Source organism: Bradyrhizobium sp. USDA 241 (assembly GCF_049739505.1).
GTDB classification, from domain to species: domain Bacteria; phylum Pseudomonadota; class Alphaproteobacteria; order Rhizobiales; family Xanthobacteraceae; genus Bradyrhizobium; species Bradyrhizobium liaoningense.
The window spans coordinates 513,037-965,130 of record NZ_JBMGPZ010000005.1 but is presented as its reverse complement, the minus strand read 5'-3'; the positions used below and the strand labels follow the sequence as shown (position 1 = coordinate 965,130).

Below are 452,094 nucleotides of genomic sequence, written 5' to 3'. Positions count from 1 at the left end.
CGCCATGCAGCGCGAGGCCGTTCATCGCAGCCGCCATGCCGTGCTCGCGAATACCGTAGTGGATGTAATCGCCGGTGTACGCACCGCGCTTGACCGGAGCCTGCGCCTTGGCATGCGTCAGGTTCGAATGTGTCAGGTCCGCCGAGCCGCCGACCAGGCCGGGAATCGTTCCGGCGATGCCGTCGAGCACCTGTTGCGAGGCCTGTCGCGTCGCGAGCTTTGGCCGCTCGCCGGCAAAGCGCTCGCGCAATTTCGCCGCAGCCAGCGCATAGACGGCGGGCAGAGCCACGGCCTTGCCCTCGACGAACAGATCGCGCTGTTCGGGCGTTGCGCTTTCATAGCGATCGAGCCAGGCGAGACGGTCGAGCTGTCCGCGCTGCCCGATCATCCGCCAGGCCTTCTGAATCGGGATCGGCACGACGAAGGGCTGATAGTCCCAACCCAGCGTCCGCCGCGCCGCTGCCGTCTGCTCGGTGCCGAGCGGCGCACCATGCGCCTTCTCGGTGCCCTGCCTATCCGGCGCGCCATAGCCGATCATGGTGCGGCAGGCGATCAGCGAGGGCTTCGTCGTTTCGCGCTCTTCCGCAATCGCCTGTGCAATCGCCTCGGGATCGTGGCCGTCGATGCGGCGCACCGACCAGCCGGAGGCGGCAAAGCGCGCGAGCTGGTCGTCGGAGGTGGCAAGGGAGGTCGGGCCGTCGATGGAGATGCCGTTGTCGTCGAACAGCACGATTAGCCGGCCGAGCCCGAGATGGCCGGCAAGCGAGATCGCCTCCTGGCTGATGCCTTCCATCAGGCAGCCGTCGCCCGCGACGACATAGGTGAAGTGGTCGACAAGGCCGTCGCCATGCCGCGCATTGGCCATGCGCTCGGCGAGCGCCATGCCGACGGCGGTCGCGATGCCCTGTCCCAACGGCCCCGTCGTGGTCTCGACACCAGGCGTATGGCCATATTCGGGATGGCCCGGCGTCTTCGAGCCCCACTGCCTGAAGGCCTTGATGTCGTCGAGGCTGACATCGCCGCCGGTCAGATGCAGCAGCGCATAAAGCAGCATCGAACCGTGGCCCGCCGACAGCACGAAGCGATCGCGGTCGGGCCAGTTCGGATGCGCCGAGTCGAATTTCAGAAAGCGCGAGAACAGCACGGTCGCGACATCGGCCATGCCCATGGGCAGCCCGGGATGGCCGGACTGCGAGGTCTCGATGGCGTCCACCGCGAGGAAGCGGACGGCGTTGGCGAGATCGTGGTGCGTGACCGCCGTGAGGTCGGCTTCGGCGTGGACGGAGATGTTCATCGGATTCTCTCCTCGTTCACTTCAGGTTTCGCTTGCGCTCGATCAGCTGCATGATCAGCGGCGTCAGGATCAACTGCATCGCGAGGTCGAGCTTCGCGCCCGGACACACGATCGAGTTCGCGCGGGACATCCAGCTTTGCGGCAGCATCGAGAGCAGATAGGGGAAGTCGATGCCGCGCGGGTTCTTGAAGCGGATCACGACCATCGATTCGTCCGGCGTCGGAATCCAGCGCGCGACGAACGGGTTGGAGGTGTCCACCGTCGGCACGCGCTGGAAGTTGATGTCGGTCTCGGTGAATTGCGGGCAGATGTAGTGGATGTAGTCCGGCATCCGCCGCAGAATGGTGTCGGTGACGGCCTCGGTGGAATAGCCCCGCGCGCTGCGGTCGCGGTGCAGCTTCTGGATCCATTCGAGATTGATCACGGGTACGACGCCGATCTTGAGATCTGCATAGCGCGCAACATTCACCTTGTCCGTGACCACGGCGCCGTGCAGGCCTTCGTAGAACAGCAGGTCCGAATTCTCCGGCAGCCCCTTCCATTCGGTGAAGGTGCCGGGAGGCGCGCCGTGCAGCGCCGACTCTTCCGCGTCGTGCACGTAGTGCCGCGTCACCGCCGTGCCGGTCTCGCCGTAATCGCGGAACGCTCGCTCCAGCTCCTCGAACAAATTGGTCTCGGGGCTGAAATGGCTGAAATGCTTGTTGCCGCGCTCGGCCTCCTTGGCCATTTGCGCACGCATCTCGGCGCGGTCGTAGCGATGGAAGGCGTCGCCCTCGATATAGGCAGCGTTGACCTTCTCGCGGAAGAATATCTGCTCGAAGGTCTTCTTGACCGAGGTGGTGCCGGCGCCGGAGGAGCCGGTGATGGAGATGATCGGGTGCTTCCTGGACATGGCGCGCCTCGCTCAGAGCCGGAAGAAGCCGCGCCGCGCGAACAGCGGCGCGGAGACGCTGGCAACCAGCAGCGGATCGCAATGCAGCTCCTCGACGCGCCGGACCTCGTTGCTCGAGCCCATGATCAGCGGGACGCGCTGGTGCAGGCTCTGCGCAGACAGTTCAAGGATGCGCTCGCGCCCGGTCGAAGCCGAGCCGCCGGCCTGCTCGATGATCATCGCCATCGGATGCGCCTCGTAGGTGAGGCGCAGGCGGCCGTCGCCATAGCCGGGCCGCGCGTCCGAGGGATAGAGGAACACGCCGCCGCGGGTGAGGATGCGATAGGCTTCCGCGACCAGCGAGCCGATCCAGCGCATGTTGAAATCGTGGTTGGCCGGCCCGTCGACGCCGGCGAGGCACTCGTCGACGAAGGCACGCACCGGCGGATCCCAGTGCCGGCGATTCGACGCGTTGACCGCGAACTCCTCGCAGGCCTCCGGGATCTGCACCGCGCTGCGCGCGAGGCGGAAGCAGCCGGATTTGCGGTCGAGCGTGAAGATGTCGACGCCGTCGCCGAGCGTCAGCACCAGCGAGGTCTGCGGACCGTAAGTGACGAAGCCGGCAGCGAGCTGCGCCGAGCCGCGCTGATGGAAGGCGAGCGAGAGATCGTCGGGTGCGGGCAGGATCGAGAAGATCGTGCCGACGGTCATGTTGATGTCGATGTTGGAGGAGCCGTCGAGCGGATCGATCGCGATGCAGATGCGCCCCTGACGATCGACGATCTGGGCCTCGCGCATCTCCTCCGACGCCAGCGCCGTGATCGGCAGCCGGCTGAGGCAGCGGCGCAGGATCGCATCGGCCTGGACGTCGAGATTGCGCTGGAGATCGCCATCGCTATTGCGGCCCGTGGTCAGGCCCGAGGCGTCGGCAAGATCGCCGGATGCGATGAGATCGGCGATCTCGATCGCCGCTGCCGCGATGGCATCCACCGCGCCCGCCACCGCCAGCGCGTGGGGTGCGGTCTCGGAATACCGTTGAAGGTGGTCGTCCAGACTGAGTTGCCCGGTCATCTGCGTCCATCCCCTCTGTCGGCGCCGCATCCAGTTTCCTCCCCGCTGGAGGTCGGTGCGATCGGTCCCGGCATCAGGAGATTGACAGGGGCGACTTAATAAGGAAAATTTCTATTTATAATGAGCCTCAAAGAATTTTCTTATAATGGCCCCGGCCATGCGGCGGCCCAGCTCCGGCATCTGACGATCCGGCAGCTGCGCTCGCTCGCGGCGCTTTCGGCCAAGGGCAGCGTGACGGCGGCATCCAGCCATCTCGGGCTGACGCAGCCGGCCGTGACCCAGCAGCTCCGGCAGCTGCAGGACCTCGCCGGCCTGCCGCTGGTGCAGCGGACCGGCGACGGCATGCTGCTGACGGAAGCGGGCAAGGAGGTGCTGGCGCTGGCCGAGCGGGTCGAGGCCGCCATCACGGATTGCCAGGGCGCGCTCGACCTGCTCGCGGGGCGGACCGGCGGCACGGTGAAGCTCGGCGCGGTCTCGACCGCGAAATATTTCGTGCCGCATGCGATCGCGGCGTTCTCCAAGCGCTACCCCAAAATCGAGATCAAGCTGACCATCGGCAATCGCGAGGAGATCCGCGAGGCCATGCACGGCTACGACCTCGACTTCGCGGTGATGGGTCGGCCACCGGCCGACGTCACCGTCGACGTCCGCCAGCTCGGGCGCAATCCGCACATCATCGTCGCGCGCAAGGGCCACTGGCTGGAGAAGGATTCCGGCCTCAACCTCACCGACCTCGTGCACGAGACCTTCCTCACCCGCGAGCCCGGCTCGGGCACGCGGACGCTGATGGAGGGCCTGTTCCAGAAGTCGGATCTCGAGCCGATCATCGGCATGGAGATGAGCAGCAACGAGACCATCAAGCAGGCGGTGATCGCCGGGCTCGGCATCGCCTTCATCTCGGCCCACACCGTGGCGCATGAGCTCGCCGAGGGCCGGCTCGTCGTGCTCGACGTCGCGGGCCTGCCGATCGTCCGGCAATGGTACGTGATCCGCCGCAGCGACAAGGTGCTGCTGCCGCCCGCGCAGGCGATGTTCGATTTTCTCGGCTCGGAAGGATCGAACTATCTGCCCGACGTGCCCGAATTCGGCGGGCGATAGAAGGCCGGCGCTCAGCTCATCAGCTTCATGGCGACGGTCGCCGCCAGCACCACGATGATCTGGAGCAGGCGCTCCGTCGTGAAGATGCGGTTGAAGGTGGTCATCGCGTGCCCCGGCCGACGTGAAGGAGATATCGATCGGCCCGTTGCTAGCACAGAAGGGGACGGAGACAACTCCGTACTTGCCCCGTGGGCGGTGGCGGCTTCGGCGGGCCGGTTCGCGGCCGCGCCGATGGCCGGCGATCAGGCCGCGAGCGGGGCGGCGTGGTCCGTGCGCGTCGCGAAATAGGCTTCCAGTTCCGACAGCGCCCGCGCTTCCCACTCCCTCGCCTGCTCCAGCAGCGACCAGCTCTGGCCCGGGCGGAATGCGGCGGTCTGGCGATAGAGCGATGCAATTCCGCGGTAGCGGCGCACGTTCTCCAAGATGGCGTGACCGTTCATGTCCGAAAACTCCCTCGTCATTCCCGCGGGAGAAACTGCGGCCAAATCTTTTTCGAAAAGTTAGCGGCGCGGGGCAAGTTCGCGAATGGTTGCCGGACTGTTGCGCGAGCGCAACGCGCGCGGTGGGGTTTATTGCGGATTCGTTGCCGCGCTCTTGCCGGAAGGCTTCAGCCCGCCGCTTCTGATGATCGTCACCGTCTTGCGGCAGAGATCGGCAAGGCCGATCAGGAGTATGGCCAGCAAGCAGAACAGGTTGATGGAATCGGCGCTTGCACTGGTCAGCGCATTGAACGCGAAGAAAGGCGGAATGAACGCCCACCACACCAGCGGAATGGTGAGCAGCGCGGCGAATGCCGCCGCCGGCGCGCCCGCCACGAACGCAAGCACGAACAGGCCGGGCAGGAACGCCGCGAAATAGAGCTTTGCGCCGAGCGCGACGCAGATGCCCTAAAGCACGGCCGACATTGCGACGACGGCCAGCCCGAGCAGAAACGCCTGCCACGACCATGGACGTACCCGCAGCACGCCAAACAGCCCCGCACGCCTCATCCGCCTCCCCCTGCCGCCCGTTAACCAGGTGCGTTTGCAACCAATTTACTACAGCGGCGTCGGGGCCGCGAGACGGAAATTGCGTCCTCGCGGGGCTGGCGAACAGGCCGCATCGCACAGTTCGGCCATACCGGCGGCTACTCGGTGGCCGCATAGAGCAGGCCGGCGACGGGCAGGGCAAGGCCAATGGCCGATGCGAGCGCCCAGCCGCCTTGCGCGAAGGCGAAGGCTCCGACCGCGGAGCCGGCCGCGCCGGCTGCGAAGAACGTCGCCATGTAGAGGCCGTTGAGGCGGCTGCGGTGCTCGTGCCCGAGCGCGAAGATGGCGCGGAAGCCGAGCACGACGTTGCCCTGGACACCGATATCGATGGCGATCGCGGCGACCACCAGACAGGCGAGGTTCAGCATCGAGCCGGGCGCGCCGACATAGGTCACGAGGAAGCCGCCGGCCGCGAGCAGCATCGCGACCAGCGTCGCGATGCGGCTATGGCCGTGGTCGGCGAGGCGTCCGGCGATCGGTGCGGCGAACACGCCGGCGACGCCGGCCAGCGCAAACAGCGCGATGCCGCGCTGGGAGAAGCCGAATTCGCCGGCGAGCTGGAGCGGCGCCACCGTCCAGAAAAGGGTGAAGGCGCCGAACAGGCTCGCCTGATAGAGCGCGCGGCGCCGCAGCAGCGGCGTGGCCCGCACCAGATGCGGCATCGACAGCAACAATTCGCCGTAGTGCATCCGCGTCACCGGCTTGCGCTTCGGCAGCGTCATCCAGAGCACGGCTGCGAGCACGATCATCAGCGCGGCGGAGCAGAAGAACACCGCGTGCCACGACAGGGCCGCGGTGACGAAGCTCGACACCGGACGCGCCAGCATGATGCCGAGCATCAGGCCGGTCGAGACGTTGCCGACGACGCGGCCGCGGATGGCTGCCGGCGCCAGGTGCGCCGCATAGGGAATGATGATCTGCACGGCCACCGAGCCGAGGCCGATGAACAGCGCGGCGATCAGGAACGGCAGCGCATGGGTGGCGAACGCGGCGGCGAGCAGCGCCGCGGCGCCGAGCGTGATCACCGAGCAGATCAGGGCGCGGTTCTCGACGAGATCGCCGAGCGGCACGATCAGCAGCAGCCCGGTGCCGTAGCCGATCTGCGTCATGGTGACGATCAGCCCCGCTGCTGCATGCGACAGGCCGAGCGCGGCGCTGATCGGGGCAATCAGCGGCTGGGCATAGTAGATGTTGGCCGCGACCATGCCACAGGCCGCGGCGAGCACGAAGGTCAGGCGCTGCGACACCGCATCCGGTTCGGGTGCGGTCTCGATCGTGGCATTCATCGTCATTCGCATGGACTCCAGATAGGTTTAGGGAATGATCATTCCCTATTATGACAAAACATTCAGGCGAGCAGCTTCATCGCGACGTCGACGAGGCGCATCCCGTCGAGCGGCAGGCGCGCCTTGCCGACGACGCGCATCCCCTGCGTGATGCAGAGCATCAGCCGCGCGGTGTCGTCAGCTGCGACATGACGGGGGATCGAGCCGTCGGCCTGCCCGTCGCGGATGAGGCCGGCGATGAAGTTTTCGTTGGTCGCAAGCTGCGCGCTGACGCGGGCCGCGACCATCGCATCGTGCGCCGACAGTTCGACGGCGCTGCCGACCACAAGGCAGCCGCGCCGCCCCTCGATGCCCTGGGAGTGCTCGACATAGGACAGCAGCACGTTGCGGATCTGTTCGCGGCCGTTTGCGCCCCGCGCCGCCGCGCTGCGGGTCTGCTCCTGGCGCAGCGCCGTGTAGCGCTCGAAGGCAGCGAGAAACACCGCATGCTTGTCGCGAAACGCCTTGTACACGCTGCCGGTGGCGAGCCGCATCGCCGCGGTGAGGTCGCCGATCGAGGTGGCATGGTAGCCCCGCTCGCGAAACACGCGCACGGCGCGGTCGAGCGCGGTATCCATGTCGAATTCCCGGGGGCGGCCGGGACGACGGGCGGCAGGCCGGGATCGGCGGGCGGTCTTTTGCATTGCGGCATAATAGGGAATGATTGTTCCCGAATAAAGACACGTGGTTGTGAGCGGGTCGAGGGGGAGGATTCGACAGCTCTGAAGACGCGGCTCTCGCTCGTGTCCCGGACAAGCTGCAACGCGACAGCGTTGCGGCGCAGCGCCGGGACCCGGGGGTCTGCACGGCACGATGCCTCAGCATGGGCCCCGGCTCTGCAGCGCACCGTCGAAGGGACGCTGCGCTGCGTCCGGGGCACGAGAGTGGAGTTTGGCCCACGCTCTCTCCTCCTCGGCATTGCGAGGAGCTCTTGCGACGAAGCAATCCAGGCTGTCGCTGTGGAAAGATTCTGGTTTGCTTCCGTCTTCGCTGAAGGCTTCGGCGGACAAGTCGCTGCGCTCGCAATGTCGGAGCAAGGGCGGCATCGCCGCTCTTCCAACACGCATTTCAAATGGCAGGCACTGCTTCGCGGTCTCGCGGCGCAATTCGCCCGAGTTTTGCATCGTCGCTCACCCTCTCGAGCCAAGAGGGCGCAGGGAAGACCGGGTGCTGACCTCGCACCCGCGGTCCGCTGCGCGAAAATGTGGCGCAAAGAGACCGGACAGCAGCATACAGGTGGTGCCAATCACTCGGCCTTCCCTGCGCGATGGTCGGACGGCTTATGCCGTGCTCTCCCGGGAGCCGAGTTCGTTCTGGCCTCCCCTCACTCCTGCGAAATTCACCGGCGCCGCGCCGGTTGACGCGACTGCCGCCTCCGCAAGAGCTTGACCGTAGCAACGACGGCCAGGACCACACGGTTTTGCCGTACGCACGGCCCGCCATGTCGCCGCAGTTTTCCCAGCCCTGTCGACGGAGCTGGAAACTTACAGGCGAGACGAAGCCTAGCAGCGCCGCTCGTCCGCACGCAGCTTCGGGCTCACGGAGAGCAATCCGCCCTGCCCTTCACCTCTCGTGCACGACGCTGCCGCGTCCACCGCAAGCCCAGCTCGCGACAATGACGACCACACGATCGCCCCTCAAGGATGAGCCGGGATGGGCGACACATACGATAAATCCGAATTTCGGTAAAGTGGAATATTTTCGCGCTGACGGATTGACAGGGGAGCGAAACACCGAGCTTCCGGCGTCATGCCAGGGCGCCGCAAAACGGCGAGCCCGGAATCCATTTAACCACTTGTACTGCGGCCCGATGGATTCCGGGCTCGATGCTGCGCATCGCCCCGGAATGACTGGAGAGCTTCACCCCTTGCGCGGCACCGGCGTCCCATCCGCCATGGTGGTCACGCCCTTCCGTTCCACGATCATTCCGTAGGCCCGCGGCTGGCGGTGGACGTCGAAATTGAAAGTGGTGCGCTTGTAGGAGTTGCAGAGATCGAGATCGCAGCGCGCCAGCGCGATCTCGTCGCCCTTGGTGGTGCAGGCCGCCATGATCTCGCCCGAGGGCGCGATGATGCAGCTGCCGCCGATGTGGTCGACGCCCTCCTCGATGCCGGCCTTGGCGACGCCGACCACGAAAGTGCCGTTCTGATAAGCGCCGGCCTGCATCACCAGATGATTGTGGAACAGCGAGAGATCGTCATGCTCGGGCGCGGGCGGATTGTGCACCGGCGTGTTGTAGCCGATCAGCACCATCTCAACGCCCTGCAGGCCCATGACCCGATAGGTCTCGCTCCATCGGCGATCGTTGCAGATCGCCATGCCCATCACGCCGCCGAAGGCATCGGCCACGCCGAAGCCACTGCCGGGCTCGAAATAGCGCTTCTCCAGATGCTGAAACTCGCGCCACGGCTCGTGCTCGGCATGGCCAGGCAGATGGACCTTGCGATACTTCAGGACGATCGCGCCGCTCTTGTCGACGAGAATGGACGTGTTGTAGCGCCTGACAAGTCCGGCCTCGACCGTCAGCTCGGCATAGCCGAGGCAAAAGCCGATCCCGAGCTCGCGCGCGAGATCGAACAGCGCCTGCGTTTCGGGGCCCGGCATCTCGCGCTCGAAGAAATCGTCGATCTCGGCCTGATCCTCGAAATACCAGCGCGGAAAGAACGTGGTCAGCGCCAGCTCGGGATAGACGATCAGATCGCAGCCGCAGGCCCGGGCCTGGCGCATCAAGGCCGTCAGCCGCGCCATCACCGCGGTCCTGGTCTCGCTCCTCGCGATCGGGCCGAGCTGGCCGGCTGCAATCGTCACAAATCTCGCCACGCGTCGTTTCCTTTCTGATTGCGTCGGGCTCGAGCCTCCGCCGCACGCACAAGGCCGCTTCGGCCCATCGTCCTGATGGCACAATCAAATTCCGTGCCTGCGGTATCTTCGTGCGGACGCCAGACGCGCGCGCCGAAACCCAGGGAATTCGTTGCCGATCTGCAACGGTTCCCCGCGATCTGAAGCCGGACAAAACAAACTCCCATTCCGGCCACGAACCGCTCTCACAAGGCCGTGAGACTATCAGGGGAACGGCGATGCGTGCACAACGCGTTTGGAAAGTGAATGGAGCCGCCAGCGTCGGGCAGCTTCAATCGAGACTGGACGATCTGAACAAGCGTCTCGGCCAGCTCGAAAACCAGCATCCGGACAGCTGGAAGCTCGAAGAGCTGAGATCGAGCGCGCTCAGCCTGTCGCGCGAGATCGACGACATCCGCTGCGCCGAGGCGACGGCGGCCTTGAGCGAGCTGCTGCGGAAGTAGTCAGGCCGCCGATTCGCATCGCGCGCAAGGAACCAAGTTCCACCGCCGCCATTTCCATGCAGAGCATGGAGCCAGATCATGAGCAGGCACCTGAGGCGAGCCCATCTCGCACGCGGCGGCGGCCTTCACCATCGCGCGCCACTTTGCGTTATGAAGAATTTGGCGCTGTGAGGGATTTCGCATGACATCGGACCCCGAGGAGTCGGTGCGGCTGCAGGGCTACGGCGAGATGACGCTGCGCACGGCCGTCGAGACGTTGATGCTGCTCGCGCCGCGCGAGCGATCCGAGGCCGCCGTCTTCCGGGTCCGTGATGATGTACGTCTGGCGCAAAGCGAGATCGCCGAGCTCGCATCGAGCTGGGGCATCGAGCCGGCGCCCAACGTGCGATCGCCGAGACTGGTCCCGGAGCAGCACTGGCAAGACGTCGTCCGCGGCATGGTGCGCGAAGCGCCGCTGCCGTCGCTGATGGTGGCGTTTCTGCTGGGCGTGCTGGTGGCGCGGCGGTAGCCGAGTCTCGGCTGCCGCGCAGCGACAGGTTAGACAAATCATCGGTGTCGGCGAAAGAGCCATGCCGCCGCGACAAGCCGCCCTGCCCGGCCAAATCCGCCGTGGACCCGCCCCGAAAATCGTTGCAAAAAGGCGCTCCCGAGGCGCCGGTGGCCGGTCCGCCAAGTCTCTGGAAGACGTCGATTTTGGAAGAATGGTCGGAGTGGCAGGATTCGAACCTGCGACCCCTGCGTCCCGAACGCAGTGCTCTACCGGGCTGAGCCACACTCCGACAAGAAGGCGGCTTATAGCGTCGGGTTTGACGCACTGCAAGCGGCCGAGCCGAGGAATTTTATCCCTGTGAAAACGGGTCTTGAAACGCTGATTTTACCGGCCGGCGAGGCCGGCGCGGAAGCCGCCGCCCGGACCCTGGCCGCCGGCGGGCTGGTCGCGTTTCCGACCGAGACGGTCTACGGGCTCGGCGCCGACGCCGCCAACGCCAAGGCGATCGCCCATCTCTATGCCGCCAAGGGACGGCCGGCGTTCAATCCGCTGATCGCGCATGTCGCTGACCTCAAGGCCGCGCGGCGGATCGGGCGGTTCGACGCCCGCGCGCTGAAGCTTGCGGAGGCGTTCTGGCCGGGGCCGCTGACGCTGGTGGTGCCGAAGACCGACGATTGCCCGGTGGCGGATCTCGCCACTGCCGGCCTCGACACCGTCGCGATCCGCATTCCCGCCCATCCAGTGGCGCAGGCGATCCTGCGCGTCTTCGGCGGCGCCGTGGTGGCGCCGTCCGCCAACATCTCCGGCCACGTCTCGCCGACGCTGGCCGCCCATGTCGAGAGCGACTTATCGGGGCGGATCGACCTGATCGTCGACGGCGGGCCTGTTACGGTCGGCGTGGAATCGACCATCGTCGGCTGCTTCGACGTGCCGATGCTGCTCCGCCCCGGCGGGCTCTCACGCGAACGGATCGAGGCGGTGCTGGGCGCGCCGCTGGCGCGGCCGCCGCTGCAAGCCGAAAGCGACGACAGCCAGCCGCTGGCCCCGGGCATGCTGGCCTCGCATTACGCGCCGCGCGCCAATGTGCGGCTCAATGCACGCGAGGTGACGCCGGGCGAGGCGCTGCTGGCGTTCGGCTCTGAGCGCCTGCCTGGTGTTGACGCTGCTGCCGCCGTCATGAATCTGTCGCCCACAGGCGATCTCGATGAAGCCGCCGCCAATCTGTTCGGCTATCTTCGCAGCCTCGATGCGAAGAGCCCGCGGGGGATCGCGGTGATGGCGATTCCCGAGGAAGGACTTGGCGAAGCGATCAATGACCGGCTGCGCCGGGCTGCGGTTGCCCGATAAGAAGCTTGAGAAGAGACACGAGAATGAACGTCAATCAATCCGCCACCCCGCCGCTTGCGCCCGAGCTGATCGCCCAATTCCGCAAGATCGTCGGCGACCGCCACGCCATCACCGATGCGACCGACATCGAGCCTTACGTCACCGAGGAGCGCAACCTGTTCCACGGCCGCTCGCCGCTGGTGCTGCGCCCGGGCTCGACCGCGGAGGTGTCCGCGATCTGCAAGCTCGCCTCGGCGCACAAAATCGCGCTGGTGCCGCAGGGCGGCAACACCGGGCTGGTCGGCGGGCAGACGCCGCACAATGGCGAGGTGGTGGTGTCGCTGCGCCGGCTCGACAAGATCCGCGAGGTCGACACCGCCTCCAACACCATGACCTGCGAGGCCGGCGTGGTGCTGCAGATCGCGCAAGCGAGGGCGGCCGAGGTGGACCGGCTGTTTCCGCTGTCGCTCGGCGCCGAAGGCAGCTGCACCATCGGCGGCAATCTCTCGACCAATGCCGGCGGCACCGCGGCGCTCGCCTATGGCGTTGCCCGCGAGATGGCGCTGGGCCTGGAGGTGGTGCTCGCCGACGGGCGCGTGCTCAATCTGCTGTCGAAGCTGAAAAAGGACAACACCGGCTACAATCTGCACAACCTTTTCATCGGCGCCGAAGGCACGCTCGGCATCATCACGGCGGCGACGCTGAAACTGTTTCCGAGGCCGCGGGCGGTCGAGACCGCCTTCGTCGGGCTAAAATCGCCGGCCGCGGCGCTCGAGCTGCTGACGATCGCGCAAGGCGAAGCCGCCAATGCGCTGACGAGCTTCGAGCTGCTGTCGGAGATGGCGGTCGATTTCTCGGTGCGGCACGGCATCGACGTGCGCGATCCGCTTGAGGCGAAGCATCCCTGGTACGTGCTGATGGAGTTGTCTTCGCCGGGCGAGGACGCCCGCACGCCGCTGGAAACGATCCTCGCCCGCGCCATGGAAGAAGAGATCGTCGACGACGCCGTGATCGCGGCCAACCTCACCCAGCGCGCCGGCTTCTGGAAGCTGCGCGACGAGATGTCCGCGGCGCAGAAGCCGGAGGGCGGCTCGATCAAGCACGACATCTCCGTGCCCGTTGCGGCGGTGCCCGCCTTCATCGCCGAGGCCGACGCCGCCGTGGTGAAGCTGATCCCCGGCGCGCGGCCGGTGCCGTTCGGCCATCTCGGCGACGGCAATCTGCACTACAATGTCAGCCAGCCGGTCGGCGCCAATACGGCGGATTTCCTGGCGCGCTGGCACGAGATGAACGCGGTGGTGTTCGAGATCGTGCTGCGCATGGGCGGCTCGATCTCGGCCGAACACGGCATCGGCGTGCTCAAGCGCGACGAGCTGCCGGAGGTGAAGGACAGGACCGCGATCGAGCTGATGCGCTCCATCAAGGCGATGCTCGATCCGCTCGGCATCATGAATCCGGGGAAGGTGCTGTGAGCGTGCCCCCTGCTCCGCTCGCGATCCGCGCGATCGCGGATGCCGACGTCGAGAAGGTCGTCGCGCTGTGGCAGCGCTGCGGCCTGACCCGGCCCTGGAACGATCCGCATGCCGACATCGCGCTGGCGCGGCGGCGCGACAATTCCACGGTGCTGGTCGGCCGCGACAACGGCGCGATCGTCGCAACTGTGATGGTCGGCCATGACGGCCATCGCGGCTGGGTCTATTACGTCGCGGTCGATCCCGACAGCCGGAAGCGCGGCCATGGCCGCGTCATCATGGCGGCGGCCGAGGACTGGCTGCGCGCGGCCGGAATTCCAAAGCTGCAGCTGCTGGTCCGCCGCGAGAACGCGCAGGCCAATGCCTTCTACGGGTCGCTGGGCTTCGAGGAATCCACCTCGGTGATGTTCCAGAAGTGGCTCGACGGCCGCGCGACCACGCCAATCAACTGAGATCGAGCCATGACCATTTCCGATCGCGTCCGCATCAAGGACGTCCGCGTACTCTCGAACAACTGGACGCCCGTGAAGACCACGACGTTCGAGTACCGGCGCGCCAATGGCGAGTGGCAGACGCAGCACCGCGAGACCTATGAGCGCGACAACGCCGCGGCCGTTCTGCCCTACAATCGCGCCCGGCGCACGGTGATCCTGGTGCGCCAGTTCCGCCTGCCGGCGTTCATCCGCGGCTACGACGATCTGCTGATCGAGGCGGCCGCCGGCGTGCTTGATAACGCCGAGCCCGAGACGCGCATCCGCGCCGAGGCCGAGGAGGAAACCGGCTATCGCCTGCACGACGTGCACAAGGTGTTCGAGGCGTTCATGAGCCCCGGCGCCATCACCGAGAAGCTGCACTTCTTCGTCGCCGAGTACGAGCCTGAGATGCGCGTCAGCGACGGCGGCGGCCTCGAGCACGAGGGCGAGGACATCGAAGTGCTGGAGCTCGGCATCGACGAGGCACTTGCGATGATCGCCGACGGCCGCATCATCGACGCCAAGGCGATCATGCTGCTGCAATACGCGGCGCTGCATCTGTTCAGGTGACTCGCTGACCCTCCCCTGGAGGGGTCCGCGTGGGTCGATCGCGCGCAGCGCGAGCGGGGTGGGGTGATCTCTCCACACGGGCGGTGTTCTTCGTGGAGAGACCGTCACCCGACCCCGCTGCGCATTCCGCTTCGCTTCATGCACAGCGACCCTCCCCCTCCAGGGGAGGGTGAAGTGACCACCGTTCGCGGCTTCGTCGTCCAGTGCAATTCTGTCCTGCGTCCTTCCGCCCCCCGTTGAGCAACCTCAAAACTACCTCTAGTCTGGGCCCAACCAAGAACCAGGAGACGCGCCCATGTCCGCTCCGCGCGACGACGAATTCGGCTTTGCGCCCGACTACGACTCCCCCGTTCCCTACATGCAGCGCACGCGGGACTATTACGCGGCGATCGGCTACACCACGCCGTATCGCTGGGCGCATTACACCGAGGCGCCGTCCAGCCGCTGAAGAAGCCGCTGGCGCAGTCGCGCGTCACCATCATCACCACGGCCGCGCCGTTCGATCCGGCCAAGGGAGACCAGGGACCGGGCGCGGCGTACAATGGCGGTGCGAAATTCTACCAGGTCTATGACGGCGACACATCGAAACAGCACGACCTTCGCATCTCGCACATCGGCTACGACCGCAAGCACACCAGTGCCACCGACAGCGGCACCTGGTTTCCGCTGCCGCAGCTCCTGAAGGCCAGCGCCGCGGGACGGATCGGCGAAGTCGCCCCGCGCTTCTTCGGCACGCCGACCAACCGCAGCCATCGCGTCACGCTCGATACCGACGCGCCGGAAATTCTTTCGCGCTGCATCGCTGATGCGGTCGACGTCGCCGTGCTGGTGCCGAACTGCCCGGTCTGTCACCAGACCACGGCGCTGGTGGCGCGGCATCTGGAGCGCAACGGCATTGCGACCGTGATCATGGGCTGCGCCAAGGACATCATCGAGCACGCGGCCGTGCCGCGCTTTCTGTTCAGCGACTTCCCGCTCGGCAATTCCGCCGGCAAGCCGCATGACATCGCCTCGCAGGCGCAGACGCTGGAGCTGGCGCTCAAGCTGCTGGAGACTGCAAGCGGGCCACAGACGACCATGCAGTCGCCGCTGCGCTGGAGCGAGGACGCCTCCTGGAAGCTCGACTACAACAACGTCGCGCAGCTCAGCCCTGAAGAGCTGGCGCGGCGCCGTGCCGAATTCGACAAGCAGAAGGAGATCGCGCGCGGCAACCGCGCCGCCTGACGTCGTCCGACAACGACAACAAAGAGGGGAGAGCGAGGTGACACGACCGTTCGAAGGCGTGAAGATCTTGGACTTCACGCAAGTGCTGGCCGGCCCCTACGCGAGCTACCAGCTCGCGCTGCTTGGAGCCGACGTCATCAAGGTCGAGCGGCGCGAGGGCGAGGACATGCGCCGTACGCCGCTTTCCCGCGAATGGGCCGAGCGCGGGCTGGCGCCGGCCTTCCAGGCCGTCAACGGCAACAAGCGCAGCCTGACGCTCGATTTGCAGAAGCCGGAGGCGATCGCGATCGTGAGGAAGCTGGCGAGCCAGGTCGACGTCGTCATGGAGAATTTTCGCCCGGGCGTGATGGACAAGCTCGGCATCGGCTACGAAGCCCTGTCCGCGATCAATCCAAGGCTGGTCTATTGCGCAGTGTCGGGCTTCGGCCAGACCGGCCCGGACCGCCTGCGGCCCGGCTATGACGGCAAGATGCAGGCGCTGTCGGGCATCATGGCCATCACCGGCCATCCCGAAACGGGGCCAACGCGCGCCGGCTTTGCGGTATGCGACGTGCTGTCAGGCGCGACGGCGGCTTTCGGCGTGTCGAGCGCGCTCTACCAGCGCGACCGCACCGGCAAGGGCCAGCTCATCGATGTCTCGATGCTGGAGGCGACGCTGGCATTTCTGTCGGGCCAGGTCGCGGACTGGTCGGTTGCCGGCCATCGCCAGACACTTTCCGGCAACCAGGCGGTGAGCCGCAGGACCACGGCCAACCTGTTCAAATGCGGCGACGGCCACATCCTGCGCGCCGTCAACAATGAGAAGCAGTACCGCGCGCTGATGAGCGCGCTTGGCCGCGAGGACACGCTCACCGACCCGCGCTTTGCCGACTGGTTCGCGCGCAACGAGAACGAGCCCGCGCTCCGCGCGATCATCGAGGAGGCGCTGGCGAAAAGGCCGGCGCGTGAATGGGAGACGATTCTGGAAGACGCCGGCGCGCCCTGTGCTAGCATCTGGAAGGTCGAGGAGGTCATCGACCATCCGCAAGTGAAGGCGCGCGGCGCGATCCAGGAGCTGGATACGCCGTACGGCCGGCTGCGCTTTGCCGGCAGCGGATTCAAGCTCGCACATGGCGGCGGACGGCTGGACCGGATGGCGCCGGAACTGGGCGCGGACACGGATGCCGTGCTGGGTGAGCTGGGCTTTGATGCGGCGGAGATCGTGGGGCTGCGGGCGAGAGAGGTTGTGTAGAGCGCCGCGCATCCCGCTGCGGTAGGGTGGGCAAAGCGAAGCGTGCCCACCATTGCGCGCTGAAGAGAGAGATCGTGGGCACGGCGCGTTGCGCCATTGCCGACCCTACGGCAGTCGAGCTAGAACAACGACCCCTGCCCGTCATCCGATGACGCTGCCGCTACCTTCCGCACCGCCTTCCTGGGCTTCGCAGCCTCCGCCTCCATCTCCTCCGCGCTGATCGGCAGCACGAGCTGTTCGTCGTCATTGGCGACGCGGTTGACGCGGGTGGAGACGGGGTGCCAGGCGAACTCGCCGATGCGCGGAGCGGTCATCAGCGGCAGGATCGCGTCGACCTCGTCGCCGCTGATGTCGAGCCAGCGCTCGAAATCGCGCGGACTGATGGTCACGGGCACGCGGTCATGCAGCGCGGCGAGGTCCTCGCCCGCCGCCGCCGTGACGATCGCGACCGTGTCGAGCTCCTCGCCGTTCGGCCCGACCCAGGTCTCGAACACCGCGGCAAAGCCGAGCGGTTCGCCGTCGGCGCGGTGGATGAAGAAGGGCTGCTTGCGGCCGCCTTCCGTCTTCCACTCGTAATAGCCATCGGCCGGAATCAGGCCGCGCCGGCGGCGAATCGCCTTCTTGAAGGCGGGCTTCTCAAGCACCGTCTCGGCGCGGGCGTTGATCAGGAGCGTAAATCCGCGGGGATTCTTGACCCAGCCCGGCAACAGGCCCCAACGCATCAGCCGGAAATGGCGCGCGCCGTTCTCGACCAACACGACCGGAATCGGTTGCGTCGGGGCGACATTGTACCGGGGCGGGAAATTCGGCTGCTCGACATAGCCGAACAGTTGCCGCAAAGCCGCGGGGGCCGAAGTTATGACGAAGCGTCCACACATGCCTGGCCGTCTATATAAGGTCCGTTCAGGTCCTTTTAACCCCGAACGCTAACACTGCGGCAGATGAGCTCAACGGCCTCCCAACCCGCGCGGACGCATGTACAGACGGGCCCCGAGGCCGAGGCCTGGGCCGAGCGCCTGCGCGTGGCCAATATCAACCCGCGGACCGGGCTTGCCACCGACTATCTCAACCATTTCAATGAAGCCGTGATGCTGCTTGAAATGGTCCCGGACATGCCGGAATGCGCCGATGACTTCCTGACCTGGACGCCACTGTCCTATGCCGAGCATTTCACGGCGTCGAATTTCAAGGCGCGGGACCTCGCCATCGAGGCCTATGAGAAGGCCGATCCCAACGTGCGCGCCCAGTTCGACCACATCACCGACACCATGACATCGATCCTGACCGCGGTCGGCTCGGCCATGCGCGAAGTCGAGAAGGACACCACCCGCGTCCGCCTCGCCGAGCAGGCCACCCTCTGGGTCAAGCCGCTGATCGCGGCTTGCGGCGGCATCATCAATGGCGGCGCGGAAGCCGACGTCGACACCATCATGGCGAACTCGGCCGGATAGGTGACGAGATTGGCCGCGGTCATCCAGCCCCCCCATCCCCAGCTCGCCGTCAGCGCAGCCATCTTCCGCGACGGCAAGGTACTGCTGGTCCGACGCGCCCGTTCGCCTGCCAAGGGGTTCTATTCGCTTCCCGGCGGCCGGGTCGAATTCGGCGAATCGCTGCATCAGGCCCTGAGCCGCGAGGTTGACGAGGAAACCGGCCTTCGTATCGAGATCATTGGCCTCGCCGGCTGGCGCGAGGTACTGCCGGCCGCGGCCGGCGCCGGCCACTACCTGATCATGTCCTTTGCCGCCCGCTGGGTGGCCAAGGAACCGGCCTTGAACGACGAGCTCGACGATTACCGCTGGATCGCGCCGGACTCCCTGGCGAGCCTCGGCGACCTCAAGCTGACCGGTGGGCTGGAGGAGATCATCCAGTCCGCCGCCCGGCTGATCCAGGCATAGGCGGCTCCGCCTTGCTTCCCTGGGCTCGACGGGGCATACAGCCCGCCGATGTCCACGCGATTTTTGGCCATTCTTGCCCTGATTCTCGCCTGCGCCGCCGGGTCCGCCCGGGCCCAGGACGCGGCGGCGCCGTTTGACGGCGAATTGCAGCGGCTGGCCGAGATCCTCGGCGGGTTGCACTATCTGCGCGGCATCTGCGGGTCCAACGAGGGCAACAAATGGCGCAACGAGATGCAGGCGCTGATCGATGCCGAAACCCCCTCCGGGGAGCGCCGCACCCGCATGATCGCCGGATTCAACCGCGGCTATAACGGCTTTCAGCAGACCTACCGCAGCTGCACGCCGGCCGCGACGGTGGCGATCCGCCGCTACATCGAGGAAGGCTCGAAGATCTCGCGGGATCTGACCGCGCGCTACGCAAACTAGGTTCTCTCCACCTGTCATTCCGGGGCGCGCGTAGCGCGAGCCCGGAATCCATTGTGCGGCAGTCTCTGCGGCCAGATGGATTCTCAGATGCGCAATTGCGCATCAGAGCTCGCGACTTCGTCGCGCCCCGGAATGACGGCGGCAGATGCGGGCGCGGCGCGACGGGAACCCTGTCATCGACTTTGTGCACAGCCGTTAACCGTTCTTAAAGATGTGGCCTAGCGGTCATTAACGCCCGTGCTACACCTCTCGCACAGCGCATCGCCGTGGATCGCGCCCCAGCCCTGACCGAGTTTCATGAGCCAGCCGATTTCCTACGCCCGCGCGCCGCTGCCCGATCACGAGCAGAAACAGGCTGCCCTCAGCTATCTCAACGAGGCCTGGGCCGAGGCGCGCCATGACGGCGTCGACGGTGATTGCCTGGCGCAGGCGAGCCTGTTTGCGGCACTGGCCGAGCTGGTCGGCACCTATGGCGAGGACGCGGTGGCGAAGTTCGTCGAGGGCTTTCCCGGCCGCATTCGCAACGGCGAATTCTCGGTCGGCATCTCCAGGCAGTAAGCCTGTCGAAAATGACCCCGCCACGCGGGCGGGGCCAGTCGACGGATGAATGACTCTGCGAAAGCATCGCGAAGTCTGCCGCCTTTATCGCACGGAAGCTGTTTCCTCCCGACAAGCATTAATCTCACACTGGTCGGGAGATATTCCCGGAAGCATCGGGATTGCGTTCAATCCGTCTCAATCGGCAGCGCCGGGTCCCTCGCCCACTCGCCCATGGAAGCATCGTAGAGCGTCAGCTTGTCGTAGCCGAGCTGCGCCAGCATGAGCAGATCGATTGTCGCCGAGATGCCGCCGCCGCAATACAGGATGACATCCTTGTCTCGCGTGACGCCTTGGGCGGCGAATTTCGCTTCTGCGTCTGCGAGCGTCGTCAGGGTCCTGTCGGGATTGACGAGGGTTGCCGCTGATACGTTGACGCTGCCGGGAACGCGGCCGGGCCGGCCATAGCGGCTTGGTTCGAGGCCGGAATGAAACTGCGGTCCGAGAGCATTGACGATCACGGTCGAGGGGTCGCCGATCCGCGACACCACCGTGGCCTTGTCGACGAAGCAGCCCGCGCGCGGCGTCGCCTTGAATGTCGTCGTCGGATATCCCTTCGGTGCGCCTGCCTCGATCGGCCGCCCCTCCTCCTTCCACTTGTCGAAACCGCCGTCGAGCACGAGCGCATCGACTCCGAGCGAGCGCAGCATCCACCAGAACCGCGTCGACCACATCATCGTGCCGATGCTGTAGAGCACGATGGTCTTGGATGCGTCGGCGCCGTGGCGGCCGAAGGCGGCCTCCAACTGGGCCACACCAGGCATCATGAAGAACTGTTGCGACGAGGTGTCGGAGAACTCGCCTTGCAGGTCGAGGAAATCGGCGCCGGGGATGTGGCCGGCTGCAAAGGACTTGTCGCCTGGCACCGCGCGATAAGGCACGTCGCTGCCGGGAGGGACAGGCTCATTGTAGGTCGTGCAATCGTAGAGGCGGAGGTTGGGATCGGCGAGTATGGCGGCGAGTTGTTGGGTGGTGATGAGGGGGGATGGCTGGGACATGATGTGCTCTCCCAATTTGAGCTCTCGCTTCGTGGCACACTGTCATTGCCCGCGAAAGCGGGCAATCCAGTATTCCAGAGGCCGCAGCCGTATCGCCCAACTGCCGCCGCGGCGTACTGGGCGGATTCAAGCGGTCGTCGCAACACCAAGAAGTTGGAGGTTGCGATGAAAGTTTTAAGTCGACGTTCGGCCCGGTCAGGACGGGCGCCATTGCCATCGCCAGGCCGGTCGTCTGCGGCTGGACGCGATGAACAGAATAGATTTTGGAAGGCGATTGCCTCAGGGCAAAGCAGCGAAGATGCTGCGCTTGCGGCCGGACTATCGCAACCTGTCGGAAGCAGATTGTTCCGAAAGGCAGGGGGCACGCCACCAGCGATGTTCAGATCTTCGGCCAAGGCTCTCTCCGGGCGCTACCTTTCATTGGCTGAACGCGAGGAAATCGCCCTACTCAGGGTGCAGGACCATTCTATACGGGAGATCGGGCGCCGCTTGGGGCGGGATGCTTCGACGGTCTCCCGTGAACTGCGGCGGAACGCGGCCACCCGCGGCGGTGGGTTGGAGTATCGGGCAACAACTGCCCAATGGCATGCGGATCGATCTGCCCGCCGGCCCAAGTCGACCAAGCTTGCGCTCAATGCAACCTTGCGCACTTATGTAGAGGAGAGACTTGCCGGCGGCGTCGTAGCCCCGAGCGGGGCTCATGTTCCTGATCCGGCCGTTCCGTGGAACGGCCGCCGACATGGCCGGCGAAAGGATCGACGATGGGCCAAAGCCTGGAGTCCTGAGCAGATTGCCCGACGCTTGCCGATCGACTTCCCGGACGACAAGACGATGCGCATCAGCCACGAAGCTATCTATCAAGCTCTCTTCGTTCAGGGCCGTGGGGCGCTGCGCAGCGAGCTGACCGCCTGCTTGAGAACCGGGCGTGTATTGCGGATGCCCAGGGCGCGCATACGCAGGCGAGGCAAGGGCTTTGTCTCGCCGGAGATCATGATCAGTGAGCGCCCTGCTGAAGCTGCCGATCGAGCAGTGCCGGGACATTGGGAGGGAGACCTCATCCTCGGTCTTGGCAGCTCGGCAATCGGCACGCTGGTCGAGCGCACGACGCGCTTCACGATGCTATTGCACCTTCCCCGATTGGTGGGGCATGGCGAAGCTCCGCGCGTGAAGAACGGACCTGCGCTCGCGGGACACGGAGCCGAAGCCGTGCGCGACGCGATCTCGCGCACCATCATCAATTTGCCCGAAGAACTACGTCGCACGCTGACTTGGGATCAAGGAGCCGAAATGGCTCAGCACGACCGCCTCAAGATCGATGCAGGCATCCAGGTCTACTTCTGCGACCCGCAAAGCCCTTGGCAGCGCGGCACTAACGAGAACACCAACGGGCTGCTGCGGCAGTACTTCCCGAAAGGCACAGACCTGAGCGTCCACAGCGCCGACGAGATATCCGCTATAGCAGCGGCCCTCAACGCCCGACCGAGAAAGACGCTGGGCTGGAAAACGCCGGCAGAAGCGCTTGACGAACTACTGCCTTGAGTGAAAAACAATTTGGTGTTGCGACGACCGCTTGAATCCGCCCTGGATGCCCCGGTCAAGCCGGGGCATGACAGCGGTGCAAGAGGCTAGGCCTATTCCTACGCCTTCAGCGTCTCCAAAAACCGCACCGGCTCGCCCTGCGAGGCCGTCACGAGCTCGCCCTGCCACATCACGCGGCGGCCGCGGATGAAAGTGCCGACGGGCCAGCCGGTGACGCGGACACCGTCATAAGGCGTCCAGCCGGCCTTGGACGCGACCCATTTGTTGGTGATGGTCTCGCTGCGCTTCAGATCGACGATGGTGAAATCGGCATCGTAGCCGGCGGCGATACGTCCCTTGCACGCGATGTTGTAGAGGCGTGCGGGACCGGCGCTGGTGAGGTCGACGAATCTCGCCAGCGACAGCCGGCCGGCGTTGACGTGATCGAGCATGATCGGCACCAGCGTCTGCACGCCGGTCATGCCGGAGGGCGAGGCCGGATAGGTCTTCGACTTCTCTTCGAGCGTATGCGGGGCGTGGTCGGAGCCGAGCACGTCGATGATGCCCTGCTCGATGCCGCGCCAGATGCCGGCGCGATGATCGGCCCCGCGCACCGGCGGGTTCATCTGCGCGAGCGTGCCGAGCCGCTCGTAGCATTCGGGCGCGACCAGCGTGAGGTGATGCGGCGTCGCTTCGCAGGAGGCGACATCCTTGTGGTCGCGCAGGAACTCGATCTCTTCCTTGGTCGAGATGTGCAGCACGTGAATGCGCTTGCCCGTCTCGTGCGCGAGCTTGACCAGGCGCTGCGTCGCCATCAGCGCCGCGGTCTCGTCGCGCCAGACCGGATGCGAGCGCGCATCGCCCTCGATGCGCTGCGGTTTGCGCTCGTTGAGCCGATACTCGTCCTCGGCGTGGAAGGCCGCACGGCGGCGGATCACCTGGAAGATGCGGCGCAGGCTTTCGTCGTCCTCCACCAGCAGCGCACCGGTCGAGGAGCCGATGAACACCTTGACGCCGGCGCAGCCGGGTGCGCGCTCCAGCACCGGCAGGTCCTGCACGTTCTCGCGGGTGCCGCCGATGAAGAAGGCGAAATCGCAATGCATGCGGTGATTGGCCCGCTTCACCTTGTCGGTGAACTCGGCCTCCGTCACCGTCAGCGGCGCCGTGTTCGGCATTTCGAACACGGCGGTGACGCCGCCCATCACGGCGCTGCGCGAGCCGGTTTCGAGGTCTTCCTTGTGCTCCAGCCCGGGCTCGCGGAAATGCACCTGCGTGTCCATCACGCCGGGCAGGATGTGCAGGCCCTTGCAGTCGATCACCTCCGCGGCGCTGCCTTGCGACAGCGGCCCCAGCTCGGCGATGCGACCGCCCGTGATGCCGATGTCGCGAACGGCCTCGCCGTCCTGGTTGACCACGGTGCCGCCCTTGAGGATCACATCGAAACGCTGGCTCATGGCTGAAGGCCTCTCTCGTCCCCAAGCGCAGGGCTCGAGGTCTTGTCGTTTATGCGTTGCGGGCTTACGTTCCGGAGCAACATGTCGCAAGAGATTTTCGCATGAAATCGGCGTTTCTTCCCGACCGGGGCGTGATCAAGGTCGCAGGCGAGGATGCGCGCAACTTCCTCAACGGCCTGGTCACGACCGACCTCGACAGGCTGAAACCGGGCCTGGGGCGATTCGGCGCGCTGCTGACGCCGCAGGGCAAGATCATCGTGGATTTCCTGATCACGGAGGTGCCCGCGGGTCACGGCGGCGGGTTCCTGATCGACTGCCCGAAAGCGCTGGCAGATAGCCTTGCCACGAAGCTGAAATTCTACAAGCTGCGGGCCAAGGTCACGGTGGACAACCTTTCCGACGATCTCGGCGTGCTTGCGGCCTGGGACGGCCAGCCGGCCGCCCAGCCGGACCTCGCCTTCGTCGATCCGCGGAATGACGGGCTCGGCTACCGCATCCTGATCCCGGAAGATCTCAAGCAGAAGCTGTCCGACCTGATCGGTGCCAAGCTGGTCGATGCGGCCGAATACGAGGCGCACCGCATTGCGCTCGGCGTGCCCCGCGGCGGGCTCGACTTCATGTACAGCGATGCGTTCCCGCACGAGACCAACATGGATCGTCTCGCTGGCGTCGATTTCGACAAGGGCTGCTATGTCGGCCAGGAGGTCGTCTCGCGCATGCAGCATCGCGGCACTGCACGCACGCGCAGCGTGAAGGTGCTGCTCGACGGTGCTTCACCCGAGCCGGGCACGACCATTCTTGCCGGCGACAAGCCGGTCGGCACCATCGGCTCGACCGCCGGCGGCAAGGGCGTTGCGCTGGTGCGCATCGACCGCGTTGCCGAAGCGCTCGACGCGGGCCAGCCGCTCACCGCTGGTGGGCTGCCTCTGACGCTCGCTGAACCAGACGTCGTTCGAATTCCAGCCAAGCAGCCCATCGCATGAGCCGTGCCGCCCGCCTGCATCCCGACGGCCTGAAACGGTGTCCCTGGCCTGGCGAAGATCCGCTTTACGTCGCCTATCACGACACCGAATGGGGTGTGCCGGAATATGACGACCGCGCACTGTACGAGAAGCTGATGCTCGACGGTTTCCAGGCCGGCCTGTCCTGGATCACGATCCTGCGCAAGCGCGACAATTTCCGCAAAGCCTTCGACGATTTCCAGCCGGAGAAGATCGCGCGCTACAACGCGAAGAAGGTTCATGCGCTGATGAACGATGCCGGCATCGTGCGCAACAAGGCCAAGATCGACGGCGCGATCCTGAGCGCGAAATCCTATCTCGACATCATGGAGAAAGGCCCGGGCTTCTCGAAGCTGCTGTGGGACTTCATGGACGGAAGACCGCTGGTCAACCAGTTCAAGACCACCGCGAGCGTGCCCGCCTCGACGCCGCTGTCGGTGCAGATCTCCAAGGAGCTGTCCTCGCGCGGCTTCAAATTCGTCGGCCCGACCATCGTCTATGCCTTCATGCAGGCGACCGGCATGGTCAACGATCATCTCGTCGACTGCCACTGTCACGCCGCCTGCGGCAAGACGCAGCGCAAGCCGCGTCTCAAGGCCAAATGACGGCGAAGAAGACCGCGCGCGATGCGCCGTCCCGCGCCTGGCAGCGCATGCTGTCGGGCCGGCGGCTCGACCTGCTCGATCCCTCCCCGCTCGACATCGAGATCGCCGACATCGCGCACGGCCTTGCCCGCGTCGCGCGCTGGAATGGGCAGACCATCGGCGCGCATATCTTCTCGGTCGCGCAGCATACGCTGCTGGTGGAAACCGTGCTGCGGCACGAGATGCCGCGGGCCGACCAGCGCATACGGCTCGCAGCCCTGCTGCACGATGCGCCGGAATATGTGATCGGCGACATGATCTCGCCGTTCAAGGCCGTGCTCGACGGCCATTACAAGGCGGTCGAGAAGCGCCTCCTCGGCGCCATCCATATCCGCTTCGGCCTGCCGCCGGTGCTGCCCGACGAGATCACGCAAGCCATCAAGGCCGCCGATCGCGGCGCAGCCTACCTCGAGGCAACCGAGCTCGCCGGCTTCAGCGAGAGCGAGGCCAAGCGCCTGTTCGGCAAGGATCCCGGCCTGTCCGACAGCGTCCGGCGCGACTACATGACGCCCTGGACGGCCGCACGGGCCGAGAAGCAGTTTCTGGAGCGGTTTGGCGCCGTGTTTGCGTAGGTGCTGCTGGGTGGCAAAGCCGCGGTGCGCCGTGCCCGCCATTCTTTCGCGTTTGCGACGGAAGCGGCGCGCACGCTTCTGCCTTCGCTCTTCGAGCTACGGCGGACATGTCGCTTTGCCCACACTATAATGGCTCGCTATAGTGGCCGGCAAAAAGGTCTCCCATGATCCACGTCTGTTCCCTCGCCGCGCTTCCCGAAACTGTCCGCATCACCGGCGCCAGCCATGTGCTGACGGTGATGGCCAATGTCGAGCAGGTGGCACGTCCGGTGTCGGTGCTGCCGGCCAACCATCTCAAGGTATCGATGGATGACATCACCGAGGAGATGGACGGTTTCGTCGCACCATCGGAGGCGCATATCGAGCAGGTGCTGAACTTCGTACGCGGCTGGGACCGCAGTGCACCGCTGGTGGTGCATTGCTATGCCGGCATCAGCCGCTCCACCGCCAGCGCGTTTGCAGCGGTATGCGCGCTCAATCCGAATCGCGACGAGATCGAGATCGCGCGGAAGATCCGCGCGGCCTCGCCGATCGCCTCGCCCAACCGGCGCATCGTCGGCCTCGCCGATCGCGCACTCGGGCGCAACGGCCGCATGCTGCGCGCACTCGACGAGATGGGCCCGGGCGCCATGATGGTGGAAGGCTGCCCCTTCGTGATCGAGCTCGAATGACCGGGCGCCACGAGATAGGTGCGCTCCCTCTCCCGCTTGCGGGAGAGGGTTGGGGAGAGGGTGCGTCCTCATCGGGACACTCCCGGTGTGGAGAGAACCCTCTCCCGGCGCTACGCGCCGACCTCTCCCGCAAGCGGGAGAGGTTACACCGAGCCCCCGGAGAGATAGCCGCAATTAGTCGACATATATTTCTCGCAACAGCTGCGCGCCACACCGCATGAGCGATACGCAGCTGACGCCGATCGAGATTGGCCTCACCGCCGCAATCGTTGCGATCGAGAACCACGAGCCGCTGATCCTGACGGCGCCTGGTGCCGACGGGCTTGCCGGTCTGCCGTTCGGCCCGTTCGATGCGGTGAGCCATCGCACCTTCGAGATCGGCCTGCGCGCCTGGGTCGAGCAGCAGGCGGGCCTGCGGCTCGGCTATGTCGAGCAGCTCTACACTTTCGGCGATCGCGGCCGCCATGCCGAGGCCGGCGACACCGGCGCGCATATGGTGTCGATCGGCTATCTCGCACTGACGCGCCCTGTGGACGGCGAGCTCGCCTCAAACGCGGCGAGCTTCGCGCCATGGTATCGCTTCTTCCCTTGGGAAGACTGGCGCGAGGAGCCGCCAGGCATCATCGCCCGCGACATCATCCCGGCGCTGACCAAATGGGCCGAGGAGGAGACGCCGGAGACGACGCGAGCGCTGCCGCGGAAGGATCGCGTGCGGTTCTATTTCGGGCTCGACGGCGCGCCCTGGGATGAGGAACGCGTGCTCGATCGCTACGAGCTGCTGTACGAGGCCGGGCTGATCGAGGAGGCGCGGCGTGATGGCCGCCCCGCCGCATTGGCGCGCAAGACGCTTCCCCCGCTCGGGACCTCGATGCGGTTCGACCACCGCCGGATTCTCGCCACGGCCATCGCGCGGCTGCGCGCAAAGCTGAAGTATCGCCCTGTCGTCTTTGAACTTTTGCCAGCTGAATTCACACTTACCGAACTGCAGCACACGGTGGAGGCGATCTCCGGCCGGCATCTGCACAAGCAGAATTTCCGTCGTCTGGTCGAAATGGAAGCCCTGGTCGAACCGACCGGCGTCATGTCGACACAGACGGGCGGACGGCCGGCGGCGCTCTATCGCTTCCGCCGCGACGTGCTCCAGGAGCGGCCCGCGCCGGGCTTGCGCGTGCGCTCCCGGCGCTAGATCCTGATATTTGGGGTGCCGGCCCCTGCCCGCCGGTTGCCTGGAGGCTTCATGTTCGACGGCCCATTCGACGTCTTTGCGCTGATCATTGCGATCGTCGCCTTCCTGATCGCGATCAAGGCGTCCAGCCAGGCCGCCGAGTTGCGCCGCCGGCTGAGCTCGCTCGAAGAGATGTTCTACGCGCAGCGGCAGGTGCAGCCGCCGCCGTTAATGCCCGCACCGGTGCAGACGGAGGCGCCCGCAACAGCGCCGGCAGAGCCGCCGCCGCTTGCGCCCGAGCCCGAGGTTGCGCCGCCTCCGCCGGCCGCCGCAGATGTTTCGCCGCCCCCATTCGAAACCGGCCTTGAAGCCGGCGCACCGCCGCCGCTGCCCGCGCCGGCGCGCGGTTTCGAGGAGCGGCTCGGCACCCGCTGGGTGGTGTGGATCGGCGGGCTCGCGCTCGCGCTCGGCGGCTTCTTCATGGTGCGCTATTCGATCGAAGCCGGCCTCCTCGGCCCCGGCGTGCGCGTGTTCCTCGGCGGATTGTTCGCACTGGCGCTGTTAGGGGCCGGCGAATGGACGCGGCGCAAGGAGGCCATCTCAAGCATCCAGGCGCTGCCGATCGCGAACATCCCCGCGATCCTCACCGCGGCCGGCACGGCGGTGGCGTTCGCCACCATCTATGCCGCCTACGCGCTCTACGGCTTCCTCGTGCCCGCAACCGCCTTCGTGCTGCTCGGCCTCGTCGCGCTCGGCACGCTTGCCGCCGCGCTGTTGCACGGTCCAGCACTCGCCGGCCTCGGCGTGGTCGGCGCCTTCGTGACACCGATCCTCGTCTCCAGCGGCAAGCCGGACTATTGGGCGCTTTACATCTATCTTGCGATCGTCACCGCAGCGAGCTTTGGCCTCGCCCGTATCCGGCTTTGGCGCTGGCTTGCAGTCACGACAATCGTGTTCGCCGTGCTCTGGATCTTCCCGGGTCTCGACGCCGCCGAACTGCAGGTCGCGCCGCACGCCTTCCATGTCATCGCCGGCTTCGTGCTGGCCGCGCTACTCGTCGTCTGCGGCTTCATGTTCGGGCCCGGCATCGAGGACGGCGAGATCGAGCCGGTCTCGTCGAGCGCGCTCGGCGCCTATCTGTTCGGCGCGATGCTGATCGTGCTGTCGAGCTCGCACGCCGATCTGGCGTTGATCGCCTTCACGCTGTTGGTCGCCGGAACGCTGTTCGTCGCCTGGCGTGCGCCGGCGGCCACGGGCGCCCTGGGTGCGGCCGCGGCGACCGTCTTCATCGTGTTCGCCGAATGGGCGGTGCGCGCCAATCCCGATATGCTGGTGCTGCCGGGCGGCCCCATGCCCGGCATCGGACCGACAGCGACCGACGGCGCGGTGACGCTGCATCTGGTCACGGCCGCGATCTTCGCCGCCGGCTTCGGCATCGCCGGCTTCCTGGCACAGGGCCGGTCGAATTCGGCAATCATTCCGGTGGTTTGGTCGGCGGCCGGCGTCGCGACGCCGATCGCGATCCTGGTCGCGCTCTACGCGCGCATCGCCCATCTCGACCGCTCGATCCCGTTCGCGATCCTGGCGGTGCTGCTCGCCGCCGCGTTCGGCGCTGCGACCGAGGCGCTCACACGCCGCGAGACCCGGCCGGGCGTCGCGATCTCCACGGCCCTGTTCGCGACCGGCACGCTTGGCGCGCTCGCGTTGGCGCTCACCTTCGCGCTGGAGAAGGGCTGGCTGACGATCGCGCTGGCGCTGATGTCGCTCGGCACGGCCTGGATCTCGATGCAGCGGCCGATTCCGTTCCTGCGCTGGCTTGCCGCGATCTTCGCGGCGCTCGTCACCGCGCGCATCGCCTACGATCCTCGCATCGTCGGCGACGCCGTCGGCACCACCCCGATTCTGAACTGGCTGCTGTGGGGCTACGGCCTGCCGGCGCTTTCGTTCTGGGCCGCGAGCGTCTTCCCCCGTGGGTCGGTCAAAATCCCCCGGGTATGGTCACTTGAAACTCCCCCACCTGATGATCGCCGTCAGCGCCGCTGAACAGCAGTAGCCGGTCAGGCAGGACGTTTATGTTCGACCCCTTTAGCCAGCAAGGGGCCGGGGAGTTGAACGTCTTGAAGCGACATCTGCAAAGCACCGTACTTACATTACTTGATCGCAACACCAGCCAGCGCGAGATTCACCGGCTGACGGGTGTCGATCGCAAGACGATCCGGCGTTATCAGGCGCTGCGGGCCGGTGCGGAGGCAAATTCCCCCGGGGAAGTGACCACCGGCTCGGTGAGCGCGGACGGCCAAATTCCTCCACCCCGACCACCGGCTTTTGGGACATCGGAAGCGACGGTCACCAGCAGCCTGGCCCGTTCGGCTTGCGAAGCGCATCGGACGTGGATCGAAGAACAGGTCCGGCTGAAGCGGAACGCGCAGGCGATTTACCAGGACCTGGTTGATCAATTTGGCTTTCCGTCCAGCTACCAGAGTGTCAAGCGGTTTGTGCGCCGGTTGCGGCACGCTGATCCTGAGCAGTTTGATCGTCTTGAGTTCCTCCCCGGCGAGGAAGCTCAGGTCGACTATGGCGAGGGCGCGCCGACGGTTGATCCGAAGAGCGGGCGGTACCGTCGTCCCCGCCTGTTCGTGATGACGCTACGCTACTCGCGGCGCAGCTTCCGGCGGGTAGTCTGGAAGTCCAGCCAACAAGTCTGGGCGCAGCTCCACGAAGAGGCGTTCCGGTATTTTGGCGGGGTCCCCAGCTATGTCGTGCTCGACAACCTGAAGGAAGGCGTCCTCAAGCCGGATTTGTACGAGCCCCAGCTCAACCCGATTTACAGCGCGATGCTGGCTCATTACGCCGTGGTCGCCGATCCCGCGCGCGTGGCCGATCCAAATCGGAAAGGATGCGTCGAGAATGCGATTCAACATACCCAGGGCACTGCGCTGGCCGGACGGCGCTTCGAGACGCTGGAGGCGCAAAACGAGTTCTTGAGGCACTGGGAGGAGAACTGGGCTTCCAAACGCATCCACGGCAGCACGCGCCGTCAGGTCGAGGCGATGTTCCAGGAAGAGAAGCCGCACCTGCGGCCGCTGCCTGTCGCTCCCTTCCGCATCTTCACCGAAGTCGTCCGGACTGTCTGCGACGACACCACCGTACGCGTCGACAACAGCTATTACGCCGCGCGGCCCGCGCCGATCGGCAGCCAGGTCGTCGTGCGCATCTACACCACCACGATCGAGATCCGTGATCGCCACACCCGTGCGCTGCTGCGTGTTCATTCCCGGATGGCGCACCCCGGTTCTGTCGTCCTGCCGACCAGCGAACGGCCGTTCAACCCGTCGCGGCAAACCGCCGTGCTGCTGGCGAGCGCCGAGCGCATCGGACCGCAGACCAGGGCCTTGTGCCAGCAGGTGTTCGACACCGAAGGGCGCCCCGGACAGCGCGCGATGTGGGGCATTGTCGGGCTGGGCCGGAAGTATCCGGCGCGGCTGGTCGAGCAGGCCTGCGCGCACGCCATCGACAACCGCATCTACCGCTACAAGCACGTGCGTGCGACCGTCGAGCGGTTGTTCGAACAGGCGATCGAGCAGGTTGGAGTGACGCCACAGCCGGCATCGCCGCTCACCCAGGATCATCCGCTGATCCGTACCCCCGCGGAATACGGCGACCTCTTCAGCCGCGCTGTGCGGCGCGACGCCGACGACAATGGTCGGCAGGCCGAGGCTCACGACGATCACGCCACGGCAATCCGCGCTCGTGTCGCCTGCGCAACCCCGGCCAACTCCGGCGCCACGAGCGCTCCCGCTGCACCTTCTCACCTTAAACTGGAGACCTAGCCACATGATGACCATGCCGGAAATTGAGCGTTGCCTACGACAGCTGCGCCTGTCGGGTGTCCGCGACACGCTGCAGACGCGCGTGCTCCAGGCGCAGGGCGCCAACCAGCCCTTCCTCGAGACCTTCTCCCTTATCCTGCAGGATGAACTGGACCGTCGTCAGTCCCGTCTTATCGAGCGGCGATACCAGCAATCCGGGCTCGACGAAAAGCTGACGCTCGCCGAGTTCGACTGGTCCTTCAATCCCAAACTGCCACGTCAGACCTGCTTCCAGCTCCACACCCTGGCGTTCATTGCCGCTGGCGAGAACGCTCTGCTTGTTGGCAAACCTGGCACCGGGAAGTCGCACATCGCCAAGGCGATTGCCTATCAGGCGATCCTGCAAAGCCACAAGGTCCAGTATCTTGAGACCGACGACTTCTTCCACCGCTACGCCCTGAACTCTCCGGCACAACGCGAGGTCCGGCTGCGAACCATCATCGACTGCGATCTCCTCGTGCTGGACGATCTATTCCTCGCACGCGCCATCCCCGACGACGCCGGCACTTTGCTGCAGACCCTGATCCATCAGCGTTACAAACTGCGCCGCAGCGTCATCGTCACCTCCAATCGCGTCGTGCAGGATTGGGGGGCATACCTTGGGGACAACACTATGAGCACGACGATCCTCGATCGCCTTATGCATCATTGCCATCTGCTTGAGTTCGACGGACGCAGCTATCGGCTCAAAGAAGCCGCTGAAGCTCTTGCCCGGGAAACAACTCAAACTAACAGTCCCTTGTCCTGCCTCGCGGGTGGAGGAATTTGACTGACCACACCCGGAGGAATTTGAAGTGACCCGCGGGGCTTCCTGCGCCGGCGCGCCGACGATACGCCGCTGCGCATGGTCGAGACCGCCGCGATGCTGTTCACCGCGCTGCTCGCCTTCATGGAGATCCGGCACTTTGCGACCGGCGGCCGCATGACTGCGGCCCCCTCGCTGCTCGAATTCGCGCTGCAAGCCTGTATCACGCTGGCGATGGCGATCGGGCTGGAACGGTTGCGGCTGCGCAGCCGCAGCATCGTGCACAATGTCGGCGCGGTCGTGCTGACGGCGATTGCCGGGCTCATCAGCGTGTTCGGTCTGTTGATCCTGGAGAATCCGCTGCTGTGGCACACCGACGTCGGCGGCGCTGTCTTCAACCTGCTGCTGCTGGGCTACGCGATGCCGGCGGTGCTGATGTTGCTGCTGTCCTATGCGGTGGTCGGCGAGCGTGGCAAGGTCTACGCCAATACGATCGCTGGCGGCGCGCTCGTGTTCGCGCTCGCTTATGTCACGCTGGAGATCCGCCGCTTCTATCACGGGCCGATCCTGTCCACAGGACCGACCACGGGCGCCGAGCAATACACCTATTCGATCGGCTGGCTCGCTTTCGGCGTGGTGCTGCTCGGCGTCGGCATCCTCGTCAATTCGGAACGGGCGCGGCTGGCGTCTGCCGCCGTCATCGCGCTGACGATCCTCAAGGCCTTCGTCATCGACATGTCGACGCTGACGGGCGTCTATCGTGCGCTCTCGTTCATGTGCCTCGGCGTGGTGCTGGTCGCGATCGGCTGGCTGTACCAACGCATCCTGTTCCGGCGGCAGGTTGCACCGCCGCCGGCCGCGCCGCAGCCGGGCGCGTGAAGGTCAGGCCGCGCGGACCGACTCCAGGAACTGCGCGACTTCGACCTTCAGGCGGGTGCTGTCGGTCGCCAGCGACTTCGCCGCCGACAGCACTTCGCCCGAGGCCGAGCCGGTCTCGATCGCGCCGCGCTGCACGTCGGTGATGTTGGACGAGACCTGCTGGGTGCCGAGCGCGGCCTGATGAACGTTCCGCGAAATCTCCTGCGTGGCCGCGCCTTGCTCCTCGACGGCAGCGGCGATGGCCGAGGACACCTCCGACAGCCGCTCGATGGTGCCGCCGATCTCCTGGATGGCGTTGACGGATTCCTGCGTCGCGGCCTGGATGCCCGAAACCTGCGCCCCGATTTCACCGGTCGCCTTCGCGGTCTGCTCGGCAAGTGCCTTGACTTCGGAGGCGACGACGGCAAAGCCGCGGCCGGCCTCGCCGGCACGCGCCGCTTCGATGGTCGCGTTCAGCGCGAGGAGGTTGGTCTGGCCCGCGATGGTGTTGATGAGCTCGACCACGTCGCCGATGCGGGAGGCCGCCTGCGACAGCGCGTTGACGCGCTCGTTGGTCCGCGACGCTTGCTCGACGGCTTCCGCAGCCATCCGCGCCGAATCCTGCACGCGGCGGCTGATCTCGGTGATGGAGGACGACAGCTCCTCGGAGGCGGACGCCACCGCCTGGACGTTGGTGGAAGCTTCCTCCGAGGCGGCAGCAACGACAGTCGCGAGCTCCTGGCCGCGCTGCGCCGTGCCGCTCAGCGTGGCCGCGGAAGCCTCGAGCTCGGTCGAGGCCGATGACACGGTCTCGACGACCTCGCCGATCATGACCTCGAAATTGCGGGTGATGGCATCGACGCGGCGGCCACGCTCGATCTTGGCCTCGGCATCGCTCGCCGCCGCCTCGTCGGCGGCCTTCTTGGCGATCAGCGCCTCCTTGAAGATCTGGAGCGCATCCGCCATCGAGCCGATCTCCGTCTTCTCACCGCGATGCGGCACCTCGGCCGAGAGGTCGCCTTCGCCGAGCGACTGCATCGGACGGATGATCGAGGCGATTCCGCGCGAGACGTCGCGCACGAGGTAGTAGGCGGCGCCGATCGCGATCGCGACGGCTGCAACGATGACGCCGACCAGCACGCGGAAGATCGTGGCGTAGCTGTCGGCCGCCTGCTTCGTTTCCGCTTCGGCGCCGCTGTTGTTGAGTTCGATGCTCTTCAGGAGCAGGGGATCCGCCGCCTGAGCCATCTTCGCGACCTTGGTCTGCAACAGCTCGTTGGCATCGGTCGGGAAGCGGCCGGGGCTCTTGCGCGACAGCGCCATCGTCTCCTGAACGCCATTGAGGTATTCGGCCCAGGCCTTGGTCCACTGCTGATAGATCGCGCGTTCCTCCGGCAAGGTGATCAGGCCTTCATAGACCTTGCGGGTCTTCTCGATGCGCTCGCGTAGCGGGGCCATGCGCTTCTCGGCGGCGTCCTTGCCTTCGATGCTCTCCTGCATCAGGTGAAGTCGCAGGACGACGCGCAGCTCGTTGATGTCGGCGCGCATCGAGCCGAGCGCACGCACGCTCGGCAGCCAGCTTTCCGCGATCTCGACCGTATGGGCGTTGATGTTCTGCATCGTGCCGATCGCCATCACGCCGACGCCGGCGAGCGAGAGCACGAGGACCGACAGTACGGTCAGCAACTTGAATACGATCGACAATTTCGACATCACGACAATCCCGATAGTAGTCAGCAACGCGCGAATGACCTGCGCCGCAATCGTCGCGACGGACGACAGGGCGGAAGTCAGTTCAACAATGCTGGCTGGTTCTTGTCCGGAGAGATTGCGCCCATAATCGCAAACAGGCGTTAACAGGAACCTACGTAAAACTACGGTTCGCGCCCGTGATCGCCGTTCACTGCAACCCGTCTGTTGCAGCCGCACGGACATCTCCTGCCGCGATGCGGACGCAGCTTGATGCGCGGCATCATTCGAGCAGGCCGGTGGCTTCCTCCGAGGCGGACCGCGCGCGTCAGGCCGCGCGCACGGTACCCAGGAATTTTCCGACCTCCAGCTTCAGCCGGTTGCTGTCGCCGGACAGCGATTGCGCCGCCGCCAACACCTGCGAGGACGCCGAGCCGGTCTCGCTCGCGCCGTGCTGCACATTGATGATGTTGGACGACACCTGATGGGTGCCTGCCGCCGCCTGCTGCACGTTGCGGGAAATCTCCTGCGTTGCGGCGCCCTGCTCTTCGACCGCGGCTGCGATGGTCGAGGAGATCTCCGACAGCCTCTCGATGGTATGGCTGATGTCCTTGATCGCGCCGACCGAATGCTCGGTGGCGGTCTGGATGCTGGCGATCTGCTGGCCGATCTCGCCGGTCGCCTTCGCGGTCTGCTCGGCAAGCGCCTTGACCTCGGAGGCGACGACGGCAAAGCCGCGGCCCGCCTCGCCGGCGCGCGCGGCCTCGATGGTTGCATTGAGCGCCAGGAGATTGGTCTGGCCGGCGATGGTGTTGATCAGCTCGACCACGTCGCCGATCCGCGCCGCGGCAGCGGAAAGCTCGCCGACGCGATCGGTGGTGGTGCGGGCCTGGTTCACCGCATCGCTCGCGACGCGAGCCGATTCCTGCACCTGCCGGCTGATCTCGGTGATCGACGACGACAGCTCTTCGGTTGCCGACGCCACCGACTGCACATTGGTGGAGGCTTCCTCGGAGGCGGCAGCAACCATGGTGGTGAGCTCCTGTCCACGCGCCGCAGTCGACGTCAGCGTCGACGCGGAAGCTTCCAGTTCGGTCGAGGCCGAGGAGACGGTATCGACGATTTCACCGATCGCGGCCTCGAAGCTGTCCGCGAGCTTGTGCATCTCGGCCTTGCGCTGCGCGGCCGCAATCTGGTCCTGCCTGATTTTGGCTTCGGCCTCCTCGCGCGCCTTCTGTTCTGACACGACCTTGAACTTTTCGACCGCCGCAGCGACGCCGCCGACCTCGTCCTTGCGGCCGAGACCGGGCAGCACCACGGAGAAATCGCCGCCGGCGAGCTTGTCCATGGCCACGGTGAGCGCGCGGATCGGCCGCGCGATGGTCAGGAACGACATCAGCCAGGAGCCGACGAGGACGAGCATGGCGAGCGCGCCGACGGTCATCCCGACATGCTCGCTCGAGGCCATCTCCTGCACCGAAGCGGCAATATCCTCTTCGCTCCGATGCCTGGCGAAATCGGCGACCTGATTGGCGACCTGATCCATCTCGCCGGCAATCGGCAACGTGACCTCGCGCGTGAGACGCGCCCCCTCTTCGACGAGTTTGGTGATGCGGGCTGTGTCGTTTGCGCCGATCGCCGCGATGGTTTCATTGCGCACCGAGGCGACTTGTTGCCCGGCCTTGAGATAATTTGCGGCGTGGGTCTTGAGCGTCTCCATCCTCGCGCGATCTTCCGCCGCGGGCGACAGCTTGAGCATTGCGTCAGCAACCTTGACCAGCCGGCCGGAACGTTCGACGAGCGCATCGCTCGCCTTCTGCAATTCGCCCGAGTTGCCGGCGAGACGGATGTCACGTACGGCGAGCTGCATGCTCCGGACCGAGAACTTGGCCTCGACTGCCTCACGCGCCAGCTCCTGCTGGGCGAATGCGGCTTGGCTGGATCGGCGCACATGGCCGTTTCCGACCATCTGGCTTGCGATCATGACTCCAACCAGGAACACGCCGAGAGCCGAGGCGATCGCCAGCTTGGTCCCGATCTGAAAATTTCGGAATAGACTCAACATCGGTGCGTTTCCCCCGGAAACGAGCTGCCAAGTCATTGTTGGCCGCTTGGACGTTGATCGTCCTTACCGAAAAGCTACAGGTCGGAGTCCGATCTTCTGGTTAACGAGATGCCTCGCAGAAATACTGTCTTTTTGCGCTAAATGATTGAAGGTGAAGAGGAATGATCTCGTCATGGTTGTAAATTGCAGCTTGAGATCGGAGCTAGGACGCTTTGCATCCGACGGCTTCTCCAACCAGGCTGATTCGAAACACCGGCTTCTTGCTCTCGTCGAGCAGCTCCATGCACCACTCGGCGTTCGGCTTCAGGCTGCGCGCGATACCGCCGAGCAGATCCGCGCACACCTTGGTCATCTCGGTCCAGGCCGCCACGCGATCCTCGAACTCGTACGCCTGGTCGGCGGCGCCGGAATAGCGGCCGGTGCTGATGCGAAAGAAATAGAGCGACATCGTTGAGCCCTTGCGTGGGACCGCCCCGTCCGCAAGCAGACTGCGGCGCGAACAGCTACCAATACATGAAGGTCGCCGTCCGTATGACTACGGCGCGGCGGCTTCGCGCTCGATGGACGTCTTCGACGACAAAGGCGCGGATGGTCCCGCGCGGCCAGTCACTGGGTCGACCGGCGCAGCTCCAGCGGGCCCTCGTTCTTCGCGGGCTCGGACTTGACTTCGGACTTCGCTGGCTCGAGCCGGCTGCTTTCGACACGCGGGGTCTCGACGCGCGCGGCGACTTCGGTGGTCGATGCGCCGACCGAACCGGTGCGCTCCGAGGTCCTCAGTGAGCGTGGCCGGGCCGCTGCGCGCGCCATCAGCATCTGGTTGCCGCCTTGGTGATGGAAGTCGCAATAGGCGAAGCCCATGCCCGACACCGAGCCGCGGAAGCTGCGATCGTCGGTCTTTTCCAGGTTGAAACAGGGCTCGAATGGGATGCCCTTGATCGAGGCACAGACGTTCTGGCCGCGGATCTGGAGCGTATTGCCGGGCAGACGGAGATGACGGACCGGGCCTGCTCCCGAGAACTGCACCGCACCGGCGGCGCCGAGATCGTCGAGGATGCGGCCTGCGCCGCGGGTGCCGTCGAAGCAGGTGAAGGCGAACACTTTGCCGGCTACGAAGCGGCGCGCCTCGTCGGCGTTCATGCTTCCAGCAATGGCGGGCGCAAACGTTGCTGCCGCCGTGACAGCCCCCAACACAATACGCGCAAGCATGCTCAACTCCGAACCCAACCCCCGCAGCGGGCGACGCCCTATCTCTTTACCCGTTGCTTACCATACGAACCAAGGCAACATTGGAGCAGCTTGGTTGGTAAAGTCTAAACGCCGTCAGCCAATTTTAACCACGATGCGGCCCCGGACTTGGCCGGCAAGGATTTTCGCGCCCCACTCCGAAACCTCGTCGATCGAAATTTCCTTAGTGATTTCAGATAGTTTTTCCCGATCCAGATCGGACGCGAGGCGTTGCCAGGCCGCCTTCCTCGGCTCAATCGGGCACATCACGGAATCGATGCCGAGAAGGCACACTCCGCGCAAAATAAACGGCGCGACCGAGGACGGCAGGTCCATACCGGCGGCCAGACCGCAAGCCGCAATGGCTCCACCATATTTCGTCATCGAGAGCAGATTCGCGAGGGTCGTCGAGCCGACGCTGTCGACGCCGCCTGCCCAACGCTCCTTGGCGAGGGGTTTTGCCGGTGCCGAGAGTTCATTGCGGTCGATGACTTCGGCTGCTCCCAGCTGCTTAAGGTAGTCGGCCTCGGAGGCCCGGCCGGTCGAGGCGATGACGTGGTAGCCGAGCTTCGAGAGCACGGCGATCGCGACCGAGCCGACCCCGCCAGCGGCGCCGGTCACCACGACCGGACCGCTCTTCGGCGAGAGACCGTGCTTCTCGAGCGCCAGCACCGCGAGCATCGCAGTGAAGCCGGCGGTGCCGATCGCCATGGCGTCGCGCGCCGACAGGCCATGCGGCAATGCGACCAGCCAGTCACCCTTCACCCGCGCCTTCTCCGCATAGGCGCCGAGATGGGTCTCGCCCATGCCCCATCCGGTGCAGACCACCTTGTCACCCGCCTTCCACTGGGGATGCGAGGAGGCTTCGACGGTGCCGGCGAAGTCGATGCCGGCGATCATCGGGAAGCGGCGCACCACCGGCGCCTTGCCCGTGAGCGCAAGGCCGTCCTTGTAGTTCAGCGTCGACCACTCCACACGAACGGTGACGTCACCGTCCATCAGCTCAGCTTCGTCGAACTGCGTGAGCTGGGCGGTGGTGCCCTTGTCCGCCTTGTCGATCCGGATCGCCTTGAATGTGGCCACGACTTCACTCCCTGACTTGTTTCAGGGATTGTTTAGCCGATCAGGCAGGCTGTGCAACCGCCCGCTCGACAGGTTTCTCCACAATCGGAAGATTGATCAGCGCCGAAAGCACGCCGAACAGGATCGAGAGCCACCAGATCGGCGTGTAAGAACCGAACCGCTCGAATACGATGCCCCCTAACCAGACACCGAGGAAGCCGCCGACCTGATGGCTGACGAAGGCGAAGCCGTAGAGCGTCGCGAGCCAGCGCGTGCCGAACATCAGCGCGACCAGCGCCGAGGTCGGCGGCACCGTCGACAGCCAGGTCAGGCCTGAGATCGCGCCAAACGCGATCGCCGAGAACGGCGTGATCGGAAATGCGATGAAGGCGAGGGTCGCAAGCGCACGGGTGAAGTAGATGGTCGAGAGGATGTAGCGCTTGGGCAGATAGTTCTGGAGATAGCCGACGCTGAGCGAACCGATGATGTTGAACAGGCCGATCGCCGCGATCACCCAGCCACCGGTTTGCGTCGAGATGCCGCTATCGACCAGAAAGGCCGGCAGATGCACCGTGATGAAGGCGAGCTGGAAGCCGCAGGTGAAGAAGCCGAGCACCAGGAGCACGTAGGAGCGGTGGCCGAAGGCCTCCGCAAGCGCCCTGGTGAAGGTCTGCTCATCCGCAGGCGCCGTGTTGGCCGTGCTTGCGACCGGCGGCGTCGAAAGCGCCAGCGACAGCGGGATGATCAGCAGCATCAGGAAGCCGAACACGGAGAGCGCCTGCTGCCAGCCGAAATTATCGATCAACGCGACGCCAATCGGTGCAAACAGGAACTGCCCAAACGACCCCGCCGCCGTGCCGGCACCGAGCGCAAGGCCGCGCTTCTCGGCCGGCAGCAGCTTGCTGAAGGCCGACAGCACCAGATTGAACGAGCAGCCGGCAAGACCAAAGCCGATCATGACGCCGGCGCCGATGTCGAGCGAGAGCGGCGTCGAGGAGTAGCGCATCAAGAGCAGGCCGCCGGCATAGAGCAGAGCGCCGACGCACATCACCCGGAACAGGCCGAAGCGATCCGCGACCGCGCCGGCGAGCGGCTGGCCCAGCCCCCACAACAGATTCTGCACGGCAATCGCGAGGCCAAACACGTCGCGGCCCCAGCTGAATTCATGACTCATCGGCTGCACGAAGAAACCGAGCGCCGAGCGCGGACCGAAGCCGAGCATGCCGATCGCACAACCGCAGAGAATGATGACGGCCGGGGTGCGCCAGTTGGAGGAACGTGAGGCCGGAGCGAGCTCGCCGATCTGTGTCGACATTGTCTTCCTCGTCTGTCGTTGGCGAATCCGCGATCAGCAGCCGCGGGAGAGCCCGTTTAATGCATCTGCATGAAGATCCCAAGTCAAAAAGATTGCCAAGCCAAAGACGATTGCATTCCACGAGGAGCTGCCGCGGGAGCATTGCGTTTCAATGCTGCCTCGCCCGACGTGTCAGCCGCGGACTGACGGGAATGTGTGCGGCAGGGCCTAGCGGGCCCCATCGGAGCATGCTATCTTTGATTTACTCAGATTGAGCATATTTAGGGTAACCTGCTCTGACCGGCCTCTCGGCCGGATTTCTCAGGCCCTATATATTCTCAGTTTGAGCATAATAACCATGCTTGGGAGGCTTCGATGCCGATCACTGGAATTTACGGTCCCGACGATTTTGCCAACCGGCCGCAGGGCCAACTCATCACCCCTCCCCGCGCCGCCCCAGAGCCCACGGGACCGACGTGGCCAATGCCTTCACTGGCATGGACGCCCGGGGTCGAACGCGCCACCGCCCCGCTCTACGAGCGCGTGAAGCACGTGATCCCGCCGATCGAATGGCCGCTGATGGCACCGACCATCAACGCGATCAACGAGCTGAAGCGCGCGCGGGGCGCGGTGATCCTCGCCCACAACTACCAGGCTCCGGAGATATTCCATTGCGTGGCCGATATCGGCGGCGACTCGCTCCAGCTCGCGGTCGAAGCCACCAAGGTGAAGGCAGGCATCATCGTCCAGTGCGGCGTGCACTTCATGGCAGAGACATCGAAGCTGCTTAATCCGGACAAGACCGTCTTGATCCCGGATTCGCGCGCGGGCTGCTCGCTTGCTGCCAGCATTACCGGCGCGGATGTGCGGCTGCTCCGGGAGAAATTTCCGGGCGTGCCCGTCGTTGCTTACGTCAACACCTCGGCAGAGGTGAAGGCGGAGGTCGACATCTGCTGCACGTCTTCGAACGCGGTGCAGGTGGTCGAGAGCCTAAACGCGCCGAGCGTGATCTTCCTGCCCGACCGATACCTCGCCACTTACGTGGCTTCGAAGACCGACGTGAAGATCATCGCCTGGAAAGGCGCCTGCGAGGTGCATGAGCGCTTCACGGGCGAGGAGCTGCGATCCTTTCGCGAGGCCGATCCTTCCGTCCAGATCATCGCGCATCCGGAGTGCCCGCCGGACGTGCTGGCGGAAGCCGACTTCACCGGTTCGACCGCACACATGATCAACTGGGTGCGCGCGAAGCGGCCGCGGCGCCTCGTCATGATCACCGAATGCTCGATGGCCGACAATGTACGGGCCGAGCTTCCCGAAGTGGAGATGCTGCGGCCCTGCAATCTCTGCCCGCACATGAAGCGCATCACGCTCGCCAACATCCTGGAGAGCCTGCTGACGCTTCGCGAGGAGGTGACGATCGATCCCGCGCTTGCCGAACGCGCGCGGCGCTCGGTCGAGCGCATGATCAATCTGAAGAATTGAAGGCAACCCACAGCAGCAAACACCGCTGTCGTCCCGGACAAGCGAAGCGCAGGTCCGGGACCCCATAACCACAGGCAGACGTTTGGCGAAGAACAGCGTTGCAGAGCTTCGCAAGGCAATTTCCGCCGCAGCGTATGGGTCCCTGCTTTCGCAGGGACGACAGCGGAGTGAATGGAGAGGACAATGACCAACACCATCCACAACTTCACCCGCAACACCGACGACGTCGTCATCGTCGGCGGCGGCCTTGCCGGACTGTTCTGCGCGCTGAAGCTTGCGCCGCGGCCGGTGACGCTGATCTCGGCGGCACCGCTCGGACAGGGCGCGTCGTCCGCATGGGCGCAAGGCGGCATCGCCGCGGCGGTGGCCGAAGGCGACACGCCGGAGGCACATGCCGCCGATACCGTCGCGGTCGGCGGCGGCCTTGTCGATGAAGCCGTCGCACTCGGGATCGCGCGCGAGGCGGCGCCGCGCATCCATGACCTTCTCGCCTACGGGGTGCCGTTCGACCGCGATCTCGAAGGCAGGCTTGCCGTCGGACGGGAAGCTGCGCATTCCGCGCGGCGCATCGTGCATGTGCGCGGCGATGGTGCTGGCGCCGCGATCATCGCAGCGCTGAGCGAAGCCGTGCGGCGCACGCCCTCGATCCGCCTGATCGAAGGCTTTGTCGCCGAAGCCCTGCTGACCGAGGACGGCGCCGTCACCGGCCTTCAATTGCGCGAGGCCGGCAATCCCGCTGCACGGCCGGCCGTGCTCGCTTCACGCGCGATCGTGCTTGCGACCGGCGGAATCGGCCATCTCTATGGCGTCACCACCAACCCGCTCGAGGCCAGCGGCTCCGGCCTTGCCATCGCGGCCCGCGCCGGCGCCGTGATCGCCGATCCTGAATTCGTGCAATTCCACCCCACCGCCATCATGGTCGGCCGCGACCCGGCGCCGCTCGCCACCGAGGCCTTGCGTGGCGAAGGCGCAACGCTGATCAACGGCAACGGCGAGCGATTCATGAGGGCACGCCATCCGCTCGCCGAGCTCGCGCCACGCGACATCGTGGCCCGCGGCGTGTTCACCGAGATCGCGGCCGGGCGCGGCGCCTTCCTCGATGCGCGGCAGGCGCTGGGCACGCACTTCGCCGAGAAATTTCCGACCGTGCATGCGAGCTGCATCGCCGCCGGCATCGATCCCGCGGCGCAGCCGATTCCGATTGCGCCGGCCGCACACTATCATATGGGCGGCATCGCGGTGGACATGCGCGGCCGCAGCTCGATCGACGGGCTCTGGGCCGGCGGCGAAGTGTCCTCGACCGGCGCGCATGGCGCCAATCGGCTCGCCTCCAACTCGCTGCTGGAGGCCGTCGTCTATGCCGCACGCATTGCCGACGACATCGCCGGCCGCCTTGTGCCCTCGCCCGGCCGCCTTCCCGACGCGTTGGTGATGCCGCGCACCGGCACGCCGGATGCCGTAGCGGTGAAGCGGCTGCGCGCGATGATGGGCGCGCATGTCGGCGTGATCCGCGACGGTGACGGGCTTGCGGACGCCGTGCGCCACTTCGCCATGCTCGAACGCGAGGCCGGAGACATCGCCCTTCGCAACATGGCGACCTCGGCCCTGCTCGTCGCTGCTGCGGCCTGGACGCGGCGCGAGAGCCGCGGTGCGCATTTCCGTTCCGATCATCCCGCCGAGGCTGCCGGGCCGGCTCGGCGAACGATGACGACGCTCGTCGCGATGCGCGAGGTCGCGGAGAGCCTGAAGGAGCGTCCGCTGCCACGCATCGCGCAATCCATGATCGCCTGAAGGAGGCCCCATGATCACCCCGACCTCGCTGCTCTATCCCGACGCCTTTCTCTCTCCGCTCGCGATCGACGAGGCCGTGCAGCGCGCGCTCGACGAGGATCTCGGCCGCGCCGGCGACATCACCTCGCTTGCGACGATCCCGGAAGCGACGAGGGCGCAGGCGATCCTCGTCGCACGCCAGTCGGGCGTGATCGCCGGATTGCCGTTGGCGCTCGCGACCCTGCAGAAGCTGTCGCCCGACATCGAGTTGCGCGCACATGTCCGCGACGCCGCACGGGTTGCCCGCGGCCAGCATGTGCTGACGATCTCGGGCCCCGCGCGCGCCATTCTCACGGCCGAGCGAACCGCGCTGAACTTCGTCGGCCGCTTGTCGGGCATAGCCACGCTCACGGCGGACTATGTCGCGCGCACCGAAGGCACGAAGATGCGCATCTGCTGCACGCGAAAAACCACACCTGGATTGCGCGCACTTGAGAAATACGCGGTGCGCTGCGGCGGCGGCTTCAACCATCGCTTCGGGCTCGACGATGCCATCCTGATCAAGGACAACCACATTGCGGTGGCCGGCGGCATCCGTCCGGTGCTGGAGCGCGCCCGTGCCCACGCGGGCCATCTCGTCAAGATCGAGATCGAGGTCGATACGCTGGCGCAACTGCGCGAGGTGCTCGACAGCGGGATGGCCGACGCGGTGCTGCTCGACAACATGGACCTTGCGATGCTGCGCGAGGCTGTCAGGATCAACGAGGGCCGCCTCAAGCTGGAGGCATCGGGCGGCGTCACGCTGGACTCGATCGCCGCGATTGCGGCGACCGGTGTCGATTATGCGTCGGCGGGCGCACTGACGCATTCGGCGCCGAACTTCGATTGTGCATTGGATATCGAGGCGTGATCTGAACACGAACGCCTCCGCAACGTCGTGGCCGGGCTGTCCCGGCCATCCACGTCTTGCCGACGAAGCATGAAGAACGTGGATGCCCGGGACGAGCCCGGGCATGACGGTCTTTCGTGAAGGCGCTACCGACGTTCGCCCATTTCGGCCGAGCTCTTGGCCTCCTGCGCGAGTTCGGCGGACAGCGCGGCGGTCTGGGCCGGGGTGCCCCAGCTCGGCTCCTCGCTGCCGTCGCCCCAGTTACGCGGCCGATAGAAGGTGTGCACGCCGGTCTTGTACAGCTTCTTCATCTCGGCGACCCAGGATGGGCGGACCCAATAGGCGTGGTAGTGCGTGGACTTGCCGACCTCGGGCAGCCAGATCTGGCCGTCGAGCATCGCCTTGGAGATCTTCCTGGCGCGCTCCCACATCTCGGGCTCGCGGATCACGTCCGGATTGTTGTCGCAGGCGAAGGTGAACTGGCAGGCGAAATGGCGGTACTTGTTCTGGTAAACCACGCCGCACACGGTTTCGGGATATTTGCCGGAGAACACGCGGTTCATCACCACCTGCGCCACCGCGATCTGGCCGCGCACGGCCTCGCCGCGGGATTCGAAGTAGACGGCTTCGGCGAGGCACTTCTCCGATTTCGCGCGCGACTTGTCGTCGAGCGCGAGCCGCTCCGCCGGCGATCTGGCGCGCTGGTTGTCGGCATTGACCTCGCCCTTCGGCGCAACGCTCTCGCCGCCTTCGATCTCCTTGGCAATCTCCTCCGATGGCGGCGACAGTGAAGCCGTCACCTTCATGTCGGGATCGGGCATCACGATCAGCGGCTCGGCGCCCGGCTGCCAGCTCTCGATGGGCTCGAGATTGCCGCCGAGCGATGAGCTGCCGAAGAACAGGCTCGAGGTCTTGACGGCGAAGGGATCGCGCGTCGGTGCCGGCGCGGCGGGAGCCCGCTTCAACGCCTCCAGCGGCGCGGTCGCGAGCGCGCGCGCAGCGTCGCTGGCTTGCGGCGGATTGGAATATTGCGGCAGCGGCGGCGCGCGCAACGCTTCCTGGAGCTCGGGATCGAGCACGGCCGCGGATTCCGGCGACATCGCCTGCGGCAACTCGGCGGTCTTGGCGCCGAACACCGAGCGGTTCGACGTCGCGGGATCTTCCTCGGCCGGCGCCGCAGCCGGCGCGACCGTCTCGGGGGCCTGCGTCGGCGCGGCGGTTGCGAGGCGATCACCCTTCAGGGAGCGATCGACTTTGGGAAAGTCGGAGGCCTGGTAGCGCGGCGGCGCCTGAAGCGCAGGATTGCGGCTGATCGCGCCGGTGACGTCGCGGCCGTCAAGGCTCGCGAGCCGAACCATCGCGCTCTGCGGAGCGGAGGTGCCGATCGGCCGCGAGAAGCTGTAGGTCGCAAGCTGGATCGAGGACGCAGCGGAAAACACCTGCTTCTGCCAACGCTCGGCGACGCCGGGCTGGCGCGCCAGCAGCGAGGCAATGTCCTGATAGCCGGTCTCTCTCGGCATCAATGCGAAGATGCAGAGACCGATGCCGAAGGACGCGAACCGCGCGCCCTTCGGATGGTTACGCAACACTGACATCGATACGCTCACGCTACGCTTACGCTCTGATCGAACTCAGTACATCCGTGCAATTCGATCTTTATCGTAAGTATCCAATTTAGGTTGCCGGGGCGTTAATCCGCGTTGCGCATGCGGCACACTCAAGCGAACACAGGGGTTTTCACGAGGCGACATCGCGCAGTGGTAAATGCGGCCTCACGCGAAGCGGTAAACGTCCGGTCAACGCGCATGGTGAAGGAACTCTTGCGCAGGCGTATCATTACGGGACGTGTGATGAGATCCCGGTGTTGGGTTCGCCCAAAGCGCCTTCCTCATCACCGGTGTCATTCCCCGCGAAGGCGGGGAATCCAGTACGCCGCCGCGTCTCGATTCAATCACTACCGTCTCGGCGTACTGGATCGCCCGGTCAAGCCGGGCGATGACAGCGGAGTGTGTGGCGAGCACGTCCCACGAACTCGTCATTGCGAGCGCAACGACGATGTTGAAAGAGCGTGACGTAAAATGAAAGAGGCGGAGCTTGGCCCCCGCCTCTCTCATTCCAGCATCCTAATTTTGCTTACGCCTGGCTGGCGATGGCCTTGCCGAGCGCGGCTTGCGCCGCTGCAAGGCGGGCGATCGGCACGCGGTAGGGCGAGCAGGAGACGTAGTTGAGGCCGATATGGTGACAGAAGGCGACGGACGCGGGATCGCCGCCGTGCTCGCCGCAGATGCCGACCTTAAGCTTCGGACGCGTCTTGCGGCCGCGTGCGACGCCGATCTTGACGAGCTCGCCGACGCCTTCCTGGTCGAGCGCGACGAAGGGATCGATCGGGAGGATGCCCTTGGCCACGTAGGTCCCGAGAAAGCTCGCCGCGTCGTCGCGGCTGATGCCGTAGGTGGTCTGCGTCAGGTCGTTGGTGCCGAACGAGAAGAACTCGGCCGACTGTGCGATCTCGGCCGCGAGCAGGCAGGCGCGCGGCAGCTCGATCATGGTGCCGACCTGATAGGCCAGCTTGGTGTTGGTGTCGCGCATCACCGCCTGGGCGGTCGCATCGATCCGCGCCTTGACGAGATCGAGCTCGGCCTTGGTCGCGATCAGCGGCACCATCACCTCGAGGCCGACGGCCTTGCCGGTGCGCTTCTCGGCCTCGACCGCCGCCTCGAAGATCGCGCGGGCCTGCATCTCGGCGATCTCCGGATAGGCGATCGCGATTCGGCAGCCGCGGAAGCCGAGCATCGGATTGAACTCCGAGAGCTCGCGTGCGCGGTCGGCGAGGCGCCGCGGGTCGGTGTTCATGGCGCGCGCCACTTCCTCGACCTCGGCATGGGTGTGCGGCAGGAACTCGTGCAGCGGCGGGTCAAGCAGGCGAATCGTGACGGGCAGGCCCTTCATGATCTCGAACAGCTCGACGAAGTCGGCGCGCTGCATCGGCAGCAGCTTTGCGAGCGCGGCGCGGCGCGACTGCTCGTCCTCGGAGAGGATCATCTCGCGCACCGTGCGGATGCGCGTCTCCTCGAAGAACATGTGCTCGGTGCGGCAGAGGCCGATGCCTTCCGCGCCGAACTTGATGGCGGTGCGCGCGTCGTCGGGCGTGTCGGCATTGACGCGCACGCCGATCTTGCGGACCTGGTCGGCCCAGTTCATCAGCGTGCCGAACTCGCCGGACAGCTCCGGCTCGATCATCGGCATCCGGCCGGCGAGCACCTGGCCGAGCGAGCCGTCGATGGTGATGACGTCGCCGGTCTTGAAGGTGCGCGAGCCGATGCTCATGGTGCCACGGCCGTAATCGACGCGGATGGTGCCGCAGCCGGAGACGCAGGGCTTGCCCATGCCGCGCGCGACCACCGCCGCGTGCGAGGTCATGCCGCCGCGGGTGGTCAGGATGCCTTCGGCAGCGTGCATGCCGTGGATGTCTTCCGGGCTGGTCTCGATGCGGACCAGGATCACCTTGCGCCCGTCGGCCTGAAGCTTGGCCGCTTCATCCGAGGAGAACACAATCTCGCCGGAGGCTGCACCCGGGGATGCCGGCAGACCGGTCGCGATCACGTCGCGCTTGGCGTCGGGATCGATGGCCGGGTGCAACAGCTGGTCGAGCGAGGCCGGATCGATCCGCGTCACCGCTTCCTTCTTCGAGATCAGGCCCTCATTGGCGAGCTCGACCGCGATGCGCAGCGCCGCTTTCGCGGTGCGCTTGCCGCCGCGGGTCTGGAGCATCCAGAGCTTGCCCTGCTCGACCGTGAACTCCATGTCCTGCATGTCGCGGTAGTGCTTCTCGAGCAGCGTGTAGATCCGCGTCAGCTCCTTGAAGGCCTCCGGCATCGCCGATTCCATCGACGCCTTGTCGGAGCCCGACTCCTTCCGCGCCTCCTCGGTGATGTCCTGCGGCGTGCGGATGCCCGCCACCACGTCCTCGCCCTGCGCGTTGATCAGGAACTCGCCGTAGAGCTTGCTCTCGCCGGTCGAGGGATTGCGGGTGAAGGCAACGCCGGTCGCCGAGGTCTCGCCCATGTTGCCGAACACCATGGCCTGCACGTTGACCGCGGTGCCCCAGGATTCCGGAATGTCGTGCAGCTTGCGATAGGTCACCGCGCGCGCGTTCATCCAGGAGGAAAACACCGCACCGATCGCGCCCCAGAGCTGGTCGTGCGGATCCTGCGGAAACTCCTTGCCGGTCTCGCGCGCGACCGCGTCCTTGTACTTGCCGACCAGTTCGACCCAGTCCTCGGCGGACAGGTCCGTGTCGAGCGTGTAGCCCTGCGTATCCTTGAAGGTGTCGAGGATTTCCTCGAAGTGATGGTGCTCGAAGCCGAGCACCACGTCGGAATACATGGTGATGAAGCGGCGATAGCTGTCAAAGGCGAAGCGGCGGTCACCCGACAATTCGGCCAGCGCTTCCACGGTCTGGTCGTTGAGGCCGAGATTGAGCACGGTGTCCATCATGCCCGGCATCGAGGCGCGCGCGCCGGAGCGCACGGAGACGAGCAGCGGGTTCTTGGCATCGCCGAAGATCTTGCCGGTCAACTTGCCGACATAGTCGAGCGCCTTCTCAACCTGCGACTGCAATTCCCTAGGGTAGGTCTTGTCGTGTGCGTAGAAATAGGTGCAGACCGAGGTCGGGATGGTGAAGCCGGGAGGCACCGGCAGGCCGAGATTGGCCATTTCGGCGAGGTTGGCGCCCTTGCCGCCGAGCAGGTCGCGCATTTCCGAGCGGCCCTCGGCCTTGCCGTCACCGAATGTGAACACCCATTTGCCGGCCTTGGCCACGGCTGGCGCTGCCTTGGCGGGCGCAGTCTTCTTCGGTGCGGGCTTCGCGGCGACCTTCGGCAGAGCCGCCTTGGTCACGGCCTTTGCCGCCGGCTTGGCTACGGACTTTGCAGCGGGCTTGGCGACCGGCTTAGGCGCGCTTTTGGCCAGCGTCTTGCGGGCCGGCGGCGCGGCTTTCGCGACGGCAGAGGACTTTGATTTCGCTGGCATTTTCTTAGGCTTCGAGGCGGCTTTAGCCATAGCTTGCACACAACCTGCGAGAGGAATGGGAAATCGCGGGCCTTACACCATTTTGGGCGGGCCCGCGCAAGTCGGACAGTTCCGAAAAGTGACGCCTAGAAGCGGAGCCACTTCAGGAGCCCGAGCCCGATCGCGCCATTGACGATGAGGAAGATCGCGACGATGAGGTTGAGGAGTCGCGGCATGATCAGGATGAGCACGCCCGCAATCAACGACAGGATCGGCGAAATGTGGGCGACGGTGATGTGCATGAACTATCTTTCTGTGGAGGTGAGGCGAATCGCGCGCGGATCATAGCCGGCCCGGTTCCGGGAGTAGAGATGCGCGGGACGCATCGCGAGTTCCGTCGGTCAAGAAAACTGCCCGAAATTGCCGCGAATGCGGCAGGCCTTTTCCCGGAACATTGCCATGAGGCACGCATTGGCAACCGGTCGCGCCGTTCGCGCGTCCGAAATCACGTCGAAGGAGTTGTCCATGCGGAACAGGATTCTTGCTCTTGCAGCGCTCGCGGCCGCGATCGGCTCGCCTCTTGCGGCGCAGGCGCAAAGCGGTGTCACGGTGGGACGCGCGCCCGCCGTTGTCGACAGCGCCCCGACCATTGCGGTCGAACAGCGGCCGGCCTTCCGTGAATATGTCGTCGAGCAACGTGTGCCGCCCTTCCGGATTCCGGATCGCGTGGTGGTCGGCACCACCTTACCCGAAAGCGGCGTCACTTATTATGACGTGCCGCAACGTTTTGGCGCCACAACCTATCGCTACACCGTCGTGAACGGCGAGACCGTGCTGGTCGAGCCGCGCTCGCGCCGCATCGTCGAGGTGCTGGACTGATCGACTGACCGAGATCGACTAGATGTCCGGCGCGCCATATCAGGCTGGCGCGAGCAGTGTTGAACGGACATCAGGCCCCGCCCGGTCCTTCCCCCCGCCGGGTGGGGCACTTTCTATCTTGTGTCCCGGGCAAGCGAAGCGCGACCCGGGACCCAGGGTTCCGAGCACGCGGCAGCATGGGCCCCCGGCCCTGCAGCGCACCGCTGAAGTAGCGCTGCGCTGCGTCCGGGGCATGAGAGCCGCAATACCCGCGCCTCAATCCTGGATCTTCGAGAAATCCGCCACCGCGCGCGTGGCGCTGCGGATCTCGTTCAGAAGCTTCAGGCGGTTCTCTCTCACCTTCGCATCGTCGTCGTTGACGCGCACCTTGTCGAAGAAGGCATCGACCGGCGGACGCAGCTTCGCCATGGCGCTCATGGCGGCGGCAAAGTCCTCCTTTGCCACCGCAGCGCTGGCTTCCGCCTTCACCTCACCGATCGCCTTCGCCAGCGCCTTCTCCTCGTCGAGGCTGTAGAGCGCGGCATCCGGCGCACCGTCGAAGCTGCGCTTGTCCTTCTTCTCCTCGATCGAGAGGATGTTGCTGGCGCGCTTGGTGCCGGCGAGCAGGTTCTTGCCGTCGTCGCTGTCGAGGAATTTTCCGAGCGCCTCGACGCGGCGGACGATCATCAGGAGATCGTCCTGGCCGCCGAGCGCGAACACGGCGTCGACGAGATCGTGCCGCGCGCCCTGCTCGCGGAGCTGGACTTTAAGCCGATCAGCGAAGAATTCCTGGAGTCCTGACGCACCTAACCCCTCTACGACTCGGGTTAATGTGTCGTCGACGCTTTCACCCTCGATACGACCTCTTCCGATCCAGGCATCGATGCCAGCGATGACGGCCGCATTGCCACTATTCCGATAGATCGTCGTGGCGATGGAGAAGACATTCCATAAGCGCAGGCTGATATTATTCGAGACCAGTATTCGGATCATTCCCAGCGCCGCGCGACGCAGAGCATACGGGTCCTTGCTGCCCGTCGGCTTCTCATCGATCGCCCAGAAGCCGATGAGCGTATCGATCTTGTCCGCTAGCGCCACCGCGACGCTCACCGGATCGGTCGGCACACGATCGGCCGGGCCTTGCGGCTTGTAGTGCTCCTCGCAGGCTGCAGCGACAGACGCATCCTCGCCCTGCGCCAACGCGTAGTACTTGCCCATCAGGCCCTGCACCTCGGGGAATTCACCGACGACTTCGGTCAGCAGATCCGCCTTCGCCAGATGCGCGGCGCGCGTGGCCTTGGCGACATCGGCACCGACCAGCGGCGCGATGTCCGCGGCAAGGCGCTCGATGCGCTTGATGCGTTCGGCCTGCGTGCCGAGCTTCTCGTGAAACACGATCTGCTCGAACTTCGGCAGCCGATCCTCGAGCTTGGTCTTGAGATCCGTCTCGTAGAAGAACTTCGCATCGCTCAACCGCGCGCGGATCACGCGCTCGTTGCCGGCGATGATGGTCTTGCCGCCGTCGGTCGCATCGATGTTGGCGACCAGGATGAACTTGTTGGCGAGCTTGCCCGTTTTGGGATCGCGCACCACGAAGCACTTCTGGTTGTTGCGGATGGTGGCGCGGATCACCTCCGCCGGCGTCGCCAGGAACTCCGGCTCGAACGAGCCCATCAGCACGACCGGCCATTCGACGAGGCCGGCAACCTCGTCGAGCAGGTTCTGGTCCTCGACGAGTTCGAAGCCTTGCGCGAACGCGAGCTGCTTGGCGTCGGTGAGGATCGCATCCTTGCGGCGCTCGGCGTCGAGCACGACCTTGGCGTCGAGCAGTTTGGCCTCATAGTCCTCGAACCGGCGCACGGAAATAGCCGCGGGCGCAAGGAAGCGATGGCCGTAAGTGGTCTGGCCGGCCTCGATGCCGTCCACCGAGAATTTCACGACATCAGGCTCTTCGGTCTCGAGCCCGAACGTCGCGGTGATCGCGTGCAGCGGGCGCACCCAGTTGAGCGAGCCGGGTTTTCCGGAACGCGCGCCCCAGCGCATCGATTTCGGCCAGGGGAAGGTGCGGATGATGACGGGGAGAATTTCCGCGAGCACGTCGATCGCGTCGCGACCGGGCTTCTCGATCAATCCGATGTAGAAATCACCCTTGGGGTCGCGCTGGATCTTGGCCTCTTCCAGCGACTTCAGGCCAGTCGCCTTCAGGAAGCCCTGCACGGCCGCATCGGGCGCGCCGATCTTGGGGCCGCGGCGTTCGGTCTTGAGATCGGGCTGGCGCGCAGGGATTCCGTGCACGGTGAGCGCGAGGCGGCGCGGCGTCGCGAAAGCCTTCGCGCCCTCGTAGACGAGACCTTCGGCGACGAGCTTGTCGGTGACCATGCGGCGCAGATCGTCGGCCGCCTTCCCTTGCATGCGCGCGGGAATCTCTTCCGAGAACAGTTCAAGCAAAAGATCGGGCATCAGGCCGCTCCGCCCGCTTCAGTGTGGATCCAGGCCTCGCCGCAGGCCTTGGCCAGCTCGCGCACGCGAAGAATGTAGCTCTGCCGCTCCGTCACGGAGATCACGCCGCGCGCGTCGAGCAGATTGAAGACATGGCTCGCCTTGATGCACTGGTCGTAGGCCGGCAGCGCCATCAGATGCTGTTTCCGATTGCCGCCTTCGCGCCAGCCGGCGTCGAGATATTTCCGGCAGGCCGCTTCCGCCATCTTGAACTGCTCGAACAGCATCGCGGTGTCGGCGTATTCAAAGTTGTGCCGCGAATATTCCTGCTCGGCCTGTTGGAAGACATCGCCATAGGTGACCTTGGCGTCACCCTCGCGGCCGTTGAAGTTGAGGTCGTAGACGCGGTCGACGCCCTGCACATACATCGCGAGGCGCTCGAGGCCATAGGTGAGCTCACCCGCGACCGGTGCGCATTCGAAGCCCGCGACCTGCTGGAAATAAGTGAACTGACTGACCTCCATGCCGTCGCACCAGCACTCCCAGCCCAAACCCCAGGCACCCAGCGTCGGACTCTCCCAATCGTCCTCGACGAAGCGGATGTCGTGCACGGCGGAATCGATGCCGATCGCGGCGAGCGACTTCAGGTACAGATCCTGAAGGTTCGGCGGCGACGGCTTCATGATCACCTGGAACTGGTAGTAGTGCTGCATCCGGTTCGGGTTCTCGCCGTAACGGCCGTCCTTGGGCCGTCGCGAGGGCTGCACATAGGCCGCATTCCAGGGCTTTGGCCCGAGCGCGCGCAGGGTGGTCGCCGGATGGAAAGTGCCCGCGCCCATTTCCATGTCGTAGGGCTGCAGGATCACGCAGCCCTGCTCGGCCCAGAACCGCTGGAGCGCGAGGATGAAGCCCTGGAACGAGCGTTCCGGGCGCATATGGGCGGGCAATGAGGCGTCCATCGTCAGATCGGGCTCTCGCGGGGGGTTTGAATCGCGCGGGACCGTATCGACGGCGGTGATGGGAATCAAGGCGAAGGGGGCCGGAAAGCGGCCCTGTACTCCGTCATGGCCGGGCTTGTCCCGGCCAACCACGCCTTGTGTAACCGCACAAAGAACGTGGATGCCCGGGACAAGCCCGGGCACGACGACTGTGGCAGCTAACCCGGACGATAAGCTCCGGTCACGGGGTCACGCTTCAGCGTCTGGATATCCCCCATGCGGGCGGCTTCGGCGACACGCGACAGGCGCATCTCCTCCAGCTCCTGGTTGATCCGGACAGCGGTCTTGTAGGCCCAGCGGACCACGGCAAGCCCGCCCAAGACGCCCGCGAAAGCGACGAACGGCGGCATCAGTCGATCCTCGTCTAGTGCTCAGCCCCCACCTGCATTGTTGCGCAGATGGGCCAGCGCCGCAATTGGCGCGGCCCGGACCAAATGGCGCTGCCTAGAACCCGAATTTCGCCCAGATCGCCCGCGTCTCGACCGCCGAGATCAGCTCGTCCGGCAAGCCGGCCATTGATTCCAGGGCTGAAAGCTGCCCCGCGCCGGGAGATTTCCGCCCCAAAAGGCCGGAAAGCAGCCCGGTCGGCTGCGCGATCACGGGGGTGAGAACCTTCTCGCCGTAGCGGGCACGAAGAGTTGAGCGGAGATCGCCGATGCCGTCGGCGAGCCCCAGCGCGATGGCACTGTCGCCAGCCCAGTATTCGCCCGTGAACAGGGTCTCGTCCGCTCCCTTCAGCCGTGCGCCGCGGCTGTCCTTGACCAGCGAGATGAAGATCCGGTGGATCTCGCGCTGGATCGACTTCAGCTTGGCGACGTCATCGGGGTTTTCGGGAAGGAACGGGTCGAGCATCGCCTTGTGTTCGCCGGCCGTATAGAGGCGCCGCTCGATGCCGAGCCGCCTGATCGCCTCCTGGAAACCAAAACTGCCGCCGACCACGCCGATCGAGCCGAGGATCGATGACGGATCGCAGATGATCTCGTCGCCGGCGCAGGCGATCATGTAGCCACCGGATGCCGCGACGTCCTCGACGAACACGAGCACCGGCAGCTTCTTCTCCGCCGCAAGTTGCTTGATGCGCAAGTAGATCTGACGCGACTGCACCGGCGAGCCGCCGGGAGAATTGATCACCAGCGCCACGGCCTTGGCGTGCCGATACGAAAACGCGCGCTCAAGCACCCGCGCGATGCCGGCAAGCGTCAACCCGGGGCGCAGCGGCGTCACCGCACCGATCACCCCTGACAGCCGCACCACCGGCACCACCGGGGTACCCGGTCGAAATCGCGCCGGCAGATATTGCATGAGCTTGTCGGCCAGGCCGGAACTCTCACGATCGTTCAATTGTTCGGCCATGCCGTTACCTCTGATTAACCATTTCTTATCACGCGACTGTCATTGGAAGTGCCCGGAACGTGCTTTGCAGTTTTCCCGTTGGGAGGCTGCAATGAGGCAGCGGAGAACACCATGAAAATCTATCTTCTGATGCTGCTGATGGGCGCGCTGTTCATGGCGATCCGCCTCACGTCGCCGCAAGAGCAGCAGTCGGAATCGCTTCCCCGGTAAGCCCTCACGGTTCCACCAGCGGCAAGGCCGCTCTCCCTTCCAGAATCTCCGTCACCTCGCTTTTGGATAAGCGTTTCTCGTCGTTGAGCATGAGGCCCGGCAGCAATCGCGTCGGGGCCCGGCCGCCTTTCACCGCACGCACCAGCACGCGGATCGCGGGCCGCCCCGCCTCGCCGTGAACCGGCAGGATCGAGACGCTGCCGAAACCGCGTGACAGCGCTGCCAGGACTTCGGCGATTCCATCTGCACGCCAGATCAGGGTCAGCACGCCATTGGATCGGAGGATACGCCGCGCTGCATGCACCCACGCATGCAGGGTCACTTCCGTCGCCACATGCGCGGTGTGACGCGCCCGATCCGGCGAGGCGCGATGCCGGGCCGGATCGTTGAAGGGCGGATTCATCAACACCACGTCGACGCTGTCGGGCGACAGCCCGTTTGACGCAAAGGCCTGCGGCTCGGCCGTGACGTCGAGGACGATCGTTTCGGCGGCGATCGCGTTCGCCGCCGCGTTGCCGCGCGCGAGCTCGGCCAGCTCCGGATCGATCTCGACCAGGCTGAGCCTGATGCCCGCGACGCGGCGGGCCAGCGCCAGACCGGCCGTACCGACACCGGCGCCGAAATCGACTACGCGGTCCCTCGCCAGGGCGTCGGTCGCGGCTGCAAGCAAGATGGCGTCATGCCCGGCGCGATGGCCGGATCGCTTCTGCTTCAACCGCAATTGCCCGCCGAGAAAGGCGTCCTCGGTAATATCTGCGGCCTCAATCATCGCCGCGCAGTTCGTGGCTGAGGCCGGCTTCGGTGAGGAGAGCCCTGGCTTCCTGGACATCGTCCTCATGAACCAGGATCCGCCGCGGCAATATGCCGAGCGAGCCCTCGATGATGCTCATGTTCTGGTCCAGCACCAGATGATGGATGTTGGCACCGTCGAGCAGCGCGCCGATCGCCGACACCAGCACCATGTCATTGGTCCGAACCAGTTCGCGCAAAACGCAGATCTCCTGCCTGAAAGGGGGGCATGCGGCAAATGTCAATGGTTCCGAGGTCTTGCCGCGTCCGTCGCCAGTTTCTATTGTCTTTCCATCAGAATAGCCCTTCCGGGGCAAATATTGGAGACCGGCGTGGCCGTCATCGTACCTTTCGAAACTCCCGGCGCGTCGATCGAAGAGCTGGTTGCCCTTGTCGCCCCTGACATGGAGCGCGTCAACGCCACGATTCTGTCGCGGACCGGCTCCGAGGTGACCATGATCCCGGAGGTCGCCAACCACCTGATCTCCTCCGGGGGCAAACGCCTGCGCCCGATGCTGACGCTCGCCATGGCCAACCTGGCCGGCTATGCCGGCGACGGCCATATCAAGCTCGCGGCCTCCGTCGAGTTCATGCATACCGCCACCCTGCTCCACGACGACGTCGTCGACGAGAGCGAGATGCGCCGCGGCAAGCTGTCGGCGCGCATGCTCTGGGGCAACGAGGCGAGCGTGCTGGTCGGCGACTTCCTGCTCGGCCAGGCCTTCCGCATGATGGTCGAGGTTGGATCGCTCCGCGCGCTCGACATCCTCTCCGCGGCCGCCGCCACCATCGCCGAGGGCGAGGTGATGCAGCTGGCCGCCGCCAAGAACACCGCGACCACCGAGGACGAATATCTCGCCGTGATCCGCGGCAAGACCGCCGAATTGTTCGCCGCCGCCTGCGAGGTCGGCCCCGTCATCGCCAACCGGCCGAAGGCGGAGCAGACCGCCTGCCGCTCGGTCGGCATGAATCTCGGCATCGCCTTCCAGCTCGTCGACGACGTGCTCGACTATGGCGGCAAGAGCGCCAAGCTCGGCAAGAACACCGGCGACGATTTCCGCGAGGGCAAGATCACGCTGCCGGTCGTGCTGGCCTTCCGCCGCGGCAACGACACCGAGCGCGCCTTCTGGATCCGCGCGCTGGAGCGCGGCGAGATCGGCGACGGCGATCTCGACCACGCCATCGGCCTGATGAACAAGCACCGCGCGCTCGAGGATACGCTGAGCCGCGCCCAGCACTACGGCGCCATGGCCGTCGACGCGCTCGCGCTGTTCCCGCCCTCGCCGATGAAGAGCGCGCTGGAGCAGGTCGTGGCGTTCTGTTTGGCACGGTCGCACTAGGCTCCCACCCTAAGGCTCTTTCCACCTCGTCATTGCGAGCAAGACGCGACGACACCGCTCGCTCTCGTGTCCCGGACGCGCTGCAGCGTGAAACGCTGCTGCGCAGAGCCGGGACCCACGCGACATCCATAATCATCGGCGACATGGGCCCCGGCCCTGCAGCGCACCGCAAAGAGGCGCTGCGCTGTGTCCGGGGCACGAGAGCGATTTGGTCGACGCCCACCTCACGTCTCATCAAACATAGTTTCGCATTGGCCCGCTTCGCCCGCATTTGCGGTTCGCATGTAGTAACTTGCATTTTGCAAGTTACTAACCTACGTTGCCTGCCATGCAGCCCAAATCTCCCTCCATCCAGGAATGCCCCGTCGGCCGCGCCGTGGAGACGGTCGGCGAATGGTGGAGCATCCTGATCCTGCGCGATGCGTTTCAGGGCGCGACGAAGTTCGACGAATTCGCGCAAAGCCTCGGAATCGCGCCGAACATCCTGTCGCGGCGCCTCGCCCATCTCACCGCGAGCGGCATGTTCGCCCGGCGCCGCTACAACGAACGTCCGCCGCGCTACGAATACGTGCTGACGGACAAGGCGCGGGATTTCTTTCCGGTGATCGTCGCGCTGCTTGCCTGGGGCAACAAGCATCTCGCGCCGAAGGGCGCATCCATCGTGCTGGCAAACCGGAGCGACGCTCGCCCATTCGATCCGGTCGTGGTCGACGCCGCCGACATGCAGCCGATCACGCTCGCCAACGCGGTCGCCGTTCCGGGTCCCCGCGCCAGCCGCGGAATGCGCGCGCGGCTCGCTTCGCTCAAGGCCATGAACCCGGCAGTTACGCCGGCTGGAGACTGACATGCGTCGTATCGTCGTGACCGGCATGGGCGCGGTGTCGCCGCTCGGCTGTGGGGTCGAATTGTCGTGGCGGCGGCTGCTCGCCGGCCAAAGCGGGCTGCGCCCTCTGCCCGAATGGGCGCAGGCACTGCCGGCGCGCATCGCCGGTCTCGTGCCCGACAACGCCGATGATGCCGAGGGCGGCTTCGATCCCGCGCAGGCGGCCGCGCCAAAAGACCAGCGCAAGATGGACCGCTTCATCCTGTTCGCGCTGCTGGCCGCTGCAGAAGCGGTCGCACAGGCCAAATGGATGCCGCAGGACGCAAGCGCGCTGGAGCGCACCGCGACGATCATCGCCTCCGGCATCGGCGGCTTTCCGGCGATGGCGGAGGCGGTGCGCATCACCGAGCAGCGCGGTGCGCGCCGGCTCTCGCCGTTCACGGTCCCTTCGTTCCTCGCCAATCTCGCCGCGGGCCAGGTTTCGATCAAACACGGCTACAAGGGCGCACTGGGCACGCCGGTCACGGCGTGTGCCGCCGGCGTGCAGGCGATCGGCGATGCCGCGCGCATGATCCGCGCCGGCGAGGCCGATGTCGCGATCTGCGGCGGTGCGGAGGCCTGCATCGACATCGTCAGCCTCGGCGGCTTTGCCGCGGCCCGCGCGCTGTCGACCGGCTTCAACGACGAGCCCGTGCGCGCCTCGCGCCCGTTCGATCGCGACCGCGACGGCTTCGTGATGGGCGAAGGCGCCGGCATCCTGGTGATCGAGGCGCTGGAACATGCACTGGCGCGCGGCGCGACGCCGATCGCGGAGATCGTCGGCTACGGCACGACTGCGGACGCCTATCACATGACCTCGGGTCCGCCCGATGGCGACGGCGCCCGCCGCGCCATGGAGATCGCGCTTCGGCAGGCGAAGCTCGAGCCCGCGGATCTGCAGCACCTGAACGCGCACGCGACGTCGACGCCGGCCGGCGACGAGAGCGAGCTCGGCGCGATCGCCGCGCTGTTCGGCCGTAACCGTGGCATTGCCGTGAGCGCGACCAAATCGGCCACCGGGCACCTGCTCGGCGCCGCCGGCGGGCTGGAGGCGATCTTCACCGTGGTGGCCTTGCGCGACCAGATCGCGCCGCCGACGCTCAATCTCGAAAATCCGGATCCCGGCGCTGAAGGCATCGACATCGTCGCCGGCGCAGCGAGAGCGATGCCGATGCAGAGCGCCATCTCCAACGGGTTCGGGTTCGGCGGAGTGAACGCCAGCGTGATCTTCCGCCAGATGGGCTAAGCGAGAGGGCCTTGCAATCGCCGCTCGCTCCGCTACGAAAACAGAATGACCGAAACGAATTTCTGGCTGTTCCTGGCCGCAGCTTGTCTCATCGCCGCGGTTCCGGGCCCCGGCATTTTCTACGTCGCGGCACGAACCCTGTCGGAGGGACGCGCCAGCGGCCTGGCGTCGACCGCAGGCACAGCGCTCGGCGGGCTCGTTCATGTCGTCGCGGGCAGCCTCGGCATCTCCGCAATCATCCTGGCCAGCGCGGAACTGTTTGCCGTCGTGAAATTCGTCGGCGCGCTCTATTTGATCTGGCTCGGGATCAAGACGTTTCGCAGCGCCGGTCGCGCGCTGTCGCTCGAGAGCGCGGCCGTCGGCGACAAGCGTGCCTTCCGCGACGGCGTGCTGGTCGAAGCGTTGAACCCGAAGACGGCGGCGTTCTTCCTTGCCTTCATTCCGCAATTCCTCGATCCCTCCGGATCGAACCCGACGCTGCAATTCATTGTGCTGGGTGCGATCTCGGTCGCGCTCAACACGCTCGCCGATGTCGTGGTGGTGCTGATGGCGTCCGCGACACGCACGCAGCTAATCGGACGGCCGCAGCTGATGCGGCGGCTCACGCAAGGCTCCGGCGTCTTCATCGCCAGCCTCGGCCTCTCGCTCGCGCTGGCGCGGCGGCCGGTGAATGGATAGCGCCTCGATGCTCGCCCCGCAAAGCCGCTTCCATGAATCGCACGGCCTGCGGCTGCATTACGCCGACTGGGGCAACGAGAGCGCGCCACCTCTCATCCTCGTCCATGGCGGCCGCGATCATTGCCGGAGCTGGGATCACATTGCCCGATCGTTGCAGCCGCATTTTCACGTGCTCGCGCCTGACCTGCGCGGTCACGGCGATTCCGACTGGACCCGAGGCGGCAGCTACGCGCTGACGGAATATGTCTACGATCTCTCCCAGCTCGTCCGCAATATCGCAGCGCCTCAGGTCACTCTCATCGGCCATTCGATGGGCGGCATGGTGAGCCTGATCTTTTCGGGCTCATTCCCCGAACAGGTCTCGAAGCTCGTGGTCCTCGACGGCGTGACCATGTTGCCGGATACGCCAAAGCCGCCCGCGCATGAGCGCATCGCCAAATGGGTCGGCCAGCTCGACAAGCTGCACGACCGCACCCCGCGCCGCTATGCCACGCTCGAGGACGCCGCCGCGCAGATGATGCTTCACAACAAGCGCCTGTCCCGCGACCTCGCCCTGCATCTCGCCACGCATGGCGCACGGCAGAACGAGGACGGCACCTTTAGCTGGAAGTTCGATCCCTATCAGCGCGCCGCTGCGCCGCACCGGCTCTGGCCCGACGACCACATCGAGCTCTGGTCACGCATCACCTGCCCGACGCTGCTGCTCAATGCCGGCGAAAGCTTTCTCGCCGGTGCCAGGGCAGCAGGCCTGGAGCGCTACTTTCCGCAGGCGCGCATCGAGACCATCGCGGGCGCGGGACACTGGCTGCAGCACGACAAGCCGCAGCAGGTGTTGGATGAGATCCGAAGGTTTCTCGGACTCGACGGGGACGGCGCGGGTTAGCTCAAGGTCCCTGCATGCACCCACCAGCCGTGGTGGTCGCGCCGGATCTTCTCGGCGGCGGCATGGGCTTCGGCCGGCGCGCCGTAGATCGCAAAGCATGTCGCGCCGGAGCCGGACATGCGGGCGAGCTTGACGTCGGCGGAGGTGCGCAAGGCTTCCAGCACCTCGCCGATGACGGGCTCGATGCGCAGCGCAGGCGCTTCAAGGTCGTTGGCGACGGTTTCCAGAACCTCGACCCAATCGGAAATAGAGGCGCCCTCCCCGGGCCAGGCCGGAGCGCGGATGACGTCGGTGACGCCAACCAGAAGCTCGCCGTTGCGCAGCCCCAGTGCCCGGAACACGTCCTTGGTCGCGACCGGCACGCGCGGATTGACCATGACGCAGGGCATGCTCGGCAGCGCGAGCGGCAATAGCTGCTCGCCGACGCCGGTCATGTCGCAGGCGCGCGAGATGAGGCACACGGGCACGTCGGCGCCGGTCGCGAGTGCGACCTTCTGAACGCGGGGATCATCGAGCGACAAATCGTTGAGACGCGCCAGGAGCCGCAGCGCCGCCGCGGCATCGGCCGAACCGCCGCCGATGCCCGCCGCAACGGGAAGCACCTTGTCGAGCGCGAACGCGCCCAGCTTCAGGCCGGGCACCGCCTCGGCCAGAAGCTTGGCGGCCTTGAGCACGAGATTGTCGGACGTCTCGCCGCAAGCCTCCGCCAGCGGCCCGGTGGTGGTGAGCTTCAGCTCGTCCCCCGGCTCCAGCGTCAGCCGGTCGGCGCAATCGGCGAATGCCACCACGCTTTCGAGATCATGATAGCCGTCGGCACGACGGCCGACGACGCGAAGGCTCAAATTGACCTTCGCCCGCCCCTCTTCAATCAACGCCGACATCGGCGACACGCCCCCAAACAAAACTTCAGCCGCCCTTGTCGTCGTCCTTCTTCTTATCGGCCTGAGCCGCGGAAGAGTTCGAATTGTCGTCGGCGAGACCGTTGGCGATCTTGGCCTCGATCTTCGGAAGTTCTTCCGGCTCGGGCTTGAGATCGCGGGCATGCGACCACTGGAATTTTGCCTCCAGCGTGCGGCCGACGCGCCAATAGGCGTCGCCGAGATGGTCGTTGATGGTGGGATCCTCGGGCTTGAGATCGATCGCACGCTCGAGGTTCTTCACCGCCTCTTCGTAGTTGCCGATGCGGTAATAGGCCCAGCCGAGGGAATCGACGATGTAGCCGTCGTCGGGACGCTGCTCGACGGCACGCTTGATCATCTTCATGCCTTCGTCGAGATTCACGCCCTGGTCGATCCAGGAATAGCCGAGATAGTTGAGGACGTGCGGCTGGTCGGGCTGGAGCTCCAGCGCCTTCTTCATGTCGGCCTCGGCCTTGGCCCACTGCTTGGAGCGCTCCTCGCAGATACCGCGATAATAGTACCAGACGCTGTTGGCCTTGTCGTTGCCGGGCGGCAGCACGTCGATCCCTTGCGAATAGGTCGCGCCGCAATCGCCGAACCGCTTGCGACCGCGCTCGATATTGCCGAGCGCCATGATGGCTTCGAGGTCCTTGGCATCCTCTGACGTGACGCCCTTGAGGATCTTGATCGCCTCGTCGGTGCGGTCGGCGGTGTCGAGATCAATGGCGAGCTGGATCTGGGCATTGCGCTTGAGCGGCGAGGTCGCGGGCACGCGCTCATAGACCTTGATCGCCATCTTCGGCCGCTTCACCGATTCATAGAGATCGGCGAGCGAGAGCAGGGCCAGCGGATGGGTCGGCTGGAGGTAGAGCGCGAGCTGGAGATAGACCAGCGCCAGGTCCTCGCCGCCGCGGCGGGTCAGCGTGGCGCCGATACCATAGAGCGCTTCGGCGGCGCCGGCCTGCGCGGAATCGACGAGTGGCGGCATCTTCTTGCCGGCCTTGGTCTCACGCAGGCCTTCCTGGATCAGTGGATGACGGGCGAGTTTCTTGTCGAAGGCCTGGTAGACGGTGGTCGCGGCGGCGGAATCTTTGTTGCGCGAGAGCCAGCGCGCATAGGCCTCGGTCACGCGCAGCATGGAATCGTCGAGCTTGTAGGCGCGCTCGAAGCGGGTGCCGGCGTCCTTCTCCTTGCCGGCGAGCTCCAGGATCATGCCGGCGTGAAGGTCCTTGAACAGCGGATACCATTCCGGACCGGCCAGCTTGTCGATGGTGGCGACACCACCCTTGGCATCGCCTGCACCATAGGCGGCCCAGCCCGACAGCAGCGTGGCGACGAGATCGGTGATCGGGCCGCGGACCGACTGGTTGATGTTGGTCTGCGCGGCCGCGTATTTCTTCAGCTTGAGATCATGCACGCCGACGACGAGACGCGCGACGCGGTTGGTCTTGTCGATGGTGAGGATGCGTTCGGCGAGCTTGACCGCTTCCTCGAGGTCGCCGTCGGCGACCGACGAGATGAAGGCACGGTCGAGCAGTTCGTTGTTCTTGGGATCGGTCCGGAGCGCCGAACGGTAGAATGCGGCGGCGGATGCCGCGTCACGCTCGACGCTGGCGTGGCGGGCGGCGAGATAGCTGCCAGCACCGGTCAGCGATTTCAGATCGTTTCGGGTCGGAAACTGCGCCGCCGTGTTCTCCGGGTGATCCGGCGTCTGCGCCAGGACCGCACCGGGGACCGCCACGATCGCGGTGCCCGTGAGAGCGATGGCGGCAGCAGTCCAGCGGATGAAACGATTTGAAAACATCAGGGCTCGCCTTGAGTTGGTAGTGCCTGGGTTTGCAACAGGGGGCCGTATCGCATGCGAACGCGGCCGGTGGCATAGGGACCCGGAACCGTCGGGCCGACAATGCCGCTTTTGGCGCTTCGCCGCAAGGATTCGGACCGGGCGGCCCCCGCCGCATGCCCCCAATCGGCCAAGTGAATCCGCCAAGAGCGTCCCAAGACGCCGCCACTATGGCCTTATCGTGGCCGCGGCGGCTGGCCGCAGCCGGGTCCTCACGCGAACGTGCGCCAGATCACCCGACCTGCCCTTACATCGCCTCGTAGTTCGGGCCGCCGCCGCCCTCGGGCGGAACCCAGGTGATGTTGCCATTGGGGTCCTTCACATCGCAGGTTTTGCAGTGGACGCAGTTCTGGGCGTTGATCTGGAAGCGCGGGCCAGAGCCCTCCTCGATCCATTCATAGACGCCGGCCGGGCAATAGCGGTTCGAAGGACCGGCGAAGACGTCATGTTCGGAGGTCTTCTGGAGGTTCATGTCCGTGACCTTCAGATGGACCGGCTGGTCCTCCTCATGGTTGGTGTTGGACAGGAACACCGAGGACAGCTTGTCGAACGAGATCTTGCCATCCGGCTTCGGGTAGGCCTTGGGCGTGTGCTGCTTGGCAGGATCGAGCGTGGCACGATCAGGCTTGGCGTGCGACTGGGTGCCGAACAGCGAGGCGCCGAACAGCGTGTTGCACCACATGTCGAAGCCGCCCAGCGCGACGCCGAGCACGGTGCCGAACTTCGACCATAGCGGCTTGACGTTGCGGACCAGGAACAGATCCTTGCCGACCGACGACGTGCGCCAGGCATTCTCGTATTCGACGAGTTCGTCATTGGCGCGATCGGCGGCAAGCGCGGCTGCGACGTGCTCGGCCGCGAGCATGCCGGTGCCCATCGCATTGTGCACGCCCTTGATGCGCGGCACGTTGACAAAACCGGCCGCGCAGCCGATCAGCGCGCCGCCGGGGAAGCTGAGCTTCGGCACCGACTGGTAGCCGCCCTCGGTGATCGCTCGCGCGCCGTAAGCGAGCCGCTTGGCGCCGTCGAAGGTATTGCGGATCGAGGGATGGGTCTTGAAGCGCTGGAATTCGTCGAACGGGGACAGATAGGGATCGTCGTAGTTGAGATGGACGACGAAGCCGACGGCGACGAGATTGTCGTCGTAGTGATAGAGGAACGAGCCACCGCCGGTCTTCATGTCGAGCGGCCAGCCGAACGAATGCTGGATCAGGCCCTTCTGGTGCTTGGCGGGATCGATCTGCCAGACTTCCTTGAGGCCGATGCCGAACTTCGGCGGCTCGCTCTTGGCGTCCAGGGCGAATTTGTTGATGAGCTGCTTGGTCAGGCTGCCTCGGGCGCCTTCGGCGAACAGGGTGTACTTACCGAGCAATTCCATGCCGCGGGTAAAAGAGTCCTTCGGCTTGCCGTCGCGGCCGACGCCCATGTCTCCGGTGGCGATGCCCTTGACCTTGCCGTCCTCGTCATAAAGTACTTCGGCCGCCGCAAAGCCCGGATAGATCTCGACGCCGAGCGCCTCGGCCTTGCGCGCCAGCCAGCGGCAGACATTGCCGAGCGAGCCGATGTAGCAGTGATGATTGTCCATCAGCGGCGGCATCAGAAAATTCGGCAGTTTGATCGCGCCGCCGGCCGTCATCCAGTAGAAGCGGTCGTCCTTGACCTGCGTCTTCAGCGGGCAGTCGGCATCCTCGCGCCAGTCGGGGATCAGCTTGTCGAGCCCGGCCGGGTCGATCACGGCGCCCGAGAGAATATGCGCGCCGACCTCGGAGCCCTTCTCCACCACGACCACGTTGAGATCGGCGTTGAGCTGCTTCAGCCGGATCGCTGCGGACAGACCCGAGGGGCCGGCGCCGACGATGACGACGTCGAATTCCATGGATTCGCGCGGGGGAAGTGCTTCGGTGCTCATCTGATCTCAGCCCTTGAGACGGTCCTCGGTCGTTTGCGCCCTCTTGTTTCCGATTTTTCCGGGTAGGACAACCATGGAAATGCGTTTCGTCGGGGTGCAAGGCCGTCCAAGGTGATATAAAAGTCAGACTTTCCCATGATCCCCGAACCCGCACCCACCGTCCGAGAGCTGCTCGCCTTCTATCTGGAGGCCGGTGTCGACTGCGCGCTTGCGGAGGAACCGATAGATCGCCTGGCGGAAATCGATGCTCCGCCCCCCAGCCCGCGCACGCCGCCGGTCGAGGCACCGCGGCCGGTCGCCGCGCCCGCGGTCATGCGCGGCGAAGCCGCGCCTGCACCGGACGTCGCCATCGCCTCGGCACGCGAGGCCGCGCGCACAGCGCCGACGCTGGAGGCACTGCGCGAGCTGATGCAGGGCTTCGAGGGCTGCGCGCTGAAGCACACCGCAACGCGGCTGGTGTTCGCCGACGGCAATCCGCAGGCGCGCATCATGTTCGTCGGCGAAGCGCCGGGCCGCGACGAGGACATTGAGGGGCTGCCTTTCGTCGGACGCAGCGGCAAGCTGCTCGACCTCATGATCGGCGCGATCGGGCTCAACCGCAACACCGCCTACATCGCGAACGTCATTCCCTGGCGACCGCCCGGCAACCGCACGCCGACGCCGCAGGAAACGCAGATCTGCCTGCCCTTCATCCAGCGCCATATCGAGCTCGTGAACCCGGACGTGCTGGTGACGCTCGGCAATCCCTCGACGCAGACTCTGCTCGGAACGCGTGAAGGCATTATGCGCACCCGCGGACGCTGGTTCGATTACGACACCGGCGGGCGCACCATCCGCGCGCTGCCGACATTCCACCCGGCCTATCTCTTGCGCTCGCCATCCTACAAGCGATTGGCCTGGCAGGATCTGCGATCGATCGCAAAGGTGTTGACGCAAGGCGCGACGTAACCACTTGCGCGGCGTCATTCCGGGGCGCGGCAAAGCCGCGAGCCCGGAATCCATTCATCCACAAACTCTGCCGCTCGATGGATTCCGGGCTCTCGCTTCGCGAGCCCCGGAATGACAACGTGCGTGGCCTAGGTCCCCTTCGGCCGCACGATGGCCCAGCCGATGCGGAGCAGCTGCTGGCGGCCGGTCACCAGCCATTCGAAGGCGCGCGGGACTTCCGGCACGATGCCGGGGAAGCGCTTGAGGATGTCCGGCGGCGGGGTGCCGGCGGTATCGGACGCGCGCCAGACCACGACGCCCCCGGTCTCGCTGAATTTTGCCTGATTCATCCACGGCGTGCGCGCAGGATCGGCATCGATGAACAGATGCGGCCGGCCGGAATGCAGCGCGATCAGGCTGGCGAGCTGCGTCTCGCCGGCGACGGCACGCAGGCGATGGTTGGTGCGACGGGCAAAGCTCTCGTCGAAGAAGTCCGAGATCGCGCGCGCCGGCATCGAGGTCGCAATCTCGTTGGCGCCGGTCCAGGGCAGGAACAGGACGGCGAGCACCACGCCGGCGGCGGGCGCGATGATGGCAGCAGCCCATACCATGCGCAGCATCCGCGTGCGGCGCATCGCGATGAGATCGCCGGCCGCAACGACCACGGCAAGCCCGGGCATGACCAGCACGACACCGGCGCCGCCGACGACGGAGTCGAGCCCGAGCAGGCCGGAGATCAGCACCGCGCCGAGCGGCGGAGCCAGCGCGAAGAAATAGACGAAGTTGCGCGCGAGCGGCTCGACCGGCGGGCGGTAGATGATCGGCGGTTCCTCGCCCTTGCCGTCGAACAGCCCGGTGTTGAGGAAGGTCAGCGCCGGGATCGCGGCAGCCCCGAGCACGAGTCCGCCGAACAGCCAGGCCGCACGCAGCGCGCGGGCGTTGAGCTCGGCGACTTGCGGCAAGGCCGGCATCGTCAACGTCTCGGCCCGCATCAGCCACACCGCATAGGGCAGCGCCAGCACGGCGACGACGATCAGCGCAAACAACGGATCGAGCCCGCGCAGGGTCCGCCGGCCGCGGGCGGTCGAGACCGCGAAGACGACGATCAGCAGGAGGAGAAAGATCGCCGCCGGTGTCGTCAGCAGCAAGAGGCCCGCTTCGATCGACCAGGCGAACCAGGCATTGCCGCGGCGCTGGCCGATGATCTGCCAGGAATGCAGCAGCAAGAGCGCCCAGAGCGGCCGCGCCAGCACCAGGGGCCCGAAGTCGAGCGCAGGCGAGGAGAAGGCCAGCACTGTCATCGTCAGCAGCACGGCGAGCACCGCCTGCTGCGAGCCGATCACGGCACGGGAGAGATGATAGAGCGCGATGAAGGTCGCGATCTCGCAGAGCTGGGCGAGGACATAGACGCCCAGCATGTGGCCGCCGGCGGCACGATAGGCAATGTCAGCGAGCCAGACCGGCAGCGGCGGGCCGAGATCGGTGCCGACCTGGTATTCCCGACCGAAGGCCAGGAGGGTCGCGACGTTGCCGGGCGGGCTGCGGTAGAACACCAGCGCCACGAACAGCCACATCAAAGCCTGGAGCAGCACGGCGATCCAGACGATCAGCCGCGGCCGGGCGCGAATGAGCTCGATGACCAGGGAGGTAAACCGCATGCAACGTCCGAATGATGCAGCCAGTCCAGCCGGCCCTATTCGCTCACGAACACTTTGATAAGGGGCACCGCGCGTCGTGGCAACTTCGGTCTGCCCCCTCTCCCCGTTCTTACAGGCTGAGGCACAAGCACACCTGCGCACACTTGCGCTATTGGTCGTCATGCCCGGGCTTGGGACGGTGCGCAAGGCGTGGATGGCCGGGTCAAGCCCAGCCATGACGGATGGTAGAGCTGTGGGGTCGATTTAGAGATTTGCCGAGACGTCGATCTCGACGGCCGCGTCCACTTGCACCTCGACCTCTGTCACCGCGAAGAGATCCTGCACCGGCTCGACGGTCCACGGCATGTGCTTGGCGCGGGCGGCGGCGACGGGGGCGAAGAAGCGGCGGTGGTGGACGGAGGGGCCGAGGCGGTCGAGCGCCTCGAGATGGTCGGGGACGGCGTAGCCCTTGTGCTGCTCGAAGCCATAGCCGGGGCAGTCCTGGGCCAGCGCGCACATCAGCCGGTCACGCGTCACCTTGGCGACGATGGATGCCGCGGCGATCGACAGCACGAGACCGTCGCCGCCGATCACGGCCTCGCAATCGCATTCGGTGTCGAGCCGGTCGCGGCCGTCGACGAAGACGTGCCGGGGCGCCTCCGGCAGTGCCACCACGGCGCGCTTCAGTGCCCACAGCGAGGCACGCAGGATGTTGTCGCGGTCGATCCGCGAGGGCGAGGCGACGGCGACCGAGACCTGCGCGGTGGCGCAGATCTTGTCGAACAGCTTCTCGCGCTCCTCGGCAGTCAGCCGTTTCGAATCATCTATGCCGCGCGGAATGCGGTCGGGATCGAGAATCACCGCGGCCGCAACGACGGGGCCCGCCAGCGGGCCGCGGCCGGCCTCGTCGCAGCCGGCAACCGGCCAGACGCCGCGCTTGATCAGCGCGCGCTCGCGGCGGAAGCTCGGGGGAGCAATGGCAATGATACCCTTCTTGCCGGCAGGAACCTTCGGAGCCTTGGCCGGAGGCGCTTTGGCCTCGTTGGCAGGCGCGGCCTCCTTTTTTGGCGCGTCTTTGGTTGGGGTCTTGGCGGACTTGTCCCGAATCATGGCCGGGATCGTGCGCAAGGGGCTTCGCCGGCGCAACCGGGAACCCAGGATATTCCCACTATTCAGGCCGTCCTAGTCCGCCAGATGCACCCGGCGGTCCTCGCCCACCTCGATACCGGGCGCGACCACGACCTCCCAAGGATGGCCGTCGGGGTCGGTGAAATAGCCGGAATAGCCGCCGTAGTCTGTCTCGTGCGCCGCCTTCAGCAAGCTGGCCCCCTTCCTGATGGCGAAGGCCAGCACCGCATCGACCTCCTCACGCGTCCGGCAGTTCCAGGCGAGCGTCATGCCACGAAAGGTCGATGGCCTCGGCGCGTCCTGCAAGGTCGCATCTGCCGCGAGCTGATCCCACGGATACAGGGCGAGCACCGGACCGCCGGCATCGTAGAAGGCGACGGCCTCGCCGGTGGCCTTCAGCCGGCGCGAGAAGCCGAGTGCATCGTAAAAGGCGATGCTGGCGCGGATGTCGCTCACGCCAAGCGTGACGACGGTGAGCCTCGGCAGCGGAGCCGCCAATTCCTGACTCATGCCATGCCTCTTTCACCTTCCCTGTCAGAACAGGCTGAGCTGATCGCCGTTCCGCTTCGGCCGCGCGAAGTGATCCGTTGTCAGCTTGGAGCGCCGCTTGTTGAGGCCGAGCCTGTCGCAGGCGATCTCGAAGCGGCGGCCGATGGTCCAGGCCATCGGGCCGGTGCCCTTCATCCGCTCACCCCATTTCGCGTCGTAGTCGCGCCCACCGCGCATGTCGCGAATCAGCGTGAAGACGTGGCGATAGCGATCCGGATAGTTCGCCATTAGCCATTCGCGGAAGAGATCGCGAACCTCCAGCGGCAGTCGCAGCAGCACATAGGAGGCTTCCTTGACGCCGGCATGGGCGGCGGCATCGAGGATGCGCTCGATCTCGGAATCGTTCAGCGCGGGGATCACGGGCGCGACCATCACCGTGGTCGGAATGCCGGCATCCGAGAGCTGCTTCAGCGCCTCCAGCCGCTTCGGCGGCGTCGAGGCCCGCGGCTCCATGGTGCGCGCCAGTTTCGGATCGAGCGAGGTGACCGAAATCGCGACCTTGGCGAGGTTGCGCTTGGCCATCCGGGCCAGAATGTCGATGTCGCGCACCACCAGCGCCGATTTGGTGACGATGCCGACGGGATGGCTGGCGCGTTCCAGCACCTCGAGGATTCCGCGCATGATCTTTCGCTCGCGCTCGATCGGCTGGTAGGGGTCGGTGTTGGTGCCGATCGCGATCATCCTGGGTTCGTAGCCGGTGGCGGCGAGCTCCTTCTCGAGCAGCGCCGGCGCCTCGGGCTTCACGAACAGCTTCGACTCGAAATCCAGCCCCGGCGAGAGGCCGAGATAGGCATGCGTCGGTCGGGCGAAGCAGTAGACGCAGCCGTGCTCGCAGCCGCGATAGGGATTGATCGAGCGGTCGAAGCCGATGTCTGGGGAATCGTTGCGGGTGATCACCTTGCGCGAGGTGTCGACACCGACACTGGTCTTGAACGGCGGCAGCTCTTCCAGGCTCTGCCAGCCGTCATCGAAAGCGACGCGCGCCTCGGCCTCGTAACGGCCGCTGGCATTGGATTGTGCGCCCCGCCCTCGCCTTCGCGCGCGATCGATGGCGACGCCAAGCTCGGGGAAATCTGAAGGCGCACCCGCCGGCTCGGAGGGCGCCGTGACCGGCGGGTGCTTGAGAGCATGAGAGGATGCTGGACTCATGCAATCAAGATAGCATGCAAACGGAACAAATCAAGAACACAAACAAAAAACGTGAAAACAACCCCATGCATAGTAGCCGCCCAAATTTCGGGCGCGCGGCTTTGACCTCACGCAATACGCCCGTCACGACGATTTCGTTTGATCCCGCACAGGGATCGATCGTGCCGGAACAAAGTTGGTGACGATCGCTGGGTGAAAGCCGAAGGAACATGACAATTCAACAAAAAACGGCCGCTGCGACCGGCGACCTCGATCTGCTCGATCGCTATTGGCGCGCCGCCAACTACCTCTCGGTCGGGCAAATCTACCTGCTCGACAATCCGTTGCTGCGCGAGCCGTTGCGGCCCGAGCACATCAAGCCGCGTTTGCTCGGCCATTGGGGCACCACGCCCGGCCTGAACTTCATCTATGCTCATCTCAATCGCGTGATCCGCGCGCTGGACCTCAACATCATCTATGTCTGCGGGCCCGGCCATGGCGGCCCCGGCATGGTCGCCAACACCTATCTCGAAGGCAGCTACAGCGAGATCTATCCCGACATCGCGCGCGACGCGGACGGATTGCGCAAGCTGTTCAGGCAGTTCTCCTTCCCCGGGGGCATTCCGAGCCACGCGGCGCCGGAAACGCCGGGCTCGATCCACGAAGGCGGCGAACTCGGCTACGCGCTGGTGCACGCCTATGGCGCGGCCTTCGACAATCCTGATTTGGTCGTCGCCTGTGTCGTCGGCGACGGCGAGGCCGAAACCGGCCCTCTCGCCGCGTCCTGGCACTCGAACAAGTTCCTGAACCCGGCGCATGACGGCGCCGTGCTGCCGATCCTGCATCTCAACGGCTACAAGATCGCAAATCCCACCGTGCTCGGACGGATGGGAGATGCGGAGATCCGCGATCTCTTCCGTGGGTACGGCCACGAGCCGCTGTTCGTCACGGGCGATGATCCCAAATTGATGCACCGTGCCATGGCAGATGCGCTCGATGTCGCACTCGCCAGCATCCGCTCGATCCAGCAGCACGCCCGCGACGGGCGGACAAGCGTCGAGCGGCCGCGCTGGCCGATGATCGTGCTGCGCAGCCCGAAGGGCTGGACCGGCCCGAAAGAGGTCGACGGCAAGAAGGTCGAGGGCTTTTGGCGCGCGCATCAAGTGCCGGTCGCAGGCTGCCGGGAAAATCCCGCGCATTTGAAGATACTCGAAGACTGGATGCGTAGCTACGAGCCGGAAAAACTGTTCGACGCGAACGGCGCGCTCGCTCCTGAGCTTCAGGCGCTCGCACCTGAAGGTGTCAGGCGCATGGGCGCCAATCCTCACGCCAATGGCGGCCTGTTGAAAAAGGAGCTGAAGCTGCCCGACTTCCGCAGCTTCGCGGTCGAGGTGCGGCAGCCCGGCGGCACCGTAGCCGAAGCGACGCGCGAGCTCGGCAAATTCCTGCGCGACGTCATCCGCCTCAACGCGCAGCAGCGCAATTTCCGCATCATGGGGCCGGACGAGACCGCGTCGAACCGGCTAGATGCCGTGTTCGAGGCCACCGAACGCGTCTGGATGGAGCCAATCGAATCCTACGACGTGCACCTCGCCCAGGACGGTCGCGTGATGGAGGTCTTGAGCGAGCATCTCTGCCAGGGCTGGCTCGAGGGTTATCTGCTCACGGGACGGCACGGCTTCTTCTCCTGCTACGAGGCCTTCATCCACATCGTGGATTCCATGTTCAACCAGCATGCCAAATGGCTGAAGGTCACGCGCGAGCTGCCGTGGCGGCGCCCGATCGCCTCGCTCAATTATCTCCTGACCTCGCATGTCTGGCGTCAGGACCATAACGGCTTCAGCCATCAGGACCCCGGCTTCGTCGATCTCGTCGCCAACAAGAAAGCGGACATCGTCCGCATCTATTTCCCGCCGGATGCCAACACGCTGTTGTGGATCGCCGATCACTGCCTGCGCACCTACAACCGCATCAACGTCATCGTCGCCGGCAAGCAGCCGGCGCCGCAATGGCTCTCGATGCGGGACGCGGCGACGCATTGCGATGCCGGGATCGGCATCTGGACCTGGGCCGGAACGGAGGATGGAAAGAGCGAACCCGACGTGGTGATGGCCTGCGCCGGCGACGTGCCGACGCTGGAGACGCTCGCCGCCGTCGACCTCTTGCGCAAGGCACTGCCGGACTTGAAGATCCGCGTCGTCAACGTCGTCGACCTCATGACGCTGCAACCCAGGGAGCAGCACCCGCACGGCCTCTCCGACCGCGACTTCGACGGCCTGTTCACGTCGGACAAGCCCGTGATCTTCGCTTATCACGGCTATCCCTATCTCATTCACCGGCTGACCTATAACCGCACCAACCATGCCGGCATGCATGTGCGCGGCTTTGCCGAGGAAGGCACCACGACGACGCCGTTCGACATGGTCGTGCTCAACGGGCTCGACCGCTATCATCTCGCGATCGAGGCGATCGAACGCGTGCCGGGTCTGGCGACCAAGGCCGCGCATGTGAAGCAGCAGTTCCGCGACAAACTGATCGAGCATTCCCGCTATATCCGCGAGCATGGCGAGGACATGCCCGAGATCCGCGACTGGGTCTGGCCGAACAGCGCCGGCGGCAACACGCCGGCCGAAGCCGGCGACTAGCCATGCCGGACACGGTCCTCGTCCTCAACTCGGGATCGTCGAGCATCAAGTTCGGCCTGTTCGACGTCTCGGCGGCCGAGCCCTCCCTGCTCTGCAAGGGCCTGCTCGACGAACACGAGGCAAGACCCCGGCTCGTGGTGAAGGACCCCGCGGGCGAAGACCTGTTCGAGACACGAAGGGACGCGCCGGACGCCGCCGGCGGCCATCTGTTCGCCGACGTGCTCGCCTTCATCGAGGACCGGTTCGGCGAACGCAGCCTGCGCGCCGTCGGTCACCGCATCGTTCACGGTGGGCCGGATTATTCCGGCCCGGTCGCGCTGACGGACGACATCACCGCGAAGCTGGAGGCATTGACGCCACTGGCGCCGTTGCACCAGCCGCGCTGCCTTGCGCCAGTCCGCACGTTCGCGGCGATCCGGCCCGAACTGACGCAGATCGCGTGCTTCGACACCGCCTTCCACCACTGCCTCGCGCCGCCGGCGAGCCGCTTCGCCATTCCTGGGCGCTTCGAGGCGCGTGGCGTCAGGCGCTACGGCTTTCACGGCCTCTCTTTCGAATATGTCGCGGGACGCCTTTCCGAGATCGCGCCGGAGCTCGCGGCCGGACGGACAATCATCGCGCATCTCGGCAACGGCGCCAGCCTCTGCGCATTGCGCGATGGCCGCAGCATCGACACCACGATGGGGCTGACGCCGCTCGACGGCCTCGTGATGGGCACGCGCTGCGGCACGATCGATCCCGGCGTGCTGCTCTATCTGCAGCAGCACGAGAACATGTCGGTCGAAGAGGTCCAGCACCTGCTCTATCACGAGTCAGGCCTCTTCGGCGTCTCCGGCATCTCCGCGGACATGCGCACGCTGCTCGCGAGCGGCGAGATTGCGGCGCGAGAGGCGGTCGATCTCTTCACCTTCCGTGCGGCGCAGGCTGTCGCAATGATGGCGACCACGCTCGGCGGTCTGGACTGCCTGGTCTTCACCGGCGGCATCGGCGAGCATGCCAAGGAGATCCGCGGCGCGATCGGCGAGCGTCTCGCATGGATGGGCTTGCGCATCGATGCCGCCAGCAACGACGCGGTGCGCGGGCGCATCAACGGCAGCGACAGCGCAGTCGAAATCTTCGTCATCCCGACCAATGAAGAGATGACGATCGCGCGCCATTGCGCCGCTCTGATCCGTGGGCGCCACGTCACGTGACACATTTATGAATGATCTGCCGCAATGCTGTCGCCGCGGTTTCGCGGCACAGATACCGCATCAATCCTGGTTGCGGACCGATCATGAAAACCCAGATCATCGAAGAGCTCGGACAAGGCAGCATCCTGTTGCCCGCGCTGGTGGCGGAAGGGCTCGCCGCCAACGACCGTATCAAGGTGCGGATGAGCGCGTTGCAGGCGGCGGCCCGGCATGCGCAGGAGCCTGACCGGCCTGCGAATGACCTCGCCGTCGAAAGTCAGACTGCAGGCATCGCCCCCGCGGGGATCGCGGCGCTGATCGGTGGCGCCCGTCTGATCGGACAGGGCCGGCTCGCGGCCCCCGATCTTGCGAAGCTGATGCAGGAGATTGCGGACGATGCAGCGACCATGATCCGCGCCGTCGGCGCCGGCGCGGTGAGCGAAGGCGAAAGGGCGCAGGCACGGCTCGACGCGACCGCACGGCCGGCCTGCTCGATGCCACCGGCGAGATCGAGATGTCCCGCATCTCGCGCCTGACCGGCGTGGCTGACGCAGGCAGCGACAGCCTGCATCGCCTCGTCATGGATCTGCACAAGCAGCTCAACAGGCTTGCGGCGAGCTGCTCGGAAGAAGCGCTCGAAGGCGCCCATGTCTTCGGCCTGCACAGCGAGGACCGGCCGGCCGTCGCGGCCTTCATGAAGGGCCTGAACGCGACGCGGGGTCTCAAGTTCAACCATCCAGGCCTCGACACCATGGCGACACGCGCCGGCGGCCGGCTGCTGATCCAGAACGACATCGGCACCACGGACGCCCACGTCGTCGTGATCGCGGTGAAGAAGAACGCGGTCACCGTCACCTACACCGACGTGCATCTGGCGCGGGCGAAATTCTTCATCTCGCTGTTCGACGAATTCGAGGCAACCTGGAGCGGGCTCGATCGTCACACCGCAGCCGGCCTCGGCGAGGACAACTCATTCTATCTCGTCACCGGTCAGTTTCAGGCCGACCACGCCGCCGATCGCAACGAATTCCTCGCCGCGCTCGGTGCCGCACTGGTCTTTCTGATCGACTGGAACAAAGCGCGCAAGCTGCTCAGGACCTGGGTCGCCAAGGAGGACGCGGCACGCATCCTCGAATGGGCTGCGCGTCAGCGGATCGGCCATCGCGGCTTCCTCGAGCTCGGGGGCAACGATCTGCTGGGCTCCGCAGTCCGGAACGCCGCCCCCACCCGGATCGGCTTCGGCGAGCGGCTCGACCAGGCGCTCGGCCGCAACGCTGCAATCGATTTTCTGAAGGCATCTCTGCGGGCCTCCACCGAGGCACTGCTTGCGGGCCGCTCGGTCAGGACGGTGCGCGACCAGATCGAAGCCGACCTGATGCGGCACCTCGATCGCGTCGACGGGGCTCTGCTCGCAGCCGTGCTGCGTCAGATCGGCCTCGCCCACGATCTCGTCGCGGCCATCTCGCGCCATGTCGCCGCGCTCCGCGCGGACCAGCCCGCCGACGGCAAGCTGCTGACGCAACGCTGTGGCGCGATCGAGCAGAAGGCCGACAGAATCGCGATCGAGAGCCGCAACGAGGTCGATCGTCTCAACGCCCGCCCGTTGATCGGCCAATTGATCGATCGCGCCGAGGAAGCGGTCGACGAGCTGGAGCAGGCCGCATTCATCGCCGCGCTGATGCCGGAAAGGACCGATCCATCCCTGCTGGCATCGCTGGCCGAGCTTTGCACCGTGGCAGAGACCGCGACCGAAGTGGCCGCGAGCGGCGTCGCCGCAGCGATCGACGTGCCGGAAGGACGGCGTGCCGATTCCGAGGACGCGCTCTCCGCCGTGATCCGCCTGATCGACGCCGAACACGCCGCCGACAGCCGCGAACGCGCGATCACAGCACTGGTCTTCCGCGGCGGCTTCGACGTCGCGACCTCGCTGTCGGTGATCGAGCTCGCCCGCGCCGTCGAGCGTGCCACCGACCGCTTCGCCGCATTCGGCCATCTGCTCCGCCGACACATCATGATCGATCTCGCAGCTTGAGGAAGCCACCATGCATATCGTCCGTATCGGTGCTGAAGCCGCCGAATTGCGGCCCGCCGAAGAGATCGGCGCCAAGGCCGCCAATCTCGCCCGCATGGCGGCGCTGGGCCTGCCGGTGCCGCCTGCCTTCGTGCTCCCGGTCAGGCTCTGCGCCGACATCATTGCCGGCCAAGCGCAGGCCACGCGACACCTGCGCGATGGCTTGAAGGAGGGAATCTCGTTCCTGGAAAGCGCCACCGAAAAGCGCTTCGGGGACCGCCGGCAGCCGCTCCTGGTGTCGGTGCGCTCGGGGGCGGCGCGATCGATGCCGGGCATGCTCGACACCGTTCTCAACGTCGGCTGCACGCCCGATGCCGTGCACGGCCTGATCCGTGCGACCGGCCGGCCGCGGCTCGCCTGGGATTGCCGCCGCCGTTTCCTGGAGAGCTTTGGCGAGACCGTGCTCGAGCTCGACCCGGCCGCCTTTGCCGCCTGCATCTCGGAACTCGTCGCAGCCGAAGACGCCGGCAGCGACCGAGAGCTCGACAGCGAAGCGCTCGAGCGGCTCGCCAGCCGCGAGCAGGCGCTGGTCGAGGATCGCGCCGATGCTCCGCTGGAGGACGCCATCGCGCAGCTGGAGGCGGCGGCTCAGGCGGTCTATCGCTCCTGGATGAGCGAGCGAGCGCTGACTTATCGAAGCCTCCAGCACCTCGAAGCGCTCGAGGGTACCGCCGTGACCGTGCAGGCAATGGTCTTCGGCAATGGCGGTCTTGCCTCCGGCGCGGGCGTGGCATTTTCGCGCGATCCGTCGACGGGCGCGCGGCGCCCGATGATCGACCTCGTACTCGATGCGCAGGGCGAAGACGTGGTTTCCGGAAGACGCACACCTGACACGGCCGAGGCGATCGCCCGCGAGCTGCCGAAGCTCGAATCGGAACTCGGCGATATCCTGAGGCGACTCGAGCACGCGTTCGCCGACGTCCAGGACGTCGAGTTCACGGTCGAGAACGGCCGACTCTGGATCCTCCAGACCCGCACCGCCAAGCGCACGCCGCGGGCCGCCGCCAGGATCGCGATCGACCTGGTGCATGAAGGCCTGATTTCGAAGGACGAGGCCTTGGAGCGGATTGCGGAGATCGACCTCGCCTCGCTCACCGAAACCAGGCTGGTTTCCTCCGGCAGGCCCGCGACGACCGGCATCGGCGCCTCCGGCGGCATCGGGATCGGGCGGGCGGCGTTCTCGTCCGAAAGCGCCCAGCGCCTCTCGGCGGCAGGCGAGCCAGTCATCCTGATGCGCCCCGACACCAGCACCGCCGATGTCGCGGGCTTCGCGCTGGCTGCCGGCATCGTCACGTCGGTCGGCGCCCGCACCTCGCACGCGGCCCTGGTGGCACGCCAGATGGGCAAGCCCTGCGTGGTCGGCTGCCGCGAGTTGAAGATCGATCCTGCCGCGAAGCAGGCCCAGCTCGGCAATCTCACACTTGCCGAAGGCGAGTGGATGACGATCGAGGGCGATGCCGGGGAGCTCTATCTCGGACGCTGCGAGACGATCCGGACACGGCCCGAAGCGGAGCTCGCCGAGATCGCGGCGTGGCAGGCGCAATCCAGCCAACACGACAGGCACGCCGCCGCGCCTTGAAGCGCCATGAGATTCGGATGAATCGTCGTTGCGCTCCAGGTCTTTTGGTTACGCATGATCTTTCCGGAAAACCGCTTCGCACTTTTCCGGATCATGCTTTAGTGACCGCGGCCGGCCAGGAGTTGAAAACTCCCCATCGCGACCTCGATCAGGATCAGCACCACGACGGCGATCTCCAGGCGGAGCGAGCGCTGGGTGTCGATGATGTCTGTCAACGCGTTGGCAGTCTCCGACACCGCGGCAAGCTTGCGCTCGAGCGTGTCGAGGCGCTCCTTCAGCTCGTACTCGTCCTCCAGACGCGAATAGAGCCGATCGAGCTCGGGCTTCTCCCACAGCACGTCGGGCTTCTCGGCGATCGCGACGCGGCCGGCGACACGCTGCTGCACCAGCAGCGCATTGCCGATCAGTTGCAGAATGCCCTTGCGCCGCTGCGGCGTGCGGCCGTGTTCGGCGAGATCCCGTGCAAACGGCTCGATCACGTCGATACCGCGGCAACGCGGCGCTCGTCGCGCGCCAGCGACGTGCTCTTGGCGAGCGCATCCGCAACCACCAGCAGCCGGTCGTCGGAGAATTTGGCAAGGCAGATCGGCCCGCCCGGCTGGATCGCCTCTGCGGCTTCGTCGTGGCAGAGCTGCGCGTGCGCGATCTCCTCCTCGTAGGGGCTGAGCTCTCCGGTGACACGTGACTTCAGGTTGTCGATGGGAACCTTCTCCTCCGACGGAAGCAGCCCGATCAGCACGACGACGCCGTAGCGGAAGATCACGGCAAGTCCGGCATGGACGCGGAAGGCGGCCGGGGCTGAGGACACCAGCGTTCCGATTTCGAGGCCGGAAGCATTGATGCGGTCGCCCAGCATCAGCGCCCGGATCCGCAAGGTCGGCGCAGCCTCCTGCTTCGGCGAGAGCGGCACCGCGCCGACGGCGAGTTGATCGGCGTTCATAGGAGGCCTCTCCCGCGCGCAAGATCACACATCTTCATTCGACCTTTCCTGCAAAGTGCATCCTCAGCTGCGCGCGACCGAGTGCCGGCGCAGCGAGGTGTCGCCATGAAGCCCCGGATTAATGCCGTCGAGTGGGGCTTGTGCCGAAAGATTCGGCAATATTACCGGCCGCGCAGGACACATTAGGCTGCACTGACCGGCTGCGGTTTACCATCGCACGCCGTGGCACCGCGGGAAAGTTGCACTCGGTCACGCTACGGGTTTATGACAACGACATGCAGCGCTACGCTTCTCCCGAAGTGCGGACATTGAAGCCTCGACCATGCTGAGCGTCATCATTCCAACCGAAGGCGTCGAGCAGACGGCAGTCGCAACCCTGGCCGCGCTGGTCCCCGGCGCCGCGGCCGGCGTCATCCGGGAAGTCATTCTCGTCGACGGCACCCGCAACGGCGTCATCGAGCGCGTTGCCGACGTCGCAGGCTGCCGCTTCATCGCGTTCGAGGGACACTCGCAAGGCGCCGCGCTCGCCGCCGGCGCGCTCCAGGCCCGATCGCCCTGGCTGATGTTCCTGCCCGCAGGCGCCGTGCTGGAAACCGGCTGGATCGAGGAAACCACCCAGTTCATCCAGGCGGTCGCCAGCAGTGGCCGGGATCGCGCGGCGGTGTTCCGCTACGCGCGCTCTCCTTACGTAAATACCGCATTCCGCGACGTCGCCTGGGCCGTGGCGCGCAAGCTCGTGGGTCCGCTCGGCGATCAGGGGCTCCTGATTGCGCGTGATCATTACGACCGGATCGGCGGCTACCCGCCCCAGGCCCGCCATTCCGAGGCGCGGCTGCTCCGGCGGCTCGGCCGGTCGTCCCGGACCATGCTCCGCAGCCGGATCGTCATGGTCGGTTGAGACGCCCAGATACTTGCCAGCGTCAAACAATTAATTGACAATGGCAACTATCGAGGTGATCCCATGCTATCGAAAGCTTCGTCGTCGAGCGCCGTGGCCGAACAGGCCGACGATGACCACGTCGCGGCGGTTCGCGCCTTCAACCGCTTCTACACCCGCAAGCTCGGTGTGCTCGACCAGCACCTCGGCAAGAGTCCGTTCTCGCTCAGCGAGGCGCGGGTGCTCTACGAGCTTGCGCGTTTCGCGGGATCGTGAGCGCGGATTTCAGGGGATCGTGAGCAGAGATTTCAGATGATCGTGAGCAACGATTTCGCGGGATCGTGAGCAAGGCTTTCGGAGCCTTGCAGCGCTTCGGCCGACAACTCAACCGGCTTAGGATGACCTCGTGGTTAACGAGGAAGTCCAATGCCTACCCAGAGATTGTCGATGCGCCGGATCAAGGAAGTCCTTCGGTTAAAACATTTTCAAGGCCTGCCAGAGCGGGCCATCGCGCGGAGCGTGGGCGTCAGCAACGGCGTTGTGCACAGCTACCTGAGCCGCGCCCGCTCTGCTGGGTTGAGCTGGCCGCTTCCGGAGGGAATGACCGATGAAGACCTGGAGCTTTTGCTTTTCCCGGCCCCACGACCAGCGTCTCAGAGCCCGCAGCGGCCGGTGCCCGACTGGAGCTACATCGATAAAGAGCTCCGCCGGCGCAACGTAACCCGTCGCCTGCTCTGGGAGGAGTATCGCGCCGTTAATCCCGACGGTTTCGGGTACACGTGGTTCTGCACTACCTACGAGGCCTGGAAGGGGCGGGTCCGACCTTCGATGCGGCAGATTCATCTGGGCGGCGAGAAGGTGTTCGTGGATTTCGCCGGCGACACCATCGACATCGTCGATCCCCTGACCGGGGAAGTGCAGCCGATGAAGCTGTTCGTCGCGGCGATGGGCGCTTCGAACTACACCTACGCCGAGGCCTGCCCCAGCGAGAGCTTGGCCGACTGGATCCGGGCCCACGTCAACTTGTTCACGTTTTTGAGCGGAACGCCGACGTTCGTGGTCTGCGACAACCTCAAAGCCGCCGTCAGCAACCCCGACCGCTACGATCCCGGCCTCAATCGCACTTATGCCGAGATGGCGAGCCATTACGGCACGGCCATTCTCGCCGCACGGCCGCGGCGCCCAAAAGACAAGGCGAAGGTCGAGGTCGCGGTGCAAATCGCCCAGCGCTGGATTCTGGCCCGGCTGCGCAATCAGCGCTTCTTTTCCCGGGCCGAGCTCAACGCCGCCATCAAGACACTCGTCGACGAACTCAATGCTCGTCAAATGCGTGGCTTCGGCTCAAGCCGCGCCGAACTGTTTGCCGAACTCGACAAACCCAAGCTAACCCCGCTGCCAGATCAGCCTTATGCCTTCGCACGCTGGAAGCGCTGCCGCCTCGCTCCCGATTATCATGTCGAGGTCGACGGCCATTGGTACTCCGCGCCGTATCGTCTGATTGGCGAGCTGGTCGATGCCCGTATCGACGATCGGACGGTCGAGATCTTCCACAAGGGCCAGCGGATCGCCAGCCATGCCCGCGCGCCCAACCGACGCGGACACACCACCATCGCCGACCACATGCCCAGCGCCCATCGCCGCTACGGCAAATGGACCCCCGCCGCGGTGATCGCCGCCGGCGAGCGGATCGGTCCTTCGACAGCAGCGTTTTTCCAGGCCGTGATCGACGCCCGCCCCCATCCAGAACAAGGCTTTCGAACCTGCCTTGGCATTCTGGCGCTCGTCAAAAGCTACGGCGCCGAACGCCTCGACGCAGCCTGCCGGAGGGGCATCCTCATCAAGGCGCGCTCCGTCGCCTCGATTAGATCGATCCTCCAGAACGGCCTCGATCGCACGTTCTTCGACGAATCTTTCGAGCACCAGCCCCTGCGCCACGGCAACATCCGCGGACGCGACTACTTCCACTGAAGCAAGGAGAGACCCGGCATGCTTAACCACCCAACCCACGAACGGCTGATCGAGCTTGGCCTGACCGGAATGGCCAAGGCCTTCGAGGAGCAGCGCCGATCGCCCGATCTCGAAGCCCTGCCGTTCGAAGATCGCATCGGCCTGTTGGTCGACCGCGAAGCCGCCGAACGCGACACCAGGCGGCTCACCACGCGCCTCAAGATCGCCGCACTGCGCCAGACTGCTTGCGTCGAGGACGTCGATCTGCGCACCCCGCGGGGCATCGACCGCGCCGTTTTCGCCAAACTCGTCGAAGGTCGCTGGATCGATCGCCACGAGAATTTGCTCGTCACCGGGGCAACCGGCCTGGGCAAAAGTTGGTTAGCCTGCGCGCTCGGCCACAAGGCCTGCCGCGACAACCGATCAGTCCTCTATCATCGCGTTCCAAGGCTGTTCGAGGCGCTCGCGCTCGCGCGCGGAGACGGACGTTACGCCCGGCTCCTCAAAAGCCTCGGCCGCGCTCAGCTTCTGATTTTGGATGATTGGGGACTATCGGTGCTCACCGCCGCGGAACGCCGCGATCTGCTCGAAATCCTCGAGGACCGCCATGGCCGCGCATCCACCATCGTCACAAGTCAGCTCCCCGTGGACACCTGGCATGGAGCCATTGGGGACCCCACGGTCGCCGACGCCATTCTCGATCGCCTCGTCCACAACGCCCACCGCCTCCAGCTCACCGGAGAAAGCATGCGAAAACGCAGCGCCAAAACCATCACCCTTGACGGCCAACCAGAACACTGACTCTATCTCCCATCGGCCGTAGCGGGCTGCTCACGATCGTCTGAATTCAGTGCTCACGATCGCGCGAAATCGATGCTCACGATCCGTGAAATCCGCAACGAGCTCGCCCATCGCGACGACCTTGCCGCAAAAGAGATCGGAAACGAGCTCGGTCTCGATCCCGGCTATCTCAGCCGCATCGTCCAGAGCTTCGACGAGAAGGGGCTGATCACGCGAAAGTCCCTGCCCGCGGACCGCAGGCAATACCAGCTCAGCCTGACCGCCAAGGGCCGCCAGGCTTTCGCCAAGCTGAACCTGAGCTCGCAAAACGAGGTTGCCGCGATGCTGGCTCAGCTCTCGCCCGGCGATGCGACGCGGCTCACGCAGGCCATGGCGACCATCGAGGCCGTGCTGGAGCAACGCCGAAGCCCGCCCACGGCTTTCATGCTGCGCAGCCATCGCGTCGGCGACATGGGCTGGGTCGTCTCCCGGCAGGCTGCCGCCTACGCCGCGGACTACAATTGGGACATCAGCTACGAGGCGCTGGTCGCCGAGATCTGCGCGCAGTTCATCAGGAATTACGACGCCGCGCGCGAGCACTGCTGGATCGCCGAGGTCGGCGGCGAGCCGGTCGGCTCGGTGTTCCTGGTCAAGGCCACGGACGAGACCGCAAAACTCCGCCTGTTGCAGGTGGAGAAGAAAGCGCGAGGCCTCGGCGTCGGCCGTGCGCTGGTCGAGCAATGTATCAAGGGCGCCCGCGAGCGGGGCTACAGCAAGATGACGCTGTGGACGCAGAGCATCCTGGTTGCCGCACGCGGCATCTATCAAAGCGCAGGTTTCAGGCTCGTCGCCACCGAGCCGCATCGCAGCTTCGGGCAGGATCTTGTTGGGGAGACCTGGGAACGGGATCTCTAACGCTCTTGCAGCGAGCGAGGTGCGCATAAATGTGCCCTCGCCCCTCCTCGATCAACTGGACATCATCCGCACCACGCGCCTACACCGTCGCGCCTTGCGCCTTCGGCCGGCGTAGGTGCTCGTCCAGCCGCGGCATGATCTCGACGAAATTGCAGGGGCGCGTGCGGTAGTCGAGCTGGGCTGCGAGGATGCCGTCCCAGGCATCGCGGCAGGCCCCCGGTGAACCGGGGAGACAGAAGATGTAGGTCGCGCCGGCGACGCCAGCGGTGGCGCGGCTCTGGATCGTCGATGTGCCGATCTTGGCATGGCTCAGCATGTGGAACGCGATCGAGAAACCGTCCATTCGCTTCTCGAACAGCGGCTCGATCGCCTCCGGCGTGACGTCGCGCCCGGTGAAGCCGGTGCCGCCGGTGGTGATGACGACGTCGACGCCGCCATCTGCAATCCAGCGGCGGATCACGGCGCGGATCGCCTCGACATCGTCGGTGACGATCTCGCGCGCGGCGAGATGATGGCCCGCAGCGGTGAGACGATCGACCAGGGTCTGGCCGGACTTGTCGTCCGCAAGCGCGCGCGTGTCGGACACGGTGAGCACCGCGATGTTGAGCGGAATGAATTGTTTGGATTCGTCGATGGCCATGTTGCGTCTTTCGTGTCCCGGACAAGGTGCGGCGCATCAGCGCCGCGCCGCAGAGCCGGGACCCACACTTGAGAGATTTGTGAGACCGGCATTGTGGGCCCCGGCTCTGCAGCGCACCGCTCAGGAAGCGCTGCGCTGCGTCCGGGGCACGAGCCTTCCTTACAACGCCCCCGCGCCGAACGTGTTGCAGGCCTGGACCGTGCCCTGCTGGTAGCCGGTCATGAACCATTGCTTGCGTTGCGCCGCCGAGCCGTGGGTGAAGGAATCCGGCACGACGCGGCCGGTCGACTTGCGCTGCAGCGTGTCGTCGCCGATCGCGCTCGCCGTGGTCAGCGCAGCCTCGATGTCGCCGGGCTCGAGGAAGTTCGGACGCTTCTTCGCCTCGCGGTTGACCCAGACGCCGGACAGGCAGTCGGCCTGCAACTCCACCTTCACCTGGAGCGCATTCGCCTCGGCCTTCGAGCCGACCTGCTGCTGCAGCCGCGTCACGCGCGGAATGATGCCGAGCAGGTTCTGGATGTGATGACCGGCTTCATGCGCAATGATGTAGGCGGTGGTGAAATTGCACGCCGACTTGCCGGAGCAGCCGCGAAAGCGCGTCTCGACCTCGCGGAAGAAGCCAGTGTCGAGGTAGATGGTGCGGTCGGGCGGACAATAGAACGGCCCCATCGCCGACTGCGCCATGCCGCAGCGGCCGCCATTGGTGGCGTTGCGGAACAGCACGATCTTCGGACCCGTGTAGGACTGGCCGTTCGCCTGGAAGATCTCGCTCCAGCGATCATCGATCTCGCCGAGAATGCCGGAGATCATGCTGCCCATCTCGTCGGTCGGCGCGCCGCGCTTGCCCGAGGACGCCTGGCGATCGGTCTGGTAGGTCGGCGCTTGGCCGCCGCCGGTCAGAATCTCGGCGCCGCCGATCAGGATGCGTGGATCGATGCCAAAGGCGTAACCGACCAGGCCGAGGATAATGATGGTACCGATGCCGAGCCCGCCGCCGCCCATCGGCAGGCCGAACCCGCCTCCTCCGCCGCCGCCAAAGCCACCACCTTCGTCGCGACGATCCTCGATGTCGTCGCTGCGGCGGAAGTCATCGTAACGCATGGCGGCTTTCCCTCGGGGGTCCTGATTCAGTTTCGACGGCGCACAAGTATGCGAAAAGCTCAACGCGCCACACAGGTAAAATTTCCGTTGCTTTTATCAATATCGTGGCCGGCAAAAATTGCCTAGTGCGGCAGCATGTCGATGCCAGCAATTTTTTCCGAGAGAAATTTGCGGCCTTCTTGCGGCCATGATTGCTGCAGCGAGCCGAGCAAACGCGAAATACACTGCAAAACACGGCGAATGCGCACAACAACGTTCGCACAACCGGCAGGGCGAGGGCTGCTCACGAAAGCGGCGGGTTAAGTCGTTTTTTACTTTGCCCCTTCAATGTAACGGCCAGTCGGTTGTTTGGTCCCGCGTCGCCGACAGCGTCGCCTGAGTCAGAGTTCTTGAGTCATGGTAGAGTCGCGTCGCGGGGCGTCTGCAAGGGCGCCCCGCACAAATTTCGAGTCTCCTTCGCATCGCATCATTCTCGGCGATTGCGTCGCCGAGATGTCGAAGCTTCAGGCTGGTTCGGTCGACCTGGTGTTCGCCGACCCGCCCTACAATCTCCAGCTCAAGGGCGATCTCAAGCGCCCCGACGAATCCCATGTCGATGCCGTCAACGACGACTGGGACAAGTTCGATTCGTTCTCCGCCTATGACGATTTCACCCGCGCCTGGCTGCTTGCCGCCCGCCGCGCGATGAAGCCATCGGCGACGATCTGGGTGATCGGCTCCTATCACAACATCTTCCGCGTCGGCGCGATCATGCAGGACCTCGGCTTCTGGCTCCTGAACGACATCGTCTGGCGCAAGACCAACCCGATGCCGAATTTTCGCGGCCGCCGCTTCACCAATGCGCACGAGACCATGATCTGGGCCGCGCGCGACGAGAAGGCCAAGGGCTACACGTTCAACTACGAGGCGCTGAAGGCCGCCAACGAGGACGTGCAGGCGCGGTCCGACTGGCTGATCCCGCTCTGCACCGGCGAAGAGCGCCTCAAGGGCGCCGACGGCAAGAAAGTGCATCCGACGCAGAAGCCGGAAGGCCTGCTCGCGCGCGTGCTGCTGTCGTCATCCAGGCCCGGCGATCTCGTGATCGATCCCTTCAACGGCACCGGCACCACCGGCGCGGTCGCCAAGCGCCTCGGCCGTTCCTATATCGGCTTCGAGCGCGACAAGACCTACGCCAGGGCGGCCGAGGCGCGCATCGCCGCGGTCGAGCCGCTGCCGGAAGAGAGCCTCGCCCCGTTCATGACCGCGCGCGAAGCGCCGCGGGTGGCGTTCGCCGAGCTGATCGAGCGCGGCATGATCATGCCCGGCACGAAACTGTTCGACGCCAAGAAGAAACTGGGCGCGCTGGTCCGTGCCGACGGCGCCATCATGCTGGGCGACAAGGTCGGCTCGATCCACCGCATCGGCGCCGTGGCGCAAGGCGCGCAGGCCTGCAACGGCTGGACCTTCTGGCATATCGAGACCAAGAAGGGTCTCAAGCTGATCGACGAGCTGCGCGCCGAGATCCGCGCCGGCATGGCGGCGGAGTAGCCACTTCCCGCCATCCCCATCGATCCGGATCGATGCAGTGGTGGTGGGCATGGCGCCTCGCGCCTTTGCCCACCTACGGCGGCTTGAATGCCGCCGTCGCCAGGACTAGATTGGCCAGATCAGCCCCGTCCTGACCGGTTGGGCTCCATGCGACGACATTCCGAGACATTGCTGCTGGTGCCGCTGCTGCCGATCTTCCTGGCCGGCATGTTTCCGATGTTCCTGATCGCGCTGTTGGGATTTTTCGGGCTCGCGCTGTTCGGCATGCTCGTGATTTGCGTCGGGCTCGCCAGCAGCAACGAGGCGCACGACAATTTCAACCACGACGTCATCGTCCACGGCTACGCGCGCGGACCGGAGCGCGCGGCGCGGGCCTCCGACATGCATCTGGCCGCGCGGCTCGGGCTGCGGCTGGAGGCCGTGGGCGCGGCCATGGTGATTACGGCGGCAATCGGCCTTTGTTGCGCCGCTTGACCTGCGCACCGCGCAGACACCGCCCGGCAAACTCGCCGGTTGCTCTCCCCCAACGGGTTCAGGCAAGACAAGGTCTGCCTAACCACGCCGCGTCCGCGCGCAACAGACACCGAGGAGATGCTCGATGCTCAAATTCTATTTCAACGGATCGCCGAATCCGACCAAGGTCGCGCTGTTTCTGGAGGAGTCCGGACTGGCCTTCGAGCCGGTCAAGATCGACACCCGCAAGGGCGAGCAGTTCGCGCCCGAATTTCTCAAGATCAATCCGAACGGCAAGGTGCCGGCCATCGACGACAACGGCACCATCGTGTTCGACTCGAACGCCATCCTGCTCTATCTCGCCGAGAAGACCGGCAAATTCCTGCCTTCGAACCGCGCCGAATTGCTGTCCTGGCTGATGTTCGTGGCGACCGGCGTCGGGCCGTATTCGGGTCAGGCCGTCCACTTCAAGCATTTCGCGCCGAAGGACCAGAATCACGACTACGCTCATAATCGCTACCAGTACGAGACCGATCGCCACTACAGGATTCTCGACGGTCACCTCCAGGGCCGCCACTACATGGTCGGCGACAGCTATTCGATCGTCGACATGGCACTGTGGGGCTGGGCGCGGATGGTGCCGTTCAAGCTCGGCGATGACGCCTTTGCGCGATACCCGAACGTGAAGCGGCTCGTCGACGAGATCTCGGCGCGCCCCGCGGCGGCGCGCGCCATCGCCCTGAAGGACAAGTTCACCTTCAAGGCCGAGATGGACGACGAGGCGCGCAGCAACATGTTCAAGCACATGACGACCAAGGTGGCCTGATCGCGCCGCTCTTCGAGGCCACGCGCATGCGCGTGGCCTTTTGCGTTTGAGATTTCAGGCGGCGTGGACCGAGCTCAGGAACTTGGCCACTTCGAGCTTGAGGCGGTTGCTGTCGGCCGAGAGCGAGCGTGCCGCCGACAGCACCTGCGAGGACGCCGAGCCGGTCTCGGAAGCGCCGCGCTGCACGTCGCCGATGTTGGACGACACCAGCTGGGTGCCGTGGGCCGCCTGCTGGACGTTGCGCGAGATCTCCTGCGTCGCAGCGCCCTGCTGCTCCACGGCGGCGGCGACCGTCGACGAAATCTCCGACAGCCGCTCGATGGTGCCGCTGATCTCCTTGATCGAGCCGACCGACTCCTCCGTCGCGGCCTGTATGCCGGAGACCTGCTGGGCGATCTCGCCGGTGGCCTTCGCAGTCTGCTCGGCCAGCGCCTTGACCTCGGAGGCGACCACCGCAAAGCCGCGGCCGGCTTCGCCCGCACGTGCCGCCTCGATGGTGGCGTTCAGCGCCAGCAGGTTGGTCTGGCCGGCGATGGTGCTGATCAGCTCGACCACGTCACCGATCCGCGCGGCGGCCTTCGAGAGCGCGCCAACGCGCTCGTTGGTCCGGCTCGCCTGACCGACGGCCTCGGTGGCGATGCGGGCGGATTCCTGCACCTGGCGGGCAATCTCGGAGACCGAGGAGGAGAGTTCCTCGGTCGCCGAGGCGACCGCCTGCACATTGGCCGAGGCCTCCTGCGAGGCGCTGGCGACCTCCGTCGACAGGTCCTGGGCGCACGCCGCGGTGGTGGTCAGAGTACCTGCGGAGGCTTCGAGCTCGCTCGACGCCGACGACACCGTGTTGACGATCTCACCGACCGCCTGCTCGAACTGATCGGCAAGCCTGGCCATGTCTTTCTTGCGGTTCTCGGCCTGCCGCGCCTCGAGCTCGGCCTGCTCGGAGCGCATGCGCTCGGTCTCGATCATGTTGTCCTTGAACACCTGGATCGCCTTGGCCATGTCGCCGATCTCGTCGGCCCTGCCGCGGCCGGGAATCTCGACATCGAGATTGCCGCCGGCAAGCCGCCCCATCGCGCCTGTCATCGAGGTCAGGGGACCGACGATGCTGCGGGCGATCAGGAAGGCGACGATGCCGCCGAACAAAATGGCGAGGCCGCCGGCGACCTCCTGAACGGTCGTCGTGCCGGCGATCACAGCCTCGGCATTGCTGCGCGAGTCCTGGTAGTCCTTTTTCAGGGTCGTTTCCACAACCTTGAGCTTGCCGATGCTGTCGACGATGAGAGGCGCGAGGTTCTTATGGTAGATTTCGTCGGCCTGAAGCATCGCTGCGGAGGTCGTCTCGAACGCCGATTTGTAGATTCCGAGCGAGGTCTTCACCGGCGCCAGCGTGGCTCGCAACTCCGTCGCCTGCGGGCTCTTTTCGAGTGCCGCAAGCCGTTGCGCTGCCCTGTCGACGCTCGCCCTGAAGGTCGTAGGGCCCTGCGTATCGCGAAGGGCCAGAAACCGCCAGTTTGCGATCCTCACGAGCAGGATTCGCGATTCGAGATCGGCGACGAGGGCCGCGGTGTCTTCGTCGACAGCGGCGCGCGCCACGTCGACGAGCTTGCCCGTCTTGACGGCCAGATCCTCCCCGCTCGGCAGCAGCGTCGCCTTGCCCGTTCTCGCCTCGTTGACGGCGTCGCCGAGATTGTCACGCAGGCGTCGCATTTTGGCGATGTCGTCGATGAGGCCGTTGTAGAGCGCTCGCCGCTCCTCGGAGGCCGTCCCCTTCGCGCCGACCCGCAGCAGCTCGGTCGCCGCGGTCTCCCGCTCCGCCGCTTCCTTCATCGCGGGCTCGTTGGCATCGTAGACGTAGCGCAGGTTGGCCCGCTGGATCGCCTGGAGATGCGCCGATATTTCCAGCACCCGCGCCGTGCTGTCCGAGAGGGCGGATTGTCTTGCGACCTGATCCTGCACATCCCGCAAATTCCAGACGGCAACCACCGCCATCACGAGACCGACCGCCACCAGGGCCATGAAGCCTGCGTACAGGCGTCCCCTGATCCGCAAACGAAATTTCGGCATTCCCACTGTCCACCCAGATGCATTTCACTTCGAGCGGCCGAGCAATTCCGGCGATCGTCGCCGGCCACCCCCGCAGCCGCGCGTCGCATCCTCGCGACCCACGCTGCACCGCGGTACAATGGAGGACACTCGTTAATTGAACCTTCAAATCTTTCGCGCGATCGAGATCGGCCGGCACGAAATCTGCTGTTTTTGTCGGCAGCTATGCAAAGTTCGCGCGCGAATGCGCAGCGTCATGCAGAGCGCTGCATGCGAACGCTCACGAGGCGCCGGCCTTCTGCAATTTGTCGAGTGCATGCTCGACCACTTCCAGCGTGTAGGGCTTCTGGACCACCGGCGCCGACGCCAGTTGCCCGGGGATCGGCGCACGCTCGCCATAGCCGGTCGCGAAGATGAAGGGCACCCCGATCTCCTTGAGCTTCTGAGCCACCTTGATGCTGCTCTCGCTGCCGAGGTTGAGATCGAGCAGGGCAAAGCTCGGCCGTGTGCGCTCGATCGAGCGCAGCGCCTGGTCGACGGTTGCGGCAGTGTCGACGTGGCGGGCGCCGAGATCGAGCAGGATGACCTCCGCCGCCATGGCGATGATCAGATTGTCCTCGACGATCAATGCCGTGTCGGAAATCCTGGGTCGGGCGGACTGCTGCTCCTCTACGCGCATGGCGGCTCCTGCGATGGACGGGACCAATTCGACGAAATTGGGGGGAATCACGAACTTTGCCTGCACGCCCAGGAGGTCGAAGCGGATCTCGGCATCGCCCTTGAGGTCGAACGGCACCGATCGCTCGATGATCGTCGTGCCGAAGCCGCGCCGCGACGGCGGCTGCACCGGCGGACCACCGCTCTCCTTCCATTCGATGACGAGGCTGGAGGACGGATCGAGGCGCCAGACCACCTCGACACTGCCGGTGGAATCGGCAAGTGCGCCGTATTTGGCGGAATTGGTCATCATCTCGTGCACGACCAGAGCCAGCGTGGCGAACGCCTTGGGATCCAGTGTGACGTCCGGACCGCCCATCTTCACCCGTCCCGCGCGCGCGCCGAGATAGGCGCCGGCCTCGGACTCGACCAGGGTGCGGAGCGCGACCGGGGCCCAGTTCAGGTTTGTGATCTGATCGTGGGCCCGCGCCAGAGCCTGGATGCGGCCGCCGAGCACGCCGGCGAACTCCTCGACGCTGGTCGCGGTGTCTTTGCTCTGCGCCACCAGGGCTCGCACGAGGCTCAGGATGTTGCGGACGCGGTGATTGAGCTCGGCGATCATCAATTCCTGCCGCTCCTGCGCCCCGCGGCGCTCGCGTGCGGCGAGGTCGGACAGTTGCAGGATCACCTCGAGCAGCGTGACGCGCAGGCTCTCGGCGATGCGGATGTCAGCCGCCGACCACGGCTTCGACTGCCCCGCCACCGTCTCCTGCCAGAGCTCGAAGCTCTTGCGCGGCGTCAGTCGAGGACCATTGGGACCTTCGTCGTACACCTTGTTGGGATCCCCGGCCCATTTTACGGCCTGCAGGACCTCGCGCCGGAAGAAGATCAGACAATCGCGCGGAGTGCGCGAGATCGGGATGGCGAGAAAGCCCGCCGCGCGGTCACGGAAGGCCTGGCCGGCGGCGTAGACCTGAGCGATCTGGCCGCTGGCGAAAATTCGGCCCGGCGAGGTCCGGTTGATGAAAGCCACCAGGTCCTTGACCTCGTCCTCGGTGGGCGTCTCGCCCTGGAGCGTGATCTTGTTGTCGGACCAAACCGCGACGCCGTCGCATTCGATCATCTTCTGGTAATCGCCGACGAAATCGACGATCGCTCGCCGGCTATGCTCGTGCGACGCGGCGGTTTCGATCAGCCGTTCCTGGATCTGGTGAGCACGGGCCTCGTAGCCAACATCGCGCTCGCGCTCGCGCCCCTCCACGATCCACGAGAACATCTGCCCGAACAGCTCGGACGCGGTGCGCCTGTCGAACGAAATATACCGCGGCGAATAGTGATGGCAGGCAAACAGACCCCACAGCTTGCCGTCGCGCAGGATCGACACCGACATGGAGGCCGCAACGCCCATGTTGCGCAGATATTCGATGTGGATCGGCGAGACCGAGCGTAACACGCTCATCGAAAGATCGAGCAGCCCTGCGTTGTGCGTAGCCGTCGACACCAGCGCGGCCGGCCCGGCATTGACGTCGGCGATGATGCGCAGCCAGTTGCGCTGATAGAGGGCCCGCGCCTGCCTCGGAATGTCCGATGCAGGATAACGCAGGCCGAGGAAGGATTCCAGTTGCGCCTCCGCGGTCTCGGCGATCACCTCGCCCGATCCGTCCGGATGAAACTGATAGACCATGACCCGGTCGAACCCGGTCAGCACCTTGAGCTGGCGCGCCGCCTCCCGCGCCAGATCAGCCATGCCGCGCGTCTTGCGTATCCTCTCGAGCATCAAGCGCACGAGTTCGCCCGAATTGACGCCGGGCTCGTGCGCGCTCGGCTCCGCCTCGATGATCAGATAGACGCCGGAAAGATGTATCGAAAGATCGAAGGGCGGCTTGCCTGGCTGCAGCTCCACGCCGAACAGGCGTTCGGTCGCATCCGGGCCGCCGAGATGATCAACGCGTCCGCGGATCGTTTCGACCGCCGTCGCAGAGACGACGCTCGACAGCGGCTGCTGGAGCAGGTCGGCAACATCCGTCCCAAGGAAGTTCCCTACGTTGTCCGACGCCATGCAGACCGTGAAATCCGACAGCACAGCCAGCAGGAAGCCAAACGGCTGCACGCTGCCGGGAATGTGGATCGGCTCGCGGTCGCAATTGGTGAGATTGACCGCCTCGTTCATGCGCGGTCCGCCGCCTGCTCGAATGCGGCGAAGGCAATGCGAGCGGAATCGATGATCTCGTCCTCGTCACCTAGCTCTTCGCTTGCGAGCTTCACCAGAAAACTCTGCCAGAGCCGCTTGCCCGCGCCATGGCGGAGATATGTGGTGGCTTCACTGATGCGCGGATCGCCCGCATCCGCGACTGTCTTCAACAGGAACTTCGCGCCGAGCCGCGAGCCCTCCAGCACATACATCGTGCCCAGCACCCCGCTGCGCGTCAGCCGCGGCACCGACACTGTCGACGCCGCGCGCGTGCCGAGGCGTCCGAGATCAACCGCAATCGCAGCGCTGCGCGACCGTTCGGGCCAGTCCGGAAACATGCGCTCCACGCCGGCCTCGACGAGCGCGGCTTCGAGCGGAAGAAGAGCTCCGGCGCTGGCCTGAAGAAAGCGGCGATAGCCGGCCAGCCCGCCGAGATCGAATGCGGAAAGCTGGGTGTCGAGCACGCGGTGCGCAGCCGAGGTCGCATCTTTCAGTCGTTCGCGGAGTCCGGAGAAGCTGCGGCCCACCTGTGTTGAAACGTGCGAAGCCCCAGCGAGCATGAAATTCCCGGAAATGCAGGTTGCCGGGGCGCGATCGCTCCCGAGCCGGGGGAACGCCGGCGCAAACCGAAGGTTCCTCCGGGTCCGGAAGAAATAGAGGCCGCCTCCCCTCTATTTCCGCCGGACAGGCTTTCTCAGCTCGTACTCGATCTCCGACCGCGTCATTCCGCAATCCAGAAGCTCCCGCTCGCTCATGGCGGCGAGCTGGCAGCGTATCCGCGCGCGCTCGCGCCGGAGCCGGACGATCTCCGCCAGCTTTCGCCAGACCCGGACGCCCCTCGCAGACCGGAACGAAGGGCGCCAGCCGGCAGACCAGATGGTGCTCAAACCGCTAGCCCGCGGCTCTCGCGACCGTTTGTGGAAACGGACCGAGCGCCCTCTCGGTCAGGATCGAGTCGCAGTACTCGCGGATCTCCTTGATCTTGCCGTCCGCGAGGCGAAACACCAGGCAATAGTCGTTGTCGTAGCGCACGCCTTCGGGCGTGACGTTGTCGCCCTTGGCTTCCACGACGACGATGTCCCCGTCGGCGATGAAGCGGTGAGCGATTGTCCGCGTCCGGTCGCGCAGGCGCGTCCGCACATAGCCGTGCAGGTCGGTGAGGATCGCCTCCTTGCCTGAAAAGGTGCGGGACCAGGAATACTGCCCGGTCACGACCCATTTGGCGTCGTCGGCGAGGCTGGCGGTGAACAGGGCGCGATCGCGCGCGGCCGGATCGGGATTGGCGGCGGCGGCGAAAATGTCCTGCATCAGTTTCTTGTTGGCGGCAGCGCTCATGGCGGCATCTCCGTGGTGTGACATCGCGAAGATCATCACCGGCAGATCAGCATTCTTCAAATCGATAGTGAATATGATATATATTCACCTTATGAATTTGAATTCGCTTGACCTCAATCTGCTGACCGCGCTCGATGCGCTGCTGCGCGAGGCCAACGTCAGCCGCGCCGCGCTGCGGCTCGGGCTGTAGAGCTGGCCCCGGTTGTTTGGACAGCGCCCCGCTGGATTTAAGTGGATTCCTGCCGGGTTATGCTGAACGCGGGGCTTTACGGTTTTGTCGTTGCGTCGGGAGGGCGTAGCCCGACCAGAGCGACGACAAAACCGTCGGCGACGGTCATGCGGCCATCACCATAGCTTGCGTGCCGAAGTAAGCCTCGTCGGGCGTGCGCCCGTCAAGGCTCGAGTGAGGGCGTCCCTGATTGTAGAAGGCCAGATACTTGGCAATTGACGCTCGCGCCTCGGACACGCTGTCGTAGGCGCGGAGATATACTTCTTCGTATTTGACCGTGCGCCAGAGCCGCTCGACAAACACGTTGTCGCGCCAGGCGCCCTTGCCGTCCATGCTGATGGCGATCTTCGCGTCCAGCAGCACATCGGTGAACTCGAGGCTGGTGAACTGGCTGCCCTGATCCGTGTTGAAAATCTCGGGCCTGCCGTGCTTCGCCAACGCCTCCTGGACCGCTTCGACGCAGAAGGCCGCCTCCATTGTGATCGAGACGCGATGGGCCAGGACCCGTCGGCTGAACACATCGACGACCGCCGCGAGATAGACGAAGCCACGCCGCATCGGAATGTAGGTGATGTCCATTGCCCACGCATGGTCGGGCCGCTCGATCTTCAATCCGCGCAACAGGTACGGGTAGATCTTGTGACCCGGAGCCGGCTTGCTCGTGTTCGGGCGACGATAGACCGCCTCGATCCCCATGCGCTTCATCAGCGTCGCGATGTGGCGGCGACCGGCGTATACGCCCTCCCGCCGCAGCAACGATCGCAGCATACGCGCTCCCGCGAAGGGATAATCGAGATGCAGCTCATCGAGCCGACGCATCAAGGCAAGGTCCTCGGCCGAAACTGGCCGAGGTTCATAGTAGACCGTGCTGCGAGCCAGCTTCAGGACCTTCGCCTGGCGCACGATAGAAAGATCATGATCGCGGTCGATCATCGCTTTGCGCTCAGCAGGCCCGCCTTGGTGAGCGCGCCGGACACAAAATCGTTTTCCAACGCCAGCTCGCCGATCTTGGCATGTAACGCCTTCAAATCGACCGGCGTCTCGGCCGATGTCTTGTCATGCCCAAACACGCCGGCGGCGCCTTCCAGGAGCTGGTTTTTCCAGATCGTGATCTGGTTCGGATGAACATCAAACAGTTGCGCCAGCTCCGCCAGTGTCTTGTCGCCTTTGACCGCAGCCAAAGCAACCTTCGCCTTGAATGCCGGAGAATGCGTCCGGCGGCTCTTCTTCGTCATCTTCGCTCCTGATTCGCAGCAAGAATCCTCGCCGCTGTCAGGCAGAAAATCCACTCAAGCTACTGTCCGAATTTGCGGGGCCAGCTCTCTGTCGCAGCCGGCGGCGAGCCATGCGCTCCAGCGTCTGCGCGACATTTTTGGCGATCCGCTGCTGGTACGCACCGGCGCGCGGATGGAGCTGACGCCACGGGCCCTGGCGCTCCGCGCCCCGCTGGCGCAGGCGCTGGATCAGGTGCGCGGGCTGTTCGTGCCCGACGATTTCGACGCCGCGCGCAGCGAGCGGCAATTCCGCCTGATGATGCCCGATCTCGCGGTCGAGCTGTTGATGCCGCGCTTCATGGAGAAGGTGACGCAGGCCGCGCCCAACGTCCGCATCGACGTCGTGCCGTGGCGGGGATCGGCGATCTTCCATGCCGAATTCGCCCGCACCATCGATCTCGTGATCTCGATCGGAAACGCCTTCAAGGGCTTTCATCGCCAGCTGCTCTATACCGACAGCGACGCATTGGCGGTGCGGCGCGGCCATCCGATAGGCGCGAAGCTGAAGCGGCGCGAGACGTTCCTGGCTGCGCGCCATGTCGGCGTGATCATCCGCGGCGGTGCCGAGGACCTGATCGACCCCTGGCTGCGAGCCAAGGGCATCGAGCGGCATATCTCGCTGGTGGTGTCAGGCTATCTCGAAGCGCTGCACGTCGCCGCCCGCACTGACCTCGTCGCCTTCGTGCCGCGCCGGCTGATCGCGGCGCTGTCGAAGCAGCTCGGCCTCGTCACGGTGACGCCGCCGCTCGATCCCGGGATCGACGAGCAGTTCATGTTCCATCCGACCCGCGCGCAGATGGACCCCGGCTCGATCTGGCTGCGAAGGCTGATGCTGGAGACCGGGCGGGAGTTGGAGAAGCGGCGCGCTGGTTAGGATGCCCTCACCAAATACGGTGTCGTCCCGGACAAGCGCGCGCCGATCCGGGACCTCTGTGCGAGCGCTTGCGCTCGTCGCGATAGCCCCAGGACGTGCTTTGGTGAAGACTGGTCGTTCGGTACTGCTACCGAGTACAATCGATAGATTCCACGGTATGGGTCCCGGGTCTGCGCTTCCGCTTGCCCGGGACGACACCGAGATTTGCTACGCCTTCTGTGCCGCCATCACCTTGCTCACCGCGGGGCGGTCGGACATGCGCTTGAAGTGATCGGCGATCTTCGGCGTCGCATTGATGTCGACGCTGTCGCCTTCGAGCCAGGTCGAGAGCGTGTAGAGGTAGGGATCGCAGATCGTGAACTGATCGCCCATGACCCAGGGTCCCCGAAACATCTTCTGCTCGATGAGCTTGAAGCAGGCCGCCATGGTCTTCGGGACCATCGCCTTCATGTCGGCGAACGAGCTCTCCTGCGTCGCCCAGCGCGCGCCGCGCATCTTGTGGGCGTGGTTGATGTGCACGGTCGAGCAGAGATAGGAGTTGAACGACTGCACCTCGGCGAAGTCGAAGGGATCGTCGAGCGGTGCGAGCTTCGCCTTGGGGAAGGTCTGCGCGATGTAGGCCAGCATCGCCGGCGTCTCGGTCAGGACGCCGCGGTCGGTGACCAGCGCCGGCACGCGGCCCTTCGGGTTGATCGCGAGATAATCCGGGCTGTTCTGCTGGTTGTCCTTGAAGCTCAGCCGTTCGGCCGTGTAGTCGGCACCGGCTTCTTCCAGGGTGATGTAGGTGGCGAGCGCGCATGTGCCGGTGGCGTAGTAGAGCTTGAGCATGTCGGACCTCATGGGAAAGCCGAAAACTAACGACTGTCGGGCCCGACGTCCATAGCACAACATGCTCTTCGCAGTTGCCCACCGCCATCCGGCTGTGCCAAGACGCCTGCGACAGGGAGGGGTTTCTCATGACGGTACTCATCGCCGGTGGCGGCATCGGCGGGCTGACACTTGCGCTCAGCCTGCACGGAATCGGCGTTCCCGCAAAAGTGTTCGAGAGCGTCGCGGAACTGAAGCCGCTCGGCGTCGGCATCAACGTGCTGCCGCATGCGGTGCGCGAGCTGATCGAGCTCGGCTTGATGGACAAGTTGGACGCCAGCGGCGTGCGGACGCGCGAGCTCGCCTATTTCTCCAAGCACGGCAAGCCGATCTGGAGCGAGCCGCGCGGACTGGAGGCCGGGTACAAATGGCCGCAATTCTCGATCCACCGCGGCACGCTGCAGCAGCTCCTGCTCGACGCAGCGATCGAGCGGCTCGGCCGCGACAACATCCTCACCAGCCACCATCTGACCGGCTGGACCGAGACGGCGGACGGCGTGCGCGCCGAATTCATCGACAAGGCGACCGGCAAAGCCGCCGGGACCTACGACGGCGCGATTCTGATCGCCGCCGACGGCATCCATTCCGCCGTGCGCGAAAAGCTCTATCCGGGCGAAGGCCCGCCGATCTGGAACGGCCGCATCCTCTGGCGCGGCGTGACGCCCGCGAAGGCTTTCCTCAGCGGCCGCACCATGATCATGGCGGGGCACGAGATCCTGAAATTCGTCTGCTATCCGATCAGCAAGGCGCCGGATCCGGCAGGCAACTATCAGATCAACTGGGTCGCCGAGCGGCACATGCCCCCGACCTATCAGTGGCGGCGCGAGGACTATAACCGCACCGCGCGGCTGGAAGAGTTTTTGCCCTGGTTCGAAAGCTGGAAGTTCGACTGGCTCGACGTGCCCGGCCTGATCAAGAACTGCCCGCACGCCTATGAATATCCGCTGGTCGACCGTGATCCGGTGTCGCGGTGGACCTTCGGCCGCGTCACGCTGATGGGCGATGCCGCGCATCCGATGTACCCGATCGGCTCGAACGGCGCCTCGCAGGCGATCCTCGATGCCCGCGTCATCACCCGCGAGATTCTCGCGCATGGCCCGACGAGCGCCGCCCTGCTCGCCTATGAAGCCGAGCGGAGGCCCGCGACCACCGACCTCGTCCTGCTCAACCGCAAGAACGGCCCCGAGCAGGTGATGCAGCTCGTCGAAGAGCGCGCGCCCGACGGCTTTAAGGTCGTCACCGACGTCTTGTCCCAGCAGGAGCTGGAAGGCATCGCCGCGAACTACAAGCGCGTCGCGGGATTTCAGGTCGACGCGCTGAATGCGAAGCCGCCGATCGTGAGCAAGGACGCGCGGGCGAGTGCGTGAGCTTTCGCACGAGGCGAGATGCCCGTTGATGTGCCCTCGCCCCTTGCGGGAGAGGGCAGCGATGCCGGAAGACGCAGGCTCACTCGGGTGAGGGGTATCTCTCCGCGAGTCCAACTTGCAGTTTAGACTCGCGGAGAGAAACCCCTCACGCCACCTTCTCCCACAAGGGGAAAACGAAGAGCAGTGCGCAACACTAAACTATTTGCCCACCACCCTCGCCGCCTCCAGCAGCCGCTCGCTCGCGCTGGCCGTCGCCAGCACGGTGCCGTCCTCCGCTATCAGCTTCGCCTCGACAAACGCAATCGTCTTGCCGAGCTGCGTCACCTTCGCTTCACCGATGATCGGACCGGGCCTGGCCGGGGCCAGAAAGTTCACGGTCATGCTGATCGTGGTGGTGTAGAGCCGGCCCTCGCTCATCACCAGCACGGCCGGGCCCATCGTGTCGTCGAGCATGGCCGAGAGCATGCCGCCCTGGATGAAACCCGCGGGGTTGCAGAACTCCGGCTTGCCTTCGAAACCGAGCTTGATCCAGCCCTCCTGCGGGCGGGCATCGAGCAGACGCCATCCCAGCAGTTCGGCACAGGGTGGTCTTCGGAAATTGTCGAGCGCGGTCTTGACCATGCGAGATCTCCTGTTGCCCGCTGGTAGCGCAAGGCTGCTGACAGCCTGTTGTCAGCAGGATGGATCCTAAAGCGCGATGCGATTAGGATGAATCGTCATCGCGCTTTAGGTTGTTGTTTAAGCATGATCTTTTCGGAAAACCGCTGCACACTTTTCCGGATCATGCTCTAGAAACCCAATCCATGCGCGATGACCTTGCGCATGACGTTGGGCAGCGCTTCGTCGGCCAGGGTTGCGATCGGCACCCAGCGCATGCCCTCGGGCGCGCGGGTGCGGGCTTCCACCTTCGCGGTGTAGACCACCAGCTCCAGCGGAAAATGCGTGAAGACGTGGGTGACGACGCCCACCTTGCGCTGCCAGCGCGACAGCCCCTTCAGCTCCGGCGCCTGCTGCTTCGCCGCCGCATCGTCCTGGCCGGCGAGCCAGTCCGAGCCCGGCACTTCCGTCATGCCGCCGAGCAGCCCCTTGTCGGGCCTTGAGCGGACGAGCAGCTCGTCGCCGCGCGTGACCACGAAAGCCGCCCCCCGCCGCAACGTCCCGCTCTTCTTCGGCGCCTTGCGCGGGAACGTTTCCTGGGTGCCGCGCGCGCGCGCCATGCAATCCTCGCTCAGCGGGCACAGCGAGCAGGCCGGCTTCTTCGGCGTGCAGATCGAGGCGCCAAGATCCATCAGCGCCTGCGCGCTGTCCCCCGCGCGAGACGTCTCGTCGCCGGCGCAGGAATCCGCCAGCAGCGTCGCGGCCAGCTGCTGGATCAGCGGCTTGGCCTGCGGCAGCTCCTCCTCGACCGCGAACAGGCGCGACACCACCCGCTCGATATTGCCGTCGACCGGCATGGTGCGGCGGTCGAAGGCGATCGCGGCGATCGCCGCCGCCGTGTAGGGCCCGATTCCCGGCAGCGCGCGCAAGCCCTCTTCCGTATCGGGAAAGACGCCGTCATGCTCGCGCGTCACCGCGACCGCGCAAGCATGGAGGTTTCGTGCGCGCGAGTAATAGCCGAGCCCGGCCCACATCCGTAGCACGTCGTCCAGGGAAGCCCGGCCCAGCGCCGTGACATCCGGCCAGCGCGCGACGAATTTCTCGAAATAGGGGCCGACCGCCTTCACGGTAGTCTGCTGAAGCATGATCTCGGACAGCCAGACGCGATAGGGGTCCGATGTCTCACCGGGAGCCGCGCGCCAGGGCAGGCGGCGGCGGTGGCGGTCGTACCAGGCGAGCAGCAATGCAGGGCGAGCCGGCGAGCTCGCCGTCGCGCTCCGTTCCTTTTTGCGCGCGGTCGGGGAGGACATTCGCCTTTACTAAAGGAGGATTCCGCCTGTGGCCAGCGAGACCCGACCGTTGCGGACTATAACGCCTTGCGTTATACACAATCATGATCCAGAGCTTCGCCAACTCCGAGACAGAGTCGATCTGGTCCGGGCGGCGAAGTCGAAAATTGCCGCCTGACATTCAAAACGCTGCCTTGCGAAAACTGCGCTTGCTGAATCAAGCGCGGGTGCTGGCCGATCTCAGGGTTCCCCCGGGCAACCGGTGCGAAGCCCTGAAAGCCGACCGCCAAGGTCAGCATTCGATCCGGATCAACGATCAGTGGCGCATCTGTTTTGTATGGGATGCCGGAGGACCGAGAGATGTCGAAATCGTCGACTACCACGCCTAGGAACGGGCTGCTCCGCAATCCCCATCCGGGCGAGATCCTGCTGGAGGAGTTCCTGAAACCGATGGATCTCAGCCAGAACGCGCTGGCGCGCGCCGTTCGCGTGCCGCCGCGGCGGATCAACGAGATTGTCCTCGGCAAACGCGACATCACCGCGGACACCGACCTGCGGCTCGCCCGCTATTTCGGTCTGTCGGAGGGCTTTTTCCTGGGGCTCCAGATGGATTACGACCTGATGCAGCGACGGCGCGAGATCGACCGCGACCTCAAGGCCATCCGGCCCCGCGCGGCAGCCTAGTCTGGTCCCATGTCCAAATTCCCTCCCAAGCCCGGTCCCATCAGCGCCAAGCCGCTCGGCATCCTCGTCGACGACGTCTTCGCCGAGGCCTATGCCAAGCAGGGTTTTGCCGCGCGCGAGCTGGTGACGCGGTGGGCGCAGATCGCGGGGCCGGAGATCGCGGCCCATGCCGAGCCGCTCAAGATGCAATGGCCGCGCCCGGTGGAGGGCCAGCCGCAGGAGCCGGCGGTCCTGGTGCTGAGGGTCGAGGGACCGATGGCGCTGGAGATCCAGCACTCCGCCGATGTCATCCTGGAGCGGGTCAACCGTTTCTTCGGCTGGAACGCGGTCGGCAAGCTCGCCTTCCGCCAGGCTCCTCTGTCGCGCGCCCGGCGCCGGGTGCGGCCCGGCCCGCCCGACCCCAAGAGCGTCGCCAAGGTGGCGGAGAGCCTGGGCGGCATTGAAGATGACGAGCTCAAGTCGGCGCTGGCCCGGCTCGGGGCCGCCATCAAGCGAAATTGAGCCTCATTCCGCCGCCAAACTGGACCCGTCCGTGCGGCTCGCCATTGCCTCAATCGACGTTTCAAGCTAGCGACAGGCCGTCCGGGCGGGAACCTCGGACGAACCTTGCCAATCCCGGGAGCCGACCTTGATCATCACCCGCCGCGCCTTCACCACGATGCTGTCGCTGACCGGGCTTGCCGCGCTCACCGGGCTCTCGCCGCTGCGGTTCGTCTCGGAAGCCATGATCCCTGAAGCCACGGCGCAATCGGCCGCCGATGTGGCCAAGCCCGTGTCCCTGCCCGACATGGCGCTCGGGCCGAACGATGCCGCGGTCACCATCACCGAATACGCCTCGATGACCTGCCCGCACTGTGCCGCCTTCAACGAGCAGGTGTTCCCGAAAATCAAGAAGGAATACATCGACACCGGCAAGGTGCGTTACATCTTCCGCGAGTTCCCGCTCGACATCAAAGCCGCCGCCGGATCGATGCTGTCGCGCTGCATCGCCAATGGCGACGCGCCGAAATATTTCGCGGTCACCGACATGCTGTTCCGCCAGCAGAACGACTGGGTGTTGAAGAACACCACGGAGACCTTGACGCGGATCGGCAAGCAGGCCGGCCTCACCCAGCAGCAGGTCGAGGCCTGCCTGAAGGACCAGGCGCTGCTCGACAAGATCGCCGCCGACCAGAAATATGCCAGCGACGTGCTGAAGGTCGATTCGACGCCGACCTTCTTCATCAACGGCGAGAAGATCAAGGGCGAGGCCTCGTTCGAGGAATTCGCCAAGAAGATCAATCCGCTGCTCAAGAGCTGATTCGCACGCGACAATCCTGATTCTCGCATCTGGAGCCGCATCCTTCCCGGCACAAATCCCTTGGGAAAAGCGGCTTTCGCTGGTTGCCCTCGCGGCGCACCGCGGCCATTGTCCAGCCGCATGAGCCGCCTCGCGCGACTCACCCAGACAGCGACATTGCCTTCCATGGTATTGTCCCGGCAGGGAGATTCGCGCCTGCCAACAGAGATGCGTGTTTATGAAAATCACCCGCCTGCGCCTTCACGGCTTCAAGTCCTTTGTTGAGCCCACGGACTTCGTCATCGAGCCCGGCCTGACCGGCGTGGTCGGTCCCAACGGTTGCGGCAAGTCGAATCTCGTCGAAGCGCTGCGCTGGGCGATGGGCGAGACCTCGTACAAATCGCTGCGCGCCGCCGACATGGACGCGGTGATCTTCGCCGGCTCCGGCAACCGTCCCGCGCGCAACCACGCCGAAGTGACGATGACGATCGACAATGCCGATCGCACCGCGCCGGCGGCGATGAATGACAGCCAGCTTCTGGAAGTCTCCCGCCGCATCGAGCGCGAGGCCGGCTCGGTCTATCGCATCAACGGCCGCGACGTGCGCGCCCGCGACGTACAGATCCTGTTCGCGGACGCCGCCACCGGCGCGCGCTCGCCGGCTCTCGTCCACCAGGGCAAGATCGGCGAGATCATCCAGGCCAAGCCGGAACAGCGCCGCCGCGTGCTGGAGGATGCCGCCGGCGTTGCCGGCCTGCACGCCCGCCGCCACGAGGCCGAGCTGCGGCTGAAGGCGGCCGAAACCAACCTCACCCGCGTCGAGGACGTGATCGGCCAGCTCTCCGGCCAGATGGAAGGCCTGAAGAAGCAGGCCCGCCAGGCGGTGCGCTATCGCGAGGTCGCCGCCAAGGTCCGCAAGGCCGAAGCCACGCTGTACCATCTGCGCTGGATCGGCGCGCATGCCGACGTCAATGAGTCCGGACAGACCCACGATCTCGCGGTGCGCGAGATGGCCGAGCGCACCCAGCACCAGGCCGAAGCCGCCCGCATCCAGGCCATCCGCGCCGCCGAGATGCCGGCCCTGCGCGACGCCGAGGCACGCGCCGCAGCCGGGCTGCAGCGCCTGACCAATGCCCGAGAGCTGCTCGACCGCGAGGAAGAGCGCGCCAAGGAGCGCGTCGCCGAGCTCGAGCGGCGCCTTGCGCAATTCGAAGGCGATATCTCCCGCGCCCAGCAGCAGACCATGGACGCCGACGTCGCCCTGCAGCGGCTCGACGCAGAAGGCGCCGAGCTGAAGGAAGAGATCAAGTCGCGCGTCGAGAAGCGCTCCGGCGTCGACGAACGCGTCGCCGAAGCCGAGGCGGTGCTGACCGAAACCGAGCAGAGTTTCGCCGAGCTCACCACCGCGCTCGCCGACCTCACCGCCAAGCGCAACCAGCTCGAGGCCAACGTCCGCACTCACCGCGACAAGCTCGCCCGGCTCGACCAGGAAATCGCGAATGTGGCGGCCGAAGAGCAGAAGCTTGCGCAGGAGACCGGCGGCTTCGGCGATCTCGACGAGCTGACCGCTGTGGTCGAGACCGCGGAGCAGACGCTGGCCGCGTCGGAAGCCGCGGCACAGGCGAGCGAGGCCGCGCACGTGGCCGCGCGCCAGACGCTGGAATCCTCCCGCTCGCCGCTGGTCGAGGCCGACAAGCGCGTGCAGCGGCTCGAGACCGAGGCGCGCACGATCTCCAAGATCGTCAATGGCGAGACCAAGAATCTGTGGCCGCCGATCATCGACGGCATCAACGTCGACAAGGGCTTTGAAAAGGCGATCGGCGCCGCGCTCGGCGACGACCTCGATGCGCCGATCGACCCGTCGGCGCCGATGCGCTGGACCAATGTCGGACACACCGAAGGCGATCCGGTGCTGCCCGAAGGCGTCGTGCCGCTCGCCAATCACGTGCAGGCGCCGGCCGAGCTGGCGCGCCGCCTGGCGCAAATCGGCGTGGTGCCGCGCGAGCGCGGGGCGGAGCTGGTCTCGCAGCTCAAAACCGGCCAGCGGCTGGTCTCGCCCGAGGGCGACGTCTGGCGCTGGGACGGCTTTGTCGCCGCGGCTCACGCCCCGACCGGTGCCGCACGCCGCCTTGCCGAGCGCGCCCGCCTCGTCGATATCGAGAACGAGCTGGAGCAGGCCCGGATCGACGCGCAGATCAAGCGGCAGGCGCTGGAGAACGCCGAATCCGAGCTGCAGATGGCGGCCAGCACGGAAGGCGCGTCGCGCGAAGCCTGGCGCGCCGCGCAGCGCGAGCTCAACGTCGCGCGCGAGCGCCATGCCAATGCCGAGCGCGAGATCAGCCGCCACGCCGCACGCAAGGCCACGCTGTCGGAAGCGCACAGCCGTCTCGCCGCCGACCGCGCCGAAGCCGAGGCCGCCTACGAATACGCCGAAGCCGGCATCAGCGAGCTGCCGTCGAGCGAGGACACCGAGACCCGGCTCGCTGCCGTCCGCAGCGACATCGAAGGCCATCGCCGCATGGCCGCCCAGGTCCGTGCCGAGGCGCAGGCGCTGGCGCGCGAGGCCGAGCTGGCCGACCGCCGCGTTCAGGCAATTCTCGCCGAGCGCACCGAATGGCAGAACCGCAAGGAGAGCGCGGCCTCCCATATCGACACCATCCAGGCCCGCATCGCCGAGCTCACGATCGAGCGCAGCGAGCTTGAAAACGCGCCGGCCGTGTTTGCCGAGAAGCGCAGCGCGCTGATCACCGAGATCGAGTACGCCGAGAACGACCGCCGCATGGCTGCCGACGCGCTCGCTACCGCGGAAAGCGCGATGGCGGAGACCGATCGCGTCGCCAAGCTGACGCTCGAGGCACTGTCGAGCTCCCGCGAGGCCACTGCCCGCGCCGAGGAGCGCATGGAAGGCGCCCGGCGTCGGCTGGAGGATGTCGAGCGCGAGATCCGCGACATGCTCGAGGTCGAGCCGCAGGCCGTCGCCGGCCTCGCCGAGATCGAGCCCGGTGCCGAGCTGCCGCCGCTGCACGACATCGAGGAAGACCTCGAAAAGATGCGCCGCGACCGCGAGCGCCTCGGCGCGGTGAACCTGCGCGCCGAGGAAGAGCTGCGTGAGGTCGAGACCCAGCACACCGGCCTCGTCACCGAGCGCGACGACCTGGTCGAGGCCATCAAGCGACTCCGTCAGGGCATCCAGAGCCTCAACAAGGAAGCGCGCGAGCGGCTTCTGACCTCGTTCGAGGTCGTCAACAACCACTTCAAGCGCCTGTTCGTCGAGCTGTTCGGCGGCGGCGAGGCCGCGCTGCACCTGATCGAGAGCGACGACCCGCTCGAAGCCGGTCTCGAAATCATCGCCAAGCCGCCGGGCAAGAAGCCGCAGACGCTGTCGCTGCTCTCGGGCGGCGAGCAGGCGCTGACCGCGATGGCGCTGATCTTCGCGGTGTTCCTCACCAACCCCTCGCCGATCTGCGTGCTGGACGAAGTCGACGCGCCGCTCGACGACCACAACGTCGAACGGTACTGCAACCTGCTGCACGAGATGACCAGCTCGACCGACACGCGTTTCATCATCATCACGCACAACCCGATCACCATGGCGCGGATGAACCGCCTGTTCGGCGTCACCATGGCCGAGCGCGGCGTCTCGCAGCTGGTGTCGGTCAGCCTCGCCGAGGCCGTCGACATTCTCGACCAGAACGTGGCGTGATCGCTCCGGCATCATTCCGGGGCTCGCAACGCGAGAACCCGGAATCTCGCGCTACAATCTCTAGATTCGGGGATCGCGCTCCGCGCGCCCCGGAATGACGGCGAAATGATCGCCCCCACCCTCCCCGTCGAACTGAAAGCCGCCCTCGACGGCAAGCTGCAGGGCTTCTCCCGTACCGACGCCGCACAGCGCTCGCAAAAGATATCGACCGCCTATCGCGCCGGCGGCACCTCCGGCACGATCAAGTCCGAAGCCGATGCCCTCGCCTACGCGCTCGCGCGCATGCCAGCGACCTACGCAGCGGTGGCGGCAAGCCTGAATGCACTCTCCGAGATCTCACCAAACCTCGCGCCTGAATCATTGCTCGACGTCGGCGCCGGCCCGGGCACCGCGAGCTGGGCTGCTGCGGAGGCCTTTCCGTCGCTGCAGGATTTCACGCTGCTCGATGCCAACGCCACGCTCAGCCGGCTCGCACTCGAGCTCGCACGCGACAGCACACGCCTCGCAGAGTGCCGCTATCTGCCGGGCGATGCCGGTGCAAACCTCCCAGAGGTTTCGCAAGCCGATCTCGTCATCGCCAGCTACGTCATCGGCGAGCTCGGCGAGGCCGAGCAGCGCAAGCTCACTGAGGCGATGTGGGCGAAAGCGCGCCACGCGCTGCTCGTGATCGAGCCCGGCACGCCGGCCGGCACCGCCCGCATCCTCGCGCTACGCCAGCGATTGATTGCGGCCGGCGCCTACGTCGCCGCACCCTGCCCGCACGAAAAGCCCTGCCCGCTCGTGGCGCCCGACTGGTGCCATTTCTCCCAGCGCCTACCGCGCTCCCAGGCACACCGCCAGATCAAGGGCGCCGAGGTGCCGTTCGAGGACGAGCGCTTCATTTACCTCGCGCTGACCCGTACACCGCCCGCCGCGCGTGCCACGCGCGTGCTGGCACCGCCGGATGTCGGCAAGGCCGAGATCACGGCAAAGCTCTGCGGCCAGGGCGGCGTTGAACTTGCGAAGGTACCCCGCCGCGACAAGACCGCCTATGCACGAGCCCGGCGCTGGCGCTGGGGCGATGCCGTCATTGCCGAAAGTTAACCCTGTCAAGGGCTTTCGCCTTGAACTCGGATGTCTCCCGATCCGACCAAGTCTAACCTCCCTCTGCGTCGGGCTCTCATCCTGCGCCAATCTGGTCTACCCTAGCGCCCGTCTTCTTCCCCCTTCAGGAGTTCTCCATGTCGACCGGCTGGATCGTTCTCGGCGTCATCGTCGTCCTCGCGCTGTTCGCCTTCAGCGCCTACAACCGCCTGGTGGCGCTGAGCCAGCGTGTCGGGCAGGCCTTTGCCGACATCGACGTGCAGCTCAAGCAACGCCACGACCTGATCCCGAACCTGGTCGAGACCGTGAAAGGCTATGCCTCGCACGAGCGCGGCACGCTCGACGACGTCATCAAGGCGCGCAACTCGGCGATGTCGGCGCAGGGACCCGCGCAGGTCTCCGCAGCCGAGAACCAGCTGTCCGGCGCGCTCGGCCGGCTGATCGCGCTGTCGGAGGCCTATCCGGACCTCAAGGCCAACGCCAATTTCCAGCAGCTCGCGTCCGAGCTCTCGGACCTCGAAAACAAGATCGCGGCGAGCCGCCGCTTCTTCAACAACGCGGTCCAGGAATACAACACCGGCATCCAGCAGCTGCCTGCTGCGCTGTTTGCCGGCATGTTCGGATTCACGAAGAAGGACTTCTTTGATCTCGGCGCGAGCCGGACCGAGGTCGAGACCGTACCTCAGGTGAAGTTCTGATTTGAGCCGACAGGCCGGCAGGGCATCGCGTTATGGCCGCGTATGGTCTCTACACGCACATCGCCTCGAACAAGTTTCGTTCGATGCTGCTGCTCGCCGGCCTGTTCATGCTGGTCTACGTGCTGGTCTTTGCTGGCGCTCTCGTCGCCGAAGTTCTCATCGACAGTAACCGGACCGTCGCCTTCTACCTGAGCCACGCCTTCCAGGATCTGAAGGTCGCAGCGCCTATTGCCACGGTCGTGGCGGCGGCGTGGACCGTGATCGCCTATTTCTTCCACCAGTCGATGATCGACGCCGTGACCGGCGGCCACGACGTGACCCGGCAGGAGGAGCCGCGGCTCTACAATCTGCTGGAAAACCTCTGCATCTCGCGCGGCATCACCATGCCGAAGCTGAAGATCATGGAGAGCCCGGCCCTGAACGCGTTCGCGACCGGCCTCAATCCGCGGCAATATTCCATCACCGTCACCACCGGTCTCCTCGCCGCGCTGGACGACAAGGAGATCGAGGCGGTGCTGGGCCACGAGCTGACCCACATCAAGAACGGCGACGTGCAGCTCATGGTCGTCGCCGTCATCATCGCCGGCGTGGTCGGATTCTTCGGCGAATTGTTCTTCCGCCTGTTCACGAACTTCAACTGGAGCTCCGGGGGCTCGGGGTCCTCCTCGTCCCGGTCGTCCTCGTCATCGAGCGACAGCAAGAGCTCCGGCGGCGGCGCGGTGATCGTGATCATCATCGCGATCGTGCTGATCGTGGTGGCGTGGCTGCTGTCTCAGGTGGTGAAGCTCGCACTGTCGCGGTCGCGCGAATTTCTCGCCGACGCGGGCTCCGTCGAGCTGACGAAAGATCCTGATGCGATGATCTCGGCGTTGCGCAAGATCGAAGGTCGCGGCGAACTGCCTGGCGCGACCTCGGCGGTGATGGAGCTCTGCGTCGACAATCCGCGCGAGGGCTTTGCCGATTTGTTCGCGACCCATCCCTCGGTGCAGTCCCGGGTCGATGCGCTGGTCAAGTTCGCCGGCGGCCACGACCCCGGTCCGCTGCCAGACCCCGCCGAAGAGACGGATCAACCCGAGACGGAACAACCCGAGGCACAGGCCAACCCGCAGGATGCACAGCCGCTGCCGCACGGGCCGTGGAACGACGCAGGCAATCCGGCTGGACCGCCGCCCGTGCCGGCCCCAGGCCCCTCAGGAGCCCCGGCGGGCAATGCGATGGGACCTTGGGGCCGTCATTGAGCGCGTGATTTACCGCTACACGCGGCGGTTTTTCCCGGTGATCGGGAAAAACCAAGGGAATTGCCGCAACTGCGGTCCAAGGAATTGAATTCTCCCTTGTTTCTGCCATGTTCGCGCCCAACAGCAGACTTGGGACCATCTTTGGGACATCGATTTGGGGCCCGGCCGATTGCGACCTCGCGATCGGGGGCGCGCGTTAGGGGACAGCAATGGCAAAGCCGGCAGTGGTTGTGGTGGGCGCGGACAAGGGCGGGGTCGGCAAGACCACGGTATCGCGGACCCTGCTCGATTATTTCTCAGCCAACAACGTGCCGACCCGCGCGTTCGACACGGAGTCCCCGCGCGGAACCCTGAAGCGCTTCCACCCCGATATCACCGAGATCGTCGACATGACGACGACGGCGGACCAGATGAAGATCTTCGACACGCTCAATGCCGTGAGCCCGTCGGTGACCGTCATCGACGTCCGCGCCGGCCTGCTCTCGCCGGCCCTCGCTTCGCTGCGCGACATCGGCTTCCTCGACGCCGCCAAGGGCCGGCCAGATCACCTTCGCGGTGTTCCACATCCTGGGACCCTCGATCGCCTCGCTGGAGGAGATCGCCGAGACCGCAGGCTTCATGGGCGGCGCGAAATATTTCCTGGTCAAGAACTTCATCAACGATACCCAGTTCTTCCAGTGGGACCAGGCGACCTACAATTCCTACTTCCACCGCATCAAGGACGCGACCGAGCTGACCATCCCCAAGCTCAACGAAATGGCCTATGAGCAGGTCGAAGTCTCCTCCGTCCCGTTCCTGAAATTCGTCGCCAACAAGGGCATCAACGACGAGGCCGCCAACTACTCCTTCGTGCTGCGCGGCTATGTCCGGCACTGGCTGGCCAATGTCTGGAGCGAGTTCGACCGCATCCGCCTGACCGACATCGTCGGTTCGAAGCCCGCGACCCGCAACAGCGAAAAATAGTTGCGCAAGCAGGGCGGATACGGCTGGATTGGGTGGTGAGTTGGCCTGATATAGCTGTCGATGCCCGCGACACCCGTCTACATCATCTGTTCGCCCCGCCCGCAGGTCGGCAAGACCTTGCTGGCGCGGCTTTTGAGCGAATTCCTGCTGCTCAAGAACGGAAACGTGGCGGCCTTCGACGTCAACCTGAAGGAGCCGTCGCTGCTCGATTATCTGCCGAAGGTCACGGAAACCGCGGACGTGATCGACACCTACGGCAAGATGCAGCTGATGGACCGCGTCATCCTCGATGACGGCGTTGCCAAGGTGATCGACCTCGGCTTCCACGCCTTCGACGAGTTCTTCAAGATGACCGACGAGATCGGCCTCCTGAAAGAGGCGGCGCGCCGCCATGTCGCCCCGCAGATCCTGTTCGTCGCCGACACCGACCGCGCCTCGGCCCGCGCCCATGAGATGCTGCGCGGGCAGATCCCGCGCATGAACCTGATCACGGTGGACAACGAATATATCGTGCGCGGCGAGCTGCCGCCCGCGATGGAAGGCGGCCGGCTGTTCCGCCTGCCCGCGCTGCCCGGCTTCCTCAAGACCTATATCGACCGGCTGAGCTTCTCCTTCACCGGCTATCTGCGCCAGGAGAAGGACGCCTCGACCGAGCTGCACCAGTGGACCCGGCGGAACTACATCGCCTTCCGGGAACTCGAGCTCAGCCTGATCCTGCAGCGGTCCTGATAGCAATCCATCTGGGCGTACCCTCCGCCCGTCCCGCTCAATGCCCCTCGAACGTCATCAGCGTGCGCACCGGCACGTCCATGGCGCGCAGCTTGGCGGCGCCGCCGAGCTCGGGCAGGTCGATGATGAAGCAGGCGGCGACGACGTTGGCCCCGATCTGGCGCAGCAGCTTCACCGCGCCCTCGGCGGTGCCGCCGGTGGCGATGAGGTCGTCGACCAGGATGACGCGTTCACCAGGCTGGATCGCGTCGACATGCATCTCCATCTCGTCGATGCCGTATTCCAGGGAATAGGCGATGCGCACGGTGGTATGCGGCAGCTTGCCCTTCTTGCGGATCGGCACGAAGCCGGCCGAGAGCTGATGCGCCACCGCGCCGCCGATGATGAAGCCGCGGGCCTCCATGCCGGCGACCTTGTCGATCTTGTTGCCGGCCCAGGGGTTGACGAGCTCGTCCACCGCGCGGCGGAACGCCCGCGCGTCCGCGAGCAGGGTCGTGATGTCGCGGAACATGATTCCCGGCTTGGGATAGTCGGGAATGGTACGGACGCTCGCCTTGATGTCGTGGTCAAAGGTCATTCGGGTCTCATCTCAGTTGTCATTCCGGGGCGATGCGTCAGCATCGAACCCGGAATCTCGAGATTCCGGGTCTGGTGCTGGCGCACCATCCCGGAACGACGAGGGGAAATATTCTGCACTCAACTCGCCCCAGCATCCAGCCGGAACGCATTCTCAACAATCTTCAGCCCCACCTCGCCGCCGAGCGACATCAGCGATTCCGGGTGGAATTGCACGCCGGCCACCGGCAGGGTCTTGTGCTCGAGCGCCATGGCGACGCCGTCCTCGGTGCTGGCGGTGACGCTGAGCACCTCCGGCATGCTGTCGCGCTCGACGAAGAGCGAATGATAGCGGCCGATGACGATCTCGTTCGGGAGATTGCGCATCAAGCGCCCGCCGCGAACCTGCACCCGCGACGGCCGGCCATGGGCAGGATGGGTGAGCTGGCCGAGCTCGCCGCCAAAATATTCACCGATCGCCTGCACGCCGAGGCAGACGCCGAATACCGGCAGCTTGTTCTCCAGCGCCGCATCGATGGTCTTCCTGATCCCGAAATCTTCGGGCCTGCCCGGACCGGGCGACAGCACCAGCAAATCCCACCTCTTCTGCTTGAGCATGTCGAGCGCATGCACATAGCGGACCACGGTGACGCTGGCGCCGACCTGGCGGAAATAGTCGGCGAGCATATGCACGAAGCTGTCGTCGTGGTCGATCAGCAGCACCTGCTTCCCCGAGCCGGTGGCATCGGGTGCAAAGGTCGACAGCGGCTTCGGCGGATCGCCGCGTAGCGCCTGGAACAGCGCGGCAGCCTTGACCTGGCATTCGCGGTCCTCCGCGGCAGGATCGGAATCGAACAGGCAGGTGGCGCCGACGCGCACCTCGGCAAGCCCATCTTTCATGCGGATGGTGCGGATGGTGAGGCCGGTGTTGATGCTGCCGTCGAAATTGACCGCGCCGATCGCCCCCGCATACCAGCGCCGCGGCGAGCGCTCGTGATCCTCGACGAACTGCATCGCCCAGAGCTTTGGCGCGCCCGTGATGGTCACCGCCCAGGCATGGGTGAGGAAGGCGTCGAGCGCGTCGAAGCCGGGGCGAAGCATGCCCTCGACATGATCGACGGTGTGGAACAGCTTCGAGTAGGTCTCGATCTGGCGGCGCGCCAGCACCTTGATCGTACCGGGCACGCAGACGCGCGCCTTGTCGTTGCGGTCGACGTCGGTGCACATGTTGAGCTCGAACTCGTCCTTCTCCGAGTTCAGCAGCTGGCGGATCTGCTCGGCATCGCCGATCGCGTCGGCGCCGCGCGCGATCGTGCCCGAGATCGGGCAGGTCTCGACCCGGCGACCATCCGAGCGCACGAACATTTCCGGCGACGCCGAGACGAGAAACTCGCCCTCGCCGAGATTCATCAGCGCGCCATATGGCGACGGGTTGATGACGCAGAGCCGCTGGAACACTTCTGCGGGCGAGCGGTCGCAGGGCTCGGCGAAGAGCTGCCCCGGCACGGCTTCAAACAGATCGCCCCGCGCGAAGGCCGCGCGCGCGGTTTCGACGGTGGCCTGATATTCGCCAGGGGCGTGATCGGCGAAGCCCTGGCGCGGCGTCTTCAAGTACGGGCTGTCGGCGGTCTCGCGCGGCAGGCCCTCGGTGGATTTGCCCTTCCACGCGAAGTCATAGGAGAGCACCACGCCGCGGCCGGTGGCGCGGTCATAGGCCAGCAGGCGATCGGGCACATAGAGCACGATGTCGCGCTGGTCCGCCTCGCGCGGGCGCTTCTGCACGAGATCCTCGATCTGGAACACGAGGTCGTAGGCAAAGGCGCCGAACAGGCCGAGCAGCCCGTCGTCATTGGCGGAGAAGGCGGCGACGAGGTCACGCACCAGCGACATCACGCTGGCGCGCCGCGTGCGCTGGTCCTCCTCGACCGGGGCATCGCCGCGGATGATGTGGCCGGCAAGGCGTGTGGCCGACTTCTCGGAGATCACCACGCAGGGCTCGCGCAGGACGTCGGCGAGAAAGGCGATCAGGACCTGCCCGCGTTCGTTCAGCGCTTCCAGCCTGAAATTGACGCCTGTGGTCTCGAGCTTGAGCGGCGGATCGGAGAAGCCGAGGTCGAAGCTCTCATAGCGGCCGGGCACGGTCGTGCCCGAAGACAGCACCACGCCGCGGCGGCGGTCGAGCAGGTTGACGAGGTCGTCGAGCCTGTTGGCGCCGCCGGTAAACTGCTCCGCCACGCGCGTGATCGCAAGACCCGCGCGGGTCACATAGTCGCTTCGGGCCGGGAGGAGCAAAGACGGTCCTGTTCATGGGGTCCTCTTACGAGACTTGCCGAGGGAACGCCACACAGGACAAACGATCAGGCCGCCGCGCTGTGCTGGCGACCTTCGACGATTTTGAGAAAAGAAATCGCACCGGCCACCTCTCAGGAGGTGCGCCACCAAAGACGGGCTGGGCGGACGGCGGTGCTCATGGGGCGGATACTCACCATGGCGGACGGACGACGTCAAGAGGCGCTTGTTGGGAGCCGAGTCGCCGACTATTGCACGCCGGGGTCAGGCTGACGGCCGAACTTGCGCTTCCTCCGATCCCATTTCAGGATCGAAAAGTCGTCGCACTGCATGCATGTCAAGACGACGATGCTGCTGTTCTTTCCCTTCTGCAAGGCACCGAATTGACGGTCCTCGCGCACCGCGCTCACAAAGCGGATATTCGGCGTCCCAACGGCCGGCTGGTCCAGGATCAGGATGAACCTGCCCTTCGGACCTGCGCATTCCTGGAAGACGCCGACCAACGCGACCTGTCTGGTGGCCGTCCCGTCGAACTGGCCTTCGATCGCGAAAGACAGTTTACTCTCCTCCATCGCATCCGTGCCGTCCTCGAAGAGCAAGTCCCTGGGAATGAGATCCTTGCGGAATTCGGTCGCCTTGCACCAGTTCTTGCGGATCTGGTTCGCCGGAATGCCGCGAACCTCGGTCGTGAACGGATGGAAATCCGCAATGAGCCACCAGGCCTCCTTCTTGGGATCGCCGTGCAGCGTCACAAAAGCCTGCTGCGCCATTGCGTGAGTCGCCGCCCCCAGGAGCACGCCGACGGCGGCCACGATCGTTCGCACGATCCGGCCAACGCGGCGGTGCGAGAAAGACGAAGCCGACATGCCGGCTGCCTTCTTTCGCATCATCCCAGATGCTTCCGGAAAAACTCCGTCGCCCTGCCCCAGGCAAGCTCGGCGGCTTCGCGGTCGTGCACGGCCTGGCGCTGCTCGTTGACGAAGGCGTGCTCGGCGTCATAGCGGAACAGCTCCAGCGACTTGCCGGCGGCCTTCATCGCCTTTTCGAAGCCGTTGACCAGCTCCGGCGTGCACCAGTCGTCCTTGTTGGCGAAGTGGGACTGGAGCGGGATCCTGACGTCGGCGGGCTTGGCCGCCTGCTCAGGCGGGATGCCGTAGAACACGACGCCGGCCGCGAGCTCCGGGATCTTGGTCGCGCCGATGATGGTCACGGCGCCGCCGAGGCAGAAGCCGGTCAGGCCGACCTTGGCGCCGTTGCGCGCAAGATATTGCGCGGCGCCACGCACCGTCTGCGTCGTCGCATCCATGAAGTCGAGGGAGCTCATCTCCTTGTTGGCGGAATCGGTGTCGTGATAGGGCACCACCTTCCCCTTGTAGAGATCGGGCGCCAGCGCGTCGAAGCCAGCCAGCGCAAAGCGGTCGCACAGGCCCTTGATCTGGTCCGACAAGCCCCACCATTCCTGGATCACGACCACGCCCGGCGCGTTGCCACGCGCGGCGTTGGCGAGATAGCCCGAGGCGTCCTTGCCGTCCGGGCGCTTGAACGTGATGGTGGTTCCCATGGTGTCCTCCGACGCGTTTTTGGGGAGCGGTTGAGGGTTATTGTGGCGTCTAGACGGGCGCGACGCAATCCACACTCCCGTCATTCCGGGGCGGTGCGCAGCACCGAACCCGGAATGACGGAGAGTTGGGCCAATAAAAAAGCCCCCTCGCGGGGGCTCTTTCTTTTCTCGTTCGTCTTGCGCGGCTCAGTGCGAGTCGGCCCAGACCTTCTTCTTGGTGAAATACATCAGGCCCGCGAAGATGATCAGGAACACGAAGACCTGGAAGCCGAGGCGCTTGCGCGCTTCCATGTGCGGTTCGGCAGTCCACATCAGGAACGTGGTGACGTCCTTGGCGTACTGGGCGACCGTGGTCGGCGAGCCGTCGTCATAGGTCACCTGGCCGTCGCTGAGCGGCTTCGGCATCTTGATGGCGTGGCCCGGGAAGTACCTGTTGTAGTAGGATCCCTCCGGGATGGTGACGCCCTCAGGCACCTTCTCCTCATACCCCTGGAGCAGCGCGGTGACGTAGTCAGGCCCCTGCTCCTGGTACTGGGTGAAGACGTCGAAAATGAACCAGGGGAAGCCGCGCTTGTAGGAGCGCGCCTTGGTAATCAGGGACAGGTCGGGCGGCGCCGCACCGCCGTTCGCCGCACGCGCAGCCTGCTCGTTCGGGAATGGCGAGGGGAAATAGTCCGCCGGCCGGCCCGGACGCTCGAACATGTCACCCGCATCGTTCGGACCGTCCTTGACCTTGTACTCGGACGCAAACGCCGACGCCTGCGCCACCGAATAGCCGGGCCCGCCGGACTCGGCGAGGTTGCGGAAGGCGACGTAAGACAAGCCGTGGCAACTGGAGCAGACCTCCTTGTAGACCTTCAGGCCGCGCTGCAGCGCCCCGCGGTCAAACGTGCCGAAAGGGCCCGAGAACGACCATTTGTTGCCCGGCGGCGTATCGCTGCCTTCAGACGCTTTCGCGCTGTCGATCGAGCCCGCGAACAACGAACCGGCGAGCGCCAGCACGATCGCGGTGGAGACCATCGGCGTCGACCTGCTCCCGGTCTTCGCCAGAACTGCATCCGAGATCGAGTTCGGCACCGGCCGCGGCTTCTCTATGCGCGCGAGCAGCGGCAGCACGATCAGGAAGTAGGCGAAGTAGCAGACCGTCAGGACCCGGCCGGCAATCACGTAGATGCCCTCCGGCGGTTGCGCGCCGAGATAGCCGAGCAGGATGCAGACCGCGACGAAGATCCAGAAGAACTGCTTCGCAAGCGGACGGTACTTCGACGATCTGGTCTTGGCGTTGTCGAGCCAGGGCAGGAAGCACAGGATGATGATCGCCCCGAACATCGCGATGACGCCCGCAAGCTTGTCCGGGATCGAGCGCAGGATCGCGTAGAACGGCAGGTAATACCATTCCGGCACGATGTGCGGCGGCGTCACGCCCGGATTCGCCGGAATGTAGTTGTCGGCGTCGCCGAGATAGTTCGGCATGTAGAAGATGAACCAGGCGTACAGCAGCAGGAAGCAGGCGACGCCGAACATGTCCTTGATGGTGGCATGCGGCGTGAACGGCACCGTGTCCTTTTCCGTCTTCGGCTCGACGCCGTCGGGATTGTTCTGACCGGCGACGTGCAGCGCCCAGACGTGGAGCACGACGACGCCCGCGATCACGAAGGGCAGCAGATAGTGCAGCGAGAAGAATCGGTTCAGCGTCGGATTGCCGACCGAATAGCCGCCCCACAGCAGCGTGACGATGCTCTCGCCGACATAGGGAACGGCGGAGAACAGATTGGTGATGACGGTGGCGCCCCAGAAGCTCATCTGGCCCCAGGGCAGCACGTAGCCCATGAAGCCGGTCGCCATCATCAGGAGGTAGATGATGACGCCGAGGATCCACAGCACCTCGCGCGGCTCCTTGTACGACCCGTAGTAGAGGCCGCGGAACATATGGACGTAGACGGCGACGAAGAACATCGAGGCACCGACCGCGTGCATGTTGCGCAGCAGCCAGCCGTAGTTCACGTCGCGGACGATCAGCTCGACCGACTTGAAGGCAAGGTCGGCATTCGGCGTGTAGTGCATCGCCAGGATCACGCCGGTCAGGATCTGTATCCCCAGCATGAAGGAGAGGATGGCGCCGAAGGTCCACCAGTAGTTCAGGTTGCGCGGGGTGGGATAGGCGACGAAGGAGGAGTGGATGAGACCAAAGATCGGCAGACGCCGCTCGATCCATTGCAGGGCCGGATTACTCGGCTGGTAGTCGGATGGTCCGCTCATGATGCGATCCTGAGGAAATAGTACGACGAGACGGCGCGAAGCTTCGGACGAAAGTCCGAGGTTCAGCCGATCTGGATTTTGGTGTCGGAAACGAACTGGTACGGCGGCACGACCAGGTTCGTGGGCGCAGGCCCCTGGCGGATGCGGCCGGACGTATCGTACTGCGAACCATGGCAGGGGCAGAAGAACCCGTCGTAATTGCCTTCATGAGCGATCGGGATGCAGCCGAGATGGGTGCAGATGCCGATCACGACCAGCCACTGCTCGTGGCCGGACTTGACGCGGGCCTCGTCGGTCTGTGGATCGGGCAGGCTCGCCACGTTGACGGCGCGCGCCTCTTCGATCTGCTTCTTGGTGCGGTGGCTGATGTAGATCGGCTTGCCGCGCCAGAACACCTTGATGTCCTGGCCCTCGGCGATCGGGCTGAGATCGACCTCGATCGGCGCACCGGCGGCGATCGTCGAAGCGTCGGAATTCATTTGGGAGATAAAAGGCCAGAGCGCGGCCGCGCCCCCTACTGCTGCGAAGGCCCCGGTAGCAACGAATAAGAAATCACGGCGTGTCGGATGGTCCGCCGAAGACGCTGTCGTCACGATTCCAACCCTTTCTTCTTATGCTACCGGTGGAACCGCTCCGAGGGGCGCCCATGAGGTCCCCGGAAAGGCTGCCGGCGCCCGCGGCCCCCCGCGGCGGCAGAACTTCGCTTGTCCACCTCTAAACGGGTGAAACAGCAGTCCAGAATCGTTCTATTGGCACCCTTGCCGGGCGAGCGCAAGCCCGCTAACGGCGTGGGAGCGTGCCATGCACGAATTCCCGGGCGGGCGATGTTTTATTGAGACATTCCCGCCCGCATCGACCCCCGACGCAGCCCATGCAGATAGCGCTTTTTCAGCCTGACATCGCTCAGAACACCGGCACGATTCTCAGGCTTTGCGCCTGTCTGGGCATGGACGCCCATATCATCGAACCTGCCGGCTTCCCCGTCTCCGACCGCTTGTTCCGCCGGGCGGGAATGGATTACCTCGACCATGTCCGGCTGACCCGCCACGACTCCTGGTCGAAATTCGAGGACTGGCGCGCGGCACAGGGCTGCCGGCTGCTGCTGTTCACCACCAAGGCTGCGACCGACTACCGCGATTTTCATTACCAGAGGTCGGACATCCTGCTATTCGGACGCGAGAGCGCCGGCGTCACCGACGCGGTGGTCGAGGCCGCCGATGCGCGGCTGGTGATCCCGATCGAGGCGGGACTGCGGTCGCTAAATGTGGCGATGAGCGCGGCCATGGCCGCAGGCGAGGCGCTGCGGCAGATCCGGAACCCGCAAGTCTGACAGGTTGAGGAGCGACGATTGAGTTACGCGGTCAAGGAAATCTTCCTGACCCTGCAAGGCGAAGGCGCCCATGCCGGGCGTGCGTCCGTGTTCTGCCGTTTTGCCGGCTGCAATCTCTGGAGCGGCCGCGAGGCCGACCGCGCCGACGCGACCTGCAAGTTCTGCGACACCGATTTCGTCGGCACCGATGGCACCCTCGGCGGCCGCTATGCTTCGGCCGCGGAACTCGCGGACACCATTGCCGCGCAATGGACCGCCTCAGGCGGCAATCGCTACGTGGTGCTGACCGGCGGCGAGCCGCTGCTCCAGGTCGACGCCGAGCTGATCGAAGCGCTCCACGCCCGCGGCTTCGAGATCGGCGTCGAGACCAACGGCACGATCCCTGCGCCGGAAGGGCTCGACTGGATCTGCGTCAGCCCCAAGGGCGGCAGCGAGCTGGTCCTCCGCCAGGGCCACGAGCTGAAGCTGGTCTATCCCCAGGCGCTGGCTGCGCCGGAGACTTTCGAGGATCTCGCCTTCGAGCGCTTCTCGCTGCAGCCGATGGATGGGCCCGAGGTCGTCAGGAACACCGCGCAGGCGATCGACTACTGCCTGCGCCATCCGCAATGGCGGCTCAGCGTGCAGACGCACAAATCGCTCGGCATCAGATAGGACGCGACCGGGAATGCAGATGGACGCCTCAACGATAGACGACCGCAAGGCCCGCGCCCGCGCCTGGTTCGAGCGATTGCGCGACGACATCTGCGAAAGCTTCGAGCGGCTCGAGGATGACGCACCGCAAAGCCTCTATCCCGGCGAGGCCGGCCGCTTCAAGCGCACGCCCTGGGAGCGCACCGATCATACCGGCGCGGCCGGCGGCGGCGGGGTGATGTCGATGATGCATGGCCGCCTGTTCGAGAAGGTCGGGGTGCACTGCTCGACCGTGCACGGCGAGTTCGCGCCCGAGTTTCGCGCACAGATCCCGGGGGCCGCGGAAGACCCGAAGTTCTGGGCCTCCGGCATCTCGCTGATCGCGCATCTGCGCAATCCGAACGTGCCCGCCGTGCACATGAACACCCGCTTCGTCGTCACCACCAAGGCCTGGTTCGGCGGCGGCGCCGACCTCACGCCGGTGCTGGAGCGAAGGCGGACGCAGGAGGATGCCGACACGATCGCCTTCCACGCCGCGATGAAACAGGCCTGCGCGCAGCCGAATGGCGTCGCCGATTACGACAAGTACAAGAAGTGGTGCGATGAATATTTCTACCTGCCGCACCGGAAAGAGGCGCGCGGCATCGGCGGCATCTTCTACGACTGGCACGACAGCGGCGACTGGGACGCCGACCTCGCCTTCACCCGGGACGTCGGCCGCGCCTTCCTGAAGATCTATCCCGAGATCGTGCGACGCAATTTCGCGACAGGCTGGACGGCGGAGGATCGCGAGGAGCAGCTGATCCGGCGCGGCCGCTATGTCGAGTTCAACCTGCTCTACGACCGCGGCACCATCTTCGGACTCAAGACCGGCGGCAATGTGGATTCCATCCTGTCGTCGCTGCCCCCGGAGGTGAAGTGGCCATGACGACGATGAAGCTCGCCGTGAGACCGCTGCCGCGCGCCATGCTGATCGACATGGACGACACCATCCTGTCGGCCTATGGCCGGCCGGAGATCGCCTGGAACACGATCGCGAACGAGTTTGCCGAGGAGCTTGCGCCGCTGCCGCCGGCCCAGGTCGCAACCGCGGTGCTGGCTTTCGCGCGAAACTTCTGGGCGAACGCGGAAGCGGCGTGGCGGATGAAGCTCGCCGAGGCGCGGCACCTGACGGTCAAGGGCGGCTTTGCCGCGCTTGCGGCGGCGGGCCACCGCGCCCTGCCCGACGATCTCGCCATTCGCCTCGCCGACCGCTTCACCGCCTATCGCGAGGAGGAGATGTTCGTGTTTCCCGGCGCGCATGAGGCGATCGACCGGTTCAAGGCGCTCGGCATCAGGCTCGCGCTGGTCACCAACGGCGCCGCGGACATGCAGCGCGCCAAGGTCGAGCGCTTCGAGCTGGCGCACCGCTTCCACCACATCCAGATCGAAGGCGAGCACGGCTTCGGCAAGCCCGAGGAGCGCGCCTATCTGCACGCCATGCAGGCGCTCGGCGTCACCGCCGAGGAGACCTGGATGATCGGCGACAACCTGGAATGGGAAGTCGTGACGCCGCAGCGGCTCGGCATCTATTCGATCTGGATGGACGTCCACGACGAGGGCCTGCCCGAAGGCTCGACGGTCAAGCCCGACCGCATCATCCGCTCGCTCGGCGAGCTGCTGCCTGACCCGGCGTAACCAGGCACAAAACAAAAACCGCGAAAACAACCCCATGCACAGTAGCCGGCTGCTGCAAAATCAAGGACTTGCGGATTTTGCGAAATCCGCTTTGACCCGTCGGGCAAAACAGGGGTATGATGTCATCGTCGCGGGCTTGTGATGGACGGGCTTCTGCATGAGCCGCATCAGCAACCAGTGCCCGCCGATCACGCGCAAGCGGGCCTGACACCGTAGCGCGATGCGCCCGCCGAATTTCCCGGAACGCGCAGCCGGCGTGATCGGCATGTCATGACGGCCTGGTAGCCTCACGGCCGATCAACCCGAAAGGACAATCCATGGAATTGAAAGCCGGCGATGTGGTGATGCTGAAATCCGGCGGCCAGCCGCTGACCGTCGCGGAGGTGAAGGCGGACGAGGTGCTGTGCCTGTGGATGGGCATGGAAGGCGACCTGTTCCGCGAGACGCTGCCGCTGGCCGTGCTCGTGCAGGTGGAAGAGGATGATGAGGATGAAGAGGAGGACGACGACGACGAGGAGTAGGCGCGCCTGACACTGCATCCTCGTTAGAACGGAGCGTTCCGCTGCGACGCTCCCGATTCTCTGCCATAAGCGGTCATGATGCGCTGCCATTGTTGTATCCGAGACAGCCACTTTGCTTCGGTGCAAGGGCGACGATTTCGACTATTCGATTAAAGGAAATTGCGTGCTTCTCTGAGTATCTCTCAACAATATCGCTTAAGTAGGAGCGAGCGCCGAGCTGGCGGCGCAGCGCCGTGTAAGGTTCCGCGCGGTCCACACCCAAAATCGCGCTGCGCCCTAATCGCTCGTCGATGATGGCAACGGCATCCGCCGTCTTGAGTACGTCGGCGAGCGTCGTATCAGCCTGAACCCCTGTGCGGTGATCGTGCGCCGCGATTGCATGCTGAGCCTCAACGGGAATGTTGTCGCCAAGCCAGTTGACGGTCACGAGACCGTGCTGGCTCCAGTTGTTGGATGTGTGGAAGTAATCAAGATCATGGCATAGCCCAACGACCTCCCAGAGATCAGCGGAGGCTGAGAAGGTAGGAGCAAGCTCCCGCATGATGTGGGCTACAAAGCGGGAGTGACTGGCTCTTGGCGTGTCGCCCAAGTACTGTTTGACCAAGAAGTCCGCATCAAAGACCGTCAGCATTCGTCGCTCCGGTCAGCCCAAGACACTGGTTTTGCTTCATAAGCTTGATTTGAGAGATTCGATGATGTCCGCTACACCTGCAACCTTAGCAATTTTCCCGTCCATATAGTCTAGCGACACACGCTCGTGCAGCTCGTTGTTGGAGCCGACGCATTCCCTGGCGATGACTACACGATAGTCTCGCTGGTAAGCGTCTATTGCCGCCATTCGAACGCAAGCGTGCGTATTAACTCCACAGAGCACCAGTTCGCTGGGATCTATTTTGGCCAGAGCCTCGTCAAGCGGAGTTTTGAAGAAGGCGCTGTAGCGCTTTTTGACGAACAGAGCTGGCCCCGGTTGTTTGGACAGCGCCCCGCTGGATTTAAGTGGATTCCTGCCGGGTTATGCTGAACGCGGGGCTTTACGGTTTTGTCGTTGCGTCGGGAGGGCGTAGCCCGACCAGAGCGACGACAAAACCGTCGGCGACGGTCATGCGGCCATCACCATAGCTTGCGTGCCGAAGTAAGCCTCGTCGGGCGTGCGCCCGTCAAGGCTCGAGTGAGGGCGTCCCTGATTGTAGAAGGCCAGATACTTGGCAATTGACGCTCGCGCCTCGGACACGCTGTCGTAGGCGCGGAGATATACTTCTTCGTATTTGACCGTGCGCCAGAGCCGCTCGACAAACACGTTGTCGCGCCAGGCGCCCTTGCCGTCCATGCTGATGGCGATCTTCGCGTCCAGCAGCACATCGGTGAACTCGAGGCTGGTGAACTGGCTGCCCTGATCCGTGTTGAAAATCTCGGGCCTGCCGTGCTTCGCCAACGCCTCCTGGACCGCTTCGACGCAGAAGGCCGCCTCCATTGTGATCGAGACGCGATGGGCCAGGACCCGTCGGCTGAACACATCGACGACCGCCGCGAGATAGACGAAGCCACGCCGCATCGGAATGTAGGTGATGTCCATTGCCCACGCATGGTCGGGCCGCTCGATCTTCAATCCGCGCAACAGGTACGGGTAGATCTTGTGACCCGGAGCCGGCTTGCTCGTGTTCGGGCGACGATAGACCGCCTCGATCCCCATGCGCTTCATCAGCGTCGCGATGTGGCGGCGACCGGCGTATACGCCCTCCCGCCGCAGCAACGATCGCAGCATACGCGCTCCCGCGAAGGGATAATCGAGATGCAGCTCATCGAGCCGACGCATCAAGGCAAGGTCCTCGGCCGAAACTGGCCGAGGTTCATAGTAGACCGTGCTGCGAGCCAGCTTCAGGACCTTCGCCTGGCGCACGATAGAAAGATCATGATCGCGGTCGATCATCGCTTTGCGCTCAGCAGGCCCGCCTTGGTGAGCGCGCCGGACAAAAAATCGTTTTCCAACGCCAGCTCGCCGATCTTGGCATGTAACGCCTTCAAATCGACCGGCGTCTCGGCCGATGTCTTGTCATGCCCAAACACGCCGGCGGCGCCTTCCAGGAGCTGGTTTTTCCAGATCGTGATCTGGTTCGGATGAACATCAAACAGTTGCGCCAGCTCCGCCAGTGTCTTGTCGCCTTTGACCGCAGCCAAAGCAACCTTCGCCTTGAATGCCGGAGAATGCGTCCGGCGGCTCTTCTTCGTCATCTTCGCTCCTGATTCGCAGCAAGAATCCTCGCCGCTGTCAGGCAGAAAATCCACTCAAGCTACTGTCCGAATTTGCGGGGCCAGCTCTTTCGTAGTTCGCTTTATCGAAGCGGCATCAAAAAGGTGAACTGTACCCTACTTCGCTGATGGGCCATTTGTCCGGACGTGAAGGCACATCGAACCTCCGCGCGGCTGCCGCTAAAGTTGCCCTCGGCTTGCTGGCGCCACGACCCACTTGGTCAGCACATCCGTCCGCGCTTCGTAGTTCTCCGGCCGTGCGGGGAGTTTCAGCTTGGGGAACCGCCACAGATCCACCAACTGATCCATCAAATCTGCATACGCGACGGCCATCTGATCCACGCCTTCGGCGCCGGAAAGCGCGCGTGCCTGCATCCATGGTGATCGCTGGAATGCTTCAACGAAGTAGCTCTCCCAACTTGGCCCTCGCTTTCGATTGGTCTCCTTGAGGGCATGCAGAGGATTCGGCTCCTGAAAGTAGATCAGCCGAGGTTGAGCGACGGCCAGCCGTTCCTGCAGATCCGACCAAAACCGAAGTATCGTCGTTTGAGGCGCGTCCAACTGAAAAAGCACCCGAACCGTGCTCTGGATGGGATGGCTCTCAAAGACGTACAGCACATCATGACCGGCGCCTTCCAGGAATGTTTCCAACCTTTCGAGCGCCGCAGCGGCAAACGAACCAACAGAGTATATCTCGTGAATGTCTGCGAAGGCTGCTCCCATCCGGTCGGGCCTGCCCACGAGCAAGGGATGATCTGGAGCACTCTCGACGAAAACCTTGCTGGCGGGGACTGAGTCGCCCAGTGCCCCTGCGGCCGTGCTCTTGCCGGAACCAGGCAGGCCATCAATAAACAAGATCTGCGGCTGTGGGATGGACGTCAGCATAGGGTTGCTCGCGATCATACCATTCCAGAACGGAGGCAGGCCTCCAAGAATCTTCTACTGCTCGATTGGGTCGGAACCGCAACCCGATGCCAGGAAGCCGGAACATTGGATTCGCCGCTCGGTGGTCGGACCGGATATGTCGGCCTCGGCCGGTCCAGGCCCACAAAGTGCCGTGTGGCTCTTGCCCGCGCAGTTGCGGGAATGCCCCGATCATCAGGCAGCCTCGGCAAGCAACTTCGCAACAGGGCAAGAGGCGAGATCTAAGACGGCTGCGAACTCCGGCGCGCTGGCTGGTGCAGACTGCCGCTGCAATAAACGGCCGCCCTGTCAGCCTCCAGCAATTCGATGGCGCATCGGATCATCGCCAGGCTGAGCGCGTCCATTCCCGGCGATATCAATCGGCGGAACTGTTCGATCTCATTGTCTATCTGGTCGCACGTGTTGCACATGTGCATCCCGCGGCTTGCAGGCGGGAGCAAAAACGCCGCCCGCTTGAAATAAAGTGCAGGCGGCGTCCTTCCAGCCCCGGGAGGGTGAGAGTAAAATCCCGACAAGAGTTGGTCGCCGCGTTGCGTGCCGAGGTTCATCACATCGTGCTATGGCGCGGCCTAAAAAGCGATGTGATCAGGATGAATCGACATTGCGCTCGAGGTTATCGTTCGAGCATGATCCCTTTCGGAAAACCGATGCATACTTTTCCGGATCATGCTGCAAATCTCAACCTGGTGGATGCAGTCCCGGCGAGGTCAGCCACTTGTTGACCTCTCCGGCGGCATCGATCTGCCGGGCTTTTCGCAAAAGCTCCGTGCGGCGGATGCCAAGGGGCATCCCTTTGGCCTGTTGACGAAGGTTGAGTGCCTCTTGTGCCAGGCGGTATTCGAATGTCGATGTTGGTTCCGGGGATCGGCGAGCCGACATGTTTGATGCTCCGCTGCGGGGTTGAGCGGGAGCGCAACTCGCGTTCACACCACCGGTAGATGCTGCGGGCCGCTCGGCGGTGGCAAGACAATGCGCCCTTGTCTACCGGATAGCGAGCGCTTTGTTTCGCGTCGCGCAAGAACCCATCTGCAGACTGCCCCGGTTTGCCGCTGATTGGATCAATCCTCGTGGATCGAAGTCTCGTTTGAACGATCGACCCGGACCTCTCTAAATTCCGTGGGCCCATCAAGCAGGTGCTGCTTTCTCGTCGATTGGTCCTTCGAGCTCGCGGAACTGTCGGCCCTGTCGTCCAGTGCCGCACCGGCCAGATGAACCGCACGCTTTCGTTGGTGAAGCAGGCGGCTCCCCTTCGCATCCTCTTTCGTCATTCGGCTGGGCCTCTGAATTGGAGCGCGACGTTCAGGAGCGCGCCGCGGTCGGTGCCACTCAGCAATCGCGGCAAATATTCTTCAGCTTCGCGGCGATTCGGGCCTCTTCGGCGAGAAGCGGGTCCTTGTAGCCGGACGATGAATCGACGGTGGTTTTGGCGGGCCGCCCTGTTTTTGGAGGAAAAGCCGCATCGTAACAGGAGAGGCGCGCGTTGGCGCCTTCGATCGCACGGCAGTTCGGCTCCGCGGCAAGAGCTGCGGGCGTGGATGTGCCCAGCGCCGATGCCAGCAAAAGCGCCGCGATCCATGTGCCTGGTCGAGCCATCTTCATGCTGAACACTCCATCGCTATTTGGTTCCGCTCGCCCAAATGGGACGCTCGCCGGTCCAGGCCGGTAGAGCATCCCATTCGGACCAGCGCATCCTGCGCTCCTCGCCTCCGACCCTGACGAAAACAAAGGGAGCATCGTCCCGACCTGTTTTCGAACCCACGAAAATCGCCGGAACGCCGGAGGCATCCCTGATCACTGCTGTATTTGCCATTCCCGCCTCCTGTCTCGGTTTACGCCCTGGCTCGAGTCCTTGCTTGAAGGCGGCTCCCATTGAGCGGACCCGCCGCTCATAGAACGGCCACGATCGCGATCAGCAGCACGAGGAAGATCGGCACCAACAGCGGTGGCACCAGCCACTCACGAATATCGAATTTGACCTGATTGGACATCTGACCGCCTTCATTCGGATGGAGGCGGGAGCGTAGAGCTCTCAGTCACCGATAACAGCCACGTCGCGTGCGGTGATGCCAGCTGTGTAGCACCCCCCTCACCAACTAGCGAGGCCAATCTTGGCCGATGGTCGATTGCGATAGGGGTTGCTTCGAGTGACGTTGCGCCCACTGCAACAGGCAATGCTTTGCATTGGGGCCAACAGGCGACATGCAGTGGAACATTACTCGATGAACAGCAGCCCCCGCTTCTTGTCGCCATCGAACGTATTCAAGGCGTCGAACAGCCGCTTCCGTTCGACCAGCCACGGCTGAAAGTTGGAGTTGACATCGAGCACGAAAACGAGGTCCTCGGCTTCGAAATAACCTCCAATTGGCGAATGATGTCCGCTACCGGCACCGAAAATTCGAGCGCGATCGAAATTCACGATGTAGCGTCGGCCCGGATCGTTGGAGCGACGGAGATGCTCCAGAAACTGGCTCTCGCTGAGATCGCGCAAGACAGTGACCTTCCGGCTCGTGTTGGTCTGGGCGACTGCGGCCAGCTCATCGAGCGAGAGACCCATGATGCATATGCCTGTCCAGCAGCTCCATGTACCGGCCAGCACCTTGCCCTCCGTCCTAGCCGCCTCGCCAAGCGACCGGTAGGCATTCGCGACAGCTGCAGGTCCGCAGCGAGAGCCATTTGACTGCCAGTCAACGTGTCTCTGGAATGTGGCTGCCACGGGCAGGCGCCACGCCCGCTCCATAAGCTCCGGAGTTCGTATGACGGATGACGCTATGGCGTCTGACGGCACGTGGGATTGACCAACCACCAGGGCCCCGGCACAAACCAGAACCACGGCGATAATAATGCTGCCGATACCGACGTAGCGTCGCTTCATGGGTCGAACCTTGGCGGCAATGACGACACCATAGCCTGAAGCTAACCGGCGGGTGGCGATTCCATGCGGGCGTCTGTTGGGGGCTGCAACGAACGCATCCCCGACGGAGGCGCCCGGTTCTTCCGTGGGGCATGCAGGAAAATGACAGCCAATCGGACCCTTTTCCGCGTCATCTCCCGAGAGGTATCAGCGTCGAGATACCGATGCTAGATTTCCTGCTCCTACCCAATAGGAGGACCACATGCCCGATAGCGTCTACAAGGTCATTGAACTGGTCGGTACCAGCACAGACTCATGGGAGAAGGCAGCCGCCAATGCGGTCGAACGAGCTGCAAAATCTCTCCGAGATCTTCGAGTTGCAGAGGTCGTCAAGCTCGATATGCAGCTGGATGACAAGGGGAAGATCGAGGCCTATCGAGCCAAGCTCAACGTATCGTTCAAGTTCGAGGGCTCCTGAGCCTCGGCACCTCGCCCCCACTTGCGGGGCGAGGATGGCTCATTGGAAAGGGTGCGTTGCGCAGCGCCCAGCCGGACGATGTCGCCCGTACCGAAAGTTGCCCTGGTCCGACTGGGACGATATGCTTTGATGCAAGGGAGCGTGTGGCGCGTGGTGGCCCCATGTACATGGTCATTCGCAAGTACACCAGGGTTCGTTCGGTCGCGGACGCCGCTCGTCGCGCCAAGAGCGGCGTCGGTGAAATCCTGAGGCAATCGCAGGGATTCAGATCCTACCATGTGATGGACGCGGGCGACGGTGTCGGTATCGCCGTGATGATATTTGATGACCTCGAAAGCGCCAACGCAGCGAACGCCAAGATACTCGCGTTTGTTCAGGCGAGTCTGCATGACCTCGATCTTGGGGTTCCCGAAGTCACCACCGGCGAGGTCTTGGTGGACATAGAGCATAATGGGCTTCGGGTTTGAAATAGCCCCAAGCGTCACCGGATTGCGTACTGGGTGCGGCCGTTGCTTGCGCAATCGACCTGATGTCATCCTCGCGCCTGCAACGATCGCGCCCTGGATGCGCGCACCGCCCGGCGGGAATATTCGACAGCGCGTGCTTTTCGAGGAGCAGCAACGACATGAAGCAACACATCTCCGAAGCATTTTCCACCACAGCGAACGGCTGGACAGCACTCATGCTCATGGGCGTCGTGATGCCGCCCCGGGATCCCGATGAAGACGAGGAGGACGAGGAAGACGAAGACGCCGATGAGGAAGGTGATGCTGACGAACCGGCGGTCGTGCGCGAGCCCGACGAAGACTAGACTAGCCTGCGTCCCAGTCGGCGCTATAATGTCTCTCATGAGCTGGGATGCAAAAGACATAGCGCTCCTCAAGAGGCTCTGGTTCGCAGGACAGAGCGCGGCGCAGATTGCGCGCCGTCTCGGCTGCAGTCGCAACGCGGTCTGCGGCATGCTGACCCGTCTTGGCCTGAAGCGCGGCCACAAGTTGCCCACAGCACGGCCCAAGATAAGGCCGGCCCCGAAGCTGAGGCCGTCGTCGGCACCCTGCCCCCGTCCGGTCACACAGAAGGTGTCGTCGAGGAGAGCGGAGAGGCAGCAGCCCAAGGAATTCAGCAGGCAGCAGCTTTACGCCATTCTGGCTGAGGCGGTCAGAAACACCGGCTAAGCGACACACCACGAGCGTCCTTGCGCTCCGTCAGTGTCGTGGCCCAGTTCCGACTGCGCGGCCTGACTTATCCCCGCGGGTGAGCCCGTCAGTTCCCGCGGTCGGGTGCACAGGCCAAAACTTACGCTGCAAGCAAATGCATTTCGTCTTCAGGCGAACAGGAAGTCGTTTGCTGTGAGCGAACCTGCGAAGTTGTGCAGAGTCACTTGATCCGCTCCCGCGGTAACGAGGGTGTCAGTTCCAGATTGGGTGATGACAAGATCGTTGAACGAGTGCACGCCCGCCACATTGCTGAACTTGATCTGATCATGCTGGCTCTGGCTGAAGTCTCCGATGGTGTTCTCCGTCCCGACTGTCGCCGGGCCATCGTCTTTGAACACGAACAGATCTCGGCCGCCAGCAGCGTCGCCTAGCAATAGTCCGTCACCCCACATCTCATTGCTGACTGTCCCGCCGGGGGCTGCGGTTCCGGCGAACAAGATATCGTCGCCGCCTTCGGCGCAGCCGGACATGGATTCTGCATCACCGAAGAGAATGTTGCTCGTCGAGCCAGTGCCGGAGCTGCTGCCGCCGACAAGAGTATCGTCGCCGCCCTCGGCGCAGCCGGACATGGATTTCGCGTCACCGAAAAGAATGTTGCTCGTCGAGCCAGGGCCGGAGCTGTTGCCGCCTGCGAAGGCGTCGTTGCCGCCCTGAGCATGGCCGGCCATGTTGGCGCCCGCATCGCCATAGAAAGTGTGGGAGGAGAGGACGCCGCCGGTGAAGCTGTCGTTGCCACCCTGAGCATAGCCGGACATGCTGCCGCCCGCATCGCCATAGAAAATGTTGGATGAGGGAGCAGGGAGGTCGATGATGCCCGTGAAGATATCGTCGCCGCCCTGAGCATGGCCGGACATGTCGCCGCCCGCATCGCCATAGAACGTGTTGAAGGAGAAGCCGCCGCCCGTGAAGGTATCGTTGCCGCCCCGAGCGTGGTCCGACATGTTGCCGCCCGCATCGCCATAGGAAACGTTGGAGGTGAAAGCGCCGCCCGTGAAAGTGTCGTTGCCGCCCCAAGCATGGCCGGACATGCTGCCGCCCGCATCGCCGTAGAAAGTATTGATGCCGCCACCGCTGCCGCCCGTGAAGGTATCGTCGCCGCCCCGAGCATGGCCGGACATGTCGCCGCCCGCATCGCCATAGAAAGTGTTGGTCGCGGGGCCAACTCCGCTGAAAATGTCGTTGCCGCCCTTGCTGTGATCGGACATATCGTCGCCCGCGTCGCCGTAAGCGGTGTTGCTCGGGGAAGCGAACGTGAAGGTATCGTCGCCGCCGCGAGCAAAATCGAACATGCCGCCGGCCGCGTCACCGTAGAAAGTGTAGTGGAGGGCGCCCCCCGCAAACGAGGGGCCCGTAAAGGTGTCGTTGCCGCCCCTCGAAGAATCGAACATGCTGCCGCCAGCATCCCGATCAAAATCGTTCTGGTTGGGTCACCCTCGAGGACGTCATCGGTACCCCATTGATGATTGGTCAGGTCACCAGGGGTAAATGGAACGCGCTTAAACTTGAACATGGCAAGTTCCCCGCATTACCACCTCGGAACACGTATGATGCTCAAATCGGGGCGGAGTTATTGATGAAGGTCAACTCGCGGGGGCGCCACATCAGTTCAGCCGCCAGGCGAACACGGCCTGACTGATTGGAGCCAGGGGCTCCATCGCTCCCGTCATCGGAGGGCTCGGGCTGGCTCCGTGGCGTTTGGGCTCTCAAAAGAGATGAGCCTCCCTGCGAGCGCGACCATGGCCGAAACGAAGTCAGCGCACGAGTTGGCGTGAGCTCTTCCGGCTTGTGCCCGGGGCCGATGTCCGTGAGCACGGAGGTCCGGGCGCGAACGCCGATTGGACCGGCGTCATCTACGCGACGAGCTGTCTCGCCGCGGCCGAGATCATCACCAGCCCGCCCGTGATGACCGCAACGTCGAGGATCGCGGCGTGGATGTGCACCGGCATCCGTTCGACGACGGCCTTTGCGAGAAATGCGCCGGGGATTGCGATGCCGCCGATCAGAAGCGCGAAGGCGAGCACCTGCGCCGTCACGGCGCCGGCGAGGCCGAACACCGAGATCTTGATGAGGCCGGTGCCGAGCGAGATCATCGCATCGGTCGCGATCACGGCGGCGCCTTCGAGCCCCGTGGCCATCAACAGCGACAGCAGGATCACGCCGGAGCCCGAGGTGCCGCCGACCAGCACGCCGTAGCCGACGGAGCCGGCGGCAAGGCCGGTGTCGCCGATCCGCACGCTGCGCCGTCGCAGCACGCGGCGCAGCGGCACGCTCAGGATCAGCATGGTGCCGATCACGAGCGCCGCGCCCGCACTGGTCAGGCGCGTATAGCCGTAGGCGCCGAGCGCCGTCGTCAAGCCTGCGCAGGCGAGCACGATCAGTGCGCGGCGGCGGTCGGCGTAGCGCAGATAAGCGATGGCGCGGCTGAGATTGGTGAACATCGCGGAGATCGCGATGATCGGCACCACGGGCTCGGCGCCGACCAGCGGCACCAGCACCAGCGGCATCAGGGCGCCGGTGCCGTAGCCGGCGAGACCACCGATGATCGAAGCAAACAGCGCCATCGTTGCGACCAGCAGGAGCTGCGGAAGCGAGATGTGGGCGAAGCCTGAGACGATGGTCAATTTTTCTGATCGCGGCTGATTCGTGCCGCAGCCTGATCTGCGATGGAAGCGAGCACGGCCTCGTCTAGTGGAGAATCCGCGGCAAGGCAACCGCCGGCGAGGCACGCGGCAGGCGAGCTCGCCGCCGCGTCCGGCGTCATGCGGCGAACCGGCCCGCCCTGATGACGGGGGTGAACCGCGGGCGGCCCCTGGCGCCGCCTTTGGCCATCGTCACCGGCACCGAGGCGTCGGATCGAAAGGCGTCGCAGGCCGCTTCGTCCCGCCAGTCGATCAGGACAATGGCCCTGTCCGAGCCATCCGACGCGAACAGCACTTCGGCCCCGAGGCTCCCATGCGCCTCCCGCTTGCTCCGGCCGTCCGTTGCGAAGATGGAAAGAAAGCGCGCGAGATCCTCGATCTCGACTTCGGCAATGGTCGTGTACATCGCTTGTCCTCTCACAGCGGCGCGCGCGTCGTGCGAGACAGCGGCAGATTGAGGCTGAAGGACGAGATCGCCGGGTCGGTCACGCCGAAGGCGGCGAGCCGCGGCCGATGCTTGGCCACATAGGCAGCGGCAGCTTCCGGCGTCTCGAACAGATAGACGCCCCCCGAGCGGCCCGCGCTGCGGTTCTCGCCCCAGAGCTTCCAGATGAGCCCGGGCTGGGCCGCGATGTCGTCCGCAAGATCACGGCAGGCGATTTCAAGATCTTGACCCCACGGCCCATCAAACGCGAAGTCGAATTGCAGCAATGTCCTCATGTGGTACCTCTTGTTCGCAATGGCCCGATCGGGCTCACGCAGCGGTCTATGTCGCCGTCACGCTTGCGGGAATTCACCGTCTGGTAGGATCGATGCTGACTGGGAGTGTGAGATAGACCATGGATACGCTGAGCAGCATGCGTGTTTTCGTGCGGGTGGTTGAGCTCGGCGGCTTCAACGCGGCGGCCCGCGCCTGCGCGATGTCGGCCGCGATGGTGGCCAAGCATGTCGGTCATCTCGAGGAGCGCACCGGAGCCCGGCTTCTGGACAGAACCACCCGGTCGGTCCGGCCGACGCCGGAGGGGCAACTCTATCTCGACAAGGTGCTCGCGATCCTCGAAGCCGTCGACGAGGCGGAGGGCACCGTGGGGGCGGAGAACCGGGAGTCGCGTGGGACGCTCCGCGTGACGGCGCCGGTCGAGCTCGGCCAGGACCACCTGGCGCCGCTGCTCGTCGATTTCATGTCGCGGCATCCCGGCATTGCCGTCGTCGCCGACCTGACGAACCGCCCGGTCGATCTCGTGCAGGAAGGCTTCGACATGGCGATCCGGGTCGCACCGTCGCTCGACACCGCGCTGATAGGACGCAAGCTCGCGACGACCCACTTTCGCGTGGTGGCAAGCGCGGACTTCCTGGCCCGACACGGCGTTCCCCACACGCCCGAGATGCTCTCTACCTTGCCCGCGCTGACCTTCTCGCAGCCCGCACCTCGTCTCGATTGGTCCTGGCGCCAGCGTGAGATGCACGGCAAGGTCAGGATGACTGCCCGGCTCGCCTCGACCAGCGCCGATACGTTGCGCAAGGCGGCGGTGGCGGGGCTTGGCGTCTCGTGGCTTCCGTCATTTGTCTGCGGCAAGGACATCGCGGCGGGCCTGCTGGTCCCGATCCTCGAGGACTGCGACTGGGGCAGCCTCGGCGTGCATGTCCTCTACCCGCATCGGCGTTTCGTGCCGAGCCGGCTCCGCCTCTTCATCGACTTTCTTGCAGAGAGCCTCGGTAACGATCCCTCGGGGGACCCGTGGGCGCCCCGGTCGGAAGACCGCCGCGTTATGCGTGCGGGAAGGCGATCGGCCTAGCCCGTCTTATTCGCGAGAGGGCGCCTGAGAGGCTGGCGAGCGTGGTGTAAAGCGCTGATGCGGCGTAGGATTCGGTTGCGAAGCCACCCCATCACCTTCAACCGCGAACGCCACGCCCGCCATGACCGATGATACGATTTCAGACCACTATCGAGAAGCAAGAATTCAACACAAATAAAACCTCTGCCTCGCGCTCGATCTCTTCATGCTTGATAGTCTCGTTTCGGAGGCTGAGCACCTACCGCGTCTAATAGGCCGCTCGCGCCGGTTTCTTTGGACGCGGCACGACCGCGACTCCACGTTTCGGCACAGAAATGATCGGGAGTCACTCAATCTTTCTTCAACTTAACCCGTCTTATTCGTAAGAGTGCGCCTGAGGGGTAAAGCGCTGATGCGGCGTAGGATTCGGTTGCGAAGCCAACCCCATCACCTCCAACCGCGAACGCCACGCCCGCCATGACCGACGATACGATTCCGCCCTTCTCGTTTCCAGCCGTTCACGCCAAGAAAGTCACAGCTGCCTTCGATGGTGGGCGCCTAACCTCGAACGGGGGCGTGATGCTTCTGGCGATGGCCGAGCGGCGTCTCGGTTTGGCCAACAATCTGGCCCGGGTGTTCCCGGATCGGCGCGATCCGACGCGGGTCGTGCACAGCCTGGTCGATATGTTCCGCGCTCGCATGTTCGCGATCTGCTGCGGCTACGAGGACGCCGACGACCTCGATCATCTGAGGTCCGATCCGGCATTCAAACTGGCCTGCGGTCGCCTACCGGACACGGGCCGGGATTTGTGTTCCCAGCCGACGCTGTCGCGGCTGGAGAATGCTCCGCGCCTGCGCGACGTGATCCGGCTGACCTACACTTTGGTCGACGCATGGATGGATAGCTACCCGCGCGAGCCGGCATCCGTCACGCTCGACATCGATGATACCTGCGACGTCGTCCACGGCCATCAGCAGCTCTCGCTGTTCAACGCTCATTATGACGAACGCTGCTTCCTGCCGATCCACGTCTACGACACGGAGAAGAGCCGGCCCGTGGCGGTCGTGCTGAGGCCCGGCAAGACGCCGGGCGGCGTCGAGGTGCGTGCCCATCTGCGCCGCCTGGTACGGCATATCCGGACGCGATGGCACAACACGCAAATTACGTTCCGTGGCGACGGGCACTATGCCCGGCCGGAGGCAATGGCGTGGTGCGAGACCAACGGCATCGACTACATCTTCGGTCTGTCCGGCACCAAGCCTCTCGCCAGAAAAGTCGACGAGGTCGCCGACGACATCCGCACGCGACGCGCCATCGAGAACCTGCCGGTTCTGCGTGGCTATACCGAGACGCGCCACAAGGCAAAGTCCTGGGATCGCGAACGGCGCACCGTCGCCCGTATTGAGGCGACGATGCTCGGCCTCGACATCCGTTTCGTCGTCACCAGCCTCGATGTCGGCTCGGCCGAGTGGATCTACGACAGCCTGTATTGCGCGCGCGGCCAAGCCGAGAATCTGATCAAGCTGCATAAGACGCAGCTCGCCTCCGATCGCACCAGCTGCCGTTCGGCGCTCGCCAACCAGGTCCGTCTCGTGCTCCATACGGCCGCTTATTGGCTGATGCTGACCGTGCGCGACGCCATTCCCAAAGCCCGGGAATTGGCCGCTGCCGAGTTCGCGACGCTGCGTCTTCGGCTCTTGAAAATCGCCGCCCGTGTCGTCGAGACCACGAGCCGCATTCGCCTTGCGTTTGCCGCGGCATGTCCCGAAGCCGACCTGATCTGCGGCTTGCCCGGCGCGCTGCTGCCGCTCGGTCCTTGACCGGCGGGGCGTCCGCCCCCGTTCGCCCAACCCATCCCTCAAGCGCGTTGCAAAGTACCGGTCGTCAGGCGGCGAAAAGCCGAAGGCAATCCTGTGCGCCTCGTCAGACAAGATGTGCGGCCGCATCAATCGGGCCCAAAAGCCGCACTCTCACGAATAGGACGGGCTAGCTGACCATGCGGCTGGCGTTGGCAAAGCTCCCGGAGACCGCGATGACCGCCACCGTGGGCTCGACACCGAAGCTTACGGCTTCTCATCGCGGCGGATTCGCGCCACAGCTTGATCGGCGATGGCAGCGAGCGCGACTTGCTCCAGTGGAAAATCCGCCGCGAGCCAGGCGTCCTCGGCGAGCGTCAACACATGTCCGAGCGCGGGTCCTTCGGCCAGACCGCGTGCGATGAAGTCGGCGGCCTTCAGCGGAAATTTCGGTGCGGCCCAGCGCTGCGGCAGCTCGGCGAGCGCCCGCCAGCGCGACGAGGTGACGTCGCCGCCGTTCCTCGCCCAGCCCAGCAATACGCGATCGTGATAGCGCTCGGCACCGAGCCGGTAGAGCAGCCGCCGTGCATCGGCTTCGTCCTTGGTGGCCAGACGCCACCACCGGTGCCCCATCGAATCCAGCGCCTTGGTTTCGGCGTTGGAGAGCCGCAAGCGCGCGGCGACGCGCTTGGCGTCTTCGGTGACGGCGACCGACAGCGCGGCCAGGCGTCGCGTGCTGCTTGCGGTGAGGGCGAGCTCGCGCTCGATCGCGATCATCGTCGCCAGGGGGCCCGTATAGACGACGCCGCCGATCAGCGCCTGCAGCAATCCGCCCTCGGCCATGGCCAGCACGGCCGCGGCTGCACCGCCGGCCACCAGCAATTTCAGCATCTCCATGCGCACCCGCTCGGCCGAGAGGCTGGCCAGGCCCGCGCGCCCGCGGATGCAGGCGAGATAGCCGTCGCGATCGGGCTCGCCGGCACCAAAAGCGGCGTGGATGCGGAAGAAACGCAGGATGCGCAAATAATCCTCGGCGATGCGCTGGTCGGGATCGCCGATGAAGCGCACGCGGCGGGCCCTCGCATCGGCGATGCCGCCGACATAGTCGTACACGACACCATCAGCATCGACCGACAAGCCGTTCATGGTGAAGTCGCGCCGCTCGGCATCCTTCACCCAGTCGCGGCCGAACGCGACCCTGGCCTTGCGGCCGAAGGTCTCGGTGTCCTCGCGCAGCGTGGTGACTTCATAGGGATGTCCGTCGATCACCAGCGTAATGGTGCCGTGGTCGATGCCGGTCGGCACGCTCTTGATGCCAGCAGCCTTGGCGCGCCGTATCACCTCGTCCGGCAGCGCCGTGGTCGCGATGTCGATGTCGCCGGGCTGAAGGCCGAGCAGCGCGTTGCGCACGGCGCCGCCGACAACCCGCGCCTCCTCGCCATCGCTGCCGAGCAGCTCCAGGACGCGCGCGGTCCCGCCTGCGGTCAGCCAGGACGCATGGGCGAGTAACGGCTCGACGATCATCGATCGGCCCTTATTTTTCCACGCCCGGCACGAGCTTGCCGTCCTCGACATGGGCGGGAACGTAGGTCGAGTCCGGCGGCGCGCCGGAGTACTGGGCAAGGCCGATCAGCCCGGCGATGACCAGCGCGAGCGCGACCAAAGTGAGGCGCGCGACGATCGTGACCGGCCAGGAGGATCGCGCGAACAGGCCGGACCGCGTTGCGGCCAGAAACAACGCATAGACGGCAAAGGGGATGAGGAAGATTCCGATCTCGGTCAGAACCGTCCGGATCATGATGAATAGATCCGCTCATACAGCACACGCAACATTCCGGCCGTCGCACCCCAGATGTAGCGTTCCGCGAACGGCATCGCGTAATAGGACCGCCCCATGCCGCGGAATTCCTTGCTGTGCACCTGGTGGTTCACCGGATCCATCAGGAAGGATAGCGGCACCTCGAACGCATCATCAACCTCGGAATGGTTGATGGTGAGCGAAAATCCGGGCCTGACCCGCGCGACCGTCGGCAGGATGCGGAAGCCGAAGGCGGTGCCGTAGAGATCGAGATAGCCGAGCGGCTCGACGAAGTCTCTGGACAGCCCGACCTCCTCCTCGGCCTCGCGCAGCGCCGCATCCAGCGGCGAGGAATCGGTCGCATCGATCTTGCCGCCGGGAAACGCGATCTGACCGGCATGGTCGTTGAGATGGGCCGATCGCTGCGTCAGCAGGATGGTGGGCTCGGGATGGTCGACCACCGCGATCAGGACCGCCGCCGGCCGCACCGGCTGCTCGCGCGCGATGATCTCGAGCATCTTGTCGGTGCCGGGATCGCCCGAGGCCGGGATGATGTTCGGATCATACAGGCCCGGCGGCACGTCGAAGCCGAGCTTCGCCCGCGAACGGGCGAAGAAATCCTCAGCTCCCATCGCGACGGGCTCGTTCGTCAGGATAGGCTTGTTCAGACTCAAAGCGCGGCCCTCACCTGCTCCGCATCGGCCATGGCGAAGAATTCGCCGGCCGACTCGACGCCGAACATCGGCTGGCCATCGACCATCCGCTCCTCGCCCATGTCAACCAGATCGTAATAGAGCGCCCTTGTGACCTTGGCCCAGAGATCGGCGCGGACGTGCAAGTATGGCGTCAGCCCGCCATCCGGCGCCTGCTCGAAACGCAGCCGGTGCGCGGCATCGCAGGTGACCCAGTCATCGACATTGGTGCGGAAGCGCAGCACGCGATGATCACCCTCGCCGTCCTTCTGCATCTCGACCGCCATGAACGGCGCATCATCGACGCGGATGCCGACCTTCTCCACGGGCGTGACCAGGAAATGCTTGTCGCCCTCGCGCTTGAGGATGGTCGAAAACAGGCGGACCAGGGCAGGCCGCCCGATTGGCGTTCCCAAGTAGAACCAAGTACCATCGGATGCGATTCGGATGTCGAGATCGCCGCAAAACGGCGGATTCCACAGATGCACCGGAGGCAGCCCCTTTTTGGCGCCTTTGGCATTGGCAGCGCTCTTGGCGGCCGCAGTCAGCCCCTCGAGACCGCGATCGGCGCTCTGCCCTTGGTTCGCCATTGTTTGCCCTGACTTTGTGATTGGCACGATTGGTGCAGGTCTACGTTGTTGGCGGGTGTGCGGTTCCATCCGGAATAGTCCGGTGTGGAGGTCGCCACTTCGTGATGCCGTACATACCCCGAAGCCGATAAGGTGGGGATAGGTTAATTCAACGAATACATGGCCTTCCTGCAAGTCTAGCATAGGGCCCATGACGTGACGTGATGACCCGACGTGACGTGCTGACGTGACGATGCGAGCAAGCCGCGTGGCAGGCTGAAGGAGCGAGCGAATGGCGGAGAGTGTCGAGAAACTCGAGGACGGGATCGTCCGTTCGGCCGAGCAGGTGTCGAGCCAGATTCGCGCCGCAAAGGAAGCGATCGCCTCCGTCATCTTCGGCCAGGATCGCGTGATCGAGAACACGCTGGTCACCATTCTCTCCGGCGGCCATGCGCTCCTGATCGGCGTGCCGGGCCTCGCCAAGACCAAGCTGGTGGAGACGCTCGGCGTCACGCTCGGTCTCGACGCCAAGCGCATCCAGTTCACCCCCGATTTGATGCCGTCCGACATTCTCGGCGCCGAGGTGCTGGACGAGAGCACCGCGGGCAAGCGCGCCTTCCGCTTCATCGCCGGTCCCGTGTTCGCGCAGCTCCTGATGGCCGACGAGATCAACCGCGCCAGCCCGCGCACCCAGTCGGCGCTCTTGCAGGCGATGCAGGAGCAGCACATCACTGTTGCCGGCGCGCGGCACGATCTGCCCAAGCCGTTCCACGTGCTCGCGACCCAAAACCCGCTGGAGCAGGAAGGCACCTATCCGCTGCCCGAAGCCCAGCTCGACCGCTTCCTGATGGAGATCGACGTCGACTATCCCGATCGCGATGCGGAACGCCGCATCCTGTTCGAGACCACCGGCGCGGAGGAGACGCTCGCCAGGGGCTCGATGACCGCGGATGCGCTGATCACCGCGCAGCGCCTGATCCGGCGCCTGCCGGTCGGCGATTCCGTCGTGGAGGCGATCCTGTCGCTGGTGCGCTCGGCCCGCCCGGGTCCGGACGCCGGTGAAGCCGGCAAGTTCATCGCCTGGGGACCCGGCCCGCGCGCCAGCCAATCGCTGATGCTGGCCGTACGCGCACGTGCGCTCATCGACGGGCGCCTCGCGCCCTCGGTCGACGACGTGCTCGACCTCGCCGAACCCGTGCTGAAGCACCGCATGGCGCTGACGTTCCAGGCGCGCGCCGAAGGCCGCACGATTCCGGACGTGATCCGGCAGTTGAAGACACGGATCGGTTGATGGCAGCTGAGAGCGGGCACGCAGCGAAGGAGACACTGGCGATCCGACGTGCCGATGGCGAAAGTCGCACGCTCGCCGCTTCGCTGCCGCGTCTGGTGCTCGAGGCCCGCCGCATCGCCGCCAACGTCATCCACGGCCTGCATGGCAGGCGCCGCGCCGGCGCCGGTGAAAATTTCTGGCAGTACCGCCGCTTCGTCTCCGGCGAGCCGGCGCAGAATGTCGACTGGCGCCGCTCGGCGCGTGACGACCATCTCTATGTCCGCGAGCTGGAATGGGAAGCCTCGCACACGGTCTGGATCTGGCCCGACCGCTCGCCCTCGATGGCGTTCGCCTCGAAGACCGCGCGCGAATCCAAGCTCGAGCGGACGCTGATCGTCGCCTTCGCGCTGGCCGAGCTGCTCGTCTCCGGCGGCGAGCGCGTCGGCATTCCCGGGCTGATGGCGCCAACCGCAAGCCGCAGCGTGATCGACAAGATGGCGCAGGCGATGCTGCATGACGATGCCGACCGCCTCAGCCTGCCGCCCTCCTTCGTGCCCGCGGCGCTGGCCGAGACGATCGTGCTGTCGGATTTCTGGTCGCCCATCGCGGAGATCAAGACGACGCTGGCGGGGCTCTCCGGCTCCGGCGCGCATGGCACGCTGGTGCAGGTCGTCGATCCCGCCGAGGAAAGCTTCCCCTATTCCGGCCGCGTCGAGTTCGTCGAGCCCGAAGGCTTTGGCGTGATCACCGCCGGCCGCGCCGAGAGTTGGGCACAGGACTATACCGCGCGGCTCGCGCTACATCGCGATCAGATCCGCGCCGAGACCAACAAGCTGGACTGGCTGTTCACGACGCATGCGACCGACCGCTCGGCCGCCGAGCTGCTGCTGTTCCTGCATGCCGGCATGCAGGTGAGCAAGTCGGGCGCCCGCACCACGACGATCAAGGCGGAGCCGGCCGCATGATGGGATTGCCGCTCGCCTTCACGCAACCGCTGCTCCTGATCGGCCTCGTCAGCCTGCCCGTGCTGTGGTGGCTGCTCCGCGTGATGCCGCCGCGGCCGCGCCGCATCGAATTTCCGCCGACGCGCCTACTGTTCGACATCGCCCCCAGGGAGGAGACGCCCTCGCGGACGCCGTGGTGGCTGACGGCGCTCCGCCTGCTCGCCGCCGCGCTGGTGATCTTCGCCGCCGCCGGCCCGATCTGGAATCCGCAAACAGGCGCCGCCGGCAGCAGGGCGCCGCTGATGATCATGTTCGACGACGGCTGGAGCGCCGCATCGCACTGGGACGTCAGGATCAGGACCGCCGACGAGCTGATCGCCAATGCCGACAACGACAGCCGCGCGATCGCGCTGGTGCCGCTGTCGGAGCCGAACCGCGACATCACCCTGATGCCGGCGGGTGCGGCGCGCGTCGCGCTGCGGCAACTCGCGCCGAAGCCCTATTCGATCGACCGCGTCGAGACGCTAGCCGCGGTCGACCGTTTCCTCAAAGTCACCGGCGACTGCGAGATCGCCTGGCTCTCCGACGGCGTCGACACCGGCCGCGGCGAGGACTTCGTGCAGGGCCTCGGCAAGACCATCGGCGATCGCAGCCTGACCGTGTTCGAAGGCGGCACCTCCTCGCCGCTGGCGCTGGTCGCGGCCGAGAACGCTGCGGCGAAGATGACGGTGAAGGTGCTGCGCACCGACAGCGGCATCGCGGTCGGCACCGTGCGCGCGCTCGACCAGAAGGCCTCGCCGATCGGAGAAGCGCGCTATTCGTTCGGCCCGCAGGACAAGGAGACCGAAGCCGCGTTCGATCTGCCGGTCGAGCTGCGCAACGACATTACCCGGCTCGAAATATCCGGCGAGCGCTCCGCCGGCGCGGTGCAGCTGCTCGACAAGCGCTGGCGCCGCCGCGCCATCGGCATCGTCTCGGGCTCGACCAGCGAGACCGCGCAGCCGCTGCTGGCGCCGACCTTCTATCTCACCCGCGCGCTGGCGCCGTTCGCCGACGTCCGGCTCGCCGACAAGGGCTCGCCGCAGCAGGGCATCACACAATTTTTGGACCAGAAGCTGCCGATGATCATCCTCGCCGATGTCGGCACCATCTCCCCTGAACTCCGCGAGCGCCTCAATGCCTGGGTCGACCAGGGCGGCGTGCTGGTGCGGTTCGCTGGTCCCCGGCTGGCACAGGCCGAGGACGACCTCGTGCCGGTCAAGCTGCGCAAGGGTGGTCGGACGCTCGGCGGCAGCCTGACCTGGGAGAAGCCGCAGCATCTGGCCTCGTTCGCGGCCGACGGCCCGTTTGCCGGCGTGGTGGTCCCCAAGGACGTCACCGTAAGTCGCCAGGTGCTGGCCGAGCCCGACGCCGTGCTCGCCACCAAGAGCTGGGCCTCGCTGGAAGACGGCACGCCGCTGGTGACCGGCGAGCATCGCGGCAAGGGCCTCGTCAGCCTGTTCCACGTCAGCGCCGACATGCGCTGGTCGGACCTGCCGATGTCGGGCACCTTCGTCGAAATGCTGCGGCGGGTGGTCGACATGTCCGGCTACACGGCCAAGCCCGGCGCGGGCGTTGCCAGCGAGGCGACCGCCGAGACGGTGGCGCCGCTGCACATCCTCGACGGTTTCGGCGCGTTCGGCCCGCCGCCGGCGACCGCAAAACCGCTGCCTGCCGATTATCGCGATCGGGCCACACCCGATCATCCGCCGGGCTTCTATGGTCCGGCAGAAGGACCGCTTGCCGTGAACACGCTTGCTGCCGCCGACCGCATCGCGGCCCTGAACACCGCTGGCCTGCGCGCCCGGCACGCCACCTACACCAATGCCGAACCGCGGGACTTGCGCGGCTGGCTGCTGTCCACCGCGCTCGCGCTGTTCCTGATCGACGCCATCATCGTCGCGGTGCTCGGCGGCGGGATTGCCGCGCTGCTGCGCCGCCGCGCCGCGCCCGCAATGATCGTGTTCGCCCTGGTGCTCGCAGGCCTGATGTCGTTTGCGCCGACGCCGGCGCGCGCCGACAGTGCCGCGGACGAGTTCGCGATGAAGGCGGTGTCGCAGACACGACTCGCCTATGTCGTGACGGGCAATGCCGACGTCGATTCCATCGTCAAAGCGGGGATGAACGGGCTGACGCTGTTCCTGGCCCAGCGCACCGCGCTCGAGGCCGGCGATCCCGTCGGCATCGATCCCGCGCGCGACGAGCTCGCCTTCTTCCCGCTGATCTACTGGCCGATCGTGCCGGGCGCGCCGAAGCCGCCGCAGGACGCCATCAACAAGATCGACGCCTACATGAAGCAGGGCGGCACCGTGCTGTTCGACACCCGCGACGCGATCGAGGCACCGCCCGGCGCGAACGGGGCGTCGCAGACCCCGGGCATGCAGACGCTGCGCGAGATACTCTCCTCGCTCGACGTGCCCGAGCTCGAGCCCGTGCCGCGCGAGCACGTGCTGACAAAGACCTTCTATCTGCTGCGCGATTTCCCCGGCCGCTTCACCGCCGGCCAGACCTGGGTCGAGACACTACCGCGCGAGGAGGACGAGGACAGCGCGCAGCGGCCGGCGCGCGGCGGCGACGGCGTCTCGCCGATCATCATCACATCGAACGATCTCGCCGGCGCCTGGGCGGTGCGGCCCGACGGGCAGGCCATGCTGCCGGTGGCCGGCGGCGACGCCCGCCAGCGCGAATTCGCCTACCGCGCCGGCGCCAACATCGTGATGTATACGCTGACCGGCAACTACAAGGCCGACCAGGTGCACGCTCCGGCGCTGATCGAACGGCTGGGGCAATGATGCGGGAATTGAAACTCAATACTCTCCAAAAGAGAGCCGTCATGGCCGGGCTTGTCCCGGCCATCCACGCCTTGCCACGGGGCGCGAAGAACGTGGATGCCCGGGACAAGCCCGGGCATGACGATGCCGAGAGAGTGACGCCATGAATTACGGCATCGCATTCACGCCGCTTGTTCCCGCGATCGTGCTGTGGCTCGCGCTCGCCGCGATCGTCGTCATTGCGCTGGTGCTGCTGCTTGCACGCGCGCGCGGCGCCGCGGTGCGCGTGGCCGCGCTGGCGCTGGTCCTGCTGGCGCTCGCCAATCCCTCCTTCACCCGCGAGGACCGCGACCCCCTCACCTCGGTGGCGGCCGTCGTCGTCGACAAGAGCCCGAGCCAGAATTTCGGCAACCGCAACCGTGAGGCCGCCCAGGCGCAGGAAGCGCTGGTCGACAGCCTGAAGAAGATCAAGGGCCTCGAAGTCCGCCCCGTCGAGGCCGGACAGGCCGACGGCGAGACCGACGGCACCAAGCTGTTCGGCGCCCTCGCCTCGGCCTTGGCGGACGTGCCGGTCGACCGCGTCGCCGGCGCGTTCCTGATCACCGACGGCCGCGTCCACGACATCCCGGCGAACGCCGCCGCGCTCGGTTTCCAGGCGCCGGTGCACGCGCTGGTCACGGGGCAGAAGGACGAGCGCGACCGCCGCATCGCGATCACGGCGGCACCGCGCTTCGGCATCGTCGGGCAGAGCCAGACCATCAACTATCGCCTCGACGACCAGGGTGTCTCCGGCGAGCGCGCCAAGGTCACGATCCGCCGCGACGGCGAGGTCATCAACGAGCGCACGCTGGGAAGCGGCCAGAGCGCAAGCGTCGACGTCGACATCAAGCACGCCGGTCCGAACATCGTCGAGATCGAGGCCTCGCCGCTCGAACGCGAACTGACGCCGGTGAACAACCGCGCCGTCGTCGCCATCGACGGCGTGCGCGACAAGCTGCGGGTGCTCCTGGTCTCGGGCGAGCCGCATTCGGGCGAGCGCACCTGGCGCAATCTGCTCAAGTCCGACGCCAGCGTCGATCTCGTCCACTTCACCATCCTGCGCCCACCGGAGAAGCAGGACGGCACGCCGATCAACGAATTGTCGCTGATCGCGTTTCCGACGCGCGAGCTGTTCCAGCAGAAGATCAACGAATTCCAGCTGATCATCTTCGACCGCTACGCCCGCCAGGGCGTGCTGCCGATCGCCTATTTCGACAACATCGCGCGCTATGTCCGCTCGGGCGGCGCGGTGCTGGTCTCGGCCGGGCCCGACTACGCCTCCAACACCAGCATCTGGCGCACGCCACTGGATTCGGTGCTGCCGGCCGAGCCGGTCGGCGTGACGGAAAAGCCGTTCTATGCGCATCTGTCCGACATCGGCAAACGCCATCCGGTCACGCGTGGCCTCGAGGGCTCCGCCAGCGAACCGCCGCGCTGGAGCCGGTTCTTCCGCACCGTCGATACCCGCAATGCGGTGAACCCGCCTGTCATGACCGGCGTCGACGGCAAGCCGCTTCTGTTCCTGTCGCGCTTCGGCGAGGGCCGCGTCGCGCTGCTGCTCTCCGACCACATCTGGCTGTGGGCGCGCGGCTATGAGGGCGGCGGGCCGCATCTCGATCTGCTCAGGCGGATGTCGCACTGGCTGATGAAGCAGCCTGATCTGGACGAGGAAGCGCTGCGGCTCCAGGTGCAGGGCAAGGACCTCGTCGTGGTGCGCCAGACCATGGCAGACAGCGTCCAGCCGGTGAGCGTCACTTCGCCATCGGGCGTGTCGCACGACTTGACGCTGGCGGCTGCCGATCCCGGCGAGTGGCGCGCCAGCCTGCCGGCGAACGAGCTCGGCCTGTGGCAGGCCACCGACGGCACGCTGAAGGCGCTGATCAATGTCGGCCCGACCAATCCGAAGGAGTTTTCGGAAGTCACCTCCACGGTCGATACGCTGAAGCCGCTGACGCAGGCAACGGGCGGCAACGCCGTGCGCGTGGCCAGTGGCTCCAGCGTCGAGCTGCCGCGCATCCTGCCGGTGCGCTCAGCGAGCGTCTTCAACGGCGACGGCTGGATGGGCGTGCGGATGCGCGACGCCAGCGTGGTGAAGGGCGTCGGCGTGCTGCCGATCTTCTCCGGCCTGATCGGCCTGTTGCTGCTGCTGGGTGCCTTCGCCGCGACCTGGGTCCGCGAGGGGCGCTGAACGCTGCTGACGAAAGCTCTCTGAATCCGCCCGCCGTCGGATGACAGACACATGTGCGCGCGGGCGACATGATCATCTGCGCGGGCCAACTTCGTGCGCTTCGCTGCCGGTCATCCCGGCTTGCGAAATTCCGGGAACTCTTTAGAATTTTCGCGCCGGTGTCATACGGACCGAATGTTGAGGCCTACGGGGCAAGTGTCGTGGCCACTCAGCAGTCCCTGTCGCTGGATTTTACGAATGGGAATTGAGATGTTGACCGTAGAGGAGATCGTTCGTGTCAGGTCTTCCTTCGACAGGGTGTTCGCGAACGCGACCGACATGACGACGACGTTCTACGATCGGGTGTTCGAACTTGCGCCGGAAATCCGCCCGATGTTTCCGGCCGACATGACCAATCTCAAGCATGATTTCATCTCGAAGCTCGCGGTGTTGGTTGGCAGCCTCGATGAGACGACTGGCCTGTTGTCGGGTGCCGACATCCTCGGCCGCAATCACCTGCGCTATGGCGTGAGACCTGAGCACTACCCGGTCGTCGCCGAAGCTTTGATCTGGAGCTTTGCGCGCGGTCTTGGCGCGCATTGGACCGATGAGGTGGAGCAGGCCTGGCGGAAGGTTTACGGCATCATTGCTCAGCGTATGATCGCAACCGACAGCAGTCCGCCGCCGTCGCTATCCTCACCGATCACAAGCCCTCCACGGCGCGCGTAACTGTCGCTAGTTGCATGGACGACACATCGTGTGACTGGGAGCTATGGCGGAATCTGGGTGATGACGGTGTGAGGAAGGCGGCGTATCGAGGCGGGTGACGAGCCTGCCAGAACCTCTCGAGGAGAGCGATACGCCATGACCGAGACTACCAATGTTCTTGCTTTCCGTCAGCCGTCCGCGGTTGATGATCCACTGACCGATATCGTTCGTGCCGGCGCGCGGGACCTGCTTGCCAGGGCGATCGAGATCGAGGTTGGCGCGTTTCTGGCCAGCACGGCCAATCTGACGCTGCCCGACGGTCGAGCGCGCCTGGTCCGACATGGGCACGGTCCGGTGCGCGAGATTGCGACCGGCATCGGTCCGGTGGAGGTCGCTCGTCCCAAGGTCCGCGACCGCGGAGCGAGCGGGCCAGGCGACCGCCTCCGCTTCAGTTCGGCAATCCTGCCGCTATGGGCGCGGCGGACGAAGAGCCTGGATGCCTTGATCCCGGTCCTCTATTTGCGCGGCATCTCGACCGGCGACTTCCAGGAGGCGCTCTCGGCGCTGCTCGGCAAGGATGCGCCGAACCTGTCGCCTTCGGTGATCGCCGGCCTGAAGGCCGATTGGCAGGTCGAGTACGAACGCTGGCAGAGACGCGATCTGTCGGCGCGTCGCTATGTCTACATCTGGGCCGATGGCGTGTACCTGCAGGCCCGCATGGAAGATCACAGCGAATGCATGCTGGTGCTGATTGGCACCACGCCGGAAGGCAAGAAGGAGCTGATCGGCTTCCAGGTCGGCGTGCGCGAGAGCGCGCAGAGCTGGCGCGAACTCCTGATCGACCTGCGGCAACGCGGGTTACGGATTGCCCCGCAACTCGCCATCGGCGACGGCGCCCTCGGCTTCTGGAAGGCACTGGACGAGGCCTTTCCCGGCACGCGGCACCAACGATGCTGGTGCCATAAAGTGAGCAACGTACTCGACAAGGTCGCCAAATCCGTGCAGGGCCCCATGAAGAACGACCTGCGGAACATCTATCTGGCCCCACACCGGGCCGAAGCTGAAACCGCGATCGACGTCTTCGTCGAGAAATACCACGTCAAATACGGACGTGCGGTGGAGTGCCTGATCAAGGATCGCCATGCGCTGCTCGCCTTCTTCGACTTCCCTGCTGAGCACTGGATCCACCTACGCAGCTCGAACCCGATCGAGAGCGTCTTCGCCACGGTGCGCCACCGAACGGTGCGGACCAAGGGATCGCTGTCGCAACAAACTGCGAAGCTGATGGTGTTCAAGCTCATCGACGCCGCATCGAAGACCTGGCGGCGATTGAAGAGCACGAACCAGTTGCCGAAAGTCATCGCCGGTGTAAAGTTCATCGACGGAATCGAAGTCATTCCGAACACTGAAAGCCACGCCGCCTGATCAGGCCGCGTCACCCAAAATCAGCCATAGCTCGTGACTGGCTCGCCTGCGCAGATCGGCGGCGGTTGACATCTGCCATCCGGTCGGGCGATGTTACACTATAACATCGCGGCGTCATGGGGATTGACGCCCCGATGTAGGGGTGGCGTTTCCAGATGAAGTGGTTCCGGTCGAATACCAGGCACGGCGCCCGGCTCGCGTTGTTCGCGATGCTGGTGCAGGTCGCGCTGACGTTCGGCCACAGCCACTGGTTCGCGCAGGCGGCGCCCCTCGCCCAATCCTCGTTGCAGCAGACCGACAACACCAAGGGCGCTGCTGCGATCGACCACGCCGTGGTCCAGAAGCAATCGCCTTCAGGTCCTGACCGCGAGCATCCGGGCGACGATAGTTGCGCGATCTGCGCCGTCATTGCGATGGCCGGTGCCGTCGTATCCGCAACGCCCCCCGTGCTGCTGCTGCCGCAGGCGATCGAGCTGCTCCGACGCACCACGGATGCCGAATTCATCCACCTGAGATCTGCCGGCACGGCATTCCAACCCCGCGCCCCTCCCGCGTCCTGACTTCCAACGCTTGATCACGCCCGGCCTCGCCGCTTTCAGGCGAATGCCCGGGACAAGTTGAAGTCGAATTCCGTCGCGCCGCGACGGCAGGCCGCCTCCGATCAGCAGACCATCATCCGGACGGCGCCTGACTGGAATCAGGACAATGTCATTCAAATCGCGACGCGCGCAACGACTTGGCGGAGCAAGCCTGCTCCTGCTCGGCGCTGCCGCCACGCCCGCCTTCGCTCAAGAGCCGGCCCAAGACAAATCATCGACGGAAATCCCCGCCGTCACCGTGACGGCGCCGAGCCCGATCGTGCGCAGGGCGGTGGTGCCGTCCCGCAACGCCGGCCGCGGCACGCGGACCGCGCGGGTGCGCAGCCGCGAGCAAACGGCTGAAGCAACGCCTGCAGCCCAAGCGCCCGCAGCGCCCCAGCAGGGCGTGCTGCCCATCGTGACCAACCAGTTCGCCACCGTCACCGTGGTGCCGAACGAGGAGATCCGCCGCGAGGGCGGCGGCCAGCTCGGCGATCTCCTGTTCTCCAAGCCCGGCATCACCGGATCGAGCTTCGCGCCCGGCGGATCCAGCCGGCCTATCATCAGAGGTCTCGACGTCAACCGCGTCGGCATCCTCGAGAACGGCACCAATGCCGGCGGCGCCTCCGACCTCGGCGAGGATCATTTCGTCCCGATCGATCCGCTCGCGACCAACCAAGTCGAAGTGGTGCGCGGGCCGGCGGCACTGCGTTACGGCTCGACCTCGATCGGCGGTGTGGTCAGCGCCACCAACAACCGAATTCCGGATGCGCTGCCCTCCTGCGCGCCATCGTTCCAAAGCTACGGCCTGCCGACCAAGGCGCCGCTCGCGAGCGCTGCGACGTCGCCTTGCGTCACCGCCGAGACACGCACCGCCTTCAGCTCGGTCGACCGCGGCGTCGAGAGCGGCGTGCTGCTCGATACCGGCGGCGGCAATTTTGCCTTTCACGCCGACGCCTATGGCCGCACCACCTCGGACTATTACATCCCGAGCTATCCCTACCTGACCGACCAGTCGCGTCCCGTGAACGGCCGCCAGCCCAACTCGGCGACGCGCTCGGACGGCGCCTCGATCGGCGGCTCCTACTTCTTCCAGGGCGGCTATATCGGCGCGTCGATCACGCAGAACGACTCGCTCTACCATATCCCCGGCATCGACGGCGCCGACCACAACACGCGGATCGACGCGCACCAGACCAAGATCAACGTCAAGGGCGAGTACCGCCCCGACGCGGCCGCGATCGACACGATCCGCTTCTGGGCCGGCGCGACCGACTACCGGCACAACGAGATCGGCCTTGCCGATCCCGCCGACCTCAACACCGACGGCATCAGGCAGACCTTCACCAACAAGGAGCAGGAGATCCGCACCGAGGTGCAGCTGATGCCGTTCAACGCCCGTTTCGCCGAGGTGACGACGGCGCTGGGCTTCCAGGTCGGCCATCAGGAACTGAGCGCGCCGAGCCCGGACAATCCCGGCACGCTGTTCAACGGCCTGTGGGACCCGAACAACAGCACGCGCGTTGCCGGTTACGCCTTCAACGAGTTCAAGTTCACGGAGGCGACGCGAGCGCAGATCGCCGGGCGCATCGAGCACGTCGAACTGCACGGCACGACGCCGGACTTCCCGGCGGACTACCTGCCCGACGGCACGCCGCAGACGCCGATCGCGCGCAATCCGTCCTTCACGCCGAAGAGCGGCAGCATCGGCCTGTTGCAGGACCTGCCGGGCGGCATGGTCGGCAGCATCACCGCGCAATATGTCGAGCGCGCGCCGAAGGCGGCCGAGCTGTTCTCCCGCGGCGGTCACGACGCGACGGCGACGTTCGACATCGGCAACCCGAACCTCACCATCGAGACCGCAAAATCGGTCGAGCTCGGGGTGCGCAGGGCGACGGGACCGTTCCGCTTCGAGGCGACCGTCTACTACACGCATTTCGACAATTTCATCTATCGCCGCCTCACCGGGGTCATGTGCGACGACGACTTCGCCTCCTGCGGTGCGCCCGATGGCGAACTGAATCAGGCGGTCTACTCGCAGCGGAACGCGAACTTCCGCGGCGGCGAATTCCAGTCGCAGCTCGACGTCGGCGCCCTTCCGGGGCGGCATCTGGGGCATCGAGAACCAGTTCGACTTCGTCCGCGCCACCTTCAGCGACGGCACCAACGTGCCGCGGATTCCGCCCATGCGCGTGGGCGGCGGCGTGTTCTGGCGCGACGACAACTGGCTGATGCGGATCAACCTGTTGCATGCCTTCGCGCAAGACAACGTGGCCGAGATCGCGGAAACGCCGACGGCGGGCTACAATCTGTTGAAGGCCGAGGTCAGCTACAAGACCAAGCTCAATCCGAATCCGTTCGGCGCGCGCGAGATGCTGGTCGGCCTCCTCGGCAACAACCTGCTCAACGAGAACATCCGCAACTCGGTGTCCTACACCAAGGACGAGGTGCTGCTGCCCGGCATCGGCGTACGCGCGTTCGCGAACTTCAAGTTCTAAAGCGCGATGAGATTTGGATGAATCGTCATCGCGCCTTAGGTCCTTGTTTGAGCATGATCTTTTCGGAAAACCGCTTCGCACTTTTCCGGATCATGCTCTAGCGCTTATACGCCATGAATTGTGCGGGAGGGCCTATCCCTCCCGCGTGAGCGGAATACAGAAACTCGATCATGCTCTAGTTGGCAACGAAGTGCGCGTGGCGAAGGCTCTTGTGATGGCCGTCGGCCGGCGGCTTTCCTGCAATCAACGCAATGCCAACGGCCAAGCCGATCGTTGCCGCCAGCAGTCTGACCAGAGAAGGACGCATTCCATCCTCGACATTGCGGCGCCAACATCGTGGCGCCGACATCGTCGGCGCGAACTTGGGTTCTGCTTTGCCAAACTAAGCAGCGAAACTATGACGGAAAGGGAAACTATCGTTCTGATTGCATATCGATGAAACACAATTCTATTAAACGTTTCAGATTTGCGACCGAAGCGCACAATTTTTGAGCAACGCGACGCGACATTCACCGCGCGTGTTTGATTGCCGGTGTTCCACCATTTGTCACCCGGTTGGGTGACGCTGCGTTGCTTCGCAGTCGTTAGCATCAGAAGCACCGAGCCCGATATTCGGCTCGACGTCGTGAATTGGTTCACACGCATTGTTCTGCCGCGCGAGTAGGGTCATCGGAGATCGATACCCGCGATTGCCACCAAAGTCTTGCTGTCGGAGGTTTTAATGCCGCCTGTCGATCCAAAGGCAGCTTCCGCTTTCTCCGTCGTCAGATCATTTCCAGCAATTCCCACGGTCTGTCTGGGAATCTTCGCCGTCGCACTTGCCATCTCGTCGAGTGCGACGAAAGCAGCTTGCTGGGTCGTGCTGCTGTCCGCGCTGGTTTCGAGTATCCCCCGTGGGTCGGTCAAAATCCCCCGGGTATGGTCACTTGAAACTCCCCCACCTGATGATCGCCGTCAGCGCCGCTGAACAGCAGTAGCCGGTCAGGCAGGACGTTTATGTTCGACCCCTTTAGCCAGCAAGGGGCCGGGGAGTTGAACGTCTTGAAGCGACATCTGCAAAGCACCGTACTTACATTACTTGATCGCAACACCAGCCAGCGCGAGATTCACCGGCTGACGGGTGTCGATCGCAAGACGATCCGGCGTTATCAGGCGCTGCGGGCCGGTGCGGAGGCAAATTCCCCCGGGGAAGTGACCACCGGCTCGGTGAGCGCGGACGGCCAAATTCCTCCACCCCGACCACCGGCTTTTGGGACATCGGAAGCGACGGTCACCAGCAGCCTGGCCCGTTCGGCTTGCGAAGCGCATCGGACGTGGATCGAAGAACAGGTCCGGCTGAAGCGGAACGCGCAGGCGATTTACCAGGACCTGGTTGATCAATTTGGCTTTCCGTCCAGCTACCAGAGTGTCAAGCGGTTTGTGCGCCGGTTGCGGCACGCTGATCCTGAGCAGTTTGATCGTCTTGAGTTCCTCCCCGGCGAGGAAGCTCAGGTCGACTATGGCGAGGGCGCGCCGACGGTTGATCCGAAGAGCGGGCGGTACCGTCGTCCCCGCCTGTTCGTGATGACGCTACGCTACTCGCGGCGCAGCTTCCGGCGGGTAGTCTGGAAGTCCAGCCAACAAGTCTGGGCGCAGCTCCACGAAGAGGCGTTCCGGTATTTTGGCGGGGTCCCCAGCTATGTCGTGCTCGACAACCTGAAGGAAAGAGCTGGCCCCGCAAATTCGGACAGTAGCTTGAGTGGATTTTCTGCCTGACAGCGGCGAGGATTCTTGCTGCGAATCAGGAGCGAAGATGACGAAGAAGAGCCGCCGGACGCATTCTCCGGCATTCAAGGCGAAGGTTGCTTTGGCTGCGGTCAAAGGCGACAAGACACTGGCGGAGCTGGCGCAACTGTTTGATGTTCATCCGAACCAGATCACGATCTGGAAAAACCAGCTCCTGGAAGGCGCCGCCGGCGTGTTTGGGCATGACAAGACATCGGCCGAGACGCCGGTCGATTTGAAGGCGTTACATGCCAAGATCGGCGAGCTGGCGTTGGAAAACGATTTTTTGTCCGGCGCGCTCACCAAGGCGGGCCTGCTGAGCGCAAAGCGATGATCGACCGCGATCATGATCTTTCTATCGTGCGCCAGGCGAAGGTCCTGAAGCTGGCTCGCAGCACGGTCTACTATGAACCTCGGCCAGTTTCGGCCGAGGACCTTGCCTTGATGCGTCGGCTCGATGAGCTGCATCTCGATTATCCCTTCGCGGGAGCGCGTATGCTGCGATCGTTGCTGCGGCGGGAGGGCGTATACGCCGGTCGCCGCCACATCGCGACGCTGATGAAGCGCATGGGGATCGAGGCGGTCTATCGTCGCCCGAACACGAGCAAGCCGGCTCCGGGTCACAAGATCTACCCGTACCTGTTGCGCGGATTGAAGATCGAGCGGCCCGACCATGCGTGGGCAATGGACATCACCTACATTCCGATGCGGCGTGGCTTCGTCTATCTCGCGGCGGTCGTCGATGTGTTCAGCCGACGGGTCCTGGCCCATCGCGTCTCGATCACAATGGAGGCGGCCTTCTGCGTCGAAGCGGTCCAGGAGGCGTTGGCGAAGCACGGCAGGCCCGAGATTTTCAACACGGATCAGGGCAGCCAGTTCACCAGCCTCGAGTTCACCGATGTGCTGCTGGACGCGAAGATCGCCATCAGCATGGACGGCAAGGGCGCCTGGCGCGACAACGTGTTTGTCGAGCGGCTCTGGCGCACGGTCAAATACGAAGAAGTATATCTCCGCGCCTACGACAGCGTGTCCGAGGCGCGAGCGTCAATTGCCAAGTATCTGGCCTTCTACAATCAGGGACGCCCTCACTCGAGCCTTGACGGGCGCACGCCCGACGAGGCTTACTTCGGCACGCAAGCTATGGTGATGGCCGCATGACCGTCGCCGACGGTTTTGTCGTCGCTCTGGTCGGGCTACGCCCTCCCGACGCAACGACAAAACCGTAAAGCCCCGCGTTCAGCATAACCCGGCAGGAATCCACTTAAATCCAGCGGGGCGCTGTCCAAACAACCGGGGCCAGCTCTATGCGCCGGTGCGCTCCCTACCTCTTCGGCAGCATCTTGACGTTGCCCATCGGCCTTCATCTCCTCTGCAACACTTCGGCGTCCACCTTGCTGCCGATGTTGGGAGCTCTGTTGATCACCTATGGCGCCTTCACGGCGCTGAAGCCGACTCTGCGGTCCGGGAAAAATCCCTTGTGGGGACGCATCACGGTTGGCGCGCTGGGAGGCATTACCGGAGGCCTTGCAGCATTTCCTGCCGCTTTCGTTTCGATGTGGTGCCATGTCCAAGGTTTCGACAAGCACCGCGCCCGCGCGATCATCCAGCCCTTCATCCTGGTCAACCAGCTCCTGTCGCTGTCCTTGCTGATGGTTTTGCGGCCGCCAGAGGTGATGCCGCTCGGCCTCCTCTTCTATGCAGCCCCCGCCGTGCTCGGCGCCTATTTCGGGCTGATGATCTTCAACCGCGTCGATACCGCTACGTTCAACCGCATCGTGGGCCTGCTGCTGATGGCTGCCGGGATCGGTTTTGTCAGGCCCCTCTGAAGGTTCGGAGTATTCCCATGCAGAAATCCGCGCAGGATCTCCCCCAGTCAGACCGCCCCGTGTTGCGCAAATGGCGGCTTGCGGTCGTCAGCTTCTATGGATCGCTGCTGGCCGTCATGCTGATGCTGGCGCTGACGATCAGTCATGATGTTCAAATTGCAGGCACGAGCGTGCCTCTCGCGTCTCTGAAGAAGTAGAAGGGCTCGTCTGGCGCATCTCGGATCGCAATAATGGAACGCATCCTCGATTTGATATACGAGGCCGCCGGCCAACAAGACCTCTGGCCTGCCGTTCTCACCGCTATCGCCGATCTCACAGGAAGCGAAGGCGGAGTATTGTTCGGACAATCGGTCGCGGCCGAGCAGGTCTACTTCGATTTCAACGGCCGCTTGAACCAGCAATGCAATCAGGCCTACCAGGAACGCCATATGCAGAATGCCTGGTCGGAGGCTATGGAGGACAAGCCGATAGGGCAAGTGGTCCTGTCGGACGAAGTGGTGCCGCTGCGCGAACTCGAAAAATCGGTCTTCTACGACGAGGTCCTCAGGCCGCAAGGCATCGGACACAACGCGATGATTGCGCTGGCAGCGAAGGACGACTTCCGTGTGGCCTTCAACATCTGCCGCAGCAGGCGCCGCGGAGAATTCGACGCAGCCGGCCGTAAACACATCGAAATGCTGGCTCCCCATCTGCGGAGATCCGTCACATTGGGATTTCGCCTGACCGGGTATCACGCATTGAGGAGAGCCGCGTTCGACGTAATCGATCAACTGGCGGACGGCGTCGTCGTCATGGGTCCCAGGGCACATGTCGTCTTTGCGAACCAGGCGTCCTGTTCGCTGGAAGCGGAAGGGACGCTCAAGCTCAGGCCTTCGATGGCGACCTGGTCAGCCCCGCATTCGAGACGCCTCGCAAACCTTGTCCGGTCGACATTGGCCGGCGGAGCCGGCGGAACGATGAGTGTTCCCGCGGTGGAGGGGACGCGGCTTCTGACTATTGTCGTCGTGGGACTGCGCAGCGAAGAAGTCGGGATGCTCGGTGGGGCCTTCATCCGCAACGCGGCCTGCGCCGCCTTCGTGATCGATCCCTCGCGAAGAGGAACGGCGAGCTCGCAGCAATTGACGGACGCATATGGCTTGACCAGGGCGGAAGCGCGCGTGGCAGTTGCAGCGTCCTCCGGCGGGACGACATCCGAAGCAGCCGTCATGCTGGGGCTGTCCGCCAATACGGTCAAAACGCATCTCAGGCGAGTCTTTGTCAAAACCGACACGAGAGGTCAGGCTGAGCTTGCCGCACTTCTCGCGACGATAGGTGTCGTCAGATCCCCTGGCGAGGCCTCGTAGCCACGATCGAGCGGAGCGAAAGCCGGGACTTGTCCGCCTGGCCTTGGACTGCGCTTCCGCCTTCGCCCTACGGCGGACGCTCCATCCGGACGTGGAGCTGAGACTGCAGCTACCCCCGCGCCTTGCTCCAGTCGGGCCCGACCGGGCCCGACACGCCCTCGAAGGCGCCGTCGACGAGCTCGAACACCAGGATGCGGGCAGCATCGACGGGGCCCGGCATGGTGACGCGGCCCTTGGGGACCGGCTTGAAACCGACGCGGCTGTAATAGGGTTCGTCGCCGACCAGCAGCACGAGCCGGTGGCCTTTCGCTTTCGCATCCTTCAGCGCGCGCTCCATCAACGCACGGCCAACGCCGCGGCCGCGGAACGGCGGCTCGACGGTGAGCGGACCGAGCAGCAGCGCGGGCGTGTCGCCGATCAGGATCGGCAACTGCCTGACCGAGCCGACCAGCAGCGTGCCGATGCGGGCGGTGAAGGACAGTTCGAGCAGATGGTCGACGTGCTCGCGAATCCGGTAGGCGCTCAGCACGAAGCGGCCGGGCCCGAAGGTACGTTCGTGCAGCCGCTCGATCGCCTGAGCGTCGCCCGCGGCCTCGGGAAGGATGGTCAGTGAGAGGTCGGTCATGTCATCCGGCGGAGTAGCATCTGCGAATGCGGAGGTCCATGGGCGTGGCACCCACCTCAGTCCCGTTTCAACGCAGGCTGGGACAGGTAGGCCAGCATCTTCATCTCCCGCCGCCCCCGCGTGACCGTGTCGAGCACGAGCCCGGACGACGCCGACAGCACGGCCATGATCATCAGGCCCATCGACAGCACGGCGGTGGGCAGGCGCGGCACAAGGCCGGTTTCGATGAAGGTCATCACGATCGGGATCGCCAGGATCACCGAGACCAGCGCCAGCAGGATTCCGATGTTGCCCGCGAGGATCGCAAGGCAGGTCAGGCCGAAAGCGAACTTGGCAATCTTCATCCGGTTTCCGTGGTATGCGTCGAGCCGGTTACTAGCACAGGCCGCGCTCAGCGCCACGTCGCAATCAAGGGCCGGTCGTCGAGCACTTCCGCGATCCGCAGCCGCGTGCCGGGCGTGGTACCCTCGGGCAGCGCCGCGATCGCGAAGAACCCGCATTCGACGATCTCGCGGTTGGGCGCGGGCAGGCGGTCCTGCCTGAACTGCCTGACGACGTAGACCGCGACGTGGTCGCGGCGGGAGACGTGGCTGTTGAGGAAGATGCCGTGCAGCACGGCCTCTCCGGTGAGATCGATGTCGCCCTCCTCCTTGAGCTCGCGCCGCATCGCCTGCTCCATGGTCTCGCCGTGGTCGACGCCGCCGCCAGGCAGATACCAGCCGCTGACGTAGCTGTGCCTGACCAGGAAGACGCGATCCTCGGCATCCAGCACCACGGCGCGGACGCCGAGCGTCATGCCGCGGACGAGCAGGAAGTAGGCGTGGAAAAGCCGCCGCAGCAGCGGCTCGGCTTTCCGTCGGACACGGTTCAGACTTTCTCCCATCAGACTTCCCTGCCGCCCCGTTTCAGGCCCTGCTTGCGCGTCGGGCGCGACCTTGCCATTACGGTAGAGCAATAGCGAGGCAATCGCGCGCCATGGCTCCCTTCACGCTCGCCCATCTGTCCGACCCGCATCTGCCGCCTTTGCCGAAGCCTCGGCTGATCGAGCTCGCGGGCAAGCGCGCGCTTGGCTATGTCAACTGGACGCGCAACCGCCACAAATATCAGCGCCGCGAGGTTCTCGACGCACTCGTCGCCGATATGAGGGCGCAGGCGCCCGACCACATCGCGGTGACGGGCGATCTCGTCAACCTCGCGCTGGAGGCGGAATTCGCGCCGGCCCTCGCCTGGCTCGAGAGCGTCGGCCCGCCTGAGCGCGTGACCGCGATTCCCGGCAACCATGACGCCTATGTCCGTGCCACCTTTCATCGTTTCGGCGAGATGTTTGCGCCCTATCTTGCAGGCGACGACGGCCGCATCGGTTTTCCGTCCGTGCGCCGGCGCGGACCGCTTGCGCTGATCAGCCTGTCCACGGCGGTACCGACCCTGCCGCTGATGGCGACGGGCACGCTCGGGCCCGATCAGCTCGCCTCGCTCGAACAGGTGCTCGAACGGCTCGCGGCCGAGGACGTCTTCCGCGTGCTGCTGGTGCATCATCCGCTGAAATCCGATGCCCGCCAGAAGCGGATGACGGACGCGCCCGCCCTGCTGGCGCTGCTCAAGCGCCAGGGCGTCGAGCTGGTCCTGCACGGGCACGACCACGTTCATTCGACGATATGGGTCGAAGGTCCCAACGGAAACATTCCCGCGCTCGGCGTTCCCTCGGCCTCCGCGCTCGCGCACGGACGCTACCCGGCGGCGGCGTATAATCTGCTGACGATCGAGAAGGACAACGCCGGCTGGCGCTGCGAGCAGACGGTGCGGAGCCTGGGGGCTGGATTTCAGATCGGGCAGATCAAGCATGCGAGGTTGATTTGAGAGGGTCGTCATTCCGGGGCATGCGAAGCATGAACCCGGAATCCGTCAGGCCGCAGCCCGTGCTGATGAATGGATTCCGGGCTCGCGCTTCGCGCGCCCCGGAATGACGAGGGAGAGAGTCTCACCAGCTCCGCAAGGCGGCCAGCACCGCGACCCCGAACAACGCGGCAGCGCCGAGCACGAACCCGAACACGAACGGCCAGACGCGCGAGCGGCGCGGCGGCACGGTGGCCGGTGCCGCCGGTTCGGGCGGGACCACCATCGCACGCTCGCGCTCGACCATGCGGCGCGCGACATAGTCGGTGACGGCCTCGACGATCACAGCGGTGTCGTGCGACTCGGCGAGGACGATGCGGCCAAAACGGGTGTCCTGGACGAAGCGGTACATCCGCTTGTCGCGCCCCATCACGATGTGGGCGACGACGTCGATCCAGAGTCTTGGCGTATCGCCCTGGCTGATGCCGCGGTCGAACAGGTCGATCTGATCAGGCACCTGCGCGAACAGGGGATCGAGCGCGTCATTGAGGATCTCGAGCCGCGCCACCTCGGCGTCCCTGAGATCGACCACGACGCCGGTCCGGTCGGCGGCCTCGATCCGTGCGCGCAGCAGTGCGTCGCGCAGCCGCACCGGGCGCGGCTGGCCGGGATGGGTCCCGCTGGTCTCGGGCTCTGACATTGTCGGCCTCGTCCTCGACTTTCCGGCATTAACCTATCAGCAACCATCCCCTCCGCAAAGGCCTACAATTCCAGATACTTACAGCGCCCACAGCCGTTTCACCTGTACCAAAAACAGACGATCCCACCCAGGCAGGGCCTGGATGGGACCGTCCGTCCTTGGACGTCTTCTTGGTTCAGGTCGGCAGCCGATCAGGCCGCCGGAGCGCGCTGCGGCTCTTCCACGATCGAGAAGCGGACGCCGGCCTTGTGACGGCTCTCTTCCGACACCTCGCGCCAGCAGTCCTCAGCCTCCTTGCGGGACTTGAACGGACCTTTGACCTGGGCCGAGCCTTCCACGAGCTTGTGGAAGTTCATCGAACCGAACTCGCCGCCGATCACCCAGAAATTGCTGCCTTTGGTCATTGTCAGTCTCCTATCGAGAGTAGCGTGGTTCGTTAGCCGAACTGGTTCATGGTGTTGTGGGCGCCGCCCGCCTTCAGGGCCGCTTCGCCGGCAAAGTACTCCTTGTGGTCGTCGCCGATGTCGGAGCCGGCCATGTTCTGATGCTTCACGCAGGCGATGCCCTGACGGATCTCGGCGCGCTGGACGTTCTTGACGTAGCCGAGCATGCCCTGCTCGCCGAAATACTCCCTGGCCAGATTGTCGGTCGAGAGCGCTGCCGTGTGATAGGTCGGCAACGTGATCAGGTGGTGGAAGATGCCGGCGCGCTTGGCCGAATCCGCCTGGAAGGTGCGGATACGCTCGTCGGCTTCCTTTGCCAGCGGCGTATCGTCGTACTCCGCCTTCATCAGCTCGGCACGGTTGTACTTGCTGACGTCCTTGCCGGCCTCCTTCCAGGCGTCGAAGACCTGCCAGCGGAAGTTGAGGGTCCAGTTGAACGAGGGCGAGTTGTTGTAGGCCAGCTTCGCGTTCGGAACCACCTTGCGGATGCGGTCGACCATCTTCGCGATCTGCTCGATATGCGGCTTCTCCGTCTCGATCCAGAGCAGGTCGGCGCCGTTCTGCAGCGAGGTGATGCAGTCCAGCACGCAGCGGTCTTCGCCGGTGCCCGGGCGGAACTGGTAGAGGTTGGAGGGCAACCGCTTCGGACGCATCATCTTGCCGTTGCGGTTGATGATGACGTCGCCGTTCCTGGCGTTCTCCGCCGTGACTTCCTCGCAATCCAGGAAGCTGTTGTACTGGTCGCCGATGTCGCCGGGCTTGTGGCTGACGGCGATCTGCTGCGTCAGGCCGGCGCCGAGCGAATCGGTGCGAGTCACGATGACGCCGTCTTCGACACCGAGCTCGAGGAAGGCGTGGCGGCAGGCACGGATCTTCGCCAGGAAGACCTCATGCGGCACGGTGACCTTGCCGTCCTGGTGGCCGCACTGCTTCTCGTCCGAGACCTGGTTCTCGATCTGCAGCGCGCAGGCGCCGGCCTCGATCATCTTCTTGGCGAGCAGATAGGTCGCCTCGGCATTGCCGAAGCCGGCATCGATGTCGGCGATGACGGGCACGACATGAGTCTGGAAGTTGTCGATCTTCTCGATCAGCTCCTTCTCACGGGTCTTGTCGCCTTCCTTGCGCGCCTTGTCGAGGGCGCGGAAGATGTCGTTCAGCTCGCGCGAATCCGCCTGGCGCAGGAAGGTGTAGAGCTCCTCGATCAGCGCCGGCACCGAGGTCTTCTCGTGCATCGACTGGTCGGGCAGCGGACCGAACTCGGAGCGCAGCGCGGCGATCATCCAGCCCGAGAGATAGAGGTAGGTACGATCGGTCTTGCCGAAGTGCTTCTTGACCGAGATCAGCTTCTGCTGGGCGATGAAGCCGTGCCAGCAGCCGAGCGACTGGGTGTACTTGGTTGGGTCGCCGTCATAGGCGGCCATGTCCGCGCGCATCAAGGCCGCGGTGTAGCGGGCGACGTCGAGACCGGTCTTGAAGCGGTTCTGCAGGCGCATGCGCGCGACGGCCTCGGCCGTCACACCGTTCCAGGTCGGCTGGGTCTCAAGGAGCGCCTGGGCTGCCTCGACCTCGCTCTGATAGGAGGCGGGACGCAGGAGGGGGCTGATGCCGCGGGGCTGGTAGTTCATGTGCCTGATCCTTTCGCTGACGATGGCGATGGCTAGCCATCGACATTCTTGACAGTGCATTGCGAGATGCGTGTCAGGAGCTAAACGCGAAAGCGGAAAATTCGGATAGAGGGCTTGTTTCTGATTGGTGATGTCATGTAACATCAGAACATGTAATAGATGTTATTTTGTAAATTTTGTAAATAAATGGGTCAGCAAGCCTGACCTTAATGAGCCTGGAGACCTGAGACATGCCCGCCGTTTCCGGCAAGAAGCTCTTCGTCGGCCCGCGCTTCCGGAGGATCCGGCAGCAATTGGGGCTGTCGCAGACCCAGATCGCCGAGGGGCTCGGGATCTCGCCGAGCTATGTCAACCTGATCGAACGCAACCAGCGCCCGGTGACCGCGCAAATCCTGCTGCGCCTTGCCGAGACCTATGACCTCGACCTGCGCGACCTCGCCACCGCCGACGAGGACCGCTTCTTCGCCGAGCTCAACGAGATCTTCTCCGATCCCCTGTTCCGCCAGATCGACGTGCCCAAGCAGGAGCTGCGCGACCTCGCCGAGCTCTGCCCCGGCGTCACCCACGCGCTGCAGCGGCTCTACGCCGCCTATACCGAGGCGCGCCAAGGCGAGACGCTGGCCGCCGCGCAAATGGCCGACCGCGACGTCGGCACGCGCTATGAGGCCAATCCGGTCGAGCGCGTGCGCGAGCTGATCGAGGCCAACCGCAACTATTTCCCCGAGCTCGAGCAGGCCGCAGAGACTCTGCGCGATGAGCTGAACGTCCCGGCCGAAGGGCTGTATGCGGCGCTCGCGGCGCGCCTGCGCGAGAAGCATTCGATCCAGACCCGCATCATGCCGGTCGACGTGATGCGCGAGACGCTGCGGCGCTTCGACCGGCATCGCCGGCAGCTCCTGATCTCGGAGCTGGTCGACCCGCCCGGCCGCGCGTTTCAGCTCGCCTTTCAGCTCGGCCTCGGCGAATGCGCGCAAGCCCTGGAGACCATCATCGGCCGCGCCGGCCCGCTGGACGACACGCCGCGCCGCCTGTTCCGCATCACCCTCGGCAACTACTTCGCAGCAGCGGTGATGATGCCCTATCCGGCTTTCCTTGCCGCAGCCGAGGCGCTCAACTACGACATCCACGTGCTGGCGCAGCGCTTCAATTCCGGCTTCGAGCAGGTCTGCCACCGCCTCACCACGCTGCAGCGGCCGAACGCGCGCGGCATTCCGTTCTTCCTCTTGCGCGTCGACAATGCCGGCAACGTCTCGAAGCGCTTCTCCTCCGGCACCTTCCCGTTCTCGAAATTCGGCGGCACCTGCCCGCTGTGGAACGTGCACTCGACCTTCGACACGCCGGACCGCCTGCTCAAGCAGGTGATCGAGCTACCGGACGGCACGCGCTATTTCTCGATCGCGCAGATGGTGCGTCGCCCCGTCGCGCCGCACCCGCTGCCGCAGCCGCGCTTCGCCATCGGCCTCGGCTGCGAGATCCGTCACGCCGCACGCCTGACCTATGCCGCCGGCATCGACCTGGAGAAAACCGAGGGCACGCCGATCGGCGTCAACTGCCGCCTCTGCGAGCGCGAGAACTGCGCCCAGCGCGCCGAGCCGCCGATCACGCGCACGCTGATCCTGGACGAGACGACGCGGCGGGTGTCGAGCTTTGCGTTCTCGAATGCGCGGGAGCTGTGAGGCACGGCTGTCATGCCCCGCGCAGGCGGGGCATCCAGCATTCCAGAGACCTCGAGATTCACAACGACTGCCGCGGCGTACTGGATGAATGTGAGGCGACAGCCTCCGACCTACGCCAGCGTATGCACGATCACCGGCCCCGCCACGGCGCGCGCGTCGCCGGCCAGCAGCGGGCCCAGATTCTTCTCGATCCAGGCGATCGCGCGCCGGTTCGCCTCCTCGGCCTGCTCGAACTTGTCGAAGATCGAGATCGCGGTGACGGTGTCGTCGCCGGCATAGACGACGTAGTAGGCGCGAAAGCCATCGACGTCGCTGATGATCGGCACGGCGCCGTCCTTGATGCGGCGCGCCAGCTCTTCCGCACTCCCGCTTTTCGCCTTGGCCTGACGGATGGCGGCATACATGGCATCCTCCTCCGGCTATCTGGACTTTGGGCCTGTGACCCGGAGCCGATGATACGCCGATGCAGGCGGCCGATCCACGCTTGGTTAACCCCGCGCTAATCCACCTGCGGGATCTGCAACCAGAGATTAAGCACGCCTCAACATCGGCGCCTTAGTCTCGCCCCACTCACGTTTCGCAAACAACGGCGGCCTATTCTGCCGGGCGAAGTGACATCAGGGGGCTTCATCATGCGCATTGCGTTGCTGCTGACCGCAACCATCGTCGGCGCGCTCATCGCCAATCCATCTCATGCCGGGTCGCTCGATGCCGACGCAGCGCCGTCGTTGCCGCCGGGCTTCCAGGGCTATCGCGGCTACATGTTCGACCTGTCGGAGAACTCCGACCGCAAGGACGTCGACAAGCTCACCGACAATCTGAAGCAGCAGATCGACGCCGTCGAAGCGGCCGGCCTGTCGCCGCGCGTGCTGCGCTTCTTCCGCACCGTGCCGATCATCGCGAGCGAGCTCGCCTGCCTCGACGAAGGCGCCGCGACCGCCTGCTACGGCCGCGTCGCTCCCAACGTCGAGCGCCGCGTGCCGCGCACCCTGACGGTGTGGGACCACGACAAGCAGCGCTGGACCAATCCGAACGCCGTCGACCTCGCGGTCGACTCGGGGCTCGGCGTGATCATGCTGCGGCCGGACATGATGCGCTACGAAAAGGAGGCCGTGCTGCTGCACGAGCTCCTCCACGCCTATCACGCACGGCTGCTGCCGGACGGCTACGCCAACAAGGGCGTGATCGCCTATTACGCGCTGGCCAAGTCCAAGGACATGTTGCCCAAGGAAGCCTATGCGATGAAAAATCCCATGGAATTCTTTGCGGTGACCGCCAGCATCTTTCTGGCCGGAAAAAGCGAATTCCACGACCCGAAGTCGCGCGAGGCGCTCAAGGAGAAGATGCCGGACTATTACAAGTATCTGGTCGGCGTGTTCGGCTTCGACCCCGAGCCGGCGGCGTCGAACGGCCCGGTGGCCTCGCTGAAGTAAAGCAGACAACGCGTCTCCCCAAGCAAGCCAGCCGAAAAGCCGCGCAATATGCGCGGCTTTTTTTGCTTCGCAAGCTGGAAGCTGCGGATGACGCGCTGGCGGGAATTGCCAAGGCGGGGCCCGATCTGCATAGTCCCGCCGCATCGATACCGTTTTTCGAAGAGGATGAGAGAACATGGCGGACGCAGACCTGGATGTCGTGATCCGGCAACTGGCCAGACAGCTGCATACGGGCCTGATGACCCGCGCCAAGGAGCGGCGGGATCGCTTCAACGGCCTTGCGGCCAAGGCCAAGGGCAAGGAGACCGGCGAGCGCTTCAAGATGATGGCCAAGGCCACCATGGAGCAGGCCACCGCCGCCGCCAAGCGCCTCCAGATGTCCGCCGACAACGTCGCCGACAGCTACGCGCGATCGATGCGCCTGGCCGCCAGCGCGCCGATTGCGGTGAAGGTGGAAAAGAAGGCGAAGGACAAGCCCGAAAAGAAGGCCAAGACGAAGAAGGCGAAGGCCAGGAAGGCGAAGTAGCCCACTTAACGCCGCGGCGCGGAGACCTCGGTCGGCTCGGCGCTGGCGAGCTCGGCGAGCTTGGCGCGCGCTGCCTCTCGCGCGGTGCCGTTCTTGCCGGCGGGCAGCGCCAGCGCGGCCTCGAAATCGGCGCGGGCATCGTCGGCCTGACCGCGGGCGAGGAACGCGAGGCCGCGATCGAGACGGGCCTGCGCATCGGAGGGGTCGAGGCGGACCGCGGTGTTGTAGCTCAGGATGGCCCGATCGAGATCGCCCATGGCGGCGAGCGCAAGACCGCGCTGGTGATAGGGTGCGGCGAGCTTGGGATCATGCGCGATCGCCTCGTCATAATCCGCAATGGCACGCTCGAGATCGCCGTTCAGCCGACGGGCCATCGCCCGGTCGCGATAGAGCGAGCCGCGGTTGGGATTGAGATGGATGGCCTCGTCGAAATCGGCGATCGCCCGCCTGAAATCGCCGTGACGCAGCGCGATCCGCCCGCGCCCCGCATAGGCGAAAGCGATCAGCGAGCCGCGAAGCGGCGAGAAGCCGATCACGGCCGAGCAGATGTCGGGATCGTCCTCGTCGCCGCAATTGACGACCATGTGCGTGGACAGGCCGACGAGCACGCAAAGAACGATCAGCAAGAGTACGGCAGCTCTGGTCATCTTCGACGGTGGCCGGAAGCGGGCCGGCCACGCATCCCCTTTCGAAGGAATGGTCACGTCGAGGTGTTAGCACCGGCCGGGACGACCCTATGTGCGCCAGGTCACAAAGCCGCAAATCCTCACCGGTTCCGTTAGCCCCAGGGACCGCGGGAAGGACCGCGGGAAGAACCACGCCACGAGGAGCGGCCCCAGGGACCGCGCGGCGGGTAGTTCTCGTTGGCCCCGACCGACGGCGCCGCCCGCCCGCCGAGCTCGGACGCGAGCTGTTGGAGGGCGGCGACACGGTTCTGGGTCGAGGGGTGGGTCGCGAACAGATTGTCCACACCATGTCCTGACAGCGGATTGATGATGAACATGTGCGCGGTCGCGGGATTCCGCTCGGCCTCGTAGTTCGGCACCTGATGCGCGGCGCCCTCGATCTTGACCAGCGCCGAGGCCAGCCACATCGGCTGTCCGACGATGCGCGCGCCGAGATTGTCGGCGGCGTATTCGCGTGTGCGGCTGATCGCCATCTGCACCAGCATGGCGCCGAGCGGAGCGAGGATCATCATCAGGATCGAGCCGACGATGCCCAGACCATTGTTGTTCTCGCGATTGCCGCCGAAGAACATGCCGAACTGGGCCACCATGGAGATCGCGCCCGCGATGGTCGCAGTGATGGTCATCAGAAGCGTGTCGTGATGCTTGATGTGGGCGAGCTCGTGCGCGATCACGCCGGCGAGCTCCTCGCGGCTGAGCTGGTTCATCAGGCCGGTGGTGACGGCAACTGCGGCGTTCTCCGGGTTGCGGCCGGTCGCGAACGCATTGGGCTGCACCTCGTCCATCACGAACACGCGCGGCATCGGCAGGCCGGCGCGCCCGGCAAGCTCGGCGACGAGGCCGACCAGCTCCGGTGCGGTCGAACGGTCGACCTCATGGGCGCCGTACATCGACAGCACCATGCGGTCGGAGTTCCAGTAGGTGAAGAGATTGGTCGCGGCGGCAATGACGAGCGCGATCATGGCGCCCGAGGCGCCGCCGATGAGATAGCCGACGCCCATGAACAGGGCGGTCAGGCCTGCGAGCAGCATTGCGGTACGAAAATAGTTCATGGCCGTCTCCTGGAGCGGCCGCGGGCAAGCCTTCGGCCGGCATCCACGAGGTATGAATGCCGCCGATGACCGCAAGGTTCGTGCGTCGCCGGGCCGCAGATCCATGGCATGCGGCCAGCCTTTCGGTCCCCGCTAAACCTTGACGGTTATTTGCGCAAAAACACACGTGGACACTTAGCAACCTGGAAAGCGCAGGATTGGCTTAATCCGCGGTTGCCGGGTACGTCGCACGGTTCTTGTGCATTGGCCGGTTCCGTTGGCATCTCGTCAGCAAGGTGACCGTCATGATGGACCGCTCACGCGCCGCCTCCGTCGACCCCACATCCACTCCCTCCCCTAACGAGAGCAAGACTGACGCGAAGGGCTTGCAGGAGGCGCTGCACGAGCAGCTGTTCGCCCATGACGAGCCCAGCCCCGTGCCGGACGGGCAGACGGCGCCGGAATCCGGACGTCGCTGGTCGTATCTGCGGCGCGGTGCCAAGATCGCCATTGGGCTCGCCATCGTCGCCGTGTTCGGCTGGCTGCCGCTGCGCGCGATCTGGGAGAATTCGAGCGTCGAGGCGGTGCTGAATTCCCGCCTCGTCACGTTGCGCACGCCCATCGGTGGGCGCGTCGCGGCCGCCCAGCGCGTCACCGACCAGACCGAGTTGGAGGCCGGAACCGTCGTCCTGCGCGTCGTCAACTCGCGCGGCGATCGCACCCTGCTCGACGATCTCCGGCGGCAGAAATCGCGCCTGGAGAACGAGCGGCCGAGTCTTGCCGCCAAGCTTGCCTCGGCGCAGGCCGCGCAAAAGGACCTGGCGCGGCAGGCCGCGCAATTCCGCGACGGACGCGTGCTCCAGCTCGGAGCCCGCATCGCCGAGATCCAGACCTCGATCGAGGCGGCGGCGGCGCGGCGCGAGGAGGCCAGCGCCGCCGTCGAACGCGCCGCGGCGCTGGCCAAAACCGGCAATGTCTCGACCGTCGAGCTGTCGCGGCTGACGCGCGAGCTCTCCGTGTCACAGCAGACCGAGCTCGGCGCGCGCAAGCGGCTGGATGCCGCCAGGGTCGAGCTCGCCGCGGCGCAGAACGGCTCGTTCCTCGGCGACAGCTATAACGACCGGCCGAGCTCGGTGCAGCGCGAAGAGGAGATGCGTCAGCGCGCCGGCGACCTCGAAGCCGATCTCGCCCGCACCGACACCGACATCGCCTGGCTTGCCAACGAGATCATCGTCGAGGAGGTCCGCTTCGCCGACCTGTCCGAAGCCAACATCACGACACCCGTCGCGGGGCGCGTCTGGGAGATGATGACCTCGCCCGGCGAGGACGTACAGGCCGGCCAGCCCCTGCTCAAGGTGCTCGATTGCAGCGGCGCCGTCATCACCGCCAACGTCACCGAGGCCGTCTACAACCGCCTGCAGCTCGGCGATCGCGCGACTTTCGAGCCGAATGACGGCGGCGAGCCGATCCTCGGCACCGTGGTCAATCTGACCGGCGCCGCCGGTGCACCCGCCAATCTCGCCATCAACCCGGATGCGCTGAGCAAGGAGCCCTATCGCGTGACCGTGGCATCGCGCGATGCCGCGACCCGCGCCTGCACCGTGGGACGCACCGGCCGTGTCGTATTCGCCCGGCGTGAGACAGCGCCGCGATGATGGCGCTGACGCCCGGCCTGATTGCGCTCGGCGCCTTCATGGCGATCGTGCCGCTGCTCAGGCGCGACAGCACGATGGCGCGCTCGTTCCTGACGATCGTGTCGGTGGCCCTGTTGCTGCGTTATCTCCATTGGCGTGTCACCTCGACGCTCCCGCCGCCGCATCTGACCCTCGATGCCATGGCCGGCTACCCATTCCTGCTGCTGGAAGCGGCCTCGCTCGTCGCGGTCGCGTTGTCGCTGCTGTTCCTGAGCCGGACGCGCGACCGCACCGGCGCAGCGAGGGTCGACGGCCGTGCCACCGATCCGCGTGCGCCGTTGATCGACGTCTTCATCTGCACCTACAACGAGGAACGGCCGATCCTCGAACGCACCATCATCGGCGCGACCGGCATGGCCTACGGCCACTACCGCGTCTGGGTACTGGACGATGGACGGCGGCCCTGGCTGCGGCGCCTTTCGGGCGAGCTCGGCTGCCATTATCTCACGCGGCACGACAACCTCCACGCCAAGGCCGGCAACATCAACCATGCACTCAGGCATGTCGGCGCGCTGCCGGAGCGGCCGGAATTCGTCGCCATTCTCGATGCGGACTTCGTGCCGCGGCCCGATTTCCTTGCGCGTACCATCTCGCTCATGGACGACGAGTCGGTTGGCGTAGTGCAGACGCCGCAGCACTTCATCAATCCAGATCCGATCCAGACCAACCTTGCCGCGACCGATGTCTGGCCCGACGAGCAGCGCTTCTTCTTCGACATCCTGCTGCCGGCCAAGGACGCCTGGGGCGTCGCGTTTTGCTGCGGCACCTCGTCCCTGATTCGCTATGCCGGGCTGATGCAAATCGGCGGATTTCCGACCGATTCGGTGACCGAAGACTACCTCGTCACGCTGCGCCTCAAGGAATACGGCCTCAACACGATCTATCTCAACGAGCGCCTGACGATCGGGCTCGCGCCGGAGGGGCTGAAGGAATACATCACCCAGCGCGCCCGCTGGTGCCTCGGCTTGATGCAGATCGTGCGCGGTCGTAGCGGGCCGCTGTCGCGGGACTCGAAGCTGGCTTTTATCGACCGGCTCTCGCTGACCGACGCCTTCATGAGCTGGTCGGCGGTGTACGCGTCGAAGGTGGCGGGCCTCGTCGTGCCCTGGTTGTTCCTGCTGTTCGGCATCAAGGCGGTTCAGGCCGACCTCACCGAGCTGTTGCGCTTCTTTCTGCCTTTCTATGTCTGGCATGGTCTCAGCATGGCCTGGCTGTCGCGCGGCCGCTCGCTCGCGATGATGACGGACGTCTCGCAGCTCATCGCGGCGCCTGCAGTGCTCAAGGCGGTGGCGGCCGGCCTGTTGAAGCCGACAGGACACAAGTTCAAGGTCACCGCGAAAGGCGGCGACCGCAACAGGCGATTCGTCGAATGGCCGCTGCTGCGGCTCTATGGCGGCGCGCTCGTCATCACGCTCGCAGCCATCGCCTATGCCTTCATCCTCCACCTGCGCGGCGAAAACATCGCCTATGGCGGACTGGCCCTGGCCTGGAGCCTCTACAACGCGGTCATCCTCACCGTGGTCTGCTTCGTCTGCATCGAGCAGCCGCGCAAGCGAAAGGCGGAGCGGTTCAGCCGCAATGAGACCGTCCTGCTGCGCCACGACGGCAGGTCGCATCTCGCGCGGCTCGGCGACATCTCCATCACGGGCGCTCGCCTGATCGATCCCGATCCGCCGGCGCCGGGCAGCACGATCGAATGCCGCATCTACGGCCGCCCGATCGCGGCCATCGTGGTACGGCGGACCGCGGACGGATTCGCCGTGCGGTTCGAGGAAGGCATGGATACGCGCGTGCACGCGATCAGGGCATTCTATGCCGGCGAGTATGTTCGCGCCTTTCGGGGAGTGAGGGCGCTGCCGGTCGGGAAAGCGCTGCTGATGCGGCTGTTCGGCTAGGCCGGCGCGACATCGCCCGCATTCCCTGCGCTGGCCGAGCATGGAAAGGATGGCCTGAGGCCGTCACTTCTCCTAAACTTCAGGCGAATCCACGCCTGTCCTTTCCCCGCCGGAACTCCCATGGTCCAGACCCGATTTCTGATCGCGGCAGTCACGCTTCTCGCGTGCACCGCCACCGCTTCCGCCCAGATGCTTCCACCTCCCGCCAGGCCCGCAGCGCCCAAGGCCCCCTCGCCGCGCGCGGCCTCATGCCACAATGGTGCGAGCTTCGATCGCTTCCTGGCGGACGTGAAGCAACAGGCTGTGGCTGCCGGCGTGTCGCAGCGCACGATCGCGGAGGCTTCGCCGTATCTCGTCTACGACCAGGGCATCGTCAACCGCGACCGTGGCCAGCGCGTGTTCGGCCAGCTCTTCACCGAATTCGCCGGCCGCATGGCGGCGCCCTATCGCATGCAGAACGGACAGCAGCACATCAAGCGATACGCCGCGGCCTTTGCACGCGCCGAAAAGGAATATGGCGTGCCGCCGGCCGTGATCGCCGCATTCTGGGGACTCGAGAGCGACTTCGGTGCCAACATGGGCAATCTGCCGACGCTGAAATCGCTGGTGTCGCTGGCCTATGACTGCCGCCGCTCCGAGATGTTCGTGGGCGAGACCATCGCCGCACTGAAGATCATCGACCGCGGCGATCTGCATCCCGACGAGATGATCGGCTCCTGGGCCGGCGAGCTCGGGCAGACGCAGTTCCTGCCCGTGCATTATGTCAACTACGCGGTCGACTATGACGGCGACGGACGGCGCGACCTGTTGCGGTCGCCGGCCGACGTGATCGGCTCGACCGCGAATTACATCGCCAATGGTTTGAAGTGGCGGCGCGGCGAGCCGTGGCTGGAGGAGATCAAGGTGCCGCCCAACCTGCCGTGGGAGAAGACCGATCTCACGGTGCGCGAGCCGCGCTCGACATGGGCGCAGCTGGGCGTCACCTATTCCGACGGACGGCCGCTGCCGAATGACAATCTTGCAGCGTCCGTGCTGCTGCCGATGGGCCGCTTTGGTCCGGCCTTCCTCGCCTATCCGAATTTCGCGGCCTACACTGAATGGAACAACTCGCTGATCTACTCGACCACCGCGGGCTATCTCGCCTCGCGCATCGCCGGCGCCGCGCCGATGCGCAAGCCCTCCTCGCCGGTCGCGCAGCTGCCGTTCAACGAGCTCAAGGAATTGCAGCAGCTGCTGGTGCGCGCCGGCTACAATGTTGGCAAGGTCGACGGCGTGCTCGGCCAGCAGAGCCGCACTGCCGTGAAGGCGATGCAGATCAAATACGGCCTGCCGGCCGATTCCTGGCCGACGGCGGAGCTGCTGGCGCGAATGCGCGGCGGCACGGCGCAGGCGCAGCCCCAGGCGACGATCCGCTAAACCCTCCTCCGTCATGCCCCGGCTCGACCGGGGCATCCAGTACGCCGCGGCCTATCGATTCAACCAAAACTGTCTCGGCGTACTGGATCGCCCGGTCAAGCCGGGCGATGACAGCGAGGATGACGCCGTAGAATTTTCGCATCGCACAAGCCGCGCTCTGCGATTGTATTTTTCCATGAGGCTCCCATGTGAGTGGCTCAGGTTTTCTCCTGAGATTTCCCACCATTGAAGCGAGCATCACATGTCCTTCTACGACGCCGTCGTCCCCGCCTATCTGCAGATGCTGAACAGCGTGACCGGGCTGCTCACCAAAGCCGAGGCGCATTGCGCGGTGAAAAAGATCGATCCCGGCGTCCTGCTCGACTCGCGCCTGTTTCCGGACATGTTGCCGTTGTCGAGGCAGGTCCAGCTCGTCAGCGATTTCGCCGCCAAGGGCTGCGCCCGGCTCACTCACAGCGAAGTGCCCACAACGCCCGACACCGAGACCAGCTTCGCGGAATTGAAGCAGCGGCTGGCGAAGACCATCGACTATGTGAAGTCGTTCAAGCCCGAGCAGTTCGAGGGCGCCGATGCCAGGGACGTCACCTTCCCGGCCGGCCCGGACAAATCCATCACCATGAAGGGACAGCAATTCCTGAGCTCGTTCTCGCTGCCGAACTTCTATTTCCACGCCGCGACCGCCCACGGCATCCTGCGCCACAACGGCGTCGAGATCGGCAAGCGCGATTTCATGGGCACGAACTGATTTTCCGGATCGCACGGCCGCGTAGCGGAATCCCGCTGCGGCGGCCGGAATTGCACATGATTTATGCTACGCGGGCGCTGCCGCGTAGCTCGCCTGCACTTTCCGTATGGCTCTTCCCTTGCGCCTGATGCCGCGATGCACAAGTGTTCGGGACCTCTCACCGCCTGGAAGCATTCCCAATGAGCCGTTCGACCAAATTGTTTGAGACCTACAAGCTCGGGCCGATCACGCTGGCCAATCGCCTGGTGATGGCGCCGCTGACGCGCAACCGTGCAGCGCCCGGCACATTCGTTCCGAGTCCGCTGGCGGCCGATTATTACGGCCAGCGCGCCTCCGCAGGGCTCCTGATCACCGAAGCGAGCCAGGTCTCGCAGCAGGGCCAGGGCTACCAGGACACGCCCGGCATCTACAGCAAGGACCAGGTCGCCGGCTGGCGCAAGGTCACGGACCGCGTGCATGAGCGCGGCGGCAAGATCTTCATCCAGCTCTGGCATGTCGGCCGCATCTCGCATGTCGACCTTCAGGCCAATGGCGCAGCCCCGGTCGCGCCGAGTGCGATCCGCGCCAAGGGCAAGACCTTCGTCAACGGCGGCTTCGCCGACGTCTCCGAGCCGCGCGCGCTCGAACTCTCCGAAATTCCCGGGATTATCGACGACTTCAAGCGTGCGACGAAGAACGCGCTGGAAGCCGGCTTCGACGGCGTCGAGATCCACGGCGCCAACGGCTATCTGCTCGACCAGTTCGCCAGGGACGGTGCCAACAAGCGCACTGACGCCTATGGCGGCTCGATCGAGAACCGCGCACGGCTGATGCTGGAAGTCGCCAAGGCCGTCGCCACCGAGGCCGGCAGCGATCGCACCGGCATCCGCATCTCGCCGGTCACGCCGGCCAACGACCTCTCCGACAGCAGCCCGCAGCCGCTGTTCGATCACATCGTCGACGGGCTCAACGCGCTCAAGCTGGTCTATCTCCACGTCGTCGAAGGCGCCACCGGCGGGCCGCGCGACATCGCGCCGTTCGACTATGCGTCCTTGCGCAAGCGCTTCTCCGGCGCCTACGTCGCCAACAACGGCTATGATTTCGAGCTTGCGACCAAGGTGCTGGACGCGAACGCGGCCGATCTCATCGCCTTCGGCAAGCCCTTTATCTCCAACCCCGACCTGGTCGAGCGGCTGAAGCGGGGCGCGGCACTGAACGACTGGGACAAGAACACGTTCTACGGCGGCGGCGCGAAGGGATACACGGACTATCCGACGCTGGCGGCCGAGCCGGCGGAGTGAGGGCCCATCCACCTGCGACGCTGTCATGCTCCGCGAAAGCGGGGCATCCAGTACGCCGCGGCCCCTCGATTCAATCACGACCGCCTCTGGAATACTGGATAGAGCTGGCCCCGCAAATTCGGACAGTAGCTTGAGTGGATTTTCTGCCTGACAGCGGCGAGGATTCTTGCTGCGAATCAGGAGCGAAGATGACGAAGAAGAGCCGCCGGACGCATTCTCCGGCATTCAAGGCGAAGGTTGCTTTGGCTGCGGTCAAAGGCGACAAGACACTGGCGGAGCTGGCGCAACTGTTTGATGTTCATCCGAACCAGATCACGATCTGGAAAAACCAGCTCCTGGAAGGCGCCGCCGGCGTGTTTGGGCATGACAAGACATCGGCCGAGACGCCGGTCGATTTGAAGGCGTTACATGCCAAGATCGGCGAGCTGGCGTTGGAAAACGATTTTTTGTCCGGCGCGCTCACCAAGGCGGGCCTGCTGAGCGCAAAGCGATGATCGACCGCGATCATGATCTTTCTATCGTGCGCCAGGCGAAGGTCCTGAAGCTGGCTCGCAGCACGGTCTACTATGAACCTCGGCCAGTTTCGGCCGAGGACCTTGCCTTGATGCGTCGGCTCGATGAGCTGCATCTCGATTATCCCTTCGCGGGAGCGCGTATGCTGCGATCGTTGCTGCGGCGGGAGGGCGTATACGCCGGTCGCCGCCACATCGCGACGCTGATGAAGCGCATGGGGATCGAGGCGGTCTATCGTCGCCCGAACACGAGCAAGCCGGCTCCGGGTCACAAGATCTACCCGTACCTGTTGCGCGGATTGAAGATCGAGCGGCCCGACCATGCGTGGGCAATGGACATCACCTACATTCCGATGCGGCGTGGCTTCGTCTATCTCGCGGCGGTCGTCGATGTGTTCAGCCGACGGGTCCTGGCCCATCGCGTCTCGATCACAATGGAGGCGGCCTTCTGCGTCGAAGCGGTCCAGGAGGCGTTGGCGAAGCACGGCAGGCCCGAGATTTTCAACACGGATCAGGGCAGCCAGTTCACCAGCCTCGAGTTCACCGATGTGCTGCTGGACGCGAAGATCGCCATCAGCATGGACGGCAAGGGCGCCTGGCGCGACAACGTGTTTGTCGAGCGGCTCTGGCGCACGGTCAAATACGAAGAAGTATATCTCCGCGCCTACGACAGCGTGTCCGAGGCGCGAGCGTCAATTGCCAAGTATCTGGCCTTCTACAATCAGGGACGCCCTCACTCGAGCCTTGACGGGCGCACGCCCGACGAGGCTTACTTCGGCACGCAAGCTATGGTGATGGCCGCATGACCGTCGCCGACGGTTTTGTCGTCGCTCTGGTCGGGCTACGCCCTCCCGACGCAACGACAAAACCGTAAAGCCCCGCGTTCAGCATAACCCGGCAGGAATCCACTTAAATCCAGCGGGGCGCTGTCCAAACAACCGGGGCCAGCTCTGATTGCCCGCCCCTGTGCGCAATTGCGCACTAGGTGGGCAATGACACCGAGTGTGTGGGACGCGTTTCCCACAAGCTCGTCACCATAAGCACAAAAGAAAAAGGCCGGGATCGCTCCCGGCCTTTCGTGTTTGTGACTCTCCAAGCGCCGCTTACTTCGCTTCCGCGCGCTTCGGCGGGCTCGCCGGCCACGACTTGATCAGCGTGTCGTAGTCGACCGTCTCACCCTTCGGCTTCTCGTTGGCGAGCTTGCGCTGGGGCGCGACGGTGCCGTCCTTTTCGGCCTTCGCGAACCAGTACTCCGGCTTCTCCTTCTTGTGGAGCTTCGGACCGCAGGCACCCTGCACGCCGGACTTCTCCAGACGCTCCATCACGGAGTCCTGAGCGGCCGCGAGGGCATCCATCGCCTGCTGCGGGGTCTTCGCACCGGACGAGGCATCGCCGATGTTCTGCCACCAGAGCTGTGCGAGCTTCGGATAGTCGGGCACGTTGTTGCCGGTCGGGGTCCACTGCACGCGCGCGGGCGAGCGGTAGAACTCGATCAGGCCGCCGAGCTTCGGCGCACGCTCGGTGAACGACTTGTCCCAGATGTCGGATTCACGGATGAAGGTGAGACCGACATGGCTCTTCTTCAAGCTCACCGACTTGGAGACGATGAACTGGAGATAGAGCCAGGCTGCCTTGCGGCGGTCCGGCGGGGTCGACTTCAGCAGCGTGAGCGAGCCGGCATCCTGGTAGCCGAGCTTCATGCCTTCCTTCCAGTACGAGCCATGCGGCGACGGAGCCATACGCCATTTCGGCGTACCGTCCGCGTTCATCACGGCGATGCCCGGCTTCACCATGTCGGCGGTGAAGGCGGTGTACCAGAACATCTGCTGGGCGATGTTGCCCTGCGCCGGCACGGGGCCGGACTCGGAGAAGGTCATGCCCTGGGCCTGCGGAGGCGCGTACTTCTTCATCCACTCGAGATATTTGGTGATCGAGTAGACCGCCGCCGGACCGTTGGTGTCGCCACCACGCTCGACGGAAGAGCCGACCGGACGGCAGCCCTCCATGCGGATGCCCCATTCGTCGACCGGCAGACCGTTCGGAATGCCCTTGTCGCCGTTGCCGGCCATCGACAGCCAGGCGTCGGTGAAGCGCCAGCCGAGCGAGGGGTCTTTCTTGCCATAGTCCATATGGCCGTAGACCTTGACGCCGTTGATCTCCTTGACGTCGTTGGTGAAGAACTCGGCGATGTCCTCATAGGCGGACCAGTTCACGGGCACGCCGAGCTCGTAGCCGTACTTGGCCTTGAACTTGGCCTTGAACTCGGGATTGGTGAACCAGTCGTAGCGGAACCAGTAGAGGTTGGCGAACTGCTGGTCGGGCAGCTGATAGAGCTTGCCGTCCGGCCCGGTGCCGAACGACTTGCCGATGAAGTCGTTGACGTCGAGCATGGGGTCGGTGACGTCCTTGCCCTCGCCGGTCATGTAGTCCGACAGCGCGATGGTCTGGCCGTAGCGGAAGTGGGTGCCGATCAGGTCGGAGTCGTTGATCCAGCCGTCATAGACGTTCTTGCCGGACTGCATCTGGGTCTGCAGCTTCTCCACGACGTCGCCTTCCTGGATGAGGTCGTGCTTGAGCTTGATGCCGGTGAGTTCGGAGAACGCTTTCGCCAGCGTCTGCGCTTCGTATTCGTGGGTGGTAATGGTCTCGGAGACGACGTTGATCTCCATGCCCTTGAAGGGCTCGGCGGCCTTGGCGAACCACTCCAGCTCCTTCTTCTGGTCTTCCTTCGACAGCGTCGAGGGCTGGAATTCCGCGATCCATTTCTGGATCACGGCCTCATCGGCGGCGCGGACCGGCGCCGAGACCGCAAGCGACACCGCCACGATCGCGGCGGCGCTGGACATGGTCAAAAAGCTACTCTTGGTCAATGGACCTTTCCTTCTCCTAAACTGTCGCATGTTGTTCCTCCGTTGCAGCGACAAACTTTTATACAGGCCCGGGTTGGTCCCGGATCTGGCCGTCCCTTCGCCAGTTTCAGACCGTGCGGAAGATGAGCACGGCCGTGACCAGCGAAATTCCGCTTGCGAGCCACAGGCTCGAAATCTCAAAACCCTCCTCGCCGATCGGCAGCGTGGCGATGGGGTCGGTGCCGACGAGACCGATCCACGCGAGGTGGATGACGGCGGCCGCGATCAGCGAGATGAACAGGCGATCACCGCGCGTGGTCGGGATGCGCAGCACGCCGACGCGCTCGGCCTCCGGATAGACCGCGGCGAGCCAGGTCATCACGGCCAGGGTGCAGGCGAGCGCGACGAAGAAGATCGCGGTCGGCAGCGTCCAGGCCATCCATGCGATAGACTCCATTGCTCTTACTCCTTGCGCATGATCTGTTCCGAAAACCGGCTTCCACTTTTCGGGATCATGCGCGTTACACCCGGCCGAGCGCGAAACCGCGCGCGATATAGTTGCGGACGAACCAGATCACCAGCGCGCCCGGAATGATGGTGAGCACGCCGGCGGCGGCGAGCAGGCCCCAGTCCATGCCGGCGGCCGACACCGTGCGCGTCATGATCGCGGCGATCGGCTTGGCCGACACCGAGGTCAGCGTGCGCGCGAGCAGGAGCTCGACCCAGGAGAACATGAAGCAGAAGAAGGCGGCGACGCCGATGCCGCTCGCGATCAGCGGCACCAGGATCTTGATGAAGAAGCGCGGGAAGGAATAGCCGTCGAGGAAGGCGGTCTCGTCGATCTCGCGCGGCACGCCGGAGACGAAGCCTTCGAGGATCCACACCGCCAGCGGCACGTTGAAGATGCAGTGCGCCAGCGCGACCGCCCACGGCGTATCGAACAGGCCGATCGCCGAATAGAGGTTGAAGAACGGCAGCGCATAGACCGCGGCCGGCGCCATGCGGTTCGACAGCAGCCAGAAGAACAGGTGCTTGTCGCCGAGGAAACGGTAGCGCGAGAACGCGTAGGCCGCGGGCAGCGCCACCGAGATCGAGATGACGGTGTTGAGGATGACGTATTGGAGCGAGTTGATGTAGCCCGAGTACCAGCTCTCGTCGGTGAAGATGCGCTTGTAGTGCTGGAGCGTCGGGGTGTGCGGCCACAGCGTCATCGTCGAGACGATCTCGCTGTTGGTCTTGAAGCTCATGTTGACCAGCCAGTAGATCGGCAGCAGCAGGAAGACCAGGAACAACCCCATGATGAGGCGGCGGCCGGGAATCGAATGCATCAGGCCACTCCTTCCTTCGGCTTGAGTGCGGGCACTGGCTTGAGCGCGGCCGAAGGCTTGGGCTCCACCGCCGGCTCGCTCGAAGCCTGGACTTTGCGTTCGACGCCGGCATTGGTCATGACGGTGTAGAAGATCCAGCAGACGATCAGGATGATCAGATTGTAGACCAGCGACAGCGCGGCGGCCTTGCCGAGATCGAACTGGCCGAGCGCGATCTTGACCAGCTCGATCGACACGAAGGTCGTGGAATTGCCGGGTCCGCCGCCGGTGACGACGAACGGCTCGGTGTAGATCATGAAGCTGTCCATGAAGCGCAGCAGCACGGCGATCAGCAGCACGCGATTCATCTTCGGCAGCTGGATCGCCTTGAACACGGCCCAGCGCGAGGCGCCGTCGATCTGCGCGGCCTGGTAGTAGGCTTCGGGAATCGACTTCAGGCCGGCGTAGCAGAGCAGCGCGACGAGGCTGGTCCAGTGCCAGACGTCCATCACGATGACGGTGATCCAGGCGTCGACGTCGTTGGAGACGTAATTGTAGTCCAAGCCCATCGCGTTGAGGGTATAGCCGAGCAGGCCGATGTCCGGGCGGCCGAAGATCTGCCAGATCGTCCCGACCACGTTCCACGGAATCAGAAGCGGCAGCGCGAGAATCACGAGGCAGGCTGCAACCGTCCAGCCCTCGCGCGGCATCGACAGCGCGACGACGATGCCGAGCGGCACCTCGATGGCGAGGATCACCAGCGAGAAGAACAGGTTGCGGCCGAGGGAAGCGAGGAAGCGGCCTCCGAGATCGGTCGAGGGATCGAGCAGCTCCTTGAACCAGCCGACACCGTTCCAGAAGAACTGGTTGTTGCCGAACGTGTCCTGCATCGAATAGTTCACCACGGTCATCAACGGCAGCACCGCCGAGAAGGCGACGACCAGGAACACCGGCAGCACCAGGAACCAGGCTTTTTGGTTGACGGTCTTGTCCATCAGGCGGCTCCCTCCACCAGAAGGCTGTCGGCATAGACGTGCACGTGCGACGGATCGAATTTCAGCCCGGCGCTGCCGTCCGCGCTGGTGAAGCCGGCCGGTGCGCGCGCGGCCAGCTTCGCGTCGCCGACGCGCACGCGCGCGAAGCGGATGCGGCCGAGATCGTCGATGCGCTCGATCCTGGCGACGAGCAGGCCGGGCGCGGGCGCAACGACCTCCACGAATTCGGGACGGACGCCGATCTCGATCTTGGCGCCCGAAGGCAGACTGTCGTAGCTGCGATCGAGCGCGATCACGTGGCCGCCGATCCTGGCCTCGCGCCCCCGCACCTCCGCCGGCAGGATGTTCATGCCGGGCGAGCCGATGAAATAGCCGACGAAGGTGTGCGCCGGCTTGTCGAACAGTTCGGCCGGCGTGCCGCTCTGCACGACGCGGCCGTCGTGCATGACGACGACGGTATCGGCGAAGGTCAGCGCTTCGGTCTGGTCGTGGGTGACGTAGATCATCGTGAGATCGAGCTCACGATGCAGCGCCTTCAGCTTGGAGCGGAGCTGCCATTTCAGCTCGGGATCGATCACCGTCAGCGGCTCGTCGAACAGCACGGCGGCGACGTCCGAGCGGACGAGGCCGCGGCCGAGCGAGATCTTCTGCTTGGCATCGGCGGTGAGTCGGGTGGCCTTGCGGTTCAGATATGGTTCGAGGTCGAGCAGACGGCCGATCTCGGCGACGCGCTTGTCGATCTCGGCCTTCGGCACGCCGCGATTTTTCAGCGGGAACGCCAGGTTCTGCCCCACCGTCATGGTGTCGTAAATCACCGGAAACTGGAACACCTGGGCGATGTTCCGCTTCTGGGTCGACAACGGTGTGATGTCCTTGCCGTCGAACAGGATCTTCCCCCGCGACGGCGTGATGATGCCGGAAATGACGTTCAGCAGCGTGGTCTTGCCGCAGCCGCTCGGGCCCAGCAGCGCATAGGCGCCGCCCTGCCGCCACGTCATGGTGACAGGCTTGAGCGCAAAGCTCTCCGGGGCGGCGTCGTTGCCGCCGTAGGAATGCGCGAGATCGACGAGGTCAATGCGAGCCATGGCGCACCTCCCTCAAGAGCTTTTTCTGTTCGACGCGTTTTCTTCACGCGAACCGCTACGCGCTTCGCTTGAAAACGCTATGCTTGGTGCCGCGACGAGGCGATCCGCCGCGTCGAACACGAAGACATCATTCGGGTCAAGCACGGCGTCGAGCGTCTGGCCCGGCTCGAATTCGTGCACGCCGTGCAGCACCGCCACCCAGTTCGAACCATCGCGGGTCAGATGCACGAAACTCTCCGAACCGGTGATCTCGGTCACCGTGACAGTGGCATGGAAGGCATGGCGGTCGGCCTCGCCATTGGCGAGCGCGAGCTGATGCGCGCGAAAGCCGACGCGATAGGCGCCGTCAGCCAGCGACGAATACAGCCCCGAGGCCGGTGACGCGATGCCGCCGGCATATTGCACGGAGCCATTCTTCTTCTCGATGCCGACGAGGTTGAGCGGCGGATCGGAAAAGACCTGCGCGACGCGCAAGGTCTTCGGCCGGCGGTAGACGCTGGCGGTCTCGCCCATCTGCAGCGCCTGGCCCTCCCACATGCACACCGTGTTGCCGCCGAGCAGCAGCGCCTCGGTCGGCTCTGTGGTGGCATAGACGAAGATCGCACCCGAGGCCTCGAAGATGCGCGGCAATTCGGCGCGCAGCTCCTCGCGCAGCTTGTAGTCGAGATTGGCGAGCGGCTCGTCGAGCAGCACGAGGTCGGCGCCCTTGACCAGCGCCCGCGCGATCGCGGTGCGCTGCTGCTGGCCGCCGGAGAGCTGGAGCGGCGTCCGCTTCAGGAACGGCTCGAGCCGCAGCAGCTTTGCCGCCTCCGCCACGCGCGCCTCGATCTCGTCGCGAGGCTTGCCCTGCACGCGCAGGGGCGAGGCGATGTTCTCGTAGACCGTGAACGAAGGGTAGTTGATGAACTGCTGATAGACCATCGCGACCGAGCGCTGGCGCACGTCGACGCCGGTAACGTCCTTGCCGTTGACCAGCACCTTGCCCGTGGTCGGCTTGTCGAGACCGGCGAGCAGCCGCATGATCGAGGTCTTGCCCGACAGCGTCGGCCCGAGCAGGACGTTGAGCGTACCGCTCTCGAGCGTCAGGGAGACGTCGCGGATGTGCTCGACACCCTCGACGGTCCGGGTCACGTGATCCAGTGTCACGGTCATGAGCGTCCTCCCGCTTCCAGCAGGGGACTTTGCGGCACGGCGTGGGTCCTGATCCAGTCGTCGAGCGTCGCAATCTCGTCGGCAGATAGTCGCAGGCCGAGCTTGGAACGGCGCCAGACCACGTCCTCCGCCGTGACGGCCCATTCATTGGCTATGAGATAGCGGACCTCGCGCTCGGTCAGGGTTGCGCCGAAGGCCTGGCCGAGATCGGCCAATGATTTCGCATCGCCGAGCAGCTTCATCGCCCGCGTGCCATAGGCGCGCGCGAGCCGCCTTGCGTGCTCATGGCTGAGGAAGGAATAGCCGCGCTGGAGCTCGGCGATCAGCCCGTCGATATCCGACACATCCATGTCGCCGCCGGGCAGCGGCCATTTGCCGGTCCAGCCCTCGCGCGCTTTCGCGCTGCGAAGATAGGGCGCAAGGCGTTCCAGGGCCTCTTCGGCGAGCCTGCGATAGGTCGTGATCTTGCCGCCATAGATGGACAGCAGCGGCACGCCGCCGGGCGTGTCGAGCTCGAACACGTAGTCGCGCGTCGCGGCCTTGGCTTCGCTCGCGCCGTCGTCATAGAGCGGCCGCACGCCGGAATAGGTCCAGACCACGTCATCCGGCGTGACCGGCTTGGCGAGGTATTCGCTCGCCGCGGTGCAGAGATACTGGATCTCCTCAGCCGTCGCCTTCACCTTGGCGGGATCGCCGTCATAATCGCGATCGGTGGTGCCGATCAGCGTGAAATCGTCCTGGTACGGGATGACGAAGATGATGCGGCCATCGGCATTCTGGAACATGTAGGCACGGTCGTGATCGTAGAGTTTCTTCACGACGATATGTGAGCCCTGCACCAGGCGGACTTTTGCCTTCGCATTGACGCCGGCGCCACGGCCGAGCACGTCCTCGACCCAGGGACCGCCGGCATTGACGAGCGCGCGCGCCCGGACCTGCGAGCGCTCGCCGGTCAGCGTATTGACCATGCTGACCGTCCAGAGGCCGCCGGACTGGCGAATCTCGGTGGCGCGGGTGCGGGTCCGGATCTCGGCGCCCTTGTCGGCGGCATCGCGCGCGTTGAGCACGACGAGGCGGGCGTCATCGACGAAACAGTCGGAATATTCGAAGGCGCGGGCATAGCGATTCGGGATCAGCGGCTTGCCGACCTCGTCGCGCCTCAGATCGACCGAGCGCGTGGCGGGCAGCAGGTGCCGGCCGCCGATGTGGTCATAGAGGAAGAGGCCCAAGCGCAGCAACCAGGCGGGACGCAGGCCGGCATGGTGCGGCAGGACGAAACGCAGGGGGCGGATGATATGGGGCGCGATCCCCCACAGGATCTCGCGCTCGATCAGCGCCTCGCGGACCAGGCGAAACTCGTAATATTCGAGATAGCGCAGGCCGCCATGCACCAGCTTGGTCGACCAGGACGATGTCCCACTCGCCAGATCGTTCATTTCGCACAGGAAAACCGTGTTGCCGCGGCCCACCGCGTCGCGCGCGATGCCGCAGCCGTTAACACCGCCTCCGATGATGGCGAGATCGAAAATACGCTCCAACAGACGCATCCCCCGGCGACCGCTCGTTCCGTCGAACGGCTACTTTCGTTTTTGATTAGATCACACCAAAAAACGAAAGCAAGATGAAAGAGAGGCGGAAGGAAGTGAAAGCGAAACTTTCTGGTGGGCAATGAGGCCGCGGAAATGAGCAGATTGAACAGCAATCCGAGAAGCAGCCACGCTCTTGAATAGTCAACCAGGCAGAATTATAGTCACGATAGTCATATTGGTTCACACCTCATGGCCGATCGCAACGCTGCACCCGACTCGCTTCCGACTGACGACACCTGGACGCTCGCCAACGCCAAGGCACGGCTATCCGAGGTGATCGACCGCGCCCAAACCGGCCCGCAGGTCATTACCCGCCACGGCAAGCCCAATGCGGTGGTCGTTTCCGCCGAGGAATGGGCGCGCAAGGCCGCACGCAAAGGCACGCTCGCCGAATTCCTGCTGGCCTCGCCGCTGCGCGGCGCCGACCTTGAGCTTGACCGCGTGCACGACGCGCCGCACGACGAAATGCCGTGAACCTGCTGCTCGACACCAATGTGCTATCGGAGGTTCAGCGGCCGACGCCTTCACCGAAAGTTCTGGCTTGGCTTGATACGATCGACGAGGACCGGGCGTTCATCAGTGTTGCCTCGATCGCCGAGCTTCGCCGCGGCATCGCATTGCTGGAGGACGGCCGCCGGCGCACGGCGCTGGCGGCTTGGCTTGCCCACGATCTGCCGGCACGGTTTGCCGAACGCGTCCTGCCGATCGACCAGCCGGTGGCCGAGCGCTGGGGCGATCTGATGGCTCAGAGCCGCAGGAGCGGCGTTGCGTTGTCCGTGATGGACGGCTTCTTTGCAGCAACCGCACTCGCGCACGGCCTCACGCTCGTCACGCGCAACGTGAAGGATTTTGCTGCGTTCGGCGTTCCGCTGCTCAACCCGTGGGACGACGCTTAGCCCCTATCTCAGCCGCACCACTGGCGCGGCTTCCGGCGCGGCATCCTGGGCGTCGGCCGGGGAATCGTCGATATCCGCGCCCTTCGGCATCGCCTCGACCACCTCGATGCCCTTGCTGTGGCAGATGGTGGCGAGGCGCTCAGGGAGCTCCTGATCGGTGACGAAGGTCTGGATCTGGGTGATGTGGGCGATCCGCACCGGCGCGCTGCGGCGAAGCTTGGTGGAATCGGCGACCAGCATGACGCTGCGGGCATTGGCGATGATGGCCTGCGCCACCTGCACCTCGCGATAGTCGAAGTCGAGCAGCGCCCCCTCCTCGTCGATCGCGGACGCGCCGATGATGGCATAGTCGACCTTGAACTGGCCGATCAGCTGCGTCGCGGTCGAGCCGACCACGGCGCCGTCGGCGCGCCGCACCGTGCCGCCCGCGACCACCACCTCGATGCGCGGATGACGGTAGAGCAGCATCGCGACGTTGAGGTTGTTGGTGATGACGAGCAGATCCTCATGCGAGGTCAGCGCGCTCGCGACCTCCTCCGTCGTGGTGCCGATATTGATGAACAGCGAGCAGCCGTTCGGGATCAGCGAGGCGGCGGCAGCCCCAATCGCCTTCTTCTCGTCGGCGGCGACGAAGCGGCGCGCCTCATAGGCGAGATTTTCGACGCCGGAGGCGATGATGGCGCCGCCATGGATGCGGGTCAGCGATCTCCGTTCACAGAGGTCGTTGAGATCCTTGCGGATAGTCTGCGCCGAGACTTCGAAGCGACGCGCGAGCTCCTCGACCATGACGCGGCCGGAAGCGCGCGCGATGTTGAGGATTTCGGCTTGGCGATGGGTCAGTCCGGTCACGGCAACGGCCTCAAATCAAAGTGATGCATGGTGCGGCGGTTCGCGCCTTCGGTCAATGCGCACGCCGATCACGGTTAACGGATGACGGGCCTTCACCACGCCATTTCTTACCACGCCATGGCGTTCGCAAGACGCGCGAGCAGCGTCGGATCGTCGAACGCGCTCGCGGATGTGACCGCGCCTGCTCCAACCAGGTCGGCATGGCTGAGGCTGGTCCGGATGCCGATGGTGGGAATTCCGGCCGCCGTGGCGGATTGCACGCCGGTGCGGGAATCCTCGAATGCGATCGAGGTTTCCGGCCTCGCGCCGACGAAACGCAGCCCTTCCTGATAGGGCAGCGGATGCGGCTTGCCGTGCGGCAGCTCGGCGCCGATCACGAACGCCTTGAAGCGATGCGTGATGCCGAGACCGGACAGCAGCAGCTCGGCGTTGAGGCGCGGCGCATTGGTCACGGCGACCATGGGGATGCCGGCGGTGTCGGCCCGGTCGAGCAGCGCCATCAGGCCCGGCAGCGGTGCGATCTGCCCGGCCACCAGCGTGCGGAAGACCTCCTCCTTCTCATCGAGGATCAGGGCGCGCCGCTCCGGCGCCTCGTCGGGCAGAAAGCGCTCGCCGATCGCCACATTGGCGAAACCTTGCAGCTCCCTGGAGAAGCGCGCGTGGTCGAAGACGTGGCCGTGCGGACCGAGCACCTGATTGAACGCCTTCAAGTGCAGCGGATCGGTGTCGGCGAGCGTGCCGTCGATGTCGAACAACAACGCCTTGCCCATCGCGTCGTAACTGGCCTCGATCATTTCCGTACTTTCCCAAATGCGCGACCCATCGATGCGCGAGACGTATCAATACGGTCCCGATCGCGCAATCACGCATTCACATGACGCTAATGCGCCCCTCGACAAAGTCACGCGCGACTGCAACACTCGGTGCAAGATCAAAAAGGAGGAAACGATGACGATCAACCGACGCGATCTGGCTCTCTCCACTCTCGCCGTCTCCGCGCTTGCGTTGGCCGCGCCGGCGCTCGCCGCTTCGGCGGACGAGGAAGCCGTGGCGAAGAAGGTCGAGGCCTTCCGCCTTGCCCAGATCGCGGCTGATCCGAAAGCGCTCGCTGCGCTGTGCTGGGACGATCTCAGCTACAGCCATTCCAGCGGCAAGGTCGAGGACAAGGCAACCTTCATCGCCAACGCCACCGACGGCAAATCGAAATTCCTGTCGATCGAATACAAGGACCCCACCATCAAGGTGGTCGGCCCCGCAGCGATCGTGCGTTTCCACTGGCTGGGCGAGCAGGAAATGGCGGCCGACGGGAAAAAAGTATCGACCAATCTTCACATCCTGATGAACTGGCAGAAGCAGGGCGACGAGTGGAAGCTGCTGTCGCGAGCTGCGACGAAGTTGTGATGACGTATTAACCCTCTCTCCTTGTGGGAGAGGGTGGCGCGCCGCGATAGCGCGAGACGGGTGAGGGGTTTCTATCAACGAGCAAACCTCTCGCAATCGATTCGCGGATGCATACGCCTCATCCGGCGCTTCGCGCCACCTTCTCCCACAAGGGGAGAAGGTGGGGCAGATGTGTGCTCGGCAAAAAATTCCGGCCTCGCGCTTCGCGCGCCCCGGAATGACGGCGCTTACGCCGCCTCCTTCACATCGCCGTTAACCAGCTTGCGCGCGGCGCGTTCGGCTTCGCGGGCGTTGCGGAAGAGCTGGCCTTCGAGACGGTTGAAGCGGTGGGACGAGGCGAAGAAGCAGTAGCCTCCTTGAGAGCGAACGACGATACCTGCGGTCTGCGAATCGACTTCAATGATGTAGCTGTCCGGCATGGTCCGTGGATCCCTCAGTGCGGGCAAATAACGGCACTCATGCCCAAAGGTTCCCAGGCATTTGAGGCCGTTTCCACCCCGAATCGACACGCAATTGAGTACGCCGGGACCTCATCCGTTTTATGACTGGTTCTTGGCGAAGCCGCGACGAGGATGACTCACCCGCGCCGCGTTCTGCAGCGATTGCCGCGTCTCGCAGGATGAGGCAGAGCGTCGCGCGCGACTACGTCGCGATCGGCGGATCGTTTCGCTGAATTTCCTGCGGACGGCCGTGGTCGTCGATCGAGACATAGGTGAAATTGCCGTCGGTGACGAGGAACGGATGAAGCTCCTTGCGCCGCAATGCCCAGGCCTCGAGATGCACCGTCAGCGAGGTGCGTCCGACGCGCACGAGATTGGCGTAGACCGAGACGAGATCGCCGACATAAACCGCTTTGCGAAAATTCATCGCCTCGATCGCGACCGTCACGGTGCGCGACCTCGCAGCCTTCGAGGCGAACACGCCGCCGCCGACGTCCATCTGGCTCAGGAGCCAGCCGCCGAAGATGTCGCCGTTGGCGTTCGTGTCGGCCGGCATCGCCAGCGTGCGAATGCAGAGATCGCCGCTCGGCCCGGTTGTCGCTTGTTCGCTCATATCGCTCTCACTTGAAACTGTCCCAGCCCGGATCAGGCGCAAAGCGCGCACCGAATCGCTCGGCCAGCGCGCGCAGCGTCGACACGACGTCATCCACGCCACGCGTGCGCGCATAGTTCAGCGGGCCGCCGCGGAACGGCGCATAGCCGGTGCCGAAGATCATGGCGCCATCGACCGCATCGGCATCGTCGACGATGCCTTCGCGAAGCGCCGCGATGCAGACGTTGGACATCGGCAGCACGAGGCGGTCGATCATCTGGTCGGTGACGCGCGGGCCGGTCTCTGGAAGCGGCGCCTTCTCCGCCTTGCCGTCCTTCCAGGTGTAGAAGCCCTTGCCGGTCTTGCGCCCGAGTTCGCCCCTGGCGACCTTCTCGCGCAGCCAGGCCGGCGTCGGCGGCAGGAGATCGCCGAACTTGGTCCGCAGCATGTCGCCGACGTCGAGGCAGATGTCGAGCCCAACCTGATCGGCGAGCTCGATCGGCCCCATCGGCATCCCGAACTGCTCGGCCGCGGCGTCGATCAGGCGCTGGTCGATCTTCTCGTCCAGCATCACCATCGCTTCCAGCATGTAAGGCGTCAGCGCACGGTTGACGAGGAAGCCGGGCGAGCTCTTCACGGCGAGCGGCAGGCGGTCGATCGCGCCGACAAAGGCGAGCGCGTCCTTCAGCACCTGCGGATCGTTGCCGTCATGACTGACGACCTCGACCAGCTGCAACCGCGACACCGGATTGAAGAAATGCAGGCCGACCAGCCGCTCCGGCCGCGCCAGAGTGGTGCGCAAGTCCTGAAGCGGAATGCTCGACGTGTTGGTCGCAAGGATCGCACCCGGCTTCATCCGCGGCTCGAGGCCGGCATAGACCTTCTGCTTCAGCTCGAGCTTCTCAGGCACCGCTTCGATGATGAGATCGGCGTTGCGGACGCCCTCCCCGTCGATGTCGGGGACGAGGCGATCGAGCGCATCACGCACGTCCGTCGGCTTGCGGATGATCTTGCCATAGAGCTCGGCTGCGCGCCTCACCGCGCCCGCGATCGGCTCCGCCTTCATGTCGGCAAGCGAGACGCGAAGGCCCTGCCCTGCACACCAGGCCGCGATGTCGCCGCCCATGGCGCCGGCGCCGATGACATGGACGTGCTTGATCGCATTGCCGCTGCCTGCGGCCTTCTTCATCTGCTCGCGCAGGAAGAAGACGCGGATCAAATTCTGCGCGGTCGGCGTCACCATCAATTTGGCGAAGGAGGCCTGCTCGGCCTTCAGCATCGCGGCCTTGCTGCCGCCATGGGCTTCCCAGAGATCGATCAGCGCGTACGGCGCGGGATAATGCTCGCGGGATGCAGCCTTCGCCGCCTCTGCGCGCATGCGCCTGGCCAGCAGGCCACGCACCGGCCCGAGATTGGCGGCGCGCGCGAGCAGACCGGGCCTGGCCCGCTTCAGCCGGCCGAACAGCGCATCCTTCACCGCGCCGTGGACGTGGCGCTCCTGCGTCACGGTATCAACGAGGCCGATCGCCTTGGCGCGACGCGCATCGATGGTGCGGCCGGTCAGCATCAGCGCCATCGACTGGGTCGGATTGACCAGCGCGGTGAACCGCGCCGTGCCACCGAGGCCGGGATGCAGGCCCAGCATCACCTCAGGAAAGCCGAAGCGCGCACCTTCGATCGCGATGCGCGCCTGGCAGGCCAGCGCAACTTCGAGGCCGCCGCCGAGGCAGAAGCCGTGGATGACCGCGACCGTCGGCAGCTTGAGCGCTTCCAGATGGTCGACCACCGCATGCGCGGCACGGATGCGCGTCTCCACCATGCCGGGATCAGACGCGCCGCGGAATTCATTGACGTCGGCGCCGGCAATGAAGCCGGACGGCTTGGCGGAGCGGATCACGAGGCCGGCCGGACGCTCGGTCTCGATCGCCGCGAGCACGGCGTCGAACTCCTCCATCACGTCGGAGGACAGGGTGTTGGCGCTTGCATCGGCGCGGTCGAACAGCAGCCAGGCGACACCATCGGCGTCACGCGTCAGCTTGAAATGCCTGTATGGACTGTCCGCCGCGGGCGCGGGCCCAAGCGTCAGGAGGCGGTCGCCCAGCGCGGTCATGATCTTCGAATCCATGGTCACACCGCCTCGATCAGCATGGCGCCGCCGAGCCCGCCGCCGATGCATTCGGTGGCAATTCCACGTCGCGTGCCGAGCCGCTTCATCGCGTTGACGAGATGCAGAACGATGCGGTTGCCGGAGGTGCCGACGGGATGGCCGAGCGAGATGGCGCCGCCGTCGACGTTGAGCCTGTCACGGTCGATCTCACCGGCGGCGCCGTCCAGCCCGAGGATCTCGCGGCAGAATTTGTCGTCGTTCCAGGCGGCGAGGCAGCCGAGCACCTGCGTCGCAAAGGCCTCGTTCAGCTCCCAGGTCTCGACGTCCTTGATCGTGAGATTGTTGCGCGTGAGCAGCGGCGTCGCCGACATCACGGGCCCGAGCCCCATGATGCTGGGATCGAGCGCGGCCCAATGGCTGTCGACGATGACGGCCTTCGGCGTCAGCCTGTGTTTTGCGACCGCGGCGTCGGACGCCAGGATCACCCAGGAGGCACCGTCGGTGATCTGCGAGGAATTGCCGGCGGTGACCTGTCCCCAGGGGCGCTCGAACACCGGCCGTAGCTTTGCGAGTGACTCGACCGTGGAATCCGGCCTCACGCCGTCGTCGTGGTCGAAGAACTTGCCGTCGCGGGAGAACGCGGTCTCGACCTCACCCTTCAGGAATCCCGCGCCTTGCGCATGCGCAAGGCGGCGATGGCTTTCGGCGGCGTAAGCATCGGACTGTGCGCGCGTGATGCCGAAGAGATGGCCGACGACCTCTGCGGTCTGGCCCATGTTCAGCTCGGTGACGGGATCGGTCAGGCCGCGCTCGAGGCCGATGATCGGCTTGAGATCGCGCGGCCGCAGCTTGAACGCCGCAGCGAGCTTGGCGGCAACGCCCTTGGCGGTGGCAAGGCCGGCGAACCAGCGCACGCCGGAATTCGGCCAGACCAGCGGCGCGTGGCTCAGCGCCTCGGTGCCGCCGGCAAGGATCATGTCGGCATGGCCTTCACGGATGTAGCGGTAGGCGGTGTCGATCGACTGCATGCCGGAGCCGCAATTGATCTGCACGGTGAAGGCCACCATGTCCTCGCCCATGCCGAGCCGGAGCGCGGCGACGCGGGCCGGATTCATCTCGTCCGCGATCACATTGACGCAACCGAGGATGACCTGATCGAAGCTGTCAGGCGCGAACGGCTGGCGCGCCAGGAGCGGCCGGCCGCACTGCACGGCGAGATCGACCGGCATGAACGGACCGGGCCCCGAACGCGCCTTCAGAAACGGCGTCCGGCTGCCGTCGACGATGAATACCGGTCGTGCCATCAGCTCGCCGCCCTCTGCTCACCGAGTTCCTGGAAGAACTGATGCACATTGGCGGTTTTCTTGTAAATCGGCGACAGCGCCTCCGGCGCAAAATCGTCGACCTCTATCACTTTTGTGACGGCTTCGCGGGCGACGGCGAGCTGCTCGCCCTCAGCCTGCGTGATCACGCCCTTGGCGACCGCTTCCTTCCAGTCGCGGATCTGCGCGGCGCGGAGGCGCCTGGCGATGGCGTCCGTGCTGGCGACCAGCTCGAACGCGCGCTCCAGCCGGGCAAAACCGCCGTCGTCGTCGACCCGGGCCAGATCCGGCGTGAGGCGCTCGCGTGCCGCCGACGGCTCCAGGACCAGACTCGCGCATTGGTGCACGACGCGGTCGGAGGGGCCGAGCACGCGCGCGCCGAACGGCTGGACCACGAGCCTGAGGAAGCCCGCGACGAAGCGGTTGGGCAGATTGGCGAGGATCTCGGCGAGCCGGTTCTCGATGGTCCGGAAGCCGGTCGCCATGCACCATTCCAGCGCGGCAAAATCCTCCTTCTGCCGGCTCTCGTCCTGCCAGCGCTTCAGCGCGGCCGAGAGCAGATAGAGCTCGGACAGGATGTCGCCGAAGCGGGCCGACAGCATCTCCTTGCGCTTGAGCGCGCCGCCGAGCGTCAGCAGCGCCATGTCGGCGCAGAGCGCAAAGGCCGCGGAGTAGCGCGAGAGCTGGCGATAAAATGGCGTCGCATCGCCCGCATCGGGCGCCGGCGCGAATGCGCCAAAGGTCCAGCTGCGGCCAAAGGCGCGGAACAGTGTCCGGAAACTATGGCCGACATGTTTCCAGAACGCCTTGTCGAAGGCGCTGAGGCCGCGCTCGCGGTCGGAATCGGCGAGCGCATTCATCTCGTCGAGCAGATAGGGGTGCGCGCGGATGGCACCTTGCCCGAATACGATGAGGTTGCGGGTCAGGATGTTGGCGCCCTCGACCGTGATGCCGACCGGGACGGCGCGGTGCAGATTGCCGAGATAGTTTTGCGGACCGTCGATCACGGCCTTGCCGCCATGGATGTCCATGGCGTCATCGATCGCGGTGCGCATCCGCTCGGTCGCATGCAGTTTCATGATGCCGGAAATGACGGCGGGATGAATGCCGGCATTCAGCGCCGCACAGGTCAGCCGGCGTGCGGCATCGAGCTGGTAGGCGGTGGCATTGATGCGGGCGAGCGGCTCCTCGACACCTTCGAACTTGGAGATGGAGATGCCGAACTGCTCGCGGATGCGGGCATAGGCGCCGGTGGTGCGCGCCGCATAGGCGGCGCCCGCGGCAGAGAGCGACGGCAGCGAGATGCCGCGGCCGGCGGCCAGCGCCGTCATCAGCATCTTCCAACCCTGCCCGAGGCGCTCCTTGCCGCCGATGACATAGTCGAGCGGGATGAAGACGTCGCGTCCCCAATTCGGTCCGTTCTGGAACACCTGCATCGATGGCAGATGGCGCTGGCCGATCTCGACACCGGGCAGATTGGTCGGGATCAGCGCCACGGTGATGCCGAGCTCTTCTCGATCGCCGACCAGACGATCCGGGTCGTAAGCCTTGAAGGCAAGGCCCAGGAGCGTCGCGACGGGACCGAGCGTGATGTAGCGCTTGTGCCAGTTGAGCCTGAGGCCGACGACCTCGCGGCCCTCGAACTCGCCCTTGCAGACGATGCCGGTGTCGACCATCGAGGCCGCATCGGACCCGGCCTCCGGGCTGGTGAGCCCGAAGCAGGGAATGTCGCGGCCGTCGGCGAGGCGTGGCAGCCAGCGTTCCTGCTGCTCCCTGGTGCCGAAGCGCATCAGGAGCTCGCCGGGACCGAGCGAGTTCGGCACCATCACGGTGACGGCCGCGGCGATCGAGCGGGTCGAGATCTTGCGCACCACTTCCGAATGCGCGTAAGGTGAGAAGCCGAGGCCGCCGAACTCCTTCGGGATGATCATGCCGAAGAACTTCTCGCGCTTGACGAAATGCCAGACATCCTGCGGCAGGTCGCGCCATTCCCAGAAGATCTTCCACTCGTCGAGCATGGCGCAGAGCTCGTCGACGGGACCGCCCAGGAAGGCCCGTTCCTCATCGGTCAGCCTCGCCTGCGGCACCTTCAGCAGCTTCGACCAATCAGGGTCGCCGGTGAAGAGATCGGCGTCCCACCAGACGTCTCCGGCCTCCAGCGCCTCGCGCTCGGTGTCGGACATCGCCGGCAGCACGCCGCGCGCCCAGGAAAAGATCGGCTTTGTGATGGTGTCGCGGCGGAAGCTCATGGCAGACCTCATGCATCGGCGCGGTGATCAGGCATTTTAGCGGAAAGTGGGTGGTTGCGTGAAAGGTTCGGCTGCAAAATTGACGCGGCCGAGCGGCCCCGCACCATAACGGCCAGGGTGGGACGGCAGTTCCGGGAGGGGGATTGGAGCAAGCTCTCTCAGCGTCATTCCGGGGCGACGCGCAAGCGTCGAGCCCGGAATCCATAACCACGATCGGGAGTATGGATTCCGGGCTCGCGCCTGACGGCGCGCCCCGGAATGACGGCGTTGAGGGAGACGGGCCTAATCCGGCCGGATCATCTCGAACATGTTTTCAGGCTTGATCTCGAAATAATCGCCGCGGCGGCCGGCGCGGACGATCGGGCGGGCGGCGGCGGTCTGGTAGACGCCGTCCTTGATCAGGGCCTTGTCGATGTGGACGGCGACGACCTCCCCTAACGTCAGCCAGGCGTCGGCCTCCTTGCCGTCGGCGCCCTTGAGGCGGACGATGTCGGACACCTTGCACTCGAAGGCGACGGGGCTCTCACCCACCCGCGGCACGTTGACGAGCTTGCCGGGCACGGCGGTGAGCCCCGCAAGCTTGAACTCGTCGACCTCGGGCGCGACATGCGCCGCGGTCGCGTTCATGTGCTTGGCCAGGTCCATCGTGGCCAGATTCCAGACGAACTCGCCGGTCTGCTGCATGTTCTCGACCGTGTCCTTCCAGTTGGTGGAGGAGAAGCCGATGATCGGCGGCACGTAACAGAACGCGTTGAAGAAGCTGTAGGGCGCGAGGTTGACGTGGCCCTTGGTATCGCGGGAGGAGATCCAGCCGATCGGCCGCGGCGCGATGATGGCGTTGAAGGGATCGTGCTTGAGGCCGTGGCCCTTGGAGGGCTCATAGAAGTACAGGTCTTTGTCGGTCACGCGGGTGCTTCTCCAATGCCCGTCATTCCGGGGCGATGCGAAGCATCGAACCCGGAATCTCGAGATTCCGAGTTCGGTCCTACGGACCGCCCCGGAATGACGGCAAGGACGTTATAGGAGAAACTTCCCGCCCCGTCAGTGGCGCGGCGACAGACCCGCGATGACGAAATCGATCATCTGGTCGATGTTCGGGCCAGGCTTGGTGGCACACTGGGCGATCATCTGGGGGTGGAAGAAGCGGATCATCGCGGTGCACGAGCAGAGCGCGGCCAGTTGCAGGTCCGGCGCCTCGAACTCGCCGGAGGCGACGCCTTGCGCGATCATCTGGCCGACGACGCCGGCGATGCACTCCATATGGGCGACGCAGACGTCCCAGTCCTCCTCCATCGCGATCGCGACCATCTCGTGCAGCTTGTTGTCGCCGACATAGCGCTCGGTGTTCATGCGATGGATGGTGGTGAGCAGCTCGCGGAAGCGTTCCTCAACCGGACCCGGCTTCGCCACGATCCGCTGGGCCTCGAGCTCGACCTCGCCCATCAGCGAACGGGCTACCGCCTGATGGATCGCTTTCTTCGATTCGAAGAAGCGATAGACGTTGGCGGGGCTCATTCTGAGCTCCTTGGCGATGTCGCCGACCGTGGTCTTCTGGTAGCCGATCTGGCGGAACAGCCGCTCGGCCACCTCGAGGATACGATCCCGGGTGTCGCCTTCGATATGCTCCGAAATAAGGGCCATCAGTCAGGACTCATCGCTCAGCACTTCATCTCACTTATTCAGCCGCTTCAGCAAGCGGAATTGCTGGATGTTCATCGCTGCCATGCTGCGGCGCGGCGGGCTGCTCGGGCGTACCCGCCTCGTCCAGGCTCTTGCGGAACCAAAGTGCATAGAGGCCCGGCAGATACAGCAGGGTCAGGAAGGTCGCAACGAACAGGCCGCCCATGATGGTGATCGCCATCGGTCCCCAGAACGCCGACCGCGACAGCGGGATCATGGCGAGGATGGCGGCGAGCGCCGTCAGCACCACCGGACGGGCGCGGCGGACAGTGGCTTCCACGATCGCCTCGCGCCGGGTCAGGCCGTGCGAGACGTCGGTCTCGATCTGGTCGACCAGGATGACCGTGTTGCGCATGATCATGCCGGCGAGCGCGATCAGGCCGAGCAGCGCCACGAAGCCGAACGGGGCATTGGCGACGTTGAGCCCGAGCGAGGCGCCGACGATGCCGAGCGGCGCGGTCAGGAACACCAGGATCAGGCGCGAGAAGCTCTGAAGCTGGATCATCAGCAGCGTCAGCATCACCATGACCATCACCGGGAAGAGGATGAAGATCGAGGCGTTGCCCTTGGCGGATTCCTCGAACGCTCCGCCGGGCTCGATCCGGTAGGCCGGTTCGAGGTGGTCCGTGATCGCCTTCAGCTTCGGCGTGATCTGGTTGGTGACGTCGGGCGCCTGCACGCCGTCGACGACGTCGGAGCGCACGGTGATCGCCATGTCGCGGTTGCGCCGCCACATGATCGGTTCCTCATGGGCATACTCGATCTTGGCGATCTGCTGCAGCGGCACGGCAACGCCATTGCGCGAGGTGATGGTGAGATCACCGACACCGCCGAGGTCGAGGCGTTCGGACGGGATCGCGCGGGCGACCACGCCGACCTTCTCGATGCCGTCGCGAACGGTCGTGACCTGCGAACCCGAGATCAGCATCGCCAGCGCCTGCGAGACGTCCTGCGGGGTCAGGCCCATGGCACGGGCGCGATCCTGATCAACGACGAGCTTGAGGTAAGGCGATTGCTCGTTCCAGTCGAGCTGGACGTCCTTGACGCTCTTGTTCTGCCGCATCACGTCGCGGACCTGGTAGGCGATCTCGCGCACCTTGTTGGCGTCGGGGCCGATCACGCGGAACTGGACGGGGAAGCCGACCGGTGGACCGAAGTTGAAGCGGTCGACGCGCACGCGCGCCTCGGTCAGGAAGCCTTCGGCAGCTGCGTTCTCGATCTTGGCCTTGATGCGCTCGCGCGCCTCGACGCCCTTGGCGACGATGACGATCTCGGCGAAGGCCTCGTTCGGAAGCTGCGGATTGAGGCCGAGCCAGAAGCGCGGCGAGCCCTGGCCGACATAGGCGGTATAGGTCTCGATGTCCTTGTCGTCCTTGAGCAGCGTTTCGGCCTTCTTCACCGCCTTCTCGGTGACGTTGAAGGCGGTGCCTTCGGGCAGGCGCAATTGGAGGAACAGCTCGGGCCGCTCCGAGAGCGGGAAGAACTGCTGCTGGACCTGGCCGAAGCCGACGATCGAGGCGACGAAGACGCCGACGGTCGCGACCACCACGGTGATGCGGTGGTTGACGCACCATCGCACGATGGCGCGCAGGCCCCGGTACATGCGGGTCTCGTAGACCGCGTGCGGATCGTGGTTGTGGTGCGCCTTCATGTCCGGGAGCAGCTTGACGCCGATATAGGGCGTGAAGATCACCGCCACGAACCAGGAGGCGACCAGCGCGATCGCCACGATCCAGAAGATGCTGCCGGCATATTCGCCGACCGCGGAATTGGCAAAGCCGATGGGGAGGAAGCCGGCGGCCGTGACCAGCGTTCCCGTGAGCATCGGGAACGCAGTCGATTCCCAGGCAAAGGACGCCGCGCGCACGCGGTCCCAGCCCTGCTCCATCTTCACCACCATCATCTCGACCGCGATGATGGCGTCGTCGACGAGCAGGCCGAGCGCGATGATCAGCGCGCCGAGCGTGATGCGATGCAGGTCGAGCGACATCGTGTTCATGACGATGAAGACGATGCCGAGCACCAGCGGCACCGACAAGGCGACCACGATGCCGGTGCGCCAGCCGAGTGCCAGGAACGAGACGAACAGCACGATGACGAGCGCTTCCATGAAGGAATGTACGAACTCGCCGACGGCGTGCTCGACCACCTTGGGCTGGTCGGCGATCAGCTTGACGTCGATGCCCTGCGGCACGGCCTTCATGAACTCGTTGGTCGCCTTCTCGACCTCCTTGCCGAGCTCGAGAATGTTGGCGCCCTTGGCGGTAACGACGCCGATGCCGATCGCGGGCTTGCCTTCCTGGCGCACGACGAAGCTCGGCGGATCGACATAGCCATGGGTGACGGTGGCGATGTCGCCGAGGCGGAACACGCGGCCGTTGCTCTCGACCGGCGTTTCGGCGACGGCCTTGGCACCGTCGAGCGCGCCGGTGACGCGCAGCGGCACGCGCTGCGACGAGGTTTCGACCGTGCCGGCCGGCGTCACGTTGTTCTGCTTGGCGAGCGAATCGAACAGCGCCTGCGGCGTGATGCCGAGGGTGGCGAGCTTGGCGTGGGAGAACTCGACGAAGATGCGCTCGTCCTGATTGCCGTAGACGTCGACTTTGGTCACGCCGGGCACCTTCAGGAGGCGCTGACGAAAACCTTCCGAGACCTTCTTCAGCTGGGCATAGTCGGCGCCGTCGCCGGTCATCATGTACAGGATGGAATCGACGTCGGAGAACTCGTCGTTGACGACGGGCCCGAGAATGCCGGACGGCAGCTGGCCCTGCACGTCGACCAGCTTCTTGCGCAAGAGGTAGAAGAGATAAGGCACGTCCTTCGGCGGCGTGTTGTCGCGGAACGTGACCTGGAGCGCGGTGAAGGCGGGCTTGGAATAGGTCTGCACCTTCTCGAAATAGGGCAGCTCCTGGATCTTCTTTTCGATGGGGTCGGCGACCTGGGTCTGCATCTCCTGCGCGGTCGCGCCCGGCCATATCACGGAGACGTTGACCACCTTCACCGTGAAGAACGGATCCTCGGCGCGGCCGAGCTTCTCATAGGAGAAGAAGCCTGCGACGCCGAGCACGATCATCAGGAAGAGAACCAGCGTCGGATGGCTGACGGCCCAGGCCGAAAGGTTGAAGCGCTTCATCGCTCTCTCCGAAAAGAAGATCCAGTTGCAAATACGACAGCCGCTCTATTCACCCCGTCATCGCGAGGCAGCGAAGCAATCCAGGGGGCTGGGCAGGTTCTGGATCGCTTCGCCGCTTCAGCCCTCGCATTTGCGCTCGGGCCGAAACTCGCCTTGCAACGACGGAACTCGATTTCTCCAGTCATTCCGGGGCGCCCGCAGGGCGAACCCGGAATGACGGGAATTAGAAACTCAGTGATGAAACGATCCGCACCCGCTGGCCCGGATCGAGCTTCTGCACGCCGAGGGCGACGATCTTGGCGCCCTCCTCGATTCCGCCCGTGATGACGACGTCCTTGCTCTCGTAAGACTTCACCGTCACCGGCTTCAGCGCGACCGAGCCGTTGTCGTCGACGACATAGAAGGACGGCTTGCCGCCTTCGTTGAACAGCGCCGACAGCGGCAGCCGGGCGACGCGTTCGGTCGCGGCGTCAGACAGCGTCAGCGTCGCCGTCATGCCGAGCGCGACCTTGTCGTCGGCCTCGGGCAGCGAGAACTTTGCCAGATAGGTGCGCGTGGCCGGGTCGGCCGCCGGCGCGATCTCGCGCAGCTTGGCCGCATACTTCTTGTTCGGCTCGGACCAAAGAGTGACGCTGGCGACGCCCGACTTGGCGCGTCCGACCAGCGTCTCAGGGATCGCGACGACCGCTTCCTTTTCGGCAAAGCGGGCGACACGGATCGAGGCCTGGCCCGCGGCAACCACCTGGCCGGGCTCGATCAGCGTTGCGGTGACGACGCCTCGGGCGTCGGCGTTGAGCGTCGCGTAGGAAAGGGAATTCTTGGTCAGTTCGACCGAGCGCTCGGCCCGGTTCAGGCGCGCACGGGCCTCGTCGGCGGCGGCGCGGCTCGAATCCAGTTGCGCATCGGTGGTCCAGCCCTTGGCCTTCAGGTCCTTGGCGCGCTGCTCGGCGGCGGCGGCCTGGGCCAGCACACCGGTCGCGGCGGTCTGCTCGGCGACGGCCTGCTCGGCCTGGAGCTTCAGGTCGACCTCGTCGAGGGTGGCCAGCGGCTGGCCAATTTCGACAGTCTGGCCGACCTCGACCAGGCGCTTGGCAACCTTACCAGCGACGCGGAAGCCGAGATCGCTCTCGATCCGCGGCCTGATGGTGCCGACGAAGCTCCGCTCCGGCGTCTCGGCACTATAATGCGCGGTCGCAACCAAAACCGGCCGCGGCGGCTCGGCCTTCTCGGCAACAGTATCATTGCACCCGGCCAGGGCAGCGGCCATCAGGGCCAGCGACACACCCGCCAAGAGCTTGGAATAGCTGGACAAAACCGACCGGACGAACATCGAAGGACACTCCTGCATCTCGATTTGAGGAATGTCGACTAATCACTGACGAAAGTCAATATTCATCAGTCATCAGGAAAGCGTGATCGTTAAGGGGTGGTAAGGATTGAGCTGGCCGAGTTGCGAAGGTGCGATTGTAGAGTTGGGCAGGGGACTGTCCGCGCAGCCCGGACCGCGAAGGCGGAAGCGTGCCACGCGTCAGCCCGGGAGGCACGGAGCGCGAAGTGCGCACCGTTGCCCAGCCTGCGAAGCCGTTACCGCCCCTGCTCGGCGAACTCGTGCTTGCTGTCGTGGCCGCCGACGAAGACCAAAATGCCGGCGATCAGGGGCAGCACGGCGAGGACGAGCAAACCACGATCAAATAGGGCCCGCCGAAACCGGCGAGATTGCCGATCGAGTTGATCAGGGCGATCGCGCCGGCCGCCGCCGTGCCGGACAGCCAGGCGGTCGGCAACGTCCAGAACACCCCGAAGCAGCAGAACACGCCGATCGCGGCGACCGTCAGCGCCACCATCGTCAGGGTGGGATCGGTGAGAGAGGAGGAGATGCCGAGAGCGACGGCGGTGAGCAGCAGCGGTGCGCCGACATGCATGACGCGCTCGCGACTCGCATCCGAATGCCGCGCCCACAGGACCATGGCGATGGTGCCGAACAGATAGGGAATCGCGGTGACGAAGCCGGTTTGCGCGTTGGTGAGGCCGAACGCCTTGACGATCTGCGGCAGCCAGAACTGCATGCCATAGAGCGCGCCGACGAAGCCGAAATAGACCAGGCTGAGTGCTATCACCTTCGGTGACGACAGCGCTTCGCCCAGCGAGAAATGCTTCACCGCCTGCTTGGCCGCGATCTCCGAATCGAGCTTGGCCTTGAGCCAGGCCTTTTGCTCGGCCGAGAGCCAGTCCGCCTTCTCCGGTCTGTCGGTGAGATAGAACCAGGTGACGATGCCGAGCAGCACGGAAGGAATGCCCTCGATGATGAACAGCCACTGCCAGCCCTTCAGCCCCATCATGCCGTCGAGCCCGAGCAGCAGGCCCGAGATCGGCGCGCCGATCACGGTCGAGACCGGCACGGCGATGGCGAAGGCCGCGAGGAAGCGGGCGCGATATTGGGCCGGATACCAATAGGTGAGATAGAGGATGATGCCGGGGAAGAAGCCGGCCTCGGCGACGCCGAGCAGGAAGCGCAGCACGTAGAAGCTCGTCACGCCGCTGACCATCGCCATCAGTGCCGAGATGATGCCCCAGGTCACCATGATGCGGGCGATCCAGCGGCTCGCGCCGAATTTCTCCAGCGCGAGGTTGCTCGGACCTCGAAGATGAAATAGCCGATGAAGAAGATGCCGGCGCCCCAGGAGAAGATCAGCGGGGTGAACTTCAGCTCCGCATTCATGGTCAGCGCGGCAAAGCCGAGATTGACGCGGTCGAGATAGGAGAAGAAGTAGGCCAGCACCAGGAACGGAATCAGGCGCCAGGAGATGGCGCGGATGGTCGAGGTCTCGATGTCGCTCTTGCTGGCGCTCTTGGCTCCGCCGGCAGAACCGGCATAGGTGGTCTGGCTCATTGCTTCCCCCGGGTTGTTGCTTTTCTAGGGCTGAGTGGCGGTTTTGAGCATCGCGGGCAAAGAGTCAATGGAGCGAGCAATGCGCGGGGCGCAGCCGGATCAACCTGTTGCGCCGCTCCTGACATCGCTGATCCGCGCCGCCCTCGCCGCGATGGTGATCGTCTGCGGGCTGTGCTTGCGCTGGTACGGCTTTCCGCTCGGGCTTCCGGCCTTCGTGGTGAAATATGGCGGCTCGCTCTTGTGGACGACGATGGTGTTCTTGCTGGTCGGGGTTGTGCTGCCGAGGCTGTCGCGGATGCAGATTGCGGCCATCGCGGTGGCGATTGCGGTCATCGTGGAATTCTCCCGCCTGGTGCACACGCCATGGCTCGATGCGTTCCGGCTGACAGCGGCCGGCGCGCTGCTGCTCGGTCGCATATTCTCGCTGTGGAATCTGGTCGCCTACGCGGTCGGGATTGCCTTCGGTGTTTGGATCGATCGGCTCGTCCAACTGCGTAGGGAAGGTCGGCGCGCGGCTGCGCAGAGCGCTGACCGCTCGGCGTAACCCGCCAACGTCTGTCTCCGCGGGATACTAAAAGCGGTGGATTATGCTTAGCTAATCCATCCTACGAAGACTTCACTCCGCCAATTGAAACCGCTCGAATCGGTCGAGCTCTTCCTCGATCACACGCTTGAGCTCCCGTCGTCCCGCCGCCTTCTTGCCCTGCCCGACCCAGGTCCATTTCTGCATCAAGAGCTTCTTCGCCTGCCGGTCGGTCTTGAGATCGAGCGCGGCGACGATCTCGTCGCCGACCAGCACGGGCAGCGCGAAGTAGCCGAGCTTGCGCTTGGCCTTCGGCACGTAGGCTTCGAACAGATGGTTGTAGCCGAAGATGAGATTGGTGCGCTTGCGCTGGATGATCAAGGGATCGAACGGCGAAAGAATGTGGACGAGATCGGGCGGCGGCCCTTCGCCGCCCGCCTCCAGCGCCGCGGGCGAGGCCCAATGCTCCTGCTTGCCGGCGCCCTCGAGCGTAACAGGTACGAGCTCTCCGCGGCGGACGCGCGAGGCGATCAGGCGCGCGACCGGCTTCTTGCTCGGCGCGTCGAGATGGCAGATCGAATCCAGGCTGACCACGCCCTGCGAGCGCAGCGCGCGGTCGAGCAGATAGGCCGTGAGCTCCCTTGCCGATGCCGGCCTCGGCAGCTTGTCCCAGCCGAAATGACGGTTCATCAGCTCATAGGTCTTGAGCATGCCCTGGCGCTCGCTGATGGTGACGGCGCCGGTATAGAAGGCGAGCTGCAACGCACGCTTCGACGGCTTGCGGCTCTGCCAGAGGTGCTCCTTTTCAACGAGCACGTCATCCTCGATGTCGCGGATCGTCAGCGGGCCGGCGCGCAGCAGTCGCATCACCTTGCGCGTGTCGGCCGGCTTCACCGAGCCGAACCATCTGTGTCCCTCGCGCCGGTGCTCGCGCATCGCCGGCAGGAAGAAGCGGAAGTCGGCGGCCGGCACGTAGGAGAGCGCGTGCGTCCAATACTCGAAAACGCTCTTGTCGACGCTGTGGGCCTGGCGAAGATCGGCGCGGCGGTAGGACGGGATCCTGCTGAACAGGATGTGGTGATGGCAGCGCTCGATGACGTTGATGGTGTCGATCTGCACATAGCCGAGATGAGCAGTCGCGTCGGCGACGGCCTGCGCGCCCTCCCCGAACGGCGCGCGCACGTCGAGCCGCTGGGCGTGCAGCCAGATCTGCCGGGCCTGTTTGGTCGAAAGCGGAAGTGGTTTCGGGGCGCGGGGCATTGCGGAACGCAATGTAGCCGGATTCGCCGCGAGGCAAAGAAGCAGGGACACGAAAAAGCCGCGCTGCCATCTGCTGCCAGCGCGGCCATGACGTCCGGGATCGCGGAGCCTACTTCATCGCCATCGCCTTCTCGGCGCTCATATAATGCTTGCAGGCGCCGCGCATGTTGCCTTTGCTCATGTCGGAATTCGCCGCGGCCATCGACTTCCTCGCTGCGATCTTGCCCGGCGTGTCTTCGCCGCCCATCCCGACAACGAGCTTGGCCATATTTGCACTGGTGCACGCCATCTTGGCGGCGGATGCGGGGGACAGCGCAAGCGCCACGAATGCCGTCGCGAGCAACAGGGTCTTCATCAATCTTCTCCTCCAGATAAGGCAGCCGGCCTGATGCCGGCCACCACAACTGCCATTCTTCAAAGCAAGTTTTTCAGGGAGAAGACATTTCGTTGCTGCACTGCCGAATCAGCCCGCTCTCGACGTGCGGCTTTTGGGCGCTCCCCCGACGCTCCCGGTCGCGACATTCTGGACGAATTCTTGTTCGCGGGGCGGGGCGCGTGGGGCGACGCCCTTTCGACGATCGGGAACGAAGGTTTCCGGGGTTCCCAGTTCCGCCTCAAGCCGCAGACGATCGAACCAGATCAGCGTCTCCGCGGGCAATTTCGAATGTGAGGAAGATCACATCGAGGCTTTTGAACCTCCCCTAGTACCCACTTTTCTTGGAACGTGAGTCGTGATTCAAGGTCGGGATGATACCCGAAGCAAGAGAAGTCCACCTTTCGAGGAAAGATCGCAAGGTGCTTGAGGCGTGCTGTCGCTCACCGGTGACGTTGCAGCGCGATTTGAAGCGGGCGCGGATAGTTCTGTTGGCGGCGGATGGGCGCAGCACCCGGTCGATCGCCAAGGAAGTTGGGGTCCAGCCGCGGATTGTCAGCCTTTGGCGGCATCGCTATGCCGACCATGGCCTTGAAGGGCTGCAAGACAAGCCGCGGCCTGGCAAGCAGCCGATCTATACGAAGACGACCGACAAGCGGATTCTGAAGCTGCTGGATAAGCCGCCACCGCAAGGGTTTGCGCGCTGGACCGGCCCCCTGCTGGCCGAGGCGCTGGGCGATGTCGATGTCCAATATGTCTGGCGGTTCCTGCGCAGCCACAAGATTGACCTGGTGGCTCGCAAGTCCTGGTGCGAGAGCAACGACCCGAACTTTACGGCCAAAGCCGCCGATGTTGTCGGCCTCTATGTCGCGCCGCCGGCGAAGGCCATTGTGCTGTGCGTGGACGAGAAGCCCTCGATCCAGGCTTTGGAGCGAGCGCAGGGTTATCTGAAGTTGCCCAATGGCCGCGCCTTGACCGGCCAAAGCCACGATTACAAGCGGCATGGCACCACAACATTGTTTGCGGCGCTCGAAGTCGCCACCGGAAAGATCATCGCGACCCATTCAAAACGCCGGCGCCGCGTCGAGTTTCTCGATTTCATGAACAGCGTCACCGCGGCTTTTCCGAACCGCAAGCTTCACGTCATCCTCGACAACCTCAACACCCATAAAAAGAACGAGGACTGGCTCAAGGCCCACCCCAACGTGCAATTTCATTTCACGCCGACAAGTGCGTCATGGCTCAATCAGGTCGAAGTATGGTTTTCCATCTTGCAGGGGCAGTCGCTCAGCGGCACCTCCTTCACGAGCCTCAAGCAGCTTCAGGAACACATCGATGCCTACGTCAACGCATACAACGACAGAGCCGAGCCCTTCGTCTGGACCAAGAAAAAGGTCCGTCAACGCCGTTTCAAAGGCCGCCGTATCACTCAGCTCTGATTCCGGGTACTAGGCTCGCGGCATCAAATCGCCATCAGGCGTAGCAGCGAGGATTCGACAATGACCCGTTTTGATAAGTCTTTTGCATTGAAGGCGATCACTCTTTCCGCAGCCCTGTCGATGACGGCGGGCCTGGCCCTGGCCGGCGACAACAATGTCTCCACCGACAAGATCCTCGATGCACTGAAGCCCAAGCCGGCAACCCGTGGCCTGTCCGTCGGTCCGCAAGCCGACACGACCGCGCAAGCCAAGGAAGCGACCTTCCTGAACACGGTGCGCAACCGCCCGACCCGGTCGCTCTCGACGGGCGAGCGCGAGCAGATCGCCGAGCTCGCGGCGACCAAGCCGAAGATCGATCTGGAGATCCAGTTCGGCTACAACTCGGCCGACATCGCCAAGACGTCGATGGCATCGGTGCAGGCGCTCGGCAAGGCGCTGTCCGATCCGGCGCTGAAGGGCTCGACCTTCGTGGTCGCCGGCCACACCGACGCGACCGGCGGCGAAGAGTACAATCAAGGGTTCTCCGAACGGCGGGCCGACACCATCAAGAAATATCTGGTGCAGAACTACGGCCTCAACGGCACCGATCTCGTCACCGTCGGCTACGGCGAGACCAAGCTGAAGGATGCCGCCAACGGCGCCGACGCGATCAACCGCCGCGTCCAGGTCGTGAACATGGACACCAAGACCGCAGCGAAGTAGACGCGCGGCCGTCGCGCAAGAGACACGCCGCCTGCCGCAACCCGGCAGGCGGCGATGTCATATCCAGCTTTGAAACAGCATCAGGCGGCCGAAGGTTCGCATGGACGTGCCGATGAAGGCTGCGGAAATCGGCAGCATGACTGCAAAGCCGATCGCAGCGACGCCGACATAGGCCCACAGCAGCCAGCGCGGCAGCCCCTCCCGGCGCAGCACATAGACCAGCGCCAGCGACGCCGCGGTCGCGGCCGGCAGGTAGTAGTAGATGAAGCCCAGGGTCCGCGGCAGCAACGCCCAGGCGAGCCAGGGACCGAAATAGAATGCCGCGATCAGGAATGCATCCCACCGCCGCGCCGCAATGAAATCGCGCAACACGATGACGAGCGCGATCAGAGCCGGCCAGAGCACCAGCGGATTGCCAAGAAAGACGATCGCAGCGACGTTGTCATCTCCCGTCTTGTCGAACAGGAACCACACCGGGCGCGCGAGCAACGGCCAGGACGGCCATGCGCTCATATAGGTGTGGCCGGCGATGGCCGTCGTGGTGTTGTCGGCGAAGATCCGCCGCTGCGCCTCGATCAGATCCGGCAGCGACACGCCGTAGAGCGGGACGAAAGCGGCAAGGTAGGCCACCATCGGCAAGACCACGAAGCAGAGCGCGACATGATGCAGCCTCAAGCCGGGCCACAGCTCCGGCCGATACCAGTCCTCCCGGCCTCGCGTCGGCGAACAGCGTACGCCAGCCCTGCATCAGGCGGATCACCGCAACGATGACGATGCAGACGCCAAGCGGAAACAGGCCGCTCCATTTGCAGGCCGCAGCACAGCCGAACAAGCTGCCCGCGAGCGCGAACATTGCCTGCGGCCGCTCTCTGCGAAAACCATGCATGAAGGCGGCGGTCGCAAGCAGGCCGAAGCCGAGCGCAAAGATGTCGAGCATCGCGATGCGCGCCTGCACGTACAGCATCTGGTTGAACGCTGCAATCAGCGCCGCGGCGATCGCGGGCCCTTGCGCGGAAAACAGCGCGAGCCCGCACAGATAGATTGCGACGATCGCCAACGCGCCGAACAACGTCGCGGGGTAACGCCAGCCAAGCGCGTTGTCGCCGAAGGTCGCGATCGATGCCGCGATCAGCTCCTTGGCCAGCGGCGGATGCATCGGATTGAGCATCGGCTGCGACATCACAGGCGCCAGCATCTGCCGCGCCGCCGGCACGTAATGCACCTCGTCGAAGACGAATTTCTCCGGCGTGGTGAGACCGATCAGCAGCGCCAGATGGGCAATCAGGAAAATCGCGACAGCAAGCACTGCGCTCCGCGACAGTTTTGGAACTGCGAAACCCTCGAGGGGCTGCTGTTGAGATATCTTGCGTGGCAAATTTGCGTCACCGCGGACAAAAACAAGGATCGTCGTTTTCATTGAACGCATTCTGCCGCAACTGTCACTAAGCATAGCGCACGTCCCGCGCCGCTTGTGATAATTACGCCACATCGCAAGCAAGCGCGATCCGGTACGATCAGGGACACATCGATCGGTTGCGAAATGAATTTGCGTTTTTGGCTTTTCTCCATCCTCTCGTCGGCCGCATTGTGCGCCGGCTCTAGCGCGCAGGCGCAGACTCGCGTCGGCGAAGCCGTCGTGATTCAGAACGAGGTTGTGCGCGTGGCCGCGACCACGACGCCGATCAATGTCGGCGACAGCATGCTGCGCGACGAGACCGTGCGCACCGGCACCGACAGCGCGGCGCGTTTCGTGATGGCGGACAGCACCAATCTGTCGCTCGGCCCGAGCGCCACGCTGAAGCTCGACCGCACCGTCTTCAACGACGAGCGCAGCTATCGCGACGTCGCGATCCGCATGACCACCGGCGCCTTCCGCTTCGTCACCGGGCGTTCCGACAAGGCTGCTTACAAGATCACGACGCCCCTTGCGACCATCGGTGTGCGCGGCACCACGCTCGACATTCTCTCGCAACGCGGGCGCTCCGTGGTCGTGCTTCAGGACGGCGCGGCCAGCGTCTGCACCAAGAGCTCCCAATGCGTGCAGCTCACCCAGCCAGGCGACACCGCGATCATCACCTCGACCGGCGGCAAGGTGAGCATCACCAAGTCCAATACGCCGCCCTGGACGTTTGCCGCCAATTGCGCCGCGAGTGCCGGACTGTGCGCGGTCAATCAGTACGCCGGCGCCTCGCCGACCATCATGCCCGCCGTCCAGGACGACGGCATGCTCTGCGGGCGCTGACGATGACGAAATACCGCTTCCGGCGCCTCATCCTCATCGGCGTGCTGACCGCATTGGCCGCGTTTGCGCTTGTCGCCTCGGGGGCCCGCCCGGCGGCTGCGCAGGCGTCGGAGTGCGGGTCCGAGTGCGGCGAGCCGACGCCTTATCCGTCGCCGACCTACTCGCCCTCGCCAGCGCCCTCCCCGACGCCTACGCCCTCACCAAGCCCTGCGCCCTCACCGTCGCCGAGCCCGTATCCTTCCCCCAGCCCATATCCGTCGCCGAGCCCGACGCCGACCGGCGCGGCTTCCAGCGGCAATTCGGTCGGCGGCCTCGCCAACCAGCGCTTCAACCAGATGATCACCAACCGGGTGCTCGGCACGGTGCTGCTCGGCGTCAACGAGCAGATCAATTGCGGCGACTGCATCAGCGCATTCGGCTCGGCCGGCTCGTTCTCGGCCGGCATCCACGGCCGCAAGGCGCTGACCAACAATCTGTCGCTGCTCGCCGGCATCGCCTACACGCACTACGACGGGCGTGGCTACGAGATCACCAGCGCACCGATCGGCGCTTTCGCGTTGCGCTATGACTTTACCGATTGGGGCTCGTCACGGCCGTTCTTCGACGTCGGCACAATCCTGACGCCATGGGAGAAGGCGCGCTACACGCGCAGCTACGATACCAGTCTCGGCCCGGTGAGCGTGACCAGTTCGACCAACGTCTCGAACTACGCCGTCTACGGACGCGCCGGCTGGATAAGTCGCCTCTCGCCACGCGACGAGGTCGCGGCCTCGATCGAGGTCTGGCAGCTCTGGCAGCGCGTCTCCGGCTATAGCGACAGTACGGTGACGTTCAATCCATTCGACGCCAGCATCGCTGATGGCACCGACCGCACCAGCCTCGTCAAGATCGGCGGCCAGTGGACGCATCTCTTCGGCAGCAACATCGAGACCAACATCAATGGCGGCTGGGTGCAGTCGTTTGCGAGCCACAGCGGCATCGTCGCCACCGTGACCGGCAACGGCGTGGTGGTGCCGACCATGGGCAACCAGGGCTGGTTCGAATATGGCGGCCGCCTCGGCTTCCGCGTGCAAAGGGGATGGATCGTGGATCTCTTCGCCAACGGCACGTTGGGCCCGCAGCCGGTCGGGAACACGATCCACGGCGGCGTCGGGCTGCGGATCAATTATTAGGACGGAGACCTCGCCCCAAATTCCGCTGTCATGTCCCGCGAAGGCGGGACATCCAGTGCGCCGCGGCTTCTCCGTATCTCACGCCGCCGGCTTGCCCTCGAAGGCCTGACGCAGGACGGCCACGTCGAGCTTGACCATCTTCATCATGGCCTGCACCGCGCGCGCGGCCGCTGCCTTGTCCGGGCTCGACAGGAACTCGAACATCACTTTCGGTACCACCTGCCAGGCCACGCCCCATCGATCCCTGAGCCAGCCGCACTGCTCTTCCTTGCCACCATGGGCGAGGAACGCGTTCCAGACGCTGTCGACCTGGGCCTGGTCGTCGCAATGGATCATCAGCGAGATCGCGTGGGTATATTCCATCTTCATGCCGCCATTGAGCGCGACCAGCGGCTGCCCGGCCACCGTGAACTCGACGACGAGCACGGAGCCCTCCTTGCCGGAGGGGCCGTCCGAAACGTTGTGCTGGACGTGCGTGATCTCCGAGTTCGGAACCAGCGAGACGTAGAATTTTGCAGCGTCCTCGGCATCGCCGTTGAACCACATGCAGGGCACGAGCTTGGACATCGTGAATGCTCCTCTTCAGATCTTCCGGGCTCGGATCAGGCGTTCGCCATCTCGGGCTGCAGAGGGGCAGCCGCGAGATCCATCCAGTTCACACCCCACATATGGCCGTCGGGATCCTCGAAGCTGCGGCCGTACATGAAGCTGTATTCGTCCTTCGGGCTGGGATCGGCCACGCCGCCCGCCGCCGCGGCCTTGTCGACGATATCGTCGACGTCGCTGCGACTGTCCGCGGACAGGCAGAACAGCACCTGGTTCGAGGTCCTGGCGTCCGCGATCGGCTTCGGCGTGAACTGGCGGAATTTGTCGTGGGTCAGCAGCATCGCGAAAATGGTCTCGGAAAAGACCATGCAGCTCGCGGTCTCGTCGCTGAATTGCGGATTCTTGACCGCACCGACCGCCTCATAAAAGGCGGTCGCGCGCTTGAGGTCGGTCACCGGCAGGTTGACGAAGATCATCTTGGGCATCGGAAGTTCCTCGGGTGGGGTTCTGCCCAAGGACGGACGGCCAGGCCGCCATCCGACACCGCTTCCGACTAATTTTTCGAACCCCGATCTGCGGGGTTCTGTCGCACCGAACCCCGCGCGCCGAGCAACCTTACTTCTTCTCGTTGGGATCGCGGTGCACCGGGTCGATCCAGAGCACGGTCTCGGGCTTCTCCACCGGCTCGATGTCGAGATTGATCGCCACCGCCTCGCCGTCGCTGCGCACCAGCACGCATTCCAGCACCTCGTCCGGGCTGGCGTTGATCTCCTGGTGCGGCACGTAGGGCGGGACGAAAATGAAGTCGCCGGGGCCGGCTTCCGCGGTGAATTGCAGGCTCTCGCCCCAGCGCATCCGCGCCTTCCCCTTCACCACATAGATGACGCTTTCGAGATGGCCGTGATGATGCGCGCCGGTCTTGGCATCCGGCTTGATGCTGACCGTGCCCGCCCACAATTTCTGCGCGCCGACGCGTGCGAAATTGATGGCGGCCGCGCGGTCCATGCCGGCCGTCGAGGGCACGTTCGTGTCGAGCTGGTTGCCCGGAATGACGCGCACGCCGTCATGCTTCCAGCGATCATGATCGTGGTCATGGTGGGAATGCGAGTGGTCATGGCCGGTCATGGGTACTTGCCTTCTGTTGGTTCGTGCGCGGCAAACTAACCCAAAGCCGCAGCCGCAAGCCATACTAAAAATGGAACCCTCGTAGCCGCTCGGTGTTGTCATTGCGAGCAAACCGAGAGGAGAATTTCATGGGTAGCACCACTGACAAGATCAAGGGCACCGCGAACGAGGCGATCGGCAAGGCCAAGCAGGGCATCGGCGAAGCCACCGGGTCCGATCGCATGAAGGGCGAAGGCGTGGTCCAGGAAGTGAAGGGCAAGGGCCAGCAGGCCATGGGCGACGCCAAGGATGCCGCGAAGGAAGCGATGGATCGCGCTGCTGCTGCCGCAAAGCGCGCAGCGGAGTGACGCGCTTAGAGCTGAAAGCGAAAAGACCGGCCGAAAGGCCGGTCTTTTTACTTGTGCAGTCATTCCGGAGCGTCGCGAAGAGCCGACCCCGGAATGACGGCTACGCCGTCACTTCACCGCGAGCAATTCCACGTCGAACATCAAGGTCGCGTTCGGCGGAATCACGCCGCCGGCGCCGCGCGCGCCATAGCCGAGCTGCGGCGGGATGATCAGCGTGCGCTTGCCGCCGACCTTCATCGAGGCAACGCCCTCGTCCCAGCCGGCGATGACGCGGCCCTTGCCGATCGGGAATTCGAACGGCTCCTTGCGATCAACAGAGGAGTCGAATTTCTTGCCCTTCTGGCCGTTCTCATAGAGCCAGCCGGTGTAGTGCATCACGCAGATCTGACCGGGCTGCGGCGAGGCACCGGTGCCGACGGTGGAGTCGATGATCTGCAAGCCTGAAGCTGTGGTCATGGTCTTTCCTGCGGTCTGGGCCAAGGCCGTGGTGGAAACGAAATCGGACACGCCACCAATCACGGTGATCGCGAATGCCGACATGATAGCGAGGAGCATGCGCTGAAAACGCTGCATAGGGCACCTTCCATTTGAGGCGGGAGGTGTCTAACCCAACGCCGTCGCCGTTTCCACCCCTCAGACCTCGATATTTTCCAGACGTACCGGCAGCTTGCGGATGCGCTGGCCGGTGGCGTGATAGATCGCGTTGCAGATCGCGGCGTTGGTGCCGACATTGGCAAGCTCGCCGAGCCCCTTTACGCCCACCGGGTTGATGTGATCGTCCTGCTCGGAGAGCATGATGACCTCGACGCTGGGCACATCGGCATTCACGGGCACGAGATAGTCGGCAAGATTGTCGTTAACGTAGCGCGCATTGCGCTCGTCGATCTCGGTGGCCTCCAGCAGCGCCGAGGACATGCCCCAGATCAGGCCGCCCATCAGCTGGCTGCGCGCGGTGCGCGGATTCATGATCCTGCCTGCCGCGAACGCGCCGACCAGCCGGGGACAACGGATCTCGTGCGTGAAGCGGTTGATGCGGACCTCGACGAACTCGGCGCCGAAGGCGTAGGCGATCTTGTCCTTCATTTGATGGCCGCCGACGAACCGAGGCTGCCCGGCATGCATGGCCCTGAACGAGTCCGGCGGTGCGCCCTCCGGCTTCCACTCGCCATATTCCTCGACAACGCCGACGCCAAGCGCATCGAACGCCTTCTCGATATCGAGCGGACGGTCGCTCTTCGCCGCCTGGGTCGACGGGGCCGGGCTGATGCCGACGGTTTCCCTGGCCTTGGCGGCGAGACTGTCGCTCGGCATCACCGCCTTGAACAGACGCTGCCGGATTTGATCGCACACCATCATCACAACGGAGCAGGTGCTGGCGGTCGAGTTGGAGCCGCCGGCAACCGGCGCGGGCGGCAGGTCGCTGTCGCCGATGAAGACCGCGACTTTTTCAAGCGGCACGCCGAGCCGCTCGGCCGCAGTCTGAGCGATGACCGTATAGGCGCCGGTGCCGATCTCGTGGCCGGCGATCTCGACACGGGTGCGGCCATCGCGCTGCAGGCGCACGCGCGCGGCGGACGGCGCCATCTGCGTCGGATAGCAGGTGGCGGCACAGCCGTAACCGACCAGCCAATCGCCCTCCGACATCGATCTTGCCTGCGGCGAGCGCTGCGACCAGCCGAACGCCTTGGCGGCTTCGTCGAAGCACGCCATCAGCGACCGCGACGTGTAGGGCTTGCCGCCAATGGGCTCGGTGGTGGTGTCGTTGATGCGACGGAGCTCGACCGGATCCATGTTGAGCTTGACCGCGAGCTCGTCCATCGCGCTTTCCAGCGCGAACAGATACGGCACCTCCGGCGGCGAGCGCATAAAGCCGGGCGTGTTGCGGTCGGCGCGCACGATCGACACCAGGCTTTCGACATTCGGACACGCATAGAGCCGCGTCGTGGTCTTGGTGCCGCCGACACAATAGGCGTCGGGGCGCGAGGAGATTTCGGCTCCCTCATGCCTCAAAGCGACCAGCTTGCCATCCCGGCTCGCACCGAGCTTGATCTCGTGCCGCGTCTCGGCGCGGTAGGTCGCGATGGTAAAGCCCTGGTCGCGGGTCGGGACCAGCTTGATCGGGCGGTTCAGGCGCTTGGCAATGCCGGCGATGATGGCGGTGCGCGGCGTCATCGAGCCGCGCGAACCAAAACCGCCGCCGACATAGGGATTGACCACGCGCACCTTGTCGGCGTCGATGCCGAGCTGCTCGGCCACGCCGTTCTTGAGGCCATAGACATACTGACTGCCCTCATAGATGACGAGATTGTCGCCCATCCAGGCGCAGCTGGTCGTGAACAGCTCCATCGGATTGTGGTGCTGCGTCGGCGTGTCGTAGGAAGCGGTGAGCTTGACCTCGGCCGCATCGAAGGCCTTGGCGAAGTCGCCGACCTCGGGATCTTCCTTGAACTGGGCGTTCTGTCCCTTTGCGGCCGCCGTGGTCGTTCCCGGTGATTCGAAGCTCGCACTCGGCGCCGCGGCCGTATAGCTGACCTTGACGCGATTGGCGGCCTCGCGCGCGGCCTCATAGCTCTCCGCGATGACCACAGCGATGATCTGGCCGTCATGCGCAATCTCGGCCGAGGTCAGCGGCTGGATCGTGGTGCCGGCATAGCCGCCATTGCTGAAGAGTTTGGGTTCCTTCAGCTTCGGGGCGTTCTCGTGCGTGACGATGTCGATCACGCCGCGGACGCTTCTAGCGTCATCGAGATCGAAGCGGTCGATGCGGCCCCTGGCGATGGCGCTGCTGACCAGGAACGCGTAGGCCGGATTGTCCAGCGGCATATCGGAGGCGTAGGTCGCACGCCCCGTGACCTTTGCGGCCGCATCGTAGCGCGGCACGGGCTGCCCCATATTCGCCTTGGGCTTGGGAGCTGCAGCGGTCATGGTCAGATCTCCATCGTTACGGCCTGCTGAAGCGCGCGTGCCACCACACGCCTTCCGAGCGCGATCTTGAAGCTGTTGTGCCGGCGGCCACGGGCGTCCGCAAAGGCGGCATCGGCCACGCGCTGCGCCAGCGCTTCGTCGAACTTCTGTCCCTTCAACAGGGCCTCCGCCTCGCGCGCCCGCCACGGCACGGTGGCGACACCACCGAGCGCGACACGCGCGTCCCTGATCGTGCCGTCCTGCACGTCGAGCGCTATCGCAGCCGAGGACAGCGCGAATTCGTAGGATTGCCGGTCACGCGCCTTGAGGTACACCGAACGGGGCCACCGGCCCTGGATCGAGAAGGCCGAGATCAGTTCCCCGGGCTGAAGCGTGGTCTCGATGTCGGGCGTGCTGCCCGGCGCCTTGTGAAGCTGCGCGAAGGGCATGCTGCGCGTGCCGGCCTTGCCCGTGATCTCGACCACGGCATCGAGCGCGATCAGCGCCTGCGCGAAATCGCCGGGATAGGTCGCGATGCACTGGTCGGAGACGCCGAGCACCGCGTGCATCCGATTGACGCCGTCCATCGCGGTACAGCCGGAGCCGGGATTGCGCTTGTTACAATTCTCATAGGAGACATCGCGGAAGTAGTTGCAACGCGTCCGCTGCATCACGTTGCCGCCGAGCGTCGCCATGTTGCGCAGCTGGGCGCTGGCGGCGAGCTTCAGCGAATCCGCGATCACCGGATAGCTGCGCTGAATCCCACCATGCGCAGCCACGTCGGACATCCTTGCGAGCGCGCCTAGCCGCAAGCCGTCTGCCTTCGGTTCGATCGCCGACCAGTCGCGCGCGAGCGGATTGATATCGACGATTGCGGTGGGCTGCATCACGTCGAGCTTCATCAAATCGATCAGCGTGGTGCCGCCGGCAAGCGGCTGTGCCGTCGCCTTCGTCAGCGGATTGTTGGTGGCCGCGGCGGCGCCGAGCGCCCGCACGGCCATATCGGGGTCTGATGCTCTCTGATACGAAAACGATCGCATGCGCCTAGCCTTTCGTGATCTCGGGGGCGGCCTGCATCACGGCAACGACGATGTTGGGATAGGCGGCGCAGCGGCAGATGTTGCCGCTCATATACTCGCGGATGTCGGCCTCGCTCCCCGCATGTCCCTCCTTCACGCAGGCCACGGCAGACATGATCTGGCCGGGCGTGCAGTAGCCGCACTGGAATGCGTCGTTGTCGACGAAGGCCTGCTGCATGGGATGCAGGCGGTCGTCGGTGGCGAGGCCCTCGATCGTCGTGATCTCCTGCCCTTCGGCTGCGAGCGCCAGCGTCAGGCACGACACCACGCGGCGATCATCGATCAGCACCGTGCAGGCGCCACACTGGCCGTGGTCGCAACCCTTCTTGCTGCCGGTGAGCTTGAGATGTTCACGCAGCGCATCGAGCACCGTGGTGCGCGCATCAATGCTCAGGCGCCTATCCTTGCCGTTGACGTGCAGCGTGACCTCGACGGGAAGCGACGGATCCTGCGCGACAGGCGCATTCGCATCCTGTGCAACCGCACGCGCCGTCATCGGAATCAGCGCACTTCCGGCCGCGCCGGCCATGAAGGCGCGCCGATCGAATGATGTTCTGGAACTTGATTTGTCGGACATGGGCCGGCCTCCGCCGCGATCTGCAACGCAGCGCACGCCTGCACTGCTCATCGCCCCTTAACTTGGAGCAATGAGTGCAGTTCCGAACGAGAAAGGGCGGCGCAGCAAATGCCGCGCCGCCCTTCGTCAACTTTTCCTGATCTTGCGCGAGAACCCCGCGCGAGCTCAATAGCCGAGGGCGCAGCCGTCCTTGCGCGGATCGGAGCCGCCGGTGAGCGTGCCCTTGTCCCAGTCGATCCAGATCGCCTGGGCGCCGCCGAGCGGGCCGACCACGCTGGCGGTCTTGTGGCCAAGCTTCTTCAAGCCTTCGACGATCGCAGCCGGCACGCTGTCCTCGAGTTGATATTGGCCCTCGTAATGCAGGCCGCGCGGCATGTCGATCGCCTCCTGCACGTCGCAGCCGTAGTCGAGGATGTTGGTCAGCAGATGCGTCTGGCCGGTCGGCTGGTACTGGCCGCCCATCACCGCGTATGACATCGTGGAACGGCCACCCTTGGTGAGCAGGCCCGGCATGATCGTGTGCAGCGGGCGCTTGCCGCCTTCGATGCAGTTGGGATGGCCCGGCTGGATGCGGAAGCCGCCGGCGCGGTTCTGGAACAAGACACCGGTCTTGTTCGAGACGATGGCCGAACCGAAGGAATGCGCGACCGAATTGATGAACGAGCAGACGTTGCGGTCCTTGTCCACGACCGTGATGTAGATGGTCGAGGGATTCATCGGCGGCGCCACGTTCGGCAGGTCAAGCATGCCGTCCATGCGGATCTTGCTGATGTACTCGTCGGCAAAGCCCTTCTCGAGCATCTCGGCGACGTTGATCCTCATGTGCTCGGGAGAGGCAACATACATCTCGCGGTTCATGTAGGCGATGCGTGCCGCTTCCGCCTCGAGATGGAAGCGCTCGACGCTCACGGGCGCGTACTTGGTCAGATCGAAGCGCGACAGGATGTTGAGCATCAGGAGCGCGGTGACGCCCGGGCCGTTCGGCGGGCACTGCCAGACATCGTAGCCCTTGTACAGGGTGCCTATCGGCGTGGTCACTTCGGTCGTGTGCGCGGCGAAATCGTCGAGCGTGTGCAGGCCGCCGATGCCCCTGAGGGTCTCGACCATGTCCTCCGCGATCGGCCCCTTGTAGAAGGCGTCGCGGCCATCCTTGGCGATCGCGCGCAGGGTCTTGCCGAGCTCGGCCTGGCGAATGACGTCGCCGGCCACCGGCGGCTTGCCGCCCGGCAGCAGGTAGCGCACGGTGTTGGTGCCATTCTTCAGCTTCTCGAACTGGTTCTTCCAGTCGAAGGCGATGCGGGGCGCGACGACGTAGCCTTCCTCGGCCGCCTTGATCGCAGGCTGAAGCAGCCGGTCGAAACCGAACTTGCCGTGGTCGCGCAGAACCGTCGCGAAGGCATCGATCACGCCTGGGATCGAGACCGCATGCGCCGAGGTCAGCGGCACGGAGTTGATCTTGCGCTCGAGATACCAGTCGGCGTTCGCCGCCTTGGGCGCACGGCCGGAGCCGTTATAGGCGATGATCTTGCCCTCGCCGCGCGGCTGGATCAGCGCAAAACAGTCCCCGCCGATGCCGGTCGACTGCGGCTCAATCACGCCGAGCAGGGCAGAGGCGGCAACGGCCGCGTCCACCGCCGTGCCGCCATCGCGCAGCACCTCGATCGCCGCGAGCGAGGCCTGCGGGTGCGAGGTCGCGACCATCGCGTTGGTGGCGTGGACCGTGGACCTGCCGGGGAAATGGAAGTTTCTCATCGAATTTCTTGCTCTCTTGGCCGTCGGCGCGAGTGGCGCGCCATCTCGAAAACCGCGTCTACATGACACATTCCGGCCCGGCGGGGCAATGCTGGCATACCAGGAAAATGGCTGCCATCTGCTGGGCGTATGGACTTCTCGATGCTGCACATGCGGGTTTTCCGGATGGCTGCCGCCTGCTAAACGAGCCGCCATGTCTGATCCGATTTCGGCCACCAAGGTCGCGGCCTTCTATCAATTCGTCGCCCTCCCCGATTACCGCGAGCTGCGCGAGCCGTTGCGCGCCTTCTGCGCTGGTCTCGCGCTGAAGGGCAGCGTGCTGCTGGCGCAGGAGGGCATCAACGGCACGATCGCCGGTGCGCCGGAAGCGATCGATGGCTTCGCCCACGAACTCGCACACGGCGACATATTCGGCGGCAGGCTCAACAATCTCGAATTGAAATTCTCGACCGCGGAAGCGATGTCGTTCGGGCGGCTCAAGGTGCGACTGAAGAAGGAGATCGTCACGCTCGGTGACGAGACTGCCGATCCGACCCGCCAGGTCGGCACCTATGTCGATGCCGCCGAGTGGAATGCGCTGATTGCGAAGCCCGACACGCTGCTGCTCGACACCCGCAACGCCTTCGAAGTGGCCATGGGGACGTTCGAGGGCGCGGTCGACCCCGGCATCAAGAGCTTTGGCCAGTTCAAGGACTTTGCCGCGATTGAGCTTGATCCGGCCAAACACCGCAGGATTGCGATGTTCTGCACCGGCGGCATTCGCTGCGAGAAGGCGAGCGCGCATCTGCTCGCGCGCGGCTTTGCAGAGGTCTATCACCTCAAAGGCGGCATCCTCAAATATCTCGAGGAGGTGCCCGAGGCGGAGAGCCGCTGGCGCGGCGAATGCTTCGTGTTCGACGAGCGCGTGGCGCTCGGCCACGGTTTGCGAGAGCTTGGCTTGCGCGAACGGGAAAAGGGGCACGGCCATGCCGAATGAGATCAAGACGCTGAGCGAGCGCATCGACACGCTGGAGACGCGCCTTGCCTATCAGGACGACACGATCGAGACGTTGAACCAGACCATCACCGCACAGTGGAAGCAGATCGACTCGCTGACGCGGCAGATCGCGCAGCTCAACGAGCGGCTCCAGGAGGCCGAGGCAAATGCACCGGGGCCCGGCAACGAGCGTCCGCCGCATTATTGACCGGTCTTACTGTCCGGACGCCTTGGGCAGCAGGTTCATGACCTCGCCTGACATCACCAGGCAGTCGCGGCCTGCGTCCTTGGCGGCGTAGAGCGCCCGGTCGGCAGCTTCGACCAGCGAGGCCACTCCCGCCGTGCGCTCCAGCGCCGGCCGGCAGGTCGCGCCGCCGACCGAGGCGGTGACGCATCCAGCCGCCGGATTGGTGCTATGAACGAGGCCGGCCCCGTGAATGGCACTGCGGATCCGCTCGCCGATCCGGGCGCAGCCGGCGGTGTCGATGTTCGGCAGCAGCACGGCGAACTCCTCGCCGCCATAGCGCGCCGCCAGATCACCGGCGCGCTGCGTCTCGGCCGCGATGATCTTTGCGACCAGACGCAGGCAGGCATCGCCGGCGGGATGGCCGTATTCATCGTTGTAGGCCTTGAAGTGGTCCACATCGATCATCAGCAAGGCGAGGCTGGAGCGGTCGCGATAGGCACGCGCCCATTCCTCCTTCAGCCGCTCGTCGAAGCGGCGACGATTGGCAAGGCCGGTGAGGCTGTCCTCGATCGCAAGCGTTTCGAGCCTGGTCTCCAGCTTCTTCTGCTCGGTGATGTCGCGCGAGATCGCGACCACGCCATCCACGTCGCCGTTGTCGCGGCGTGTCACCCGCATGGTCGATTCGAGCCAGACTTCGCCGTTCTGCCGGTGCGCGTTGCGGTAGGTGAAACGCGCCTCTTCCTTCTCGCCACGCTTCATGGCGTCGACGATCGCCTGGACCTCCGGCAGATCTTCCGGATTGATGCCCGCAAGAGCCGGCGTGCCGATCAGCTGATTGGGGCGCCAGCCGACGACGCGGACCGACGAGGGCGAGACATAGCGCAGCCGCTCGTCGAGGCCGATGCGTGTCACCATGTCGCTGGAGCCTTCGGCGAGCAGGCGGAAATGCGCCTCCTTCTCGGCCAGCGCGACGGCCATGCGCTGGCCCCGGTGCAACTGCCGCACCAGCACGCCGCCGATGACCGCGATCAGCATCACCAGCGCGAGCACGTAGAGCATGCGGGAGATTGCCGCGGCGCGCCAGGGCGCGAGCAACTCGTCCTTGTCGACCGTGGCAACCAGGAGGAGCGGGAAACGGCTGCTGCGATTGAAGAAGCTGACGCGTTCGGCCCCGTCCAGCGGCGACTTGAAGTAATAGGCGCCGCTCGGCCGTTGCAGGCTCGGCTCGCGGAAAAAAGGCGTGTCGGCGACGCTGCGTCCGACGAACTTGTCGTTGCCGGGATCGCGCGCGAGGATCATGCCGCCGCCATGCGTCAGTGTCACGGAGCTGTTGCGGCCGATCTCGAACTGCTCGTAGAAATGCGAAAGATATCTGGAGCTGATGGTCGCGAGCACCACGCCGCCGAAGCTGCCGTCCTGCTTGTTGAAGCGGCGTGACAGCGGGACGACCCATTCGCCATCGAGCAGGCTCTTCACGGGACCGCCGACATAGGCCTCGCGCTTCGGCGAGAGCTGGTGATACCGGAAGAACGCATCATCGCTGAGGGTCGAGCCGATCGTGCCGGGCGAGGTCAGCCAGTTGCCCTGATCGTCGATGATGTCGAGGCTGTGGATGCGCGCGATCGCCTTCTTGCGTGCGTCCAGGAGAGTTCCAAGCTTGGCGACCGTGGCTGGCGCAGTGCCATCGATCTCGAGACGGCTGACCACGCCGACGATGCCGGAATCCAGGAGATCGAGGCTGTCCTCGGCATGCTGGGTCAGCGAACGGGCGATGTTCGCCATCTCGGTCTCAGCGCCCTTGAGCACTGCGTCACGTGCCGCCCACTCGCGCCAACCGCTGACGCCGAGGATGGTCGCGCAGGTCAACACGACGAAAGCCGCCGCGCGCAGCGGCAGGCGGCTCCATCCAGCTCGTTGGGTAACGGCGCTCACGCGGCAGGGTCCTCCGGTCGACCGGAAACTCTGCCGCTTCTGTTATCGAATGCTGAAATCGCTACCGGAATACGTGGCGATCGACCCGCTTCCAGTAGTCCTACGGACGCAACGATCAGCGCATTGCTAAAGGCATTAGCAACCCTGCCGGAATCCGGCGCGCCCGACGCTGCTAGCTGAAGATGGCCTTAACCTTGTCCCAGAGCGAGGGATGTTCGGCATCCGCGTCGGCCTTCGAGGGCGTCGGCTGCGCGGCGCTCACGGGATCGGAAGCAGGGAACGTACCCTTCAGCCCGGCGTCGAGCTTGGCGTTGCGGTCGGCAGCGAGCGCTTCGTGCGGGTCATCGGCGTGCTTGTCGTGCGGCGCGGGATTGAATGTCTCAGCCATGATCTCCTCCATGGGCTGATCAACGCGGGCCGATCGCGCTGGTTCCCCTGTTCCGCTGAGGGCTGGGGGTGTATCAGGAACCATAACCTTCTGCAGGATCATTCGTGCCCCAGTCTCCGACGAAACCTTTCATCGACGTGCTCTCCGGTCAGCGCCAGACCATCCCGCCTTTGTGGATGATGCGCCAGGCCGGGCGCTACCTTCCGGAATATCGCGAGGTGCGCGCCAAGGCAGGCGGCTTCCTCGATCTCTGCTTCAACCCGGAGCTTGCCGCCGAGGTGACGCTGCAACCGATCCGCAGGTTCGGTTTCGATGCGGCGATCATCTTCTCCGACATTCTGGTGATCCCCTATGCGCTCGGACGCTCGGTGCGGTTCGAGGTCGGCGAGGGCCCGCGGCTCGAGCCGCTGGACGATCCAGCCAAGGTCGCGACGCTGGCGCCGCGCGTCGACCTGGGCAAGCTCGCGCCGGTGTTCGAGGCGCTGAAGATCGTGCGCGGCGCGCTGGACCCGAAGACCGCGCTGATCGGCTTCTGCGGCGCGCCGTGGACGGTCGCGACCTACATGGTCGCCGGCCACGGCACGCCGGACCAGGCGCCGGCGCGGATGATGGCCTACCGTCATCCCGAAGCTTTCTCAGAGATCATCGACGTGCTGGTCGACAGCTCGATCGAATATCTGTTGGCACAGCTCGCCGCCGGTGCCGACGCATTACAGATCTTCGACACCTGGGCCGGCGTGCTGCCGCCCGCCGAGTTCGCGCGCTGGTCGACCGAGCCAACGCGGCGCATCGTGGAGGGCGTGAGGGCCAAGGTGCCGGATGCGAAGATCATCGGCTTTCCCCGCGGCGCCGGCGCGCAATTGCCTGGTTACGTCGAGGCGACCGGTGTCAATGCGGTCAGCATCGACTGGACCGCGGAGCCGGCCTTCATCCGCGAGCGCGTGCAAAGCAGGGTCGCCGTGCAGGGCAATCTCGATCCGCTGGTGCTGATCACAGGCGGTGCCGCGCTCGACCGCGCGGTCGACGATGTGCTGGCCAATTTTGCGCAAGGACGGCTGATCTTCAATCTCGGCCACGGCATCCAGCCGGAAACGCCGATCGCCCATGTCGAGCAGATGATCAAGCGCGTGCGGGGCTGAACGGCGGGCGGACTCTCCGCATCGTCATGGCCGGGCTTGTCCCGGCCATCCACGCCTAACCGACCGGTACCAAGAACGTGGATGCCCGGGACGAGCCCGGGCATGACGACCTCATGTGATCGCGCTCCAACAAAAAATGCGAAAACAACCCCATGCACAGTAGACAAGTCATTGAAGAACTTGGGCTGGCATGGCTCGTCCCGCGCCTTTGACACGTCGGGCAAAACAGGAGCAGAATGGCATGATGGCCGATTGTGATTTCGGCCGGGCTCAGCGCGGCCGGCTGCGCTCGATGATCTCCGCCGCCCCCTTCGCCAGCAGATCCAATCCCACGGCACGCCCGAGCTCGCGTGGGCGGTTGGCGGGGCCAGCGCGCGAGGCTTCGATAATGGTGTTGCCCGAGAGATCGAGCACGGAGGCGGCCAGCGACATCTGATCGCCCGTGATGGTCGAGAACCCCGCGACAGGTGAATTGCAGTGGCCGTTGAGCACCCACAGCACCTCGCGCTCGGCATCCGCGCACAAATGCGCGGCGGGATCGTCGATCGATGACAGGATCTGTCGCGTCTGCCAGTCCTGCGCCGCGCATTCGACGGCGACGATGCCCTGCCCCGCCGCCGGCAGCATCTCCGCCGCGGTGAACTCATAGGCGATGCGGTGCGCCAGACCAACGCGATCGAGGCCGGAACGCGCCATGATCAGCGCATCGGCCGGCCCCACCGCGCCGCCATCCGGCAGGCGCTGCTTCTCGCCATTGTCGAGCTTGCGCACACGCGTGTCGGCGGCGCCGCGGAAGTGGATCACTTCCACGTCCGGAAACAGGCGGCGCGCATAGGCCGCTCGACGCACCGCGTTGGTGCCGATCTTAAAGCCCTTGCCGCGGGACTGGCACAGCGCCTCGAGGGTCACGCCGTCGCGCAGCACCAGCGCATCGCTCGGCGGATCGCGCGACAGCGTGGCGCCGATGACGAGGCCGGGCGTATCCTCGTTGCCCGGCATGTCCTTCAGCGAATGCATCGCGGCGTGGAGCTCGCCCGACAGCACGGCAGCGCGAATCTGCGCCACGAAGGCGCCGCCCTTGCCGCCATGCGGCAAGAGCTTGCTGGTCTGGTCGAGATCGCCCGTGGTGTCGAACTTGACGATCTCGACATCGAGACCGGGCACGGCGGCGGTCAGACGGCGCGCGATTTCTTCCGTCTGCGCCAGCGCCATGGCGCTCTTGCGGGTGCCGATCCTGAGTCGTGTAGCCAAGTCGTTCTCCATCCGGGACGCGTGCTCAGCGCGCATCCTCCAATATCATGTCGGAGGCCTTTTCGGCGATCATGATGATCGGCGCGTTGGTGTTTCCCGACACGAGGTCCGGCATGATCGAGCCGTCGACGACGCGAAGGCCGTCGAGCCCCCTCACCTTCAGCCGCTGATCGACCACCGCGAGCGCGTCGTTGCCCATACGACAGGTCGAGGTCGGATGGTAGATGGTGCTGCCGCGCTCGCGGCAATAATCGAGCAACTCGGCATCCGTGGCTACCTTCGCCCCGGGATCGTACTCGCTGACCACGAACGGCTTCAGCGCCGGCGCGTTCAGGATCTTGCGCAGGATCTTCAGGCCCTCGACGTTGGTGGTGCGGTCGGTCTCGGTTGACATGTAGTTGATGCGGATCTCCGGCGGCACGGTCGGGTCAGCGCTCTTGATGCGCAAGGTCCCGCGGCTCTCGGGCCGGAGCTGGCACACTGACGCCGTGAAGCCGGAGAAATTGTGCAGCTTCTCGCCCATTTTGTCGGTCGAGAACGGCAGGAAGTGGACCTGGATGTCGGGCGAGGCGAGCCGCGGACTGGTCTTGAAGAACGCGCCCGCCGTGCCGGCGGCGATCGTCAGCCAGCCCTTGCGGAACAGCGCGTAGCGTGCGCCGGCCATGGTGCGGCGAAGCGGATGATTGACGGTGTCGTTCAGCGTGATCTTTTGCGAGCAGCGCATCACGATGCGGACCTGCATGTGGTCCTGGAGATCGCGCCCGACGCCGGCTGCGTCCAGCACCACATCGATGCCGTGCTTGCGCAGGAGATCGGCAGGACCGACGCCGGAGAGCTGGAGCAGCTGCGGCGAGTTGTAGGCGCCGCTCGACAGCACGATCTCCTTCCGCGCCCGCACACGGCACAACGCCGCGCCTTGCCGGTATTCGACGCCGACCGCGCGGCGCCCTTCGAACAGGATACGCTGGCCGAGCGCGGACGTCTCGATCTTCAGATTGCTGCGCGTCCTGGCGGGCCCGAGATAGGCCACCGCCGTCGAGGCGCGCCGGCCGTTGCGCGTCGTGGTCTGGAACAGGCCGACGCCTTCCTGCGTGGCGCCGTTGAAGTCGGGATTGTAGGGCAGACCGGTCTCGACCGCGGCGTCGATGAAGGCTTTCGACAGCGGATCGGTGACGATCATGTTGGACACCGGCAGCGGACCGCCCGTGCCGTGATACTGATCCGCACCGCGCGACTGGTTCTCGGCCTTCTTGAAATAGGGCAGCACATCGTCGTAACCCCAGCCGGTGTTGCCGAGCTGGCGCCAGCGGTCATAATCCTCGTGCTGGCCGCGGACATAGAGCAGGCCGTTGATCGAGCTCGACCCGCCCAGCGTCTTGCCGCGCGGCTGGAACACCTGGCGCCCCTTCAGCTCGGGCTCCGGCTCGGTCTGGTACATCCAGTTGACCGTCTTCTCCTTGAACAGCTTACCGTAGCCGAGCGGGACGTGGATCCAGATGTTGGAATCCTTCGGGCCGGCTTCGAGCAGCAGCACGCTGTGCTTGCCGCTCGCCGACAGCCTGTTGGCGAGCACGCAGCCGGCGGAGCCGGCGCCGAGGATGACGTAGTCGAATTCGGGATCGGACTGCGCGAGAGAGGAATTTGCGTTCATGCGCTACTGTTCTTCTTGTTGGTGTGGGCGTTTCCGTCGTTCACTTAGCACAATCATTCGCGCAGGCGCAGCGCCTCGACCAGCGACTTGAACGCACGGGCGTATTCCGCGCCTGCCCTTGCGATGTCAGCGCGTCCGGCGCAGGCGACCGCGGCTTCCGTGACTGCGCCGAGCAGCAGCCGCGCCAGCGGCTCGACCGGCTGGCGGGCGATCAGCCCGGCTTCCATCGCAGCCGCAATCGCGCGCGGCAGCTTGCCGCCAAAATGCCTGGCGTCGATCTCGCGCCAGCGTTCCCAGCCGAGCACGGCGGGGCCATCGCGCAGGATGATCTGGCCGGTCGGCCCCTTCGCCGTCGCGGCAAAGTAATGCTGGGTGCCCGCGACCATGGCGGCGAGCACGTCCTTCTCGGCACGCGCGGCGCCGTCGATCTCGATCACGAGATCGCGCGAGACCTGGTCGAACACGGCTTCGAACACCGCCTCCTTGGTCTTGAAGTGATGATAGACCGCGCCCTTGGCGATGCCCGCAGCGTCCGCGATCTCGTCCATGGTCGTGGCGGCGAAGCCTTGCGCTCCGAACAGGCGGCGCGCCGCCGTCAGGATCGCCTCGGTTGTCGTTGCGCGCCGCTCCGCCTGTTTCGCCATGGGCCCTCGTCTAATTCAATCATACGCCGGCCGCCAGTTGACTTTCGACCGCCGGTCGGTATTTACCGACTGTCAGTCGGTTTATCCCCGAGGTGCATCATGCCGAGCCGTGAGATCAGAGCTGGCCCCGGTTGTTTGGACAGCGCCCCGCTGGATTTAAGTGGATTCCTGCCGGGTTATGCTGAACGCGGGGCTTTACGGTTTTGTCGTTGCGTCGGGAGGGCGTAGCCCGACCAGAGCGACGACAAAACCGTCGGCGACGGTCATGCGGCCATCACCATAGCTTGCGTGCCGAAGTAAGCCTCGTCGGGCGTGCGCCCGTCAAGGCTCGAGTGAGGGCGTCCCTGATTGTAGAAGGCCAGATACTTGGCAATTGACGCTCGCGCCTCGGACACGCTGTCGTAGGCGCGGAGATATACTTCTTCGTATTTGACCGTGCGCCAGAGCCGCTCGACAAACACGTTGTCGCGCCAGGCGCCCTTGCCGTCCATGCTGATGGCGATCTTCGCGTCCAGCAGCACATCGGTGAACTCGAGGCTGGTGAACTGGCTGCCCTGATCCGTGTTGAAAATCTCGGGCCTGCCGTGCTTCGCCAACGCCTCCTGGACCGCTTCGACGCAGAAGGCCGCCTCCATTGTGATCGAGACGCGATGGGCCAGGACCCGTCGGCTGAACATATCGACGACCGCCGCGAGATAGACGAAGCCACGCCGCATCGGAATGTAGGTGATGTCCATTGCCCACGCATGGTCGGGCCGCTCGATCTTCAATCCGCGCAACAGGTACGGGTAGATCTTGTGACCCGGAGCCGGCTTGCTCGTGTTCGGGCGACGATAGACCGCCTCGATCCCCATGCGCTTCATCAGCGTCGCGATGTGGCGGCGACCGGCGTATACGCCCTCCCGCCGCAGCAACGATCGCAGCATACGCGCTCCCGCGAAGGGATAATCGAGATGCAGCTCATCGAGCCGACGCATCAAGGCAAGGTCCTCGGCCGAAACTGGCCGAGGTTCATAGTAGACCGTGCTGCGAGCCAGCTTCAGGACCTTCGCCTGGCGCACGATAGAAAGATCATGATCGCGGTCGATCATCGCTTTGCGCTCAGCAGGCCCGCCTTGGTGAGCGCGCCGGACAAAAAATCGTTTTCCAACGCCAGCTCGCCGATCTTGGCATGTAACGCCTTCAAATCGACCGGCGTCTCGGCCGATGTCTTGTCATGCCCAAACACGCCGGCGGCGCCTTCCAGGAGCTGGTTTTTCCAGATCGTGATCTGGTTCGGATGAACATCAAACAGTTGCGCCAGCTCCGCCAGTGTCTTGTCGCCTTTGACCGCAGCCAAAGCAACCTTCGCCTTGAATGCCGGAGAATGCGTCCGGCGGCTCTTCTTCGTCATCTTCGCTCCTGATTCGCAGCAAGAATCCTCGCCGCTGTCAGGCAGAAAATCCACTCAAGCTACTGTCCGAATTTGCGGGGCCAGCTCTCCTCGCCATGGCTCCCTGATAGGGCTTTCGAGTTAACAAACCGGCCTTGCGGCGCCGCTATCGCGCGCGGGCGCTCTGGTCCGTCGCCGGTCCTCGCTGCCTCGACGTCCACCCAAGGAACGCCGTCCCCGCCGCGCGTGTTGTGCCCTTGGCGGGGTGCCGGCCGATGCTATGGTGTCCCGATCTCTTGCGACAGACGAGGATATTCCAGTGGCTGATGTTCATCCCGCGGCGGGCAAGCAGGCCTCGCCGGACGCGCTCACCAACATTCCGCGGCTGGTGACGGCCTATTTCGCCGGCAAGCCCGACGTGGCGGACCCCGGGCAGCGGGTGGCGTTCGGCACCTCCGGCCATCGCGGCACTTCGTTCAAGAACACCTTCAACGAGGGCCACATCCTCGCGACCACGCAGGCGATCTGTGACTATAGACAAGATAAGGGGCTGACCGGCCCGCTGTACATCGGCATCGACACCCATGCGCTGGCCGAGCCCGCACTGGTCAGCGCCATCGAAGTGTTCGCGGCCAACGGCGTCGAGATCATGATCGACAAGGACGGCGGCTACACACCGACGCCGGTGATCTCGCACGCGATCCTGACCTACAACAAGGGTCGCACCAGCGGGCTCGCCGACGGCATCGTGATCACGCCCTCGCACAATCCCCCCGAGGACGGTGGCTACAAATACAATCCGCCGCATGGCGGCCCGGCCGACACCGACGTCACGGGCGTGGTCGAGAAGCGCGCCAATGCCTATCTCGCCGACGCGCTCAAGGGCGTGAAGCGCATCGACTACGCCAGGGCGAAGAAGGCCGCGAACGTCCACGCCTACGATTTCATGGTGCCCTACGTCGCCGATCTCGGCAATGTCGTCGACCTCGACCTCGTCAAATCTGCCGGCGTCAATATCGGCATCGATCCGCTCGGAGGCGCCGCCGTGCATTACTGGCATCCGATCATCGAGCGCTACGGCCTCAATGCCACGGTCGTGAACGAGGCGATCGACCCGACCTTCCGCTTCATGACGGTGGACTGGGACGGCAAGATCCGCATGGACTGCTCCTCGCCTTACGCGATGGCGAGCCTGATCGGGATGCGCGACCGCTTCGACGTCGCCTTCGCCAACGACACCGATGCCGATCGCCACGGCATCGTGACGCGTACCGGCGGCCTGATGAACCCCAACCACTATCTTGCGACCGCGATCTCTTATCTGTTCGCGCACCGACCGAGCTGGGGCAAGGACGCTGCAATCGGCAAGACCGTGGTGTCGAGCTCCATCATCGACCGCGTCGCCAAGAAGCTCGGCCGCAAGCTGGTCGAGACGCCGGTCGGTTTCAAATGGTTCGTTGACGGCCTCGTCGGTGGCTCTTTCGGCTTTGGCGGCGAGGAGAGCGCGGGCGCCTCGTTCCTGCGCCGCGACGGCACGGTGTGGACCACGGACAAGGACGGCATCATCCTCGGCCTGCTCGCCGCCGAGATCACGGCCAAGACCGGCCGCGATCCCAGCCAGCTCTTCAACGACCTGACCGCCGAATTCGGCGTGCCTCATTACGCGCGCATCGACGTCGCCGCGACCGGGCCGCAGAAGAACATTCTGAAGTCGGTCACGCCGGAACAACTCGGCCTGAAGGACCTCGCAGGCGATCCCGTCCGCGCAACGCTGAGCAAAGCGCCCGGCAACGGCCAGCCCTTCGGTGGCATCAAGGTCGAGACCGATTTCGGCTGGTTCGCGGCAAGGCCGTCGGGCACGGAGGACGTCTACAAGATCTACGCCGAGAGCTTCCGCAGCACCGAGCACCTGACGCGCATTCAGGAGGAAGCCAAGGCGGGACTGGCGAAGGTGTTCGGGACGTAGCTGCGAGGCGCGGGAAAAAATCTCGCTGAGTCACGACAGGCGTCATGCCCGGGCTTGTCCCGGGCATCCACGTCCTTTGTGCCCGCGGCAGGGCGTGGATTGCCAGGACCAGCCTGGCCACGATGTTGTATACAGGCTTGGCCTGGACGGTAATGTGGTAGGGTAAATTCGGGCTTGAACAATTCAAACCTCCGATTATTGTATACATAACGTATTTATAAGCCGTGGGAGTGAAGCCAGTGACAAAACCCTTCCCCATGAACGCCTGGTACGCCGCCGCCTGGGACGCCGAGGTGAAGGCGGCGCTGCTGCCGCGGACGATCTGCGGCAAGCATGTCGTGATGTACCGCAAGGCTGACGGCTCGGTGGCCGCGCTGGAGGATGCCTGCTGGCACCGCCTGGTGCCGCTGTCCAAGGGCCGGCTCGAAGGCGACACCGTCGTCTGCGGCTATCACGGCCTGAAGTACAATGCGCAGGGGCGCTGCACCTTCATGCCGTCGCAGGAGACCATCAATCCCTCGGCCTGCGTGCGCGCTTATCCCGTGGTCGAGCGTCACCGCTACATCTGGCTCTGGATGGGCGATCCCGCGCTGGCCGATCCCGCGCTGGTGCCGGACATGCACTGGAATCACGATCCGGCCTGGGCGGGCGACGGCAAGACCATCCACGTCAATTGCGACTACCGCCTCGTGCTCGACAATCTCATGGATCTCACCCACGAGACCTTCGTGCACGGCTCATCGATCGGCAACGAGGCGGTCGCCGAAGCGCCGTTCGACGTCACCCATGGCGAGAAGACGGTGACGGTGACGCGCTGGATGCGAGGCATCGAGCCGCCGCCGTTCTGGGCCAGGCAGCTCGGCAAGCCCGGGCTCGTCGATCGCTGGCAGATCATCCGTTTCGAGGCCCCGTGCACCATCGCGATCGACGTCGGCGTGGCGCCGGCCGGCAGCGGCGCGCCGGAAGGCGACCGCTCGCAGGGCGTCAACGGCTTCGTGCTCAACACCATCACGCCCGAGACCGAGAAGACCTGCCATTATTTCTGGGCGTTCGTCCGCAACTACCGTCTCGGCGAGCAGCGCATCACCACCGAGATCCGCGAGGGCGTCTCCGGCATCTTCCGCGAGGACGAGCTGATCCTCGAGGCGCAGCAGCGCGCGATGGACGAGAACCCCGATCGCATCTTCTACAACCTCAACATCGACGCCGGCGCGATGTGGTCGCGCAAGCTGATCGACAAGATGATTGCCAGGGAGAATGCGCCGCAACACCTTCAGGCCGCGGAGTAGGCCATGGCCGAGCGTGAGGTCGACCGCTCCGTCTCGCAGACCGTGAAGGCGCAGCTGGCGCTGCGCGATCAGATCCTGTCGGGGGCGTTGCGCCCGGGCGAGCGTATCTCCGAGCTTCAGGCGGTGGAGACCACCGGCGCCTCGCGCACGCCGGTGCGCATGGCGCTGGTGCGGTTGGAGGAAGAGGGCCTGCTCGAGGCGATCCCTTCCGGCGGCTTCATGGTGAAGGCGTTTTCGGAGCGCGACATTTCCGACTCCATCGAGCTGCGCGGCACGCTGGAAGGCTTGGCTGCGCGCTTTGCGGCCGAACGCGGCGTCTCCGCGCGCGAGCTGGAGCCGCTGAAGGAATGTCTTGCGGCGATCGACGAGCTGCTGCGGCAGATGCCGATCTCGGTCGATGCCTTCTCGTCCTATGTCACGCTGAACGCGCGCTTCCACGCCGTGCTCACGGAACTGTCGCGCAGCCCGCCGCTGATCCGCCAGATCGACCGCGCCTCGGCGCTGCCGTTTGCGTCGCCGAGCGGCTTCGTGATGGCGCAATCGGCATTGCCCGAAGCGCAGCAGATCCTGATCATCGCCCAGGAGCACCATCGCGTCGTGATCGACGCCATCGAGAACCGCGAAGGCGCGCGCGCCGAGGCCGTCATGCGCGAGCATGCCCGGCTCGCGGTGCGAAACCTGCGGCTCGCGCTGCGCAACCGGACCCATCTCGACCTCTTGCCGGCGCTCGCGCTGATCAAGACCGCAACCGATTGAGGGCAGTCACTATGCGCTTCATCGAAACCTGGATTCCTGCAACGCTCGTCTCGACCCGCGATCTCGCGCCCGGCATCCGCGAGTTCCTGATCAGGCCGGATCAGCTCGACGTCACGGCCTATCCGGTCGGCAGCCACATCAATGTCAGCGTGACCATCGATGGCCAGCCGGAGACGCGGTCCTATTCGCTGGTCGGCGAGGGGTCGTCGCACGGCTTCAGGATTGCGGTGCGCCGCGCCGAGGATTCCCGCGGCGGTTCGCGCTACATGTGGTCCTTGCAGCCGGGCGCGCGGCTCGACATCACGCAGCCCGCCTCGCTGCTCGCCGTGGACTGGACGCGGCAAAACTATTGCCTGATCGCCGGCGGCATCGGCATCACCCCGATCCTCGGCGCGGCGCAGGCGCTGGCGCGCCGCGGGGCGAATGTCAGGCTGCACTACGCGGTGCGCTCGCGCCGCGAGGCCGCCTATCTCGACGAGCTCGCCGCGATGCTTGGTGATCGCCTCGTCGTCCATGCGAGCGACGAAGGCAGGCGGCTCGATCTCGATGCGCTGTTCGCCTCATTGCCGCAAGCAACGCTGGCGCTGTTCTGCGGCCCGATGCGGCTGCTGGACGCCGCGCGCCATGCCTGGATCGGCGCCGGCCATGCGCTTCCCGATCTCCGCTACGAGACCTTCGGCTCCAGCGGCACGCTGCCGACCGAAACGTTTCGCGTGCGATTGAAGGACTCGAACATCGAGCTCGAAATCCCGCGCGAGCGCTCGATGCTGGACGTGCTCAACGCCAGCGGCCATGACGTGATGTTCGACTGCAAGCGCGGCGAATGCGGCCTGTGCGCCATCGACGTGGTCGAGGTCGACGGCGAGATCGACCATCGCGACGTCTTCTTCAGCGACCACCAGAAGCACAGCAACCAGAAGATCTGCACCTGCGTCTCCCGCGCCCGCGGCACCATCACGGTGGACACGCTGCTGCGGGCGGACGCGATTTGAGCTGAGGTCGTCATGCCCGGGCTTGTCCCGGGCATCCACGTTCCTCGAGCCGTGTGGTTAGTGTGGATGGCCGGGACAAGCCCGGCTATGACGCCGTGGAGGCTTTGCAGCCTACGCCGCGTAAGTCGCCCGATACTTCCTCGTATCCAGCAATGCCAGCACGCCATTGGCCGACACCGGACGGCTGATCAGATACCCCTGCACCTCGTCGCAACTGATCTGGCGCAGGCATTCGAGCTGGTCGGCGGTCTCGACACCCTCCGCCACCACGCCGATCCGCAAATCGCGCGCGAGCCCGATCACCGATTTGACGAGGGCGGCGCAGTCCGGCTGCACCAGCATGTCGCGGATGAAGGACTGGTCGATCTTGATGCGGCTGAACGGCAGCTTGCGCAGGTTGGTCAGCGAGGAAAAGCCGGTCCCGAAATCGTCCAGCGCCACCGTGACGCCGAGCTCCAGCAGCGCGTTCAGGACCGTTGCGGCCGAGCCGTATTTCGACAGCAGCATCGATTCCGTGATCTCGATTTCGAGCCGGTGCGGAGCGATCTTGGCATCGGCGAGCGCCTGCACGATGGTCTGGAGGATGCCTGTGTTGTGAAATTGCGCCGCCGAGAAATTGACGGCGACCCTGATGTCTTCCGGCCACTCGGCAACACTTGCGCAGGCGCGGCGGATGACCCATTCGCCGATCTCGTGGATCAGCCCGGTCTCCTCCGCGATCGGGATGAACTCGCTTGGCGGCACCAGCCCGCGCGAAGGATGCTGCCAGCGCAGCAGCGCCTCCAGGCCGGTGATCCGGTTGGTGCCGAGATCGAGGAACGGCTGGAACACCAGGAACAGCTCGTTTCGCGCGATCGCACCTTCGAGGTCTGATTGCAGCGCCTTGCGGTCGCGGGATAGCCTGTCGTCGGCTTGCTCGAAGAAGCACACCGTGCCCGGCCCCGCTTTCTTGGCGCGGTAGAGCGCCGTGTCGGCGTTCTTCATGATGTCGAGCGCGGTGTTGCCGTCGCGTGGCGCCAGCACGATGCCGACGCTGGTCGCGCCGGCGATCTGGCGGCCCTCGATCTGGAACGGTTCGGTGAAGGCCGCGACGAAGCGCTCGGCGATTTCGAGCGCATCCTCCGGCCGCGCCAGATTGGCCATGACCAGCGCGAACTCGTCGCCGCCGATGCGCGCGACGTGCTCGGCCGCGCGCGTGCAGCGTTGCAGGCGGCTTGCAACCTGGACCAGGAATTCGTCCCCGGCGGGATGACCGAACTGGTCGTTGACGTCCTTGAAGCGGTCGAGATCGAGCAGCAGCACCGCGAACTCTTCGCCGGACAATGCGAGTCGCCTCAAGGCGGCATCGAGCGTTTCGTTGAAGGCGACGCGGTTGGGCAGATGGGTGAGGGGATCCAGCCGCACCGTGCGCTCGGCTTCGATCTGCCGCATCACGCGCCGCGCGAACGCGAACGAATTGACGAACACGCCGCGCAGCAGCACGCTGCCATAGACCACGACGAGGAAGGCGATCAGCAGGAAGGCCAGATCGCCGTTCCTGCCGAGGCAGATCGCGATGCCGACGAAGATCGGCGCCGTGAAGGCGATGGCCGCGATCGGGATGGTGGCAAAGGCCAGCGCGCCGCCGGCCAGCATGCCCGAGCACAGGCAGGTGATGACGAGCTGCCCCCCGGTCGAGGCGTCGGCGAAGAAGGCGACCGGGACGATGCCCCAGGCGGTCCCAAGGATGAAGGCGTTGCGCACCAGCCGGTGCATCGCGCGACGCGAGACGAATTGCGGCTTGGTGATGCGGCGCGCAGCGTGGGATTGCAGCCCGAAAGCGATCGCGCCGCCGGCGACGGTGACCGCCCAGATCAGGGCCGGGATCTTGGCCGGCGACTGCCACAGTGCGATGGCGAGCACGATAGCGTTGCAGGCATTGGCGAGCATGATGCCGACCGAATAGCCGAGCACCAGCGACATCTGTTCGGCCCGGATATGCCCGGCCACGGCCTCGTCGGTTGCGGGACCGCCAAAGGCCGACAGATCGCCGGCGAACAGCCGAGCGACATAGTTGGTCGTTTGAGTCCGCATGCGATAGCCTAGCAGCACCGGCCGTTGTCCGGCTCGATCAGGAGAATTCGTTGCAAACCTTTGACGAACTATGAATTATCCCCGTTGGTGGCGCTGGTCGCGACCACTTCTGCGTGTTCTCACGCAGTATCGATAACAAATCGATACAAATGCCCAGCGAGCCTTACATCAAACGGGGCGAGGGCGCGGTCTCAGCTGGGTGATGGCGACCCCGGAGATCGCGAGCAATCCGCCGACGATCAGCTTTGGCGTGAGTCGGTCGCCGAGAAACAGGACGCTCGAAAGCAAGGCAAACACCGGAAGCAGCAGACCGAAGGGCGCGACGCGCACCATCGAGCAACGGGCAATCAGCCAGAACCAAAGGCCAAACCCGACAATTCCTCCTGCGAAGATCGTGTAGGCGAGCGCCAGCCAGCCAAGTTCGCCCGCCGTCACAAGGCTCTCCGCTTGTCCATATTCAAGGAGCAGCGACATCAGCATGACCTGCGGGACCGTGAGCAGGGAGGACCACCCCATCAACATCAAGGGATCAAAGGGCCCGTAACGCTTCGTCAAGACGTTGGACACCGCGAAGGCAAAAGCGGCACCAACCACAAGCAGCAGCGGAATCAGGTTGGTCGACAGGCCCGGCTCCGCCGCGAGCACGGTCACGCCCCCGAATGCAAGCGCGACTCCGGCAGAGGTGGCGAGAGACGGCTTCTCCGCCAGAATGGGCCAAGACAACAGGATGGTGAAGGGCGTGGCGAGCTGGTACGCGACGGCCGACATGCTTCCCGAGCCGAGCCCAAGGCCAACGTAGAACAACCCGAAATTCAGTCCACCAAGGAAAAGCGAAATGGCTGCGACAGGGCCGAGCTGTTGACGCGTGGGCCTGTCCACGAACGGAACAAGCAGCAGCGCAATGGCCAGAAAGCGCAGTGCGAGGAAGAAGAGCGGCGGAAACTCCGCAACGCCCACTTTGATGGCGACGAACTGATAACCCCAGATCAGGGGAACGGCGATCGCGCAGACGATCTGAATGCCAGACATGGCGCACCTTTCAGGACCGATCAGTCCATATATGGATGCGCCAATGTGCCGAGGCATCCATGGGGTTACTTCACGAAGCGGCCGAGGAGAGCGTCGGCGGCGGCTTGCGATGCGATCCGTGCCGGCGCCGTCTTGCCGACCACACGCAGTCCTTCGACGAAACGGACGAGGATGTTGGCTGCGATCGCGGGCTCGACACCGTCGGCCAAGTTGCCGGCCGCTTTCGCGCGGGACAGTGCATCCATCACCTTGGCTTCCATGGCCTTGAAGAAGCCCGCAACACGGCGACCCACTTCGGCATCCTGGCCGGCCAATTCCATGGCTGTGGCCACCAAGAGGCATCCGCGCCGTCCGCTGCTCCCGCTGGTGCGCTCGACATAGCCGGCAAGGTAGGCCCGCAGGCCCGCCACCGGGTCGTTGCGAGGATCGAATTCCCCCTCCATACGCCTCAAGGCATCCGCGATGTAGCGATCAAGCGCGCGCAAGAACAGCGAATGCTTGTCACCGAAAGCGGCGTAGCGGCTGCCCCGCGACAACCTCGTCGCACGAAGGAGGTCGGGCAGCGCCGTGGCATGATAGCCACGCGACCAGAACACCTCCATCGCGCGCTCGACGGCGGCGTCCACGTCGAAACTTCGCGGCCGGCCACGGGGCGTCGCCGTTGGAGTGTTTTGCCTCATGCCGATATATAGACCGATCAGTCGTTAAATGGCAAGCCCCCGCGCTGGAATCGCCGCGCACCGAGCTCCGGCGGATCATCAGCCTCCTATCCGGACGTGAACACCGGCGTCTGCGCCGATGTGTGCTTCTCGTCAGCGGTCGAGACGCCCCCCGGATCGCGTGATACGTTTCTCGAACCGATCAGGCGATGCGTGCGCCGCGTCGGCACGGATGCGTTCGAAGATCCGAGGGCCTGTCCATGAGCGAGCCTTCAGCCGATGTTTCGGCAACGGTCGAATACACGATGGACAAGTGGCGGATGGACCGCCTTCCCTGGCCATGTGGGCTTGCGTCGCCGGTCTTGCGATCGCCCTTCACGCCGAGAGCCGCGGCCAGAATGGAGCCGTGTTGGCCGCCGTCTACCTGGCTCTCCTGGGTCTGGCGTTCGCAGGCTACGCACTGACGCTCCTGATCGGACGGTCCGGCCTGCCCTTGCTTCTTGAATTGCTGATCGGCGTGCTTGTCCTGATCATCGTCTCTGGCGTGATCGGTGTGATCAGTGTGTTGTTCGGCGGGCCAAGCGGCCGCTCCAGCTATGTCGGCGCCATGCGCAGTCTCTATTGGAGCCATCTGGTGAATCCATCGCTCAACGTCTTCGGCTGGATGTTGCTGTATCTGGGTTTCGGATGGATCGCGTTTTCAGCCTACCGCCACTTCTACGCGGATAGGGCGGTCGTCTCCATGTCTGCCGCGGGCATCCGCTTTCACAGGCCGTGGCTCAAGGGTCTCTTCATTCCCTGGCAGGAGGTGCGCGGGTGGGCCATCTCGTGGTTCCCGGCATTTCGGGGGTGCCGTACGTCAGTCCATATGCTGCGGCCGTCACGGTCGATCGGGATTTCTATGAGCAGCACATCGCCGCGAAGCGCAGCTTTTTCGCGCCACCCGGGGCCGAAGCCATGTTCCAGCCGAAAGGCGAGATGATGCAGGTGGTGCTGAGCAGTGCCGACATGACCGTCAAGCCGGAAGATTTTCTCGGGCCTGCCGAGGTGCGATGGAAAACATTCCGGGATCAACCGAGGCTGTCATCCCGAAACGGCGGCACCATCGTCTATGGACGCTGGTCGATCGACGGCTCTCGGTGGCAGGCCGTCCGGTTTCTTGCGCCCCTCAGCGGCATGGCCGTGGTCATGCTGTACCGATGATGGCAATCAGCGGAAATAGAGCTGGCCCCGCAAATTCGGACAGTAGCTTGAGTGGATTTTCTGCCTGACAGCGGCGAGGATTCTTGCTGCGAATCAGGAGCGAAGATGACGAAGAAGAGCCGCCGGACGCATTCTCCGGCATTCAAGGCGAAGGTTGCTTTGGCTGCGGTCAAAGGCGACAAGACACTGGCGGAGCTGGCGCAACTGTTTGATGGTAAACGGTACGAGAGGCCCACGGAGCCACGGACTTGGTGCGGACGGCCTACGCACCGCGCTTGAAGCGTATAGGCATCCAGAACTGCCGGAGGGCCTCGACGGTTGCTGGAATGTTGCGCCAGGCGTTTTGGATGATGGGCTGCGTTCCCAGCGTGCGCCGGGCCGGGGGTAGCAAGGGTCGACCGGCGTCGTCGATGCAATGGACCAAGATCGGCCGCAGCATAAGGTGTTCGGTTCCATTCGGGGGGAGAAGCCGCGACCAGACGAGAAGCCGAAGCTTCATGACGGCGTAGAAGCCCATGCACCAGGGCTGCGGGTCGACTTCGCCGTCCGGTGATCGCACGAACAGCGGCTCGAAGCTCTCCGGTCTCGTCGACAGCGTCTCGCTGATAGCGTTGTGGCGCATCAGCGTGGCGGCGATTGCCGAGAACTCCTCGGTGTCGTGATTGAAGGCGTCGGGATCTACGCCGAGGAGCGGGCACACCCATTCCTCGGACGCCATCGAGACCGGCCCGGCGACGACCGCGGCCACCGCGCCATCGAGCATGGAGAGCGACGTCGCCCGCGGATGCCGAAGCGTCGGCGACCTGGCGCGCTTGCTGATCCATTGCCCGAGCCGTTCGAACGACATGGCATAGTCCGCCATCGTCGTCTTGCGTGCTTTTCGCGTTCCCCGCCCTTGCTTCGGCTTCGTCATGCCACGGCCCGCTTTTCGGCTTCGCGTGCGGCCTTCCAGTTCCAGGCCAGAAGTTCGTGAAGCTGGTTGGTCTTCGTGGCGCCGCTCACCATGCGATCGAGAACGTCGACGAGATACGCCTCGGGGTCGAGGCCATTCAATTTCGCTGTGTTAAGAAGCGAAGCGAGTATCGCCCAGGTCTCGCCCCCGCCTTCGTCACCACTGAACAACGAGTTCTTTTTTCCGATCGCAATTGGCCTGATCGATCGTTCGACCGTGTTGGTGTCCGGCTCGAGCCGCCCGTCATCCAGGAACGTCGTCAGGCCCTGCCAGCGTTCGAGCATGTAGTCGATCGCCTTGATGAGCGTCGAGCGGCGGGAGATCCCGTCCTTCACCGCGATCAGACGGGCCCTCAACGCCTCCATCAGCGGCTTCGTCTCGGCCTGTCGCGTCGCGCGGCGTTCCCCAGCATCGAGACCGCGGATCCTCTCCTCGATCGCGTAGACGGCCGCAATGCGCTCGATGACCTCCGCGGCGAAGGGTGAGTTCGTCGTCTTGTGCACCCTCACGAAGTTGCGGCGCGCGTGAACGAGACAATACGCCAGCTGGATCTGGCCCGACATCATCGCATCGCCCGCCAGCGAGGCGTAGGCGGCATAGCCGTCGACTTGCAGCACGCCTTCGAAGCCGGCTAACTGCGCCACGATCTCCTTTTTGCCGCGACCACCTGCGAACACGTAGGCGACCGCCGGCGGCGCCGGCCCCTTCCACGCCCGATCGTCCGTCGCGTGCGCCCAGAACTGGCAGATCCTCGTGCGGCCGCGTCCCGGATCGAGCACTGGCATCGGCGTCTCGTCGCAGAACAGCCGCTCGAAGCCGTGCATAGTCTTCAGTTGCAGATCGTAGAGGCCCCTGACCAGCCACGCCGCGCTCCCCATCCAGCGCGCCAGCGTCTGACGGTCGACGACGACACCCTGACCCGCCAGGATCTGCGTCTGGCGATAGAGCGTCGATTGCCAGGCATATTTGGCCGCGGCGATATGCGCGATCAGCGCCGTCGTTGCCATGCCGCCCTCGACGAGCCGCGCCGGTGCCGGGGCCTGGACAATCGGGCCCTCACAGGAGCGGCAGGCGTATTTTGGACGGATCGTGCGGAGCACGCGCAGCCACGCGGGAACCCGATCGAGCGCTTCGCTGCTCTCCTCGCCGATCCGATGCATCTGACCCGTGCAGCACGGGCACAGCGTGGACGCCGGCTCGATCACCCGCTCGACCCGAGGCAGATGCGCCGGCAGCGCGCCGATGTTGCGCTTCGCTTTGCGCCGCTCCGGCCGCGGCGCGTCCGGTTTGTCGTCATTGGCCGGGAGCTGTGAGCCGGCGGTCCGTTCCAGATCAAACGCGATCTGTTCGGCGCAGACGATCGCCGCGCGCTCCGATCGTGCGCCGAAGATCAGGCTCTTCAACGTGGCGATCTCTGCGCGCAGATCATCGTTCTCGCCTTCGAAAGCCAGCACCATCTCGGCAAGAGCCGCAGGGTCAGAGGGGAGATCTTCGGGGCGAAGCGCCATATCGCAGAGCTACACGAACGCACTCGCAATCGCCAGCAAAACAAGACGCTTCAGGCAACCTTCGTCGGCCGCTTCGTCACCTTCGGGACCACACGCGACCACTCCGCAAGACCTTCAATCAGCATCGCCAGTTGCGCCCCCGTCACCGGCATCGTACCCTCGCGAACAGGTGGCCAGGCAAAGCCCCCATTCTCCAGCCACTTCGTCGCTAGAACCATTCCCGAGCCGTCAAAAACCAGTAGCTTCAAACGATCCGATCGCTTCGATCGGAAGACATAAACGTCACCGCTGTAGGGCTTGCCGCCTAATCCCTCCGCTACCAGCGCGACAAGGCCATGAACGCCTTTACGAAAGTCAATCGGCTGCGTCGCGACGAACACACGGACCATTGGACCGAAAGAGATCATCGCGTCGATCTCACCGCCGCCAGCACGCGCTCCAGCGTCGCGGCGTCGACGCCGACGGGCACGCGCACCGTCGCGCCCGCGATCATCACCTCGATCCGCTCGGCCGGATCCGTCAGAACATGCGCCTTATCGATCGCGTTCGGCTGCGCCTCGACGGCGGCCTGGAGCCTGACTTGCACGAACTGCGGCGCTTCGCTCGACGCGAGCCGCGCCTGGCGCCGCCACACACTGAGCAGTCCCCGGTTCACCCCGTTGCGTCGAGCCACCTCGGAAATGCTCGTCTCCGGATCGGCACTCTCGGCCACGATCCGCGCCTTCTCCGCATCGCTCCAACTGCGCCGTCGCCTCTCCCCTGTGATCACCTCGATCCGCTGATAGGAGGCGGCATCATGCCCGTCTTGATGTCTGTCTTGATGCATGGAACGAGCGTCCCTCGCGTTGTCAAATCCACGCGCGAGTCTCGCTCATCCCGTCCACCTAAACGAGGTGGGGTCGTCGTACCGCTATCGTTTGATGTTCATCCGAACCAGATCACGATCTGGAAAAACCAGCTCCTGGAAGGCGCCGCCGGCGTGTTTGGGCATGACAAGACATCGGCCGAGACGCCGGTCGATTTGAAGGCGTTACATGCCAAGATCGGCGAGCTGGCGTTGGAAAACGATTTTTTGTCCGGCGCGCTCACCAAGGCGGGCCTGCTGAGCGCAAAGCGATGATCGACCGCGATCATGATCTTTCTATCGTGCGCCAGGCGAAGGTCCTGAAGCTGGCTCGCAGCACGGTCTACTATGAACCTCGGCCAGTTTCGGCCGAGGACCTTGCCTTGATGCGTCGGCTCGATGAGCTGCATCTCGATTATCCCTTCGCGGGAGCGCGTATGCTGCGATCGTTGCTGCGGCGGGAGGGCGTATACGCCGGTCGCCGCCACATCGCGACGCTGATGAAGCGCATGGGGATCGAGGCGGTCTATCGTCGCCCGAACACGAGCAAGCCGGCTCCGGGTCACAAGATCTACCCGTACCTGTTGCGCGGATTGAAGATCGAGCGGCCCGACCATGCGTGGGCAATGGACATCACCTACATTCCGATGCGGCGTGGCTTCGTCTATCTCGCGGCGGTCGTCGATGTGTTCAGCCGACGGGTCCTGGCCCATCGCGTCTCGATCACAATGGAGGCGGCCTTCTGCGTCGAAGCGGTCCAGGAGGCGTTGGCGAAGCACGGCAGGCCCGAGATTTTCAACACGGATCAGGGCAGCCAGTTCACCAGCCTCGAGTTCACCGATGTGCTGCTGGACGCGAAGATCGCCATCAGCATGGACGGCAAGGGCGCCTGGCGCGACAACGTGTTTGTCGAGCGGCTCTGGCGCACGGTCAAATACGAAGAAGTATATCTCCGCGCCTACGACAGCGTGTCCGAGGCGCGAGCGTCAATTGCCAAGTATCTGGCCTTCTACAATCAGGGACGCCCTCACTCGAGCCTTGACGGGCGCACGCCCGACGAGGCTTACTTCGGCACGCAAGCTATGGTGATGGCCGCATGACCGTCGCCGACGGTTTTGTCGTCGCTCTGGTCGGGCTACGCCCTCCCGACGCAACGACAAAACCGTAAAGCCCCGCGTTCAGCATAACCCGGCAGGAATCCACTTAAATCCAGCGGGGCGCTGTCCAAACAACCGGGGCCAGCTCTGTATCTCCTGCACCAGGCCGTATAGCTCGGAGGTCGAGGCTTGGTAGAACCGCGTCTCCTTCTCCATGCCGAGGATGCGGATGGCTTCAAGGAGCCGCAGCACACCGATTGCGTCTGCATTTGCGGTGTATTCCGGGCTTTCGAAACTGACAGCGACGTGGCTCTGAGCTGCGAGGTTGTAGATCTCGGTCGGCCGGATCTGCTGCACGAGACGGATTAGATTGGTTGAATCCGTCATGTCGCCATAGTGCATCAAAAACGGCACGTTGCCGATGTGCGGATCCTGATATAGATGATCGACGCGCGCCGTGTTGAATGAGGACGACCGGCGCTTGATGCCGTGCACTGTGTAACCAAGCGACAGCAGATATTCGGCAAGATAAGCCCCATCCTGTCCGGTCACCCCGGTGATTAAAGCAGTTGGCTTATTCATTTGTTGCTCAAGTTGAGGAAGTGCCGAAGATCACGCGTACACACGCGCTCATCAAACTATCGTCTCTTCCAATGCATCATTTCGAACGATCAACCCGGGGCCATCCGCTGTGCGTCAACCGGGAAATCGCGGGCGACGGGCGAGAGCGCTTAGATAGGAAGCGCAAGCTCCATCCCTGAACGCGGCCAAACTGCGGCAATTCGCGATCAAGGAATTCGCGCGGCCGCCTCTCGCTCCTGACAACTAGCGACGACGCTTCGCTAGGTCGGCTGATGTCCGTCGCACAAGGTAAGCGAGCGTGAGCGAGGAGCCACGCTGTCAGTATGCGCGACGCAACACTGGACCAACAGGCGCGCAAACCCGGTCCATGTACCAGCCATAAGGCGTCTCGACCCGCACTAAGGGACAACGGCGCACCGGCACATACCGATATGGATACGGCTGCGCCCAGAACGTAATAGGCGTCACTTGGCTCTGACTCGTGAGCAGCGCCGCTGGTGCGGCCATCAGCATGGCGTTAGCGCCACTCGCTGCGCACAGCATAACCGCCACGGCGAAAAGACCGGATCGCAATAGCGTCATGAACATCCCGACAGCTCCTCGCGCCTGCGGATTTAATCCCAGTCGCACTCGCCGTATCCCAGTCGCCGGAAGCGCCTTGGGTAAGCCGCGCGGCTGATCCAAACAACTTAGGGAATTTACCAGCGTCGACGGTAGAAAAGCAACCGCTGCCAGGTGGCCAAGAGCCTTTTTGGGTCGATATGGCGCCAAGTGTGGCTTCCCGATCCTAATTTCCTCATCCCGGCTTCGAACGGCGGTGAATCTCGGAAAACTGCTATAAACCGTCCGAGCCAGCCGTACACCCTCTTCGCCAAGCTTGGGAGAATATCCCGAATCGCCGCTAGCGGCTTTCGCGTTGGTCCGCCATACGGGGCCCGAGCGAGCGCTAATGTTGCTCGATCTGAGGGTTTAGCTTGGCCAGGTCGGCCGAGCGAGAACGGCATGCTCTTTGCTTAGGTCGGATTGACAAAACTGCCACCCTCGGATTTTGCCCCTGAAACATGGACTGACCCTGAGATCTCTGCTGGCGGAATAGCCTTGGCTCGCAACATGGATCCCTAGGGTCTGTACCTAAATAGCGCCACGTGATTCTCTTGCCTACGTGTTGATTCGGGGGCGAGAGAATGCGCGCTGGTTTGTTTTGGCTGAACGACAGGCAATGGGCGCGTATCGAACCGCATCTGCCGAGGGGACTGACGGGGCCGGATCGGGACGACGACCGACGCATCGTCAGCGGCATCATTCACATGCTGCAATCGGGTGCACGATGGCGTGATTGTCCACGTGAATACGGCCCTTACACGACGATCTACAATCGCTTCAATCGCTGGGCCAAGCGAGGACGATGGTGCGCAATCTTCGAAGCGCTGGCCAAGCCTGGCGAAGACGGCGTCGTACTGTCGCTCGACTCGACCTCGATTAAAGCTCACCGGTGTGCCTCCGGCGGAAAAGGGGGGAGCACAATCAAGCAATCGGCCGCTCGCGCGGAGGCCGCACGACAAAAATCCATGCGCTGAGCGATCCGCTCTGCCGGCCGGTCGTCCTGCATCTGACTCCAGGCCAGGATGCCGATATCGCTGCGGCTCCCGATGTCCTGGCGCTCGCGCCACCCATGAGCGTGCTCCTCGCCGACAAAGGGTATGATGGCGACAAGCTTCGCGGCGAAATCATTCGTCGTGGCGCCAAGCCCGTAATCCCCAATAAATCTAACCGTGTCGTCATCCATCGCTTCAACAAACGCGCCTACAAAGGACGAAATGTCATCGAACGCTGCTTTTGCAGGCTCAAGGACTTCCGGCGCATCGCCACGCGATATGACAAGCTCGCCCGTAATTTTTTGGCCGCTGTTCATCTCGCCGCTCTCGTCGCATATTGGCTCAATTGAGTCTGGACCCTAGTACCCGGAATCAGAGCTGAGTGATACGGCGGCCTTTGAAACGGCGTTGACGGACCTTTTTCTTGGTCCAGACGAAGGGCTCGGCTCTGTCGTTGTATGCGTTGACGTAGGCATCGATGTGTTCCTGAAGCTGCTTGAGGCTCGTGAAGGAGGTGCCGCTGAGCGACTGCCCCTGCAAGATGGAAAATCATACTTCGACCTGATTGAGCCATGACGCACTTGTCGGCGTGAAATGAAATTGCACGTTGGGGTGGGCCTTGAGCCAGTCCTCGTTCTTTTTATGGGTGTTGAGGTTGTCGAGGATGACGTGAAGCTTGCGGTTCGGAAAAGCCGCGGTGACGCTGTTCATGAAATCGAGAAACTCGACGCGGCGCCGGCGTTTTGAATGGGTCGCGATGATCTTTCCGGTGGCGACTTCGAGCGCCGCAAACAATGTTGTGGTGCCATGCCGCTTGTAATCGTGGCTTTGGCCGGTCAAGGCGCGGCCATTGGGCAACTTCAGATAACCCTGCGCTCGCTCCAAAGCCTGGATCGAGGGCTTCTCGTCCACGCACAGCACAATGGCCTTCGCCGGCGGCGCGACATAGAGGCCGACAACATCGGCGGCTTTGGCCGTAAAGTTCGGGTCGTTGCTCTCGCACCAGGACTTGCGAGCCACCAGGTCAATCTTGTGGCTGCGCAGGAACCGCCAGACATATTGGACATCGACATCGCCCAGCGCCTCGGCCAGCAGGGGGCCGGTCCAGCGCGCAAACCCTTGCGGTGGCGGCTTATCCAGCAGCTTCAGAATCCGCTTGTCGGTCGTCTTCGTATAGATCGGCTGCTTGCCAGGCCGCGGCTTGTCTTGCAGCCCTTCAAGGCCATGGTCGGCATAGCGATGCCGCCAAAGGCTGACAATCCGCGGCTGGACCCCAACTTCCTTGGCGATCGACCGGGTGCTGCGCCCATCCGCCGCCAACAGAACTATCCGCGCCCGCTTCAAATCGCGCTGCAACGTCACCGGTGAGCGACAGCACGCCTCAAGCACCTTGCGATCTTTCCTCGAAAGGTGGACTTCTCTTGCTTCGGGTATCATCCCGACCTTGAATCACGACTCACGTTCCAAGAAAAGTGGGTACTAGTCTTGTGAGTTTATAAAATTCAACTTTGCAAAGTCTTGGATGCGAGATCAGGCTGCTTGTCACTCAGCAATCCTCGCATCCACCTACCCGGCCCTAGAAACCTAGCCCGTCCTATTCGTGAGAGTGCGGCTTTTGGGCCCGATTGATGCGGCCGCACATCTTGTCTGACGAGGCGCACAGGATTGCCTTCGGCTTTTCGCCGCCTGACGACCGGTACTTTGCAACGCGCTTGAGGGATGGGTTGGGCGAACGGGGGCGGACGCCCCGCCGGTCAAGGACCGAGCGGCAGCAGCGCGCCGGGCAAGCCGCAGATCAGGTCGGCTTCGGGACATGCCGCGGCAAACGCAAGGCGAATGCGGCTCGTGGTCTCGACGACACGGGCGGCGATTTTCAAGAGCCGAAGACGCAGCGTCGCGAACTCGGCAGCGGCCAATTCCCGGACTTTGGGAATGGCGTCGCGCACGGTCAGCATCAGCCAATAAGCGGCCGTATGGAGCACGAGACGGACCTGGTTGGCGAGCGCCGAACGGCAGCTGGTGCGGTCGGAGGCGAGCTGCGTCTTATGCAGCTTGATCAGATTCTCGGCTTGGCCGCGCGCGCAATACAGGCTGTCGTAGATCCACTCGGCCGAGCCGACATCGAGGCTGGTGACGACGAAACGGATGTCGAGGCCGAGCATCGTCGCCTCAATACGGGCGACGGTGCGCCGTTCGCGATCCCAGGACTTTGCCTTGTGGCGCGTCTCGGTATAGCCACGCAGAACCGGCAGGTTCTCGATGGCGCGTCGGGTGCGGATGTCGTCGGCGACCTCGTCGACTTTTCTGGCGAGAGGCTTGGTGCCGGACAGACCGAAGATGTAGTCGATGCCGTTGGTCTCGCACCACGCCATGGCCTCCGGCCGGGCATAGTGCCCGTCGCCACGGAACGTAATTCGCGTGTTGTGCCACCGCGTGCGGATATGCCGTACCAGGCGGCGCAGAAGGGCACGCACCTCGACGCCGCCCGGCGTCTTGCCGGGCCTCAGCACGACCGCCACGGGACGGCTCTTCTCCGTGTCGTAGACGTGGATCGGCAGGAAGCAGCGTTCGTCATAATGAGCGTTGAACAGCGAGAGCTGCTGATGGCCGTGGACGACATCGCAGGTATCATCGATGTCGAGCGTGACGGATGCCGGCTCGCGCGGGTAGCTATCCATCCATGCGTCGACCAAAATGTAGGTCAGTCGGATCACGTCGCGCAGGCGCGGAGCATTCTCCAGCCGCGACAGCGTCGGTTGGGAACACAGATCGCGGCCCGTGTCCGGCAGCCGTCCGCAGGCCAGCTTGAATGCGGGATCGGACCGCAGATGATCGAGGTCGTCGGCGTCCTCGTAGCCGCAGCAGATCGCGAACATGCGCGCGCGGAACATATCGACAAGGCTGTGCACGACCCGCGTCGGATCGCGCCGATCCGGGAACACCCGGGCCAGATTGTCGGCCAAGCCGAGACGCCGCTCGGCCATCGCCAGAAGCATCACGCCCCCGTTCGAGGTCAGGCGACCGCCATCGAAGGCAGCTGTGACTTTCTTGGCGTGAACGGCTGGAAACGAGAAGGGCGGAATCGTATCGTCGGTCATGGCGGGCGTGGCGTTCGCGGTTGAAGGTGATGGGGTGGCTTCGCAACCGAATCCTACGCGAGCTATGGCGGAATCTGGGTGATGACGGTGTGAGGAAGGCGGCGTATCGAGGCGGGTGACGAGCCTGCCAGAACCTCTCGAGGAGAGCGATACGCCATGACCGAGACTACCAATGTTCTTGCTTTCCGTCAGCCGTCCGCGGTTGATGATCCACTGACCGATATCGTTCGTGCCGGCGCGCGGGACCTGCTTGCCAGGGCGATCGAGATCGAGGTTGGCGCGTTTCTGGCCAGCACGGCCAATCTGACGCTGCCCGACGGTCGAGCGCGCCTGGTCCGACATGGGCACGGTCCGGTGCGCGAGATTGCGACCGGCATCGGTCCGGTGGAGGTCGCTCGTCCCAAGGTCCGCGACCGCGGAGCGAGCGGGCCAGGCGACCGCCTCCGCTTCAGTTCGGCAATCCTGCCGCTATGGGCGCGGCGGACGAAGAGCCTGGATGCCTTGATCCCGGTCCTCTATTTGCGCGGCATCTCGACCGGCGACTTCCAGGAGGCGCTCTCGGCGCTGCTCGGCAAGGATGCGCCGAACCTGTCGCCTTCGGTGATCGCCGGCCTGAAGGCCGATTGGCAGGTCGAGTACGAACGCTGGCAGAGACGCGATCTGTCGGCGCGTCGCTATGTCTACATCTGGGCCGATGGCGTGTACCTGCAGGCCCGCATGGAAGATCACAGCGAATGCATGCTGGTGCTGATTGGCACCACGCCGGAAGGCAAGAAGGAGCTGATCGGCTTCCAGGTCGGCGTGCGCGAGAGCGCGCAGAGCTGGCGCGAACTCCTGATCGACCTGCGGCAACGCGGGTTACGGATTGCCCCGCAACTCGCCATCGGCGACGGCGCCCTCGGCTTCTGGAAGGCACTGGACGAGGCCTTTCCCGGCACGCGGCACCAACGATGCTGGTGCCATAAAGTGAGCAACGTACTCGACAAGGTCGCCAAATCCGTGCAGGGCCCCATGAAGAACGACCTGCGGAACATCTATCTGGCCCCACACCGGGCCGAAGCTGAAACCGCGATCGACGTCTTCGTCGAGAAATACCACGTCAAATACGGACGTGCGGTGGAGTGCCTGATCAAGGATCGCCATGCGCTGCTCGCCTTCTTCGACTTCCCTGCTGAGCACTGGATCCACCTACGCAGCTCGAACCCGATCGAGAGCGTCTTCGCCACGGTGCGCCACCGAACGGTGCGGACCAAGGGATCGCTGTCGCAACAAACTGCGAAGCTGATGGTGTTCAAGCTCATCGACGCCGCATCGAAGACCTGGCGGCGATTGAAGAGCACGAACCAGTTGCCGAAAGTCATCGCCGGTGTAAAGTTCATCGACGGAATCGAAGTCATTCCGAACACTGAAAGCCACGCCGCCTGATCAGGCCGCGTCACCCAAAATCAGCCATAGCTCATCCTACGCCGCATCAGCGCTTTACACCACGCTCGCCAGCCCTCAGGCGCACTCTTACGAATAAGACGGGCTAGATGCTTTCCCAGTCTGGCAATTTGGTAATCTGGGATCTCGACTTGGCGCCGTCATTGCAACGGAAATGACCTCTCCTCGCCTGCTCTGCGGTGTCGGCCCCGGTTGCCCGACCGATCGGCCGGTCGCGGAGTCCTGAGCGTTCCAGCGTGGACAAACTCGGACGGATCAGCGGGGGGAAGACCGCCGTCTAGTCGCATTCGCCTTTGACCGGCCTGGTCCTGCCCACCGCCCCGCCATCATTCATGCGGTATTTGCGATAAGGTGGCATGCCATTCTCGTTGCCAATTCGGCGAACTAGAATGAACACGGTTGACCCGGCGAATCTTGACCCGAAGATTTTGTTAACTATTGGTCACAGGATTCGCCAGGGAGCTATCGCTGAAAGTTGGTGACGGCGGGAATCGGGAAGGCGGCATATCGTGGGGGTGCTTGACGCCTCCACTTCTCCACCGAAGGAGCGATATGCCGTGTCCAACGATAACGTCACCAAGCTGATTCAGCCAGGAGTGTTCGACGACCAACTCACCGAAATCTTGCGTAACGGGGCCCGCGCTCTGTTGGCGCAGGCGGTCGAGGCCGAGGTCGCGGACTTTCTCGGCAAGCATGCCGATGTGAAGACCGAGGACGGCCAGCAGCGTGTGGTCCGCCACGGTCACCTGCCGGAGCGCGAGGTGATGACCGGGATCGGTCCAGTCTCCGTCCGCCAGCCGCGTGTGCGCGATCGCGAGGCCGCCGCCGCCGATCCCGACCGTATCCGGTTCTCGCCATCGGTCGTGCCGCCCTACATGCGGCGGTCGAAGTCGATCGAGACGCTGCTGCCGATCCTCTATTTGAAGGGGATCTCGACCGGCGACTTCTCCGAGGCGCTGGCGGCGCTGCTCGGCAAGGATGCTGCCGGGTTGTCGGCATCCGCCGTTGGTCGCCTGAAGGACGGCTGGCTCGACGAGTACGCCGCGTGGCAAAAGCGCGATCTTTCGGCCAGGCGCTATGTCTACATCTGGGCCGATGGCATCCATCTCGAAGCTCGCCTCGAGGACGAGAAGCAGTGCATCCTGGTGCTGATCGGCGCGACGCCGGAAGGCCGCAAGGAACTGGTCGGCTTCACCGATGGCGCCCGCGAGAGCGCGCACGATTGGCGCGATCTGCTGCTCGATCTGAAGCGGCGTGGGCTCGACGTGTCGCCGCGGCTCGTCATTGCCGACGGCGCGCTCGGGTTCTGGAAGGCCGCCGGTGAGGTCTGGCCGACAACGCGCGAGCAGCGCTGCTGGGTGCACAAGACCACCAACGTGCTCGCCAAGCTGCCAAAGAGCCAGCAGCCGAAAGCCAAACGCGCGCTGCAGGAGATTTGGATGGCGGAGTCCAAGGCCACCGCCGAGCTGGCATTCGACGCCTTCATCGAGAGCTACACACCCAAATACGAAAAGGCGGCCGACTGCCTCGGCAAGGATCGGGACACGCTGCTGGCTTTCTACGACTTCCCCGCCGAGCACTGGAAACACCTGCGGACGACCAATCCCATTGAAAGCACCTTCGCCACCGTGCGCCACCGCACGATCCGATCGAAGGGTTGCCTGTCCAACAGGACGGCGCTCGCGATGGTCTTCAAACTGGCCGAGGCCGCGCAGAAAAGTTGGCGTCGACTCGATGGTCACAACCAGTTGCCAAAACTCGTGCTCGGTGTGACATTCAACGACGGGATTGAGGTCATCGCCAAGCACGGCTGACCGTGAGCCCAAAACCGCCGCCGCCTGACCGGCCCGGCCGTCACCAAAATTTGGCGATAGCTCTTCGCCAGGGATGACAATCCTCTCCTAACGACACGGATGTGCAAAGCGAGCAACTATCCAATTCCCACAACGAGTAAAAGCTCTCGCGTTCGTCAGGAATTGCTGTCTGCAAAGTTAGTCCAGACGCAGGTTAAGGCGACCCACGAATTTGCCCCGTCGCTGCTTACGCCTTCTAAGCAACTACATTGTCTTACCCGAGAGCAGCTAGCCCGTCTTATTCGTAAGAGTGCGCCTGAGGGCTGGCGAGCGTGGTGTAAAGCGCTGATGCGGCGTAGGATTCGGTTGCGAAGCCACCCCATCACCTTCAACCGCGAACGCCACGCCCGCCATGACCGACGATACGATTCCGCCCTTCTCGTTTCCAGCCGTTCACGCCAAGAAAGTCACAGCTGCCTTCGATGGCGGTCGCCTGACCTCGAACGGGGGCGTGATGCTTCTGGCGATGGCCGAGCGGCGTCTCGGCTTGGCCGACAATCTGGCCCGGGTGTTCCCGGATCGGCGCGATCCGACGCGGGTCGTGCACAGCCTTGTCGATATGTTCCGCGCGCGCATGTTCGCGATCTGCTGCGGCTACGAGGACGCCGACGACCTCGATCATCTGCGGTCCGATCCCGCATTCAAGCTGGCCTGCGGACGGCTGCCGGACACGGGCCGCGATCTGTGTTCCCAACCGACGCTGTCGCGGCTGGAGAATGCTCCGCGCCTGCGCGACGTGATCCGACTGACCTACATTTTGGTCGACGCATGGATGGATAGCTACCCGCGCGAGCCGGCATCCGTCACGCTCGACATCGATGATACCTGCGATGTCGTCCACGGCCATCAGCAGCTCTCGCTGTTCAACGCTCATTATGACGAACGCTGCTTCCTGCCGATCCACGTCTACGACACGGAGAAGAGCCGTCCCGTGGCGGTCGTGCTGAGGCCCGGCAAGACGCCGGGCGGCGTCGAGGTGCGTGCCCTTCTGCGCCGCCTGGTACGGCATATCCGCACGCGGTGGCACAACACGCGAATTACGTTCCGTGGCGACGGGCACTATGCCCGGCCGGAGGCCATGGCGTGGTGCGAGACCAACGGCATCGACTACATCTTCGGTCTGTCCGGCACCAAGCCTCTCGCCAGAAAAGTCGACGAGGTCGCCGACGACATCCGCACCCGACGCGCCATCGAGAACCTGCCGGTTCTGCGTGGCTATACCGAGACGCGCCACAAGGCAAAGTCCTGGGATCGCGAACGGCGCACCGTCGCCCGTATTGAGGCGACGATGCTCGGCCTCGACATCCGTTTCGTCGTCACCAGCCTCGATGTCGGCTCGGCCGAGTGGATCTACGACAGCCTGTATTGCGCGCGCGGCCAAGCCGAGAATCTGATCAAGCTGCATAAGACGCAGCTCGCCTCCGACCGCACCAGCTGCCGTTCGGCGCTCGCCAACCAGGTCCGTCTCGTGCTCCATACGGCCGCTTATTGGCTGATGCTGACCGTGCGCGACGCCATTCCCAAAGTCCGGGAATTGGCCGCTGCCGAGTTCGCGACGCTGCGTCTTCGGCTCTTGAAAATCGCCGCCCGTGTCGTCGAGACCACGAGCCGCATTCGCCTTGCGTTTGCCGCGGCATGTCCCGAAGCCGACCTGATCTGCGGCTTGCCCGGCGCGCTGCTGCCGCTCGGTCCTTGACCGGCGGGGCGTCCGCCCCCGTTCGCCCAACCCATCCCTCAAGCGCGTTGCAAAGTACCGGTCGTCAGGCGGCGAAAAGCCGAAGGCAATCCTGTGCGCCTCGTCAGACAAGATGTGCGGCCGCATCAATCGGGCCCAAAAGCCGCACTCTCACGAATAGGACGGGCTAGGCGCATGATGCCACTGCGGATTCCGATTTATTCCGGCCGGGTATTCCGACTTGAAGCCGGCCATCGTTCCGATTTGAAGCCGGCCACGATTCCGAAATGAAACCGGCCGGCATTCCGATTTGAAGTCGGCCGGGTTTTTGGAAGTCGGCGTTTTCGTTTGGATCAGTCCCTCAGGCATCAAGTCCCGCGTTGATCAACGTGGGGAAGCGGATGCCGGCCAAGAGAGAACTGACCATGCGACAGATACGACAGATGCTGCGGCTTGCCCGTGATGGGGTGAGCGCCCGGGAGATTGGGCGCACGCTCGGCGTGGCGCGCAGCACCATCCAGGACAACCTCAAGCGTGCCTCGACTGCCGGGCTGGCGTGGCCTTTGGCGGGCGATCTGACCGACGCCGTTCTTGAACAACGTCTGTTTGCCCATGCCGGCGTCAGGCGCGGCTTTCGCCGGCGCCGGGAGCCGGATTGGGCCTCGCTGGCCTGTGAGCTGAAGCGGCCTGGCGTCAATCTGATGGTGCTGTGGGAGGAGTACCGGGCGGTCCACCCGGAAGGTTATGGCTACAGCCGGTTCTGCGATTTATTCCGAGAATTCGACCGGCGGCTGTCTCCGACGATGCGGCAGGACCATCCGGCCGGCGACAAGGTCTTTGTCGATTACTCCGGCAAGAAGATCATGATCGTTGATCGCGAAACCGGGGTTGTACGCGATGCGGAGATCTTCGTCGCCGTGCTTGGCGCCTCGAATTACACCTACGCCGAGGCGACCTGGACGCAGACACTTCCGGACTGGATCGAGGCCCATGTCCGGATGTTCCGGTTCTTTGGCGGGGTGCCGCGCCTCGTCGTCCCTGACAATCTGAAGTCCGGCGTGCACCGGGCTTCGTTCTACGACCCTGAAATCAATCGCAGCTACGGGATGATGGCGTCCCATTACGGCGTTGGCGTCCTTCCGGCACGGCCAAGAAAGCCGCGGGATAAGGCAAAAGTGGAGGCCGGGGTTCGGTTTGCCCAGACCTATATCCTCGGGCGGCTTCGTCGCCAGACCTTCTTCTCGTTGGCCGAGGCGAACGCAGCCATTGCCGCTGCGCTGGAGCGGATCAACGCGCACATCATGCGCCGGCTCGGTGTCAGTCGCCGTCAATTGTTCGAGACGGTCGAGATGTCGGTCCTGGCGTCGTTGCCGGACGCCGATTATCAGTTTGCGGAATGGCGCGTGGCCCGCGTCTCGCTCGATTATCATGTCGAGATCGACGGCTTCTTCTACTCAGTTCCACACGGCCTGATCCGGGAGCAGGTCGACGTCCGCGCCACCACCCGGACCATCGAGCTGTTCCATCGGGGTTCGCGTGTTGCGGCTCACCAGCGCCGCTACGGCGGCCGCCGGCACGGCACCGATCCCGACCACATGCCCAGCGCGCATCGGCGTTACGCCGAGTGGACTCCCGAGCGGTTCCGTCGCTGGGGACGATCGATCGGGCTAAACACTGAGGGTCTCGTCCTCGCCATTCTGGCCAATCGGCCTCATCCCGAACAAGGATTCCGGACCTGTCTGGGTGTGCTTCGGCTGTTCAAGGATCTCGATCCGGAACGCGCCGAGTTGATCGCGGCCCGCGCGGTTGCGGTCCGCGCGCTGACCTACAAGAGCATCGCCTCGATCATCGCCAACAAGCTCGACCGCAGCGCTCGCCCCACCGATGACGTCGTCGTCGACCATCCCAATCTGCGCGGCCCCGGCTACTTCCATTGAAAGGAAAATCCAGCATGCTGACCCATCCCACGCTCGACCTGCTGCAAAATCTCGGTCTCCACGGCATGGCCAAAGGCTTCAAGGAGCTTGATGCCCAGCCCGAAGCACGCAGCCTCGAACATGCCGAATGGCTGGCCCTGCTCCTGGAACAGGAGAAAACGCAGCGACAGCAAAAGCGGTTTGAGAGCAGAGCTCGCGCCGCCAAGCTACGTCATGCCGCTTGCGTCGAGGATGTCGACTACCGTGCCATCCGCGGGCTCGACCGCACGCTCTTTCTAAAACTCGCCGCCGGCGACTGGATCCGAGCGAGGCATAATCTCCTCGTCACTGGGCCATGCGGCGTCGGCAAGAGTTGGCTTGCTTGCGCCCTCGGCCACAAGGCCTGCCGGGACGACTTCGCCGTTGCCTACCATCGCGTCCCGCGTCTGTTCGCCGCTCTCGCACTGGGACGCGCCGACGGACGCTATACCAGGATGCTGCGGGCGATCGCACGACTTGATCTGCTGATCCTGGACGACTGGGGACCAGAACCTCTCGACGCCGACCAGCGCCGTGATTTGCTCGAAATCGTCGAGGATCGATACGAAGCCCGTTCGATCATCGTCACCAGCCAGCTGCCCGTCGATCGCTGGTACGAAATCATCGGAAACCCCACCATCGCCGACGCGATCCTCGATCGCCTCGTCCACAATGCCTACCGCATCGAACTCAAAGGAGAGAGCCTCAGGAAGCAGAAGCAACCCGCTCAAGATCAACCGGTCTCTTGACCTTCCCAGCCCTCGACGACATCATGAAATTGACCCATGCGAACGACGCCACGGGTGGCCGGCTTCAGATCGGAATACCCGGCCGGCTTCGAATTGGAATGCATGGCCGGCTTCGTTGGAATCCACAGCCGTGCTGGCCAGAAACGCGCCAACCTCGATCTCGATCGCCCTGGCAAGCAGGTCCCGCGCGCCGGCACGAACGATATCGGTCAGTGGATCATCAACCGCGGACGGCTGACGGAAAGCAAGAACATTGGTAGTCTCGGTCATGGCGTATCGCTCTCCTCGAGAGGTTCTGGCAGGCTCGTCACCCGCCTCGATACGCCGCCTTCCTCACACCGTCATCACCCAGATTCCGCCATAGCTCCACGATATCCTCACCCACCGCGATCGAAAGATCCGGCTTGACGGTGACGAAGACCGGCTTGTCGGGCCGCGGCGCCGGTTCGGCCGCGGTGGCCGGCAGATCGACGCCGATGTCGACGGTGGCAAGCGGAGCCGCCACCATGAAGATGATCAGGAGCACCAGCATCACGTCGATGAACGGCGTGACATTGATCTCGTGGGTGACGTCGAGATCGCTGGGCTCGCCGCGCGTGAGCAGCGATGGCGAGCGTGCGCCGAGCTTGGTGGCCATGGCCTACTCCGCAGCCCGCGCCAGGCGGAGATGGCCGTGGTCGCGTTGGCGGCTGACCAGCAGCATGAGCTGCGCCGAGGCGTCGCCGAGCAGGGCGCGGTAATTGGCAATGCCGCGGACGAGATGATTGTAGATCACGACCGCCGGAATCGCGGCGACGAGACCGAGCGCGGTCGCGAGCAACGCTTCCGCAATGCCCGGCGCGACGACTGCAAGACTGGTGGTGTGGCTCTCGGAGATGCCGATGAAGGAATTCATGATGCCCCAGACGGTGCCGAACAGGCCGACGAACGGCGCGGTGGCGCCGATGGTCGCGAGCACGCCGGTGCCGCGCGCGATCTGCCGCGACATCGCAGCCTCGACCCGCTCCAGCCGCAGCGCCACCCGCTCCTGCAGGCCGTCGTCGAGAATGCCGCCGGAGAGCTCGGCCTCCCTGGCGCAGGACTGGATGAGCTGGGCGACCGCGTCGCGCGCGTCGCCAGCCCTTGCGGATGCCTCGGCCAGCGTCATGTTGCCCTCGAGGGCGCGCGTGCGCTGCAGGGCGAGCGAGCCCTTGCGGCGCAGCTCGATGGTCTTGGCGAGCCACACCGTCCACGTCGCCAGCGAGGCGATGGCGAGCCCAACCATCACCGTCTTCACGATGATGTCGGCGCTGACGAACATGCCCCAGGGCGACAGATTGCGCGGCAACAGGGCTTCGTCGATCGCGAAGGCCGGTGCCGGCGCGAGCACCAGCGCGATGGCTAGGATTGCATGCCGAAGCCTGGAATTGCACTGCATCCCGATCTCCCGTCAGGTTGAAACGAGCTAGGCCTCTGGGGCGCCCGCGATCCGGTCCGCAAGTTGCCGAAACCGCGCCAACTGGTCTCCGCGTAGCGCCCGGGTTTCGTCCCGGCCGACAAACACCTTGAACATGATGCCGCCATCGGCGTTGACGAAGGCGACGAAGGCGGACGACTTGCCCATGAAGGGGCGCTCGATGAAGGCAACGGCCGCGCACCGCTCGTGGCGGAGATGGCCGTGCAGGCCCTTCGGCTGCATCAGGTTGAAATAGCCGCGGCCGATCTCGCCGGCGGGAATTGGTCCCGTGAACTCGAAGATCGCATCATCCGTGTGCACGATCAGCGTGACCTCGCCCCATTCCGCAATGTCCTGCATGACGGCAGCAAAGTGCCCTCCGCCCCCGATGCGCATCATGGCAGACGGCAGCGCCTCGATCACCGCGCGCGGGGTGACCTTGCGCTCGCGCGCGACGTCTTCGATCACCGCGCCGGGATTGTCCGCCATATACGCCTTGAGATCGGCGAGATCGGTGCTCGGCATGTCCGGCCCCCTTTCGTGATCGGCCGCGATCTAGGCGGCCGCGCTCGCCTTGCGCTCGGTCATGATGACCTCGAACCCTTCGAACTTGGGATGACCGAGATAAAGGCTCTCGCCGGTCTTGTTGTCGGCGCGCGCATGAGCGCGGCGGAATTCCTCCGAGCGGGTCCAGGCCTCGAAGGCCGCCTTGTCGATCCACACCGTGTGCGAGGAATACAGCGTGTGGTCCTCGGCAACCGGCCCCTTGAGCAGATGGAATTCGACGAAACCCGCCATGCTGCCGAGATAGGACTCGCGCGTCCGCCAGACAGTTTCGAACGCGGCTTCCGAGCCGGGCTTCACCTGAAAGCGATTCATAGCGATGAACATAAAGATCTCTCCTTGCTGTCAAGACGAAAACGCGCCGAAGCCGCGCTGGAGCATCAGCGCGGCCCGGCGGAGGTTGTGGAGCTGCGGGGCCGGTCGGCTTACGCACCTCCAAAGTGGATCTTCATTCCGGCCTTGTAGACTCTGCCCGGACCCGGGCTCGACCACAGCACGTCGTTCTGCGACGTGCCGTCGGTCGAGCTGCCGGGAATGGCATAAGGCCGGTAGTACTGGTTCAAGAGATTGTCGATCGACGCCGAGATCACGATGTCCCTCGTCGCATTGTAGGTCAGGTACAGATTGACGAGATCGTAGCCGGTCGAGCGAATATAGTTGGCCGGCACGTCGTTGTTGGGGCCGTACGACGCCCACTGCGCCGACAGGATCAGGGTGCGATCGAGCAGGCGGACGCCGCCGGTGGTGACGACCTTGGTCGGGGTGATGGTCGCAAGCCCGATATTGGTCTGGACGTTCTTGCCCTTGATGTAGCGCCCCGAGACGCCGATGAACCAGCTGCCGGCATCGTACATCGTCTCCGCCTCGAAGCCCTCGATGCGGGCATTGGCGATGTTCTGGTATTGGTAGTACTGGCTGTACGAACCGAACGGCGGTACCGCGACCGGCGCCGAAGCGACGAGGTCGATGTAGTCGCTGACATCGTTGCGGAAGAGATTGATCTTGCCGCGGAACGAGTCGTTGGCGCTGAAGATGTTGTCGTACTTCAGGGAGCTATGGCTGATTTTGGGTGACGCGGCCTGATCAGGCGGCGTGGCTTTCAGTGTTCGGAATGACTTCGATTCCGTCGATGAACTTTACACCGGCGATGACTTTCGGCAACTGGTTCGTGCTCTTCAATCGCCGCCAGGTCTTCGATGCGGCGTCGATGAGCTTGAACACCATCAGCTTCGCAGTTTGTTGCGACAGCGATCCCTTGGTCCGCACCGTTCGGTGGCGCACCGTGGCGAAGACGCTCTCGATCGGGTTCGAGCTGCGTAGGTGGATCCAGTGCTCAGCAGGGAAGTCGAAGAAGGCGAGCAGCGCATGGCGATCCTTGATCAGGCACTCCACCGCACGTCCGTATTTGACGTGGTATTTCTCGACGAAGACGTCGATCGCGGTTTCAGCTTCGGCCCGGTGTGGGGCCAGATAGATGTTCCGCAGGTCGTTCTTCATGGGGCCCTGCACGGATTTGGCGACCTTGTCGAGTACGTTGCTCACTTTATGGCACCAGCATCGTTGGTGCCGCGTGCCGGGAAAGGCCTCGTCCAGTGCCTTCCAGAAGCCGAGGGCGCCGTCGCCGATGGCGAGTTGCGGGGCAATCCGTAACCCGCGTTGCCGCAGGTCGATCAGGAGTTCGCGCCAGCTCTGCGCGCTCTCGCGCACGCCGACCTGGAAGCCGATCAGCTCCTTCTTGCCTTCCGGCGTGGTGCCAATCAGCACCAGCATGCATTCGCTGTGATCTTCCATGCGGGCCTGCAGGTACACGCCATCGGCCCAGATGTAGACATAGCGACGCGCCGACAGATCGCGTCTCTGCCAGCGTTCGTACTCGACCTGCCAATCGGCCTTCAGGCCGGCGATCACCGAAGGCGACAGGTTCGGCGCATCCTTGCCGAGCAGCGCCGAGAGCGCCTCCTGGAAGTCGCCGGTCGAGATGCCGCGCAAATAGAGGACCGGGATCAAGGCATCCAGGCTCTTCGTCCGCCGCGCCCATAGCGGCAGGATTGCCGAACTGAAGCGGAGGCGGTCGCCTGGCCCGCTCGCTCCGCGGTCGCGGACCTTGGGACGAGCGACCTCCACCGGACCGATGCCGGTCGCAATCTCGCGCACCGGACCGTGCCCATGTCGGACCAGGCGCGCTCGACCGTCGGGCAGCGTCAGATTGGCCGTGCTGGCCAGAAACGCGCCAACCTCGATCTCGATCGCCCTGGCAAGCAGGTCCCGCGCGCCGGCACGAACGATATCGGTCAGTGGATCATCAACCGCGGACGGCTGACGGAAAGCAAGAACATTGGTAGTCTCGGTCATGGCGTATCGCTCTCCTCGAGAGGTTCTGGCAGGCTCGTCACCCGCCTCGATACGCCGCCTTCCTCACACCGTCATCACCCAGATTCCGCCATAGCTCTACTTCAGGTTGATGCCGACTTCCTTGTTCTTGCCGACCTCGGGACGAAGGTTCGGGTTGGGCAGGAAGCAGAACAGGCCGACGGTGCCGTCTGGACAGGGAAAGAAGGCCGGTCCGCCACCGGTCGCATGCGCGCCCGAGATCACGGTCTCGGTGATCGACGGCGCGCGATAGCCCTCGGCATAGCTGACATAGGGCTGGAAGCCCGGAACCGGCGTGACGCCAAGCGTGATCTTCGGCGAGAAGCGGTCGCCGCCGGCGCTGGTCCTGCCGGCATCGAGGTCGTAGCGGTCATAGCGGATCGCGCTCACCGCCTCGAACCAGGTGCCGTAGTTCTGCTTCAGCTGAAGGAAACCGCCCGACACGGTGCGAATGCCGCTCGGCGTCGTGATGTTGGAATTGCCGCGGCTGTCGGTCGTGATCACGTCGTCCTGGAAGGCGTCGATGCCCCAGGTGACGGCGTTGCGCCAGTCGCCCACGTTGAATCGCGTGGTGTTGTTGACGTCGATGCCGTAGGTATCGAGGACATAGCCGCGCTTGTCGCCGACACAGCCCGAAATGTTGTTGCCGAAATTGCCCGTCCCGCAATAGGCGCCGCCGGACGTGGAATAGTGATAGGTCTTGGTCTGGTCGTTGTCGACGCGATTGCCGTAGATCGACATGTGCCAGTCGAACAGATTGTCGCTCGGCAGCGAATAGTTCCAGGTGATGGTCCCGGTGTAGTTCTTCGCATCGGAAGCGTAGACCGACGAGCCCTGATAGAGCGCGCGCTGTGCTGCCGTTATCACCGGACCGCGGTTGAACTGGCCGATATCGTATTGATAGTCCTGGAAGACGGCGCCGAACTTGACCTCGTGACCGAGAGCCGGCCGCACCGTGAGCTTCATCAACCCGGCCTCGACCTGGTTGCCGGTGTTGCCGATCTCGGTGCCGTTGCCGTCCTTGTAATTGCCTTGCGTGCGGTAGACCGCGCCGCCGAAGATATCGACGTCGGGCGTGGCGCGCACGCCGCCGAACACCGAGCCGAGGCCGCGATTGTTGTTGGAGCCGTAGGAGCCCGAGAGATCGACGCCCCAGCGCTCGCCGGGGCGCAGCACGTCGTTGATGTCCTTGGTGCGGAACGAGACTAGGCCGCCGATCGCGCCGGAGCCGTAGATGTTGGCGGTCGGTCCGCGCACGACGTCGACCCCGCCGATCAGTTCGGGATCGAGGAAGAAAGAGCCGTTGGCGTTGTGGCCGGTGCGCTGGTAGTTCTGCCGCGCGCCATCGACGACGACCGCGACGCGCCCGAAATCCTGCAAGCCGCGAATGTTGATGACGGTCGCAGGATCGTCGCCGCGCTCCTGAAACGACACGCCGGGAATGGCGTAGAAGATGTCCGACAGCCGGTTCGGCTGAAGCCCCTGGATCTTGTCCAGCGAAATCGAGCTGACGGGCGCGAGCGCATCGATCGCCCGCTCCGGGGTCTTGGTCGCGGCGACCGTGATGGTATCGAGCGTCTGCACCGGTGCCGTACCGCCCGCTTGCGCGTGCGCATTCATGACGTCGGGCGTTGCCTGCTGCGCCGCCTGCGGCTTGGCCGGCTTGCGCTTTGCCTGCTTCGGCCGCTCCGACGAGGCACTTTCGGCTTGCGGCGATGCGGTCTGCGCGAGACTGCTCTCCGTCACCAATGCTGCAATTGAAACCACCGACGCGCCCAAGATCAGGGCGCGCGAATACCTAGCCCCGTCAGCCATATCAGCCCCAGCCTGCACTTCGCTTTAATTTTGGAGTCTTTGGCTGGCGCGCGTTCGCAACGCGAACGACTGGCTGGCTGATCTTCTCAAACCGAGGGGACGTCACCCCGCTGCCACAATTGGTAACGTGGCAACACTCTGACGGTCAATGACAACTGATTGCAGTTTATATCGATTGTAAATTGGGGCCGTTGGAATGCGCCTCGCGCCGCTTATACAGGACAAGCTAGATCTGAAATTTCGAAGGCGCACCACAACGACAATGTCAGCATCATCCGGAGACAGCGGCGGCGGCGCGGCGGGTCCGACAGGACGCCCTTCTGCCGCAACGAGAACCCTCACCATGCGAGGGAGCCGGATCGACAGCCGCGAGCTGTTTGCGGCTGAGCGCGAGATCATCATCGCGCATGGCGAGGACAGCTATCGCCTGCGCCTGACCTCGCAGAACAAGCTGATCCTGACGAAGTGAAACGCAATGGCATTTTGTCGCACTCTCGCCAATCTCCTGCTCTCCGGCACGATCGCGCTCGCATCTGCCGCGCACGCGGCCGGCATCACCGTGCATGACGCGCGTAATCGCGAGGTCGCGGTGAACGACTTCGCGCGCACCGTCTCGATCGGCGGCGCCATCACCGAGATCCTCTATGCGCTCGGGCTGGAGAGCCGGCTGGTCGGCGTCGATACGACGAGCCTCTATCCGCCGGCGGCACTGCGCGACAAGCCCAATGTCGGCTACATGCGCCAGATCTCGGCTGAAGGCGTGCTCGGCCTCAACCCCACTCTGATCCTGGCGATCCAGGGCTCGGGCCCGCACGAGACCATGGAGATCCTGGAGACGGCGAAGGTGCCGCTGGTGCTGGTGCCCGAGACCTTCTCCGAGGAAGGCCTGATCGATAAGATAAGGCTGGTCGGCCACGCCATGGGCGTCGACGCGCGTGCCGAGTGTCTCAGCGCCGCCGTCGGCGCCGATCTTGCGCAACTCCGCGCACTGCGCGCCAGGGTGACGAAGCCGGTGCGCGTGATGTTCGTGATGTCGCTTCAGAACGGGCGGGCGATGGTGGCCGGCCACAAGACCGCAGCCGACGCGATCATCCAGCTCGCGGGCGCGACCAATGCGGTGGACGATTACGACGGCTACAAGATCATCGGCGACGAGGCGATCGTGGCGGCCAGGCCCGAATTTGTGCTGTCGATCGAGCGCGGCAAGGAGTCGCTCCAGGCCGACGCGGTCTATGCCCATCCTGGTTTTGCGCTCACGCCGGTCGCGGCCAACAAGAGCTTCATCACCATGGACGGGCTCTATCTGCTCGGCTTCGGGCCGCGAACGGCGGCGGCGGCGCGCGATCTCTCCGTCAAGCTCTATCCGGCGTTGGCCGACCAGGGCGGCGCGTTCACGTCGGCCCTGTCGGCGGCGAATTGCCGGCAATGAGCGTGGCGGTCGGGATCGAAGCACCGAGCCCGCGACGAAGCGCGAGACGGCGGTCCGCATCCTTCGCGATTCCTGTCCTGATCGCGGTGCTCGCGGTGACGGCGATCGTCGCGCTGACCGTCGGCGCCGCCGGCATCCCTCTCTCCCGGCTGCCTGCCGCGCTGGGCCTTGCCGGTGAAAGCACTGCCATGACGGCTCGCGACCAGCTCGTGCTGTGGTCGATCCGCATTCCACGGATCGCGGCAGCCGCGATGGTCGGTGGCCTGCTTGCCGCGGCCGGCGCGATCATGCAGGGGCTGTTTCGCAATCCGCTCGCCGATCCCGCCCTGGTCGGCGTCTCCAGTGGCGGCGCGCTCGCAGCCGCAAGCGCGATCGTCTTCACGGATTCGCGCTTCGGCGAGGCGCTGCGCTTTCTCCAGACCGAGCTGTTGCCGCTCGCGGCCTTCGCGGGATCGCTGGCGACCACCGCGATCCTTTACGGCATCTCCAGCCGATCGGGGCGGACCTCGATCGCGATCTTCCTGCTCGCCGGCGTCGCCATCTCCGCCATCGCCAATGCCGGCATCGGCCTGCTGGTGTTCATCGCCGACGACCGCCAGCTCCGCGACATCACGTTCTGGATGCTCGGCTCGATGAGCGGCGCGACCTGGACCAAGAGCGCCCTGCTCGCGCCGGTCCTCGTCATCGGGCTGGCCGCCTGCGCCTTGATCGCGCGCGGCCTCGATCTGCTGGTGCTCGGCGAGGCCGACGCGTTCCACGGCGGGGTCGACGTCGAACGCCTGAAGCGGATCTCGATCGTCATGGTCTCCGCCATGACCGGCGTCGCGGTGTCGATCTGCGGCGTCATCGGCTTCGTCGGCATCGTCGTGCCGCATCTGCTCCGCCTCGTGATCGGGCCGGCGCATCGCCTGCTGCTGCCGGCCTCGGTGCTGCTCGGCGCCATCCTGATGGTCGGCGCCGACACGCTGGCGCGCACCATCGTGGCGCCGGCGGAGATGCCGATCGGCATCCTGACCGCCGCCGTCGGCGCTCCCGTCTTTCTCTTCATCCTGCTGCGACAGCGCGGACTCGCCTCGCTATGAACGCGGTGATCGAGGCACGAGCGCTAGGCAGACGCGCCGGCCGCGCGACGCTGCTCGATGGCGTCGGCCTGACGGTTGCGGCGGGCGAGATGGTCGCCGTCATCGGCCCGAACGGCGCCGGCAAGTCGACACTGCTGCGGCTGCTCTCCGGCGATCTTCGCCCGAGCGCAGGCGAGGTGCGCCTGAAGCAGCGCGACATCGGCAGCTTCGCGCCGCGCGAGCTTGCCGCGCGGCGCGCGATGCTGTCCCAGCACATCAACGTCACCTTCCCGTTCACGGTCGAGGAGATCGTTCTGATGGGCGCGGGTGAGCGCAGCCTTCGTGAAGCCGGTCCACTCGTCGATGCGGCGCTGGACGAGGTCGGCCTCGCACATTTCCGCGAACGGCAATTGCCGACGCTGTCAGGCGGCGAGCAGCAGCGCGCCCATTTCGCCCGCGTGCTGGTGCAACTCGCCTGCGGCGAGGCCGAGCATGGCCCCGGGCTTTTGCTGCTGGACGAGCCGACCTCGAGCCTCGATCTGCGCCACCAGATCGACCTCGTCGAAGCGGCGCGCCGCCGTGCGGCGGCCGGCACCGCCGTCATCGCGATCCTGCACGATCTCAATCTCGCGATCCGCTTCGCCGGCCGGCTGATCGTGCTGAATGGCGGCCGGCTCGTCGCCGATGGGCCGCGCGCGGAGATTGTCACACGCGAGATCATCCGCGATATTTTCGAGATCGACGCTGTGGTCCATCAGGCCGATGGCGTGCCTTACGTGCTGCCGCAATCGATGCGGGCGGTTGAGACTGGAATCTAGCCCGCAGTCAAACCCGCGAAGATGGTGCGCCCCCATCCACCGCTTGCGGGGGAGGGTTGGGGAGAGGGTGTCTCAACAACGAAGACTCCCCCAGAGGAAAGAGCCCTCACCCCAGCCCTCTCCCGCAAGCGGGAGAGGGGGCGCACCTTCTTTGCGGCGCGACTGCTCCCTACCCCGCCGGCACGATCACCATGCTCTTGTCCTTGGGCCAGCGGACGCGCCAGGCGAAGTTGATGTCCTTGACCTCGCCCGGCCTGGCATCGAACGACCATTCCAGCACGCCGCGCCTGTCGCGGATGTTGCTCGCGGTCGGCTGGGTGCTCGAGGGCAGCATCTCGACGACGATGTCCTCGTTCTCGCTGACCGGCAGCTGATCCTCGATCGCGACCTTGATCGGGAAATCATGGCCGTTGCGGATCGTGGTCTTGAACGAACGCTCGTCGGTCTTGGATGTCGTCACGAGCAAGCCGGCCGAGCCCTCGTTGCGCTTGAGCACGGCGCGCTCGATTCTGACCTTGTCGTCGGCGCCGAAGCCGAGCCGCACGATGTCGTCCTTGGCGGACGCCGTGATCTTGCCACGGCCGACGAAGGTGCCGTCGCGGTAGATCGCGACCTTGCCCGGCAACAGACTGGCATCGTCGGTCTGCTTGAAGCTGGCTTCGAGGAAGGCGGTCGGATCGATCACCGGTGCCGCGCGAACCGCGAGATCGGCGGGCACGGTCATGGAAGCAATGCGCAGGCTCTTGGCGCCCTCGGCGGCGCCGAGGCTGACGCGGCCGGGAATTTTGAACGTGGCCTGGAAATCGCCGATCTCGGCGACGGCCTGTTGCTCGTCGGCGCGCTCGGTCGCCTCTGCGACCTTGGACATGGGCTCGAACTGCGCCGAACGCTGGCGCGCGGTGGGCGCGGGCCGCGCCAGGTCCGAGGCGCTGCCGAGTGCAAGGGGCTTCGGCACTTGCGGATATTGCGCGACCAGCGAGTTCAGCTCCGGCGCGCTGCCGCCGCGGCCAATGCGGACTGTGGAGACGCCGAGCGTCACGTTCGACCAGTCCTCGCCGGTCGACTGCGTGACCTCGGCGCGGCGGACGAGTTCGAGCTGCGGCTTGCGATCCTTGGCGCCGGTATCGAGCCGGGCGTCGTAGAGCGGCACCCAGCGCGCGTTGCGCACGGCGTAGGTCACCCGCAATGTCGCTTTGGTCGCAGCCGCCGAGGCGACGTCGATCCGCACTTCCAGCTTGTTCGGCGGCTTGGCCGAGCGCTCGGCTTCCAATTGCGCGATCTGTCGGTCGATCTCGCGCTGTTTTCGGGTGGCTTCGCGGATTGCGGTGTCGGCGATCGCGATCTCCTCGGCAACCGCTGCAAAAGCCGCGCGCCATTCGGTGATCGGCCGCGCCTCGCCCTTCTCGCCGAGGCCGGCCGGGGAGGCTTCGGCAAAATGCTGCGCAAATTTACGCCGGGCGTCGGCAGAGTCGATCGCACCTTGCAGATCGGCCCGCTGATCTCTCAGCGCTTCGATGCGCTTGTCGAACTCGGGGAGGTTGGCTGGCTGCGCCGCCCTCGGCGGCCGCGCGTCGATCGTGCCGATGGTGAGCTTGGCGCCCGCCTCGCCTTCGACGCGGAGGGACGACGGATCGAGCGAGAGCGGAAAATCCTTGGCGACCAGCGTCGAGTCCCCGGAGGCGAGATCCAACGAAATGACGCGGGTGACGGTGGCGCCGTCGGGATAGACGGTGACCGTGTCGATCGCCGAATTGGCGTCCACGTTGGCCGCCCATGACGGCCATGCGATAGCCGCGGTCACCAGGACCAGGCTCGTGGTTGCCAACCATTTCGCGGTGATGCGCATGAAGTCCCTCCTGCCGGTATCGCCGCGCCGCCAGCCGGACGCGCGCGATGAAATGCCTCGCCATCGTGATGAGACGCGGCCGGGAAGGAACTGGTTCGATTGGGGTTTCCTTGGGGCGCAGCCGCGGCAGCAGCATGGCCGCAGAACGCATCGGCGCGCGGCCTCGGCGGAGCCTCAGGCCTGCGTGGGCGAACCCTGGCCGAAGATGCGCCGGAGCAGATCGGTCACGTTGCGGGCGCCGGCCTTCTTCAGGATGCTGGCGCGGTAGCCCTCGACAGTCCGCGCGCTCAGATGCATCCGCCGGGCGATCTCCTTGTTGGTGAGGCCGGCGGCGAGATGCTCGAGCACGTCGCCCTCGCGCGCGGTCAAGGGCTCGCAACCTGTCAGCCAGCGTCGCCGGCTCGCGCCGGGTTGCGCAAATTCGTCGATGGCGGCATCGATCCGGCCGACGATGTCGTGGGTCCGGAACGGTTTTTCGATGAAGTCGGCCGCTCCGCTCTTGATGGCGTCAACGGCCATGGCAATGCTGCCGTTCGCCGAAATCACCAGCACGGGCGCCATGCAGTTCTCCCCGCGCAGCCGCTTGAGCAGGTCGAGGCCGGACCGATCAGGCGGCAGCTCCAGCAGCACGCAGGCCGGCATCCGCGCCCTCGCGGCGGACAAGAGGGATGCATCGTCGGCGAAACAGATCACCTCGTAGGCGTTCTGCTGGAGCGCGGTCGAAAGTTGTTCGGGGGAGGCAGCGTCGGTGTCGATGACGAATATCTCCGCCCTTGGAAAGCATGTTTCCCGGCATGATTCCGATCCAGCAATGTCTTGGTCAAAGGGCCCGAGACGGTAGCGGGCTCCATCGCCCTGCCGCACCGTCGTAAACACGGCATTCACGCCCGTGCTTCGGTTTCCCCTATGTATGTTCCGCACGGTTCCTGGATTTGACGGACCGGGACAGAAATTTTACATTTCGGGACATCCGCGGGAACAGCTGGCAGGAACGGTTCGCATGACCGATCTCATTCGCAGCTCGAGCCTGACTTACTATCCGGAGGTCGCCCGGTCGGTCGGGCTCGACCCCAGGCAGATGATGCGCAAGGCCAGGCTGCCTCGACAAGCCCGACACGCCCATTGCCGTCGCCGGCCTGCGCCGTCTGCTCGAATTGTCCGCGGAGGCGTCCGGCGCCGAAGATTTCGGCCTGCGTCTCGCCGAGCGCGGCGGCCTGACCGATTTCGGCACGGTCGGCTTGATCGTGCGCGAGCAAGCGACCGTCGGTGAGGCGATCGATGCGTTCTCGCGCTTCATCCATATCCATCATGATGGCATGCGGCTGGACGTTGCGCGCAGCAAGCAGACCGTGACCATCACGATGCGTCTGCGCGGCCGGAAACCGAGCGCGCCGCGGCAGTCGATCGACGTGGCGCTCGGCAGCGTCCACCGCATCATCCAGTCGCTGTTCGGGCATGACTGGCGGCCGCAGGAAGTGCACCTGCATCATCCGCCGCCTCGTGATCGCAAGCGCTATCGCGAGTTCTTCGGCTGCCGCGTGATCTTCAACGCGAGGGATGACGCGATCGTGCTGTCCGCGCACGACATGGAACGCCGGATCCCGAACGCGCATCCGCTGATCGCGAGCTATCTGCGCAAACGGATCGAGACGATCGAAACACGGCCCGCAAGCTGGGAGCAGAAGGTCGACGAGGTCGTACGTCTCCTCCTTGCCGGCGGCGACTGCACGGTCGAGCGCGTCGCCGAGCATCTCGCCTGTACCCGCCGCACCATCCACCGCCGTCTCGCAGCATCGGGCACCAGCTTCTCGGCCATCCTGGACGCGCAACGCGCCGATCTCGTGATCCAGCTGATCGACGACCCCGGCCGGCCGCTGGCTGACATCGCGATGCAGCTTGGCTTTTCCGCGCAGAGTGCCATGGCGCGCTGGTTCCGCAGCCGGTTCGGCTGCACCATCACCGAATGGCGCAAGGGCGTCCGGCCCGTGACGGCACCGCCCACGGCGACTGCAGCTTGAGTTCAGCGTGCGGGAGCGGGCACGCCCATCGTGGCGAGGCCACGCCACCGGCTGCCGGCGAGCAGCGGACCGAACGCAATGGCAAATCCGAGGAAAGCGGCGATCCAGCCGCAGGCGGCGATGTGCAGCAACACATCGCCATGCGCGGGCAACACGACGGCAGCGACCCGAGCCAGAGCCGCGACGATGATCGCAGCATAGATTCCCTGTATCGCCGGCGAAGCCGTCAACGCCTGTCCGGTGTGGCCGAGGCTCGCGCGGGTCATTACCGCGAGCGTCATGGTTCCCGCCGCACCTGCCATCCAGGCGTGGATGCCGGCGCTTGGCGGCAGCACACCGAGAACCGCGAGCGCATGCAGGATGAAACCGAACGGCACGAAGACGTAGCCGACATGCAGGATCACGAGCAGCCGCTCGCGGAAGGTGCGATCGCCGGCCCAGCGCGCAAGCCGCACCAAGTGCAGCCCGCCGACAAGTGCCATCACAATTCCGGTGACGGCATTCGACGGCGCCACGATCCATGAGACGAGCGCGAGCGCACTACATCCGATCACGGCGCCGTCGAAGCGTCCGAACGGCACGGGCAGTCTGCCGGGATTGAACTTGACCAGCCAGTTGCGGGTGAAGCTTGGGATGATGCGGCCGCCGATCAACGCAATCAGCAGAATGACCACGCTGATGCCGACGCGGATGCTGACATCGGCCGCGCCCTGGTCGTGCGTTTCGACATGAAAGGCAATGTTGCCGGCGAGCAGAACGAGCACCAGCCCCACCACGGGCAGGTTGCGCCAGTTGCCGCCAGCGATGATCTCGCGCATCGCGGCGGCGACGACCAATGCCAGGAAGGCGGCATCGACGATCAGCGCAAACGCCCAGCCGACATCGGCCGACATCGTCACAACGATGCGCCCGGCGAGCCAGACCATCAGCAGCGCCCCCAGCGGCCTGCCCTGGATCGGCAGCCGCCCCGTCCAGTTCGGGATTGCCGTGAACAGGAACCCGGTGATGACAGCGGGCAGGAAGCCGTAGAGCATCTCGTGGATGTGCCAGTCACGTGGCCCGAATGCGGAACTCACGGACAATTCGCCATAGAAGATCGGCAGCCAGGCCAGGATCGACAGCGCCGCCTGGATCGCGGCGAGCAGAAAAAAGGGCCGAAAGCTGTTCGCGAACAACGGCCAGCCCGCAAAGTTACGGGATCGGGCGCCAGCCATGGCATCAACTCCAATAAATCCAGATCGTTGTTTGGAAAAATACCGCCACCCGACCGGCCCGTTTTGCGCTACCGCAAACACCAGGACGATTGCAGGTGCCATCACACTCCCGAGCGCCAAGGAGGCAGAATGGCCAAGGTCGACACATCGCTGGTTGCGCATTTGCCGCTGTTCGCGGGGATGACGCCGGAAGCTCTGGACGAGATCCTGCGTGAGGCCCGCTCGGCCCGCTTTTCCAAGAATAGTGCCATCTTCGAGCAGGGGGCCGACGCGCAATCCTTCTTCCTGCTGTTGCACGGTCATGTCCGCGCGGCCAAGACCACGCCGACCGGTGAGCAGATTGTGGTACGCTATGTCGCGCCCGGCGAAACATTCGGGCTCGCGATGGCGATCGGAGCCGCGCGCTATCCGGCGACGGCGATGGCGGTCGATGACAGCGTGGTGCTGATCTGGCCGACCTCGGCCTGGCCGCGGTTGGTCGAGCGGTTTCCTGCGCTTGCCGCCAACACGCTCCAGACCGTCGGCACCCGGCTTCAGGAGAGTCACACCCGCATCCTGGAAATGTCCACCCAGCAGGTCGAGCAACGCATTGCGCACGCGCTGCTGCGCCTCGCCAAGCAGTCCGGCAAGAAACTCGACCACGGCATCGAGATCGACTTCCCGATCAGCCGCCAGGACATCGCGCAGATGACGGGCACCACGCTGCACACCGTCAGCCGCATCCTGAGCGGCTGGGAGAGCCAAGGCCTCGTCGAGAGCGGCCGCCAGCGCATCATCCTGCGCGAGCCGCACAAGATCGTCGTGTTGGCCGAGCGGAATGCCGACAGCGGCGCGGCGTGAGAGCCGACGCCGGGATGCCTCCGCTGACGGGGATGAGGGGCGCTTCCGCTTACGGCGAAAGCGCTCCCTCCTTCAGGAACGCGCGCGCCCGCGCGATTCCAGACCGTTTCACGCCGACACGCAATCGCTCAATGCAGCGAGGAATTTATCGCGCTCGATGCCATGTTCGCGGCAGGCATCATCCACGGTGTGGAAGGTCGCGATAGGACAGCCGACGCAGGCCATCCTGAAGGCGAGAAACACGCGGATCGTGTGCGGCGCCGTGCACATGATGTCATCGACCAGATCGTCGGATCCGAAGGGCATGGACAACTCCGTTCCGAATTGACGATAGCGGAGCGAGCGGAAGCCTCTTTGTCGAAGCGCAAGCTGTTGCCAGTTCCGCCGCCGTCACTCCGGGACTCGCGCGTGGCAAGCCCCGAATGACCAAGCTAAACCGCCCGGCTGTGCAGTTGCTTGCCGGGATCCAGATGCGCATCGAATGCGGCGGCAACGCTGCGGACCAGGAAGCGCGAATCCTTGGCGACGGCGAGCCGGTCGCCGTCCAATCGCACGACGCCGTCGGAGATCAGCGGCTTCAGCCGGGCCGCCGATCTCAGCATCGCGCCGGCCTCTGCGCCATGACGGGCACAGATGTCGCCGAGATCGGCACCGAACTCGCACATGATGCGTTCAATGATGTCGGCGCGCAACCGGTCGTCGTCGGTGAGCCCGTAGCCTTTCGCGGTGGCGAAGCGGCCGGCGGCGATGCTTCGGGCATAGGCGCCGATCTGCACCTCGTTCTGGACATAGCCCTGCGGCAGATGTCCGATCGCGCTCGCGCCGAAGCCGAGCAGGACTTCACTCTTGTCGGTGGTGTAGCCTTGAAAATTGCGCCGCAGCGTCCGCTGCTCGAACGCCACCGCCATGGAATCGTCGGGCCGTGCGAAATGATCGAGCCCGATCTGCACGTAACCGGCCTCCTTCAGGGCATTCGCGATCGCGCAGGCCTGGTCGTGGCGCGCAAGGCCGTCGGGCAGCACGGCCTCGTTGATCATGCGCTGGTGCTTCTTGAAATCAGGTACATGAGCATAGCCGAACACCGAGAAGCGGTTGGGCGCGAGCGCGAGGCTGCGCCGCACGGTGTCCAGGCACGACGCGACGGTCTGGTGCGGCAAGCCGTAGATCAGGTCGAAATTGATTCCCTCGATGCCCGCGCCGCGAAGCCTGTTGACCACGGACGCGGTCTGCTCGAAGCTCTGCACGCGGTTGATCGCCCTCTGCACCACGGGATCGAAGCTCTGCACGCCAAGGCTGGCGCGGTTGACGCCGGAGAGCCGCATGGCCTCGACCATGTCGCCGGACAATGTGCGGGGATCGATCTCGACTGCGATTTCGGCCGAAGGCAGCACGAAGAATTTCTGGCGCAGCGTCGCCATCAACTCGGCGAAAGCCTCCGGCGCCATGATCGTCGGCGTGCCGCCACCGAAATGGATGTGCTCGACCTTGATGCGGCGGCCGATGGTTTCGGCGGCTAGCGCGATCTCGCTGCGCAGGGTCCGCTGATAGCCGGCGACGAGATCGTCGCGGCGGACGATCTGGGTATGGCAGCCGCAGTACCAGCACATCTCCCGGCAGAAAGGCACGTGCAGATAAAGCGACGCGCTGGCGCCCGCCGGCAGTTCCGCCAGCCACCGAGCATAGGTGTCTGGACCGATCGCGGGCGAAAAGTGCGGCGCGGTCGGATAGCTCGTGTAGCGTGGCAGACGTTCCTCGCCATAGACCGCCGCAAGATCAGCTCTCATGTCTTATCCATTCGTAAATTTCCGCCGCGCGCAGACATCACGGCAAATCACGGAATGCGTGTTAATTAACCCGGATGCGCGGAAACGACTTTGCGCTCGCGCAAAGCGCGGCGACCGGTTCCCGGCCATGATGAGGGCACTTCGCTTGGCCATCCGGAGCGCTAGCCATGAGGCTTCTTGCACTCGAACTCATTCTCTCCCTGCTCGACGTCCGCGGCCATATCCCGCGTTTCGACGACTTCCGGCCGGCTCCGGCCACACCAGCCGCCGGCGGCGTGGTGCGCGCCCTGGCTGCAGCAATTGCCGTCTTCGTCGTGCTGTCGCTGGCGATCTGGGGAACGGTCGGGCTTGCCATATCTCTCCTCTAGCCGCCTCTTCGAAGGCTTCGATCAAGATCTCATCCAGGCGCGCATTTGCCGGTGCGGACCTCCTGACCTCGCCTGCCTTCGCCGCCGATACGACCGGCCATAGCCAACGTCCCTGCCGGGCGCGCCGGTCCTGCCGAGATCGCAATCCAACCTGAAGATGCGAACGAGTTGCCACTGAGCGCCGATGCGGTTGCGGTCACGCTCGCCAATCCGTGGCGCCAGTTACCGCAAAGGCCGATCACGTCGACAACGCGCAACAGCGTGTCGGAATGTCCGCACCGCTATCCGGCCGCTGGTCGCTCGCCCCGACATCCGCATCGCATCACGTCTTCGGATGCGATCGAAATGGCATCACCGATCCTGCTCCGCCGAGCACCTAAGTACTGTTGCGGAGGTGAATCCGGCAGGAGCTTGTCGCAGCGCAAACACGCTTGCCGCGATCGGCGCACACTGCATTTCGTCATCAAAACCTTTTCAGATGAAGGATGCTTCCGATGTTCACCCGCAGAGCCGCATTGATCAGCGCCGCCGCGACCGCCCTGATGCTGGCGACCCCGGCTTTCGCCGCCAGCGATCTCAAGCTGCCGCGTCAGAAGGTAGAGCTGGTCGCTCCGCCCTTCGTGCACGCGCACGAGCAGGCCACGACGCAGGGGCCCAAGATCGTCGAATTCAAGCTGACGGTTCAGGAGAAGAAAGTCGTCATTGACGACAAGGGCACCACCTTCCAGGCAATGACGTTCAACGGCTCGATGCCGGGACCGCTCATGGTCGTGCACGAGGGTGACTATGTCGAGCTGACGCTGGTCAATCCCGCCACCAACACCATGCCGCACAACATCGACTTCCATTCCGCGACCGGCGCGCTCGGCGGCGGCGAACTCACGCTCATCAACCCCGGCGAACAGGTCATACTGCGCTGGAAGGCGACCAAGACGGGCGTGTTCGTCTATCACTGCGCACCGGGCGGCCCGATGATCCCCTGGCACGTCGTCTCCGGCATGAACGGCGCCGTGATGGTGCTGCCGCGCGACGGGCTGAGCGACGGCAAGGGCCGAGCGCTGAAATACGACAAGGTCTACTATATCGGCGAGCAGGACATGTACGTGCCGCGCGACGAGAAGGGCAACTTCAAGTCCTACGAATCGCCCGGCGAAGCCTTCACCGAGACCGAAGAGGTGATGAACAAGCTGATCCCCACCCATGTCGTCTTCAACGGCAAGGTCGGCGCGCTCACCGGCAAGAACGCGCTCACCGCCAAGGTCGGGGAGAACGTTCTGATCGTGCATTCGCAGGCCAACCGCGACAGCCGTCCGCATCTGATCGGCGGCCATGGCGATTATGTCTGGGAGACCGGCAAGTTCGGCAATGCACCGGAGGTCGGGCTCGAGACCTGGTTCATCCGCGGCGGGTCGGCGGGAGCGGCGCTGTACAAATTCCAGCAGCCCGGCATCTACGCCTATGTCACGCACAATCTGATCGAGGCGGCCAATCTCGGCGCCACCGCGCACTTCAAGGTCGAAGGCAAGTGGAACGACGATCTGATGACCCAGGTGAAGGCCCCTGCCGAAATACCGCCTGCCAGCACCAACTAGCCCGTCCTATTCGTGAGAGTGCGGCTTTTGGGCCCGATTGATGCGGCCGCACATCTTGTCTGACGAGGCGCACAGGATTGCCTTCGGCTTTTCGCCGCCTGACGACCGGTACTTTGCAACGCGCTTGAGGGATGGGTTGGGCGAACGGGGGCGGACGCCCCGCCGGTCAAGGACCGAGCGGCAGCAGCGCGCCGGGCAAGCCGCAGATCAGGTCGGCTTCGGGACATGCCGCGGCAAACGCAAGGCGAATGCGGCTCGTGGTCTCGACGACACGGGCGGCGATTTTCAAGAGCCGAAGACGCAGCGTCGCGAACTCGGCAGCGGCCAATTCCCGGGCTTTGGGAATGGCGTCGCGCACGGTCAGCATCAGCCAATAAGCGGCCGTATGGAGCACGAGACGGACCTGGTTGGCGAGCGCCGAACGGCAGCTGGTGCGATCGGAGGCGAGCTGCGTCTTATGCAGCTTGATCAGATTCTCGGCTTGGCCGCGCGCGCAATACAGGCTGTCGTAGATCCACTCGGCCGAGCCGACATCGAGGCTGGTGACGACGAAGCGGATGTCGAGGCCGAGCATCGTCGCCTCAATACGGGCGACAGTGCGCCGTTCGCGATCCCAGGACTTTGCCTTGTGGCGCGTCTCGGTATAGCCACGCAGAACCGGCAGGTTCTCGATGGCGCGTCGCGTGCGGATGTCGTCGGCGACCTCGTCGACTTTTCTGGCGAGAGGCTTGGTGCCGGACAGACCGAAGATGTAGTCGATGCCGTTAGTCTCGCACCACGCCATTGCCTCCGGCCGGGCATAGTGCCCGTCGCCACGGAACGTAATTTGCGTGTTGTGCCATCGCGTCCGGATATGCCGTACCAGGCGGCGCAGATGGGCACGCACCTCGACGCCGCCCGGCGTCTTGCCGGGCCGCAGCACGACGGCCACGGGCCGGCTCTTCTCCGTGTCGTAGACGTGGATCGGCAGGAAGCAGCGTTCGTCATAATGAGCGTTGAACAGCGAGAGCTGCTGATGGCCGTGGACGACGTCGCAGGTATCATCGATGTCGAGCGTGACGGATGCCGGCTCGCGCGGGTAGCTATCCATCCATGCGTCGACCAAAGTGTAGGTCAGCCGGATCACGTCGCGCAGGCGCGGAGCATTCTCCAGCCGCGACAGCGTCGGCTGGGAACACAAATCCCGGCCCGTGTCCGGTAGGCGACCGCAGGCCAGTTTGAATGCCGGATCGGACCTCAGATGATCGAGGTCGTCGGCGTCCTCGTAGCCGCAGCAGATCGCGAACATGCGAGCGCGGAACATATCGACCAGGCTGTGCACGACCCGCGTCGGATCGCGCCGATCCGGGAACACCCGGGCCAGATTGTTGGCCAAACCGAGACGCCGCTCGGCCATCGCCAGAAGCATCACGCCCCCGTTCGAGGTTAGGCGCCCACCATCGAAGGCAGCTGTGACTTTCTTGGCGTGAACGGCTGGAAACGAGAAGGGCGGAATCGTATCGTCGGTCATGGCGGGCGTGGCGTTCGCGGTTGGAGGTGATGGGGTTGGCTTCGCAACCGAATCCTACGCCGCATCAGCGCTTTACCCCTCAGGCGCACTCTTACGAATAAGACGGGTTAAGTTGAAGAAAGATTGAGTGACTCCCGATCATTTCTGTGCCGAAACGTGGAGTCGCGGTCGTGCCGCGTCCAAAGAAACCGGCGCGAGCGGCCTATTAGACGCGGTAGGTGCTCAGCCTCCGAAACGAGACTATCAAGCATGAAGAGATCGAGCGCGAGGCAGAGGTTTTATTTGTGTTGAATTCTTGCTTCTCGATAGTGGTCTGAAATCGTATCATCGGTCATGGCGGGCGTGGCGTTCGCGGTTGAAGGTGATGGGGTGGCTTCGCAACCGAATCCTACGCCGCATCAGCGCTTTACACCACGCTCGCCAGCCTCTCAGGCGCCCTCTCGCGAATAAGACGGGCTAGACGCGACAAGGGGCCGGTGATTGATCACCGGCCCCTTCTTCCTTCGGGGGGATCATCATGCTGATCGCATTCAAGCTCAAACTGGTGCTCGCCTGCGCGGCCGGGCTTGTGGGGCCGCTGGCCGTTGCGCCTCTGGTTTCCGGGATGGCGACGCATAATGCGGGAGGCGAACCGGCCATGGTCGAGGTCGCTGCCGGCAGCTTCTCCTATCGCGAAGCCGGCGATTTCACCCGCGGCGGCCAGCAGGCGGAAGCGCCGCTGCGCACCCTGCGGATGGACCGGCCGCTGCGCATCATGCGAAATCAGGTCTCCTCATCCGACTATCGACTTTGCGTGCAGGAGAGCGCCTGCCGCGCGCTCGATCGCGACGTGGCGATCGCCCCCGATCGCCCCGCGGTGCGGGTGAGCTGGCACGATGCCGAGGCCTATGCAGGCTGGCTGTCGCGCAAGACCGGCCGGCATTACCGCCTGCCGAGCGACGAGGAATGGGCGTTTGCCGCCGGCTCCAGGTTCAGGGATGATGGTGTGCCGGTCGATGCAAGCGACCCTTCGAAGCGCTGGATCAGCCGCTATGAGCGAGAATCCGAACGCGACGTCACCGACACCACGGCCCATCCGTTCGGCAAGTTCGGCCCGAACGAGCACGGCGTCGAAGATCTCGCCGGCAACGTCTGGGAGTGGACCTCGAGCTGCTTCGTGCGCTCGCGCGTCGACGAGGCCGGAAATGTCGGCCGCCCGACCGTGAACTGCGGGGTGCGTATCGCCGAAGGCGCCCACCGCGCCTATGTTACCGATTTCATCCGCGACGCCCGCGCCGGCGGCTGCGCCCAAGGCGTGCCGCCCGCCAATCTCGGCTTCCGCCTGGTGCGCGAGGAGACGTCATGGCTGGTCAGCGTGTCGCAGCGCCTGAGCAAGACGTGGCCGGCAAGATCATAATCATAGCGGCGCGCATCGCTTTCCCGTCAACGTCTCAATCCACTAATTAGAATCGATCTAAAAGCAATATTGGAATCCCTCTAAGTCATGGCCCTCGCGACATCGCGTCGCTGACGTTGCCGCATCGCCTGCGCTACTCAATCGGCGTTCAATCGCGCGCCTGGAGCAGCCCTTATGATCAATCTTCGCGTCCTCGCCGCGTCCGCGGCGGTGTTGAGCCTGACCTCGTCCTTCGTGTCGAAGGCAGCCGCCAATGGCGAGGTCAACGTCTATACCTATCGCGAGACCAAGCTGATCCAACCGCTGTTCGACGCCTTCAGCAAGGATACAGGCATCAAGGTCAATGTCGTCTCTGCAAGCTCCGGTCTGGAGCAGCGCATGAAGGCGGAAGGCGCCAACAGCCCGGCCGACGTGCTGCTGACGGTGGACATCGGCCGCATCGACGAGGCCGTGCAGGCCGGCGTCACCCAGCCGATCAAGTCGGAGGTGGTCGACAAGGTCGTGCCGGCGCAATATCGCGATCCGGACGGACACTGGGCCGGCATCTCCATGCGCGCGCGCGTGATCTATGCCTCGAAGGATCGCGTCAAGCAGGACAAGATCACCTATGAGGAGCTCGCCGATCCCAAGTGGAAGGGCAAGATCTGCATTCGCTCGGGCCAGCACATCTACAACAACGCCCTGTTCGCGGCCTACACGGCCAAGTACGGTGAGGCCAAGGCCGAGGAATGGCTGCGCGGCGTGAAGGCCAATCTCGCGCAGAAGCCGTCGGGCGGCGATCGCGAAGCCGCCCGTGACGTTGCCGCCGGCAAGTGCGACATCGGCATCGGCAACACCTACTACTGGGCGCTGATGATCAACAACGATCCCGAGAAGAAACCGTGGGCGGAGGCGACCCGCGTCATCCTGCCGACCTTCGAGGGCGGTGGCACCCACGTCAACCTCTCCGGCGTGCTGCTCGCCAAGCACGCGCCCAACAAGGCCAACGGCATCAAGCTGATCGAGTGGCTCGTCAGCGAGCAGGCGCAGCAGATGTATGCCGACCAGAATTACGAATACCCGGTTCGCACCGGTGTCGCCATCAACTCCACCATCGCGGGCTACGGCAAGCTCGGCCCAGATCCGTTGCCGATCGCAAAGATCGCCGCCAACCGCAAGGCTGCGGCCTCGCTGGTGGACAAGGTCGGCTTTGACAACTGATCTCTGGCGGCCCTCGTCTCTCAAACTGGCAGAAGCTTCGGGCGCACGGCCTCGTTTGAGAGGCCGCGCCCACGCCGGGCGCGCCGCGACCGCAATCGCGATCGCAACCGCGATCCTGGTCGCGGCGCCCGTGATCTCGATCGTTTCGCTGGCTCTGCAGCCGGCGCCCGATGTGTGGCACGACCTGATCAACTACGTGCTGCCGCCCGCCCTCCTGGACACCGCGCTTCTGCTCGTCGGGGTCGGCGCGCTCACACTTCTGATCGGCGCCGGCACTGCATGGGTGATATCGCGCCACGATTTTCCCGGCCGGGGCATGCTCCTGTGGCTGATGCCGCTGCCGCTGGCGATTCCGACCTATCTTGCGGCTTACGTCTATGCCGACCTGTTCGAACCGCTCGGCCTGGTGCACCGCACCCTCGCAATCTGGCTGCCGTTGCGCGATGCCCTCGGCCATCTGCCCAACCTGCGCTCGCTGCCGGGCGCCATCTTCGTGATCGGGCTCGTGCTCTATCCTTACGTCTATCTGTCGGCGCGCGCGACGTTTCAGGTTCAGTCCGCCGAATTCGCCGAGGCGGCTAGGACGCTGGGGGCCGGCCGATGGACCGTTTTCTGGCGCGTTTCACTGCCGATGGCGCGGCCGGCGCTCGCGGTCGGCGTGGCGCTGGTCGCGCTGGAAACGCTCAACGACATCGGCGCCAGCGAATATCTCGGCATCCGCACGCTGACGGTCTCGATCTTCACCACCTGGCTCAACCGCGGCAGCCTCGCCGGTGCGGCGCAACTCGCATGCCTGATGCTTGCGATCGTCGCCGGCCTGATCGCGATGGAGCGTTACGGCCGTCGCAACGCCAACGCCGAATTCTCGGCCGAAAGCCCGCATGTGAGGCAGCGAACCCCGCTTTCGGGCGCAAGAGCGTGGATCGCGTTCGCGGTCTGCGTGCTGCCGGTGCTGATCGGCTTCGTCGTGCCGCTGTTCTATCTGGCGCATCAGGCTCTCGGTCGCGGACTGCTTGCAAATTTCGACCCGCTCCTGTGGCGCCACACCTTCCATTCGTTTGCCTATGCAGCGCTCGCGACGCTCATGGCGCTGATGCTTGCGCTCGCCACGACGATCGCGCACCGCTTTCGGCCCGATCCTCTGCGATATGTGGCGATGAGCATCGCGCAAACCGGCTACGCGCTGCCGGGTCTCGTGATTGCCCTCGGCCTGCTGACCCCCGTACTGGCGGTCGACAACGCGCTGAGTGCGGTCGCTGCCTGGACGGGACGTTCGCTGCCCGGGCTGATCCTGGTCGGCTCCGGGACGGCCGTCGTCATCGCCTACACGATTCGCTTTCTGGCGGTGCCGGTCGGCATGATCAAGGCCGGGTTCGACAGCATTCCGCGCGACTATGACGAGAGCGCGCGGACGGTCGGCGCGGGCCAGGCGGTCATGTTGAGGCAGATCTATCTGCCGTTGCTCCGGCCCGCGATGCTTGGCGCCGTCATCATCATGTTCGTCGACTGCCTGAAGGAGCTCCCGGCAACGCTGCTCTTGCGGCCCCTCAACGTCGAAACGCTGTCGACGTCTATCTACCAGTTCGCAAGCCGCGGCAATTTCGAGGACGGCGCGCTCGCGGCCCTCCTGATCATCGCCGCCAGCATCGGCCCGGTTGTCTGGTTGACCCGGTTCTCCGAGGTGCCGAGCGGTCCCGCCTGAAGGCGTGGGCACATCGTCCGAGCACCCGTGGTGCTTCGTCCAATCGAGTTGTCATCGCCCGACCTGATCGCTGAACCAAAATCGTAAGGACGCGCAGACCGTATTGTGTTGCGCGCCCCCAGCGTTTCCCGCCTACGTGTTCTTCAGCGCGACGCGGAATTCCGCTTCGGTCTTGGACTTGACCTCGTCGAGCGAAACGCCGTCGGCGAGCTCGATCAGCGCCATGCCGCCATTGCCATGCTTGTCGATGGTGAAGACGGCCAGATCAGTGACGACCATGTCGACCACGCGCTCGCCGGTCAGCGGCAGATTGCACTGTTTCAAGAGCTTCGGGCCGTCCTTGGCCGAATGCTCCATCACCACGATGACGCGCTTGACGCCGGCGACGAGATCCATCGCGCCGCCCATGCCCTTGACCATCTTGCCGGGGATCATCCAGTTGGCAAGATCGCCGTTCTGGGCCACCTGCATGGCGCCGAGGATCGACAGGTCCATGTGGCCGCCGCGGATCATGCCGAAGGAATCCGCGCTCGAGAAGTACGAGGTCGAGGGCAGCTCGCTCACGGTCTGCTTGCCGGCGTTGATGAGATCGGCGTCTTCCTCGCCCTCATACGGGAACGGGCCCATGCCGAGCATGCCGTTCTCGCTCTGCAGGCTGACGTCCATGCCGTCCGGGATATAGTTCGAGACCAGCGTCGGGATGCCGATGCCGAGATTGACGTAATAGCCGTCGCGCAACTCCTTCGCGGCGCGCGCGGCCATCTGTTCACGGGTCCAGGCCATCGTTGTGCTCCTGTCGATTCTTTAGTGGCGCATGATCTGATCGGAAAACCGGTGTCCACTTTTCCGGATCATGCGCTCGGGCGCGGGCGGGTGTTGCGGAATTCGATGCGCTTCTTGGCCGTGCCGACCTCGACGATGCGCTTCACGAAGATGCCGGGCGTGTGAATGTGGTCGGGATTGAGTTCACCGGCCGGAACCAGATGCTCGACCTCGGCCACCGTGATCTTCGCGGCGGTCGCCATCATCGGGTTAAAATTGCGCGCGGTCTTGCGGTAGATGAGGTTGCCGGCGGTGTCGCCCTTCCAGGCGTGCACGATGGCGAGGTCGGCGAACAGGCCGCGCTCCATCAGGTACTTCTCGCCGTCGAATTCCTTCACTTCTTTGCCTTCGGCGATCAGCGTGCCGACGCCGGTCTTGGTGTAGAAGGCCGGGATGCCGGCGCCGCCCGCGCGGATGCGCTCGGCCAGCGTGCCCTGCGGATTGAATTCGAGTTCCAGCTCCCCGGCGAGGAATTGCTGGGCGAACAGCTTGTTCTCGCCGACATAGGACGAGATCATCTTCTTGATCTGACGGGTTTCGAGCAGGCGGCTGAGGCCGATGCCGTCGACGCCGGCATTGTTGGAGACCACCGTCAGGCCCTTGACACCGGACTCCCGGATCGCGTCCGACAGCTCCTCGGCAATGCCGCAGAGGCCGAAGCCGCCCGACATGATCATCATGTTGTCTTTCAGAATGCCGTCGAGCGCCGACTTGGCGTCGGGATAGACCTTGTTCATGCAAAAAACCTCGACTGAACCTTCGGCTTGCTGGCCGTCGCGCCTTATTGGCGGCGATTACTAGGCGAAATCGTCCGAAGCCGTCAATGATACGGGGTTCTCCGCTGCGCCGCCGGGTGGTAGAAGCTGCCCACGCCGTGGGCATAACCGTGCAGCGGCCTTGAAAGCGTCAAGAAAACCCATCAAGTTGCGGGGGTTGGGTGTGGGCGCGCAGGTTTCCCGGCCCGCCCTCTGGCTCCAACGACCAACCCGATCAGGACATTGCCATTGACCATGGCCCAAGGAATGAAGCGCCTCGGGACGCCGATCGCGGCGCTGCTCGGCGTCGCGCTGATCGCCCTGATCGCGACCTCCTGGCTCATCAACCGCGACGCGCTGCGCAAGGCGGTCGAAGCACAGATCCGCGACGTCACCGGGCTGGAGCTCAATGTCGCAGGGAGCATCGACATTTCGGTGCTGCCGGCGAGCTACATCTCCTTCCACGACGTCGGCCTCAAGGGCGGCGGCACCAGCACGCCAGCGCTCCAGGTCGACGTGCTCACCGCAAATCTGCGGCTGCTGCCGCTGCTGCTGCAGCGGTTCGAGATCGCCGACCTGATGCTGCTTCGTCCGCGCATCCATGTCAGCCTCAAGCCGGACGGCGAGAGCAACTGGACGCCCTTCATCCAGACCATCGCGCGTACCATGAAGCCCGGGGCCGAGAACCAGGTCTCGTTCTCCGAAATCCGGATCCAGGACGGCGTGCTCGACTACGAGGACGCCGCCACGCGCGCCACCGAGAAGCTCGAGGACATCGACCTGTCGCTGGCCTGGCCTTCGATCTCTCGTTCCTTTGCCGCGACCGGACAGTTCGACTGGCGCGGCGAGCGTGTTGACGGCTCGATCAGCTTTTCCGATTTCGTCGCTGCCCTCTCCGGTGACCGGTCCGGCCTGAAGGCGCGAATCGCCAGCGCGCCGCTCAAGCTCGCCTTCGACGGCAGCGTCGCCAATCGCACCAGCCCCATGATGGAAGGCACGCTCACCGTCGACAGCCCGTCCTTGCGCAACGCGCTGCGCTGGACCGGGCAGCCGCAGCCCGGCAGCGGCGGCTTCGGCCGCTTCGCGCTGAAGGCGCGCGCCAACGTCGTCGGCGCCTCGATCGCGCTCACCAATGTCAATGTCGAGCTGGACGGCAACGCCGCCGAGGGCGTCATGACCTACGCCAATAACGGCCGGCAGACGCTGCAGGCAACGCTCGCCGCCGATGCGCTCGACTTCACGCCTTATATCTCGACGTTCCGCCTGCTCGCGAGCGGCGCGCGCGACTGGAACCGGCAGCTGTTCGATCTCAACGGATTGTCGACCACCGACCTCGACATGCGCCTGTCCGCGGCCAAGCTGACGGTCGGGCCGACGAAGCTCGGCCGCACCGCGATCGGCGCCAATTTACGCAACGGCACGCTGGCGCTCTCGGTCGGCGAGGCGCAGGTCTATGGCGGGATCGCAAAGGGCTCGTTCGGCATCGCCCGGTCCGACACCGTCGCCGACATCAAGGCGCAATTCCAGTTCACCGACGTCGATCTCCAGGCCTGCGCCACCGAGCTGTTCGGCCTCAACAAGCTGTCCGGCCGCGGCAACATCAACGTCTCGCTTCTCGCCTCCGGATCGAGCCCGTTCGGCCTCGTGCAGTCACTCGACGGAAGTGCCACCGTGACCGGTCATGACGGTGCGATCGCAGGCTTCAACGCCGAGCAGCTCCTGAAGCGACTGGAGCGGCGGCCGCTGTCGGGCGGCGGCAATTTCCGCAACGGCTCGACGCCCTACACCAATCTCACCATCGCCGTGAAATTCTCCGATGGCATCGCCACCGCCGAGGACATCCGCGTCGAAGGGCCGGCGGCGAAGATCACGCTCACCGGCACCGCCTCGGTGCCGACGCGTGAATACGACATGAAGGGCGTGGCGAGCCTCAACAGCGCCTCGGGATTCGAATTGCCGTTCGTGGTGCAGGGCCCCTGGGACGATCCGCTGATCTTCCCTGATCCGGAAAGCCTGATCCGCCGCTCGCCGGCCTCCGCGCCGCTGCTTGACATGCTGAAGGACCGCAAGGGAGGCGATGCCGTGCGCTCCGCGATCGAGCGCATCACGGGAAGCGGAAAGCGTCCCGCGCCGACGGAAGCGCCGACGGCGGAAAATTCTAAAGAGACCGCCAAGTCCAACTAACAAGTCCAACTAAGCTGACGTCCGATTCAGGTGAATTTCAACTGAGGACCGCGCCTCTCCGGTGTTGGCCGACCATCGCGAGTTGATCCGGCCGAATTGATGCGGCGATTGGATCGATCCACGCGTTGAGCATCTGCTCTGGCCCAACACCCCACGACCCAGGTCTGACAAGATGCGTTGATTGCGCTACCATCCTGCGCTAGTGTTTATATGACCGGTTAAAACACCGGCCGTTTGAGGGAGAAAAACGTGAGATCCAAGGTAATTGGCGCAGTATCATTGGCAATCGCTGCGGCCGGGCTTTTTGCTGCCACTGCACCCGCCTTTGCACAGCAGAAGACGATCACGGTCTGGTGGGGCAAGGGCTTCTATCGCTCCGAAGACGACGCGCTGATCGAGACGATCAAGAAATTCGAAGCCAAGACCGGCATCAAGGTCGAATTGTCGCAATACGCGATCCAGGACATGATTCCGAAGACGGTCGCAGCGCTCGATGCCGGCACGGTTCCCGATGTCGCCTATTCCGACTCCTATGACGTGCAGGCGCAGGGCAAGTGGGCCTATGAAGGCAAGCTCGAGGACCTCACGGATGTCATGGAGCCGATCAAGGGCCGGTTCGTGCAGAACACGCTCGATGCGTCGATCCTCTACAACGATGTCGCCAAGAAGAAGGCCTATTACGGCTTCCCGCTGAAGCAGCAGAGCATGCACGTCCAGATCTGGAACGACATGCTGGAGAAGGCCGGCTTCAAGCAGAGCGACATCCCGAACGACTGGACGGGCTATTGGACGTTCTGGTGCGACAAGGTGCAGCCGGCGATCCGCAAGGCCACCGGCCAGCGCATCTACGCCGTCGGCCAGCCGATGGGCGTGGAATCCACTGACTCCTTCCAGTCGTTCTACACCTTCATGGATGCCTACCACGTCAAGCTGGTGGACGACGACGGCAAGTTGCTGGTCGACGACCCGAAGGTGCGCGACGGCCTGATCAAGGCGTTGAAGGACTATACCGACACCTACATCAAGGGCTGCACCCCGCCCTCCTCGACCACCTGGAAGGATCCCGACAACAACGTCGCGTTCCACAACAAGACCATCGTGATGACCCACAACTTCACGATCTCGATCGCGGCGAAGTGGTTCGAGGACTCGCAGAACCAGGCCCTTACCCAGGAACAGCGCGACGCCGGCAAGAAGGCCTATGAGCAAGACATCATCACGGCGTCCTTCCCGAAGGCGCCGGATGGTTCGACCATCCGCTACCGCTCCGACGTCAAGACCGGACTGGTGTTCACCGCGGCCAAGAACAAGGCCGAGGCCAAGCAGTTCATCAGCTTCCTGCTCCAGGAAGATAACGTCCGTCCCTATATCGAAGGCGCGCTCGGCCGCTGGTTCCCGGTGACCAAGGAAAGCCAGGAAAGCCCGTTCTGGCAGGCTGACAAGCACCGCAAGGCCGTCTACGCGCAGTTCAAGGGCGGCACCGCCGCGTTCGATTTCACCAAGAACTGGAAGTTCACGATCCTCAACAACGAGAACGTGTGGGCAAAGGCGATGAACCGCGTCGTCAGCGAGAAGGTTCCGGTCGACAAGGCCGTCGACGAACTGATCGCCCGCATCAAGCAGGTCGCGGGTTGAGCCAACCTTCCCTCTCCCCGCTGTGCGGGGAGAGGAGTAAGAACAATACCGGCCGCGTTTCGCGGCCGGCTTCTCTTTGAAGAGTCCGAAAAGAATGGCGATCACGCTCTCTGGCGATCAGGCAATCCCCGGCCCGCCCTTGTCGTCGCGGCTGACCCCGGCGCAGGTCTGGGGCATCGTGCTGCTCGCGCCCTATCTGCTCGTTTTCCTTGCCTTCGTCGTCTATCCCGTCTGCTACGGGTTGTGGCTGGCGCGGGCCCCGTCGAATTATGTGGCGCTCTACAACGATCCGATCTTCGCGCGCGCCGCGGTCAACACGCTGATCTTCCTGGTCATCGGCATCAACATCAAGATGCTGATCGCGCTGTTCCTGTCCGGCTTCTTCGCCCAGCAGCGCACCTGGATCAAATGGCTCTCGGTGATCTTCATCCTGCCCTGGGCGGTGCCGTCGATCCCGACCATCCTGTCGGTGCGCTTCATGCTCAATCCCGAATGGGGCATGATCAACCACTACATCTTCGCCTTGACCGGCGATGACGGCCCGAACTGGCTGAACGATCCGACGGTGGCGCTGACCATGGCGATCGCCGTGCACATCTGGAAGTCGCTGCCGTTCTGGACGCTGATCCTGATCACCGGCCGCCTCGCGATCTCGCACGATTTGTTCGAGGCCGCCGAGGTCGACGGCGCGAGCTGGTGGCAGAAATTCCGCTACATCACCTGGCCGTCGATGCAGACGCTCTACGTCACCTGCACTCTGCTCTCGATGATCTGGACGCTCGGCGATTTCAACAGCGTCTACCTGCTCACCGGCGGCGGCCCGGCCGACCTCACGCACGTGCTGGCGACGCTCGGCATCCGCTATCTCCGGCTCGACCAGCTCTCGCTGGCCATGGCATCGATCGTCTGCGCGATGCCGTTCGTCCTGCCGCTCGTGTACTTCATGATGAAACGGTTGTCGCGATGAAGCTCCCCTCCTTGCGCGAAGTCGGAACCGAAGCGCGGCTGCTGCTGATCGGCATCCCCGTCTTCCTGTGGACGATGATCCCGATCTATCACATGTTCCTGTTCGCGATCTCCCCGAAGGAGGACGCGTTCTCTGGCAAGCTGTGGCCGGATCACCCGACGCTGCACAATTTCGAGATCGTGTTCAAGCAGCAGCATTACTTCCTGCGCGACTTCTACATCCAGTTCTGGAACTCGACCGTGATCGCGGTCTCCGTCGGCGTGCTGACATTGTTCATCGCGACTGCGGCGGCGTTCTCGATCTCGCGGCTGAAGGTGCCGGGCGGGCGCACGGTGTTGAACCTCGCGCTCTTCACTTATTTCATCCCCGCGGCGTTCCTTGCCGTGCCGATGTACCGCACCATGGGCAATTACGGCCTGCTCAACAATCACTGGTCGCTGATCCTGGCCATGGTGACGATCGCGAGCCCCTACGCGATCTGGGTGCTGAAGCAGGCCTCCGACAAGCTGCCGGTCGAGTTGGACGAGGCCGCCGTGATGGACGGCGCGACCACGCTGCAGATCTTCCGCCTGGTCTATTTGCCGCTGATGATGCCCTCGCTGGTCGCGATCGGCACCTATGCCGTGCTGCTGGCCTGGAACGAATATCTCTACGCGTTCCTGCTGCTCTCGAACGACCGCGAGATCACCCTCCCCGTCGCGCTCGGCAACTTCCTCGCCGCCGACGATTCGCCGTGGGAGCTCCTCATGACCACCGGCTTCATCTACGCGCTGCCGCCGGCCGCGGTCTACTACGCCTTCCGCCGCTACATGGTGGGCGGGCTCACGGCGGGTGCGGTGAAGTCGTAGTCTCGATCTCGCCGTACGTCATTCCACATACCTGTCGTAGCAACCGCTACGGCAGGTCGATGTCCATCATCTTCGCCAATCGTTGAACCTCAAGTTTCTGGCTCGCTGAGGGCTGGAGACGATTTTCCACGACTGAAGAGTGCAGCCATTCCAGCGCGACACCAAATTCTCGATTGTCGATAAACTCCGCCAGTAGCGCGCAGTCTCTGATAGAGAGTTGAGACGACATCGAGCCTACGAAGTTTGTCAGAGCCTCTTCCAGTTTACGCCATTCTTCGGCACGATTCATCGTTGCGCTCCGATAACACTACAACGGCGCCGCGCTCTCGCCCTGCGAGCTCGACAGCTTCGAGGCGAGCGAGGCGATGACGATGACGACCGCGATCAGGGCGATCACCAGCGTGCAGATCGCGTTGATCTCCGGCTTCACCCCGAGACGCACCTCCGAGTAGATCCTGATCGGCAGCGTTGCCGAGCCGGGGCCGGTGGTGAAGCTCGCGATCACGAGATCGTCCAGCGAGAGCGTGAACGCCAGCATCCAGCCCGCGACGATCGCGGGCGCGATCAGCGGCAATGTTACCGAAAGAAAGGCACGAACCGGGTCGCAGCCAAGGTCCATCGCGGCCTCCTCAAGCGAACGATCGAGCGAGCCGAGGCGGGACTGCACCACCACGGCAACGAAGCACATCGTCAGCGTGGTATGGGCGATCGTCACGGTCCAGAAGCCGCGCTCGGCGTTCAGGGCGACGAACAGCAGCAGCAGCGACAATCCGGTGATCACCTCCGGCATCACCAGCGGCGCATAGAGCATGCCGGAGAACAGCGTGCGGCCGCGGAACCTCTCGCCGCGCGACAGCGCCACCGCGGCGAGCGTCCCGAGCAGCGTCGCGATCGTCGCGGAGGCAACCGCGACCCGCACGCTCATCCAGGCCGCCTCGATCATGGCGCGGTCATTGAAGAACTCGTGGTACCAGCGCAGCGACCAGCCCCCCCACACCGTCACCAGGCGCGAGTCGTTGAAGGAATAGATGACGAGGATCAGGATCGGCAAATAGAGGAATGCCAGTCCCAGCGCCAGCGAGGCGATGTTGAAGCGGGACAGGCGGGAGACGTTGCGCATCGCCTCACCGCCGGTGTTCGAGCTGCCGCTTCTGCAGCCGTTCGTACAGCAGCAGCGGCACCAGCAGCAGCAGCAGCAGCACGATGGCCGCCGCGGATGCAACCGGCCAGTCCTTGTTGGTGAAGAATTCCAGCCACAGGGTCTGGCCGATCATCAGCGCATTGGAGCCGGCCAGAAGGTCCGGGATGACGAATTCGCCGACGATCGGGATGAAGCACAGCAGCACGCCGGCGCCGACGCCGGGCAGCGACAACGGGAAGATGACGAGCCAGAACACCTGCCAGGGCGGCGCGCCGAGATCGGAGGCCGCCTCCTCCAGCGCCGGCTCCATTTTGGCGAGCGTGGCGTACAGCGGCAGGATCATGAACGGCAAGTAGGAGTAGACGATGCCGATATACATCGCGGTGTCGGTGGAGAGCCACACCACGGGCTGGCTGACCAGATGCAGCGCCAGCAGGATCTGGTTGAGCAGGCCGTCGTGCTGGAGGATGTTGATCCAGGCATAGATGCGGATCAGGAACGAGGTCCAGAACGGCACGATCACCAGCACCATCGCCACCGCCTGCCAGCGCTTCGGCAATCGCGCCATGCCATAGGCGATGGGATAGCCGATCAGAAGCAGCAGCGCAGTCGCGGTCATCGCGACGGTGAGGCTGCGCATATAGGCAAACACATAGATGTCGTCGGAGACGAGCAGCTTGAAATTGTCGGCCGAGAGTGCGGCAAAGGCGCCTCTGAGCGCGTCCCATCCCGCCGTCAGGTCGAAGACCGGATCGTAGGGCGGCTGTGCGATCGCCGTCTGCGACAGGCTGATCTTGAGCACGAAGGCGAAGGGCACCAGGAAGAACAGCACCATCCAGACATAGGGTGCGATCGCGGCAAAGCGCGCCGGTCGCGCGAAGATGCGGCGGGAGCTCATGACGGCAGCACCACGCAATCGTCGGGCGTGAACCAGGCGACGACGTGCTGGTTCAGGCTGTAGGCGTCGACGTCGATGCGTGCGCTGTTGACGACCGAAGCCTGCACCATCCCGCCGGTGTCGAGCTTCACCTTGTAAGTCGTGGTGCCGCCGAGATAGCAGATGTCCGCAATCACACCGTCCAGCCGGTTGATCGCCGTTTCACGACCCGCCTCGCTCACGGGACCGCGGCGCGACAGCTTGACTTTTTCGGGGCGGATCGCGACCGCCAATTTTCCCGCGCCAATCGGCTCGCGCGGCTCGGCCACCACCAGCGCACCCGCATCACGCGTGCCGATGACCAGACGATGACCATCGCGCAATTTGGACTCGCCGTCGAACAGATTGATGTCGCCGACGAACTCCGCGATCCAGCGCGAGCGCGGCGCCTCGTAGAGCTCGCGCGGGCTCGCGACCTGAGCGAGCTTGCCGGCCTTCATCACGCCGATCCGGCTCGCCATCGTCATCGCCTCCTCCTGATCGTGGGTGACGATGATGAAAGTCATGCCGAGCCGCCGCTGCAGCTCCATCAACTCGCCTTGCGTGCTCTCGCGCAGCTTCTTGTCGAGGGCTGCGAGCGGCTCGTCGAGCAGCAGCAGTTGCGGCCGGCGCGCCAGCGCGCGGGCCAGCGCCACGCGCTGGCGCTGGCCGCCCGAGAGTTGATCCGGCTTGCGCTTCTCGAGCCCTTCGAGCTTCACCAGTGCGACCATCTCGGCCACGCGGGTGGCGATCTCGGCGCGCGGCATGCCGGCGCGCTTCAGGCCGAAGGCGATGTTGTCTCGCACCGACAGATGCGGGAACAGCGCGTAGTTCTGGAACATCATGTTGATCGGGCGCTCGTGCGGCAGCGCCTGCGCGATGTCCTTGCCGCCGAGCAGGATGCGTCCCCCGTCCGGCGCCTCGAAGCCGGCAAGCATGCGCAAGAGCGTGGTCTTGCCGCAGCCGCTGGGACCGAGCAGCGCGAAGAACTCGCCGGCCTTGATGTCGAGTGAGACGCCGTCGACGGCGCGGAATGTCCCGAACGTCCTGGTGACGCCCTCGATGCGCAGCAACGGCTGCCCCGCCACGGGATACGGATCTCCACCGGCCGCATTGGCCGCGGTGTCTGTTCTGGGCAACTCGTCCGTCATGGTCCCTGCCAACCCCGATTCCGCCGCACGCTAGCGGCCGATCGTCCCTAGCTCAACCAGTTCGAAGGATCGTCCCAAATTGGGCTTCATGACGGGCACCAAAGGGCGTATGATACGGACATGACCAAGTTGCTCGATCAGGCCCTGGAAATCGCACGCAGTCTGCCGGCCGACGCGCAGGACGACATTGCTCGGATCGTGCTGCAGCTCAGCGGCGCAGAAGCAGCCTATCCCGTCATCCTCTCGGATGATGAGAGGTCAGCGATTGCCGCGTCCAAGGAGGCAGCTGCGCAAGGCGAATTCGCAACCGAGGCTCAAGTCCGAGCGACTTGGGCCAAACACGGCTTGTGAATATTCGCTACACACTTCCGGCGCTCGCCGATCTCGATTCCATTCTGACCCATATTGCAGAAGCGTCTCCGTACGGAGCCGCCCGCGTCCACAAGCGCATTCAGGACGTGATCGGGCTGTTGCTAGCATATCCCGAGATCGGTCTGCGGACTGACGATCCGGACATCAGAAGACTGACCACAACACCCTACCCGTTTCTCGTATTCTATGAGATTGGGAGCCAGGAGATCATCATCCACGCCATCCGTCATGGCGCTCGCGATCCCGGCGGAATGCCAGGCAAACGCGACTCCGTCTAGCTGGCACTTGCCATGAACGCGGCCAGCGCGTCGCGGTCCGCCGCGGGCATGGTCAGGCCGAGCTTGGAACGACGCCACAGGACATCGTCTGGGAAGCGCGCCCATTCGCGGCTCATCAGGTAACGCACCTCGGCGCCGGTCAGCTCGGGGCCGAAGGCAGGGCCGAGATCGTCGCGGGTCTTGGCGTCCCCGAGCACCGCCGGCAATCGCGAGCCATAGGCCGCAACCAGGCGCTGAGCTTCGGGCTCCGAGAAAAACCGCCAGCGGTCCCGCGCGTGATCGACCTCGGTGTCGAAGCGATCCCAGGCAAAGTCCCCGCCGGGCAGCGCTGCGCCCGCGGTCCAGGGCGGCGACATCGGATAGAACGGCGTCAGCTTCGTCACCGCACGCTCCGCGCGCAGGCGCGAGGTGGTGACGTCGCCGCTGAACATCGTGAGCAGCGGCGCCTTGCGCCGGCGCGCGTGGAACAGGGTCGTGCCGTCACCTCCTCGCGCCGACGGCGGCCTCAAATTGACGCCCGAAACCGTCCGGACCACGTCGGCCGGAGCGATGCGCTCGCGGAAGTAGCGGCTGGCCGCTTCGCAGAGATAGCTGACGTCGGTCCCGGTCATCGCGACGATGGCGGGATCGCCGGTGAAATCATGCGTGAGGGTGCCGATCAGCGTGAACTCCCGCTCGAACGGGCTTGCGAAGATCAACCGCCCGTCGTTGTTCTGGAAGACGTAGACGTTGTCCGAATCGAACAGCCGCGGCACGATGATCTGGCTCATCTGTGTGGCGGCCATGGCGGGCTGCGGTTGCCGCAGCACGGTCTCCGCAACCAATGGCGTCCAGGCCCCGCTGGCGTTGGCCAGGGCCCGAGCCGTGATCGTGCGGCGGTGGCCACGATCAACCACCGCAAGCCGCCAGGTCTCGGTTCTATCGGCACGGACGCAGCGTGCCCCGGTTCGGATCGCCGCGCCACGTTCGGCCGCGTCCAGCGCCGTGAGCACCACGAGGCGGGAATCGTCGACGACGCAGTCCGAATATTCGAACGCCGTGCCGAATGGGCGCCTTAGCGCGTTGCCGACCGGATGGTGGGTGATGTCGAGGGTCTTCGATGGGGCCAGGCCGCTCCGGCTGGCGAGGCTGTCATAGAGGAACAGACCGCCCCGCAGCAGCCACGGTGGCCGCTCGTCCGCATGCGCAGGAATCACGAAACGCATCGGCCGGACCAGATGCGGCGCGATCCGGAGCCAGATCCGGCGCTCGGCCAGGGCCCGGCGCACCCGCCAAAAACCGCGGCGCTCCAGCACCGAGAGATCGCCATGGATCAGCCTCGGCGTCGCCGACGACGCGGCGCCTGCGAGATCGCCCTGCTCGAAGAGGATAACCCGGAGACCGCGGCCCGCCGCATCGCGGGCGAGGCTGACACCGTTCAGGCCGCCGCCGATGATCGCGAGGTCATAATCCGCCATGAAGCCGTCGAATGGGAGCGAAGCACTCCCATAACTAACCGGTCTTCAGCGCAAGCTCCATGGCTTCGGCGCGACCGACGAGGCCAGCATATTTCCCGATCGGCAGCGGCTTGCCGAGCAGATAGCCCTGCACGCCATCGCATCCCTCGCTGGCGAGGAAGGCGAGCTGGTCCACCGTCTCGACGCCTTCGGCGATGATCGACATTTCGAGGCCGTGGCCGAGATCGATCACCGCGCGCACGATCGCCGCCGATTGCGGATTGCGGCCGAGATTGATGATGAAGGCGCGGTCGATCTTGATCTTGTCGAACGGGAACGCCTGGAGGTAGCTCAGCGAGGAGTAGCCGCTGCCGAAATCGTCCATGGAGATGCGCACGCCAAGCGCCTTCAGACGGCGCAGCAGCGCAAGGCCGCGATCGAAATCCTCGATCAGCACGCCCTCGGTGATCTCGAGCTCGAGCCGGCCCGGTGCAAGGCCCGTCTCGATCAGGATCGAATGGACCAGTCCGACCACGTCACCGTGCATGAACTGCGCCGGCGACAGATTGACTGCGACCTGGAGCGGCTTCGGCCAGGACGCCGCCTCGCGGCAGGCCTCGCGCAGGATCCACTCGCCCATCTCGACGATCAGGCCGCTCTCCTCGGCGATCGGAATGAATTCGGCGGGCGAAACCTGGCCGCGCACCGGATGCTGCCAGCGCGCCAATGCCTCGAAGCCGATGATCTCGCTCTCGGCGACGCTGTGGCCCGCGATCCCCTGCGGCTGGAAGGCGAGCGAGAGCTCGCCGTTCTTGACCGCCATCGAGAGGTCCTGATGCAGCACGCGGCGATCACGGATCTGCTGGTCCATCTCCGGCTGGTAGAGGCTGATCGTGCCGCGCGACTTCTGCTTGGCGCGGAACAGCGCCGCGCCCGCATTGGCGAGCAGCGAGGCGCCATCGGTGCCATTGTGCGGGAAGACCGACATGCCGGTGGTGATGCCGGCGCGGACCGGCCGGCCGTCGATCTGGAATTCCCGGGCGACGGCCTCGCCGATCTGCCGCGCCAGTGCGAGGCCCGTCTCGGGCTGCTTGCCGTCGATGATCAGGCCGAACTCGTCGCCGGACAGGCGCGCCACCACGCCACCGCGCGCGGAGTCCTGGAGCCGATGGGCCACCTCGATCAGGAGCTTGTCGCCCAGCGCATGGCCGAAGACGTCGTTGACCTCCTTGAGCCCGTCGAGGTCGACGCAGAGCACGGCGAATTCCTCGCCGGTGCCTTCGCAGGCCTCGATCATCTGGGTCAGCGCCTGGAGGAAGGCGGCGCGGTTCGGCAGGTCGGTCAGGCCGTCATGATAGGCCATGTGCGCCATGCGCGACTCGGTCTGCCGGCGGTCGGTGACGTCCTCGTGGGTCTTGATCAGGTATTGCGGTTCGCCGGCATCATTGAGCACGGTGGCGCGGCGGGTGAGAAACAGCCGCAGGCCGTCCTTGGTGGAGATCGGATGCTCCTCGGTGATCATCCCGCGTTTCTTGATCGCGGCCTCGTCGCGGGCGATGATCAGCCTGGCTTCCTTGGGATTGAAAATGTCGGAAGCCGTCAGGCCGGTGGTTTCCTCGCGCCTGCGGTTGAGGATCGTCTCCGCGCTGCGGTTGGCGAGCAGATAGCTGCCGTCCTTGACCTGTTCCACGATCAGCGCGACCGGGATGTTGTCGACCACGAGCTCGAGGAACTTCTTGGTGCTCTCCAGCTCCTGCGACAGCGAGCGGCGATCGGTGATGTCCTCGAACACGATGAGCAGAAATTCGGGCTTGTTGCTCTCGTTGCGGACCACGATCCGGATCGAGGCCACCATGCGCCGCGCACCGGCACGGTCGACTTCGAACTCATTGCGGTATTGGCCGTCCGGCGAATTGAGCGCCGCCCGGTCGGCCGCCTCGATGCTGGACGCCGAACTCGGCGCAAACAGCTCCCGCGCTTTCCTGCCGACGGCGAAGTCCCGCGACAATCCCCAGAACCGCTCATAGGCGCTGTTGGCAAAGATGTAGCAACCGTCCTCGATGCTCTTGGCTGCCACGCAGGCCGGCACATGGTCCAGCACCGATTCCAGGAATTGCTTGGTGGAGGCGAGCTGCCGCGACAGCCTGCGCTGCTCGCTGACATCGAGATGCGTCGCCACCGAGCCGCCGTTCGGCAGCACGAAGTACTTCACCAGGATGGCCCGCCCGTCGGGCAGTTCCGTGATCAGACCATTGGCGCTTGCTGCCTTGTCGTAAAATTCGTCGTCGGAGGCGCCCAGCACCCCGCGCTTGCGCCGAAGCGCGAGGAGCTCGCGGCCGTTCATGCCAGCCCGGACATCCGACCGCGTCAGGCCATAGATCTCAAGATAGCGGTCATTGCAGAAGATGACGCGGCGCTGCGCATCCGTCATCACCACGCCCTGATTGAGATTGTTCATGGCGGAGGAGACGAAGGCGTTGCGCCGCAACTGCAAACGTCTGGTCCGGCGCAGCGAGGAATGGATCCACAGCGCGATCGCGGCGAGGAGCGAGCACACGACGATGCCCGCAATCAGGGCTTCCCAGATCACGCTGGGATCAAGCTTGGTGAGATCGCCCGGAGCTGCAAAGCTGTCCGACAGCGCAAAGGCACGCGCAGGCGTGACCGCACCGGCCAAGCATGCGACGGCCTGCACAGCAATCGGAAGCGTGCTGCCCGCGTGCCAGTTCTTCTCAGCCATCAGCCACCCGCGATTTCAACGTCGGATTGTCTGGCCTCGCGGGTTTGGATCGGGTAAACGCCTGTAGGCGCGACAGAAAAATGTGACGCGAAATGCGGCAATTGCCCTGACATGATAAATGCTTGCTTAATGGAAAACGGGCCCGCGCCCTCGTCCTCGGCTCCAATGCCACCGGCACTTCCAGCGGACATTCTGCACAACCATGGATAGGGTCGATTGCATCGTCATCGGAGCCGGCGTCGTCGGGCTCGCGGTAGCCCGGAAGCTCGCCCAGGCCGGGCGCGAGGTCATCGTGCTCGAGGCAGCCGAGGCCATCGGCACCGTCACCTCCTCGCGCAACAGTGAGGTGATCCATGCCGGCATCTACTATCGCGCCGGGAGCTGGATGGCGCGCATGTGCGTCAGCGGCAAGCACGCGCTCTACCGCTACTGCGCCGAGCGCGGTATCCCTCACAAGAATTGCGGCAAGCTGATCGTTGCGACCAGTGCGAAGGAAACCGAGAAGCTGCAATCGATCAAGGCGCATGCCGAGGCCAATGGCGTGCTCGACATGCAGCTGCTCACGGGGGAGGCTGCGCGGGCGCTGGAGCCGGCGCTCGCCTGCGATGCTGCGCTGCTGTCACCGTCAACGGGCATCATCGACAGCCACGCCTACATGCTCTCGCTGCGCGGCGAGGCCGAGGACGCCGGCGCGGCCTTCGCGTTTCACACCCCGCTGATCCGCGCCAAGGCGAATGCCGGCGTCATCGAGGTCGAGGCCGGCGGGGAGGCGCCGATGACGCTGCAATGCGGCCTCCTCGTCAACGCCGCGGGGCTGTCGGCGACGAATGTCGCGCGCAACATCGACGGCATGCCGCTGGACCGGATTCCTCCGGCCTATCTCGCCAAGGGAAATTACTTCAGCTGCAACGCCAAGGCGCCGTTCTCGCGCCTGATCTATCCGGTGCCCGAGCCCGGCGGGCTAGGGGTCCATCTGACGCTGGACATGGCAGGGCAGGCACGTTTCGGGCCCGACGTCGAATGGATCGAGACCATCAACTACGAGGTCGATCCATCGCGCGCCGAGCGCTTCTATCCGGCGATCCGCAAATACTGGCCGACGCTGCCCGATGGCGCGCTGATGCCGAGCTATTCGGGCATCCGCCCGAAGATCGTGCCGCCGGCCGTGGCCACGCAGGACTTCTTGATGCAGGGCCCGCACGATCACGGCGTCGCAGGCCTGATCAACCTGTTCGGCATCGAATCCCCGGGACTGACGTCGTCGCTCGCGATCGCCGATCACGTCGCCGAGCTCGCGGACATCTAGCCCGTCTTATTCGCGAGAGGGCGCCTGAGAGGCTGGCGAGCGTGGTGTAAAGCGCTGATGCGGCGTAGGATTCGGTTGCGAAGCCACCCCATCACCTTCAACCGCGAACGCCACGCCCGCCATGACCGATGATACGATTTCAGACCACTATCGAGAAGCAAGAATTCAACACAAATAAAACCTCTGCCTCGCGCTCGATCTCTTCATGCTTGATAGTCTCGTTTCGGAGGCTGAGCACCTACCGCGTCTAATAGGCCGCTCGCGCCGGTTTCTTTGGACGCGGCACGACCGCGACTCCACGTTTCGGCACAGAAATGATCGGGAGTCACTCAATCTTTCTTCAACTTAACCCGTCTTATTCGTAAGAGTGCGCCTGAGGGGTAAAGCGCTGATGCGGCGTAGGATTCGGTTGCGAAGCCAACCCCATCACCTCCAACCGCGAACGCCACGCCCGCCATGACCGACAGAGCTGGCCCCGCAAATTCGGACAGTAGCTTGAGTGGATTTTCTGCCTGACAGCGGCGAGGATTCTTGCTGCGAATCAGGAGCGAAGATGACGAAGAAGAGCCGCCGGACGCATTCTCCGGCATTCAAGGCGAAGGTTGCTTTGGCTGCGGTCAAAGGCGACAAGACACTGGCGGAGCTGGCGCAACTGTTTGATGTTCATCCGAACCAGATCACGATCTGGAAAAACCAGCTCCTGGAAGGCGCCGCCGGCGTGTTTGGGCATGACAAGACATCGGCCGAGACGCCGGTCGATTTGAAGGCGTTACATGCCAAGATCGGCGAGCTGGCGTTGGAAAACGATTTTTTGTCCGGCGCGCTCACCAAGGCGGGCCTGCTGAGCGCAAAGCGATGATCGACCGCGATCATGATCTTTCTATCGTGCGCCAGGCGAAGGTCCTGAAGCTGGCTCGCAGCACGGTCTACTATGAACCTCGGCCAGTTTCGGCCGAGGACCTTGCCTTGATGCGTCGGCTCGATGAGCTGCATCTCGATTATCCCTTCGCGGGAGCGCGTATGCTGCGATCGTTGCTGCGGCGGGAGGGCGTATACGCCGGTCGCCGCCACATCGCGACGCTGATGAAGCGCATGGGGATCGAGGCGGTCTATCGTCGCCCGAACACGAGCAAGCCGGCTCCGGGTCACAAGATCTACCCGTACCTGTTGCGCGGATTGAAGATCGAGCGGCCCGACCATGCGTGGGCAATGGACATCACCTACATTCCGATGCGGCGTGGCTTCGTCTATCTCGCGGCGGTCGTCGATGTGTTCAGCCGACGGGTCCTGGCCCATCGCGTCTCGATCACAATGGAGGCGGCCTTCTGCGTCGAAGCGGTCCAGGAGGCGTTGGCGAAGCACGGCAGGCCCGAGATTTTCAACACGGATCAGGGCAGCCAGTTCACCAGCCTCGAGTTCACCGATGTGCTGCTGGACGCGAAGATCGCCATCAGCATGGACGGCAAGGGCGCCTGGCGCGACAACGTGTTTGTCGAGCGGCTCTGGCGCACGGTCAAATACGAAGAAGTATATCTCCGCGCCTACGACAGCGTGTCCGAGGCGCGAGCGTCAATTGCCAAGTATCTGGCCTTCTACAATCAGGGACGCCCTCACTCGAGCCTTGACGGGCGCACGCCCGACGAGGCTTACTTCGGCACGCAAGCTATGGTGATGGCCGCATGACCGTCGCCGACGGTTTTGTCGTCGCTCTGGTCGGGCTACGCCCTCCCGACGCAACGACAAAACCGTAAAGCCCCGCGTTCAGCATAACCCGGCAGGAATCCACTTAAATCCAGCGGGGCGCTGTCCAAACAACCGGGGCCAGCTCTGACGATACGATTCCGCCCTTCTCGAAAGCCCCGCGTTCAGCATAACCCGGCAGGAATCCACTTAAATCCAGCGGGGCGCTGTCCAAACAACCGGGGCCAGCTCTGACGATACGATTCCGCCCTTCTCGTTTCCAGCCGTTCACGCCAAGAAAGTCACAGCTGCCTTCGATGGTGGGCGCCTAACCTCGAACGGGGGCGTGATGCTTCTGGCGATGGCCGAGCGGCGTCTCGGTTTGGCCAACAATCTGGCCCGGGTGTTCCCGGATCGGCGCGATCCGACGCGGGTCGTGCACAGCCTGGTCGATATGTTCCGCGCTCGCATGTTCGCGATCTGCTGCGGCTACGAGGACGCCGACGACCTCGATCATCTGAGGTCCGATCCGGCATTCAAGCTGGCCTGCGGTCGCCTACCGGACACGGGCCGGGATTTGTGTTCCCAGCCGACGCTGTCGCGGCTGGAGAATGCTCCGCGCCTGCGCGACGTGATCCGGCTGACCTACACTTTGGTCGACGCATGGATGGATAGCTACCCGCGCGAGCCGGCATCCGTCACGCTCGACATCGATGATACCTGCGACGTCGTCCACGGCCATCAGCAGCTCTCGCTGTTCAACGCTCATTATGACGAACGCTGCTTCCTGCCGATCCACGTCTACGACACGGAGAAGAGCCGGCCCGTGGCCGTCGTGCTGCGGCCCGGCAAGACGCCGGGCGGCGTCGAGGTGCGTGCCCATCTGCGCCGCCTGGTACGGCATATCCGGACGCGATGGCACAACACGCAAATTACGTTCCGTGGCGACGGGCACTATGCCCGGCCGGAGGCAATGGCGTGGTGCGAGACCAACGGCATCGACTACATCTTCGGTCTGTCCGGCACCAAGCCTCTCGCCAGAAAAGTCGACGAGGTCGCCGACGACATCCGCACGCGACGCGCCATCGAGAACCTGCCGGTTCTGCGTGGCTATACCGAGACGCGCCACAAGGCAAAGTCCTGGGATCGCGAACGGCGCACTGTCGCCCGTATTGAGGCGACGATGCTCGGCCTCGACATCCGCTTCGTCGTCACCAGCCTCGATGTCGGCTCGGCCGAGTGGATCTACGACAGCCTGTATTGCGCGCGCGGCCAAGCCGAGAATCTGATCAAGCTGCATAAGACGCAGCTCGCCTCCGATCGCACCAGCTGCCGTTCGGCGCTCGCCAACCAGGTCCGTCTCGTGCTCCATACGGCCGCTTATTGGCTGATGCTGACCGTGCGCGACGCCATTCCCAAAGCCCGGGAATTGGCCGCTGCCGAGTTCGCGACGCTGCGTCTTCGGCTCTTGAAAATCGCCGCCCGTGTCGTCGAGACCACGAGCCGCATTCGCCTTGCGTTTGCCGCGGCATGTCCCGAAGCCGACCTGATCTGCGGCTTGCCCGGCGCGCTGCTGCCGCTCGGTCCTTGACCGGCGGGGCGTCCGCCCCCGTTCGCCCAACCCATCCCTCAAGCGCGTTGCAAAGTACCGGTCGTCAGGCGGCGAAAAGCCGAAGGCAATCCTGTGCGCCTCGTCAGACAAGATGTGCGGCCGCATCAATCGGGCCCAAAAGCCGCACTCTCACGAATAGGACGGGCTAGCGCGTTTTCGCGCGAGGTGGATGACGGTTGGCGTCGAGAAACGGTCCCAACAAAGCTGGCGCCAGACAGACGTCTTGCGCCACCTTGAAGCAGGGATGAGCACGAATGCCCTCATCCCTGCGTAAGGATGTGATCAACTCTACGATGTTACGGGGGTCGCTAGTGGAGCGTATCGCCGTGCTTCAGACGCTCGATCTGGTCCTTGACCATCAACTTCCGGCGCTTCAACTCAACAATTTGCAGGTCGTCTGTTGAAAGGTGCACGAGAGCTTCGTGCAATTCGTTTTCGAGAAGTCTGTGCTTCCGTTCCAATTCAACAAGATGTGCCTGAATTGTCATTCGAAACCTCCTCGGTAGGGTTGAACCTTAGGATTCGATCCGGACAAGCAAGTCTACATCAGCGATCCGTTCTGTCGATGGGTATCCGTCGTCGCAGTGTCATTTTTGAAAGTTCATATGTAACGAAGCGTGACTAGTGGAACCGCGCGGGAAAAATCCGTGATATCAATGCGCCTGCGCGACGCCGCACCAGCCTGCAAGAAATATCTTGCGGGAGATCGGCGAGCGGGGATCGCAGATCGCTTGCGATCACGCCGCGCAAGGACGATAATTTCCACAGGGCATCCACAGCCTTAATCTCACGCTTATCGGTTTTCGGCCACCGCAGACATGACCAATGAAGACGAGCGTGAGCTCGAAGCCGAGCTCACCCGGTTGCAGCAGGAACACCGAGATCTGGACGCCGCGATCGATGCACTGCATCAATCGCCCGCCCCCGACCTATTGCGGTTACAGCGGTTGAAGAAGCGCAAGCTGTTGTTGCGTGACCGCATCGCGTTCATCGAAGACCAGATTACCCCCGACATCATCGCCTGATCCGTGAGCGGCCTGCACCGCGGCTTGCCCAAATGAATCCGCTTGACTCGAAGAGAACAAAATAGGAACATTTTGGAGCGCCCAAACCTCCGAAATGCCCAAGCCACGACACGAGGACAACGCAGATGTCGGCAACGCCCCTTCTCGACAACAGCCATTATGAACAGGCCTGTGATCAGGCGATCGCGATGTGCGACGGCAATCTGCGCAGCACGATCAAAGCGCTGATCATGGCCAATGAATATCTGGAAACCGAGCTGGAGGAATTGCAGGCGGCGATTTCCGCCGGCTGCATTCCGGAGACCTCGCGCAGCAAGATGCGGAGCAAGAGCAGCGCCGCCTGATTTCAACAACCGGAGCAACGCCATGTCGGATGTGACCTACTACGTTGCAATGCCCTTTTTGATCGATGCAGACGGCTCGCCAGTCGCGGGCACTGCCGAGGAATGCCAGACCTCGACTGCGGCTCTGCGGCGCGCCGAGATATTGGCCCACGGTGCCGGCCACATCGGCGCGGTCGCATTCAGCCGCAGCGGCGATCCCGTGACCGGCGAATTCGGCGACGCCAGGCTGCTGCGCAAATTCGGCAACGTCCCGGAAGATCTCGGGACACTGTAAGTTCAGCTGCTGACCAGCCTGATCTGCGGCTCGTGCCGCCGACACGCCTTGCGCACGTACATGGCGGCGTCCGCCTCCTCCAGGGCGCGGCCGGCGTCGGACTGCGCCCCCAACAGCGCGACGCCGGCGGAAGCGCCCGCGGTCACGTGCTGGCCACGAAAGACGAAAGACAATTCGTCGATCGCCTGCTCGAAGGCCGCGGCCTTCGCCTTGGCGTCGGTCTCGCTGAGATTCCAAAGCAGGAGGGCGAACTCGTCGCCCCCGAGCCGGCCGACCACGTCGGAGGCACGGACCTGTCGCGTCAGCGTGGCGACGATCGCCTTGAGCACCTCGTCGCCGGCAGCATGACCGAACGAATCGTTGATCGGCTTGAGCCGATCGACGTCGAGCACGATCAGTGCCCCGCTGGCGCGGTAGCGCTTCATATAGGCGATGGCGCGCGCAAGCTCGCGCTCGAAGCCGCGCCGGTTGGGAATCTCGAGCAGGAAATCGGTGTCGGCCACAGCTTCCAGTTCCGCGACCCGGAGCTGCGCCTCCTTGAGCTTGGCTCGCAGGCCCCGGATTGTCGCCCTGACGTTGTCCTTGGCCCCACCATCGCCCGAGGCGGCGCGCCGGGGCGGCTTCGCCGAACGCTTGGTTAGCCGTTTGGGGGCGGATCGGCCGGCGCTGGTTTTCCGGCCGTTTTTGGCCTTCGCAGCGCTCGCCCTTCTTGGTTTCTTCATGGGCATCCTGCTCAATGAAGGCTTGCGGGGATTCACCAAGACAGGATAGTGGATTCCCTTCTCCTTGCCACCGCCTTGCGAACCGCCGGCCGGAACCGTAAATCTGGCCTCTCTTTCTGTTTTTCCGGGCACAATTAACGTCATGACCGCGCCGATCGCCATCATCATGGGAAGCCAGTCGGACTGGGACACGATGCGGCATGCTGCCGACACGCTTGACGCGCTCGGCATTGCCGCCGACAGCCGCGTCGTCTCGGCACATCGCACGCCCGACCGGCTGTTTGCTTTCGCCAAGGGCGCCAAGGCTGCCGGTTACCAGGTCATTATCGCGGGCGCCGGTGGGGCTGCACATCTGCCCGGCATGGCGGCGGCACTGACGGAACTCCCGGTATTCGGCGTCCCCGTCGAATCCAAGACGCTCAAGGGCGTCGATTCGCTCTATTCGATCGTCCAGATGCCGGCGGGTGTCCCTGTCGGCACCCTCGCCATCGGCAAGGCCGGTGCGATCAACGCCGCGCTGCTGGCGGCCGCCGTGCTGGCATTGTCCGACCCGGCCCTGTCCGATCGCCTCGCCGCCTGGCGCAAGGCGCAAACTGAGGCGGTCGCCGAGCGCCCGGAGGACAAGGCGTGACCGACACCAGGCATGTGAAGCTGAAGCCCGGTGACACCATCGGAATCCTCGGCGGCGGACAATTGGGCCGGATGCTGGCCATGGCTGCGGCCCGGCTCGGCCTGCGCTGCCAGGTGTTCTCGCCCGATCCGGACTCGCCGGCCTTCGACGTCGTGCTGAACGCGACCTGCGCCGAATATGCCGATGTCGAAGCGCTCGAGCTGTTCGCGAACGACGTCGACGTCATCACATATGAATTCGAGAACGTGCCCGCGGCAGCCGCGATGGTGCTGGATGCGCGCCGGCCCGTGCTGCCCAACCGCAAGATCCTCGAGACCACCCAGGACCGTCTTGCCGAGAAGGATTTCGTCACGCGGCTCGGCATCGAAACCGCAGCCTATGCCGACGTCACCTCCGTCCCCTCCCTGCGCGAGGCGATCGCCAGGATCGGGCTTCCGGCCGTGCTGAAAACCCGCCGCTTCGGTTATGATGGCAAGGGCCAGGTCATCATCCGCGACGGCGACGACATCGCGAAGGTGTGGACCAGCCTCGCCACCAAATCGGCGATCCTGGAGGCCTTCGTGCCGTTCGAGCGCGAGATCTCCGTGATCGCCGCGCGCTCGGCCGCAGGCGAGGTCGAGTGTTTCGACGTCACCGAGAACGAGCACCGCGACCACATCCTGAAGATATCGCGCGCGCCCGCGCCGATTCCGGATGCGCTTGCCGAGGAAGCGCGCAGCATCGCCGGAAAGATCGCAGGCGCGCTCGACTATGTCGGCGTGCTCGCCGTCGAGATGTTCGTGCTCGCCAATGGGACCGGACCGAAGGTGCTGGTCAACGAGATCGCTCCGCGCGTGCACAATTCCGGGCACTGGACGCTCGATGGCGCCTCGGTCTCGCAGTTCGAGCAGCACATCCGCGCCATCGCCGGCTGGCCGCTCGGCAAGCCCGTGCGCCACGGCGAAGTCGTCACCATGACCAACCTGATCGGCGACGAGATCAACGATTACGAAAGGTGGCTGAGCGTGCCGGGCGCGACCGTGCACATCTACGGCAAGGGCGCACCGCGCCCCGGCCGCAAGATGGGCCATGTCACCGAAGTCCGGCCGCCAAGGGGGAAATGAGGGGACCGCAGCTGCTAGCCGCGATCCCCTTTGCGATTACGCCGTCTTCACGCCCGCAACGACGCCGGCGGGCTCTTCGCTGAGCCAGCGATAGACCACCCCGCCCAGCGCGCCGCCGATCAGCGGTGCAACCCAGAACAGCCAGAGTTGCGACAGCGCCCAGCCGCCGACGAACAGTGCCGGGCCCGTGCTGCGCGCCGGGTTCACCGAGGTATTGGTGACGGGAATGCTGACGAGATGGATCATCACCAGCGCGAGGCCGATCGCGAGCGGTGCGAAGCCCGCCGGTGCGCGGCCATGGGTGGCACCCATGATGATGAACAGGAACATCATGGTCATCACCACCTCGGTGAGGAAGCACACCATCATGCTGTACTGGCCGGGCGAATGCGCATCATAGCCGTTGGAGGCAAAACCCTTGCTGACGTCGAATCCGGGCGCCCCGCTCGCGATGACATAGAGGAGCCACGCGGCAACGACCGCGCCCACCACCTGGGCGATCACGTAGGGCAGGATCTGGCCGGCCGGAAAGCGGCCGCCGGCGGCAAGGCCGACCGTGACGGCCGGATTGAGATGGCAGCCGGAGATATGCCCGATCGCATAGGCCATGGTGACGACGCTCAAGCCGAATGCGAAAGAGACACCGACCAGTCCGATGCCAACCTGCGGGAAACCGGCCGCGATCACCGCGCTGCCGCAACCGGCGAATGTGAGCCAAAAAGTACCGATGGCTTCGGCGGCGTATTTTTTCATGCCCATGTGGCATCTCCCCTGATTTCAGCTCCGGATCAACTTCCGGAAACGGCCCGCCTTCTGGCACGAAACCACCCAAATTGGGACCGTTCAGAGGTATTTTCGCCGCATTTAATGGCCGAACTTGGCCCGAAAACCCGCTTGGCCGGTGGACATCCAAGGTTTTGTCTGATACATCGGCGCGCTCAAGGCCAAGGGCGCCCGGCTTTTTGCCATCCCCTTTGACTTACCAGAATTCAAATCCGATCCACTGAAGAGGATGCCGCGTGCAGGTTCTCGTTCGCGATAACAACGTCGATCAAGCTCTCAAGGCGCTGAAGAAGAAGATGCAGCGCGAGGGCATTTTCCGCGAGATGAAGCTCCGCGGTCACTACGAGAAGCCCTCCGAAAAGAAGGCCCGCGAAAAGGCCGAAGCCGTGCGCCGTGCGCGCAAGCTGGCCCGCAAGAAGCTGCAGCGCGAAGGCCTGCTGCCGATGAAGCCGAAGCCGGTGTTCGGCGCAGGCCCGGGCGGTGATCGCGGCGGTCGTGGCGGCCCCGGTGCAGGTCCGCGCGGTCCGCGCTGATTTGCTGAACCTTTAAGATCTCGGTTTTCGATGACGCGGGCCCTTGGCCCGCGTTATTGTTTGTGGGCGGTGCCTTCGCGGGACGGGGCACTGCCGATGCGGCGTTAAAGCGCGATAAGATTGGATGAATGGTCATCGCACTTTAGGTAGTTGTTTGAGCACGATCTCCGCGCAAACGCGAACGCGTTCCGCGTTTGTCGCGAGAGAAAACCGCGGCACACTTTGCCGGCTCCTGCTCTAGCGCGAGCGAACCGTAGATGGCTTCCCCTTTCCCTCAGCGCAGCTCGGCGTGGCGACGCCGGATCTGGCAGCAGCCGCTCGCGTTGGGCTTGATGGGGATCGCGCTATGCGGCTGCTCCTTCGATCTGGGATCGCTGATGCCGGAGAAGGACAAACCCCAGGAGACTCCCAAGGCGGAGGCGCCTGCCGAGAGCGCGGTGAGCGCCGGCAACGTCACCGAAGCTCAGGCCCACACTGCAAAGGCCCAGTCCCTGGCGAAGTCAGGGGAGACCGCGGCAGCGCTCGACGAGTTCAATCGGGCCGTCGGGCTCGATCCCTACAATGCGCAGGCACTCTATGGCCGCGCCCTGATCTACCAGGGCAATAACCAGCACAACTTCGCGATCGCCGATTTCAGCGCCGCGAGCGGGCTCAACCCGCAGAAGGTCGAGCCTCTGCTCGGCCGCGCCACCAGCTATCTCGCGATCGGCAAGCTCAAGGAGGCCGCAGCCGATCTCGATGAAGCCTCCGAGGCGGATCCGCACAATGCCCAGGTCTGGACCACGCGTGGACAGGCTTATGAGCGTTTGGGGGATAGGGCCAAGGCGGCGGCGTCCTACACCAAGGCCGTCGCGCTTCGTCCACGCGATGACGCCGCCCGCAACGGCCTCGCCCGCGTCGGCGGCTGACGGTCTGGCGCAGCGCGGGCCGGTCTTAATCGGGCGTGGCGCTCTTCGGCAGAACCGAGTTGAACATCGACTTCATGCCCGACAGCATCTCGTCGGCGACATTGGTCTTCCTCGGCCGCGGCATGGAGGCACCAACATCGGCACGCAGGTCAAGCGGTGGCGCTATGACCGGCACGGGAATGTCGGCCGGCGGCGTCACCCGATTCGGATCGTCGCTGCCGACCGAGGCCGTGTAGGGCGGATTGGAGCCGCCATTCCCATAGGCCTCGGATGAGGGCGTCGAGACCGTGATCGGCGGCGGCAGCGGACGGACCGTGGACGGCTCCATGCCAATGACCCGCGGCGCCTCCGGCGTGCGGGCGGCTTCCCGCACCGCAGGCTCCGCCGACCTCTCGGTTGGCTTGGCCTCGGAGGACTTGAGCTCGGCAGGCTTGGTTTCGGAAGATCTGGCCTCAGCGGACCTGCCCTCAGGCGACTTGCGCAGGCGCTCGATCGCGGCACGTACGAGATCGTTGGCATCGGGGGTTGCGGCCGGAGCGGCAGCAGCTGGCGCCGAATTGGCCTCGACCACCGACGCAGGCGCGGTCACGGCCGGCGTAGACTTGGCGACCGCCTTTTCACGGGCGGACGGCTTGGCGCGTGGGCTCTCGGCCGGCGCCACATCCGGAGCCTTCTCGGCGGCCTTCTCAGACCCCTTGGGTTCGGCGACCGCCTGATGATCGGCCGCCTTCTCGGCTGCCGGCTTGTCGGTCACGCTCTTCTCGGCGATGCCCTTGGCCTTGACGCCGGGCGCAGGGAGGTTGGCGACATCAGCAGGCTTGCCGTTCTGGCCGGCGTCGGCGGGCGCAACAACGGCCGCGGGGGCATCGGCCGCCGGCTTGGCGTTGATGTAATGATTAACGATGTACGCCCCGATGATCGTCGCGAGCACCGAGGGGAAAATATCCATCGAGATTTTAGCGAGGTATTTCAGCATTTCTCGGCCACTCCCCGCGCGATCTGATGCGGGAACTTTAGGGCATTGTGAGGGATCAACTGCGACGGATCAATGGCAAAGGGTAACGCCGGACCTACGGCTTCAGCTCGATCTCAAGGAACACGATCTCAGTTGAGGTTTCGTTAAGTACGTCGTGTTGGACGCCGGCCTTGCGGAAGTAGGATTTTCCGGCCGCGAGCTGCGCCTTGGACCGTTCGCCACTGGGCGCCACGATGGTCATCTCGCCGGCGACGACGGGAACAATCACGTAGTCCATCCCGTGGGTGTGATGCCCGGTGGCGCTGCCCGGGGCGAGCCGCCATTCGGTCACCCGGACCTGCTCGTTGTCGACCTGGACCTCGGACTTGGCGGCAAGCATCGGAACTCTCCTTTTGCGCTTCAGGGCACGAAAACCATGAACACGTAGACGGCAAATACCACCATATGGACCAGTCCGAACAGGACATTGGTCCTGCCCGTGCCGAAGGTCAGCATGCTCAGGAAGAAGGTCAGCAGCAAAAGCACGCTGCCCTGGGCGCTGAGGCCGAGCTCGAGCTCCTTGTCGAGCGCGTAGGTGGCGACGCCGACGGCGGGGATCGTCAGACCGATGGTCGCCAGCGACGAGCCGAGCGCAAGGTTGATGCTCTTCTGGAGATCGTTCCTGCGGGCCGCCGCGATCGCCGCGACGCCCTCGGGCATCAGGATCAGCAGCGCGACCAGAAGGCCGGCGAAGGCCGACGGCGCGCCGATCCTGGCGCCGACGGCATCGACCACCAGCGAGAATTTCTTCGCCAGCAGCACCACCGCCAGAAGCGAGACCAGGAGCAGCGCCACGGTGAGCGCGAGCGCCCCGGCCGACAGGTGCACCTCCCCGCCCTCGCCCTCGGCCCGTTCATGAACGAAGTAGTCCTTGTGCAGGACGGTCTGGGTGTAGAGAAACACCCCGTACAGCGCGAGCGTAACCACGTCGACGAAGCCGAGCTGAACCGCCGAATAGGCCGGCCCCGGCGTGGTCGTGGTGTAGTTCGGCAGGATCAGCGTGATGGTCGCGAGCGCGAACAGCACGCTGAGATAGACGTTGGCCCCCGAGAGCTGGAAGCCCTGCTCGCGATAGCGCAGGCCGCCGATGAAGATGCAGAGGCCGACGAGGCCGTTGCAGACGATCATGACCACGGCGAACACGGTGTCGCGCGCCAGGGCCGGGGCAGGCTTGTCGCCCAGCATGATCGTGGTGATCAGCGCGACCTCGATGATGGTCACCGAAAGCGTCAGCACCAGCGTGCCATAGGGTTCGCCGAACCGTTCCGCGATCACCTCGGCATGATGAACCGCGGCAAACACGGTGCCGAACAGGATGACCAGGAGGACGACGGCGAAGACGAGCCCGCCGAGCGTCAGCGTGAACACATAGTCCGTCGCGCTGACGGCTGCGAACAACAGCACGGCCAGCCCCGGAAAGATCCAGGCCGACCGGGGCATCGGACTATGCGCGCTCATCCACCACTTCCATTTGCCTGAATGAGCAGTAGCAAATCAGGCGCGAGATTCAATGCCAGAGAGCTGGCCCCGCAAATTCGGACAGTAGCTTGAGTGGATTTTCTGCCTGACAGCGGCGAGGATTCTTGCTGCGAATCAGGAGCGAAGATGACGAAGAAGAGCCGCCGGACGCATTCTCCGGCATTCAAGGCGAAGGTTGCTTTGGCTGCGGTCAAAGGCGACAAGACACTGGCGGAGCTGGCGCAACTGTTTGATGTTCATCCGAACCAGATCACGATCTGGAAAAACCAGCTCCTGGAAGGCGCCGCCGGCGTGTTTGGGCATGACAAGACATCGGCCGAGACGCCGGTCGATTTGAAGGCGTTACATGCCAAGATCGGCGAGCTGGCGTTGGAAAACGATTTTTTGTCCGGCGCGCTCACCAAGGCGGGCCTGCTGAGCGCAAAGCGATGATCGACCGCGGTCATGATCTTTCTATCGTGCGCCAGGCGAAGGTCCTGAAGCTGGCTCGCAGCACGGTCTACTATGAACCTCGGCCAGTTTCGGCCGAGGACCTTGCCTTGATGCGTCGGCTCGATGAGCTGCATCTCGATTATCCCTTCGCGGGAGCGCGTATGCTGCGATCGTTGCTGCGGCGGGAGGGCGTATACGCCGGTCGCCGCCACATCGCGACGCTGATGAAGCGCATGGGGATCGAGGCGGTCTATCGTCGCCCGAACACGAGCAAGCCGGCTCCGGGGCACAAGATCTACCCGTACCTGTTGCGCGGATTGAAGATCGAGCGGCCCGACCATGCGTGGGCAATGGACATCACCTACATTCCGATGCGGCGTGGCTTCGTCTATCTCGCGGCGGTCGTCGATGTGTTCAGCCGACGGGTCCTGGCCCATCGCGTCTCGATCACAATGGAGGCGGCCTTCTGCGTCGAAGCGGTCCAGGAGGCGTTGGCGAAGCACGGCAGGCCCGAGATTTTCAACACGGATCAGGGCAGCCAGTTCACCAGCCTCGAGTTCACCGATGTGCTGCTGGACGCGAAGATCGCCATCAGCATGGACGGCAAGGGCGCCTGGCGCGACAACGTGTTTGTCGAGCGGCTCTGGCGCACGGTCAAATACGAAGAAGTATATCTCCGCGCCTACGACAGCGTGTCCGAGGCGCGAGCGTCAATTGCCAAGTATCTGGCCTTCTACAATCAGGGACGCCCTCACTCGAGCCTTGACGGGCGCACGCCCGACGAGGCTTACTTCGGCACGCAAGCTATGGTGATGGCCGCATGACCGTCGCCGACGGTTTTGTCGTCGCTCTGGTCGGGCTACGCCCTCCCGACGCAACGACAAAACCGTAAAGCCCCGCGTTCAGCATAACCCGGCAGGAATCCACTTAAATCCAGCGGGGCGCTGTCCAAACAACCGGGGCCAGCTCTCTTTGTAGGCGCGTTTGTTGAAGCGATGGATGACGACACGGTTAGATTTATTGGGGATTACGGGCTTGGCGCCACGACGAATGATTTCGCCGCGAAGCTTGTCGCCATCATACCCTTTGTCGGCGAGGAGCACGCTCATGGGTGGCGCGAGCGCCAGGACATCGGGAGCCGCAGCGATATCGGCATCCTGGCCTGAGTCAGATGCAGGACGACCGGCCGGCAGAGCGGATCGCTCAGCGCATGGATTTTTGTCGTGCGGCCTCCGCGCGAGCGGCCGATTGCTTGATTGTGCTCCCCCCTTTTCCGCCGGAGGCACACCGGTGAGCTTTAATCGAGGTCGAGTCGAGCGACAGTACGACGCCGTCTTCGCCAGGCTTGGCCAGCGCTTCGAAGATTGCGCACCATCGTCCTCGCTTGGCCCAGCGATTGAAGCGATTGTAGATCGTCGTGTAAGGGCCGTATTCACGTGGACAATCACGCCATCGTGCACCCGATTGCAGCATGTGAATGATGCCGCTGACGATGCGTCGGTCGTCGTCCCGATCCGGCCCCGTCAGTCCCCTCGGCAGATGCGGTTCGATACGCGCCCATTGCCTGTCGTTCAGCCAAAACAAACCAGCGCGCATTCTCTCGCCCCCGAATCAACACGTAGGCAAGAGAATCACGTGGCGCTATTTAGGTACAGACCCTAGGTGAGGTTGCAGCTGCCGGCAGGTGATGGGCTGCTGCAAAGGATCGACCTAATCACCCCGACCGAGACTCGTCAGCTTCTCGAAAGGTAGCGCGCCTAGCGTGAGGCTGCTGAACTCTAGGCGAGCACGTCTATTGAGACGTAACAAGACGAGCATAGGAGAAAGCGATGGCCGCCGAAAACAAGAACGCCGGCAAAACGGACAACGTACAGCCCAAGACCGTTGGTCTCGGCAAGAGCGCCGAACTGAGCCTGAGAAGTCTGGGGGGCGAGCACCGTCTTTCTTTCTATTCCTGCCCCTCGTATCGTCGGCCCGCCCGACGTAGCAGGCCACAACTAACGACTATCATAAAGAAAGGTGAATAGACATGGCGGTTAATAGTGTTGGCGGTAACGGCGCCGCTCCTGCTACCCAGCAGACCCAGGATGCCGGTTTCCAGAACCAGATGGCTGAGTTCGAGCGTGTTAGCCAAAAAGTTCAGGCCCAGGCCGTGGCAATGCGCAGAATTACGACCGAGCTCTCTTCTGAGAAGAAGGTCGCCGACGAGCGCGTCCAATAAGTCTGCCAAGACGGCGGCTCAGCGCGTCGCTACCGGATCCGCGCAGTGAATGACGAACTCCGGAAGAGCCGTGCGGCAACTGCCGTACGGCTTATCTCGTTATTCAGGACATTATCCTGAACGAATCGATCTCTCGAGTTTGAAGTGCATAGCAAAGCCGAGGGGAAGACGACCGCCGTCAGCATGTGAGTTGACGCGGGGCCCGGCGCCGATCGGCACGTTAAGCCGTTGACATCATTAATCTGGGCAGGGTCATTCCATCCGCCGATTCACACAAAGCGCCTGATCGCCCGCGGCGAAGCGCTGCGCGCGATCGATGGCGACACTCGCGCCTGACTAGGCGCCATGCCTCAGGACGATCGGCTCTTTCTCCGAGAAGTGCGTGCGCGAGCGGGCGAACTTCTTGACGCCCATCGGCTTGCCGAACAGGTAACCCTGGACCTGATCGAAATCCATCTCATGTGCGGCAAGAAAGTCCGCGCGCGTCTCGCCCCCCTGCGCAATAACCTGCGCGCCGGAGTCGTGTGCGAGCTCGACGATACGCCGGCACACCGTCTGCTTGAGGCGCTGATCCGCGCAACCGGTGACGTATTGATGGTCGACCTTCAGCTGGACGAACGGAAAGTTCGGCAATCCCAGCAAGGATGGCCACTTCGCGCCGACATTGTCGATCGAGATGCCGATATTGTGCAGGCGAACGCGCCGGGCGACATCGATCGCCAGGTCGAGATTGTCGATCACCTCGGCGCTGTCGATCTCGATCAGCAGGCCGGCGAACGCCGCATGATCCGGAATCCGGTAGCAAAGCTCGCGCACCGCAGCATCGTCGGCCAGAAACGAGATCGGCAGGTTGATCGAGAGATCGACCGGTCCGATCTGCCCGAGCAGATAGCGCCAGTCCTCGATCGCGCGCGCGATCACGAACTCGGACAGCGCATGAAAATGCGGATCGCTTTCGTCGGGGATGAAGTAGGCAGGCGGCACGACGCCCCATGCGGGATGGCGCATCCGGATCAGCGCCTCGGCGCCGCTCGGAACCAATGTCCGGAGATGAAGTTTCTGCTGATACCACAGCTCGAGCGAGCTGGCTTTCAGCGCTTCGGGCACATCCACTGCCGGGCTCGGTGCGGGCTCGAGCGGCATCAATGACGCAAGAATCGTCGACAATTTGTGGAAGGGCTCGCAACCGGAGACGGTTGAGATGTATTTGGCGAGCGACTTTGAACACGGCGCCTTGCCGTCTCCTCAATCCCAGCGATGCCGCCCTTCACCTTCTCGAAGGCGGCCGTGAAACAATCACCCCACTGGTGACGAGCGCCTTCATCGCGGTCGATACTGCGGTGAGCGCGGTCCCCAGGAAGCCGCGGCTGCATCGACGGACAAGGCATCGAAGACTCAGAAGGATTTCAACTTTCCGGTGATGGGCGGAAAAAACGTGGTCGATCAGTTCATTGCATCGCAAAGCAAGTCGCCGGAGGGAATGAAGGCCGAGGTGGCAACCTATGGACTGCTTCCCGGCGCAATGGAGGCGATGAAGCTGCAATTGCAAACGGAGTCGATCGCGCGGGCGAACAACACCGCGATCACCGCCGCGCAGCAGGTGCAGCTCGACCTGCTGAAGCAGAAGACTTCGGAATACGCCATGACGCTGGCCGGGCTCCAGACGATCCAAGCGAACTTGACTCCCTCTGAGAGTTACCTACAGGAGCCTAAGATCCAAGCGCAATTCAACGCCAATACGATCAGTGCGCAGCAATTCCTGGATGCGCAACAAAGACTAGCGGAGAACGCCCAATCGACGTGGAACACCGCCGGCGCCTCCATGGCGGGCGAATTTGCACAACTCTCGCAGGAATTCGGCAAGCACAGCATGGCTATGGCGAGGGCGGCTAAAGCGTTCGGCATTGTCGAGGCAAGGATCAACACTTACACCGCCTTCACGAAGGCGTTGGCATCGGCCGTGCCGCCATTCAATGATGCGTTGGCTGCGGGCGTGCTCGCTGCCGGTATGGCCAAGGTCGCCGCGATCAGCTCTATGTCGATACCTAGCTTTAGCACCGGCGGCTTCGTCTCCGGCGCTGGGACAAGCGTCTCGGACAGCATTCCCGCAATGCTTTCCAATGGCGAATTCGTTGTGAATGCCGAAGCTACGCAACGCAACAGGCGGGAAATCGCCCAGCAAAGCGGTTCTCGTCAGTTTCATGCGCGTTTCGCGGGATCGTGAGCGCGGATTTCAGGGGATCGTGAGCAACGATTTCGCGGGATCGTGAGCAAGGCTTTCGGAGCCTTGCAGCGCTTCGGCCGACAACTCAACCGGCTTAGGGATGACCTCGTGGTTAACGAGGAAGTCCAATGCCTACCCAGAGATTGTCGATGCGCCGGATCAAGGAAGTCCTTCGGTTAAAACATTTTCAAGGCCTGCCAGAGCGGGCCATCGCGCGGAGCGTGGGCGTCAGCAACGGCGTTGTGCACAGCTACCTGAGCCGCGCCCGCTCTGCTGGGTTGAGCTGGCCGCTTCCGGAGGGAATGACCGATGAAGACCTGGAGCTTTTGCTTTTCCCGGCCCCACGACCAGCGTCTCAGAGCCCGCAGCGGCCGGTGCCCGACTGGAGCCCCGCGGGTCACTTCAAATTCCTCCGGGTGTGGTCAGTCAAATTCCTCCACCCGCGAGGCAGGACAAGGGACTGTTAGTTTGAGTTTGTTTCCCGGGCAAGAGCTTCAGCGGCTTCTTTGAGCCGATAGCTGCGTCCGTCGAACTCAAGCAGATGGCAATGATGCATAAGGCGATCGAGGATCGTCGTGCTCATAGTGTTGTCCCCAAGGTATGCCCCCCAATCCTGCACGACGCGATTGGAGGTGACGATGACGCTGCGGCGCAGTTTGTAACGCTGATGGATCAGGGTCTGCAGCAAAGTGCCGGCGTCGTCGGGGATGGCGCGTGCGAGGAATAGATCGTCCAGCACGAGGAGATCGCAGTCGATGATGGTTCGCAGCCGGACCTCGCGTTGTGCCGGAGAGTTCAGGGCGTAGCGGTGGAAGAAGTCGTCGGTCTCAAGATACTGGACCTTGTGGCTTTGCAGGATCGCCTGATAGGCAATCGCCTTGGCGATGTGCGACTTCCCGGTGCCAGGTTTGCCAACAAGCAGAGCGTTCTCGCCAGCGGCAATGAACGCCAGGGTGTGGAGCTGGAAGCAGGTCTGACGTGGCAGTTTGGGATTGAAGGACCAGTCGAACTCGGCGAGCGTCAGCTTTTCGTCGAGCCCGGATTGCTGGTATCGCCGCTCGATAAGACGGGACTGACGACGGTCCAGTTCATCCTGCAGGATAAGGGAGAAGGTCTCGAGGAAGGGAGAGCTGGCCCCGCAAATTCGGACAGTAGCTTGAGTGGATTTTCTGCCTGACAGCGGCGAGGATTCTTGCTGCGAATCAGGAGCGAAGATGACGAAGAAGAGCCGCCGGACGCATTCTCCGGCATTCAAGGCGAAGGTTGCTTTGGCTGCGGTCAAAGGCGACAAGACACTGGCGGAGCTGGCGCAACTGTTTGATGTTCATCCGAACCAGATCACGATCTGGAAAAACCAGCTCCTGGAAGGCGCCGCCGGCGTGTTTGGGCATGACAAGACATCGGCCGAGACGCCGGTCGATTTGAAGGCGTTACATGCCAAGATCGGCGAGCTGGCGTTGGAAAACGATTTTTTGTCCGGCGCGCTCACCAAGGCGGGCCTGCTGAGCGCAAAGCGATGATCGACCGCGGTCATGATCTTTCTATCGTGCGCCAGGCGAAGGTCCTGAAGCTGGCTCGCAGCACGGTCTACTATGAACCTCGGCCAGTTTCGGCCGAGGACCTTGCCTTGATGCGTCGGCTCGATGAGCTGCATCTCGATTATCCCTTCGCGGGAGCGCGTATGCTGCGATCGTTGCTGCGGCGGGAGGGCGTATACGCCGGTCGCCGCCACATCGCGACGCTGATGAAGCGCATGGGGATCGAGGCGGTCTATCGTCGCCCGAACACGAGCAAGCCGGCTCCGGGTCACAAGATCTACCCGTACCTGTTGCGCGGATTGAAGATCGAGCGGCCCGACCATGCGTGGGCAATGGACATCACCTAAATTCCGATGCGGCGTGGCTTCGTCTATCTCGCGGCGGTCGTCGATGTGTTCAGCCGACGGGTCCTGGCCCATCGCGTCTCGATCACAATGGAGGCGGCCTTCTGCGTCGAAGCGGTCCAGGAGGCGTTGGCGAAGCACGGCAGGCCCGAGATTTTCAACACGGATCAGGGCAGCCAGTTCACCAGCCTCGAGTTCACCGATGTGCTGCTGGACGCGAAGATCGCCATCAGCATGGACGGCAAGGGCGCCTGGCGCGACAACGTGTTTGTCGAGCGGCTCTGGCGCACGGTCAAATACGAAGAAGTATATCTCCGCGCCTACGACAGCGTGTCCGAGGCGCGAGCGTCAATTGCCAAGTATCTGGCCTTCTACAATCAGGGACGCCCTCACTCGAGCCTTGACGGGCGCACGCCCGACGAGGCTTACTTCGGCACGCAAGCTATGGTGATGGCCGCATGGCCGTCGCCGACGGTTTTGTCGTCGCTCTGGTCGGGCTACGCCCTCCCGACGCAACGACAAAACCGTAAAGCCCCGCGTTCAGCATAACCCGGCAGGAATCCACTTAAATCCAGCGGGGCGCTGTCCAAACAACCGGGGCCAGCTCTGTCGTCGTTGTTCTTATTTCGGGTAAAAAACATCATGACCTCGCCAGGCCCCCTCGAAGGCACCGGAGGGCTAACGTCGCTTGCGGGTACTAACTCTATGTTACTCAGGTCACCAATTCTGCTGCTCTCCATTGAGCATTTGGTATTGTTAGAGTTACGGTGACAGTGCACTCAATGGTCAGCCACTTTCACCGGGCTTGCGAACAACCGCGCACCAGCACTGAAAGTCCAGCGATATCCCCGATCGCCCTCAAACCAACTCCAACCGCAACGACCGCCCGACCATCCGCGCGGCGCGCTGCAGCGTGGCCAGTGTGACATTGCCGTCCTTCGGGTCGAGCAGGCGGCCGATCTGGCTGCGCGAGGTCTTCATGCGCTGGGCCAGATTGTTGCGGGAGATGTTGTTCTTCATCGCCTGCTCGATCTGCCACGCCAGGACTTCCTTGACGGCAATGCATTCGAACTCGTCGCGCTTACCTTCTTCGCCGAGGAAATCGTCGAGCGTGGTGAGCTTGGCGGTGGAACGAACGGCTTTCTTCTTCCTCGCCGCGGTCTTCTTGCCGGCCATGTCGGCCTCCTTCATGTCTCGAACTCACGGTTTCTGCGGCGCGCAAGGGCCAGATCGTCCGGCGGGGTCTTCTGGGTCTTCTTGATGAACCCGTGGAGGACCAGAATGCGGCCCTGCTGCGCGCTGAACAGGACGCGGGCGATCCGGCCGCTGGGCAGCGAGGTGCGCACTTCCCACAAGCCGTCGTCCAGCGCGCGGCACAGCGGCATCCCCACCGGCCAGCGGTATTGAACGCGCATGAGAGACGCGCCGTACTTTGCCCCTCACCCCTCCACCCGCCACAGCCTCCACCGTTCCGGCACGCCCTTGAGCCGGTGCACGCCGTGATCCCTCAGGCTGATCGTGGACTGCGCCGTCATCAGCTCCTTCACCGCGCTCGACACCAGCACCTCGCCGGCGCGCGCTTTCGCTGCGACGCGGGTGCCGATGTGGAAGGCGAGGCCGACCATTTCGCCGCCGCTGATGGTGTATTCGCCGGCGTGCAGGCCCACCCGGATCTCGAGGCCCAGCGTGCGCATGGCCTTCTGGATCGCGGTCGCGCAGGCGATGCCGGCGGCGGGCTTCTTGAAGGTCGCGAGCACGCCGTCGCCGGTGGTCACGACCTCCTTGCCGCCGCACGTCTTCAGCTCCTTGCGAACGGCGGCATAGTAATGGCCCATCACCTTGGTCCAGCGCGCATCGCCGAGCTTGGCCGCCTTCGCGGTGGAGCCGACGATGTCGACGATCAGGATGGTGGCGAGCGCCTGCTTGAGCTCGGCGCTGCGTGCGGCCGAGGGGCTCCGGTTTGCGATGGGTCCGGACAGCGGTTCATAGCGATGGTTGCGGCGCCGCGCGATCGCGGCTTTGGTGTAGTCCTGCGCGCGCTGCGCGGTGCCGCAACGAATCGTCTTCTCCTGCGGCAGACGCGACCAGTAGACCTTGCGGCCGGCACCGGCGCCATGCACCTCCACGGCGCCCCACTTCAGGAAAACCGCCGAGCCAACGCGCCTGACGCACCACGCCTTCGACGTGTACCCGGAGACGTTGGACTGATGGACACCGATGCGAAGGAATTTCGGCATGAATGTGCGGCCAAAGACCGTTTGGGCGTAGCTTCTCGCAAAGCGTAGTCGCACAACCCGGTGTTGGCAACCTGACTCCCGTCCCGCCCTTCCGCCGTGCAGAGCAATCGCATGTGGAAGCGACATCCCTGTGGCCATCCTTCGAGACGCCCGCCGTTGGCGGGCCCTCAGGATGAGGACGGAGTGCGCGGCAGCAGTTTCAGCGGGCACCGATGCGCTTGGCTTCTCCTCGAGGAGATGCCATTTGCGATTGCCCTGCACTGCGCCCCCAAGGCTGGCAACCTAAATTCCTCTGCCGCCCTGTTTGCCGATCGTGCAGCGCCACCCGGCCAGACGTTCGGCCGGATGCTGCGCCATCCATTCGGCGAGCTGCGGCGCGCCGATCAGGCAGGACTGCATCGTCACATCCGCGAAGTCCGAGGTCGTGACGATCTGTTCATGACAGTCCGTCGGAGACGAGAGGCTGCAGAGCACGGCGATGATCCTGATCATCTCACACGAGCTCCTTCGACCAATCGTATTCGGGCCCGGCGGCCGAGCGCGCCGCCGGTTTGGCGGCATCGACGCTCGAGGCCTTTTCGGCGCGACGCTGATAGTCATCGGCGAGCAGCTTCAGCCGCGTCGCGACCACCTCGTCGGTCATGCTCATCGCAGCGCGCAGCAGGCTCTGCGCCGTTTCCATGTATTGCTTGCCTCGTCGTGACATCTGCAGGGTCATGGCATCCTCGCGCGGTTCCCTGGAGATAGGTCGAAGGCGATCGGGACACGGCCGAACCAGTCGCGGTCATCCCGGCGGCGGGTCGCGAAACGTTCGACACACTTCTTCGAGCAGAGAGGCTTGCGCCACGCGTAATACCTGACCAAGCCGAACCGGCCGTCGCAAACGGCGCAGCGTCCGGTTCGACCATGAAGATTTGCGGAGCAGGTTGGCATTGACGTCTCCTCTCGTTGTCGCGCCTGATGTCGCCGATCACCTCTTCTGTTGCACCGGGGCTTGCCTCGCCTCCCGATGACGCGGGCGGCATTCGTCGTCTGAGCCGCCAACGAAGCCAGTCTACGAGTCCTGCGCGGCGATCTCTTTCACCAAGGCGCCCTCAATTGCGCATCCGCACGACGCGCGGCCCGGCACATGACGGGCCGGCTAACGCCGGCCTGCCCGGCGCGGCGTCGATCGACTGGAGGAGGCGCAGTGAAAAGCGATGTGCTATCCTGCTGCGGGGGCGGCAGGAGAGAGAAACCATGGCAACGAGTGTCAAGCAAATGCTGGAAGCTGCGAACGCGGCGGTCCCGAAGATCACCTCCGATCAGGCGGCCGAGATGATCAAGAACGGCGACACGCTGGTCGTCGACGTTCGCGATGCGCCGGAAGTCGCCGCCAGCGGCAAGATCGCGGGCGCCGTGAACGTCTCGCGCGGGATGCTGGAGTTTCGCGCCGATCCGGAGTCGCCCTATCACGACAAGGCGTTCGACAAGACCAAGACCGTGATCCTCTATTGCGCGTCCGGCGGCAGATCGGCGCTGGCCGGGAAGGTGCTGAAGGATATGGGCTACGACAAGGTCTACAACGTCGGCGGCTTCAAGGACTGGTCCGGGGCAGTCGAGAAATAGGCGGAACAGGCAGTTCCCGTTTCCTGGCGCTTGCACATCACGGCCATGAACGATCGATCTGGGGGCGCGGACCTTGGTGCCGCGCCCCGATTGGCGCTCCCTGCGCCACGTGCGGGGGGCGGGGCCGTCACCCGGGCGATCGGCGGCGCCTGACTTGCTCGGTCGGTCGAAGCTTCATCCTTGACGCAACGATCCGCCTTCACGCGCGTTTTCCCTCTGCCGAGAACCGCGCGAGGCGTGTCATGACCAGGGATAACGAACTGAAGCCCGACGATTTCCCGATCGAAGCCGACAAGGACAAGCTGAAGACGCACAAGGGCGAGCCCGTCGCCGAGGCCGAATCGGAGCAGATTGCGAATGAGATCGCCGACCGCCTCAACGAGCAGGCGCACCGGGAAGAGCAGGATCGCTGGTCGGCCTAAAGCGCGATGCGATTAGGCACGCCGCGCCACCAACAGGAATAGGAACGCCCCGCGTTCCCGCGCATTGGCCCGCGCCGGGGTTCCACAATTCCGGCACATGGCGGCCTCGGCCCGACTCCCGCCCCCGGACCGCCGGGCCGGGGCTGCCTGACCTCAACGCACAGGAGCGGACATGAAAGCAATCGTACTCGCAGCGCTCGTTGCGGCTCTCACCTCTCCTCTCGCCGCATTCGCGCAGGACGGCACCGGAGCGTCCAAGACTGGATCGAGCATCAATTCGACCGGCACCGGCGGGACGACCGGAGCGGGAGCCTCCAGCCTCAATACGTCCTCGGACAACAATAGCGGCGGCGGCAGCGCGCCGGCGAAGTCGTCGACCATGCGGCCGGGAGACAACGACCCCTCCAGGCAAACCCAGGGCGGTCAGCAGGCCCTGCCGAACTCAACCGGCACGAACCGCAAATAGACGCCTCGCTTTCGGCAGCCGTTCGCGGCTCACTCCGGATACGCGAACAGATCGATCGGCTCGCTGAAGCCGCGCACCTCGTGCTGGCCGACATGCTCCAGGGCGAACTCTTTCTCCACCAGCTCGGCGAAGGCGCGTGACAGCAACACCTTCTTGCCGATGGTCTTGGTCAGCGCCTCGAGGCGGGAGGCCATGTTGACGGCCGGGCCGATCACGGTGAAGTCGAGCCGGCTGGTCGATCCGATATTGCCGTACATGACGTCGCCGACATGGACGCCGATGCCGTAGTTCAGCGGCGCGCGGCCGGTGCCTTGGTTCCGTTCGTTCAGCGCGGCCATGGCCTGCCGGGCCTCGGCCACGGCATGCAGCAGGTTCGCGCAGGCGTCGGGCGCGCTGAGCGGGAAGATCGCGAGCAGCCCGTCGCCGATGAATTTCAGGATCTCGCCGCCGTGCCGCGCAATCGGCTCCGACATCGCATCGAAATAGTCGTTGAGCAGGTCGATGACGTCGTCGCGCGGCCAGTTGTCGGAGATCTTGGTGAAATCGCGCAAATCGCAGATCATGATCGCGGCGCGCACCGTCGTGCCGGTGCCGCGCCTGGTGGCGCCGGCCAGGATCAGCTCGCCGGCATGGGAGCCGACATAGGTCTCCAGCAGCGTGCGGGCCAGGCGGTTCTTGATGCGGATCTCGCTGACCAGCGCCAGCACCGGCAGCAGCTTCTTGAGGCCGGCGATATGCGCATCGTCGAACCCGCCGGGCCGGTCGGTCGCGAAGGTGACGATGTGCCGCTTGCCGAGCGTATGGTAGAGCGGCCAGGCGACATAATCGGTGAGGCCCTTGGCGCGCATCTCGTCATAGAGGGCGTGCTTGCGGCCGAGCGAGGGATCCTGCTCGAGCCTCTCGCGCAGCTCGGTGGCGCCGTCATGGATCTCGTGGGCGGCGCTGCCGATATATTCGGGCCGCTCGCGGACTTCATAGTCGACCAGCGCAATCTCGGCCTCGCGGCTCCCGTCGGACCACATCATGCGGGCCCCCAGCCACTGCGGGTGATTGATCAACACGTGGAGCGTCGCCCGCTTCACGGGAATGCCGGCCTGCTGGAGGCGGATGCACATCTGCGCGAAGATGTCGTCGATGAAGCGCTCGTCGCGCGTGCCGTTGGTCAGCCAGTCGATGACGCCATCGGCAGGCGTGGGGGCATGGTTGTGTGGCGCGGTCATATTCTGCCCCTCGAGCTGCGGTCTGTTGCAAGGCAGATATCATGTTCCGGCCCGGCGGCGTCAACCTGGCCAGTTGCATGGATTGTGCGCAGCGGGCGACCGGCGCTAGCCGAGGAGCCGGATCGATCCCAGCACTGCGAGGCCCGAGACGAGCGCAAGCGTCGCTGGCTCCGTCAGCTCGACCTTCAGCGTGCCTTGGCCTGGAATCGTAAAATTCTCGTCATCGAGACGGATGCGGCATTCGCCGCGCGCGGCGTAGACGAGATGCGTGCCCACCGCGAGCGGCCGCTCGCCGGGCTCCCTGAGCGCGAGGAGATCAATCTCCGCCGCACCGCGCCGCGCCATCAGGTTCACGACCTCGACCGGGCCGGCCTCGAGCTCGGTGACGATCTCGAGCTCGCCGGTGAAGCGCACGGTCGTAAAAGGTTCACGTTCGTCGAACTCCCGCGCGGGCGACTTCAGCACCAGCCCGCGCCCGTCCACGACCATCTGCAAGCGGTCGATGCCAGGCATGTAGGAGAAGGGGCCGGGCGCCACGATCGGCGTCGAAGCAAAGCGCCAGAGCAGGCTGTCCCAGTTCTTCTGTTGCGCACCGTCCCGGTGAGCGTCCGCAATGTCGGTGAAGATGCCGCCGCCATTCTTCCACGGCGAGCGGGTATAGTCGTCAGGTTTGAGCAGTGTTGCTTTCATGGAGATCCTCGACACGAAGAGGGTGCGATGGAGCGCCGGCGCGCGCGTCCAGGAGCGGTTCGGCTTCCTGCCGCACCACGTCCAAATGCGTGAACAGCGACACGTGGCCGCCATCGGGGAGCGCCAGCAGCTTCGCCTGCGGGATTGCCCGGCAGACATTCTCGGCATGCGAGAACGGCACGACGTTGTCGGCGCGGCCGTGCACGACGAGGGTGGGCGCCGAGATCGATCCCTCGGGCAGCTGCCCCAGCGCCGCAAACCGCGCAATGTCGTTGATGGTCCCAGGAAGCCGCGCATGCAGATGCCGAAACACGCTCGACTGCAAGGCGCCGAACAGCGGACCTGCCGCCGGATGGCGCAAGGTCCGTTCGCGCATGGCGTCATCGGGGATGGAGCGGCGTGCACCGGCTTGCGGATTTCGTTCCGCCTGCCACCTCAGCACGCGCGGCAGTCCGGGAAGACGCGCAAGGTGGCGCATCATGCGCAGGCGCGCGGCAATCTCCGGCGGCGTTTGCAGCGTTCCCGTGCAGGCCGAGACCAGCACGAGCGAGCGACAGCGCGAGGGGTGCCGCGCGGCAAATTGCAGCGCCGAAGGGCCGCCGGCGGAGACCGCGACGACCGCCACGGTCGTAATCCCGATCGCGTCGAGCAGCGCGCCGTAGAGATCGGCCTGTTCGTCGGGTGACGCCCCAAGCTCGAGGGCCGAGCCGAGATAGCCGGGGCGGGACACGGCCACCACCCGCTTGCCCCTGAGCGTCTCCGCGAGGGCGCGGGCCAGCAGCCACGACTGGTCGTGCCCGCCCATGCCCCCATGGACGGCCAGAATGGCCGGCCCCTCGCCCGCGATTGCGCACTGGATCGCGCCGCGGGAGGTCCGCACCGAGACCGGAGCAGGCCCGGCGAGCGGCAATGCGTCTGAATCTACGGTCATGTCGCGGCTTCCGGTCGCCCGGCTGTGCCGGCCTTGAGGCAATGCAGAAGCGCCGCAGCCTCCGCCGGCGGCCGACGCTCGATCCGGCGATACGCGCGTCCGTCGGACGTGCGGACGACCAGGCCGTGATCGCACAGCGCGCGGCGAAGCAGGGCATCATCGGCGAAGGCATGCTGACGATTCAACAGCGTCTTCACTTCCGCCTCGGCCAGACTGCATCGCGGCGGAAAGCCGGCCCACAACACCCAGAGGCTCAGCTGCTGCAAATTGTGGCGGGCCGGCCAGCGAAGCAGCCTGCCGCATTCATCGAAATGGCGCGACGCGCGCTGCACGCGCTTCAGATCGACCGTCTCGTCCCCGGTCGCCCGCGTCCCGCGGTCATCCACGGCAGTGCCGACCGCACCTGCGCGGAAATGCTGATAGTTCCGGTGTCCCGTCGCACGCGCAAGAATGTTGAGCAGCTCGACGTGACCCGGTGGCGACGTGCGCTCCAGAAGCTGGGCGCGCAGGGATTTCGCGAGCGCGGAGATGTCGCCCGCAACGAACGCAATGGGTGTTCTGGACATGACCAATCCTCGATGTGCCGATCCACAGGTGGATTGTCGGAGGTCACCGGCTTACGACGCGGCACGAGGTTTGGTGTCGGTTCGATTGAGCCTTGCAGGTTTAGCTTCCCTCGCGGGACGGTGACGCCTGGGTGAACTGCAGACCCGGGCAAACCCTTACTATAGACGCCCGGCGAGCTCAAGGGCCCGCCATTTGGGACGAGCGGTACCATGGTCGGAGCGCCGAGCGTTGCGGAATTGGCGACGCTACTTCGATGTCAATGCCGCTACGGCCCGCCAGGCGGCGTCAGGCGCAGCCGACGTGAGCTGCCGGCAGCGGTCCCGCATCAAGGCGGCCGGACGATCGTAGCTGCGCTGCTTCAACACCACCTCGAAATCGGCAAGCGCATCAGCGAACCGGCGTGCGCGATAGGAGGCGAGGCCGCGCTCGTAAGCCGCGATCCAGCCGATCGCGTCACTATCATCGGCCGTCTCGCCTGCGATCCCGATCAGCTCGTGGACGGAGATCCCCTCCTCGCGTCCGTAGACCGCGATGCGGTCGACCTCGCGCGTGATGACGACGCCGCGCGCCAGACGTTCGGTCGCCTCGCCGATCAGGATGTGCGTCCCGTAGGATTTGTTGGCGCCTTCGAGCCGGCTGGCGACGTTCACGGCATCGCCGATCACGGTGTAGTTCAGCCGCAGCTCCGAGCCGATATTGCCGACCAGCATGCGGCCGGAATTGATGCCGATGCGGATCTGGAGCGGCTGGCCGAGGTCGTCGGCAAGCCCCGACTGTTCGATCGCCCTCTGGCAGGCGAGCGCCGCGCGGCAGCATCGCGCGGCGTGATCGCCTTGCGGCTGCGGCGCGCCCCAGAACGCCATCACGGCATCGCCGATGAACTTGTCGATGGTCCCGCCATTGGCGACGATGATTTCCGAGGTGATATCGAGATAGCGCGACAGCAGCGGCACCACGCGGTCGCCGAGCCGCTCGGACAGCCCGGTGAAGCCGGCAATGTCGATGAACATCACGCTGAGCTCCTGGACGCTGCCGCCGGGCCTTGCCTCGACGCCCTGGCGCAGCAAGCCGCGGACGAGATCCGCCGGGATGAACTTGCGGAAGGCCGACAATCCGGCCGCCATCTCGGCGATCGCGCCCGACAGGCTCGCGATTTCCCTGAGCCGCGACGGATGGCGGCGGACCTGCTCCAGCGCGAAGGCCTCGACATGGCGCAGCTCGCCGGCGACGCGTGACAGCGGTGCGGCGATGACGGACCGCGCCAGCATCGCCGAGGCCAGCGCCGCGAGCACGGCGCCGACGGCAAGGCCAAGGATCAGGCGCCGCAGCGTCGTCTCGACCGGCCCGAGAAATTCGGCCTCGGGGATCACGGTCGCGAGCGACCAGCCGGGAAACGGCAGCGGCGTCAGGGCGACTTCATAGGCAGCGCCGCCCGACGTGAGTCGGCTCCGCCAAGCCTCCCTGCCGCCGGCCTCACCCGCCTTGCCGAGCGCCAGGCGCGCGAGCGGCAGCAGCGCCGTGTCGCCACGCGCCGGATGGAGCTCATCGGCGTCCTTGTCCGGCGCTGCGACGAGCTCGCCGCTGCCATCGACGATGAAGGCGGTCCCCGTGCGCCCGACCTCGAGCTGCGACAGGAAGCGCGCGAGCCTGGTGTATTCGATGACGACGGCCAGTACGCCTTGCCGCTCCTGATAGACGTCGATCGGCCCTGCAAAGGCGATCGACGGCCGCACGCCGGTCGCATGGTCCAGCACCCTGAACCATTGCGGATCATCCGCGGTCAGCCCGGCCTTGAACCAGGCCTGGTCGGCGACGCGAAACGAGGTCGGCTCGAAGCGGCGGTTGGCGAACTCGATGTCGCCGGGCACCACGTCATACTCATCGACGCGGCGCTGGCCGGCATGGTCGGTCAGCGAGATCTCCATCATCTCCAGGCGGCGATCGCCGAGCTTGTGCGCGGCGAAGAAGGAGCCGTCGGGCCAGCCGAACGCGACCCAGGAAATCGTTGCCTGCGACTGCAGTTGCGAGAGAAAGACGAACTCGCGCTTGTCGGCCTCGCGGGTGTCGAGCACGTTCTGGAGGAACAGCGTGCGGATGGCGGTGTGCGCGGCCCGCGCCTCGTCGACGATCGCCGAGACCTCCTTGCGCACGGCCGCCACGATCTGCTCGTTGATGGTCGAGGCGAGCTGCCGGCTGGTCGCTTCCGCCGTGCGCCACCACAACAGGCTCGACAGCGCGGCCGTCAGCAGGATTGCCGCCAGGACCAGCGCGGAGACCGCAAGGCGGATGCTGACCGTCAGCCCTGCGATCGCGCGAAGCCGTCGTTCGGGATCAACCTTCATCGCTGCTTTCGCGCCTCGTTGCGAGTCACTGACATGTCTTACGCCGCCGGCGCTCGTTCGTTACGTCTGACAGGAGCGAGCGCGCGCAGCCAATGCCCGGCGGCTACCATCTCGATAGAAGCAGGGCATTGGCTTCGAGCCGACGTTTGCCCGCTAATCCCCGCTCGAGCGCACCGCCCGTGCGCCCGATCCAATCGGTCTCACGGATTCGTGAGCAGTCGCCTGTAACGCAGGTGGCGAGCGGAGCGAAGGAGACCATGCGCAGTCGCCTGCCAGGCGATGCCATCTCGAACAGGAGAATCTCGATGTCTGCCAAACATGCCGTCACCTCCCTCGTCCTCGCCGGTGCGATGTCGACCGCGCTCGCCACCCTTGCCTCCGCCAGCCCCCTGACCAAGGCCGAGGGCGATGCGGCCGTCGCCGCCAAAAAGGAAAAGTGCTTCGGCGTTGCGCTGAAGGGACAGAACGATTGCGCGGCGGGTCCGGGCACGACCTGCCAGGGCACCTCGACCATCGACTTCCAGGGCAACGCCTGGAAATTCGTGCAGGGCGGCACCTGCACCAGCATCGAGCTGCCGAATGGCAAGAAGGGTTCGCTCAAGCCGGTGTAACGGCCGGCACCACGGGAAGCGCGAACGGAGCAGCACGATGAGCACAATCAAGCCGGCCCCGCCAGCAGCGCTGCCGCTCCGCTTCGCGACGCCCATCGGCGGCGTTGCCGGGACGAGCTTCAAGCCCGAGCATCTCCCGCCCATCGTCGCGGCTGGGCCTCGGCGCGGCTTCTTCGAGGTCCACGCCGAGAACTACATGGGCGCCGGCGGCCCACCGCATCGTGCGCTGGAGGCGATCCGCCGCGACCATCCGCTCTCGCTGCATGGCGTCTGCATGTCGATCGGCGGGCCCCGGCCGCTCGACAAGACGCATCTGGCGCGCTTCCGCGGCTTGGTCGCGCGCTATCAGCCGGCGCTGGTCTCCGAGCATCTCGCCTGGTCGACGCATGAGACCAGCTTCTTCAACGATCTGTTGCCCCTGCCCTATACCGAGGCGACGCTGGCTTGCGTTTGCGATCACATCGACCAGGTGCAGGAGGCGATCCGCCGCCCGCTGCTGCTGGAAAACCCGTCGACCTATGTCGCGTTTCGCGAGTCCTCGATGAGCGAGACCGATTTCATCCGCGCCGTCGCCGAGCGCACCGGCTGCGGCCTGCTGCTCGACGTCAACAACGTGTTCGTCTCCGCAACCAACCAGGGCTTCTCGGCGCTTGAGTATCTTGCGGAGTTTCCGCTGTCGCGGGTCGGGGAAATTCATCTCGCCGGCCATGCCGAGCAGGCCGACGACGAAGGCGACCTGCTGTTGATCGACAGCCATGACGGCCCGGTCGCGGACGCCGTCTGGAAACTCTACGAGATCGTGATCCAGCGCCGCGGCGCGGTGCCGACGCTGATCGAATGGGACAGCAAGATACCGGACTGGCCGGTGCTGCAGGCGGAAGCCGCCGCGGCCCAGGCGATCCTCGACCGTCATCAGTCCGCCATGCCGGCTGGAGACCGTCATGCCGCATGACGCCGGCCTGTCCTTTACCGCTTCGTTCGCGCCGGCGCTGCTGGATCCGGCGCGCAGCACACCCGCGGACTTGACCGGCCCGAACGGCAAGGCCGCCGGCCGGCGCTACGACGTCTACCGCAACAACGTCACCGTCAGCCTGATCGACGCGCTGGCTGCGATCTATCCGGCGGTGCAGCGCATCACCGGCGCCGACTTCTTCCGCGCCATGGCGCGTACCCATGTCCGCGGCAATCCGCCGACATCGCCGCTGCTGTTCGAATACGGCCGCGACTTCCCGGAGTTCATCGCGCAGTATGAGCATGCGCAGGCCATGCCCTGGCTCCCCGACGTCGCCCGCATCGAACGCGCCTGGCTCGATGCCTATCATGCCGCCGACGCGCTTCCGCTGTCGCCGGCCCGGCTGTCGGCGGTGACGTCCGATCGTTTGGCCGGTCTGGTGTTCATTCCGCATCCCGCCACACGATGCCTGCGCTCTCAATACGCCGCCGTGACGATCTTTGCCGCCAACCGGGACGATGCATCAGTCATGCGCATCGATGCCTCTACGCCGGAGGATGCCCTGATCACGCGACCCGAGTTCGACGTTACCGTGCGCCGCCTTCCGCCCGGCGGCGCAGTCTTCGCGAACCATCTGATGTCGGGGCGGCCGCTCTGCGAGGCGGCGGCGGCGGCGCTGGACGCTTCAAGCGAGTTCGACATCGCCGCCAACATCGCCGGGCTGATCGAAGCCGGCGCCTTCACATCGCTCGCTTCCGGAGACCCATCATGATCATGGACCAACATATGGCCACCAGAGGCGGCCTGCCGTCGCCCGGAGTGCTCATCGACAAGGCCAATCATCTGGTGCAGACGCTTGCGACGCCCTCGCTCGTCCAGCTCGTTCTGCGCGTCGCGCTGGCGGTGCCGTTCTGGCGCTCGGGCATGCTCAAATGGAACGGCTTCCTCAGGCTCAACGACACCGCCGTGACGCTCTTCAGCAACGAATTCATGCTGCATCTGCCGGGCGGGCCCTATCACTTTCCGGCACCGACGGCGATGGCCTTCCTGTCGGGTTCGGCCGAGATCATGTTCCCGATCCTGCTCGTGCTGGGACTGGGCGCGGTTCGCAGCGCTCGGGCTATTGTTCATGACGCTGATCGTGGAGCTCACGGTGCCGGATGGCTGGCCGATCCACCTCACCTGGGCCGCCATGGCGCTGGGCATCATGGCTCACGGGCCGGGGCGCATCTCGCTCGATCATCTGATCTGTCGCGCGCGATCGACGGCGCGATAGCGCGTCCCTTCACATCCCGCTCAAGCCGCTGTCGACCGCGAGGGTCTGCGCGGTGACGTAGACGCTTTCGTCCGAGAGGAAGAACAGCACGGCATAGGCGATCTCCCAGGCGGTGGCCTGGCGGCCGAAGGGAACGTGACCCTTGCCACGGTTGGGGCGGCCGGCGCCGGCTTCGCGGCCGTTGGGGGTGTCGACGAGGCCGGGATAGACGAGGTTGGCGCGGATGCCGCGGCGTGACCCGAGATGGGCGATGTTGCGCATGAGGCCGCCGAGCGCCGCCTTGGAGGAATCGTACACCGCCATCTGCGAGCCGGCTTTCAGCGCTGCGATCGAGGAGATGAAGACGATGGCGCCGCCATCGTCGAACTTCGGCATCGCGGCGCGGCAGCACAGCATGGGGCCGCGGACGTTGACGTCGTAGATTCTATTCCACTCCTCGGGGCTGACGGCATCGAGCCCGACCTTGCCGAAGGTGCCGATGTTCAGCACCATGCCGTCGAGTCCGCCCATGGCGCCGTGCGCTTCCTCGATCATGCGCTGAACGTCAGCCTCGGACGTGACGTCGGCGGCGATGGCGAAGCCCTCGCCGCCTTCATCGGTGATGCGCTTGACGGTCTGCTCGGCAGAGCTGCGGTTGAGGTCGGCGACCGCGACCTTCGCACCTTCGCGTGCGCACAGAATGCTCATGGCCCGGCCGTTGCCGATCGGGTCGGTGGCGGCGTCGAAGACACGCTGGCCGCCGCCGACGATGAGGATGCGGCGCCCTTTCAGGCGTCCCCTGCTTGGGGCCTCGCCCAGCGATTCCGCGCTCGGCGGGCGGACGTAACGGTCCGGCTTGCTGTCGGGAGCTATGGCGGAATCTGGGTGATGACGGTGTGAGGAAGGCGGCGTATCGAGGCGGGTGACGAGCCTGCCAGAACCTCTCGAGGAGAGCGATACGCCATGACCGAGACTACCAATGTTCTTGCTTTCCGTCAGCCGTCCGCGGTTGATGATCCACTGACCGATATCGTTCGTGCCGGCGCGCGGGACCTGCTTGCCAGGGCGATCGAGATCGAGGTTGGCGCGTTTCTGGCCAGCACGGCCAATCTGACGCTGCCCGACGGTCGAGCGCGCCTGGTCCGACATGGGCACGGTCCGGTGCGCGAGATTGCGACCGGCATCGGTCCGGTGGAGGTCGCTCGTCCCAAGGTCCGCGACCGCGGAGCGAGCGGGCCAGGCGACCGCCTCCGCTTCAGTTCGGCAATCCTGCCGCTATGGGCGCGGCGGACGAAGAGCCTGGATGCCTTGATCCCGGTCCTCTATTTGCGCGGCATCTCGACCGGCGACTTCCAGGAGGCGCTCTCGGCGCTGCTCGGCAAGGATGCGCCGAACCTGTCGCCTTCGGTGATCGCCGGCCTGAAGGCCGATTGGCAGGTCGAGTACGAACGCTGGCAGAGACGCGATCTGTCGGCGCGTCGCTATGTCTACATCTGGGCCGATGGCGTGTACCTGCAGGCCCGCATGGAAGATCACAGCGAATGCATGCTGGTGCTGATTGGCACCACGCCGGAAGGCAAGAAGGAGCTGATCGGCTTCCAGGTCGGCGTGCGCGAGAGCGCGCAGAGCTGGCGCGAACTCCTGATCGACCTGCGGCAACGCGGGTTACGGATTGCCCCGCAACTCGCCATCGGCGACGGCGCCCTCGGCTTCTGGAAGGCACTGGACGAGGCCTTTCCCGGCACGCGGCACCAACGATGCTGGTGCCATAAAGTGAGCAACGTACTCGACAAGGTCGCCAAATCCGTGCAGGGCCCCATGAAGAACGACCTGCGGAACATCTATCTGGCCCCACACCGGGCCGAAGCTGAAACCGCGATCGACGTCTTCGTCGAGAAATACCACGTCAAATACGGACGTGCGGTGGAGTGCCTGATCAAGGATCGCCATGCGCTGCTCGCCTTCTTCGACTTCCCTGCTGAGCACTGGATCCACCTACGCAGCTCGAACCCGATCGAGAGCGTCTTCGCCACGGTGCGCCACCGAACGGTGCGGACCAAGGGATCGCTGTCGCAACAAACTGCGAAGCTGATGGTGTTCAAGCTCATCGACGCCGCATCGAAGACCTGGCGGCGATTGAAGAGCACGAACCAGTTGCCGAAAGTCATCGCCGGTGTAAAGTTCATCGACGGAATCGAAGTCATTCCGAACACTGAAAGCCACGCCGCCTGATCAGGCCGCGTCACCCAAAATCAGCCATAGCTCCCTGTCGGTCTCCGCCATCTCAGCCGCCCTGCTTCTTGCCGCCGTCATAGACCTTCATGCCGGCTGCGGGATCGAGATCGGTCTCGGTCGCCTCGGTGAGGCGGGCCATCATCATGTAGAAGCCGAGCGCGACGATGGATTCGACGATCTCCTGGTCGCTGAAGTGTTTTCGCGCAGCAGCGAAGGGCGCCTCCGCCACGCGGACGTTCTCGACCACTTCGCGGCCGAACTTCAGCAGCGCACACTCGGCTTCACTCAGCGCGGCGGCATCGTAGTCGCCGCGCTCGACGGCATCGATCTGTTCTTGCGTGCAGCCGACGCCGAGCGCGATCGGCACGTGCTGGCGCCATTCATAGGCGCCGCCTTCGAGCTGCGCGGCCTGGAGGATCAGCAGCTCGCGGTTGACGGCCGAGAGCTTCTGCTTGTGCAGGATCGAATTGCCGAGCCGCATCGCCGGGATCATGTTGGCCTCGGCGTGGGCCATCATGCGGAAGATGTTGAGCTTGACCGGCATGCGGTCGAACGAGGCGCGGATATCGCCGCTCGTCGTCTCCGGATCAATCAGGGGCAGCCTTGCCACGCGTCTCTCCCTTGGGCTTTCGTTTCTTGTTGTCGTCGTCATTGCCTGCCGCGATCAGCGACAGGAAGAAGGCGAGATAGCGGTCGATCGCCTCGATCACCTTCGCACGCGGCGAGGGCGCCGCGCCCATCACGTAATGTTCGAGACGGATGTAGATCAGCCCGGCCGCGAACAGCCGCGCGGTCTCGCGCGGATCGGGCGTCGAGATCAGGCCGGCGAGCGAGAAGCCGCGGAAATAGTCCGTCATCAGGCTCTGCTCGCGCGCATAGAAATGATCGGCGAATTTGGCACGGATGCCGGGGACGCGGTTGCGCTCGGCGGTGATCACCTTCTGGAACTGGTGCTCGCGCGGATCGGACCATTGCTCGACGAGGTCGAGCGCGAACTGACGGCAGAACGCGGCGGGCTGGCGCGCGAGCTGCCTATAGCGCGGCTCCTCCAGCCGGCTCGCGGAGCTGGCGGGACCGTGCTCGGCGACGATCGCCTCCAGGATCGCGGCCTTGCCGGGGAAATGATTGTAGAGGCTGCTCTCGCGGATGCCGACGCGCCGGGCGAGCTCGCGCATCGAGGCGCCGCCATAGCCGCTCTGCGCGAACAGGTTGAGCGCCTCGGTGAGGATGCGCTCGCGGGTGGTGGGCGCAGCCGCTTCCGCCGCGCTGGAGGTGTGGACAGCCATGTGGCTTGACTAACGAACGATCGTTCGCTAGTCAATCGTACGAACGATCGTTCGTTTCGCCAGTCTGGCGGCAACGGTCGCGGCCCGCAAGATCGCTTTCGGGCACTGTTCTCGCGTTCAACTCCGCTCCATCGAGAGGCGGAGAGCAATTTTGGGAGACGACGTCATGGCGCGCCTTGCCCGCCCTCGCCTAGCCGCGGCTTGCATCCTGTTGCCGCTGCTCGCAGCAAGCACTGCCCAGGCCCAAAGCGCGAAATACGATCCCGGCGCCGACGACAAGACCATCAAGATCGGCACCACCGCGCCGCTGAGCGGCCCGGTGTCGGCCTTCGCGCAGATCGCGAAGTCGGCGGAGGCCTATTTCCGGAAAGTCAATGACGAGGGCGGCGTCAACGGACGGCGTATCCAGATGATCATCGCCGACGATGCCTACAGCCCGCCGAAGACGGTGGAGCAGACCCGGCGACTGGTCGAGAGCGAGGAAGTGCTTTTGATCTTCGGCGGCGTCGGCACGCCAACCAACAGCGCCGTGCACAAATATCTCAACGACCGCAAGGTGCCGCAGCTCTTCCTCGGCTCCGGCGCCGCCAAGTGGGACGACCCGAAGAATTTCCCGTGGACCGTCGGCTGGCAGCCGACCTATCGCGACGAGGCGATCGCCTACGCCAAGTACATCAAGGCGAGCCACGCCAACGCAAAGGTCGGTGTGCTCTACCAGAACGACGATCTCGGCAAGGACTATCTGAAGGCGCTGGAGGAAGGGCTCGGCAGCGGCGAGGCGATCGTCGCGCGGGCTGCTTACGAGACCTCGGCCCCGACTGTCGACACCCAGATCCTGCAATTGAAGACCGCGGGCGCGGATGTCGTGCTCGTCGCGGCGACGCCGAAATTCGCGGCGCAGGCGATCCGCAAGATCGGCGAGATCGGCTGGAAGCCCGTGACCATCATCTCCAACGTCTCCGCCTCGATCAGCGGCGTGCTGGAGCCGGCCGGCAAGGACAATTCCACCGGCGTCATCTCCAGCCAGTATCTGAAGGACGCGACCGACCCCGCGCTGAAGGACGATGCCGGCTACAAGGAGTGGCTGGCATTCATGGACAGGTACATGCCGGACGCCTACAAGAGCGACTGGCTCAACGTCTATGGCTACACCATCGCGCAGACGCTGGTGACGGTGCTGAAGGCATCAGGCAACGACTTCACCCGCACCAACGTCATGAAGCAGGCGACCTCCATGAAAGACGTGCGCCTGCCGATGCTGATCAACGGCACCGCCGTGAGCAATTCGCCCGAGCGCTTCACGCCGATGACGAGTCTTCAATTGATCCGTTTTGACGGCACGCGCTGGGTGCCGTTCGGTGATCTCCTGAAGAACTGATCATGCGACAGGTCAAGATCGGCAGCATGCGCGTCGATCTCGTCAGCGAGATTCCCGCACTTGCCTTCGACAAGAACTGGCTGTTCGCCAACGTCACCGACGCGGTGATCGCGGAGAACCGGGGCTGGCTCGACCACCGCTATATCGAGCCGGAGACCGGTCGCTTCATTCTCAGCCACCATTCCTACCTGGTGCGCACGCCGCGCTGGACCGCGATCGTCGACACCTGCTGCGGCAATCACAAGCATCGACCGCGCGTGCCGGCGTGGAACAACCTGAATCAGCCCTATCTCAACAACTTGCAGGCGCTGGGCGTTGCCCCCGAGCAGGTCGACTTCGTGATGTGCACGCACCTGCATGTCGATCACGTCGGCTGGAACACGCGCCTCGTGGACGGGCGCTGGGTGCCGACCTTCCCCAACGCGCGCTATCTGATGGGGCGGGCCGAGTACCGCCATTTCGAGGCCGCGCACAATGCTGCGCCGAACAACCCGGTGAACCACGGCTCGTTCGCGGATTCCGTGCTGCCGGTGGTCGCGGCCGGCCTCGCCGAATTGGTCGAGAGCGACCACCGCCTGTTTAGCGATCGCGACGCGGCCCTGCGCTTCGCGCCGGCGCCCGGCCACACCGCCGGCAACATGCAGATCCACCTCAACGGCGGCCACGATCACGCGGTGATGTCGGGTGACGTCATCCATCATCCGATCCAGTGCGCCGCGCCGTGGCTGTCGAATGCCGCCGACGTCGATCCGGCTGCGGCACTCGCAACGCGAATGGCGCTGCTGGAGGAGCTCGCGGACACGCCGAGCTATCTGCTCACCGGCCATTTCCCGGCGCCGACCGCGGGGCGCGTGATCCGGCACGGCGAGGCATATCGATTTCGTTTCGAGGATTAGGGAAAACCATCATGAAGCTCAGGACGGTCACGCTCGCATTGCTCGCGTTGCTGTCGGCGGCATTGCCAGCACGCGCCGAGGATCCTGCCGCCTATCCCACCCGCAAGATCAGAATGCTGCTGCCCTATGCGGCCGGAGGCGGCGGCGACGTGGTCGGCCGGCTGCTTGCGGACAGGATGAGCAAGACGCTCGGACAGAGCATCTATATCGAGAACCACACCGGTGCTGCCGGCACGCTTGGCACGCAGATGGTCGCGACATCTCCGAATGACGGCTACACCATCACCGTCGGCGGCATGACCACGCATGTGCTTGCCCCCGCGATCTATCCAAAACTGCCCTACGATCCGATCAAGGATTTCACGACCATCGGCCGCGTCGGCACCTCCTCGATCATGCTGGTCGCGACCAGGAATTTTGCCGCCAATGACATCAAGGGCCTGGTCGCGCTGGCCAGGAAAGGCGAGCCGATCCAGTACGGCAGCTGGGGCGTCGGCTCGACCGGGCAATTCTGCGCGGAGATCCTGATGCAGCAGACCGGCATCAAGATGGATCACGTGCCGTTCAACGGCATCGCGAAGCTTGCCGGCGATCTGCTCGGCGGCCATATCTCCCTTGCGACGCTCGACGTCGCGACGGCGACGCCGCTGGTGAAGGACGGCTCGATCAAGGCGCTCGCCGCCTGCGGCGAACGTTCGCCGAGCCTGCCGGATGTCGCCAGCTACAAGGAACAGGGCGTGCCATTCGACCGCAGCCTGTCCTGGGCGATGTATGCGCCGGCGGGACTCGCTCCGCCAACCGCGCAGAAATTGTCGGCGGCGCTCAAGGAGGCGCTCGGCGATGCCATTGTGAAGGAAAAGCTGCTCGGGCTCGGCATCACCCCGCAATTCGTCTCCGGCGAGGAACAGCGTGATATCAATGCTCGCGACATCGCAGCCTGGAAGCAGGTTGCCAAGGACGCCGGGATCGAGGTCAAGTGAATAGCAGGGCTATCGCACATGAAGAAAGTGGCGGAGAGCTTGCTTGCGGCATCCTTCGAGACGCCCGCCTGTAGCGGGCCCTCAGGATGAGGGTCGCGTTTTGCGGCGAGATTTCAAGACCCTCATGGTGAGGAGCCCGCCAAAGCGGGCGTCTCGAACCATGCAGGCCGCGCTCGTCCGGCAGCCCTCCGCTGGTCTTATGCGATAGCACTGACGTGATTGGATTAGAAAAGGAGCGCGGGCATGAGCCGCATCTTCGGCGCGGTGCGCCAGAACGGATATGTGGTGCGGGACATCCACGCCGCAATGACGCACTGGATCGAGGTGATGGGCGTCGGTCCCTGGTACTACATGGCCCGGGTTGAGACCGACTGGTTCCGCCATCGCGGTCAGGATTCCGCGGTCGAGATGAGCATTGCCCTCGCCAATTCCGGCGATCTCCAGATCGAGTTGATCCAGCAGCGCAACGACGCGCCTTCACTGTACAAGGAATTCTTGGACGCCGGGCACGAAGGACTCCAGCACATGTCGTACTGGAGCCACGACTATCAGGCGCTCTACGACAGGGCGCTCGGACTCGGCTACAGGGTCGGCCATGAGGGCCAGATCGGCGGCGACAAGGGGCGCTTTGCCTATTTCGACACGCAGGCCCATCCGGGCACCGTGATCGAGATCTCCGACATCAGCGGCACCAAGGGACCGTTCTTCGAGAAGGTCCGGCAGGCCGCGATGAGCTGGGACGGCACGCGACCGATCCGCGAGGTCGGCGGGAGCCGATCATAGGACCGATCACCGGCTTGGCCGATGTCGTTCGAAGCGCGCAAGACGACGTAAGGACCGAGGCCAAATCATGCTAGTCTGAAGCCGTGTCCGAACCTTCAGGGAGGCAATCATGTCCGACACTGACAAGGTTTTCGCCGGCTCGATTCCAAGACTCTACGACGAATATCTCGTCCCGATGATCTTCGCCGTTTACGCCGAGGACATTGCAAGACGCGTCGCTGCGCTCTCGCCCTCCGTGCTGCTGGAGATCGCGGCAGGCACCGGCGCGGTGACACGCGCCGTGGCGGCGGCGCTGCCGGGCGGCATCCGCTACGTTGCGACCGATCTGAACGAGCCGATGCTGGCTGTTGCCGCGCAGCGCCAGGCGGGTGATGATCGCATCACCTGGCGCCAGGCGGACGGAATGGCCCTGCCCTTCGACGATGCCGAGTTCGACGTGGTCTGCTGCCAGTTCGGCGCGATGTTCTTTCCGGACCGGATCAAGGCTTACGGAGAGGTGAAGCGAGTCCTGAAGGCGGACGGCACGTTCGTCTTCAACGTCTGGGATCGCATCGAGGACAATGTGCTCACGCAGGAAGCGATGGTCGCGCTCGAAAAGCTGTTTCCCGACGATCCGCCCCGTTTCATGATCCGGACGCCGCACGGCTATTGCGACAAGACCGTCATCAGAGGCGACCTTGAACGGGCTGGCTTCCGTGACATATCGATCGAAACCCGGTCTGAGATCAGCCGCGCGCCGTCGGCCGAATATGTCGCCACCGCGCTCTGCCAGGGCACACCGCTGCGCAGCGAGATCGAGGCAAAGGATGCCAGCAAGCTTCAGGCTGCGACTGATATCGTTGCCGAGGCGATCCGGACGCGCCATGGCTCCGGCCCGGTCGAGGGCAAGATCCAGGCTATCGTGATCGAGGCGCGCGCGTAATTGCCGAAGCCGCAATCCACTGCGCTCTCGGCTCGCCTTCGAGACCAACGGCGTGAGCATCCACCCCCCCCGGGGGCGCAAACCTGCGGCCTCCCGGCGATCGCCGCCATAACAAAATCTCGCAGTCCCTAACACCGGGCCGTCCTATCGCCGGCGGGCGACTGCCTGCGCGTTTTCCGCGCGCTTTCCACGGCTCCGCAGAAGCTAACGACCTATAACAACCCATAACGAGCAATTTCCGGCGGCCCGCGCCAATTTGGTTGCAGGACGAGCGGCCAGCCGACCCTGCGAGCACACAGCGCAGCGTCGAGACACAGGGCCGTGAAGCCTCGAGCCTGCAACCCGATGAGGAGTTCCGGAGATGACCAATAACCAGATCGTCGATTCAAGTTTCACCGCCATCATCAACGCACCGATCGACCGGATCGACATACCCGAATGGTGCTTCAACCTGCCGGAACGCGAGTATCAGGGCTGCTCGCCTGCGCACATCGCCGCGGGCTTCACGACAGCCCCGGACGGCAAGCGGATGTCCATCAATGTCGAGATCATCGGCGGCAGCCTCATGGTGCAGCACTATGTCGAGACGCTCGGCGAGAAGGACCATCTCATCCTCGACTCCACCTCCGACGTGTTCACGCCCAATGGACGCACCACCATTCATGTGACCTGGGAGCTGAGCGTGAAGGAGATCGAGCCCGGCAAGTGCGAGTTCACCAACCGCGTCAGGTCGTACGCGACGGACGAGTTCATGGCGCTCATCGGCAAGCAGGGCATTCCGTTCGACCTGTTCCGCGCCCAGCGCCAGCCCGCCTCGATCGCCCACAATCAGGGCGAAACGCCATTGTTCGCCGCCAGCATCGAGCGCGCGGCCCTGGCGAACACCTGACGACGGAGAGTCCCATGACCGACCTGTCCTACGACAAGACCGTCACGGCGCTCCTGGTGGTCGATCCCTATAACGACTTCATTTCGGAAGGCGGCAAGATCTGGCCGCGGATCAAGGCCGTCGCCGAATCGAACAATTGCGTTCCGCACATGCAGCAGGTTCAGAGCTGGCCCCGCAAATTCGGACAGTAGCTTGAGTGGATTTTCTGCCTGACAGCGGCGAGGATTCTTGCTGCGAATCAGGAGCGAAGATGACGAAGAAGAGCCGCCGGACGCATTCTCCGGCATTCAAGGCGAAGGTTGCTTTGGCTGCGGTCAAAGGCGACAAGACACTGGCGGAGCTGGCGCAACTGTTTGATGTTCATCCGAACCAGATCACGATCTGGAAAAACCAGCTCCTGGAAGGCGCCGCCGGCGTGTTTGGGCATGACAAGACATCGGCCGAGACGCCGGTCGATTTGAAGGCGTTACATGCCAAGATCGGCGAGCTGGCGTTGGAAAACGATTTTTTGTCCGGCGCGCTCACCAAGGCGGGCCTGCTGAGCGCAAAGCGATGATCGACCGCGATCATGATCTTTCTATCGTGCGCCAGGCGAAGGTCCTGAAGCTGGCTCGCAGCACGGTCTACTATGAACCTCGGCCAGTTTCGGCCGAGGACCTTGCCTTGATGCGTCGGCTCGATGAGCTGCATCTCGATTATCCCTTCGCGGGAGCGCGTATGCTGCGATCGTTGCTGCGGCGGGAGGGCGTATACGCCGGTCGCCGCCACATCGCGACGCTGATGAAGCGCATGGGGATCGAGGCGGTCTATCGTCGCCCGAACACGAGCAAGCCGGCTCCGGGTCACAAGATCTACCCGTACCTGTTGCGCGGATTGAAGATCGAGCGGCCCGACCATGCGTGGGCAATGGACATCACCTACATTCCGATGCGGCGTGGCTTCGTCTATCTCGCGGCGGTCGTCGATGTGTTCAGCCGACGGGTCCTGGCCCATCGCGTCTCGATCACAATGGAGGCGGCCTTCTGCGTCGAAGCGGTCCAGGAGGCGTTGGCGAAGCACGGCAGGCCCGAGATTTTCAACACGGATCAGGGCAGCCAGTTCACCAGCCTCGAGTTCACCGATGTGCTGCTGGACGCGAAGATCGCCATCAGCATGGACGGCAAGGGCGCCTGGCGCGACAACGTGTTTGTCGAGCGGCTCTGGCGCACGGTCAAATACGAAGAAGTATATCTCCGCGCCTACGACAGCGTGTCCGAGGCGCGAGCGTCAATTGCCAAGTATCTGGCCTTCTACAATCAGGGACGCCCTCACTCGAGCCTTGACGGGCGCACGCCCGACGAGGCTTACTTCGGTACGCAAGCTATGGTGATGGCCGCATGACCGTCGCCGACGGTTTTGTCGTCGCTCTGGTCGGGCTACGCCCTCCCGACGCAACGACAAAACCGTAAAGCCCCGCGTTCAGCATAACCCGGCAGGAATCCACTTAAATCCAGCGGGGCGCTGTCCAAACAACCGGGGCCAGCTCTGTTCTGCAGGCCGCGCGCGACGCGAAGCTTCGCGTCTTCTACGCCATGCATCATCGCTACCGCGAAGGCGATTATGCATCCTGGAAGTACATTGCGCCGATCCAGCGGAGAGCGTGGAGGAACAGGAGCTTTGAATTCGGCACCTGGGGCGGCGAGTTCCGCGCCGAGTTCGTGCCGGCGCCCGGCGAGATCGTCGCCAGCGAGCATTGGTGCTCCAGCGGTTTCGCCAATACCGATCTGGATCTCCAGCTGAAGCGGCATGGCGTCCAGCGACTGATCGTCATCGGATTGATCGCGCACACCTGCATCGAAGCGACCGTCCGCTTTGCTGCCGAGCTCGGCTACGATGTCACCGTCGTCAAGGATGCGGTTGCCGACTACTCCGAAGAGATGATGCACGCAGCGCTCGACATCAACATGCCGAACTACGCCAGTGCCATCGTGACCACGGACGAGATCGTCGCGGCGCTGTCATCAAGCCGGGTGGCAGTCATCGCTGCCAAATGAGCTGGATCAACGAAAGATCGGGACGGCTGATCGGACCGGATCGGCCGGTATCCCGGCAGGGATGCTCGCGCGCCGGGGAGGGCAACAAGCCCGAATGCGCCCGAACATCCTCGCAACATCTCTGGAGACCACAATGACCCGACAGATCACCATCGAGAAGCCGCTGCCAGCATTCTGGACCGCCACGTTCAACAATCCGCCCATCAACCTGATCGATCCAGACACGATTGGCGAACTGCAGGATCTGCTTGCAGCGCTCGAAACCGACGCGCATGTGAAGGTTGTGGTATTCCGGAGTGCCGACCCTGATTTCTTCCTCGCGCATTGGGACGTGCTTGCCGACAAGACCAAGGTCGCAGCGATGCCGCCCGGTCCGACCGGAATGGCCGCGCACGCGGCGCGGGGAGCGAATTCGTCCTCGCCTGCGATATGCGCTTCGCCAGTCGCGAGCGCGCGATCCTGGGGCAGTTCGAGGTCGGGCTCGGCTCGGTACCCGGTGGAAATCCGATGGCGCGGCTGGCCGACTTGATGGGACGCGGGCGCGGGCTGGAGGTGATCTTGGGCGCCGACGACTTTTCAGCCGACCTCGCCGAGCGCTACGGCTACGTCAACAGAGCCCTGCCGGACAGCGAGATCGAGGCATTCGTCGATGCATTCGCACGCCGCCTCGCCTCGTTCGAAAAGCATGCGCTGGTCGGTGCCAAGGCCCTGATGAACGACGTCACGCTGCCGGCGGACAGCGTCTTTCCGGCGGCACTGTCGGCTTTCTTCAGCTCGGCCTCCCACCCAGCCACCCGCGCGCGTGCGGCGGCTCTGGTCGAACGCGGCCTCCAGCTCCGTTCCGACATTGAGCTGCGGCTGGGCCAGGCTGTGGCCGACCTCGGATGATGTCCGCAGCGACGATGCGCGCGGCGGCTTCCCTACCAGAAGCCGCGCTGCATCGGCTGCGCCGGCTGATAGTACTGATACTGGCTGCGCCGGCGCGGATTGGCCGGCTGGACGTAGGGATCGCGCTGCTGGAAGAAGAAGCCGAAGCCGTTGCCGCCGTTGTCCCAGCCGTCGTCGCTCGCGATCATGGCAGGCGCGGTCGGCTTGCGCGTGATGAAACCGCCCTGCGGCTCGTTGCTCAGCACCGCGACGAACTCGGTGCGGTAATTGGTTTCGCTGCTCAGGGGCTCATCCGAGACGACGATCGACGAGCGCGGCAACGCGGTCGGCCCGATGCGATCCCACACGTCCTGCGGGATGGTGATGCGGTCGAGCGCATTCCTCGCCTCGTCGCCGTTCTCGATCGTGACCACGTTCCAGCGCAGTCCGGTATCGGTCTTCGCCATCGCCGTGAAGATATGCGTGCCGAGCGGCTGGTCGGGATTGCGGATCGTGACGGGAACCTCGATGCTGGTGTCGAACACCTCGCCGCCGCCGTCGGGCGCCGGCTTGTGCGTGTTCCGCCGCACGTAGAGCTTCTGCGTCGCGCGGCTGATGTAGACCGAGACCGGCTCGCCTGCGAGCTTCGCGTCGGTCGCCGCCTTGACGGCGTCGGCTTTCCGCGCCGCGGCCGCCTTCGCGGCTTCCTTCGTGGCGGCCACCGCATCGCGCTTCGGCTGCGCGGCGGCCCTGGCGGCCTCGAGCTGCGCCGCCGCGTCGGCCGCCTTGGCCGCCGCCTTTTGCTTCAGCTCCTCGGCCTTGGCGCGGGCCTGATCGGTTTTGGCGTTCGCAAGCGTCCTGTCGGCGAAGGCGAGCTCGGCATCTGCGCGGGCCTTCTGCTGTTCCAGCTTGCGCAGCGCGGCGGGAAGCGAGGCAGCTTCCTTCGCGGCAGCGGAAGCAGCCTTCTTGGCCGCATCAGCGGCCCTCGCGGCCTCCTCGGCCTCGGCGGAGAGCTTGTCGGCCAGGCCGGGCGCTGCCGCGATCGCGTCCGGCTTCGGCACGAACAACGAGGGGTGGGAGAAGTCGGCCGGAACTGCGTCGTGCGGCGAGATGATCACGCGCATCCCGATATTCGTCTTGTCGAACAGATTCTCGGCAAAGCCGAACGGCATGCGCACGCAGCCGTGCGAGGCGGCATAGCCGGGCAGTGGTCCGCCATGCAGCGCGATACCGTTCCAGGTGATGCGCAGCATATTCGGCATCCAGGCATCGTCATACATGGTCGAGCGGTGGTCCTTGTCCTTCTCGACGATGGCGAACACGCCGGCCGGCGTCTCGCGGCCCGTGGTGCCGGTCGACACCGGCGCGCGCATGATCCAGCCGTCGGCATCGTAGAAAGTGACCTGCTGGCTCTTGATCGACACGATCGCCATGATCGGCTCGCCGGCCACGCGCGGCGCCACAGCCTCGGCCGCCTGGCGCGGCTGCTTGGCAGCGGTCGCCGGGGTCGCGGTCAATGCGACCATTGCCGCCAAGGCCACAATTCCGGGAGGCCCCCAACGCCGCATCGCCAGGGTGGATTTCGCCGTCGTCAGTCGGTTTCTCATGCCATCCTCGGTCGAAATGCCAGTCCGCCTGTGTCGATCACGCGTCAGATTGGAATCATTGGATTAAGAAATCGCAGCCGCCTTACGTTCCGTCTGTGGCGAGATTCGGCACGTTCCCGCGACAAATCTCTCATATACGACGGTTTGCGCAGGCGGAAGGCGGCCTACGGCCGAGGCTGGCCCGAAGCTGGCCCCGATCGCTGCGGCAGAATGTCCGGGCAAGCCTGTGGGGCAGCCTTGCGGGCCGACGCCGGGCGGCACGCTCGCTAGACGCCCAGCGCCTTGCGGTTCAACGTTCGCAGGAAACGCAGCGACAACGTTCGCACGTTCGCAACATTCAGCAACCAGGCCGCAGCCGCATAAGCGAGGCCGCCGGCGAGACTGACGATGGCGAGCGGCACGAGGCCGGTGCCGCCCGCTTGCGATCGCGCGATCAGGATCGCGGCCGCCATCACGGCTGCGGAGACGGCAACGCCGGCGAGGCGGTTGAACTCGAACGGGACCGGGTGGGCCCGATGCATCAGGACGACGGCAGCAAGGAAGCCGATCGCCTCGGTCGCCAGCGTTGCCAGCGCCGCGCCGTGGAGGCCATAGCCGGGGATCAGCGCGAACATCAGGATCACGCTGACCACGAGCGTGAGGAAGGATTGCGCCGACAGCATGAAGGGCCGCTCGGCGAGCTGGAAGCTGATCTGCACGTAGAACTGGTTGGCGATACCGAAGGAGCGGGCGAGCACCAGGGTCGGCAGCAGCGCCGAGACGCCGGCGCGGAAGTCGATGCCGACGAGCGTGCCGGCCACCTGGTCCGCGGCGAGCGCGAGCCAGACCGCCACGGGCGCAACGACGACCAGCAGGAGCTCGAGGCTTTCGGTCAGCCGCTCGCGTGTCGTCTCGCCGTTGTTCTCCGACAATGACCGGAACACCAGCGGCACGGTCGCCGCGGCAACGCTGGATGCGATCATGACCATGAACTGGCGCGGCAGATCGGCGGCAACGCCGAAGATGCCGGCAGCGTCCTTGCCGAGCAAATAGGCGACAATGAGCCGGTCGGAGGCCGAATAGACGGCGACGGACAATCCAGCCAGTGTCAGCGGCAGGCCGTAGCGCGCCAGCTGCATGAACTGGCTGCGCTGGAAACGCGCGATCCGGGTGCGGTCGCCGACGAGGTTCAGGATGATGCCCGTGAGCGACCCCAGACCAAACGCGGCGAGCAGTCCCAATCCACCCCAGCCGAGCCAGATGCCGAGCAGACCGAAGCCAACGCTGGAGACGCTGCGCACGATCGAGATCGCCGCGAACCGGTAGGGGCGCAATTTGGCGCGCTCGAACTCCTGGCCGACGTCGACCGCGTTGGCCATGATCGCGACGAACATGCTGGCGAGCAGCAACTCGACACTGACGTCGCTGCGGAACAGGAAGACCAGCGGAGTGGTGGCGCAGAGCACCGCGGCCGTGAGAGCGAAGGCGACCATCGCCGTGCCGCGGAAATCGACCTCCGCCGACATCGCCTGATAGCGGGACACCGACAGCTTGATCCAGGCGAAGAAGATCGCGCCGAGAATGCCCGCAAGGCTGATGCCGACGACATAGACGCCGTATTCCGCCGGGCTCAGGAGCCGCGTATAGGCGGTGACAGCGAAGAAGCCCACCGCCGCGGGCAGGATGTAGGCGACCAGATAGATCGAGAAATGGCGGTTCAGCATGCGAGCAAGGGACCGTTGGCGGCCATCAGGATTAACGAGACGTTAAGGCAGTTGGACTTTGGTGTGACAATCGGATTGCGCCGCTGGCATCGGCAAGGATAGCCGCACAAGCCTGCAAATCGGACCGCGAATGGCGCGAGCGAGCGGTTATCGCGCGTTAGCGTTAAATTTGCCCTGTCCTTGAAGCGGCCGGTGCGATCACGGAAAAGAAGCAATGATGGCGAAACGTCGCTCGACTCCTCCGATGCGCTGATGTGACCGATATGGACGTTGCCGAACCAACCCGGCTGAAACCGGCCTCGCTGCCGCGTCGCGGCACCAACGTGCCTGCGGTTCCTTCGGATTTCGGCGCAGGAGGCCGCGACAGGATGGTCCTCAACCTCTTCTTCGAAGAACGGGACGACCGCTGGTTTCCCGGCGACCGCCATCTCCGGCCACTGCTGCGACGTTTGCTGCTGGGCAAGTCCTTCATCAGCGGCCAGCGGCGCGTCCTGCTCAATCTCTGCGCAGGCCTCGATCGGCTCGGCATCCGCTACCGCGTCAACGACTATCGCCACATCCGGAAGCACCCCGAAGAACTGGCCTGCATCATCGGCCGGCCGTTCGTGCTCGACTGGTTCAAGTGGAAGAACCCGCTCCTGCTCGGCGTCGCCATGTATGACCACCCGATCGATGCGCCGGAGAGCCTGAAGGACCTCGACGTGAGGCGCGTGCTGGTGCCGTGCGCCTGGTATGCCGACATGTTCCGTCCGCACTGGCCCCACGTCGGCGCCTGGCCGGTCGGCATCGAGACCGATCTTTGGACACCCGCGCCGGCGGATCAGAAGAGCGTCGACGTGCTGCTCTACGACAAGGTCCGCTGGGACCAAGGACGGTACGAGCGAGAGCTGATCGAGCCGATCCGCAGTCATCTCGAGGCAAGCGGACGTACCGTCGAAGTGATCCGCTACGGGCACTACAAGGAAGACGATTACAAGGCCGCGCTGGCGCGTTGCCGCAGCATGGTCTTCCTCTGCGAGCACGAAAGCCAGGGCATCGCCTGCCAGCAGGCGCTGTCGAGCGGCGTTCCAGTCTTTGCCTGGGACCGCGGCGGGCCGTGGCAGGATCCGAAATACTTCCCGGACAAGGTGAGGTTCGAAGGCGACGTGTCCTCGGTGCCCTATTTCGACGGGCGCTGTGGCATGACCTTCACCGATGCCAGCGGATTCACCGCCGGCTGGGACGACTTCTGGTCGCGCGTCGGCGCGGGGGACTTCGCGCCGCGCGACTATGTGCTGGACCACCTGACGCTCGAGAAAGGCGCGCTTCACTACTACGAGATCGCGGAAGCCGCGATGCAGCGTCACGCGTGACCGGGCTCGACAGACGCGAATTTCTCCTCGGCGGCGCCGCGGCCCTCGCGGCGGGCTCATCTGCGTCCGCAGTGCCGGCATCGAAACGCGCCCAGCGCCGGCCCGGCTATGGCGCTGCGGCGACGCTCTGGGACCTGGAAGCCGATCCCAGGCTTGGCGAGGCCATCAGCACCTATTGCACCCAGGTGGTGCCGGTGCTCGAGCTGAAATGGCCGATGCTGCGGCCGGACGCGCATACGTTCGCCTTCGAACGCGCCGACGCGATCCTTGATTTCGCGCAGGCGAACGACCTGACGATGCGCGGCCACGCACTCGCCTGGTATCACGACATTCCGGACTGGACCAAGCAGATCAAGACCACCAAGGGCGTCGAGCGCGCGTATCGCGATCACATCGGCACCGTGGTCTCCTACTACAAGGACAAGCTGACGTCGTGGGATGTCGTGAACGAGCCGATCCCGGACAATCCCCGCAGTCCGAAGGATCGGCGTGACACGTTCTGGACGCAGCATCTGGGTCAAGGCTGGATTCCGTTGGCGTTCCGCACGGCAGCTGCGGCCGATCCCTTCGTCAAGCTCGCGATCAACGAATACGACATCGAGTCGGCAAAGGACTCGTTCATCGCCAAGCGGGCAGCCTATCGCAACCTCATCATGGACCTGCTCGACCAGGGCGTTCCGCTCCACGCAGTGGGCCTGCAGTCGCATCTGCACGCCGAGCTCGAGATCGACACGCACGGGCTCGCCGAGTTCGTGGCCGAGCTGCGTTCCTGGGGACTCGAGGTGCTGGTCACCGAGCTCGACGTCGACGACCAGAAGCTGGCGGGCAATCCGGCGGAGCGCGACGCCATCGTCGCCAAGCGCGTCGACGATCTGCTCACGGCGATCTCGACCAGCGGCCCGGTGCGCTCGATCCTGACCTGGGGCATCTCGGACCGCTACAGCTGGATCAACGGCACCTTCGCCCGCAAGGACAAGCAGCCAAACCGCCCGCTGCCGCTCGACGGCGAGTTCAAGCCGAAGCCGTTCATGGACGTCATCAGCAAGTTTACGAAGGACGCCTGAGGCGCTGGTCCTCAGCGTGTCTTCGGCGTTTCGAACGCGGGCGCATCTCCGATGTGATCGGGAGCAAGGCTCGGACTGCGACGGTCGCGCGAGGAGAGGCGGAACACGTCGCGGATGTCGTCGATCGAGGTCGACGAATAGGACTGAATGCAGAGCGCGACCTGCTCGGGCGAGGCCGTGCGCATCATGGCCTCGATCGCCGGGCGGTCGAGCGGCGTGTCGTCCCAGTGCGAGACCGCGATGCTGTCTTCCGTGACCCGATGTCTCGCCAGGTGTTCCGGCGAGTTCGCGACGAAGTTCCCGTAAAGCAGATATTCGGAGAACTTCTTCTTCCGGCACAATGCCAGCGCCCAGCTGAGGCCCGTCGCCGACTTGATGGCGTCGGTCATCGCGCGCGCGGAGTCCTTGTCCCAGACCAGCGCATTGCCGACATAGTCGTCCGCCGGGAACGAGCGTTCCTTGATACCCAGAAGCTGATCGATGGTGCGGAGCCACACGCCATGCACCGGGTGGTCCGCGCCGATCGCCTTGCGGGTGACGAAGAGCGGCGTCATTTCGCCGCCGGCATATAGGCCGACGTCGAATTCGCGGAAGAACAGATTGTCCGAATCCAGGATGCAGACGCGCTGCTCGGGCGCATTGAGGACCCCGGCGATCTTCAGGATCTGCTGGATGTGCCAGCCATGCACGGGTGACGACAGCAGCGAGAGCCAGACACGCCGGCTGCTGAGGAACTGGAGGGCCGGCGGCACCGCGAACAGCCATTTCGGCAGGTAGCGCGAGGCCGGAACGATGACCCTCTTGTCGGAGGCGAACCGCGCGAACAGCGGAACGTCCTCATCGTTAATGAGAACATAATGCCGCGTATATCCCGAGAGCCAGGTGTCGATGCTCTCGCTGAGCAGCGAAAAGCGCTCGATATCCTTAGCGTAGCTGGCAGTCAGCAGGGCAACGGAATGCATGGCGCGCGCTCGAATGGCAGTCAGGCCACACTCATAGCGGCAATGGGAGGCGTTGGAAACTTGCGATCGCAATCAAGGTAAAATGAAACGAAGTATTAGCCATCCGCCGGCAGCCCCTGCGCGAGGCTGCGAAAGCGCAGCGGTGCCAGGGCTGATGCTCGCTGCCACCAGTCGGCGACGCGGTCGTCGAGGGCGGTCGTGCCGCGGCCCTGGCCGGGAAAGATCCGGATCTGCTGGATTGCCTCAGCTTCAAACCCCCTGCCCTTGCGCGTGATCCTGAGCGCCGCGCCTTCGCGATCCCGCTGGGTCAGCGGCACCAGGAGGCGGCCGCGCGGACGGAGCGACTGGAGCCAGAGCGGGTGCGGCTGCGGGAAGCCGGCATGCACGATGATCACGTCGGCGGGTTCGCCGACGTCCTTGCATCCGTCGCCGTTGACGACCGTGACGTTGCGATATCCGTGCAGGTGGTTCGCCGCCCGGGCCGCGAGCCGCTCGTCGCATTCGATCGCACGTACGCTGCCCTTCGGACCGACCATCTTCGACAGCACCGCGGAGAAATAGCCAAGTCCGCAGCCGATCTGCACGACGCGGTCCCTCTCCCTGACGTCGAGAATGTCGATGAGATGCGCCCACAGGCTCGGCAAGCCGGTGTCGAGCTTGCGGCGGGCGTCGATCGCGACCAGCACATTATCGTAGAGATGAACGGGATCCGCGTCGGGCGTCAGCCGGTAGCTGCGCGCCGCCTCGCTCTTGATGCGCCAGGGCCCCTTCGACAGAAAATCCTCGCGCGGAACGGTGGCGAGCGCCTCGAGCAGGCGGGGCGAGGAAATCCGCTCGCGCCTGGCAATCCGCTCCACGTAGCGCGCACGCGCGGCGGCAAGATCGCGCATGTCACAGATCGGCCTGTTCGCGCGCGGGCGTGTCGGTCCCGAGCTCGGTCACGAGCTGCATCGCCTGCTTCAGGTCCGGCGTGTTGAAACCTTCGCTGAACTTGCCCACGACCGGCGCGAGCAGGAGACTTGCGTCCTCGCGCCTGCCGGCTTCGAGCGACAGGCGCGCGAGGCTGACGGCGGTGCGAAGCTCCCAGGACAGCGCACCCTGCTTGCGCGCGGTCGCCAGCGACTGGGCGAACAGCTCCTCGGCCTCCTGCACCGAGGCGGGATCGCCATCCGACAGGATGATCTCGCCTTGTAGGCGATAGACCTCGGCGAGGTAGGAATGATCACCGGTCCGCCGCGCGGTTGCGAGCGCGCCGTCCAGCGCGCGCAAGGCGGCATCCCGCATCCCGACCTTGGCGTAGGCTTCCGCGAGCAGGCAGCGGAACCAGCAGCCGGCGAGCCAGGAATCCATCGCCTCGTACTCGTCGAGGCCGAAGCGCATCTGGCTGAGGCCTTCGTCGGTCTCGCCGAGCTGCGTCAGCGCCCAGCCGCGCAGGATCGTCGCCTGCTGCTTCCAGTGCAGGAAATTGTGCTCGCTGGCGATGATCATGGCGCGGTTGGCGTGGTCGCGGGTACCCTCGACATCGCGCAGATGCTGGCAGAGATAGGCGCCGAACACGAGCGCAAAGGCGAGCGTGAAGGGATGGCGGATCTTCTCGGCATTGGCGATCGCCTGCTCGCTGTGCTGGCGCGCCGCGTCGGGCCGGCCGAGAAACCAGAGGAGATAGCCGAGATAGGACAGCGAGACGACGCCGGGATCGGTGCCGTGCCGCTCCATCAGGTCGGAGTGCAAATCGGGGCTGTAGAGATTGATGCAGCGGTGCAAATGATGCTGCGAGGCGGCAAAGCGGCCGCGATAGAGCATGGTCATCGCGATCGAACGGTGCGCCTCGATCAGATACCCGGTCTGCTGCGCCGGCTGCGAACGCTCGCTCAGCCGCTGCCGCTTGGCGAATCTCAACAGCTCGACGCTGAGATCGTGCGCGCGGGTGAGATCGGCGCGGATGAAATGGCACACCCAGAGTCCGCGAGTGGCCGCGAAGACCTTTTCGTCGTCATCAAGCTGATGGCCAAGCTCCAGCGCGCGGATGTAGTTTTCCTCGACTTCCTGCACCGCATAGCCCTTGGCGGCAATCAGCGAATTGCCCAGTGCGATGCGCAGCTCGAGCTCCATCTCGTCGGCCCCCGGTATGCCCGCGCTGGCGTGCACGACGCTGAGGCCGCGGCGCAGATGGCCGATCGCCTCCAGATTGGCGCCGCTCCTCGCCGCCTGCTTGCCGGCCTTGAGCCAAAAGCTGGCGGCGCCCTCGCTCTGGCCGGATTCGGTCAGGTGATGGGCGAGCAACTCCGGCTCGCGCTCGGACTTCTCCGGATACATTTCGGAAAGCACCTGGACGATCCGAGAATGCAGCTTGCGCCGCTCGCTGTGCAACAGGCTCGCATGCGCGGCGTTTTGGATCATCACGTGCTTGAAGGAGTAGAGCGCGTCCGGTGGATGGCCGCGGCGCATGATCAGCCCCGCCTCCTCCAGATGATTGAGTGCCGCCACGATCTGCTCGGCCGGCGTGTTGGCGACGGCGTGCAGCGTCTCGTACGAGAACTCGCGACCTATCGTGGCGCCGATCTGCGCGATCCGCTTGAACGGTCCCATCCGGTCGAGCCGCGCCATCAGCGAGTCGGTCAGGGTTGCCGGGATTGCGAGCTGCCGCCACGGCCCGGACAGCACATAGCGCCCGTGCCGCTCGGTCAGAAGGTCGGATTCGAGAACCGTCTTGGTCAGCTCTTCCAAGAACAGCGGCACGCCGTCGGTCTTGACGATGATCTCCTCGACGACCTCCTTGGGCAGTTCGCGTCCCGCCACGCGCTCGACCAGCGTCGTGCGCAATTGCCGGCTCAGGCGGTTCAGGACCACGGTGGTGATGTGCGAATGCGCGTTCCAGCTCGGCTGGAATTCGGTGCGGGCGGTGATGATGACCAGGATCGGCCGGTTCTGCAGCCGGTCGACCAGAAGGTCGATCACCTCGCGGGACGTCGGGTCGATCCAGTGCAGGTCCTCGAACGCGATCACCAGCGGCATCTCGCGCGCAAGGCCGAGGAAATGGTTGACCAGCGCCACGACGGTCGCATCCTTCTGCTGCCGCGGCGACAGTTCGAGCGGCGGATAGCGGTCTCCGGTCGGTATCGACAGCAGCGCGGCAAACAGCGGCGTGACCTGCTCGATGTCGCCATGAGCGGCGGCGATCGCGGTCTCGAGGCTCGCCAGCGACAGCGCGGACGACTCCTCGCGATCGAGGCCGAGGGAGAATTTGAGCTGGTCGACGAACGGATGGAAAGCCGTGGAGGTGTAGTAAGGCGAGCATTGCAGCGAGACTTGTCCATGGCGGTCGCCCGATATCCGCTCGAAGATTTCCTGGATGATGCGCGACTTGCCGATGCCGGGCTCGCCGAACTTGACCACGACCTGGCCGTCGCCGTCCTTGGCCTGCTGCCAGCGCCCCATCAACAGCGCGATCTCCTCCTCGCGGTTGACGAGCGGCGTCAACCGCGAGCCCCTGGCGGCGGCGAAACGGGTCTCCACCCGCGAGGCGCGCACCACGTGCCAGGCCTGTGCCTTCTCGGAGATCCCCTTCAGGACATGGACGCCGAGATTGCGGTAGTCGAACTTCCCCTTCAGCAGCGACTGCGTCGAAGCCGAGATCACCACGCCATTGGGCGGCGCCAGGGCCTGCAGGCGCGCAGCGAGATTGACGGTTTCGCCGACCGCGGAGTCGCGTTCTTCGGTGCCCTGCCCGACGAGGTCGCCGACCACGACGAGGCCGGTCGCGATCCCGATACGGACGGCGGGTGAATGGCTGAGCGCACCGCGCTGCTCGACCGCGTGCGCCGTCGACAGCACCCGCACGATCTCGAGCCCGGCGCGCACCGCGCGCTCGGCATCGTCCTCATGTGCGGTCGGATAGCCGAAATAGACCAGGATACCGTCGCCGACGAAACGGGCGGCAAAGCCCTCGTAATGCTTCACCACGCGAACGCAGGTTTCGCGGAAGCCCGCAATCATGTCGCGGACGTCTTCGGGATCGAACTGCGCGGACAGCGAGGTGGAATCCACCATGTCGCAGAACATCGTGGTGAGCTGGCGCCGTTCGGCTCCGACCTCCGCCCGTGCTTGCGGACGCACCGCCTCGGTTGGCGCCTCCGCCGTTTCCGCTTGAAACAGCGCCGCCATCGCCCGCTGGAGCCGCTTGCGATCGCCGAGCGGCAATCCGAGCCCGACCAGATCGGATTCGGTCAGGTCCCCGATCACGTCGAGATCGAGACGGTGCTGCGCGAAGAGATCGGTGTAGTGACCGAGGCCGATACCTTCGAGCCAGCGCTTCAGCTCGCCTTCCGTCCCCGTGCCCGGCTCATTCTCCAGCATGGTGATTCTGCCCGACCATCACTCCGTCGAAGGGCTCTGGGGCCCCTCAACCACAGATTTTGGGGCTCAAACTTCACCTCGGACTGGACGCGTTCCCCAACTTCTTGGAAGAATAGCTCAATCGGATCAAAAGGGAATGGCGTTGTCGGACATTGCATCCGGAGCAGACGAAGGATCAGCCGGTGCCACGGCCGAAACGAAGATATTCGCGCATATCAGCGGCCTTCTCGAACTCTACGCGCGCAGGACACCGGCGGCGCCCGCACTCCTCGCCCCTGGCCGGCCGGTTCTCACCTACCGCGCCTTGGGCGACCGGACGCAGGATCTGATCGGCACGCTGCGCGGGCTCGGCATCGCGCCTGCGGACCGCATTGCAGTTGCACTGCCGCGCGGCGCCGACAGCGCGTTGGCATTGATCGCGGTCGCGTCGGCCGCCGTATGCATCCCCGTCAGTCCGGATCTGACGGCGGACGAGCTGCAACGCTATTTCAGCGAATTGAAGCTGGCGGCGCTCGTGACCCGGGCCGACATGAACTCGGCGAGCCGCGACGTCGCCAGGGCGCTCGATATCGCGGTGATCGATTTCGTGCCGGGGCCGGAAGACGATCTCGGCGGTTGCGCGTTCATCGGCCCCTCGGTCGGACCGGCGAGCACGAGCGGCCCCTCGCGCGGGGACGACGATGCGTTCATCCTGTTGACGTCAGGCACGGCGGCGCGGCCGAAGATGGTGCCGCTGACGCATCGCAATGTCTGCCTGTCCGCGTACAATGCCGGCCATGTGCTGTCGCTCACATCGCGCGATCGCCTGCTCAACGTCCTCCCGCTGTTTCATGCCCATGGCTTGATCTCCGGCCTTCTCACGGCGCTGGCCGCGGGCTCCAGCGTGATCTGCACCGACGGCTTCGACGCATCATCCTTCTTCGGCTGGATGCGGGAGCTGCAACCGACCTGGTACACGGCGGTGCCGACCATTCATCGCGCATTGCTGACGGCGGCGGAAGCGAACCCGGACCGTGCCCGGTCGTCGTCGCTGCGCGTGATCCGCTCGGCATCGGCCTCGCTCGCGCCTGCGATTCTTCGAGGGCTGGAGGCGACGTTCGGCGTTCCCGTACTGGAGACCTACGGGATGACGGAAGCGGCCTCGCAGATCGCGGCCAATCCGTTCGAGCTGCGCAAGGTCGGATCGGTCGGCCGCGCCGCCGGCCCCGAGATCGCGATCATGGACGAGACGGGCCGCACGCTTGCGAGCGGCGCGCGCGGCGAGATCATGCTGCGCGGTCCCAACATGAGCCGGGGCTACTATGATGACGAGGCGGCGACGCAGGCTGCGTTCCGCAATGGCTGGTTCCGGACCGGCGACCTCGGCTATCTCGATGCCGACGGCTATCTTTTCATCGTCGGCCGCATCAAGGACGTCATCAACCGCGGTGGGCAGAAGATCTCGCCGCTCGAGGTGGAAGAAGTCCTGCTCAGCCACCCGGCGGTGCTGGAGGCCGGTGTGTTTGCCGTGCCGCACCCGAAGCTGGGCGAGAACGTCGCCGCCGTCGTGGTGCTGCGGCCGAATTCCGAGGCCACTTCCGACCAGCTGCGCCAGTTCGCACGCAAGCGGCTCGCAGCCTACAAGGTACCGAGCCTGATCCGCAGCGTCGCGGCACTGCCGAAGGGCGCCAGCGGCAAGGTCAAACGCGGTGCGCTGGCCGGGCTGATTGCAGCAGTGGACGGCAGCGACGAGACCCGGCTGCCGCGCAATGCGATGGAGACCCAGCTCGCCGAAATCTGGGCTGGTCTGTTGGAGCTGCCGCAGGTCGGCGCCGACCAGGACGTCTTCGCGCTCGGCGCGGACTCGCTCGCGGTGACGCAGATGCGCTCGCGCCTGCGCGAACACTTCAATGTCGAGTTCTCGTTCGAGGACATCTTCGATTGCACCACGGTCGCGGCACTTGCGGCGCGGATCGAAACCGCTGCAAGCCGGCGCGAGGCTGCGCTGCCGGCCTGGCACCACGCTGCGAACGCAGACGCACCGCTGTCGTTCCAGCAGCAGCGCATGTACGTCCTCTCGCGGCTCGACCCGACCCGCTACAATTACAATGTCGTCGAAGTTGCGCTCCTCGACGGTCCGGTCGACGTCGCCGCGCTTTCTGCGAGCCTCACTGCGATCTGCACACACCATGAGGCGCTGCGCACAATCTTCATCGAACGTCGGGGCGAGCCGGTGCAGCTTGTGTTGTCATCGCCGCCGCAACTCGAGCGCATCAAGCTCAAGCCCTGCCCTGCGGGCAAGCGCCTCGCGGTTGTCCGGCGCGAGGCGCTCAAGCTCGCGCAACATCCGTTCGACCTGGCTCACGAGCCGCCGCTGAAGGTCACGTTGCTGTCGTTCGACGGGAACAGCCATGCGCTGTTGGTCAACGTCCATCATCTCGTCACCGACGGCTGGTCGCAGCGGCTGTTCTGGGAGGAGCTCGCCGTCCACTACGCCGCGGCGCGCAAGACGCACCCGGCCGCGCTGCCCCCGCCTGCGTTCCAGTATCGCGACTTCGCGCTCTGGCAGCAGAGCTGGGCGCAGACGCCGGCGGCGAAGGAGCAGCTCGATTATTGGAGGGCCCAGCTCAACGGCGTCACCACGCTGCCGCTGCGAACCGACAGGCCCAGGCCGGAGGCCTGGAGCGGTCACGGCGCGCGCCACTATCTCGAGTTTTCCAAAACGCTGTCGGGCGAGTTGCGCGCGCTGAGCCAGAGCCAGGGCGTCACACCGTTCATGACGCTGCTGGCGGCCTTCCAGTGCCTGTTGTTCCGCCACACCTCGCATGAGGATGTCGCGACGGGATCGCTGATCGCCAACCGCAACCAGATCGAGAGCGAGCGCCTGATCGGGCTGTTCGCCAACACCCTCATCCTGCGCAACGATTTCAGCGGCGATCCGAGCTTCGGCGAGATGTTGCGGCGGGTGCGGCAGGTCACGTTGGATGCCTACCGCAACCAGGACCTCCCGATCGAGGAGGTGTTGCGCACGCTCCAGATCGCGCGGCGCAGCGACGGCAACCCGCTGTTCCGGATCATGTTCATCCTCCAGAACGCCTCGATCGAGGCGGCACGCTTTCCCGGCCTGTCGGCACGGCGACTGGAAATCGATCCGAAAGTGGCGCGCTTCGACATCACGCTCGAACTGGTCGAGGCCGATGGCCGCTTCAGCGGGTTCTTCGAATACGCCACCGATCTGTTCGAGGCCGCGACGATCGCAGGCATGGCCGCCCAGCTCAGGACGCTGCTCAAGGCCGTCATCGCCAATCCGGAACAGCGCATCTCGCGCCTGCCGCTCCTGACCGAGGCCGAACGCCGACTGTTGCTGGCGAAGGGCCGGGGCGTGCCGGCCAATTTCACGACGCGCGGCAATTTGAGCGATCGCTTCGAGCGCCAGGCGAGGAAGACGCCAAACGCTGTTGCGGTGTCGGACGGCCGCACGTCCCTGAGCTATCGCGAGCTGGTGCACCGCAGCCTGGCGGCCGCGCGCTGGCTGGCCCGTGAGGGCGTCGGCGCCGAGAGCGTCGTCGCCTTGCTCGCGGAGCGCGGGCCCGACCTGCTCGCCGCGATGATCGCGGTGCAGCGCGTCGGCGCGGCCTACCTCAATCTCGATCCCGACCAGCCGACGGCCCAGCTCACGACCATCCTCGGATCGAGCTGTGCCCGCGTGTTGCTGACCGGACGGGCTCAGTCCGCCATGGTCGAGACACTGCTCGAGCCGCTGGTTGAACGCATGCAGGTGGCCGCGCTCGAAGACGCGATCGCGTCAGGGGTGACCAAGCCCACACGCGCCGCACCGCGGGCCGCCTCCAGCCTCGCCTATCTCGTCTATACGTCCGGCTCCTCCGGCGCGCCGAAGGGCGTCATGATCGAGCAGCGCGGCCTGTCGAACCACCTCGCTTCGCTCATCTCCGAGCTCGACCTCTCCGCCAGGGACGTGATCGCGCAGACCGCGCCGCAGAGCTTCGTCATCTCGGTCTGGCAGTTCCTCGCCGGGCCGATGGTCGGCGCGCGCGTGCATGTCTGCGCCAACGCGATCGTGCGGGACCCGATCCTGCTGGCGCGGGAGATCGAGCGTGAGGGCATCACGGTGCTCGAGATCGTGCCTTCGCTGCTGCGCGTCATTCTTGATCGCATTGACGAAGTGCCGGTGCTGCGCGCCTTCTCCAGGTTGCGTCTCCTGATCTCGACCGGAGAGCCATTGCCCGTCGACCTTTGCCACGCCTGGTTCGCCCACTGCCCGAAAGTGCCGCTGATCAATGCCTATGGCGCGTCGGAATGCTCCGACGACGTCTCCCTGCATCGCCTGACCAAGGCCCCGGCGGTCGCGACCGGCAACGTTCCGGTCGGCGCGCCGCTGCCGAACACCCAGCTCTACGTGCTCGACGCAAACCTCCAGCCGCAACCGATCGGCGTGACCGGCGAGCTCTGCATCGGCGGTGCCGGCGTCGGCCGCGGCTATGTCAACGATCCCGCGCAAAGCCGGCAGCGCTTCATCCCCGATCCGTTCTCGCGCCAGCAAGGCAGCCGGCTCTACCGGACTGGCGATCTTGCCCGGCGCCGCGCCGACGGGACGATCGAATGCCTCGGCCGTGCCGACCACCAGGTCAAGATCCGTGGCCATCGTATCGAGCTCAAGGAGATCGAGAACGCGCTTGCCGATCATCTAGGCGTGCGCGCCGGCATCGTCGAGCCGCGCCGCGAGGTGAGCGGCGATATCAGGCTGATCGCCCATATCGTCGCAAAGCCCGGCAGCCGGAGCAGCGCCAGCGAGCTGCGCGAATTCCTGAAAGCCAGGCTGTCGGCCCACGCCATCCCGTCCGCCTTCCTGTTCCTGGATCAGGTGCCGCTCAACGCCCATGGCAAGATCGACCGCTCCGCGCTGCTGGCGCCCACCCAGCAGGAAACGTCCGGGCCGGACGCGGCCGTGCCGGCGCGGCGCTTCACCGAAAAGGTGCTCTCCGACATCTGGATCGACCTGCTGAAGCTCGAGAGCATCGGTGTGACCGACAATTTCTTCGACCTCGGCGGCCATTCGCTGCTGGCCGGCCAGGCGATGGCGCGCGTTGCCCGCGCGCTTGGCGTGTCGCTGCCGATCAAGACCATCTTCGAGGCACCGACGATCGAGGAGCTCGCTCGGCGGGTCGACGAGGCCGTGGCGGCGAAGCCGCACAAGCCTGTCGCAAGCATGCCGCGATTGGCTGCGAGCGGGCCTCCTGCGCTTTCCATCGCGCAGGACCAGATGCTGCGGATCGAGCGGAATCTGCCGGAGCTGCCGTTGTTCAACCTGCCCTTCGCCTTCCGTCTAGAGGGCCCGCTCGATCCGGCCGCCCTGGCAAAGGCGATCGACGACGTCGTGCGCCGGCACGAATCGCTGCGGACCGCGTTCAGCTGGAACGGCGAGGAGCCCGAAAGCCGCATCGTCGCGCCTCGCGCCCTTGGACCCGTCATGACCGTCGAGACGATCGGCGACGGACAGCCCCACAACAACAAGCGGCGCAGGGCGCTCGAACTCAGGAAGATCAATCTCCTGATCGAGCAGGAGACCTATACCCCGATCGACACCACGCGCGCACCGCTGCTGCGCGCCCGATTATTGCGGCTCCACGACGACGACTACGTGCTCTTGCTGACGCTGCATCATGCCGTTGTCGACGGCTGGTCGATCGGCGTGCTGTTCGAGGAATTGTCGAGCAGGTATGCGGCGCTGGCCGGATATCCGTCGGTGCCGTTGCCGAAGCCGCCACCGGCTTATTCGGCTGTCGCACGCTGGCAGCGCTGGTGGTGCGATACCGACGCCGCCCGGCGCCAGGCCGCCGACTGGACGGAGAATTTGCGCGGAGCGGGCCCCGTCTTCGACGGAGAAGCGCGCCCGGGCGCCTCCACCGGGCACCATCCGGTCAGCCTCGAGCGTGAACTGGTCGGCCGGCTCACGGCGTTCGCCGGCCGGCACAATTGCACACTGTTCATGTGCCTGCTCACCGGCCTGAAGGGCATGCTGCTGGCGCGGACGGGCCGCACCGACATCGCGGTCGCGACCGCCATGGCCAATCGTGCCCAGCCGGACACCGACCGCATCATCGGCCCGTTCGAGAACACGGTGATCGTCCGTACGACGATCACGCCGGAGCTGTCGTTCGCGCAGGCCCTGGTGCGGGTGCGCCAGAGCGTGCTCGACGCGCATGGGCGGCAGGAGCTGCCGTTCAGCATCCTGGCCGACCATCTGGAGCAGGAGGGGATCGATCCGGCCTCGCTGCTGCAGGTCTATTTCACGCTGCAGAATCCGCTGCGCCAGCCGCTCGATCTGCCGGACCTCGCGACAGGATCGATCGGCAACATCGCGCGCGAAGGACAGCCGGTGCTGCCGATCGACCAGACCCGGCTGTCGCTGATGCTCAAGGAGCGGCCGACCGGCATCACCGGCTCATGCAACTACAAGCGCGAGTTGCTCGAGGGCCGAATGGTCGGCGAGTGGATGGAGGATCTCGTCGCGCTGCTGACGGCGGCCGTCGCGCAGCCCAACACACCGCTCAGCCGGTTACTTGCACGCAGGGCAGCCTGAGCGGGTTACGTCGCGGACGAGTACGGATTTACGTGCGAAGGCTGTGAATGATCAAGTTGCGTCTTGATTATTTGGCGTCGCCGCGCAAGATTATTCCCGCGCTTCGATTTGGACGATTGTTTTCAACCGGGGGAGTATTATGGGTTTCATCAAATTTACCAAGGGCACCTCGTTGAGCGACAAGGACCGCAAGGCCCTCCAGAAGCTGCTGACCAACGAGAAAAAGAAGCTGCAATCCGCGCTGAAGGACGTCGACGCCAGCCTTTCGATGCTGGGCGGATCGAAGAAGACCAAGAAGAAAAAGAAGTAAAACTCGCCGGCCGGGACGCCGCAGCAATCTCCAGACTTCAACGTTCGAGCTTCAGTTTCGGACTTTGGATTTCAGTCTTTGACTTTCGGTCTCTAGTTTTCGGCCTTTAGTTTTCGGTCGTGGGCCGCTCGCTGGTCGAGTTGGGGTCTCGCACAAGCTTGCGCCTGTAAACCGGCCTGCAAATCGACAAGAATTCGCCTGGGTGGACCGTTAGGAACGGTCCTCTTGGTGATTCTTGCGCAGTTGAATCTTCCGTCAGGACCGGGGATTTGGCCTCGCCTGACGTCATGGGCCCAAGTGATGGCGGACGACAGAATTGAACTCTTTGTCGGGCTGATCGAGGCCATTGACAGGCCGGGCGCGATCGAGGCGTGCCGGCGCCTGCTCTCGGTCGACGAACGAGCCCGGGCCGATCGATTCATGTTCGAGCGGCACCAGCGGCAATACATCTTCGCACACGCCATGTTGCGCCTCGCACTATCGCAGGTCGCGCGCAACGTCGCGCCCCCCGACTGGTCCTTTACCGCGGGCCGCTATGGGCGGCCGTTTGTCGCAGCGCCGGTCAGCTCGACCCCGCTGCATTTCAGCCTGTCGCATGCCGACGGATGCGTTGCCTGCGTGGTGTCGCGGCATGAGGCCGTCGGCGTCGACGTCGAAGCCGTGTCACGGCGCGTCGCCCCGCTGTCCACCGCGCTCCGCTTCTTTGCGCCGGAGGAAGTCGAAACGCTGCGCGGGCTGCCTGAGCCCGCGGCCATCGAGCGCTTCTTCGACTATTGGACGCTCAAGGAGGCCTATCTGAAGGCGAGAGGCTTCGGACTCAATTTGCCGCTCGACGCCTTCGCGATGCAAGTGTCGAGCGAGGCCATCGAGATCAGCTTCAAGCCCGACATCGCCGACGATCCGGACGGCTGGCGCTTCTCGCTGTGCTCGCCATCGCCCTCGCATCGCCTCGCGATCGCCGACGGCTCCCGTGCGGACGGCGGCCTTCCCATCAGCCGCCATGCCTGGCCGCTCCAGCAAGCGGCTGAATGATGCCGCCGCGGCTGCGCGTCTTTCCGGCGATTTCACGCAACCGCGATCCCAAGGCCTATGTAGGCGAGCTGATGCGGGTGGCCGGGTTCGCCGACCGCAACGGCTTCGAAGGCATCCTGCTGTTCGAAGGCAATGACGTGTTCGTCGAGCCCTGGGCGATGGCCCAGCACATCATGGCAGAGACGACGCGAAGCTCGCCCCTGATCGCCGTCAATCCGCTCTACATGCACCCGTTCACGGCCGCGAAATTCGTTTCGTCCTTCGCTCAGATCTACGGCCGCAAGGTCTATCTCAACATGATCACGGGGACGGCGATCAGCGACTTGCAGGGACTGGGCGACGACCAGTCCCATGCCGATCGTTACGTTCGGCTCGGCGAATACGTCGCGCTGATGCGCCAGTTGCTGGCAAGCCCGCGACCCGTCAATTTCGCGGGCCGGTTCTACCGCGCCAGCAATCTGCAACTTCGTCCGCGCCTGCCCGCGGAGCTGATGCCGGAGTTCCTGATCGCCGGCCAATCCGAGGCGGCCCAGCGCGTCGCGGAGGAGACGCGGCTGCATCAAGATGCAGATGCTGCCGCCCGACCTCGACCGAGGGCTCGACGCAGCAGGCATGAACTTTGGAATTTTCGCGCGCGCGGACCGCGACGAGGCCCGGCAGGCCGCAACGGCGCGCTTCCGCGACAATCAAGATGATCGCGAGCTGCTCGCGCTCACGGTGGAGAACAGCGACTCCGTGTGGAAGCGCCGGCTCTATGAGGGGCAAAGCGGCGAGCTTCAGGACAACGGCTACTGGCTGCTGCCGTTCCTGACCTTCCAGGCCGACTGCCCGTATCTCGTCGGCAGCTACGAAGAGATCGGCGCGAAGCTGAAGCAGTTTTCGGCGAAAGGCCTGACCACGATCATGCTGGACATGGTCGCCGACGAGTCCGAGATGCAGCACGTCCGCAAGGCGCTCGCGGCGAGCGGGATGTTCTGAGCTCTCGCTCCACCTCCCGAATCCTGCGCATCGTCATGGCCGGGCTCGTCCCGGCCATCCACGCATCGCCGCATTGACCAGAGAACGTGAATGCCCGGGACAAGCCCGGGCATGACGACCTCCATTGAGGACGGCGGCGTGATTTCCTGACCGCATGCACGGGAGAGGCGAACGCCCTACAGAGCTGGCCCCGGTTGTTTGGACAGCGCCCCGCTGGATTTAAGTGGATTCCTGCCGGGTTATGCTGAACGCGGGGCTTTACGGTTTTGTCGTTGCGTCGGGAGGGCGTAGCCCGACCAGAGCGACGACAAAACCGTCGGCGACGGTCATGCGGCCATCACCATAGCTTGCGTGCCGAAGTAAGCCTCGTCGGGCGTGCGCCCGTCAAGGCTCGAGTGAGGGCGTCCCTGATTGTAGAAGGCCAGATACTTGGCAATTGACGCTCGCGCCTCGGACACGCTGTCGTAGGCGCGGAGATATACTTCTTCGTATTTGACCGTGCGCCAGAGCCGCTCGACAAACACGTTGTCGCGCCAGGCGCCCTTGCCGTCCATGCTGATGGCGATCTTCGCGTCCAGCAGCACATCGGTGAACTCGAGGCTGGTGAACTGGCTGCCCTGATCCGTGTTGAAAATCTCGGGCCTGCCGTGCTTCGCCAACGCCTCCTGGACCGCTTCGACGCAGAAGGCCGCCTCCATTGTGATCGAGACGCGATGGGCCAGGACCCGTCGGCTGAACACATCGACGACCGCCGCGAGATAGACGAAGCCACGCCGCATCGGAATGTAGGTGATGTCCATTGCCCACGCATGGTCGGGCCGCTCGATCTTCAATCCGCGCAACAGGTACGGGTAGATCTTGTGACCCGGAGCCGGCTTGCTCGTGTTCGGGCGACGATAGACCGCCTCGATCCCCATGCGCTTCATCAGCGTCGCGATGTGGCGGCGACCGGCGTATACGCCCTCCCGCCGCAGCAACGATCGCAGCATACGCGCTCCCGCGAAGGGATAATCGAGATGCAGCTCATCGAGCCGACGCATCAAGGCAAGGTCCTCGGCCGAAACTGGCCGAGGTTCATAGTAGACCGTGCTGCGAGCCAGCTTCAGGACCTTCGCCTGGCGCACGATAGAAAGATCATGATCGCGGTCGATCATCGCTTTGCGCTCAGCAGGCCCGCCTTGGTGAGCGCGCCGGACAAAAAATCGTTTTCCAACGCCAGCTCGCCGATCTTGGCATGTAACGCCTTCAAATCGACCGGCGTCTCGGCCGATGTCTTGTCATGCCCAAACACGCCGGCGGCGCCTTCCAGGAGCTGGTTTTTCCAGATCGTGATCTGGTTCGGATGAACATCAAACAGTTGCGCCAGCTCCGCCAGTGTCTTGTCGCCTTTGACCGCAGCCAAAGCAACCTTCGCCTTGAATGCCGGAGAATGCGTCCGGCGGCTCTTCTTCGTCATCTTCGCTCCTGATTCGCAGCAAGAATCCTCGCCGCTGTCAGGCAGAAAATCCACTCAAGCTACTGTCCGAATTTGCGGGGCCAGCTCTGTCGGCGGTGTGCCAGCCGAGCTTGCCGACGATGTGTGTGGGATAGGTCGCGGCATGGCGCACCGGATGGATGTTGCCGATCATCTCCGGGCCGGAATCGCCGAGCGCCGTCCAGGCGTCCCAGGCTTCGCTCAGGAACGACAGATATTCCGGACTGTGAATGCGCGCGCGCGGCCCCTGCCCGAACCTGGTCGGCTCGACCAGTTGATGCTTTCCGTCCTTCAATCCCTTGAGCAGGCGGTCTGCGCGCTCGGGCTGCTCGGTGGTGCGCTTGACGACACCGCGAACCAGGAAGAATTGCGGATCGTGGCTGCGGTGCAGTTCGGTATGGACGGCTTTCACTCAAACACTCCGTGGTCGCATGCTCTTGAAGGGGGGCCACAGATGTCTTGATGCCTGCGACCGCCCGATGCAAGCAAGAAGAATGCCGCACCCATCGCACGGCTCTGCGCCGGAAGCAGATCGCCCGTGACGCTCAGCAACGCCCGCGCTGGAGGCAGTGCTCGCGCCCCTGCTGGTCGGTGCGGAAGGATTCGATGTAGCCACCCTGGCGCTGGGTGACGAAGACGGTCTTGCCGTCGCTGCCGCCGAAGGCGAGGTTGGTCGGCTCCTTGCCCTTCAGCGCGATCTCCCGCTCGACGGCGCCACTGGGTTTCATCAGCGCGATCGTGCCTTTGAGAATGCGCGCGACGTAGAGACGGCCGGCAACGTCGGTGCGCAGACCGTCGACGGTGTCAGGCTGAAACGACTTGACGAGTTTTGCGCCGGTGAGCTCGTTGCCGCTGATCGCATAGGACCAGATCTGGCCGCTGCTGGATTCGCCGACATAGAGCGTCTTGCCGTCCGGGCTGAGATCGATGCCGTTGGTGGTGCCCATCGCGCGCGGCGCAACCATGACCTGGCCCTGCACCGTACCGTCGGCTCCCTTCGCGATGCGCCAGACGTATCCTTGGCGGCCCTTCCAGTTCGGATCGCTCGCATAAATCGTGCCGTCGCGGGCGATGGTGATGTCGTTGGGCTGGTTCATCTCCTCGGAGTGAAACCAGACGGCCGGCTTGGTCGCGCCCTTCGGGATCGCGAAGATATTGTGCTTCCTGTAGTCGGCAATGAACATGGTGCCGTTCCGATCGAAACGGATGGCGTTGCCGACACTGCCTTCGGGAAGCACGGTGAACGGCTCCGACGCCGCGCCGCCGGCCGGCAGCCTGCCGATGGTGCCGGGCTTGCCGAGATTGACCACGTAGAGGTTGCCGTCGATGTCGGCGGCGGGCCCTTCGATGCCGAACGTGTATTCTCCCGCAGGCGTCGCCTGCACGCTTTCGAACAGCCTGGTCTCGGCCCGGGCGGACGCGGTCGCAATGACGAGAAGAACGCTACCGCACAGGCACCAGAAATTCCTGCCGGATGTAATAGCCATCGCCCTCGGTGCACTCGCCATTCAGATAGGGATCGGCCGGCCGGAAAAATCGGCTGAAGCCGGGTTTGTCTACAGCGCTCCTTTGTGTCACGACGACGACCTTGGCGGCCGGTATTTCGCCGCATTCCTTGTTCGTCCTGCCATAGAACTTGCGCTGCGGCGGACCCGACTTGATCCGCATCCGCGTGCCCGGAACCATGTTCGCGACGAGCAAATCCGCCGCATCCAGCAGACGTTTGTAGCCGGGCTCGGTCTTCGGCAGGCTCTCGCCGCCCGGCGGCATCAGCTTCTCCGCGCCCAGGCCGCGCAGGCGCGTGCGCAGCTTGCCGGCGTCGGGATCGCCCGGATAGATCCAGCCGTCTTGCGACAGCATGAAGCGCAGCACGGCCCCGTCTTTCTCCGTCTCCGATTGACCCGGCGCCAAGCCGAAATCCGCGTGGCAGCCGACGCAATGCTTCTCGACGAGGCCCTTGCGCAGCGTGGTGAGCCGGGCGCTGTTCTGCGTGTCCCTGGCGACGAAGGCCGCGAGCTGGTCGATCATGGCCTGGCTGCGCATGTCGCAGGGCAGCGGCTGAGGCGCATCGTCCGTGGCGCGATCAATGCGGATCACAGTCTTGTTCTTGTCTTCGACCAGCCAGATCGCGCCGTCCTCGGCGACCGTCATGCCGACCGGCGCACCTTGCGGCCGCGCGCCATTGACGCGGTGCCAGCCTGCAATCAGCTCCTCGAACGGCGCGGCAGCGACCTCGCCGAGCTCGGTCTGAAAGCTGCGGGTCGGGTCGGCGGCGCAACTGACGTGATACCGCACCGGCGCCGGGGCAGGTTTGGGGAAGCCGTGATCATCGACGTCATAGACGAGCAGGCGGCTGCCGGTCGGCCGATAGCCGTGCAGGCCGACCAGCAGCTTGCCCTCGAGTTCCGGGAATTTGCCGCCGTGATAGTACAGCATCGCGAGCGGCGCGCCGTGCGGCGGCAGCAGCGAGAACGGCGCCTTGTAGAGCGCATTGGCCGTGCAGAGCGATCTATAAATTCCCGATTGCAGCACTCGTCTGAATTCGGGACTCGGCGTCGACAGGTCGTAGCAATAGGGCCAGCCATAGTGCCGGCCCTGCTCGATCGCGTTGATCTCCTCGTTCGGCTTGAAGATGTCAGGCAGATCGCGACCGTTCTCGCCCTGCAGGAAGGCGTAGCCAGCGTCCGGAAACATCGGGTGCAGCACCAGCGCCATCGAATTGCGCAGGCCGCGCGCATAGACGGTGTGCGGCGGGTCGGGATCGCCAGGCTTCAATGCCGGAAAGAGGCCGCCCGGAGGCGGCGTGAACAGCCAGATCGATGCCAGCGCGGAGGCGCCTTCGGCGGGCGCACAGGGCCTTGTGATCGGCGAGGGCGTGACGCAGTCGTCGCTGTGCGAGCCGACATTGACGAACAGCCGGCCGGTCCTGTCGAACACGAACTGCTTGAGCGGGTGCGCACTCTCGTCGAGCCTGGTGCCATCCGGCAGCCTGATCCGCCGGCCGGGCAGGTGACGGATGATGGTCTCCACCGTGCTCGGCGGATTATCCGCAAGCGGATCGAACCGGAAGATCGCCTCCGGGGTCGAGGCATAGAGCTTCTTCTCCGGGCCGATGACGAGGCCGAACGGATACTCGATTCCGGTCAGCAGCTCCTTGAAACGCCGGTCCTGTCGCGCGTGCGGGTCGAGCAGCAGCAGCCGTCCATCGGCATGACCCCAGCCGCCCATGTCGGCCACGACGAACAGGTCGCGGCCGGGCACCTGGACGATCGAACGCGGAAATTTGAGATGATCCTCTTCGCTGGCGACGAGCCCGGCGCAGAATCCCTCCTTCATGTCGATCTGAATCCTGGGAAAAGCGAGATCGCCGCTGCCGCAAATGTCCGTGCTGATCGCATAGCCGCTCTTCCTGACCGGCTCGGAAGAAGCCGGGGCGAAGGCGAGCAGCGCGCCGGCGACGGCCGCCGCAAACACGCGCAGGCTTCGGCGTTCGCTCAGGAATGTGAACTGGTTCACGGTGCCCCCGACCTTCCCGGAAAACTTGTTCCATGTCGCCGGAACGCCGTCCAGTTGATCATCACCCGCCTGTGATAAAACCTGTAGCGGCTTCCGCAGCGACCAACCTCCGTAGATTCCCTTACCGGGCTCGACCCGAATGTTTCGCAAATGCCTGGGGTGGTATCGATATGCCTTCCCAATCGCTTTCTACAGGAGGCGTTCATGGTCCAGGTCTATTTTCACTGCTCCAACACCGAGGGCACGCTGATCGACCGCTACGGGGCCGTCGTCGCCAATCTGACCGAGGCGCGCGACCGCGCCGCCCAGATCATGAACTCGATGATCCAGACGCCCGGTGCCGAAGACTGGCGCGACTGGGTCATCCATATCAGCGACGATGACGGCGAGGAGATTTTCGATCTCCCGTTCACCGCCATTCTCGGCAAGCCGCATTGAGGTGATGCCATGTTGCTGTCGTCACTGAACCTGCTCCGCCAGCCGCTGACCTTCGTCGCCACCAAATGGCAGACGCTGATCCGCGTCGCGGGTAACCCCTACCGCCCCGAGCTGCACTACATGCGCGGGCCCGGCCCGAAATGGCACGCCAAGCATCCGGCCGGCCGGCTGGACCGCTCGCTCTGAGCACCGTCCACTGCTTTCCTAGAACAGATCGCTCTCTCCACTCGTCATGCCCGGGCTTGTCCCGGGCATCCACGTCTTGGCCACCACGAAGGAACGTGGATGGCCGGGACAAGCCCGGCCATGACGAGCCCCGGGGAAGCGCTTCCCTACTTCACCGCCCCGTAAACCTCGCCTTGCGCTTCTCGATGAAGGCATTGCGGCCTTCGATGGCGTCCGCGCTTTTGCGGACCGTGGCCTGAAGCTCGATCTCGCGGCGGAACTGCGCCTCGTAGGTCGCATGCTCGCTCTCCTCGACCAGCGCGCGCGTTGCCACCAAGGCGCGCGTCGGACCATCAGCCAGACGGCGTGCCAGCGTCAGCGCCTCCTCCATCAGCTTGGCATCGTCGACGACCTGCCGCACCAGGCCGATCTCCTGCGCACGTTCCGCCGTCAGCGGCTCGTTCAGCAGCATCAGCTCGAGCGCGCGCTGCCGGCCGACCAGCCGCGGCAGCAGCCAGGTCGAGCCGAGATCGGGCACCAGCGCGATTCGGCTGAACACCTGGATGAAGCTTGCTGACCGCGCCGCGACGATCATGTCGCCGGCCATCGCCAGACTGAAGCCGCCGCCGGCCGCCACGCCATTGACGGCGACCACGACGGGCACGCGGCACTCGCGCAAGGCCTTGAAGGCCGGCCAGTAGAAGCGCATGACGCCGGCGGCGATATCCTCGCCGAGCGCCTCCGAAGCCTTCAGGCTCTGGCCCGAGCAGAAGCCGCGCCCGGCCCCGGTCAGGATGAGGGCGCGGACGTCCTCGTCCTTCGTCATCTCGGCGAGGGCCGCGGCGAGCGCGCCGAGCAGGTCCGGTGTCATTGCGTTCAGGCTCGCCGGCTCGTCGAGGGTCAAGATCCCGACCGCGCCATCCCGCGCCTGTTTCACACCAGCCATGTCGCTGCTCCCTTTTGATGTTCTCGTTCTCCGCAATGTGCCATGGTCCGCGCGCTCCGCCAATTGCGGAGCCTCGCATTCAACACAGCCACGCAAGACGGCTGACGCAAGACCACTGAATCCAGAGATCAAGACGACATCATGCCTCATCAGTTCAGCCTCAATCAAACCGTCCGCAAACCTGCCGTCACATCCAAGGGCGGCATCGTCGCCTCGCAATCGCGACGGGCGGCCGAAGTGGGGGCAGAGGTGCTCGCGGCGGGCGGCGACTGCGTGGATGCGATCGTGGCAACCACCATGGCGCTGAACGTGCTGGAGCCCTGGAACAGCGGCATCGGCGGCGGCGGTGCGATGGTGCTCTACCGCGCCAAGGAAAATCGCTATGAGGTGATCGACTACGGCATGTGTGCACCACAGAGCCTGCGCGCCGCCGACTATCCACTCAGTGGCGAAGGCGCGGCGTCCGACCTGTTTCCCTGGTCGCGGGTGAAGGATGATCGCAACATCCATGGTCCTGGCTCGATTGCCGTCCCCGGCGTCGTTGCCGGAATGGAAGAGGCGCATCGGCGCTACGCAAAAATGCCGTGGAAGGATCTGGTCGCGCCGGCAGCTCGGCTCGCCGGCGAAGGCCTGCTGGTCGATTGGTGGACCACAGTGACGATCTCGGGTTCGGCCGCCGATCTCAGGCGCTATCCTGCCAGCGCAGCGGCGTTCCTGAAGGACGGGCTGCCACCGAGCGCGCCATGGGGTATCAAGGCCGAGACGCGGCTGCCGCAGGACACGCTGAAGGCAACGCTGTCGCATCTCGCCGAGGCCGGACCGCGCGATTTCTACCAGGGTGATCTCGCCAGGAGCATCGCCTCCGACATCAAGGCTGACGGCGGTTCGCTGTCGGTCGAGGACCTCGCCGCCTTCCGCGCGCATTTACGCGAGCCGCTGGCGATCCCGTATCGCGGCGGCAAGGTGTATGCGACGCCAGAGCTCACGGCCGGGCCGACGATGGCGCATGCGCTGCGCCTGTTGCAGCAGAGCTTGACGCCCGCAGGCGCGCCGGATGCGGCCGCCTATGTCGAATATGCGCTCGCCTTGCAGGCAGCCTTCCGCGAGCGTCTCAAGGACATGGGCGATGCCGACGGCAAGCGCTCGCTCGGCGCCGAATATCTGGCGCCCGCCTGCACCACGCATTTCTCCGTGGTCGACCGCCACGGCAACATCGCTGCGGTGACGCAAACGCTGCTCTCGTCGTTCGGCTCGAGATACGTCACGCCGCACACCGGCATCCCCATGAACAACGGCATCATGTGGTTCGACCCGACGCCGGGCACCACCAACTCGCTGGCACCCGGCAAGCGCTGCCTCTGCAACTACACGCCCGTCATCGCCGAGACGAAGGATGGCAAGCGCCTCGCCGTCGGCGCCTCCGGCGGCCGCCGCATCCTGCCGTCGGTGATGCAGCTGGTATCCTTTGCGATGGATTACGGCATGGACCTCGAGGCCGCCATCCATCAGCCGCGCATTGACGCCAGCGAGGGCGCGATCGTGATCGGCGATGCGCGCCTGCCGGCGGACGTACGCAAGACGCTCGCCGCGCGCTTCGACTATGAAGAGAGTCGCGTGCAGACGTTGCCGCAGAAATTCGCCTGCCCGAGCGTTGTGATGCGCGAGGGCGACACGAATTTTGGCGCGGTCGAGATCTTTCAGCCCTGGGCCGACGCGGTGACGGAGGGCTGAACGCGCGGATCGATGCAAGATTGTGCCAGCGCGCGTTGTGCGCTCGCACGATTGCGTATCTCCGCGAGCGTCACGACTCCTCCGCATTTGCAGGCAACCTAGCTGCGCGCGGTTCGTTCGCCGAACGGACAAATGCGCTCGCCCCACTGGAGGACACGATGAAGAAACTTGCGCTCGCCGCCTCGCTGATCGTTGCGGCCGGCCTTACGTTTGCCGGCCCCGCGGCCGCGAAGGGTGGACATGGACATGGTCACGGCCATGGCCGAGCAATGGGCCATCATTATCATGGCACGACGCCCGGATGGCACCACGGGCGCAAGGTTGGCTGGCGCGGCATGGGGTGTCCGCCCGGTCTGTGGAAACAGGGCCGCTGCTGACGCCCGCTCTGCAAGTCCTGCAAGGCGTCGCCCGAAACCGGGCGGCGCCTTTCTTCAAATGCCGAGCCGGTCCCGCACGCGCCCCGCAATCACGGCGGTCGTCACGCCGACCGGCCAGAACGCGTGCATCGGGATCGGCTTGATGCCTGTGATCGGCATGTCGATCTCGGCCCTGGCGCCGCCGATGAGACGGCGCGCGAGCTGCGAACCCATCGCGGTCGCAAGCGCGACACCGCGGCCGTTGCAGCCGAGCGAGATCAGGATGTTCTCCGCGGGCTCGTGCACATGCGGATAATGATCCGCGGTGATCGCCAGCCGGCTATTCCAGCCGTGAGTCCAGGCAATGCCCTTGAGCTGCGGCCAGAGCCGCTCGGCGTATCGCATAAGATAGGCGACGTCATACGGCGACTTGATCCAGCGCATCGGGCCGCGGCCGCCCATCAAGAGACGGTTCTGCTGATCGATGCGGTAGTAGACGGTGATGTGGCCGCTCTCGTAGAGGACGGGACGCGTCGGCATGATCGAACGGGCGACCTCGTCGGAAAGCGGCGCGGTGGCGGCGATCGAGGAGAACACCGGCACGATGGTGCGGCGGAGCGCCGGCCAGAGATCGTCGGTGAAGCCGTTGGTGGCGAGCAGCACCTTTTCCGAGTGCACCACCGCGCGCGGCGTCTCGATGCGCCAGCGCGTGCCGTCGCGGCGCAGCGACAATGCCGGCGTCTCGCCAAAGACCTTTGCGCCGGCGGAGATTGCGGCGCGCGCGAGGCCGCGCGCGTAGCTGAGGGGATGCAGATCGCCGCCGCGCGCGTCCAGCATGGCGCCGATGTAGCGGTCGGTGCCGGTCATCTCGCGGAGCTGCTCGCGGTTCAGATATTTGACCGGCATGCCGCGGCGGATGCATTGCTGCGCGGTCTTCTCGATCGCAGCAGCGCTCGCCTCGTGATAGGCCGCACGCAGCGTGCCGTTCTGCCGTGCCTCGCAGGGAATTTGATAACGGCGGATCAACTCATGGGTGAAATTCGTGGTGCCATAGGCGAACTCGATCATGCGGCGGCCGAGCTCCGCGCCGAAATCGGCTTCGATCTGATCGGGGTCGTGCTTCAGCCCGGGATTGGTGTGGCCGCCATTGTTGCCGGACGCACCCCAGCCCGGCTCCTGCGCCTCCAGCACCAGCGCCTCGACGCCCTGCTCGGCGAGATGCAACGCGGTGGAGAGGCCGGTGTAGCCGCCGCCGATGATCGCGACCGAGACGCTCTTGTCGACGTCGAGCGGCGGCGTGGCCACGGGTGCGACGGCGGTGTCGGCATAGAGCGAGGGCGGCAAAGGCAGGCGCGTCATTGGCGAAGACCGATCAGAGCGGATGCAGCACGCGGCGCAGGAAATCCTGCGTGCGCGGATGCTGGGGCTGGTTGAGCAGCGCCTTGGCTGGCCCCTGCTCGACGATGACGCCGCCGTCGATGAACAGCACGCGGTCGGCGACGTCGCGGGCAAAGCCCATCTCGTGGGTGACGACGACCATGGTCATGCCGTCGTCGGCGAGCTTGCGCATGACGCCGAGCACGTCGCCGACGAGCTCGGGATCGAGTGCCGAGGTCGGCTCGTCGAACAGGATGGCCTTGGGCTGCATCGCGAGCGCCCGCGCGATCGCGACGCGCTGCTGCTGGCCGCCGGAGAGCTGCGGCGGATGCGCATCGGCCTTTTCCGCGAGCCCGACCTGGGCGAGCAGCGCGCGGCCGCGCTCGAGCGCCTGCGCGCGCGACTCTTTCTTCACGTAGAGTGGTCCCTCGACCACGTTCTCCAGCGCCGTACGGTGTGGGAACAGATTGAAGCGCTGAAACACCATCGAGACCTGGGTGCGAATGTCCACGATCGACGGCGCGTCGCGGTCGACCTTCAGCCCTTCGACGCTGATCTCGCCACGGTCATAGCTCTCCAGTCCGTTGATGCAGCGCAAGATGGTGGACTTGCCGGAGCCGGAGGGGCCGATAATGCAGACCACCTCGCCCTTCTGGACGGAGGCCGTGATGCCCTTGAGCACTTCGACCTTGCCGAAGCTCTTGTGGACGTCGCTCAGCTCGATCATCGCTTGCCGGCCCGCTTTTCGAAGTGACGGACCAGCAGGATCAGCGGGATGCTCATGGTGAGATACATCAGCGCCACCAGCGTGAACACACTGGTGTTCTTGAAGGTCGACGAGGCGATCAGCTTGCCTTGCAGCGCGAGCTCGGCGACCGTGATGGTCGAAGCCTGTGAAGAGTCCTTGAGCATCATGATCATGACGTTGCCGTAAGGCGGCAGCACGATGCGCACGGCCTGCGGCAACACCACGCGCCGCATGGTGAGCCACCAGCCCATGCCGATCGACTGCGCCGCCTCGATCTGGCCCTTGTCGATCGCCTCGATGCCGGCGCGGAAGTTTTCCGCCTGGTAGGCCGAATAGGCGATGCCGAGCCCGAGGATCGCGGCCTGCAAGGCCGACAACGTGACGCCGAGATCGGGCATCACGAAGTAGAGGTAGAACAACAGCACGATGATCGGGATGCCGCGGATCACGTTGATCAGGCTGGCGCTGAGCATCGACAGCGCCTTGATGCCGGAGACGCGCATCATCGCCCAGACGAGGCCGAGCACCGTCGAGAGCAGCAGCGAGCCGATCGTGACGACGATCGTCAGCGCGACGCCGCTCATCAGGATCGGAAAGAACTCGACGGCGTCGTGCCAGAAGCCTTTCATCGGGCAGCCTTCGGTGAGCCGTTATCAGCCCTGGGCCTTCAGGCCCCATTTATCGAGGATCTTGTCGATGGTGCCGTTGGCCTTGAGCTTCGCGAGCGAGGCGTTGATCTTGCCGAGCAGCGCGGTCTCGCCCTTGCGCACGCCGATGCCGACCGAGCCGACCGTGACCGGCTTGTAGCCGTCGACGAGGCGCACCTCGGGGAAGCCGCCCTGCTTCAGATTGTAGGCGAGGATCGGATAGTCGGCGTAGCCGGCCTTGAGGCGCCCGGTATTCACGTCGCGCAGGATGTCGGGAATGGTGTCGTAGGCCTTCACCTCGGCGAACAGGCCGGATTTTTTCAGCGCGTCGACAAAGGCGGTGCCGACCTGGGCGCCGACCGTCTCGCCCTTCAGATCCTCCTGCGTGGCATAGGCTTTGGTGTCGGTCTTCGGCACCACGAGACCCTCGCCGTAGCTGTAGATCGGGTCGGAGAAGTCGACGACCTCCTTGCGCGGCGGCGTGATGAACATCGCAGCCGCAATGATGTCGATCTTGCTCGAGGTCAGCGACGGGATCAGGGCCGAGAACTGCATCGGCTCGATCTGCACGTTGAAGCCGGCATCCTTGCCGACTTCGGTGATGAGATCGACCATGATGCCCTGGATGGTGTTGGTCTTGGTGTCGAGAAAGGTGAAGGGAATGCCCGTCGGCGTCGAGCCAACCTTCAGCACCTGTTGCGCCGAAGCCGGCACCGCGGTTGCAATTGCGAGCGCCGCGATCGCGGCCAGACCAAAACGCTTCATCGCATCCCCCTTTGGGCCCGGCCGGTGGCGGCGCTCGCGCATGTCGTGATCAGACGTTGCGAGCCAAGCCATTTCGGCCTATTTTCACCAATATGAAAATTTGGTCATACTTTCACGGACGATGCAAGCGGTTTTCATGCACATGAAGGAAGCGGTTTGACGTGAGCGGTGGCAAAAGAATGCGCAAACCGGCCGCCGCAAAGCCGGCCAGGAAGGTGAAAGCCGTCGCCAAGCCGGCCGAGCCTGCGATGGACGTCGCCGTCGGCCGCCGCATCAGGGATCTCCGGCGGGTCAGGCAATTCTCGCTGGAGACGGTTGCTGCGCGCACGGACCTGTCGATCGGTTTTCTCAGCCAGATCGAGCGCGGGCTGTCGTCGCCGTCGCTGCGCGTGCTGGCAACGCTCGCCGACGTGCTCGGCGTCGGCATCGCCGCTCTGTTCGGCGCCAGCCCGAGCGCCGACGGCGCATCCGACCAGGTGGTGACGCGCGGCCTGCAACGGCCGGAGTTGAAGCTCTGGCGCACCGGCGTGTCAAAACAGTTGCTGAGCCCGGCCAGCGCCGACAACAAGCTCAACCTGTTCCTGGTGCATCTGGAGCCCGGCGGCTCAACCGGCGACGAACTCTACACGCATGACGGTGAAGAAGCCGGCCTCGTGCTCGAAGGCGCGATGATGCTGACGGTGGACAGCGAGACCTGGTCGCTCAAGACGGGTGACAGTTTTCGCTTCGCGAGCCGAAGGCCGCACCGGTTTTCAAATCCGGCGAACGATGCGAAGTCGGTGGTGCTGTGGGTGAATTGCGTGACGGGGGCGGGATAGCGCCTGATTTTCCGTCATTCCGGGGCGCCGGAACTATGGTGCGCAATTGCGCACCTGAGAATCTCGAGATTCCGGGTTCGATGCTTCGCATCGCCCCGGAATGACAGCGTCAATCACCCGAACCGATGATTGTACCGATCCACCGTCAGCGCACTGACGTCGATCTCCGGCTTCTTGCCCGACAGCATGTCGGCGAGCACGCGTCCCGAGCCGCAGGACATGGTCCAGCCCAGCGTGCCGTGGCCGGTGTTGAGGTGGAGATTGGCGTATTGCGTCGGGCCGATCACGGGCGGGCCGTCCGGCGTCATCGGGCGCAGGCCGCTCCAGAACGTCGCCTTGGCGAGATCGCCGCCGCGCGGGAACAGGTCCGTCAGCGAATGATCGAGCGTGGCGCGGCGCGCATCGTAGAGCTTGTCCGAGAAGCCCGAGATTTCGGCGGTGCCGCCGACGCGGATGCGATCGCCGAGGCGCGTGATCGCGACCTTGTAGCTCTCGTCCATCACTGTCGATTCCGGCGCGCCGGAGGCGTCCTTGATCGGCACCGTGAGCGAATAGCCCTTCACGGGATAGACTGGCAGCGAGATGCCGAGCGGCGCGACGAGCCGCGACGACCAGCTGCCGAGCGCGAGCACGTAAGCGTCCGCCTGCAACAGGCCGGCGCTGGTCGCGACGCCGCTGACGCGGGCGCCCTCGGTGACGATGCGATCGATGCCGGTGTTGAACATGAAGCGCACGCCGAGCGCCTGGGCGTGCTTGGCGAGCGACTGCGTGAACATGTGGCAGTCGCCGGTCTCGTCCTGAGGCAGGCGAAGGCCGCCGACGAACTTCTCCTTCACGCCGCCGAGCGCCGGCTCGACCGCGATGCAGCCCTCGCGGCTCAGCACCTCGAAGGGAACGCCATATTGCTTGAGCACAGCGATGTCCTCAGCCGTGCCGTCGAGCTGGGCCTGGTATCGAAAAAGCTGCAGCGTCCCCTGCGCGCGATCGTCATATTGGATGCCGATGTCGCGGCGCAGGTCGCGCAGGCAATCGCGGCTGTATTCCGCGATCGGAATCATCCGGCTCTTGTTGACCGCGTAGCGCGCGCTGGTGCAGTTGCGCAGCATCTTGAGCAGCCAGACCCACATCACGGGATCGAGCTTCGGCCGGATCACCAGCGGGCCGTGCTTCATCAAGAGCCACTTGACCGCCTTCACCGGCACACCGGGGCCGGCCCAGGGCGAGGAATAGCCGGGCGACACCTCGCCGGCATTGGCGAAAGAGGTCTCCAGTGCCGGCTCCGGCTGGCGGTCGACGACCGTCACGTCATGGCCGGCACGAGCGAGGTAGTAGGCAGAGGTGACACCGATGACACCGCTGCCGAGGATCAGAACTTTCACGCTTCGTCAAACTCCCGCGGCATCACGCTCGCCGCTGCAAGGAAACAACTCGCAACGGCGAGAGCAATTATCAGGCCACCCGCTTGATGGCGTCGCCGAGAATCGAGACCATCTGGTCGATGTGGCTCTTCTCGACGATGAGCGGGGGCGACATCGCAACGGAGTCGCCGCCGGTGCGAAGATAGAGGCCGTTGTTGAAGCAATCGACCAGCATGTCGTAGCCGCGCGCACCGACCACGCCGTCCCGCGGTGCCAGCTCGACCGCACCCATCAGGCCGCAATTGCGGATGTCGACGACGTTCGGCAGGCCCTTCAGCGAATGCAGCGCATCGCGCCAGTATTCGGCGAGCGAGGCACCGCGCGTGAGCAGGCCCTCGTCCTTGTAGATGTCGAGGGTCGCGATGCCGGCGGCACACGCCACCGGATGCGCCGAATAGGTGTAGCCGTGGAACAGCTCGATCTGGTTCTCCGGGCCGTTCATCATGCCGTCGTAGATCTTGCGGCTGGCGAACACCGCGCCGCAGGGCACGGTCCCGTTGGTGATACCCTTGGCGGTCGTCATCAGGTCCGGCGTGACGCCGAAGAAGTTCGCGGCGAACGGCGTGCCGAGGCGGCCGAAGCCGGTGATGACCTCATCGAAGATCAGCAGGATGCCGTGCTTGTCGCAGATCGCGCGCAGGCGCTGCAGATAGTTCTTCGGCGGCGGCAGCACCGCGGTCGAGCCCGGAACCGGCTCGACGATGACGGCGGCGATCGTCTCCGCGCCGTGCAGCGCGACCAGACGCTCGAGATCGTCGGCGAGCTCGGCGCCATGCTCGGGCAGGTCCTTGGCGAAGGCGTTGCGGGTGAGATCATGGGTGTGGCGGATGTGATCGACGCCCGGCAGGAGGGTGGTGAAAGCGCGGCGGTTGGCGACCATGCCGCCGACCGACGTACCGCCGAAGCCGACGCCGTGATAGCCGCGCTCGCGGCCGATCAGGCGGGTGCGGCTCGCCTGGCCGTTGGCGCGGTGATAGGCGAGCGCAATCTTCAGCGCGGTGTCGACCGACTCGGAGCCAGAGTTGGTGAAGAAGACGCGGTCGAGGCCATCAGGCGCGACCTCGGCGAGCCGCTCAGCGAAGTCGAACGCCAGCGGATGGCCCATCTGGAACGACGGCGCGAAGTCCAGCGTCATCAGCTGCCGCTCGACGGCGGCGGCGATCTGCTTGCGGCCGTGGCCGGCATTGACGCACCAGAGGCCGGCGGAGCCGTCGATCACCTGGCGGCCGTCGACGCTGGTGTAGTACATGCCCTCGGCCGAGGAGAACAGACGCGGCGACTTCTTGAACTGCCGGTTGGCCGTGAACGGCATCCAGTACGAATCGGTCTTGATGGTGTTCGGAATCTGATGAAGGGTCACGGCCGCGCTCCTTTGCTGACCCAATAGCTGAGACACGGTTTCGAAACCGCAACAAGTCCTTTTCTGGCGACCTGCAAGCCATTGATCTGACTACCCCCTCCGGTCCATATTTGCGCGATCCGCAACACCTGCAACAGGGGCCAGGGGCATGAGCGTCGACATCGGTGGACGGCTGCGATTCATCCGGGCGCGCCACAAGCTGTCGCAGCGCGAGCTGGCCAAGCGCGCCGGCGTCACCAATTCGACGATCTCGCTGATCGAATCCAACCAGATGAACCCTTCGGTCGGCGCGCTCAAGCGCATCCTCGACGGCATCCCGATGGGGCTCGCCGAGTTCTTCGCCCTGGAGCCGGAGTCGAGGCGCAAGATCTTCTACCGTGCCGAGGAGCTGACGGAGGTCGGCAAGAAGCCGATCTCCTACCGGCAGGTCGGCGACAATCTGTTCGGTCGCAGCCTGCAGATCCTGAAGGAGCGCTACGAACCGGGCAGCGACACCGGCCGCGTGCATCTCGTCCATGAGGGCGAGGAAGGCGGCATCGTGATCTCGGGCAAGCTCGAGGTCACCGTCGAGGACGAGCGCCGCATCCTCAACCCGGGCGATGCCTATTATTTCGAGAGCCGCCGCCCACATCGCTTCCGCTGCGTCGGCGGCAAGCCCTGCGAGGTGATCTCGGCCTGCACGCCGCCGACGTTTTGAAGCGCGGTCAATATCCGGACTCCTACGGGGTCACCGGTTTCTTACGGAGCTTGAGCCATCTCAATTTCCCCGGGCCGCACCGCTATATATTGCGAACCGTAGCCGAGCAGCCTGGCGCCAAAGGTGCTGAGGTTATCGCCCGGAGTTCCAGGCACACCGGGGCCGCTTCGTAACAGGGCTCGCAGATGAAGATCACGCTCGCCAATGCAGAAGCCGCGCTCGACGAAGTCCAGCGCGACGCCTACAAGCTCCATTCGCGCGAGCTGCGCAAGGCCATCGCCGAATACATCGCGATGCAGCGAGAGGCGCTGAAGGCGCTCCGGAAAAAGCTGCATTGACGAGGCGCGGCGGGGCGAGAAGATCTCGCCCCGTTCTTTTTTGCCTCAAAGCTGCGTCAGCAACTCCTCGATCCGGATCGGAAAGCGGCGGACGCGCACGCCGGTCGCGTGCCAGACCGCGTTGGCGACCGCGCCGGCACTGCCGGTGATGCCGATCTCGCCGACGCCCTTGATGCCGAGCGCGTTCACATGCGGATCGTGCTCCTCGACCGTGATGACGTCGAGCGGCGGCACGTCGGCATTCACCGGGATGTGGTACTCGCCGAGATTGGCATTCATGATCCGTCCGCTGCGCCGGTCGGTGATGGCCTCCTCGTGCAGCGCGAACGACATGCCCCAGATCATGCCGCCGAACAGCTGGCTCTGCCCCATGCGCGGATTGACGATACTCCGGCCGCGAAGGCACCGACCATGCGGGTGACGCGGACCTGGCCGAGATCGGGATCGACCTTCACTTCCGCGAACACCGCGCCGTGGGCGTGCATCGCATATTCCTCCATCGCGGCAGGGTTCGGCGCGCCGGTGCCGCGCGCCTCGACCTCGGCGACGCCGGCGCGCGCAAGGATCTCGGGATAGCTCTCGCCGCGGCTCTCGTCGTCACGACGGATCAGCTTGCCATCGCGCGCGATCACGCCGGCATTGCCGGCACCGAACAGCGGCGAGCGTTCGTCATTGGTGGCGAGATCGGCAAGCCTGGCAATCACGGCCGCTCCGGCACTGTGGATCGCGGCACCGGCGGTGGCCGTGTGCGCCGAGCCACCGGCAATGCCGGCATCCGGCAGGTCGGATGTCCCCGCCTTGAACTCCACGCGGTCGACATCGAGGCCGAGACCGTCGGCCGCGATCTGGGCGAGCGCCGTCCAGGCGCCCTGCCCCATGTCGTGCGCGCCGATCTCCATCACGCCGGAGCCGTCGCGGCGGATCACCGCCCGCGCTTCCGCCTGGAACATCAGCGCCGGGAAAGTCGCCGTGCCCATGCCCCAACCGACCAGGAGGCCGGCATCGTCGCGCATCTGCCGCGGCCGGAGCGAACGCTTCGCCCAGCCGAAGCGCGCCGCGCCCTGCTCGTAACAGGCCCGCAGCGCTTTTGAAGAGAACGGCTTTCCGGTGATCGGCTCGACCTCGGCGTAGTTCTTCAGGCGGAAGGCCAGCGGATCCATGCCGCAGGCCCAGGCCATCTCGTCGATCGCGCTCTCGAGCGCGATCGAACCCGTCGCTTCGCCCGGCGCGCGCATGAACAGCGGCGTGCCGGTGTTGACGCGCACGGCATCGTGCGAGGTGCGGATCGCGGGCGCCGCATAGAGCGTGTGCGACGCATCGGCGGCAGGCTCGTAGAAATCGTCGAAGGTGCTCGACACGGTCCGCGCATGGTGATCGAGCGCGGTCAGACGCCCCTCGCCATCGGCGCCGATGCGCAGGCGCTGGCGCGTCGGCGCGCGATGGCCGACCGGGCCATACATCTGCTCGCGGCGCAGCACGAGCTTGACCGGCTTGCCCACCAGCTTCGCTGCCATGATACCGAGAACCGGCGGACCGCCCATCAGCCCCTTGGAGCCGAAGCCGCCCCCGAGGAAGGGACTGCGAATGTGGATCTTGTCGTGCGCGATGCCGAACAGTTCGGCAATGCGCGCCAGCGACAGCATCAGACCTTGAGTCGGCATGTCCACGGAGAGCCTGTCGCCATCCCATTGAACCACGATCGCATGCGGCTCCATCGCGTTGTGATATTGCGGCGGCGTCTCGTAAGTCGCGTCGATCAGCTTCGCGGCTGAGGCGAGCCCCGCCTCGATGTCGCCGTGGTGATGCTCCGCGGGGTTACCGACACCAACGACCGGCGGCACGAAGCTCTCGCCGGCATCGAGGCCGACCAGCGGAGGCAGGGTCTCGTAGCGAGGCGCCAGCAGCGCCGCGCCTTCCGTTGCGGCCTCCAGCGTTTCCGCGATCACGACCGCGATGGGCTGGTTGGCGTAACGGACTTCGTTGCTCTGCAACGCTTCCATCCGGAACACGAACGGATTGGTCTTGATCTCCGGATCGATCGCGAGCTGCGGCCTGTGGTCGGGCGTCATGACGTCGACGACGCCGGGATGGCGCTTTGCGGCGGCGACGTCGAGCGAGGCCACGCGGCCGCGCGCAACACTCGAGACGGCCACCACCGCGAACAGCATCCCGGGCGGATGATTGTCGGCGGCATAGGTCGCCCGCCCCGTGACCTTGAGGACGCCGTCACGACGGGTCAGCGGCTGGCCGATGTTCGAGCCGTGCCGCAGATGGGCGGGCGCGCTGGTCAGGTTGAGCTCAGGCATGGATGGCTCCGGAAGTCGCGGCAAAGGGAGAAGCCGGCAGCGCGGGGATACGCGCAGGCGTGCCGGCGGCGGCGAGTAGCAGCGCGCGCACGACGATGCGGCGCGCAAGCTCGATCTTGAAGGCATTGTCGCCGGACGGTTTTGCGTCGGCGAGCGCCCGCCAGGCCGCCTCCTGGAACACGTCGGCCGTTGGCGCAACGTTCCTGAGCACGTCCTCCGCGGCACGGGCGCGCCAGGGCTTTGCGGCGACGCCGCCGAGCGCAAGCCGCGCTTCAGCGATCCTGCCGTTCTCGATCCGCAGCGCAGCCGTGGCCGATACCACGGCGAAAGCATAGGACGTGCGCTCGCGGACCTTGAGGTAGCGCGCGTGCGCGGCAAAGCCGCGCGCGGCGGGCGGCAGACGCACGGCGACGATGAGGTCTCCGGGTTCAAGCACGGAGTCACGCTCGGGCGTATCGTCGGGCAGGCGATGCAGTTGATCCAGCGCGATCTCACGCCGGCCGCCCCTGCCCTCGATCTCGACGACGGCGTCGAGCGCGACCAGCGGTACACAAAAGTCGGACGGATGCGTGGCGATGCAGTTCTCGCTCCAGCCGAGCACGGCATGGCTGCGGTTCTCGCCGTCGCGAGCGTCGCAGCCGCTGCCGGCCTCGCGCTTGTTGCAGCGGCCGGCGGTATCATAGAAATACGCGCAGCGTGTCCGCTGCAGCAGATTGCCGCCGACGGTTGCGGCATTGCGCAACTGAGCCGACGCGCCGGAGAGCAGGGCCTCGGCGACGGCGGGATAGGACCTTGCGAAGTCCGCATCGTGCGCGAGATCGGCGTTGCTGACGAGTGCGCCGATACGCACACTGCCGTCGGCGAGACGCTCGATCTGATCGAGGCCATCGAGATGCGTGACGTCGACCAGGCGGTCCGGACGGCTGACGCCGCCCTTCATCAGATCGAGCAGGTTGGTGCCGGCGGCAAGAAAAACAGCGCCCGGCAGAGCGGCGGCGGCAACGGCCTCTGCGACCGTGGCGGGCCTGACATAATCGAACGGCTTCATGCGGAGCGCCTCTGATTGGATTCGTCCATATGTCCTTGCGCCTCCAGCACCGCATCGACGATGCCGGCATAGGCGCCACAGCGGCAGAGATTGCCGCTCATGCATTCGCGGATGCGTTCGGGATCGTTGCCGGCCTGCGCCTCGCTCATCATGCCGATGGCGCTCATGACCTGGCCGGGCGTGCAGAAGCCGCATTGAAAACCGTCATGGGCGATGAAGGCGGCCTGCACGGGATGAAGCTCGTCGCCGCGCGCGACGCCTTCGATGGTGAGGATGTCGGCGCCGTCGTGGCTGATGGCGAGCGCGAGGCAGGAATTGATGCGCTTGCCATCGACGAGGATGGTGCAGGCGCCGCACTGACCGCGGTCGCATCCCTTCTTGGTTCCGGTCAGATGGAGGCGCTCACGCAGGAGATCGAGCAGCGTGACGCGTGGATCGTCGAGGACGAAATCGCGCCGCGCACCGTTCACGGTGAGGCTGATGGAGTGGTTCATACAAGGCTCCGATCAGATATGGACATGAGTCATCGTGCAGCGCGCCACCTCCGTGGCCGCCGTCGATACCGCGCCGCCCGGACACGATGCGGGCCGACGCTGGAGCGAAGATACGGAGGCGCCCTCCGTTTAACAAGGGTCGCCCGCAAATATTTGGAATTCGTCAAAAGCCCTTGCGCCACCAACGCGATGCGGCCCTTTTGGGTTCGACGAGGGTTCAATCTAACCAATTCGTGATCTACATTGCCGCCATGGACGACCACGCCGACCAAATCCGCAAGCCCCGCGCCGATGCCGTGCGCAATCGCGAACGCGTGCTCGAGGCCGCGAAGGCCGTGCTCAACGCCGGCGGGCCCGAGGCGAGCCTGGAGGCCGTCGCAAAGCGCGCCGGCGTCGGCATCGGCACGCTCTACCGGCATTTCCCGACGCGCGAGGATCTGTTCGAGGCGGTGTACCGGCGCGAGGTCGAGCAGCTCAGCGAGCTCGCCGAGCAATTGAAGTACGCCAAGGACCCGGTGGACGCGCTGCGTCGCTGGCTGCGCTCCAACGTCGAATTCGTCGCCACCAAGAAGGGCATGTCGGCCGCGCTGGCGCTGACGTTCCAGAGCTCATCCGAGCTCGCGGCTTTCTCCATGGACCGGCTGACCAAGGCGATCGGCTCGCTGCTCGACCGCGCGGTCGCGGCGGGCCAGATGCGCGGAGATATCAGCCCGGAGGATCTGCTGCGGACGCTCGTCGGCATGTGCTACATGCACGACCAGCCCGGCTGGCAATCCTCGGTGCTGCGGATGCTCGACGTGTTCGTCGACGGTCTGCGAATGCGGCCCGGCGTCAAGACCAAGGCGCGCGCGGCCGGCTCTCGGTCTTTGTCAGCCAAGACGGCCAACCGCAAGTCGAAGCGCGAGCGCTGAAGCATGATCCGGAAAAGTGCAGAGCGGTTTTCCGAAAAGATCATGCTTAAACAACAACCTGAAGCGCGATGACGATTCATCCTAATCGCATCGTGCTTTAGTTGGACAATTTGTCCTGTTGAGCCGCGCATCTCCTCGCACGAGTGTCTCACACCGACGTGAAGAAGCGTTTTGCGCTCGATCAAGCGACGCCCACCTCAGAACCTGACTCAAAAAGCGCAAGAACGCTTTCAAGGTCTGGCCAGTCGGCGAATTAGGCCCCTCAGATGGGCGATGAGCAGCCATGCGAGCTCGGTGACGGCCGAGCCTTCGAAGTCTTTGGACAGGCGCCGGCATCTGCCGAGCCATGCAAAGGTACGCTCGACGACCCAGCGCCTGGGCAGGAGCTGGAAGCCTTTGACTCCGAGCGATCGCTCAACGATCTCGATCGTCCACGGCCCACAGCCGGAGAGTGCGTTGACAAGCTGTTTGCCGCGATAGATCCGGTCGGCAAAGACATGCTCAAGCCTTGGGAAGCGGCCTCGCAAGTCCTCCAACAGGGGAACGGCACCATGGACGTCCTGAATGTTGGCGGGATGAACATATGCAGCCAGCAGAAAGCCGTTGGTGTCGGTCACGATATGGCGCTTGCGCCCATGGAGACGCTTGCCGGCGTCGAATCCACGCGGCCCGCCGGCCTCCGTTGTCGAGGCCGTCTGACTATCGATGACGGCAGCTGTCACGCGCCTTCCGAACCAAGGCTTCGACGATCTCCTGCCATCTACCCGTGTCGCGCCAAGCGTAAAAATAGCCCTGCACCGTCGAGTATGGCGGGAACTCCTTCGGCAAGGCTCGCCATTGGCAGCCGCTCGACAGAATATAGAAGATTGCCTGCACGATCTCGCGTAGGTCGACCTCCCGCGGCCGGCCCAATCGCCGGCGCGGCGGCATCTTCCGGGCGATCAACGCCCATTCTGCATCGGTCAGATCACTTGTGTAACGCAGCCCACTGCGCTGATACTGGAGACGAGCGGCTTTGGTCCACGGCATGGTGTCCTCCCTCGAATCTTTGCAAATCCGAAGGAATCACAGGCCCGCCAAAACCGCTCACCCTTTTTCGGTCAGGCTCTCAGGAGATCTATCGGTCTCTTTGAAATGGACCCCGCTTGGATCTTCCACCGTGGTCGGCCGCATGGACCAGAGCCATGCGTGCTTCAAGCTGGACGAATGACTCATGGCCGCATCCGGTCTGAGACGTAGCCTTACGATCGTACTCACGATCAAGATCGCGGTCATCCTTGGAGCCGCGATTTTCGTGTTCGCACCGAGCAAGCGCCCTCGGATCGACGCCAGCGCCCTCGACCGCCAGTTTCTCGACCCCACGAACTCCGCCAATCAAGGACGCACGCAATGACATCGCTGGACGTCGTGTCGCTTTCACGGCTGCAATTCGGCCTGACCGCGCTGTATCATTTCCTTTTCGTTCCTCTGACGCTCGGACTCTCGATTCTGCTCGGGGTGATGGAGAGCGTCTACGTGATGACCGGACGCGCGATCTGGAAGGAGATGACGAAGTTCTGGGGCCTCCTGTTCGGGATCAACTTCGCGATGGGTGTTGCCACCGGCATCACCATGGAATTCCAGTTCGGCATGAACTGGGCCTATTACAGTCACTATGTCGGCGACATCTTCGGAGCCCCGCTCGCAATCGAAGGGCTGATGGCCTTCTTCCTGGAGGCCACCTTCATCGGTCTTTTCTTCTTCGGATGGGAGAAGCTGAGCGCCCTGCAGCATCTCACCGTCACCTGGCTCGTCGCGCTCGGCTCGAACATTTCGGCATTGTGGATCCTGATCGCCAACGGCTGGATGCAGTATCCGGTCGGCGCCGAGTTCAATCCGGCAACCATGCGAATGGAAGTGACGAGCTTCATGGAGGTGCTGTTCAACCCGGTCGCACAGGCCAAGTTCGTTCATACCGTCAGTGCCGGCTACGTCACCGGATCGATGTTCGTGCTCTCGATCTCGGCCTACTACCTGCTCAAGGGACGACATGTCGAGTTCGCCAAGCGCTCGATGACCGTGGCGGCCAGCTTCGGCCTTGCCTCCGCCCTGTCCGTCGTCGTTCTCGGCGACGAGAGCGGATACACGGCCGGCGAAAACCAGAAGATGAAGATCGCGGCGATCGAGGCGATGTGGGAAACGGAGCCCGCGCCGGCATCCTTTACGCTGTTCGGATTCCCCAATCTCGAAAAGCACACCACCGAATACGAGGTGAAGATCCCCTGGGTGCTCGGATTGATCGCGACGCGATCCCAGGACAAGGAGGTGCCGGGCATCAAGGAGCTCGTCGCGCAGGCCGAGCAACGGATCAAGAACGGCCTCGTCGCCTACGACGCGCTCGAGAAGCTCCGTGCCGATCCATCCAGCGTAACCGAGAAGGCCCGTCTGGATGCGACGGCGGCGGATCTCGGCCACGCTCTGCTGCTCAAGAAGATCCGTCCCGACGTCCGCAATGCGACGCCGGAGGAGATCGCGCAGGCGGCGTGGAGCACCGTGCCGGCGGTGTCTCCGCTGTTCTGGAGCTTCCGCTTCATGGTCGGGCTCGGCTTCTATTTCATCGCCCTGTTCGCGGTCGCCTTCGTGCTCGCCAGCAAACGGCGGCTCGATCGGTACCGCCTCTTCCTGTGGGCGGCGCTGCTCAGCCTGCCGCTGCCCTGGATAGCGGCTGAGCTCGGCTGGATCGTCGCCGAGGTGGGACGGCAGCCATGGGTCATCGAGGGCGTGCTTCCGACCTTCCTGGCGGTGTCCAACCTTTCGGCCGCCAACGTCTGGACCACCCTGATTGGCTTCGTGGTGTTCTATTCGACCCTTGCGGTCGTCGACGTCTTTCTGATGGTGAAGACGGCCAAGGCCGGGCCCCAGGCGCCCCGCACCGAGCCGACCGTTCGTCTTGCCGCTGCCGAATAGGAGCATCACCGCCATGTTCGACTACGAAACCATGCGACTGATCTGGTGGGCACTGCTCGGGATTCTGTTGATCGGCATTGCCGTCATGGACGGCTTCGACTTCGGCGTCGCGATCCTGCTTCCCTTCGTGGCCAGGTCGGACGTCGAGCGCCGCATCGTGATCAACACGGTCGGCCCCGTCTGGGAGGGGAATCAGGTCTGGTTGATCCTCGACGGCGGCGCCATTTTCGCGGCCTGGCCGTTGCTCTATGCCACGGCTTTCTCGGGGTTCTATCTTGCGATGTTCCTGGTGCTAGCTGCACTGATCCTGCGTCCGGTCGCGTTCAAGTTCCGCAGCAAGCTCGACGACGTGCGATGGCGCGCAACCTGGGATGTCGCGTTCTTCGTCGCGGGCCTGGTGCCAGCGCTCATCTTCGGCGTCGCATTCGGCAACGTCATCGTCGGCGTTCCCTTCCGCTTCGACGACACGCTGCGAATGACCTACGAAGGCACCTTGCTCGGCCTGCTCAATCCGTTCGCGCTGGTTTGCGGGCTGATCAGCGTCGCCATGCTCACCCTGCACGGCGCCAACTACCTGGCCCTCAAGGCCGAAGGTCCGCTGGTCGCGCGGGGCATGCGCATCGGGCGGATGGCCGCATTGGCAGCGGTCGCACTGTTCATCGTCGCCGGCATCTGGGTGGCCTACGGCATCGAGGGCTATTCGATCGCTCAGCCCATTCCCCATGACGGCCCGTCCAACCCGTTGCTGAAGACGGTTACGAAGGAGGCCGGTGCCTGGCCGTTCATGCTGCCGTCATCGCTCGATCCCAGCGCCAGCCTCACCGTCTGGGACACGTCGTCGAGTCTCCTGACGCTGCGGATCATGCTCGCGGCAACGGTGATCTTCCTGCCCATGATCATGCTCTACACCGCCTGGGTCTATAACGTGCTGCGCGGACCGATCAACGAAGCGTTCGTCAAGGACGACAGGCATTCGACGGTGTACTAGCTGGAGACGACAATGTGGTACTTCTCGTGGATTCTCGGTGTCGCCTTCGCAGGGACCTTCGCCATCCTCAATGCGCTGTGGTTCGAGGCCAACACGCAGCGGGAACTCGGCGATACCGACACCGGACACCATAACTGAAGCGGACACCCGCACACAGCCGTCCGTGCCGGTTCGTCGAACCTTCGCGCCGGCGGCTCCGATCGACGCAGCCGGCAACGTTTGGGACGGAAGGCCTAGGTCGCGAAACCGGGACCGGTCTTCGTCGAGCCCATCCGCGAGCGGATCAGCAGCAGCACGACGATGCCGATGTTCAGCGCATTCCACGCCACGCCGTTCGCGAACGCCGCGGCGTAGGATCCGGTGGCATCGAAGATGACCCCCGACACCCAGCCGCCGAAGGACATGCCGAACACGGACGCAAAGATCACGATGCCGACGCGCGTCGCCGCCTCGCTCGCCGGCATCGCCTCACGCACGATGATGGCGTAGCTCGGCACGATGCCGCCCTGGAACAGGCCGAACATCGCGGAGATCAGATACAGCGAGGTCAGGCTGTCGAAGAACAGATAGAACACCAGCGCAAAACCCTGCGCCAGCGATCCGACCAGCAGCGTGCGGATGCCGCCGATCTTGTCGGCGAGATAGCCCGAGCCGATCCGGCTGACGATGCCGCAGGCCATCATCAAGGACAGCATCTCGGCCCCACGCGCCGCGCCATAGCCGAGATCGCCGCAATAGGCGACGATATGCACCTGCGGCATCGCCATCGCCACGCAGCAGGCGATCGATGCGATCGAGAGCAGCACCGTCAGCGTGTTGGTCGAGAGCTTAAGATCGACTTGCGGCGGCGGCGCATTGGCGTGATCGCGAACCTTGTCGTTGCCCATCTGTGCGCGCAGCACGAGGACCAGGAGCGTCATCGTGCAGGCGCAGACCATGCCGATGCCGATATGGGTGTAGCGCCAGCCGATCTCCTGCGTGCCCCAGTTCACGATCGGCGGCCACATCGCGCCCGCGACATAATTGCCGCTGGCGACGATCGTCACCGCCAGCCCGCGATAGCGCTCGAACCAGTGCGAGGCCTCCGCCATCAACGGGGCGAAGGTCGCCGCGGTGCCGAGCCCGATGAGGAAGTAGGCCGCCACGAACTGCCAGAGCTGGCTCGACAGGCCCGCGAGCACGTTGGCGACGCCGAGAAAGGCGATGCTGATCGCCATCGCCGGCACGATGCCGAACCGGTCGGTGATCTTGCCGGCGATCACCCCGCCAAGCCCGAAGCCGAACATCATGAGGGTGAAAGCCAGCGACACCGCGCCGCGCGTGGCACCGAATTCGGCCTGCACCACGGGAATCACGACCACGACTGCCCACATGCCGACGGCGCCGATCGAGCCGATCAGCAGCGCAATGATCAGCCGCATCCAGGCCTGACGGGAATCAGGGCTGAATGATTGAGGCGTCTGTCCTGGAGGATTTGGCGCGTGCACGGGCCGGACCATGGCCCGCGGATCGCCACAGGGTCAAGCATTGTGCCGTGATATTGGGCATGCGCGGTGCACTGCGGTAAGAAGGAGCTTGGCGACCGCGCAATTTGCCACTAGTTTGCAATCCGCGTGTGCACTTTGCCGCGCGGAGAGCATGCCGGCGGATGTTGCTGCGATTGACGCGATCGATGCGGATCAGGGTGGGGCGGATCATCGCCCTCGCCTACTTGTTCTGCGTGCTCGCGCCCGCTGCGGCGCTTGCCTGGGGCGATGGCGCTGCACCGTGCCTTGACGACGCACTCCTCGCAGATCACGTGCCGGCACATCACCAGATGCCGACGAGCCATCTGCATGGCGATGCCTCGCACGAACACGCGGGAACCCACGCTCACCCCCAGACGGCCGCGCAGGACGCGCCGGCTCCGCATCATCACGGCGGCACGGGAACAGTGGGACCGTGCTGCGCGATGATGTGCGTGAGCGCGCTGCCCGCCGACCTGCCCAGCGTCGCCAAGCCCCTGCTGCCCGTCTCCGCCTGCGCGCCCGAGCTCGTGGCCAGCCTTCACAGCGCGGCGCCGCCCCTGCACTACCGCCCCCCCATCGCCTGATCTGACGCGACGATTTCGGGCCGAGCGCGCTTTTGCGCGCACGAACCTGTGGTCTCCAGATCAGGGATGAATCATGTTGACGCTTTCCGGAGCGAAGTCCGCCGCCGCATCTGCGGTGGGTGGACGACAGTGCCGATTCAATGGGCTGCTGCTGGCCTTTGCTGCGTTTGCGCTGTCCGGCTGCATGCCTGCAACGACACGTATCGCCAGCGCCGATCCCGCCGATCCGGCGGCGAAGGTGGCGCACATCGGCTATCGCTCGACCATTGCGCCCTATACCAGCCTGCGCCCTGCAACGCCGGCGCCATGGCGTGGCCGCAACGACGCGGTGACGCCGCAACCGAAGCAAGACCGGTAGGAGCGCGCCATGACACGCCATCTTGCGCGGGGCCTGCTCGTCCTCATCGCGCTCAGCGTTTCCGGCTGCGCCGCGTTCTCGCCCGACAGCGGGATGATCGCTGTCGCGGATCTGACAAGCCAGACCATCAACAAGGACGTCGCCTTCGTGCGAACGGCCGAGGGCGCCGACGCGGTCGACGCGCGCGTGCGCCAGCTGCTGTCGCGGACACTCAGCGCCGAGACCGCCGTGCAGATCGCGCTGCTCAACAACAAGGGACTGCAAGCCGCCTTTAACGAGCTGGCGCTGGCCGAGACCGATCTCGTCGAGCAGAGCCTGCCGCCCAATCCCGTGTTCGCGATCTCGCGGATATCAGGCAACGGCGCCAGCGAGATCGAGCGCCAGGTGGTCGGCGACATTCTCGCGCTGGCCACCCTGCCGTTCCGCTCCGACATCGCCCGCGACCGCTTCCGCGGAGCGCAGCTGCGCGCTGCCCTGGCGACGCTGCGGCTCGCGGCCGACGTCCGCCGCGCCTATGTCCGCACTGTTGCCGGCAACGAGATGGTGGCGCTGCTGACCGACGCGAAGGCGACGGCGGAATCGACCGCGCAGCTCGCGGTCAAGCTTGGCGAGACCGGCTCGCTCAATAAGCTCGACCAGGCCCGCGAGCAGGTGTTTTATGCCGAAACCACCGCCGACCTCGCAACGGCGCGCCAGGCGGCGGCGAGCGCGCGCGAAAGGCTGGCGCGCCTGATGGGGCTGTGGGACGACGGTCTCGACTTCCGCCTGCCTGATCGACTGCCGGCGCTGCCGCGTCGGCCGCAGGCCTTGCCCTCGATCGAGGCCGACGCGGTGGCGCACCGTATCGACCTGCAGATCGCACGGCTGGAGCTGGCCGCGCTGGCGAAGGCCCTGAACCTCACCGAGGCAACGCGCTTCGTGACGCTGCTCGATCTCGCCGGCATCTCCCGCCGCACCCAGGATCCGGAAGGGCCGCCCTTCCGCGAACGCGGCTTCGACGTGCAGTTCCAGATCCCGATCTTTGACGGCGGCGAGGTGCGGGTGCGGCAGGCCACCGAAACCTACAATCTCGCCTTCAACCGCCTGACCGAGCGCGCCGTGAATGTGCGCTCCGAGGCGCGCGATGCCTATCGTGTCTATCGCTCCACCTACGACATCGCCGGCCATTACCAGCGCGAAATCATCCCCCTGCGGAAGATCATCACCGAGGAGATGCGGCTGCGCTTCTCCAGCATGCAGGTCGACATTTTCGCGCTGCTCACCGAGGCGCGACAGCGCCTGGCGTCGCTGCGCGGCGCGATCGACGCCAGGCAACGATTTTTTCTTGCCCAGGCCGATTTGCAGACTGCCGTCAACGGCGGCGGCGTGCCGGTGGCCGGCGGCGACAATCCAACCACCATCGCCGCGGCAGCGCCTGCCGGCGGCGGCCACTGAGATGGAGGCCAGCATGTTTTCCCGCCGAGGATTCCTGGGGACCGCCGCGCTTGCCGGCGCGTCGGCCATCAGCGGCCGCGTCCAGGCCGCTTCGATTCCGGAAGCACCCACCATGGACAAGGTGGTGATGCAGCCGCCGCTGCATCCGACCAGCGGTCCCGACTATCGCCCCGTGGTCACGCTCAACGGCTGGTCGCTGCCGTTCCGCATGAACGGCGACTGGAAGGAATTCCATCTCGTCGCCGAACCCGTGGTGCGCGAATTCGCCGAGGGCATGAAGGTGAATTTGTGGGGCTACAACGGGCAATCGCCGGGCCCGACCATCGAAACCGTCGAGGGCGACAAGCTCCGCATCTTCGTCACCAACAGGCTGCCCGAATACACCACCGTGCACTGGCACGGCATGATCATTCCGAGCGGGATGGACGGCGTCGGCGGGCTAACCCAGCCGCACATCCAGCCGGGCAAGACCTTCGTCTACGAATTCGAGATGAAGAAGAGCGGGACCTTCATGTACCACCCACATTCCGACGAGATGGTGCAGATGGCGATGGGCATGATGGGCATGGTCGTCGTGCATCCGCGCGACCAAAGCTTCCGGCCCGTCGACCGCGACTTCGTCTTCGTGATGAGCACCTATCGCGTCGACCCCGGCACCTATCTGCCGCATGTCAACGAGATGACCGACTTCAACATGTGGACCTGGAATGCGCGGGTATTTCCCGGCATCGATCCGCTCCCGGTCAGGCTCGGCGACAAGGTGCGCGTGCGCATCGGCAATCTCAGCATGACCAACCATCCGATTCATCTGCACGGCCACAGCTTTGCGGTCACCTGCACCGACGGCGGCTGGATCCCGGAGAGCGCACAGATCCCGGAGACGACCACCGACGTCCCGGTCGGCGCTGTCAGGGTGTTCGACGTGCTCGCCGACAATCCGGGCGACTGGGCGTTCCACTGCCACAAGTCGCATCACACCATGAACGCGATGGGACACGACGTGCGCAATCTCATCGGCGTGTCGCGCAAGGATCTCGCCAAGGCCGTCGGCAAGCTTGCGCCTGACGGCATGGCCATGGGCTCGACCGGCATGGCGATGGGCAACATGGAGATGCCGACGCCCGACAACACGCTGCCGATGATGACCGGCACCGGCCAGTTCGGGCCGATCGAGATGGGCGGCATGTTCACGGTGATGAAGATCCGCGAGGACCTCGCGCGCGACGATTACCGCGATCCCGGGCCGTACAAATTCCCGCAAGGCACCGTCGCCTACGAGGTTACGGCCCCGGCCGCAGAGCCTGCCCGGCAAAAACCAGGCAGCCCGCCGATGAAGAACATGAAGATGTGAGCGTTTCGATGAATGAACAACTGGAGACCACGATGAAGACCACTATCAGGCTCGGCCTCGCGCTGGCTGCGCTTTCGACCGCGCCGGCCCTTGCTCACGACAAGCACGGGCACGGGAATTTTTCCGCCGGCGAACCCGGCGATCTCAAGAAGCCCGCGCGCACGATCGAGGTCCTGATGAACGAGATGGACTACACACCTGCCCGGATCGAGGTCAAACGCGGTGAGCAGATCCGCTTCGTGCTGCGCAACGTCGGCAAGGAGGACCACGAATTCCTGCTCGCCACCCCTAACGAAAATCTCGCGCATGCGGTGGAGATGAAGAAGCACCCGCACATGGAGCACGACGATCCCAACGGGGTCCGGCTCGCGCCGAACAAGACGGCCGAGATCCTCTGGAAATTCAGCAAGCCCGGCACCTTCGAATATTCCTGCCTGATTCCCGACCATCGCGACTACGGCATGGTCGGCCAGGTCACCGTGAAGTAAGCAATGGAGACTCCCATGAACCGCATCATGCGTATCACTGCTGCGCTCGCGCTTGCTGTCGGCCTTGCGACCGGGACCCTCGCAGCCGAGGGCGCCGCGATCAGCGGCGAGGTGAAGAAGATCGACGAAGGCGCCGGCAAGATCACGCTCAAGCACGGACCGGCGAAGAGCCTCGGCATGGAGGAGCCCATGACCATGGTCTACCGCGTCAAGGACCCCGCCATGCTCAAGCAGGTGAAGGTCGGCGACAAGGTGACCTTCGAGGCCGAGGAGGCGGCGTCGGGGTACACGGTGACGAAGATGCAGAAGGCGAAGTAGGCTCTGTCATTCCGGGGGCGCGCCCCTTGGCGCGAGCCCGGAATCCATTTCCCAACACCACCTGCGGCCCGATGGATTCCGGGTTCGCCCTTCGGGCGCCCCGGAATGACAGCCTGGGGGACCGAAACACCCTGTCCCGCCCCCTTCCCACCCTCCGTTAACCCTTTGCTAACCATACACCCGGCAAGAATTGCCGGGTGAAGTCGAGTGTCGTCAGCCGCGTAGAACGGGAGCTCCCGTGGACGCCAGTGCGGTGCCTCACTTTCGGAACGGCGGCCCATCGGCCGCCGCGCAGACGTTTGGGGCGCGCGGACGGCAGTCGCGCGGGGAGGCAGCTACCATGGTCGACGTCACGGCGGGACAGGGCGTAGGCAGCGCGAAGCCCGGCATCCCCTCCCTCAACGAGATCGTCAACATCCTCAAGCGCGGCGACATCGCGCTGGCGCTCGGCGTCCTCACCATCCTGGTGGTGCTGATCCTTCCCCTGCCCGCGATCGTGCTGGACCTGTTCCTGGCGATCTCGATCACGCTCTCGATCCTGATCCTGATGACGTCGCTGTTCATTCAGGCGCCGCTCGAATTCTCGGCCTTCCCGACCATCCTCTTGATCTCGACCATGCTGCGCCTGTCGCTCAACATGGCCTCGACCCGCCTGATCCTGTCGCACGGGCACGAGGGCACGGCCGCCGCCGGTCACGTCATCGAGGCCTTCGGCAACTTCGTGATGGGCGGCAATTTCGTCATCGGCATCATCGTCTTCGCCATCCTGATCATCGTCAACTTCGTCGTCATCACCAAGGGTTCGGGCCGTATCGCCGAGGTCGCCGCGCGCTTCCACCTCGACGCCATGCCCGGCAAGCAGATGGCGATCGACGCCGACCTCTCCGCCGGCCTGATCGACGAGAAGGTCGCCAAGGAGCGGCGCAAGGAGCTGGAGGACGAGAGCGGCTTCTTCGGCGCGATGGATGGTGCCTCCAAGTTCGTCCGCGGCGATGCCATCGCCGGCCTCCTGGTCGTCTTCATCAACGTGGTCGGCGGCATCATCATCGGTGTGGCGCAGCAGGGCATGTCCTTCGCCGACGCCGGCCGCACCTACACGCTCCTGACCGTCGGTGACGGTCTCGTCACCCAGGTGCCGGCGCTGATCGTCTCGACGGCGGCCGGCCTGCTCGTCTCCAAGGCCGGCGTCTCCGGCGCCGCCGACAAGGCGCTGATGAAGCAGTTCTCCGGCTATCCGCAGGCACTGGCGATGTCCTCGGCAGTGATGCTGGTGCTGGCGGCCCTGCCGGGCATTCCGACCCTCCCGTTCCTGGCGCTCGGCGCCGGCGCCGGCGCGCTGGCCTGGAACGCCCGCAACCGCAACCGGGCCACCGCCAGGGCCGAAGAAGCCGCCAAGGCCGCGCCCGCGGCAGGTCAGCCCGGCGCGCCGGGGGCCGCTGCGACCGAAGAGCCGATCTCGGCCGCACTCAAGATCGACGACCTCAAGATCGAGCTCGGCTATGCGCTCCTGCCGCTGGTCAACGGTCCCGACGGCACCGATCGCCTCACCGAGCAGATCAAGGCGCTGCGCCGTTCGCTCGCGATCGAGATGGGTTTCGTGATGCCGGCGGTGCGCATCCTCGACAACGTCCAGCTCGAGGCCAACACCTACATCATCAAGATCAAGGAGGTCGACGCCGGCACCGGCAAGATCTGGCCCAACCAGTTCATGGTCATGGATCCCGGCGGCGGCCAGGTACAGGTGCCCGGCATCCACACCACCGAGCCGACCTTCGGCCTGCCCGCGACCTGGGTCGACGCCAGCCTCAAAGAGGAAGCCTCTCTCAAGGGCTACACCGTGGTCGACGCAGCGACCGTGCTCTCGACCCACCTCACCGAGCTGCTCAAGGCCAACATGTCGGACCTGCTCTCCTATGGCGAGGTGCAGAAGCTTCTCAAGGAGCTGCCGAAGGAGCAGAGCGAGCTGGTCAAGGACATCGTTCCCGGACAGGTCACGGTCTCCGGCATCCAGCGCGTGCTGCAACTGCTGCTCGCCGAACGCATCTCGATCCGCGACCTCTCGACCATCCTCGAAGGCATCGCCGATTCGCTCGCCTTCTCGCGCAACCCCGCCACCATGGTCGAGCACGTCCGCGCGCGTCTGGCGCGGCAGATCTGCGCGCAGAACACCTCCTACAACGGCTATCTGCCGCTGATCGCGCTGTCGGCACGGTGGGAGCAGGCCTTTGCCGAATCCATCATCGGCCAGGGCGAGGAGCGCAGCCTCGCGATGCAGCCCTCGAAACTGTCGGAGTTCATGACCGCTGTGCGCGAGGCGTTCGAGCGCGCCGCCCGCGAGGGCGAAGCACCGGTGCTGGTCACCTCTGCGGCAATTCGTCCGTTCGTCCGGTCCCTGGTGGAGCGGTTCCGGGCCCAGACGACCGTGCTGTCGCAGGCAGAAATCCACCCCAGGGCGAGGCTGAAAACGGTCGGAAGCATCTGATTTGCCTTAAGAAGCCGTGTGTTTTTCAGCCACAGGCAAATGGTTTCTGAGTTCCTGGCGCCTTGTCGACCAGATGCCGCCAGGGTGCCCCATCGGCGCATTACATCATTGAAATAATTATATAATCTCACGCTCCAGGATCGTTTTCGATCGCGACCTTTCACGTCCTATCACGCTCTTGTGACCGCCCCTTGGGAACGAATCCCCCCAATACTAGGTTGTTGGGCACCGGAAGCATGAACCTGCCTGAACTGGCTGGCGACTACTTCGGGTAGGTGGCGGCAGGAGGCTTCCATGAACCACTCGATCTACAGCGCAGATCGCTCGACCCACTTGAAAGTCGTGGTCGTGGCCCTTGTCGCGGGGATCGCGGTGGCAGGCCTCAGCATTACGGCGCGTTCGGGTTCGGATGAAGGTTTGACCCAGACCGCCCGCGTCATCAAGGCCGGCAAGCCGGTCATTGTCACCAGTTCGGACGCATCCCTTGTTCGATAAGGAGATCTAGAGTTTCAGGAATTCACGCGGCTCTTTACCAGCCCCCCAAAGTCGCCACGTGGATATGTAGACGACCCCAACCCCAAGTCGACTACAGAAAGCGCCCGCCCCCCACGGGCGCTTTCTCACGTCTGGGCATGCGTACACGCACTTGAAGCTCGGACATTCCTCGACCAATACGGCTGTCATTCCCCGCGAAGGCGGGGAATCCAGTACGCCGCGCCCCTTCCGCATCCCTCCCTGTCTCTGGAATACTGGATCGTCCGCCGTCGCGGACGATGACGCCGATCATTTGGCGCGAGCAATCACCACACGGTCATTGAAGCGAGCTTGCATCACCGCCCCCCATAAGTCGGCGGCGGCGCCTGCACGGTCGGCGCTGCGGCAGCGAACAGCTCGTCCTTGCTGCCGGTCAGCGGCGGATAGATCCGCTTGCGATTGATGGTCTGCTTGGTCGCCTTTGCGGCCGCGCCGGTGGCGCGGACCTCGCGATCCCACCCCTCCGTATAGAGCGCACCCCAGCCGCCGAGATCGAGCACGGTGACGTACCAGTCGATCCGCAGCGGCAGCATGGGCAGGCCGACGAGATCGGCCACCACGTTGTGGCCGGCGAAGCGGCCCATGGGACGGGCGAACTGACAGGACATCACGGTCGGATGCAACCCGTCGATCACGCTCGAGGCAACGTCGCCCGCCGCGAACACGCCGCCGACATCCGCAACCCGCATCAAGGGATCGACCAGAAGGCGCCCGAGGCGATCGCGTGCGCCCGGAAAGTTCGCTGCCAAGGGGCTTGCACGCATGCCCGCACACCAGATCACCGTCTGCGCCGCAATGAACTCGCCCGAGTTCAGGCGCATGCCAGCGGCCTCGATCGACACGACACGCACACCGAGCCGCGTCTCGATGTCGAGCGAAGCCAGGGCCGTCTCGACGACCGGACGCGCGGGCGCGCCGATCGTGGCGCCGACCGCTGGATTGGGATCGACCAGGACGATGTGGCGGCTGCCGGTGATGCCCGCACGCGCCAACCGGTCAGGCATCTCGGCTGCGACCTCGATGCCGGTGAACCCGGCGCCGACCACCACCACCGTTGAACGCCCCGGCGATGCCGCGCTGCGTCCGAGCGAGACGAGATGGTGCTCGAGGCGGAGCGCCGCGGCATAGGTGTCGACGTCGAAGGCGTGCGCGGCAAGACCGGGAATGTCGGGGCGCATCACCTCGCTGCCGAGCGCCAGCACGAGGCGATCATAGCCCAGCGTCTCCTCGCCGCTGCTGGTGACGAGCGAGATCTCGCGCCGTACCGGATCGATGGCCTCGACCTCGCCGAGGCCGTGGCTGACACCGATCGGATCGAGCAGTTGCGGCAGCGGCAGCGCGACCTCGCCGAGATCGGCCTCGTAGTTGCGCACGCGGATATTGTGATAGGGGTTGCGGTCGATGACACGGATCTCGATGTCGCGGTTGCTCGCGCCGATCTCGTCGCGCTTGCGCGCAGCGCCGATGGCCGCCCACAGGCCTGCAAATCCGGCACCGAGCACGACAATACGCGCCATGTCCGCCTGCGCACCTTCCAGAGGATCCTGCGGTCTCCCCGCCTGGACAGACTAGAGCATTTCATGTTTTGATAGAAGCGTATCCAGCGTTTTCGAAGTAGTTGCTGCATTCGTTGGGCTGGATGGTTGTGATGAGGTCGCCGATATGGCGGCAAATGTCGTCAACCGTGCGTTTCTGGGCGAAACGCATCCAGTGCTTGATCTTGGCGAAGGTCTGTTCGATCGGATTGAGGTCGGGGGAGTATGGCGGCAGATACCAGAGCCTGGCGCCGGCCGCTTTGATCAGGCTGCGCAGGGCAACAGACTTGTGGCTGCCGAGATTGTCCATGATGACGATGTCGCCCGGCTGAAGCTGCGGGACGAGAACCTGCTGAACATAGGCGCGGAAGCATTCGCCGTTGATTGGGCCGTCGAACAGGCAAGGGGCGGTGAGACGGTCACAGCGCAAGGCGCCAAGGAATGTCAGCGTCCGCCAATGACCATGTGGCGTGAAGCTCCGCACCCGCTCGCCTTTTGGCCCCCATCCGCGTAATGGAGCCATGTTGGTCTTGATCCAGGTCTCGTCGATAAAGACCAGGCGTCGAGGGTCGAGATTGGCCTGCCATGAGCGCCAGCGCTGGCGTCTACGTGCGATGTCGGAGCGAGCCCGCTCGAGCGCGAGCAGCGTTTTTTTTGAACCGCAGCCCTTCGCGGCGCAGGAACGTCCAAACCGCATTGTGGGAGACCTTGACCCCGCGCGCGGCGAGTTCGTCCTTGAGGGCGTGCAGCGTCAAATGCGGCGTCTGACTGATCCTCTCCTTGATGAAGGCGCGATGCGGCTCAAGAACGGGCTTGCGATGGCCGCCCATCTTGCCAGGGGCCACTGAGCCGGTCGCTCGATAACGTTGCGACCACTTCACAACTGCGACACCGCAACGCCAAACCGCGATGCCACCGAACGACAGCTCTCGCCCTTTGCAACCGCCGCAACCGCCCGTTTACGCAGATCATTGGATATCGGTCGGACCATCGGATGCTGGCCTCCAGCCCAGCCAGCATCTTGAATCATATTCGTCCGAAATCGGGAATCTGGAGGGTTCTGTGAGGTCGCGCTCACGCGAGGGCGCGGCAAGCGCTTGTAACGCGACCTCATTGAAGCCGGATTGAACGAAGCCGCGGGAGAATATGCACGGTGGTGCGGCTATGGGGATAGTTTGAGATCGCGGGTTGCTATCGGCAGACTGCGGAGCTGACGCGGCGACGTTTTGGTTGCGCAATGGCGGCAACTTGAGACAGAGAGCATTTTACCGGCTGTAGCGATCGATGGCCCGCTGCATCGAACAATTTCCATCGCGCTGTTTGGCCGCACGGATTCGGCAGCGTCTGCGATGATCGAGACGATGGGATCATAATGACGAATGACGATCTTCGTGCACGGTATAAGTTGGCTCACGATGTGTCGCACCGGTACGATTGGGTGGGAGCGCCGGAACAGCTGAAGCTGTGTCGAAAGCGCTCGATGATGCGCATGACGCCACCACAATCAGGGCAGGCGGGAGCCTTGGCCCACGTCAGAGCGTCCGAATCCACAGGCGACGGCTCGCCATCGTTTGGCGGTGTCCGCTCACGATCGAGAAGTTTGCGGCAAAGAGCAAGTTTGGCAGCGCGATGGCCGTTGGCCATGAAGCCGAAGTGGCGGATGCGATGGAAGCCATCGGGCAGCGTGTGAAGAAGGAAGCGGCGGATGAACTCGTCGGGCTTGAGCTTCATGATCTTTGTCGCGCCATTCTGGCGGTAGTCCTTCCAGGTAAAGGCGACGTGATCCTCGTCGAGGGCGACGAGCCGGCTGTTGGCGATTGCAACGCGATGGGTATAGCGGCCGAGATAGGCCAGCACCTGCGCGGGGCCGCCGAACGGCCGTTTGGCGTAGACGACCCAGCTGATGCGCCGCATAGCGACGAGGTGAGCTGCGAAGGCGGCAGGCTCGGCCAGGGATGCGAGATCGCCGAAGAAGTTCAGGGTGCCGGCGTCGAAGGCGGCGGTCAGACGTTCGAGGAACAGGCGTCTGAACAGCCGGGCGAGCGGTTTGACGGCCAGGAAGAAGTTTGGTCGGCTGGCGATCCAGTGCGCGCTATCGGGCGAGAGGCCGCCGCCCGGCACGACGCAGTGGACGTGGGGATGGTGCGTCAGCGCCTGCCCCCAGGTGTGGAGGACGGCGACGACGCCGATCCCGGCGCCGAGCCGGCGTGGATTGGCGGCGAGCGTCGACATTGCCTCGGCGGCGGCTTTGAACAGGATCGCATAAACGATGGCCTTGTTCTGAAAGGCGATCGCGGCGATCGGAGCCGGCAGTGTGAAGACGATGTGGAAATAGGGAACCGGCAGCAGGTCGGCTTCTCGCGCGGCGAGCCACGCGGCTCGGGCTGGCCCCTGACACTTCGGACAGTGCCGGTTGCGACAGGAATTATAGGCGATCCGCGTCATGCCGCAGTCGTCGCAAGCCTCCATGTGGCCGCCGAGCGCCTCGGTCCGGCACGCCACGATCGCGCTCATCACGCGCCGCTCGACCCGACCGAGATGACCGGCATGTACACGGCGATAGGTGTCGCCATGCCGGCGCAGAATATCGGCGATCTCGATGGCGGGCCTGTTGCAGCGGCTGTCGGGGCGGATCATCACCCGCATCCCGCCGCGGCCAGCGACAGGCGATCGAGCGGGCTCTGCGTCGCCCGGATCGTATCGGTGGCGACCTGCGTGTAGCGCGCTGTCGACGACAAATTATTGTGCCCGAGCAAGACCTGGATGATCCGGATATCGGTTCCGTTCTCGAGAAGATGCGTCGCGAAGCTGTGGCGCAGCGTGTGGAGCGTGACGCGCTTGGTCAGGCCCGCAGCCTTCACCGCCGACCGACAGGCGGCGTGCAACACGGTCTGATCGATCGGATGATCTTCGTCACGACCAGGGAACAGATAAAGCCGCGGCCGGGCGAGCCGCCAGTACGTGCGCAGGATACCCAGCAGCTGGGGCGACAGCATCACGTTGCGGTCCTTCGCCCCCTTGCCGTGGCGCACCTGGATGACGCCGCGGGCGCTGTCGATGTCTTCGATCCGCAGTCCCGCGACTTCGGAGGCCCTGAGTCCGGCCGCATAGGCCGTGGTGAGCGCGGCGCGGCTCTTCAGGCTGGACACGGCCTCGAGGAACTGAACCACTTCGTCGGCGCTGAGCACGACCGGCAGCTTGCGCGGTTCTCGCGCATAGGGAATGCGCTCCGGGATCAGTGCCTCGCCGAGCGTGACGCCGTAGAAAAACCGTAGCGCACAGACGATCTGGTTCAGCGCCGGCCATGAGATGCCGGTCGAGACCAGATGCACCTGGAAGGCGCGGACGTCTTCCAGCTCTAACCGGTCAGGCGATCGGCCAAAATAGCGGCTGAACTTCGAAACCGCGCTGATGTAGGATCGTTGCGTCGCCGGCGACAGATTGCGGACGGTCATGTCTTCGATCATGCGGCGGCGAAGAGGGCTCAAATCGGCCATCTCATACTCCTGTCTGAGGGGGTGGGCTCCAACACCCACATCCTCTCAGCCAGGAGGCGATCTACGCCACCTTGCCCCTCACGCCGCGGCAGCGGCTTCGTTCAATCCCTCCCGATTCAATCAAGCCATGAACCGCTCTAGCTCAACGGCCGGCGTCAACCAAATGCGGCAGCGCCGGCCCCGCCGCACGAAATCGCGACTTACGCCTCGCGCAGCTCCGACGGCGTCGCCCCGAAGCGCTTGCGAAAGGCGCGATTGAAATAGGACAGATCGGAGAAGCCGGACGAATGCGCGATGTCGCTGATCTTGCGCGCCCTGGCGCGGGGATCACCGAGCAGCTTGCGCGCCTGGAGCAGGCGCTGCTCCAGCACGAATTCGGTGAAGGTCGTGCCGGCCTGCTCGAACAGGCGCTGTGCCTGGCGCGGGCTCAGCCCTGAGCGCGTCGCGACCTCGGCCAGACAGAGGTCGTTGCGGCCGAGTGCGGCCATCACGTCGGCGCGCATCAGATCGAGGCGAGCCGCCGCCTGGCCGCGGCCGCGTGCGCGGCTTGCATGCTCCGCATCGGTGCCGAGCAGGAGACCGACGAGATCGACCATATGCTGCGCCGTCAGGCGCTGCCCTACCGCATCGAGATGCGGCGCGTGATTGGCGGCGAGCGCATGGTAGCGAAAGATGGTCTCGGCGACCGCGCCGTCGCAGAGCACCTGCGAGAGCTTGTCCTCGGCGCGCGGATTGATGTCGAGCAGCGCACGGCGCGGCATGCGAATGGTGGTGAAGCGGTCTTCGTCGGTGTGGCCGACGGTGCCGGTGATGCTCATGTCGACGAGCACCATCTGGGCAGGCGTGAGCTCCACGGTATGCCCATTCTGTCCGACGCGGACGAGCCCCGCATGCGCCGCGATCAGGACGAGGTCGTCGCTGCCGTCGGCGAGGTGGCTCTGCGTGCGGGAATATTGCGCGGAGGCGCCTTCCGGAATGGCGAGCACGATGTTGTCGATGACACTGACCTGGAGCCGGCAATCGATGCTGTCGCCATGGCTCGGCCCGATGTCGAGGCCGCAGCGACCGAAGGCCCGCCCGCGCCAGTCCTCGAACGCCGGGCCGTGCGGCAGCCCCGCATATTGGTGAAGGAAGATGCCCGGCGTTCTCGCTGCATCCATCTGATTCTCTCGCCCTCTCCGGCATCGCCGACTTCAAATTCCGGGGATTTGACGCCGCGGCTTGCGGGGAGGTTCAAAATCGGGGGCGGATTTGGCCGGGCTTGTCGAAATGCGACGACCGGATGGACCGCGGCGACAAGGCGCGCCCTTCTGGTTCGTAGCCCGCATGAGCGTAGCGACATGCGGGAACGGACGTCCCGGATATCGCTTCGCTCATCCAGGCTACGGCACCTATTTTTGGGCGGGCGCCTGCGGCTGGGAGGGCGGCACGGTCTCGATCAGCTTGCCGGAAAACACCGGCGCCGATGTGGGCTGGCCGTTCGGCGAGCCACCGGCCTGTTCGACGGTGACGGCGAAGGTGGCGCCGTTGACGACCTCGGCATCATAGGAGGCGAGCAGCGGACGCGCGGTAAAATCACTGGCGCCGATCACGCCGAGCGAACGCGGCCGCGGCAGCTTGTCCGAGATCAGCCAGAGTTCGAAGCTCTTGCCGGGCTCCGGCGTCGCGCCGACTTTCCGCACCGTGAAATTCCGCGTCGCGCCGTCGACGGTGAGGATGAAGGCGGGGCCGCCGCCCTGGCCCTGCAGCAGCGCGACCGCCGAGGCGGCGAGCGGCGCGGCCGGGGCCTTCACCTCCACCGTCTGGATGCGGGGCGCAGGACGCAAGACGCCCGGCAGCGCATCAGGCAGGAATATCTGAAGCGACAGCGTCACGAGCAGCGCGGCCGCGAGCGCGCCGACGGCGGATGCAATGTTGCGCCAGCGCTTCACGCGCCTCTCGAGGCGGATCACGTCACCATCGACGACCGGCGCCAGCTGTGCGCGCAAAACACTGATATCCGAAGCATGGACCTGCGGAATGAATTGCGGCGCGATGTCCGGGATGGCATCGGGTTCGGGGCGCGACGACCCGGGCTGCTCCGCGGCGGGATGCGATGTCTGCGGGGGCCCGTTCTCCGCGGAAGATTCCGACGTCGCAGCTTCCTCCGCGGGCAGGTCCGGCATAGGCGCAGGCGGCGGCGAAGCTTCGGCAGGTGCAGGCGGCTCCTGCGCAAGCGCGGTGCGCGCGATTTCGGACTTGATGTTCTCCCACACGATCGGGCGCGGCTCGACCGAGCCAACCATCTGGTTGAGCGCGCCGAGCCGATAGGACCAGGACTGCACGATACCGGCGAACGCCTCGTCCTCCGCCATCATGGCCTCGACCTGCGCACGCTCATCGGCGTCGAGCGTACCGAGCGCGTATTCCGCGGCGAGCGCGATATGATCCTCCGTGTAGGCCATCAATTGCGGTCCAGAACCATCCTCATCATCAGGCCATCACAGCCCGAGGCACTCCCGAATATCCAGCATGCTGCGCCGGAGCCACGTCTTCACCGTGTTGACGGGCGCGGCGAATTTCTCCGCCAATTGCTCGCGGCTCCAGCCGTTGTAATAGGCGAGAAGCACGAGCCTCTGACGGTCCGGCTCGAGCCGGCCAATACATTCCAGGAGCCGCTTCAGCTCCTCGGTCATCTCGCGGCGCGCCAGCGGATCGGGACTTTCGGCCGCGACCTCCATCGCCTGAGGCTCTTCCTCGATGGAGACTTCCGACTTCTTGCGCACGATGTCGATTGCACGGTTGCGCGCGATCGAGGCCATCCACGTGATCGGCGACGACAAGGCCGAATTGAACTGGCCGGCACTGTTCCAGATCTTGACGTAGGTCTCCTGGATGACCTCCTCTGCGAGATCCTGTCGGCGCAAGATACGGAGCACGACGCCATAGAGTTTCGCGCGCGTGGCGGCGTAGAGGCGCTCGAACGCGGCCTGATCGCCCTTCGCCACCGCCTCGATCAACTCGACCAGCTCCGCTGGCGTCAGCATTCAGCCCCCCAAACGCGCGGTGCCGTCTTCGCCATCACCTCGCCCCGACGGGACGAGGTCGATTTGCGCAGCAAACCGGGTGAGGGGGCTCGGGGCTAACGGGAGACCGGAACCCCTCACTCCGCGCTCCGCGCCGACCTCTCCCAAGGGAGAGGTGGACGCCGCCGTCGCTGGCACAGCATTCATCGCGGTCACCATAGCGCGGGGCAAAGCCGACCACCAAGGGGCGCGGTGCCCCGCTGTGGACAGCACATACGAAAACCCGGACCTTGCGGGTCCGGGTTTGGCAAATTCCAACGTGGTCTGGCTGCCGGGCGGCTCAGGCTACCGCGCCGATACGGGCCCGCATCAGGCCGATGCTGTCGAGGTCGGCCTGCTCACGGGCGTTTTCCTCGGCGCGCTCGCGGGCCTGGTCGCGCTCGTCGAGGAGCTCGACCTTCTTCAACTCTTCGAAAGCCTCGGCCAGTGCGGCCTTGGCTTCGTCGAGCTGGCCCTTCAGCTCATCGGCTGAACGGGTCAGGTTCTCGCGGCGCTGGATCGCGGCCTTGGCATAGGTCGGATAGGCGAAGTGCGAGGGATCGTTGATCCCGGCACGCTCCTGCTCGGTCTGGATCTCGCGTTCGAGATCGACCGACATCCGCTGGAAATCGGCGATCATGGTCTCGATCTGGGTGACCCGGCGGCGCTTCTCGTCGACCTGAAACTTTTTCAGGCGGATAAGCGTATCTCGTGACTTCATCGACTCGTACTCCCCAGAAGTCCCCCCGCTGCACGTGGGACGGCACCGGTCGCCCCACAGGCCCGATTGAGGCCAAGACCGGCTCTGCTACTCTGTGGGGACGGATGATGACCTGACAAAGTTAGCGTTCCGTTTCCAAATTGCCGAGGATCTGCGCCAATTGGCGGTAGCCGTCCGCCAGGGATGCATTCTCGTCCTTGCGCTGGCGCAGGAAGGCCTCCAGCGGCTCGTGCAGCCGGATCGCCTCGTCGACCTCGGGGCTGGAGCCGGCGCGGTAGGCGCCGAGCCGGATCAATTCCTCCATGTCGGCGTAGGTCGCCATCACCTGGCGTGCCCGCTGGATGACGGGCCAGAACTGCGGATCCGCCGATTTCGGCATGGTGCGCGAGACGGATTTGAGGATGTTGATCGCGGGGTAACGGCCGCGCTCGGCGATCGAGCGCTGCATCACGATGTGGCCGTCGAGGATGCCGCGGACCGCATCCGCGATCGGCTCATTATGGTCGTCGCCGTCGACCAGCACCGTGAAGATCGCGGTGATGGCGCCCTCCCCGAGGCCCGGCCCGGCCCGCTCCAGGAGCTTCGGCAACTCGGTGAAGACGGTCGGCGTATAGCCCTTGGCGGTCGGCGGCTCGCCGGCGGACAGGCCGATCTCGCGCTGGGCCATGGCAAAGCGCGTCACCGAGTCCATCAGGCAGAGCACGTCCTTGTCCTCGTCGCGAAAATATTCGGCGACCGCGAGCGTCAGATAGGCTGCCTGGCGGCGCATCAGCGCGGGCTCGTCGGAGGTGGCGACCACCACGACCGAACGCGCGAGGCCCTCCTCGCCGAGATCGTCCTGCAGGAATTCCTGCACCTCGCGCCCGCGTTCGCCGATCAGCCCGATGACGCTGACGGCGGCATCGACGTTGCGCGCGAGCATCGAGAGCAGCACCGACTTGCCGACGCCAGACCCCGCGAAGATGCCCATGCGCTGGCCGCGGCAGCAGGTGAGAAAGGTGTTCATCGCGCGCACGCCGAGATCGAGCGGCGCGCCGACGCGCCGACGCGAATGCGCCGGCGGCGGCGTGTTGCGGAACGGCATCGGCGAAGAGCCCTGCGGCAGCGGCCCCTTGCCGTCGATCGGCTCGCCCAGCGCGTTGACGACGCGGCCGAGCCAGGCTGCGGACGGCCGCACCTGATTGGCGGCATTGGCAATGACCGCCTTGCAGCCGCGGCGCACGCCGTCGAGGCCGGCGAACGGCATCACGACGGCATTGTTGCCGGAGAAGCCGATCACTTCGCAGGGAATGGTACGGTTGGCGCCGGTCTCGATCACGAGCCGTGCGCCGACCGACATGGCGTGAATCGGACCGGCCACCTCGACCATCAGGCCGCGGACGCCGACCACGCGGCCGTAAATATTCACGCCGTCAATGTCGCCGATCTGTTCGGCAAGAGCCTTCATCGGGAGCGCGCCTTCATGTGAGGACCTTCATGGTGGTCGCCTTCTTCACGGTGAAAGCCTTAAGTTTCGCCACATTTCTGAACGGCGCTTAACCTCGTGTTTACCCGCATCATTAATCATTGCGTCACTGTCTTTGTGACTGAGCGTGACTCCCCTTCAGAAGAAGGCTGAGTCGCGGGAGTCGGTTAGGCCCGTCTCTTAAAGTGGAGATTGAACAGAATCGGGTAACGAAAGCTGCTTCATACGCAAGACCTTAGGGCGATTCGGCAAAAATTGCACCGTGGGGACTTGCGTTCCAGAATCAGAGTTTGTTAACCATCTGTCGTCAGGATCCGAATCAGTTGTTCAAAGGCGTTTTGTTGAGTGCCGCGAATGCGGCCGACCTGACGCCCAGGAGCGGCGACTATGGGGAACTGGCATGCGCGTTTTGCTGATTGAAGATGACAGCGCCGTCGCGCAGTCGATCGAGCTGATGCTGAAGTCGGAGAGCTTCAACGTCTACACGACCGATTTGGGGGAAGAAGGCGTCGATCTCGGTAAACTATACGATTACGACATTATTCTCCTCGACCTCAATCTGCCCGACATGTCCGGCTACGACGTGCTCAAGCAGCTCCGGGTCTCCAAAATCAAGACACCGATTCTGATCCTCTCCGGCCTTGCCGGCATCGAGGACAAGGTCAAGGGTCTCGGCGTCGGCGCCGACGACTACATGACCAAGCCCTTCCACAAGGACGAACTGGTGGCCCGCATCCACGCGATCGTGCGCCGCTCCAAGGGCCATGCCCAGTCGGTCATCCAGACCGGCGACCTCGTCGTCAACCTCGACACCAAGACGGTGGAAGTCGGCGGCCAGCGCGTGCATCTGACCGGCAAGGAATACCAGATGCTGGAGCTGCTTTCGCTCCGCAAGGGCACGACCCTCACCAAGGAAATGTTCCTCAACCACCTCTATGGCGGCATGGACGAGCCCGAGCTGAAGATCATCGACGTCTTCATCTGCAAGCTGCGCAAGAAGCTCGCCAACGCCTCCGAAGGCCGCAACTTCATCGAGACCGTATGGGGCCGCGGCTATGTGCTGCGCGAGCCGCACGAGCACGAAGAGCGCATTCCCGCCTGATCTCCTGGGTTACGTCGCGAGCCTCGGGGCTCGCTCCTCCCAGCCTGGACCCCGCCGCGAATGGCGGGGTTTTTGTTTTTGGGGACGTCTTCTCCGTTTCCCGCTTGCGGAAGAGGTACGGCAACCGCTGCTGATACGACTTCATCCCTCACTAACGTTTGAACCACTACCCTTCTCCTGCCGACGAACCCCGTGGGTCGGTCAAAATCCCCCGGGTATGGTCACTTGAAACTCCCCCACCTGATGATCGCCGTCAGCGCCGCTGAACAGCAGTAGCCGGTCAGGCAGGACGTTTATGTTCGACCCCTTTAGCCAGCAAGGGGCCGGGGAGTTGAACGTCTTGAAGCGACATCTGCAAAGCACCGTACTTACATTACTTGAGAGCTGGCCCCGGTTGTTTGGACAGCGCCCCGCTGGATTTAAGTGGATTCCTGCCGGGTTATGCTGAACGCGGGGCTTTACGGTTTTGTCGTTGCGTCGGGAGGGCGTAGCCCGACCAGAGCGACGACAAAACCGTCGGCGACGGTCATGCGGCCATCACCATAGCTTGCGTGCCGAAGTAAGCCTCGTCGGGCGTGCGCCCGTCAAGGCTCGAGTGAGGGCGTCCCTGATTGTAGAAGGCCAGATACTTGGCAATTGACGCTCGCGCCTCGGACACGCTGTCGTAGGCGCGGAGATATACTTCTTCGTATTTGACCGTGCGCCAGAGCCGCTCGACAAACACGTTGTCGCGCCAGGCGCCCTTGCCGTCCATGCTGATGGCGATCTTCGCGTCCAGCAGCACATCGGTGAACTCGAGGCTGGTGAACTGGCTGCCCTGATCCGTGTTGAAAATCTCGGGCCTGCCGTGCTTCGCCAACGCCTCCTGGACCGCTTCGACGCAGAAGGCCGCCTCCATTGTGATCGAGACGCGATGGGCCAGGACCCGTCGGCTGAACACATCGACGACCGCCGCGAGATAGACGAAGCCACGCCGCATCGGAATGTAGGTGATGTCCATTGCCCACGCATGGTCGGGCCGCTCGATCTTCAATCCGCGCAACAGGTACGGGTAGATCTTGTGACCCGGAGCCGGCTTGCTCGTGTTCGGGCGACGATAGACCGCCTCGATCCCCATGCGCTTCATCAGCGTCGCGATGTGGCGGCGACCGGCGTATACGCCCTCTCCCGCCGCAGCAACGATCGCAGCATACGCGCTCCCGCGAAGGGATAATCGAGATGCAGCTCATCGAGCCGACGCATCAAGGCAAGGTCCTCGGCCGAAACTGGCCGAGGTTCATAGTAGACCGTGCTGCGAGCCAGCTTCAGGACCTTCGCCTGGCGCACGATAGAAAGATCATGATCGCGGTCGATCATCGCTTTGCGCTCAGCAGGCCCGCCTTGGTGATCGCGCCGGACAAAAAATCGTTTTCCAACGCCAGCTCGCCGATCTTGGCATGTAACGCCTTCAAATCGACCGGCGTCTCGGCCGATGTCTTGTCATGCCCAAACACGCCGGCGGCGCCTTCCAGGAGCTGGTTTTTCCAGATCGTGATCTGGTTCGGATGAACATCAAACAGTTGCGCCAGCTCCGCCAGTGTCTTGTCGCCTTTGACCGCAGCCAAAGCAACCTTCGCCTTGAATGCCGGAGAATGCGTCCGGCGGCTCTTCTTCGTCATCTTCGCTCCTGATTCGCAGCAAGAATCCTCGCCGCTGTCAGGCAGAAAATCCACTCAAGCTACTGTCCGAATTTGCGGGGCCAGCTCTCTTGATCGCAACACCAGCCAGCGCGAGATTCACCGGCTGACGGGTGTCGATCGCAAGACGATCCGGCGTTATCAGGCGCTGCGGGCCGGTGCGGAGGCAAATTCCCCCGGGGAAGTGACCACCGGCTCGGTGAGCGCGGACGGCCAAATTCCTCCACCCCGACCACCGGCTTTTGGGACATCGGAAGCGACGGTCACCAGCAGCCTGGCCCGTTCGGCTTGCGAAGCGCATCGGACGTGGATCGAAGAACAGGTCCGGCTGAAGCGGAACGCGCAGGCGATTTACCAGGACCTGGTTGATCAATTTGGCTTTCCGTCCAGCTACCAGAGTGTCAAGCGGTTTGTGCGCCGGTTGCGGCACGCTGATCCTGAGCAGTTTGATCGTCTTGAGTTCCTCCCCGGCGAGGAAGCTCAGGTCGACTATGGCGAGGGCGCGCCGACGGTTGATCCGAAGAGCGGGCGGTACCGTCGTCCCCGCCTGTTCGTGATGACGCTACGCTACTCGCGGCGCAGCTTCCGGCGGGTAGTCTGGAAGTCCAGCCAACAAGTCTGGGCGCAGCTCCACGAAGAGGCGTTCCGGTATTTTGGCGGGGTCCCCAGCTATGTCGTGCTCGACAACCTGAAGGAAGGCGTCCTCAAGCCGGATTTGTACGAGCCCCAGCTCAACCCGATTTACAGCGCGATGCTGGCTCATTACGCCGTGGTCGCCGATCCCGTGCGCGTTTCGGGGGATCGTGAGCGCGGATTTCAGGGGATCGTGAGCAGAGATTTCAGACGATCGTGAGCAACGATTTCGCGGGATCGTGAGCAAGGCTTTCGGAGCCTTGCAGCGCTTCGGCCGACAACTCAACCGGCTTAGGGATGACCTCGTGGTTAACGAGGAAGTCCAATGCCTACCCAGAGATTGTCGATGCGCCGGATCAAGGAAGTCCTTCGGTTAAAACATTTTCAAGGCCTGCCAGAGCGGGCCATCGCGCGGAGCGTGGGCGTCAGCAACGGCGTTGTGCACAGCTACCTGAGCCGCGCCCGCTCTGCTGGGTTGAGCTGGCCGCTTCCGGAGGGAATGACCGATGAAGACCTGGAGCTTTTGCTTTTCCCGGCCCCACGACCAGCGTCTCAGAGCCCGCAGCGGCCGGTGCCCGACTGGAGCTACATCGATAAAGAGCTCCGCCGGCGCAACGTAACCCGTCGCCTGCTCTGGGAGGAGTATCGCGCCGTTAATCCCGACGGTTTCGGGTACACGTGGTTCTGCACTACCTACGAGGCCTGGAAGGGGCGGGTCCGACCTTCGATGCGGCAGATTCATCTGGGCGGCGAGAAGGTGTTCGTGGATTTCGCCGGCGACACCATCGACATCGTCGATCCCCTGACCGGGGAAGTGCAGCCGATGAAGCTGTTCGTCGCGGCGATGGGCGCTTCGAACTACACCTACGCCGAGGCCTGCCCCAGCGAGAGCTTGGCCGACTGGACCGGGCCCACGTCAACTTGTTCACGTTTTTGAGCGGAACGCCGACGTTCGTGGTCTGCGACAACCTCAAAGCCGCCGTCAGCAACCCCGACCGCTACGATCCCGGCCTCAATCGCACTTATGCCGAGATGGCGAGCCATTACGGCACGGCCATTCTCGCCGCACGGCCGCGGCGCCCAAAAGACAAGGCGAAGGTCGAGGTCGCGGTGCAAATCGCCCAGCGCTGGATTCTGGCCCGGCTGCGCAATCAGCGCTTCTTTTCCCGGGCCGAGCTCAACGCCGCCATCAAGACACTCGTCGACGAACTCAATGCTCGTCAAATGCGTGGCTTCGGCTCAAGCCGCGCCGAACTGTTTGCCGAACTCGACAAACCCAAGCTAACCCCGCTGCCAGATCAGCCTTATGCCTTCGCACGCTGGAAGCGCTGCCGCCTCGCTCCCGATTATCATGTCGAGGTCGACGGCCATTGGTACTCCGCGCCGTATCGTCTGATTGGCGAGCTGGTCGATGCCCGTATCGACGATCGGACGGTCGAGATCTTCCACAAGGGCCAGCGGATCGCCAGCCATGCCCGCGCGCCCAACCGACGCGGACACACCACCATCGCCGACCACATGCCCAGCGCCCATCGCCGCTACGGCAAATGGACCCCCGCCGCGGTGATCGCCGCCGGCGAGCGGATCGGTCCTTCGACAGCAGCGTTTTTCCAGGCCGTGATCGACGCCCGCCCCCATCCAGAACAAGGCTTTCGAACCTGCCTTGGCATTCTGGCGCTCGTCAAAAGCTACGGCGCCGAACGCCTCGACGCAGCCTGCCGGAGGGGCATCCTCATCAAGGCGCGCTCCGTCGCCTCGATTAGATCGATCCTCCAGAACGGCCTCGATCGCACGTTCTTCGACGAATCTTTCGAGCACCAGCCCCTGCGCCACGGCAACATCCGCGGACGCGACTACTTCCACTGAAGCAAGGAGAGACCCGGCATGCTTAACCACCCAACCCACGAACGGCTGATCGAGCTTGGCCTGACCGGAATGGCCAAGGCCTTCGAGGAGCAGCGCCGATCGCCCGATCTCGAAGCCCTGCCGTTCGAAGATCGCATCGGCCTGTTGGTCGACCGCGAAGCCGCCGAACGCGACACCAGGCGGCTCACCACGCGCCTCAAGATCGCCGCACTGCGCCAGACTGCTTGCGTCGAGGACGTCGATCTGCGCACCCCGCGGGGCATCGACCGCGCCGTTTTCGCCAAACTCGTCGAAGGTCGCTGGATCGATCGCCACGAGAATTTGCTCGTCACCGGGGCAACCGGCCTGGGCAAAAGTTGGTTAGCCTGCGCGCTCGGCCACAAGGCCTGCCGCGACAACCGATCAGTCCTCTATCATCGCGTTCCAAGGCTGTTCGAGGCGCTCGCGCTCGCGCGCGGAGACGGACGTTACGCCCGGCTCCTCAAAAGCCTCGGCCGCGCTCAGCTTCTGATTTTGGATGATTGGGGACTATCGGTGCTCACCGCCGCGGAACGCCGCGATCTGCTCGAAATCCTCGAGGACCGCCATGGCCGCGCATCCACCATCGTCACAAGTCAGCTCCCCGTGGACACCTGGCATGGAGCCATTGGGGACCCCACGGTCGCCGACGCCATTCTCGATCGCCTCGTCCACAACGCCCACCGCCTCCAGCTCACCGGAGAAAGCATGCGAAAACGCAGCGCCAAAACCATCACCCTTGACGGCCAACCAGAACACTGACTCTATCTCCCATCGGCCGTAGCGGGCTGCTCACGATCGTCTGAATTCAGTGCTCACGATCGCGCGAAATCGATGCTCACGATCCGTGAAATCCGCAATCCCGCGCGCGTGGCCGATCCAAATCGGAAAGGATGCGTCGAGAATGCGATTCAACATACCCAGGGCACTGCGCTGGCCGGACGGCGCTTCGAGACGCTGGAGGCGCAAAACGAGTTCTTGAGGCACTGGGAGGAGAACTGGGCTTCCAAACGCATCCACGGCAGCACGCGCCGTCAGGTCGAGGCGATGTTCCAGGAAGAGAAGCCGCACCTGCGGCCGCTGCCTGTCGCTCCCTTCCGCATCTTCACCGAAGTCGTCCGGACTGTCTGCGACGACACCACCGTACGCGTCGACAACAGCTATTACGCCGCGCGGCCCGCGCCGATCGGCAGCCAGGTCGTCGTGCGCATCTACACCACCACGATCGAGATCCGTGATCGCCACACCCGTGCGCTGCTGCGTGTTCATTCCCGGATGGCGCACCCCGGTTCTGTCGTCCTGCCGACCAGCGAACGGCCGTTCAACCCGTCGCGGCAAACCGCCGTGCTGCTGGCGAGCGCCGAGCGCATCGGACCGCAGACCAGGGCCTTGTGCCAGCAGGTGTTCGACACCGAAGGGCGCCCCGGACAGCGCGCGATGTGGGGCATTGTCGGGCTGGGCCGGAAGTATCCGGCGCGGCTGGTCGAGCAGGCCTGCGCGCACGCCATCGACAACCGCATCTACCGCTACAAGCACGTGCGTGCGACCGTCGAGCGGTTGTTCGAACAGGCGATCGAGCAGGTTGGAGTGACGCCACAGCCGGCATCGCCGCTCACCCAGGATCATCCGCTGATCCGTACCCCCGCGGAATACGGCGACCTCTTCAGCCGCGCTGTGCGGCGCGACGCCGACGACAATGGTCGGCAGGCCGAGGCTCACGACGATCACGCCACGGCAATCCGCGCTCGTGTCGCCTGCGCAACCCCGGCCAACTCCGGCGCCACGAGCGCTTCCGCTGCACCTTCTCACCTTAAACTGGAGACCTAGCCACATGATGACCATGCCGGAAATTGAGCGTTGCCTACGACAGCTGCGCCTGTCGGGTGTCCGCGACACGCTGCAGACGCGCGTGCTCCAGGCGCAGGGCGCCAACCAGCCCTTCCTCGAGACCTTCTCCCTTATCCTGCAGGATGAACTGGACCGTCGTCAGTCCCGTCTTATCGAGCGGCGATACCAGCAATCCGGGCTCGACGAAAAGCTGACGCTCGCCGAGTTCGACTGGTCCTTCAATCCCAAACTGCCACGTCAGACCTGCTTCCAGCTCCACACCCTGGCGTTCATTGCCGCTGGCGAGAACGCTCTGCTTGTTGGCAAACCTGGCACCGGGAAGTCGCACATCGCCAAGGCGATTGCCTATCAGGCGATCCTGCAAAGCCACAAGGTCCAGTATCTTGAGACCGACGACTTCTTCCACCGCTACGCCCTGAACTCTCCGGCACAACGCGAGGTCCGGCTGCGAACCATCATCGACTGCGATCTCCTCGTGCTGGACGATCTATTCCTCGCACGCGCCATCCCCGACGACGCCGGCACTTTGCTGCAGACCCTGATCCATCAGCGTTACAAACTGCGCCGCAGCGTCATCGTCACCTCCAATCGCGTCGTGCAGGATTGGGGGGCATACCTTGGGGACAACACTATGAGCACGACGATCCTCGATCGCCTTATGCATCATTGCCATCTGCTTGAGTTCGACGGACGCAGCTATCGGCTCAAAGAAGCCGCTGAAGCTCTTGCCCGGGAAACAAACTCAAACTAACAGTCCCTTGTCCTGCCTCGCGGGTGGAGGAATTTGACTGACCACACCCGGAGGAATTTGAAGTGACCCGCGGGGCGAATGGTCGCTGCACGATGGGGGAACGATGATCCTGCAATCACTCGCCGGCCTGCCTGCCTTCCTGGTCTATTTCTGCACCGGGCTGATCGCGATCGTGGCCTATCTGTTCGTCTACACCCGCATCACGGCGCATAACGAATTCCAGCTCATCCGCGACAACGAGCCGGCCGCAGCGATCGCGCTCGGGCTCAGCCTGCTCGGCTTCGTGGCGCCGCTGGTGAGCGCCATCGCGCATTCGGCCAACGTGCTGGACTGCCTGATCTGGGCGACGATCGCGCTGGTCGTGCAGGTCATCGTGTTCTATCTCGTCAAGGTTCCGGTGCCTGACCTGTCGAGGCGCATCGATGCCGGCGAGCTTGCCCCCGCGATCTGGCTCGGCCTGTCCTCGCTCGCCGCCGGCCTCCTCAACGCCGCCAGCATGATCTACTGACATGGCCGACAGACCTGCCAAAAAGGAGTTCGGCAAGCGCCGGCCGGTGGCCGAGACAGCGCCGCGGCCGCCGGTGAAGCGCTCGGGCCATGTCGCCCTCCTCGTGATGGGCACGATCGCGGTGGGCACCACCGCCTACACGCTGATGCCGCGGCAGACTTGCGAGCCTTCTCCCGGCGCCGTACCGGGCCAGACGACGACGACCTGCAGCAGCAGCAGTTCGTCAGGCGGCAGCAGCTCGCGCTGGTCGTCGCGATCGAGTTTCTTCAGCAGCGATTCCTCGAGCCATTCCTCGTCCGGAACGTCGTCCGACTCGGGCTCCCATAGCGTGAGCCGCGGCGGCTTCGGCTCTTTCGGCCATGGCTTTTCCGGCGGCGGCTGATCCATGCAGCGCATCGCCTGTCCCGAGCGTGACGACTGGCGGCAGACCGCGGCGCAATGCGGCTTCGTCTTCCACACCATCGACGGCGAACGCGAGCTATGGCGGAATCTGGGTGATGACGGTGTGAGGAAGGCGGCGTATCGAGGCGGGTGGACGAGCCTGCCAGAACCTCTCGAGGAGAGCGATACGCCATGACCGAGACTACCAATGTTCTTGCTTTCCGTCAGCCGTCCGCGGTTGATGATCCACTGACCGATATCGTTCGTGCCGGCGCGCGGGACCTGCTTGCCAGGGCGATCGAGATCGAGGTTGGCGCGTTTCTGGCCAGCACGGCCAATCTGACGCTGCCCGACGGTCGAGCGCGCCTGGTCCGACATGGGCACGGTCCGGTGCGCGAGATTGCGACCGGCATCGGTCCGGTGGAGGTCGCTCGTCCCAAGGTCCGCGACCGCGGAGCGAGCGGGCCAGGCGACCGCCTCCGCTTCAGTTCGGCAATCCTGCCGCTATGGGCGCGGCGGACGAAGAGCCTGGATGCCTTGATCCCGGTCCTCTATTTGCGCGGCATCTCGACCGGCGACTTCCAGGAGGCGCTCTCGGCGCTGCTCGGCAAGGATGCGCCGAACCTGTCGCCTTCGGTGATCGCCGGCCTGAAGGCCGATTGGCAGGTCGAGTACGAACGCTGGCAGAGACGCGATCTGTCGGCGCGTCGCTATGTCTACATCTGGGCCGATGGCGTGTACCTGCAGGCCCGCATGGAAGATCACAGCGAATGCATGCTGGTGCTGATTGGCACCACGCCGGAAGGCAAGAAGGAGCTGATCGGCTTCCAGGTCGGCGTGCGCGAGAGCGCGCAGAGCTGGCGCGAACTCCTGATCGACCTGCGGCAACGCGGGTTACGGATTGCCCCGCAACTCGCCATCGGCGACGGCGCCCTCGGCTTCTGGAAGGCACTGGACGAGGCCTTTCCCGGCACGCGGCACCAACGATGCTGGTGCCATAAAGTGAGCAACGTACTCGACAAGGTCGCCAAATCCGTGCAGGGCCCCATGAAGAACGACCTGCGGAACATCTATCTGGCCCCACACCGGGCCGAAGCTGAAACCGCGATCGACGTCTTCGTCGAGAAATACCACGTCAAATACGGACGTGCGGTGGAGTGCCTGATCAAGGATCGCCATGCGCTGCTCGCCTTCTTCGACTTCCCTGCTGAGCACTGGATCCACCTACGCAGCTCGAACCCGATCGAGAGCGTCTTCGCCACGGTGCGCCACCGAACGGTGCGGACCAAGGGATCGCTGTCGCAACAAACTGCGAAGCTGATGGTGTTCAAGCTCATCGACGCCGCATCGAAGACCTGGCGGCGATTGAAGAGCACGAACCAGTTGCCGAAAGTCATCGCCGGTGTAAAGTTCATCGACGGAATCGAAGTCATTCCGAACACTGAAAGCCACGCCGCCTGATCAGGCCGCGTCACCCAAAATCAGCCATAGCTCGGCGAACGCTATTGGGACGAGAGCGCCTATTACGGCCTCAGGCTCGACGAGATCGAGCGCGGTATCGAGACGCCGACCGGCGAGATCGACGCGATGTGCCTGGAGCTCGCCGGTCGCGTCATCGGCGACGAGCGCTACCTGCGGCGCCTGAAGATACCGGAAGCGTTCTGGAGCCTGATCGCCGAGAGCTGGGAGCGCGACGACCGCAGCCTTTACGGCCGGCTCGACCTGAAGTTCGACGGCAAGTCGCCGGCAAAGCTGCTCGAATACAACGCGGATACGCCGACCTCGATCTTCGAGGCCGCGGTGTTTCAATGGACCTGGCTTGAACAGGCGATCGAGCGGCGCATCATCCCATCGCGCGCCGATCAGTTCAACTCCATCCATGAGCGGCTGATCGCGGCGTGGAAGGAGATCGCGGCCGGCCACCACGTCCATCTCACCGGCATCACGGGCAACGAGGAAGACGCCGGCACGCTCGCTTATCTCGAAGACACCGCGCGCCAGGCCGGGCTCTCGACCAGGCTGCTCGACATCGAAGAGGTCGGCTGGCGCGACGAAGGCGGCGGCTTCGTGGATCTCGACGATGGCGACATCGCGCTGGCCTTCAAGCTCTATCCCTGGGAGTGGATGTTCCAGGACGCGTTCGGTGCAAAGCTCAAGGACGCAACCACGCGCTGGATCGAGCCGCCGTGGAAGGCGGTGCTCTCCAACAAGGGCATCTTGCCGCTGCTCTGGGAGATGTTTCCGAACCATCCCAATCTGCTGCCGGCCTTCTTCGAGGACGATCCGCGCGCCGCGGAGCTCGGAACGTCCTACGTCCGCAAGCCGCTGCTGTCGCGCGAAGGCGCCAACGTCACGCTGGTGTCCGGCGGAATGTCGCTCGACGAGCAGGCGGGTCCCTACGGCGCCGAAGGTTTCGTGCGCCAGGCATTGTCACCGCTTCCGAACTTTTCGGGCTTCTATCCGGTGGTGGGAAGCTGGCTGGTGAACCACGAGCCGTGCGGCCTCTCGATCCGCGAGGACGAAAGTCCGATCACGGGCAACCGCTCGCGGTTTCTGCCGCATGCGATCTTGTGAGATGCGCTCGCGACCTCGTCGGAACGGGACGCGAGCGCACATGCTGACCTAAAGCATGATCCGGAAAAGTGCGCAGCGGTTTTCCGAAAAGATCATGCTTAAACAACAACCTAGTACCCACTTTTCTTGGAACGTGAGTCGTGATTCAAGGTCGGGATGATACCCGAAGCAAGAGAAGTCCACCTTTCGAGGAAAGATCGCAAGGTGCTTGAGGCGTGCTGTCGCTCACCGGTGACGTTGCAGCGCGATTTGAAGCGGGCGCGGATAGTTCTGTTGGCGGCGGATGGGCGCAGCACCCGGTCGATCGCCAAGGAAGTTGGGGTCCAGCCGCGGATTGTCAGCCTTTGGCGGCATCGCTATGCCGACCATGGCCTTGAAGGGCTGCAAGACAAGCCGCGGCCTGGCAAGCAGCCGATCTATACGAAGACGACCGACAAGCGGATTCTGAAGCTGCTGGATAAGCCGCCACCGCAAGGGTTTGCGCGCTGGACCGGCCCCCTGCTGGCCGAGGCGCTGGGCGATGTCGATGTCCAATATGTCTGGCGGTTCCTGCGCAGCCACAAGATTGACCTGGTGGCTCGCAAGTCCTGGTGCGAGAGCAACGACCCGAACTTTACGGCCAAAGCCGCCGATGTTGTCGGCCTCTATGTCGCGCCGCCGGCGAAGGCCATTGTGCTGTGCGTGGACGAGAAGCCCTCGATCCAGGCTTTGGAGCGAGCGCAGGGTTATCTGAAGTTGCCCAATGGCCGCGCCTTGACCGGCCAAAGCCACGATTACAAGCGGCATGGCACCACAACATTGTTTGCGGCGCTCGAAGTCGCCACCGGAAAGATCATCGCGACCCATTCAAAACGCCGGCGCCGCGTCGAGTTTCTCGATTTCATGAACAGCGTCACCGCGGCTTTTCCGAACCGCAAGCTTCACGTCATCCTCGACAACCTCAACACCCATAAAAAGAACGAGGACTGGCTCAAGGCCCACCCCAACGTGCAATTTCATTTCACGCCGACAAGTGCGTCATGGCTCAATCAGGTCGAAGTATGGTTTTCCATCTTGCAGGGGCAGTCGCTCAGCGGCACCTCCTTCACGAGCCTCAAGCAGCTTCAGGAACACATCGATGCCTACGTCAACGCATACAACGACAGAGCCGAGCCCTTCGTCTGGACCAAGAAAAAGGTCCGTCAACGCCGTTTCAAAGGCCGCCGTATCACTCAGCTCTGATTCCGGGTACTAGAGCGCGATGACGATTCATCCTAATCGCATCGCGCTTTAGGGCGTCTTGACGATGAATCTTCCATCGTACAGGAATGCGCCCTTGAACCCGCTTTGAACAGTTTCGAATCCGCCGGTGCCCGTCGCGTTCGCGTACGTACCAGTGCCCGACAAGATCGTATATTCGCCCTTCGCTTTGCCGTCCTTGACCGCGCCGGCGTAGCGCGCCGTGATCGAGGAGCCATCGTCGAAGGTGTAGGTGCTGTAGCCAAAGATAGGTCCTGAGCCCTTGAGCAGGTCGGAGGAATTGACAAAATCTTTCACGGCAATGCGTCCATCCTTGAAAAAGGCAACGCCAAACATTTTGCCGGACATGACCATCTGGCCTTCGACGTTCGCGACCTCGGTGACTTTGACATCCATCGGCTTGGTGACGAGCTTGAACTCGAGCACATGCTCACCGGCGAGAGCAGTGGCGGGCAACGAAAGCGCTGCCAACAAGAAATACGAGGCACAAGACATTCGCATGGTATGTCCTCCTCAGTACAGTTCATGATGGAATGGAATCCCGCCTCGGTGCGGCGGGACGATCGGCAGCTTAGCACAACCGTCAGATGTTGATCAGGGCCGCGATTGTATTGCATCGCGGCACGCCCCCTGCTGCGCCGGTAATTGAGTAATCTGCAATGCGCAAACGCGTGTGAAGCGCCTCGCGCCAAGGCGACGCGATGTCCGTCAGTCGTCGCCGATCATTTACAACGACGGCGTTCAGTGAGATCGCCTGTGGTTCGGCCAATCACCTCGCCGCTGCCACCTTCAATGTCGGCGGCATCAGTCCGCCCATCGCCCGGCCAGACCGCACCGGGTTGAGCTGATAGAGACCGCGACGGTCGGTCATGGGGCGGAATGCGTCAGTGATGCCGACGACGGACTCGGCAGCGCCAAGCAGCAACGTGGCGTCGGGCTCCATCGCCTTCGCCATCCGCTCGAAGATCACCGCCTTGGTGTCCTGATCGAAATAGATCAGCACGTTGCGGCAGAAGATCACGTCGAACGTGCCGAGATGGGAGAAGTCCTGCAACAGGTTGAGCTGGCGGAACTGCACCATCGCGCGGATGTCGGCATTGAGCTGCCAGAGTTCACCGACTTGCGTGAAGTACTTCATCAGGTGCTGGATCGGCAGGCCGCGCTGCACCTCGAACTGGCTGTAGACGCCGGCCTTGGATTTCTCCAGCACCTCCTGCGACAGGTCGGTGGCGACGATCTCGATGCGCCAGCCGGCGAAAACCGCGCCCATCTCCTTCACGCACATCGCGATCGAATAGGGCTCCTGCCCGGTCGATGAGGCCGCCGACCAGATGCGCAAGCTCTTGCGCGCCGCGCGCGCCTGGATCAGGCCCGGCAGGATGGTCTCGCGCAGATGGTCGAACGGAATCTTGTCGCGGTAGAAGAAGGTCTCGTTGGTGGTCATCGCTTCGACCACGTCGGTCGCAAGCCGGCCGTCACCATTCCTGATCTTCAGCACGAGATCGGGGATGCCGGGAAGGCTTGCCTTGCGGGCGAGCGGCAGCAGCCGGCTCTCGACCAGGTACTGCTTGTCGGCCGAGAGATCGAGGCCGGAGCGCTCCTTCAGGAACTTGCGCAGGTAGTCGTAATCCGTCGGCGTCACGAGCGGTCTCCCGCAAACAGGCGGTTGACCTTGGCGCCGATCTGGTTGAGCGGCAGGATCGCCGCGCAGATGCCGGCATTGGCCGCCGCCCCCGGCATACCCCAGACCACGCTGGAGGCTTCGTCCTGTGCGATGACGCTGCCGCCGGCGGCGACGATGTCCTTGCCGCCGCGCATGCCGTCCGAGCCCATGCCCGTCAGGATCACGGAGAGGATATTGCCATGCCAGACGTCGATGGCCGAGGTGAAGAGCGGATCGACCGCGGGTTTGCAGAAATTGACCGCCGGCCCGTCATCGAGCGAGATCGCGGCATCCGCGCCGCTGCGCACGACGCGCATATGCTTGCCGCCGGGCGCAAGGTAGATCCGTCCGGCCTCCACCGGCTCGCCGTCGACTGCCTCGCTCGCCGGCCGGCGGCTCGAACGCGCCAGATGCTCGGCGAGGATGGTGGTGAAGGTCGGCGGCATGTGCTGGGTGATCAGCACCGGGAAGCGGTCGATCACCGGGCCGAGTTCGGTGACGAGCGACATCAGCGCCTGGGGACCGCCGGTCGAGGAGCCGATCAGCAGCACCTTCGGCGCCTGGGTCGAGAACGGACGCGTCGACAGCGATCCTGACGACGGGGCATGCACGGCCGGAGCGGGCGCAGGCACGGCAGGCCGCGCAACAGGACCGCGCGCGGCCGGAGCCGGGCTTGCGGGCGCCAGCGGCGGGCTCGCAACCGCAGCCTTGCGACGCAGCCGCGCGCCGAGATGGCGGATCTTCTGGATCAGGTCGTGATGAAAGATGTCGGCCGCCGATGCCTCGCGCGTCGATTCCGGCTTCGGGATGTAGTCGGCCGCGCCGAGCGACAGTGCCTTGAAGCTGATCTCCGCGTTGCGGCGGGTCAGCGTCGAGGCCATGATGATGACGAGATCGCGCTTCTTGGCCAGCAGTTGCGGCAGCGCCGAGAGGCCGTCGAGCTCGGGCATCTCGATGTCGAGCACGGCAACGTCGGGGTTGATGCGTTCGATCTGGTTGACCGCCTCGAGCCCGGTGCGCAGCGAGGCCGCGACCTCCATGTCGTGCTCGGCGCCGATCCAGCGCGAGATCAGACCGCGGATGACGACGGAGTCGTCGACGATCATCACCCGCAGCGGCCCCGCTTCGCGCGACGGCGTCGTGGTCGAATTCCCTGCGAACGCAACACTCATTACTCACCAACTCAGACTGAAACGATATGGTTGAAAGCAGGCGCCGAAGGATCCGTTCAGCCTCCGGGCGGTCGCTCAGATAAGGCCGACTTCCTGGAATTTCGCCATCACGATGTCCTTGTCGAACGGCTTCATGATGTACTCGTTGGCGCCGGCATGCAGCGCACGCGCGATATGCGCGACGTCGTTCTCGGTGGTGCAGAACACGACCTTGGGCTGGTCGCCGCCAGGCATGCGCCTGAGATGGCCGAGGAACTCGTAGCCGTCCATCACGGGCATGTTCCAGTCGAGCAGCACCGCATCGGGCAGGCCGCGCTTGCAGGCCTCGAGCGCCTTCTCACCGTCCTCGGCTTCGAGGATCTGGAAGTCGAGGCCCTCCAGGATCCGCCGCGCAACCTTGCGGATGACGCTGGAATCATCAACGACGAGACAAGTGCGCATGTGAACCTCTGCTTCCTCCCCTTTGCGGGGGCACTTCCAATTGCAAGTCCGTCGGCGACGATGCCGCCGTATCAGGCCGCCATCATTTCGGGTGCGAGCTCGAGGACGCGATCGACGTCGAGGACGACCATGAGCTGGCCGTCGAGGCGGTGGACGCCGCCGGCGAGCTTGGCCATGCGGGGGTCGAGGTTGACGGGGTTCTCCTCCTTGCCGTCCTCGGGCAGGCGCAGCACCTCGCCGATCTGGTCGATCAGCAGACCATAGGATTCGCCGCGCAGGTCGACGCCGACCGCCATCGGCACCTTGCCGTCCTCGGCCCTGGGCAGGCCGAGACGGGCGCGCATGTCGACCACGGTGACGATGCGGCCGCGCAGGTTCAACACGCCCGCGATCTCGCGCGAGGACAGGGGAACACGGGTGACGCGCTCGGGCATGAACACGTCCTGGACGCGGGAGATCGGCAGGCCGAACAGCTGGCCGCCGATCATCGCGGTGACGTATTCGACCATGGCGCCTTCGCTTACTTGGGTCTTGCTGGTCATCGCTTGTCTCCTGATCCTGTCTTAGGCCGCGGCCCGGCTCAGCTCGGAAGCGCCGGCAGCGCCCGCGGTCTGCTCCTTCAGCGCCGCGATCAAGCCGGGACGGTCGAACTTGGCGACATAGTCGTGGAAGCCGGCCTGACGGCCGCGCTCGATCGCCGCCGGCGACACCAGCGCCGACAGGCCGATGATCGGCGTCGCGGCGAGGTTGTTGTCGGAACGGATCACTTCGGCGAACTCGAACCCGTTCATGTCGGGCATCTCGATGTCGGTCAGCACCACGTCGAAGCTCTGGGCGCGGAGCGCAGCTAAGCCCTCCTGCGCGGTCGGCGCGGTGCGGACCCGGTAGCCGGCGGCCTTGAGCACCGGAGCCAGCATGTTGCGGAAGAAGGCTGAATCGTCGACCAGCAGCACCGACTGCGAGTGCATCGACGGCTTCATCTCCTTGCGGGTGAACCAGTCGGAGAACGCCATCGGCAGGAAGTGGCCGACGTCGATCACCTCGGTGGCCTGGCCCTTGATCACGGCCGAGCCCAGGATGCCCGAACTTGAACCGCCGACCTCGATGTTGAGCCGTTCCTCGACGATATCGATGATCTCGTCGACGACGAGGCCCATGGAGCGGCCGTCGTCGGCGAACACCAGGATCGGCTGGACGCCCTGGCTGGCGATGGTGACGCCTTCCATGGCCACCAGTGGCATCAGCTGCTCGCGGTACTGCACCATATAGCGGCCGTTGCTGAACTCGATCTTGTCGGCGGGGAGCTCTTCCAGGCGGGTGACGAGCCCGAGCGGGACCGCCTTGGGCTGGGACGAGCCGGCGCGGAACACCAGCAGCGAGGTGGTCTGCTCGCCCGATCCGATGTGATGGCCGGCCGCGTCGTCGCCCATGTCATGGGCCGAGGAGCCGGCGGCGCCGAGCGCCTTCGCAATGCCGTTGGGATCGATGATCATGATGACAGCGCCATCGCCCAGAATGGTGTTGCCGGAGAACATGTCGATGTGGCGCAGTTTGGTCGACATCGGCTTGACCACGATCTCCTCGGTGTGGAACACGCCATCGACCACGATGCCGAAGGTCTGGCTGCCGACCTGGGTCACCACGATGAAGCCGTTCTCGGGATCGGAGGCCGCGCCGTCGTCGATCTTGAGCAGCTTCTTCAGGTGGATCAGCGGCAACAGCTTGTTGCGGAGCCTGAGGACCGCGGTGTCCTTGATGCGCTCGATGCGGTGCTCGGAATTGGCGCGGGCGCGCACCAATTCCACCACCGAGAGCTGCGGGATGGCGAAGCGGTCGCCGGCGGCTTCCACGATCAGCGCCGAGACGATGGCGAGCGTCAGCGGGATCTTGATGGTGACCGAGGAGCCCTCGCCGGCCACGCTCTTGATGTCGATGGTGCCGCCGATCTGGTCGATGTTGGTGCGCACCACGTCCATGCCGACGCCGCGCCCCGACACCGAGGTGATGGCGGCCGCGGTCGAGAAGCCCGGCGCGAAGATGAACTTGTGGATCTGGGCTTCGCTCATCTTCTCGAGCTCGGCCTCGGTGACGAGACCGGAGGAGATCGCCTTGGCCTTGATCTTCTCGGTGTTGAGGCCGCGGCCGTTGTCGGCGATGCAGATAATGATGTGGCCGCCCTCGTGATAGGCGGACAGGCGAATGGTGCCCTGCTCGCCCTTGCCGGCAGCGAGCCGCTCGGCGGGGGTCTCGAGGCCATGATCGGCGGAGTTGCGCACCATGTGGGTGAGCGGATCCTTGATCAGGTCGAGCACCTGGCGGTCGAGCTCGGTGTCGGCGCCGTGCATCTCCAGCTCGATCTGCTTGCCGAGTTCGCTCGACAGATCGCGGACGATGCGGGGCAGCTTCTGCCAGGCATTGCCGATCGGCTGCATGCGCGTCTTCATGACGCCTTCCTGCAGCTCGGCTGTGACGTTGGACAGGCGCTGCAGCGGCACCTTGAACTCGGTGTCCTCGTTGCGCCTTGAGATCTCCAGCAGCTGGTTGCGGGTAAGCACCAGCTCGGAGACCATGGTCATCAGATGCTCCAGCGTATCCACGTTGACGCGGATCGACTGGTTGGCGATGCGGTCGCCCTCGGAGGCGCCCTCGTCGGCCCTCGACTTCTTCGGCGCGGCCTTCTCCTTGGGCGCCTTCTCCTTGGCGGCTTCCTTCGCAGCAGGAGCCGGGACTTCGGCAGCGGGCGCGGGTTCAGCCTTGACTTCAGCCTTGGCGGCCGGCGCGGGCACCGGCGCTTCGATCGCGGTCTCGCGGAAGGCGCGCTCGAGCTCGTCGAGCGAGACCTCGCCGGGACGCAACGGGCGCTCCAGGGTCTGCTCGATCAGCGAGCCCGTGGTCAGCTCATTGGCGGCTGCAGGCTTTGCTTCGGCGACCGGCGCCTCCGGCGCCAGCGGCGGCGACTCGGCGACAGGAGCGCTAGCAGTGCCGGCCGCCATCGCCGCCATACCCTGCTCGACCATCGCTTCCAGCTTGTCGATGAGGTCGCGGTCGTTACCTTCAGGCTCGGCCTCGGTCGCCTCCAGGCCAGCCAGGATCTCCTTGATGCGGTCGATCGAGGACAGGATCACCGTCACCGCCTGCCCGGTCACCGGCATGCCGTCACGGAATTTGCCCATCAAGGTCTCGCCGGCATGCGCCAGCGCTTCCAGCCGCGGCAGCCCGAGGAAGCCGCAGGTGCCCTTGATGGTGTGGACCAGGCGGAAGATGTTATCCAGGATCTTGGCGTTGTTCGGCTCCTGCTCGAACTTCACCAGCTGATTGTCCACGGTGTCCAGGCTCTCGCTGGTCTCCGTCAGAAACTCCCGCAACAGATCATCCATGAAAACAGGCCTTCATACAGGAAGGGCGCGCACGAGGCGTGATGCGCCATCTCGGAATGGGACCAGCTTCACCGCAAAGCGTTTAATATTGGTTGAGTATGTGCAAAAGAACGGGATCAACAAAGAGATAAGGCGCTCCGGACAAGCCGAGGCGCCTCGTAAAGATTCGATTAAGAAGCCGAGCGCGACGCGTACGTTTACGAAGCGGTAACGATGATGGCTTCGCCTTCCGGCTTGAGCGTCACCGTGAGCGCGCAGGCCTGCGCGAGCAGCCGCGTATAATAAGGCTGGATCGCATGCGCATCCGCGGCGGGGCCACGCTCGCCGCTCAGGAGCTCGGCGATGTTCTGCGGCAAACGCGCATTGTGTCCGGTCGCAGTGATGCGAAAGCTCATCGTCTCGCCCTCGCCGATCGGGTCGATCGTCAGCATGCCGCCGCGCGGGATCGTATGCTGGGCGACGACCAGCATGTTGAGCAGCAGCTTGACGCGATTCTTCGGCAGCAGCAGCCGCGGCAAATTCCAGGTGATCGCGCACTTGCCGTCCTCGATGTGGCCGCGCGCCATGGTCTGGGCATCGCCGAGATCGATCTGCGCGCCGGAGGAGCCGGCGGCGCCGAAGGCAAGGCGGCAGAACTGGAGGCGGGCCGAGGCGGTCTTGGCGCTCTTGCGAATCAGGTCGAGCGCGAACTCGCGGTCTTCGGGCTTGGGATCGTCGTCGAGCACTTCGAGCCCGTTGACGATGGCACCGACGGGGCTGATGAGATCGTGGCAGACCCGCGAGCACAGGAGCGCTGCGAGTTCGAGCATATCGGGAGCGGTAACGGGCGCGGGCGACGAGGCGTCAGACATATAAGGGGTCCTGGAGGGTTCCTGGGATTGGACGGCGCTGGATGCCGCGAATCACGCATGCTTGACGGATGCTGCGGGTTCTAACATTCGCAAGCCCGCGGCAGCTAGCTTGCGATCGGCTCGAGGAGGCCATAAAGCGAATCAGTGGACGGGGAACGGAATTGCCGATGAATGAGGCATGCAGGTGATGCGGATCATCGACGGGGCGGCCGCATCCGGCCTGATGGAGCCGCTAACCGCGCTGGTGGTCAAGGCGGGCCAGGCGATCCTTGCCGTCAACCGCGCCGCCATGCGGATCGAAGGCAAGCAGGACGGCTCGCCGGTAACCGAGGCCGACCTTGCCGCCGACCGCATCATCGCCGACGGCCTCGCGCAGCTGGCGGGCGACGTTCCGACGCTGTCGGAGGAGCGGGCCCAGCTCGCCTCCCCGCCGTTTCAGGGCAGCTTCTTCCTGATCGATCCGCTCGACGGTACCAAGGAGTTCGTCGCCGGCCGCGACGAGTTCACCGTCAACCTCGCCCTCGTAACATCGGGCGAGCCGCTGCTCGGCATCGTCAGCGCGCCCGCGCTCGGCCTGCTCTGGCGCGGCATCGTCGGCCGCGGCGCCGAGCGGATGAAGGTCAACGGCGCAACCATCGGGGCGGCCGGGCCGATCCACACCCGCAAGCTGCCGACGCGAGGGGAGCCCTGGATCGCGGCGGTGAGCCGTTCGCATGGCGATCCCAAGAGCGAGGCGTTCATCGACAACAGGCCCAATGCCGTCCGACGCACGATCGGCTCAGCCGTGAAATTCGGCCGGATCGCGGAAGGCAGCGCAGACATCTATCCCCGCTTCGGGCCGACCTCGGAATGGGATGTCGGGGCCGGCTGCGCGGTCGTGACTGCGGCCGGCGGCAGGGTGACCGACGGCAAGGGCGGTGCACTCCGCTTCGGCCAGCGCAGCGACACCGGCTTCATCGTTCCCGAATTCATCGCCTGGGGCGATCCGCAGGCGGTAGGCTGCTACTGACCGAGCTGTTCCTGAAGCGCCGGCCAGCGCTTGCCCACCTCATAGAGGAAGCGCTCTGGATTGGCGATGAAAGCGTCGCGATTGGCTTCCCGGCTGAACAGATAGAGCCGCTGCGCCACGACCGCGAAGAAATAGGGATTGCCGGCGACGGTGACGCCGCGGGCGATGTCGGCCGGGTCATAGCCGCCGAATTGCGGTCCGTAGATCTCGGGATGGGCCAGGAAAGAGGCGCGGTTGCCCTCGTTGCGGAAGCGCCAGACGGCGCCCCAGAGATTCGCCTCGAACTCCGCCCTCCCCTGCTCGGCCGTGCCCGTGACGAAATAAGCGACGGGGTCGAAGCCCTCGATGGCGACGCCGGTGAAGCGGTTGACGACGATCCGCTCGGTGGTGGCGGTCCATCCCGGCGCCCCCGAGCAGATGATCCAAATGCCCGCCAACAGGCAGACGCGGAGGCCGATCAAGGCAATTCCGGGGCGCAAAGGGCTATCTTCCTGCCGTTGTGCCGTCATAGTTGCTGCGGATAACATCCGAGTCGAGGGGACATCCGGCGCAACCTAGAGCCGTGCCTGTTGGCGTCAGGTTAAGGAAGCGACCGGATTCGGTACCAGGGGTTCTTTATGACTTTCGCATCACGCCTTGCTGCGCTCGCGCTTGCCGCGATGGTCGGCTGGATCGTGCCGGCTTCCGCCCAGCAGGCGCCGCCGCCCGACCTGCCGCCGCCGCAGCGGACCCCGACGCCCAGCACCTATGGGCCTGACGAGCTCGTCACGGCCGGCCACCGCTTCTTCGGCAACGTCTCGCGCGGGCTCGCCTCGATCATCGAGAAGGCGGTCAGCCAATGGGGCCTGCCCAACGGCTACATCCTGGGTGAGGAAGGCTCCGGCGCTTTCGTCGCCGGCCTGCGCTACGGTGAAGGCACGCTCTACACCAAGAATGCCGGCGACCTCAGAGTCTACTGGCAGGGCCCCTCGCTCGGCTTCGACTGGGGCGGCGACGGCGCGCGCACCATGACGCTGGTCTACAACCTGCCCGCCACCAACGCGATCTACCAGCGCTTCGGCGGCATCGACGGCTCGGCTTACATCATCGGCGGCTTCGGCATGACGGCGCTCACCGCCAACAACATCGTGCTGGTGCCGATCCGCTCCGGCCTCGGCCTGCGGCTGGGCGCCAATATCGGCTATCTCAAATTCACCCCGCGGGCGACCTGGAACCCGTTCTAAGGTCTCTCCCTCCCATCCACCTAGGGATCAAGGTTAACGACAGGCCAGGGCTGGCTTTTTGCCGGCCCCGCATGCATTGTTGTTGGTAAATTTTTCCTTAGCTCTGGGAGTTCTGGCCCATGGTCGAACCGATCATGTACCTGGCGATCGGTTTCCTGCTTTCGATGCTGTGCGGGCTCGCGATCGTGCCGCTGCTGCATAACCGCGCCGTCCGCCTGACCACGCGCCGGCTCGAGGCCGCCACCCCGCTGTCGATGGCCGAGATCCAGGCCGACAAGGACCAGCTCCGCGCCGAATTCGCCATGTCGGCGCGGCGGCTCGAGATGAGCGTCGATCAGCTCAAGAACAAGACCACGAGCCAGCTCGCCGAGCTCGGCAAGAAGAGCGACGCCATCAACCGCATGAAGATCGAGCTCGGCGAGAAGAACGCCACGATCTTCGCGCTGGAGGCGCGCGAGAGGGCGGTGAAGGAGCAGCTGCGCGCCACGGAGGAGGAATTCAACGCCAAGACCGAAGCCTTGCGCGCCGCAGAGATTGCGCTGGCCGACAAGCAGGCCGAGCTCGCCAAGATCAACTCCGAACTGTCCGACCGCTCGATGATGGCGGAGAGCCGCCAGGTCGAGCTCATCGCGGTGCGCGCGCAGATCGAGGAATTGAAGAGCCGCGTCGGCGATGCCGAGAAGGAATTTGCCGCCACGCAGGCGCGCCTCGCGCAGGAGCGGACCGAATCTGAGACGGCCTCGCGCCAGCTCAGCGAGGCCCGCGGCCGCGTCGAGAATCTGAGCCAGCGTGTCACCGAGCTCGATCGCCAGCTCATCGTGCAGGTCAAGGAGGCCGAGATGCTGGCCGGCCGCGTCGCCGACCTCGAGGGACGCCTCGCCACGCAAGGCAAGCTGCTCGCCGAGCGCGACTACGAGAACAACCAGCTGCGCCAGGCCAATGAGAGCAATGAGCGCACCATCAAGGAGCTGCGCGTCGAGATCGCCGCCTTGAGCGGCGGCAAGTCGTCGGCTGCAGTGGAGACGCTGCGCGCCGAAAAGGCCGCGCTGGAGGAGCAGCTCCGCACCGCACGCGACGAGCGCGCCAAGCTTCAGCGCGACATCAACGCGATCCAGCAGCAGGCGGAGAGCTCCTGGGCGACCGAGCGCATGGAGAACGCGCTTCTGCGCGAGCGCATCAACGACATCGCGGCGGAAGTCGCAAAGCTCGCGATGCAGCTCGAAGGCCCGAACTCGCCGATCGAGGCCCTGCTCGCGGCCGAGGCCGGCCAGCCGGCGAAGCCGGCACCGCGCCCGGCCAACGACGCCAAGACGGGCGGCGCTCCCGCGGCCCGCCTGCCCGAAGGCGGCGGAACGCTCGCCGAGCGCATCCGTGCGCTCCAGGCCCACGCCTCCCGCGCCCGCCAGCAGGGCGCGTAACCGGCCCAAAATCAGGCTTCCGTTGCGGATCGCGTGACCTCCCGAAGGTTTTCCGCGCCCGCGGCGCCTGAAAACTTGACACCTTCGGCCGGCACTTCTAAATCGCGGGCTCCGATGTGACGGCCGGCCGAAATCCGGCCGCCTGCATGATGGTCCCGGGCGCATAGCTCAGCGGGAGAGCGTTCCCTTCACACGGGAGAGGTCCAAGGTTCGATCCCTTGTGCGCCCACCACGCAAAGCCCTCAAATCACTCGCAAATTTATCCTGACGCTGGGATGCAAGAGCGCGTGGAAGCGACTCTGAGAGTAGGACAGAGTAAGAACATCCGTGCATTCCCGTGCATTATCCGTGCAAATCCGCGCAGCTTGTTCCCGTTCGTTCACGCCGCGCGTGCGCTGCGCTGGGCATATCCTCAACCTCACCGGTTGCGATCCTACCGATCAACATGGCGTTTTGTATCGTGGCGCTTCTCGCCGTGGCATGGATCGCTCCGCTTAGGACGAAATATTGGCACAACCACCATCGATAGAGTGGCTATCGATTGCGCAACTATTGATTATTTACCACACTTTGAACCTTAACTGATTTGTAACGACCAAAAGGAACGAAGAGTGTTGACATCTGTTAACGGTACACTAATTGTTCGGTGCAACGGTGGCTAAACGACCATCGCACCCAAACAAGGAAATCGAGGCAGTAGTTGCCTATTCCGAAGAGTTAGGGTGGTCCTGGGTAAAGGTCAAAGGACATGCTTGGGGAAAGCTTCTTTGCGCGCATCACGACAGAGAAGGCTGCACTGTCTTCGTCTGGTCGACGCCCAGAAACCCTCAAAACCATGCGAAACAACTGAGGCGCGAAATAGATCGCTGCCCTCACAAGGAAGAGGAGAAGAACGATGAAAACGTTTGAGTTCAGCATCATTGCTTCCGGCCTCGATCCTGAGGCTGAGGACTTTGCTGATCGGTTTTTCGAGGCGGGCTGCGACGATGCAACCATTTCGTTCCAAAAGGGCCACATCATCGTGGATTTTGCCCGCGATGCGGTATCCATCGATGCTGCTATTTGTTCGGCAGTAGATTGCGTGGCGAAGGCCGGGGCGCACGTGGACCGAGTAGAGCCTGATCCGCTGGTCAGTCTGTCAGATATTGCTGCGCGCACGGGCTTGTCGCGCGCAGCAATCACTAACTATTCCAAGGGAGACCGGGCAGAGAATTTCCCGCCCCCAGTAGCGCGAGTGACCTCGAAAACATCCCTTTACGATTGGGCGGCCGTCGCCACGTGGCTGTACCAACATGATCAGCTTCCCCGAGATAAGGCCATTGAAGCTGAGGCGGTCAGGGTTGCGAACGCGGCAATCGAATCTCACGCGGAACTAGAAGCGGCTTTAAAAGGAAGCCTGAGCGCCTATGAGAAAGTGCTAGACGAGGCGGCCTGACCTTCCCGGATGTCGACGGAAGCAGGCCGCCACGACTTGGGCGGTCTTTTTCTTTCAGCGAGCCGCTAAGCGGCAAGCTTCGCAAACCCAAAAATCAAGTCTCGTCTTCGGGAGCCGGCCCTTGGAGCAGCGGTGCCCATGCCAGAGGCAACCGTGCACGAAGATGGCGACCTTGTGCCTTGCAAGAACGAGATCCGGGAGGTGCAGCCGGTATCGATAGCCGAGTCCGTGGACTAGCCGCCGTACGGCCATCTCCGGCCCCGTGTGCTTACTGCCGACGCTGCGCATAATGCGGCTGTGTTGTTCGGGAGTGCGAGTGTCCATACCCGATGGTCCTTTGCAGGCTTTTCAAGCGCCAGAGCTGGGCAAATTTTCCCCACCTTTTTTTTTCGTCGGAGGCCGTTCCGGACCCGTCGGCCCAGCTTCCGGCTTTATCGCGTTTCATCCGACCTTCCTGGCTTTCTGCACCTGCAGATCGAGGTCGTACTGATAGACGCACGACCGAATCGAGCGCATGCCGTCGCTATTGCCGAATGCGCACCGCGCGGTAACGCGCCAGCCGAGTTGCCAAGCCTCTCCGATCTACAGCCAAGAGAACAACTAGCGAACAACAAAGCCGGGAAGTCAATACATTCACTCGTATGCTGTTCCGTCGCACTGGTTGTAGAGTTGGAGTTCCGCTCGCTTGGCAGGGGGTAGGATTGGCTGACGACGAAACAAGGCAGGCGTTCCAGGTTCAATACGTCGGGGAAAATCCTGATGACCACACGATGGATGTCGAAGAACTCGGACCGGCGCTGATCGCCTTTGGCAAGATGATCCGCGCCGCGAATGATGAGCTGAACCAAGACAAGGCGCGAGTGCGCGTGCTCGTCGCTTCCGACTTCGAGCACCGCTGTTTTCACATCAATTTCGAAGTGGTCCAGATCCTCAAGGACATCACCGACTTCCTACAGAGCAACCACGTCGAACTCGCCGAGCTGCTTAAGCGTCTCGGCATCATCGTCACCGGCACGGCTGGTATTGTCGGAAGCGTGTTCGGCTATTTGAAATGGAAACGCGGCCGCAAGATCGACAAGGTTGCCGAGATCAAAGATTCGCCAGGCACGCTGGTCCTAAAAATCGAGGGCGACAACAACACCATTCAAATCAGCAAGGACGTGTTCCAACTCGCGCAAAACAGGGAAGTGCTGGACGCAGTAGAAGAGGCGTTGGCGCCGTTGCAGAACGGCCGGGGCAAAACCATCAAGTTCGGCACTGATGAAGTACGGATGGTCGAGTACCGGCAGCGCGATGTCGAGGACATCATTGCTTCGTGCGAGGATGGCGGGCCTATAGAGCTGGCCCCGGTTGTTTGGACAGCGCCCCGCTGGATTTAAGTGGATTCCTGCCGGGTTATGCTGAACGCGGGGCTTTACGGTTTTGTCGTTGCGTCGGGAGGGCGTAGCCCGACCAGAGCGACGACAAAACCGTCGGCGACGGTCATGCGGCCATCACCATAGCTTGCGTGCCGAAGTAAGCCTCGTCGGGCGTGCGCCCGTCAAGGCTCGAGTGAGGGCGTCCCTGATTGTAGAAGGCCAGATACTTGGCAATTGACGCTCGCGCCTCGGACACGCTGTCGTAGGCGCGGAGATATACTTCTTCGTATTTGACCGTGCGCCAGAGCCGCTCGACAAACACGTTGTCGCGCCAGGCGCCCTTGCCGTCCATGCTGATGGCGATCTTCGCGTCCAGCAGCACATCGGTGAACTCGAGGCTGGTGAACTGGCTGCCCTGATCCGTGTTGAAAATCTCGGGCCTGCCGTGCTTCGCCAACGCCTCCTGGACCGCTTCGACGCAGAAGGCCGCCTCCATTGTGATCGAGACGCGATGGGCCAGGACCCGTCGGCTGAACACATCGACGACCGCCGCGAGATAGACGAAGCCACGCCGCATCGGAATGTAGGTGATGTCCATTGCCCACGCATGGTCGGGCCGCTCGATCTTCAATCCGCGCAACAGGTACGGGTAGATCTTGTGACCCGGAGCCGGCTTGCTCGTGTTCGGGCGACGATAGACCGCCTCGATCCCCATGCGCTTCATCAGCGTCGCGATGTGGCGGCGACCGGCGTATACGCCCTCCCGCCGCAGCAACGATCGCAGCATACGCGCTCCCGCGAAGGGATAATCGAGATGCAGCTCATCGAGCCGACGCATCAAGGCAAGGTCCTCGGCCGAAACTGGCCGAGGTTCATAGTAGACCGTGCTGCGAGCCAGCTTCAGGACCTTCGCCTGGCGCACGATAGAAAGATCATGACCGCGGTCGATCATCGCTTTGCGCTCAGCAGGCCCGCCTTGGTGAGCGCGCCGGACAAAAAATCGTTTTCCAACGCCAGCTCGCCGATCTTGGCATGTAACGCCTTCAAATCGACCGGCGTCTCGGCCGATGTCTTGTCATGCCCAAACACGCCGGCGGCGCCTTCCAGGAGCTGGTTTTTCCAGATCGTGATCTGGTTCGGATGAACATCAAACAGTTGCGCCAGCTCCGCCAGTGTCTTGTCGCCTTTGACCGCAGCCAAAGCAACCTTCGCCTTGAATGCCGGAGAATGCGTCCGGCGGCTCTTCTTCGTCATCTTCGCTCCTGATTCGCAGCAAGAATCCTCGCCGCTGTCAGGCAGAAAATCCACTCAAGCTACTGTCCGAATTTGCGGGGCCAGCTCTGCCGCCGTCAGAACGAGATCGGGTCTCGGATCAAAAAGTTCGATTCAAGGTGGACATGAGAAGGGTTTACTTCTTCATGACTGTGCTCCAAGTCAGTTCCGGAAGTCGTTCCGGCGATGGCTTACAGTAGCGATTAGGAGGCCCGTGACATGCCCATTCGAGTAGCCCTTGCAACCGCCGCCGTGATCGCCACGGTCGTCTCTGCGCAAGCGGCAAAGCGATTGGAAGTCGGGCAATCCGGCGTGTTGCACACGACCGCCCTGGCCTGCCCTATGCTCGAAGGTTTGCAGGCCGTGTTGAAGACGGCGAAGGCGGACTTTGATGCGGGTCTCGCGAAGGGCGCGGCCGAAGGCTGCAAATCCTACGGCAAGGGGATGGATATCTTCGTTGTCGAAGTCCCCAACGCTTACGTCGCCTGCATCCGGCCGAAGGGAGAGAAATCCTGCGTCTGGACGACGCAGGATAGTGTTCACGCAATCGACTGATTAGGCTCCGGGGCGGGCAGCGTATTCGAGTGCCGCCGATCCGAGGTTCACGGCGAGAGCCGTCCCAACCACGTTGACAATGTTGTCGGGCGACATCGTGCCTCGCGTGCCAAGCTGCGTGTTGTTCGCACCGCTCGCGAACGTCGCCGAGAGCGAGCGGCGCACGTAGTCCGCCCCGAACGTGAAGTTCGTCGCCGCTCCGTTGAGCAGCCGCATTGCCATATTGGCGGTGACGGCGGGGTCAATCGACTTCCCCGTCCACGCCATAATGGCAACCTGCCCGTTGATCGAGGCGTCTGCGTCGCGCGTGATGAGAGTGAAGTCAGCGCTCGTGTTGCCGTCTCCGCGGTCGAGGATCAGGCGGTAGGGCTGACGCCCGCCAGCAACCGGAGGACCGACGATCTCGCCCGCCTTGAAAACGCGGGAGTAGCGCCACTGAGTAACGGCGGGGATCGTGTAGGTCTGCATCTCGTTGACGTTGTACGGAGCCGCCGAGTTGGGCGCGCTGCCGAACATATGGTAGTAGCCGTCGCTCACAACCTTGAGCGTCGTGCCACTGACCAGCAAGCCCTCGACGGCCTGCGCGCTATCGAGCAGCCACCGATTGACAAGTTGATCTTTGGCGATGTCCCAAGCGAGCAACATGCCCGGCGAGCCGTTCGCGCCAGCGGTAAGCCAGAGATACCCGGCAGCCCCTCGCGACGGGTCCACGCAGATATGGTCGATGGGGCCGCCCCATCCGCCGTTGAAGTCGGCGTATCGCAAGAACACGCCGTTCAGCGTCACCCACCATACGTCGCCGTTAGTCGCATCGCTGGCGCACAAAGCTTGACGCGCGTCGTCCCACGACAGCGCGTTCGCCACGAAGGGCAGCACAAGCGGACTGCGCGGAACGGAGCCGTCGCGATTCACGAAGCGGACGCTGTTGTCGGCACCGCTGACGTAAGCCAAGCAACGCAATGCGCCTGCCGTGACGAACGTGACACCCTGCAACCCGCCGATGCCTTGCACCGTCTGGATTTGCGAGACCAAGGTCGAACCGTCAGCCGACAGCCGCACGATGCTGGTCGGCGTCGTGACGCCGCCGGAGCCGCGAGTCCCTCCGAAGTTACCGACCCAAACGTCGGTGCTATCGGGGTCCTGGCAAAAACCCGTGCAGGTAAAACCCTTGCCAGCTTCGCCGCCGGGGATGTCGGGCAGCGGCTGCCGAGCCCCAACAGCCAACGTCGCGCCATTCGAGAACACGCGAGGGATCGCCGCTCCCGTGCCGCCCGTAAGCCATGAGAACTTCGACACATCCTCAGAATAGGACATGAAGTTCGGCGGGAGGGCTACCCCAGCGAGCGGATAGGACAGACCAATGCCGAAACCGAGCCGCATCAGACTGCCCCTTCCAAGCCGGTCGCGGTCGCGGCCGTGACGTGCGTAGCCCAAATGGTCCGCGTTTCACCGGCGGCGAAGTTCATGGTGCGGCTCGCGCCGCCGCGCTTCAGCGTCACGGTGACGGTGCCAGCGGTGTTCGCGCGGATCGCACGGATCGGCTGCGCAAGGGGATTCGCACCCGGCACAATAGGCACCCAATCGATTGCGGGACCATCGAAGGGGACGGCAAAGGGATTCTCACGGGACACGGGGCTTCTCCATTAAGGTCACAGACAGGAAAGCCAGTTGCGTGCCGCGCCGCGAGATCAGTTCAGTAGCCTTTATCCCAGCCTTCGTCCGGCTCGACGGAACTATCGTTCGACGCAGTGATCTGGAACGTCACGCTACTGGCTTGGTGAGCTGCTCAAAGCCTAGATCTCGCTCAAACCGTTTCGCAAGCTCCTCGTAAATTCTTGCCAACTGGATTTCGCCCTTGGCCTGTTGATCCCTCAACTCATGTCGTTCCGGTCGGTCTTCCGAGTAACCACTTGCGGCCCGAGACGCGACGAGCACTTCGTACACTAACTTCTCGATGTTCTCACAGAAGGCTAGGGTGTCGGGTGGAAAGAAGAAACGAGCTTCGTCTAGTTTAAGGCGCAACTTCTTTAATGCCGGATCAGCATCGTTCACAGGAGAATGATTGAATATCGCCTCGATGACGCCTTTTGCCGCAAGATAAATTTCGTACCGTTTGTCGAATAGGTCATGCTTTAACTTGTCGAATGCGATTTTTAACTGAGCATTCGCAATATCCTTCTGCGCGGCTGAAGTGGCCGCTTGGCTCCGTGCGATACCGGCCTGGACGGTGCCAAACCAGATCGCCACGACGCCGGCCGTAACGGAGGCAATGACCGTCGCCATTGGCCCCGCGAATGTCTTGAAAAACTCTAGCCAGGTCATTTGCCCCCTTCGAACGAATCATCGGAAGTATGGCGGGACAACATATCAAGGATACGAGGCCACGCTAAGGGCCGTTCCGGATTACAATAGCTTCCTTCCGCCCGCCACCCGTACTCATGATGCCTTTCCGCTCTGCCAAGTCAGGAACGCGTCGAACCGCTCGCCGATCCGGTCGAGCGAGCGCACCAACCGCTCTTCGAGGCGGTCGATCAGGTGAATGGTCGCGTATTCCAGCGCGACCTTTTCGCGGAACTGCGAAAGCTCGCGCTCGGTCGCGGCAGCCAGCCGGTGGGCTTCCGCCGCCGCGGCTTTCGCCTCATTGGCAATGGCCTGCCCCGCCTTCGCGGACGCCTCATTCTTCGTGTGCGCGATGGCATTGCGGATGACATACCCGACAGCCGAGCCAACGAGCCCGACGACCGTAAGAGCTACGCCTTCTTCCATAGTGATCATTTGGCTTTGGCCGACGCCTTGAGGCGCACTTCGCGCACGTTGGAACGAGAGATCCGGAGACGCTTGTTCGCTTCCTTACGAGCGGCCTGTTCGAGCTTCCACGCAACGCGCGCGTCCATGCCGGGCACCACCTTCGGAGCGGGCACTTCGTCGAGAACGAGCGTGGACTCGTGCGGGACGCTGAAGTCCGGCGACGGCCTAACGCTTTCCGTGGTCTTGCACGCCGACAGGGAAATCGTCAGGAGTGAGCAGGCAAGCAGCGTTCGGCCGAGCCTTGAGGCGTTTTTCATAGTCATCGATTTCGTCCTGTGCTTCCAAGGCGCGCTGCGCCGCTTCGTCACGCTGCTTGCTCGCCGTCTCGGCGGCGTCGAGCGCCATGTCGAGACTCGACTTCTGCCGAGCGATCACGTCGTCGCGCGCCGCGATTTGATCGCGAAGGATCTTCGCTTCGGCCCGATGGTCGGCAGTTCTGAAGCCGAGCAGGAAGACGAGCGCCGTCAGAGCGAGGATGAAGACGAGCTTGGCGGTCTTCGCGTAGCCGCCGAGCAGCGTGCTCACGATGGGCAGGTAGCCGACGATTGCGGCCACGACGATCAGAACGCTCAGGGCGGACAGCGCGATCTCGGAAGTCGCCGCTGCCCATAGGAAGTCGCTGATCGCCGTGGACTCAAAGGCGTCCGTGAAGAACTTCTTGATCATTCCTTTTCCAGCCAAATCCAGAGAGCGAGGCCGATCAGGATGCCCAGGGCGACGATGACCTTCCAATCCTGAAGCACGCCCAGGAAGGACGTGATGGACAGGCCACCGAAGAGGCCGGAGGCCGCCGTGAGCTTGCTCTTGATGAACGCCTTCAGCTTGCCCGGCGCGGTCGCACTCTCGTCACGGACATCGCTGTGCGGTTCGAGATCGACCTGCTCTTCACCGGCTTCGTCGGTGTCGTGGCGCTCGCCGCCTTCCGGCGCCGAGAGAAGGCCGACCGGATGATACGGAAGCGCCGAAGCCTTCAACTGATCCAGCGGATACAGCGGGTTGGTATCGATCTTGCGGCCCGGCGAGATCATCCAATGCGTGATGATGTCCTCAATCTTGAAGGTCTGCGCGAGCGCGAAGCACAGGTCGGTGACGGCCGCAATCTGCTCGGGGCTGTAGTGCAGCCAGTAGCCCGCACCGTGCGCCGTGGTCTTCGCGTACTCGACCTTGAGCGACGGGTCCTTGTTCGTGTCGATGGTGCAGATGTCGTTCTTGTAGACGCCCTCCGACACCTTCTGAAGCTTGCCGGGGTTGTCGATCTCGATGCCGACCGCGTAGCTGTTCATGAACTTCAGCCCCTTCCATTGGGACTGCCCGGCGTGCCACGCCACTACGTTGAACGGCACAAGCTGGGTGATCTTGCCCTGGCGGCTAACGACGACATGCGCCGAGACCTTCGCCGCCGGATTGGTCAGCCACGAAATGTCGCCGTCATCCTTGAGGCCCGACGCGGTGTCGTGGATCACGATGAAGCGCGGCTTCAGAGCGCCGCCGTGGTTCGGGCTCTTGACGAACGGAAACGCGACTCCGTCCCGATACCCAAGACCATTCTTGATGCTGATCGACATGATGTCTCTCCGTTTGTTGAGAGCATCATCGCCAATCGTTGCGTTGCGCGCAGGGCCGTTCGGGTAGCCGTTACCCGCCGCCGCCACCGCCCCAAAAGTCGTCACTTCCTTCGCCAGCGGTCTCGCAAGAGATGCGCGTCGTGAGGCCCTGATCATTGAGACGATGCGTCGCCGATTTGATCGTGTAGCTGCCGTCGCAGTCGGGGTCGAAGCCGATGGCAGTGAGACCCGCCCCGGCGAACATCTCAGTGCGACCGAGGAAGTTGGCGGCGAAGACCTTCTTGCCGCGAGCGAGCGCGCCCTTCGTGGCCTTGGCCTGCGCCTCCGCTTCTTCCTTGGTCTTGAACAGCTTGCGGCTGCGGAAGACAGGGTTGCCGCCGCCTTCCTTCACCCACTCGCGCTCGCCCTTCTTGATGTTGTGCCACGCGGCCTCGACCGACTTGTAGTCGCCGCGCGTCGAGCCGGTGCAATCCCAATCGGTCACGCCGATCTCGGTCAGCATGAATACGGGGGCCGCGCCGCCGCTAGGAAGCATGCCAGAGCCCGCCTTGTTGAAGATGACCTTTTCATCGGCCAGCTTGAAATTCGCCCCCACACGGCCCGCCAAGCGCGTCAGGAAGTTCAAATCGGACTCACTCGACTGATCGATGTGGTCGATCTTGATCCCGCCGACCTCGCCGTTGACGATGGCCGACAGGCCGTTGCGCCCGGCGATGTACTGCACAATGTCATCGACGCTCTTCTCATGATACGAGCGCGACTTCGGCGACTTGATTTCCGTGGTCAGACCGGCGGCCTTCGCCGTCACGGTCATGATCTTCGGACGCCCCTTCTTCGTCCAAGAGTCGATGAGGAAGGTGCCCATGTAGTTGACGCCGGTCTCGACGAAGCCGAGCGAGACCTGAAGCTTGGAGCCTTTGCCCGGCGCAGGGATGTGCTCCCGATTGTCGATCTCAAGCTCGCAGCTATCGGACTTCTTTCCCTCATTGTCCTGAACGGTCAGCGAGAGCAGCGGGCCGCCGCCCAGGACGCCGCCGGGAATGACGTGGCCGCCGCCTTCCAACGGCAGGCCGAAGGGGGCCGGGATCAGGTTGGCCGTAATGTCGCGGCCGTCGAGCAGGATGCGGGCAGCGGGCGTCACGACCAAATCCTCGCGGCCGTGTTGACCCTCTTCACCGTGAAGGCGGGGATGTTGATGGTCATGCCTTGCGGCAGCTTCGTCCCGGCGGCGGCGAGGCCGGGGTTGGCGCGCAGGATCGCCTCCGTCGCGCCGTGCGTGACGCCGAAGCGGTTGTAGGCGATCAGGTCAACCGTATCGCCTTCGATGGTCGTGTATTGCGCCATCAGACGTAAGCCTTCAGATCAATCGTGAACTCGATCTTACGGGGAGCACCGTCCGACATCAGGGTCTCTTGCCCCTCCCTGATCTTCTCGATCACGTAGTTCCCGAGATACCGGCCGAAGCCGGTGACGAGCGGGAGCGGCTGCCCAATCCCGGCCTGCGCACGCATCTGATCGACCTGCCGCAGCCCGCCGCGATAGTGCGGATAGATCACGCCATCGAGCGTGATCGTGTCCTCGCCGGGGCCGACGTACTGCGGTGCCGGAGCCATGCCGATCCGCTCCGTGGACGGCCAGCGCCAGGCCGAAGTCCGGTCGAACTTCTGATAGGCGCCGGTGTTGATCGAGAAGCGGTACGCGCCCAGCGCGAGAAGGACGGTGCTCTGCATGTCAGTCGCTCAAGAGTCCACGCTGCTCGGACTCGAGCCGCGCGAAGGCCGCGTAGACCGCGTCTTCAGCCGCCCGACGAACATCGTTGGGGTTGCCGCCCTGAACTTGGACGGTGATCTGCGCCGTGTTGCTGCGCGAGACCGTCGTGTTGTTCTCGCTCGAACTGGCGACCGCCGACGCACCATCCGAGGTCAGACGGCGCAGCGTGTCGTTGGGCTCGATGCGGCCGGACATGCCGGGCACGAAAAGCTCGGGGCCTTGCTCGCCGACAAGGTACGGCTTGCCGAAGCTCACAGGCCCGCCCATAGCGCGAGCGCCAGCAATAGGCGCAGGGGCCGCACCGCCTGCCGGGGCTCCCTTGCCCCCGCCGCCGCTGCTAAAGATGCCCTTGATGGCGCTGCCCAGCGACATCGCCTTGTCGATGGCTGCGCCGAAGAAGCCAATCAGGCTTTGGATCGCGGAGATGACCGACCGCACGCCCGACGCTGCAACGCCGCCAACGGTCTGGCCCCACTCGCGCCACTTCGCATTGGTCGCGTCGAGCGGACCGAGCAATTGCGACATCCAATTGTAGACCGAGGCCAAGCCGTCCGAGATTGCCTTCACGGCCGGACCGGCGGGGCCGAGACCTTCCATGAAGCCCTGACCGAACCCGGCGAAGAACTCCTTGATGCCCGCCCAATTGTTGTAGACCCACACGCTCAAAGCCGTCAGCGCGACGACCAGCGCCGTAATGATCAGACCGACCGGGTTGGCGACCAGCGCCCACATGGCGAGGCCGATGGCCCGCAGAGCCGTCAGCGGGAAGAGCAGGATCGACCGCCCCAGGGCGAGCAGAGAGCCGCCGAGAGCCGAGAGCGTCGCCCCTGCCCCCAGGGCCGTCAGCATGCGGAAGCCCAGGGCCATCGCCGCCAAGCGGCCTACAGCGGCAACCCCGACGCCAGCGATCACTCCGGCGAGCAGCCGGAACGGCAACAGCATCCCGAGCACCGCGAGGTTGAGGCCGCGCATTGCGAGCAGCCCGACACGCCCGAGCGCGCCCAGGACGAAGAGCAGCGGACCGGCGGCGGCAGCCGCAGCGGCAAAGTACACGCCGGTCTTCAACAGCGCCGGGTTCGTCTCGGACAGCTTCTGCAAAGTGTCCGCAAGCTTCGTGAAGGCGTTGGCGATGTCGTTGCCAACCGACTCAACAATCGTGTTGCGGAACTTCTCCCAGGCAGCGCCGAGCTTGAGCAGGACCGCAGGCAAGCCTTGGTTGGCGATCTTGTATTGCTTCTGCGAATAGCCGTCAGACTTCTCTTCGACCTCTTTGATCATCGCCGGGAGGTCGGCCTTCAGCAACGCCATGTAACGTGAGATGTGGCGTGCTTCGAGAATCTGCGCGATGTCGCCGGTCGTCGCGACACCGTCGTCCATCTTCTTCTTCAGGTCGGTCATGAACTTCGTGATGTCCACCTTCGACCCCGCCGCAGCGACGGCGTCGTTCACGGACTCCGAAATCTTGTCGGCGTCGACCGCCGACGAACTTCCGATGGCCCCTTGCACGGCCTTGGTGATCGCGGCCGACAACCCGGCGTGGTTGCCTTGGTTGTTCTTGATCGCGTCGGCGATCTGCCCCTTCAACGCCGCTCGCGTCGATGCCGTCCGCCTTCAGGTTCTCAAGAACCGTGTCGGCGGTGACAGGCCGTGCCTGGGTGTAGTCGGAAAGGTTCATGCCGATCCGGCTCAACGCCTTCATGCCGCCCTTCGGCATCTTGACGAGACGCACGATGGCAGAGCGCAGCGCGACGCCCGCATTCGGAGCCGAGTACACCGGCCTTCGCGAACGCCATGACCATCGCGGTCACGGAGTCGAGCGAATTGCCCGTAGTTGCGGCGACGCCGCCCGCATACTTGAACGACTCAGAGATGTCCTTCATGGACGCGACCGTTGACACGGCGGCGTAGACCATGCGGTCAGTGACGACGGTCGAAGACTTCATCGCCTGCTCATAGGTCTTCATGGGCATGCGAAATTGCGTGATCGTCTTGCTCAGCGACGCGCCGACATCGGCAGGCGTCATGTCGCCCGCGAGCGCGGACGCGGCCAAGACCTGTTCGAGCGCACCCTTGGCCTGCTCGAACGTGAAGCCCGCCTTCAGAAGCTCGGTCGCCGACTTCATGATGCCCGTGGCACCACCGGCGTCATACCGACCGGCCAAATCCTGCGCCATCTTGGAAAGCTCGACGCGCTGCTCTTTCGTCGCTTCGCCCAACGCCTCGACCATGTTGCCCGCCTTGGCGAACTCGGCAGCGTCCTTGATCATGCTCGCGCCGAACCACGCGGCGGGCGTCGTGACGCCGAGCGTCGCGTTGCGGCCATGCCGCTGCATCACGGCCATGCGCTTCGAGGTATCGGCGAGATGCTTGTTTACGGCCGCGAACGGCGCGTTCATTTTTGCAGCCATGCCAGCGAGCGAAGCTCCCAGGCTGTTGACCTGGGACTTCGCTGCGTTGACTGCGGCGTTGAGGCTGGGGCTAACCTTGCCCCCGATGTTGACGAATACGGAGAAGCCGGTCGCCATGTTACTTTGCCTTCATCGCCTTGTTGATGTCGGCCTGAAGCTTCGTGGCGTCTTCAAGCCAGCCGTAGAAATCGTCGAGGGACATTTCCTCGACTTCAGAGATCGAGACGCCGCCTTTGGTCAGCCGAACGAGCGTCAGAATCCCCTTTCGGAGATCGCTTAGCTCGACTGACCCCCACGAAAAGCATCGAGTTGGTCGCTCAGCTTCTTCGCGTCGATCTCGTCAAGCTCCGCGATCACGTCCGGCGCGACGTTGCAGAGGTCGGACAGGAGCAGGATTCCCTTGTCGGCGTCGTGGCCCTTGAACTTCGCGGCCTTAAGCGAGTCCTTCGTCTTCGGCCGACGCATGGTCATCGTCTTGTAGGTCTTGCCATCGACCTCGAACGGAAAGTCGAGCGTGATTTCCGCCGACAGCCGCATGTCTTTCTTCTCAGTCACAGTCTAGTTCTCCCACTAAGTTGAGGACCGACCCGTGCGCTTGCGCGTAGAGGGGTCGGCCATGTTGCCCTACATGCCCATCGCAGTGCGAATGGACGCAAGCTGATCCACGCCGTTGACGATGCGGATCATGTTGTCGATGTCGATCTCGACAACGACGGTGTCCTGAATCTGAATCTTCAGATACCGGATGGACATCTCGGCTTCGTTCTGCGTCAGGTCGCCCGCTTTCCAGGTGCCCAACGTGTTCTTCTTGAAGCCGCCGTGCAGATCGACGGTCATCGGGACCGCAGTCTCGCCGTCACGCTGAAGCGCGCCGCGAAGCTGGATACGGGCGGCGTTGCCGTCCATGTTGCCCCACAGACCGAGAATCTGGTTGGCATACTCGCCGAAGGTGAACTTGGCGGTCAGCGTTTCGAGGCCCATGTCCAACTCGACATTGCCGTCCATGCCGCCGCCGCGATACTCTTCCGTCTTCACGGAAAGCTCGGGCAGTTCGACTTCGGAGATGCGACCGGCGTAACCGACGCCGTTCACGAAGCTGTTGAAGTTGCGAAGTACGCGCGGGATCATCTTTCGTCCCCGTTATGCGAAGAGGTTGCGGATGTAGTCCGAGACGAGATGCGACCGGAAGGTCACACGCTCGGCCGGGTACGGCGGGGTGAAGTCATACGAGAACGTCACATGACCTTGCGAGATGTCGGCTTCGGTGTTGAACTCGGGATCGACCCAGCAGTCACCACCGAGGATCGCACCGCGCACGCGAAGCTGGCGCATGTACGCCTTCACCGACGCGGTCACGTCCTCGAAATACTGCTTGGTGATCGAGCGATCCACCGCCCAGCGATGGGCCTTCGCGATGGAGATGTCGATCATGTCGCCGGTACGCGAGACGGACAGGAAGACGAACTTCGGATCGGCCGAGCAGGTGCGGTTGCCCCACAGATACCAACCTTCGTCGCGGATGAACGTCGCGATCTCATTCTCGTTGAGAATGTTCGCGCGGCTGTTCTTGTCGCCGTAGGCGTAGTCGATGGGACGGCCCAGGCCGCCGATGCCATAGACTTCCTTGTTCGACGGCGACTCCCAAAAGCCCTTCTCGTTGTCCACGCGCGAGATCAGGCCAGCCACTCGGGCGGACGAGTGTTCGAGCGCGTAGGTGCTGGTCTTCACGGACCAACCCGCGACGGTCGGATCAACGATGAACACGCGGCGCGTGCCGTGGTCGTTGCGGTAGGCGAACGCAGCGGCATCGGTGGTCGAGGGACCATCGGCGATGATGTGCGCCTTGAAGCCATCAGCCAGCTGCTTCAACTCGCTGACGACCGGGTTCGCCGAAGCGCCGATCTGGATCGTGATGGTCGCGCCGGTGCCGTCGCCGGTAACGGTCGCGGTCAGCGGCGAGACGATGCCGAAGCCGAGCGAGTCGAACTCAAGGCCAGTGATCTTGCCGCCGGTGATGATCGGCTTCGCGGTCGGCAGCACCGCGCCCGCACCGCCGCCCGTGAAGGCCACGGTCGCCTGGGTGTAGCCGTTGCCCTGCGCGGTAACGGTATGACCGGCAACGCCGAGCGGACGCTGATGCGTGAAGCCCGGTGCGATCAGGATCATCGGGGACACGCCGCACTCGGCTTCGGCCGCGCGGAAGACGTGAATGCCGGTGAACGCGCCGGTGTCGGCATCGACGCCACCGATGACCTTGGAAAGCTGCTCGTTCTCGGTCTGCGCATCAGCGACGCGGACCACGACGATGAGCGCACCGCCCTGATCGTAAATCGAGTCGATGGCCTGCGGCAGCGTGCCGGTCGCGCCGATCATGGCCGCCGCCTGACGACGGTTGACGAGCACGGGGGTGTCGAGGGGGAACGCCACTTCGTTCGCGAGGGGAGCGGTGCCGATCAATCCGATGACGGACGAGCGGACGGTCTGGATCGGCCGGGGGCCGCTATCGACGACGACAGTCTCGACGCCGTGAAGGAAATCGGTAAGGGACATCTGTTCTCTCAATCCTCAGTATTGGGATTGAGCGTACCCTAGCGATCACCCTGCCCGGCGTCGGGACCGTTTGGGTATCCCTTACTCGATGCCTTGCGCGAGCGTGAAGAGCGCGACAAGCTCCGCTTCGCTCTTGTTCAACTGCTCGGCGCAGCCAATGACGAACGGATGATTCATGTCGAACTCCGTCGTCCACTGCCAGCTATCTTGCACGTCGCGCGACTGCGAAGCGACGTACTCTTCGATTTCGTCGCGGAGCCCCAGGGCGTTCATCGCCAGCCGGAGTTGGCGCGCGCTGGCCTTCAGCACCGGCGGCGGCAAGCGCTCCGTCATTGCGACCTGCGTCACGACGCCGTCCACGCGCTTGATGGTCGTGCTTACGATCTTATAGCCGTCAGGCGCGGTCGCGGGTGCAACCCTGTAGACGCCGATCTTCTTAAGGTCCGCGTCCGACCAAAGCTCGACAATCTGCCAACTCTGTTGAGCCGCGCCGACAGAGATCGTCTGCCCGTAAGGGAGTTGCGTGAAGACGCCCTGGGACGTTTCCTGAACAATGATTTTCACGTTTAGCTCCATGAGATGTAGACTGCGCCGTTGGGGCCGTAGGCCCCCGGCGATTGAGCGAAGTTGAATGGCGTACTGTTCGCGCCGTAGCCGCCGGGAGCGCCGCCGGTGCCGACATTGATCACCAAAGTCTGCCCAATCGAGATAATGCCCCTGAGATGGCTCCTAGTCGCGCGAGCGCCATAGCCTCCATATCCTGATTGAACAGGGCTATCACCGCTTGCGAGATAACCGCCTGCGCCGCCAGCCGCGCCGCCTCCGGTGATGTTCTGGTCGCCGCCCTGCGCAGTGCCAGCGGCACCCGTTGCTTGGTTCGCGCCGCCTTGGCCGCCAAAGGCGATGACGTTCAGAAGCGCGGGGTTCTGTTGCAGGTAGACTTGTGACGTGCCGCCAGTGTCGCCCGTGCCGCCCTGACTGAAGGTCATGCCGAACGGCGGGGTGGTGAGGACCATGCCGCCCGGCCCCTGCCCGCCACCGCCAGCCCCGCGAACGTCATAGTTGAAGTTGCGGTGCGCGGGGACGGTGAAGGTGTAGGTGTAGGTGCCCGGCGTCGTCCAAGCCATGCTGCCGGGAGTGACGGGCGGAAAAGCGCTCGGGATGATGCGACGAAACGGAAGGATCAGCATTACCAGACCTTCCAGCCCGCCGCGATCCAAGCGCCGACGCCAGCGTGATACTCGGCGGACACGACCACCGCAATCGCGCCCGCACCGGCGTAGACGCTGGGGACAATGTTGTCAGGGAAGCGGATGTTGCTGTTCCAGCCAACCGTTCGGCTGCCGGTCGGGTCTTGAATGAACACGACATCGACGACCTGACCGTCCTTGGGGTTGTTCAGGCTGACGACGACGTTGCCCGTGAGCGTGACGGTCCAGCGCGAGCCCTGCGTGCAGTCGATCTGCACCGTGCCTGCGCCGCTCGCGCCGTAGTTCTTGAACTGCGTGGCCTGCCACATGATGTCAGTCGTGAGGACGCCCTGCCCCGTTGCGGAGCGGAGATCGGCCAGCACGACGCCATTGGCGATAGCGATGTTGCCCAGGCCCAGGTTGGCCCGACCATTCGCTTGCGAGGTCGCATCCAACCCCTGCGCGGCCGTGTCGATGCGCAGACGCTTCGCGAGCGAGTCGAGGATCGCGTTGATCTGCGTCATGTCGGTAAGCTTCGCAGCGATCTCGACAAGCGTGTCATAGGCCGGTTCGACGCCGCCCTTCAGATCGTTGATGGCCGACGTGATCGCAGCACCGTACTGACCGACGATGGTCGTGTGCAGCGCGGTCGCAGCCGACGTGATCATGTCCATGACGCGCTTCACGACGGGAACGGCGGCCTGCGTCGCGCCTGCGGTCGCTTCGGCTGCCGTGGCAAGGCGGACGCCGCCGATCTCGGTCTCGGACGCGGGCTCGATGCCCATGCCTTCCAAGTCTTCGCTGATCGCGGTGATCGCGTCACGAATCCGCTGCGCGTCGTCACGCGCAACGTTGTCGGGATGCGGGAGCGGATAACCGCGCGTCGTGCTATCGTTCGGCATGGCCTATTAACCCGTGGTGGACTTGACTGCGACGGCGCGGATGTTGCGAGCGTTGGAGCGAGCAGCGGGGCCGCCGCTGATCTTCACATACGCGCGCGACGTGGCGAGGTTGACGTGATCGAGCATGTACTGGCGCTCTTCCCAGCCGTCGCCGAGCGGCGTGGCCTTTTCGAGCGTCAGCGCGTTGGAGGCGGACCACACCGGCAAGCCAGCGTTGACGCCCGTCTGGATTTTCGCCTCGAACGTCGCAGTGCCGGGCAGATACACGTCGAGGATCAGGCGGACCTTCGAGTCGGTGCCCGCCTCGAAGGCGCGCGTGATGTAGTCGCCATCCGCCTGGATCGCGCCCGCCACAACCTGAACGTAGGGCAGCATGATCGGCCAGAGGCTGGTCTTTCCGGTGACGCGCAGACGGACCTTCAGCGTGCCGGTGATGGCCTGCGGAAGCGAGACGTTCACAGCCGGGGCCGTCACATACTTCGCGCCGTTCGGGGCCTCGAACTCGACCTCGATAGCGGTGCCTTCGGGGCGCTCGGCCGCGAGCAGCGGCATCAGGTCCGAGCAATTCACAACCGGCAGATCACCGACCTCGATGGTCTTCACGGCTTGGGTGAACTTGGCGCAGCGCAGGCGGAAGCCCAGCGAGCGGCCCGGCTTGGGCAGCCAGGTACGCGAGTCCGAGCCGTCGAGGAAGGTGCCGAGCGGGAAGGCGTTGCTCGTCACCCATCCGTTGATCTGGTCGAAGCCGCCCAGGTCGGCGATGGCGACCGAATGGTTCGTGTCTTCGGTCAGAAGCGTGATCGCATAGCTGCGATCCTCGCGCAGCGTGACGGGACGTTCGAAGGCGGCGAAGGTCCAGTCGCTTTCGACGCGGGGCGCAACCGAGAGCGGGTCGATGACCTTCACGGTATTCATGTCGAGGATCGACTCGGCGACGACGCGCTCGGTCGGAAGGCCAAGCTCGATCTCGCGGATTTGGATCCGCACAGGCTTGCTCTTGTCGCCGACCTTGGTGAACTTCACGTCCACGCCGAGCGCCTGCCGGGGCTCGCTCAGACGGAAGGTCTGCGCAAGCGGGTCGGCGCTATACCAATAGGTGGTGACGATGGTGCGTTCGTTGGTTATCGTGGTCAGCCAGCCGTATGCGGTATAGAGCGCATTGGCAGACGAACCGCCGACGCCCTCGAACGCAACGTGCTTCACGCCGACCGGAACGTTCGCCGGAATCTGGAACGCCGAAGTCAGCGTGCCATTGCCGTCCGCGCGGATGGTGCCCGCCGGGGTCACGTCGATGTCGTCGAACGTCACCTTCTTCAGGACTTCGTTGTAGCCCCACTTGTGAATCGTGAAGGCGACCGAGCGCTGACGGATGGTCTCTTCCGCGACCGTGGCGTTGTTGACGATGCGATCCGTCGTCTCGGTGGTCGTCCCGATCAGCGGGCCAGCGGCGAAGTTGGTGCGCTGCCAAGCGACGCGAGACGTGAAGACCGAGGTCCAAACGTCCTGCGTATCGGTCCAAAGATCGACGGACGGGTTGAGAGCGACATCGGTCGCCGGGGGGCCGAACGACGCATAGGGGTTGATCTTCGATTCGCCGGTGATCTGGCGCTGCTCGAACACGTTCTCGAACGTGTACGTGAGCGCCGTGTCGGCAGGCATCGTCGTGACGGTCGGGATGATCGGCAGCCAGAGCAGGCCGCCGAAGATCGCGCCGGTCTGAGGAAGGCCCTGATCGCGCATGTCGTCCTCGAGCATCGGATCGACGAACACGCCGCGCTTCGAGGCGACTTCCTTCCGATCCACGTCGCGCTGAAGCCGCTCTTCGGCAACCAGTGCGTAGAGGTCGCTGACCATCGTTTCGAGGCTGCGCAGATCGGCGAACGGCATGCGGACGGTCGCGACCTGCTTGATCGTCGGGACGAGACCCCAATTGTTGTAGACATCGGCCAGCTTGTGCAGCGTCGGCGCGACGGTCGTCGGCTGCGGCGCGTACAGCGAGCTAATGCCCTTCAGGTATGAGATCACGCCTTGCTGATCGACCACGATGGCGTCATAGCGCGGCAGCTTCGTCTCGTACTTGATGAACGCAGTCGTGTCGTCGGCCGCGCCGGTGATGTCGAAGCCATCGCGCGTGATGTTGGTCGGGACCGCGTTGGTCAGGTAGCGATACGTGACCTGATAGGTCGAGCCCGGCGCAACCTCCGCACCGCTCGGCGACCAATCCACGGCCGCGCCGGTCAACTTGTAGTCGGAGGTCGGCGCATAGGTGGTCGCGCCCTGCTTGACCTGACGGATCGAGAGGACGGTGGGATCGGGCAGAGTATCGGAGGCACCACTGAAGTTGCCATGCGTCAACGTCACCGTCTTCTCGGCGATTATCGTGACTTCCTTGATCGAGGCGATGGGCGCGAACCGCACCTTGATCGTCTGCGTGCCGGAATTGACTGCATGCGGCTCGTCATCGAGCAGCATGATCTCGGGCTCTTCGGTAACGCGAAGGCGCGCGGAGGCGGGCCGGGTCCGCTTGTAGCCCCAAACGTTGATCGTGCCTTCCGAGATGGTGAAGGTCTGCTTGCTGGACTCGTCGAGGCCGAGCGCCTTTACGTTGAAGCCCTCCACGACGTAGCCGCCATGCGCCTCGCGGTCATAGCGCGCGAGCAGGTTCACCCAGGCGTCATCCATGCCGGGCTCGTTCGGAGTGTCGATAGTGCCGTCCTTGACGGTATAGATCGGGAAGAAGTCGCCTTCCTGGCCGTCGCCCTCATAGCCCCACCGGCCGAGCATCGCGAGCGCCGATGCGCCCGGCTCGCCCTGCGCCCGCGTGCCCGGAGCCATACCCTTGAGGGTCGGATCGTTCTCATAGGTCACGGTGAAGGTGCGGAGCCAGATGCCGATCACGACCGTGCCGACCGCCGAGATGACGAAGTTGCGGGCTTCGATGTCATGCACCGCGCCGCGAATGTAGACCTTGGCCGCCGCCAACTGCGCTTCGACGGTCGCGTTGATGATCGGCCCGAGCACGATGGCACCGCCGAAGACAAGCGAACCGTCGCGCCAGAAGGCATCGGCGACGCCCTTCAGGCGGTTCGCTTCGATGTCCTGAATGACGTTCAGTTCGTTGCTCGTCAGGAAGCGGTCATAGTGCGCAACGAGACGCTGATACCCCTTCGTCTTGTCGAAGGTGTTGATGTAAGCCGGAAGTTGGTCGCGCGCGTCTGCCATTTTCAGATCACCAGAACGTAAGAGAATCCCTGCCGCTCGCTCGGGGAGCGGACCTTGCCCGCGAAGCGGTCGAGCAGGAGCAAGTATCCCGGTTCGGCGACCTGATCGGGAGTCAAGTACAGTTGCCCTTCAGGCACTCCCGGCTTGCGCGTGCCATCGACATAGATGCCGACTTCGCGGATCGTTTCGGTCGCGGCTTCGAGGTAATCGAACAGCACGTTGCAATAGAGGTAGCGCGTCGCCGTGGTCGAGATCGTCCACCGCTGGCCGCCCGGCGTGCTGATGTTGCCGTTGTCGTCCGGCACAACGAACTCCACCGACGACGCGATGCGACGGCCAACTTCGTTGACCAAGGCGGTCTCCTCGGAGCCCAAGGCGGGCGTGCCGTACTGAACCTGAGCCTGGACGGTCGCGCCCGGCGCGATCTGGCCGCCGTTGATGCGCGTCACCGCGCCGGTGTTGGCGTTGAACGTGTAGTCGCGCGGCGTCTCGAACGTGAGAGCGCTATCGACGCTCTTCACGGCCAGCGCCGAGACCGGCGCGTGATCGAGCATGAAGCGCTCGGGCGAACCCGAGAACGTGAAGTTCTTCACGTCGGTCTGCCCCCACCACGAGTCCCCTCGCCCCCAGGCGAAAAACATCGTGCGAGACTTCAACGCGGCGGCGAGACCTTCGCGCCCGCTATTAACCAGAAGTGCCATCGGGTCCTCCGTAAATCGTGAACTGTTCAATGTTGGAATAGGAGACGTTCGGCCAAGGCACGCGCGGCCAAGGCATCAACGTTTCCTTTGCGAAGTCGATCTGCTCGCCCGAGAGAGAAGCCTGAATGGAGACGACGGAGGGCTCGACGACCTCGCCATCGAGCAGCGAGCGGTCGAGCACGAAGCCTTCCTCGAAGCGCGCGACGCCCTCGACGGACGTGAAGACACCGCCATCCATATCGACGTTGAAATCGACTTCCTCGCTGTGCTGCTTGCCAAACGAGAGCTTCGGCTTGATGCCGGGCATATAGACGCCGGACCAATCGTCGAGCAGCGCACCGTCGAGGCGCATCATGTCGAGACGCATCGGCCGAATGTCATAGCCGCCATAGATGCGACCCAGGACGCTCGACGCCTTCTTCGAGAGGTTCGCCAGCCCGATCAGGTTGAGCAGCACATCTTGGTCAGGCCGCTCCGTGAGCCCGATCTGGAACAGGCCCCAGCGCACAGCGCCGTGATCTCCGCGCTCATAGAAGCCATCGAGGCCCAGCCAATCGAAGACGATCTCATAGGCTTCCACGCGGCCCCGGAGCGTCTGCCAACGCTTGCCTTCCTTGTAGAGCCTCTGATGGTCGGCGACGAACTCAGCCGCGTCTTCGAGGCCCCAATGGCGCAACAGCCACGGCAGAACGTCTTCGGGGATCACATCGAGATAGCGCACGTCGATGATCGACTGCACCAACGCGGCATAGCGCGAGCGCGAGTCAATAGTCTTCACAACGGACCGCTGAAGCGGCGTCGTGTTGCGCGGGACGATGTCGATCAGGTCGGTCATCAATAGGACCGACCCTTGAAGTTGAGCTTGACGGTGCCGAGCGCCACGGCCTCATTCGGCTCGGCGCGCGTGTAGTCGTCGGCGGCAGGCGAGATCATGACGATCCGGCGGACGCCGGACGTGCGCAGGGACGCGATCACGAAGTCAGCGGTGAAGTCCCATCCCAGGCGGCGCGCCGCCGCGAACTCGGTCTTCAGGCGATCTTCGGCCGTCTGCAACTCACTCGCCGGGGCTTCCGGCAAGAGCCACACGTCCGCCTCGACGATGACAACGCGGATCACGGCCGGGACGACATCGACGTGATCGTTATCGCCCAGGACGAGCGGATCGTTCAGCGCGGCGGTGACGGTCGCGAGCAAGGCGGGGCTAGCGACGCCATCCCCTTCGGTGGACAGGATCGAGACCTTAACCCCA

The 452,094-nt window shown here is 64.7% G+C and carries 404 protein-coding genes, 2 tRNA genes and 40 pseudogenes (2 of these 446 cut by a window edge); 216 read left to right on the top strand and 230 right to left on the bottom strand.

The genetic code is table 11. The features are described 5' to 3' along the window. The 3 genes in view from tkt to ABIF91_RS26430 are tightly spaced (at most 16 nt apart) and all read right to left on the bottom strand, a layout consistent with a single transcriptional unit that may run on beyond the window. A protein-coding gene (gene tkt, locus ABIF91_RS26440; protein WP_028176945.1) for a transketolase crosses the window boundary here: on the bottom strand, positions 1-1,294 show its 5' portion. 725 nt of this gene lie to the left of the window's left edge; only the first 1,294 of its 2,019 coding nucleotides appear in the window; it begins with the start codon at positions 1,292-1,294; its stop codon lies off the left edge, out of view. 16 nt (positions 1,295-1,310) lie between these two features. Then, positions 1,311-2,186 carry a phosphoribulokinase gene (locus ABIF91_RS26435; RefSeq protein ID WP_028176944.1) on the bottom strand — a complete coding sequence of 292 codons (876 nt, stop codon included), beginning with the start codon at positions 2,184-2,186 and terminating at the stop codon, positions 1,311-1,313. 12 nt (positions 2,187-2,198) lie between these two features. Next, positions 2,199-3,236, bottom strand: a complete 1,038-nt coding sequence (locus tag ABIF91_RS26430) for a class 1 fructose-bisphosphatase (protein ID WP_028176943.1) — start codon at positions 3,234-3,236, stop codon at positions 2,199-2,201. Between the two features lie 120 nt (positions 3,237-3,356). On the opposite strand from ABIF91_RS26430, the gene ABIF91_RS26425 reads away from it, so the two are divergent. Then, a complete protein-coding gene (locus tag ABIF91_RS26425) occupies positions 3,357-4,334 on the top strand; it encodes a LysR family transcriptional regulator (protein ID WP_035675032.1) in 978 nt (325 codons plus the stop codon). Positions 4,335-4,576: 242 nt separating this feature from the next. Here ABIF91_RS26425 and ABIF91_RS26420 read toward each other — a convergent pair whose 3' ends face one another. The 5 genes from ABIF91_RS26420 to ABIF91_RS26400 all read right to left on the bottom strand — a co-directional run bounded on the left by ABIF91_RS26420 (position 4,577) and on the right by ABIF91_RS26400 (position 9,507). Next, positions 4,577-4,774 carry a hypothetical protein gene (locus ABIF91_RS26420; RefSeq protein ID WP_028176941.1) on the bottom strand — a complete coding sequence of 66 codons (198 nt, stop codon included), beginning with the start codon at positions 4,772-4,774 and terminating at the stop codon, positions 4,577-4,579. A gap of 129 nt (positions 4,775-4,903) precedes the next feature. After that, complete coding sequence (locus ABIF91_RS26415; protein WP_424579472.1) at positions 4,904-5,161, bottom strand: hypothetical protein; 258 nt, start codon at positions 5,159-5,161, stop codon at positions 4,904-4,906. Between the two features lie 299 nt (positions 5,162-5,460). After that, positions 5,461-6,654 (bottom strand): MFS transporter, encoded by a 1,194-nt coding sequence (locus ABIF91_RS26410; protein ID WP_028176939.1) that lies wholly within the window; start codon positions 6,652-6,654, stop codon positions 5,461-5,463. Between the two features lie 56 nt (positions 6,655-6,710). Beyond that, entirely contained in the window at positions 6,711-7,331 is a 621-nt protein-coding gene (locus tag ABIF91_RS26405) for a TetR/AcrR family transcriptional regulator (RefSeq protein ID WP_035675036.1), read from the bottom strand. A gap of 1,216 nt (positions 7,332-8,547) precedes the next feature. Next, positions 8,548-9,507 carry an N-carbamoyl-D-amino-acid hydrolase gene (locus ABIF91_RS26400; protein WP_028176937.1) on the bottom strand — a complete coding sequence of 320 codons (960 nt, stop codon included), beginning with the start codon at positions 9,505-9,507 and terminating at the stop codon, positions 8,548-8,550. Between the two features lie 257 nt (positions 9,508-9,764). Here ABIF91_RS26400 and ABIF91_RS26395 point away from each other — a divergent pair, with 257 nt between their 5' ends. Together ABIF91_RS26395 and ABIF91_RS26390 are read left to right on the top strand one after the other, a co-directional pair. Next, positions 9,765-9,989 (top strand): hypothetical protein, encoded by a 225-nt coding sequence (locus ABIF91_RS26395; protein WP_028176936.1) that lies wholly within the window; start codon positions 9,765-9,767, stop codon positions 9,987-9,989. A gap of 181 nt (positions 9,990-10,170) precedes the next feature. Next, complete coding sequence (locus tag ABIF91_RS26390; RefSeq protein WP_028176935.1) at positions 10,171-10,497, top strand: hypothetical protein; 327 nt, start codon at positions 10,171-10,173, stop codon at positions 10,495-10,497. Between the two features lie 194 nt (positions 10,498-10,691). On the opposite strand, the gene ABIF91_RS26385 is transcribed toward ABIF91_RS26390, so the two are convergent. Beyond that, positions 10,692-10,768, bottom strand: a tRNA-Pro gene (locus ABIF91_RS26385). Positions 10,769-10,836: 68 nt separating this feature from the next. On the opposite strand from ABIF91_RS26385, the gene ABIF91_RS26380 reads away from it, so the two are divergent. The 6 genes and pseudogenes from ABIF91_RS26380 to ABIF91_RS26355 all read left to right on the top strand — a co-directional run bounded on the left by ABIF91_RS26380 (position 10,837) and on the right by ABIF91_RS26355 (position 16,775). Then, on the top strand, positions 10,837-11,826 hold the full coding sequence (locus tag ABIF91_RS26380) for an L-threonylcarbamoyladenylate synthase (protein WP_028176934.1): 990 nt from the start codon (positions 10,837-10,839) through the stop codon (positions 11,824-11,826). 23 nt (positions 11,827-11,849) lie between these two features. After that, positions 11,850-13,277, top strand: a complete 1,428-nt coding sequence (locus ABIF91_RS26375) for an FAD-binding oxidoreductase (protein ID WP_028176933.1) — start codon at positions 11,850-11,852, stop codon at positions 13,275-13,277. Then, a complete protein-coding gene (locus ABIF91_RS26370) occupies positions 13,274-13,729 on the top strand; it encodes a GNAT family acetyltransferase (RefSeq protein WP_028176932.1) in 456 nt (151 codons plus the stop codon). The genes ABIF91_RS26375 and ABIF91_RS26370 overlap by 4 nt, the downstream gene beginning before the upstream one ends. 9 nt (positions 13,730-13,738) lie before the next feature. Further along, the gene (locus ABIF91_RS26365) at positions 13,739-14,320 is read left to right on the top strand and encodes an NUDIX domain-containing protein (RefSeq protein ID WP_028176931.1); all 582 of its coding nucleotides are present in this window, start codon (positions 13,739-13,741) and stop codon (positions 14,318-14,320) included. 295 nt (positions 14,321-14,615) lie between these two features. Then, positions 14,616-15,544: pseudogene (locus tag ABIF91_RS26360) on the top strand (glycine reductase). A gap of 37 nt (positions 15,545-15,581) precedes the next feature. Further along, positions 15,582-16,775: a CaiB/BaiF CoA transferase family protein gene (locus ABIF91_RS26355; RefSeq protein ID WP_424579471.1), complete on the top strand. Its 1,194-nt coding sequence runs from the start codon at positions 15,582-15,584 to the stop codon at positions 16,773-16,775. Between the two features lie 119 nt (positions 16,776-16,894). On the opposite strand, the gene ABIF91_RS26350 is transcribed toward ABIF91_RS26355, so the two are convergent. Next, positions 16,895-17,653 carry an SOS response-associated peptidase gene (locus ABIF91_RS26350; RefSeq protein ID WP_028176929.1) on the bottom strand — a complete coding sequence of 253 codons (759 nt, stop codon included), beginning with the start codon at positions 17,651-17,653 and terminating at the stop codon, positions 16,895-16,897. Between the two features lie 63 nt (positions 17,654-17,716). Between ABIF91_RS26350 and ABIF91_RS26345 the strand changes: the two genes are divergently transcribed. From ABIF91_RS26345 to ABIF91_RS26330, 4 genes are all read left to right on the top strand, one after another. Continuing rightward, positions 17,717-18,226: a hypothetical protein gene (locus ABIF91_RS26345; RefSeq protein ID WP_028176928.1), complete on the top strand. Its 510-nt coding sequence runs from the start codon at positions 17,717-17,719 to the stop codon at positions 18,224-18,226. Positions 18,227-18,235: 9 nt separating this feature from the next. Then, positions 18,236-18,670, top strand: coding sequence for an NUDIX hydrolase (locus ABIF91_RS26340; protein ID WP_028176927.1), 435 nt, complete (start codon positions 18,236-18,238; stop codon positions 18,668-18,670). Between the two features lie 48 nt (positions 18,671-18,718). Next, on the top strand, positions 18,719-19,096 hold the full coding sequence (locus tag ABIF91_RS26335) for a TIGR02301 family protein (protein WP_028176926.1): 378 nt from the start codon (positions 18,719-18,721) through the stop codon (positions 19,094-19,096). A 297-nt stretch (positions 19,097-19,393) separates the two neighbouring features. Continuing rightward, positions 19,394-19,654 carry a hypothetical protein gene (locus ABIF91_RS26330; protein WP_028176925.1) on the top strand — a complete coding sequence of 87 codons (261 nt, stop codon included), beginning with the start codon at positions 19,394-19,396 and terminating at the stop codon, positions 19,652-19,654. 167 nt (positions 19,655-19,821) lie between these two features. On the opposite strand, the gene ABIF91_RS26325 is transcribed toward ABIF91_RS26330, so the two are convergent. Then, positions 19,822-20,691 (bottom strand): sulfurtransferase, encoded by an 870-nt coding sequence (locus tag ABIF91_RS26325; protein ID WP_028176924.1) that lies wholly within the window; start codon positions 20,689-20,691, stop codon positions 19,822-19,824. A 165-nt stretch (positions 20,692-20,856) separates the two neighbouring features. On the opposite strand from ABIF91_RS26325, the pseudogene ABIF91_RS26320 reads away from it, so the two are divergent. After that, positions 20,857-22,265: pseudogene (locus tag ABIF91_RS26320) on the top strand (IS30 family transposase). Positions 22,266-22,328: 63 nt separating this feature from the next. On the opposite strand, the gene ABIF91_RS26315 reads toward ABIF91_RS26320, so the two are convergent. Next, the gene (locus tag ABIF91_RS26315; RefSeq protein ID WP_028181848.1) at positions 22,329-23,663 is read right to left on the bottom strand and encodes a dihydroorotase; all 1,335 of its coding nucleotides are present in this window, start codon (positions 23,661-23,663) and stop codon (positions 22,329-22,331) included. 101 nt (positions 23,664-23,764) lie between these two features. Here ABIF91_RS26315 and ABIF91_RS26310 point away from each other — a divergent pair, with 101 nt between their 5' ends. From ABIF91_RS26310 to ABIF91_RS26270, 9 genes and pseudogenes are all read left to right on the top strand, one after another. After that, entirely contained in the window at positions 23,765-24,646 is an 882-nt protein-coding gene (locus ABIF91_RS26310) for a YgfZ/GcvT domain-containing protein (protein WP_028181849.1), read from the top strand. Continuing rightward, the gene (locus ABIF91_RS26305; protein ID WP_028181850.1) at positions 24,643-25,269 is read left to right on the top strand and encodes a DNA-3-methyladenine glycosylase I; all 627 of its coding nucleotides are present in this window, start codon (positions 24,643-24,645) and stop codon (positions 25,267-25,269) included. The genes ABIF91_RS26310 and ABIF91_RS26305 overlap by 4 nt, the downstream gene beginning before the upstream one ends. After that, entirely contained in the window at positions 25,266-25,880 is a 615-nt protein-coding gene (locus ABIF91_RS26300; protein WP_028181851.1) for a YfbR-like 5'-deoxynucleotidase, read from the top strand. Before ABIF91_RS26305 ends, ABIF91_RS26300 begins: the two co-directional genes overlap by 4 nt. A 164-nt stretch (positions 25,881-26,044) precedes the next feature. Then, the gene (locus ABIF91_RS26295) at positions 26,045-26,551 is read left to right on the top strand and encodes a tyrosine phosphatase family protein (protein ID WP_028181852.1); all 507 of its coding nucleotides are present in this window, start codon (positions 26,045-26,047) and stop codon (positions 26,549-26,551) included. Positions 26,552-26,768: 217 nt separating this feature from the next. Beyond that, positions 26,769-27,737: an NUDIX hydrolase gene (locus tag ABIF91_RS26290; RefSeq protein ID WP_028181853.1), complete on the top strand. Its 969-nt coding sequence runs from the start codon at positions 26,769-26,771 to the stop codon at positions 27,735-27,737. 51 nt (positions 27,738-27,788) lie between these two features. Then, positions 27,789-29,687, top strand: a pseudogene (locus ABIF91_RS26285) (DUF2339 domain-containing protein); the annotation flags it as partial. A 101-nt stretch (positions 29,688-29,788) separates the two neighbouring features. After that, positions 29,789-31,546, top strand: a complete 1,758-nt coding sequence (gene istA, locus ABIF91_RS26280) for an IS21-like element IS1631 family transposase (RefSeq protein ID WP_100214066.1) — start codon at positions 29,789-29,791, stop codon at positions 31,544-31,546. A 4-nt stretch (positions 31,547-31,550) separates the two neighbouring features. Then, a complete protein-coding gene (gene istB, locus ABIF91_RS26275) occupies positions 31,551-32,354 on the top strand; it encodes an IS21-like element IS1631 family helper ATPase IstB (protein ID WP_424579470.1) in 804 nt (267 codons plus the stop codon). A 39-nt stretch (positions 32,355-32,393) separates the two neighbouring features. After that, positions 32,394-33,209, top strand: a pseudogene (locus ABIF91_RS26270) (DUF2339 domain-containing protein); the annotation flags it as partial. Positions 33,210-33,212: 3 nt separating this feature from the next. Here the strand turns inward: ABIF91_RS26270 and ABIF91_RS26265 are convergent. The 6 genes from ABIF91_RS26265 to ABIF91_RS26240 form a co-directional block, all read right to left on the bottom strand. Further along, complete coding sequence (locus ABIF91_RS26265; protein WP_028178684.1) at positions 33,213-34,901, bottom strand: methyl-accepting chemotaxis protein; 1,689 nt, start codon at positions 34,899-34,901, stop codon at positions 33,213-33,215. Positions 34,902-35,205: 304 nt separating this feature from the next. Beyond that, complete coding sequence (locus ABIF91_RS26260) at positions 35,206-36,942, bottom strand: methyl-accepting chemotaxis protein (RefSeq protein ID WP_028178683.1); 1,737 nt, start codon at positions 36,940-36,942, stop codon at positions 35,206-35,208. 202 nt (positions 36,943-37,144) lie between these two features. Beyond that, positions 37,145-37,390 carry a DUF6894 family protein gene (locus tag ABIF91_RS26255; RefSeq protein WP_028178682.1) on the bottom strand — a complete coding sequence of 82 codons (246 nt, stop codon included), beginning with the start codon at positions 37,388-37,390 and terminating at the stop codon, positions 37,145-37,147. 158 nt (positions 37,391-37,548) lie between these two features. Beyond that, complete coding sequence (locus ABIF91_RS26250; protein WP_035679013.1) at positions 37,549-38,148, bottom strand: hypothetical protein; 600 nt, start codon at positions 38,146-38,148, stop codon at positions 37,549-37,551. Between the two features lie 114 nt (positions 38,149-38,262). Then, entirely contained in the window at positions 38,263-39,249 is a 987-nt protein-coding gene (locus tag ABIF91_RS26245) for an MDR family oxidoreductase (protein ID WP_028178680.1), read from the bottom strand. A 40-nt stretch (positions 39,250-39,289) separates the two neighbouring features. Beyond that, entirely contained in the window at positions 39,290-40,543 is a 1,254-nt protein-coding gene (locus ABIF91_RS26240) for an MFS transporter (RefSeq protein ID WP_028178679.1), read from the bottom strand. Between the two features lie 354 nt (positions 40,544-40,897). Between ABIF91_RS26240 and nadA the strand changes: the two genes are divergently transcribed. The 3 genes from nadA to nadC all read left to right on the top strand — a co-directional run bounded on the left by nadA (position 40,898) and on the right by nadC (position 44,684). Continuing rightward, a complete protein-coding gene (gene nadA / locus ABIF91_RS26235; protein ID WP_028178678.1) occupies positions 40,898-42,004 on the top strand; it encodes a quinolinate synthase NadA in 1,107 nt (368 codons plus the stop codon). Positions 42,005-42,187: 183 nt separating this feature from the next. After that, on the top strand, positions 42,188-43,795 hold the full coding sequence (locus ABIF91_RS26230) for an L-aspartate oxidase (protein WP_028178677.1): 1,608 nt from the start codon (positions 42,188-42,190) through the stop codon (positions 43,793-43,795). A 10-nt stretch (positions 43,796-43,805) separates the two neighbouring features. Then, the gene (gene nadC / locus ABIF91_RS26225) at positions 43,806-44,684 is read left to right on the top strand and encodes a carboxylating nicotinate-nucleotide diphosphorylase (RefSeq protein ID WP_028178676.1); all 879 of its coding nucleotides are present in this window, start codon (positions 43,806-43,808) and stop codon (positions 44,682-44,684) included. Positions 44,685-44,809: 125 nt separating this feature from the next. On the opposite strand, the gene ABIF91_RS26220 is transcribed toward nadC, so the two are convergent. The 3 genes from ABIF91_RS26220 to ABIF91_RS26210 all read right to left on the bottom strand — a co-directional run bounded on the left by ABIF91_RS26220 (position 44,810) and on the right by ABIF91_RS26210 (position 49,975). Beyond that, on the bottom strand, positions 44,810-46,258 hold the full coding sequence (locus ABIF91_RS26220; RefSeq protein WP_028178675.1) for a cell wall hydrolase: 1,449 nt from the start codon (positions 46,256-46,258) through the stop codon (positions 44,810-44,812). Positions 46,259-46,796: 538 nt separating this feature from the next. After that, positions 46,797-49,724 (bottom strand): pyruvate, phosphate dikinase, encoded by a 2,928-nt coding sequence (gene ppdK / locus ABIF91_RS26215; RefSeq protein ID WP_028178674.1) that lies wholly within the window; start codon positions 49,722-49,724, stop codon positions 46,797-46,799. Positions 49,725-49,819: 95 nt separating this feature from the next. After that, complete coding sequence (locus ABIF91_RS26210; protein WP_008562090.1) at positions 49,820-49,975, bottom strand: DUF3096 domain-containing protein; 156 nt, start codon at positions 49,973-49,975, stop codon at positions 49,820-49,822. A 223-nt stretch (positions 49,976-50,198) separates the two neighbouring features. Here ABIF91_RS26210 and ABIF91_RS26205 point away from each other — a divergent pair, with 223 nt between their 5' ends. Next, complete coding sequence (locus ABIF91_RS26205; RefSeq protein WP_028178673.1) at positions 50,199-50,552, top strand: DUF1236 domain-containing protein; 354 nt, start codon at positions 50,199-50,201, stop codon at positions 50,550-50,552. A 255-nt stretch (positions 50,553-50,807) separates the two neighbouring features. Here the strand turns inward: ABIF91_RS26205 and glyS are convergent, their stop codons facing one another. The 6 genes from glyS to ABIF91_RS26175 form a co-directional block, all read right to left on the bottom strand. Then, entirely contained in the window at positions 50,808-52,991 is a 2,184-nt protein-coding gene (gene glyS, locus ABIF91_RS26200) for a glycine--tRNA ligase subunit beta (RefSeq protein WP_035678584.1), read from the bottom strand. After that, the gene (locus ABIF91_RS26195; protein WP_028178671.1) at positions 52,991-53,929 is read right to left on the bottom strand and encodes a glycine--tRNA ligase subunit alpha; all 939 of its coding nucleotides are present in this window, start codon (positions 53,927-53,929) and stop codon (positions 52,991-52,993) included. The genes glyS and ABIF91_RS26195 overlap by 1 nt, the downstream gene beginning before the upstream one ends. A 197-nt stretch (positions 53,930-54,126) precedes the next feature. After that, entirely contained in the window at positions 54,127-54,318 is a 192-nt protein-coding gene (locus ABIF91_RS26190) for a hypothetical protein (protein ID WP_028178670.1), read from the bottom strand. Between the two features lie 94 nt (positions 54,319-54,412). Beyond that, positions 54,413-55,321: a S49 family peptidase gene (locus tag ABIF91_RS26185; RefSeq protein WP_028178669.1), complete on the bottom strand. Its 909-nt coding sequence runs from the start codon at positions 55,319-55,321 to the stop codon at positions 54,413-54,415. A gap of 214 nt (positions 55,322-55,535) precedes the next feature. After that, positions 55,536-56,300 (bottom strand): tRNA1(Val) (adenine(37)-N6)-methyltransferase, encoded by a 765-nt coding sequence (locus tag ABIF91_RS26180; RefSeq protein WP_028178668.1) that lies wholly within the window; start codon positions 56,298-56,300, stop codon positions 55,536-55,538. Beyond that, entirely contained in the window at positions 56,293-56,520 is a 228-nt protein-coding gene (locus ABIF91_RS26175) for a DUF2007 domain-containing protein (RefSeq protein ID WP_028178667.1), read from the bottom strand. The genes ABIF91_RS26180 and ABIF91_RS26175 overlap by 8 nt, the downstream gene beginning before the upstream one ends. A gap of 132 nt (positions 56,521-56,652) precedes the next feature. Here ABIF91_RS26175 and ABIF91_RS26170 point away from each other — a divergent pair, with 132 nt between their 5' ends. The 5 genes from ABIF91_RS26170 (at position 56,653) to ABIF91_RS26150 (ending at position 61,329) form a co-directional block, all read left to right on the top strand. Next, positions 56,653-57,660, top strand: a complete 1,008-nt coding sequence (locus tag ABIF91_RS26170; RefSeq protein WP_028178666.1) for a polyprenyl synthetase family protein — start codon at positions 56,653-56,655, stop codon at positions 57,658-57,660. Between the two features lie 328 nt (positions 57,661-57,988). Continuing rightward, on the top strand, positions 57,989-58,504 hold the full coding sequence (locus tag ABIF91_RS26165; RefSeq protein WP_028178665.1) for a winged helix-turn-helix transcriptional regulator: 516 nt from the start codon (positions 57,989-57,991) through the stop codon (positions 58,502-58,504). Between the two features lies 1 nt (position 58,505). Further along, complete coding sequence (fabF, locus tag ABIF91_RS26160) at positions 58,506-59,768, top strand: beta-ketoacyl-ACP synthase II (protein ID WP_028178664.1); 1,263 nt, start codon at positions 58,506-58,508, stop codon at positions 59,766-59,768. A 45-nt stretch (positions 59,769-59,813) separates the two neighbouring features. Beyond that, the gene (locus ABIF91_RS26155) at positions 59,814-60,446 is read left to right on the top strand and encodes a LysE family translocator (RefSeq protein WP_028178663.1); all 633 of its coding nucleotides are present in this window, start codon (positions 59,814-59,816) and stop codon (positions 60,444-60,446) included. A gap of 7 nt (positions 60,447-60,453) precedes the next feature. Next, positions 60,454-61,329, top strand: a complete 876-nt coding sequence (locus ABIF91_RS26150; RefSeq protein WP_035717834.1) for an alpha/beta fold hydrolase — start codon at positions 60,454-60,456, stop codon at positions 61,327-61,329. On the opposite strand, the gene ABIF91_RS26145 is transcribed toward ABIF91_RS26150, so the two are convergent. The 3 genes from ABIF91_RS26145 to ABIF91_RS26135 all read right to left on the bottom strand — a co-directional run bounded on the left by ABIF91_RS26145 (position 61,326) and on the right by ABIF91_RS26135 (position 65,980). Then, positions 61,326-62,210: a 4-(cytidine 5'-diphospho)-2-C-methyl-D-erythritol kinase gene (locus ABIF91_RS26145; RefSeq protein WP_028178661.1), complete on the bottom strand. Its 885-nt coding sequence runs from the start codon at positions 62,208-62,210 to the stop codon at positions 61,326-61,328. The genes ABIF91_RS26150 and ABIF91_RS26145 overlap by 4 nt on opposite strands. Positions 62,211-62,235: 25 nt before the next feature. Then, the gene (locus ABIF91_RS26140; RefSeq protein ID WP_028178660.1) at positions 62,236-64,032 is read right to left on the bottom strand and encodes a tetratricopeptide repeat protein; all 1,797 of its coding nucleotides are present in this window, start codon (positions 64,030-64,032) and stop codon (positions 62,236-62,238) included. 286 nt (positions 64,033-64,318) lie between these two features. Continuing rightward, positions 64,319-65,980: an electron transfer flavoprotein-ubiquinone oxidoreductase gene (locus tag ABIF91_RS26135; RefSeq protein ID WP_028178659.1), complete on the bottom strand. Its 1,662-nt coding sequence runs from the start codon at positions 65,978-65,980 to the stop codon at positions 64,319-64,321. A 135-nt stretch (positions 65,981-66,115) separates the two neighbouring features. Between ABIF91_RS26135 and ABIF91_RS26130 the strand changes: the two genes are divergently transcribed. After that, positions 66,116-66,928, top strand: coding sequence for a uracil-DNA glycosylase (locus ABIF91_RS26130; protein ID WP_028178658.1), 813 nt, complete (start codon positions 66,116-66,118; stop codon positions 66,926-66,928). 128 nt (positions 66,929-67,056) lie between these two features. Here ABIF91_RS26130 and ABIF91_RS26125 read toward each other — a convergent pair whose 3' ends face one another. The 4 genes from ABIF91_RS26125 to ABIF91_RS26110 all read right to left on the bottom strand — a co-directional run bounded on the left by ABIF91_RS26125 (position 67,057) and on the right by ABIF91_RS26110 (position 71,370). Continuing rightward, positions 67,057-68,565 carry a glycosyltransferase family 39 protein gene (locus ABIF91_RS26125; RefSeq protein ID WP_028180935.1) on the bottom strand — a complete coding sequence of 503 codons (1,509 nt, stop codon included), beginning with the start codon at positions 68,563-68,565 and terminating at the stop codon, positions 67,057-67,059. A 243-nt stretch (positions 68,566-68,808) separates the two neighbouring features. After that, a complete protein-coding gene (locus tag ABIF91_RS26120) occupies positions 68,809-69,654 on the bottom strand; it encodes a ribonuclease HII (RefSeq protein WP_028180936.1) in 846 nt (281 codons plus the stop codon). Positions 69,655-69,726: 72 nt separating this feature from the next. Continuing rightward, entirely contained in the window at positions 69,727-70,182 is a 456-nt protein-coding gene (locus ABIF91_RS26115; protein ID WP_028180937.1) for a VOC family protein, read from the bottom strand. A gap of 24 nt (positions 70,183-70,206) precedes the next feature. Beyond that, positions 70,207-71,370, bottom strand: coding sequence for a PA0069 family radical SAM protein (locus tag ABIF91_RS26110; RefSeq protein WP_028180938.1), 1,164 nt, complete (start codon positions 71,368-71,370; stop codon positions 70,207-70,209). Between the two features lie 209 nt (positions 71,371-71,579). Here ABIF91_RS26110 and ABIF91_RS26105 point away from each other — a divergent pair, with 209 nt between their 5' ends. From ABIF91_RS26105 to ABIF91_RS26085, 5 genes are all read left to right on the top strand, one after another. Further along, a complete protein-coding gene (locus ABIF91_RS26105; RefSeq protein ID WP_028180939.1) occupies positions 71,580-73,994 on the top strand; it encodes a phosphoketolase family protein in 2,415 nt (804 codons plus the stop codon). A 2-nt stretch (positions 73,995-73,996) separates the two neighbouring features. Continuing rightward, positions 73,997-75,187 carry an acetate/propionate family kinase gene (locus ABIF91_RS26100; protein WP_028180940.1) on the top strand — a complete coding sequence of 397 codons (1,191 nt, stop codon included), beginning with the start codon at positions 73,997-73,999 and terminating at the stop codon, positions 75,185-75,187. Positions 75,188-75,270: 83 nt separating this feature from the next. Then, a complete protein-coding gene (locus tag ABIF91_RS26095; protein ID WP_424579469.1) occupies positions 75,271-75,702 on the top strand; it encodes a hypothetical protein in 432 nt (143 codons plus the stop codon). Next, complete coding sequence (locus ABIF91_RS26090; protein WP_424579468.1) at positions 75,681-77,198, top strand: hypothetical protein; 1,518 nt, start codon at positions 75,681-75,683, stop codon at positions 77,196-77,198. The genes ABIF91_RS26095 and ABIF91_RS26090 overlap by 22 nt, the downstream gene beginning before the upstream one ends. Before the next feature lie 10 nt (positions 77,199-77,208). After that, a complete protein-coding gene (locus ABIF91_RS26085) occupies positions 77,209-78,816 on the top strand; it encodes a PEP/pyruvate-binding domain-containing protein (RefSeq protein ID WP_284282751.1) in 1,608 nt (535 codons plus the stop codon). Positions 78,817-78,914: 98 nt separating this feature from the next. Here the strand turns inward: ABIF91_RS26085 and ABIF91_RS26080 are convergent. Beyond that, a pseudogene (locus ABIF91_RS26080) lies at positions 78,915-79,756 on the bottom strand (RMD1 family protein). A gap of 322 nt (positions 79,757-80,078) precedes the next feature. Here ABIF91_RS26080 and ABIF91_RS26075 point away from each other — a divergent pair. The 5 genes and pseudogenes from ABIF91_RS26075 (at position 80,079) to ABIF91_RS26055 (ending at position 84,275) form a co-directional block, all read left to right on the top strand. After that, positions 80,079-80,654 (top strand): glycosyltransferase, encoded by a 576-nt coding sequence (locus ABIF91_RS26075; RefSeq protein WP_028180943.1) that lies wholly within the window; start codon positions 80,079-80,081, stop codon positions 80,652-80,654. A gap of 63 nt (positions 80,655-80,717) precedes the next feature. Further along, positions 80,718-80,894: pseudogene (locus ABIF91_RS26070) on the top strand (MarR family transcriptional regulator); the annotation flags it as partial. Positions 80,895-81,059: 165 nt separating this feature from the next. Further along, positions 81,060-82,601: an IS21-like element ISFK1 family transposase gene (gene istA / locus ABIF91_RS26065; protein ID WP_060907903.1), complete on the top strand. Its 1,542-nt coding sequence runs from the start codon at positions 81,060-81,062 to the stop codon at positions 82,599-82,601. Positions 82,602-82,619: 18 nt separating this feature from the next. After that, positions 82,620-83,381 (top strand): IS21-like element ISFK1 family helper ATPase IstB, encoded by a 762-nt coding sequence (gene istB, locus ABIF91_RS26060; protein WP_011090937.1) that lies wholly within the window; start codon positions 82,620-82,622, stop codon positions 83,379-83,381. 72 nt (positions 83,382-83,453) lie between these two features. Beyond that, the gene (locus ABIF91_RS26055; protein WP_284282131.1) at positions 83,454-84,275 is read left to right on the top strand and encodes a bifunctional helix-turn-helix transcriptional regulator/GNAT family N-acetyltransferase; all 822 of its coding nucleotides are present in this window, start codon (positions 83,454-83,456) and stop codon (positions 84,273-84,275) included. Positions 84,276-84,354: 79 nt separating this feature from the next. Here ABIF91_RS26055 and moaB read toward each other — a convergent pair whose 3' ends face one another. Both moaB and ypfJ read right to left on the bottom strand, forming a co-directional pair. Further along, positions 84,355-84,915, bottom strand: coding sequence for a molybdenum cofactor biosynthesis protein B (moaB, locus tag ABIF91_RS26050; protein WP_028181245.1), 561 nt, complete (start codon positions 84,913-84,915; stop codon positions 84,355-84,357). Positions 84,916-85,074: 159 nt separating this feature from the next. Further along, a complete protein-coding gene (ypfJ, locus tag ABIF91_RS26045; RefSeq protein WP_028181246.1) occupies positions 85,075-86,016 on the bottom strand; it encodes a KPN_02809 family neutral zinc metallopeptidase in 942 nt (313 codons plus the stop codon). A gap of 396 nt (positions 86,017-86,412) precedes the next feature. Here ypfJ and ABIF91_RS26040 point away from each other — a divergent pair, with 396 nt between their 5' ends. The 3 genes from ABIF91_RS26040 (at position 86,413) to ABIF91_RS26030 (ending at position 88,822) form a co-directional block, all read left to right on the top strand. After that, positions 86,413-87,543: a site-specific DNA-methyltransferase gene (locus ABIF91_RS26040; protein WP_028181247.1), complete on the top strand. Its 1,131-nt coding sequence runs from the start codon at positions 86,413-86,415 to the stop codon at positions 87,541-87,543. Positions 87,544-87,720: 177 nt separating this feature from the next. Beyond that, positions 87,721-88,017 (top strand): hypothetical protein, encoded by a 297-nt coding sequence (locus ABIF91_RS26035; RefSeq protein ID WP_244430931.1) that lies wholly within the window; start codon positions 87,721-87,723, stop codon positions 88,015-88,017. A gap of 124 nt (positions 88,018-88,141) precedes the next feature. Beyond that, positions 88,142-88,822, top strand: a complete 681-nt coding sequence (locus tag ABIF91_RS26030; protein ID WP_028181249.1) for a glutathione S-transferase family protein — start codon at positions 88,142-88,144, stop codon at positions 88,820-88,822. Between the two features lie 54 nt (positions 88,823-88,876). Here the strand turns inward: ABIF91_RS26030 and ABIF91_RS26025 are convergent, their stop codons facing one another. The 5 genes from ABIF91_RS26025 to ABIF91_RS26005 form a co-directional block, all read right to left on the bottom strand. Then, entirely contained in the window at positions 88,877-90,886 is a 2,010-nt protein-coding gene (locus ABIF91_RS26025; RefSeq protein ID WP_028181250.1) for a methyl-accepting chemotaxis protein, read from the bottom strand. A gap of 259 nt (positions 90,887-91,145) precedes the next feature. Then, a complete protein-coding gene (locus ABIF91_RS26020; RefSeq protein WP_028181251.1) occupies positions 91,146-93,692 on the bottom strand; it encodes an HWE histidine kinase domain-containing protein in 2,547 nt (848 codons plus the stop codon). Next, on the bottom strand, positions 93,689-94,273 hold the full coding sequence (locus ABIF91_RS26015) for a biliverdin-producing heme oxygenase (RefSeq protein WP_028181252.1): 585 nt from the start codon (positions 94,271-94,273) through the stop codon (positions 93,689-93,691). The genes ABIF91_RS26020 and ABIF91_RS26015 overlap by 4 nt, the downstream gene beginning before the upstream one ends. 111 nt (positions 94,274-94,384) lie before the next feature. After that, on the bottom strand, positions 94,385-94,600 hold the full coding sequence (locus tag ABIF91_RS26010) for a DUF1127 domain-containing protein (protein WP_035673622.1): 216 nt from the start codon (positions 94,598-94,600) through the stop codon (positions 94,385-94,387). A gap of 4 nt (positions 94,601-94,604) precedes the next feature. Further along, positions 94,605-95,048, bottom strand: coding sequence for a nuclear transport factor 2 family protein (locus ABIF91_RS26005; protein WP_028181253.1), 444 nt, complete (start codon positions 95,046-95,048; stop codon positions 94,605-94,607). A 91-nt stretch (positions 95,049-95,139) separates the two neighbouring features. On the opposite strand from ABIF91_RS26005, the pseudogene ABIF91_RS26000 reads away from it, so the two are divergent. Then, positions 95,140-95,235: pseudogene (locus tag ABIF91_RS26000) on the top strand (LysR family transcriptional regulator); the annotation flags it as partial. 147 nt (positions 95,236-95,382) lie between these two features. Here ABIF91_RS26000 and ABIF91_RS25995 read toward each other — a convergent pair. Then, positions 95,383-96,512, bottom strand: a protein-coding gene (locus ABIF91_RS25995; protein WP_424578686.1) for an IS3-like element ISRj2 family transposase whose coding sequence is annotated in 2 segments (ribosomal slippage) — positions 95,383-96,254 and positions 96,254-96,512 — 1,131 coding nt in all. Because the reading frame shifts where the segments join, the coding sequence is not laid out codon by codon here. Between the two features lie 85 nt (positions 96,513-96,597). Between ABIF91_RS25995 and ABIF91_RS25990 the strand changes: the two are divergent. Continuing rightward, a pseudogene (locus ABIF91_RS25990) lies at positions 96,598-97,425 on the top strand (LysR family transcriptional regulator); the annotation flags it as partial. 207 nt (positions 97,426-97,632) lie between these two features. Here ABIF91_RS25990 and ABIF91_RS25985 read toward each other — a convergent pair. Beyond that, positions 97,633-98,253 (bottom strand): glutathione S-transferase family protein, encoded by a 621-nt coding sequence (locus ABIF91_RS25985; RefSeq protein WP_028179401.1) that lies wholly within the window; start codon positions 98,251-98,253, stop codon positions 97,633-97,635. Positions 98,254-98,381: 128 nt separating this feature from the next. Between ABIF91_RS25985 and ABIF91_RS25980 the strand changes: the two genes are divergently transcribed. Further along, positions 98,382-99,659: a flavin-dependent oxidoreductase gene (locus tag ABIF91_RS25980; RefSeq protein WP_028179400.1), complete on the top strand. Its 1,278-nt coding sequence runs from the start codon at positions 98,382-98,384 to the stop codon at positions 99,657-99,659. Between the two features lie 198 nt (positions 99,660-99,857). On the opposite strand, the gene ABIF91_RS25975 is transcribed toward ABIF91_RS25980, so the two are convergent. Beyond that, on the bottom strand, positions 99,858-100,280 hold the full coding sequence (locus ABIF91_RS25975) for a PaaI family thioesterase (RefSeq protein ID WP_028179399.1): 423 nt from the start codon (positions 100,278-100,280) through the stop codon (positions 99,858-99,860). A 167-nt stretch (positions 100,281-100,447) separates the two neighbouring features. Then, entirely contained in the window at positions 100,448-101,566 is a 1,119-nt protein-coding gene (gene mutY, locus ABIF91_RS25970) for an A/G-specific adenine glycosylase (RefSeq protein WP_028179398.1), read from the bottom strand. 83 nt (positions 101,567-101,649) lie between these two features. On the opposite strand from mutY, the gene ABIF91_RS25965 reads away from it, so the two are divergent. The 10 genes and pseudogenes from ABIF91_RS25965 to ABIF91_RS25920 all read left to right on the top strand — a co-directional run bounded on the left by ABIF91_RS25965 (position 101,650) and on the right by ABIF91_RS25920 (position 111,922). After that, positions 101,650-101,934 (top strand): type II toxin-antitoxin system RelE/ParE family toxin, encoded by a 285-nt coding sequence (locus tag ABIF91_RS25965; RefSeq protein ID WP_035676122.1) that lies wholly within the window; start codon positions 101,650-101,652, stop codon positions 101,932-101,934. Continuing rightward, on the top strand, positions 101,906-102,229 hold the full coding sequence (locus ABIF91_RS25960; protein ID WP_028179397.1) for a HigA family addiction module antitoxin: 324 nt from the start codon (positions 101,906-101,908) through the stop codon (positions 102,227-102,229). The genes ABIF91_RS25965 and ABIF91_RS25960 overlap by 29 nt, the downstream gene beginning before the upstream one ends. A gap of 9 nt (positions 102,230-102,238) precedes the next feature. Next, the gene (locus ABIF91_RS25955; protein WP_028179396.1) at positions 102,239-102,730 is read left to right on the top strand and encodes a DUF721 domain-containing protein; all 492 of its coding nucleotides are present in this window, start codon (positions 102,239-102,241) and stop codon (positions 102,728-102,730) included. 127 nt (positions 102,731-102,857) lie between these two features. After that, entirely contained in the window at positions 102,858-103,529 is a 672-nt protein-coding gene (locus ABIF91_RS25950; RefSeq protein ID WP_028179395.1) for a DsbA family protein, read from the top strand. A 217-nt stretch (positions 103,530-103,746) separates the two neighbouring features. Further along, the gene (smc, locus tag ABIF91_RS25945; RefSeq protein WP_028179394.1) at positions 103,747-107,211 is read left to right on the top strand and encodes a chromosome segregation protein SMC; all 3,465 of its coding nucleotides are present in this window, start codon (positions 103,747-103,749) and stop codon (positions 107,209-107,211) included. 105 nt (positions 107,212-107,316) lie between these two features. Continuing rightward, positions 107,317-108,294: a small ribosomal subunit Rsm22 family protein gene (locus ABIF91_RS25940; RefSeq protein WP_028179393.1), complete on the top strand. Its 978-nt coding sequence runs from the start codon at positions 107,317-107,319 to the stop codon at positions 108,292-108,294. Between the two features lie 137 nt (positions 108,295-108,431). Continuing rightward, the gene (locus ABIF91_RS25935) at positions 108,432-108,992 is read left to right on the top strand and encodes a LemA family protein (RefSeq protein WP_028179392.1); all 561 of its coding nucleotides are present in this window, start codon (positions 108,432-108,434) and stop codon (positions 108,990-108,992) included. A 32-nt stretch (positions 108,993-109,024) separates the two neighbouring features. Then, the gene (locus ABIF91_RS25930) at positions 109,025-110,230 is read left to right on the top strand and encodes a M48 family metallopeptidase (protein ID WP_035676107.1); all 1,206 of its coding nucleotides are present in this window, start codon (positions 109,025-109,027) and stop codon (positions 110,228-110,230) included. Between the two features lie 209 nt (positions 110,231-110,439). Next, positions 110,440-111,193 (top strand): annotated as a pseudogene (locus ABIF91_RS25925) (hypothetical protein). Between the two features lie 60 nt (positions 111,194-111,253). Further along, positions 111,254-111,922: a hypothetical protein gene (locus ABIF91_RS25920; protein WP_028179389.1), complete on the top strand. Its 669-nt coding sequence runs from the start codon at positions 111,254-111,256 to the stop codon at positions 111,920-111,922. A gap of 37 nt (positions 111,923-111,959) precedes the next feature. Here ABIF91_RS25920 and ABIF91_RS25915 read toward each other — a convergent pair whose 3' ends face one another. From ABIF91_RS25915 to petA, 6 genes and pseudogenes are all read right to left on the bottom strand, one after another. Next, positions 111,960-112,499: an adenine phosphoribosyltransferase gene (locus tag ABIF91_RS25915; RefSeq protein WP_018323310.1), complete on the bottom strand. Its 540-nt coding sequence runs from the start codon at positions 112,497-112,499 to the stop codon at positions 111,960-111,962. Positions 112,500-112,618: 119 nt separating this feature from the next. Next, positions 112,619-114,785: pseudogene (locus tag ABIF91_RS25910) on the bottom strand (anthranilate synthase component I). Between the two features lie 229 nt (positions 114,786-115,014). After that, entirely contained in the window at positions 115,015-115,632 is a 618-nt protein-coding gene (locus ABIF91_RS25905) for a hypothetical protein (protein WP_244430077.1), read from the bottom strand. Positions 115,633-115,652: 20 nt separating this feature from the next. Further along, complete coding sequence (locus ABIF91_RS25900; protein WP_028179386.1) at positions 115,653-116,327, bottom strand: dienelactone hydrolase family protein; 675 nt, start codon at positions 116,325-116,327, stop codon at positions 115,653-115,655. A 186-nt stretch (positions 116,328-116,513) separates the two neighbouring features. Next, positions 116,514-118,586 (bottom strand): cytochrome b/c1, encoded by a 2,073-nt coding sequence (gene fbcH, locus ABIF91_RS25895; protein WP_028179385.1) that lies wholly within the window; start codon positions 118,584-118,586, stop codon positions 116,514-116,516. A 62-nt stretch (positions 118,587-118,648) separates the two neighbouring features. After that, the gene (gene petA / locus ABIF91_RS25890; RefSeq protein ID WP_424579467.1) at positions 118,649-119,179 is read right to left on the bottom strand and encodes a ubiquinol-cytochrome c reductase iron-sulfur subunit; all 531 of its coding nucleotides are present in this window, start codon (positions 119,177-119,179) and stop codon (positions 118,649-118,651) included. A gap of 278 nt (positions 119,180-119,457) precedes the next feature. On the opposite strand from petA, the gene ABIF91_RS25885 reads away from it, so the two are divergent. The 5 genes from ABIF91_RS25885 to ABIF91_RS25865 all read left to right on the top strand — a co-directional run bounded on the left by ABIF91_RS25885 (position 119,458) and on the right by ABIF91_RS25865 (position 122,744). Then, entirely contained in the window at positions 119,458-119,916 is a 459-nt protein-coding gene (locus ABIF91_RS25885) for a tRNA (cytidine(34)-2'-O)-methyltransferase (protein ID WP_028179383.1), read from the top strand. Positions 119,917-119,934: 18 nt separating this feature from the next. Next, the gene (gene queE / locus ABIF91_RS25880) at positions 119,935-120,567 is read left to right on the top strand and encodes a 7-carboxy-7-deazaguanine synthase (RefSeq protein WP_028179382.1); all 633 of its coding nucleotides are present in this window, start codon (positions 119,935-119,937) and stop codon (positions 120,565-120,567) included. 19 nt (positions 120,568-120,586) lie between these two features. Continuing rightward, a complete protein-coding gene (gene hemF / locus ABIF91_RS25875) occupies positions 120,587-121,474 on the top strand; it encodes an oxygen-dependent coproporphyrinogen oxidase (protein WP_028179381.1) in 888 nt (295 codons plus the stop codon). Beyond that, positions 121,471-122,223 carry an HAD family hydrolase gene (locus ABIF91_RS25870; RefSeq protein WP_035676112.1) on the top strand — a complete coding sequence of 251 codons (753 nt, stop codon included), beginning with the start codon at positions 121,471-121,473 and terminating at the stop codon, positions 122,221-122,223. The genes hemF and ABIF91_RS25870 overlap by 4 nt, the downstream gene beginning before the upstream one ends. A 317-nt stretch (positions 122,224-122,540) precedes the next feature. Further along, positions 122,541-122,744, top strand: coding sequence for a YodC family protein (locus ABIF91_RS25865; protein ID WP_028179379.1), 204 nt, complete (start codon positions 122,541-122,543; stop codon positions 122,742-122,744). A 73-nt stretch (positions 122,745-122,817) separates the two neighbouring features. Here ABIF91_RS25865 and ABIF91_RS25860 read toward each other — a convergent pair whose 3' ends face one another. The 6 genes from ABIF91_RS25860 to ABIF91_RS25835 form a co-directional block, all read right to left on the bottom strand. Continuing rightward, positions 122,818-123,375 (bottom strand): HD domain-containing protein, encoded by a 558-nt coding sequence (locus ABIF91_RS25860; protein WP_028179378.1) that lies wholly within the window; start codon positions 123,373-123,375, stop codon positions 122,818-122,820. A gap of 36 nt (positions 123,376-123,411) precedes the next feature. Beyond that, entirely contained in the window at positions 123,412-123,723 is a 312-nt protein-coding gene (locus ABIF91_RS25855; RefSeq protein WP_424579820.1) for an isochorismatase family protein, read from the bottom strand. 120 nt (positions 123,724-123,843) lie between these two features. Further along, a protein-coding gene (locus ABIF91_RS25850) for an IS3-like element ISRj2 family transposase (RefSeq protein ID WP_129557670.1) occupies positions 123,844-124,973 on the bottom strand; the annotation gives its coding sequence in 2 pieces (ribosomal slippage) (positions 123,844-124,721 and positions 124,721-124,973; 1,131 coding nt in all). A gap of 198 nt (positions 124,974-125,171) precedes the next feature. Beyond that, positions 125,172-125,876: a hypothetical protein gene (locus tag ABIF91_RS25845; RefSeq protein WP_155252154.1), complete on the bottom strand. Its 705-nt coding sequence runs from the start codon at positions 125,874-125,876 to the stop codon at positions 125,172-125,174. 1,365 nt (positions 125,877-127,241) lie between these two features. Further along, positions 127,242-127,514, bottom strand: a complete 273-nt coding sequence (locus ABIF91_RS25840) for a hypothetical protein (protein ID WP_050995176.1) — start codon at positions 127,512-127,514, stop codon at positions 127,242-127,244. 613 nt (positions 127,515-128,127) lie between these two features. After that, a complete protein-coding gene (locus ABIF91_RS25835) occupies positions 128,128-128,787 on the bottom strand; it encodes a phytochelatin synthase family protein (RefSeq protein WP_035675899.1) in 660 nt (219 codons plus the stop codon). Positions 128,788-129,028: 241 nt separating this feature from the next. On the opposite strand from ABIF91_RS25835, the gene ABIF91_RS25830 reads away from it, so the two are divergent. The 4 genes from ABIF91_RS25830 (at position 129,029) to ABIF91_RS25815 (ending at position 130,419) form a co-directional block, all read left to right on the top strand. Continuing rightward, positions 129,029-129,244 (top strand): dodecin family protein, encoded by a 216-nt coding sequence (locus ABIF91_RS25830; protein WP_028182326.1) that lies wholly within the window; start codon positions 129,029-129,031, stop codon positions 129,242-129,244. A 161-nt stretch (positions 129,245-129,405) separates the two neighbouring features. Then, on the top strand, positions 129,406-129,711 hold the full coding sequence (locus ABIF91_RS25825; protein ID WP_035675901.1) for a hypothetical protein: 306 nt from the start codon (positions 129,406-129,408) through the stop codon (positions 129,709-129,711). Positions 129,712-129,869: 158 nt separating this feature from the next. After that, positions 129,870-130,055 carry a hypothetical protein gene (locus tag ABIF91_RS25820; protein ID WP_028182328.1) on the top strand — a complete coding sequence of 62 codons (186 nt, stop codon included), beginning with the start codon at positions 129,870-129,872 and terminating at the stop codon, positions 130,053-130,055. Next, the gene (locus ABIF91_RS25815) at positions 130,000-130,419 is read left to right on the top strand and encodes a GcrA family cell cycle regulator (RefSeq protein WP_347336798.1); all 420 of its coding nucleotides are present in this window, start codon (positions 130,000-130,002) and stop codon (positions 130,417-130,419) included. Before ABIF91_RS25820 ends, ABIF91_RS25815 begins: the two co-directional genes overlap by 56 nt. 149 nt (positions 130,420-130,568) lie before the next feature. Here ABIF91_RS25815 and ABIF91_RS25810 read toward each other — a convergent pair whose 3' ends face one another. The 4 genes from ABIF91_RS25810 to ABIF91_RS25795 all read right to left on the bottom strand — a co-directional run bounded on the left by ABIF91_RS25810 (position 130,569) and on the right by ABIF91_RS25795 (position 133,820). Then, a complete protein-coding gene (locus tag ABIF91_RS25810) occupies positions 130,569-131,849 on the bottom strand; it encodes a hypothetical protein (RefSeq protein WP_424579466.1) in 1,281 nt (426 codons plus the stop codon). Positions 131,850-132,311: 462 nt separating this feature from the next. After that, positions 132,312-133,082: a sulfite exporter TauE/SafE family protein gene (locus ABIF91_RS25805; RefSeq protein ID WP_028182227.1), complete on the bottom strand. Its 771-nt coding sequence runs from the start codon at positions 133,080-133,082 to the stop codon at positions 132,312-132,314. A 136-nt stretch (positions 133,083-133,218) separates the two neighbouring features. Beyond that, positions 133,219-133,506: an antibiotic biosynthesis monooxygenase gene (locus tag ABIF91_RS25800; RefSeq protein ID WP_028182228.1), complete on the bottom strand. Its 288-nt coding sequence runs from the start codon at positions 133,504-133,506 to the stop codon at positions 133,219-133,221. An 11-nt stretch (positions 133,507-133,517) separates the two neighbouring features. Further along, positions 133,518-133,820 (bottom strand): monooxygenase, encoded by a 303-nt coding sequence (locus ABIF91_RS25795; RefSeq protein WP_028182229.1) that lies wholly within the window; start codon positions 133,818-133,820, stop codon positions 133,518-133,520. Between the two features lie 119 nt (positions 133,821-133,939). Here ABIF91_RS25795 and ABIF91_RS25790 point away from each other — a divergent pair, with 119 nt between their 5' ends. Both ABIF91_RS25790 and ABIF91_RS25785 read left to right on the top strand, forming a co-directional pair. Beyond that, positions 133,940-134,896, top strand: a complete 957-nt coding sequence (locus ABIF91_RS25790) for a LysR family transcriptional regulator (protein WP_050995174.1) — start codon at positions 133,940-133,942, stop codon at positions 134,894-134,896. A gap of 456 nt (positions 134,897-135,352) precedes the next feature. Further along, positions 135,353-136,696 (top strand): IS1380-like element ISBdi2 family transposase, encoded by a 1,344-nt coding sequence (locus ABIF91_RS25785; protein ID WP_208086440.1) that lies wholly within the window; start codon positions 135,353-135,355, stop codon positions 136,694-136,696. Between the two features lie 243 nt (positions 136,697-136,939). Here the strand turns inward: ABIF91_RS25785 and ABIF91_RS25780 are convergent, their stop codons facing one another. The 4 genes from ABIF91_RS25780 to ABIF91_RS25765 are packed head-to-tail and all read right to left on the bottom strand — an operon-like array spanning position 136,940 to position 139,752. Continuing rightward, positions 136,940-138,196, bottom strand: a complete 1,257-nt coding sequence (locus ABIF91_RS25780; protein WP_028181305.1) for a CCA tRNA nucleotidyltransferase — start codon at positions 138,194-138,196, stop codon at positions 136,940-136,942. Positions 138,197-138,206: 10 nt separating this feature from the next. Next, a complete protein-coding gene (locus ABIF91_RS25775) occupies positions 138,207-138,470 on the bottom strand; it encodes a DUF6111 family protein (protein WP_028181304.1) in 264 nt (87 codons plus the stop codon). Next, complete coding sequence (locus tag ABIF91_RS25770) at positions 138,467-139,102, bottom strand: CoA pyrophosphatase (protein ID WP_424579465.1); 636 nt, start codon at positions 139,100-139,102, stop codon at positions 138,467-138,469. The genes ABIF91_RS25775 and ABIF91_RS25770 overlap by 4 nt, the downstream gene beginning before the upstream one ends. A gap of 38 nt (positions 139,103-139,140) precedes the next feature. Then, on the bottom strand, positions 139,141-139,752 hold the full coding sequence (locus ABIF91_RS25765) for a DUF1285 domain-containing protein (RefSeq protein WP_028181302.1): 612 nt from the start codon (positions 139,750-139,752) through the stop codon (positions 139,141-139,143). 271 nt (positions 139,753-140,023) lie between these two features. Between ABIF91_RS25765 and ABIF91_RS25760 the strand changes: the two genes are divergently transcribed. The 8 genes and pseudogenes from ABIF91_RS25760 to ABIF91_RS25725 all read left to right on the top strand — a co-directional run bounded on the left by ABIF91_RS25760 (position 140,024) and on the right by ABIF91_RS25725 (position 152,170). After that, positions 140,024-141,022: an AAA family ATPase gene (locus ABIF91_RS25760; RefSeq protein WP_028181301.1), complete on the top strand. Its 999-nt coding sequence runs from the start codon at positions 140,024-140,026 to the stop codon at positions 141,020-141,022. Further along, entirely contained in the window at positions 141,022-141,966 is a 945-nt protein-coding gene (locus ABIF91_RS25755) for a DUF58 domain-containing protein (protein WP_028181300.1), read from the top strand. The genes ABIF91_RS25760 and ABIF91_RS25755 overlap by 1 nt, the downstream gene beginning before the upstream one ends. Further along, a complete protein-coding gene (locus tag ABIF91_RS25750) occupies positions 141,963-144,776 on the top strand; it encodes a DUF4159 domain-containing protein (RefSeq protein WP_028181299.1) in 2,814 nt (937 codons plus the stop codon). The genes ABIF91_RS25755 and ABIF91_RS25750 overlap by 4 nt, the downstream gene beginning before the upstream one ends. A gap of 142 nt (positions 144,777-144,918) precedes the next feature. Further along, positions 144,919-146,982: a hypothetical protein gene (locus tag ABIF91_RS25745; protein ID WP_284281232.1), complete on the top strand. Its 2,064-nt coding sequence runs from the start codon at positions 144,919-144,921 to the stop codon at positions 146,980-146,982. A 318-nt stretch (positions 146,983-147,300) separates the two neighbouring features. Continuing rightward, positions 147,301-147,690, top strand: coding sequence for a globin domain-containing protein (locus ABIF91_RS25740; protein WP_424579464.1), 390 nt, complete (start codon positions 147,301-147,303; stop codon positions 147,688-147,690). 135 nt (positions 147,691-147,825) lie between these two features. After that, a complete protein-coding gene (locus ABIF91_RS25735) occupies positions 147,826-149,094 on the top strand; it encodes an IS256 family transposase (RefSeq protein WP_038952271.1) in 1,269 nt (422 codons plus the stop codon). A gap of 155 nt (positions 149,095-149,249) precedes the next feature. Then, positions 149,250-149,654, top strand: a complete 405-nt coding sequence (locus ABIF91_RS25730; protein ID WP_028182301.1) for a DUF2946 domain-containing protein — start codon at positions 149,250-149,252, stop codon at positions 149,652-149,654. Between the two features lie 145 nt (positions 149,655-149,799). Beyond that, positions 149,800-152,170 (top strand): annotated as a pseudogene (locus ABIF91_RS25725) (TonB-dependent receptor). Positions 152,171-152,836: 666 nt separating this feature from the next. On the opposite strand, the gene ABIF91_RS25720 reads toward ABIF91_RS25725, so the two are convergent. Further along, complete coding sequence (locus ABIF91_RS25720) at positions 152,837-153,076, bottom strand: hypothetical protein (protein ID WP_284279104.1); 240 nt, start codon at positions 153,074-153,076, stop codon at positions 152,837-152,839. Positions 153,077-153,166: 90 nt separating this feature from the next. On the opposite strand from ABIF91_RS25720, the pseudogene istA (ABIF91_RS25715) reads away from it, so the two are divergent. The 5 genes and pseudogenes from istA (ABIF91_RS25715) to ABIF91_RS25695 form a co-directional block, all read left to right on the top strand. Then, a pseudogene (istA, locus tag ABIF91_RS25715) lies at positions 153,167-153,874 on the top strand (IS21-like element IS1631 family transposase); the annotation flags it as partial. Positions 153,875-153,962: 88 nt separating this feature from the next. Continuing rightward, a protein-coding gene (locus ABIF91_RS25710) for an IS3-like element ISRj2 family transposase (protein WP_129557670.1) occupies positions 153,963-155,092 on the top strand; the annotation gives its coding sequence in 2 pieces (ribosomal slippage) (positions 153,963-154,215 and positions 154,215-155,092; 1,131 coding nt in all). Between the two features lie 146 nt (positions 155,093-155,238). Further along, the gene (locus ABIF91_RS25705; protein WP_028180222.1) at positions 155,239-155,760 is read left to right on the top strand and encodes a sulfite exporter TauE/SafE family protein; all 522 of its coding nucleotides are present in this window, start codon (positions 155,239-155,241) and stop codon (positions 155,758-155,760) included. Between the two features lie 17 nt (positions 155,761-155,777). Continuing rightward, positions 155,778-155,957, top strand: coding sequence for a hypothetical protein (locus tag ABIF91_RS25700; protein ID WP_028180221.1), 180 nt, complete (start codon positions 155,778-155,780; stop codon positions 155,955-155,957). Between the two features lie 33 nt (positions 155,958-155,990). Next, on the top strand, positions 155,991-157,103 hold the full coding sequence (locus ABIF91_RS25695) for a helix-turn-helix transcriptional regulator (protein ID WP_028180220.1): 1,113 nt from the start codon (positions 155,991-155,993) through the stop codon (positions 157,101-157,103). 109 nt (positions 157,104-157,212) lie between these two features. Here ABIF91_RS25695 and ABIF91_RS25690 read toward each other — a convergent pair whose 3' ends face one another. The 3 genes and pseudogenes from ABIF91_RS25690 to ABIF91_RS25680 form a co-directional block, all read right to left on the bottom strand. Then, complete coding sequence (locus tag ABIF91_RS25690; protein WP_028180219.1) at positions 157,213-157,728, bottom strand: GNAT family N-acetyltransferase; 516 nt, start codon at positions 157,726-157,728, stop codon at positions 157,213-157,215. A 56-nt stretch (positions 157,729-157,784) separates the two neighbouring features. Then, positions 157,785-158,015: pseudogene (locus ABIF91_RS25685) on the bottom strand (glycosyl transferase); the annotation flags it as partial. Positions 158,016-158,119: 104 nt separating this feature from the next. Then, complete coding sequence (locus ABIF91_RS25680; protein WP_035676456.1) at positions 158,120-158,611, bottom strand: NUDIX domain-containing protein; 492 nt, start codon at positions 158,609-158,611, stop codon at positions 158,120-158,122. Between the two features lie 92 nt (positions 158,612-158,703). On the opposite strand from ABIF91_RS25680, the gene ABIF91_RS25675 reads away from it, so the two are divergent. Continuing rightward, positions 158,704-159,585, top strand: a complete 882-nt coding sequence (locus tag ABIF91_RS25675) for a metallophosphoesterase family protein (protein ID WP_028180216.1) — start codon at positions 158,704-158,706, stop codon at positions 159,583-159,585. Positions 159,586-159,706: 121 nt separating this feature from the next. Here the strand turns inward: ABIF91_RS25675 and ABIF91_RS25670 are convergent, their stop codons facing one another. The 3 genes from ABIF91_RS25670 to ABIF91_RS25660 all read right to left on the bottom strand — a co-directional run bounded on the left by ABIF91_RS25670 (position 159,707) and on the right by ABIF91_RS25660 (position 162,329). After that, positions 159,707-160,261, bottom strand: a complete 555-nt coding sequence (locus ABIF91_RS25670; RefSeq protein ID WP_035676460.1) for a hypothetical protein — start codon at positions 160,259-160,261, stop codon at positions 159,707-159,709. A 191-nt stretch (positions 160,262-160,452) separates the two neighbouring features. Next, positions 160,453-160,665, bottom strand: coding sequence for a DUF4170 domain-containing protein (locus ABIF91_RS25665; protein WP_027575539.1), 213 nt, complete (start codon positions 160,663-160,665; stop codon positions 160,453-160,455). 32 nt (positions 160,666-160,697) lie between these two features. Beyond that, positions 160,698-162,329 carry an isocitrate lyase gene (locus ABIF91_RS25660; RefSeq protein WP_028180214.1) on the bottom strand — a complete coding sequence of 544 codons (1,632 nt, stop codon included), beginning with the start codon at positions 162,327-162,329 and terminating at the stop codon, positions 160,698-160,700. Between the two features lie 230 nt (positions 162,330-162,559). On the opposite strand from ABIF91_RS25660, the gene ABIF91_RS25655 reads away from it, so the two are divergent. Next, positions 162,560-164,005, top strand: coding sequence for a helix-turn-helix domain-containing protein (locus tag ABIF91_RS25655; RefSeq protein ID WP_028180213.1), 1,446 nt, complete (start codon positions 162,560-162,562; stop codon positions 164,003-164,005). Positions 164,006-164,115: 110 nt separating this feature from the next. On the opposite strand, the gene ABIF91_RS25650 is transcribed toward ABIF91_RS25655, so the two are convergent. Beyond that, entirely contained in the window at positions 164,116-164,409 is a 294-nt protein-coding gene (locus ABIF91_RS25650) for an antibiotic biosynthesis monooxygenase (RefSeq protein WP_035676462.1), read from the bottom strand. Between the two features lie 228 nt (positions 164,410-164,637). Here ABIF91_RS25650 and ABIF91_RS25645 point away from each other — a divergent pair, with 228 nt between their 5' ends. Beyond that, a complete protein-coding gene (locus tag ABIF91_RS25645) occupies positions 164,638-165,438 on the top strand; it encodes a hypothetical protein (protein WP_028180211.1) in 801 nt (266 codons plus the stop codon). Positions 165,439-165,613: 175 nt separating this feature from the next. After that, positions 165,614-165,964 (top strand): hypothetical protein, encoded by a 351-nt coding sequence (locus ABIF91_RS25640; protein WP_028180210.1) that lies wholly within the window; start codon positions 165,614-165,616, stop codon positions 165,962-165,964. 5 nt (positions 165,965-165,969) lie between these two features. Here the strand turns inward: ABIF91_RS25640 and ABIF91_RS25635 are convergent, their stop codons facing one another. Then, the gene (locus tag ABIF91_RS25635; protein WP_028180209.1) at positions 165,970-166,611 is read right to left on the bottom strand and encodes a tetratricopeptide repeat protein; all 642 of its coding nucleotides are present in this window, start codon (positions 166,609-166,611) and stop codon (positions 165,970-165,972) included. A 131-nt stretch (positions 166,612-166,742) separates the two neighbouring features. Next, positions 166,743-167,702, bottom strand: coding sequence for a zinc metalloprotease HtpX (gene htpX, locus ABIF91_RS25630; RefSeq protein WP_028180208.1), 960 nt, complete (start codon positions 167,700-167,702; stop codon positions 166,743-166,745). A 284-nt stretch (positions 167,703-167,986) separates the two neighbouring features. Here htpX and ABIF91_RS25625 point away from each other — a divergent pair, with 284 nt between their 5' ends. From ABIF91_RS25625 to ABIF91_RS25600, 6 genes are all read left to right on the top strand, one after another. Beyond that, positions 167,987-169,336 (top strand): HlyD family efflux transporter periplasmic adaptor subunit, encoded by a 1,350-nt coding sequence (locus tag ABIF91_RS25625; protein WP_035676468.1) that lies wholly within the window; start codon positions 167,987-167,989, stop codon positions 169,334-169,336. Continuing rightward, entirely contained in the window at positions 169,333-171,270 is a 1,938-nt protein-coding gene (locus tag ABIF91_RS25620; protein WP_028180206.1) for a glycosyltransferase, read from the top strand. The genes ABIF91_RS25625 and ABIF91_RS25620 overlap by 4 nt, the downstream gene beginning before the upstream one ends. Before the next feature lie 120 nt (positions 171,271-171,390). After that, positions 171,391-172,686, top strand: coding sequence for a lytic murein transglycosylase (locus tag ABIF91_RS25615; protein ID WP_028180205.1), 1,296 nt, complete (start codon positions 171,391-171,393; stop codon positions 172,684-172,686). 241 nt (positions 172,687-172,927) lie between these two features. Beyond that, a complete protein-coding gene (locus tag ABIF91_RS25610) occupies positions 172,928-173,431 on the top strand; it encodes a DUF1993 domain-containing protein (protein ID WP_028180204.1) in 504 nt (167 codons plus the stop codon). A 179-nt stretch (positions 173,432-173,610) separates the two neighbouring features. Beyond that, positions 173,611-174,711: an alkene reductase gene (locus ABIF91_RS25605; protein WP_028180203.1), complete on the top strand. Its 1,101-nt coding sequence runs from the start codon at positions 173,611-173,613 to the stop codon at positions 174,709-174,711. Between the two features lie 188 nt (positions 174,712-174,899). Next, positions 174,900-176,029 (top strand): IS3-like element ISRj2 family transposase gene (locus ABIF91_RS25600; protein WP_129557670.1). Its coding sequence is split into 2 segments (ribosomal slippage): positions 174,900-175,152 and positions 175,152-176,029, totalling 1,131 coding nucleotides; the frame shifts between segments, so codons are not numbered across the junction. A 297-nt stretch (positions 176,030-176,326) separates the two neighbouring features. Here the strand turns inward: ABIF91_RS25600 and ABIF91_RS25595 are convergent. The 7 genes from ABIF91_RS25595 to glpD form a co-directional block, all read right to left on the bottom strand. After that, on the bottom strand, positions 176,327-178,069 hold the full coding sequence (locus tag ABIF91_RS25595; protein WP_035676802.1) for an ABC transporter substrate-binding protein: 1,743 nt from the start codon (positions 178,067-178,069) through the stop codon (positions 176,327-176,329). Positions 178,070-178,199: 130 nt separating this feature from the next. After that, entirely contained in the window at positions 178,200-178,529 is a 330-nt protein-coding gene (locus tag ABIF91_RS25590) for a DUF2160 domain-containing protein (RefSeq protein ID WP_028179650.1), read from the bottom strand. 64 nt (positions 178,530-178,593) lie between these two features. Beyond that, positions 178,594-179,400 (bottom strand): carbohydrate ABC transporter permease, encoded by an 807-nt coding sequence (locus tag ABIF91_RS25585; RefSeq protein WP_028179651.1) that lies wholly within the window; start codon positions 179,398-179,400, stop codon positions 178,594-178,596. Beyond that, positions 179,400-180,374, bottom strand: a complete 975-nt coding sequence (locus tag ABIF91_RS25580) for a carbohydrate ABC transporter permease (protein ID WP_028179652.1) — start codon at positions 180,372-180,374, stop codon at positions 179,400-179,402. The genes ABIF91_RS25585 and ABIF91_RS25580 overlap by 1 nt, the downstream gene beginning before the upstream one ends. Next, positions 180,374-181,459, bottom strand: coding sequence for an ABC transporter ATP-binding protein (locus tag ABIF91_RS25575; RefSeq protein WP_028179653.1), 1,086 nt, complete (start codon positions 181,457-181,459; stop codon positions 180,374-180,376). The genes ABIF91_RS25580 and ABIF91_RS25575 overlap by 1 nt, the downstream gene beginning before the upstream one ends. Before the next feature lie 12 nt (positions 181,460-181,471). After that, on the bottom strand, positions 181,472-182,611 hold the full coding sequence (locus ABIF91_RS25570) for an ABC transporter ATP-binding protein (RefSeq protein ID WP_028179654.1): 1,140 nt from the start codon (positions 182,609-182,611) through the stop codon (positions 181,472-181,474). Beyond that, entirely contained in the window at positions 182,608-184,158 is a 1,551-nt protein-coding gene (glpD, locus tag ABIF91_RS25565; RefSeq protein ID WP_028179655.1) for a glycerol-3-phosphate dehydrogenase, read from the bottom strand. The genes ABIF91_RS25570 and glpD overlap by 4 nt, the downstream gene beginning before the upstream one ends. 231 nt (positions 184,159-184,389) lie before the next feature. Here glpD and ABIF91_RS25560 point away from each other — a divergent pair, with 231 nt between their 5' ends. Both ABIF91_RS25560 and ABIF91_RS25555 read left to right on the top strand, forming a co-directional pair. Next, positions 184,390-184,674 carry a type II toxin-antitoxin system Phd/YefM family antitoxin gene (locus ABIF91_RS25560; protein ID WP_028179656.1) on the top strand — a complete coding sequence of 95 codons (285 nt, stop codon included), beginning with the start codon at positions 184,390-184,392 and terminating at the stop codon, positions 184,672-184,674. Further along, a complete protein-coding gene (locus ABIF91_RS25555; protein ID WP_028179657.1) occupies positions 184,671-185,096 on the top strand; it encodes a type II toxin-antitoxin system VapC family toxin in 426 nt (141 codons plus the stop codon). The genes ABIF91_RS25560 and ABIF91_RS25555 overlap by 4 nt, the downstream gene beginning before the upstream one ends. Before the next feature lie 3 nt (positions 185,097-185,099). Here the strand turns inward: ABIF91_RS25555 and ABIF91_RS25550 are convergent, their stop codons facing one another. Beyond that, positions 185,100-185,945, bottom strand: a complete 846-nt coding sequence (locus tag ABIF91_RS25550) for a DeoR/GlpR family DNA-binding transcription regulator (RefSeq protein ID WP_028179658.1) — start codon at positions 185,943-185,945, stop codon at positions 185,100-185,102. Between the two features lie 107 nt (positions 185,946-186,052). After that, the gene (locus tag ABIF91_RS25545) at positions 186,053-186,739 is read right to left on the bottom strand and encodes an HAD family hydrolase (RefSeq protein ID WP_028179659.1); all 687 of its coding nucleotides are present in this window, start codon (positions 186,737-186,739) and stop codon (positions 186,053-186,055) included. A 154-nt stretch (positions 186,740-186,893) separates the two neighbouring features. Between ABIF91_RS25545 and ABIF91_RS25540 the strand changes: the two genes are divergently transcribed. Then, the gene (locus ABIF91_RS25540) at positions 186,894-187,346 is read left to right on the top strand and encodes a nuclear transport factor 2 family protein (protein ID WP_035676791.1); all 453 of its coding nucleotides are present in this window, start codon (positions 186,894-186,896) and stop codon (positions 187,344-187,346) included. Positions 187,347-187,573: 227 nt separating this feature from the next. Here the strand turns inward: ABIF91_RS25540 and ABIF91_RS25535 are convergent, their stop codons facing one another. From ABIF91_RS25535 to ABIF91_RS25490, 10 genes and pseudogenes are all read right to left on the bottom strand, one after another. Beyond that, positions 187,574-187,765: a hypothetical protein gene (locus ABIF91_RS25535; protein WP_028134810.1), complete on the bottom strand. Its 192-nt coding sequence runs from the start codon at positions 187,763-187,765 to the stop codon at positions 187,574-187,576. Between the two features lie 223 nt (positions 187,766-187,988). After that, positions 187,989-188,399 carry an acyl-CoA thioesterase gene (locus ABIF91_RS25530; protein ID WP_028179661.1) on the bottom strand — a complete coding sequence of 137 codons (411 nt, stop codon included), beginning with the start codon at positions 188,397-188,399 and terminating at the stop codon, positions 187,989-187,991. 7 nt (positions 188,400-188,406) lie between these two features. Then, a complete protein-coding gene (locus ABIF91_RS25525) occupies positions 188,407-190,503 on the bottom strand; it encodes a 3-hydroxyacyl-CoA dehydrogenase NAD-binding domain-containing protein (protein ID WP_028179662.1) in 2,097 nt (698 codons plus the stop codon). Between the two features lie 2 nt (positions 190,504-190,505). Next, on the bottom strand, positions 190,506-191,789 hold the full coding sequence (locus tag ABIF91_RS25520) for an acetyl-CoA C-acetyltransferase (protein ID WP_424579463.1): 1,284 nt from the start codon (positions 191,787-191,789) through the stop codon (positions 190,506-190,508). Beyond that, positions 191,789-194,056, bottom strand: coding sequence for an acyl-CoA dehydrogenase (locus ABIF91_RS25515; RefSeq protein WP_028179664.1), 2,268 nt, complete (start codon positions 194,054-194,056; stop codon positions 191,789-191,791). Before ABIF91_RS25515 ends, ABIF91_RS25520 begins: the two co-directional genes overlap by 1 nt. Before the next feature lie 282 nt (positions 194,057-194,338). Next, positions 194,339-194,962, bottom strand: a complete 624-nt coding sequence (locus ABIF91_RS25510; protein ID WP_028179665.1) for a flavin reductase family protein — start codon at positions 194,960-194,962, stop codon at positions 194,339-194,341. A gap of 135 nt (positions 194,963-195,097) precedes the next feature. Continuing rightward, positions 195,098-195,697: a TetR/AcrR family transcriptional regulator gene (locus ABIF91_RS25505; RefSeq protein ID WP_028179666.1), complete on the bottom strand. Its 600-nt coding sequence runs from the start codon at positions 195,695-195,697 to the stop codon at positions 195,098-195,100. Positions 195,698-195,731: 34 nt separating this feature from the next. Continuing rightward, entirely contained in the window at positions 195,732-198,869 is a 3,138-nt protein-coding gene (locus tag ABIF91_RS25500) for an efflux RND transporter permease subunit (protein ID WP_028179667.1), read from the bottom strand. Between the two features lie 223 nt (positions 198,870-199,092). Continuing rightward, positions 199,093-200,199, bottom strand: a complete 1,107-nt coding sequence (locus ABIF91_RS25495; protein WP_028179668.1) for an efflux RND transporter periplasmic adaptor subunit — start codon at positions 200,197-200,199, stop codon at positions 199,093-199,095. Between the two features lie 254 nt (positions 200,200-200,453). Next, positions 200,454-201,759 (bottom strand): annotated as a pseudogene (locus tag ABIF91_RS25490) (MFS transporter). Positions 201,760-201,838: 79 nt separating this feature from the next. Between ABIF91_RS25490 and ABIF91_RS25485 the strand changes: the two are divergent. Next, positions 201,839-202,303: a DUF2809 domain-containing protein gene (locus tag ABIF91_RS25485; RefSeq protein ID WP_050995197.1), complete on the top strand. Its 465-nt coding sequence runs from the start codon at positions 201,839-201,841 to the stop codon at positions 202,301-202,303. Between the two features lie 72 nt (positions 202,304-202,375). Here ABIF91_RS25485 and ABIF91_RS25480 read toward each other — a convergent pair whose 3' ends face one another. Both ABIF91_RS25480 and ABIF91_RS25475 read right to left on the bottom strand, forming a co-directional pair. Beyond that, positions 202,376-203,542 (bottom strand): winged helix-turn-helix domain-containing protein, encoded by a 1,167-nt coding sequence (locus tag ABIF91_RS25480; RefSeq protein WP_284282909.1) that lies wholly within the window; start codon positions 203,540-203,542, stop codon positions 202,376-202,378. Between the two features lie 109 nt (positions 203,543-203,651). Continuing rightward, a complete protein-coding gene (locus ABIF91_RS25475) occupies positions 203,652-203,897 on the bottom strand; it encodes a hypothetical protein (protein ID WP_028179709.1) in 246 nt (81 codons plus the stop codon). 392 nt (positions 203,898-204,289) lie between these two features. Here ABIF91_RS25475 and ABIF91_RS25470 point away from each other — a divergent pair, with 392 nt between their 5' ends. Both ABIF91_RS25470 and ABIF91_RS25465 read left to right on the top strand, forming a co-directional pair. Then, positions 204,290-205,354: an IS630-like element ISRj1 family transposase gene (locus ABIF91_RS25470; RefSeq protein WP_026192128.1), complete on the top strand. Its 1,065-nt coding sequence runs from the start codon at positions 204,290-204,292 to the stop codon at positions 205,352-205,354. A gap of 60 nt (positions 205,355-205,414) precedes the next feature. Then, on the top strand, positions 205,415-206,056 hold the full coding sequence (locus ABIF91_RS25465; RefSeq protein ID WP_424579462.1) for an OmpA family protein: 642 nt from the start codon (positions 205,415-205,417) through the stop codon (positions 206,054-206,056). Between the two features lie 57 nt (positions 206,057-206,113). On the opposite strand, the pseudogene ABIF91_RS25460 reads toward ABIF91_RS25465, so the two are convergent. Beyond that, a pseudogene (locus ABIF91_RS25460) lies at positions 206,114-207,545 on the bottom strand (phospholipid carrier-dependent glycosyltransferase). Positions 207,546-207,596: 51 nt separating this feature from the next. Between ABIF91_RS25460 and ABIF91_RS25455 the strand changes: the two are divergent. Together ABIF91_RS25455 and ABIF91_RS25450 are read left to right on the top strand one after the other, a co-directional pair. Continuing rightward, positions 207,597-208,298, top strand: coding sequence for a FecR family protein (locus ABIF91_RS25455; protein ID WP_028179713.1), 702 nt, complete (start codon positions 207,597-207,599; stop codon positions 208,296-208,298). A 2-nt stretch (positions 208,299-208,300) separates the two neighbouring features. After that, positions 208,301-209,470: a hypothetical protein gene (locus ABIF91_RS25450; RefSeq protein ID WP_028179714.1), complete on the top strand. Its 1,170-nt coding sequence runs from the start codon at positions 208,301-208,303 to the stop codon at positions 209,468-209,470. Between the two features lie 78 nt (positions 209,471-209,548). Here ABIF91_RS25450 and ABIF91_RS25445 read toward each other — a convergent pair whose 3' ends face one another. The 3 genes from ABIF91_RS25445 to ABIF91_RS25435 form a co-directional block, all read right to left on the bottom strand. Beyond that, positions 209,549-210,037 carry a VOC family protein gene (locus tag ABIF91_RS25445; protein ID WP_028179715.1) on the bottom strand — a complete coding sequence of 163 codons (489 nt, stop codon included), beginning with the start codon at positions 210,035-210,037 and terminating at the stop codon, positions 209,549-209,551. Between the two features lie 35 nt (positions 210,038-210,072). Then, on the bottom strand, positions 210,073-210,501 hold the full coding sequence (locus ABIF91_RS25440) for a VOC family protein (protein WP_424579461.1): 429 nt from the start codon (positions 210,499-210,501) through the stop codon (positions 210,073-210,075). A gap of 130 nt (positions 210,502-210,631) precedes the next feature. Next, the gene (locus ABIF91_RS25435) at positions 210,632-211,141 is read right to left on the bottom strand and encodes a cupin domain-containing protein (RefSeq protein ID WP_024341406.1); all 510 of its coding nucleotides are present in this window, start codon (positions 211,139-211,141) and stop codon (positions 210,632-210,634) included. A gap of 128 nt (positions 211,142-211,269) precedes the next feature. Here ABIF91_RS25435 and ABIF91_RS25430 point away from each other — a divergent pair, with 128 nt between their 5' ends. Continuing rightward, a complete protein-coding gene (locus tag ABIF91_RS25430) occupies positions 211,270-211,488 on the top strand; it encodes a CsbD family protein (protein ID WP_028179717.1) in 219 nt (72 codons plus the stop codon). 108 nt (positions 211,489-211,596) lie between these two features. Here ABIF91_RS25430 and ABIF91_RS25425 read toward each other — a convergent pair whose 3' ends face one another. The 5 genes from ABIF91_RS25425 to ggt all read right to left on the bottom strand — a co-directional run bounded on the left by ABIF91_RS25425 (position 211,597) and on the right by ggt (position 217,800). Then, positions 211,597-212,061, bottom strand: a complete 465-nt coding sequence (locus tag ABIF91_RS25425; protein WP_028179718.1) for an FKBP-type peptidyl-prolyl cis-trans isomerase — start codon at positions 212,059-212,061, stop codon at positions 211,597-211,599. A gap of 60 nt (positions 212,062-212,121) precedes the next feature. Next, positions 212,122-214,413 carry a xanthine dehydrogenase family protein molybdopterin-binding subunit gene (locus tag ABIF91_RS25420; protein WP_028179719.1) on the bottom strand — a complete coding sequence of 764 codons (2,292 nt, stop codon included), beginning with the start codon at positions 214,411-214,413 and terminating at the stop codon, positions 212,122-212,124. A 2-nt stretch (positions 214,414-214,415) separates the two neighbouring features. Further along, entirely contained in the window at positions 214,416-215,393 is a 978-nt protein-coding gene (locus tag ABIF91_RS25415; protein WP_245285466.1) for an FAD binding domain-containing protein, read from the bottom strand. Between the two features lie 43 nt (positions 215,394-215,436). After that, positions 215,437-216,000: a (2Fe-2S)-binding protein gene (locus ABIF91_RS25410; protein WP_424579460.1), complete on the bottom strand. Its 564-nt coding sequence runs from the start codon at positions 215,998-216,000 to the stop codon at positions 215,437-215,439. 213 nt (positions 216,001-216,213) lie between these two features. Continuing rightward, positions 216,214-217,800 carry a gamma-glutamyltransferase gene (gene ggt / locus ABIF91_RS25405; protein WP_424579819.1) on the bottom strand — a complete coding sequence of 529 codons (1,587 nt, stop codon included), beginning with the start codon at positions 217,798-217,800 and terminating at the stop codon, positions 216,214-216,216. 193 nt (positions 217,801-217,993) lie between these two features. On the opposite strand from ggt, the gene ABIF91_RS25400 reads away from it, so the two are divergent. Both ABIF91_RS25400 and ABIF91_RS25395 read left to right on the top strand, forming a co-directional pair. Beyond that, positions 217,994-218,776, top strand: coding sequence for a rhodanese-related sulfurtransferase (locus tag ABIF91_RS25400; protein ID WP_028179723.1), 783 nt, complete (start codon positions 217,994-217,996; stop codon positions 218,774-218,776). Beyond that, on the top strand, positions 218,766-218,984 hold the full coding sequence (locus ABIF91_RS25395) for a SlyX family protein (RefSeq protein ID WP_028179724.1): 219 nt from the start codon (positions 218,766-218,768) through the stop codon (positions 218,982-218,984). Before ABIF91_RS25400 ends, ABIF91_RS25395 begins: the two co-directional genes overlap by 11 nt. 6 nt (positions 218,985-218,990) lie before the next feature. Here ABIF91_RS25395 and ABIF91_RS25390 read toward each other — a convergent pair whose 3' ends face one another. Both ABIF91_RS25390 and ABIF91_RS25385 read right to left on the bottom strand, forming a co-directional pair. Further along, a complete protein-coding gene (locus ABIF91_RS25390; protein ID WP_028179725.1) occupies positions 218,991-220,895 on the bottom strand; it encodes a diguanylate cyclase in 1,905 nt (634 codons plus the stop codon). Positions 220,896-221,067: 172 nt separating this feature from the next. Beyond that, on the bottom strand, positions 221,068-221,283 hold the full coding sequence (locus ABIF91_RS25385; RefSeq protein WP_028179726.1) for a hypothetical protein: 216 nt from the start codon (positions 221,281-221,283) through the stop codon (positions 221,068-221,070). Between the two features lie 104 nt (positions 221,284-221,387). Here ABIF91_RS25385 and hemE point away from each other — a divergent pair, with 104 nt between their 5' ends. Continuing rightward, positions 221,388-222,422 carry a uroporphyrinogen decarboxylase gene (gene hemE, locus ABIF91_RS25380; RefSeq protein WP_028179727.1) on the top strand — a complete coding sequence of 345 codons (1,035 nt, stop codon included), beginning with the start codon at positions 221,388-221,390 and terminating at the stop codon, positions 222,420-222,422. Positions 222,423-222,692: 270 nt separating this feature from the next. Here hemE and hemC read toward each other — a convergent pair whose 3' ends face one another. The 4 genes from hemC to ABIF91_RS25360 all read right to left on the bottom strand — a co-directional run bounded on the left by hemC (position 222,693) and on the right by ABIF91_RS25360 (position 227,361). Continuing rightward, on the bottom strand, positions 222,693-223,673 hold the full coding sequence (hemC, locus tag ABIF91_RS25375) for a hydroxymethylbilane synthase (protein ID WP_028179728.1): 981 nt from the start codon (positions 223,671-223,673) through the stop codon (positions 222,693-222,695). Positions 223,674-223,698: 25 nt separating this feature from the next. After that, the gene (locus tag ABIF91_RS25370) at positions 223,699-225,324 is read right to left on the bottom strand and encodes a GMC family oxidoreductase (protein WP_028179729.1); all 1,626 of its coding nucleotides are present in this window, start codon (positions 225,322-225,324) and stop codon (positions 223,699-223,701) included. A gap of 53 nt (positions 225,325-225,377) precedes the next feature. Then, the gene (locus tag ABIF91_RS25365; RefSeq protein ID WP_028179730.1) at positions 225,378-225,968 is read right to left on the bottom strand and encodes a TetR/AcrR family transcriptional regulator; all 591 of its coding nucleotides are present in this window, start codon (positions 225,966-225,968) and stop codon (positions 225,378-225,380) included. Between the two features lie 263 nt (positions 225,969-226,231). Then, positions 226,232-227,361, bottom strand: a protein-coding gene (locus ABIF91_RS25360) for an IS3-like element ISRj2 family transposase (RefSeq protein ID WP_424579111.1) whose coding sequence is annotated in 2 segments (ribosomal slippage) — positions 226,232-227,109 and positions 227,109-227,361 — 1,131 coding nt in all. Because the reading frame shifts where the segments join, the coding sequence is not laid out codon by codon here. A gap of 298 nt (positions 227,362-227,659) precedes the next feature. Between ABIF91_RS25360 and pgm the strand changes: the two genes are divergently transcribed. From pgm to ABIF91_RS25340, 4 genes are all read left to right on the top strand, one after another. Then, positions 227,660-229,306 (top strand): phosphoglucomutase (alpha-D-glucose-1,6-bisphosphate-dependent), encoded by a 1,647-nt coding sequence (gene pgm, locus ABIF91_RS25355; protein WP_028181410.1) that lies wholly within the window; start codon positions 227,660-227,662, stop codon positions 229,304-229,306. Between the two features lie 239 nt (positions 229,307-229,545). Continuing rightward, positions 229,546-230,595: an aromatic ring-hydroxylating dioxygenase subunit alpha gene (locus ABIF91_RS25350; protein ID WP_028181409.1), complete on the top strand. Its 1,050-nt coding sequence runs from the start codon at positions 229,546-229,548 to the stop codon at positions 230,593-230,595. Positions 230,596-230,598: 3 nt separating this feature from the next. Continuing rightward, entirely contained in the window at positions 230,599-231,351 is a 753-nt protein-coding gene (locus tag ABIF91_RS25345; protein ID WP_028181408.1) for a GntR family transcriptional regulator, read from the top strand. A gap of 11 nt (positions 231,352-231,362) precedes the next feature. Continuing rightward, the gene (locus tag ABIF91_RS25340; protein ID WP_028181407.1) at positions 231,363-232,343 is read left to right on the top strand and encodes a PDR/VanB family oxidoreductase; all 981 of its coding nucleotides are present in this window, start codon (positions 231,363-231,365) and stop codon (positions 232,341-232,343) included. 111 nt (positions 232,344-232,454) lie between these two features. Here ABIF91_RS25340 and ABIF91_RS25335 read toward each other — a convergent pair whose 3' ends face one another. From ABIF91_RS25335 to ABIF91_RS25325, 3 genes are all read right to left on the bottom strand, one after another. Beyond that, positions 232,455-234,416 carry a putative bifunctional diguanylate cyclase/phosphodiesterase gene (locus ABIF91_RS25335; RefSeq protein ID WP_028181406.1) on the bottom strand — a complete coding sequence of 654 codons (1,962 nt, stop codon included), beginning with the start codon at positions 234,414-234,416 and terminating at the stop codon, positions 232,455-232,457. 168 nt (positions 234,417-234,584) lie between these two features. Then, positions 234,585-235,445: a DMT family transporter gene (locus ABIF91_RS25330; RefSeq protein WP_028181405.1), complete on the bottom strand. Its 861-nt coding sequence runs from the start codon at positions 235,443-235,445 to the stop codon at positions 234,585-234,587. A 65-nt stretch (positions 235,446-235,510) separates the two neighbouring features. Beyond that, entirely contained in the window at positions 235,511-236,047 is a 537-nt protein-coding gene (locus tag ABIF91_RS25325; protein WP_202802030.1) for a TetR/AcrR family transcriptional regulator, read from the bottom strand. A gap of 466 nt (positions 236,048-236,513) precedes the next feature. Here ABIF91_RS25325 and ABIF91_RS25320 point away from each other — a divergent pair, with 466 nt between their 5' ends. Genes ABIF91_RS25320 through ABIF91_RS25310 form a run of 3 tightly spaced genes read left to right on the top strand, consistent with a single transcriptional unit; the run spans position 236,514 to position 237,586 of the window. Further along, positions 236,514-237,086 carry a hypothetical protein gene (locus tag ABIF91_RS25320; RefSeq protein WP_244430092.1) on the top strand — a complete coding sequence of 191 codons (573 nt, stop codon included), beginning with the start codon at positions 236,514-236,516 and terminating at the stop codon, positions 237,084-237,086. Continuing rightward, a complete protein-coding gene (locus ABIF91_RS25315) occupies positions 237,062-237,307 on the top strand; it encodes a hypothetical protein (protein ID WP_035718482.1) in 246 nt (81 codons plus the stop codon). Before ABIF91_RS25320 ends, ABIF91_RS25315 begins: the two co-directional genes overlap by 25 nt. A 51-nt stretch (positions 237,308-237,358) precedes the next feature. Beyond that, the gene (locus tag ABIF91_RS25310) at positions 237,359-237,586 is read left to right on the top strand and encodes a hypothetical protein (RefSeq protein WP_155252046.1); all 228 of its coding nucleotides are present in this window, start codon (positions 237,359-237,361) and stop codon (positions 237,584-237,586) included. Here the strand turns inward: ABIF91_RS25310 and ABIF91_RS25305 are convergent. From ABIF91_RS25305 to tnpA, 4 genes are read right to left on the bottom strand one after another with little or no spacing between them, the layout of a single operon-like run. Continuing rightward, the gene (locus tag ABIF91_RS25305) at positions 237,570-238,220 is read right to left on the bottom strand and encodes a UPF0149 family protein (RefSeq protein ID WP_063712394.1); all 651 of its coding nucleotides are present in this window, start codon (positions 238,218-238,220) and stop codon (positions 237,570-237,572) included. The genes ABIF91_RS25310 and ABIF91_RS25305 overlap by 17 nt on opposite strands. After that, positions 238,217-239,767, bottom strand: coding sequence for an IS66 family transposase (gene tnpC / locus ABIF91_RS25300; protein ID WP_035681142.1), 1,551 nt, complete (start codon positions 239,765-239,767; stop codon positions 238,217-238,219). The genes ABIF91_RS25305 and tnpC overlap by 4 nt, the downstream gene beginning before the upstream one ends. Before the next feature lie 50 nt (positions 239,768-239,817). Continuing rightward, positions 239,818-240,174 carry an IS66 family insertion sequence element accessory protein TnpB gene (gene tnpB, locus ABIF91_RS25295; RefSeq protein ID WP_018273742.1) on the bottom strand — a complete coding sequence of 119 codons (357 nt, stop codon included), beginning with the start codon at positions 240,172-240,174 and terminating at the stop codon, positions 239,818-239,820. Next, positions 240,171-240,593, bottom strand: a complete 423-nt coding sequence (gene tnpA, locus ABIF91_RS25290) for an IS66-like element accessory protein TnpA (RefSeq protein ID WP_424578819.1) — start codon at positions 240,591-240,593, stop codon at positions 240,171-240,173. The genes tnpB and tnpA overlap by 4 nt, the downstream gene beginning before the upstream one ends. Before the next feature lie 90 nt (positions 240,594-240,683). Between tnpA and ABIF91_RS25285 the strand changes: the two are divergent. Continuing rightward, a pseudogene (locus ABIF91_RS25285) lies at positions 240,684-241,711 on the top strand (IS3-like element ISRj2 family transposase); the annotation flags it as partial. A 147-nt stretch (positions 241,712-241,858) separates the two neighbouring features. Here ABIF91_RS25285 and ABIF91_RS25280 read toward each other — a convergent pair. Continuing rightward, a pseudogene (locus ABIF91_RS25280) lies at positions 241,859-242,290 on the bottom strand (GDP-mannose 4,6-dehydratase); the annotation flags it as partial. A 1,184-nt stretch (positions 242,291-243,474) separates the two neighbouring features. On the opposite strand from ABIF91_RS25280, the gene ABIF91_RS25275 reads away from it, so the two are divergent. Further along, positions 243,475-244,235, top strand: a protein-coding gene (locus tag ABIF91_RS25275) for an IS5 family transposase (protein ID WP_110115998.1) whose coding sequence is annotated in 2 segments (ribosomal slippage) — positions 243,475-243,814 and positions 243,814-244,235 — 762 coding nt in all. Because the reading frame shifts where the segments join, the coding sequence is not laid out codon by codon here. Between the two features lie 22 nt (positions 244,236-244,257). Here the strand turns inward: ABIF91_RS25275 and ABIF91_RS25270 are convergent. After that, positions 244,258-245,322: pseudogene (locus ABIF91_RS25270) on the bottom strand (IS630-like element ISRj1 family transposase). A gap of 317 nt (positions 245,323-245,639) precedes the next feature. Next, entirely contained in the window at positions 245,640-246,983 is a 1,344-nt protein-coding gene (locus ABIF91_RS25265; protein ID WP_424578699.1) for an IS1380-like element ISBdi2 family transposase, read from the bottom strand. A 156-nt stretch (positions 246,984-247,139) separates the two neighbouring features. Between ABIF91_RS25265 and ABIF91_RS25260 the strand changes: the two genes are divergently transcribed. From ABIF91_RS25260 to istB (ABIF91_RS25240), 5 genes and pseudogenes are all read left to right on the top strand, one after another. Continuing rightward, a complete protein-coding gene (locus ABIF91_RS25260) occupies positions 247,140-248,408 on the top strand; it encodes an IS256 family transposase (RefSeq protein WP_038952271.1) in 1,269 nt (422 codons plus the stop codon). 575 nt (positions 248,409-248,983) lie between these two features. After that, positions 248,984-250,268, top strand: a pseudogene (locus ABIF91_RS25255) (IS256 family transposase). 363 nt (positions 250,269-250,631) lie between these two features. After that, complete coding sequence (locus tag ABIF91_RS25250; protein WP_424578699.1) at positions 250,632-251,975, top strand: IS1380-like element ISBdi2 family transposase; 1,344 nt, start codon at positions 250,632-250,634, stop codon at positions 251,973-251,975. A gap of 380 nt (positions 251,976-252,355) precedes the next feature. Next, positions 252,356-253,891: an IS21 family transposase gene (gene istA, locus ABIF91_RS25245; RefSeq protein WP_424578659.1), complete on the top strand. Its 1,536-nt coding sequence runs from the start codon at positions 252,356-252,358 to the stop codon at positions 253,889-253,891. A 14-nt stretch (positions 253,892-253,905) separates the two neighbouring features. Continuing rightward, entirely contained in the window at positions 253,906-254,658 is a 753-nt protein-coding gene (istB, locus tag ABIF91_RS25240; RefSeq protein ID WP_038943657.1) for an IS21-like element helper ATPase IstB, read from the top strand. 126 nt (positions 254,659-254,784) lie between these two features. Here the strand turns inward: istB (ABIF91_RS25240) and ABIF91_RS25235 are convergent. From ABIF91_RS25235 to ABIF91_RS25200, 8 genes and pseudogenes are all read right to left on the bottom strand, one after another. Continuing rightward, a pseudogene (locus ABIF91_RS25235) lies at positions 254,785-254,928 on the bottom strand (IS256 family transposase); the annotation flags it as partial. 97 nt (positions 254,929-255,025) lie between these two features. Continuing rightward, positions 255,026-255,295 (bottom strand): annotated as a pseudogene (locus ABIF91_RS25230) (biopolymer transporter ExbD); the annotation flags it as partial. Between the two features lie 3 nt (positions 255,296-255,298). Beyond that, positions 255,299-256,075, bottom strand: a complete 777-nt coding sequence (exbB, locus tag ABIF91_RS25225; RefSeq protein WP_284282697.1) for a tonB-system energizer ExbB — start codon at positions 256,073-256,075, stop codon at positions 255,299-255,301. 27 nt (positions 256,076-256,102) lie between these two features. Beyond that, positions 256,103-256,618 (bottom strand): heme utilization cystosolic carrier protein HutX, encoded by a 516-nt coding sequence (gene hutX, locus ABIF91_RS25220; protein WP_028182335.1) that lies wholly within the window; start codon positions 256,616-256,618, stop codon positions 256,103-256,105. Between the two features lie 30 nt (positions 256,619-256,648). Further along, positions 256,649-256,984 carry an antibiotic biosynthesis monooxygenase family protein gene (locus tag ABIF91_RS25215; protein WP_028182336.1) on the bottom strand — a complete coding sequence of 112 codons (336 nt, stop codon included), beginning with the start codon at positions 256,982-256,984 and terminating at the stop codon, positions 256,649-256,651. A gap of 98 nt (positions 256,985-257,082) precedes the next feature. Continuing rightward, positions 257,083-257,709: pseudogene (locus tag ABIF91_RS25210) on the bottom strand (TonB-dependent receptor domain-containing protein); the annotation flags it as partial. 31 nt (positions 257,710-257,740) lie between these two features. After that, positions 257,741-259,009 carry an IS256 family transposase gene (locus ABIF91_RS25205; protein ID WP_038952271.1) on the bottom strand — a complete coding sequence of 423 codons (1,269 nt, stop codon included), beginning with the start codon at positions 259,007-259,009 and terminating at the stop codon, positions 257,741-257,743. A 96-nt stretch (positions 259,010-259,105) separates the two neighbouring features. Next, positions 259,106-260,842 (bottom strand): TonB-dependent hemoglobin/transferrin/lactoferrin family receptor, encoded by a 1,737-nt coding sequence (locus ABIF91_RS25200; protein WP_245285455.1) that lies wholly within the window; start codon positions 260,840-260,842, stop codon positions 259,106-259,108. A 262-nt stretch (positions 260,843-261,104) separates the two neighbouring features. On the opposite strand from ABIF91_RS25200, the gene ABIF91_RS25195 reads away from it, so the two are divergent. The 4 genes from ABIF91_RS25195 to ABIF91_RS25180 are packed head-to-tail and all read left to right on the top strand — an operon-like array spanning position 261,105 to position 264,150. After that, complete coding sequence (locus ABIF91_RS25195; RefSeq protein WP_028178629.1) at positions 261,105-261,311, top strand: hemin uptake protein HemP; 207 nt, start codon at positions 261,105-261,107, stop codon at positions 261,309-261,311. Positions 261,312-261,317: 6 nt separating this feature from the next. Continuing rightward, the gene (locus ABIF91_RS25190; protein ID WP_028178630.1) at positions 261,318-262,271 is read left to right on the top strand and encodes a heme/hemin ABC transporter substrate-binding protein; all 954 of its coding nucleotides are present in this window, start codon (positions 261,318-261,320) and stop codon (positions 262,269-262,271) included. Beyond that, positions 262,268-263,353: a FecCD family ABC transporter permease gene (locus ABIF91_RS25185; protein ID WP_028178631.1), complete on the top strand. Its 1,086-nt coding sequence runs from the start codon at positions 262,268-262,270 to the stop codon at positions 263,351-263,353. Before ABIF91_RS25190 ends, ABIF91_RS25185 begins: the two co-directional genes overlap by 4 nt. Then, positions 263,350-264,150: a heme ABC transporter ATP-binding protein gene (locus ABIF91_RS25180; protein ID WP_028178632.1), complete on the top strand. Its 801-nt coding sequence runs from the start codon at positions 263,350-263,352 to the stop codon at positions 264,148-264,150. Before ABIF91_RS25185 ends, ABIF91_RS25180 begins: the two co-directional genes overlap by 4 nt. A gap of 169 nt (positions 264,151-264,319) precedes the next feature. On the opposite strand, the gene ABIF91_RS25175 is transcribed toward ABIF91_RS25180, so the two are convergent. Further along, entirely contained in the window at positions 264,320-265,996 is a 1,677-nt protein-coding gene (locus ABIF91_RS25175) for a mucoidy inhibitor MuiA family protein (RefSeq protein ID WP_028178633.1), read from the bottom strand. A gap of 174 nt (positions 265,997-266,170) precedes the next feature. Then, a pseudogene (locus ABIF91_RS25170) lies at positions 266,171-266,792 on the bottom strand (response regulator transcription factor). A gap of 204 nt (positions 266,793-266,996) precedes the next feature. On the opposite strand from ABIF91_RS25170, the pseudogene ABIF91_RS25165 reads away from it, so the two are divergent. Further along, a pseudogene (locus ABIF91_RS25165) lies at positions 266,997-268,014 on the top strand (AraC family transcriptional regulator). Positions 268,015-268,016: 2 nt separating this feature from the next. On the opposite strand, the gene ABIF91_RS25160 reads toward ABIF91_RS25165, so the two are convergent. Continuing rightward, entirely contained in the window at positions 268,017-269,228 is a 1,212-nt protein-coding gene (locus tag ABIF91_RS25160) for an NnrS family protein (RefSeq protein ID WP_028178635.1), read from the bottom strand. A gap of 129 nt (positions 269,229-269,357) precedes the next feature. On the opposite strand from ABIF91_RS25160, the gene ABIF91_RS25155 reads away from it, so the two are divergent. After that, positions 269,358-270,068, top strand: a complete 711-nt coding sequence (locus tag ABIF91_RS25155; RefSeq protein ID WP_028178636.1) for a Crp/Fnr family transcriptional regulator — start codon at positions 269,358-269,360, stop codon at positions 270,066-270,068. A 108-nt stretch (positions 270,069-270,176) separates the two neighbouring features. Here the strand turns inward: ABIF91_RS25155 and ABIF91_RS25150 are convergent, their stop codons facing one another. Beyond that, positions 270,177-270,374, bottom strand: coding sequence for a DUF1858 domain-containing protein (locus ABIF91_RS25150; protein WP_028178637.1), 198 nt, complete (start codon positions 270,372-270,374; stop codon positions 270,177-270,179). A gap of 125 nt (positions 270,375-270,499) precedes the next feature. Then, positions 270,500-271,852 carry an oxygen-independent coproporphyrinogen III oxidase gene (hemN, locus tag ABIF91_RS25145; protein WP_028178638.1) on the bottom strand — a complete coding sequence of 451 codons (1,353 nt, stop codon included), beginning with the start codon at positions 271,850-271,852 and terminating at the stop codon, positions 270,500-270,502. 167 nt (positions 271,853-272,019) lie between these two features. Here hemN and ABIF91_RS25140 point away from each other — a divergent pair, with 167 nt between their 5' ends. Both ABIF91_RS25140 and nirK read left to right on the top strand, forming a co-directional pair. Next, positions 272,020-272,220, top strand: a complete 201-nt coding sequence (locus ABIF91_RS25140; protein ID WP_028178639.1) for a hypothetical protein — start codon at positions 272,020-272,022, stop codon at positions 272,218-272,220. Positions 272,221-272,714: 494 nt separating this feature from the next. After that, positions 272,715-273,812, top strand: a complete 1,098-nt coding sequence (gene nirK / locus ABIF91_RS25135) for a copper-containing nitrite reductase (RefSeq protein ID WP_028178640.1) — start codon at positions 272,715-272,717, stop codon at positions 273,810-273,812. A gap of 166 nt (positions 273,813-273,978) precedes the next feature. Here the strand turns inward: nirK and ABIF91_RS25130 are convergent, their stop codons facing one another. After that, entirely contained in the window at positions 273,979-275,322 is a 1,344-nt protein-coding gene (locus ABIF91_RS25130) for an IS1380-like element ISBdi2 family transposase (protein ID WP_208086440.1), read from the bottom strand. Positions 275,323-275,839: 517 nt separating this feature from the next. On the opposite strand from ABIF91_RS25130, the gene ABIF91_RS25125 reads away from it, so the two are divergent. The 3 genes from ABIF91_RS25125 to ABIF91_RS25115 all read left to right on the top strand — a co-directional run bounded on the left by ABIF91_RS25125 (position 275,840) and on the right by ABIF91_RS25115 (position 279,620). Next, the gene (locus tag ABIF91_RS25125) at positions 275,840-276,718 is read left to right on the top strand and encodes an SUMF1/EgtB/PvdO family nonheme iron enzyme (protein WP_028178641.1); all 879 of its coding nucleotides are present in this window, start codon (positions 275,840-275,842) and stop codon (positions 276,716-276,718) included. Between the two features lie 174 nt (positions 276,719-276,892). After that, complete coding sequence (locus ABIF91_RS25120; RefSeq protein WP_028178642.1) at positions 276,893-277,918, top strand: Fe(3+) ABC transporter substrate-binding protein; 1,026 nt, start codon at positions 276,893-276,895, stop codon at positions 277,916-277,918. A gap of 55 nt (positions 277,919-277,973) precedes the next feature. Continuing rightward, positions 277,974-279,620: an ABC transporter permease gene (locus tag ABIF91_RS25115; RefSeq protein WP_028178643.1), complete on the top strand. Its 1,647-nt coding sequence runs from the start codon at positions 277,974-277,976 to the stop codon at positions 279,618-279,620. A gap of 132 nt (positions 279,621-279,752) precedes the next feature. On the opposite strand, the gene ABIF91_RS25110 is transcribed toward ABIF91_RS25115, so the two are convergent. After that, on the bottom strand, positions 279,753-280,403 hold the full coding sequence (locus tag ABIF91_RS25110; protein WP_028178644.1) for a CoA transferase subunit B: 651 nt from the start codon (positions 280,401-280,403) through the stop codon (positions 279,753-279,755). A gap of 68 nt (positions 280,404-280,471) precedes the next feature. Further along, positions 280,472-281,179 (bottom strand): CoA transferase subunit A, encoded by a 708-nt coding sequence (locus ABIF91_RS25105; protein WP_028178645.1) that lies wholly within the window; start codon positions 281,177-281,179, stop codon positions 280,472-280,474. Between the two features lie 273 nt (positions 281,180-281,452). Between ABIF91_RS25105 and ABIF91_RS25100 the strand changes: the two genes are divergently transcribed. The 4 genes from ABIF91_RS25100 to ABIF91_RS25085 all read left to right on the top strand — a co-directional run bounded on the left by ABIF91_RS25100 (position 281,453) and on the right by ABIF91_RS25085 (position 286,831). Beyond that, positions 281,453-283,381 (top strand): AsmA family protein, encoded by a 1,929-nt coding sequence (locus ABIF91_RS25100; protein ID WP_028178646.1) that lies wholly within the window; start codon positions 281,453-281,455, stop codon positions 283,379-283,381. A 249-nt stretch (positions 283,382-283,630) separates the two neighbouring features. Further along, positions 283,631-285,016 carry an ABC transporter substrate-binding protein gene (locus ABIF91_RS25095; RefSeq protein WP_284279175.1) on the top strand — a complete coding sequence of 462 codons (1,386 nt, stop codon included), beginning with the start codon at positions 283,631-283,633 and terminating at the stop codon, positions 285,014-285,016. Between the two features lie 94 nt (positions 285,017-285,110). After that, positions 285,111-285,983: a carbohydrate ABC transporter permease gene (locus tag ABIF91_RS25090; RefSeq protein ID WP_028178648.1), complete on the top strand. Its 873-nt coding sequence runs from the start codon at positions 285,111-285,113 to the stop codon at positions 285,981-285,983. Next, positions 285,980-286,831 (top strand): carbohydrate ABC transporter permease, encoded by an 852-nt coding sequence (locus tag ABIF91_RS25085; protein WP_028178649.1) that lies wholly within the window; start codon positions 285,980-285,982, stop codon positions 286,829-286,831. Before ABIF91_RS25090 ends, ABIF91_RS25085 begins: the two co-directional genes overlap by 4 nt. A gap of 46 nt (positions 286,832-286,877) precedes the next feature. Here ABIF91_RS25085 and ABIF91_RS25080 read toward each other — a convergent pair whose 3' ends face one another. From ABIF91_RS25080 to ABIF91_RS25065, 4 genes are read right to left on the bottom strand one after another with little or no spacing between them, the layout of a single operon-like run. Next, the gene (locus ABIF91_RS25080; RefSeq protein ID WP_155251860.1) at positions 286,878-287,120 is read right to left on the bottom strand and encodes a hypothetical protein; all 243 of its coding nucleotides are present in this window, start codon (positions 287,118-287,120) and stop codon (positions 286,878-286,880) included. An 18-nt stretch (positions 287,121-287,138) separates the two neighbouring features. Continuing rightward, entirely contained in the window at positions 287,139-287,951 is an 813-nt protein-coding gene (locus ABIF91_RS25075) for an ABC transporter permease (protein WP_028178651.1), read from the bottom strand. A gap of 4 nt (positions 287,952-287,955) precedes the next feature. Continuing rightward, entirely contained in the window at positions 287,956-288,870 is a 915-nt protein-coding gene (locus tag ABIF91_RS25070; RefSeq protein ID WP_028178652.1) for an ABC transporter permease, read from the bottom strand. After that, positions 288,867-290,039 carry an ABC transporter ATP-binding protein gene (locus ABIF91_RS25065; RefSeq protein ID WP_028178653.1) on the bottom strand — a complete coding sequence of 391 codons (1,173 nt, stop codon included), beginning with the start codon at positions 290,037-290,039 and terminating at the stop codon, positions 288,867-288,869. Before ABIF91_RS25065 ends, ABIF91_RS25070 begins: the two co-directional genes overlap by 4 nt. Before the next feature lie 120 nt (positions 290,040-290,159). On the opposite strand from ABIF91_RS25065, the gene ABIF91_RS25060 reads away from it, so the two are divergent. Further along, positions 290,160-290,390, top strand: coding sequence for a hypothetical protein (locus ABIF91_RS25060; protein ID WP_028178654.1), 231 nt, complete (start codon positions 290,160-290,162; stop codon positions 290,388-290,390). Then, positions 290,387-290,689, top strand: a complete 303-nt coding sequence (locus ABIF91_RS25055; RefSeq protein WP_035670793.1) for a type II toxin-antitoxin system RelE/ParE family toxin — start codon at positions 290,387-290,389, stop codon at positions 290,687-290,689. Before ABIF91_RS25060 ends, ABIF91_RS25055 begins: the two co-directional genes overlap by 4 nt. Here ABIF91_RS25055 and ABIF91_RS25050 read toward each other — a convergent pair. Both ABIF91_RS25050 and ABIF91_RS25045 read right to left on the bottom strand, forming a co-directional pair. Continuing rightward, positions 290,686-292,146, bottom strand: coding sequence for a glycerol-3-phosphate dehydrogenase (locus ABIF91_RS25050; RefSeq protein WP_284279173.1), 1,461 nt, complete (start codon positions 292,144-292,146; stop codon positions 290,686-290,688). The two genes, ABIF91_RS25055 and ABIF91_RS25050, sit on opposite strands and share 4 nt — an antisense overlap. Before the next feature lie 34 nt (positions 292,147-292,180). Beyond that, on the bottom strand, positions 292,181-294,865 hold the full coding sequence (locus ABIF91_RS25045) for an EAL domain-containing protein (protein ID WP_028178656.1): 2,685 nt from the start codon (positions 294,863-294,865) through the stop codon (positions 292,181-292,183). A 202-nt stretch (positions 294,866-295,067) separates the two neighbouring features. Here ABIF91_RS25045 and ABIF91_RS25040 point away from each other — a divergent pair, with 202 nt between their 5' ends. The 3 genes from ABIF91_RS25040 to ABIF91_RS25030 all read left to right on the top strand — a co-directional run bounded on the left by ABIF91_RS25040 (position 295,068) and on the right by ABIF91_RS25030 (position 299,442). Next, entirely contained in the window at positions 295,068-296,171 is a 1,104-nt protein-coding gene (locus ABIF91_RS25040) for an NAD(P)/FAD-dependent oxidoreductase (RefSeq protein ID WP_028178657.1), read from the top strand. Positions 296,172-296,724: 553 nt separating this feature from the next. Beyond that, a protein-coding gene (locus tag ABIF91_RS25035; RefSeq protein ID WP_129557670.1) for an IS3-like element ISRj2 family transposase occupies positions 296,725-297,854 on the top strand; the annotation gives its coding sequence in 2 pieces (ribosomal slippage) (positions 296,725-296,977 and positions 296,977-297,854; 1,131 coding nt in all). A gap of 211 nt (positions 297,855-298,065) precedes the next feature. Continuing rightward, on the top strand, positions 298,066-299,442 hold the full coding sequence (locus ABIF91_RS25030) for an IS1380 family transposase (protein ID WP_424579818.1): 1,377 nt from the start codon (positions 298,066-298,068) through the stop codon (positions 299,440-299,442). Positions 299,443-299,771: 329 nt separating this feature from the next. Here the strand turns inward: ABIF91_RS25030 and ABIF91_RS25025 are convergent, their stop codons facing one another. Beyond that, positions 299,772-299,951 (bottom strand): YdcH family protein, encoded by a 180-nt coding sequence (locus ABIF91_RS25025; RefSeq protein WP_028181616.1) that lies wholly within the window; start codon positions 299,949-299,951, stop codon positions 299,772-299,774. Positions 299,952-300,281: 330 nt separating this feature from the next. On the opposite strand from ABIF91_RS25025, the gene ABIF91_RS25020 reads away from it, so the two are divergent. The 3 genes from ABIF91_RS25020 (at position 300,282) to ABIF91_RS25010 (ending at position 301,106) form a co-directional block, all read left to right on the top strand. After that, the gene (locus tag ABIF91_RS25020) at positions 300,282-300,488 is read left to right on the top strand and encodes a YdcH family protein (protein WP_008546179.1); all 207 of its coding nucleotides are present in this window, start codon (positions 300,282-300,284) and stop codon (positions 300,486-300,488) included. 125 nt (positions 300,489-300,613) lie between these two features. Further along, the gene (locus tag ABIF91_RS25015) at positions 300,614-300,832 is read left to right on the top strand and encodes a hypothetical protein (RefSeq protein ID WP_028181615.1); all 219 of its coding nucleotides are present in this window, start codon (positions 300,614-300,616) and stop codon (positions 300,830-300,832) included. Positions 300,833-300,854: 22 nt separating this feature from the next. Then, positions 300,855-301,106: a hypothetical protein gene (locus ABIF91_RS25010; RefSeq protein WP_028181614.1), complete on the top strand. Its 252-nt coding sequence runs from the start codon at positions 300,855-300,857 to the stop codon at positions 301,104-301,106. 2 nt (positions 301,107-301,108) lie between these two features. On the opposite strand, the gene ABIF91_RS25005 is transcribed toward ABIF91_RS25010, so the two are convergent. After that, the gene (locus ABIF91_RS25005; protein ID WP_080660049.1) at positions 301,109-301,828 is read right to left on the bottom strand and encodes a GGDEF domain-containing protein; all 720 of its coding nucleotides are present in this window, start codon (positions 301,826-301,828) and stop codon (positions 301,109-301,111) included. 142 nt (positions 301,829-301,970) lie between these two features. Here ABIF91_RS25005 and purE point away from each other — a divergent pair, with 142 nt between their 5' ends. Together purE and ABIF91_RS24995 are read left to right on the top strand one after the other, a co-directional pair. Next, positions 301,971-302,459, top strand: a complete 489-nt coding sequence (purE, locus tag ABIF91_RS25000) for a 5-(carboxyamino)imidazole ribonucleotide mutase (protein ID WP_028181612.1) — start codon at positions 301,971-301,973, stop codon at positions 302,457-302,459. Then, positions 302,456-303,562: a 5-(carboxyamino)imidazole ribonucleotide synthase gene (locus ABIF91_RS24995; protein ID WP_028181611.1), complete on the top strand. Its 1,107-nt coding sequence runs from the start codon at positions 302,456-302,458 to the stop codon at positions 303,560-303,562. The genes purE and ABIF91_RS24995 overlap by 4 nt, the downstream gene beginning before the upstream one ends. A gap of 36 nt (positions 303,563-303,598) precedes the next feature. Here ABIF91_RS24995 and aqpZ read toward each other — a convergent pair whose 3' ends face one another. Further along, entirely contained in the window at positions 303,599-304,321 is a 723-nt protein-coding gene (gene aqpZ / locus ABIF91_RS24990) for an aquaporin Z (RefSeq protein ID WP_028181610.1), read from the bottom strand. A gap of 260 nt (positions 304,322-304,581) precedes the next feature. Here aqpZ and rpsU point away from each other — a divergent pair, with 260 nt between their 5' ends. Both rpsU and ABIF91_RS24980 read left to right on the top strand, forming a co-directional pair. Then, a complete protein-coding gene (rpsU, locus tag ABIF91_RS24985; RefSeq protein ID WP_008546194.1) occupies positions 304,582-304,878 on the top strand; it encodes a 30S ribosomal protein S21 in 297 nt (98 codons plus the stop codon). A gap of 257 nt (positions 304,879-305,135) precedes the next feature. Then, positions 305,136-305,786 carry a tetratricopeptide repeat protein gene (locus ABIF91_RS24980; protein ID WP_028181609.1) on the top strand — a complete coding sequence of 217 codons (651 nt, stop codon included), beginning with the start codon at positions 305,136-305,138 and terminating at the stop codon, positions 305,784-305,786. Between the two features lie 25 nt (positions 305,787-305,811). Here the strand turns inward: ABIF91_RS24980 and ABIF91_RS24975 are convergent, their stop codons facing one another. From ABIF91_RS24975 to ABIF91_RS24965, 3 genes are all read right to left on the bottom strand, one after another. Next, positions 305,812-306,762, bottom strand: a complete 951-nt coding sequence (locus ABIF91_RS24975; RefSeq protein ID WP_028181608.1) for a hypothetical protein — start codon at positions 306,760-306,762, stop codon at positions 305,812-305,814. 94 nt (positions 306,763-306,856) lie between these two features. After that, entirely contained in the window at positions 306,857-307,141 is a 285-nt protein-coding gene (locus ABIF91_RS24970; protein WP_028181607.1) for a cupin domain-containing protein, read from the bottom strand. Between the two features lie 20 nt (positions 307,142-307,161). Beyond that, positions 307,162-308,259, bottom strand: a complete 1,098-nt coding sequence (locus ABIF91_RS24965; protein WP_424579459.1) for a calcium:proton antiporter — start codon at positions 308,257-308,259, stop codon at positions 307,162-307,164. Positions 308,260-308,406: 147 nt separating this feature from the next. Here ABIF91_RS24965 and ABIF91_RS24960 point away from each other — a divergent pair. Continuing rightward, a protein-coding gene (locus tag ABIF91_RS24960; RefSeq protein ID WP_086023025.1) for an IS3-like element ISRj2 family transposase occupies positions 308,407-309,536 on the top strand; the annotation gives its coding sequence in 2 pieces (ribosomal slippage) (positions 308,407-308,659 and positions 308,659-309,536; 1,131 coding nt in all). Between the two features lie 147 nt (positions 309,537-309,683). On the opposite strand, the pseudogene ABIF91_RS24955 reads toward ABIF91_RS24960, so the two are convergent. Next, positions 309,684-310,330: pseudogene (locus ABIF91_RS24955) on the bottom strand (IS5-like element ISBj2 family transposase); the annotation flags it as partial. A gap of 411 nt (positions 310,331-310,741) precedes the next feature. Between ABIF91_RS24955 and ABIF91_RS24950 the strand changes: the two are divergent. Continuing rightward, on the top strand, positions 310,742-310,933 hold the full coding sequence (locus tag ABIF91_RS24950) for a hypothetical protein (RefSeq protein WP_014498042.1): 192 nt from the start codon (positions 310,742-310,744) through the stop codon (positions 310,931-310,933). Between the two features lie 336 nt (positions 310,934-311,269). On the opposite strand, the gene ABIF91_RS24945 is transcribed toward ABIF91_RS24950, so the two are convergent. Further along, a complete protein-coding gene (locus tag ABIF91_RS24945; RefSeq protein ID WP_080660129.1) occupies positions 311,270-312,076 on the bottom strand; it encodes an EAL domain-containing protein in 807 nt (268 codons plus the stop codon). Positions 312,077-312,368: 292 nt separating this feature from the next. Here ABIF91_RS24945 and ABIF91_RS24940 point away from each other — a divergent pair, with 292 nt between their 5' ends. Together ABIF91_RS24940 and ABIF91_RS24935 are read left to right on the top strand one after the other, a co-directional pair. Further along, positions 312,369-313,157, top strand: a complete 789-nt coding sequence (locus ABIF91_RS24940) for a hypothetical protein (protein ID WP_225005520.1) — start codon at positions 312,369-312,371, stop codon at positions 313,155-313,157. A 128-nt stretch (positions 313,158-313,285) separates the two neighbouring features. After that, positions 313,286-313,546 (top strand): annotated as a pseudogene (locus ABIF91_RS24935) (sigma factor-like helix-turn-helix DNA-binding protein); the annotation flags it as partial. Between the two features lie 74 nt (positions 313,547-313,620). On the opposite strand, the gene istB (ABIF91_RS24930) reads toward ABIF91_RS24935, so the two are convergent. Further along, positions 313,621-314,337 (bottom strand): IS21-like element helper ATPase IstB, encoded by a 717-nt coding sequence (gene istB / locus ABIF91_RS24930; RefSeq protein WP_424579097.1) that lies wholly within the window; start codon positions 314,335-314,337, stop codon positions 313,621-313,623. Between the two features lie 34 nt (positions 314,338-314,371). Between istB (ABIF91_RS24930) and ABIF91_RS24925 the strand changes: the two are divergent. Then, positions 314,372-315,498 (top strand): annotated as a pseudogene (locus tag ABIF91_RS24925) (IS3 family transposase); the annotation flags it as partial. A 399-nt stretch (positions 315,499-315,897) separates the two neighbouring features. On the opposite strand, the gene ABIF91_RS24920 reads toward ABIF91_RS24925, so the two are convergent. The 5 genes and pseudogenes from ABIF91_RS24920 to ABIF91_RS24900 all read right to left on the bottom strand — a co-directional run bounded on the left by ABIF91_RS24920 (position 315,898) and on the right by ABIF91_RS24900 (position 317,994). Further along, entirely contained in the window at positions 315,898-316,230 is a 333-nt protein-coding gene (locus tag ABIF91_RS24920; protein WP_244430124.1) for a Fis family transcriptional regulator, read from the bottom strand. Beyond that, positions 316,227-316,463 (bottom strand): annotated as a pseudogene (locus ABIF91_RS24915) (type II toxin-antitoxin system RelE/ParE family toxin); the annotation flags it as partial. The pseudogene ABIF91_RS24915 and the gene ABIF91_RS24920, both read right to left, overlap by 4 nt. Before the next feature lie 15 nt (positions 316,464-316,478). Beyond that, positions 316,479-317,276, bottom strand: coding sequence for an adenylate/guanylate cyclase domain-containing protein (locus ABIF91_RS24910; protein ID WP_028180975.1), 798 nt, complete (start codon positions 317,274-317,276; stop codon positions 316,479-316,481). A 282-nt stretch (positions 317,277-317,558) separates the two neighbouring features. Continuing rightward, positions 317,559-317,768 (bottom strand): hypothetical protein, encoded by a 210-nt coding sequence (locus ABIF91_RS24905; RefSeq protein ID WP_028180976.1) that lies wholly within the window; start codon positions 317,766-317,768, stop codon positions 317,559-317,561. 1 nt (position 317,769) lies between these two features. Then, positions 317,770-317,994: a hypothetical protein gene (locus ABIF91_RS24900; protein ID WP_050995235.1), complete on the bottom strand. Its 225-nt coding sequence runs from the start codon at positions 317,992-317,994 to the stop codon at positions 317,770-317,772. A gap of 521 nt (positions 317,995-318,515) precedes the next feature. On the opposite strand from ABIF91_RS24900, the gene ABIF91_RS24895 reads away from it, so the two are divergent. The 3 genes from ABIF91_RS24895 to ABIF91_RS24885 all read left to right on the top strand — a co-directional run bounded on the left by ABIF91_RS24895 (position 318,516) and on the right by ABIF91_RS24885 (position 319,772). Next, on the top strand, positions 318,516-318,884 hold the full coding sequence (locus ABIF91_RS24895) for a rhodanese-like domain-containing protein (protein ID WP_028180978.1): 369 nt from the start codon (positions 318,516-318,518) through the stop codon (positions 318,882-318,884). 242 nt (positions 318,885-319,126) lie between these two features. After that, positions 319,127-319,306 (top strand): hypothetical protein, encoded by a 180-nt coding sequence (locus ABIF91_RS24890; protein WP_028180979.1) that lies wholly within the window; start codon positions 319,127-319,129, stop codon positions 319,304-319,306. 172 nt (positions 319,307-319,478) lie between these two features. Then, positions 319,479-319,772 (top strand): hypothetical protein, encoded by a 294-nt coding sequence (locus ABIF91_RS24885; protein WP_028180980.1) that lies wholly within the window; start codon positions 319,479-319,481, stop codon positions 319,770-319,772. 29 nt (positions 319,773-319,801) lie between these two features. Here the strand turns inward: ABIF91_RS24885 and ABIF91_RS24880 are convergent, their stop codons facing one another. From ABIF91_RS24880 to ABIF91_RS24860, 5 genes are all read right to left on the bottom strand, one after another. After that, a complete protein-coding gene (locus ABIF91_RS24880; RefSeq protein ID WP_028180981.1) occupies positions 319,802-320,992 on the bottom strand; it encodes an adenylate/guanylate cyclase domain-containing protein in 1,191 nt (396 codons plus the stop codon). A 105-nt stretch (positions 320,993-321,097) separates the two neighbouring features. Continuing rightward, a complete protein-coding gene (locus tag ABIF91_RS24875; RefSeq protein ID WP_028180982.1) occupies positions 321,098-321,682 on the bottom strand; it encodes a HutD/Ves family protein in 585 nt (194 codons plus the stop codon). Then, positions 321,657-322,613, bottom strand: coding sequence for an alpha/beta fold hydrolase (locus tag ABIF91_RS24870; RefSeq protein ID WP_080660007.1), 957 nt, complete (start codon positions 322,611-322,613; stop codon positions 321,657-321,659). The genes ABIF91_RS24875 and ABIF91_RS24870 overlap by 26 nt, the downstream gene beginning before the upstream one ends. After that, positions 322,610-323,179 (bottom strand): DUF2087 domain-containing protein, encoded by a 570-nt coding sequence (locus ABIF91_RS24865; protein ID WP_028180983.1) that lies wholly within the window; start codon positions 323,177-323,179, stop codon positions 322,610-322,612. The genes ABIF91_RS24870 and ABIF91_RS24865 overlap by 4 nt, the downstream gene beginning before the upstream one ends. Before the next feature lie 246 nt (positions 323,180-323,425). Then, positions 323,426-325,522 carry an adenylate/guanylate cyclase domain-containing protein gene (locus ABIF91_RS24860; RefSeq protein WP_035675298.1) on the bottom strand — a complete coding sequence of 699 codons (2,097 nt, stop codon included), beginning with the start codon at positions 325,520-325,522 and terminating at the stop codon, positions 323,426-323,428. A 305-nt stretch (positions 325,523-325,827) separates the two neighbouring features. Here ABIF91_RS24860 and ABIF91_RS24855 point away from each other — a divergent pair, with 305 nt between their 5' ends. The 4 genes and pseudogenes from ABIF91_RS24855 to ABIF91_RS24840 all read left to right on the top strand — a co-directional run bounded on the left by ABIF91_RS24855 (position 325,828) and on the right by ABIF91_RS24840 (position 328,361). Then, complete coding sequence (locus ABIF91_RS24855; protein WP_028180985.1) at positions 325,828-326,133, top strand: DUF2282 domain-containing protein; 306 nt, start codon at positions 325,828-325,830, stop codon at positions 326,131-326,133. Positions 326,134-326,170: 37 nt separating this feature from the next. Continuing rightward, a complete protein-coding gene (locus ABIF91_RS24850; protein ID WP_028180986.1) occupies positions 326,171-327,085 on the top strand; it encodes a DUF692 domain-containing protein in 915 nt (304 codons plus the stop codon). Next, a complete protein-coding gene (locus ABIF91_RS24845) occupies positions 327,075-327,857 on the top strand; it encodes a DNA-binding domain-containing protein (RefSeq protein WP_028180987.1) in 783 nt (260 codons plus the stop codon). The genes ABIF91_RS24850 and ABIF91_RS24845 overlap by 11 nt, the downstream gene beginning before the upstream one ends. Beyond that, a pseudogene (locus ABIF91_RS24840) lies at positions 327,854-328,361 on the top strand (DoxX family protein). The gene ABIF91_RS24845 and the pseudogene ABIF91_RS24840 overlap by 4 nt, the downstream one beginning before the upstream one ends. A 9-nt stretch (positions 328,362-328,370) precedes the next feature. On the opposite strand, the gene ABIF91_RS24835 reads toward ABIF91_RS24840, so the two are convergent. Further along, positions 328,371-329,213 carry an SDR family NAD(P)-dependent oxidoreductase gene (locus tag ABIF91_RS24835; protein WP_028180989.1) on the bottom strand — a complete coding sequence of 281 codons (843 nt, stop codon included), beginning with the start codon at positions 329,211-329,213 and terminating at the stop codon, positions 328,371-328,373. A 90-nt stretch (positions 329,214-329,303) separates the two neighbouring features. Between ABIF91_RS24835 and ABIF91_RS24830 the strand changes: the two genes are divergently transcribed. After that, positions 329,304-330,572 (top strand): IS256 family transposase, encoded by a 1,269-nt coding sequence (locus tag ABIF91_RS24830; RefSeq protein ID WP_038952271.1) that lies wholly within the window; start codon positions 329,304-329,306, stop codon positions 330,570-330,572. A 52-nt stretch (positions 330,573-330,624) separates the two neighbouring features. Here the strand turns inward: ABIF91_RS24830 and ABIF91_RS24825 are convergent, their stop codons facing one another. After that, on the bottom strand, positions 330,625-331,185 hold the full coding sequence (locus ABIF91_RS24825) for a carboxymuconolactone decarboxylase family protein (RefSeq protein ID WP_028179249.1): 561 nt from the start codon (positions 331,183-331,185) through the stop codon (positions 330,625-330,627). Further along, complete coding sequence (locus tag ABIF91_RS24820) at positions 331,163-331,861, bottom strand: TetR/AcrR family transcriptional regulator (protein WP_028179248.1); 699 nt, start codon at positions 331,859-331,861, stop codon at positions 331,163-331,165. Before ABIF91_RS24820 ends, ABIF91_RS24825 begins: the two co-directional genes overlap by 23 nt. Positions 331,862-332,027: 166 nt before the next feature. Between ABIF91_RS24820 and ABIF91_RS24815 the strand changes: the two genes are divergently transcribed. The 11 genes and pseudogenes from ABIF91_RS24815 (at position 332,028) to ABIF91_RS24765 (ending at position 340,630) form a co-directional block, all read left to right on the top strand. After that, complete coding sequence (locus ABIF91_RS24815; protein ID WP_028179247.1) at positions 332,028-333,239, top strand: ABC transporter substrate-binding protein; 1,212 nt, start codon at positions 332,028-332,030, stop codon at positions 333,237-333,239. 26 nt (positions 333,240-333,265) lie between these two features. Further along, the gene (locus ABIF91_RS24810; protein ID WP_424579458.1) at positions 333,266-334,135 is read left to right on the top strand and encodes an MBL fold metallo-hydrolase; all 870 of its coding nucleotides are present in this window, start codon (positions 333,266-333,268) and stop codon (positions 334,133-334,135) included. Between the two features lie 11 nt (positions 334,136-334,146). Then, the gene (locus ABIF91_RS24805; protein ID WP_028179245.1) at positions 334,147-335,115 is read left to right on the top strand and encodes a Bug family tripartite tricarboxylate transporter substrate binding protein; all 969 of its coding nucleotides are present in this window, start codon (positions 334,147-334,149) and stop codon (positions 335,113-335,115) included. A gap of 243 nt (positions 335,116-335,358) precedes the next feature. Then, the gene (locus ABIF91_RS24800; RefSeq protein WP_028179244.1) at positions 335,359-335,898 is read left to right on the top strand and encodes a VOC family protein; all 540 of its coding nucleotides are present in this window, start codon (positions 335,359-335,361) and stop codon (positions 335,896-335,898) included. A 109-nt stretch (positions 335,899-336,007) separates the two neighbouring features. Beyond that, positions 336,008-336,820 carry a class I SAM-dependent methyltransferase gene (locus ABIF91_RS24795; RefSeq protein WP_028179243.1) on the top strand — a complete coding sequence of 271 codons (813 nt, stop codon included), beginning with the start codon at positions 336,008-336,010 and terminating at the stop codon, positions 336,818-336,820. 361 nt (positions 336,821-337,181) lie between these two features. Beyond that, the gene (locus ABIF91_RS24790; protein WP_028179242.1) at positions 337,182-337,709 is read left to right on the top strand and encodes a hypothetical protein; all 528 of its coding nucleotides are present in this window, start codon (positions 337,182-337,184) and stop codon (positions 337,707-337,709) included. A 14-nt stretch (positions 337,710-337,723) separates the two neighbouring features. After that, positions 337,724-337,888, top strand: a pseudogene (locus ABIF91_RS24785) (cysteine hydrolase); the annotation flags it as partial. Between the two features lie 71 nt (positions 337,889-337,959). Beyond that, a protein-coding gene (locus ABIF91_RS24780; protein ID WP_129557670.1) for an IS3-like element ISRj2 family transposase occupies positions 337,960-339,089 on the top strand; the annotation gives its coding sequence in 2 pieces (ribosomal slippage) (positions 337,960-338,212 and positions 338,212-339,089; 1,131 coding nt in all). A 146-nt stretch (positions 339,090-339,235) separates the two neighbouring features. Further along, positions 339,236-339,742, top strand: a pseudogene (locus tag ABIF91_RS24775) (isochorismatase family cysteine hydrolase); the annotation flags it as partial. Positions 339,743-339,875: 133 nt separating this feature from the next. Continuing rightward, positions 339,876-340,271: a hypothetical protein gene (locus ABIF91_RS24770; RefSeq protein ID WP_051393911.1), complete on the top strand. Its 396-nt coding sequence runs from the start codon at positions 339,876-339,878 to the stop codon at positions 340,269-340,271. Beyond that, entirely contained in the window at positions 340,172-340,630 is a 459-nt protein-coding gene (locus tag ABIF91_RS24765; protein ID WP_245285459.1) for an enoyl-CoA hydratase/isomerase family protein, read from the top strand. Before ABIF91_RS24770 ends, ABIF91_RS24765 begins: the two co-directional genes overlap by 100 nt. A gap of 32 nt (positions 340,631-340,662) precedes the next feature. Here ABIF91_RS24765 and ABIF91_RS24760 read toward each other — a convergent pair whose 3' ends face one another. Further along, positions 340,663-342,216: a L,D-transpeptidase gene (locus ABIF91_RS24760; RefSeq protein ID WP_284278932.1), complete on the bottom strand. Its 1,554-nt coding sequence runs from the start codon at positions 342,214-342,216 to the stop codon at positions 340,663-340,665. 266 nt (positions 342,217-342,482) lie between these two features. Next, entirely contained in the window at positions 342,483-343,919 is a 1,437-nt protein-coding gene (locus ABIF91_RS24755; RefSeq protein WP_028179239.1) for a lipopolysaccharide biosynthesis protein, read from the bottom strand. A 263-nt stretch (positions 343,920-344,182) separates the two neighbouring features. Here ABIF91_RS24755 and ABIF91_RS24750 point away from each other — a divergent pair, with 263 nt between their 5' ends. Both ABIF91_RS24750 and ABIF91_RS24745 read left to right on the top strand, forming a co-directional pair. Continuing rightward, positions 344,183-345,271, top strand: a complete 1,089-nt coding sequence (locus ABIF91_RS24750) for a glycosyltransferase (RefSeq protein WP_028179238.1) — start codon at positions 344,183-344,185, stop codon at positions 345,269-345,271. Next, on the top strand, positions 345,268-346,335 hold the full coding sequence (locus ABIF91_RS24745; protein WP_028179237.1) for an endo-1,4-beta-xylanase: 1,068 nt from the start codon (positions 345,268-345,270) through the stop codon (positions 346,333-346,335). Before ABIF91_RS24750 ends, ABIF91_RS24745 begins: the two co-directional genes overlap by 4 nt. An 11-nt stretch (positions 346,336-346,346) precedes the next feature. Here the strand turns inward: ABIF91_RS24745 and ABIF91_RS24740 are convergent, their stop codons facing one another. From ABIF91_RS24740 to ABIF91_RS24730, 3 genes are all read right to left on the bottom strand, one after another. Then, on the bottom strand, positions 346,347-347,297 hold the full coding sequence (locus ABIF91_RS24740; protein WP_028179236.1) for a DUF6492 family protein: 951 nt from the start codon (positions 347,295-347,297) through the stop codon (positions 346,347-346,349). Positions 347,298-347,392: 95 nt separating this feature from the next. Then, positions 347,393-348,187, bottom strand: coding sequence for a protein-L-isoaspartate O-methyltransferase family protein (locus ABIF91_RS24735; protein WP_028179235.1), 795 nt, complete (start codon positions 348,185-348,187; stop codon positions 347,393-347,395). A 1-nt stretch (position 348,188) separates the two neighbouring features. Next, positions 348,189-351,653, bottom strand: coding sequence for an ATP-binding protein (locus ABIF91_RS24730; RefSeq protein WP_028179234.1), 3,465 nt, complete (start codon positions 351,651-351,653; stop codon positions 348,189-348,191). Positions 351,654-351,789: 136 nt separating this feature from the next. Here ABIF91_RS24730 and ABIF91_RS24725 point away from each other — a divergent pair, with 136 nt between their 5' ends. From ABIF91_RS24725 to ABIF91_RS24710, 4 genes and pseudogenes are all read left to right on the top strand, one after another. Beyond that, entirely contained in the window at positions 351,790-358,233 is a 6,444-nt protein-coding gene (locus ABIF91_RS24725; protein ID WP_424579457.1) for an amino acid adenylation domain-containing protein, read from the top strand. Between the two features lie 139 nt (positions 358,234-358,372). Next, positions 358,373-358,543 (top strand): hypothetical protein, encoded by a 171-nt coding sequence (locus ABIF91_RS24720; RefSeq protein ID WP_162832039.1) that lies wholly within the window; start codon positions 358,373-358,375, stop codon positions 358,541-358,543. Between the two features lie 300 nt (positions 358,544-358,843). Further along, positions 358,844-359,575 carry a 4'-phosphopantetheinyl transferase family protein gene (locus tag ABIF91_RS24715; RefSeq protein WP_028179232.1) on the top strand — a complete coding sequence of 244 codons (732 nt, stop codon included), beginning with the start codon at positions 358,844-358,846 and terminating at the stop codon, positions 359,573-359,575. Continuing rightward, positions 359,572-360,553, top strand: a pseudogene (locus ABIF91_RS24710) (LLM class flavin-dependent oxidoreductase). The gene ABIF91_RS24715 and the pseudogene ABIF91_RS24710 overlap by 4 nt, the downstream one beginning before the upstream one ends. 326 nt (positions 360,554-360,879) lie before the next feature. Here the strand turns inward: ABIF91_RS24710 and ABIF91_RS24705 are convergent. The 4 genes and pseudogenes from ABIF91_RS24705 to ABIF91_RS24690 form a co-directional block, all read right to left on the bottom strand. Then, positions 360,880-362,009, bottom strand: a protein-coding gene (locus ABIF91_RS24705; protein ID WP_129557670.1) for an IS3-like element ISRj2 family transposase whose coding sequence is annotated in 2 segments (ribosomal slippage) — positions 360,880-361,757 and positions 361,757-362,009 — 1,131 coding nt in all. Because the reading frame shifts where the segments join, the coding sequence is not laid out codon by codon here. Between the two features lie 76 nt (positions 362,010-362,085). Next, positions 362,086-362,439, bottom strand: a pseudogene (locus ABIF91_RS24700) (histone deacetylase family protein); the annotation flags it as partial. A 133-nt stretch (positions 362,440-362,572) separates the two neighbouring features. Then, the gene (locus ABIF91_RS24695) at positions 362,573-363,514 is read right to left on the bottom strand and encodes an SMP-30/gluconolactonase/LRE family protein (RefSeq protein WP_028180147.1); all 942 of its coding nucleotides are present in this window, start codon (positions 363,512-363,514) and stop codon (positions 362,573-362,575) included. Further along, complete coding sequence (locus tag ABIF91_RS24690; protein WP_028180146.1) at positions 363,471-365,543, bottom strand: PQQ-dependent sugar dehydrogenase; 2,073 nt, start codon at positions 365,541-365,543, stop codon at positions 363,471-363,473. The genes ABIF91_RS24695 and ABIF91_RS24690 overlap by 44 nt, the downstream gene beginning before the upstream one ends. A 204-nt stretch (positions 365,544-365,747) precedes the next feature. Between ABIF91_RS24690 and ABIF91_RS24685 the strand changes: the two genes are divergently transcribed. Next, positions 365,748-365,981, top strand: coding sequence for a DUF6894 family protein (locus ABIF91_RS24685; RefSeq protein ID WP_028180145.1), 234 nt, complete (start codon positions 365,748-365,750; stop codon positions 365,979-365,981). A gap of 9 nt (positions 365,982-365,990) precedes the next feature. Continuing rightward, positions 365,991-366,167 (top strand): hypothetical protein, encoded by a 177-nt coding sequence (locus tag ABIF91_RS24680; protein WP_162832038.1) that lies wholly within the window; start codon positions 365,991-365,993, stop codon positions 366,165-366,167. 151 nt (positions 366,168-366,318) lie between these two features. On the opposite strand, the gene ABIF91_RS24675 is transcribed toward ABIF91_RS24680, so the two are convergent. After that, positions 366,319-367,092 carry an enoyl-CoA hydratase-related protein gene (locus ABIF91_RS24675; protein WP_028180144.1) on the bottom strand — a complete coding sequence of 258 codons (774 nt, stop codon included), beginning with the start codon at positions 367,090-367,092 and terminating at the stop codon, positions 366,319-366,321. A 141-nt stretch (positions 367,093-367,233) separates the two neighbouring features. Between ABIF91_RS24675 and ABIF91_RS24670 the strand changes: the two genes are divergently transcribed. After that, positions 367,234-368,823: a gamma-glutamyltransferase family protein gene (locus ABIF91_RS24670; RefSeq protein ID WP_284279182.1), complete on the top strand. Its 1,590-nt coding sequence runs from the start codon at positions 367,234-367,236 to the stop codon at positions 368,821-368,823. Positions 368,824-368,981: 158 nt separating this feature from the next. Next, on the top strand, positions 368,982-369,200 hold the full coding sequence (locus tag ABIF91_RS24665; protein WP_162131077.1) for a hypothetical protein: 219 nt from the start codon (positions 368,982-368,984) through the stop codon (positions 369,198-369,200). A gap of 54 nt (positions 369,201-369,254) precedes the next feature. Here the strand turns inward: ABIF91_RS24665 and ABIF91_RS24660 are convergent, their stop codons facing one another. The 4 genes from ABIF91_RS24660 to ABIF91_RS24645 are packed head-to-tail and all read right to left on the bottom strand — an operon-like array spanning position 369,255 to position 372,716. Beyond that, positions 369,255-370,538 (bottom strand): NAD(P)/FAD-dependent oxidoreductase, encoded by a 1,284-nt coding sequence (locus ABIF91_RS24660; RefSeq protein ID WP_028180142.1) that lies wholly within the window; start codon positions 370,536-370,538, stop codon positions 369,255-369,257. A gap of 13 nt (positions 370,539-370,551) precedes the next feature. Beyond that, the gene (locus tag ABIF91_RS24655; RefSeq protein ID WP_028180141.1) at positions 370,552-371,283 is read right to left on the bottom strand and encodes an amino acid ABC transporter ATP-binding protein; all 732 of its coding nucleotides are present in this window, start codon (positions 371,281-371,283) and stop codon (positions 370,552-370,554) included. Beyond that, positions 371,280-371,933 carry an amino acid ABC transporter permease gene (locus ABIF91_RS24650; protein ID WP_035677941.1) on the bottom strand — a complete coding sequence of 218 codons (654 nt, stop codon included), beginning with the start codon at positions 371,931-371,933 and terminating at the stop codon, positions 371,280-371,282. Before ABIF91_RS24650 ends, ABIF91_RS24655 begins: the two co-directional genes overlap by 4 nt. Before the next feature lie 24 nt (positions 371,934-371,957). Continuing rightward, the gene (locus ABIF91_RS24645; protein ID WP_028180139.1) at positions 371,958-372,716 is read right to left on the bottom strand and encodes an ABC transporter substrate-binding protein; all 759 of its coding nucleotides are present in this window, start codon (positions 372,714-372,716) and stop codon (positions 371,958-371,960) included. A 179-nt stretch (positions 372,717-372,895) separates the two neighbouring features. Here ABIF91_RS24645 and ABIF91_RS24640 point away from each other — a divergent pair, with 179 nt between their 5' ends. Next, the gene (locus tag ABIF91_RS24640) at positions 372,896-373,534 is read left to right on the top strand and encodes a helix-turn-helix domain-containing protein (RefSeq protein WP_035677939.1); all 639 of its coding nucleotides are present in this window, start codon (positions 372,896-372,898) and stop codon (positions 373,532-373,534) included. Positions 373,535-373,647: 113 nt separating this feature from the next. Here the strand turns inward: ABIF91_RS24640 and ABIF91_RS24635 are convergent, their stop codons facing one another. Together ABIF91_RS24635 and ABIF91_RS24630 are read right to left on the bottom strand one after the other, a co-directional pair. Further along, on the bottom strand, positions 373,648-374,913 hold the full coding sequence (locus ABIF91_RS24635) for a D-amino acid dehydrogenase (protein WP_028180137.1): 1,266 nt from the start codon (positions 374,911-374,913) through the stop codon (positions 373,648-373,650). Between the two features lie 70 nt (positions 374,914-374,983). After that, complete coding sequence (locus tag ABIF91_RS24630; protein ID WP_035677937.1) at positions 374,984-376,312, bottom strand: aspartate aminotransferase family protein; 1,329 nt, start codon at positions 376,310-376,312, stop codon at positions 374,984-374,986. A 148-nt stretch (positions 376,313-376,460) separates the two neighbouring features. Between ABIF91_RS24630 and ABIF91_RS24625 the strand changes: the two genes are divergently transcribed. Together ABIF91_RS24625 and ABIF91_RS24620 are read left to right on the top strand one after the other, a co-directional pair. Beyond that, positions 376,461-377,009 (top strand): cupin domain-containing protein, encoded by a 549-nt coding sequence (locus ABIF91_RS24625; protein WP_028180135.1) that lies wholly within the window; start codon positions 376,461-376,463, stop codon positions 377,007-377,009. Between the two features lie 185 nt (positions 377,010-377,194). After that, on the top strand, positions 377,195-377,347 hold the full coding sequence (locus tag ABIF91_RS24620; protein WP_196233521.1) for a hypothetical protein: 153 nt from the start codon (positions 377,195-377,197) through the stop codon (positions 377,345-377,347). Positions 377,348-377,392: 45 nt separating this feature from the next. Here the strand turns inward: ABIF91_RS24620 and ABIF91_RS24615 are convergent. From ABIF91_RS24615 to ABIF91_RS24605, 3 genes and pseudogenes are all read right to left on the bottom strand, one after another. Next, positions 377,393-379,653: pseudogene (locus tag ABIF91_RS24615) on the bottom strand (xanthine dehydrogenase family protein molybdopterin-binding subunit). Then, a complete protein-coding gene (locus ABIF91_RS24610; protein WP_028180134.1) occupies positions 379,646-380,701 on the bottom strand; it encodes an FAD binding domain-containing protein in 1,056 nt (351 codons plus the stop codon). Before ABIF91_RS24610 ends, ABIF91_RS24615 begins: the two are co-directional and overlap by 8 nt. Next, positions 380,698-381,195, bottom strand: a complete 498-nt coding sequence (locus ABIF91_RS24605; protein WP_028180133.1) for a (2Fe-2S)-binding protein — start codon at positions 381,193-381,195, stop codon at positions 380,698-380,700. The genes ABIF91_RS24610 and ABIF91_RS24605 overlap by 4 nt, the downstream gene beginning before the upstream one ends. 251 nt (positions 381,196-381,446) lie before the next feature. Between ABIF91_RS24605 and ABIF91_RS24600 the strand changes: the two genes are divergently transcribed. Then, positions 381,447-382,106: a TetR/AcrR family transcriptional regulator gene (locus ABIF91_RS24600; protein ID WP_424579456.1), complete on the top strand. Its 660-nt coding sequence runs from the start codon at positions 381,447-381,449 to the stop codon at positions 382,104-382,106. Between the two features lie 230 nt (positions 382,107-382,336). Here ABIF91_RS24600 and ABIF91_RS24595 read toward each other — a convergent pair. Next, a protein-coding gene (locus ABIF91_RS24595) for an IS5 family transposase (RefSeq protein ID WP_424579455.1) occupies positions 382,337-383,135 on the bottom strand; the annotation gives its coding sequence in 2 pieces (ribosomal slippage) (positions 382,337-382,820 and positions 382,819-383,135; 801 coding nt in all). Positions 383,136-383,319: 184 nt separating this feature from the next. Between ABIF91_RS24595 and ABIF91_RS24590 the strand changes: the two genes are divergently transcribed. Genes ABIF91_RS24590 through cydX form a run of 4 tightly spaced genes read left to right on the top strand, consistent with a single transcriptional unit; the run spans position 383,320 to position 386,178 of the window. Next, positions 383,320-383,499: a hypothetical protein gene (locus tag ABIF91_RS24590; RefSeq protein ID WP_028181003.1), complete on the top strand. Its 180-nt coding sequence runs from the start codon at positions 383,320-383,322 to the stop codon at positions 383,497-383,499. Further along, complete coding sequence (locus ABIF91_RS24585) at positions 383,496-385,052, top strand: cytochrome ubiquinol oxidase subunit I (protein ID WP_028181002.1); 1,557 nt, start codon at positions 383,496-383,498, stop codon at positions 385,050-385,052. Before ABIF91_RS24590 ends, ABIF91_RS24585 begins: the two co-directional genes overlap by 4 nt. Before the next feature lie 13 nt (positions 385,053-385,065). Then, a complete protein-coding gene (gene cydB, locus ABIF91_RS24580) occupies positions 385,066-386,040 on the top strand; it encodes a cytochrome d ubiquinol oxidase subunit II (protein ID WP_028181001.1) in 975 nt (324 codons plus the stop codon). A 12-nt stretch (positions 386,041-386,052) separates the two neighbouring features. Further along, on the top strand, positions 386,053-386,178 hold the full coding sequence (gene cydX / locus ABIF91_RS24575) for a cytochrome bd-I oxidase subunit CydX (protein WP_035677896.1): 126 nt from the start codon (positions 386,053-386,055) through the stop codon (positions 386,176-386,178). 95 nt (positions 386,179-386,273) lie between these two features. Here the strand turns inward: cydX and ABIF91_RS24570 are convergent, their stop codons facing one another. Continuing rightward, complete coding sequence (locus ABIF91_RS24570) at positions 386,274-387,539, bottom strand: MFS transporter (RefSeq protein ID WP_028181000.1); 1,266 nt, start codon at positions 387,537-387,539, stop codon at positions 386,274-386,276. Positions 387,540-387,688: 149 nt separating this feature from the next. Between ABIF91_RS24570 and ABIF91_RS24565 the strand changes: the two genes are divergently transcribed. The 8 genes from ABIF91_RS24565 (at position 387,689) to ABIF91_RS24530 (ending at position 395,058) form a co-directional block, all read left to right on the top strand. Further along, on the top strand, positions 387,689-388,132 hold the full coding sequence (locus ABIF91_RS24565) for a hypothetical protein (RefSeq protein WP_028180999.1): 444 nt from the start codon (positions 387,689-387,691) through the stop codon (positions 388,130-388,132). Positions 388,133-388,205: 73 nt separating this feature from the next. Continuing rightward, the gene (locus ABIF91_RS24560) at positions 388,206-388,490 is read left to right on the top strand and encodes a hypothetical protein (protein ID WP_028180998.1); all 285 of its coding nucleotides are present in this window, start codon (positions 388,206-388,208) and stop codon (positions 388,488-388,490) included. Positions 388,491-388,499: 9 nt separating this feature from the next. After that, positions 388,500-389,924 (top strand): TolC family protein, encoded by a 1,425-nt coding sequence (locus ABIF91_RS24555; protein WP_028180997.1) that lies wholly within the window; start codon positions 388,500-388,502, stop codon positions 389,922-389,924. 13 nt (positions 389,925-389,937) lie between these two features. Further along, positions 389,938-391,275 (top strand): copper oxidase, encoded by a 1,338-nt coding sequence (locus ABIF91_RS24550; protein WP_028180996.1) that lies wholly within the window; start codon positions 389,938-389,940, stop codon positions 391,273-391,275. A gap of 32 nt (positions 391,276-391,307) precedes the next feature. Beyond that, positions 391,308-391,763 carry a cupredoxin domain-containing protein gene (locus ABIF91_RS24545; protein WP_424579454.1) on the top strand — a complete coding sequence of 152 codons (456 nt, stop codon included), beginning with the start codon at positions 391,308-391,310 and terminating at the stop codon, positions 391,761-391,763. A 15-nt stretch (positions 391,764-391,778) separates the two neighbouring features. Next, positions 391,779-392,081 carry a copper-binding protein gene (locus ABIF91_RS24540; RefSeq protein WP_028180994.1) on the top strand — a complete coding sequence of 101 codons (303 nt, stop codon included), beginning with the start codon at positions 391,779-391,781 and terminating at the stop codon, positions 392,079-392,081. Between the two features lie 340 nt (positions 392,082-392,421). Continuing rightward, positions 392,422-394,563, top strand: a complete 2,142-nt coding sequence (flhA, locus tag ABIF91_RS24535; protein WP_035677905.1) for a flagellar biosynthesis protein FlhA — start codon at positions 392,422-392,424, stop codon at positions 394,561-394,563. A 294-nt stretch (positions 394,564-394,857) separates the two neighbouring features. Further along, positions 394,858-395,058: a hypothetical protein gene (locus ABIF91_RS24530; RefSeq protein WP_028180992.1), complete on the top strand. Its 201-nt coding sequence runs from the start codon at positions 394,858-394,860 to the stop codon at positions 395,056-395,058. Positions 395,059-395,393: 335 nt separating this feature from the next. Here the strand turns inward: ABIF91_RS24530 and ABIF91_RS24525 are convergent, their stop codons facing one another. The 9 genes and pseudogenes from ABIF91_RS24525 to fliI form a co-directional block, all read right to left on the bottom strand. After that, a complete protein-coding gene (locus ABIF91_RS24525) occupies positions 395,394-396,614 on the bottom strand; it encodes an NAD(P)/FAD-dependent oxidoreductase (protein WP_028180991.1) in 1,221 nt (406 codons plus the stop codon). A 61-nt stretch (positions 396,615-396,675) separates the two neighbouring features. Further along, positions 396,676-397,623: pseudogene (locus ABIF91_RS24520) on the bottom strand (IS630 family transposase). A gap of 419 nt (positions 397,624-398,042) precedes the next feature. Beyond that, the gene (locus ABIF91_RS24515) at positions 398,043-399,269 is read right to left on the bottom strand and encodes an IS91 family transposase (RefSeq protein WP_424579164.1); all 1,227 of its coding nucleotides are present in this window, start codon (positions 399,267-399,269) and stop codon (positions 398,043-398,045) included. Further along, entirely contained in the window at positions 399,269-400,129 is an 861-nt protein-coding gene (locus ABIF91_RS24510) for a tyrosine-type recombinase/integrase (RefSeq protein ID WP_035695117.1), read from the bottom strand. The genes ABIF91_RS24515 and ABIF91_RS24510 overlap by 1 nt, the downstream gene beginning before the upstream one ends. A 200-nt stretch (positions 400,130-400,329) precedes the next feature. Continuing rightward, a complete protein-coding gene (locus tag ABIF91_RS24505) occupies positions 400,330-401,289 on the bottom strand; it encodes a helix-turn-helix transcriptional regulator (protein WP_028181978.1) in 960 nt (319 codons plus the stop codon). Positions 401,290-401,520: 231 nt separating this feature from the next. Continuing rightward, positions 401,521-402,573, bottom strand: coding sequence for an anti-sigma factor (locus ABIF91_RS24500; RefSeq protein WP_424579817.1), 1,053 nt, complete (start codon positions 402,571-402,573; stop codon positions 401,521-401,523). Positions 402,574-402,609: 36 nt separating this feature from the next. Beyond that, positions 402,610-403,155: a sigma-70 family RNA polymerase sigma factor gene (locus tag ABIF91_RS24495; protein ID WP_028181976.1), complete on the bottom strand. Its 546-nt coding sequence runs from the start codon at positions 403,153-403,155 to the stop codon at positions 402,610-402,612. A gap of 319 nt (positions 403,156-403,474) precedes the next feature. Beyond that, on the bottom strand, positions 403,475-403,894 hold the full coding sequence (fliJ, locus tag ABIF91_RS24490) for a flagellar export protein FliJ (RefSeq protein ID WP_011084990.1): 420 nt from the start codon (positions 403,892-403,894) through the stop codon (positions 403,475-403,477). Between the two features lie 121 nt (positions 403,895-404,015). Next, entirely contained in the window at positions 404,016-405,341 is a 1,326-nt protein-coding gene (fliI, locus tag ABIF91_RS24485; protein WP_028181974.1) for a flagellar protein export ATPase FliI, read from the bottom strand. A 418-nt stretch (positions 405,342-405,759) separates the two neighbouring features. On the opposite strand from fliI, the gene ctrA reads away from it, so the two are divergent. Together ctrA and ABIF91_RS24475 are read left to right on the top strand one after the other, a co-directional pair. Further along, complete coding sequence (gene ctrA, locus ABIF91_RS24480) at positions 405,760-406,461, top strand: response regulator transcription factor CtrA (protein ID WP_008138878.1); 702 nt, start codon at positions 405,760-405,762, stop codon at positions 406,459-406,461. Positions 406,462-406,756: 295 nt separating this feature from the next. Then, entirely contained in the window at positions 406,757-406,909 is a 153-nt protein-coding gene (locus tag ABIF91_RS24475; RefSeq protein WP_424579865.1) for a hypothetical protein, read from the top strand. Positions 406,910-406,987: 78 nt separating this feature from the next. On the opposite strand, the pseudogene ABIF91_RS24470 reads toward ABIF91_RS24475, so the two are convergent. After that, positions 406,988-408,119, bottom strand: a pseudogene (locus ABIF91_RS24470) (IS3-like element ISRj2 family transposase). Here ABIF91_RS24470 and istA (ABIF91_RS24465) point away from each other — a divergent pair. The 11 genes and pseudogenes from istA (ABIF91_RS24465) to ABIF91_RS24415 form a co-directional block, all read left to right on the top strand. Next, positions 408,118-408,951: pseudogene (istA, locus tag ABIF91_RS24465) on the top strand (IS21 family transposase); the annotation flags it as partial. The pseudogenes ABIF91_RS24470 and istA (ABIF91_RS24465) overlap by 2 nt on opposite strands. A gap of 144 nt (positions 408,952-409,095) precedes the next feature. Continuing rightward, positions 409,096-410,636, top strand: a pseudogene (istA, locus tag ABIF91_RS24460) (IS21-like element ISFK1 family transposase). Positions 410,637-410,654: 18 nt separating this feature from the next. Then, positions 410,655-411,416: an IS21-like element ISFK1 family helper ATPase IstB gene (istB, locus tag ABIF91_RS24455; RefSeq protein WP_011090937.1), complete on the top strand. Its 762-nt coding sequence runs from the start codon at positions 410,655-410,657 to the stop codon at positions 411,414-411,416. 90 nt (positions 411,417-411,506) lie between these two features. Next, positions 411,507-412,481: pseudogene (locus ABIF91_RS24450) on the top strand (Mu transposase domain-containing protein); the annotation flags it as partial. Between the two features lie 4 nt (positions 412,482-412,485). Next, positions 412,486-413,253, top strand: a complete 768-nt coding sequence (istB, locus tag ABIF91_RS24445; RefSeq protein WP_038952109.1) for an IS21-like element IS1631 family helper ATPase IstB — start codon at positions 412,486-412,488, stop codon at positions 413,251-413,253. Positions 413,254-413,356: 103 nt separating this feature from the next. After that, positions 413,357-413,761 (top strand): DUF350 domain-containing protein, encoded by a 405-nt coding sequence (locus ABIF91_RS24440; RefSeq protein WP_035680172.1) that lies wholly within the window; start codon positions 413,357-413,359, stop codon positions 413,759-413,761. A gap of 1 nt (position 413,762) precedes the next feature. Continuing rightward, positions 413,763-414,143: a hypothetical protein gene (locus ABIF91_RS24435; protein ID WP_081494880.1), complete on the top strand. Its 381-nt coding sequence runs from the start codon at positions 413,763-413,765 to the stop codon at positions 414,141-414,143. A 3-nt stretch (positions 414,144-414,146) separates the two neighbouring features. After that, the gene (locus ABIF91_RS24430; protein ID WP_284283091.1) at positions 414,147-414,338 is read left to right on the top strand and encodes a hypothetical protein; all 192 of its coding nucleotides are present in this window, start codon (positions 414,147-414,149) and stop codon (positions 414,336-414,338) included. Further along, positions 414,335-415,603 carry an IS256 family transposase gene (locus tag ABIF91_RS24425; RefSeq protein ID WP_038952271.1) on the top strand — a complete coding sequence of 423 codons (1,269 nt, stop codon included), beginning with the start codon at positions 414,335-414,337 and terminating at the stop codon, positions 415,601-415,603. Before ABIF91_RS24430 ends, ABIF91_RS24425 begins: the two co-directional genes overlap by 4 nt. 33 nt (positions 415,604-415,636) lie before the next feature. Beyond that, positions 415,637-416,716 (top strand): annotated as a pseudogene (locus ABIF91_RS24420) (glutathionylspermidine synthase family protein); the annotation flags it as partial. Between the two features lie 156 nt (positions 416,717-416,872). Next, on the top strand, positions 416,873-417,937 hold the full coding sequence (locus ABIF91_RS24415) for an IS630-like element ISRj1 family transposase (protein ID WP_026192128.1): 1,065 nt from the start codon (positions 416,873-416,875) through the stop codon (positions 417,935-417,937). A 48-nt stretch (positions 417,938-417,985) separates the two neighbouring features. Here ABIF91_RS24415 and ABIF91_RS24410 read toward each other — a convergent pair whose 3' ends face one another. The 8 genes from ABIF91_RS24410 to chpT form a co-directional block, all read right to left on the bottom strand. Continuing rightward, positions 417,986-418,411: a hypothetical protein gene (locus ABIF91_RS24410; RefSeq protein WP_245285592.1), complete on the bottom strand. Its 426-nt coding sequence runs from the start codon at positions 418,409-418,411 to the stop codon at positions 417,986-417,988. A 127-nt stretch (positions 418,412-418,538) separates the two neighbouring features. Then, positions 418,539-418,724, bottom strand: a complete 186-nt coding sequence (locus ABIF91_RS24405; RefSeq protein WP_424579453.1) for a hypothetical protein — start codon at positions 418,722-418,724, stop codon at positions 418,539-418,541. Next, entirely contained in the window at positions 418,725-419,597 is an 873-nt protein-coding gene (locus ABIF91_RS24400; RefSeq protein ID WP_028182269.1) for a CheR family methyltransferase, read from the bottom strand. Then, positions 419,594-420,790: a protein-glutamate methylesterase/protein-glutamine glutaminase gene (locus tag ABIF91_RS24395; protein WP_424579452.1), complete on the bottom strand. Its 1,197-nt coding sequence runs from the start codon at positions 420,788-420,790 to the stop codon at positions 419,594-419,596. Before ABIF91_RS24395 ends, ABIF91_RS24400 begins: the two co-directional genes overlap by 4 nt. 75 nt (positions 420,791-420,865) lie before the next feature. Continuing rightward, a complete protein-coding gene (locus ABIF91_RS24390; protein ID WP_200472335.1) occupies positions 420,866-421,231 on the bottom strand; it encodes a response regulator in 366 nt (121 codons plus the stop codon). Positions 421,232-421,302: 71 nt separating this feature from the next. Next, complete coding sequence (locus ABIF91_RS24385; protein ID WP_124161037.1) at positions 421,303-421,773, bottom strand: chemotaxis protein CheW; 471 nt, start codon at positions 421,771-421,773, stop codon at positions 421,303-421,305. Between the two features lie 21 nt (positions 421,774-421,794). Further along, on the bottom strand, positions 421,795-424,608 hold the full coding sequence (locus ABIF91_RS24380) for a hybrid sensor histidine kinase/response regulator (RefSeq protein WP_424579451.1): 2,814 nt from the start codon (positions 424,606-424,608) through the stop codon (positions 421,795-421,797). A gap of 197 nt (positions 424,609-424,805) precedes the next feature. Continuing rightward, a complete protein-coding gene (gene chpT, locus ABIF91_RS24375) occupies positions 424,806-425,459 on the bottom strand; it encodes a histidine phosphotransferase ChpT (protein ID WP_424579450.1) in 654 nt (217 codons plus the stop codon). Positions 425,460-425,637: 178 nt separating this feature from the next. Here chpT and ABIF91_RS24370 point away from each other — a divergent pair, with 178 nt between their 5' ends. Then, positions 425,638-426,468: a 3'(2'),5'-bisphosphate nucleotidase CysQ family protein gene (locus ABIF91_RS24370; protein WP_028181658.1), complete on the top strand. Its 831-nt coding sequence runs from the start codon at positions 425,638-425,640 to the stop codon at positions 426,466-426,468. Here the strand turns inward: ABIF91_RS24370 and ABIF91_RS24365 are convergent. Continuing rightward, on the bottom strand, positions 426,462-426,947 hold the full coding sequence (locus tag ABIF91_RS24365; protein WP_028181657.1) for a YHS domain-containing (seleno)protein: 486 nt from the start codon (positions 426,945-426,947) through the stop codon (positions 426,462-426,464). The two genes, ABIF91_RS24370 and ABIF91_RS24365, sit on opposite strands and share 7 nt — an antisense overlap. Before the next feature lie 138 nt (positions 426,948-427,085). On the opposite strand from ABIF91_RS24365, the gene ABIF91_RS24360 reads away from it, so the two are divergent. The 4 genes from ABIF91_RS24360 (at position 427,086) to ABIF91_RS24345 (ending at position 430,544) form a co-directional block, all read left to right on the top strand. Continuing rightward, complete coding sequence (locus ABIF91_RS24360) at positions 427,086-427,691, top strand: DUF1134 domain-containing protein (protein ID WP_035679986.1); 606 nt, start codon at positions 427,086-427,088, stop codon at positions 427,689-427,691. 119 nt (positions 427,692-427,810) lie between these two features. After that, complete coding sequence (locus ABIF91_RS24355; protein WP_028181655.1) at positions 427,811-429,109, top strand: hypothetical protein; 1,299 nt, start codon at positions 427,811-427,813, stop codon at positions 429,107-429,109. A gap of 157 nt (positions 429,110-429,266) precedes the next feature. Further along, positions 429,267-429,341 (top strand) — tRNA-Val (locus tag ABIF91_RS24350). Positions 429,342-430,004: 663 nt separating this feature from the next. Then, positions 430,005-430,544, top strand: a complete 540-nt coding sequence (locus tag ABIF91_RS24345) for a helix-turn-helix transcriptional regulator (RefSeq protein WP_028181654.1) — start codon at positions 430,005-430,007, stop codon at positions 430,542-430,544. 54 nt (positions 430,545-430,598) lie between these two features. Here the strand turns inward: ABIF91_RS24345 and ABIF91_RS24340 are convergent, their stop codons facing one another. Continuing rightward, positions 430,599-430,868 carry a hypothetical protein gene (locus ABIF91_RS24340; RefSeq protein WP_080660055.1) on the bottom strand — a complete coding sequence of 90 codons (270 nt, stop codon included), beginning with the start codon at positions 430,866-430,868 and terminating at the stop codon, positions 430,599-430,601. Between the two features lie 377 nt (positions 430,869-431,245). Between ABIF91_RS24340 and ABIF91_RS24335 the strand changes: the two genes are divergently transcribed. Beyond that, positions 431,246-431,923, top strand: a complete 678-nt coding sequence (locus tag ABIF91_RS24335) for a hypothetical protein (protein WP_424579449.1) — start codon at positions 431,246-431,248, stop codon at positions 431,921-431,923. Positions 431,924-432,026: 103 nt separating this feature from the next. Here the strand turns inward: ABIF91_RS24335 and ABIF91_RS24330 are convergent. After that, a protein-coding gene (locus tag ABIF91_RS24330) for an IS3-like element ISRj2 family transposase (RefSeq protein WP_086023025.1) occupies positions 432,027-433,156 on the bottom strand; the annotation gives its coding sequence in 2 pieces (ribosomal slippage) (positions 432,027-432,904 and positions 432,904-433,156; 1,131 coding nt in all). 237 nt (positions 433,157-433,393) lie between these two features. Between ABIF91_RS24330 and ABIF91_RS24325 the strand changes: the two genes are divergently transcribed. Then, positions 433,394-433,729, top strand: a complete 336-nt coding sequence (locus ABIF91_RS24325; RefSeq protein WP_028180257.1) for a hypothetical protein — start codon at positions 433,394-433,396, stop codon at positions 433,727-433,729. Here the strand turns inward: ABIF91_RS24325 and ABIF91_RS24320 are convergent, their stop codons facing one another. From ABIF91_RS24320 to ABIF91_RS24215, 22 genes are all read right to left on the bottom strand, one after another. Beyond that, positions 433,730-435,109 carry a hypothetical protein gene (locus ABIF91_RS24320; RefSeq protein ID WP_028180258.1) on the bottom strand — a complete coding sequence of 460 codons (1,380 nt, stop codon included), beginning with the start codon at positions 435,107-435,109 and terminating at the stop codon, positions 433,730-433,732. Next, positions 435,109-435,360 (bottom strand): spike base protein, RCAP_Rcc01079 family, encoded by a 252-nt coding sequence (locus ABIF91_RS24315; protein ID WP_035718192.1) that lies wholly within the window; start codon positions 435,358-435,360, stop codon positions 435,109-435,111. The genes ABIF91_RS24320 and ABIF91_RS24315 overlap by 1 nt, the downstream gene beginning before the upstream one ends. 130 nt (positions 435,361-435,490) lie before the next feature. Next, positions 435,491-436,051 carry a hypothetical protein gene (locus ABIF91_RS24310; protein WP_028180260.1) on the bottom strand — a complete coding sequence of 187 codons (561 nt, stop codon included), beginning with the start codon at positions 436,049-436,051 and terminating at the stop codon, positions 435,491-435,493. Positions 436,052-436,165: 114 nt separating this feature from the next. After that, positions 436,166-436,504, bottom strand: a complete 339-nt coding sequence (locus ABIF91_RS24305) for a hypothetical protein (protein WP_028180261.1) — start codon at positions 436,502-436,504, stop codon at positions 436,166-436,168. Further along, complete coding sequence (locus ABIF91_RS24300; protein ID WP_256461616.1) at positions 436,501-436,623, bottom strand: hypothetical protein; 123 nt, start codon at positions 436,621-436,623, stop codon at positions 436,501-436,503. The genes ABIF91_RS24305 and ABIF91_RS24300 overlap by 4 nt, the downstream gene beginning before the upstream one ends. A 79-nt stretch (positions 436,624-436,702) precedes the next feature. Next, a complete protein-coding gene (locus ABIF91_RS24295; protein WP_028180263.1) occupies positions 436,703-437,203 on the bottom strand; it encodes a hypothetical protein in 501 nt (166 codons plus the stop codon). Continuing rightward, on the bottom strand, positions 437,200-438,102 hold the full coding sequence (locus ABIF91_RS24290; protein WP_424579448.1) for an N-acetylmuramoyl-L-alanine amidase: 903 nt from the start codon (positions 438,100-438,102) through the stop codon (positions 437,200-437,202). Before ABIF91_RS24290 ends, ABIF91_RS24295 begins: the two co-directional genes overlap by 4 nt. Positions 438,103-438,172: 70 nt before the next feature. After that, complete coding sequence (locus tag ABIF91_RS24285) at positions 438,173-439,243, bottom strand: phage late control D family protein (protein WP_245285486.1); 1,071 nt, start codon at positions 439,241-439,243, stop codon at positions 438,173-438,175. Further along, positions 439,240-439,446 (bottom strand): tail protein X, encoded by a 207-nt coding sequence (locus ABIF91_RS24280; protein ID WP_028180266.1) that lies wholly within the window; start codon positions 439,444-439,446, stop codon positions 439,240-439,242. The genes ABIF91_RS24285 and ABIF91_RS24280 overlap by 4 nt, the downstream gene beginning before the upstream one ends. Further along, positions 439,446-439,832 (bottom strand): phage tail protein, encoded by a 387-nt coding sequence (locus ABIF91_RS24275; protein ID WP_028180267.1) that lies wholly within the window; start codon positions 439,830-439,832, stop codon positions 439,446-439,448. The genes ABIF91_RS24280 and ABIF91_RS24275 overlap by 1 nt, the downstream gene beginning before the upstream one ends. 1 nt (position 439,833) lies before the next feature. Continuing rightward, a complete protein-coding gene (locus ABIF91_RS24270; protein WP_424579447.1) occupies positions 439,834-441,456 on the bottom strand; it encodes a hypothetical protein in 1,623 nt (540 codons plus the stop codon). A 35-nt stretch (positions 441,457-441,491) separates the two neighbouring features. After that, positions 441,492-442,397, bottom strand: coding sequence for a phage tail tape measure protein (locus ABIF91_RS24265; RefSeq protein WP_424579446.1), 906 nt, complete (start codon positions 442,395-442,397; stop codon positions 441,492-441,494). Positions 442,398-442,556: 159 nt separating this feature from the next. Then, a complete protein-coding gene (locus ABIF91_RS24260; protein ID WP_245285487.1) occupies positions 442,557-442,835 on the bottom strand; it encodes a phage tail assembly protein in 279 nt (92 codons plus the stop codon). A 69-nt stretch (positions 442,836-442,904) separates the two neighbouring features. After that, positions 442,905-443,408, bottom strand: coding sequence for a phage major tail tube protein (locus ABIF91_RS24255; RefSeq protein ID WP_028152691.1), 504 nt, complete (start codon positions 443,406-443,408; stop codon positions 442,905-442,907). A 12-nt stretch (positions 443,409-443,420) separates the two neighbouring features. After that, positions 443,421-444,737 carry a phage tail sheath C-terminal domain-containing protein gene (locus ABIF91_RS24250; RefSeq protein WP_424579445.1) on the bottom strand — a complete coding sequence of 439 codons (1,317 nt, stop codon included), beginning with the start codon at positions 444,735-444,737 and terminating at the stop codon, positions 443,421-443,423. Positions 444,738-444,911: 174 nt separating this feature from the next. Beyond that, positions 444,912-445,394 (bottom strand): hypothetical protein, encoded by a 483-nt coding sequence (locus tag ABIF91_RS24245; protein ID WP_155251959.1) that lies wholly within the window; start codon positions 445,392-445,394, stop codon positions 444,912-444,914. 2 nt (positions 445,395-445,396) lie between these two features. Next, positions 445,397-446,020: a hypothetical protein gene (locus ABIF91_RS24240; protein ID WP_028180271.1), complete on the bottom strand. Its 624-nt coding sequence runs from the start codon at positions 446,018-446,020 to the stop codon at positions 445,397-445,399. After that, complete coding sequence (locus ABIF91_RS24235; protein ID WP_424579444.1) at positions 446,020-446,805, bottom strand: hypothetical protein; 786 nt, start codon at positions 446,803-446,805, stop codon at positions 446,020-446,022. Before ABIF91_RS24235 ends, ABIF91_RS24240 begins: the two co-directional genes overlap by 1 nt. A gap of 123 nt (positions 446,806-446,928) precedes the next feature. Then, entirely contained in the window at positions 446,929-450,144 is a 3,216-nt protein-coding gene (locus tag ABIF91_RS24230; protein ID WP_424579443.1) for a DUF4815 domain-containing protein, read from the bottom strand. Between the two features lie 2 nt (positions 450,145-450,146). Then, positions 450,147-450,845, bottom strand: coding sequence for a hypothetical protein (locus ABIF91_RS24225; protein ID WP_028180273.1), 699 nt, complete (start codon positions 450,843-450,845; stop codon positions 450,147-450,149). Further along, positions 450,829-451,680 (bottom strand): hypothetical protein, encoded by an 852-nt coding sequence (locus ABIF91_RS24220; RefSeq protein ID WP_028180274.1) that lies wholly within the window; start codon positions 451,678-451,680, stop codon positions 450,829-450,831. Before ABIF91_RS24220 ends, ABIF91_RS24225 begins: the two co-directional genes overlap by 17 nt. Further along, positions 451,680-452,094, bottom strand: partial view of a baseplate assembly protein gene (locus ABIF91_RS24215; RefSeq protein WP_424579442.1) — the 3' end only. Its footprint extends 443 nt past the window's final position; the window shows 415 of its 858 coding nt (coding positions 444-858); its start codon lies off the right edge, out of view; its stop codon occupies positions 451,680-451,682. Before ABIF91_RS24215 ends, ABIF91_RS24220 begins: the two co-directional genes overlap by 1 nt.

Excerpts from the sequence above, each read along its gene's own strand:
- ABIF91_RS25475 (WP_028179709.1), bottom strand. The coding sequence starts at position 203,897 with ATGAAGACCCTGTTGCTCGCGACGGCATTCGTGGCGCTTGCGCTGTCC.
- ABIF91_RS26295 (WP_028181852.1), top strand. The coding sequence starts at position 26,045 with ATGATCCACGTCTGTTCCCTCGCCGCGCTTCCCGAAACTGTCCGCATC.
- ABIF91_RS24390 (WP_200472335.1), bottom strand. The coding sequence starts at position 421,231 with ATGCGCACTTGTCTCGTCGTTGATGATTCCAGCGTCATCCGCAAGGTT.
- ABIF91_RS25155 (WP_028178636.1), top strand. The coding sequence starts at position 269,358 with ATGGCCAAGGTCGACACATCGCTGGTTGCGCATTTGCCGCTGTTCGCG.
- ABIF91_RS26260 (WP_028178683.1), bottom strand. The coding sequence starts at position 36,942 with ATGTTGAGTCTATTCCGAAATTTTCAGATCGGGACCAAGCTGGCGATC.
- ABIF91_RS26350 (WP_028176929.1), bottom strand. The coding sequence starts at position 17,653 with ATGTGTGGACGCTTCGTCATAACTTCGGCCCCCGCGGCTTTGCGGCAA.
- ABIF91_RS25595 (WP_035676802.1), bottom strand. The coding sequence starts at position 178,069 with ATGTCCAGCGCCGCCGCGATCGTGGCGGTGTCGCTTGCGGTCTCGGCG.
- ABIF91_RS25965 (WP_035676122.1), top strand. The coding sequence starts at position 101,650 with ATGATCCAGAGCTTCGCCAACTCCGAGACAGAGTCGATCTGGTCCGGG.
- ABIF91_RS25090 (WP_028178648.1), top strand. The coding sequence starts at position 285,111 with ATGGCGATCACGCTCTCTGGCGATCAGGCAATCCCCGGCCCGCCCTTG.
- ABIF91_RS25930 (WP_035676107.1), top strand. The coding sequence starts at position 109,025 with ATGGCCGCGTATGGTCTCTACACGCACATCGCCTCGAACAAGTTTCGT.
- ABIF91_RS25425 (WP_028179718.1), bottom strand. The coding sequence starts at position 212,061 with ATGCAGCGTTTTCAGCGCATGCTCCTCGCTATCATGTCGGCATTCGCG.
- ABIF91_RS24895 (WP_028180978.1), top strand. The coding sequence starts at position 318,516 with ATGGCAACGAGTGTCAAGCAAATGCTGGAAGCTGCGAACGCGGCGGTC.
- ABIF91_RS25150 (WP_028178637.1), bottom strand. The coding sequence starts at position 270,374 with ATGCCCTTCGGATCCGACGATCTGGTCGATGACATCATGTGCACGGCG.
- ABIF91_RS25770 (WP_424579465.1), bottom strand. The coding sequence starts at position 139,102 with ATGGGAGCTGAGGATTTCTTCGCCCGTTCGCGGGCGAAGCTCGGCTTC.
- ABIF91_RS25190 (WP_028178630.1), top strand. The coding sequence starts at position 261,318 with ATGGCATTTTGTCGCACTCTCGCCAATCTCCTGCTCTCCGGCACGATC.
- ppdK (WP_028178674.1), bottom strand. The coding sequence starts at position 49,724 with ATGGCTAAAGCCGCCTCGAAGCCTAAGAAAATGCCAGCGAAATCAAAG.
- ABIF91_RS24275 (WP_028180267.1), bottom strand. The coding sequence starts at position 439,832 with ATGCAGAGCACCGTCCTTCTCGCGCTGGGCGCGTACCGCTTCTCGATC.
- ABIF91_RS26165 (WP_028178665.1), top strand. The coding sequence starts at position 57,989 with ATGCAGCCCAAATCTCCCTCCATCCAGGAATGCCCCGTCGGCCGCGCC.
- ABIF91_RS25195 (WP_028178629.1), top strand. The coding sequence starts at position 261,105 with ATGTCAGCATCATCCGGAGACAGCGGCGGCGGCGCGGCGGGTCCGACA.
- ABIF91_RS25860 (WP_028179378.1), bottom strand. The coding sequence starts at position 123,375 with ATGCTGACGGTCTTTGATGCGGACTTCTTGGTCAAACAGTACTTGGGC.
- ABIF91_RS25485 (WP_050995197.1), top strand. The coding sequence starts at position 201,839 with ATGCGCGGGGCGCAGCCGGATCAACCTGTTGCGCCGCTCCTGACATCG.
- ABIF91_RS24680 (WP_162832038.1), top strand. The coding sequence starts at position 365,991 with ATGTTGCTGTCGTCACTGAACCTGCTCCGCCAGCCGCTGACCTTCGTC.
- ABIF91_RS24475 (WP_424579865.1), top strand. The coding sequence starts at position 406,757 with ATGTTCGACCCCTTTAGCCAGCAAGGGGCCGGGGAGTTGAACGTCTTG.
- ABIF91_RS24740 (WP_028179236.1), bottom strand. The coding sequence starts at position 347,297 with ATGCATTCCGTTGCCCTGCTGACTGCCAGCTACGCTAAGGATATCGAG.
- ABIF91_RS24225 (WP_028180273.1), bottom strand. The coding sequence starts at position 450,845 with ATGGCACTTCTGGTTAATAGCGGGCGCGAAGGTCTCGCCGCCGCGTTG.
- ABIF91_RS25130 (WP_208086440.1), bottom strand. The coding sequence starts at position 275,322 with ATGACCGACGATACGATTCCGCCCTTCTCGTTTCCAGCCGTTCACGCC.
- ABIF91_RS24425 (WP_038952271.1), top strand. The coding sequence starts at position 414,335 with ATGACCGAGACTACCAATGTTCTTGCTTTCCGTCAGCCGTCCGCGGTT.
- ABIF91_RS25645 (WP_028180211.1), top strand. The coding sequence starts at position 164,638 with ATGCGCATTGCGTTGCTGCTGACCGCAACCATCGTCGGCGCGCTCATC.
- ABIF91_RS24875 (WP_028180982.1), bottom strand. The coding sequence starts at position 321,682 with ATGAAAGCAACACTGCTCAAACCTGACGACTATACCCGCTCGCCGTGG.
- ABIF91_RS24345 (WP_028181654.1), top strand. The coding sequence starts at position 430,005 with ATGAAAACGTTTGAGTTCAGCATCATTGCTTCCGGCCTCGATCCTGAG.
- ABIF91_RS25435 (WP_024341406.1), bottom strand. The coding sequence starts at position 211,141 with ATGACCGGCCATGACCACTCGCATTCCCACCATGACCACGATCATGAT.
- istA (WP_424578659.1), top strand. The coding sequence starts at position 252,356 with ATGCCGGCCAAGAGAGAACTGACCATGCGACAGATACGACAGATGCTG.
- ABIF91_RS24505 (WP_028181978.1), bottom strand. The coding sequence starts at position 401,289 with ATGGATGCAGCGAGAACGCCGGGCATCTTCCTTCACCAATATGCGGGG.
- ABIF91_RS26425 (WP_035675032.1), top strand. The coding sequence starts at position 3,357 with ATGAGCCTCAAAGAATTTTCTTATAATGGCCCCGGCCATGCGGCGGCC.
- ABIF91_RS25470 (WP_026192128.1), top strand. The coding sequence starts at position 204,290 with ATGATACCCGAAGCAAGAGAAGTCCACCTTTCGAGGAAAGATCGCAAG.
- ABIF91_RS24890 (WP_028180979.1), top strand. The coding sequence starts at position 319,127 with ATGACCAGGGATAACGAACTGAAGCCCGACGATTTCCCGATCGAAGCC.
- ABIF91_RS25750 (WP_028181299.1), top strand. The coding sequence starts at position 141,963 with ATGATGGGATTGCCGCTCGCCTTCACGCAACCGCTGCTCCTGATCGGC.
- ABIF91_RS25025 (WP_028181616.1), bottom strand. The coding sequence starts at position 299,951 with ATGACAATTCAGGCACATCTTGTTGAATTGGAACGGAAGCACAGACTT.
- ABIF91_RS25500 (WP_028179667.1), bottom strand. The coding sequence starts at position 198,869 with ATGAAGCGCTTCAACCTTTCGGCCTGGGCCGTCAGCCATCCGACGCTG.
- tnpC (WP_035681142.1), bottom strand. The coding sequence starts at position 239,767 with ATGGCGCTTCGCCCCGAAGATCTCCCCTCTGACCCTGCGGCTCTTGCC.
- exbB (WP_284282697.1), bottom strand. The coding sequence starts at position 256,075 with ATGCAGTGCAATTCCAGGCTTCGGCATGCAATCCTAGCCATCGCGCTG.
- ABIF91_RS26230 (WP_028178677.1), top strand. The coding sequence starts at position 42,188 with ATGACCAACACCATCCACAACTTCACCCGCAACACCGACGACGTCGTC.
- ABIF91_RS24715 (WP_028179232.1), top strand. The coding sequence starts at position 358,844 with ATGGCGGACGACAGAATTGAACTCTTTGTCGGGCTGATCGAGGCCATT.
- ABIF91_RS26210 (WP_008562090.1), bottom strand. The coding sequence starts at position 49,975 with ATGCACATCACCGTCGCCCACATTTCGCCGATCCTGTCGTTGATTGCG.
- ABIF91_RS24820 (WP_028179248.1), bottom strand. The coding sequence starts at position 331,861 with ATGGCTGTCCACACCTCCAGCGCGGCGGAAGCGGCTGCGCCCACCACC.
- ABIF91_RS24545 (WP_424579454.1), top strand. The coding sequence starts at position 391,308 with ATGAAGACCACTATCAGGCTCGGCCTCGCGCTGGCTGCGCTTTCGACC.
- nadA (WP_028178678.1), top strand. The coding sequence starts at position 40,898 with ATGCCGATCACTGGAATTTACGGTCCCGACGATTTTGCCAACCGGCCG.
- ABIF91_RS25730 (WP_028182301.1), top strand. The coding sequence starts at position 149,250 with ATGAAGTGGTTCCGGTCGAATACCAGGCACGGCGCCCGGCTCGCGTTG.
- ABIF91_RS24980 (WP_028181609.1), top strand. The coding sequence starts at position 305,136 with ATGGCTTCCCCTTTCCCTCAGCGCAGCTCGGCGTGGCGACGCCGGATC.
- ABIF91_RS24305 (WP_028180261.1), bottom strand. The coding sequence starts at position 436,504 with ATGATCACTATGGAAGAAGGCGTAGCTCTTACGGTCGTCGGGCTCGTT.
- ABIF91_RS26180 (WP_028178668.1), bottom strand. The coding sequence starts at position 56,300 with ATGATTGAGGCCGCAGATATTACCGAGGACGCCTTTCTCGGCGGGCAA.
- ABIF91_RS25535 (WP_028134810.1), bottom strand. The coding sequence starts at position 187,765 with ATGCCGGACAGCTACATCATTGAAGTCGATTCGCAGACCGCAGGTATC.
- ABIF91_RS24870 (WP_080660007.1), bottom strand. The coding sequence starts at position 322,613 with ATGACCGTAGATTCAGACGCATTGCCGCTCGCCGGGCCTGCTCCGGTC.
- ABIF91_RS26190 (WP_028178670.1), bottom strand. The coding sequence starts at position 54,318 with ATGCCGCCGTTCGTCGCTTTCGCGGGCGTCTTGGGCGGGCTTGCCGTG.
- ABIF91_RS25765 (WP_028181302.1), bottom strand. The coding sequence starts at position 139,752 with ATGGCGAACCAAGGGCAGAGCGCCGATCGCGGTCTCGAGGGGCTGACT.
- ABIF91_RS25080 (WP_155251860.1), bottom strand. The coding sequence starts at position 287,120 with ATGAATCGTGCCGAAGAATGGCGTAAACTGGAAGAGGCTCTGACAAAC.
- ABIF91_RS25420 (WP_028179719.1), bottom strand. The coding sequence starts at position 214,413 with ATGACCGCTGCAGCTCCCAAGCCCAAGGCGAATATGGGGCAGCCCGTG.
- ABIF91_RS25400 (WP_028179723.1), top strand. The coding sequence starts at position 217,994 with ATGTCTGATCCGATTTCGGCCACCAAGGTCGCGGCCTTCTATCAATTC.
- ABIF91_RS26125 (WP_028180935.1), bottom strand. The coding sequence starts at position 68,565 with ATGCGGTTTACCTCCCTGGTCATCGAGCTCATTCGCGCCCGGCCGCGG.
- ABIF91_RS25450 (WP_028179714.1), top strand. The coding sequence starts at position 208,301 with ATGACGAAATACCGCTTCCGGCGCCTCATCCTCATCGGCGTGCTGACC.
- ABIF91_RS25540 (WP_035676791.1), top strand. The coding sequence starts at position 186,894 with ATGACGATCAACCGACGCGATCTGGCTCTCTCCACTCTCGCCGTCTCC.
- ABIF91_RS24310 (WP_028180260.1), bottom strand. The coding sequence starts at position 436,051 with ATGACCTGGCTAGAGTTTTTCAAGACATTCGCGGGGCCAATGGCGACG.
- ABIF91_RS25015 (WP_028181615.1), top strand. The coding sequence starts at position 300,614 with ATGTCGGCAACGCCCCTTCTCGACAACAGCCATTATGAACAGGCCTGT.
- ABIF91_RS24725 (WP_424579457.1), top strand. The coding sequence starts at position 351,790 with ATGGCGTTGTCGGACATTGCATCCGGAGCAGACGAAGGATCAGCCGGT.
- glyS (WP_035678584.1), bottom strand. The coding sequence starts at position 52,991 with ATGCCCGATCTTTTGCTTGAACTGTTCTCGGAAGAGATTCCCGCGCGC.
- ABIF91_RS24370 (WP_028181658.1), top strand. The coding sequence starts at position 425,638 with ATGCAGGTGATGCGGATCATCGACGGGGCGGCCGCATCCGGCCTGATG.
- ABIF91_RS24395 (WP_424579452.1), bottom strand. The coding sequence starts at position 420,790 with ATGAGTGTTGCGTTCGCAGGGAATTCGACCACGACGCCGTCGCGCGAA.
- htpX (WP_028180208.1), bottom strand. The coding sequence starts at position 167,702 with ATGAACTATTTTCGTACCGCAATGCTGCTCGCAGGCCTGACCGCCCTG.
- ABIF91_RS24320 (WP_028180258.1), bottom strand. The coding sequence starts at position 435,109 with ATGCGGCTCGGTTTCGGCATTGGTCTGTCCTATCCGCTCGCTGGGGTA.
- ABIF91_RS25585 (WP_028179651.1), bottom strand. The coding sequence starts at position 179,400 with ATGCATTCGATTCCCGGCCGCCGCCTCATCATGGGGTTGTTCCTGGTC.
- ABIF91_RS25175 (WP_028178633.1), bottom strand. The coding sequence starts at position 265,996 with ATGCGCATCACCGCGAAATGGTTGGCAACCACGAGCCTGGTCCTGGTG.
- ABIF91_RS25900 (WP_028179386.1), bottom strand. The coding sequence starts at position 116,327 with ATGGGAACCACCATCACGTTCAAGCGCCCGGACGGCAAGGACGCCTCG.
- ABIF91_RS24905 (WP_028180976.1), bottom strand. The coding sequence starts at position 317,768 with ATGATCAGGATCATCGCCGTGCTCTGCAGCCTCTCGTCTCCGACGGAC.
- ABIF91_RS24540 (WP_028180994.1), top strand. The coding sequence starts at position 391,779 with ATGAACCGCATCATGCGTATCACTGCTGCGCTCGCGCTTGCTGTCGGC.
- ABIF91_RS25125 (WP_028178641.1), top strand. The coding sequence starts at position 275,840 with ATGCTGATCGCATTCAAGCTCAAACTGGTGCTCGCCTGCGCGGCCGGG.
- ABIF91_RS24265 (WP_424579446.1), bottom strand. The coding sequence starts at position 442,397 with ATGGCGACCGGCTTCTCCGTATTCGTCAACATCGGGGGCAAGGTTAGC.
- ABIF91_RS24380 (WP_424579451.1), bottom strand. The coding sequence starts at position 424,608 with ATGGATGATCTGTTGCGGGAGTTTCTGACGGAGACCAGCGAGAGCCTG.
- ABIF91_RS25665 (WP_027575539.1), bottom strand. The coding sequence starts at position 160,665 with ATGACCAAAGGCAGCAATTTCTGGGTGATCGGCGGCGAGTTCGGTTCG.
- istB (WP_038952109.1), top strand. The coding sequence starts at position 412,486 with ATGATGACCATGCCGGAAATTGAGCGTTGCCTACGACAGCTGCGCCTG.
- ABIF91_RS26330 (WP_028176925.1), top strand. The coding sequence starts at position 19,394 with ATGAGCCAGCCGATTTCCTACGCCCGCGCGCCGCTGCCCGATCACGAG.
- ABIF91_RS25410 (WP_424579460.1), bottom strand. The coding sequence starts at position 216,000 with ATGGCCGGCGCGGCCGGAAGTGCGCTGATTCCGATGACGGCGCGTGCG.
- ABIF91_RS24760 (WP_284278932.1), bottom strand. The coding sequence starts at position 342,216 with ATGAGAAACCGACTGACGACGGCGAAATCCACCCTGGCGATGCGGCGT.
- istB (WP_011090937.1), top strand. The coding sequence starts at position 410,655 with ATGCTTAACCACCCAACCCACGAACGGCTGATCGAGCTTGGCCTGACC.
- ABIF91_RS24435 (WP_081494880.1), top strand. The coding sequence starts at position 413,763 with ATGGCCGACAGACCTGCCAAAAAGGAGTTCGGCAAGCGCCGGCCGGTG.
- ABIF91_RS25760 (WP_028181301.1), top strand. The coding sequence starts at position 140,024 with ATGGCGGAGAGTGTCGAGAAACTCGAGGACGGGATCGTCCGTTCGGCC.
- ypfJ (WP_028181246.1), bottom strand. The coding sequence starts at position 86,016 with ATGCGTTACGATGACTTCCGCCGCAGCGACGACATCGAGGATCGTCGC.
- ABIF91_RS25670 (WP_035676460.1), bottom strand. The coding sequence starts at position 160,261 with ATGTCAGAGCCCGAGACCAGCGGGACCCATCCCGGCCAGCCGCGCCCG.
- ABIF91_RS25340 (WP_028181407.1), top strand. The coding sequence starts at position 231,363 with ATGCGCTTCATCGAAACCTGGATTCCTGCAACGCTCGTCTCGACCCGC.
- ABIF91_RS25700 (WP_028180221.1), top strand. The coding sequence starts at position 155,778 with ATGCAGAAATCCGCGCAGGATCTCCCCCAGTCAGACCGCCCCGTGTTG.
- ABIF91_RS25790 (WP_050995174.1), top strand. The coding sequence starts at position 133,940 with ATGGATACGCTGAGCAGCATGCGTGTTTTCGTGCGGGTGGTTGAGCTC.
- ABIF91_RS26100 (WP_028180940.1), top strand. The coding sequence starts at position 73,997 with ATGCCGGACACGGTCCTCGTCCTCAACTCGGGATCGTCGAGCATCAAG.
- ABIF91_RS24565 (WP_028180999.1), top strand. The coding sequence starts at position 387,689 with ATGTTGCTGCGATTGACGCGATCGATGCGGATCAGGGTGGGGCGGATC.
- ABIF91_RS25370 (WP_028179729.1), bottom strand. The coding sequence starts at position 225,324 with ATGAACGCAAATTCCTCTCTCGCGCAGTCCGATCCCGAATTCGACTAC.
- ABIF91_RS25605 (WP_028180203.1), top strand. The coding sequence starts at position 173,611 with ATGAGCCGTTCGACCAAATTGTTTGAGACCTACAAGCTCGGGCCGATC.
- ABIF91_RS24255 (WP_028152691.1), bottom strand. The coding sequence starts at position 443,408 with ATGATCCCGCGCGTACTTCGCAACTTCAACAGCTTCGTGAACGGCGTC.
- ABIF91_RS24695 (WP_028180147.1), bottom strand. The coding sequence starts at position 363,514 with ATGGCTATTACATCCGGCAGGAATTTCTGGTGCCTGTGCGGTAGCGTT.
- ABIF91_RS26105 (WP_028180939.1), top strand. The coding sequence starts at position 71,580 with ATGACAATTCAACAAAAAACGGCCGCTGCGACCGGCGACCTCGATCTG.
- ABIF91_RS26325 (WP_028176924.1), bottom strand. The coding sequence starts at position 20,691 with ATGTCCCAGCCATCCCCCCTCATCACCACCCAACAACTCGCCGCCATA.
- ABIF91_RS25975 (WP_028179399.1), bottom strand. The coding sequence starts at position 100,280 with ATGGTCAAGACCGCGCTCGACAATTTCCGAAGACCACCCTGTGCCGAA.
- ABIF91_RS25735 (WP_038952271.1), top strand. The coding sequence starts at position 147,826 with ATGACCGAGACTACCAATGTTCTTGCTTTCCGTCAGCCGTCCGCGGTT.
- ABIF91_RS26115 (WP_028180937.1), bottom strand. The coding sequence starts at position 70,182 with ATGAGTCAGGAATTGGCGGCTCCGCTGCCGAGGCTCACCGTCGTCACG.
- ABIF91_RS26025 (WP_028181250.1), bottom strand. The coding sequence starts at position 90,886 with ATGCCGAAATTTCGTTTGCGGATCAGGGGACGCCTGTACGCAGGCTTC.
- ABIF91_RS26240 (WP_028178679.1), bottom strand. The coding sequence starts at position 40,543 with ATGTCGACACAGATCGGCGAGCTCGCTCCGGCCTCACGTTCCTCCAAC.
- ABIF91_RS25655 (WP_028180213.1), top strand. The coding sequence starts at position 162,560 with ATGCCCGCCGTTTCCGGCAAGAAGCTCTTCGTCGGCCCGCGCTTCCGG.
- ABIF91_RS26310 (WP_028181849.1), top strand. The coding sequence starts at position 23,765 with ATGAAATCGGCGTTTCTTCCCGACCGGGGCGTGATCAAGGTCGCAGGC.
- ABIF91_RS24600 (WP_424579456.1), top strand. The coding sequence starts at position 381,447 with ATGGACGACCACGCCGACCAAATCCGCAAGCCCCGCGCCGATGCCGTG.
- ABIF91_RS24805 (WP_028179245.1), top strand. The coding sequence starts at position 334,147 with ATGAAGCTCAGGACGGTCACGCTCGCATTGCTCGCGTTGCTGTCGGCG.
- ABIF91_RS24290 (WP_424579448.1), bottom strand. The coding sequence starts at position 438,102 with ATGTCGATCAGCATCAAGAATGGTCTTGGGTATCGGGACGGAGTCGCG.
- ABIF91_RS24665 (WP_162131077.1), top strand. The coding sequence starts at position 368,982 with ATGAAGAAACTTGCGCTCGCCGCCTCGCTGATCGTTGCGGCCGGCCTT.
- ABIF91_RS24495 (WP_028181976.1), bottom strand. The coding sequence starts at position 403,155 with ATGCTGACGCCAGCGGAGCTGGTCGAGTTGATCGAGGCGGTGGCGAAG.
- ABIF91_RS26110 (WP_028180938.1), bottom strand. The coding sequence starts at position 71,370 with ATGAGTCCAGCATCCTCTCATGCTCTCAAGCACCCGCCGGTCACGGCG.
- ABIF91_RS25690 (WP_028180219.1), bottom strand. The coding sequence starts at position 157,728 with ATGACCGACCTCTCACTGACCATCCTTCCCGAGGCCGCGGGCGACGCT.
- ABIF91_RS25815 (WP_347336798.1), top strand. The coding sequence starts at position 130,000 with ATGAGGAAGGTGATGCTGACGAACCGGCGGTCGTGCGCGAGCCCGACG.
- ABIF91_RS26030 (WP_028181249.1), top strand. The coding sequence starts at position 88,142 with ATGCTCAAATTCTATTTCAACGGATCGCCGAATCCGACCAAGGTCGCG.
- ABIF91_RS24625 (WP_028180135.1), top strand. The coding sequence starts at position 376,461 with ATGAGCGTCGACATCGGTGGACGGCTGCGATTCATCCGGGCGCGCCAC.
- ABIF91_RS25250 (WP_424578699.1), top strand. The coding sequence starts at position 250,632 with ATGACCGACGATACGATTCCGCCCTTCTCGTTTCCAGCCGTTCACGCC.
- fliI (WP_028181974.1), bottom strand. The coding sequence starts at position 405,341 with ATGAAGGCTCTTGCCGAACAGATCGGCGACATTGACGGCGTGAATATT.
- ABIF91_RS25445 (WP_028179715.1), bottom strand. The coding sequence starts at position 210,037 with ATGTCCAAGCTCGTGCCCTGCATGTGGTTCAACGGCGATGCCGAGGAC.
- ABIF91_RS24965 (WP_424579459.1), bottom strand. The coding sequence starts at position 308,259 with ATGAGCGCGCATAGTCCGATGCCCCGGTCGGCCTGGATCTTTCCGGGG.
- ABIF91_RS25660 (WP_028180214.1), bottom strand. The coding sequence starts at position 162,329 with ATGAACTACCAGCCCCGCGGCATCAGCCCCCTCCTGCGTCCCGCCTCC.
- ABIF91_RS26205 (WP_028178673.1), top strand. The coding sequence starts at position 50,199 with ATGCGGAACAGGATTCTTGCTCTTGCAGCGCTCGCGGCCGCGATCGGC.
- ABIF91_RS25075 (WP_028178651.1), bottom strand. The coding sequence starts at position 287,951 with ATGCGCAACGTCTCCCGCCTGTCCCGCTTCAACATCGCCTCGCTGGCG.
- ABIF91_RS25140 (WP_028178639.1), top strand. The coding sequence starts at position 272,020 with ATGAGGCTTCTTGCACTCGAACTCATTCTCTCCCTGCTCGACGTCCGC.
- ABIF91_RS25835 (WP_035675899.1), bottom strand. The coding sequence starts at position 128,787 with ATGAAGCGACGCTACGTCGGTATCGGCAGCATTATTATCGCCGTGGTT.
- ABIF91_RS25865 (WP_028179379.1), top strand. The coding sequence starts at position 122,541 with ATGGAATTGAAAGCCGGCGATGTGGTGATGCTGAAATCCGGCGGCCAG.
- ABIF91_RS25330 (WP_028181405.1), bottom strand. The coding sequence starts at position 235,445 with ATGTCTGGCATTCAGATCGTCTGCGCGATCGCCGTTCCCCTGATCTGG.
- ABIF91_RS25045 (WP_028178656.1), bottom strand. The coding sequence starts at position 294,865 with ATGGCTGAGAAGAACTGGCACGCGGGCAGCACGCTTCCGATTGCTGTG.
- ABIF91_RS25455 (WP_028179713.1), top strand. The coding sequence starts at position 207,597 with ATGAATTTGCGTTTTTGGCTTTTCTCCATCCTCTCGTCGGCCGCATTG.
- ABIF91_RS26390 (WP_028176935.1), top strand. The coding sequence starts at position 10,171 with ATGACATCGGACCCCGAGGAGTCGGTGCGGCTGCAGGGCTACGGCGAG.
- nadC (WP_028178676.1), top strand. The coding sequence starts at position 43,806 with ATGATCACCCCGACCTCGCTGCTCTATCCCGACGCCTTTCTCTCTCCG.
- ABIF91_RS25480 (WP_284282909.1), bottom strand. The coding sequence starts at position 203,542 with ATGCCCCGCGCCCCGAAACCACTTCCGCTTTCGACCAAACAGGCCCGG.
- ABIF91_RS25885 (WP_028179383.1), top strand. The coding sequence starts at position 119,458 with ATGCAGATAGCGCTTTTTCAGCCTGACATCGCTCAGAACACCGGCACG.
- ABIF91_RS26095 (WP_424579469.1), top strand. The coding sequence starts at position 75,271 with ATGAAAACCCAGATCATCGAAGAGCTCGGACAAGGCAGCATCCTGTTG.
- fabF (WP_028178664.1), top strand. The coding sequence starts at position 58,506 with ATGCGTCGTATCGTCGTGACCGGCATGGGCGCGGTGTCGCCGCTCGGC.
- ABIF91_RS24235 (WP_424579444.1), bottom strand. The coding sequence starts at position 446,805 with ATGGGCATCGAGCCCGCGTCCGAGACCGAGATCGGCGGCGTCCGCCTT.
- ABIF91_RS26430 (WP_028176943.1), bottom strand. The coding sequence starts at position 3,236 with ATGACCGGGCAACTCAGTCTGGACGACCACCTTCAACGGTATTCCGAG.
- ABIF91_RS26435 (WP_028176944.1), bottom strand. The coding sequence starts at position 2,186 with ATGTCCAGGAAGCACCCGATCATCTCCATCACCGGCTCCTCCGGCGCC.
- ABIF91_RS24720 (WP_162832039.1), top strand. The coding sequence starts at position 358,373 with ATGGGTTTCATCAAATTTACCAAGGGCACCTCGTTGAGCGACAAGGAC.
- ABIF91_RS25465 (WP_424579462.1), top strand. The coding sequence starts at position 205,415 with ATGACCCGTTTTGATAAGTCTTTTGCATTGAAGGCGATCACTCTTTCC.
- ABIF91_RS25820 (WP_028182328.1), top strand. The coding sequence starts at position 129,870 with ATGAAGCAACACATCTCCGAAGCATTTTCCACCACAGCGAACGGCTGG.
- ABIF91_RS25020 (WP_008546179.1), top strand. The coding sequence starts at position 300,282 with ATGACCAATGAAGACGAGCGTGAGCTCGAAGCCGAGCTCACCCGGTTG.
- ggt (WP_424579819.1), bottom strand. The coding sequence starts at position 217,800 with ATGAGAAACTTCCATTTCCCCGGCAGGTCCACGGTCCACGCCACCAAC.
- ABIF91_RS25905 (WP_244430077.1), bottom strand. The coding sequence starts at position 115,632 with ATGTCGGCTTCGTCTTTCTCGCACCGCCGCGTTGGCCGGATCGTGCGA.
- ABIF91_RS24885 (WP_028180980.1), top strand. The coding sequence starts at position 319,479 with ATGAAAGCAATCGTACTCGCAGCGCTCGTTGCGGCTCTCACCTCTCCT.
- ABIF91_RS24385 (WP_124161037.1), bottom strand. The coding sequence starts at position 421,773 with ATGACCAGCAAGACCCAAGTAAGCGAAGGCGCCATGGTCGAATACGTC.
- hemN (WP_028178638.1), bottom strand. The coding sequence starts at position 271,852 with ATGAGAGCTGATCTTGCGGCGGTCTATGGCGAGGAACGTCTGCCACGC.
- ABIF91_RS24440 (WP_035680172.1), top strand. The coding sequence starts at position 413,357 with ATGATCCTGCAATCACTCGCCGGCCTGCCTGCCTTCCTGGTCTATTTC.
- ABIF91_RS24810 (WP_424579458.1), top strand. The coding sequence starts at position 333,266 with ATGCGCGTCGATCTCGTCAGCGAGATTCCCGCACTTGCCTTCGACAAG.
- ABIF91_RS24240 (WP_028180271.1), bottom strand. The coding sequence starts at position 446,020 with ATGCTGATCCTTCCGTTTCGTCGCATCATCCCGAGCGCTTTTCCGCCC.
- ABIF91_RS24340 (WP_080660055.1), bottom strand. The coding sequence starts at position 430,868 with ATGGACACTCGCACTCCCGAACAACACAGCCGCATTATGCGCAGCGTC.
- ABIF91_RS24500 (WP_424579817.1), bottom strand. The coding sequence starts at position 402,573 with ATGGCCTACACGGAGGATCATATCGCGCTCGCCGCGGAATACGCGCTC.
- ABIF91_RS24430 (WP_284283091.1), top strand. The coding sequence starts at position 414,147 with ATGCAGCGCATCGCCTGTCCCGAGCGTGACGACTGGCGGCAGACCGCG.
- smc (WP_028179394.1), top strand. The coding sequence starts at position 103,747 with ATGAAAATCACCCGCCTGCGCCTTCACGGCTTCAAGTCCTTTGTTGAG.
- ABIF91_RS24295 (WP_028180263.1), bottom strand. The coding sequence starts at position 437,203 with ATGATCAAGAAGTTCTTCACGGACGCCTTTGAGTCCACGGCGATCAGC.
- ABIF91_RS26250 (WP_035679013.1), bottom strand. The coding sequence starts at position 38,148 with ATGCTTGCGCGTATTGTGTTGGGGGCTGTCACGGCGGCAGCAACGTTT.
- ABIF91_RS26120 (WP_028180936.1), bottom strand. The coding sequence starts at position 69,654 with ATGATTCGGGACAAGTCCGCCAAGACCCCAACCAAAGACGCGCCAAAA.
- ABIF91_RS25935 (WP_028179392.1), top strand. The coding sequence starts at position 108,432 with ATGTCGACCGGCTGGATCGTTCTCGGCGTCATCGTCGTCCTCGCGCTG.
- ABIF91_RS26155 (WP_028178663.1), top strand. The coding sequence starts at position 59,814 with ATGACCGAAACGAATTTCTGGCTGTTCCTGGCCGCAGCTTGTCTCATC.
- ABIF91_RS24590 (WP_028181003.1), top strand. The coding sequence starts at position 383,320 with ATGGCCGCATCCGGTCTGAGACGTAGCCTTACGATCGTACTCACGATC.
- ABIF91_RS25705 (WP_028180222.1), top strand. The coding sequence starts at position 155,239 with ATGCGCCGGTGCGCTCCCTACCTCTTCGGCAGCATCTTGACGTTGCCC.
- ABIF91_RS26090 (WP_424579468.1), top strand. The coding sequence starts at position 75,681 with ATGTCCCGCATCTCGCGCCTGACCGGCGTGGCTGACGCAGGCAGCGAC.
- ABIF91_RS25960 (WP_028179397.1), top strand. The coding sequence starts at position 101,906 with ATGTCGAAATCGTCGACTACCACGCCTAGGAACGGGCTGCTCCGCAAT.
- ABIF91_RS24280 (WP_028180266.1), bottom strand. The coding sequence starts at position 439,446 with ATGGCGCAATACACGACCATCGAAGGCGATACGGTTGACCTGATCGCC.
- ABIF91_RS24300 (WP_256461616.1), bottom strand. The coding sequence starts at position 436,623 with ATGGACGCGCGCGTTGCGTGGAAGCTCGAACAGGCCGCTCGTAAGGAA.
- ABIF91_RS24750 (WP_028179238.1), top strand. The coding sequence starts at position 344,183 with ATGGACGTTGCCGAACCAACCCGGCTGAAACCGGCCTCGCTGCCGCGT.
- ABIF91_RS24605 (WP_028180133.1), bottom strand. The coding sequence starts at position 381,195 with ATGAACCACTCCATCAGCCTCACCGTGAACGGTGCGCGGCGCGATTTC.
- ABIF91_RS25785 (WP_208086440.1), top strand. The coding sequence starts at position 135,353 with ATGACCGACGATACGATTCCGCCCTTCTCGTTTCCAGCCGTTCACGCC.
- ABIF91_RS24910 (WP_028180975.1), bottom strand. The coding sequence starts at position 317,276 with ATGCCGAAATTCCTTCGCATCGGTGTCCATCAGTCCAACGTCTCCGGG.
- ABIF91_RS25070 (WP_028178652.1), bottom strand. The coding sequence starts at position 288,870 with ATGAGCTCCCGCCGCATCTTCGCGCGACCGGCGCGCTTTGCCGCGATC.
- ABIF91_RS25590 (WP_028179650.1), bottom strand. The coding sequence starts at position 178,529 with ATGGAGTCTATCGCATGGATGGCCTGGACGCTGCCGACCGCGATCTTC.
- ABIF91_RS26055 (WP_284282131.1), top strand. The coding sequence starts at position 83,454 with ATGCTCACGATCCGTGAAATCCGCAACGAGCTCGCCCATCGCGACGAC.
- ABIF91_RS24765 (WP_245285459.1), top strand. The coding sequence starts at position 340,172 with ATGCGCTTCGCCAGTCGCGAGCGCGCGATCCTGGGGCAGTTCGAGGTC.
- ABIF91_RS25680 (WP_035676456.1), bottom strand. The coding sequence starts at position 158,611 with ATGGGAGAAAGTCTGAACCGTGTCCGACGGAAAGCCGAGCCGCTGCTG.
- ABIF91_RS25120 (WP_028178642.1), top strand. The coding sequence starts at position 276,893 with ATGATCAATCTTCGCGTCCTCGCCGCGTCCGCGGCGGTGTTGAGCCTG.
- ABIF91_RS26195 (WP_028178671.1), bottom strand. The coding sequence starts at position 53,929 with ATGGACGCCTCATTGCCCGCCCATATGCGCCCGGAACGCTCGTTCCAG.
- ABIF91_RS24585 (WP_028181002.1), top strand. The coding sequence starts at position 383,496 with ATGACATCGCTGGACGTCGTGTCGCTTTCACGGCTGCAATTCGGCCTG.
- ABIF91_RS24800 (WP_028179244.1), top strand. The coding sequence starts at position 335,359 with ATGAGCCGCATCTTCGGCGCGGTGCGCCAGAACGGATATGTGGTGCGG.
- ABIF91_RS25980 (WP_028179400.1), top strand. The coding sequence starts at position 98,382 with ATGACGGTACTCATCGCCGGTGGCGGCATCGGCGGGCTGACACTTGCG.
- ABIF91_RS25040 (WP_028178657.1), top strand. The coding sequence starts at position 295,068 with ATGGATAGGGTCGATTGCATCGTCATCGGAGCCGGCGTCGTCGGGCTC.
- ABIF91_RS25335 (WP_028181406.1), bottom strand. The coding sequence starts at position 234,416 with ATGCGGACTCAAACGACCAACTATGTCGCTCGGCTGTTCGCCGGCGAT.
- ABIF91_RS24845 (WP_028180987.1), top strand. The coding sequence starts at position 327,075 with ATGCCGCATGACGCCGGCCTGTCCTTTACCGCTTCGTTCGCGCCGGCG.
- ABIF91_RS24920 (WP_244430124.1), bottom strand. The coding sequence starts at position 316,230 with ATGAAGGAGGCCGACATGGCCGGCAAGAAGACCGCGGCGAGGAAGAAG.
- ABIF91_RS25920 (WP_028179389.1), top strand. The coding sequence starts at position 111,254 with ATGCCCGCGACACCCGTCTACATCATCTGTTCGCCCCGCCCGCAGGTC.
- ABIF91_RS25525 (WP_028179662.1), bottom strand. The coding sequence starts at position 190,503 with ATGGATTCGAAGATCATGACCGCGCTGGGCGACCGCCTCCTGACGCTT.
- ABIF91_RS25110 (WP_028178644.1), bottom strand. The coding sequence starts at position 280,403 with ATGGCCTGGACCCGTGAACAGATGGCCGCGCGCGCCGCGAAGGAGTTG.
- ABIF91_RS26140 (WP_028178660.1), bottom strand. The coding sequence starts at position 64,032 with ATGTTTTCAAATCGTTTCATCCGCTGGACTGCTGCCGCCATCGCTCTC.
- ABIF91_RS25940 (WP_028179393.1), top strand. The coding sequence starts at position 107,317 with ATGATCGCCCCCACCCTCCCCGTCGAACTGAAAGCCGCCCTCGACGGC.
- ABIF91_RS24510 (WP_035695117.1), bottom strand. The coding sequence starts at position 400,129 with ATGGCCGATTTGAGCCCTCTTCGCCGCCGCATGATCGAAGACATGACC.
- ABIF91_RS25675 (WP_028180216.1), top strand. The coding sequence starts at position 158,704 with ATGGCTCCCTTCACGCTCGCCCATCTGTCCGACCCGCATCTGCCGCCT.
- ABIF91_RS25650 (WP_035676462.1), bottom strand. The coding sequence starts at position 164,409 with ATGTATGCCGCCATCCGTCAGGCCAAGGCGAAAAGCGGGAGTGCGGAA.
- ABIF91_RS24640 (WP_035677939.1), top strand. The coding sequence starts at position 372,896 with ATGCGCAAACCGGCCGCCGCAAAGCCGGCCAGGAAGGTGAAAGCCGTC.
- ABIF91_RS25560 (WP_028179656.1), top strand. The coding sequence starts at position 184,390 with ATGGCCGATCGCAACGCTGCACCCGACTCGCTTCCGACTGACGACACC.
- ABIF91_RS25635 (WP_028180209.1), bottom strand. The coding sequence starts at position 166,611 with ATGACCAGAGCTGCCGTACTCTTGCTGATCGTTCTTTGCGTGCTCGTC.
- ABIF91_RS24850 (WP_028180986.1), top strand. The coding sequence starts at position 326,171 with ATGAGCACAATCAAGCCGGCCCCGCCAGCAGCGCTGCCGCTCCGCTTC.
- ABIF91_RS25575 (WP_028179653.1), bottom strand. The coding sequence starts at position 181,459 with ATGGCTCGCATTGACCTCGTCGATCTCGCGCATTCCTACGGCGGCAAC.
- ABIF91_RS26150 (WP_035717834.1), top strand. The coding sequence starts at position 60,454 with ATGCTCGCCCCGCAAAGCCGCTTCCATGAATCGCACGGCCTGCGGCTG.
- ABIF91_RS25800 (WP_028182228.1), bottom strand. The coding sequence starts at position 133,506 with ATGTACACGACCATTGCCGAAGTCGAGATCGAGGATCTCGCGCGCTTT.
- ABIF91_RS26005 (WP_028181253.1), bottom strand. The coding sequence starts at position 95,048 with ATGAGCGCTGCCGCCAACAAGAAACTGATGCAGGACATTTTCGCCGCC.
- ABIF91_RS26375 (WP_028176933.1), top strand. The coding sequence starts at position 11,850 with ATGAACGTCAATCAATCCGCCACCCCGCCGCTTGCGCCCGAGCTGATC.
- ABIF91_RS24620 (WP_196233521.1), top strand. The coding sequence starts at position 377,195 with ATGAAGATCACGCTCGCCAATGCAGAAGCCGCGCTCGACGAAGTCCAG.
- ABIF91_RS24645 (WP_028180139.1), bottom strand. The coding sequence starts at position 372,716 with ATGAAGCGTTTTGGTCTGGCCGCGATCGCGGCGCTCGCAATTGCAACC.
- ABIF91_RS24675 (WP_028180144.1), bottom strand. The coding sequence starts at position 367,092 with ATGGCTGGTGTGAAACAGGCGCGGGATGGCGCGGTCGGGATCTTGACC.
- istB (WP_424579470.1), top strand. The coding sequence starts at position 31,551 with ATGATGACCATGCCGGAAATTGAGCGTTGCCTACGACAGCTGCGCCTG.
- ABIF91_RS25005 (WP_080660049.1), bottom strand. The coding sequence starts at position 301,828 with ATGAAGAAACCAAGAAGGGCGAGCGCTGCGAAGGCCAAAAACGGCCGG.
- ABIF91_RS25100 (WP_028178646.1), top strand. The coding sequence starts at position 281,453 with ATGGCCCAAGGAATGAAGCGCCTCGGGACGCCGATCGCGGCGCTGCTC.
- ABIF91_RS25530 (WP_028179661.1), bottom strand. The coding sequence starts at position 188,399 with ATGAGCGAACAAGCGACAACCGGGCCGAGCGGCGATCTCTGCATTCGC.
- ABIF91_RS25810 (WP_424579466.1), bottom strand. The coding sequence starts at position 131,849 with ATGTTCGATTCTTCGAGGGGCGGCAACGACACCTTTACGGGCCCCTCG.
- ABIF91_RS25515 (WP_028179664.1), bottom strand. The coding sequence starts at position 194,056 with ATGAGCTTCCGCCGCGACACCATCACAAAGCCGATCTTTTCCTGGGCG.
- ABIF91_RS25430 (WP_028179717.1), top strand. The coding sequence starts at position 211,270 with ATGGGTAGCACCACTGACAAGATCAAGGGCACCGCGAACGAGGCGATC.
- ABIF91_RS24975 (WP_028181608.1), bottom strand. The coding sequence starts at position 306,762 with ATGCTGAAATACCTCGCTAAAATCTCGATGGATATTTTCCCCTCGGTG.
- ABIF91_RS24570 (WP_028181000.1), bottom strand. The coding sequence starts at position 387,539 with ATGGTCCGGCCCGTGCACGCGCCAAATCCTCCAGGACAGACGCCTCAA.
- ABIF91_RS24815 (WP_028179247.1), top strand. The coding sequence starts at position 332,028 with ATGGCGCGCCTTGCCCGCCCTCGCCTAGCCGCGGCTTGCATCCTGTTG.
- ABIF91_RS24795 (WP_028179243.1), top strand. The coding sequence starts at position 336,008 with ATGTCCGACACTGACAAGGTTTTCGCCGGCTCGATTCCAAGACTCTAC.
- ABIF91_RS25840 (WP_050995176.1), bottom strand. The coding sequence starts at position 127,514 with ATGAAGATGGCTCGACCAGGCACATGGATCGCGGCGCTTTTGCTGGCA.
- ABIF91_RS25305 (WP_063712394.1), bottom strand. The coding sequence starts at position 238,220 with ATGACGAAGCCGAAGCAAGGGCGGGGAACGCGAAAAGCACGCAAGACG.
- ABIF91_RS26185 (WP_028178669.1), bottom strand. The coding sequence starts at position 55,321 with ATGGCCGAACAATTGAACGATCGTGAGAGTTCCGGCCTGGCCGACAAG.
- ABIF91_RS25200 (WP_245285455.1), bottom strand. The coding sequence starts at position 260,842 with ATGGCTGACGGGGCTAGGTATTCGCGCGCCCTGATCTTGGGCGCGTCG.
- ABIF91_RS24650 (WP_035677941.1), bottom strand. The coding sequence starts at position 371,933 with ATGAAAGGCTTCTGGCACGACGCCGTCGAGTTCTTTCCGATCCTGATG.
- ABIF91_RS26220 (WP_028178675.1), bottom strand. The coding sequence starts at position 46,258 with ATGTCAGTGTTGCGTAACCATCCGAAGGGCGCGCGGTTCGCGTCCTTC.
- ABIF91_RS25870 (WP_035676112.1), top strand. The coding sequence starts at position 121,471 with ATGACGACGATGAAGCTCGCCGTGAGACCGCTGCCGCGCGCCATGCTG.
- ABIF91_RS24735 (WP_028179235.1), bottom strand. The coding sequence starts at position 348,187 with ATGCGCGATCTTGCCGCCGCGCGTGCGCGCTACGTGGAGCGGATTGCC.
- ABIF91_RS24515 (WP_424579164.1), bottom strand. The coding sequence starts at position 399,269 with ATGATCCGCCCCGACAGCCGCTGCAACAGGCCCGCCATCGAGATCGCC.
- ABIF91_RS25260 (WP_038952271.1), top strand. The coding sequence starts at position 247,140 with ATGACCGAGACTACCAATGTTCTTGCTTTCCGTCAGCCGTCCGCGGTT.
- ABIF91_RS26040 (WP_028181247.1), top strand. The coding sequence starts at position 86,413 with ATGGTAGAGTCGCGTCGCGGGGCGTCTGCAAGGGCGCCCCGCACAAAT.
- ABIF91_RS26405 (WP_035675036.1), bottom strand. The coding sequence starts at position 7,331 with ATGCAAAAGACCGCCCGCCGATCCCGGCCTGCCGCCCGTCGTCCCGGC.
- cydB (WP_028181001.1), top strand. The coding sequence starts at position 385,066 with ATGTTCGACTACGAAACCATGCGACTGATCTGGTGGGCACTGCTCGGG.
- ABIF91_RS25010 (WP_028181614.1), top strand. The coding sequence starts at position 300,855 with ATGTCGGATGTGACCTACTACGTTGCAATGCCCTTTTTGATCGATGCA.
- ABIF91_RS25955 (WP_028179396.1), top strand. The coding sequence starts at position 102,239 with ATGTCCAAATTCCCTCCCAAGCCCGGTCCCATCAGCGCCAAGCCGCTC.
- cydX (WP_035677896.1), top strand. The coding sequence starts at position 386,053 with ATGTGGTACTTCTCGTGGATTCTCGGTGTCGCCTTCGCAGGGACCTTC.
- ABIF91_RS25755 (WP_028181300.1), top strand. The coding sequence starts at position 141,022 with ATGGCAGCTGAGAGCGGGCACGCAGCGAAGGAGACACTGGCGATCCGA.
- ABIF91_RS24560 (WP_028180998.1), top strand. The coding sequence starts at position 388,206 with ATGTTGACGCTTTCCGGAGCGAAGTCCGCCGCCGCATCTGCGGTGGGT.
- ABIF91_RS25315 (WP_035718482.1), top strand. The coding sequence starts at position 237,062 with ATGTTCCAGCCGAAAGGCGAGATGATGCAGGTGGTGCTGAGCAGTGCC.
- ABIF91_RS26305 (WP_028181850.1), top strand. The coding sequence starts at position 24,643 with ATGAGCCGTGCCGCCCGCCTGCATCCCGACGGCCTGAAACGGTGTCCC.
- ABIF91_RS26130 (WP_028178658.1), top strand. The coding sequence starts at position 66,116 with ATGATCCCCGAACCCGCACCCACCGTCCGAGAGCTGCTCGCCTTCTAT.
- ABIF91_RS25160 (WP_028178635.1), bottom strand. The coding sequence starts at position 269,228 with ATGGCTGGCGCCCGATCCCGTAACTTTGCGGGCTGGCCGTTGTTCGCG.
- ABIF91_RS25325 (WP_202802030.1), bottom strand. The coding sequence starts at position 236,047 with ATGGAGGTGTTCTGGTCGCGTGGCTATCATGCCACGGCGCTGCCCGAC.
- ABIF91_RS26265 (WP_028178684.1), bottom strand. The coding sequence starts at position 34,901 with ATGTCGAAATTGTCGATCGTATTCAAGTTGCTGACCGTACTGTCGGTC.
- ABIF91_RS24550 (WP_028180996.1), top strand. The coding sequence starts at position 389,938 with ATGTTTTCCCGCCGAGGATTCCTGGGGACCGCCGCGCTTGCCGGCGCG.
- ABIF91_RS25265 (WP_424578699.1), bottom strand. The coding sequence starts at position 246,983 with ATGACCGACGATACGATTCCGCCCTTCTCGTTTCCAGCCGTTCACGCC.
- flhA (WP_035677905.1), top strand. The coding sequence starts at position 392,422 with ATGGTCGACGTCACGGCGGGACAGGGCGTAGGCAGCGCGAAGCCCGGC.
- ABIF91_RS26395 (WP_028176936.1), top strand. The coding sequence starts at position 9,765 with ATGCGTGCACAACGCGTTTGGAAAGTGAATGGAGCCGCCAGCGTCGGG.
- ABIF91_RS25050 (WP_284279173.1), bottom strand. The coding sequence starts at position 292,146 with ATGGCGGATTATGACCTCGCGATCATCGGCGGCGGCCTGAACGGTGTC.
- ABIF91_RS25365 (WP_028179730.1), bottom strand. The coding sequence starts at position 225,968 with ATGGCGAAACAGGCGGAGCGGCGCGCAACGACAACCGAGGCGATCCTG.
- ABIF91_RS26315 (WP_028181848.1), bottom strand. The coding sequence starts at position 23,663 with ATGAGCCAGCGTTTCGATGTGATCCTCAAGGGCGGCACCGTGGTCAAC.
- ABIF91_RS24610 (WP_028180134.1), bottom strand. The coding sequence starts at position 380,701 with ATGAAGCCGTTCGATTATGTCAGGCCCGCCACGGTCGCAGAGGCCGTT.
- ABIF91_RS25085 (WP_028178649.1), top strand. The coding sequence starts at position 285,980 with ATGAAGCTCCCCTCCTTGCGCGAAGTCGGAACCGAAGCGCGGCTGCTG.
- ABIF91_RS26085 (WP_284282751.1), top strand. The coding sequence starts at position 77,209 with ATGCATATCGTCCGTATCGGTGCTGAAGCCGCCGAATTGCGGCCCGCC.
- purE (WP_028181612.1), top strand. The coding sequence starts at position 301,971 with ATGACCGCGCCGATCGCCATCATCATGGGAAGCCAGTCGGACTGGGAC.
- ABIF91_RS26335 (WP_028176926.1), top strand. The coding sequence starts at position 18,719 with ATGTCCACGCGATTTTTGGCCATTCTTGCCCTGATTCTCGCCTGCGCC.
- ABIF91_RS24855 (WP_028180985.1), top strand. The coding sequence starts at position 325,828 with ATGTCTGCCAAACATGCCGTCACCTCCCTCGTCCTCGCCGGTGCGATG.
- ABIF91_RS24945 (WP_080660129.1), bottom strand. The coding sequence starts at position 312,076 with ATGCCGCTCGAGCCCGCACCGAGCCCGGCAGTGGATGTGCCCGAAGCG.
- ABIF91_RS24230 (WP_424579443.1), bottom strand. The coding sequence starts at position 450,144 with ATGGCAGACGCGCGCGACCAACTTCCGGCTTACATCAACACCTTCGAC.
- fliJ (WP_011084990.1), bottom strand. The coding sequence starts at position 403,894 with ATGAAGTCACGAGATACGCTTATCCGCCTGAAAAAGTTTCAGGTCGAC.
- ABIF91_RS25065 (WP_028178653.1), bottom strand. The coding sequence starts at position 290,039 with ATGACGGACGAGTTGCCCAGAACAGACACCGCGGCCAATGCGGCCGGT.
- tnpA (WP_424578819.1), bottom strand. The coding sequence starts at position 240,593 with ATGCATCAAGACAGACATCAAGACGGGCATGATGCCGCCTCCTATCAG.
- mutY (WP_028179398.1), bottom strand. The coding sequence starts at position 101,566 with ATGTCCTCCCCGACCGCGCGCAAAAAGGAACGGAGCGCGACGGCGAGC.
- ABIF91_RS25825 (WP_035675901.1), top strand. The coding sequence starts at position 129,406 with ATGTACATGGTCATTCGCAAGTACACCAGGGTTCGTTCGGTCGCGGAC.
- chpT (WP_424579450.1), bottom strand. The coding sequence starts at position 425,459 with ATGTCTGACGCCTCGTCGCCCGCGCCCGTTACCGCTCCCGATATGCTC.
- ABIF91_RS24355 (WP_028181655.1), top strand. The coding sequence starts at position 427,811 with ATGGTCGAACCGATCATGTACCTGGCGATCGGTTTCCTGCTTTCGATG.
- ABIF91_RS25205 (WP_038952271.1), bottom strand. The coding sequence starts at position 259,009 with ATGACCGAGACTACCAATGTTCTTGCTTTCCGTCAGCCGTCCGCGGTT.
- ABIF91_RS24770 (WP_051393911.1), top strand. The coding sequence starts at position 339,876 with ATGACCCGACAGATCACCATCGAGAAGCCGCTGCCAGCATTCTGGACC.
- ABIF91_RS24790 (WP_028179242.1), top strand. The coding sequence starts at position 337,182 with ATGACCAATAACCAGATCGTCGATTCAAGTTTCACCGCCATCATCAAC.
- ABIF91_RS24530 (WP_028180992.1), top strand. The coding sequence starts at position 394,858 with ATGAACCACTCGATCTACAGCGCAGATCGCTCGACCCACTTGAAAGTC.
- ABIF91_RS24880 (WP_028180981.1), bottom strand. The coding sequence starts at position 320,992 with ATGACCGCGCCACACAACCATGCCCCCACGCCTGCCGATGGCGTCATC.
- ABIF91_RS25620 (WP_028180206.1), top strand. The coding sequence starts at position 169,333 with ATGATGGCGCTGACGCCCGGCCTGATTGCGCTCGGCGCCTTCATGGCG.
- ABIF91_RS26075 (WP_028180943.1), top strand. The coding sequence starts at position 80,079 with ATGCTGAGCGTCATCATTCCAACCGAAGGCGTCGAGCAGACGGCAGTC.
- ABIF91_RS24325 (WP_028180257.1), top strand. The coding sequence starts at position 433,394 with ATGCCCATTCGAGTAGCCCTTGCAACCGCCGCCGTGATCGCCACGGTC.
- ABIF91_RS25775 (WP_028181304.1), bottom strand. The coding sequence starts at position 138,470 with ATGATCCGGACGGTTCTGACCGAGATCGGAATCTTCCTCATCCCCTTT.
- moaB (WP_028181245.1), bottom strand. The coding sequence starts at position 84,915 with ATGGCCATCGACGAATCCAAACAATTCATTCCGCTCAACATCGCGGTG.
- tnpB (WP_018273742.1), bottom strand. The coding sequence starts at position 240,174 with ATGATCTCTTTCGGTCCAATGGTCCGTGTGTTCGTCGCGACGCAGCCG.
- aqpZ (WP_028181610.1), bottom strand. The coding sequence starts at position 304,321 with ATGGGCATGAAAAAATACGCCGCCGAAGCCATCGGTACTTTTTGGCTC.
- ABIF91_RS24900 (WP_050995235.1), bottom strand. The coding sequence starts at position 317,994 with ATGACCCTGCAGATGTCACGACGAGGCAAGCAATACATGGAAACGGCG.
- ABIF91_RS25625 (WP_035676468.1), top strand. The coding sequence starts at position 167,987 with ATGATGGACCGCTCACGCGCCGCCTCCGTCGACCCCACATCCACTCCC.
- ABIF91_RS24660 (WP_028180142.1), bottom strand. The coding sequence starts at position 370,538 with ATGACGCGCCTGCCTTTGCCGCCCTCGCTCTATGCCGACACCGCCGTC.
- ABIF91_RS24830 (WP_038952271.1), top strand. The coding sequence starts at position 329,304 with ATGACCGAGACTACCAATGTTCTTGCTTTCCGTCAGCCGTCCGCGGTT.
- ABIF91_RS25440 (WP_424579461.1), bottom strand. The coding sequence starts at position 210,501 with ATGCCCAAGATGATCTTCGTCAACCTGCCGGTGACCGACCTCAAGCGC.
- ABIF91_RS25740 (WP_424579464.1), top strand. The coding sequence starts at position 147,301 with ATGACGACGACGTTCTACGATCGGGTGTTCGAACTTGCGCCGGAAATC.
- ABIF91_RS25505 (WP_028179666.1), bottom strand. The coding sequence starts at position 195,697 with ATGGCCCTTATTTCGGAGCATATCGAAGGCGACACCCGGGATCGTATC.
- istA (WP_100214066.1), top strand. The coding sequence starts at position 29,789 with ATGTTCGACCCCTTTAGCCAGCAAGGGGCCGGGGAGTTGAACGTCTTG.
- ABIF91_RS24655 (WP_028180141.1), bottom strand. The coding sequence starts at position 371,283 with ATGATCGAGCTGAGCGACGTCCACAAGAGCTTCGGCAAGGTCGAAGTG.
- glpD (WP_028179655.1), bottom strand. The coding sequence starts at position 184,158 with ATGCGTCTGTTGGAGCGTATTTTCGATCTCGCCATCATCGGAGGCGGT.
- ABIF91_RS25795 (WP_028182229.1), bottom strand. The coding sequence starts at position 133,820 with ATGAGGACATTGCTGCAATTCGACTTCGCGTTTGATGGGCCGTGGGGT.
- ABIF91_RS25915 (WP_018323310.1), bottom strand. The coding sequence starts at position 112,499 with ATGACCTTTGACCACGACATCAAGGCGAGCGTCCGTACCATTCCCGAC.
- ABIF91_RS25780 (WP_028181305.1), bottom strand. The coding sequence starts at position 138,196 with ATGATCGTCGAGCCGTTACTCGCCCATGCGTCCTGGCTGACCGCAGGC.
- istA (WP_060907903.1), top strand. The coding sequence starts at position 81,060 with ATGCCTACCCAGAGATTGTCGATGCGCCGGATCAAGGAAGTCCTTCGG.
- ABIF91_RS25545 (WP_028179659.1), bottom strand. The coding sequence starts at position 186,739 with ATGATCGAGGCCAGTTACGACGCGATGGGCAAGGCGTTGTTGTTCGAC.
- hemF (WP_028179381.1), top strand. The coding sequence starts at position 120,587 with ATGGACGCCTCAACGATAGACGACCGCAAGGCCCGCGCCCGCGCCTGG.
- ABIF91_RS26345 (WP_028176928.1), top strand. The coding sequence starts at position 17,717 with ATGAGCTCAACGGCCTCCCAACCCGCGCGGACGCATGTACAGACGGGC.
- ABIF91_RS25570 (WP_028179654.1), bottom strand. The coding sequence starts at position 182,611 with ATGACCGTGACACTGGATCACGTGACCCGGACCGTCGAGGGTGTCGAG.
- ABIF91_RS26015 (WP_028181252.1), bottom strand. The coding sequence starts at position 94,273 with ATGCTCGCTGGGGCTTCGCACGTTTCAACACAGGTGGGCCGCAGCTTC.
- ABIF91_RS25105 (WP_028178645.1), bottom strand. The coding sequence starts at position 281,179 with ATGAACAAGGTCTATCCCGACGCCAAGTCGGCGCTCGACGGCATTCTG.
- ABIF91_RS24755 (WP_028179239.1), bottom strand. The coding sequence starts at position 343,919 with ATGCTGAACCGCCATTTCTCGATCTATCTGGTCGCCTACATCCTGCCC.
- ABIF91_RS24670 (WP_284279182.1), top strand. The coding sequence starts at position 367,234 with ATGCCTCATCAGTTCAGCCTCAATCAAACCGTCCGCAAACCTGCCGTC.
- ABIF91_RS25695 (WP_028180220.1), top strand. The coding sequence starts at position 155,991 with ATGGAACGCATCCTCGATTTGATATACGAGGCCGCCGGCCAACAAGAC.
- ABIF91_RS26300 (WP_028181851.1), top strand. The coding sequence starts at position 25,266 with ATGACGGCGAAGAAGACCGCGCGCGATGCGCCGTCCCGCGCCTGGCAG.
- ABIF91_RS26410 (WP_028176939.1), bottom strand. The coding sequence starts at position 6,654 with ATGACGATGAATGCCACGATCGAGACCGCACCCGAACCGGATGCGGTG.
- ABIF91_RS24860 (WP_035675298.1), bottom strand. The coding sequence starts at position 325,522 with ATGAAGGTTGATCCCGAACGACGGCTTCGCGCGATCGCAGGGCTGACG.
- fbcH (WP_028179385.1), bottom strand. The coding sequence starts at position 118,586 with ATGAGCGGACCATCCGACTACCAGCCGAGTAATCCGGCCCTGCAATGG.
- ABIF91_RS25520 (WP_424579463.1), bottom strand. The coding sequence starts at position 191,789 with ATGGCACGACCGGTATTCATCGTCGACGGCAGCCGGACGCCGTTTCTG.
- ABIF91_RS25830 (WP_028182326.1), top strand. The coding sequence starts at position 129,029 with ATGCCCGATAGCGTCTACAAGGTCATTGAACTGGTCGGTACCAGCACA.
- ABIF91_RS25495 (WP_028179668.1), bottom strand. The coding sequence starts at position 200,199 with ATGTTCGTCCGGTCGGTTTTGTCCAGCTATTCCAAGCTCTTGGCGGGT.
- ABIF91_RS24970 (WP_028181607.1), bottom strand. The coding sequence starts at position 307,141 with ATGCTTGCCGCCAAGTCCGAGGTCCAGGTCGACAACGAGCAGGTCCGG.
- ABIF91_RS24865 (WP_028180983.1), bottom strand. The coding sequence starts at position 323,179 with ATGTCCAGAACACCCATTGCGTTCGTTGCGGGCGACATCTCCGCGCTC.
- ABIF91_RS26255 (WP_028178682.1), bottom strand. The coding sequence starts at position 37,390 with ATGTCGCTCTATTTCTTTCGCATCAGCACCGGCCGCTATTCCGGCGCC.
- ABIF91_RS24360 (WP_035679986.1), top strand. The coding sequence starts at position 427,086 with ATGACTTTCGCATCACGCCTTGCTGCGCTCGCGCTTGCCGCGATGGTC.
- ABIF91_RS25610 (WP_028180204.1), top strand. The coding sequence starts at position 172,928 with ATGTCCTTCTACGACGCCGTCGTCCCCGCCTATCTGCAGATGCTGAAC.
- ABIF91_RS25180 (WP_028178632.1), top strand. The coding sequence starts at position 263,350 with ATGAACGCGGTGATCGAGGCACGAGCGCTAGGCAGACGCGCCGGCCGC.
- ABIF91_RS26365 (WP_028176931.1), top strand. The coding sequence starts at position 13,739 with ATGACCATTTCCGATCGCGTCCGCATCAAGGACGTCCGCGTACTCTCG.
- ABIF91_RS26020 (WP_028181251.1), bottom strand. The coding sequence starts at position 93,692 with ATGAACGAGGCGGTCAATCTCACCAATTGCGACCGCGAGCCGATCCAC.
- ABIF91_RS26145 (WP_028178661.1), bottom strand. The coding sequence starts at position 62,210 with ATGTCGGCGTTGATTGAAGAGGGGCGGGCGAAGGTCAATTTGAGCCTT.
- ABIF91_RS25615 (WP_028180205.1), top strand. The coding sequence starts at position 171,391 with ATGGTCCAGACCCGATTTCTGATCGCGGCAGTCACGCTTCTCGCGTGC.
- ABIF91_RS25580 (WP_028179652.1), bottom strand. The coding sequence starts at position 180,374 with ATGGACAAGACCGTCAACCAAAAAGCCTGGTTCCTGGTGCTGCCGGTG.
- ABIF91_RS24525 (WP_028180991.1), bottom strand. The coding sequence starts at position 396,614 with ATGGCGCGTATTGTCGTGCTCGGTGCCGGATTTGCAGGCCTGTGGGCG.
- ABIF91_RS24220 (WP_028180274.1), bottom strand. The coding sequence starts at position 451,680 with ATGACCGACCTGATCGACATCGTCCCGCGCAACACGACGCCGCTTCAG.
- ABIF91_RS24950 (WP_014498042.1), top strand. The coding sequence starts at position 310,742 with ATGGCGGTTAATAGTGTTGGCGGTAACGGCGCCGCTCCTGCTACCCAG.
- ABIF91_RS26290 (WP_028181853.1), top strand. The coding sequence starts at position 26,769 with ATGAGCGATACGCAGCTGACGCCGATCGAGATTGGCCTCACCGCCGCA.
- ABIF91_RS25985 (WP_028179401.1), bottom strand. The coding sequence starts at position 98,253 with ATGCTCAAGCTCTACTACGCCACCGGCACATGCGCGCTCGCCACCTAC.
- ABIF91_RS25385 (WP_028179726.1), bottom strand. The coding sequence starts at position 221,283 with ATGGCTGAGACATTCAATCCCGCGCCGCACGACAAGCACGCCGATGAC.
- ABIF91_RS25395 (WP_028179724.1), top strand. The coding sequence starts at position 218,766 with ATGCCGAATGAGATCAAGACGCTGAGCGAGCGCATCGACACGCTGGAG.
- ABIF91_RS25845 (WP_155252154.1), bottom strand. The coding sequence starts at position 125,876 with ATGCTGACGTCCATCCCACAGCCGCAGATCTTGTTTATTGATGGCCTG.
- ABIF91_RS25215 (WP_028182336.1), bottom strand. The coding sequence starts at position 256,984 with ATGTTCATCGCTATGAATCGCTTTCAGGTGAAGCCCGGCTCGGAAGCC.
- ABIF91_RS24685 (WP_028180145.1), top strand. The coding sequence starts at position 365,748 with ATGGTCCAGGTCTATTTTCACTGCTCCAACACCGAGGGCACGCTGATC.
- istB (WP_038943657.1), top strand. The coding sequence starts at position 253,906 with ATGCTGACCCATCCCACGCTCGACCTGCTGCAAAATCTCGGTCTCCAC.
- ABIF91_RS25185 (WP_028178631.1), top strand. The coding sequence starts at position 262,268 with ATGAGCGTGGCGGTCGGGATCGAAGCACCGAGCCCGCGACGAAGCGCG.
- ABIF91_RS24415 (WP_026192128.1), top strand. The coding sequence starts at position 416,873 with ATGATACCCGAAGCAAGAGAAGTCCACCTTTCGAGGAAAGATCGCAAG.
- hutX (WP_028182335.1), bottom strand. The coding sequence starts at position 256,618 with ATGCCGAGCACCGATCTCGCCGATCTCAAGGCGTATATGGCGGACAAT.
- ABIF91_RS25345 (WP_028181408.1), top strand. The coding sequence starts at position 230,599 with ATGGCCGAGCGTGAGGTCGACCGCTCCGTCTCGCAGACCGTGAAGGCG.
- ABIF91_RS24555 (WP_028180997.1), top strand. The coding sequence starts at position 388,500 with ATGACACGCCATCTTGCGCGGGGCCTGCTCGTCCTCATCGCGCTCAGC.
- ABIF91_RS25640 (WP_028180210.1), top strand. The coding sequence starts at position 165,614 with ATGGCGGACGCAGACCTGGATGTCGTGATCCGGCAACTGGCCAGACAG.
- ABIF91_RS25060 (WP_028178654.1), top strand. The coding sequence starts at position 290,160 with ATGACCAAGTTGCTCGATCAGGCCCTGGAAATCGCACGCAGTCTGCCG.
- ABIF91_RS25415 (WP_245285466.1), bottom strand. The coding sequence starts at position 215,393 with ATGGCCGTGCGGGCGCTCGGCGCCGCCGCGGCCACCAACAATCCGCTG.
- ABIF91_RS25745 (WP_284281232.1), top strand. The coding sequence starts at position 144,919 with ATGAATTACGGCATCGCATTCACGCCGCTTGTTCCCGCGATCGTGCTG.
- istB (WP_011090937.1), top strand. The coding sequence starts at position 82,620 with ATGCTTAACCACCCAACCCACGAACGGCTGATCGAGCTTGGCCTGACC.
- nirK (WP_028178640.1), top strand. The coding sequence starts at position 272,715 with ATGTTCACCCGCAGAGCCGCATTGATCAGCGCCGCCGCGACCGCCCTG.
- ABIF91_RS24730 (WP_028179234.1), bottom strand. The coding sequence starts at position 351,653 with ATGCTGGAGAATGAGCCGGGCACGGGGACGGAAGGCGAGCTGAAGCGC.
- ABIF91_RS26420 (WP_028176941.1), bottom strand. The coding sequence starts at position 4,774 with ATGAACGGTCACGCCATCTTGGAGAACGTGCGCCGCTACCGCGGAATT.
- ctrA (WP_008138878.1), top strand. The coding sequence starts at position 405,760 with ATGCGCGTTTTGCTGATTGAAGATGACAGCGCCGTCGCGCAGTCGATC.
- ABIF91_RS26135 (WP_028178659.1), bottom strand. The coding sequence starts at position 65,980 with ATGAGCACCGAAGCACTTCCCCCGCGCGAATCCATGGAATTCGACGTC.